General features: G+C 72.3%; 317 protein-coding genes, 3 pseudogenes and 2 riboswitches. Of the genes and pseudogenes, 143 read left to right on the top strand and 177 right to left on the bottom strand.

All coding sequences use genetic code 11. From position 1 onward, the window contains the following. Positions 1–236 precede the first annotated feature (236 nt). Positions 237–1,232: a zinc-dependent alcohol dehydrogenase family protein gene (locus tag R9X44_RS20275; protein ID WP_319815788.1), complete on the top strand. Its 996-nt coding sequence runs from the start codon at positions 237–239 to the stop codon at positions 1,230–1,232. Here the strand turns inward: R9X44_RS20275 and R9X44_RS20280 are convergent. Genes R9X44_RS20280 through R9X44_RS20290 form a run of 3 tightly spaced genes read right to left on the bottom strand, consistent with a single transcriptional unit; the run spans position 1,229 to position 3,911 of the window. Then, positions 1,229–1,600, bottom strand: a complete 372-nt coding sequence (locus R9X44_RS20280) for a hypothetical protein (protein WP_319815789.1) — start codon at positions 1,598–1,600, stop codon at positions 1,229–1,231. The genes R9X44_RS20275 and R9X44_RS20280 overlap by 4 nt on opposite strands. Beyond that, positions 1,573–2,643: a serine/threonine-protein kinase gene (locus R9X44_RS20285; protein ID WP_319815790.1), complete on the bottom strand. Its 1,071-nt coding sequence runs from the start codon at positions 2,641–2,643 to the stop codon at positions 1,573–1,575. The genes R9X44_RS20280 and R9X44_RS20285 overlap by 28 nt, the downstream gene beginning before the upstream one ends. Then, positions 2,640–3,911, bottom strand: a complete 1,272-nt coding sequence (locus tag R9X44_RS20290) for a serine/threonine-protein kinase (RefSeq protein ID WP_319815791.1) — start codon at positions 3,909–3,911, stop codon at positions 2,640–2,642. Before R9X44_RS20290 ends, R9X44_RS20285 begins: the two co-directional genes overlap by 4 nt. Positions 3,912–3,943: 32 nt before the next feature. Between R9X44_RS20290 and R9X44_RS20295 the strand changes: the two genes are divergently transcribed. Further along, on the top strand, positions 3,944–4,336 hold the full coding sequence (locus R9X44_RS20295; RefSeq protein WP_319815792.1) for a hypothetical protein: 393 nt from the start codon (positions 3,944–3,946) through the stop codon (positions 4,334–4,336). Positions 4,337–4,345: 9 nt separating this feature from the next. Here the strand turns inward: R9X44_RS20295 and R9X44_RS20300 are convergent, their stop codons facing one another. Together R9X44_RS20300 and R9X44_RS20305 are read right to left on the bottom strand one after the other, a co-directional pair. Next, positions 4,346–5,740 carry a glucose-6-phosphate dehydrogenase gene (locus tag R9X44_RS20300; protein WP_319815793.1) on the bottom strand — a complete coding sequence of 465 codons (1,395 nt, stop codon included), beginning with the start codon at positions 5,738–5,740 and terminating at the stop codon, positions 4,346–4,348. A gap of 136 nt (positions 5,741–5,876) precedes the next feature. Next, positions 5,877–6,980 carry an NAD(P)-dependent alcohol dehydrogenase gene (locus tag R9X44_RS20305; RefSeq protein ID WP_319815794.1) on the bottom strand — a complete coding sequence of 368 codons (1,104 nt, stop codon included), beginning with the start codon at positions 6,978–6,980 and terminating at the stop codon, positions 5,877–5,879. Here R9X44_RS20305 and R9X44_RS20310 point away from each other — a divergent pair. Together R9X44_RS20310 and R9X44_RS20315 are read left to right on the top strand one after the other, a co-directional pair. Beyond that, a pseudogene (locus R9X44_RS20310) lies at positions 6,968–7,285 on the top strand (RNA polymerase sigma factor); the annotation flags it as partial. The gene R9X44_RS20305 and the pseudogene R9X44_RS20310 sit on opposite strands and share 13 nt — an antisense overlap. A gap of 209 nt (positions 7,286–7,494) precedes the next feature. Beyond that, positions 7,495–8,085: a right-handed parallel beta-helix repeat-containing protein gene (locus R9X44_RS20315; protein ID WP_319816104.1), complete on the top strand. Its 591-nt coding sequence runs from the start codon at positions 7,495–7,497 to the stop codon at positions 8,083–8,085. A gap of 105 nt (positions 8,086–8,190) precedes the next feature. On the opposite strand, the gene R9X44_RS20320 is transcribed toward R9X44_RS20315, so the two are convergent. The 19 genes from R9X44_RS20320 to R9X44_RS20410 all read right to left on the bottom strand — a co-directional run bounded on the left by R9X44_RS20320 (position 8,191) and on the right by R9X44_RS20410 (position 29,532). After that, complete coding sequence (locus R9X44_RS20320) at positions 8,191–11,328, bottom strand: caspase, EACC1-associated type (protein ID WP_319815795.1); 3,138 nt, start codon at positions 11,326–11,328, stop codon at positions 8,191–8,193. A 6-nt stretch (positions 11,329–11,334) separates the two neighbouring features. Then, complete coding sequence (locus tag R9X44_RS20325) at positions 11,335–11,715, bottom strand: effector-associated constant component EACC1 (RefSeq protein ID WP_319815796.1); 381 nt, start codon at positions 11,713–11,715, stop codon at positions 11,335–11,337. 163 nt (positions 11,716–11,878) lie between these two features. After that, positions 11,879–12,388, bottom strand: coding sequence for a DoxX family protein (locus tag R9X44_RS20330; RefSeq protein ID WP_319815797.1), 510 nt, complete (start codon positions 12,386–12,388; stop codon positions 11,879–11,881). 4 nt (positions 12,389–12,392) lie between these two features. After that, entirely contained in the window at positions 12,393–13,595 is a 1,203-nt protein-coding gene (locus R9X44_RS20335; protein WP_319815798.1) for an NAD(P)/FAD-dependent oxidoreductase, read from the bottom strand. A gap of 4 nt (positions 13,596–13,599) precedes the next feature. Continuing rightward, entirely contained in the window at positions 13,600–13,902 is a 303-nt protein-coding gene (locus R9X44_RS20340; protein WP_319815799.1) for a hypothetical protein, read from the bottom strand. Between the two features lie 72 nt (positions 13,903–13,974). Next, positions 13,975–15,456, bottom strand: a complete 1,482-nt coding sequence (locus tag R9X44_RS20345; RefSeq protein WP_319815800.1) for an NAD-dependent succinate-semialdehyde dehydrogenase — start codon at positions 15,454–15,456, stop codon at positions 13,975–13,977. Between the two features lie 47 nt (positions 15,457–15,503). Continuing rightward, on the bottom strand, positions 15,504–17,174 hold the full coding sequence (locus R9X44_RS20350) for a thiolase C-terminal domain-containing protein (protein WP_319815801.1): 1,671 nt from the start codon (positions 17,172–17,174) through the stop codon (positions 15,504–15,506). Continuing rightward, entirely contained in the window at positions 17,171–17,494 is a 324-nt protein-coding gene (fdxA, locus tag R9X44_RS20355) for a ferredoxin (RefSeq protein ID WP_319815802.1), read from the bottom strand. Before fdxA ends, R9X44_RS20350 begins: the two co-directional genes overlap by 4 nt. Positions 17,495–17,538: 44 nt before the next feature. Further along, positions 17,539–18,906 carry a cytochrome P450 gene (locus tag R9X44_RS20360; protein ID WP_319815803.1) on the bottom strand — a complete coding sequence of 456 codons (1,368 nt, stop codon included), beginning with the start codon at positions 18,904–18,906 and terminating at the stop codon, positions 17,539–17,541. A gap of 31 nt (positions 18,907–18,937) precedes the next feature. After that, positions 18,938–19,129 carry a ferredoxin gene (locus R9X44_RS20365; RefSeq protein WP_319815804.1) on the bottom strand — a complete coding sequence of 64 codons (192 nt, stop codon included), beginning with the start codon at positions 19,127–19,129 and terminating at the stop codon, positions 18,938–18,940. A 37-nt stretch (positions 19,130–19,166) separates the two neighbouring features. Beyond that, a complete protein-coding gene (locus tag R9X44_RS20370; RefSeq protein WP_319815805.1) occupies positions 19,167–20,027 on the bottom strand; it encodes a mycofactocin-coupled SDR family oxidoreductase in 861 nt (286 codons plus the stop codon). A 50-nt stretch (positions 20,028–20,077) separates the two neighbouring features. Continuing rightward, the gene (locus R9X44_RS20375; protein ID WP_319815806.1) at positions 20,078–21,544 is read right to left on the bottom strand and encodes an aldehyde dehydrogenase family protein; all 1,467 of its coding nucleotides are present in this window, start codon (positions 21,542–21,544) and stop codon (positions 20,078–20,080) included. A gap of 40 nt (positions 21,545–21,584) precedes the next feature. Then, the gene (locus R9X44_RS20380; RefSeq protein ID WP_319815807.1) at positions 21,585–22,427 is read right to left on the bottom strand and encodes an NAD(P)-dependent oxidoreductase; all 843 of its coding nucleotides are present in this window, start codon (positions 22,425–22,427) and stop codon (positions 21,585–21,587) included. Beyond that, entirely contained in the window at positions 22,424–23,254 is an 831-nt protein-coding gene (locus R9X44_RS20385; protein WP_319815808.1) for an NAD(P)-dependent oxidoreductase, read from the bottom strand. Before R9X44_RS20385 ends, R9X44_RS20380 begins: the two co-directional genes overlap by 4 nt. Then, on the bottom strand, positions 23,251–24,480 hold the full coding sequence (locus R9X44_RS20390) for a CaiB/BaiF CoA-transferase family protein (RefSeq protein ID WP_319815809.1): 1,230 nt from the start codon (positions 24,478–24,480) through the stop codon (positions 23,251–23,253). Before R9X44_RS20390 ends, R9X44_RS20385 begins: the two co-directional genes overlap by 4 nt. Before the next feature lie 283 nt (positions 24,481–24,763). Then, positions 24,764–25,534 carry an SDR family NAD(P)-dependent oxidoreductase gene (locus tag R9X44_RS20395; RefSeq protein WP_319815810.1) on the bottom strand — a complete coding sequence of 257 codons (771 nt, stop codon included), beginning with the start codon at positions 25,532–25,534 and terminating at the stop codon, positions 24,764–24,766. Between the two features lie 72 nt (positions 25,535–25,606). Further along, complete coding sequence (locus R9X44_RS20400) at positions 25,607–27,106, bottom strand: class I adenylate-forming enzyme family protein (RefSeq protein ID WP_319815811.1); 1,500 nt, start codon at positions 27,104–27,106, stop codon at positions 25,607–25,609. 37 nt (positions 27,107–27,143) lie between these two features. Beyond that, positions 27,144–28,385, bottom strand: a complete 1,242-nt coding sequence (locus R9X44_RS20405) for an acyl-CoA dehydrogenase family protein (protein ID WP_319815812.1) — start codon at positions 28,383–28,385, stop codon at positions 27,144–27,146. 7 nt (positions 28,386–28,392) lie between these two features. Beyond that, positions 28,393–29,532, bottom strand: a complete 1,140-nt coding sequence (locus tag R9X44_RS20410; protein ID WP_319815813.1) for an acyl-CoA dehydrogenase family protein — start codon at positions 29,530–29,532, stop codon at positions 28,393–28,395. 373 nt (positions 29,533–29,905) lie between these two features. Between R9X44_RS20410 and R9X44_RS20415 the strand changes: the two genes are divergently transcribed. Both R9X44_RS20415 and R9X44_RS20420 read left to right on the top strand, forming a co-directional pair. After that, positions 29,906–30,304 carry a metalloregulator ArsR/SmtB family transcription factor gene (locus R9X44_RS20415; RefSeq protein WP_319815814.1) on the top strand — a complete coding sequence of 133 codons (399 nt, stop codon included), beginning with the start codon at positions 29,906–29,908 and terminating at the stop codon, positions 30,302–30,304. A 62-nt stretch (positions 30,305–30,366) separates the two neighbouring features. Next, a complete protein-coding gene (locus tag R9X44_RS20420) occupies positions 30,367–31,164 on the top strand; it encodes an enoyl-CoA hydratase/isomerase family protein (RefSeq protein ID WP_319815815.1) in 798 nt (265 codons plus the stop codon). Positions 31,165–31,174: 10 nt separating this feature from the next. Here the strand turns inward: R9X44_RS20420 and R9X44_RS20425 are convergent, their stop codons facing one another. Further along, positions 31,175–32,023, bottom strand: coding sequence for an FAD-binding protein (locus R9X44_RS20425; RefSeq protein ID WP_319815816.1), 849 nt, complete (start codon positions 32,021–32,023; stop codon positions 31,175–31,177). 163 nt (positions 32,024–32,186) lie between these two features. After that, on the bottom strand, positions 32,187–33,206 hold the full coding sequence (locus R9X44_RS20430) for a LacI family DNA-binding transcriptional regulator (RefSeq protein WP_319815817.1): 1,020 nt from the start codon (positions 33,204–33,206) through the stop codon (positions 32,187–32,189). 211 nt (positions 33,207–33,417) lie between these two features. On the opposite strand from R9X44_RS20430, the gene R9X44_RS20435 reads away from it, so the two are divergent. From R9X44_RS20435 to R9X44_RS20455, 5 genes are all read left to right on the top strand, one after another. Further along, positions 33,418–34,581 carry a thiolase family protein gene (locus R9X44_RS20435; protein WP_319815818.1) on the top strand — a complete coding sequence of 388 codons (1,164 nt, stop codon included), beginning with the start codon at positions 33,418–33,420 and terminating at the stop codon, positions 34,579–34,581. 86 nt (positions 34,582–34,667) lie between these two features. Further along, on the top strand, positions 34,668–35,522 hold the full coding sequence (locus R9X44_RS20440; protein WP_319815819.1) for a 3-hydroxyacyl-CoA dehydrogenase family protein: 855 nt from the start codon (positions 34,668–34,670) through the stop codon (positions 35,520–35,522). After that, the gene (locus tag R9X44_RS20445; protein ID WP_319815820.1) at positions 35,512–36,924 is read left to right on the top strand and encodes a carboxyl transferase domain-containing protein; all 1,413 of its coding nucleotides are present in this window, start codon (positions 35,512–35,514) and stop codon (positions 36,922–36,924) included. Before R9X44_RS20440 ends, R9X44_RS20445 begins: the two co-directional genes overlap by 11 nt. A 47-nt stretch (positions 36,925–36,971) precedes the next feature. Beyond that, positions 36,972–37,301 carry a hypothetical protein gene (locus R9X44_RS20450; RefSeq protein WP_319815821.1) on the top strand — a complete coding sequence of 110 codons (330 nt, stop codon included), beginning with the start codon at positions 36,972–36,974 and terminating at the stop codon, positions 37,299–37,301. Between the two features lie 10 nt (positions 37,302–37,311). Beyond that, positions 37,312–38,244 carry a VOC family protein gene (locus R9X44_RS20455; protein ID WP_319815822.1) on the top strand — a complete coding sequence of 311 codons (933 nt, stop codon included), beginning with the start codon at positions 37,312–37,314 and terminating at the stop codon, positions 38,242–38,244. Positions 38,245–38,389: 145 nt separating this feature from the next. Here R9X44_RS20455 and R9X44_RS20460 read toward each other — a convergent pair whose 3' ends face one another. Next, positions 38,390–38,827: a MaoC/PaaZ C-terminal domain-containing protein gene (locus R9X44_RS20460; RefSeq protein ID WP_319815823.1), complete on the bottom strand. Its 438-nt coding sequence runs from the start codon at positions 38,825–38,827 to the stop codon at positions 38,390–38,392. A gap of 16 nt (positions 38,828–38,843) precedes the next feature. Continuing rightward, entirely contained in the window at positions 38,844–39,371 is a 528-nt protein-coding gene (locus tag R9X44_RS20465; protein WP_319815824.1) for a MaoC family dehydratase N-terminal domain-containing protein, read from the bottom strand. A 139-nt stretch (positions 39,372–39,510) separates the two neighbouring features. Between R9X44_RS20465 and R9X44_RS20470 the strand changes: the two genes are divergently transcribed. Further along, entirely contained in the window at positions 39,511–40,287 is a 777-nt protein-coding gene (locus R9X44_RS20470) for an SDR family NAD(P)-dependent oxidoreductase (protein ID WP_319815825.1), read from the top strand. Positions 40,288–40,486: 199 nt separating this feature from the next. On the opposite strand, the gene R9X44_RS20475 is transcribed toward R9X44_RS20470, so the two are convergent. Together R9X44_RS20475 and R9X44_RS20480 are read right to left on the bottom strand one after the other, a co-directional pair. Further along, entirely contained in the window at positions 40,487–41,746 is a 1,260-nt protein-coding gene (locus R9X44_RS20475) for an amidohydrolase family protein (RefSeq protein WP_319815826.1), read from the bottom strand. 64 nt (positions 41,747–41,810) lie between these two features. Then, positions 41,811–42,680: an LLM class F420-dependent oxidoreductase gene (locus tag R9X44_RS20480; RefSeq protein WP_319815827.1), complete on the bottom strand. Its 870-nt coding sequence runs from the start codon at positions 42,678–42,680 to the stop codon at positions 41,811–41,813. Positions 42,681–42,972: 292 nt separating this feature from the next. Here R9X44_RS20480 and R9X44_RS20485 point away from each other — a divergent pair, with 292 nt between their 5' ends. Next, complete coding sequence (locus R9X44_RS20485) at positions 42,973–44,304, top strand: MFS transporter (protein WP_319815828.1); 1,332 nt, start codon at positions 42,973–42,975, stop codon at positions 44,302–44,304. Positions 44,305–44,393: 89 nt separating this feature from the next. Here R9X44_RS20485 and R9X44_RS20490 read toward each other — a convergent pair whose 3' ends face one another. Next, entirely contained in the window at positions 44,394–45,764 is a 1,371-nt protein-coding gene (locus tag R9X44_RS20490; RefSeq protein ID WP_319815829.1) for a TetR/AcrR family transcriptional regulator, read from the bottom strand. A 68-nt stretch (positions 45,765–45,832) separates the two neighbouring features. Between R9X44_RS20490 and R9X44_RS20495 the strand changes: the two genes are divergently transcribed. From R9X44_RS20495 to dctA, 3 genes are all read left to right on the top strand, one after another. Continuing rightward, complete coding sequence (locus tag R9X44_RS20495) at positions 45,833–46,669, top strand: SDR family oxidoreductase (protein WP_319815830.1); 837 nt, start codon at positions 45,833–45,835, stop codon at positions 46,667–46,669. 120 nt (positions 46,670–46,789) lie between these two features. Beyond that, positions 46,790–48,943, top strand: a complete 2,154-nt coding sequence (locus R9X44_RS20500) for an MMPL family transporter (RefSeq protein WP_319815831.1) — start codon at positions 46,790–46,792, stop codon at positions 48,941–48,943. Positions 48,944–49,073: 130 nt separating this feature from the next. Continuing rightward, on the top strand, positions 49,074–50,384 hold the full coding sequence (dctA, locus tag R9X44_RS20505; protein WP_319815832.1) for a C4-dicarboxylate transporter DctA: 1,311 nt from the start codon (positions 49,074–49,076) through the stop codon (positions 50,382–50,384). Between the two features lie 39 nt (positions 50,385–50,423). Here the strand turns inward: dctA and R9X44_RS20510 are convergent, their stop codons facing one another. Further along, entirely contained in the window at positions 50,424–51,407 is a 984-nt protein-coding gene (locus tag R9X44_RS20510) for an aldo/keto reductase (RefSeq protein ID WP_319815833.1), read from the bottom strand. A 113-nt stretch (positions 51,408–51,520) separates the two neighbouring features. On the opposite strand from R9X44_RS20510, the gene R9X44_RS20515 reads away from it, so the two are divergent. Then, positions 51,521–52,090, top strand: a complete 570-nt coding sequence (locus tag R9X44_RS20515; protein WP_319815834.1) for a TetR family transcriptional regulator — start codon at positions 51,521–51,523, stop codon at positions 52,088–52,090. A 1,360-nt stretch (positions 52,091–53,450) separates the two neighbouring features. Further along, positions 53,451–54,029: an XRE family transcriptional regulator gene (locus tag R9X44_RS20520; RefSeq protein WP_319815835.1), complete on the top strand. Its 579-nt coding sequence runs from the start codon at positions 53,451–53,453 to the stop codon at positions 54,027–54,029. A gap of 471 nt (positions 54,030–54,500) precedes the next feature. Here R9X44_RS20520 and R9X44_RS20525 read toward each other — a convergent pair whose 3' ends face one another. Then, positions 54,501–55,160, bottom strand: coding sequence for an EF-hand domain-containing protein (locus R9X44_RS20525; RefSeq protein ID WP_319815836.1), 660 nt, complete (start codon positions 55,158–55,160; stop codon positions 54,501–54,503). Positions 55,161–55,305: 145 nt separating this feature from the next. Then, entirely contained in the window at positions 55,306–56,103 is a 798-nt protein-coding gene (locus R9X44_RS20530) for an SDR family oxidoreductase (protein WP_319815837.1), read from the bottom strand. A gap of 386 nt (positions 56,104–56,489) precedes the next feature. Here R9X44_RS20530 and R9X44_RS20535 point away from each other — a divergent pair, with 386 nt between their 5' ends. From R9X44_RS20535 to R9X44_RS20545, 3 genes are all read left to right on the top strand, one after another. Further along, positions 56,490–57,581, top strand: a complete 1,092-nt coding sequence (locus tag R9X44_RS20535) for a tyrosine-protein phosphatase (protein WP_319815838.1) — start codon at positions 56,490–56,492, stop codon at positions 57,579–57,581. Positions 57,582–57,785: 204 nt separating this feature from the next. Further along, positions 57,786–58,457: a FadR/GntR family transcriptional regulator gene (locus tag R9X44_RS20540; protein ID WP_319815839.1), complete on the top strand. Its 672-nt coding sequence runs from the start codon at positions 57,786–57,788 to the stop codon at positions 58,455–58,457. After that, a complete protein-coding gene (locus tag R9X44_RS20545; RefSeq protein ID WP_413774966.1) occupies positions 58,454–59,338 on the top strand; it encodes an ABC transporter ATP-binding protein in 885 nt (294 codons plus the stop codon). Before R9X44_RS20540 ends, R9X44_RS20545 begins: the two co-directional genes overlap by 4 nt. Before the next feature lie 2,126 nt (positions 59,339–61,464). Here R9X44_RS20545 and R9X44_RS20550 read toward each other — a convergent pair. The 7 genes from R9X44_RS20550 to R9X44_RS20580 all read right to left on the bottom strand — a co-directional run bounded on the left by R9X44_RS20550 (position 61,465) and on the right by R9X44_RS20580 (position 70,154). Then, positions 61,465–62,853, bottom strand: coding sequence for an MFS transporter (locus R9X44_RS20550; protein ID WP_319815840.1), 1,389 nt, complete (start codon positions 62,851–62,853; stop codon positions 61,465–61,467). 454 nt (positions 62,854–63,307) lie between these two features. Next, a complete protein-coding gene (locus R9X44_RS20555) occupies positions 63,308–64,885 on the bottom strand; it encodes an ABC transporter ATP-binding protein (RefSeq protein ID WP_319815841.1) in 1,578 nt (525 codons plus the stop codon). 406 nt (positions 64,886–65,291) lie between these two features. Further along, positions 65,292–66,101, bottom strand: coding sequence for an ABC transporter permease (locus tag R9X44_RS20560; RefSeq protein ID WP_319815842.1), 810 nt, complete (start codon positions 66,099–66,101; stop codon positions 65,292–65,294). Further along, positions 66,098–67,087: an ABC transporter permease gene (locus tag R9X44_RS20565; RefSeq protein ID WP_319815843.1), complete on the bottom strand. Its 990-nt coding sequence runs from the start codon at positions 67,085–67,087 to the stop codon at positions 66,098–66,100. Before R9X44_RS20565 ends, R9X44_RS20560 begins: the two co-directional genes overlap by 4 nt. Next, on the bottom strand, positions 67,072–68,694 hold the full coding sequence (locus tag R9X44_RS20570; protein WP_319815844.1) for an ABC transporter substrate-binding protein: 1,623 nt from the start codon (positions 68,692–68,694) through the stop codon (positions 67,072–67,074). The genes R9X44_RS20565 and R9X44_RS20570 overlap by 16 nt, the downstream gene beginning before the upstream one ends. A 44-nt stretch (positions 68,695–68,738) precedes the next feature. After that, a complete protein-coding gene (locus R9X44_RS20575; protein WP_319815845.1) occupies positions 68,739–69,713 on the bottom strand; it encodes an MsnO8 family LLM class oxidoreductase in 975 nt (324 codons plus the stop codon). Positions 69,714–69,908: 195 nt separating this feature from the next. After that, a complete protein-coding gene (locus R9X44_RS20580; protein WP_319815846.1) occupies positions 69,909–70,154 on the bottom strand; it encodes a hypothetical protein in 246 nt (81 codons plus the stop codon). Between the two features lie 327 nt (positions 70,155–70,481). On the opposite strand from R9X44_RS20580, the gene R9X44_RS20585 reads away from it, so the two are divergent. Continuing rightward, complete coding sequence (locus R9X44_RS20585; RefSeq protein ID WP_319815847.1) at positions 70,482–71,297, top strand: GvpL/GvpF family gas vesicle protein; 816 nt, start codon at positions 70,482–70,484, stop codon at positions 71,295–71,297. A gap of 3 nt (positions 71,298–71,300) precedes the next feature. After that, the gene (locus tag R9X44_RS20590; protein ID WP_319815848.1) at positions 71,301–71,513 is read left to right on the top strand and encodes a gas vesicle protein GvpG; all 213 of its coding nucleotides are present in this window, start codon (positions 71,301–71,303) and stop codon (positions 71,511–71,513) included. A gap of 3 nt (positions 71,514–71,516) precedes the next feature. Here the strand turns inward: R9X44_RS20590 and R9X44_RS20595 are convergent, their stop codons facing one another. The 4 genes from R9X44_RS20595 to R9X44_RS20610 all read right to left on the bottom strand — a co-directional run bounded on the left by R9X44_RS20595 (position 71,517) and on the right by R9X44_RS20610 (position 76,474). Beyond that, positions 71,517–73,619, bottom strand: coding sequence for an MMPL family transporter (locus R9X44_RS20595; RefSeq protein ID WP_319815849.1), 2,103 nt, complete (start codon positions 73,617–73,619; stop codon positions 71,517–71,519). A 111-nt stretch (positions 73,620–73,730) separates the two neighbouring features. Further along, the gene (locus R9X44_RS20600) at positions 73,731–74,414 is read right to left on the bottom strand and encodes a response regulator transcription factor (RefSeq protein ID WP_319815850.1); all 684 of its coding nucleotides are present in this window, start codon (positions 74,412–74,414) and stop codon (positions 73,731–73,733) included. Continuing rightward, a complete protein-coding gene (locus R9X44_RS20605; protein WP_319815851.1) occupies positions 74,411–75,526 on the bottom strand; it encodes a sensor histidine kinase in 1,116 nt (371 codons plus the stop codon). The genes R9X44_RS20600 and R9X44_RS20605 overlap by 4 nt, the downstream gene beginning before the upstream one ends. Before the next feature lie 120 nt (positions 75,527–75,646). After that, positions 75,647–76,474 (bottom strand): thioesterase family protein, encoded by an 828-nt coding sequence (locus R9X44_RS20610; protein ID WP_319815852.1) that lies wholly within the window; start codon positions 76,472–76,474, stop codon positions 75,647–75,649. 198 nt (positions 76,475–76,672) lie between these two features. On the opposite strand from R9X44_RS20610, the gene R9X44_RS20615 reads away from it, so the two are divergent. Continuing rightward, entirely contained in the window at positions 76,673–77,383 is a 711-nt protein-coding gene (locus R9X44_RS20615) for a hypothetical protein (RefSeq protein ID WP_319815853.1), read from the top strand. Positions 77,384–77,427: 44 nt separating this feature from the next. Here the strand turns inward: R9X44_RS20615 and R9X44_RS20620 are convergent, their stop codons facing one another. Beyond that, the gene (locus R9X44_RS20620) at positions 77,428–78,171 is read right to left on the bottom strand and encodes an arylmalonate decarboxylase (RefSeq protein WP_319815854.1); all 744 of its coding nucleotides are present in this window, start codon (positions 78,169–78,171) and stop codon (positions 77,428–77,430) included. A 274-nt stretch (positions 78,172–78,445) separates the two neighbouring features. Here R9X44_RS20620 and R9X44_RS20625 point away from each other — a divergent pair, with 274 nt between their 5' ends. Both R9X44_RS20625 and R9X44_RS20630 read left to right on the top strand, forming a co-directional pair. Continuing rightward, a complete protein-coding gene (locus R9X44_RS20625) occupies positions 78,446–79,468 on the top strand; it encodes a PHB depolymerase family esterase (RefSeq protein ID WP_319815855.1) in 1,023 nt (340 codons plus the stop codon). An 83-nt stretch (positions 79,469–79,551) separates the two neighbouring features. Continuing rightward, positions 79,552–80,325 carry an SGNH/GDSL hydrolase family protein gene (locus R9X44_RS20630; protein WP_319815856.1) on the top strand — a complete coding sequence of 258 codons (774 nt, stop codon included), beginning with the start codon at positions 79,552–79,554 and terminating at the stop codon, positions 80,323–80,325. Positions 80,326–80,332: 7 nt separating this feature from the next. On the opposite strand, the gene R9X44_RS20635 is transcribed toward R9X44_RS20630, so the two are convergent. Further along, the gene (locus R9X44_RS20635) at positions 80,333–80,896 is read right to left on the bottom strand and encodes a PadR family transcriptional regulator (RefSeq protein ID WP_319815857.1); all 564 of its coding nucleotides are present in this window, start codon (positions 80,894–80,896) and stop codon (positions 80,333–80,335) included. Between the two features lie 123 nt (positions 80,897–81,019). Here R9X44_RS20635 and R9X44_RS20640 point away from each other — a divergent pair, with 123 nt between their 5' ends. Continuing rightward, positions 81,020–81,412 carry a nuclear transport factor 2 family protein gene (locus R9X44_RS20640; RefSeq protein ID WP_319815858.1) on the top strand — a complete coding sequence of 131 codons (393 nt, stop codon included), beginning with the start codon at positions 81,020–81,022 and terminating at the stop codon, positions 81,410–81,412. A gap of 4 nt (positions 81,413–81,416) precedes the next feature. Here the strand turns inward: R9X44_RS20640 and R9X44_RS20645 are convergent, their stop codons facing one another. From R9X44_RS20645 to R9X44_RS20660, 4 genes are all read right to left on the bottom strand, one after another. Beyond that, positions 81,417–83,018: an AMP-binding protein gene (locus R9X44_RS20645; RefSeq protein WP_319815859.1), complete on the bottom strand. Its 1,602-nt coding sequence runs from the start codon at positions 83,016–83,018 to the stop codon at positions 81,417–81,419. After that, a complete protein-coding gene (locus tag R9X44_RS20650; RefSeq protein WP_319815860.1) occupies positions 83,015–84,331 on the bottom strand; it encodes a cytochrome P450 in 1,317 nt (438 codons plus the stop codon). Before R9X44_RS20650 ends, R9X44_RS20645 begins: the two co-directional genes overlap by 4 nt. An 87-nt stretch (positions 84,332–84,418) precedes the next feature. Then, positions 84,419–86,662 (bottom strand): arylsulfatase, encoded by a 2,244-nt coding sequence (locus tag R9X44_RS20655; protein ID WP_319815861.1) that lies wholly within the window; start codon positions 86,660–86,662, stop codon positions 84,419–84,421. 19 nt (positions 86,663–86,681) lie between these two features. Continuing rightward, on the bottom strand, positions 86,682–87,548 hold the full coding sequence (locus tag R9X44_RS20660) for a bile acid:sodium symporter (protein ID WP_319815862.1): 867 nt from the start codon (positions 87,546–87,548) through the stop codon (positions 86,682–86,684). A gap of 122 nt (positions 87,549–87,670) precedes the next feature. Between R9X44_RS20660 and R9X44_RS20665 the strand changes: the two genes are divergently transcribed. Next, on the top strand, positions 87,671–88,282 hold the full coding sequence (locus R9X44_RS20665) for a TetR/AcrR family transcriptional regulator (protein ID WP_319815863.1): 612 nt from the start codon (positions 87,671–87,673) through the stop codon (positions 88,280–88,282). Between the two features lie 188 nt (positions 88,283–88,470). Then, entirely contained in the window at positions 88,471–89,223 is a 753-nt protein-coding gene (locus R9X44_RS20670; protein WP_319815864.1) for a peptidoglycan recognition family protein, read from the top strand. 110 nt (positions 89,224–89,333) lie between these two features. Here R9X44_RS20670 and R9X44_RS20675 read toward each other — a convergent pair whose 3' ends face one another. Further along, positions 89,334–91,358, bottom strand: a complete 2,025-nt coding sequence (locus R9X44_RS20675; RefSeq protein ID WP_319815865.1) for an ATP-binding protein — start codon at positions 91,356–91,358, stop codon at positions 89,334–89,336. Positions 91,359–91,596: 238 nt separating this feature from the next. Between R9X44_RS20675 and R9X44_RS20680 the strand changes: the two genes are divergently transcribed. The 8 genes from R9X44_RS20680 to R9X44_RS20715 all read left to right on the top strand — a co-directional run bounded on the left by R9X44_RS20680 (position 91,597) and on the right by R9X44_RS20715 (position 102,058). After that, positions 91,597–92,823, top strand: coding sequence for an MFS transporter (locus R9X44_RS20680; protein ID WP_319815866.1), 1,227 nt, complete (start codon positions 91,597–91,599; stop codon positions 92,821–92,823). Then, on the top strand, positions 92,813–96,499 hold the full coding sequence (locus R9X44_RS20685; protein WP_319815867.1) for a nitrate reductase subunit alpha: 3,687 nt from the start codon (positions 92,813–92,815) through the stop codon (positions 96,497–96,499). Before R9X44_RS20680 ends, R9X44_RS20685 begins: the two co-directional genes overlap by 11 nt. Beyond that, positions 96,499–98,157, top strand: a complete 1,659-nt coding sequence (narH, locus tag R9X44_RS20690; RefSeq protein WP_319815868.1) for a nitrate reductase subunit beta — start codon at positions 96,499–96,501, stop codon at positions 98,155–98,157. Before R9X44_RS20685 ends, narH begins: the two co-directional genes overlap by 1 nt. After that, positions 98,154–98,912 (top strand): nitrate reductase molybdenum cofactor assembly chaperone, encoded by a 759-nt coding sequence (narJ, locus tag R9X44_RS20695; protein ID WP_319815869.1) that lies wholly within the window; start codon positions 98,154–98,156, stop codon positions 98,910–98,912. The genes narH and narJ overlap by 4 nt, the downstream gene beginning before the upstream one ends. After that, a complete protein-coding gene (narI, locus tag R9X44_RS20700; RefSeq protein ID WP_319815870.1) occupies positions 98,909–99,643 on the top strand; it encodes a respiratory nitrate reductase subunit gamma in 735 nt (244 codons plus the stop codon). Before narJ ends, narI begins: the two co-directional genes overlap by 4 nt. 94 nt (positions 99,644–99,737) lie before the next feature. After that, complete coding sequence (locus R9X44_RS20705) at positions 99,738–100,613, top strand: alpha/beta hydrolase (RefSeq protein ID WP_319815871.1); 876 nt, start codon at positions 99,738–99,740, stop codon at positions 100,611–100,613. A 12-nt stretch (positions 100,614–100,625) separates the two neighbouring features. Continuing rightward, on the top strand, positions 100,626–100,772 hold the full coding sequence (locus R9X44_RS20710; RefSeq protein WP_319815872.1) for a hypothetical protein: 147 nt from the start codon (positions 100,626–100,628) through the stop codon (positions 100,770–100,772). 140 nt (positions 100,773–100,912) lie between these two features. Beyond that, entirely contained in the window at positions 100,913–102,058 is a 1,146-nt protein-coding gene (locus tag R9X44_RS20715) for an MFS transporter (protein WP_319815873.1), read from the top strand. On the opposite strand, the gene R9X44_RS20720 is transcribed toward R9X44_RS20715, so the two are convergent. From R9X44_RS20720 to R9X44_RS20730, 3 genes are read right to left on the bottom strand one after another with little or no spacing between them, the layout of a single operon-like run. After that, positions 102,013–104,682, bottom strand: a complete 2,670-nt coding sequence (locus tag R9X44_RS20720) for a fumarate reductase/succinate dehydrogenase flavoprotein subunit (protein WP_319815874.1) — start codon at positions 104,680–104,682, stop codon at positions 102,013–102,015. The two genes, R9X44_RS20715 and R9X44_RS20720, sit on opposite strands and share 46 nt — an antisense overlap. A gap of 12 nt (positions 104,683–104,694) precedes the next feature. After that, entirely contained in the window at positions 104,695–104,922 is a 228-nt protein-coding gene (locus tag R9X44_RS20725) for a ferredoxin family protein (RefSeq protein WP_319815875.1), read from the bottom strand. Then, the gene (locus R9X44_RS20730) at positions 104,922–105,665 is read right to left on the bottom strand and encodes a GntR family transcriptional regulator (RefSeq protein WP_319815876.1); all 744 of its coding nucleotides are present in this window, start codon (positions 105,663–105,665) and stop codon (positions 104,922–104,924) included. Before R9X44_RS20730 ends, R9X44_RS20725 begins: the two co-directional genes overlap by 1 nt. Positions 105,666–105,972: 307 nt before the next feature. Between R9X44_RS20730 and R9X44_RS20735 the strand changes: the two genes are divergently transcribed. Further along, positions 105,973–106,260, top strand: a complete 288-nt coding sequence (locus R9X44_RS20735; RefSeq protein ID WP_319815877.1) for a hypothetical protein — start codon at positions 105,973–105,975, stop codon at positions 106,258–106,260. Here the strand turns inward: R9X44_RS20735 and R9X44_RS20740 are convergent. The 3 genes from R9X44_RS20740 to R9X44_RS20750 all read right to left on the bottom strand — a co-directional run bounded on the left by R9X44_RS20740 (position 106,247) and on the right by R9X44_RS20750 (position 112,318). Beyond that, the gene (locus tag R9X44_RS20740) at positions 106,247–108,751 is read right to left on the bottom strand and encodes a DUF6493 family protein (RefSeq protein WP_319815878.1); all 2,505 of its coding nucleotides are present in this window, start codon (positions 108,749–108,751) and stop codon (positions 106,247–106,249) included. The genes R9X44_RS20735 and R9X44_RS20740 overlap by 14 nt on opposite strands. Positions 108,752–109,443: 692 nt before the next feature. Continuing rightward, entirely contained in the window at positions 109,444–112,020 is a 2,577-nt protein-coding gene (locus tag R9X44_RS20745; RefSeq protein WP_319815879.1) for a DUF6493 family protein, read from the bottom strand. A gap of 43 nt (positions 112,021–112,063) precedes the next feature. Further along, positions 112,064–112,318: a hypothetical protein gene (locus tag R9X44_RS20750; RefSeq protein ID WP_319815880.1), complete on the bottom strand. Its 255-nt coding sequence runs from the start codon at positions 112,316–112,318 to the stop codon at positions 112,064–112,066. A gap of 143 nt (positions 112,319–112,461) precedes the next feature. Here R9X44_RS20750 and R9X44_RS20755 point away from each other — a divergent pair, with 143 nt between their 5' ends. After that, the gene (locus R9X44_RS20755; protein WP_319815881.1) at positions 112,462–113,316 is read left to right on the top strand and encodes an alpha/beta fold hydrolase; all 855 of its coding nucleotides are present in this window, start codon (positions 112,462–112,464) and stop codon (positions 113,314–113,316) included. Positions 113,317–113,337: 21 nt separating this feature from the next. Here R9X44_RS20755 and R9X44_RS20760 read toward each other — a convergent pair whose 3' ends face one another. The 6 genes from R9X44_RS20760 to R9X44_RS20785 all read right to left on the bottom strand — a co-directional run bounded on the left by R9X44_RS20760 (position 113,338) and on the right by R9X44_RS20785 (position 120,281). Then, positions 113,338–113,829 (bottom strand): metallophosphoesterase family protein, encoded by a 492-nt coding sequence (locus tag R9X44_RS20760; protein ID WP_319815882.1) that lies wholly within the window; start codon positions 113,827–113,829, stop codon positions 113,338–113,340. A 66-nt stretch (positions 113,830–113,895) separates the two neighbouring features. Then, a complete protein-coding gene (locus tag R9X44_RS20765) occupies positions 113,896–114,684 on the bottom strand; it encodes a hypothetical protein (RefSeq protein WP_319815883.1) in 789 nt (262 codons plus the stop codon). 2 nt (positions 114,685–114,686) lie between these two features. Next, positions 114,687–115,949 (bottom strand): VWA domain-containing protein, encoded by a 1,263-nt coding sequence (locus R9X44_RS20770; RefSeq protein WP_319815884.1) that lies wholly within the window; start codon positions 115,947–115,949, stop codon positions 114,687–114,689. A 99-nt stretch (positions 115,950–116,048) separates the two neighbouring features. Then, on the bottom strand, positions 116,049–117,320 hold the full coding sequence (locus R9X44_RS20775; protein ID WP_319815885.1) for an MFS transporter: 1,272 nt from the start codon (positions 117,318–117,320) through the stop codon (positions 116,049–116,051). 470 nt (positions 117,321–117,790) lie between these two features. Next, positions 117,791–118,942 carry an acyl-CoA dehydrogenase family protein gene (locus R9X44_RS20780; RefSeq protein WP_319815886.1) on the bottom strand — a complete coding sequence of 384 codons (1,152 nt, stop codon included), beginning with the start codon at positions 118,940–118,942 and terminating at the stop codon, positions 117,791–117,793. Positions 118,943–119,087: 145 nt separating this feature from the next. Next, positions 119,088–120,281, bottom strand: a complete 1,194-nt coding sequence (locus R9X44_RS20785; RefSeq protein WP_319815887.1) for a cytochrome P450 — start codon at positions 120,279–120,281, stop codon at positions 119,088–119,090. Positions 120,282–120,488: 207 nt separating this feature from the next. On the opposite strand from R9X44_RS20785, the gene R9X44_RS20790 reads away from it, so the two are divergent. Further along, a complete protein-coding gene (locus R9X44_RS20790; RefSeq protein WP_319815888.1) occupies positions 120,489–121,091 on the top strand; it encodes a TetR family transcriptional regulator in 603 nt (200 codons plus the stop codon). Between the two features lie 108 nt (positions 121,092–121,199). Next, complete coding sequence (locus R9X44_RS20795) at positions 121,200–122,360, top strand: phosphotransferase family protein (RefSeq protein WP_319815889.1); 1,161 nt, start codon at positions 121,200–121,202, stop codon at positions 122,358–122,360. Positions 122,361–122,372: 12 nt separating this feature from the next. Here the strand turns inward: R9X44_RS20795 and R9X44_RS20800 are convergent, their stop codons facing one another. Further along, the gene (locus R9X44_RS20800) at positions 122,373–122,747 is read right to left on the bottom strand and encodes a helix-turn-helix domain-containing protein (protein WP_319815890.1); all 375 of its coding nucleotides are present in this window, start codon (positions 122,745–122,747) and stop codon (positions 122,373–122,375) included. 104 nt (positions 122,748–122,851) lie between these two features. Between R9X44_RS20800 and R9X44_RS20805 the strand changes: the two genes are divergently transcribed. Together R9X44_RS20805 and R9X44_RS20810 are read left to right on the top strand one after the other, a co-directional pair. Next, positions 122,852–123,478 carry an NAD(P)-dependent oxidoreductase gene (locus R9X44_RS20805; RefSeq protein ID WP_319815891.1) on the top strand — a complete coding sequence of 209 codons (627 nt, stop codon included), beginning with the start codon at positions 122,852–122,854 and terminating at the stop codon, positions 123,476–123,478. A 158-nt stretch (positions 123,479–123,636) separates the two neighbouring features. Then, the gene (locus tag R9X44_RS20810) at positions 123,637–124,506 is read left to right on the top strand and encodes a metal-dependent hydrolase (protein WP_319815892.1); all 870 of its coding nucleotides are present in this window, start codon (positions 123,637–123,639) and stop codon (positions 124,504–124,506) included. Between the two features lie 633 nt (positions 124,507–125,139). Here the strand turns inward: R9X44_RS20810 and R9X44_RS20815 are convergent. Next, positions 125,140–126,258: a DNA alkylation repair protein gene (locus R9X44_RS20815; protein ID WP_319815893.1), complete on the bottom strand. Its 1,119-nt coding sequence runs from the start codon at positions 126,256–126,258 to the stop codon at positions 125,140–125,142. Between the two features lie 68 nt (positions 126,259–126,326). Then, positions 126,327–127,229, bottom strand: a complete 903-nt coding sequence (locus tag R9X44_RS20820; RefSeq protein ID WP_319815894.1) for an SGNH/GDSL hydrolase family protein — start codon at positions 127,227–127,229, stop codon at positions 126,327–126,329. Between the two features lie 225 nt (positions 127,230–127,454). Beyond that, positions 127,455–127,667, top strand: a riboswitch (cobalamin riboswitch). Positions 127,668–127,783: 116 nt separating this feature from the next. Between R9X44_RS20820 and metE the strand changes: the two genes are divergently transcribed. The 8 genes from metE to R9X44_RS20860 all read left to right on the top strand — a co-directional run bounded on the left by metE (position 127,784) and on the right by R9X44_RS20860 (position 137,432). Continuing rightward, entirely contained in the window at positions 127,784–130,027 is a 2,244-nt protein-coding gene (metE, locus tag R9X44_RS20825) for a 5-methyltetrahydropteroyltriglutamate--homocysteine S-methyltransferase (protein WP_319815895.1), read from the top strand. 852 nt (positions 130,028–130,879) lie between these two features. Further along, a riboswitch (cobalamin riboswitch) is annotated at positions 130,880–131,009 on the top strand. A 177-nt stretch (positions 131,010–131,186) separates the two neighbouring features. After that, entirely contained in the window at positions 131,187–132,386 is a 1,200-nt protein-coding gene (locus tag R9X44_RS20830) for an ABC transporter substrate-binding protein (protein ID WP_319815896.1), read from the top strand. Next, positions 132,383–133,453 (top strand): iron ABC transporter permease, encoded by a 1,071-nt coding sequence (locus tag R9X44_RS20835; protein WP_319815897.1) that lies wholly within the window; start codon positions 132,383–132,385, stop codon positions 133,451–133,453. Before R9X44_RS20830 ends, R9X44_RS20835 begins: the two co-directional genes overlap by 4 nt. Then, the gene (locus R9X44_RS20840; protein WP_319815898.1) at positions 133,450–134,595 is read left to right on the top strand and encodes an ABC transporter ATP-binding protein; all 1,146 of its coding nucleotides are present in this window, start codon (positions 133,450–133,452) and stop codon (positions 134,593–134,595) included. The genes R9X44_RS20835 and R9X44_RS20840 overlap by 4 nt, the downstream gene beginning before the upstream one ends. 11 nt (positions 134,596–134,606) lie before the next feature. Further along, on the top strand, positions 134,607–135,377 hold the full coding sequence (locus R9X44_RS20845) for a (2Fe-2S)-binding protein (RefSeq protein ID WP_319815899.1): 771 nt from the start codon (positions 134,607–134,609) through the stop codon (positions 135,375–135,377). Further along, a complete protein-coding gene (locus R9X44_RS20850; RefSeq protein WP_319815900.1) occupies positions 135,374–135,940 on the top strand; it encodes a hypothetical protein in 567 nt (188 codons plus the stop codon). The genes R9X44_RS20845 and R9X44_RS20850 overlap by 4 nt, the downstream gene beginning before the upstream one ends. 98 nt (positions 135,941–136,038) lie before the next feature. After that, positions 136,039–136,455: a GntR family transcriptional regulator gene (locus R9X44_RS20855; protein WP_319815901.1), complete on the top strand. Its 417-nt coding sequence runs from the start codon at positions 136,039–136,041 to the stop codon at positions 136,453–136,455. Continuing rightward, positions 136,452–137,432, top strand: coding sequence for a hypothetical protein (locus R9X44_RS20860; protein WP_319815902.1), 981 nt, complete (start codon positions 136,452–136,454; stop codon positions 137,430–137,432). The genes R9X44_RS20855 and R9X44_RS20860 overlap by 4 nt, the downstream gene beginning before the upstream one ends. Before the next feature lie 51 nt (positions 137,433–137,483). On the opposite strand, the gene R9X44_RS20865 is transcribed toward R9X44_RS20860, so the two are convergent. Together R9X44_RS20865 and R9X44_RS20870 are read right to left on the bottom strand one after the other, a co-directional pair. Further along, complete coding sequence (locus R9X44_RS20865) at positions 137,484–138,461, bottom strand: aldo/keto reductase (RefSeq protein ID WP_319815903.1); 978 nt, start codon at positions 138,459–138,461, stop codon at positions 137,484–137,486. Positions 138,462–138,566: 105 nt separating this feature from the next. Next, positions 138,567–138,770, bottom strand: a complete 204-nt coding sequence (locus tag R9X44_RS20870) for a cold-shock protein (protein ID WP_319815904.1) — start codon at positions 138,768–138,770, stop codon at positions 138,567–138,569. 377 nt (positions 138,771–139,147) lie between these two features. On the opposite strand from R9X44_RS20870, the pseudogene R9X44_RS35790 reads away from it, so the two are divergent. Further along, a pseudogene (locus R9X44_RS35790) lies at positions 139,148–140,488 on the top strand (AAA family ATPase); the annotation flags it as partial. A 1,650-nt stretch (positions 140,489–142,138) separates the two neighbouring features. Here the strand turns inward: R9X44_RS35790 and R9X44_RS20875 are convergent. Genes R9X44_RS20875 through R9X44_RS20885 form a run of 3 tightly spaced genes read right to left on the bottom strand, consistent with a single transcriptional unit; the run spans position 142,139 to position 145,286 of the window. Further along, positions 142,139–143,161, bottom strand: a complete 1,023-nt coding sequence (locus R9X44_RS20875) for a FecCD family ABC transporter permease (RefSeq protein WP_319815905.1) — start codon at positions 143,159–143,161, stop codon at positions 142,139–142,141. Continuing rightward, on the bottom strand, positions 143,158–144,225 hold the full coding sequence (locus R9X44_RS20880) for a FecCD family ABC transporter permease (RefSeq protein ID WP_319815906.1): 1,068 nt from the start codon (positions 144,223–144,225) through the stop codon (positions 143,158–143,160). Before R9X44_RS20880 ends, R9X44_RS20875 begins: the two co-directional genes overlap by 4 nt. 17 nt (positions 144,226–144,242) lie before the next feature. Further along, on the bottom strand, positions 144,243–145,286 hold the full coding sequence (locus R9X44_RS20885; RefSeq protein WP_319815907.1) for an iron-siderophore ABC transporter substrate-binding protein: 1,044 nt from the start codon (positions 145,284–145,286) through the stop codon (positions 144,243–144,245). Between the two features lie 211 nt (positions 145,287–145,497). Here R9X44_RS20885 and R9X44_RS20890 point away from each other — a divergent pair, with 211 nt between their 5' ends. Both R9X44_RS20890 and R9X44_RS20895 read left to right on the top strand, forming a co-directional pair. After that, positions 145,498–146,928, top strand: a complete 1,431-nt coding sequence (locus tag R9X44_RS20890; RefSeq protein WP_319815908.1) for a sulfatase — start codon at positions 145,498–145,500, stop codon at positions 146,926–146,928. 82 nt (positions 146,929–147,010) lie between these two features. Next, on the top strand, positions 147,011–148,171 hold the full coding sequence (locus tag R9X44_RS20895; RefSeq protein ID WP_319815909.1) for a winged helix DNA-binding domain-containing protein: 1,161 nt from the start codon (positions 147,011–147,013) through the stop codon (positions 148,169–148,171). A 33-nt stretch (positions 148,172–148,204) separates the two neighbouring features. On the opposite strand, the gene R9X44_RS20900 is transcribed toward R9X44_RS20895, so the two are convergent. Further along, complete coding sequence (locus R9X44_RS20900; protein WP_319815910.1) at positions 148,205–150,619, bottom strand: hypothetical protein; 2,415 nt, start codon at positions 150,617–150,619, stop codon at positions 148,205–148,207. Between the two features lie 164 nt (positions 150,620–150,783). Here R9X44_RS20900 and R9X44_RS20905 point away from each other — a divergent pair, with 164 nt between their 5' ends. From R9X44_RS20905 to R9X44_RS20920, 4 genes are all read left to right on the top strand, one after another. After that, positions 150,784–152,424: a bifunctional aspartate transaminase/aspartate 4-decarboxylase gene (locus R9X44_RS20905; RefSeq protein ID WP_319815911.1), complete on the top strand. Its 1,641-nt coding sequence runs from the start codon at positions 150,784–150,786 to the stop codon at positions 152,422–152,424. Further along, positions 152,421–154,103, top strand: a complete 1,683-nt coding sequence (gene aspT / locus R9X44_RS20910) for an aspartate-alanine antiporter (protein WP_319815912.1) — start codon at positions 152,421–152,423, stop codon at positions 154,101–154,103. Before R9X44_RS20905 ends, aspT begins: the two co-directional genes overlap by 4 nt. A gap of 124 nt (positions 154,104–154,227) precedes the next feature. Further along, positions 154,228–154,752: a hypothetical protein gene (locus R9X44_RS20915; protein ID WP_319815913.1), complete on the top strand. Its 525-nt coding sequence runs from the start codon at positions 154,228–154,230 to the stop codon at positions 154,750–154,752. A 73-nt stretch (positions 154,753–154,825) separates the two neighbouring features. Beyond that, positions 154,826–155,818 (top strand): alpha/beta fold hydrolase, encoded by a 993-nt coding sequence (locus R9X44_RS20920; protein ID WP_319815914.1) that lies wholly within the window; start codon positions 154,826–154,828, stop codon positions 155,816–155,818. A gap of 5 nt (positions 155,819–155,823) precedes the next feature. Here R9X44_RS20920 and R9X44_RS20925 read toward each other — a convergent pair whose 3' ends face one another. Continuing rightward, the gene (locus tag R9X44_RS20925; protein ID WP_319815915.1) at positions 155,824–156,507 is read right to left on the bottom strand and encodes a YitT family protein; all 684 of its coding nucleotides are present in this window, start codon (positions 156,505–156,507) and stop codon (positions 155,824–155,826) included. Between the two features lie 99 nt (positions 156,508–156,606). Between R9X44_RS20925 and R9X44_RS20930 the strand changes: the two genes are divergently transcribed. Beyond that, the gene (locus R9X44_RS20930; RefSeq protein WP_319815916.1) at positions 156,607–157,068 is read left to right on the top strand and encodes an Lrp/AsnC family transcriptional regulator; all 462 of its coding nucleotides are present in this window, start codon (positions 156,607–156,609) and stop codon (positions 157,066–157,068) included. Here R9X44_RS20930 and R9X44_RS20935 read toward each other — a convergent pair. Beyond that, a complete protein-coding gene (locus R9X44_RS20935) occupies positions 157,065–157,691 on the bottom strand; it encodes a CoA pyrophosphatase (protein ID WP_319815917.1) in 627 nt (208 codons plus the stop codon). The genes R9X44_RS20930 and R9X44_RS20935 overlap by 4 nt on opposite strands. Before the next feature lie 95 nt (positions 157,692–157,786). After that, on the bottom strand, positions 157,787–158,944 hold the full coding sequence (locus R9X44_RS20940; RefSeq protein ID WP_319815918.1) for an epoxide hydrolase: 1,158 nt from the start codon (positions 158,942–158,944) through the stop codon (positions 157,787–157,789). A gap of 64 nt (positions 158,945–159,008) precedes the next feature. On the opposite strand from R9X44_RS20940, the gene R9X44_RS20945 reads away from it, so the two are divergent. Both R9X44_RS20945 and R9X44_RS20950 read left to right on the top strand, forming a co-directional pair. Continuing rightward, positions 159,009–160,025: a helix-turn-helix transcriptional regulator gene (locus R9X44_RS20945; protein WP_319815919.1), complete on the top strand. Its 1,017-nt coding sequence runs from the start codon at positions 159,009–159,011 to the stop codon at positions 160,023–160,025. A 53-nt stretch (positions 160,026–160,078) separates the two neighbouring features. Further along, on the top strand, positions 160,079–160,876 hold the full coding sequence (locus R9X44_RS20950) for a hypothetical protein (RefSeq protein WP_319815920.1): 798 nt from the start codon (positions 160,079–160,081) through the stop codon (positions 160,874–160,876). A 3-nt stretch (positions 160,877–160,879) separates the two neighbouring features. On the opposite strand, the gene R9X44_RS20955 is transcribed toward R9X44_RS20950, so the two are convergent. Genes R9X44_RS20955 through R9X44_RS20965 form a run of 3 tightly spaced genes read right to left on the bottom strand, consistent with a single transcriptional unit; the run spans position 160,880 to position 163,806 of the window. Beyond that, entirely contained in the window at positions 160,880–161,896 is a 1,017-nt protein-coding gene (locus R9X44_RS20955) for a TIGR03617 family F420-dependent LLM class oxidoreductase (RefSeq protein ID WP_319815921.1), read from the bottom strand. A 33-nt stretch (positions 161,897–161,929) separates the two neighbouring features. Further along, entirely contained in the window at positions 161,930–162,574 is a 645-nt protein-coding gene (locus R9X44_RS20960) for a response regulator transcription factor (RefSeq protein ID WP_319815922.1), read from the bottom strand. Next, entirely contained in the window at positions 162,562–163,806 is a 1,245-nt protein-coding gene (locus tag R9X44_RS20965; RefSeq protein WP_319815923.1) for a sensor histidine kinase, read from the bottom strand. The genes R9X44_RS20960 and R9X44_RS20965 overlap by 13 nt, the downstream gene beginning before the upstream one ends. A gap of 131 nt (positions 163,807–163,937) precedes the next feature. Here R9X44_RS20965 and R9X44_RS20970 point away from each other — a divergent pair, with 131 nt between their 5' ends. From R9X44_RS20970 to R9X44_RS20985, 4 genes are all read left to right on the top strand, one after another. Continuing rightward, positions 163,938–165,923 carry an MMPL family transporter gene (locus tag R9X44_RS20970; protein ID WP_319815924.1) on the top strand — a complete coding sequence of 662 codons (1,986 nt, stop codon included), beginning with the start codon at positions 163,938–163,940 and terminating at the stop codon, positions 165,921–165,923. 278 nt (positions 165,924–166,201) lie between these two features. Beyond that, positions 166,202–167,422, top strand: a complete 1,221-nt coding sequence (locus tag R9X44_RS20975; RefSeq protein ID WP_319815925.1) for an acetyl-CoA C-acetyltransferase — start codon at positions 166,202–166,204, stop codon at positions 167,420–167,422. After that, the gene (locus R9X44_RS20980) at positions 167,419–168,243 is read left to right on the top strand and encodes a MaoC/PaaZ C-terminal domain-containing protein (protein ID WP_319815926.1); all 825 of its coding nucleotides are present in this window, start codon (positions 167,419–167,421) and stop codon (positions 168,241–168,243) included. Before R9X44_RS20975 ends, R9X44_RS20980 begins: the two co-directional genes overlap by 4 nt. Before the next feature lie 30 nt (positions 168,244–168,273). Next, complete coding sequence (locus tag R9X44_RS20985; protein WP_319815927.1) at positions 168,274–169,230, top strand: YafY family protein; 957 nt, start codon at positions 168,274–168,276, stop codon at positions 169,228–169,230. Between the two features lie 15 nt (positions 169,231–169,245). Here R9X44_RS20985 and R9X44_RS20990 read toward each other — a convergent pair whose 3' ends face one another. The 6 genes from R9X44_RS20990 to R9X44_RS21015 all read right to left on the bottom strand — a co-directional run bounded on the left by R9X44_RS20990 (position 169,246) and on the right by R9X44_RS21015 (position 174,985). After that, positions 169,246–170,151, bottom strand: coding sequence for an SDR family oxidoreductase (locus tag R9X44_RS20990; protein WP_319815928.1), 906 nt, complete (start codon positions 170,149–170,151; stop codon positions 169,246–169,248). A 66-nt stretch (positions 170,152–170,217) separates the two neighbouring features. Next, positions 170,218–170,664: a helix-turn-helix transcriptional regulator gene (locus R9X44_RS20995; RefSeq protein ID WP_319815929.1), complete on the bottom strand. Its 447-nt coding sequence runs from the start codon at positions 170,662–170,664 to the stop codon at positions 170,218–170,220. Positions 170,665–170,744: 80 nt separating this feature from the next. Then, positions 170,745–171,218, bottom strand: a complete 474-nt coding sequence (locus R9X44_RS21000) for a carboxymuconolactone decarboxylase family protein (protein ID WP_319815930.1) — start codon at positions 171,216–171,218, stop codon at positions 170,745–170,747. A 138-nt stretch (positions 171,219–171,356) separates the two neighbouring features. Further along, entirely contained in the window at positions 171,357–173,735 is a 2,379-nt protein-coding gene (locus tag R9X44_RS21005; protein WP_319815931.1) for an excinuclease ABC subunit UvrA, read from the bottom strand. A gap of 166 nt (positions 173,736–173,901) precedes the next feature. After that, positions 173,902–174,312, bottom strand: coding sequence for a VOC family protein (locus tag R9X44_RS21010; RefSeq protein WP_319815932.1), 411 nt, complete (start codon positions 174,310–174,312; stop codon positions 173,902–173,904). Positions 174,313–174,376: 64 nt separating this feature from the next. Then, positions 174,377–174,985 (bottom strand): hypothetical protein, encoded by a 609-nt coding sequence (locus R9X44_RS21015; RefSeq protein ID WP_319815933.1) that lies wholly within the window; start codon positions 174,983–174,985, stop codon positions 174,377–174,379. Between the two features lie 692 nt (positions 174,986–175,677). Between R9X44_RS21015 and R9X44_RS21020 the strand changes: the two genes are divergently transcribed. From R9X44_RS21020 to R9X44_RS21035, 4 genes and pseudogenes are all read left to right on the top strand, one after another. After that, the gene (locus tag R9X44_RS21020; RefSeq protein WP_319815934.1) at positions 175,678–176,262 is read left to right on the top strand and encodes a hypothetical protein; all 585 of its coding nucleotides are present in this window, start codon (positions 175,678–175,680) and stop codon (positions 176,260–176,262) included. A 252-nt stretch (positions 176,263–176,514) separates the two neighbouring features. Then, complete coding sequence (locus R9X44_RS21025; RefSeq protein WP_319815935.1) at positions 176,515–177,033, top strand: hypothetical protein; 519 nt, start codon at positions 176,515–176,517, stop codon at positions 177,031–177,033. Between the two features lie 107 nt (positions 177,034–177,140). After that, positions 177,141–177,215, top strand: a pseudogene (locus R9X44_RS21030) (hypothetical protein); the annotation flags it as partial. A 571-nt stretch (positions 177,216–177,786) separates the two neighbouring features. Further along, positions 177,787–178,677 (top strand): amidohydrolase family protein, encoded by an 891-nt coding sequence (locus R9X44_RS21035; protein WP_319815936.1) that lies wholly within the window; start codon positions 177,787–177,789, stop codon positions 178,675–178,677. A gap of 197 nt (positions 178,678–178,874) precedes the next feature. Here the strand turns inward: R9X44_RS21035 and R9X44_RS21040 are convergent, their stop codons facing one another. Next, entirely contained in the window at positions 178,875–180,257 is a 1,383-nt protein-coding gene (locus R9X44_RS21040) for an FAD-dependent monooxygenase (protein WP_319815937.1), read from the bottom strand. Positions 180,258–180,341: 84 nt separating this feature from the next. Between R9X44_RS21040 and R9X44_RS21045 the strand changes: the two genes are divergently transcribed. From R9X44_RS21045 to R9X44_RS21065, 5 genes are all read left to right on the top strand, one after another. Next, complete coding sequence (locus R9X44_RS21045) at positions 180,342–180,917, top strand: TetR family transcriptional regulator (RefSeq protein ID WP_319815938.1); 576 nt, start codon at positions 180,342–180,344, stop codon at positions 180,915–180,917. 63 nt (positions 180,918–180,980) lie between these two features. Next, positions 180,981–181,466: a SigE family RNA polymerase sigma factor gene (locus R9X44_RS21050; protein WP_319815939.1), complete on the top strand. Its 486-nt coding sequence runs from the start codon at positions 180,981–180,983 to the stop codon at positions 181,464–181,466. Beyond that, on the top strand, positions 181,463–182,605 hold the full coding sequence (locus R9X44_RS21055; RefSeq protein ID WP_319815940.1) for a hypothetical protein: 1,143 nt from the start codon (positions 181,463–181,465) through the stop codon (positions 182,603–182,605). The genes R9X44_RS21050 and R9X44_RS21055 overlap by 4 nt, the downstream gene beginning before the upstream one ends. A 106-nt stretch (positions 182,606–182,711) precedes the next feature. Continuing rightward, the gene (locus tag R9X44_RS21060; protein ID WP_319815941.1) at positions 182,712–183,170 is read left to right on the top strand and encodes a nitroreductase family deazaflavin-dependent oxidoreductase; all 459 of its coding nucleotides are present in this window, start codon (positions 182,712–182,714) and stop codon (positions 183,168–183,170) included. Between the two features lie 194 nt (positions 183,171–183,364). Then, the gene (locus R9X44_RS21065; protein ID WP_319815942.1) at positions 183,365–184,132 is read left to right on the top strand and encodes a DUF1206 domain-containing protein; all 768 of its coding nucleotides are present in this window, start codon (positions 183,365–183,367) and stop codon (positions 184,130–184,132) included. A gap of 3 nt (positions 184,133–184,135) precedes the next feature. Here R9X44_RS21065 and R9X44_RS21070 read toward each other — a convergent pair whose 3' ends face one another. Genes R9X44_RS21070 through R9X44_RS21080 form a run of 3 tightly spaced genes read right to left on the bottom strand, consistent with a single transcriptional unit; the run spans position 184,136 to position 186,958 of the window. Continuing rightward, positions 184,136–185,245, bottom strand: coding sequence for an LLM class flavin-dependent oxidoreductase (locus R9X44_RS21070; RefSeq protein WP_319815943.1), 1,110 nt, complete (start codon positions 185,243–185,245; stop codon positions 184,136–184,138). Next, a complete protein-coding gene (gene thiM, locus R9X44_RS21075; protein WP_319815944.1) occupies positions 185,242–186,081 on the bottom strand; it encodes a hydroxyethylthiazole kinase in 840 nt (279 codons plus the stop codon). The genes R9X44_RS21070 and thiM overlap by 4 nt, the downstream gene beginning before the upstream one ends. A 34-nt stretch (positions 186,082–186,115) precedes the next feature. Further along, positions 186,116–186,958, bottom strand: coding sequence for a sulfurtransferase (locus R9X44_RS21080; RefSeq protein WP_319815945.1), 843 nt, complete (start codon positions 186,956–186,958; stop codon positions 186,116–186,118). A 106-nt stretch (positions 186,959–187,064) separates the two neighbouring features. On the opposite strand from R9X44_RS21080, the gene R9X44_RS21085 reads away from it, so the two are divergent. After that, positions 187,065–187,709: a GntR family transcriptional regulator gene (locus R9X44_RS21085; protein WP_319815946.1), complete on the top strand. Its 645-nt coding sequence runs from the start codon at positions 187,065–187,067 to the stop codon at positions 187,707–187,709. A 77-nt stretch (positions 187,710–187,786) separates the two neighbouring features. Here R9X44_RS21085 and R9X44_RS21090 read toward each other — a convergent pair whose 3' ends face one another. After that, positions 187,787–189,019: an NAD(P)/FAD-dependent oxidoreductase gene (locus R9X44_RS21090; RefSeq protein WP_319816102.1), complete on the bottom strand. Its 1,233-nt coding sequence runs from the start codon at positions 189,017–189,019 to the stop codon at positions 187,787–187,789. 10 nt (positions 189,020–189,029) lie between these two features. Continuing rightward, positions 189,030–189,578: an OsmC family protein gene (locus R9X44_RS21095; protein WP_319815947.1), complete on the bottom strand. Its 549-nt coding sequence runs from the start codon at positions 189,576–189,578 to the stop codon at positions 189,030–189,032. 100 nt (positions 189,579–189,678) lie between these two features. On the opposite strand from R9X44_RS21095, the gene metX reads away from it, so the two are divergent. The 3 genes from metX to R9X44_RS21110 are packed head-to-tail and all read left to right on the top strand — an operon-like array spanning position 189,679 to position 192,753. Further along, on the top strand, positions 189,679–190,896 hold the full coding sequence (gene metX, locus R9X44_RS21100; RefSeq protein WP_319815948.1) for a homoserine O-acetyltransferase MetX: 1,218 nt from the start codon (positions 189,679–189,681) through the stop codon (positions 190,894–190,896). Positions 190,897–190,909: 13 nt separating this feature from the next. Continuing rightward, positions 190,910–192,259 carry an O-acetylhomoserine aminocarboxypropyltransferase/cysteine synthase family protein gene (locus R9X44_RS21105; protein WP_319815949.1) on the top strand — a complete coding sequence of 450 codons (1,350 nt, stop codon included), beginning with the start codon at positions 190,910–190,912 and terminating at the stop codon, positions 192,257–192,259. After that, positions 192,256–192,753, top strand: coding sequence for a CoA-binding protein (locus tag R9X44_RS21110; protein WP_319815950.1), 498 nt, complete (start codon positions 192,256–192,258; stop codon positions 192,751–192,753). The genes R9X44_RS21105 and R9X44_RS21110 overlap by 4 nt, the downstream gene beginning before the upstream one ends. A 141-nt stretch (positions 192,754–192,894) precedes the next feature. Here the strand turns inward: R9X44_RS21110 and R9X44_RS21115 are convergent, their stop codons facing one another. The 4 genes from R9X44_RS21115 to R9X44_RS21130 all read right to left on the bottom strand — a co-directional run bounded on the left by R9X44_RS21115 (position 192,895) and on the right by R9X44_RS21130 (position 196,087). Next, positions 192,895–193,290 carry a MerR family transcriptional regulator gene (locus R9X44_RS21115; protein WP_319815951.1) on the bottom strand — a complete coding sequence of 132 codons (396 nt, stop codon included), beginning with the start codon at positions 193,288–193,290 and terminating at the stop codon, positions 192,895–192,897. A gap of 16 nt (positions 193,291–193,306) precedes the next feature. Further along, positions 193,307–194,362, bottom strand: a complete 1,056-nt coding sequence (locus R9X44_RS21120) for an NADP-dependent oxidoreductase (RefSeq protein ID WP_319815952.1) — start codon at positions 194,360–194,362, stop codon at positions 193,307–193,309. Between the two features lie 134 nt (positions 194,363–194,496). Continuing rightward, complete coding sequence (locus R9X44_RS21125) at positions 194,497–195,312, bottom strand: nitrilase-related carbon-nitrogen hydrolase (protein ID WP_319815953.1); 816 nt, start codon at positions 195,310–195,312, stop codon at positions 194,497–194,499. After that, the gene (locus tag R9X44_RS21130) at positions 195,305–196,087 is read right to left on the bottom strand and encodes an IclR family transcriptional regulator (protein WP_319815954.1); all 783 of its coding nucleotides are present in this window, start codon (positions 196,085–196,087) and stop codon (positions 195,305–195,307) included. Before R9X44_RS21130 ends, R9X44_RS21125 begins: the two co-directional genes overlap by 8 nt. Before the next feature lie 228 nt (positions 196,088–196,315). Here R9X44_RS21130 and R9X44_RS21135 point away from each other — a divergent pair, with 228 nt between their 5' ends. The 12 genes from R9X44_RS21135 to R9X44_RS21190 all read left to right on the top strand — a co-directional run bounded on the left by R9X44_RS21135 (position 196,316) and on the right by R9X44_RS21190 (position 209,628). Continuing rightward, complete coding sequence (locus tag R9X44_RS21135; protein WP_319815955.1) at positions 196,316–197,383, top strand: spermidine/putrescine ABC transporter substrate-binding protein; 1,068 nt, start codon at positions 196,316–196,318, stop codon at positions 197,381–197,383. Next, entirely contained in the window at positions 197,383–198,297 is a 915-nt protein-coding gene (locus R9X44_RS21140; RefSeq protein ID WP_319815956.1) for an ABC transporter permease, read from the top strand. The genes R9X44_RS21135 and R9X44_RS21140 overlap by 1 nt, the downstream gene beginning before the upstream one ends. Continuing rightward, entirely contained in the window at positions 198,294–199,115 is an 822-nt protein-coding gene (locus tag R9X44_RS21145) for an ABC transporter permease (protein ID WP_319815957.1), read from the top strand. Before R9X44_RS21140 ends, R9X44_RS21145 begins: the two co-directional genes overlap by 4 nt. Next, on the top strand, positions 199,112–200,239 hold the full coding sequence (locus R9X44_RS21150) for an ABC transporter ATP-binding protein (RefSeq protein ID WP_319815958.1): 1,128 nt from the start codon (positions 199,112–199,114) through the stop codon (positions 200,237–200,239). Before R9X44_RS21145 ends, R9X44_RS21150 begins: the two co-directional genes overlap by 4 nt. Further along, positions 200,236–200,925 (top strand): DUF1028 domain-containing protein, encoded by a 690-nt coding sequence (locus tag R9X44_RS21155; RefSeq protein ID WP_319815959.1) that lies wholly within the window; start codon positions 200,236–200,238, stop codon positions 200,923–200,925. The genes R9X44_RS21150 and R9X44_RS21155 overlap by 4 nt, the downstream gene beginning before the upstream one ends. After that, positions 200,918–202,945 (top strand): CocE/NonD family hydrolase, encoded by a 2,028-nt coding sequence (locus R9X44_RS21160; protein WP_319815960.1) that lies wholly within the window; start codon positions 200,918–200,920, stop codon positions 202,943–202,945. Before R9X44_RS21155 ends, R9X44_RS21160 begins: the two co-directional genes overlap by 8 nt. Beyond that, positions 202,938–204,104, top strand: coding sequence for a M20/M25/M40 family metallo-hydrolase (locus tag R9X44_RS21165; protein ID WP_319815961.1), 1,167 nt, complete (start codon positions 202,938–202,940; stop codon positions 204,102–204,104). Before R9X44_RS21160 ends, R9X44_RS21165 begins: the two co-directional genes overlap by 8 nt. A gap of 126 nt (positions 204,105–204,230) precedes the next feature. Continuing rightward, positions 204,231–205,415, top strand: coding sequence for an N-methyl-L-tryptophan oxidase (solA, locus tag R9X44_RS21170; RefSeq protein ID WP_319815962.1), 1,185 nt, complete (start codon positions 204,231–204,233; stop codon positions 205,413–205,415). Beyond that, a complete protein-coding gene (locus tag R9X44_RS21175) occupies positions 205,412–206,800 on the top strand; it encodes an MmgE/PrpD family protein (RefSeq protein WP_319815963.1) in 1,389 nt (462 codons plus the stop codon). The genes solA and R9X44_RS21175 overlap by 4 nt, the downstream gene beginning before the upstream one ends. Then, positions 206,787–207,959 (top strand): acyl-CoA dehydrogenase family protein, encoded by a 1,173-nt coding sequence (locus R9X44_RS21180; RefSeq protein WP_319815964.1) that lies wholly within the window; start codon positions 206,787–206,789, stop codon positions 207,957–207,959. Before R9X44_RS21175 ends, R9X44_RS21180 begins: the two co-directional genes overlap by 14 nt. A 35-nt stretch (positions 207,960–207,994) precedes the next feature. Next, entirely contained in the window at positions 207,995–208,489 is a 495-nt protein-coding gene (locus R9X44_RS21185; RefSeq protein WP_319815965.1) for a flavin reductase family protein, read from the top strand. Next, entirely contained in the window at positions 208,489–209,628 is a 1,140-nt protein-coding gene (locus tag R9X44_RS21190) for an FAD-dependent oxidoreductase (RefSeq protein ID WP_319815966.1), read from the top strand. The genes R9X44_RS21185 and R9X44_RS21190 overlap by 1 nt, the downstream gene beginning before the upstream one ends. 56 nt (positions 209,629–209,684) lie before the next feature. Here R9X44_RS21190 and R9X44_RS21195 read toward each other — a convergent pair whose 3' ends face one another. Genes R9X44_RS21195 through R9X44_RS21240 form a run of 10 tightly spaced genes read right to left on the bottom strand, consistent with a single transcriptional unit; the run spans position 209,685 to position 221,437 of the window. Next, complete coding sequence (locus tag R9X44_RS21195; RefSeq protein WP_319815967.1) at positions 209,685–210,902, bottom strand: acyl-CoA dehydrogenase family protein; 1,218 nt, start codon at positions 210,900–210,902, stop codon at positions 209,685–209,687. Further along, positions 210,899–212,104, bottom strand: coding sequence for an acyl-CoA dehydrogenase family protein (locus R9X44_RS21200; protein WP_319815968.1), 1,206 nt, complete (start codon positions 212,102–212,104; stop codon positions 210,899–210,901). The genes R9X44_RS21195 and R9X44_RS21200 overlap by 4 nt, the downstream gene beginning before the upstream one ends. Next, positions 212,101–213,459, bottom strand: a complete 1,359-nt coding sequence (locus R9X44_RS21205; protein ID WP_319815969.1) for an LLM class flavin-dependent oxidoreductase — start codon at positions 213,457–213,459, stop codon at positions 212,101–212,103. Before R9X44_RS21205 ends, R9X44_RS21200 begins: the two co-directional genes overlap by 4 nt. Positions 213,460–213,501: 42 nt before the next feature. After that, positions 213,502–215,130: an ABC transporter ATP-binding protein gene (locus R9X44_RS21210; RefSeq protein WP_319815970.1), complete on the bottom strand. Its 1,629-nt coding sequence runs from the start codon at positions 215,128–215,130 to the stop codon at positions 213,502–213,504. A 1-nt stretch (position 215,131) separates the two neighbouring features. Then, complete coding sequence (locus tag R9X44_RS21215) at positions 215,132–215,947, bottom strand: ABC transporter permease (protein WP_319815971.1); 816 nt, start codon at positions 215,945–215,947, stop codon at positions 215,132–215,134. Continuing rightward, on the bottom strand, positions 215,941–216,891 hold the full coding sequence (locus R9X44_RS21220; RefSeq protein ID WP_319815972.1) for an ABC transporter permease: 951 nt from the start codon (positions 216,889–216,891) through the stop codon (positions 215,941–215,943). The genes R9X44_RS21215 and R9X44_RS21220 overlap by 7 nt, the downstream gene beginning before the upstream one ends. After that, positions 216,891–218,525 carry an ABC transporter substrate-binding protein gene (locus tag R9X44_RS21225; protein WP_319815973.1) on the bottom strand — a complete coding sequence of 545 codons (1,635 nt, stop codon included), beginning with the start codon at positions 218,523–218,525 and terminating at the stop codon, positions 216,891–216,893. The genes R9X44_RS21220 and R9X44_RS21225 overlap by 1 nt, the downstream gene beginning before the upstream one ends. A gap of 21 nt (positions 218,526–218,546) precedes the next feature. Continuing rightward, on the bottom strand, positions 218,547–219,716 hold the full coding sequence (locus R9X44_RS21230; RefSeq protein ID WP_319815974.1) for an LLM class flavin-dependent oxidoreductase: 1,170 nt from the start codon (positions 219,714–219,716) through the stop codon (positions 218,547–218,549). A gap of 39 nt (positions 219,717–219,755) precedes the next feature. Then, positions 219,756–220,952, bottom strand: a complete 1,197-nt coding sequence (locus tag R9X44_RS21235) for an SfnB family sulfur acquisition oxidoreductase (RefSeq protein ID WP_319815975.1) — start codon at positions 220,950–220,952, stop codon at positions 219,756–219,758. Next, a complete protein-coding gene (locus tag R9X44_RS21240; protein ID WP_319815976.1) occupies positions 220,949–221,437 on the bottom strand; it encodes a flavin reductase family protein in 489 nt (162 codons plus the stop codon). The genes R9X44_RS21235 and R9X44_RS21240 overlap by 4 nt, the downstream gene beginning before the upstream one ends. Before the next feature lie 253 nt (positions 221,438–221,690). Here R9X44_RS21240 and R9X44_RS21245 point away from each other — a divergent pair, with 253 nt between their 5' ends. After that, positions 221,691–222,608 (top strand): LysR family transcriptional regulator, encoded by a 918-nt coding sequence (locus R9X44_RS21245; RefSeq protein ID WP_319815977.1) that lies wholly within the window; start codon positions 221,691–221,693, stop codon positions 222,606–222,608. Positions 222,609–222,677: 69 nt separating this feature from the next. On the opposite strand, the gene R9X44_RS21250 is transcribed toward R9X44_RS21245, so the two are convergent. After that, the gene (locus tag R9X44_RS21250) at positions 222,678–224,237 is read right to left on the bottom strand and encodes an FAD-dependent oxidoreductase (protein WP_319815978.1); all 1,560 of its coding nucleotides are present in this window, start codon (positions 224,235–224,237) and stop codon (positions 222,678–222,680) included. 163 nt (positions 224,238–224,400) lie between these two features. Between R9X44_RS21250 and R9X44_RS21255 the strand changes: the two genes are divergently transcribed. From R9X44_RS21255 to R9X44_RS21265, 3 genes are all read left to right on the top strand, one after another. Further along, positions 224,401–225,405, top strand: coding sequence for an adenosine deaminase (locus R9X44_RS21255; RefSeq protein ID WP_319815979.1), 1,005 nt, complete (start codon positions 224,401–224,403; stop codon positions 225,403–225,405). An 84-nt stretch (positions 225,406–225,489) separates the two neighbouring features. After that, positions 225,490–226,080, top strand: coding sequence for an RNA polymerase sigma factor (locus tag R9X44_RS21260; RefSeq protein ID WP_319815980.1), 591 nt, complete (start codon positions 225,490–225,492; stop codon positions 226,078–226,080). Beyond that, complete coding sequence (locus R9X44_RS21265; RefSeq protein WP_319815981.1) at positions 226,077–226,757, top strand: hypothetical protein; 681 nt, start codon at positions 226,077–226,079, stop codon at positions 226,755–226,757. Before R9X44_RS21260 ends, R9X44_RS21265 begins: the two co-directional genes overlap by 4 nt. A gap of 529 nt (positions 226,758–227,286) precedes the next feature. Here the strand turns inward: R9X44_RS21265 and R9X44_RS21270 are convergent. Then, positions 227,287–227,436 (bottom strand): hypothetical protein, encoded by a 150-nt coding sequence (locus tag R9X44_RS21270; RefSeq protein ID WP_319815982.1) that lies wholly within the window; start codon positions 227,434–227,436, stop codon positions 227,287–227,289. Positions 227,437–227,466: 30 nt separating this feature from the next. Next, a complete protein-coding gene (locus R9X44_RS21275) occupies positions 227,467–227,856 on the bottom strand; it encodes a hypothetical protein (protein ID WP_319815983.1) in 390 nt (129 codons plus the stop codon). A gap of 396 nt (positions 227,857–228,252) precedes the next feature. On the opposite strand from R9X44_RS21275, the gene R9X44_RS21280 reads away from it, so the two are divergent. Further along, positions 228,253–229,728, top strand: coding sequence for an alpha/beta hydrolase (locus R9X44_RS21280; protein WP_319815984.1), 1,476 nt, complete (start codon positions 228,253–228,255; stop codon positions 229,726–229,728). Between the two features lie 55 nt (positions 229,729–229,783). On the opposite strand, the gene R9X44_RS21285 is transcribed toward R9X44_RS21280, so the two are convergent. From R9X44_RS21285 to R9X44_RS21310, 6 genes are all read right to left on the bottom strand, one after another. Beyond that, a complete protein-coding gene (locus R9X44_RS21285) occupies positions 229,784–230,653 on the bottom strand; it encodes an SDR family NAD(P)-dependent oxidoreductase (protein ID WP_319815985.1) in 870 nt (289 codons plus the stop codon). 115 nt (positions 230,654–230,768) lie between these two features. Beyond that, positions 230,769–231,545 carry an ABC transporter ATP-binding protein gene (locus R9X44_RS21290; protein WP_319815986.1) on the bottom strand — a complete coding sequence of 259 codons (777 nt, stop codon included), beginning with the start codon at positions 231,543–231,545 and terminating at the stop codon, positions 230,769–230,771. After that, entirely contained in the window at positions 231,542–232,561 is a 1,020-nt protein-coding gene (locus tag R9X44_RS21295; protein ID WP_319815987.1) for a FecCD family ABC transporter permease, read from the bottom strand. Before R9X44_RS21295 ends, R9X44_RS21290 begins: the two co-directional genes overlap by 4 nt. Further along, positions 232,558–233,592, bottom strand: coding sequence for a FecCD family ABC transporter permease (locus tag R9X44_RS21300; protein ID WP_319815988.1), 1,035 nt, complete (start codon positions 233,590–233,592; stop codon positions 232,558–232,560). The genes R9X44_RS21295 and R9X44_RS21300 overlap by 4 nt, the downstream gene beginning before the upstream one ends. After that, entirely contained in the window at positions 233,582–234,388 is an 807-nt protein-coding gene (locus tag R9X44_RS21305; RefSeq protein ID WP_319815989.1) for a siderophore-interacting protein, read from the bottom strand. The genes R9X44_RS21300 and R9X44_RS21305 overlap by 11 nt, the downstream gene beginning before the upstream one ends. Positions 234,389–234,390: 2 nt before the next feature. Beyond that, positions 234,391–235,383, bottom strand: a complete 993-nt coding sequence (locus R9X44_RS21310; protein WP_319815990.1) for an ABC transporter substrate-binding protein — start codon at positions 235,381–235,383, stop codon at positions 234,391–234,393. Between the two features lie 93 nt (positions 235,384–235,476). Between R9X44_RS21310 and R9X44_RS21315 the strand changes: the two genes are divergently transcribed. The 4 genes from R9X44_RS21315 (at position 235,477) to R9X44_RS21330 (ending at position 237,519) form a co-directional block, all read left to right on the top strand. Next, entirely contained in the window at positions 235,477–236,277 is an 801-nt protein-coding gene (locus R9X44_RS21315; protein ID WP_319815991.1) for an AraC family transcriptional regulator, read from the top strand. 24 nt (positions 236,278–236,301) lie between these two features. Next, positions 236,302–236,553: a hypothetical protein gene (locus R9X44_RS21320; protein WP_319815992.1), complete on the top strand. Its 252-nt coding sequence runs from the start codon at positions 236,302–236,304 to the stop codon at positions 236,551–236,553. A gap of 104 nt (positions 236,554–236,657) precedes the next feature. Next, positions 236,658–237,311, top strand: coding sequence for a HemK2/MTQ2 family protein methyltransferase (locus tag R9X44_RS21325; RefSeq protein ID WP_319815993.1), 654 nt, complete (start codon positions 236,658–236,660; stop codon positions 237,309–237,311). Beyond that, the gene (locus R9X44_RS21330; RefSeq protein WP_413774967.1) at positions 237,295–237,519 is read left to right on the top strand and encodes a CDGSH iron-sulfur domain-containing protein; all 225 of its coding nucleotides are present in this window, start codon (positions 237,295–237,297) and stop codon (positions 237,517–237,519) included. Before R9X44_RS21325 ends, R9X44_RS21330 begins: the two co-directional genes overlap by 17 nt. On the opposite strand, the gene R9X44_RS21335 is transcribed toward R9X44_RS21330, so the two are convergent. Together R9X44_RS21335 and R9X44_RS21340 are read right to left on the bottom strand one after the other, a co-directional pair. Further along, complete coding sequence (locus tag R9X44_RS21335) at positions 237,505–238,533, bottom strand: iron-containing redox enzyme family protein (RefSeq protein ID WP_319815994.1); 1,029 nt, start codon at positions 238,531–238,533, stop codon at positions 237,505–237,507. The genes R9X44_RS21330 and R9X44_RS21335 overlap by 15 nt on opposite strands. A gap of 20 nt (positions 238,534–238,553) precedes the next feature. Continuing rightward, positions 238,554–239,708 (bottom strand): glutamate--cysteine ligase, encoded by a 1,155-nt coding sequence (locus tag R9X44_RS21340; protein WP_319815995.1) that lies wholly within the window; start codon positions 239,706–239,708, stop codon positions 238,554–238,556. Positions 239,709–239,884: 176 nt separating this feature from the next. On the opposite strand from R9X44_RS21340, the gene ctaD reads away from it, so the two are divergent. Further along, positions 239,885–241,537 carry a cytochrome c oxidase subunit I gene (gene ctaD, locus R9X44_RS21345; protein WP_319815996.1) on the top strand — a complete coding sequence of 551 codons (1,653 nt, stop codon included), beginning with the start codon at positions 239,885–239,887 and terminating at the stop codon, positions 241,535–241,537. 6 nt (positions 241,538–241,543) lie between these two features. Here the strand turns inward: ctaD and R9X44_RS21350 are convergent, their stop codons facing one another. Beyond that, positions 241,544–241,951 (bottom strand): four-helix bundle copper-binding protein, encoded by a 408-nt coding sequence (locus R9X44_RS21350; protein ID WP_319815997.1) that lies wholly within the window; start codon positions 241,949–241,951, stop codon positions 241,544–241,546. A 252-nt stretch (positions 241,952–242,203) separates the two neighbouring features. Between R9X44_RS21350 and R9X44_RS21355 the strand changes: the two genes are divergently transcribed. Both R9X44_RS21355 and R9X44_RS21360 read left to right on the top strand, forming a co-directional pair. Then, positions 242,204–242,644, top strand: a complete 441-nt coding sequence (locus tag R9X44_RS21355; protein WP_319815998.1) for a hypothetical protein — start codon at positions 242,204–242,206, stop codon at positions 242,642–242,644. 238 nt (positions 242,645–242,882) lie between these two features. Further along, entirely contained in the window at positions 242,883–243,947 is a 1,065-nt protein-coding gene (locus R9X44_RS21360; protein ID WP_319815999.1) for a lipoate--protein ligase family protein, read from the top strand. A gap of 12 nt (positions 243,948–243,959) precedes the next feature. Here the strand turns inward: R9X44_RS21360 and R9X44_RS21365 are convergent, their stop codons facing one another. After that, complete coding sequence (locus R9X44_RS21365) at positions 243,960–244,685, bottom strand: cupin (RefSeq protein ID WP_319816000.1); 726 nt, start codon at positions 244,683–244,685, stop codon at positions 243,960–243,962. A gap of 23 nt (positions 244,686–244,708) precedes the next feature. Continuing rightward, positions 244,709–245,851 carry a Gfo/Idh/MocA family oxidoreductase gene (locus tag R9X44_RS21370; protein WP_319816001.1) on the bottom strand — a complete coding sequence of 381 codons (1,143 nt, stop codon included), beginning with the start codon at positions 245,849–245,851 and terminating at the stop codon, positions 244,709–244,711. A 546-nt stretch (positions 245,852–246,397) separates the two neighbouring features. Between R9X44_RS21370 and R9X44_RS21375 the strand changes: the two genes are divergently transcribed. Beyond that, complete coding sequence (locus R9X44_RS21375; protein WP_319816002.1) at positions 246,398–246,820, top strand: cupin domain-containing protein; 423 nt, start codon at positions 246,398–246,400, stop codon at positions 246,818–246,820. Positions 246,821–246,877: 57 nt separating this feature from the next. Here the strand turns inward: R9X44_RS21375 and R9X44_RS21380 are convergent, their stop codons facing one another. Further along, the gene (locus R9X44_RS21380; RefSeq protein WP_319816003.1) at positions 246,878–248,695 is read right to left on the bottom strand and encodes a thioester domain-containing protein; all 1,818 of its coding nucleotides are present in this window, start codon (positions 248,693–248,695) and stop codon (positions 246,878–246,880) included. Positions 248,696–248,863: 168 nt separating this feature from the next. Here R9X44_RS21380 and R9X44_RS21385 point away from each other — a divergent pair, with 168 nt between their 5' ends. Continuing rightward, positions 248,864–249,352 (top strand): NUDIX domain-containing protein, encoded by a 489-nt coding sequence (locus R9X44_RS21385; protein ID WP_319816004.1) that lies wholly within the window; start codon positions 248,864–248,866, stop codon positions 249,350–249,352. 23 nt (positions 249,353–249,375) lie between these two features. After that, positions 249,376–250,305 (top strand): aldo/keto reductase, encoded by a 930-nt coding sequence (locus tag R9X44_RS21390; protein WP_319816005.1) that lies wholly within the window; start codon positions 249,376–249,378, stop codon positions 250,303–250,305. A 305-nt stretch (positions 250,306–250,610) separates the two neighbouring features. On the opposite strand, the gene R9X44_RS21395 is transcribed toward R9X44_RS21390, so the two are convergent. Further along, positions 250,611–252,293: an MFS transporter gene (locus R9X44_RS21395; protein ID WP_319816006.1), complete on the bottom strand. Its 1,683-nt coding sequence runs from the start codon at positions 252,291–252,293 to the stop codon at positions 250,611–250,613. A gap of 10 nt (positions 252,294–252,303) precedes the next feature. Continuing rightward, on the bottom strand, positions 252,304–253,170 hold the full coding sequence (gene blaOXA, locus R9X44_RS21400; RefSeq protein ID WP_319816007.1) for a class D beta-lactamase: 867 nt from the start codon (positions 253,168–253,170) through the stop codon (positions 252,304–252,306). A gap of 741 nt (positions 253,171–253,911) precedes the next feature. Here blaOXA and R9X44_RS21405 point away from each other — a divergent pair. From R9X44_RS21405 to R9X44_RS21465, 13 genes are read left to right on the top strand one after another with little or no spacing between them, the layout of a single operon-like run. Beyond that, positions 253,912–254,532, top strand: a complete 621-nt coding sequence (locus tag R9X44_RS21405) for an N-acyl amino acid synthase FeeM domain-containing protein (RefSeq protein ID WP_319816008.1) — start codon at positions 253,912–253,914, stop codon at positions 254,530–254,532. A gap of 12 nt (positions 254,533–254,544) precedes the next feature. Beyond that, positions 254,545–256,149 (top strand): tryptophan 7-halogenase, encoded by a 1,605-nt coding sequence (locus R9X44_RS21410; RefSeq protein ID WP_319816009.1) that lies wholly within the window; start codon positions 254,545–254,547, stop codon positions 256,147–256,149. Further along, positions 256,136–256,702: a peroxidase-related enzyme gene (locus tag R9X44_RS21415; protein WP_319816010.1), complete on the top strand. Its 567-nt coding sequence runs from the start codon at positions 256,136–256,138 to the stop codon at positions 256,700–256,702. The genes R9X44_RS21410 and R9X44_RS21415 overlap by 14 nt, the downstream gene beginning before the upstream one ends. Further along, positions 256,699–257,388, top strand: coding sequence for a hypothetical protein (locus tag R9X44_RS21420; protein WP_319816011.1), 690 nt, complete (start codon positions 256,699–256,701; stop codon positions 257,386–257,388). Before R9X44_RS21415 ends, R9X44_RS21420 begins: the two co-directional genes overlap by 4 nt. Before the next feature lie 2 nt (positions 257,389–257,390). After that, positions 257,391–258,059 carry an iron-containing redox enzyme family protein gene (locus R9X44_RS21425; protein ID WP_319816012.1) on the top strand — a complete coding sequence of 223 codons (669 nt, stop codon included), beginning with the start codon at positions 257,391–257,393 and terminating at the stop codon, positions 258,057–258,059. Beyond that, on the top strand, positions 258,056–259,612 hold the full coding sequence (locus tag R9X44_RS21430) for an AMP-binding protein (protein WP_319816013.1): 1,557 nt from the start codon (positions 258,056–258,058) through the stop codon (positions 259,610–259,612). The genes R9X44_RS21425 and R9X44_RS21430 overlap by 4 nt, the downstream gene beginning before the upstream one ends. Positions 259,613–259,628: 16 nt before the next feature. Further along, the gene (locus R9X44_RS21435) at positions 259,629–260,414 is read left to right on the top strand and encodes an alpha/beta fold hydrolase (RefSeq protein ID WP_319816014.1); all 786 of its coding nucleotides are present in this window, start codon (positions 259,629–259,631) and stop codon (positions 260,412–260,414) included. Continuing rightward, positions 260,411–261,271, top strand: a complete 861-nt coding sequence (locus R9X44_RS21440) for an alpha/beta fold hydrolase (protein WP_319816015.1) — start codon at positions 260,411–260,413, stop codon at positions 261,269–261,271. The genes R9X44_RS21435 and R9X44_RS21440 overlap by 4 nt, the downstream gene beginning before the upstream one ends. Continuing rightward, on the top strand, positions 261,268–262,005 hold the full coding sequence (locus R9X44_RS21445) for a TauD/TfdA family dioxygenase (protein WP_319816016.1): 738 nt from the start codon (positions 261,268–261,270) through the stop codon (positions 262,003–262,005). Before R9X44_RS21440 ends, R9X44_RS21445 begins: the two co-directional genes overlap by 4 nt. Then, a complete protein-coding gene (locus R9X44_RS21450) occupies positions 262,002–262,709 on the top strand; it encodes an aspartate/glutamate racemase family protein (RefSeq protein ID WP_319816017.1) in 708 nt (235 codons plus the stop codon). Before R9X44_RS21445 ends, R9X44_RS21450 begins: the two co-directional genes overlap by 4 nt. Then, positions 262,706–264,142, top strand: a complete 1,437-nt coding sequence (locus R9X44_RS21455) for a DUF6025 family protein (RefSeq protein ID WP_319816018.1) — start codon at positions 262,706–262,708, stop codon at positions 264,140–264,142. Before R9X44_RS21450 ends, R9X44_RS21455 begins: the two co-directional genes overlap by 4 nt. Next, positions 264,139–264,849: a class I SAM-dependent methyltransferase gene (locus tag R9X44_RS21460; protein WP_319816019.1), complete on the top strand. Its 711-nt coding sequence runs from the start codon at positions 264,139–264,141 to the stop codon at positions 264,847–264,849. Before R9X44_RS21455 ends, R9X44_RS21460 begins: the two co-directional genes overlap by 4 nt. Beyond that, entirely contained in the window at positions 264,846–266,159 is a 1,314-nt protein-coding gene (locus R9X44_RS21465; protein ID WP_319816020.1) for a cation:proton antiporter, read from the top strand. The genes R9X44_RS21460 and R9X44_RS21465 overlap by 4 nt, the downstream gene beginning before the upstream one ends. A gap of 8 nt (positions 266,160–266,167) precedes the next feature. On the opposite strand, the gene R9X44_RS21470 is transcribed toward R9X44_RS21465, so the two are convergent. Continuing rightward, on the bottom strand, positions 266,168–267,097 hold the full coding sequence (locus R9X44_RS21470) for a DMT family transporter (protein ID WP_319816021.1): 930 nt from the start codon (positions 267,095–267,097) through the stop codon (positions 266,168–266,170). Positions 267,098–267,195: 98 nt separating this feature from the next. Here R9X44_RS21470 and R9X44_RS21475 point away from each other — a divergent pair, with 98 nt between their 5' ends. Continuing rightward, the gene (locus tag R9X44_RS21475; RefSeq protein WP_319816022.1) at positions 267,196–268,113 is read left to right on the top strand and encodes a LysR family transcriptional regulator; all 918 of its coding nucleotides are present in this window, start codon (positions 267,196–267,198) and stop codon (positions 268,111–268,113) included. 45 nt (positions 268,114–268,158) lie between these two features. Here the strand turns inward: R9X44_RS21475 and R9X44_RS21480 are convergent, their stop codons facing one another. Then, positions 268,159–269,286, bottom strand: coding sequence for an NAD(P)/FAD-dependent oxidoreductase (locus R9X44_RS21480; RefSeq protein ID WP_319816023.1), 1,128 nt, complete (start codon positions 269,284–269,286; stop codon positions 268,159–268,161). Between the two features lie 37 nt (positions 269,287–269,323). After that, a complete protein-coding gene (locus tag R9X44_RS21485) occupies positions 269,324–270,808 on the bottom strand; it encodes an MDR family MFS transporter (protein WP_319816024.1) in 1,485 nt (494 codons plus the stop codon). Between the two features lie 168 nt (positions 270,809–270,976). Between R9X44_RS21485 and R9X44_RS21490 the strand changes: the two genes are divergently transcribed. Next, positions 270,977–271,609, top strand: coding sequence for a TetR/AcrR family transcriptional regulator (locus tag R9X44_RS21490; protein ID WP_319816025.1), 633 nt, complete (start codon positions 270,977–270,979; stop codon positions 271,607–271,609). A 534-nt stretch (positions 271,610–272,143) separates the two neighbouring features. On the opposite strand, the gene R9X44_RS21495 is transcribed toward R9X44_RS21490, so the two are convergent. Further along, positions 272,144–273,268, bottom strand: coding sequence for a hypothetical protein (locus tag R9X44_RS21495; RefSeq protein WP_319816026.1), 1,125 nt, complete (start codon positions 273,266–273,268; stop codon positions 272,144–272,146). A 102-nt stretch (positions 273,269–273,370) separates the two neighbouring features. On the opposite strand from R9X44_RS21495, the gene R9X44_RS21500 reads away from it, so the two are divergent. The 4 genes from R9X44_RS21500 to R9X44_RS21515 are packed head-to-tail and all read left to right on the top strand — an operon-like array spanning position 273,371 to position 278,984. Further along, positions 273,371–274,030, top strand: a complete 660-nt coding sequence (locus R9X44_RS21500; protein WP_319816027.1) for a response regulator transcription factor — start codon at positions 273,371–273,373, stop codon at positions 274,028–274,030. Further along, entirely contained in the window at positions 274,027–275,406 is a 1,380-nt protein-coding gene (locus tag R9X44_RS21505) for a HAMP domain-containing sensor histidine kinase (RefSeq protein ID WP_319816028.1), read from the top strand. The genes R9X44_RS21500 and R9X44_RS21505 overlap by 4 nt, the downstream gene beginning before the upstream one ends. Beyond that, positions 275,394–275,834: a hypothetical protein gene (locus R9X44_RS21510; protein WP_319816029.1), complete on the top strand. Its 441-nt coding sequence runs from the start codon at positions 275,394–275,396 to the stop codon at positions 275,832–275,834. Before R9X44_RS21505 ends, R9X44_RS21510 begins: the two co-directional genes overlap by 13 nt. Before the next feature lie 39 nt (positions 275,835–275,873). Beyond that, entirely contained in the window at positions 275,874–278,984 is a 3,111-nt protein-coding gene (locus tag R9X44_RS21515) for an ATP-binding protein (RefSeq protein WP_319816030.1), read from the top strand. Between the two features lies 1 nt (position 278,985). Here R9X44_RS21515 and R9X44_RS21520 read toward each other — a convergent pair whose 3' ends face one another. Beyond that, positions 278,986–279,828, bottom strand: a complete 843-nt coding sequence (locus tag R9X44_RS21520) for an ABC transporter permease (RefSeq protein ID WP_319816031.1) — start codon at positions 279,826–279,828, stop codon at positions 278,986–278,988. Beyond that, positions 279,825–280,820 (bottom strand): ATP-binding cassette domain-containing protein, encoded by a 996-nt coding sequence (locus R9X44_RS21525; protein ID WP_319816032.1) that lies wholly within the window; start codon positions 280,818–280,820, stop codon positions 279,825–279,827. The genes R9X44_RS21520 and R9X44_RS21525 overlap by 4 nt, the downstream gene beginning before the upstream one ends. Before the next feature lie 135 nt (positions 280,821–280,955). Between R9X44_RS21525 and R9X44_RS21530 the strand changes: the two genes are divergently transcribed. Continuing rightward, positions 280,956–281,510, top strand: a complete 555-nt coding sequence (locus R9X44_RS21530; RefSeq protein ID WP_319816033.1) for a hypothetical protein — start codon at positions 280,956–280,958, stop codon at positions 281,508–281,510. A 100-nt stretch (positions 281,511–281,610) separates the two neighbouring features. Continuing rightward, on the top strand, positions 281,611–282,972 hold the full coding sequence (locus tag R9X44_RS21535) for a PepSY domain-containing protein (protein WP_319816034.1): 1,362 nt from the start codon (positions 281,611–281,613) through the stop codon (positions 282,970–282,972). A 225-nt stretch (positions 282,973–283,197) separates the two neighbouring features. Here R9X44_RS21535 and R9X44_RS21540 read toward each other — a convergent pair whose 3' ends face one another. Then, positions 283,198–283,851: a hypothetical protein gene (locus R9X44_RS21540; protein WP_319816035.1), complete on the bottom strand. Its 654-nt coding sequence runs from the start codon at positions 283,849–283,851 to the stop codon at positions 283,198–283,200. A 64-nt stretch (positions 283,852–283,915) separates the two neighbouring features. After that, positions 283,916–284,320, bottom strand: coding sequence for an ATP-binding protein (locus R9X44_RS21545; RefSeq protein ID WP_319816036.1), 405 nt, complete (start codon positions 284,318–284,320; stop codon positions 283,916–283,918). A 511-nt stretch (positions 284,321–284,831) separates the two neighbouring features. Between R9X44_RS21545 and R9X44_RS21550 the strand changes: the two genes are divergently transcribed. The 3 genes from R9X44_RS21550 to R9X44_RS21560 all read left to right on the top strand — a co-directional run bounded on the left by R9X44_RS21550 (position 284,832) and on the right by R9X44_RS21560 (position 287,056). Beyond that, positions 284,832–285,704, top strand: a complete 873-nt coding sequence (locus R9X44_RS21550; RefSeq protein ID WP_319816037.1) for a helix-turn-helix transcriptional regulator — start codon at positions 284,832–284,834, stop codon at positions 285,702–285,704. Further along, positions 285,679–285,873, top strand: a complete 195-nt coding sequence (locus R9X44_RS21555; protein ID WP_319816038.1) for a DUF397 domain-containing protein — start codon at positions 285,679–285,681, stop codon at positions 285,871–285,873. The genes R9X44_RS21550 and R9X44_RS21555 overlap by 26 nt, the downstream gene beginning before the upstream one ends. 151 nt (positions 285,874–286,024) lie before the next feature. Continuing rightward, positions 286,025–287,056 carry a hypothetical protein gene (locus R9X44_RS21560; protein WP_319816039.1) on the top strand — a complete coding sequence of 344 codons (1,032 nt, stop codon included), beginning with the start codon at positions 286,025–286,027 and terminating at the stop codon, positions 287,054–287,056. Positions 287,057–287,161: 105 nt separating this feature from the next. Here R9X44_RS21560 and R9X44_RS21565 read toward each other — a convergent pair whose 3' ends face one another. Continuing rightward, positions 287,162–288,616 (bottom strand): multicopper oxidase family protein, encoded by a 1,455-nt coding sequence (locus R9X44_RS21565; RefSeq protein WP_319816040.1) that lies wholly within the window; start codon positions 288,614–288,616, stop codon positions 287,162–287,164. Positions 288,617–288,788: 172 nt separating this feature from the next. Here R9X44_RS21565 and R9X44_RS21570 point away from each other — a divergent pair, with 172 nt between their 5' ends. Beyond that, a complete protein-coding gene (locus R9X44_RS21570; protein ID WP_319816041.1) occupies positions 288,789–289,670 on the top strand; it encodes an NmrA family NAD(P)-binding protein in 882 nt (293 codons plus the stop codon). A gap of 34 nt (positions 289,671–289,704) precedes the next feature. On the opposite strand, the gene fahA is transcribed toward R9X44_RS21570, so the two are convergent. From fahA to R9X44_RS21665, 19 genes are all read right to left on the bottom strand, one after another. Beyond that, the gene (fahA, locus tag R9X44_RS21575; protein WP_319816042.1) at positions 289,705–290,880 is read right to left on the bottom strand and encodes a fumarylacetoacetase; all 1,176 of its coding nucleotides are present in this window, start codon (positions 290,878–290,880) and stop codon (positions 289,705–289,707) included. After that, positions 290,877–291,824, bottom strand: coding sequence for a hypothetical protein (locus R9X44_RS21580; protein WP_319816043.1), 948 nt, complete (start codon positions 291,822–291,824; stop codon positions 290,877–290,879). The genes fahA and R9X44_RS21580 overlap by 4 nt, the downstream gene beginning before the upstream one ends. Beyond that, positions 291,821–292,987 carry a homogentisate 1,2-dioxygenase gene (locus tag R9X44_RS21585; RefSeq protein ID WP_319816044.1) on the bottom strand — a complete coding sequence of 389 codons (1,167 nt, stop codon included), beginning with the start codon at positions 292,985–292,987 and terminating at the stop codon, positions 291,821–291,823. Before R9X44_RS21585 ends, R9X44_RS21580 begins: the two co-directional genes overlap by 4 nt. After that, the gene (locus R9X44_RS21590; RefSeq protein ID WP_319816045.1) at positions 292,987–294,570 is read right to left on the bottom strand and encodes an FAD-dependent monooxygenase; all 1,584 of its coding nucleotides are present in this window, start codon (positions 294,568–294,570) and stop codon (positions 292,987–292,989) included. Before R9X44_RS21590 ends, R9X44_RS21585 begins: the two co-directional genes overlap by 1 nt. After that, positions 294,567–295,523, bottom strand: a complete 957-nt coding sequence (locus R9X44_RS21595; RefSeq protein WP_319816046.1) for an MBL fold metallo-hydrolase — start codon at positions 295,521–295,523, stop codon at positions 294,567–294,569. Before R9X44_RS21595 ends, R9X44_RS21590 begins: the two co-directional genes overlap by 4 nt. Next, entirely contained in the window at positions 295,520–296,398 is an 879-nt protein-coding gene (locus R9X44_RS21600) for an alpha/beta hydrolase (RefSeq protein WP_319816047.1), read from the bottom strand. Before R9X44_RS21600 ends, R9X44_RS21595 begins: the two co-directional genes overlap by 4 nt. After that, positions 296,395–297,204 (bottom strand): alpha/beta hydrolase, encoded by an 810-nt coding sequence (locus R9X44_RS21605; protein WP_319816048.1) that lies wholly within the window; start codon positions 297,202–297,204, stop codon positions 296,395–296,397. The genes R9X44_RS21600 and R9X44_RS21605 overlap by 4 nt, the downstream gene beginning before the upstream one ends. Next, positions 297,201–298,061, bottom strand: coding sequence for an alpha/beta fold hydrolase (locus R9X44_RS21610; protein ID WP_319816049.1), 861 nt, complete (start codon positions 298,059–298,061; stop codon positions 297,201–297,203). Before R9X44_RS21610 ends, R9X44_RS21605 begins: the two co-directional genes overlap by 4 nt. After that, positions 298,058–299,008: a hypothetical protein gene (locus tag R9X44_RS21615; RefSeq protein ID WP_319816050.1), complete on the bottom strand. Its 951-nt coding sequence runs from the start codon at positions 299,006–299,008 to the stop codon at positions 298,058–298,060. The genes R9X44_RS21610 and R9X44_RS21615 overlap by 4 nt, the downstream gene beginning before the upstream one ends. Continuing rightward, entirely contained in the window at positions 298,998–300,359 is a 1,362-nt protein-coding gene (locus R9X44_RS21620; RefSeq protein WP_319816051.1) for a peptidase dimerization domain-containing protein, read from the bottom strand. Before R9X44_RS21620 ends, R9X44_RS21615 begins: the two co-directional genes overlap by 11 nt. Positions 300,360–300,450: 91 nt before the next feature. Further along, on the bottom strand, positions 300,451–301,650 hold the full coding sequence (locus tag R9X44_RS21625; RefSeq protein WP_319816052.1) for an aromatic ring-hydroxylating dioxygenase subunit alpha: 1,200 nt from the start codon (positions 301,648–301,650) through the stop codon (positions 300,451–300,453). Between the two features lie 108 nt (positions 301,651–301,758). Continuing rightward, a complete protein-coding gene (locus R9X44_RS21630) occupies positions 301,759–302,622 on the bottom strand; it encodes an IclR family transcriptional regulator (RefSeq protein ID WP_319816053.1) in 864 nt (287 codons plus the stop codon). 48 nt (positions 302,623–302,670) lie between these two features. Beyond that, positions 302,671–303,600, bottom strand: coding sequence for a quinone oxidoreductase family protein (locus R9X44_RS21635; protein WP_319816054.1), 930 nt, complete (start codon positions 303,598–303,600; stop codon positions 302,671–302,673). Positions 303,601–303,661: 61 nt separating this feature from the next. Continuing rightward, a complete protein-coding gene (locus R9X44_RS21640) occupies positions 303,662–304,594 on the bottom strand; it encodes an LLM class flavin-dependent oxidoreductase (RefSeq protein ID WP_319816055.1) in 933 nt (310 codons plus the stop codon). Positions 304,595–304,612: 18 nt separating this feature from the next. Beyond that, the gene (locus tag R9X44_RS21645; RefSeq protein ID WP_319816056.1) at positions 304,613–305,533 is read right to left on the bottom strand and encodes a 2-hydroxyacid dehydrogenase; all 921 of its coding nucleotides are present in this window, start codon (positions 305,531–305,533) and stop codon (positions 304,613–304,615) included. After that, positions 305,533–306,654 (bottom strand): LLM class flavin-dependent oxidoreductase, encoded by a 1,122-nt coding sequence (locus R9X44_RS21650; RefSeq protein WP_319816057.1) that lies wholly within the window; start codon positions 306,652–306,654, stop codon positions 305,533–305,535. The genes R9X44_RS21645 and R9X44_RS21650 overlap by 1 nt, the downstream gene beginning before the upstream one ends. Further along, positions 306,651–308,000, bottom strand: coding sequence for an LLM class flavin-dependent oxidoreductase (locus R9X44_RS21655; protein ID WP_319816058.1), 1,350 nt, complete (start codon positions 307,998–308,000; stop codon positions 306,651–306,653). The genes R9X44_RS21650 and R9X44_RS21655 overlap by 4 nt, the downstream gene beginning before the upstream one ends. Next, positions 307,993–308,814, bottom strand: coding sequence for an alpha/beta hydrolase (locus R9X44_RS21660; RefSeq protein ID WP_319816059.1), 822 nt, complete (start codon positions 308,812–308,814; stop codon positions 307,993–307,995). The genes R9X44_RS21655 and R9X44_RS21660 overlap by 8 nt, the downstream gene beginning before the upstream one ends. Further along, complete coding sequence (locus R9X44_RS21665; RefSeq protein ID WP_319816060.1) at positions 308,811–309,941, bottom strand: alpha/beta fold hydrolase; 1,131 nt, start codon at positions 309,939–309,941, stop codon at positions 308,811–308,813. The genes R9X44_RS21660 and R9X44_RS21665 overlap by 4 nt, the downstream gene beginning before the upstream one ends. Positions 309,942–310,060: 119 nt before the next feature. Between R9X44_RS21665 and R9X44_RS21670 the strand changes: the two genes are divergently transcribed. Next, the gene (locus R9X44_RS21670) at positions 310,061–310,645 is read left to right on the top strand and encodes a flavin reductase family protein (RefSeq protein ID WP_413774968.1); all 585 of its coding nucleotides are present in this window, start codon (positions 310,061–310,063) and stop codon (positions 310,643–310,645) included. A gap of 680 nt (positions 310,646–311,325) precedes the next feature. Here the strand turns inward: R9X44_RS21670 and R9X44_RS21675 are convergent. Genes R9X44_RS21675 through R9X44_RS21690 form a run of 4 tightly spaced genes read right to left on the bottom strand, consistent with a single transcriptional unit; the run spans position 311,326 to position 316,022 of the window. Further along, on the bottom strand, positions 311,326–312,480 hold the full coding sequence (locus R9X44_RS21675; RefSeq protein ID WP_319816062.1) for an acyl-CoA dehydrogenase family protein: 1,155 nt from the start codon (positions 312,478–312,480) through the stop codon (positions 311,326–311,328). Beyond that, positions 312,477–313,472, bottom strand: a complete 996-nt coding sequence (locus tag R9X44_RS21680; protein WP_319816063.1) for an ABC transporter permease — start codon at positions 313,470–313,472, stop codon at positions 312,477–312,479. Before R9X44_RS21680 ends, R9X44_RS21675 begins: the two co-directional genes overlap by 4 nt. Then, entirely contained in the window at positions 313,469–314,989 is a 1,521-nt protein-coding gene (locus R9X44_RS21685) for a sugar ABC transporter ATP-binding protein (protein WP_319816064.1), read from the bottom strand. Before R9X44_RS21685 ends, R9X44_RS21680 begins: the two co-directional genes overlap by 4 nt. Continuing rightward, positions 314,973–316,022 (bottom strand): sugar ABC transporter substrate-binding protein, encoded by a 1,050-nt coding sequence (locus R9X44_RS21690; protein WP_319816065.1) that lies wholly within the window; start codon positions 316,020–316,022, stop codon positions 314,973–314,975. Before R9X44_RS21690 ends, R9X44_RS21685 begins: the two co-directional genes overlap by 17 nt. Positions 316,023–316,162: 140 nt before the next feature. Here R9X44_RS21690 and R9X44_RS21695 point away from each other — a divergent pair, with 140 nt between their 5' ends. Together R9X44_RS21695 and R9X44_RS21700 are read left to right on the top strand one after the other, a co-directional pair. Further along, the gene (locus tag R9X44_RS21695) at positions 316,163–317,059 is read left to right on the top strand and encodes a PaaX family transcriptional regulator C-terminal domain-containing protein (protein ID WP_319816066.1); all 897 of its coding nucleotides are present in this window, start codon (positions 316,163–316,165) and stop codon (positions 317,057–317,059) included. A gap of 58 nt (positions 317,060–317,117) precedes the next feature. Further along, entirely contained in the window at positions 317,118–318,449 is a 1,332-nt protein-coding gene (locus tag R9X44_RS21700) for an FAD-binding oxidoreductase (RefSeq protein WP_319816067.1), read from the top strand. 46 nt (positions 318,450–318,495) lie between these two features. Here R9X44_RS21700 and R9X44_RS21705 read toward each other — a convergent pair whose 3' ends face one another. The 11 genes from R9X44_RS21705 to R9X44_RS21755 all read right to left on the bottom strand — a co-directional run bounded on the left by R9X44_RS21705 (position 318,496) and on the right by R9X44_RS21755 (position 330,792). Continuing rightward, positions 318,496–319,791 (bottom strand): hypothetical protein, encoded by a 1,296-nt coding sequence (locus R9X44_RS21705; protein ID WP_319816068.1) that lies wholly within the window; start codon positions 319,789–319,791, stop codon positions 318,496–318,498. Positions 319,792–319,857: 66 nt separating this feature from the next. Continuing rightward, complete coding sequence (locus R9X44_RS21710; protein WP_319816069.1) at positions 319,858–320,457, bottom strand: hypothetical protein; 600 nt, start codon at positions 320,455–320,457, stop codon at positions 319,858–319,860. After that, positions 320,454–322,025: an MDR family MFS transporter gene (locus R9X44_RS21715; protein WP_319816070.1), complete on the bottom strand. Its 1,572-nt coding sequence runs from the start codon at positions 322,023–322,025 to the stop codon at positions 320,454–320,456. The genes R9X44_RS21710 and R9X44_RS21715 overlap by 4 nt, the downstream gene beginning before the upstream one ends. 216 nt (positions 322,026–322,241) lie before the next feature. After that, positions 322,242–322,715, bottom strand: coding sequence for an allene oxide cyclase barrel-like domain-containing protein (locus tag R9X44_RS21720; protein WP_319816071.1), 474 nt, complete (start codon positions 322,713–322,715; stop codon positions 322,242–322,244). Positions 322,716–322,847: 132 nt separating this feature from the next. Beyond that, entirely contained in the window at positions 322,848–323,624 is a 777-nt protein-coding gene (locus tag R9X44_RS21725) for an ABC transporter ATP-binding protein (protein WP_319816072.1), read from the bottom strand. Beyond that, positions 323,621–324,679: an iron ABC transporter permease gene (locus R9X44_RS21730; RefSeq protein WP_319816073.1), complete on the bottom strand. Its 1,059-nt coding sequence runs from the start codon at positions 324,677–324,679 to the stop codon at positions 323,621–323,623. Before R9X44_RS21730 ends, R9X44_RS21725 begins: the two co-directional genes overlap by 4 nt. Then, complete coding sequence (locus tag R9X44_RS21735; protein WP_319816074.1) at positions 324,676–325,623, bottom strand: ABC transporter substrate-binding protein; 948 nt, start codon at positions 325,621–325,623, stop codon at positions 324,676–324,678. Before R9X44_RS21735 ends, R9X44_RS21730 begins: the two co-directional genes overlap by 4 nt. Positions 325,624–325,689: 66 nt before the next feature. Next, positions 325,690–327,144: a YcaO-like family protein gene (locus R9X44_RS21740; protein ID WP_319816075.1), complete on the bottom strand. Its 1,455-nt coding sequence runs from the start codon at positions 327,142–327,144 to the stop codon at positions 325,690–325,692. After that, positions 327,141–328,535 (bottom strand): YcaO-like family protein, encoded by a 1,395-nt coding sequence (locus R9X44_RS21745; RefSeq protein ID WP_319816076.1) that lies wholly within the window; start codon positions 328,533–328,535, stop codon positions 327,141–327,143. Before R9X44_RS21745 ends, R9X44_RS21740 begins: the two co-directional genes overlap by 4 nt. Positions 328,536–328,675: 140 nt before the next feature. Beyond that, positions 328,676–330,046 carry a CocE/NonD family hydrolase gene (locus R9X44_RS21750; protein WP_319816077.1) on the bottom strand — a complete coding sequence of 457 codons (1,371 nt, stop codon included), beginning with the start codon at positions 330,044–330,046 and terminating at the stop codon, positions 328,676–328,678. Further along, on the bottom strand, positions 330,043–330,792 hold the full coding sequence (locus tag R9X44_RS21755; RefSeq protein WP_319816078.1) for a hypothetical protein: 750 nt from the start codon (positions 330,790–330,792) through the stop codon (positions 330,043–330,045). Before R9X44_RS21755 ends, R9X44_RS21750 begins: the two co-directional genes overlap by 4 nt. A 320-nt stretch (positions 330,793–331,112) precedes the next feature. Here R9X44_RS21755 and R9X44_RS21760 point away from each other — a divergent pair, with 320 nt between their 5' ends. Next, complete coding sequence (locus R9X44_RS21760; protein ID WP_319816079.1) at positions 331,113–332,369, top strand: MFS transporter; 1,257 nt, start codon at positions 331,113–331,115, stop codon at positions 332,367–332,369. Here the strand turns inward: R9X44_RS21760 and R9X44_RS21765 are convergent. From R9X44_RS21765 to R9X44_RS21810, 10 genes are all read right to left on the bottom strand, one after another. After that, positions 332,347–334,554, bottom strand: coding sequence for a xanthine dehydrogenase family protein molybdopterin-binding subunit (locus tag R9X44_RS21765; RefSeq protein WP_319816080.1), 2,208 nt, complete (start codon positions 334,552–334,554; stop codon positions 332,347–332,349). The two genes, R9X44_RS21760 and R9X44_RS21765, sit on opposite strands and share 23 nt — an antisense overlap. Further along, complete coding sequence (locus R9X44_RS21770; protein ID WP_319816081.1) at positions 334,551–335,540, bottom strand: xanthine dehydrogenase family protein subunit M; 990 nt, start codon at positions 335,538–335,540, stop codon at positions 334,551–334,553. The genes R9X44_RS21765 and R9X44_RS21770 overlap by 4 nt, the downstream gene beginning before the upstream one ends. After that, positions 335,540–336,055, bottom strand: coding sequence for a (2Fe-2S)-binding protein (locus R9X44_RS21775; protein ID WP_319816082.1), 516 nt, complete (start codon positions 336,053–336,055; stop codon positions 335,540–335,542). Before R9X44_RS21775 ends, R9X44_RS21770 begins: the two co-directional genes overlap by 1 nt. A gap of 183 nt (positions 336,056–336,238) precedes the next feature. Beyond that, the gene (locus tag R9X44_RS21780) at positions 336,239–339,745 is read right to left on the bottom strand and encodes a ThuA domain-containing protein (RefSeq protein WP_319816083.1); all 3,507 of its coding nucleotides are present in this window, start codon (positions 339,743–339,745) and stop codon (positions 336,239–336,241) included. Between the two features lie 133 nt (positions 339,746–339,878). After that, the gene (locus R9X44_RS21785; protein ID WP_319816084.1) at positions 339,879–340,724 is read right to left on the bottom strand and encodes a sugar phosphate isomerase/epimerase family protein; all 846 of its coding nucleotides are present in this window, start codon (positions 340,722–340,724) and stop codon (positions 339,879–339,881) included. Then, positions 340,724–341,911 (bottom strand): substrate-binding domain-containing protein, encoded by a 1,188-nt coding sequence (locus R9X44_RS21790; protein WP_319816085.1) that lies wholly within the window; start codon positions 341,909–341,911, stop codon positions 340,724–340,726. The genes R9X44_RS21785 and R9X44_RS21790 overlap by 1 nt, the downstream gene beginning before the upstream one ends. 44 nt (positions 341,912–341,955) lie before the next feature. Continuing rightward, positions 341,956–342,972, bottom strand: coding sequence for an ABC transporter permease (locus R9X44_RS21795; protein ID WP_319816086.1), 1,017 nt, complete (start codon positions 342,970–342,972; stop codon positions 341,956–341,958). Beyond that, a complete protein-coding gene (locus R9X44_RS21800) occupies positions 342,969–343,961 on the bottom strand; it encodes an ABC transporter permease (protein ID WP_319816087.1) in 993 nt (330 codons plus the stop codon). The genes R9X44_RS21795 and R9X44_RS21800 overlap by 4 nt, the downstream gene beginning before the upstream one ends. Further along, positions 343,958–345,403 carry a sugar ABC transporter ATP-binding protein gene (locus tag R9X44_RS21805; RefSeq protein WP_319816088.1) on the bottom strand — a complete coding sequence of 482 codons (1,446 nt, stop codon included), beginning with the start codon at positions 345,401–345,403 and terminating at the stop codon, positions 343,958–343,960. Before R9X44_RS21805 ends, R9X44_RS21800 begins: the two co-directional genes overlap by 4 nt. Beyond that, on the bottom strand, positions 345,388–346,479 hold the full coding sequence (locus tag R9X44_RS21810) for a Gfo/Idh/MocA family oxidoreductase (RefSeq protein ID WP_319816089.1): 1,092 nt from the start codon (positions 346,477–346,479) through the stop codon (positions 345,388–345,390). Before R9X44_RS21810 ends, R9X44_RS21805 begins: the two co-directional genes overlap by 16 nt. 56 nt (positions 346,480–346,535) lie before the next feature. Between R9X44_RS21810 and R9X44_RS21815 the strand changes: the two genes are divergently transcribed. The 3 genes from R9X44_RS21815 to R9X44_RS21825 all read left to right on the top strand — a co-directional run bounded on the left by R9X44_RS21815 (position 346,536) and on the right by R9X44_RS21825 (position 349,445). Continuing rightward, positions 346,536–347,777: an ROK family protein gene (locus R9X44_RS21815; RefSeq protein WP_413774969.1), complete on the top strand. Its 1,242-nt coding sequence runs from the start codon at positions 346,536–346,538 to the stop codon at positions 347,775–347,777. Positions 347,778–348,081: 304 nt separating this feature from the next. Beyond that, positions 348,082–348,591, top strand: coding sequence for an Lrp/AsnC family transcriptional regulator (locus R9X44_RS21820; RefSeq protein WP_319816091.1), 510 nt, complete (start codon positions 348,082–348,084; stop codon positions 348,589–348,591). 104 nt (positions 348,592–348,695) lie between these two features. Next, complete coding sequence (locus R9X44_RS21825; RefSeq protein ID WP_319816092.1) at positions 348,696–349,445, top strand: hypothetical protein; 750 nt, start codon at positions 348,696–348,698, stop codon at positions 349,443–349,445. Positions 349,446–349,467: 22 nt separating this feature from the next. On the opposite strand, the gene R9X44_RS21830 is transcribed toward R9X44_RS21825, so the two are convergent. After that, positions 349,468–350,169, bottom strand: coding sequence for a GntR family transcriptional regulator (locus R9X44_RS21830; RefSeq protein WP_319816093.1), 702 nt, complete (start codon positions 350,167–350,169; stop codon positions 349,468–349,470). 110 nt (positions 350,170–350,279) lie between these two features. Here R9X44_RS21830 and R9X44_RS21835 point away from each other — a divergent pair, with 110 nt between their 5' ends. The 4 genes from R9X44_RS21835 (at position 350,280) to R9X44_RS21850 (ending at position 354,732) form a co-directional block, all read left to right on the top strand. Beyond that, positions 350,280–352,589 carry a transketolase-like TK C-terminal-containing protein gene (locus R9X44_RS21835; protein ID WP_319816094.1) on the top strand — a complete coding sequence of 770 codons (2,310 nt, stop codon included), beginning with the start codon at positions 350,280–350,282 and terminating at the stop codon, positions 352,587–352,589. A 16-nt stretch (positions 352,590–352,605) separates the two neighbouring features. Continuing rightward, the gene (locus tag R9X44_RS21840; RefSeq protein ID WP_319816095.1) at positions 352,606–353,040 is read left to right on the top strand and encodes a hypothetical protein; all 435 of its coding nucleotides are present in this window, start codon (positions 352,606–352,608) and stop codon (positions 353,038–353,040) included. Between the two features lie 143 nt (positions 353,041–353,183). Then, positions 353,184–353,750: a VOC family protein gene (locus tag R9X44_RS21845; protein ID WP_319816096.1), complete on the top strand. Its 567-nt coding sequence runs from the start codon at positions 353,184–353,186 to the stop codon at positions 353,748–353,750. A 136-nt stretch (positions 353,751–353,886) separates the two neighbouring features. Continuing rightward, positions 353,887–354,732: a fumarylacetoacetate hydrolase family protein gene (locus tag R9X44_RS21850; RefSeq protein WP_319816097.1), complete on the top strand. Its 846-nt coding sequence runs from the start codon at positions 353,887–353,889 to the stop codon at positions 354,730–354,732. An 826-nt stretch (positions 354,733–355,558) separates the two neighbouring features. Here R9X44_RS21850 and R9X44_RS21855 read toward each other — a convergent pair. Beyond that, entirely contained in the window at positions 355,559–356,431 is an 873-nt protein-coding gene (locus tag R9X44_RS21855) for an alpha/beta hydrolase family protein (RefSeq protein ID WP_319816098.1), read from the bottom strand. A gap of 147 nt (positions 356,432–356,578) precedes the next feature. Between R9X44_RS21855 and R9X44_RS21860 the strand changes: the two genes are divergently transcribed. Continuing rightward, the gene (locus tag R9X44_RS21860; RefSeq protein ID WP_319816099.1) at positions 356,579–358,183 is read left to right on the top strand and encodes an FAD-dependent monooxygenase; all 1,605 of its coding nucleotides are present in this window, start codon (positions 356,579–356,581) and stop codon (positions 358,181–358,183) included. Positions 358,184–358,522: 339 nt separating this feature from the next. After that, the gene (locus tag R9X44_RS21865; RefSeq protein WP_319816100.1) at positions 358,523–359,698 is read left to right on the top strand and encodes an amidohydrolase family protein; all 1,176 of its coding nucleotides are present in this window, start codon (positions 358,523–358,525) and stop codon (positions 359,696–359,698) included. Positions 359,699–359,811 lie beyond the last annotated feature (113 nt).

Below are 359,811 nucleotides of genomic sequence, written 5' to 3' on the forward strand. Positions count from 1 at the left end.
GCGCAGCGCGGCACGAGCGCAGCGCGGCACGAGCGCAGCGCGGCATGAGCGCAGCGCGGCATGAGCGCAGCGCGGCATGAGCGCAGCGCGGCATGAGGAACTCGCGCTAGAGCGCGAGTTCCTCATGCGCGCTTCAGGCGGCTGGCTCGCCGATCGGGGCGGGGCGTGGAGCCCACGGGGTGGGGTGGGGGTTTTGGGGGGTGGGGGGGCGGTAGGTAGGGGTGGGGGGTGGGGTTATGTGGGCTTGGAGTGTGGTGCGGCCTGGGCCTATTGGGGCGGGGCCCTTGGAGGTTGTGGAGCGGGAGGTGCCGGTGCCGGGGGCCGGGGAGGTGTTGCTCAGGGTGTTGGCTTGTGGGGTGTGCCGGACTGATCTGCATGTGGCCGAAGGGGATCTTCCGGTGCGGCGGGAGGGGGTGACGCCGGGGCATGAGATCGTCGGCGAGGTCGTCGCGGCGGGGGCGGGGGCGCTGCGGGCGATCGGAGAGCGGGTCGGGGCGGCTTGGCTGCGCTCCACGTGCGGGCGGTGCGCCTACTGTCGGCGTGGGGCGGAGAATTTGTGCCCGTTGTCGCGTTATACCGGCTGGGACGCCGACGGTGGCTACGCTGAGTATGCGCTCGCCGAGGACGCCTACGTCTACTCGCTCCCCGACGAAATCGATGACGTCACCGCCGCGCCCCTGCTCTGCGCGGGGATCATCGGCTACCGCGCGCTACGCCTGGCCGCGCTTCCCCCGGGAGGCAGGCTCGGCATCTGGGGTTTCGGCGGCTCGGCCCATCTGGCCGCACAGGTCGCGCTCGCGCAGGGCGCGCGCGTCCACGTCTTCACCCGCGCCGAGTCCGCGCGTCGGCTCGCTCTCGACCTCGGCGCGGACTCCGCCGGAGACTCGTTCGACCCGTCCCCCGAACCGCTCGACTCCGCGATCCTCTTCGCCCCGGTGGGCGAGCTCGTCCCCCCGGCGCTGGAACGCCTGGACAGGGGCGGCACCCTCGCGATCGCGGGCATCCACCTCACCGACATCCCCTCGCTCGACTACCAGAAGCACCTGTTCCAGGAACGCCGGATCACCTCCGTCACCTCCAACACACGGGCCGACGGCGAAGAGTTCCTCCGCCTGGCCGCCCGGCTCAAGATCCACGTCGAGACCACGCGGTACCCGCTCGCCGAGGCCGACCGCGCCCTCGCCGACCTGGCCGCCGACCGCGTCAACGGCGCGGCCGTCCTCACGCCCTAACGCGCACGCAGCGCGAACGCCGTCACCACGAGGAACCCGCACATCGCGATGACGGGCACCGTCGCGGCCCACGCGTATCCGGGCCCGGTCACGAGCGCCGCCTTGAGCAGCACCGCGAGCAGCAGCAGATGCGTCCCGGCCGCGAGCAGCCAGTGCCGCCGGGTCGCACGCCGGATCAGCCGCGTGAGAACTGCGGAGGTCGCCGCCGCGAACAGCAGGAACACCGCGAACTCGTGCGGACGCCCGTCCTGCGCGTACGGGGTCGTGAAGGCTTCGGCCAACGGGTACACGGCGGCCCCCGCGAGCAGCAGCGCGAGCATGACGTGCAGCCGCAGCGCGGTCAGCACAAGTCGGGCGACAGGTCGCACAGGTCAACCGGCGGCGGTGCGTAGGTCACGGTCGGCAGCAGCGATGAGAGGTCCTCGGGGTCGATGGTCGGGAACAGCTGCGGGATCTGCAGGCTCGGCTCAAGGCGCGGCGGCGGTGTGACGACGGCGGGCTGGGTGAACACCGGCGCGGGCGGCTCGGGGCCGTCGCGCGCCGCGAGGCCGAGCCCGACGACCACCCCGACCGCCACCGCGACGACCAGACCCGCTTCCAGCGCGCGCACGCCCCGGAACATCTTGGAACCCGGCCGCGTGATCTTCGGATCGGTCAGCCGGGAAGCCGCCGCCGCACGGCCGCGCGGGTCGGCCGCGAGCATCCCCATGATCGCCGCGACGAGCCTCGGCGGGCCGTCGGGCCGCTCCGGCCGGTCGGTGAGCGGCGCGGTGAGCGAGGCGAGCGGCGTGTCGCGGGCGAACGGGGCGCGTCCGGCGAGCGCGGTGTACAGGAGCGCGCCGAGCGAGAACAGGTCGGCCGAAGGCTCGGGCGGCCGGTCGGCGTGCCGCAGTCGCTCGGGCGCGACATAGCCGGGCGTGCCGATCGGGTAGCCGGTCGCGGTCAGCCGTTCCTCGCCGTCGAGGCTCGAGATGCCGAAGTCGGTGAGCACGATCCGTCCGTCGGCGCGGACGAACACGTTGCCCGGCTTCACGTCCCGGTGGACGACGCCCTGGTCGTGCGCGTGGGCGAGCGCCCGCAGGACCGCGCGGCCGAGTTCGGCGACCCGCTCGGGCGGCAGCGACCCCTTATCGGCGAGGACGGCGTCGAGCGTGGTCCCGTCGAGGAACTCCATGACGATCCACGGCCGGTCGCCCGACATGAGCACGTCGTGGACCCTGACGATCTCCGGATGCCGCAGCCGCGCCATCGCCTTGGCCTCGCGCAGCGCGCGTTCCGCGCTGACCCTCGCGAAGACCTCCTTGACGGCAACCTCGCGCCGCGTGACGTCGTCGTAGGCCCGCCACACCCGTCCCATGCCGCCTTCGCCGAGCACCTCGCCGAGCGTGTACCTGCCTTCGAGCCGCATCATGGCCGCGCCTTCCGCAATGCCTCCCACAGCGCGCGCGGGTGCGGGCCGTAGTCGCCCTTGTCGGTCGAGACGCGGACGACGAGCGCGCCGTCGCGGAAGCAGGCGGCGACGCCGTCGCCGGTGGCGAAGGCCGCGTCGCCGAGGCGCGGCAGCGTGGTGACCTTCCCGTAGACGGCCCGCTCACGCGCCCGCAGGTACTCGACGCGTCCGGCCCGCGGGTTCGGGGTGTCCCACCAGTAGACCGTGAGGGTCCTGCCGTCGGACAGTTCAAGAGAGCAGCCGGGCTCCGGATCACGGGAGACCACCGAAGGCATCGAGGCGGCTACCGCGCACACGTCGAGACCGCGATAGCGCGCGTCGTACGGCGCGAGATCAGCGAAAAGGAACGCGGAGGAGACCGCCGCGACGAGCACGAGCCAGCCGTACTCCCATCTGACGTCCGGCAGCCACGCCGCGCGCTCCCACCACGACACCCGCTCCCCCGCCGCGCGGCGCAGTGTCCGCTCGATCCGCGCGGGACGCGGGCGCGTCGCGGGGTCCTTGCGCAGCATCCGCGCGAGCAGGCCGCCGAGCGGGCCCGCGCCGCGCAGGCGCGGCGGCCGGTCGAGCACCGTCGCGGCGAGCGTCGCGGCCTCGGTGGCGCGCCGGAACGGGCCGTGGCCGTTGACCGCCGCGTAGAGGGTCGCGCCGAGCGAGAAGATGTCGCCCTCCGGCCCGTGGACGCCCCCGCTCAGCCGCTCGGGCGGCAGGAAGCCCGGCGCGCCCACCAGGACGCCGGTGCGGGTCAGCGCCTCGGCGCCGCTGACCGCCGCGATGCCGAAGTCGGTCAGGACGACGCGGCCGTCGTCGGCGAGCAGCACGTTGCCCGGGGTGACGTCGCGGTGGACGACGCCGGCCGCGTGCGCGGCGGTCAGCGCGGACAGCACCGCGAGCCCGATCCGCGCCGCCTCGCGCGGCGGCACCGGCAGCGCCTCCCGCAGCGACCTGCCCTCCACGAGCTCCATGACGACGCAGGGGACGCCGTCCTCTTCGAGCACGTCGTGCACCGCGACGATCGACGGATGCCGCACGGCCGCGGCGGCGCGGGCCTCCCGGACGGCGCGGCGGCACAGCACCATCCGCTCGTCGGCCGAGACCCCTTCGGGGAAGGTGACGCGCTTGACCGCGACGACCCTGTCGAGCACGAGGTCGTGCGCGCGCCAGACCCGTCCCATGCCGCCCTCGCCGATCATGCCGCGGAGCTCGTATCTGGCCGCCAGAACAGTCATCGCGCCCAGATCGTAATTCTTAGGATGCCCCCATGTACACGCGCGCCGGAGCCGCACTCGCGGTGGCGACCCTCGTCCTCGCGTACCTGCCGCTGCGCCTCGCGTGGGCCTTCGACGACCTCGAGCACTACGGCTACGACCCGACCCTGCTCGACCATGCCGTCGTCTGGCTGGCCGCCGCTACCGCAGCCCTGTACGTCGGGGTCACCGCGTCGGTGTGGCTGCGGCTCGAGACCGCCGCGACCGCCGCCCGGGTCGTCGCGGTTCCCTCGATGCTCTGCTCGGCCTACACCCTCTACGTCGCGGGGTCGCACACCGAGAAGGAGGGCTTCGGCGCGGCGTCCCTCGCGCTCCTCGGGACGCTCACGCTCGCCCTCGCCGTCATCGCGGCGCTGCGCCTGCCCCGGCTCGACCTGGCGGAGTGACCGACGGCGTCAGGGCGTCCGCGGGGTGTGCCAGTGGTCGTCCCGGGTGAGGCGGACGGACTCCGGCGGCCCCCACGTGCCCGGCTTGTACGTCAGCGGGGGGAAGGGCGCGGGCAGCAGGTCGGAGACGACCCGCCAGCACTCGGTGATGGCCTCCATCGTGGAGAACCGGGTGGGGTCGCCGGTGACGGCACCCTCAAGGACGTGCTCGTAGGGGCGCGACCGGTTCAGGTGCGGGAAGCCGAGCGTGGTGGTGAGCTCGTCCACGACGGTCTCGTCGGCCCCGCGCCGCGCCAGCAGGCCGAACGCGACGCCGGCGTGCGGCTCGAAGTGCAGCCGCATCAGGTTCGGCGCGGCCTTCTGCGCGCACACCGTGTGGTGGTAGCCGGCGACCGGCCTGTCGAACTCCACGGCTATCTCGGTGGCGCGCGCGGCGAGGCACTTGCCCGCGCGCAGCGTGAACGGCACGCCGGACCAGCGGTCGGTGTCCACGTACAGCCTCAGCGCCGCGTACGTCTCGGTGACGGAGTCCGGCGCGACGCCCTCCGTCTCCCGGTACCCCTCGTACTGCCCGTTGACGTAATCCTCCGGCAGGACAGTACGGACCGCTCTCAGCGCGCGGGTGCGCTCGGCAAGGACGTCCTCGGGCGAGCCGCTGCGCGGGGTGTCCATGACGAAGTAGGCGAGCATCTGCAGCAGGTGGTTCTGGACGACGTCGCGCAGACAGCCCGTCGCGTCGTAGAAGCCGCCCCGGTCGGCGACGTCGAGGTCCTCGGCGGCGGTGAGCTGGACCGACCTGACGTGGTGCCGGTGCAGGATTGTGTCGATCACGGTGTTGGCGGCCCGGAAGGTGAGCAGGTTCTCCACCGACTCCTTGCCCAGGTAATGGTCGACTCTGCGGATCGCCTCGTCGGGGAAGTACCTGGTGAGCCCGGCCTGGAGGTCGCGGGCCGAGGCGAGGTCGTGGCCGAACGGCTTCTCCACGACGAGCCGCGCGTTCTCGCTCAGTCCCGCCTCGGCGAGGCAGCGCGCGGCGGGCTCGTACAGGTTCGGGGGGAGGGCGAGATAGTGGGCGAGGACCGCGCACCCGTCGGCCTGCTCGGCGATGCTCCGGAAGGTGCTCGCGTCGGTGTAGTCGACCCGGGCGACGCGCAGCAGGGCGAGGAGCTTGTCGAGTGCCTTGTCCTCGACCTTCTCGTGCGCGGTGACGGCGTCGCGTACGTGGTCGCGGAGGCGCTCGACCGACCAGTCGCCGCGGGTCACCCCGATCACCCGGCACAGCTCGAACCCCTGGCTGACCAGCCCGTAGAGGGCGGGCAGGACCATCTTCTCGGCGAGGTCGCCGGTGATCCCGAACAGGACGAGCGCGTCGGCCCTCCCCCGTCCCGCCTGCGCGTCCCCCATGGGCCGTCCCCTCCGCGCCGCCCGCGGCCGACGCCCCCGCGCGCCGACCGTCCCAGTGGAACGTTCCCAGATCTGTTCGTGGGGAAAACCTAGGTTTTGTCGGGGTGCCCGTCCGGGGTGCGGACGGGCGGGGGCGTCAGGCTTCGGCGTCCATGAGGAGGACGGGCTTGATGACCGTCCCCTTGTGGGTGTCGGCTTCCGCCTGGTTGATGTCCGCCAGGGGGTAGGTGGTGATGAGCTCGTCGAAGGGGAAGAGGCCCTTCTTCCACAGGGTGATGAGACGCGGGATGAACAGCTGAGGGATCGCGTCGCCCTCGTACACATAGGTGACGGTCTTGCCGACAAGGCTCGCCGGGTGGACCGTCAGCAGGTCCATGCCCGCGCCGACGAGCACGCAGCGCCCCGGCCGGGTGAGGACCTCCACCGCGGCCGACATCGCCGCGGTGACTCCCGTCGTGTCGAAGGTGACGTCGACGCCGGGGCCGCCCGCGCGGATCTCGGTCGCGAGGTCAGGGTGCGCGCCGTCCACCGCGCGGGTCGCGCCGAGCCGGAGCGCCGCCTCGCGCCGCGCGGGGTTGAGGTCGACCGCGACGATGTCGCCCGCGCCCGACGCCTTCGCCGCCATGATCGCGGCGAGCCCGACCGCGCCGACCCCGAACACCGCGATCGACTCGCCGGGCGACAGCCGCGCGGTGTTCAGCACGGCCCCCGCGCCCGTCTGGATGCCGCAGCCGAGCGGGCCGAGCAGGGCGAGGGGGACGTCCTTGGCCACCTTCACCATGTTCCGCTCGGTCGCGAGGGTGTAGTGGGCGAACGACGACTGGGCGAACCAGCGGCTGGTGAGCGGCGCGCCCGAGGCGTCCTTGGCCGAGCCCGACCCGTCGGGGCGCAGGCCGGTGAGGTTGCTCAGCTCGAACAGCGCGCAGTTGGCGGGCGCGCCGGACAGGCAGGCCGGACACGTCCCGCAGTAGTCGAAGCTGAGCACGACGTGATCGCCCGGCTCCACCGAGCTGACCCCGGGCCCGACCGCCTCCACGACCCCCGAGCCCTCGTGCCCGAGGACGGCGGGCAGGAACGCCTCCCCGAACACCCCGGCACGGCCGAGCTGGTCGGTGTGGCACATACCCGCCCCGACCACCCGGACCAGCGCCTCCCCCGGCCGTGGCGCGTCAACGATGACGGTCTCGATGCTGAAGGGGCCTGCTGGGTCGCGCAGTACTGCGGCGCGTGACTCGGTCATACGGTGATCCGTTCTGGGGTGGCGGTTTCGGCAACTGTTATACCCGAACCGGATTCTGTCAACGAACACTTACTCCAGGGGCTCGGCGGCCGAGGCCGTGGCGTCCCCCAGGGCCGCCACGATCAGGAGACGGGCGGGGACGCGCGCCGATAACGCTTTCGGACGCGCTCGACGGGCACCCGGACGTCGACGACGTCGTCCAGGAGACCATGCTGCGCGCGATGACCGCGCTGCCCGGCCTGCGCGATCCCGAGCGGTTCAGGTCATGGCTCATCGCGATCGCGATCCGCCAGACGCAGGAGCGCGGCAGGAGCCGGGGCGCGGCCCTCGCCCGGCAACGGCCGCTCGACGACGGGGCCGACCTCGCCGATCCCGGCGCGGACCCGCTCGGCGAGACCGTCGTCAGGGTCGCGCTCACCGAGCAGCGCCGCGAGATCGCGGCGGCGACCCGCTGGCTCAACCCGGCCGACCAGCGGCTGCTCGCGCTGTGGTGGCAGTGCTCACCACCGCCGCGATGCTGCCGGTTCCCGCGCCGCTCGCCGCAAAGGTCGCGGCGCTGCGCGGCGGCGCCTACCGGCCGGCCGAGCCCGTCGCGATCAGCACGACCGGGACCGCCGACCGGCGCATCACGCTCAGCGGCTACCGGAACGAGCGGCCGGTGATCGACGCCTCGCTCATCCGCGGTAACCAGTGGTTCGTCACGCAGAGTGCCGCATATTGGATGGTCCAGAACCTGACGGTGCACAGCGCCGCGACCTTCCCGTGGGTCTGCTTCAGCTGCACCCACACCGTGTTCCAGCGGCTCGAGATATACGAGAACGGCGCGACCGGGCTCGTCCTGCGCGGTGAGGGCACGATCGGCAACAGCGTCCTCGACTCCGACTTCCACGACAACCACGACGACCCCAAGAACGGCGAGAACGCCGACGGCGTCGCGGTCAAGGACGGGTCGGGCGCGGGCAACGTCATCCGTGGCGTGCGCGCCTTCCGCGACTCCGACGACGGCGTCGACCTCAGCGGCTTCGCCTCGCCCGTGCAGATCCGGCGCTCGTGGGCGTACGGCAACGGGCACGGGCCCGCGCCGGGCCGACTGGTCGCTGCCTGACACGCCGTTCCTCGCGCCCAGGCCCGACATCGGCGCGCAGATGCGATCCGAACCCTCCCGAGTTCCGGACGTCCGAAACTCGGCGGATATTGCTCCGGGTGACGTTCAGTCCTTCCACGCCATCGGGAGGTCGTCGCGGTGGGCGCGCCAGGCCGCCGAGCGCACCAGCGCGGCGGCCGCGCGCGAGACAGCGTCGGTGACGGTCACCGACTCCTCCCGGCCGGTGTAGAAGTCGTCGGGGATCTCGTCCCCCGCTCGCTGGTCCGCGCGCAGCCTGGCGAGCTCCCTCGCGCGGCCCGGCAGCGCGTCCGGCGTTCCGCGCAGCTCCCTGAGCCGCAGGCTCAGGGTTCCGGTGACGTCCGCGGCGACGGTCGCCTCGGCGACGGGCGTCCCGGCCGGGACGCTCCGCAGGCCGGTGAGCCGGAGGACCGCCAGGGTGTCGCAGCCGTCCGCCGGATCGTCCATCAGGTGGGCGGTGAGCGCGGTCTGGCCGTCGTGGGACGGGGCGAGCAGGGTCCAGCGGAGGAACGGGAGTGGGGTGTCCTTGGCGACCACCTCGGTGTGCCCCGCCCCGGCCGTCTCGAGGCCGACGGGGAACGAGCGCACGTCGAGGAGCAGCAGGTCGCGTTGTCGGCCTTCGAGCACGCCCGCGTTCAGGGCCGCGCCGGTGACGACGCCCTCGGGGATCAGGCCCCGGTGGACGTCGTCGCGTCCGGTGAGCCGACGGACCAGGGCCGCGACGGCGGGCATCCGCGTCGCGCCGCCGGTGAGGATGACGTGGTCAAGGTCCGACGGGGACATGCCCGCGGCGCGGATCACCCGGGCGGCGATCTTGCGGCAGCGGTCGAGCAGGTCGCGGGTCATCGTCTCGAACTCCGCGCGGGTCACGGTCTCCGTCAGGTGCACGGGCGGGTCCTGGAAGTCGCCGGTGCCGGCGGTGATGTAGGGGAGGTTGACCTCGGTCGAGCGCGCGGCCGACAGCTGGATCTTGGCCTCCTCGGCGGCCGCGCGCACCCGGTGCAGCGCCTGGGAGTTCCCGCGCAGGCTTACCCCGTGGCGGCGCTGGAACGCCGCGACGAGGTGGTCGACGAGGCGGGCGTCCCAGTCGTCGCCGCCCAGATGGTTGTCGCCCGCGGTGGCGCACACCTCGATCAGGCCGTCGGCGACGTCCACGACGGACACGTCGAAGGTGCCGCCGCCGAGGTCGAAGACCAGGACCGTCGCCTCGTCCCTGCGGCTGAGCCCGTAGGCGATCGCCGCGGCCGTCGGCTCGTTCACCATCCTGACGACGTCGACGCCCGCGGTCCGCGCGGCGAGCGCGAGCTCCTCGCGCTGACGGTGGGTGAAGCTCGCCGGAACCGTCAGGACCGCCCCGCCGATCGGGCCGCCCAGATACGCCTCGGCGTCCGCGCGCAACCGCTCAAGCAGCAGCTCGACCGCCCGCTCCGCGGTGATCCGTACCTTCCCCCGGGTCACGCTCCACCCGGTCCCGAGCCGCAACTTGGCCGATCTGATGGTGTACGCGGAGTTCATCCCCGCCTGACGCCGCGCCTCGGCCCCGACGAGCACGCTCCCGTCATCGGCGATCGCGACAAGACTCGGCGTCGTCGCCGCCCCATCCCGCCCCGGAATCACCCTGACGCCGCCGCCCTCAACCACCCCCACCGCCGAATTCGTAGTACCAAAGTCGATCCCGACAAGACGCGCCCCGAACCCACCCGAAGAGGACCGCCCGGACGCGTCCGGGGAGACGCGCGCCTCCCCATCATGCCCCCCACCCGCCAAACCCTGCCCGCCCTGCCCGCCCTGCCCGGACATCTCATCCCGCCCCGCCCGCCCGGGGCTCCCCGCCCGCCCGGGCTGCCCGGGCTGCCCGGGCTGCCCGGGCCGCGCGGGCTGCGCGGGCTGCGCGGCCTGCCTGTCCTGCCCGAGCTGTTCGGCCTGCCCGGACTGTTCGGGCTGCGCGGCCTGCCCGCCCTGCCTGAGCTGTTCGGCCTGCCCGAGCTGCGCGGCCTGCCCGTACGGTTCGGGCTGCGCGGACGGCCCGGCCTGCGCGAACTGTTCAGCTTGCCCGGGCTGCGCGGGCTGCGCGAGCCGCGCGGGCTCTTCGGGCGGTGAGTCTTGGGCGAATTGCGCGTGTTGTGTGCCTTGGTCGGGTTTTGTGGGCTTCCTGCTGCGCGCGGGCTGGTCGGGCGGTGAGTCTTGGGTGAGGTGGTCGGGGAGGGTGGCTAGGGGGGTGTTGTGGAAGAGGGTTTGGGCGCGGCGGGCTACGTCGGGGTCGGGGTCGGCGATGAGGCGGAGGAGGGCCTGGTGGGCGGCGGCGCGGTACTGTTCGCGGACGTCGGCGAGGTGGCGTTCGATGAGGAGGAGGGCGCCGGCTCTGCGCCAGGCGCGTTTGTCGTTGAGGGCGGCGTGGAGTTCGGCGAGGGGGTCGCGAGAGATTGTTGTGGTGGTGGTCGGGGCGGGGCCTCGGGGGTTGCGGGCCAGGTGGATGGTGCCGCGGACGCTGTCCACGCTCAGGGTGGGGGTTTGGCCCTTGATGCGGCGGCTCACCTGGTCGTGGACGTGGCCGTAGAGGTCGTGGACCGAGACGTGGCCGTCGCCGTCGAGGTCGGCGGAGCCGTCGCGCAGGCCGTCGACGACGGCCGAGGTGAACACCGACGGGCGCGCGTCGTCGCGGCTTGTGCGCACCTCCTCCCCCTCGGCGGGGGCCTGGCCCTCGTGCGCGAACTGCAGCGCGGTGGACGCGGTGATGACGACCCTGCCCTTGCCCGCGAACGGCGTCGCCACGTCCACCCGGGGCGCGTCGGCCGCCCTCCGGACCGTGCCGAGCGCGAACGCTCCGCTGTAGCAGCAGTCGAGCATCAGCACGATGCTGCGCGACCTGCTGCGCCGCATCCACTCGTTGACCGCGTCGGCGGGGACCGCGGTGAACCCGACGTCCTCGCGTTCGGTGTCGCTCGCGACGAAGTGCAGCCGGTTGTTCTCGTCCTTCCAGCCGTGCAGCGAAAGGTGCAGCAGAAGTAGGTCGTCGGGTCCGGCCTCGGTGAACAGCGCCTTCAGCGCCCGCGCGGCCTCACGCCGTGTCGCGTTGAGCCGCGTCTCGACCGCGAAGTCGCCGACGGCGGGGTCGGCGAGCACCTCGCGCAGCGCCCGCGCGTCGGCCTCGGCGGCCGGCAGCGGCGGGAAGCGCGGATCGTCGTACAGGCTGTTGGCGAGGATCAGCGCCCTGCGGCCCGCCAACGCGGCTCAATTCCCGTGGCGGGCGAGGAACGCCTCAAGCGCGCGCTCCTTCATCGCGTCGGTGGCCCCGGTGATCTCCAGCCGGTCGCCGCCGTACTCCAGCACCACCGAGCCCGTCGCGCGGCGGGCGAGCCAGCCCCGGGTGAACTCCACGAGCAGGGTGAGCGCGCCTTCGCTGCCGAGCAGGCCGACGATCGCAGCGCCCCACTCGATGAGCTCGCCGCTGCGGGTGCCGTCCGGCGCGGGCCCGGCGGCGGGGCGTGCCACCGACGCCGTCACCTCGAGTTCGCGCAGTTCGTCGAGAAGGAACCCGAGTTCCTCCTCGGCCCTTTCCAGATCCCCGTCCCCGGTGTCGAGCACGAGCTTCAGCGTCAGTCCGTCCGACACGCGCGTTCCTTTCCACGGCCCCCGCACGATCGTCCCACCGAGCGCCGGGACACTTCGGGCAAACCCGGAGAGATCCGCCCGCGTCGCTGACCGGTGTCGGACACCGAGAAATTCCGCGCGGCGGCCCGAGGGGTGCTCGGCCTCGGGACCGCCGCGCGGAAGGCTAGGCGTCGGCTTTGGTGCGGTTCGGACGCCAGAAGACCGCGAGGAGCAGCAGCCCGCCCACCCCGCCGAGCGCCGCGACGCCGAGGCCGGGCAGCCCGTCGAGGGTGAAGCCCACAAGATGGTCGAGCGACCAGCGGCCGGGGCCGAGCGCGGCGAGCGCGCCCGCCGCGATGATGATCATCAGCACGTACTCATAGCCCTCACCCGGACGGAAGATGAAGAACCCGTTCCGGATGTGGTTGGCGATGAGCGCGACGATCATGGTGCCGACGACGGCGGCCGCGGCGAGCGCGTTGAGCAGTCCGACGAGCAGCAGGACGCCCGCGCCGAGCTCGGTGAGCGTCGCCAGAAGCGCATGAACCCGTCCCGGGCGGATGCCGATGGACTCGAACCAGCGCGCGGTGCCCGGCAGCTTGCCGCCGCCGAACGCGTGGTTCCAGCCGTGCGCGACCATGGTCACGCCGAGCGTGAGCCGCAGCAGCGCCGCGGCGATGTCGATCTCGGTCATCGGTTCAGCCCCTCGCCTTCGCCAGGACCTCGTCCCGGCCCGCGCCCGCCGCGACGAGCGCCCGGTACCTGACGAACAGCGCGGGCGCGCCGAACGACGCGACGCCGGTCAGCACGCCGCCGGTGAAGTAACCGATGACCGTGCCCTTGACCGCGCCTCCGTCGAGTCCGTCGCCGTGCAGCGCGACGACCTCGTCGGCCGCACCCGTGCGGCCGACCGTCTGCACCTTCATGCCGAACTGGTCCGACCACACGTAGGCCGGGCCCGCGACGGGCGCCTTGGCGCCCGCGATCGCGCACGCGACGGCGGCGGCCTGGTCGATCGTCGTGGTCCAGTGCTCGCTGCGCCGATGGGCCTCCGCGCTCGCGTCCCACCACGCGGCCGCGTCGCCGACCGCCCACACGTGCTCCGCGCCGACGGCTTTGCCCTGGGCGTCGCAGGCGAGGCCGTCGGCGGTGGCCAGGCCCGCGCCGTCGAGCCAGCCGAGGTCGGGGGCCGCGCCGACGCTCACCAGGACGAGGTCCGCGGTGAGCACTGTCCCGTCGGCGAGTTCGACGGTCCTGGCATCAACGAACCGGGACAGCGCAGCGCCGCACAGCAGCTTGACGCCGCCCTCGGTGAACAGCCGCGCGGCGAGCGCGCCGCCGTCCGGCCCGAGCGCGCGCTCACACGGCGCGCCGCCCGCCTCGATGACGGTCACCTCGACACCGCGTTCCGCCGCCGCGCACGCGACCTCAGCGCCGATGAACCCCGCGCCGACGATCAGCAGGGACCGCGCGGCGTCGAGCGCGTCGCGCAGCGCGAGCGCGTCGTCAAGCGTGCGGAGGGTGAACACGCCTGCGGGCTGGCCCGGCAGGGTGCGCGCGGTGACGCCGGTCGCGACGACCACCGCGTCACCGGTGACGGATTCGCCGTCGGCGAGCTCAACGGTCGTCCCGCGCAGCGCCACGGCCCGCGCGCCGAGCCGCACCGCGACGTCGAGTTCGGCGAGCGCCGAGTCGTCGCGCAGCACGACCCTTTCCGGCTCCCACTGCCGCTTGAGGATCTGCTTGGACAGCGGCGGCCTGTCATAAGGCGGGTGCGGCTCCGCGCCGACCAGGGTGATCGGCCCGGTGTGGCCCTCGGCCCGCAGCCGCTCGATCGTCCTGATCCCGCCGAGGCCCGCGCCGACGACGACCACGTGCCCGCTTGGCTGCTGCTTGGTCATCGGCTCAGTCCGACGCGGGCAGCGGCTTGGCGGACTTCTGGACGACCTCGGTCCCGCCAACGGACACCGCGTGGTCGCCGCCCGCGACGCACAGCAGCTCGACGTCGATCCCGTCGACGGTGTAACGCTTGCCGAGCAGCACGCCCGAGCCCGCGCCCGCGATGGCCGGGGACCGCTCGGCGACCTGCTCCTCGCCCATGTCCACGCCGCCGCAGGCGATGGCGAGGTCGTCGTCGGGGGCGCGGACCACGACGAGCGCGGTCGCGTCAACGGCGCTCCGGAGGGTCTGTCCCACGCGCAGCTTCATCAGGTGCTCCTTCATTCCTCGAACAGGGGTTCCGCGCGCCCGAAGTGCGGGCGGGGAGGTACAGCTGGCGGGTCAGCGCGCGACGGTTCCGACGAGTTTCACGTCGAGGTACTCGTCTATGCCCTGCGCGCCGCCCTCGCGGCCGAGCCCGCTCGCGCCGACGCCGCCGAACGGGGCTGCCGCGCCGGTCGGGTCGATGTCGTTGACGCCGACGATCCCGAACCGCAGCGCCTCCGCGACGCGCTGGGCCCGCCCGAGATCGTTGGTGTAGACGTAGGACGCGAGCCCGTACTCGGTGTCGTTGGCGCGCCGGATCGCCTCGTCCTCGTCATCGAAGGCGATGACGGCCGCGACGGGGCCGAAGGTCTCCTCGCGGTAGATCCGCATGGTCTCGTCAACGTCGGCCAGGACGGTCGGGGCGTAGAAGCGTCCGGCGTCGAGGCCGTCCTCGGTGAGGCGGCGGCCGCCGGCGAGCAGCCGCGCGCCCTTGGCGACGGCGTCCTCGACCTGGGCGGCGACCTTGGCGACCGACGCGTCGTCCACGAGCGGGCCGATCGAGACGCCCGGCCTGTCGCCGGGCCCAGCGACGAGCCTGCCGACACGCGCGACGAGCTCATCGGTGAACTCTTCGAGCACCGACCTGTGCACGAAGATCCGGTTCGGGCTGATGCACGCCTGGCCGGTGTTGAGGAACTTCACCAGCGCCGCGCCCTTGGCCGCGTGGACGGGGTCGGCGTCGGGGAACACGAGCATCGGCGCGTGTCCGCCGAGCTCCATCGACACCCGCTTCATCGTCGCCGCGGCCCGTGCGGCGAGCAGTTTGCCGACCTCGGTGGAGCCGGTGAAGGTCAGCTTGCGGACCTCGGGCGCGTCGAGCAGCCTGTCCCCGACGGCCTCGGGACGGCTCGTCGTCACCAGGTTGACGGCCCCGGCGGGCAACCCCGCCTCGGCGAGGATCTCGAAGACGGCGACCGCGCACAGCGGGGTCTGCTCGGCGGGCTTGAGCACCACCGTGCAGCCCGCGGCGAGCGCGGGCGCGACCTTGCGGGTGATCATCGAGATCGGGTAGTTCCACGGGGTGACCGCGGCGACGACCCCGACGGCCTGGCGCAGCACGGTCAGCCGCTGGTCGGCCCGCGGCGACGGGATCGAGGAGCCGTAGACGCGCTTGGCCTCCTCGGCGAACCAGGCGAGGAAGCTCAGCGCGTACCTGACCTCGTTGCGCGCGGCCTTGAGCGGCTTGCCCTGCTCCAGCGTCATCAGCGCGGCGAGTTCCTCGGCGCGCTCGGCCATCAGCATGTGCGCCTTCCACAGCGCCTCCGCGCGCCGGTAGGCGGTCTCCCTGCTCCACGACTCGAACGCCTCGGCGGCGGCGGCGATGGCGCGGTCGGTCTCGGCCACGCCCGCGTCGGCGGCCGCGCCCACGACCTTGCCGGTGGCCGGGTCGGTGACGTCGAAGGTGCGTCCGTCGTCGGCGCCCTGCCACTTGCCGTCGATGAACAGCGTCTCCCCGGTCCGCACACGCCCTCCGATCGACGTTTCTACATTCGTCATAGCATCAATGATCCCTGGGAGTTCGGTTCGCGCGGAACCCGGGCCGGTCATGCGTCGGCCCGCAGCAGCATCACACCGCTCGGCGTGAGGCCGCCGCTGCTCACCGCGGCCACCCGCGCCCCGGCCACCTGGCGTTCCCCCGCCTCGCCCCTGAGCTGGGTGATCGCCTCGTACACCAGGCCCATGCCGTGGGTGCGGCCGTGCGACAGCTGCCCGCCGTGCGTGTTCAGCGGCAGGACGCCGTCGCGGGCGATGTTCTTGCCGCCGTCGAGGAAGTCCTTGGCCTCGCCGATCCCGCAGAAGCCGAGCGCCTCGATCCAGGACAGGCAGTTGAACGTGAAACCGTCGTACAGTTCGGCGACGTCCACGTCGGAGGGGCGCAGGTCGGTGCGGGTCCACAGGTGCGCGGCCGGGCCGAGCACCTGCGGCTCGTGCGTCGAGGTGCTCTGGTCCCACTCAAGGCGCTCGATGATCTGGGTCCCGACCGCCTCCACCCTGACGGGCCTGACCCGCAGGTCCCCTGCGGTCTCGGCGGCCGAGACGACGACGGCGATCGACGCGTCGACCGGCACGTCGCAGTCGTACAGGCCGAACGGCGTGGTGATGGGCCGCGCGCCGAGGTAATCGTCCATCGTCATCGGCTCGCGGTAGACGGCCGTCGGTTCGAGCGCGGCGTTCGCGCGCTGGTTGAGCGCGATCCAGCCGAGCGTCTCGCGGGTCGTCCCGTACTTGTGGAAGTGCCGCTGGGCGGTCTGCGCGAGCGTGTGCGCGGCCGAGGTCGCGCCGAACGGCATGCCCCAGCCCATGTCGCCCGCCGACCTGCCGCCCGCGGGAGGCGGCATCGCGCCGGTGCGCATCAGCGTCTCGGACGTCGACTGCCACACCGTGCGGAAGCACAGGACGTGCTTGGCGAGGCCCGCCGACACCGCGAGCATCGCCGCGATGATCGAACCGCCCGGCCCGAACGTCTCGCCGCCGCCGTTGAACCAGGTGGGACGGACGCGCAGCGCAGCCTCAAGCGCGGTCACGCCGCCCTCGCCCATGCCGTGCTCAAGGCCGCCGCCCGGGTAGGTGGACAGGCCGTCGATGTCGTCCATGGTGAGCCCGGCGTCGGCGACCGCCGCGCGGCACGCGTCGACGGTGAGCGACAGCGGGTCGGTCATCAGCCGCCGCCCGGACGCCGACCTGCCGACGCCCGAGAGCACCACGTCGTCCTCGAACTTGCGTGCCGTGCGCGCGGGCCGCACGAACTCGCGCACCCGCTCGGCGGGCAGCTCGTCCCTGGGCAGCGGGACGGGCTCGGCGGGCTGCTCGGCCGACGGCCTGAAGTTCGGCAGCCACACGTCCTCGACCTGCTCGAACGCGACCTCCACAGCCATGCCGAGGTGGAGGTCGTCCTCCGCGCAGTCCACGAGACGCGTGGTGAGCTTGACCCGGGAGTCCTCCTCGAGCGCGACCTGGGCGACGATCACGGGCGAGGGGACCCCCGGGAGCTGGAACCTGTGGCTCACCGTGAAGCCGAAGAGCGAGCCGCGCCCGGAGACCTCGCGGATCTCAAGGTCGGCGCTCCGGCACGACGGGCACACCGGCTTCGGCGGGTGGATGAGGGCCGAACACGACGTGCACCCCTTGAGGCGCAGGACGCCGTCGGCCCCCGACCGCCAGTAGTACTCGTTCCACGGGGTGACGAAGGGAAGTGGCCTGCCTTGGGCGCTCATGCCCCCGCCTCACCGGTCGGCAGGGCGGACACGAGCTCGTGGTCGGTCAGGACGTCGGCGTCCGACGCCCCGCCCGGCGACCCGACGTCGGTGAAGACCTCCGCGTTGATCCGCGTGAAGCCGCTCCACTCCTCGGGAATGTCCTCCTCGTAGTAGATGGCCCCGACGGGGCACACCTGCTCGCAGGCTCCGCAGTCGACGCACTCGTCGGGCTGGATGTAGGCCATCCGCTCGCCCGGGTAGATGCAGTCGACGGGACAGGCGTCCACGCATGATCTGTCGAGAACGTCGACACAGGGCTGGGCCACCACGTAGGCCACGACGCACTCCCCTTCGTCTTTCTTACTGGATGGTGCCGCGCGGCCTAGAGCTTGGCCGTCGTGGCGCGGACGGTGACGGGTTCGGCGAGCCGCTGCTCGTCGCAGATCTCCTGCATCCGCGCGATCGTCTCGTTGAGGCCGTCGCCGATCCGCCTGCCCGGCGTGAACGTCGCGGGAAGGTTCTTCATCCCGTTGATCACGCCGGTGGTGTCGTAGTGCACGGCCTGGCCCGGCGTGCACACGTAGTCCGGCATCCGGTCGAGGACCGCGGTGAGCATGGTCTTGAAGACCGCGCGCGCCACGTTCGACCCGATGCACCGGTGGATGCCGAGGCCGAAGCTGGCGTGCCGGTTGCCCTTGCGGTCGAGGTGGACGTTGTGCGGGTCCTCGAAGACCTTCTCGTCACGGTTGGCCATGGCCCAGGACAGCCAGAGCCGGTCGCCCTCCTTGAACCGCGTGCCGTTGATCTCCACGTCCTGGGAGATCGTGCGGCCGTCGCCGACGGCCGGCGTGTAGAACCGCAGGAACTCCTCGGTCGCGCTGTCCAGCAGCGTCTCGCGCTCCCGGCTCAGTCGCGCCCGCTCCTCGGGGTTCTCCGACAGCCACTCGAGGGAGTGGGCGGTCAGCGCCGTCGTCGTGTCGAACCCGCCGCCGATCAGCAGCATGACGACGCCGGCGACCTCGAAGTCGTCGGGCCGGTAGCCGTTGATCTCGACGGTCAGCAGCTCGTTGATGAGCCCCGGACGCGGGTTCTCCTTGATCTCCTTGATGTAGCCGAGCAGGTGCATGAACATCTGGTTGCTCTTCGCGCGCACCGCGGGGTACTCGGGAGAGTCGGGCGAGGTGTACACCGAGGCGTGCACGGGCTCGCAGTAGATGTCCCACGCCTTCAGCGGAAGGCCGAGCATCGCCAGGGTGAAGACCGCCGGGACGATGTTGGCGAGGTCGTCGACGAAGTCGACGCGCCCCGACTCGATCACCTCGTCGATGCAGGCACGGGTCAGCTCCTCGATGACCGGCTTCCACCGGGCCACCGCGGCGGGCGACAGGTACGGGTTCAGCGCCTGCCGGTAGTACCGCTGCTCCGGCGGGTCCATCTCCAGGAAGCCGCCGCGCTGCCGGTTCTCGGTCGTCTGGTGCGGGATGCTGATCCCGACGTACCCGTTCTTGGTGCCGCTGACGTCGTTGTCGTTGGACAGGACGTCGGAGCGGCGGGCGATGTCGAACAGTTCCTTGTTGCCGCTGGCGAACCAGTAGCCGCCGTGGGTGTCGTTCCAGGCGACCGGACACTTGCCGTGGAACTCGGTCGCGAGCTCCTCGAACTCGACCCGGTACCTCGCCGAGTGCCTGTCCAGGCTGATGACGGGCTTCTTGCGGGCCGTGTCGGCGGCCTGCGTTTCCTCAGTGCTCAACTGTGTCTCCTCCCCCGAGATCTGTTGACGGTCAGTAAAGGACGACAGCCTGCTCGGGACAGGAGCGCGCGGCCTCCTTGGCCTCGCCCTCCAGCTCGGCCGGCACGTCCTCCTGGAGGGCGTAGGCGTGTCCGTCCTCGTCGCGCAGCGCGAAGAGAGCGGGTGCGTTCATGGCGCACAGGGTGTGGCCCTGGCACAGCTCAGGGTCGACGCGAACCTTCACGGTGAGCCTCCTTGCTCGTAGGTGACGCCAGGGGAGATCAGAGGTGGAAGTCGTGGAACTTGAGGTACGAGCCGCCGTCCACGCGCAGCTGGAGGCCGGTGACGTACCGGGACTCCTCCGAGGCGAGGAACACGACGGCGTTGGTGACGTCGCCGGGCTCGATGAACGGGATCGGCATCGCCTGCTGGGCCGGGAAGGCCAGGAGGGCGTCCTCGCGGGTCGGGTTCTCCAGGTCGGGGCGGAACGCCTTGTACATCGGCTCGCTGTTGAGCATGTCGGTGTTGCAGTTCGTCGGGTGGACGGCGTTGGCGCGGATCATGCGCGGCGCGAGGTTGCGGGCCATCTCGTGGATGAACTCCGACAGGGCGCGCTTGGCGTAGGAGTAGCCCGCGCCGCCGGGGTTCGCGCCGGGCTGGGCGACCTGCTGGCCGACCATGAACGCCGCGGCCGAGCCGGTGGCGACGATCGAGCCGCCCTCGGCGAGGTGGGGCAGGGAGGCGTGGACGGCGTTGATGACGCCCACGAGGTTGGTGTCGACCACGTCGGTCCAAGCCTGGAGGCCGGGCTCGCCGTTCAGCGGCATGATGCCGGCGTTGGCGACGACCACGTCGAGCTTGCCGAACGCCTCGACGCCCTCGGCCAGGACGGCGGCGAGCTGGGCGCGCTCGCGCACGTCGGCCTTCTTGGCGATGACGCGGCGGCCGGCCTTCTCCACGAGACGCGCGGTCTCCTGGAGGTCGGCCTCGGAGGCCAGCGGGTAGTTGTTGGTCACCAGGTCGTGGCAGATGTCCACGGCGATGATGTCGGCGCCCTCCTCGGCGAGCCGGACCGCGTGGCTGCGGCCCTGGCCGCGGGCGGCTCCGGTGACGAAGGCGACCTTGCCCTCAACTCGACCCATGGTGGTTACCTCTTTCTGTTCTGCGGGGTGGGGGGTGGCGCGGTCGGGGGTCAGCCCGCGACCGGGGGAAAGGAGATGGTCTTGACCTCGAGGAAGTCCTCAAGGCCCTCGGTGCCCCATTCGCGGCCGATGCCGCTCTGCTTGTAGCCGCCGAAGGGGGACTCGACGTCGAACCAGGGCGCGCCGTTGACGCTGACGGTGCCGCTGCGGAAGCGCCGCGCCATCGTCATCGCCCGGTCGGTGTCGGCGCTGTAGACCGCGGCCGACAGGCCGAAGATCGTGCCGTCGGCGATGCGGAGGGCGTCCTCGTCGTCGTCGTAGGGCAGCACGACGAGCGCGGGGCCGAAGATCTCCTCCTGCGCGACTGTCGCCTTGGGATCGATGTCGGTGATGAGGGTGGGCTCCACGAAGTAGCCCTTGGCGAACCGCTCGGTGGGCTTGCCGCCGACGACGACCCTGCCGTCGCGCGCTGCGGACTCGTAGTAGCGCAGGATGCTGTCGCGCTGTGCGGCGTTGATGACCGGGCCCATGACGCTGCTCGGGTCGGTCGGGTCGCCCCACGGGATGTTCGGCAGGACCGAGGCGGCGATGCCGACGGCCTCGTCAAGGCGGGAGCGCGGCACGAGCAGCCGGGTGAGCTGGGTGCAGCCCTGGCCCGCGTGGACGCACACGCCGCCGGCGAGGGCGGGGATGATCGTCTCAAGCGGCGCGTCGTCAAGCAGGACGGCGGCGGACTTGCCGCCCAGCTCGAGGGTGACCCGCTTGACGGTGTCGGCGGCGGCGGCCATGACGCGGCGGCCGGTGACGGTCGAGCCGGTCAGGGTGACGGCGTCGACGTCGGGGTGCGAGGTCAGCAGCGAGGCGACGCGGGTGTCGCTGGTGCTGATCACGTTGAGGACGCCGGCGGGGATGTCGGTGTGCTCGGCGGCGATCGCGCCGAGCGCGAGCGCGCTCCACGGCGAGTCGGGCGCGGGCTTCAGCACGACGGTGCAGCCCGCCGCGAGGGCCGCGCCGACCTTGCAGATGTTCAGGTAGAACGGGTAGTTCCACGGGGTGATCGCGGCGACGACGCCGACGGCCTCGCGCCGGATGATCCGGTCGACCGGCGTGCCGAAGATCTCCTTGGTCGGCACCGTGCGTTCGAACGCGTAGGTGTCGAGCAGGTTGATGTAGTGGTCGAAGTAGCCGATCGCGGCCTCGAGGGCGATCCCGCCGGTCAGCATGACCGGGACGCCGATCTCGGCGACGACCATGGACCGCAGTTCCTCGACGTTGGCGCGCAGCGCGTCGCGGAGCTGGACGAGGCAGCGGCGGCGCAGTTCGGTGTCGGTGGACCACGACGTGGTGTCGAACGCGCGGCGTGCTTCCTTGATCGCGCGTTCGACGTCGGCGGCGGACGCCTCGGGCGCGGTGCCGATGACCTCCTCCGTCGCCGGGTTGATGTTGTCGAACGTGCGGCCACCGGCGGCGGTGACGAGTTCGCCGCCGATCAGCATGCGCTCACCGAGTTTGGTCACAGCGGTTCTCCAGGTTCTTGGGGTGGGGGGACGTGCCGGGTCAGGCGTCTTCCGCGGGCCAGAGCAGGTGTTCGAGGACCGCGTGCGCGGCGTTGAGCGCGCCGAGGTCGGCGTCGAGGTCGGCGGCGGTCTCCCGCACGACGGTGAGGTCCTTGCCGAGGAACTCCGCGACGCTCGAGGCGAATCCGGAGACCGAGCCGCGGGTGCCGATCCCGGCGAGGGCGCGGCTCGCGCCGCTGCCGTGCTCGAGCGCCTTGAGCAGCGAGCCCTCGGACACGCCGAGCTGTTCGGCGACGGCGACGGCCTGGCCGACGACGCCGATGTTCGCGGCGAAGACCGCGTTGTTGAGCAGTTTGACCCGCTGGCCGTCGCCGAGCGCGCCGAGGTGCAGGATCGGGTCGCCGTAGGCGGCGAGGAACGGCGTCACCCGCGCGAAGGCGTCGGCGTCGCCGCCGACGAACAGGGTGAGGGTGCCCGCGGCGATGTCGTGCGGGCCGCCGCTGATGGCGGCGTCCACGACGGCTACGCCGCGCTGTGCCCCGTACCTGCCGAGCAGCTCGACCGTCCGGGGGCTGCACGTGGTGTGCACGACGAGGGCTGCGCCGGGCTTGCCGGGCGCTTCAGCGAGGGTGTCGATCAGGCCGCCGTCCAGGCAGACCTGCTGGACCTGGGCGTCGGTGTGCACGCAGACGCCGACGATCTGGGCGTCGGCGAGGTCCTTGACCTCGGCGGTGGTCCTGGCCCCGGCCTCGGCGAGTTCCGCGCGGGCCGCCTCGGACGCCTCAAGGACGGTCACCTCGTGGCCGGCGGCGAGCAGGCGGCGGACCATCTGGCCGCCCATCCGGCCCGCGCCGACGAAGCCGAGCTTCAGCGGGGCGCTCATCGGGCACATCCCATCGACGCGAGGGCGGCGTCGGCGGCGTCGAAGACCGGGCCGCCCTTGACGCCGCTCGCGGCGGCGAGATCGGCGACGATGCGGGCGTCCTTCTGGAGCAGCGGGCCGGCCTTGTCGCCCATCGGGGCGAGGACGAATCCGGTGCGCGGCAGCATGCCCGTCGCGAAGCTCGATCCCGAGCCGCGCGCGAGGACCACCGCGAGCTGCGCGGGGTCGACGCCGAGGTCGCGGGCCAGCGCGAACGCGCTCTCGGCGACGCCGAGGTTGGCCGCGAGCAGCAGGTTGTTGATGAGCTTGGCCCGCTGCCCGGCCCCGACGGGGCCGAGGTGCACGATCGGGTCGCCGTAGGTGGCGAAGACCGGCCTGCACCGCTCGACGGTCTCGGCGTCACCGGCCGCCATCACCAGCAGGCTGCCCTGCTGCGCGGCGGGGCCGCCGCCGCTGACCGGCGCGTCGACGAAGCCGACGCCGTGCTCGGCGGCGCGCTCGGCGAGCCTGGCGCAGGTCTCGGGGTGGACCGTGCTGTGCACCGCGATCACACCGCCGGGCCGCATGCCCTTCAGCAGGCCGTTCTCGCCGGAGACGATCTCCTCGACCCCCGCGTCGTCGAGGACGCACACGCAGGCGAGGTCGACGGCCGCGCCGAGCTCGGCGGGCGAGGCGGCGGTGGTGGCTCCGGTGCCCGCGAAGGGTTCGAGGGTCTCGGGGCGGCGCGCCCACAGCGTGGTGGGGATGCCCGCCTCGATGATCCGCTGGGCCATCGGCGCGCCCTGGCTGCCGAGGCCGATGAAGCCGACTGTCTTGATCTCGCTCACGTGACGGCCCCGGCGATCTTCAGCTGGATCAGCTGCTCGTCCGACAGGCCGAGCTCGCGCAGGATCTCGTCGGTGTGCTCGGCGAACAGCGGAGCGCGCCGGAGCTCGGCGGGCCTGCGGTCGAACTGGACGGGGTTGGCGACGAGCTTGCGGGTGACGCCCTGGGCGTCCACGACGTCGGCGATCTGGCCGATCGCGTTCAGCGCGGGGTCGTGGCCGACCTCGAAGTTGTTCTGCACGACCGCCCACTGGCCCTCGACGTGCTCGAGCGCCTTGACCCACTCGTCCTTCGTGCGCTGGGCGAAGATCTCGTTGAGGATCGCCACGGCCTCGGCGGAGTTGGCCATCAGCTTCTCGGCCGAGTCGAAGCGCGCGTCGGTCGCCAGCTCGGGGCGGTCGATCTTGTGGCAGAAGTCCGCCCAGTAGCGGCCGGGCTGGAGCATGATCAGGTTGATCCAGCGGCCGTCGGAGGTCAGGTAGGTGTTGGTCAGCGGGTTCGACACCGGGGTGGAGCGCGGGTCGTGCTTGGGCAGCGGCCCGCCCGCCAGCAGCGCCATGTTCACGTTCAGCTGGTTGGCCCACGCGCCGACGCCGAGCAGGGAGATGTCGACGGTGGGCGCGCCCTGGCCCTGGGCGCGGGCGAACAGCGCCGCGGCGATGCCGCCCGCGATCGTCATGCCGCCGATGTTGTCGCCGAACGCGCCGCCCGGCTGGTTGATCACCCTGTCGTAGCCGGGGGGCGTCGAGCTGTCGGCGTTGCCGGCCCGCGACCAGAAGGCCGTGCCGTCGTAGCCGCCGTTGTCGGACTCGGGGCCGCTGTGCGCGAAGCTCGTGCCTGACGCGTAGACGATGTCCGGGTTGATCGCGCGGATGTCCTCGATGTCGATGCCGAGCTTGCGGCGCGCGCCCGGCAGGAAGTTGGTGAGGAAGACGTCGGCGCCCTTGACCAGCTCGGCGAGGACTGCCTTGGACTCCGGCTTCTCCAGCGACAGGCCGAGGCTGCGCTTGCCGCGGTTCGGGCCGTCCATGATCGGCGCGAAGGTCGAGGCGTCGTCCACGACGCTCTGGCCGAAGACCTTGATCAGGCCGCGCTGGGCGTCGCCCTTCTCCGCGTGCTCGATCTTGATGACGTCGGCGCCCCAGTCCGCCAGGACCGCGCCCGCCGACGGCACGAAGGTGAACTGGGCGACCTCGATGACGCGGACGCCTTGCATCGGTTGGAACACAGGAAGAGACCTCTGCTTCCTCGCGCCCGGGGGGCCGGGCGGTGACTTGCGGGAACGGGGCGGCCGGTGTCGCGGCCTGTGCGGGCTTCCCCGGACCACCCCTTAGTTCGATAGAATCATATACATCGAACTATTTAGTGAGCAAGACCTCATTCCGATGGGTTTGCAGAATACTTCGAAGAACGTCGAACTGTAAACCTGAACGCCCGCTGAGGCATCCGCGCGGATGCCTCAGCGGGCGTCGTGAAACGTCAGACGGCCTTCCGAGGGCCTGAGGCCGTCCCTAGACGTTGAAGCGGACCGCGCCGTCGACGCGGATCACCTCGCCGTTCAGGTAGTCGTTGTCGACGATGTGCAGCGCCAGGCGGGCGTACTCGTCGACGTGGCCCATGCGCTTGGGGTTGGGCACGCCGGGGCCCCACTTGGCCTGCGCGTCCTCCTCGGCCATCCGGAACGCCGGGGTGAAGAACGTGCCCGGCGCGATGGTCATGACCCGCACGCCCGTCGGGGCGAGGTCGCGGGCCGCCGCCAGGGTCAGGCTGATGACGCCGCCCTTGGCCGCCGCGTAGTCGGTCTGGCCGACCTGCGCCTCGAAGCCCGCGATCGACGCCGTCATGATCACCACGCCGCGCTGGCCGGACTCCAGCGGCTCGTTCTTGGTCATCGCCGCCGCGCCCTGGCTGAGCACGTTGTAGGTGCCGCCGAGGAAGACATCGGTGGTCTGCTTGAACGTCTCCAGCGGGTAGAACTCGCCGTTCCGGTTCACCAGGCGGCGGCCCGCGGCCGGGCCGCCGTGCACGATCACCACGACCCGCAGCGTGCCGAGCTCCTGCGCGGCGGCGACCGCGGCGGCCACCGACTCGGTGCTCGTGACGTCGGTCGCCAGGTAGCGCACCTTGTCCCCGCCGAGATCGGCCTCCAGCGCCTTGCCCTTGTCCTCGGCAAGGTCGGCGACGACCACCGCGGCCCCGGCTTCGGCGAGCCGCCGCACCGTCGCCTCGCCGAAGCCGCCGGCGCCGCCCACGACAAGCGCGGACGCTCCTTCAAGATTCATCGCAACGAACTCCTCGTCCCGGGCACACGCCCGCTGGGGTGAAAGGCGTCCCGGACGGACGCCGGGGGACCGCTAGGCGGTGACCGCGTCGTCCTCGCGCACCAGCGCCACGAGGTCGCGGCGCAGCACCTTGCCCGTCGGGTTCGTCGGGAACTCCGCGACGAACTCCACGTACTTCGGCGTCTTGGAGCCGCGCAGCCGCTCACGCACCCACGCGCGCAGCTCGTCGGCGTCCACCGACCTGCCCTGCCTGACGATGACGAACGCGCCGATCTGCTGGCCCCACTCCACGTCGGGCACGCCCGCGACGACGGCCTCCTGGACGGCCGGGTGGCCGCTCAGGACGTCCTCGATCTCGGCCGGCGCGATGTTCTCGCCGCCCCGGATGATCGTGTCGTCGGCACGGCCGCGGACGAACAGGTAGCCGTCGGCGTCGAGGTAGCCGCGGTCCCTCGTGGGGAACCAGCCGTCCGCGCGGACCTTGCTGCCCGCCTCCAGGTACTCCCCCGCCACCTGCGGGCCGCGCACGACGATGTCGCCGAGCACGCCGGGCGCGCAGGGCGCGCCGTCCTCGTCCTGCACCTCGATCTCCACCGACGGCAGCGCCCGCCCGACCGAGCCGAGCCGCGCCCTGACCTCGGGATCGTCGGCGGCGACCGCGACGCGGTGGTCGTCGGGGCCGAGGACCGCGATGGACGACGCGGTCTCGGTGAGGCCGTAGGCGTTGACGAACCCCGTCTCCGGGAAGCGCGCCAGCGCCTCCTCGATGACCTCGGGCGCGACCTTCGCGCCGCCGTACGACAGCGACCGCAGGCACGCGGGCCCCCTGGCGTCTCTGGCGCGCAGTTCCGCGACGACCCTGGCGAGCATCGTCGGGACGACCATCGCGTGGGTGACGCGCTGGCCCTCGACGGTGTCGAGCCACCCGGCGGGGGTGAACTGGTCGAGGTAGACGATGCGCCGCCCGCTGTAGAGGTTCGACAGCGCGTTGGCGACCGCCGCGATGTGGTACGGCGGCACGCTCACCAGCGTGGCGTCGGTGTCGGGCACCGACGCGAACTCCACCGAGCCGAACAGGTAGGCGGTGAGGTTCTCGTGCCGCAGCACCGCGCTCTTGGGCGCGGCGGTGGTGCCGCTGGTCATCAGCAGCACCGCGACCGACGCCGGGTCGGTCGTCAGCGCCGCGTTCCCCGCCTCGTCGGCCTCGGGAAGCGCGAGGAAGTCCGCGATCCCCAGGGTCGACGCGCCCGGCACCCGCTCGGGGGTGTCGGTCACGACGAGCGGCGAGTCCTGCCGTCCCATGATGTCGGCGAGCTGCTCGTCGCCCAGCCGGTAGTTCACCGGCAGGAACGGCACGCCAGCGAGGGTCGCGGCGAACAGCGCGACGGGGAAGGCGGGGCCGTTCGGGCCCAGGTACACGAGCCTGCGGGCGCCGTCGGCGGTGATCCGCGCGGCTCCGGCCCGTGCCTTCGCGCGCAGGCCCGCGCCGGTGAGCCCGGTGTCGGGGTCGCCGACGAGGACGCGGTCGGCCATCCCGTCGGCGACCATGTCCAGGATCATCGCGAGGTTCATCTCGGCAGCTCCAGTCTTGGTGGTCGGCTCTGCGCGGTCAGCGGCCGCGCTTGACCTGGTTGAAGGGGACGTCGCGGTCGAGAGCGGCCTCGCGCGGCATGCCGAGGACGCGCTCGCTGATGACGTTGCGCGCCATCTCGGTGCTGCCGCCGCCGAGGCTGCCGCCCTGGCGCATGAGGTAGCCGATGGAGGCGCGGCCGGTCGCGCCCTGCCCGCCCTCGGAGCCGAAGCCGATCCGCGATCCGGCGATCCGCACGGACAGGTCGTCGTTCAGCTGGGCGTACTCGGCGTGCAGCAGCCGCAGGAGCGAGGCCGCGGTGGGCGGCAGCGCGCCCGAGGCGATGCCGCGGGTGACCCGCCGCGCGGTCTGCTGGGCGACCCTGCCCATGGCGATGCTGTGGCCGACCATCGCGCGCACGCGCGGGTCGGCGGCCCGGCCCGACGCCTCGGCGATGTCGGCGGGGGTCACGTGGGACATCCCGCCGCGCTGGCGCTGCCCGCTGACGAACGGGGAGCCGCCGCCCATGGAGTTGCGCTCGTGGAACAGCTGCCGTGACGCCACCGCCCAGCCGCCGTCGACCTCGCCGACCACCGCGGACGCGGGCAGGACGACGTTGTCGAAGAACTCGTCGCAGAACTCCAGGGAGCCGTTGACCATGCGGACCCGGTTCATGGTGACGCCGGGGGCCTTGGTCGGCATCAGGAACATGGTGAGGCCCCGGTGCTTCGGCACGTCCCAGTTGGTGCGGGCCAGACACAGCGCCCAGTCGGCGGCATAGGCCGACGTGCTCCACGTCTTGGAGCCGTTGATCACGAAGTTGTCGCCGTCACGGTCGGCGCGGGTGATCAGGCCCGCGAGGTCGGAGCCGCCGCTGGGCTCGGACAGGAACTGGCACAGGATCTCCTCGCCGCGCACGGCCGCGCCGATCCTGTCGCGCTTCTGCTCCTCGGTACCGCAGTCGAGGATCGTCGCGGCGCAGATCGCGAACGAGGGGAGGTTGAGCGCCAGGGGCATCTCGTACCCGGCGCTCTCCTCGTTGAAGGCGCGCTGGTGCGCGGGGGTCAGGCCGAGGCCGTCGTACTCCTTGGGGAAGCAGATGCCCGCGAACCCGCCGGCGTACAGCAGCTTCTGCAGCTCGCGCGCCCGCAGCCAGTCGCCGGTGTCGTCCTCGGCGACCTCGGCGTTCTCGGCCTCCTCGTCGAAGCGCGGCATGTTGTCGGCGAGCCAGGCCCGCGCCCGGAGGCGGAAGGACTCGACGCTCTCCATGGTCTCGGTCATGTGCGGATCAGCCCTTCGGGGTGGCGGCGGCGAGGTCGGCGAGGCGCAGGCGGTGGTCCTCAGGCGTCCCGTACAGGGCCTGGTCGATCGTCGCCCTGCGCAGGAAGAGGTGCAGGTCGTGTTCCCAGGTCACGCCGATGCCGCCGTGGATCTGGACGCAGTCCTGCACGATGAGCAGCGACTTGTCCCCCACGAACGACTTGGCGACGCTGGCCAGCTCGGCGGCCTCCGGCGACCTGTCCTGGATCGCCTCGGCGGCGGCCTGGGTGGTGGCGTGGCAGGCTTCGAGCCAGGTGCGCATGTCGGCGAAGCGGTGCTTGAGCTCCTGGTAGGAGGCGAGCGGGCGGCCGAAGGAGTAGCGGTCGAACGCCCACTCGACGGCCATCGCGAAGACCCGGTCGAGCACCGCGCAGACCTCGGCGCACTGGATCAGGACGGCGATCTGGAGCTGCCGCTCGATCACCTCGTCCGCGCCGGGCGCGCCCACGAGGGCGTCCGCGCCGACCCGCACGCCGGAGAAGGAGACCTCGCCGAAGGAGCGCGACAGGTCGACGTTCCACTGCGGCGTGACGGTCACCCCCTCGGTCGCGGTGGGGACGAGGAACTGCGCGACGCCGTCGGGGGTCTGGGCGGTCACCAGCAGCAGGTCGGCCTGCTCGGCCTCCTGGACGCGGTCCTTGACGCCGTCGAGCACATAGCCGTCGCCGTCGGGGGTCGCGGTGAGGGCCGGCGCGAGCGGCGACCACTCGCCGTCCGGCTCGTACACCGCCCAGCTCGCGACGCTCTCGCCCGCGACGAGCGCCTCGATCTCGGCGGTGTGGTCGGGCCCCGCGCCGTGCGTCTCGACAAGAGCGGTGAGGACGACGTTGACGGGCAGCAGCGGACCCGGCGCGACGCCTGAGCCGAGTTCCTCGGCCAGCACGCCGAGGTCGCGCACGCCCTCGCCGGAGACGCTGCCGCCGCCCAGCTCCTCGGGCACGATCGAGGCGGCCCAGCCGAGCTCCGCGCCCTGCTGCCACCAGTCACGGCTCCAGCGCGGCTCGCCGTCCTTCATCCCTCGGATGCGGTCGAGCGGGTACTCCTTTTCGAGGAGCCTTCTGGCCGAGGTCTGAAAGAGCTTCTGGTCCGACGAGAGCTCAAGCTCCATCGGGACTCCTCTCACTTGCGCTAAGGGCGTCCGGGAACGGGTGCGGACATGCGTCGGTCCGGAGACCCCAGGGGGAACGCCCTCACTGAACACCGATGTGCCAACACTTGTCAATGTATCGAAGTATCTGAGAGTCTATGGATCATGAACCCGCGCCGGGACCGAAACGCCCGCCCCACACGGGACCCCGCACCCCTCGGACCGGCGCGTGGCCGCGACTCTGTACGTAACCGACAACTTTCCAACCGGAAGATCACCTCTGTGGGAGGGGTCACTCCCCGAACCGAGGTCGTATGCTTTGCGTTGGGATAAGTTCATGGATGCCGATGAATGAAAACGTCGGCCGACGACCTGGTCGAGAGGAGGGGCAGTCATGCCGCGCGAAACCGTCGCCACGACCGAAGTGTTGAAGGCGCTCAGCGACCCGATCCGATGGAACATCGTCCAGCAGATCGCGCAGGAGGAGGAGTTCGCCTGCAGTGTCCTGGAGGACACGCTGCCCGTCTCCAAGACCACGATCTCCTACCACACCAAGATCCTCACCCAGGCGGGGCTGATCGAGGTGCACAAGCGGGGCCGCAACTACTTCTACACCCTGCGCGCCGACGTGCTGCGCGAGGTGATCGACGAGCTGTGGAAGCTCGCGCCGGGACCCCGTCTCGTGGACATCCCCGTGGACCGTCCCGCCGAGCAGCCCGCGCGCGCCGACCAGCCGCGCCTGGCCGCCGCCTCGGGCGACACCGACGCTTCCGCCGGCCTGCTCACCTGGTAGATCCGGCCGTGGCACGGCGGCTCCGGTAGCGTGTGCGGCCTGACGACAGAAGGGATCAGTTCATGGCGTCCGCCTCCAGTGACGCGGTGGTGCTCAGCGAGCCGGGCCCGGGAGTCCGCCTGCTGACCCTGAACCGGCCGGGCGTGCGCAACGCGATGACCGAGGAGATGACCCGGGCCTGGGACCTGGCGATCGACGAGGTCGCCGCCGACCGCGAGACCCGCGTGCTCGTGGTCACCGGTGAGGGCAGCTCCTTCTGCTCCGGGGCCGACCTGTCGTGGCTCGACCAGGGCTCGGCCGAGGACGTCACCATCGACCGGCTGCGCGAGCGCATGCTCCCGTTCTACCGGAGCTGGCTGCGGCCGCGCACGCTTCCCTTCCCCGTCATCGCCGCGGTCAACGGCCCGGCCGTCGGCGCGGGCGTCTGCCTGACGCTCGCCTGCGACCTGCGCTTCGCCGCGCGCACCGCGCGCTTCAGCACCCCGTTCATCTACCGGGGGACGCACGGCGGCATGGCCTCCACCTGGCTGCTGCCCGAGGCCATCGGGGTCACCCGGGCGCGGGAGATGCTCTACACCGGCCGCGAGGTCGAGCCCGACCAGGCGCTGGACTGGGGCCTGGTGTCCGGGGTCTCCGACGACGCGCTCAAGCAGTCCCTCGAGGTCGCCGCCCGCATGGCCGAGGCCGCGCCGATCGCGCTGCGCCTGACCAAGACGGGGCTCGAGCAGTCGGCGGCGGGCCTTGAGGCGTCCCTGCAGTGGGAGGCGCTCGCCCAGCCCGTCACGATGACCACGTCGGACCTGCACGAGGGCATCGCGGCGTTCCGGCAGGGCAGGGCGCCGCAGTTCCGCGGGCGCTGACCCGCGCCGGTCAGCCGACCGCACGAATCCTTGTCCCGTAGCGTCCGTCTCCGGCGTTCACCGCGCTGCTCCCGGCGCGCCTGCCCGCGGTCATCACCGCGTGCGCGCCCGGGTCGTCGGCCCCCGCGTGGCACGTGCGCACCGCCGCGTACAGGCCGGGCACCGGGACGCTTCCGCCCACCAGCACCGCGCCGGTCTCCTCGTCCACGCCGAGTTCGGTGTGCGCGACGGTGTGCGCGTCGGCCTCGGGCGCGGGCTCGCGCTCGGCGCACCACGCGCGCACCGCGAGTTCCGGGGTCGGGTCGCCCGACGGGAGCTCAGGCCAGCGCGAGCGCTTGGGCCGCGCCTCGACCGCCGCCAGGCCCGCCCGCGCCGCCGACCAGGTGGCGGGGCCGACGAAGTCCCAGTGGCCCGCGTCCATCGCGAGGACCACCGACGAGCAGTCCACCTCGCCGACCAGGAAGCCGTCGCGCCACAGCGTCTCCGCGGCGTTCTCCAGGCGCGGGCGCAGCCGCCGGGGCGCGAGGTTCGCGGCGGCGCGCAGCCACCTGTGCCGCGCGCCCACGGCGCGCGACACCGGCGTCGCGTAGCCGAGGCCGCAGACCTCTCCGCCCGCCACAAGGAGCTCGTGCGCCCTGGTGCGCGGGCGCACCTCCGCGCCCGCCTCGCGCGCCGCCGCGCGCAGTCCGGCCCGCAGCAGTTCGCGCGGCCGCCGCGATCCCGTCAGGCGGTACTCGCTCAGCGGGGTCTGGTCGAGGACCAGCACGCGCGAGCCGGCGTGCGCCGCCGCAAGGGCCGCGGCGGCTCCCGCCACCCCGAAACCCACGACCACAACGTCGACATGTCCGTCCAGCGCCATCGGCCAGCCTCCTCGCCAGCACGACTCCGCGGGTGGGTGACCCGCGGAAGTGCTCCTCCGTCGCCGGTGCTCACCCTACGAACGCTGGTGACACGTGTCAACGGTCACACCTGAGGCGGCGCGTCCTGGTTTCCCGCGCGGGTGGCCCGGGCTCGCGCCCAGGTCAGGTGCTCTCGCCCTGGACCACCCGGAACGCCTGGTCGGGGCTGGGCCTCGGCAGCGGGGTCCCGCCGAACTCCACGGCGAGGCTGTGCACGATGTGCGACAGCGACACCGACATGTTGGCGGCGACCGTGGTCAGGCTCGGCGAGATGATCTGGCCGACGGGGGCGTGCTCGACGCCGATGAACGCCACGTCGCCCGGCACGTCGAGCCCGAGCGCGGCGGCCGACTCCGCGAGCGCGATCGCCACGAGGTCGTTGTAGCAGGCGACGCCGAAGCGGCCGCCGGTGCGCGGGAGCAGCTCCTTGAGCACCTCGCGGGCGCCCTCGCGCTCCAGCGGCACCCGCACGTACGGCGGCTCGGGCAGGGACTCCCGCGCGCAGTACTCGGTGACGGCCCGGGCGCGCTGCTGGCCGTAGGGGTCGTCGCGGGCGTCGGACAGGAAGGCGTAGCAGATCCGCTCGTAGCCCCTGGAGTGCAGGTGCTCCGCCTGGAGCCGGCCGATCGCCGGGTTGTAGTCGGGCTGCTCGTCCTCGGCCAGGAGCGGACATCCGACCTCGGCGAGGAAGTCCACCTCCTGCGGGGACAGGCCGCCGAGGTCGGCCACCCCGGCGGGCCTGAGCGTCTCGATCAGGTGCTGGAAGCGCCGTGACTTGGCGCTCTCGGCGCGCGAGACGCTGAAGTGGATCACGGGGCTGAGCCCGACCTCCTCGATCTGCGCCGAGATGACCTCGATGACGTCCTGGAGGTTGGTGAACGTCGTGTACGGCACGACGAGGACGACGAAGTCGCTGCGGCCCATGACCAGGGCGCGGCCCGCCGCGGAGCGGACGTAGCCGAGCTCGGCGGCCGCGCTGCGCACGCGCTCGACGGTGTCGGCGCTGAAGCGCGCCACCTGGTCGTTGAGCACATGGCTGACCGTGGCCCTGGAGACTCCGGCGAGACGCGCCACGTCCGCGCTGGTCGCGGGCCGCAGCCGCGCTGAGGCGACGGGCTCGTCGCCCACCGGCTGCCTGGACACATCGTCTCCCGGGGTCGTCAACGGGCGCGAGCCCGCAACTCCCACCGTATGACAGAGCGATCGGTTCGCGCAGCACGACCCCGCCTCGGTTCAAGACGTGTCGATGGATACATTTACGACTTTAGAAATATCGGTTATGGTTCGAGTCGTCGCCGGGCGGCGCCGCGCCCGGCGACAACGTCGACCCAAGGAAGCACAGTGAGGTGGCCCCGTGCCCGAAGCCGTGATCGTCAGTGCGGTCCGCACCCCCATCGGAACCGCGAGGAAGGGCACGCTCGCCGCGACCCCCGCCGAAGACCTCGCCGTCCACGTCCTGCGTGAGGCGGTCCGCCGCTCCGGCCTCGCCGCCGAGCGGTTCGACGACGTCATCTTCGGCGAGACGCTCTACGGCGGCGGCGACCTCGCCCGTCACGCGGCGGTGGCCGCGGGCATGGTCCACGTTCCCGGCGTCGCCGTCAACCGGCACTGCGCGAGCAGCCTGACCGCCCTCGGCATGGCCGCCGCCGGCATCCGGGCGGGTGCCGAGCGCGCCGTCGTCGCGGGCGGCGCGAACTCCTCGTCCACCGGCCCCGCGCTCACCTGGCCCGCGCCGCACTCCCCCGAGCGCCGCACTCCCCCGACCTTCCCCTACACCGACGACGCCAACGACTTCACCGACCTGACCGTCGGCTGGAACGTCGCCCAGAAGTACGGAATCAGCCGCGAGCGGATGGACGCCTGGGCGCTGCGCTCGCACCAGCGCGCCGTCACCGCCACGGCCGTCGGCCTGTTCGCCGACGAGATCGCCCCCATCAAGGTCACCCTCCCCGACGGCTCGGTCGTGGAGTTCGCCGCCGACGAGCACCCGCGCGCGACGACCACCGCCGAGAAGATGGCCGCGCTGAAGCCGCTCCGCCCGGAGATCGAGGGCTACTCCATCACCGCGGGCAACGCCTGCGGCACCAACGACGCGGCCGCGGCCCTGGCCGTCGTCGCCGACGACCTCGCCGCCGCCGAGGGCCTGACGCCGCTCGCCACGGTCCGCGCCTGGACCTCGGTCGGCGTCGACCCCAAGTACACCGGCGTGGGCGCGATCGACGCCGCGACGAAGATCCTCGACAAGACCGGGCTCAGCGTCGCCGACATCGACCTGTGGGAGATCAACGAGGCGTTCGCGTCGGTGCCCGTCGCCGCCTGCCAGGAACTCGGCATCAGCGAGGACGTCGTCAACATCTACGGCAGCGGGTGCAGCCTCGGCCACCCGATCGCGGCGACCGGCGCGCGCATGGTCACCACCCTCGTGCACGAGCTGCGCCGCAGGGGCGGCGGCGTCGGCCTCGCGTCGATGTGCGCGGGCGGCGGCCAGGGCGGCGCGGTCGTCATCGAGGTGGCCTGACCCCCGTGGACCGGGCCGTGCCGGCGACGGTGCGGCCCTTCTCCCTGCCCGTCTTCTTCCAGGCACATCTTCTCTGAGGTGGACACATGAACATCAGCAGGATCGCCGTCGTCGGCGCCGGGACGATGGGCGGCGGGATCATCCAGCTCGCCGCCCAGAACGGCCTCGAGGTCGTCGGCGTGGAGGCGTCCGAGGCGGGCGTCGCCGCGGCGCGGGAACGGATCGAGGCGGGACTCGCCGCCACCGCCGCGCGCGGCAAGATCACCGCCGAGCAGGCCGAGCGCGCCAGATCCGCCTTCACCCTCACCACCGACCTCACCGAGATCACCAAGGCCGACCTCGTGGTCGAGGCGGTCTTCGAGGACGTCGAGCTGAAGAAGCAGCTGCTCGGCGAGATCGACAGGCTCGTCGGCCCCGACACGCTGATCGCCTCCAACACCTCGACCATTCCGCTGGTCATCCTTGCCGCGGCCACGTCGCGGCCCGAGCAGGTCGTCGGCCTGCACTTCTTCAACCCGGTGCCCGCGATGCGGCTGGTCGAGGTGATCAAGACGCCGGTCACCGAGCAGCGCTGCATCGACGCGCTCACCGCGCTGGCCACGAGCCTCGGCAAGTCCCCGGTCCTGGTGAACGACGTGCCGGGCTTCGTGGGCAACCTCCTGATCGTCCCCTATCTGCTCGACGCGATCCGCGCGTTCGAGCGCGGCGTTGCCGACATGGAGTCGATCGACGCGGTGATCACGCTCGGCTTCAACCATAAGATGGGACCGTTCCGATTGAGCGACCTCATCGGGCTGGACATCGTCCACGACATGGCCGCGTCCATGTACGAGGAGTACAAGGACCCGCGCTACTTCCCGCCGCCGATGCTCAAGCAGTACGTGCGGCTCGGGTGGCTCGGCCGCAAGACCGGGCGGGGTTTCTACACCTATGACGATTGATCCGCTCGCGCAGAACGCGGTCGAGATGGTCGAGAGCTGGGACGACGACCTGCGCTCGGCCGACGTGCTCGCCTTCCCCGGCTACACCGTGCCCTCGGCGGCCGAGGAGTCGGTGCGCACCGCGCTGATCGACCTGTACGGCTCGCCCGCGGTGTGGATCGACTGCGACTTCCACAGGTCGGGCGGGACCATGGGCGCGGTCGCCGGGGTGCGCGTCGTGCGCGCCTTCGACCGTGCCCTCGAGGCGGGTCTTCCCGTCGTCCAGACCGTCTCGACGGGCGGGGCGCGGCTGCAGGAGGGCATGATCTCGCTCCTGCAGATGCCGCGCACGGTCTCGGCGGCCTCCCGGCACTCCGCGGCCGGGCTCAGGTCCGCCGCCTACCTCCGCTCCCCCACGACGGGCGGCGTCTTCGCCTCGTTCGCCTCGCTCACCGACCTGCGCGCCGCCCAGCCGGACGCGACGATCGGCTTCGGCGGGCCACGGGTCGTCGCCGAGGTCACCGGGGCGTTCCCGCCCGCGACGTCGCACACCGCCGAGTCGGCGCTGCGCAACGGGCTCGTCGACGCGATCGTGCCGCCCGCGCGGGCGTGGGAGTGGCTCGCCACGGCCGTGGGCGCGCTCGAGGCCGGGCCGCTCGTGCCGCCCGCAGGACGGCCTTCCGGCCCGGACGGCACGGCTCTCCCCTCTGATCCGTACCAGCATCTGCTCCGCGCTCGGGGCGCGCGGCGTCCGTCCGGGCTCGAGTGGGCGGCGTGGCTCACCGACTCCTGGGTGGAGATCGGCGGGCCCGACCCCGCCGTCCGGGCCGGGCTCGCGTCCGTCGGGGGGCGGCCCGCCGTCGTCGTCGCGATGGACAGGTTCGCGGGACGGACCAGGGCGGGCGCGCCTGGCCCCGGCGCGTTCCGGCTCGCGCAGCGCGCCGTGCGGCTCGCCGACCGGCTCGCCCTGCCCGTCCTCACCCTCGTGGACACGCCGGGCGCCGACCCGTGCCCCGACTCCGAGGCGGGCGGGGTGGCCGCGGAGATCGCGCGCACGCTGCTCGCGCTGTCCGAGCTCGCCCCGCCGAGCGTGTGCCTTGTGGTCGGCGAGGGCGGCAGCGGAGGGGCGATCGCCCTGGCGCACACCGACCGGCTGCTCGTCCTGGAGGGCGCGGTCTTCTCCGTGATCGGGCCCGAGGCGGGCGCCGCGGTCCTGTACCGCGACTCGGGCCGCGCCCCCGAACTGACGCGGGCGCTCTGCATGACCCCGCAGGACCTCCTGCGCTTCGGCGTCGCCGACGCGGTGCTGCCCGAGGACGTCGCGGCGGTGCGCGCGGCGGTCACCGACGCGCTCGACCACGCGCGTCCCGGCAGCAGGCACGGCAGGCCCGACGCGGCGACCGCCGCCGCGGTCACGCACTAGACCCCAAACGCACCGATCCAAGAACAAGCAGAAGAAGGAGGCCCGACGTGGGCAAAGCAGCGCTTGTCGCTTTCAGCAGCCCGGTGGCGAACCGCACCGAACAACTGTCGGAGTGGTACGACACCGTGCACATCCCCGAGGTGCGCGCCGCGATCCCGGCGATCGAGCGGGTCGTCCGCTACCGGATCGTGGAGGAGCCGGGATCGGGGCAGCCGCCGCGCTTCCTCACCGTCTACGAGATCGCCGACGGCGACGTCGAGGCCGCCAACGCCCAGCTGTCGGCGGCGCTCGGCGGCATGGCGCGCAGCGCCGACATGGACCTGGAGAACCGCCCGCCCGTGATCCAGTGGGCCGTCGCCGAGCACGCCGAGGACTGAGGGAGCACAGGTGAAGCATCAGGCCAAGCAGACCGGTGACTTCGGCATCGGCCAGATGGTGCACGTCGTGCACATGGCCGAGGACGCCCAGGAACTGCGCGAGTGGTACGAGAAGGTCTTCGGCGGGTTCGTGTACATGGGCGTGGACGAGCCCAGTTACCTGCCCTGGGAGGACCGCTACGCGACACTCCTCATGATCGGCGACCTGTGCATCGAGACGATGTCGCCGGCCGTGCCCGTCAACCCGAAGCTGCCGGTCGGCAAGTTCTTCACGAAGTTCGGCCGGCACCTGCACTCGGTCGGCTACAAGGTGGACGACCTCGTCGGCCTCGCCGAGCGGATGCTGCGGTCGGGCATCTACATCGGCAAGCCGGGCGGCGGCAGGATCGAGGAGTTCGACCCCGAGACCGCCTATGTGTTCCCGAGCCCGCGCGACACCGCCGGCCTCATGGTCGAGCTGTGCCGCACTGACATGCCGAACGACCCGCGCGGACTTGAGACATGGTCGTCGCTGGAGAAGATGTGGCGCTTCCACCCGCTGACGATCGAGCGGTTCGAGTGCGTCACGCTTGGCGTCAAGGACCTCGAGTCGGCGGTGAAGATCTACGCCGACACCATGCAGGCCGAGCCGATCCGCTCCGACACCGACGCCGACCTCGAGGCCAAGTCGGAGATCCTGCGCCTCGGCGACTGCCTCCTGCAGCTCGTCGAGCCGCTGAACGAAGACTCCGACCTCGGCCGGCATGTCGCCAAGTGGGGCAACATGATCTACAGCCTGCGCTTCAAGGTCCGTGACGTCGACTCGGCCGAGGCGTGGCTGAACCAGAACGACGTGCGCACCACGCGCCTGCGCCCCGGGCTCCTGGTGACGAACGTGGAGGACTCCTACGGAGCCCCCCTGTACTTCAGCAGCGACGACCTGGAAGTCGACCCCCGGGGCTGAGCCCCGCGACCCCGTCGTCCAGGGGGCGGGCCATCCTCCGGCGCAGGTTGGTCCGCCCCGCAGGGGGGTCATGAACGTGAAAGGGCCGCTGTGACCGATTCGGTCGCAGCGGCCCTTTTCTTTCTCTGTGCGCGCTCTGTGCGCGTTAGGCGTTGAGGGTCACGCGGGCGGTTCCCGAGACGAGCCTGTCGCCGGTCGACCTGTCGGCCCAGACGTCGACGGTCAGGGTCGCGGTCCCGTCGGCGGCGGTCTCCCGCGCGGTGACGACGCCGCCGCAGACCACCTCGTCGCCCTTGAGCGCCGGGGCGCGGAAGCGGCACTCAAGGTGCGCGAGCCTGCCGTGCTCGCCGACCCACTCGTCGACCATGCAGTGCAGCCAGCCCCAGATGAGGTTGCCCATGCCGATGGCGCCGGGATAGCCGGCGGCCTTGCCCGCCTCGTCGTCCATGTGGATGCCCACGAACTCGTCGTTGACGGCCGCGTAGCGGTTCCACGCCTCGAGCCCCGCCGGCCGGGTGAACCCCGGGACGGGAGCGCCCTCCGCGTACTGCGCGACGTCTTGGCGCACTGCGGTGTCGGTCATCGGTTCCTCCCGGAGGTCAGTAGCGGATGAGGGTCATGCGTTGGGTCTTGACCTCCGCGCCGTCCTGGTTGGTCCAGGTGGTGGCGACGTCGGTCATCAGCATCGGCCCGAGGCGGCCGGTGCGCTGGGAGTACCCGGAGACCGCCGACGCGGAGGTGATGATGTCTCCCGGACGGATGGGCACGCCGGTGTAGTCCGCCGAGACGCCCCCGTTGAGCGCGCGCTTGAGCTCGGGCGGCGTGACGCCGAGGAAGTGCTCCATCGCGCCCGAGCTGCGGTATGACGCGTCGAGGTCGATCTCCACGCCGGTCCCGGCGACCTCCGCGGAGCCCCAGGCGAACGGGTTGAAGTCGAGCGGCGCGACGAGGTCGCGCTCGGCGCGCGGGTCGGTGTAGCGCTCGGGCGGCGCGGCCGGGAAGTAGACCGCCGCGGCCCAGCGGCGGATGTCGGACGCGCCGACGGGATAGGAGACCTGCCGGCGGTAGGGCCTGCCGACGATCTCCAGCATGTCGGGCCGGATGAGGCTCGGTTCGCTTTCGCTCATGTGCCCTTGTGTCCCTTTCCTTCTCCCCTGCGCTTCCCGCTCCCTTCTCGGGGTGGCCGGAGCGCAGGGCGAGACGTGCTGTACGAGCTGATCGTACTGTATAGATTGATAGATATAGAAATTTCGTAGGAGGTTTGCCATGACCGCAGAGCAGACGCACGCCGGACGACGCGTCCTGGTGACGGGCGCGGGCCAGCGCCTCGGGCGGGTGATCGCGCGCGAGCTCGCGCTCCGGGGCGCGGAGGTGCTGGTCAACGATCTCGACGCCGGGCGGGCCGACGCCGTCGTCGGCGAGATCCAGGCGGCCGGGGGGAAGGCGTCCGCGGCGGTCTTCGACGTGACCGACTTCGGTTCGGTCACGGCGGCCGCGGCGGCACTCGGACCCGTCGACGTCCTGGTCAACAACGCGGGCAACGCCGGCCGACCCGCCGGGCCCACCCGCGACGACTTCGCCTGGTTCACCGCCACCGACCCCGCCGACTGGGACGGCTTCCTCAAGGTCAACCTGTACGGGGTGATGCACACCGCCCGCGCGTTCGTGCCCGCGATGGTCGAGCGGTCATGGGGCAGGGTCGTCACGATCATCTCCGACGCGGGCAGGCTCGGCGAGCCGACGATGGCCGCGTACTCGGCGGCCAAGGCAGGAGCCGCCGGGTTCAGCCGCGCGCTCGCCAGGGAGGTCGGCAGGCACGGCGTGACCGTCAACTGCGTCTCCCTCGGGACCGTCGGGCCCGACCGGGCCGAGGGCGAGCCCGACGCGCCCGAGCTCGCCCAGTCCGTCGGCCGGTATGTGATCCGCCGCTCGGGACGGCCGGGCGAGGTCGCCGCGATGGTGGCGTTCCTGTCCGGCCCGGACGGCGGCTGGGTGACCGGGCAGACCTACCCGATGAACGGCGGCTACTCCTTCGCCCTGTGAGCCGTGACGGGGGCCGCGTCGTCATTCGGTCCCCGTCACGTGTGTAGGGGGGGGGGCCCCGGGGGGCGCGGGGCCCCCCCCCCCCCCCCCGGGGCGCGGGGGGGGGGGGGGGGGGGGGGGGCGGGGGGCGGCGGTGGGGCGGGGGGGGGGGGGCGCGCCGCCGCGCCGGCGCCCCCCCCCCCCCCCCACGTCCCCGCGTTCAGGCGGAGTGGTTGAGCTCGTACAGGCGACGCCACTCGTGCTTGGAGCGCACCTCGGTGTCGACGTCCGGCGACAGGGCCCGCAGGGCGCCGACCGTGGCGTCCTCCTTGGCGATGTGCTGGAACGGGTCGATGTCGAAGAACCGGCAGGTGTTCTGCCACGTGATCATGTTGATCTCGTGGTCGGGCACGCCCGAGCCCTCCATCTCGGCAAGGACGAACTCCGGCGCCTCGGGCCAGATCGAGTCCGAGTGCGGGTAGTCGCACTCCCACGCGATCATCTCGATGCCGATGTCGTGGCGGACCTTCAGCGCGGTCGGGTCGGTGACGTAGCAGGCCAGCGAGTGCTCGCGGAAGATGTCGCTCGGGAGCTTGCCGCCGAAGTCGTGGCCCAGCCAGCGCTGGTTGGTGTAGTGCCGGTCGCAGCGGTCGAGGTAGAACGGGATCCAGCCGATGCCCGCCTCCGACCAGGCGATCTTCAGGTCGGGGTACTTGGTCATCGCGCCGCCCCACAGCAGGTCCTGCGCGGCGAACGTGGAGACCTGGGTGGCCAGGATGATCATGTTGTCGATCGGCGCGCCGGGCGCGCCGTTGATCGCGCCGAAGCCCTGGCCGATGTGCAGGCACATCACGACGCCGGTCTCGGACACCGCGCGGAAGAACGGGTCCCAGTACTCGAGGTCGTGGTAGCTCGGCAGGCCCTGGATGTGCGGCAGCTCGGGCATGGTGACCGCCTTGACGCCCTTGGCGGCGACGCGGCGGACCTCCTTGGCCAGCTCCTCGGGGTGCCAGACCGGGCCGAGCGCGATCGGGATGAACCTGCCGGGGTAGCTGGCGGCCCACTCGTCGATGTGCCAGTCGTTGTACGCCTTCAGCATGATGAGGGCGAGGTCCTTGTCCTTCGCCTCCTGGAAGAAGCGCGCGCTGAACCCGGCGAACGACGGGAAGCACATCGACGCCAGGATGCCGTTGCGGTTCATGTCCCGCACCCGCTCATGGACGTCGTAGCTGCCGGGCCGCATCTCGGCGAACGTTGAGGGGTTCATGCCCCACTCCTCGTTCGGCCACCCCACGACGGCGTTGAGGCTGCTCGACACGCTGGGGATGCCCTGGAACCACCACTTCTCGTAGCCGTTCTCGTCCATGATCGACTTGGGCGCGTCGTCCTTGTACTTGGCCGGGACGTGCCTGTCGAACATGTCGCGCGGCTCGACCACGTGGTCGTCGATGCTGACGAGGATCAGGTCTTCGACGTTCAACTGTGTTTCCTCTCTCGGAGTCCGGTGGGGGGATGTACGCCGGTCCGCCCGGTGCGGGCGGCCGTCACCACCGGGTGATCTCGGGGATGACCTTCGCGCCGAGCGTCTCCAGCGGGGCAAGGGACGCCACGGCGGGGACCGCGCAGTAGACGGTGGTGAAACCGAGGTCGTGCAGCCTGCGCAGTTCCTCGAGCAGAAGGTCGGTCGCGCCGGGCTCGTCGACGGCGACGGGCAGCACCGCGGTCTTCTCGATCTCGGTGTGGTCCCTGCCGATCCGCTCGCAGTGCTCGCGCAGCCGGACGATCTTCTGCCCCGCGTCGGGGCCGCCGAACACGTTGAAGGCGTCGGCGTACTTGGCGGCGATCCGCAGGGTGGTGCGTTCGCCGCCGCCGCCGACCAGGACGCGCGGCCTCGGCGCGCTGACGGCCTGCGGGGAGTTCAGCGTGCTGGCCAGCTGGTAGTGCTCGCTGACGTAGGGCTCGCGACTTCCGCTCCACATCTGCAGGCAGATCTGGAGGGTCTGTTCAAGCCGGGCGAAGCGCTCGGTCTGCCCGGCGAACGGGAGGCCGAGCCCCTGGGCCTCCTCGTCGTTCCAGCCCGCGCCGACGCCGAGCCAGGCGCGTCCCTCGGAGAGCACGTCGAGCGTGGTGACGATCTTCGCGAGCAGGCCGGGGGCCCGGTAGGTCGCGGCGGTCACCAGCGTCTGGAGCTCGATCGTCCGGGTCTGTCCGGCGAGGAAGCCGAGCGCGGTGTACGCCTCGAGCATCGGCTCGTACTCTTCGCCGATCAGGCTGATCTGCCACACGTGGTCGGTCAGGCTGAGCCTGCTGAACCCGGCGTCCTCCGCGCTCCGCGCGACGCGGCTCAACGCTCCGGCCATCTGGCGGGGCTCGCCGAAGCTCGCGTAATCATTGATGTGCAGTGCAAGTCTCATGCGGCGCTCCGGACCGTCCCGCCCCTCGGCGGGATAATTCGATATTTAGGCATCTATCGCATCATTGCGCATGGACCCCGGGTAATGCAACGGCCAATCCACCCGCCGAGCGGCCGATCAAGGCGGCAACCGGAGCCGGGCCCTGGGCCTTGACAAACCGTCAGCATCGTTCTTTAGATTTATATCTCTCGATCTATCAGCCGAGCCACCGGAGCTGCCTCGGCGGGATCGTCCCGACAGACCCCCCACCCGGCTAGGCGATCACGCCTGCCATCTCTTCGGGAGACCCCCCATGCGACGTGACCCGTCCATCCCCCGTGAACCCCTGCCCCCGGCGGCCCGCAAGGCCGCGCTCGCCGGGTTCGTCGGCACCTTCATCGAGTACTACGACTTCGCCCTCTACGGCATCCTGACCGTCTACTTCTCGCCGCTGTTCTTCCCGGCCGACGACCCCTCGACGTCCCTGCTCACCGGCCTCGCCGTCTTCGGCGCGGGCTTCGTCGCCAGGCCCGTCGGCGGGATCATCTTCGGCAGGATCGGCGACCGGATCGGCCGCAGGCACGCCCTGGTCGCCAGCGTCGTGCTCATGGGCGTGTGCAGCACGCTCGTCGCGCTGCTCCCGACCTACGAGACGCTCGGGATCGCCGCGCCGATCCTGCTCGTGCTGCTGCGGCTCGGCCAGGGCATCTCGGCCGGTAGCGAGATGCTCGGCTCGATCACCTACGTGCTTGAGTCGGTGCCGCGCTCGCGGCGCGTGTTCATGGCGTCGCTGACGCCGATGGGCGCGCTCGCGGGCGGGACCGTCAGCTCGGTCGTCGCCGCGATCCTCGCCGGCACGCTCGGCGGCGAGGCGATGACGTCCTACGGCTGGCGGATCGCCTTCCTGGTCGCCGCGCCGCTCACGGTCTTCGCGCTGATCATCCGGTCGCGTCTTGACGACTCCCCCGAGTTCGCCGAGATCGCCGCGCAGCGTGAGGTCGTCAAGACGCCGCTGCGCGAGATCTTCCGGACGCACCGCCGCAACCTGCTCATCGCGGGCGGCATCGCGATGGCCGCCAACGGCGCGCCCAACACCGCGATCTGGTTCAACTCCTACCTCGTCGGCGAACGCGGCATCCCCGGCGAACAGGTCTTCGCGGCGTCGGCGTTGATGGGCCTTCCGATCGCGTTGCTGTCACCCGTGGCGGGACGGCTGTCCGACAGGTTCGGCCAGCGCCGCGTCCTCGTCGGGGTCCTGATCGGGTACCTCGTGGTGTCGCTCCCCGTCCTGCACTTCATCTCGAGCGCGAACGGGGTCCTTCAGCTCGTCCTCGTCATTGGCTCGTTCGGGATCCTCGGCGCGCTCGTCCAGGCCCCCGCGTTCAGCTACATCGCCGAACTCTTTCCCGCGCGGGTGCGCTACACCGGCGCGAACTTCGGCCAGAACATCGGAACGGTCTTCGGCAGCGGCATCGCACCGTTCGTCGCCGCGGTCCTCGTCGCGGCAACCGGCTCCACCCTCGCCCCCGCCCTCTGGATCGCCGCGGTCTGCCTCATCGCCTTCGCCGCCCTCACCCTCCGCGCCACCCACTACATCGCAGGAACCAACTCCCCCAACCCCACCCCCGACCCCGCGCAAGCCTGACGGTCCCGCGCCAACGCCACAGGCAGCACGGCGCGCGACCCCGCAGGAGCCTGACGGTCCGCCCCGGTTTCGCCGGGGCGGACCGACGGTCAGGGGGCGGCGAGGACCTGCAGGGCGGTGCGGATCAGGGTTTGGCGTGCCTCGGCGGGCGGGATGGGCAGCTCGGACGTCGCGGCGCAGCCGATCAGGACGGTGCCGAGCGCCATCCAGGCGCGCATCCGCGCCTGCGGGTCGGCCGAGCGGCCCGCGAGCGAGGCGATCAACAGGTCCCCGAGGTCGAGCGGATCGAGGTCCATCGAGCAACCCGTCGCCTCGGAGACGTCGGCGAGCAGCAGCCCGACCTCACTGCGGAAGCGCAGGGTGATGTCCACGAAGCCGGTGACTGCGGCCTCGGGCACCCTGTCGTCGGGGATGACGGCGAGCCGGGCGGCGAGGTCGCGGATCGCGTCGAGGGCGGGGGTGAGCAGTTCGCGCAGGATCGCCTGTTTGTCGGCGAAGTGGTAGAGCACCGACGCCTTGGAGCAGCCGACCTCGGTCGCGAGGTCCTGGAGCGAGGTGCCCCGGTACCCGCGCGACACGAACAGATGCTGTGCCGCCTCAAGCAGCCGGTCGTGCAGCTCGCCGCGCGAGGCGCGTCCCTTGCGCAGCCGTCGGTGCACCCCCCGCTCAGGCGGCGTCTGCACAGCCTGCGACCCCGCTCCCGACGGCAACACCACATCCTGAAGCTGCGGAATAAGCGACACAGGAACCTCCAGCCCTCGCCCCACACCCTCAACTTCTTCGGCTCCCTCCGCCTCCTGGGCCGTCGGGGCTTGCGGGGTTGCCGGGGGTGTCAGGGGGCCGAGGAGGCGGTCGGCGGCGGGGTCTCCGATGAGGAGGGCGCGCAGGACGGGGCCGAGGCGGGCGCTCATCTGGGCGGGGGATTCGGGGCAGCCGCGTCGGAGCCAGTCCGTGGCGGCGCTGAGGAGGGTTCCGGCGAGGAGGGCGGCGGCCGGGTCGTCGGGGATCTCGGCGGGGTCGTCGCCGTGGTCCGTCGCGGCGGGGTCGGTGAAGTTGACGTGGATCGCGATGGTGAGCCGCCGGTGCAGGTGGTCGATCACCCGGGCGCTGCCCGTGGGGCCGAGCAGGGCGCGGTAGAGGTCGGCGCGCTCGCCGATCCTGGCGAAGAGGTCGGCGAGGAGGTCGCCGCTGTGCCGCTGGAGTTCCCGGGGCGAGCCGGGGCCGAGGACGGGCGCGGCCGCGATGATCTCGTCGAACAGCGCCGTGCACGCCTGCGCGGCGAGGTCGTGGGTGTCGGTGAAGTGCTCGTAGAAGGTCGAGCGGTTGACGTTGGCGCGTTTGGTGACGTCGGACACCCCGATCTGGTCGAGGGCGCGTTCGCCGACGAGATCGAGCAGGGCCTCCTGAAGGCGGGCGCGGCTGCGCAGGGCGCGTGGGTTAACTGTGGGGTGTGCGGTCACCCTCCCAGGGTATTATTCCGACGCCTGTTGGAAAACCGACAGACGTCGGAATTAAGGAGTTGGGCTTCGTGGCCGATCAAGTCGTCCTCGTCATCGGCGCCGGAGGAATGGGCGAGGCGATCGCCCGCCGCGTCGGCTCCGGCGCGCACCTTCTGCTCGCCGACTTCGACCCCGGGGCCCTCGACGCGGCAGCCGCGCGGCTGTCCGGCGCGGGGCAGCGGGTGACATCCCAGATCGTGGACGTCACGTCCCGCGATTCGGTCAAGGCCCTGGCCGGGGCCGCCGCAGACCTGGGCGACGTGACCAAGGTCGTGCACACCGCGGGGCTGTCGCCGGTGCAGGCGCCGGTCGCGGCGATCCTCGCGGTCGACCTGCTCGGCGTCGCGCTCGTCCTTGACGAGTTCGGCGCGGTCGTCGCGCGGGGCGGCGCGGGGATCGTCATCTCCAGCATGGCGGGCAGGCACCAGCCGCCACTCGCCGCCGAGGACGTCGCGGCGCTCGCCACGGCCCCGGCCGACGAGCTGCTGACGCTGCCGCTCACCGATCCCGCGCGGTTCCGCGGCAACAGCGGATCCGCCTACGTGTTCGCCAAACACGCCAACTACCTGCGGGTCCAGGCAGCGAGTACGCTGTGGGCAAGCAGGGGCGCGCGGGTGAACTCGATCAGCCCCGGGGTGATCGCCACGCCCATGGGCGCGCAGGAGCTCGACGGCGAGCACGGCGCGGGAATGCGCGCCATGATCGCCGGCTCCAACGCCGGGCGGGTCGGGACGCCCGAGGACATCGCGGCGGCCGCCGCGTTCCTCCTCGGCCCCGACTCGGGGTTCATCTCGGGAACTGACCTGCTGGTAGACGGCGGGGTGACGGCTTCACTGACCGCTCCCCTGACCGCCTCTCCGGCCTGAGCGCGCCGCCCCAGGTGACACAGCTCACTCCGCAGTATTTGTCCGATCGGTCAGATCTGACCGATCGGACAAATACAGTGAGGTCCAAAGACCTCTTTTAAGGCGGAAGGTGTCATCGGGGTGGCGAATTTGCTCTACCGGCTCGGCCGGTTCTCTTTTCACCGACGAAAGCGCGTGGTCGCCCTCTGGCTGCTGCTGCTCGCCCTGGTCGGCGGCGCGGCCGCCGCGTTCTCCGGCTCCACGAGCGGCGAACTGTCGATCCCCGGCACGGAGTCCCAGCGGGCCATGGAGACCCTGCAACGTGAGTTCCCGTCCGCCATCGGGGCGACGGGCACGATCGTCGTGGCGTCGGAGGGTTCACAGAAGCTGACCCCGCGCCAGCTCAAGCCCATCGTCAGTGAGGCCGCGGCGATCCCCGGCGTCCTCGGCGCGGCCGACCCGTTCGCCTCGGGCTCGGTCGCCCCCGACGGCAGATACGCGCTCGTCCAGGTGCAGTTCGAGGGTGAGATCCACGAGATCACCGAGGCGCAGCGCGAGGCGTTCACCCACACCGGCGCGGACGCCCCCGGCCTGCGGGTCGAGCACGGCGGCGACGTCATGACCGAGTCGATGGAGGGCGGCCTCGCCGAGATCATCGGCGTCCTGGTCGCCGCGGTCGTGCTGATCATCACGTTCGGGTCGCTCGTCGCGGCGGGGATGACGCTGCTCAACGCGCTCGTCGGCGTCGGCGCGGGCATGGCCGGGCTGTTCGCGCTCACCAGTGTGATCGACCTCAACGAGACGGCGCCGGTCCTCGCGCTGATGCTCGGCCTCGCGGTCGGCATCGACTACTCACTGTTCATCACCTCCCGATACCGACAGCTGCTGGCCGAGGGCCACAGCGGCGTGGAGGCGGCGGGCCGTGCCGTCGGCACCGCGGGATCGGCCGTGGTGTTCGCCGGGGCGACCGTCGTCATCGCCCTCGCGGGCCTCGCCGTGGTGCAGATTCCGTTCCTCACCGCGATGGGCCTTTCCGCGGCGGGGACCGTCGCGGTCGCCGTCGTCGTCGCGCTCACGCTGCTCCCCGCGGTCCTCGGGTTCGCGGGCGACCGGGTGCTCCCCCGGTCCGCGCGGGCCGGCAAGGCCGTCGAGAAGGAGGCGTTCGGGTTCCGCTGGGGCCGTCTGGTCACCAAGGCGCGGATCCCGGTGATCCTCGTGGCGGTCGCCGGGCTCGGCGCGCTCGCGCTGCCCGTCCAGGACATGCGGCTCAACCTGCCCGACGCGGGCAGCCAGCCCAAGGACAGCGCGGTCCGCATGGCCTACGACCTCACCGCCGAGGGCTTCGGCCCCGGCTTCAACGGACGGCTCATGGCCGTCGTCTCCGGCCCCGACAAGCGCTCCACCGACGCCGCGGCCCGCCAGGCCGAGGCGATCATCCAGCGGACCGAGGGCGTCGTCGCGGTGACTCCCCCGCAGGTCAACGCCGCGGGCACCACGGCGATCATGGCCGTCATCCCGGCGACCGGGCCCGTGGACGAGGCCACCAAGGACCTCGTCGAGTCGATCCGCGCCGAAGTCACCGCGATCTCCCTCGCGGACGTGTCGCTCACCGGCATCACCGCCATCGGCATCGACGTCTCGGAGAAACTCGCCGACGCGCTGCCGATCTACCTCCTGCTCGTGATCGGCCTGTCGGTCCTGCTGCTGATGCTCGTGTTCCGCTCGATCCTCGTGCCGCTCAAGGCCGCCGCGGGCTTCCTGCTGACGGTCGGCGCGACGTTCGGCGTGACCGTCGCGGTCTTCCAGGAGGGCCATCTGGCCTCGCTCGTCGGCGTCGACGTGCCGGGACCGCTGGTGAGCTTCCTGCCCGTCCTGCTCATCGGGCTGCTGTTCGGCCTCGCGATGGACTACGAGGTGTTCCTCGTGTCCCGGATGCGCGAGGACTACGTCCACGGCGACACACCCCAGCAGGCCACGATCAACGGGCTCGGCCACAACGCCCGCGTCGTCACCGCCGCCGCCCTCATCATGATCTCGGTGTTCGCCGGATTCATGCTGATGCCCGACCCGATCATCAAGTCAGTCGGGTTCGCGCTGGCGTTCGGCGTCTTCGTCGACGCGTTCATCGTCCGGATGACGCTCGTGCCCGCCGTCATGTCGCTGCTCGGCAAGGCCGCCTGGTGGCTGCCGAAGCCGATCGACAAGATCCTGCCCGACCTCGACGTCGAGGGCGCGCGGCTGCGTCCCGCCGTCGAGTACGAGGACGAGCAGGAGCGGTTCGCCCCCGTCGCCTGACGCACCGCGCGGCGGCCTCCCCGGGGGCCGCCGCGCCTTCGCAAACCTTTGGCCGACGGGGAAGGTCGGTCTTTGACCCCGCGCGCGGGAGGGGTCAGCGTTGTCCGCACCGTCCGAGTGAGGAGGCGCGGTGCGGCAAGCGGTGCGGATGCCGCCGGGTGTCGAGCACGTCGGCGAGGTGACGCCCTGGTACCGGCAGCTCTACGCGCAGGTCCTCGTCGCCGTCGTCTTCGGGATCGTCGTCGGCTGGCGGTGGCCCGAGGTCGGCAGGGCCATGGAGCCGGTGGGGACGACGTTCCTCGCGGCGATGAAAATGCTGATCGGGCCGATCGTCTTCCTCACCGTCGTCGGCGGCATCGCGGGCGTCGCCGACCTGCGGACCGTCGGGAAGACCGGCGTCAGGGCGCTCGCGTACTTCCAGGCGGGGACCCTCGCCGCGCTGCTGACCGGGCTCGTCGCCGTCAACGTGTTCCGGGTGGGCGAGGGCGTGCACGCCGACCCGTCGGAGCTCGCCGCGAGCGAGACCGCGCAGCGTTACGTCGACGGGGGCGAGTCGCAGCGCTGGTGGGAGTTCCTGGCCGGGCTGGTGCCCGAGAGCTTCTTCGGCGCGTTCGTCGACGGGAACATCCTCCAGGTCATCTTCCTCGCCGTCCTGTTCGGGATCGCGCTGAAGGCCGTCGGACCCGTCGGGGAACCGCTGGTGGACGGGGTGCGGCGGCTGACCGAGGTCGTCTTCAAGGTCCTCGCCCTCGTCCTGCGGGCCGCGCCGCTCGGCGCGTTCGGCGCGATGGCCTACGCGATAGGCCAGTTCGGCCTCGGCACGCTCGCCAGCCTCGGGTCGCTGATCGCGCTGTTCTACGCGACGTCGGCGGTGTTCATCGTGGTGATCCTCGGCGGGGTGCTCGCGCTGTACGTCAGGCTGAACATCTTCCGGCTGCTGCGCTACCTCAGGGAAGAGCTGCTGCTCGTCCTCGGCACGTCGAGCTCGGAGCCCGCGCTGCCCGGCCTGATGCGCAAGCTCACCCTCCTGGGGGCCGACCGTGGCGTGATCGGGCTCGTGGTCCCCACCGGTTACAGCTTCAACCTCGACGGGGCCGCCATCTACCTGTCCCTCGCGACCGTCTACATCGCCCAGGCCACCGACACCCCGCTGTCCCTCACCGACCAGCTCGGCCTCCTGGCGGTGATGCTGCTGACGTCCAAGGGCGCGGCGGGCGTCGCGGGCGCGGGCTTCATCGCCCTCGCCGCCACCCTGTCCACCCTCGGCACGGTCCCCGCCGCGGGCATCATGCTGGTCTTCGGCATCGACAAGTTCATGTCCGAATGCCGTGCCCTGGTCAACTTCACCGGCAACGCCGTCGCCGCGCTCGTCATCGCCCGCGCGACAGCGCCACTCGACCTCGGCCGGGCCCGCGCCGTCCTGCACGAACGGGCTTCCTGAGCGTGCGGCCACGCCGTGGCGCGTGGCCGCACGCGCGGGTCAGATCCAGTCGGGTACCTGGGCATAGCGGGCGCCGAAGCCGCCGTGGGGCAGGATCGCGGCGATCGCGTCGAGGTCGGCGGGGGTGAGGACGAGGTCGGCCGCCGCGGCGTTCTCCTCCATCCTGCGGGGGCTGCGGGTGCCGGGAATGGGGACGATGTCGTCGCCCTGGGCCAGCAGCCAGGCGAGGGCGAGCTGGGCGGCCGTGGCGTCCTTGGCAGCGGCGAACTCGGTGAGCCGCTCGACCGCCTCGACGTTCTTCTCGTAGTTGCCGGGCTGCCAGCGCGGGTCCATCTGGTGGCGCATGTCGGTGGCGTCGTAGTCGGCGGCCGGCTTGACCGCGCCGGTGAGGAACCCTCGCCCGAGCGGTGAGTAGGCGACGAACCCGATATTCAGCTCGCGAAGGACCGGGAACAGCCGCTCGACGTCCCGCTCGAACAGGGAGTACTCCGTCTGGAGCACCGAGACGGGCTGGACGGCGTGCGCCCTGCGGATCGTCTGCGGGCCCGCCTCGGACAGGCCGAAGTACTTCACCTTTCCCGCGTCGATGAGCTCCTTGACGGTCCCCGCGACGTCCTCGATCGGCACGTCCGGGTCGACGCGGTGCTGGTAGAGCACGTCGATCTGGTCGACGCCCAGGTAGCGCAGGCTGTTGTCGGCGACCTTGCGGATGTTGTCGGGACGGCTGTTCAGGGCGCGGCTGCCCGGCTGCCCCTTGGTCAGGTCGAAGCCGAACTTGGTGGCGATGACGACGTCGTCGCGGACGTCCTTGAGCGCCTTGCCGATCAGGATCTCGTTCGAGCCCGTGCCGAGTCCGTAGAGCTCGGCGGTGTCGAAGAACGTGACGCCGAGGTCGTAGGCGCGGCGGACGGCGGCCAGGCCGGCCTCCTCGTCGCCGGGGCCGTAGGCCATGGTCAGGCCCATCGCCCCGTAGCCGATCGCGGAGACCGTAAGGCCCTGGCCGCCCAAAGTTCGCTGCTGCACGGCGGAATCCCCTTTCGCCGGGCGAACCAAACTGTTCGGTACGCCTCGGGGTCAGGCTATCGCGCGGGGCCATCCCGTCAAACCGAACAGTTCGGTCAGCTAACCTTGGCGGCATGGCCCCCGACACCCGCGACCGGATCGTCGCCGCCGCCCGCGCGGAGTTCGCCCGGCACGGGATCGCCGGCGCCCGCGTCGACCGGATCGCCAAGGCGGCGCGCACCAGCAAGGAACGGGTCTACGCCCACTTCCGCAGCAAGGAAGCCCTCTACGAGCACGTGGCGTCCCTGGAACTCGCCGCCGCGGCCGACGCGATCCACCTCGACCCGGCGAACCTGCCCGCCTACGGGGCACAGCTCTACGACTACTTCACCGCCCACCCCGACCAACACCGCTTCCTGGCCTGGGGCCGCCTGGAACTCACCCCCGCAACCTCAGGCCCGTACCACGAAGCCCTCCTCAACAAACTCGACATCCTCCGCCGCGCCCAACAAGACGGCATCCTCGACCCCACCTGGGATCCCATGGACATCATGGCCCTCGTCTCCCAGATCGCCCACACCTGGCTAGACCAAACCGAACTAGCCTCCCTCCCCCCCCACCCCACCCCCAAATCCCACCGCACCGCCATAATCCGCGCCCTAACCACCCTCTTCCCCCCACAATCCCCCCACCCCACCCCCTAACCCCCACCCCCTCCCCCCACCCCCCAACCCTCCAGACCCACCCCACCAAGCCCGCGCACCCACCCACACATCCACCCACCAGCCCGCCCAGTCATTTACCCATAGGCCCGCCCAGACCCTCGCCCGCCAGCACGGCCAGGCAAACACGCCCTCCCACCGCCCAAGCCTTCCCCACCGGCCCAGCCAGGCCCACACCCCCACACGGCGGCAGGCCGCACACAACATCAGCGCAACCGGATCCACACACCCACGCGACAGCAGGCCGACACAACATCGCCCAGCCAGGCCCACACCCCCACGCGGCGGCAGTGCACACACAACATCGGCCCAGCCGGCACCGCGCGCCCTCACTGCGGCAGGCCGACACAACATCGGCTTAGCCAGTCCCGCACACCCACACGGCGGCAGAGCGCACACAACATCGGCCCAGCCGGATCCGCACGCCCACACAGCGGCAGGCCGACACAACATCAACGCAGCCGGGCGCACACGACGTCGGCGCAGCCGGACGGACACGCCCCCAGGCAGCTGGAAGCATGCCATCGAGGCGGCTGGGCGACACGCGACCGGGACCGCAGACGGGCACGCCCGCGCGGCGGCAGAGCGCACACGACATCGGCCCAGCCAGATCCACACGCCCACGCGACGGCAGGCCGACACAACGTCGGCCCAGCCGGGCGGACACGCCCTCAGGCGGCTGGAAGCATGCCATCGAGACGGTTGGGCGGCACACGACCGGGACCGCAGGGCGCACACGACGTCGGCGCGGCAGAGCGGACACGACATCGGCGCAGCTGGGCGGGCACGATGCAGAGCGGACACGACATCGGCGCAGCTGGGCGGGCACGATGTCGGGGCGGCAGGGCGGACACGCCCCCAGGCAGCTGGAAGCATGCCATCGAGGCGGTTGGGCGGCACGCGACCGAGGCAGTTGGGCGACACGCGACCGAGACCGCAGGGCGCACACGACGTCGGCGCGGCAGAGCGCACACGACATCGGCGCAGCCCGGCGGGCACGACATCGGCGCAGCCGGGCGGGCACGCCCCCAGGCCGCTGGGAGCATGACATCGAGGCGGCTGGGCGACACGCGACCGAGACCGCGGGGCGGGCACGCCCGCGCGGCGGCAGGGCGGGTACCCGGCCGGGGTCGCTGGGTGGGCACACGCTCGTGGCGGCGGGGCGGGTACCCGGCCGGGGTCGCTGGGTGGGCACGCGGTCGTGGCGCGGGGCGGGCATGACGTCGGGGGCGTTTGGGTGGGCATGCGACCGGGGCGGGGCGTTTGGTTCGCGGGGGTTGGTGGGCGGGGTGATGTGCGGAGGTGGTGATCGGGGGCGGGGAGGGGGGCCTATCCTGGGCTGGTGTCGCTTGAGGAGATCATCGCGGTTCGGGTTCGCGAGTACCGGTTGAACAGGCGCGTCTCGCTCGCGATGCTGGCCGAGCAGACCGGGATGTCGAAGGCGATGCTCTCGAAGATCGAGAACGCGCAGACGTCGTGCAGCCTGTCGACCCTGGCGCGGCTGGCGGACGCGCTCGAAGTCCCGGTGACCGCCCTGTTCCGCGGCGTCGAGGCCGAACGCGAGGCCGTGTTCGTCCCCGCCGGGCACGGCGCGCGGATCGTCCGGCGCGGCAGCAACGTCGGCCACCTGTACGAGCAGCTCGGCTCCCTGCGCGGCGAGCACAAGCGGATCGAGCCGCTGCTGGTGACCCTCACCGAGGCCAGCGAGGTCTTCCCGCTCTTCCAGCACGCGGGCACCGAATTCCTCTACATGCTCGACGGCGTCATGACCTACGGCCACGGCACGTCCCGCTACGAGATGTCCCCGGGCGACTCCCTCCAGTTCGACGGCGAAGGCCCCCACGGCCCCATCGAACTCAAACAACTCCCCATCCGCTTCCTCTCCGTCACCGCCTACGGCGCCCTCCCCCACACCCCCTAACACCCGCTCCACCCCCGACATCACCCCAAGGCCCATCACCAACGCCCACCCAAGCCCATCCCCAACACCTTCACCCCCTTAAGTCAGTTGGGACCTCGGCCGATGGGTGGGGAGGGCCAAGGCGAAGACTCGATGCGTCGGGCACCCCGACCAACCACCCCCACTCAGAAGCCCCTCCGAGGCCGCGCCGACGCGCGCACAAGCACAAAGATCCCCATCGCGCTCCGCCAGCCCGCCGCGCCTCGCATGCAGATCGACCAACTCAGCCTCAACTCTTCTCTCTGCCGAACCTCAGCTCCTCTCTCCCCTGGATCGGCCGCCATGTCTCTCTAGCAGGTCGGCCAGCTCAGCCTCGGCTCCTCTCCCCTCCGAACCTCAACTCCTCTCTCCGTTGGGTCGGCCGCCGTCGTGTCTTTTCAGCAGGTAGGCCCTTGTCGTGTGTCTCCAACGGGTCGGTCCGGGCGTCCGGCGTCAGGGTGCCTTTTCAGACGGCGGTGCTCGGGGCAGGCCGCGCCTCCTGGTGGGTGGGCCGTCGCTGGACGGAGCGGCGGGCAGCAGCCCGTGCGGCGGCGCGGCCTCGCCCCCTGGGGGTAAGCGCGTGGCCTCGGTGGGGAAGAGGCCGAAGAGCCAGGCGCCCGGGGTTCCTGGGGTTTCGCCGGCCCAGAAGTCACGCCACAACAGCAGGAACTCCGCGCGGGACAGGTAGCCGTCCCCGTCGAGGTCGAGGCGGGGGAAGATGAGGTCGGTGTCGGTTGGTCGACCCGTCCACGCCTCGATGAGGGTGCGGTACTCCTGACGCGAGATGCGCCCGTCGCCGTTCGCGTCAACGGTCTCGAACATCGCCTCGGCCGTCGCGTTCACCGCCTCCGGCATGGTGGGCAGCACGTCGACCACCGCCAGGACCTCCTCGAGGGTGACCCGGCCATCTCCGTCGGCGTCGGCTGCGGCGCGCAGCGTCGACCACCACCCGGTCATGACGCGGGTCAGCCGCGCGTGGTCGCCGTCGGCTCGGACCGCCGTCCATCGGGCGGCGAGCTCCTGGAAGTCGGACTCGGTGAGCGCGCCGTCTCCGTCGGCGTCCATCGCCGTGAAGACGCCGCGGATCTTTTCGCGCTGGAACGTGTTCGCCATGCCACAGATCGTGGCCGCACCGGCCCCACTCTCACCAGTAGCCCCACAGCGCCAAGAACATCACCAATGAGCAATGGACTCATCACCAAAAGTGATGCAACGATCGGTGATCGATCGATCCTGTACCGCGAAGCCGCGCCGGACGTCAGAGATCGTAGCGCGCTAGGACGTCGCGCTTCTTGGGCGCGAGAAACTTGCGCGCCATCCGGCCGGTCGTCAGCCACGCGATGGCGTCGCCGTTCTTGCCGCTCGCCAACACCTTGTCCACGAGATACGGGGCGACTTCGTCAACGTGGTCGCACAGGATGTTCAGGACCTTGCGCTGGCTCGTCACCTGGTCGGGTGCGGCCGCGGCCTCCCTGAGCCAGCCTTCGGTGATGAGGATGCCGGGCCGGATCTGGCTGACCCGTACGTCCGTGCCCGACACCTCCTTGACCAGCGTGCGGGTGAAGGAGTCCAGGCCGCGCTTCGTCGCGGAGTACACGCCCATCCCCGGCCTGACGCGTCCGTCGCTGCCGCCGCCGAGCACGTTGAAGACCTGCCCGCCGCCTGACGCGAGCATCCCCCGCACCGCGACCTGCGCGCCGTACACGGTGCCGAGCATGTTGGTGAAGACCATCGCCCTGACCTCGTCCGGCTTTGTCTCCACGATAGGCCGTGTGGTGTGGGCGACCCCCGCGTTGTTGATCCACAGATCGACGCCGCCGAGCGCGGCGACCGCGGCCCGCCAAAGCCCCTCGACCGCTTCCGCGTCCGTGACGTCCACCGCGTGTCCGTGGACCTCGGCCTTGTCAGCGACATCCGGCCGCAGCCTTTCGACGGCGTCGGCGACCGCCTCCTCAGTACGGCCGGTCACCACAACGGAGTTCCCCCTCCGCAGCAGTTCCCGGGCGAGAGCGAAGCCGATGCCCTTGGTGCTTCCGGTGACGACTGCCCTGCGCATGACGACTCCTGGAACGAGACGGGGAAGCGATCCCGTCGCCAAGCCCCCACCCGAGACACTGAGCGGGCGACGACCGCGAGAACCACGACGACGCCGCGATCTTACGTCTCCCTCACCAACACGCGACACCCCCTGTTCCAATCATGGAAACAACATTTCCCTAACGGCAACCCCCACAACGCGCCGACCTGCGGAGCCACCTTTCAGGCACACACGGCTCGCCACGTTCAAACGCCAGACCCCGCCGAAGCACAGATCAGCGAGAACCCTCCGCCCGCCGGGATCCGCCCTGCCTCACCAGTTCCTCACCGCGTCCTGGAACGTTCCGTTTTCGTTGGTGCGCGCTTTCCCCTCGCGTTCACCGCGGCGGAGGAACGTCTGCCGTCATGAACAACCTGACATCGGTCAAAGCGGTCTCGACCCTGGCGGCGACCGCCGCGCTGCTCCTGGGATCCGCCGCGACCGGGGCCGCCGCCACCCCGCACCCCACGCACGACCACAAGACGAAGGGGCAGCACTCCGCGCGGATCCCCTTCACCAAGGCGACGGTCAAGGCGAACAACGACGGTTCCTTCACCATCACGTGGAAGGCGCCCGGTGTGAAGCGGGTCGCCGTCAAGGCCGCCGGACGGACCGTGGCCCGTGGCGACAACGCCGAGACCGTCCGGGTCAAGGGGCTGCCCAAGGCCGACCGGCAGTGGTTCGAACTCGTGCCCGACCGCGGCGGCTCCCTGCGCCTGGCCGACCGGCTCGTCAAGCTCAACGGGACAGTGAACTTCCGCGACGTGGGCGGATACCGCACCACGAACGGCAAGTGGGTGAGGATGGGCAAGGTCTACCGCACCGACGCCCTCGACAAGCTCACGTCCGCCGACCTCGCCAAGCTCAAGCGGCTCGGCATCAAGGTCGCCTACGACCTGCGCATGGACGCCGAGCGCGCCGCCGCCCCGGACAAGCTCCCCGCCGGCGTCCGCTACGTCGTCGCCGACGTGGCGGGAGGCGGCGCTTACACGGGCATGCCGACGACTCCGGAAGCCGCCGCCGACCTCATGATCGAGGGCGAGAAGGCGATGGTGACGTCCCCGTCCGCGAAGAAGGCGCTGAGCACGGTTTTCGACGGCCTCGCCGACAAGCGCGCGCGGGCGCTGCTCTTCCATTGCACGGCGGGCAAGGACCGCACGGGCTGGGCCGCCGCCTCGCTGCTCACCGCCCTCGGCGTCCCCCGCGCGACGGTCATGGCGGACTACCTGGCCAGCAACGACTACCGTGCCGCCGCCAACGCGGCGGCCCTCGCCGCGCTGCCCCCGGCGCAGGCCGCGATCTACAAGCCGCTTCTCGACGTCCGCGCCGAGTACCTGAACGCCGGATTCGCCCAGGTCAAGAAGTCATTCGGGACCTTCTCCGGCTACGAGAAGAAGGGCCTCGGGCTCAGCAAGGCCGAGCTGAAGGAGCTCAAGGACTCGCTGCTCGTCGGCTGAGAGCTTGGTCCATCTACTGAACAGGCGCGGCTCCCGGACTTTCCGGGGCCGCGCCTTGTTGTTGAACCTTAGCGCGCTAAGTCCTCAGACAAGCAGAGATGCTCGAGCTTGTGACCTGCTGATTCTGGTTTTGCATTCTCCTCATCGAGTGTTATGGTGATCACCGTCGGTCACACGCGGCACACTCGAAAGGCGGGGAAAGCGATGACAGCTCCGGTACAGCGGCATCCGCTCGCGGCTCAGGGCGCCGAGGCGCTGCTCGCCCGCATCCGCGCGGGCGAGTGGGGGCTCGGGCATCGGCTGCCGGGAGAGACGACCCTCGCCGCGCAGCTCGGCGTCGGCCGGTCCACGGTCCGGGAGGCAGTGCGCGAGCTCTCGGGAAAGGGCGTGCTCGACTCCCGGCAGGGCGTCGGCGTGTTCGTCACCGCGCTCGACGTCACCGAAGATTGGGACGCGGTGCTGCGGCGCACGTCGGTGACCTCGGTCCTCGAGGCCAGGATCGCGATCGAGGTCGAGGCCGCCGCGCTCGCCGCCGAACGGCGCACGCCGAACGACCTGCGGGCGGTGCGCCGTGCGCTCGCAGGACGCGCCGTCACCGGGCGCTCGGTGGAGGACCATGTGGACGCCGACATGGCGTTCCACCGCTGTGTGATCGTCGCCGCGCACAACGACCTGCTCATCGAGCTGTTCGACAGTTTTGTCCCACGGGTGCGGACCTCGATGGTCGACATGATGCGCACCCGTCCACCGGCCTCCCCAGAGGCCGACCACGCCGCGCACGAGGCGCTCACCGAGGCGATCGCGGGACGCGATCCACAGGGGGCCGCCGAACTCAGCCGCGCCCATCTGACCGGACTCAAGGAGGTGTACAAGTGATCCCCCAGCAGACCCGTGAGACCGTCCTCGAGCTTCGGGACGTGACCTACCGCAGGGTGGAAAAGGAGATCCTGCACGGGGTCGGCTTCCGCGTCGCCGAAGGCGAGCACTGGGCGCTCCTCGGCCCGAACGGCGCGGGCAAGAGCACGATCCTCGGTTTCTGCGGCGCGGTCACCCACCCGACCTCGGGCACCGTGGACGTGCTCGGCGGAAGGCTCGGCCGCGTGGAGCTCCAGGCGCTGCGCCGGATGATCGGGCATGTGAACCCCAGGCATCCGCTGCGCTCGCCGATGCGGGTGCGCGACGTGGTGCTGACCGGGCTGACCGGCACGATCGAGACGCCGCCACGCTGGCGGCCGGAACCAGCCGACCTGAAGAAGGCCGATGCCCTGATCGCCGACCTCGGCCTTTCCGGCAAGGCCGAGGAACGCTGGCCCACGCTGTCGCAGGGTGAGCGCGGCCGTACCCTCATCGCCCGCGCGCTCATCGGCGAACCACGGTTGCTGCTGCTCGACGAGCCCTCGACCGGGCTCGACGTCGCCGCCCGCGAACAACTCCTCGAGACGATCGACGTCCTCACCGGGACCCGCCCCAGCCTCGCCTCGGTCCTGGTCACCCACCACCTGGAGGAACTCCCGACCTCGACCACCCACGCCCTCCTGCTGTCCGAAGGCCGCGTCGTGGCCTCCGGCCCCGTCGCCTCAACCCTCACCACCCAGAACATCACCACGACCTTCGCCCACCCCATCCAGGTCCACCACAACGACGGCCGCTGGACCGCCCGAACCTCCCGCCCCCAAAACCCACCCCTCAGCACCCCACACCCACCCGCACCCACCCTCCTCAGCACAACCCTCACCGCCGGCGGCAAAAGTGCCTAGCCCGGCCCCCGAGCCCACCCCACCCACACCCCGAACCAACTGCCACGGCGAAAGGACAGGACAGCACTCCACCCCAAACCCACTGTCACGACGAAAGGAAAGCGCTCCACCCCGAACCGACTGGCATGGCGAAAGGACAGCGCTCCACGAAGACCAGCCCACACGAAGAATCGCAGAGCCCGAAGTCCTGCGGTCTGCGGTCTGCGGTCTGCGGTCTGCGGTCTGCGGAGGATCTCAGAGCGCGGAGGCTCTCGGCGCACGCAAACACACGGTCCCGTACACACCCGCAGGGCTCGCAGACTCGGAGTCCCGCAAGGCGCGCAGTCCCGAGACCCGGAGGTCGCGCAGGCCCGGAGTCCCGCAGGGCGCACAGGTCCGAGTCCCGCAGGCACGAGTCCCGCAGGGGCTCGCAGCTCGCGAAAGAGCGCAGCGCAGTGGCCTCCTACGTCAGAGGAGTTACACCGATGTTCTTACAGTTCCCCAGTGGGTGCGCGCGAGCCTAGGGGCAGGTGCCCGTGATCTGTGAAGGATCGCGGTGGGCGGAGGACCTTTGTGCGCGGAAGCTGTGGCTGTGCTGTGTGGGCGCTCGCAGTGTGTTGGGCTTGAGGTCCCCATAGGTCTAGGGTCCGCGCAGGCACATGGGGACGTAGGCGAGCGGTGTACGGAGACACGGTGTGCGTAGCGATCGCAGTGTGCGGGGTTGTAGTGCAAAAGGTTGCAGCGCAAAAGGCTGTTGTGCGGAGAGTGGTGGGCGCGGAGGCGGGGCTTCTGGGAGCTCGACGGTGAGGCTGTCTGAGGGGTTGAGGGCGGGATTCGTAGAAGCTTGAGGGTGGGGCCTCGGGCGGGGAGGTGAGGCTTGTGGGGGCTGGGAGCTGGGGCGAGGCTTATGGGGCTGGGGGCTGGGGGCTGGGGGCTGGGGGCTGGGGGCTGGGGCGAAGCTTATGGGGTGGGGGTGGGGCGAGGCTTATGGGGCTGGGGGTGGGGGTTTGCGGGTGGGGGTTTGCGGGTGGGGGTTTGCGGGTGGGGCCTTGTGAGGGTCTGGGGACGGGAGGCTTGGGGCTTGGAGGTGTGTGGTGGGCTGGCTGCTCGGCAGAAGGTGTGGGAGTGGGGGTGGGCTGATCTGTGGGTGGTGTTTGGGGGCGGGCTTGGGTGCCTGGTGGTGGGTCCTGTGTGCGTGGTGGTGGGTGTTGGGCTGGGTTTCTGGGCGGGAGGTGGGTGGTCGGGCTGACGCGCTCGGGCCGAGTGTGGGGCGTGCGGCGAACTGACGCGCTCGGGCTGAGCGTGGGGGTTGGTGGCGGGCTGACGCGTTCGGGACGAGCGTGGGTTGCGAACTGACGCGCTTGGGCTGAGCGAGGGTGAGGGGTGTGGCGGGCCGTCGCGCTCGGGACGAGCGTGGGGTGGGTGGCGGGCTGATGCGCTCGGGCTGAGCAGGGCGGGGGTGTCGAGGTGGGCGGGGCGGGCTGGGGCTGCTCGGCCCGATTGGGTGGTGGGGCTGGGTGGGCGGTGGCCGGTGGCCGGTTGGCCGGTTGGCCGGTTGGGCGGTGGGCCGGTGGGCCGGTTGGGCGGTGGGCCGGTGGGCCGGTTGGGCGGTGAGGCTGGGTGGGGGTGGGGCTGGGTGGGGGTGGGGCTCGGTGGGGGCAGTGGGTGGTGGGTGTGAGGGATGGAGAGAGGTCGGGTGGGGTGGGAGGTCGGGCTGGGCTTGGGGCGGGGGCTGGCTGCTGGTTTTGGGGGGTGGCTTGCCGCTGGTGTGTGTGGGGTGGGGGTGCGGTGGGGGCTTGGCTGCTGGCTTGGGGGGCGGGGGTGGGGGTGCGTGAGCTCGTCTTGTGGCGGCTCCTGCACGGGTCCGGCGCGCCGATCGGCGCGGTCCTGGGTGCTGAGTGGTGGGGGTGGGGTGGGGGTGATTTGGGGGCTTGGGTGCTGGGGCTTGGGGGTGCTGAGTGATGGGGCGGGGGTAGGTGGGGCTGGCTGCTGGTTTTGGGGGTGGCTTGCTGCTGGTGTGTGTGGGAGGTGGGTGGGGGTGCGGTGGGGGCTTGGCTGCTGCTTGGGGGGCGGGGGTGGGAGTGCGGTGGGGGCTTGGCTGTTGGCTTGGGGGTGATGGGGGTGGGGGGTGGGGGTGGGGGTGGGGGTTAGGGGGTTGGGGGTTTTGGGGGGGTTAGGAGGAGGGTGGTTAGGGCTAGGAGGAGGAGGGGGGCGGACCAGGTGAAGACTGCGGAGATGGCTTGGGCGGGGGTGGGGGCTGAGGTGAAGGGGAGGAGGAGTAGGGCGAGGCCGAAGGAGCCGCCGAGGGTGAGGGCGGTTTGGAGGAGGGCCGCGGTGACGCCGGTGTATTCGGTGGGGGCCGTGGTGAGGACGATGAGGTTGAAGGGGACTATGGCGACGCCCACGCCGAGGCCCATGAGGATGAGGGGGGCGAGGATGCCTGTGGTGTAGGAGGTGTCGGCGGACAGGGCGGTGAGCCAGAGGACGCCTGCGAGGACCGGGAGGAGGCCGGTGATGCCGCGTAGGCGGAGGTTCACGCCGGACAGGCGGGGGTTGATGAGCTGGGTGCTGACGAGGAGGGCCGCGCCGAAGGGGAGGATCGCCAGGCCGCTGCGGAGCGGGTCGAAGCCGAGGGACTGCTGGAGGTACTGGACGAGGTAGACGAGGAAGCCGGTGAGGACCGCGGCGAGCAGGAGCAGGGCGATGAGGGCTCCGGCGCGGTCTCGTGAGGCGAAGACCCGCAGGGGAAGGAGCGGTTCCGCAGCGCGGGAGTCGACGACGGCGAGGGCGGCGAGCAGAACGGGGACGGCGGCGAAGGCCGTCAGGGAGGCCGGGGCGGTCCAGCCGTGTTCGGCTGCGTTGACGAGTCCGTAGACGCCCGCTGTGACGGCGCCGGTGACGAGGACGGCGGACGGAAGGCCAAGCGGGCGGGGTCTGGTCTCGGGGTCACGCAGGCCGAGGGCCCGGACGGCGACGGCGAGGAGCGCGAGGCCGACCGGCACGTTGACCAGGAGGCTCCACCGCCAGTCCCCCGCCCAGGTGAGGAGGCCGCCGAGGACCATGCCCGCGGACGCGCCGAGGCCCGTCACCGTCGAGTAGAGGCCGAAGGCGCGGGCCCGCTGGTCTTCCGCGGAGACCGCGGTGAGCAGGGCGAGCCCGGTGGGTCCGGCGAGCGCCGCGCCGGCGCCCTGGAGGGCGCGGCCCGCGATGAGGGTCTCGACGTTCGGGGCGAGCCCCGCGACGAGCGACGCGAGCACGACGAGGCCGACGCCGGACAGGAACACGCGGCGGTGGCCGACGACGTCGCCGAGCCGTCCCGCGACGAGGAGGAGGCCGCCGAAGGCGAGCAGGAACGCGTTCGGCACCCATGACGCGGCGGCGGCCGAAAGGTCGAGGTCGGCGCGCAGCGCGGGCAGGGCGACGTTCACGACCGTGCCGTCGAGCTGGAGCATGAACTCGGCGCCGACGATGGCGGCGAGGGCGAGGCCCCAACTGCCTGCCGCGCTCCCCGCGCCCCGTGTCGTTTCCGCGGTCATCGATCCTCCGGATTGTTGTGGCGAATTATGTCGAGGAAGCCTCAGGTTAATGTCCACGAGTCTAACCTGAGGCACCCTCAGGTGGTCAAACCAAGCTCCGAACGCGACCTCGCACTAGGTCGCTGATGCGACCTAGTGCGAGGTCGCGAGCGTGGCCGCGCATGGGATCCCTGACGTGGCCTCGGATGAGGTTCCCAACGTGGCGCGCGTGGAGTCCCTAACGTGGCCTCGGATGAGGTTCCTAACGTGGCGCGCGCGGAGTCCCTAACGTGGCCGCGCGTGGAGTCCCTAACGTGGCCGCGCGTGGAGTCCTGAGCGTGGCCGCGCGTGGAGTCCTGAGCGTGGCCGCGCGTGGAGTCCCTGACGTGGCCTCGCACAAGGTCCCAGGCGTGCCGCGCGTGGAGTCCGCGACGTTGGCCTCGCGAGGTGGTTGATGTGGCTTTGTGCGAGGTGCTCAGCGGGGTTTTGCGTGGAGTCTCGGGACTGCGGAGAGGAGGGCTTGGGTGTAGGGGTGGGCGGGGTTGGTGAGGATGTGGGGGGTGGGGCCGGCTTCTACGATGTGGCCGTTTTTCATGACGGCTACGTCGTCGGCGAGTCTTCGGATGACGCCGAGGTCGTGGGAGATCAGGACGAAGGCGACGGATCGGCGGCGGCGGATTTCGGCGAAGACCTCGAGGATCCGTGCCTGTACTGAGGCGTCGAGTGCGGAGACCGGCTCGTCGCAGATGATCACGTCGGGGTCGCAGGCCAGGGCGCGGGCGATGGCGAGTCTTTGGGCCTGCCCTCCGGAGAGTTCACGGCCGCGTCGGGAGAGGACGTCGGGGGTGAGGCCGACGCCGTCGAGCAGGGCGGCGCATCGGTCCGCGCGCTCGTCAGCGGGGACGCCGCCCGCGCGCAGGGGTTCTTCGAGGAGGCGTCGCGCGTTGTGCCGGGGGTCGAACGAGCCGAGCGGGTACTGGTAGACCATCTGGACGCGCCGTCGTGCCGCGCGCTTGTCCCTGCCGCGCATCGTCTCCCAGGGTCTCCCGTCGAGGCTGACGGTCCCGGAGTCGGGACGGGTGAGCCCGGCGAGGATCCGCCCGACTGTCGTCTTGCCCGACCCCGACTCCCCGACGATCCCGAGGACACGCCCCTCCCTGACGTCCAGGGAGACTCCGGCGACCGCGGTCATGACCCGCCCTCCCGGGGCCGGGAACGCCTTGACGAGGTCGCGCCCCCGCAGCACGGTCCGCGACGGCCCCGGCACGGCCTCCGCGCGCGGCCCGGAAGCCGCCCCCACGAGGGTCCGCGTGTAGGCGTGCGCGGGCTCTTCGAGGACGCGCCGCGCCGGTCCCTCCTCGACGAAGCGGCCTTCGCGCATGACGTGGACGTGGTCGGCGATCTCGGCGACGACGCCGAGGTCGTGCGTGATGAGCAGGATCGCGGTGCCCGCGTCGGCGCGGGCGCGCAGCAGGGCGAGGACCTGGCTCTGCACCGTCGCGTCGAGCGCGGTGGTGGGCTCGTCGGCGATGAGGAGGTCGGGGCGGGCGGCGAGGGCTGAGGCGAGGAGCGCGCGCTGGCGCAGTCCTCCGGACAGCTCGTGCGGGTACTGCCGCGCGCGTATCTCGGGCGACGGCACCCCGGCTTCCGACAGGAGCCGTTCCACCTCCGCCGCGACCCGCGCGGGCGGGACCGTGCGGTGCTCGCGCAGCGGCTCGGCGATCTCCGCGCCGACCCTGCGCAGCGGGTCGAGCGAGCCGAGCGCGTCCTGGAGGACGAATCCGATGCGGCGGCCTCGGACGGACCGCCAGCCGCGCGCGTCGAGCGCGCGCAGGTCACGTCCGGCGAAGGCGAGCGACGCGGCGCGGACCTCCGCGCGCGCCCCGGCGAGCCCGACGAGGCTGCGCGCGGTGACGCTCTTGCCCGACCCCGACTCCCCCACCACCGCGACGATCCGGCCCCGCCCGACGGTGAACGACACCCCCCGAACTGCCTCGACGGGCCCCGGAAACCGCACGGTGAGGTCCTTGACGTCCAACAGAGGTGCGCTCACCCCCGCCTCCCCGCAACGCCCGAACCCGACAGACGCCCGCGGAGTGCTTCGCCGGGCGCGGTGCGCGCCACCCGCGACGGTCTGACCGCACGCGGCATGAGAGCGACCCGCTGACCGGCCTCGGCGGACGCCGGGAAGCGCAGCGCGAAGTCGCGGCGGCTCGTCCCGCGCGCGGCGCGGGGAGGGGTGCCGATGAGGTCGGTGGACGGTCCTCGCCGTCGACGCGGCCCCTGGCACATCCGAGGCGCGCCGTCTGGAGCCGGTCGAACTTGTGCGCGCGGCCCGCCCTGGGCACTCGGACTGTGCAGAACAGGTTCAGACATCTGCCGGAGACGAAGCGCGCGTGGCGGGGAAAGGTGGGCGGGAGTTCTTGGTGGAGGCGTTGGTCGGCGGGCCGGGGTGGGGGTCATCGGGATCTTCCTGCGATGCGGCGTTGGAGGTCCTGACCGAGGGTGGTGATGGCCAGGACGGCGAGGGTGAGGGCCAGGCCGGGGAAGGCGGCGGGCCACCAGGCGACGGAGAGGGTGCGGCGGCTCGTGGCGAGCATCGCGCCCCATTCGGCGGTGGGCGGGCGCGGGCCGAGCCCGACGAAGCCCAGTGACGACCCCGCGACGATCATCGCGCCGAGTGACACGGTCGCGAGGGCGAGGACGGGGCCGAGCGCGTTGGGGACGACGTGCCTGAGCACCACCCGCGCGCGGGTCCATCCGAAGCCGTGCGCCGCCTCCACGAAGGGCGCGGCGCGCAGCCGCAGCACCTCCGCCCGCACCACCCGCGCGAACCCGGGCAGACCGACCAGCGAGAGCCCGACCATCGCCGGGAACGCGCCGGGCCCCAGGACGGCGACGACAAGGAAGACAAGCAGCAGCCACGGCACCGAGAGCAGCACCTCGAGTGACCTGCCGAGCACCTGGTCGGTGACCCTGCCGAGCTGGGCCGAGGCGACCCCGATGACGGTCCCGGCGAGCAGCGCCAGCGCGACGGAGCCCGCGCCGATGAGCAGTGACGGCCGTGCCCCGTACACGATGCGGGCCCACAGGTCGCGGCCGTTCTCGTCGGTGCCGAGCCAGTGCCCGGGGCCGGGGGGCGTGAACGTCGCGGAGAGGTCGGCGGCGTCGGGGTCGGCGGTGGTGAAAAGGCCGGGGACGGCGGCCATCCCGGCGAGGATCACCAGGCCCGCGACGGCGAGCCACAGGCCGGGCTTGAGCTTCCTCACAGCGCCTCAGTTCTGGTGCGGGGGTCGGCGAGCCAGGTGAGCACGTCGACCAGCATGGTGAACAGCACGAACACCACTGCCGACAGCAGCACGACGGCGACGACCACGGGCAGGTCCTTGTTCTGCACGGCCGACAGGACGAGCCTGCCGACGCCCTGCCGGGAGAAGACGATCTCGATGATCACCGCGCCGCCCAGCAGCGTGCCGCCGACCCAGCCGAGCAGGCCGGCGGCGGGCAGCACCGCGTGCCGCAGCACGTGCCGCACCTGCACGGCCGTCTCGCTGATCCCCCGCGTGCGCGCGGTGAGGACGAAGGGCTCGTCCAGCGCGCGCAGCATGCTCTCCCTGAGCACCCCGGTGATGAGCGCGACGGGTCCGGCGGCGAGCGCGATCGTCGGCAGGACGAGCCCGCTCGGCGAGGACGACCCGACGGCGGGGAACAGCGGCAGCGTGAACGAGAACGCGCTGAGCAGGATGAGCCCGAGCCAGAACGGCGGCACCGCGACGAGCAGGGCCTCCACCGCAGCGAACGCGCCGCGTACCAGGCGGCCCGCCCGCGCGCTTATGACGGCGAGTACCAGTGACGCCCCCACGGTGACGGCAGTGGTGGTCCCGAGCAGCGCGAGCGTGTGCGGGACCTGGACCGCGAGGACCTCGGTGACGGGTCTGCGCAGCACGTGGGACTCGCCGAAGTCGCCCCGGACCAGCCGGGAGAGGTAGGCGGCGTACTGCGCGCCGAGCCCGTCGTCAAGGCGGTAGTCGGCGATGAGCCTTGCGCGGATCTCCGGGGAGACGGTGGAACGGGCGAGGAGCACGTCGGCGGTGCTGCCCGGCATGATCCGCAGCAGGACGAACGTGGCGGTGGCCGCGCCCCACAGGACGGCGACCGCGCCGCCCGCCCGCACCAGCACGGGACGGACGAGCGCGGCGGCCGCCCCGGCGGGGGCGCCGTTCCCCGCCGGGGCGGTCTTCAGTGCGCGAGCCATATCTCGCCGAGGTTCACTGTGCCGTCGATGCCGAAGGAGACGCCTTCGACGCCGGCGCGGACGGTCAGGGACGACTGCGGCGTGTAGATCGGCAGCACCGCGGCGTCGTCGGTGACGCGCCGCTGGATCTCCCGGTAGACCCTGTCCCTTTCGTCCGGATCTGTGGCGCGCAGGGCGCGGACGAAATCCGCCTCGACGTCCGGGTTGTCGTAACGCGCCATGTTGTTGCTGATGCCGCGCTCGGGCGTCGGGATGTTCTCCGCGCCGAACAGGACGCGCAGGACGTCGGGTCCTGGCGCGGAGAAGCTCGTGTCGATGAGCTCGTAATCGCCGGAGAGGAGGCGTTCCACGAACTGCCCGCCGTCAAGGTTCTCCTCGACTATCTCGACGCCGAGTTCCTTCGCCGCGGCCTGGACCTGCACCGCGAGCGTCTCGATCGACGGGTCCGACCACATGTGCCGGAGCTTGAGCCGTTCGCCGGACTTGGTGCGGTATCCGGCGGAGTCGCGTCCGGTCCAGCCCGCCTCATCGAGCAGCCGGGCGGCGGCCGAGGGGTCGTGGGCGTAGGCGGGCGTGAGTGACGGGTCGAACGCGGGGGTCGTCTTGGACAGCACCCCTTCGGCCCCGGAGTAGACGCCGAAGAACACGTTCTTGACGATCTTGTGCCAGTCGACGCCCGCGCGCAGCGCCTTGCGCACCCTGACGTCGCTGAGCGGGCCCTTGGCGGTGTTCGGCCAGTAGCTGTAGTTCGCGCCCGGGTAGAGCACGGAGTGCACCTGGAATGCCGCGTCGTCCTTGAGTTCGCGCACGCTGGTCGGCGGGAGCGCGGTGACGGCGTCGACCTGGCCGCTGGTGAGCGCGCCCGCGCGGGCCGGGTCGTCGGGGACGATCTTCACCTCGACGCCGTCGAGCCGGGCGGGGCCCGCGCCTTCCGGGGCCCAGGCGTAGTCGGGGTTGCGGGTGTAGGTGATGCCCTGTTGCGGGACGAATCCGGCGTCGCTGCGGAACGGTCCCGAGCCGACGATCTTCGCGCAGAGCGCGGACGGGTCGCCCTTCAGCGTCGCCGGCGCGTGGATGCCGAGGTTCGGCGACGCGAGCGCGGCGAGGAACCCCGAGTCCGGCTCGCGCAAGGTGACCTCGACGGTCCCGGCGTCCACCGCCACCGACTTGGCGTACGCGCTGACGAGGCTCGCGGCCAGCAGGGACTTGGTCTTCGGGTCGACCACGTGGTCGAGGTTGGCGACGACGGCGGCGGCGTCGAAGGCCGTGCCGTCGGTGAAGGTGACGCCGTCGCGGAGCTTGAAGGTGTACTTCAGGCCGTCGTCGCTGACGGTCCAGCCCGTCGCGAGCCAGGGGTGCAGGCCGCCCTTGGCGTCCTGGTGGACCAGGGAGTCGAGGATCGGACGGGCCAGCAGCCTGCCGGACTGGGTGGGCGTCTGGTGCGGGTCAAGGCACTCGGGCTCCTTCTCCAGCGCGAGCCTGAGCACGCCGCCGTCGCGCGGCGCGCCGCCGCCGCCCGTCGTGCTGGGGCCGTCAGAGCATCCGGCGGCGAGGGCGAGCGCCGCGGCGACGCCCGTCGCCGCGATCCGCCGTCTTGTGGTCGTCATGTCGGGGGGTTCCTTGTTCTCTGTCGTGTTCCGGGGAGGTCTCGTCACAGGGCGGTGAGGAGCTTGGCGAGCAGTTCGTAGGAGCGGACCCGGGCCGTGTGGTCGGGGACCTGGGTGAGCGCGAAGAACTCGTCGGGCGCGGTCCGGGCGACCAGGTCGCCGAGGCGGGGGGCGATCGCGGCGGGCGAACCGACGAACTGGGGGTCGATCCGCTGCGTCGCGAACGCCTCCTCGGCCGGGGTGAACCGGTGGGCGGCCGCCTCGTCCTCGGTCGGCAGGAGGGTGTCGGGGTCGGCGGTGCGCATGCGGATCTGCCCGAGGACGAACGCGCGGGCCAGGCGGTGGGCGCGGGCGTCGTCGTCGGCGGCCACGACGATCGCCGCGACGCCCGCGTAGGGCTCGGCGAGGTCGGGCGACGGCGTGAACGCCGCGCGGTAGGCGGCAAGAGCCTCCTCCGCGCCTCCGGGGACGATGGCGTGCGCGTACACGTAGGGAAGTCCGAGCCTTCCGGCCGCGACGGCGCTCGACGCGCTCGATCCGACGAGCCACAGGCGCGGCGGCGTCTCGGGTTCCGGCACCGCGCGGACGCCGCCGTCGCCTCCGGCGAAGTACGCGCGCAGCTCGGCGATCTGCGCGGCGAAGGCGCCGCGCCGGGGGTCGCCCAACCGGGCTGCCGCCTGCGCCGATCCCCCTGTGGCCCGGCCGAGGCCGAGGTCGACGCGGCCGGGGTGCAGCGACGCCAGCACGCCGAACTGTTCTGCGATCGCGTAGGGCGCGTGGTTGGGCAGCAGGACGGCCCCCGACCCGACGGTCAGGGTCGAGGTCGCCGCGAGGATCTGCGCGGCGAGCACGGCGGGGGCCGACGTGGCGAGCGCGGGCGTCGCGTGGTGTTCGGCGACCCAGTAGCGCCGGTACCCCAGGGCCTCGACGGCCTTGGCCAGCTCGACGCTGCGCCACAGCGCCGCCCCGTTGGTGTCGCCCTGCCACACCGGCACCGTGTCGTGGACCGATACACGCACCCGAACCCCTCCATCCTGAGGCAACCTCATCTTGTCCGGCATCCAAGTCGAGGTATCCTCACTTTGTCAACCGGTTCGCTGGGAAATGCCGGAAGGGCCCCTCTCCGAGAGAGGAGCCCTTCCTGTGTTGTCCTAGGGTCGGGTTGCGCCTGACGCGCCGGTCAACCTGTGCGACCCCGCGTCAGACGGCACGGCTCAGTGCTTCCAGCCACCGTCGTGGTACCAGCCGCCGTGTCCGGGGCCGTCTCCACGCCAGTCGCCGTGTCCGTTCCAGGGACCATCACCCTGGTACCAGCCGTAGTCGCCGTGGTATCCGTGATCACCGTGGTATCCGTCGCCAGGGCCGTCTCCGGCCGAAGCGCCCGACGCCGCCGCGAAAAGCGCGCCGGCGGCCACGGCTCCCGCCGCGAGCGCCCTGCGCGCGATCGTGGAAGCCATCATTTTCGGTCCCTCCTCATCGTCGAGATGAGCGATCCGGAACTTCCACACTCGCACACATCGGCCGGGCGTGCTCCGGGACCGTCGTGCGCGCGCCACGCCTCCGGCACATCCCGCCCAAAGGACCTTCTCCCCCGAAGACCGCGTTTCCGGCGGCGTGCGCGGGGTCGTCATGTGCCGGGTGATCCACGGCCTGACGTTCACCGGACCGGTAAAACGTCTTCTTCATCGGGTTTGAACTCCGTTTCCGCCGGTGGAGCGGGCATAGCCTGAGGGAAACGACGCGGTCGCCGTCGTGGGGTCGCGCCGCCGCGAGAGGAGGCGTGACCGATGACCGCTCCGACGGACCCCGGGTCGTCCAACGGGGTCGGGCCCACGGACGCGGCGCGGGAGCCGCCGGTGGAGGACACCGCGTGCTACGTGTTCGGCGTGGTGCCGTCGGGGACGCGGCTTCCGGAGGATCTCGCGGGGCTCGACGGCGGTCCCGTGCGGCTCGTGGAGCACCGGGGCGTCGCGGCGGTGGTGGGCGGGATCGTCTCCCGTGGCCCGCTCGGCGCGCGTGACGAGCTCCTCGCGCACGAGGAGGTCGTGGCGGCCGCGGCCGAGGCGTCGGTGGTCCTTCCGTTCCCGTTCGGCGCGGTCGTCACCGCCGCCGACGCCGTCGCCGACCAGCTGCTCGCGCCGAACCACGGGTGGTACGCCGACGTCCTCGCCGACCTGCGGGGGCGGCGTGAGTTCGTCGTCACCGGCGAGTACGACGCGGACGCCCTGCTGCGCGAGATCATGGCCGAGCGGCCGGAGATCACCGACCTGCGCGCCGCGATCGGGGACCGGCCCGTGGAGGCGTCCTACCCCGAGCGCATCCAGCTCGGAGACGCCGTCGTGAGGGCGCTCGACGACAAGCGCGCGGCCGACACCGACGAGCTCGTCGGCGTGCTCGAGCCGTACGCGGTCGCCGTCGCGCTGCGCGAGTCGGCGGGCGACGCGGCCGCCGCCGACGCCGCCTTCCTCGTCCCCGATGAGGAGCGGCCCGCGTTCGAGGACGCGGTGGACCGCCTCGCCGCCCGCTGGACGGGACGTGTCGCGCTGCGGCTGTCCGGCCCGCTCGCGCCCTACGACTTCGTGCCCTTCCCCGAGGAGGTCTGAGCGATGGTGACCGGGCTGCTCGCCTACGGCATGCTGTGGCAGGCCGCCGTCCCGCCGGAGGAGGCGGTGCGGCGGCTCTTCGACCCCGCCGAGATCCGCAAGGAGCTCGCCGACCTCACCCGGGCGCGCGCCGCGGGCGAGCTCACCGACGAGGAGGCCGACGCGCTCGAACAGGCCCTCCGCGACAGGCTCGCCGGCCACGGCCGCGCGCCGTAGCCGTCAGGGCTTCTCGAGGTGGAGCCGGGGAAGGCGGGCGGCCAGCGGGCGCGGCAGCCACCAGGCGCGCTCCCCGAGCAGCTGCAACGCGGCGGGGACGATCAGGCAGCGGATCACCACCGCGTCGAGCAGGATCGCGACGGCCAGGCCCAGCCCGAACTGCTGGAGCATCCGGTCGGGGCTCATGAGGAACGCGCCGAACACCACGATCATGATCGCGGCCGCCGCGGTGATGACCCGGCCCGTCGCGGCGAGGCCGGTCCGGACGGCGAGGGCGTGGTCGCGGGTCTGCTCCCACTCCTCGTGTACGCGCGAGACAAGGAACACCTCGTAGTCCATGGAGAGCCCGAACACGATCGCGAAGATCATGACGGGGATGAACGCCTCCACAGGGCCCTCCTGCGCGCCGAACCAGCCGTTCTGGAACACCAGGACGACGACCCCGAGCGCCGCCGAGACCGACAGCAGGTTCAGCGCGGCCGCCTTCAGCGGGATCAGCACCGAGCGGAACACCAGCATCAGGAGCAGCGCCGACAAGCCGACGACGACCACGACGAACAGCGGCATCCGCTCGGCGACCGCGTCCGCGAAGTCACGCGCGGCGGCGGTCGGACCGCCGACGAGATAGCGCGCTCCGGTCTCGGCGCTCAGCGCGGGCAGCACGTCGGCGCGCAGGGCGTCGACGAGTTCGGCGGTCGCCGCGTCCTGCGGCGCGGTCGTGGGGAAGGCCAGGACCGTCGCGACCGAGCCGTCGCCCGAGGGCAGCACCTGCGTGGTCGCGGCGATCCCGTCGGTTCCGGCGAGCACCGCGCGCAGCCGCTCGGCGGCCTCCGCGCTCCCCTCGCTGACGACGGCGAGCGGCCCGGCGAACCCGGGCCCGAAACCCTCGGCCATCAGGTCGTAGGACTGGCGCGCGGTGCTGGCCGGGGGCCTTGTGCCCGCGTCGGCGAACCCGAGCCTGAGGTCGAACGCGGGGACCGACAGCGCGCCGAGCGCGGCCACCGCGACCACGAGGACGGGCCCGGGACGCCGCTGCACCGCCCCCGCGAACGCGTACCAGCGCGCTCCTTCGTTCCGGCCCTTGGCGTGCCTGCGCATGACCTGCCTCTGAATCCGTCCGCCGAAGAAGGCCAGCAGCGCGGGCAGCAGCGTCAATGACGCGGCCATCGTGACCAGGACGGTCAGCGCGACGGCCAGCGCCACCCCCTGGAGCGAGCCGAGCCCCAGCACCACGAGGCCGAGCATCGCGATGATGACCGTGCAGCCCGCGAAGAACACGGTACGGCCCGCCGCGTCCAGCGCCGCCCGGACGGCCTGGGGAGCGTCGCGTCCCCCGATCAGCTCGTGCCGGAACCGGTAGAAGATCAACAGCGCGTAGTCGACGCCGACGCCGAGCCCGACGAGCATCATGATCGGCGGCGTGAAGTCCGCGACGGTGAACGCGTGCGAGGCGAGCGTGATCAGGCCGACCGCGCCGCCGACCGCGAAGATCGCGGTCACCAGCGGCACCGCCGCGGCCAGCAGCGAGCCGAACAGCAGCACGAGGATCACCAGCGCGGCGAGCATGCCCGCGCCCTCGGCCGCCCCGCCCTCGGCCTCCTCGGCCCCGGCGACGGCGTCGCCGCCGAGCTCGATCCGCAGGTCCCCCGACGCGGCGGCGTGCGCGGCGTCGATGATCCGCCGGACGTCCTCCTTCGGCACGTGGGTGGCCTGCGCGTCGAGCGTCACCGTCGCGTAGCCGGTCGCGCCGTCGCGCGAGACGGTCAGCGCGTCGACCGCGGCGACGCGCGGCAGCGCCCCGACCTCGGCGAGCAGCGGCGCGGCGGCCTGCTCGGTGACGCCGCCCGGGTCGTGGAAGACGAGCTGGACGGCTGCGCCCGCCTGGGCCGCGCCGTGGTCGCGCATCAGGTCAAGGGCCGCCTGGGAGTCGGTCCCCGGCAGGGAGAAGTCGTTCTGCCAGGCCCCGCCGACATTCTGCGCCCCGACGGTGACGGCGGCGACGGTCACGAGCCACAGCAGGAGGGCGAGCCGGCGGCGGCGCTGCGCCCAGCCGCCGAGCCTGGCGAAACGGCCCTCGGCGGGCCGGGAGAGGGGTTCGGTGTCCATGCCGGGAAGCCTCCGGCCACGGCACGGCCCACCGCATCGGCCGGGGGGCGGCTTCCCGCCTACTCCCCCGGTCGCGTCCGGCTGGCCGCGCGTACTCCCCGGGTCGCGCGGTCAGCCGCCCAGCCAGCCGGGCCGCACGAGACCCGACTCGTACGCCAGGACGACGAGCTGCGACCTGTCCCGCACCGCGAGCTTGGTCATGATCCGGCTGACGTGCGTCTTGGCGGTCGCGGGGCTGAGCACGAGCCGCGCGGCGATCTCGTCGTTCGACAGCCCGCCCGCGACGAGGGCCATCACCTCGCGCTCCCGCCCGGTCAGCGCGTTCAGCCGTGGCCCGGGGGCGGGCGGCGCGGCGCGTCCGGCGAACTCAGCGACGAGCCTGCGGGTGACGCCAGGGGTGATCAGTGCGTCGCCCCGGTGCGCGACCCGGACCGCGTGGATCAACTCGTCCGGATCGGTGTCCTTCAGCAGGAACCCGGTCGCACCCGCGCGCAACGCCCCGTAGACGTAGTCGTCGAGGTCGAAGGTGGTGAGGATGACGATCCGCACGTCGGCGAGGCGCGGGTCGGCGGTGATGCGGCGGGCCGCCTCGATGCCGTCGGTCCCCGGCATCCGCACGTCCATGAGGACGACGTCGGGACGCAGCTCGCGGCACAGCGCCACGGCGGCGTCGCCGTCCCCCGCCTCGCCGACGACCGCAAGATCGTCCTCGTCCTGGAGTATCGACCGGAAACCCGCCCTGACCAGGCGCTGGTCATCGGCGAGCAGCACCCTGATCGGCTGGGACCCTGTCATCGGGACGCTCCGTTCCGGTGGGGAAGTCTCGCCAGGACGGCGAAGCCGCCGCGTGGGCCGGGTCCGGCGCGCAGCTCGCCGCCGAGCGCGTGGGCGCGCTCGCGCATGCCCCGGATGCCGCTGCCCGACGGGTCCGCCGGGCCGCCGCGTCCGTCGTCGGCGACCTCGACGGTGAGCGCGTCGGCGGCGCGGCCGATCCGGATCTCCACCCGGCGTGCCGCGGCGTGCCGGGTGACGTTGGTCAGCGACTCCTGGACGATCCGGTAGGCGGCGAGGCCGATCTCCGTCGGCGGCTCGTCGCCCTCGTCGACGCGCGCGGTGACGTCGAGTCCGGCGCGCCGGGCCGCCTGGACGAGGTCGCCGATCCCGCCGAGGCCGGGCGCGGGGGCCGTCGGCGCGGCCTCGCCCTGCTCGCGGAGCATCCCGAGCATCGCGCGCAGCTCACGCAGCGCCTCCCCGCTCGCTTCCCGGACCGCGCCCAGCGCCTCCTCGGCGCGCGCGGCGTCCTCCGGATGCCGGGACATGCGGCGCAGCGCGGCGGTGGACTGCACGTTGATCAGCGACAGATGGTGGCCGACGACGTCGTGCAGCTCGCGCGCGATCCGCAACCGCTCCTCGGTCGCCGCCCGCAGCTCGCGTTCGCGGCCGTAGCCCTGGCGGCTGTGCTTGAGCCAGCCGATCGCGACGACGGCGACGAGCCAGCCCGTCATCATGAACAGCGCGACCCGGTTGACGTCGCCGTTGCCGCGCAGGGTCCCCGCGGCGGTGAGGAGGAGCGTGACCAAGGTGAGCGCGATCGCCCAGTCAAGACGTCCTTCGGCGGCGACCCAGAACAGCGCGACGACCAGGGCGATGAGGAGGGGCCCGTCGGCAGTGCTGGTCAGGTAGTAGGCGGCGGTCGCCGCGAGCACGAACGCGGCGACCGCGACGGGCCTGCGCCGCACGACGCCGAGCGCCGCGCAGGCCGCGCCGATCAGCGTCCAGTCGAGGACGGTGATCGGCCACGGGTCGCGGGCGTCCGTCAGCGAGCGCAGGCTGCCCGTCGCGACCACCACGAGCACGATCGCGGCGACGATCCAGTCCCTCCCGACGCGCGGGATCATCTCGGCCATCCCCCAAGCCTAGGAACCCGCGGCGTGCGGCTCCTCCCCCGGACGTCGTGGGCGGCCTACGCCTCTAGGGGTAGGCGGCGTGGCCGTCGGCACAACCCCGGGGGTACCGGCCCAGCGCCTTTACGCAGTAAGGTCACTGTCGGTCGGGCGCGGGGTGTAGAAGGCCGCCGCGGTGTTGGCCAGGGCGACGATCGTGCAGGTGCCGATGGGACCGTTCCCGTCGTAGACCGTGACGGTGCCCGTGGCGACGCCGTCGGCGCTCAGGTGCGAGACCGCCTGGAGGCCGATGTCCTCGCCCTCGGGCAGCCTGGTCAGGGCGAGCGTGTAGTCGGCGTTGATGTACTGCAGGCCCGCGCTCCCCCAGCCGGTGAGCGGGCTCGTGACGTCGCCCGCCAGCGCGGCGCGTACGAACGGCGTGAGCGGCGCGCCCTGCACGAGGGGAATCCGCTCCCTGATCCACGCGCTGTTGCGCGCGCCGCCCTCCCACACCGCCATCCGGTTGTCCGGGTCGACCTCGCCGTGCCCGTGCGGCCACAGGAACAGGGCGTGCCCGTTGTTCTCGGGCTCGGCGGGCGGGAGCGGCGCGCGCATGGGGTCGTCGGGCCGCCAGACGTGGCCGGGCGGCTGCGGGGCGCGGCGCAGGAACACGAGGCTCGCGCGGGCCCCGACCGTGCCGTCCTGGACGATCTCGGCGTCGGCGATCTTGATCCTGCGGCCCTCGCGCACGAGCGACGTGCGGACGGTGAACTGCTTCATCCCGAGCGGCCGCAGGAGGTCGACGGTCAGCCGGGCGGGCAGGAGGTCCGGGTCGCCGTGCCGGTCCTCGAGGCAGTGCGCGAGGACGCCGCCCACGATCCTGCCGTTCATCATGTCCGCGCCCCAGGGCCCGACGGCGTGCGGTCCCGGGAAGAAGACGTCGCCTTCGACGCCGAAGACGGCCTCGGTCACCCGGGTCTCCACGAGACCGTCCGCTGGAAGTTCTGTGTGCTGCGTCAAGGGGTCCGTCGCAATCTGTGTGGCTCGATCCGCACCGCCGCTCCGACGAGGGACCGGACGGCGTACGCTTCATCATGAAGCCCCGTCTTCCCCACGGAGAACGCGGCTCCCCCCTGAAGCGACGAACACCAGCTCGGAGCGAGATCCACGATGTCCCTGCACGAGATCGAGGACGCGGTCGAGGACTCGATCCGGCTGCTCGACGCGGCGCGTCCCACCGGCGACCCGGGTCCGCGCGCGTGGATCGCCGCGCTCTACCGCTACCAGGACGCCCACGACTGCTCGTTCACCCGCTTCCGGCTGATGGACGTGCTGCTGCGGCGCGGCTTCGCCTACCGCTTCCCGCTCGACCGCCACCCCGATTACACCGAGCGCCGCGCCTTCCTCGACGGCATCACCGGGTTCACCGCGCTGCGCGAGTTCGACGAGTCGGCCGAGGACTTCGCGGGCTACGACTCATGGCTCGAGGACGGCTACGTCGACCCGCCGCACCTGTACTGCGAGGCGGGCACCGCCCTGTGGCGGCGCGTCGTCGCGCGCGGCGGGCTGACCGGCGCCGACGCCGTCGCGCCCGCGCGGGTCCCCCTGATCGAGGCGGTCGCGGCCGTGGCGTCGGCGGCCGAGGCCAAGGGCGACGTGTCCCTGATCGCCTTCTGGTACTCCCTGGGCGCGGCCGAACTCCTCGACGGCTCGCCCTGGTGGGCCTGCCACCCCGAGGAGCTCGCCGAGGTCCCGGCGATCCGCGAGCTGCGCGGCGTCGTCACGCGCACCCGCGCGCTGGACGACGCCGACCGCCCGCTCGACCCGCTCGACCACGACGACCCGGACGACCCCGAGACGTGGTGGTTCTCGGGGCTGTGAGGCTCCGCCCGAGCGCACGCGGCGCGGCGCTCGGGCGGCACGCGCTAGTGGTCGCGCAGGAGGCGTCCGGCGTCCGGGAGGCGGTCGGCGATGCCGTGTGAGCGCAGCGCGTGCCAGAGCGTCGCGGTGTTGATGGGGATGACCGGCTTGCCCAGCTCCTCCTCCAACGTTCCGGCGAGGTCGACGAACGACAGGTTCGTCCCGACCTGCACGATCGCCTCGACGTCGGGCCCGTCGAGCTCCGCGACGACCTCGCGCAGCCGCGCGTCGGGGACGCGGGCGATGTCCATCGCGGTCGGGCAGCGCAGTCCGGTGATCGCCTCGACCCGGAAGCCCGCCTCGGTGAAGAACCTGCCGACCTCGACGTCGGCGACCGGCTGGTACGGCGAGAACACCGCGATCCTGCGGACGCCGAGTTCCTCGAGCGCCGCCTTGCAGGAGGAGGCCCCGGTCGTCACCGGGAGGCCGGTCCTGTCGCGGAGCCGCTTCTCAAACGCCGCGTTGCCCTCGACGCCGCCCCAGAACGTCTCGGCCGACATGCCCATCACCATCCGGTCGGGCTCGGCGGTGAGCGCGTCGCGGACCGCGACGTCGATCGACGCGCGGATCTGGCCGAGCAGCGCGTGGAACGCGGCGTCGTCGCCCATCACGGGGTCGGGGATGTACATCGAGCCCGCACGGAACGCCACGCCGGGGACGGCCGCCCTCCAGTAGTCGTGCTCCACGACGGTGTTCGTGCTCGGCACGATCACGCCGAAGACGGCACGGGGGCCCACGGAGTTCGTCATTCACACCCTGCCTCGCTCGGTTTCCGGCCGACACCGCAGCTTACTCACGTTTCGCTGCAAGGAACAGAGTTTCTTTGTCAGAAACGACATGCCGGGGTGACGGGCCGCGACGGCTTCGGTGGCGGTCGCACCGAGGTCATGTGCCGTCGCACCGCGTCGCCGCCGTCGCCTTGCCCGCCGCCGGGCCCGCCCGGGACAAAGGGAGGCCGGGAGGCGGCTCGACGCGAGGCGCGGACCGCCTCCCGCCCGCGTTCCCCCATCAAGAGGTGGTCCCATGTACGAGCGCATCTCCCCCCACCGCGCGCTGCGCGTCGCGGTCGCCGTGCTCGCCGTGCTCATCGCCGCGGTCGCCGGCGCGGGCGCGTACGCCGTCCGCGCGTCGGCCGCGACCGGGTTCCACGAGGTCACGAACTTCGGGGCGAACCCCGGCAACCTGCGCATGTTCGCCTATGTCCCGCCTTCCCTGCCCGCGGGCGCTCCCGTCGTCGTGCTGTTCCACGGCTGCGGCGGGCAGGCGCAGAACCTCGACGTCAACACAGGCTGGCGCAAGTACGCCGACGCGTTCGGGTTCGCCCTCGTCATGCCCGAGCAGAAGCCGGAGAACGTCGGCGCGGGCGGGCTCATCCCGCACAAGTGCTTCAGCGCCTGGAACCAGGCCGACCGCACCCGCGCGGGACAGGGCGAGGCGCTGTCCGTCGTCAGGATGGTCCAGCACCTGGCGGGCGCGCACAGCGCCGACCTGAACCGCGTGTTCGTCACCGGGTACTCCGGCGGCGGCGCGGCGACCAACGTCATGCTCGCCGCCTACCCCGACTTCTTCAGGGCGGGCGCGGTGTTCTTCGGCATGGCCTACGGCTGCGCCGACACCGAGACCGCGTACTTCACGACGCCGCCGCTCGGCCAGTGCTCGGGGCCGCTCAACTTCACCGGCGCGCGGACCTGGGGCGATCGCGTGCGCAGCGCCTACCCGGGATACACCGGGCCCCGGCCGAAGGTGCAGCTGTGGCACGGGTCCGACGATCCCGTCATCTCGCCGCGCTCCCTCGACTACCAGCGCGACCAGTGGACCGACGTGTTCGGCGTCAGCCGTGTCCCGGCCTCGACCACCACGCCCGTCTCCGGCGTCACCAAGCGGGTCTACGGCGACGGCCGTCTGGAGACCTACACGGTGAGCGGGATGGGCCACCAGGCCCCGGTCGACCCGGGTTCCGGCATCACGAACTGCGGCCAGCCGGGCACCGGCCATGCCGCCATCTGCGGCCCGTACTACGCCTCGGTGTTCTTCGGCCTGGCCTGATCCCCGGGCGGCGCGCGGCCTCCGCGCGCCGCCCACATAGACAACGGCGACATTAGTCGCATAGTTGACTACTATCGGGCGGCATGGGCTTTCTCAGATACGTCGCGGTCGGCGACAGCCAGACCGAGGGGATGAACGACGGGGACGAGGCGACCGGCTACCGGGGCTGGGCCGACCGGCTCGCGGAGCTGCTGGCCGCCGAGGAGCCGGGATTCCGGTACGCCAACCTCGCGGTGCGCGGCAGGCTCACCGCCGAGATCCGCGCCGAGCAGGTGGGCCCCGCCCTCGCCCTGGCCCCCGACCTGGTGACGGTCATGGCCGGCATGAACGACCTGGTCAGGCCGTCCTTCGACGCGGCGGCCGTCGCCGCCGACCTCGACGCGACCTACGCGGCCTTCGCGTCATCGGGCGCGACAGTCGTGACGTTCACCTTCCCCGACCTGGGCCGCATCGCGCCGCTCGCGCGCCGCTTCGTGCCCCGCGTCGTCGACCTCAACGCACGCATCCGCGCGTCGGCGGCCAGGCACGGCGTGCTCGTGGTCGACACGTTCGGGCATGACGTCACCGTCGACCCCCGGCTGTGGAGCGCCGACCGCATCCACGCCGCCCCGCTCGGGCACGCGCGCATCGCCTCCGTCGTCGCGCACACGCTCGGCCTGCCGGGCCCGCACGCGGCATGGACCGAGCCGCTGCCGCCGCTGCCCCGGCCATCGGCGCTGAGCGGCGTCTACCGCGAGGCGGCCTGGGCCGCCGCGACCCTCGCGCCGTGGGCGCTGCGCCGGCTGCGCGGCGTCTCCTCCGGCGACGGCCGCACCGCCAAACGCCCGGAACTCCTTCCGGTGCTCCCGCAGGGCTGAGGCCCGGTCAGGGCTCGCGGGCCGCCCTGCGCTCCAGGGCGGCGAGCGCGTGCTCGGCCCAGCTGATGTTCTCGCGCTCGAAGGCGATGCCGCGCAGCAGGCTCAGGTAGGGGCCGACGCGCTCCGCGGTGGCGAGGAAGTCGTCCTCGGTACGGCCGTCGAGCAGGCGCTGGCGCAGGCGTTCGTAGAGCGCGCTCTTGGCCTCGGCGCGGGCGCGGCGCTCGGCGATGGCCGCGCGGACGGCCGCCGCGTCGCCGACGTCGACGGCCTGGACCTGCACCAGGAGTTCCTCGCGCATCGCGCCGGGCTTGGGCGGGGCGGAGGTGAACGCGTACAGTGCGGCGCGGCCCTCGTCGGTGAGGGAGAACAGCCGTTTGTTGGGACGGCGCTCCTGCTGGACGACGCGGGCGCTGAGCAGCCCGTCGGCCTCCATCCGCTCGAGTTCGCGGTAGAGCTGCTGCGGCGTGGCCATCCAGAAGTTGCCGAGCGAGACGTCGAAGTTCTTGGCGAGGTCGTAGCCCGAGGCCGCGCCCTCCAGAAGCGCGGCCATGATCGCGTTGCGCAGTGCCATGCCCGGCATCCTACCCGCCGCGTTGACTACTCAATTTGTTTGATATTCATATCTGGACATACCTCGGCCTTCCGGCCTATCGTCCGGTGAGCCAGAAAGCGAACGATCGAGGAGCACCTGCCCATGCATCCCTTCCGCGCCGCCATCGAGGCAGGCGACACCGCCGCCGTCGAGGACCTGCTCGCCGACGACGTCGTCTTCACCAGCCCCGTCGCGTTCAAGCCCTACGAGGGCAAGCCGCTCACCGCGGCGATCCTGCGGGCCGTCATGCGGGTCTTCGAGGACTTCGAGTACCTGCGGGAGATCGGCGAGGCCGACGGCGACGACCACGCCCTCGTCTTCCAGACCAAGGTGAACGGCAAGACGGTCCAGGGCTGCGACTTCCTCCGGCTGAACGCCGAGGGCAAGATCGTCGACTTCATGGTCATGGTCAGGCCGCTGTCGGGGGCCAACGCGCTCGCCGAGGCGATGGCCGCCCAGTTCCCGCGCATCCAGGCCGAGGCCCTCGCGGGCTGAGGCGTCACGGCAGCTCGTGCCTGCGGACCTTGCCCGTCGCGGTCCTCGGCAGCGCGGCGACGAACACGACGTCGCGCGGGACCTTCGCGCGGGACAGGCGGGCCGCGACGTGCGCCCTGACGGCGTCGGCGTCGAGGCCGCCCGAGGTGACGACGTAGGCGCGCAGCCTGCTCCCGAAGTCCGCGTCCGGCACCCCGACGACCGCCGCCTCGATGACGTCGGGGTGCTGTTCCAGCAGCTCTTCGACCTCGGCCGGGTGGACGTTCTCGCCGCCGGACACCACCATGGCGTCGGCGCGTCCGGTGACGTGGAGGCGGCCGCCGTCGTCGAAGAAGCCGAGGTCGCCGAGGCCGAGCCCGGCGCGTGCGTCGTGGGCGGCCTGCTCGGAGCCGGTGTAGCCCTCGAACCGCGTCGGGCTCGCCACATGGATACGGCCGACCGTGCCGGGCGGGACGGGGCTTCCGTCGGGGCCGAGGACCGTCACGCGGGTGCCGGGCGGCGGGGTGCCCGCGCAGCCGGGCGCGGCGGCGAGGTCCGCGGGCGTGGCGATCGCGACGCAGGACGCCTCGGTCGAGCCGTAGAAGTTGTACAGAACGGGCCCGAGCGCCGCCATGACGCGGCCGCTCAGCTCCGCGCTCAGCGGCCCTCCCCCGGCCACCACGATCCGCAGCGCGCCGAGATCGGCCGACCCGAACCCGGGTGCGGCGAGCAGCCTGCTCACCATCGTCGGCACCGCGACGAACGCCGCGCAGCGCGCCTCGGCCAGCGCGGCGAGCACCCGCTCGGCGGCGAACCTCCGGTGCAGCACGAGCGTGCAGCCGAGCGACAGCGCGAGCGTCGCCGACGTGAGCCCCCACCCGTGGAACAGCGGCGGCGCGACGAACACCGCCTCCCCGCCCCGGAACGGAATCCGACTGAGAATCCCACCCGGGAGCGCCAGCGGCTCCCCCGGAGCCGGCGACCTGCGCGCCCCCTTGGGCCGCCCGGTCGTCCCACTGCTGAGAATCACCAACGTGCCGGGCACGGACGGCGGCGGCGGAACCTCGCCCGCCTCACGCGCGAGCACCGCAAGGTCGGACTCCACAGGTGGGGACCCCGATGCGTCCGTGGGCCAGGGGTCGGCGGTGAACGTGCCGCGCGCGAACTCGAGGCCGGACAGGCGTTCCGTGAACTCGGTGTCGTGTGCCAGGGCCGTGAGGGCCTGGGTCGTGGTGACGGCGGCCAGTTCCGGTGCGGCCGAATCGGTGTTCAGGAGGACGACGCGGGCGCCGAGGCGGGTCGCGGCCGTCAGGGCGATGAGGAAGCCGCGGTGGTTGCGGCAGAGGACGCCGACGCGGTCTTGCGGGCCGATGCCTCGGGCCGCCCAGGCTGAGCACACGCCCTCGACCGCCTGGTCAAGCGCGCGGTAGCTCAGGACGCCGAAGTCGTCGGCCAGCGCGGGGCGGTCGCCGAAGCGGGCCGCGCCGACGGCCGTCGCCGCGCCCAGTGCGCCGTAGGCGCGCATCGCGCGTGCGACCTTGCGTGCGGTGCGCGGTCCCATCGGGCCGAGGAGCCCGGCGCGGGCGCTCGCGCGGGCCCACGCGAGCCGGTCGCGGACGGACGTCACCGGCCTTCCCCGGGCGGGGTGAAGGTGAACGGCATCCGTTTGATCCCGTTGATGAAGTAGGAGGCGAGGAAGTCCGGCTCCCCGTCCATTCTGACGTCGGGCAGGCGGGTGAGGAGTTCGCGCAGCAGCACCGTCATCTCGCGGCGGGCCAGGTGGGTGCCCATGCAGTAGTGCGGCCCGGGCGCGCCGAACGCCACGTGCGGGTTGGGCGAGCGGGTGATGTCGAAGACGTCGGGGTCGGTGAAGACCGTCTCGTCACGGTTCGCCGACGGGTACACCATGACGACGATGTCGCCCTTCTTCAGCCTCACCCCATGTAGCTCGGTGTCGCGGGTGACGTTGCGCCGGAACTGGATGACCGGCGGCGAGTAGCGCAGCACCTCGTCTATCGTCCCCGCGATCCTGCCCTCGAAGTCCTCGAGGAGCAGCGCGCGCTGGTCGGGGAACTCGGTCAGCAGCCGCAGCGTGTGCGCGATCGCGTTGCGCGTGGTCTCGTTGCCCGCCGCGACCAGCAGCACGAAGAACGACCCGATCTCCTGCGACGTCAGCGCCTCGCCCTCGGCGTTGGGCGTGACGAGTCTGGTCACGAGGTCCTCCCCGCCCGACCCGCGCCGCTCCTTGCCAAGGCGGCGAACGAGCCGGAACAGGTCGTTCCCCGCCCGCACGATCCGGACGGCACCGCGCAGTGTGTCGGCGACGCCGGGCGGCTTGTCCAGGTCGTCCGACTTCATACCGTTGTACTCGGGGTCGGTGTACCCGAGGATCGTGTTGGTGTGCCGCAGGATCATGTCCTGGTGGGTGTCCGGGATGCCCATGATGTCGCAGATGATCTCGACGGGCAGCCGTGCCGCGACCTGGGCGACGAAGTCGCGCGGGCCCTCGGCGACGACGTCGTCGACGATTCGGGCGGCGCGGCGGCGCAGGTCGTCGTCAAGGCGTTCCAGCATGCGCGGGCTGAACGCACGGGACACGACCCGGCGGATGCGGGCGTGCTCCGGGTCGTCCATGTTGATCATCGACCCGTAGAAGCGCGCGGCCCACGGCGGCATCTCCATGAGCGTGTTCGAGGCGGGCTCGCTGCTGAACAGCTCGGCGTTGCGGCTCGCGGTGAGCACGTCGGCGTGCCGGGAGATGACGTAGAAGCCGGGGGCCGACCTGGTGAACGGGATCTTCACCAGCGGCACGAACGGCGCTGCGTCCAGCGCGCGCATCTTCGCGAACGCCCGCATGCGGAACGGCTCGGGCCTCGTCCAGAACGTCAGTCCCGTCAGCGCGAACTCACGCAGTTCGGGGGGCACGGCGGGAGCGGACACTGGGTCACCTCGTCAGGGATGAGACATTCGCCTGAATATGTCTCAGCCTAAGATCTCCGTCAAGGTGACCCAGCGCACATGCCAGGCTCAGTCGGCGTGCAGCGCCGCGCGCAGGTCTCCCAACGGGTCGCGCTGCGCCCCGCCCGGGGTCTGGAGCCGCACGGACTCCAGCGTGCCGTTCCACCGCGACGGCGTCGTGTAACGCTCGGAGACCGGCAGGCCGATGTCCCCGCCGAGCCTGAGGTGCGCGCCGCCGTGCTGGAGCGCGAACGGCAGCATGCCGGTGAAGTCGAGCGTCGCGACGATCTCGCCGTCCTGGACCAGATGGAACGCCGAGCCGTCCTCAGCGAACGTGTGCGCGACGCCCAGCGAGTGACGGCCTGGCGTGAGCGGCCGGTCCGAGGTCAGTTCGAGGATTCCGTCCGAGCGCGCGAACGCGAACGCGAGCCGCCCTTCGGTGACGAACAGGGCATACCCGCCGAACCAGTCGCCGAGCGCGAACAGGACGCCGTCGGGCTCGGCGGCCGCCTCGACCTCGGCGGTGAACCTGAACCCGCCGAACAGCATCGGCAGCGACTCGTCGCAGACCGGCGACGCGCCGGGCCGGAACGTCCGGTCCTCGCCCGACGGCCACGCGGGGCCGATCAGCGCGCCGAACCTGTCGGTGAGGCCGTCGTACATCGGCAGCACGTGGTTGGCCTCGGCCTCGCGGTCCCACAGCGCGCGCAGCTCCGCGACGACCTCGGGATGCTCGGCCGACACGTCAGCCGACTCCGAGAAGTCGGCGGAAAGATCGAACAGCGCCCAGTGGTCCTCCTCGAAGTCCCGGCTCCCGGTGAGAAGTTCCTCCTCGTCCAGGACCCCGGAGGACAGATGGTCAGTCGTCGTCTTCCAGCGGCCATGGATGAGCGAGCGCGAGCCGAGCATCTCGAAGTACTGGGTCTCGCGCGGGGCCGGGGCCTGCGGGTCGGCGAAGGACGCGCGGAAGCTCGCGCCGTCGATCCGCTGCTGCGCGACCCCGTCGACGGCCTCGGGAGCGGTGATGCCGAGCGCGTCGAGCAGCGTCGGGAACAGGTCGTTCACGTGCACGATCGGGTCGCGCACCGCGCCGCCCGCCGCGATCCCCGACGGCCAGTGCACCACGAGCGGCGTCCGGGTGCCGCCGAGCCAGGTGTAGCGCTTCCACAGCCGGAACGGGGTGTTCCCGGCCCACGCCCAGCCCCAGGAGTAGTGGTTGTAGGTGCGCGGCCCGCCCCAGTCGTCGTAGTGCGCGAGGTTGTCCTCCAGCGACTCGCGGACGTGCGCGGAGAACCTGTGCTCGTTGACGCTGCCCTCCACCCCGCCCTCCGCGCTCGCGCCGTTGTCGGAGAACAGCACCACGATGGTGTTGTCGAGCTCCCCCGCCTGCTCGAGGTGGTCGAGCAGGCGGCCGATCTGGGCGTCGGTGTGGGTGAGGAAGCCCGCGAAGACCTCCTGCTGACGGGCGTACATGCGGCGCTGGTCGTCGCTGAGGGAGTCCCACGCGGGCACCCACTCGGGACGCTCGGTGAGGACGGTCCCCTCCGGGACGACGCCCGAGGCGACCTGACGCTGGAACACCTGCTCCCGCCACGCCTCCCAGCCCTGGTCGAACCTCCCCCGGTACGGCTCCACCCACTCGGGCGCGACGTGGTGCGGCGAGTGCATCGCGCCGAGGCCGTAGTAGAGGAAGAACGGCTTGCCCGGGGCCGCGTGACGGTGGTCCTCAAGGTAGGTGATGGCGCGGTCGGTGAGGTCCTCCGTCAGGTGGTAGCCCTCCTCCGGCGACCTCGGCGGATCGACGTAGTGGTTGTCCTCCACGAGGCTAGGCGCGTAGTGGTTGGCGTCGCCGTTGAGGAAGCCGTAGTACCGCTCGAAGCCGACGCCCAGAGGCCAGTGCGTGAACGGGCCCGCGGCCGAACGCTCAAAACGCGGCGTGAGGTGCCACTTGCCTATGGCGAGGGTGGAGTACCCGTTGTCCCGCAGGATGCGCGGGAGCGTCGCCGCCGACCTCGGGATGCGCGCGGTGTACCCGTGGTGTTCGAGCGGGATGTCGGCGAGGAAGCCCATGCCGACGGCGTGGTGGTTGCGTCCGGTGAGGAACGCGGCGCGCGACGGCGAGCACAGCGCCGTCACGTGGAACCGGTTGTAGCGCAGGCCGCCTTGGGCGAGCCTGTCCATGTGCGGGGTGGCGATGTCGGATCCGAAGCAGCCGAGCTGGGCGAATCCCGTGTCGTCGAGGACGATCGCGACGACGTTGGGGGCCTTGTGCGGCGGCCGCTCGGCGCGGCGGAAGATCGGCTCGGAGGTCATCGTGGTGCTCCCGGGGAGGTCAGGCCGTGGCGGCGGGGGCGGGGTCGGCCGACAGACGGCGCAGGACAAAGCCGAACACTGCGGCGACGATCATGATCGTGAGGCCGTAGATGCTCGGGGGGATGGCGATGGAGAAGTCGTCGGCGATGCTCAGCGCGAGCGTCAGCGACACCGCGGCGTTGTGGAACCCGATCTCCATGCCCGCCGCGATCGACACCGCGCTCCCCGCGCGGGTGAGGCGGCCCGCCGCGTACCCGGTGGCCAGGCTCGCGGCCGCGAAGAGCAGGACGGCGGGGAAGACCGTGGTGAGGTTGGCGGTGAGCACCGAGAGGTTCGAGGTGAGCCCGCCGACGATGAGCAGGCCGAGGCCGAGCGCGGAGACGATCCGGAACACCCGCTCGGCGCGGTCGGCGAACCCGCGCGACGCCCTGGCGCGCACGAGCATCCCGAGCGCGATCGGCACGAGCACGACCGCGAAGACCCTGGCGATCTCGCCGCCGTGCAGGCCGACGCCGTCCTCGTCGGGCAGGAAGTGCGCGAGGGACAGGTTGGTGATGATCGTCAGGGTGAAGACCGAAAGGACCGAGTTGACGGCGGTGAGGGTCAGGTTGAAGGCGACGTCGCCGCCGAACAGGTGCGAGTACAGGCCGGCGAGCGGGCCGCCCGGCGCGGCGGAGACGAGCATCAGCCCGACGGCGGCGTACGGCGGCAGTCCGATCAGGCTGACGATCCCGAAGCAGACGAGCGGCAGGACGAGCAGCTGGCAGCCGAGGGCGACGGCGATCGTCAGCCTGTGGTGGCGGACGCGGCGGAAGTCCTCGACCGTCAGGCCGAGGCCGAGGCCCAGCATGAGGACGGCGATGATGAGCAGCATCGACCCGTTCACGCGGCACACCCCGGGGAAACCGTGGTCACGGTGGTCTCCTCACTACAGTGAAGCGGGATTAAGACAGGCTGTCTTAATTCGTGCCGGATACTATGGCTACTTGGTAGGAAAAGGCAATATTTATGACACGGGCGACGCACGCGCGCGAGAAGATCCTGAACGCCGCCGAGCGGCTGTTCGCCGAGCGCGGCTTTGAGGTGTCCCTGCGGGAGATCGCCGGCGCGGCGGGCCAGCGCAACAACTCGGCGGTGCAGTACCACTTCGGCGACAAGACCGGCCTCGTCGACGCGCTGTACGAGTTCCGGATGACCCCGCTCAACGTGCGCCGCCGCGAGATGATCGCCGAGCTGCGCGCGGCGGGCCGCGAGGGCGACCTTCCCGCGCTGGTCGAGGCGTTCCTCGGGCCGCTGTCCGAACATGTCCTCACCCACCGGGGCGAGAGCTGGTACCTGCGCTTCACCAGCCGGTACGTGCTGTCCGGCGGGTACCGCTCGTGGCCGTTCTCCAGCGACCACTACCCGGGCATGACCGAGCTCGTCCCGCTGCTGTTCGCGCGGCTCCCCGGGCTCACCGAGGAACGGCTGCGGGCGATGTTCCTGCACATGCTCGTCGTGCTCGCCGACCTGGAGCAGCGCTACGCCGACCCCGGTTTCGACGACGCGGCCGCGGCGGCGGCCGCCGCGGACCTGCGCACGACATGCCTCGCCGTGCTGACCGCGGGCGGCCCGGAGTGACTTGGGTCTCGTTTTCGTCGGCGGGCGGCGCGGACGGTTCCCGGAGCCGGGGAGGTCAGCGGCCGGACGCGTCCGCGAGCGCGATGGATACGGGTGGGTAACGGGTCACGGGCATTTGGACGAAGGGCCGGAGGGGCGCTCCGGCCGTGATTATCATCGGGGATGGCCGGAGATCCGAGGGGGCTTGGGTGGCCTATCCCTATATCGGTGCGTTGAAGCACGGCGGGAAGCAGGGGCGAATCCTGCGGATCGTCATCCATGCCACGGTTTCACCGTGTGTGCGGGGTGGTGCGCGCAATGTCGCCCGCTACTTCCAGAGCAGCAACGCCGGAGGCAGCGCCCACTACGTGGTCGACCCCGGCGAGATCGTCCAGTGCGTCCGCGACGACGTCGTGGCCTACCACGCGCCGCCGAACACCGGGACGCTCGGCATCGAGCTGTGCGACCCGCAGGCCGGCTCGCCCAAACGCTGGGACGACGACAACCACAAGGCGATGCTCGTGCTCGGCGCGAAGCTCGTCCGCGAACTCGCCGCCAAGCACGACGTGCCGCTGGTCCGCGTCAACGCCGCACAGCTGCGCGCGGGCAGGCGCGGCATCTGCTCGCACGTGGCAGTCAGCGACGCGTTCGGCCAGACCGACCACGGCGATCCCGAGGTCGCGGGCCCGTTCCCGTGGGCGAAGTTCATGCAGCTCATCACCGAAGGAGAGGACGACATGCCGTCGCCCAAGGAGATCTACGACGCCGTCTGGAAGCGCGACGTGATGCCGTCGCCCGCCGACGACCCGAAGAACCCGACATGGCAGGCCGAGAGCGTCCTCACCGACGTGAACAAGAAGGTCCGCGTGCTCCAGGACCAGGTGACCGGCCTGAAGAGCGAGCTCGCGTCGACCAACGCCAAGCTCGACCAGGTGCTGAAGCTGCTGCGCGCGGGGTCCTGACAGCGGGGTTCCGACAGCAGGGTTCCGACTGCGGGTCCTGACGCCGGGAGCCTGACACCCGAGGGGGCGGACTGCCGCGGGCCGGGTTCCGCGCACCCGGCCCGCGGCGCTCACCTGCCGTCGTAGGGCCAGGCCGAGTGGTATCCCGAGCGGTAGAAGGCGGTCCAGACGTCCGCGCCGAGCACGGCGTGCGCCTTCTCCTCTGCCTCCCTGCGCGCCTGAAGGATCTGCGGCGCGGTGAAGCGGTCGCGGCCGCCGTCGGCGCGCCACAGCCGGTCACTGATCCCGAGCAGCACCGACGCCCGCTCAGCCTCCCCGCCGACCGCCCCCGCGACGGCCAGGGCCTCGAGGGCGAGGGCCATGTTGGCGCTGTCGTCAAGGTGCCGCCAGCCGTCGAACGCCGAGCGCGCGTGGTCGGCGGCGCGGGCGTGGTCGCCCTCGGCGAGCCGGACGAGCGCGATCATGTAGTCGCCCCAGGAGCGGAACTTCTCCTCGCCGCGCCGCGCCCCGTCGGCGCGCAGCTCCCAGCCGAGGTCCTCGGCGGCCCGCAGGTCGCCGCCGACGTACCTGGCGAAGGCGAGCGCGGCGCGCGCCTGCATCCAGATCGCCTCCTGGACGGTGCCCGACCACGCCGCCGCCGCGAGGTCCACGAGCCGTTCCAGGGCGAGGTCGGGACGGCCGCTGGTAGCGAAGTCGGTGCCTTCGAGGTAGTCGCCCGCGCGCAGGGCGGTCGGGTCGGGGGCCGCGCCGCGGCACTCGCGCACGCACCAGCCGATGCCGCCGAGGTCGCCCTGGACCATCATGATGCCGCCGAGCGCCCACACCGCGCGCACCCGCAGCGGTCCCGGCTCCGGGTGGTCGGCGAGCGCGCGTTCCAGGTACTGCCTGCCCTCGCGGGCGTGCTCGCAGGTGAACCAGAAGAACCACAGCGCCCCGACGAGCTCCTGCGCCGCGGTGCCGGGCTCGGCGAGGCATGTCTCGACGGCGAGCCTGATCTCGGGGAAGTCCTCGCGGATGCGGGTGTACCAGACGACCTGTTCCGGCCCGGTCCACGACGGGAACGCGCGGCGGGCCCGGTCGAGGTAGCGGTCGCGGTGCCGCAGCCGCAGCGCGCGGGTCTCGCCGAGTTCGGCGAGCCAGGCGGCCCCGTAGTCGCGCAGGCTGTCCAGCAGGCGGTAGCGGCCCCCCTCGCGGCGCAGCACCGACCTGCGCACGAGCCCGTCGAGCGCGGTCTCGACGTCGTCGAGCGGGCCTCCCCCGCAGACCTCGACGGCGGCCGCCGAGGTGAACGGCCCGGCGAACACCGACGCCCGCGCCCACATGAGCCGCTCGCGCGGGGTGCACAGCTCGTGGCTCCAGCCGATCGCGGTCCACAGGGAGCCGCGCGGCCACGGCCCGCCGCCGACGGCGTCCGGGGCGGCGGCGGGCCGCGCGGCGAGCTCCGCGACGCCGACCGCGCCGACCTGGGCGGCGGCAAGCTCCAGCGCGAGCGGCAGCCCGTCGAGCCGACGGCACAGCGCGCCGATCGCGGCGGCGTTGTCGGCGGTGACGGCGAAGCCGGGTTCGACGTCGCGCACCCGCGCGACGAACAGGGAGACAGCGGCGGTGTCCGCGACGCCGTCCCAGTGCTCGCCGGGCACGGCCAGCGGATCGAGCGCGAGCACCGCCTCGCCCTCGACGTCGAGGGGTTCGCGCGACGTCGCAAGGACGGTCACCCCCGGGCACGCGTCGAGCAGCACCCGCGCGAGCAGCGCGCAGGAGGCGGTCAGGTGCTCGCACGAGTCCAGGACGAGCAGGCAGCGCCGGTCGGCGAGGTGTTCCACGAGGATCTCGACCATCGGCCGCGCGGTCTGGTCGCGGACCTTCATCTCGAACGCGACGACGTGCGGGAGCATCGCCGCGTCAAGCAGGTTCGACAGCGGCACGAACCAGACGCCGTCGGGGTGGTCGTCGGCCACGAGGCCGGCGACGTGCAGGGCGAGCCGCGTCTTGCCGATGCCCGCCGTCCCGGTGACGGTGACGAGCCTGGCCAGGCGCAGCAGCGCTGCGGTCTCGGAGGTCGCGCCCGCCCTGCCGACGGGCGGGGGCGACGCGGGGGGAAGGTTGCCCGGGCGGCCGCCGGTGAGTTCGTCCATGGTTCCCTCGCCTGCTTCGGGTGCACGGTTCGCCACGGATAGTACGCATTCTCACCGCGGGTCACCGGACAAATCCGAAGAGCTTTTGCCGGACGCCTCCGCGCGAGCGCATCGGACGCGCCGGGACGCGCCGCCGGCCGGTCAAGATCTGCACGCGGGCGGGCCAAGATTGCGCGGCGGCCCGTCCGCGCGGTCCCCGCCCGGGCATGACGGGCCTGGAGCGGAAGGGCCGAATCGGATGAGTGTGGCGAGAACGACCGGGGAGCATCGCTCGCCCGGGCTGATGCTTGCGTTGGCGACCATCGGGTTCGCCGTGAACTTCTGGGCGTGGTCGCTGCTGAGCCCGCTCGCGTCGCGGTTCAAGGAGTCGCTGGGGCTGAGCCCGTTCCAGCAGTCGCTGCTCGTGGCGGTCCCGGTGATCGTCGGCTCGCTGGGCCGCATCCCGGTCGGGCTGCTGACCGACAGGTACGGCGGCCGGGTGATGTTCACCGCGGTCTCCGCGATCACCATCGTGCCCGTGCTGTGCCTCGCCTGGTTCGGCGTCGACTCGTTCGCCGGGCTGCTGGTCTTCGGGTTCCTGCTGGGCGTCGGCGGCACCGCGTTCGCGGTCGGCGTGCCGTTCGTGAACGCGTGGTTCCCGCCCGAGCGGCGCGGCACCGCGATCGGGATCTTCGGCATGGGCATGGGCGGCACCGCGATCAGCGCGTTCACCACGGTCAGGCTCGCCGACGCCTGGGGGCTGCCGTCGCCGTTCCTGCTGACCGCCGTGGTCCTCGCGGTGTACGCGGTCGTCGCCTGGTTCGCGCTGCGCGACTCACCGGCCAGGCCCGTCCCGTCGGGGTCGGCGCTCGCGGGGTTGAAGGAGACGTGCAGGCTCGGCGTCACCTGGCAGGCGTCCGCGCTGTACGCGGTGGCGTTCGGCGGCTATGTGGCCTTCTCGGTGTATCTGCCGACGTATCTGGAGAACGCCTACAAGCTGACGCCGCCCGACGCGTCGAACCGGATGGCCGGGTTCGTCATCCTCGCCGTGCTCATGCGGCCGGTCGGCGGCTGGCTGTCGGACCGGATCGGCGCGGTCAAGGTGCTGACGGTCGCGATGGTCGCGGTGACGATCGGCGCGGCGATCCAGGCGTTCACGCCGCCGCTCATGCCGCTCGGCACGTTCGCGTTCCTGCTCATGGCCGCCGCGCTCGGCGCGGGCAGCGGCGCGGTGTTCGCGCTCGTCGCGCTGCTCGCCCCGGCCGGGAAGGTCGGCGGGGTGACGGGCGTCGTCGGCGCGGCGGGCGGCCTCGGCGGCTTCGTGCCGCCGCTGGTGATGGGCGCGGTCTACGGGGCGACCGGCGGCTACGGGATCGGCCTCGCGCTCCTGGCCGTCGTGGGCGCGGCGGCCGCCCTGTTCACCGGGACGTGGGTCCGCAAGGCGGTCGCCAGACGCACGACGAAGGGGGGCGGCGGTGGCCGCTGACGAGAACGCGGGCCTGGACGGGCCGGTAAGCGACGTCCTGGTACGCACCCGAAGGTTCTTCACCAAGGGCGAGGTCTCCAAGGACCTGCGTACGCTCAGCAAGAAGGGCGGCCGTGACGCCGACGTCTTCTACCGCGACCGCTGGTCCTACGACAAGATCGTCAGGTCCACGCACGGGGTGAACTGCACGGGGTCGTGCTCGTGGAAGGTGTACGTCAAGGACGGCATCATCACCTGGGAGACCCAGCAGACCGACTATCCGACGGTCGGCCCCGACCGGCCGGAGTACGAGCCGCGCGGCTGCCCGCGCGGGGCGGCGTTCTCCTGGTACACCTACTCGCCGACCCGCGTGCGCTACCCGTACGTGCGGGGCGTCCTGCTCGAGCTGTACCGCGCGGCCAAGGCCCGCACCGGCGACCCGGTGACGGCCTGGGCGGCGGTCGTGTCCGACCCGGAGTCGGCGCGGCGGTACAAGTCCGCACGCGGCAAGGGCGGCCTGGTCCGGGCGTCGTGGGACGAGGCCGTCGAGATCGTCGCGGCCGCCCACGTCCACTCGATCAAGGAGTTCGGGCCGGACAGGATCGCCGGGTTCTCGCCGATCCCGGCGATGTCGATCGTGTCGCACGCGTCGGGCGCGCGGTTCATGTCGCTGATCGGCGGCACGATGCTGTCATTCTACGACTGGTACGCCGACCTGCCGGTGGCCTCCCCGCAGGTGTTCGGCGACCAGACCGACGTGCCGGAGTCCGGCGACTGGTGGGACGCCTCCTACCTGGTCATGTGGGGGTCGAACCTCCCGGTGACGCGTACGCCGGACGCCCACTGGATGGCGGAAGCGCGCTACCGGGGCCAGAAGGTCGTGGCGGTCTCGCCCGACTACGCCGACAATGTGAAGTTCGCCGACGAGTGGCTCGCGGTCGCGCCAGGCACGGACGGCGCGCTCGGCATGGCGATGGGCCACGTCATGCTCAAGGAGTTCTTCGTCGAGCGGCAGGTCGAGTACTTCACCGAGTACGTCACGAAGTACACCGATCTGCCGTTCCTCGTACGGCTTGAGGAGGACGGGCGCGGCGGCTACCGTCCCGGCAAGTTCCTCACCGCCGCCGACCTGCCCGGCGACCTCGCGGCGAGCGAGAACGCCGCGTTCAAGACGGTCGTCCTGGACCAGGCGACGGGCTCGCCGCTGGTCCCCAACGGCTCGCTCGGCTTCCGGTTCGGCAAGGACGGCGAGGGCCGCTGGAACCTCGACCTCGGCGGCGCGCGCCCCGCCCTCACCCTGTACGGCGACGGGTCCGACGGCGTCGAGGTCGAGCTGACGAGGTTCGACAAGCCCGGCGAGCTGCGCCGGGGCGTCCCCGCGCGGACCGTCGCCGGACACCTCGTCACCACCGTGTTCGACCTCCTGCTCGCCCAGTACGGCGTCGGCCGGGAGGGCCTGCCTGGCGTCTGGCCGCTCGGCTACGACGACGCCTCCGTGCCCTACACGCCCGCCTGGCAGGAGCCGATCACCGGCGTCCCGGCGCGCGCGGCGGCGCGGATCGCGCGGGAGTTCGCGGCGAACGCCGAGGCGTCGCGCGGCAGGTCGATGATCGTGATGGGCGCGGGGACGAACCACTGGTTCCACTCCGACACCATCTACCGGACGTTCCTGACGCTCACCACGCTCACCGGCTGCCAGGGCGTCAACGGGGGCGGCTGGGCGCACTATGTCGGGCAGGAGAAGTGCAGGCCGATCACCGGGTGGGCGCAGCTGGCCAACGGGCTCGACTGGTCGCGGCCCGCCCGTCAGATGGTGCAGACGGCCTACTGGTACCTCAATGCCGACCAGTTCCGCTACGACCACTTCGGGGCCGACGCGCTCGCCCCCGCGCGGCCCGGCGGCAAACTCGCGGGGCGCACGACCGCCGACATCATCGCGCTTTCCGCACGGCTCGGCTGGATGCCGTCGTATCCGACGTTCAACCGCAATCCGCTCGATCTCGCCGACGACGCGCGCGCGTCGGGCCGTCCCGTCGGCGAGTACGTCGTGGACGAGCTGAAGGCGGGCGGGCTGCGGTTCGCCTGCGAGGACCCCGACGCGCCGGAGAACTTCCCGCGCGTCCTCTCGATCTGGCGCGCGAACCTGTTCGGCTCGTCCGGCAAGGGGACCGAGTACTTCCTAAGGCACCTGCTGGGCGCGGCCGACGCGCTGCGGGCCGAGGAGTCGCCGCCGGAGAACCGGCCCAAGGACGTCGTCTGGCGGGAGGACGCGCCCGTCGGCAAGCTCGACCTGCTGCTCACCCTCGACTTCCGGATGACGTCCACGACCCTGCTGTCCGACGTCGTCCTGCCCGCCGCGACCTGGTACGAGAAGCATGACCTGAACACCACGGACATGCACCCGTTCGTCCACTCCTTCAACCCGGCGATCGCCCCGCCCTGGCAGACCCGCACCGACTGGGACGCGTTCCAGACGATCGCCCGCGAGTTCAGCAGGCTCGCCGACGGCCACCTCGGCGTCCGTGAGGACCTCGTGGCCGCTCCCCTGCTGCACGACACCCCCGACGCGATGGCGACCCCGCACGGCCGCGTCAGGGACTGGGCGGCGGGTGAGTGCGAGCCAGTGCCCGGCAAGACGATGCCGAAGCTGATCGTCGTGGAGCGCGACTACGGCGCGGTGGCCGCGAAGATGGCAGCGCTCGGCCCGCTCGTGGAGGAGCAGGGCGCGGCCACCAAGGGCGTGGTGTTCCACCCCGACGAGGAGGTCGAGCTGCTGCGCGCCAAGAACGGCGTCGTGCGCGGCGGCCCCGCCGACGGACGCCCGTCGCTGCGCTCGGAGATCGACGCGTGCGAAGCGGTCCTCGCCCTTTCCGGGACGACGAACGGACGCCTGGCCGTCCAGGGCTTCAAGCAGCTGGAGACCCGGACCGGCGTGGCGCTCGCCGACCTCGCCGCCGAGCGCGAGGGCGACCGGATCACCTTCGCCGACACCCAGGCCAGGCCCGCCGCGGTGATCACCTCGCCGGAGTGGTCGGGCTCGGAGACGGGCGGGCGCAGGTACTCGCCGTTCACCGTGAACGTCGAGCGGCTGAAGCCGTGGCACACCCTCACCGGCCGCCAGCACCTGTACCTCGACCACGACTGGATGGCCGAGCTCGGCGAACAGCTTCCCGTGTTCCGGCCGCCGCTCGACGTCGCGGGCCTGCGCGGGGAACCGGCGATCGGCTCGGTCGGCGGGCTCGGCGTGACCGTCAGATACCTCACGCCGCACAACAAGTGGTCGATCCACTCCGAGTACCAGGACAACCTCCTGATGCTGTCGCTGTCGCGCGGCGGCCCGACGATCTGGATGAGCCCGCAGGACGCCGCCAAGGCAGGGATCGGCGACAACGACTGGATCGAGGCGGTCAACGCCAACGGGGTCGTGGTGGCCAGGGCCGTCGTCTCGCACCGGATGCCGGAGGGCACCGTCTACATGCACCACGCGCAGGACAGGCTGATCGACGTGCCGCTGTCGGAGACGTCCGGGAAGCGAGGCGGCGTGCACAACGCCCTCACCCGCATCCTCGTCAAGCCGAGCCATCTGATCGGCGGATACGGCCAGCTCGCGTTCGCGTTCAACTACCTCGGACCGACCGGCAACCAGCGGGACGAGATCACCACAATCCGCCGCCGTAGCCAGGAGGTCACCTACTGATGCGCATCATGGCCCAGATGGCGATGGTGATGAACCTCGACAAGTGCATCGGATGCCACACCTGCTCCGTCACCTGCAAACAGACATGGACGAACCGGACGGGCGTGGAGTACGTGTGGTTCAACAACGTCGAGACGCGGCCGGGACTCGGCTATCCGCGCACGTACGAGGACCAGGACCGCTGGCGCGGCGGCTGGCGGCTCACCAAGCGCGGACGGCTCACCCTGACGGCGGGCGGCAGGTTCAAGAAGCTGCTGTCGATCTTCGCCAACCCCGTGCTGCCGAGCATCCAGGACTACTACGAGCCCTGGACGTACGACTACGCGACGCTCACGAACGCGCCCCTGCAGGAGCACATGCCCGTCGCCCGGCCCAAGTCGCTGCTCACCGGCGAGAACACCAAGATCACCTGGTCCGCGAACTGGGACGACGACCTGGGCGGCTCGCTGGAGTACGTCAAGGGCGACGTCGTGCTCCAGAAGGTGTCGGAGCAGGTGAAGCTGGAGTTCGAGAAGACCTTCATGTTCTATCTGCCGCGCATCTGCGAGCACTGCCTGAACCCGAGCTGTGCCGCGTCGTGCCCGTCGGGGGCGATCTACAAGCGGACCGAGGACGGGATCGTCCTGGTCGACCAGGACAAGTGCCGCGGCTGGCGGATGTGCGTCACAGGCTGCCCGTACAAGAAGGTGTACTTCAACCACCGCACAGGCAAGGCCGAGAAGTGCACGTTCTGCTACCCGCGGGTGGAAGTCGGCCTACCGACGGTCTGCTCCGAGACGTGCGTGGGACGCCTGCGCTACATCGGCCTTGTCCTCTACGACGCCGACAAGGTCCTTGAGGCCGCCTGCACGCCGGAAGACACCGACCTGTACGAGGCGCAGCGGAGTGTGTTCCTCGATCCCGAAGACCCCGGGGTCCAGCGCGCGGCCGAGGAGGCGGGCATCCCGCGCGACTGGGTCGAGGCGGCCCGGCGCTCGCCCGTCCACGCGCTCATCAACACCTACAAGGTGGCGCTGCCGCTGCATCCTGAGTACCGGACGCTGCCGATGGTCTGGTACATCCCGCCGCTGTCGCCGGTGGTTGACGTGGTCCGCGACACCGGCCACGACGCCGAGGACGCCGGGAACCTCTTCGCCGCGCTCGACGCGCTGCGCATCCCGATCGGCTACCTCGCCGAGCTGTTCACCGCGGGCGATCCCGCGCCCGTCGAGGCGGTTTTGCGCAGGCTCGCGGCGATGCGCGCCTACATGCGCGACGTGAACCTCGGCCGCGAGCCGAACGAGGGGATACCGCGCGGCGTCGGCATGGAGCCCGAGGAGATGTACGAGATGTTCCGGCTGCTCGCGCTGGCCAAGTACGACGAGCGTTACGTCATCCCGCCCGCGCACGCCGAGCAGGCGCACCGGCTCGAGGAGCTCGCCACCGAATGCTCCCTCGACTACGAGGGAGGGCCCGGCATGGGCGGGTCGGGGCCGTTCGGCGAGGCGTCCGGGGAGCCCGTGCCGGTGGCCGTGGAGAACTTCCACGTGCTCAAGGAACGGCAGACCAGCGACGCCGCCACCGGCTCGCTCGACCGCTCGACCCGGGTCAACCTGCTCAACTGGGACGGCAAGGGCACGCCGGAAGGCATGTTCCCCGAGCGCGGGGACAAGCCGTGAGGCCCAAGGGGCCGGCGCCCGCCGAGGCCGCCGCGGCCTGGCAGACCGGGTCGGTGCTGCTGCGCTACCCCGAGCCCGAGCTTCCCGGACTCGTGCCCGAGCTGCGCGACGTCGTCGCCGGGCTGCCACGCGCCATCGCCGAGCCGTATGGACGGTTCCTCGACCATGTGGCCGCGACGCCGTCGCATGAGCTCGCGGTCGCCTACGTGGAGACGTTCGACCACCGTAAGCGGGGCTGCCTGTACCTGTCGTACTACGCCTACGGGGACACCCGTAAGCGGGGCATGGCACTGCTGCGGTTCCAGCGCGCTTACCGTGCGGCGGGGCTCGTCCTCACCGGGGAGGAGATCGCCGACCACCTTCCCGTCGTCCTGGAGTTCGCCGCCTACGACGCCGCTGGGCGGGCGCTCCTTCTTGAGCACAGGGCGGGGCTCGAGCTGCTGCGGCGCTCTCTCCGTGAGTCGGGCTCGCCCTGGGCGGACGTGCTCGACGGCGTCAACGCGACGCTTCCCGCGCTGACGGGACGCGCGGCCGACGCCGTCATGCGGCTCGCCGCCGAAGGCCCGCCGGACGAGGAGGTCGGCCTTCCGGGCTACGGCCCGGAGTCCGGGCGGCCGGGCGAAGCCTGGCCCTCAAAAGCCCGGACTCCGGGCCCAGGCGAGCGCGGCCCTGAGTCCGGGCGGCCTGCACCGGGCCCGGGCGAACACGGCCCCGTGGCCTTGCCTGAGCCCGTTGTGAGAGGAGTACGCCGGTGACGTCGATCCTGCTCTGGGCGGTCCTGCCCTATGTCGCGATCCTCGTGTTCGTGCTCGGGCACGTGTGGCGGTACCGGTACGACAAGTTCGGCTGGACCACGCGCTCGTCGGAGCTGTACGAGCGGCGGCTGCTGCGCTGGGGAAGCCCGATGTTCCACTACGGGATCATCCTCGTGTTCCTCGGGCACGTCGGCGGCCTGCTCATCCCCGAGGCGTGGACGAACGCGGCGGGCCTCAGCGAGACCGCCTACCACTGGATCGCGGTCGTCCTCGGCGCGGCCGCCGGGGTGCTCACCATCGGCGGCATGGCGATCCTCATCTACCGCCGCCGCACGGTCGGACCGGTGTTCATCGCCACGACCCGCAACGACAAGCTCATGTACCTCGTGCTCGCGGTGACGATCGTGCTCGGCCTCGCCGCGACGGGCCTCGCCAACGTCGCGGCGGGCGGCTACGACTACCGGCACACCGTCTCGCCCTGGTTCCGCTCGATCTTCCTGCTGCGTCCAGAGCCGAGCCTGATGACCGGGGTGCCCGTGCTGTACCAGGCGCACGCGTTGAGCGCGATCGCCCTGTTCGTCATCTGGCCGTTCACGCGGCTCGTGCACGTGCTCACCGCGCCGGTCGGCTACCTGACCCGTCCGTACATCGTGTACCGGTCGCGCACGCCGCGGCCCGCGCCGCGCGGATGGACCCCTTCCGGACGGCCGGAAGGCGGTCGGCGGGTATAGTCGGAGCAGATTTGAGTACAGCAGTCTCATAATGTGGTCCAGCTCACACCGCTGGCCCGGCACCCGTGTGCCCTTCCCCCCGGAGGTGACGGCCATGGCCATCGTCGAAACGGAACGTTCCCCGCGCACGAAGCACTTCTCCGGCGCGTCCGGCAACAGGATCGTCGGCGACCTGTGGGGGCCGGAGGACGGCCCCCTCGTCGTGCTGCTGCACGGCGGTGGGCAGACCCGTCACTCCTGGCGCAGGGCGGGCGCGGCGCTGGCCGCCGAGGGCGTGCGGGCGCTCGCGCTCGACGCGCGCGGCCACGGCGACAGCGCGTGGATCGCCGACGGCGACTACCGCGGCGCGTCCATGGTCGAGGACGTCGTCAGGGTGCTGCGTGAGGTGCCGGGACGGCCGGTGATCGTCGGCGCGTCGATGGGCGGGATGACCGGGCTGATGGTCGCCGACCGGATCGGCGCGGAGGGCGCGCGTGGGCTCGTCCTCGTCGACATCGTGCCGGGCTTCGCGAGCGCGGGCGGCGAGCGCGTCGTGGCGTTCATGAACAGCCGTCCCGACGGGTTCGCGAGCCTCGAGGAGGCCGCCGACGCCGTCTCGGCCTACCTGCCGCACCAGGAGCGGCCCAAGAGCGCCGACGGCCTTCGTCGCAACCTGCGCCAGCGCGAGAACGGCCGCTGGTACTGGCACTGGGACCCCGCGTTCCTCACCCCGCACGAGGGCGACATCCAGGCATACGAGGCGCACATGGCGGACATGGACCGCGCGGCCCGCGAACTGCCCGTCCCGCTCGCGGTGATCAGGGGCGCGTTGTCGGACGTGGTCAGCGCCGAGGCGCTCGACAGGTTCCGTGGCATCGCGCCGCAGGCCGAGGTGGTCGAACTCTCGGACGCCGGGCACACCGCCGCGGGCTCGGACAACTACAGCTTCACCCAGGCCGTCGTGGCGCTGGCCACCCGCATGCCCGAGTGACAGACTGGGGAAATGAGCGACGAAGCCCGTTTCTCCCGCCTCCCCGACCGTGTGCGCCCCGAGGACATGGTCGCCTCCCAGGCCGTCCAGGAGCACGCCGAGCTGACGCCCGACCAGGTCGAGCTCGACCGTCAGTGGGCGGGCCGCTGGTACGGCTGACCCGCCGACCGGACTCCCGAAAACCTCCACTAGGGACAAATAGTAACTAACTGGTACTATTTGCCGTCTTGGTCCAGGAGAAGCGGGGTCCGGTGGGCGTTCGGAACGGGGGGCTCACCAGAGACGGCGCCACCTGGCTGGTGTATCTGCAGGTCGGCGTCTACGCCACGATGATCTACGGGCTGAGCGCGGCGCTGCCGATGCTGCGGGCCGAACAGGGCGTGTCCCAGTCCGTCGCCGGGCTGCACGGCACCGCGCTCGCCGTTGGAACGATCCTCTGCGGGACGGTGCTCGGGCGGCTCACCCGGCGGTTCGGCCGCCGCCGGGTCGTCTGGGCGGGCCTCGCGGGCATGAACGCCGCGGTGCTGCTGATCGCCGCGCTGCCCCTGCTGCCCGTCACGCTGTTCGGGTACTGCCTCGCCAACGCGGCGGGTTCGCTCGTCCTGTACGCGGGCATGGCCGCGCTCACCGACCACCACGGGCCCGGCCGGGGCGCCGCCGCGATCAGCGAGGCCAACGCCGTCGCCGTCAGCATCGGGATCGCCTCGACCTTCGTGCTCAGCCTGCTCGCCCAGTCGGCGTTCGGCTGGCGGGCCGGGCTGCTCGTGCCGCCGCTCGCGTCGGTGCTCCTGGCGCTCACGCTCGGCCGGCGGTGGGTGCGGGAGCGTCCCGCCGCGCTGGACAAGGCGGCGTCGGGCGGCGGGCCGCTCGGGCTCAGGTTCCAGATCATGGGCGGGGTCCTGCTGTGCGTCGCCGCCGTCGAGTTCTGCTTCAACCTGTGGGGGGCCGAGCTGTTCGCGCGGCGCACCGGGCTCAGCCTCGAGGCCGCGGCGACCGGGCTCACCGCGTTCACCGCGGGCCTCGCCGTCGGCAGGTTCACCGGGGCGAGGCTCGCGCTGCGGCACTCCCCCGCGTTCCTGCTCGTCGCCGCGCTCGGGGTGACGGGCGCGGGCTGGCTCGTGTTCTGGCTGGCGACCGATCCCCTGTTCGGCTATCTCGGCCTCGCGCTGTCCGGCATCGGTGTTTCAGTCCACTTCCCGATGTGCGTGGCGATGCTGGTGGAGGCGTCAGGGGGGCGGACCGACCTCGCCAACGCCCGCGCTTCGGTGTTCGCGGGCGTCGGCGTGGGGGCCGGGCCGTTCGTGCTGGGGGCGCTCGCCGACGGGTTCGGCCCGCACCCCGCCTTCCTGATCGTGCCGGTGCTGCTCGCCGTCGCCGCCGCCGCCGTCGCGTACCAGCATCACCTTCCCGCGCCGGCCTCCGAGGCCAGTCCTCTGCGGGCGTAGGCGCGGACGTCGGCGTCCGGGTCTTCCAGGGCGTCGGTGAGGGCGGCGTCGCGGGACGCGGCGGGCGGGTGGGCGGCCAGGGCGATCACGGCTGCCTTGCGGACGTCCAAGTGCGGGTCGGCAAGGGCGCGGGCGAGGTCGGAGCCGTGGGCGGGCGCTGCGGCCAGCGCCGAGGCCGCCGCGGAACGGACCTCCCAGGACGGATCGGACAGGGCTGGGACGGACAGGGCGGGGGCTCCGTCGTAGGAGGCGAGGGCCTTGAGCGCGGCGGCGCGGACCAGGGGGTCGTGGTCGGCGGCCAGCGCGCTGAGCGGGGCCGTGCCTTCCGGGGCGGCCAGGTGGCCGAGTCCTGCGGCGGCCGTGATGCGCACCTCGCGTGCGGGGTCGCCGACGGCCTTGGCGACGGCGTCGGTCGCGTCGAGGGAGACGAGGCCGCGCACCGCCTGAAGGCGGACGCGCTGGTCGGGGTCGGCGAGGGCGCGGGTGAAGTGGGCGATGTCGCCGAGGCGGAGCGCGCGCAGCACGTCGAGGCACGCGGCGCGGGCGACGGGGTCGGCGTGCTCGGCGCGCAGGGCCGCGGCGAGGGCCGGAGTCGGCGGGATCACCTCGACCAACTCGCGGAGCGCGGTCGCGGCCGCGTGCCGGACCGAGGCGTGTCCGTCGTCGAGGGCTCCGGCGAGGACCGGCGCGAACCCCTCGGGGACCGTCTCGGTGAGGGTCGCGACGGCCGCGCGGCGCACCTTCGGGTCGGCGTCGGCGAGGTAGGGCGCGAACGCGTCGACGCCGGGCGAGGTCTCGGCGAGGGCGAGCAGTTCGAGGATGCGCGGCGATCGCGCGGCGGCGGGGGCGCGTCCGCCTGCGGGGACGTGGCCGGACGGGGTGAACTCCGTCGGCGCGAACCTGTCGATGACGGTACGTTCACCGCCGGGCGGGACAAAACCCTCGACCTCCACGAGATAGTCGCGGACCGGCACCCTGACGAACTCCATCCCGCCGTCGGCGGCCCGCCTGACGTTCAGGTGGGCGAACCACGCGGCGTCGTCGCGGCCCGGCAGGTCGGCGCGGTCGTGGTAGAGGCCCCAGCGGCTCTCGGTGCGCACGAGGGAGGACCGGGCGGCGAGCTCGGCGCAGTCGCGGATGAAGGAGACCTCGACGCAGCGCATCAGCTCGTGCGGGGTGCGTCCGCCCATCCCCGCGATCTCCGCCGACATGCGCGTGAACGCCTCGAGGGCGAGTTCCAGCCTTGTGCCGGTCTTCGGCGGGGCCACATAGTCGTTCACGAACCTGCGGAGCTTGTACTCGACCTGCTGCTGCGGCGGGCCGTCCGGGTGGCGCAGCGGCCGGTAGACGAGCTCGTGCGCGGCGGCGATCTGGGCCTCGTCGGGCTCCCCGTGCCGGAACGAGGCGGCGGCGTCGGCCCCGGCGAGCTCGCCGAAGACGAACGCGCCGATCATGTAGTTGTGCGGGACGCATGCCAGGTCGCCCGCCGCGTACAGGCCGGGGACGGTCGTGCGGGCGTGCTCGTCGACCCACACGCCCGACGCCGAGTGCCCGCCGCACAGGCCGATCTCGGAGATGTGCATCTCCACGTCGTGGGTGCGGTAGTCGTGGCCGCGTCCCGCGTGGAAGGTCCCCCGGGTGGGGCGCTCGGTGGTGTGCAGGATGCCTTCGAGCCGCGTCAGGGTCTCGTCGGGCAGGTGGGTGGTCTTGAGGTAGATCGGGCCGCGCGCCGAGTCGATCTCCCGCTTCACCTCGGCCATCATCTGGCCGGACCAGTAGTCGCAGTCCACGAACCTGTCGCCCGCGGCGTTCACCTGGTAGCCGCCGAACGGGTTCGCGACGTAGGCGCAGGCCGGGCCGTTGTAGTCCTTGATGAGCGGGTTGATCTGGAAGCACTCGAGGCCGCTGAGCTCAGCGCCCGCGTGGTAGGCCATCGCGTATCCGTCACCGGCGTTGGCTGGGTTCTCGTAGGTGCCGTACAGGTAGCCGGAGGCGGGCAGGCCAAGGCGTCCGCACGGGCCCGTCGCGAGGACGACGGCTCCTGCGCGCACCACAACGAACTCGCCGGTACGGGTGTTGAATCCTGCCGCTCCTACCGCCCTGCCTTCTGAGGTCAGTACGCGGACGGGCATCACCCGGTTCTCTATCCTGACGCGTTCGCGCATGTCCCTACGGCGCAGCACCCGGTACAGGACCTTCTTGACGTCCTTGCCCTCGGGCATCGGCAGCACGTACGCGCCCGAGCGGTGTACCCGCCTTACCGCGTACTGGCCGTGCTCGTCTTTCTCGAACTTGACGCCGTAGCCCTCAAGGCGTTTGACCATCGCGTAGCCACGAGTGGCCGTCTGGTGGACCGTCCGCTGGTTGACGATCCCGTCGTTGGCGCGGGTGATCTCCGCGACGTAGTCCTCGGGGTCCGCGACGCCGGGGATGACTGCGTTGTTGACGCCGTCCATGCCCATCGCCAGCGCCCCGGAATGCCGGACATGCGCTTTTTCCAGCAGCAGGACGCTCGCGCCGTTCTCGGCGGCGGCTATCGCGGCCATCGTGCCCGCGGTGCCGCCGCCGACGACGAGCACGTCACAGGTCAGCTCGGTACGGTCGGCGAGCTCGGGGATCTCCATGGGCGGGCCGCCTTAACGCAGAAGGTAGGGGATGTTCACGGTCACCGCGCCGGTCGGGCAGCGGTCGGCGCACGGGCCGCAGTACCAGCACTCGTCCACGTACATGTGGGCCTTGCCGGTCTCGGGGTCGAGCGCGAGGGAGTCGAGCGGGCAGACGTCGATGCAGAGGGTGCAGCCTTCGATGCAGAGGCTCGGGTCGACGGTGACGGGGACGTCCTGACGGTGTGGAACGAGGGGCATTACGGACTCCTGTGCAGTGCGCCTTGCAGGGTCAGCCTGTCGCCCCGGAAGCGGATGAACTCCAGGTCGACGGGCCGCCCGTCGGCGAGATGGGTGAGCCGCTCGGCCAGCAGGAGCGCCGCGCCGCGCGGCGTCTCCAGGACCGCGGCGGAGTGGGCGTCGGCGTTGACCGCCTCGATGCCGAGGTCGGCCCTGCCGAGCGGGCCCGCGAGCCGTTCGATGAGCACGAACACGTCCTCGTTGACGAGGTCCTGCTCGAGCACCTCACGGCCGAGTTCGGGTTCGAGGTAGGTCTGGTCGAGACTGAGCGGCACGCCGCCGAGCCTGCGCAGCCGTTCGATGTAGACGACGGGTGAGCCGTCGGGCAGGCCGAGCCGCGCGCCGATCGCGGCGGGCGGCGTGACGACCCCGCCCGCCCGCAGCTCGTTGACGACGGGGCCGTGCTCGCGCAGCGTCTCGTTCAGGCCGAGCAGCCGGTGCAGCCCGTGCGGCACCTTCACGGCGGTCACGAGCGTCCCGACGCCGGGCAGCCGCTCGATCAGGCCCTCGCCGCGCAGCAGGTCGAGCGCTTCGCGCACGGCGTTGCGGGTCGTCCCGAACTCCGCGACGATCCGCTCCTCCTTGGGCAGCACCCCGCTCTCGAACGCGCCACGCCGGATCTGCGCCCTCAGCACATCGGCCACCTGCCGGGCCCGATCGGCCCTCGGCCGCCGCCCGTCGTCACCCCCGATTCCGCTGCTCACACCGCATAACCTACCGACCCAGTAGGAAACTTCAATAACGGTGAGGTCACGCCACCCGCCCCCCACCCCACCCAGGCCAAACCCACCAAACCACCCCACTTCCGCCACCCCAAGACCCCACCTCACCCCCCACGCCCCCGCCCAACCCGCCATCACCCGCACACCCCTCGCGAGCGAGATCGCCCCGGCGCGCGCGGGATCGTCGACCAAGGCTCCCCACCCGCGCATCCCGGGCGGGAAGGTCAACCCGGCGCTCGGCGCGCGCGGATTCGTCGGCCAAGGTCCGCTGCCCAGGACCTATCGCCCGGTGCCCCTGACGGGCGAGATCGCCCCGGCGCGCACGGGATCGTCGGCCAAGGCTCCCCGCCCGCGCATCCCGGACGGGGAGGTCAACCCGGCGCTCGGCGCGCGCGGGATCGTCGGCCGGGGCCGTCGCCCGCCTGCGGGCGGCGGCGCGGGGGAGTCGGCGGCGGTCGTCCAGGCGGCGGTGAGGGTGGCGGTCGCGGCGGAGGGTCGTCGCGTGGTGGACGGGGCGACGATCGGGGCGGGGTCGGGCGATCGGTGGGGTGCCGGTGTCCGGGTCAGGGGGAGGTGAGGGTTTGGTGGAGGGTTGTGGCTTCCTTGGTGGTGCGGGAGGTGCGGGAAAGGGGGGTCCAGGCGGTGAGGGCGGGGATCGGGGTGCGGATGTGGTGGAGTTCGGCGGTGCGGGTGGCCAGGGCGAGGAGGTCGTTGAGGCCGCGCGGCGGCGCGGCGGCGGGGGTGGGAAGGAGGGCGGGGATCGCCTCGGCGAGGACGGGCCAGAGGTTCGCGCCCGCGAGGGTCGCGTCGGTGAGCGCCTTGACGACGCGCGGCAGGAGGATCGTGCCGGAGCCGGTGAACATGGCGAGCAGCGCGCCGAGGTCGCGGGCGGGCAGCGCGTCATGGGCGGCGAAGGACAGCAGGGCGTCGAGGGCCCCGGCCCGCTCGCGCTGGTGCTTCGACGCGAGCGCGAACAGCAGGACGGCCGCCGTGGCGTTGCCCGTCGGGCCCGTCGCGTCGGACAGGGACAGGACGATGCCGCCCTGCCCGTACCGCTCCTCGGGCCAGGCGCGGACCTGGCACATCATGTGCAGGGCCGTCAGCTCACGGTGGGACGGCATGACCGACGGCCACCACGGGACCGAACCGTGGTGGCCGAAGTGCCAGGGTTTCGCCTCGAGCAGCGGGGCCGCCTCGCCCAGCGGCAGCTCGGGCGGAAGGTCCGGATATGCGTGGATCGACCCGGCGAAGCGCGGGCCCACGCCGTCGGCGAGCGCGCGCAGCCGCCCGGAGACCGCCGTGGTGAGGGCGTCGTCGGGATCGGGCAGGCCGCCGGCCGCGATCCAGGCGCGCACCGTCTCCGCCGACGGCGAGACGAGCCCCGACGGCAGCGGGCCCGCGTCGCGCGGGAGCCTCAGCAGCGCCTGGGCGAGATCGACCGGGCCCGGCTCCACGCCCGCCTCCTCAAGCGTGCGCAGCCGGTGCGCGAACACCTCTGGGTCGAGGTGGCCGCTCGCGCTCGTGGGGGTGGCGAGCAGCACCGGGTCGCCCAGGTGCAGGGCCGCCTCAAGGTAGCGCTTGCGCAGGAACGTCGCGGGCGACGGGCGGGCGGACGCCCCGTCGGCCCTGGCGAGGCGGACGCGCAGCTCCTCGTCGAGCTCACCGGGACGCGTGGTCCGCACGAGCGCGTTGAAGACGAGCACGACCCCGTCCATCGCCCCGCCCTGGCGCATCGGCCAGGCGTACCGCTCGGCGTGGGCGCGCGCCTCGGCGAACACCGCGCCGCCGAACGTGACGAGCCCGGCGACCAGGCGTTCTACGTCGCTCCAGGGCGCGGCGTCCGGTGCGCGCAGGTGAGCCAGGACCTCGGCGAGCAGTTCAGCGGATGAGGCGATCGGCGGGTCGAGCTCCCGGGGCGCGACCGGGTACAGCGCCGTAACCTCCACGGGCGCGGGCTCGGCGACCTTCCCATACGCGGCGGCGATCTTCTCGCGCAGCGGCGCGGGCAGCTCGGTCGACGCCGCACGGACCGCCTCGGCCGTCAGCGGATCGGCGGCGTCGCTGTGCCGCACCGCGAGCCGCACGGCCCGCTCGCGGGTGTCGGCGTGGTCGATCGCGAACGCCGCGACGGCCGCGGCGACCGTCGCGCGCTCACGTCCCCCGGCGGTCCGGTCGAGCCAGCCGAGCGCGGCCCTGAGCAGTTTGCGTTCGGTGCGGAACAGCAGGGCCGCCGTGGTCTCGGCGAAGGTCTCCTCAGGCAGCGGCGCGAGCGCGTCGACCGCACGCACCTGCTCGAACGCGAGCTCGGCGACGGGCAGCGCGGCGTCCGGGAGCAGCCGCACGTAGTCGCGCAGCCTCGGCGCGGACTCCTCGGGCGTCGGCGCGAGCACGCGGTGCAGCGCGACGTACCAGGCGATCTGCCGGCCCTTGCCGCCGCGCAGGAACCGCCGGACGCACCCGTCGAGCAGGAAGCCACGGTCGACGTGCGCGATGATCTCCTCGGCGAGGGTCAGCGAGGCGTTGTGCTCGAGCACCTCCGGCGGCCCGACCGGCGCCTGGTCGAGCAGCGCCCCGCCAACGCCGTCCTCGGCGAACAGGACGGGCACGAGGACCGGGAAGAACGGGTCTTCGGCCACCGGCTCCGGACGCCGGAAGCGCAGCCACGCGGCGGCGAACGCGAGCGTGGCGGGCGGCGGCGCGCCCTCGGCGCGCAGCAGGCCAGCGGCGATCTCCCAGGGGACGGGGTCGCCGCCCCAGTCGAGCAGTTCCGCGAGGCGCAGCCGCGCCACGAGCCGCGCGGCGAGCTCGAGCCGCCATTCCCGTGGCCGTTCGGCGAGGACGGTAAGCGCGGCGCGCGCGGTGGACCCGTCGTCGTCCCACGTCTGCAGCTCACGTCTGCACACCCATGCCGCGACCGCGGCCGCCCCGCCGAGACTCCCCGCGCCCGCGACCCGCAACGCCCCGGCCCGCTTGTCCCCGCCCCACGAGTCAAACCCCAGCCCCCGCAGAAACCCCCCGATCTCCTTGCCCACCACCTTCCGCTCCGCGTCGTCAAGCCCCCCAAGCACACCCGCGACCCCTTGCGCATCCGCCCTCCCCACCGCATCCCGCACCCTCCCCCAACCGCCACCGGCATTCATCTCACTCACCCCCGCAAACTACCCACCCCCTCCGACAAAACCCACCCCAGCCCTCAAGCGCACGACACAAAGACCCGCGGAGACCCCGCACACCGCCCCGCAGCCACTGAGACAATCCGCCCCCGCCCCTCAGACGCGCCGATACAAAAAGGTGCGGCGCCCCTCGCACCGCCCGACACTGACAGAACCCGCCCCGACGCGCAGGCCGCAGGCGCGCAGGCGCAACGACATACGGAGGTCCCTCGCATCGCGGGACCGCTAACAGGACCCGGCCCCCGGCTCCCGGACACGCGGGTGCGCGGGTGCGCGGGTGCGCGGGTGCGCGGGTGCGCGGGTGCGCGGGTGCGCGGGTGCGCGGGTGCGCGGGTGCGAAGCGAGGCTCCCTCGCGCCGCGCGCGGGCGCTGATAGAACCCGACCCGCGCCGCTCCGGCGTACGGGTGCGAAGACGGGTGGGGGCGAAGCGAGGCCCCTCGCGCGGGGCGCGGGTGCTGGCAAGGCCCGGCCCTGACGCTCGGGTGTGCGGGGGCGAAGATGGGTGGGGGCGGTGGGAGGGGCTTTGTGCCGCGTGTGGGTGCTGACGGGACGCGGTGGCCGACGTTCAGGGGTGCGGGGGCGGGGGTTAGGGGGTTAGGAGGGTGGTTAGGTGGGTGGCTTCTTTTGCTGCGCGGGAGGTGTTGGATCTGGGGGTCCAGGTTTGTAGGGCGGGGATGGGGGTGCGGATGTGGTGGAGGGTCGCGTTGGTGGAGGCGGCTGCGAGTAGGTCGGCTAGCGCGGCGGGGGTGGGGTCGGATGGGGCGGGCAGGAGGGCCGGGATGGCGGTTTCGAACAGCGGCCAGAGGTTCGCGCCCGCGCGGACGGCGTCGGCGAGGCAACCCGTCACTCGGGACAGGGTGATGTCGCCCGATCCGGTGAGGATGGGGATGAGGGAGCCCATCGAGGCCGTCGGGACGGCGTCCTGGGCGGCGAAAGACAGCAGGGCGTCGAGGGCTCCGGCGCGGTCGGCGGTGTGCGGGGAGGACAGGCCGTAGACCAGGAGGGCGGCGGTCGCGGGGCCGGTCGGGCCCGTGGCGTCGGCGAGGTCGAGCAGGATTTCGCCCTGCTCGTACCGCTCCAGCGGCCACCACTCGGCCTGCCGCAGCAGGTGGACGGCGGTGAGCTCACGGTGTGCGGGCATGACCGAGGTCCACCAGCGGGCCACCCTGTGCGTCGCGGCGTCGTCGATCGTCGCGGTGTCCAGCCGGGTCAGGAAGGCCGCCGAGCCGGTGCCCTCCGCGCCGGTGGCGACCGCGTGCAGGCGCTTGCCGTGGGTGGTCTTCGGCTCCGCGTCCCAGAACCCGCGCCGTGACCTGCGGTACCCCACGACCTCGTAGGCGATCTCCGGGTCGGGCAGCCCGCCGCCCTCGATCCACGACCGCGCGGTCTTGGCGGCGGGCGAGACAAGGCCGTCGAGGACCGACGCGGCGGCCTCGCGGGGCAGCCGGAGCAGCGCCTGTTCCAGGTCGTACGCGCCGGGTTCCAGACCCGCCTCCTCCAGCATCCGCAGCCGCGCCGCGAACACCTCGGGGTCCACGTGGCCGGTCGAGGAGGTCGGGGTGGCGAGCAGGGTCGGGGCCCCGAAGCGCGCGGTGGCGTCGAGGAAGCGGCGGTGCAGGAACCGGGTGAGGTGCGGCCGTCCGGGAAGGGTCTCCGCCTTACCGAGTCTGTCGCGCAGGTAGTCGATCACGCCGCGCTGGGGGCGGCCCCTGGCCAGGCTGTTCAGCACGAAGTGGACCCCCATGAGGCCCGAGGCGTCGGCGTGCAGGAGCCAGGGGTGGCGCTCGTTGAGCGCGCGCAGGTCTCCGGCGATCGCGGGCCCGTGCGTGACGAGGCCCGCGAGCAGCCGCTCCCCGTCGGCCCAGCGCTGGGCGCGCGGCGACCGCAGCTCGGCGAGGACCGTCTCGAGCAGTTCGGCGGGCGACGCGATCGGCGGGTCGAGCTCGCGGGGCGCGACCGGGTACAGCACCGGCGGCTCGGCCGCTTCTTCCGGCTCGGCCGCGCCGCCGTAGGCCGCCGCGATCGCCTCGCGCAGCGGGCCGGGCAGCACCGCCGCCGCCTCCCTGACGGTCTCGGCGGCGAGCGGATCGACGGCCTTCGCGTGCCGGACGGCGAGGCGCACCGCCCTGTCGCGGGTGTCGGCGTGCTCGATCGCGAACGCGGCGGCGGCCTGCGCGACGACGACGCCCTCACGGCCCTTGGCGGTCTTGCCGAGCCAGATAAGCGCCGCCTTCAGCAGCTTGCGTTCCGGCCGGAACAGCAGCGCGGACGCCGCTTCTGCGTAGGTCTCCGGGGCGAGCGGCGTCAGCGCGTGCACCGCCTTGACCTGCTCGAACGCCAGCTCGGCGACGGGCAGCGCGGCGTTCGGCAGCAGCCGCACGTAGTCGCGCAGCCTCGCCGCGGACTCCTCAGGCGTCGGCGCGAGCCTGCGGTGCAGCGCGACATACCAGGCGATCCGGCTGCCATCGCCGCCGCGCAGGAACCGCCGGACGCATCCGTCGAGGAGGTCGACGCGGCGGGCGTTGGCGACGATCTGTTCGGCGAGCGGGACCCCGCCCTCGCGCGCCGGGGCGTCGAAGGGGGCCTGGACGGCGAGGATCGGGCCGAGGCCGTCGGCGTCGAACAGGGTCTCAAGGACCCCGGGGAACAGCGGGTCGTCGGCGACGGGCTCGTCGGGCCGCCAGACCAGCCAGCCGCCCGCGAACTCCGGCGTGCGCGGCGGCGGCTCGCCCGCCTCGCGCAGCAGCGCGGCCGGCACCTCCCACATGACGCGGTCGGCCCCCCAGGCGAGGAGTTCGGCGACGCGCAGGCGGCCCACCAGGCGGCGCGCGTAGTCGAGCCGCCATTCCCGCGGCCGGTCGGCGACGACCCGCACCAGCGCGTCGGTGAGCGTCGGTTGGTGCCGCCAGTCGCGCAGGTCGCGCCGCGCGGTCCACGCGGCAGCGGCGGCGGCACCGCTGAGACAGCCCGTCCCGGCGACGCGCAGGGCGGACAGACGCGGTCGGCCGGCGGCCGGGAGCAGGCGCAGGAGCTCCTTCGTCCGCCTGCCGACGGCCTTGCGCGCCTCGGCGTCGAGCCCGCGCACCACGTCGGCGACGACGACGGGCTTGGCCGTGCGCACAGCCGCGAGCACCCGCTCCCAGGCCGCTTCGTGATCACTCATGCCGCGACCATAAACGCCGCCGCCGACATTTCCGCGGCCCGGCTCAGCGGGACAGCAGCGCGAGGGCGAGCCCTACGCCGCCCACGAGGCACGGGAACCCGAGGAGCGGGCGGAGGTCGGCGGCCGTCAGCCACGCCCTGAGCAGGAGGAACAGGGCATATGCCACCCGGACCGAGCCGTGCTGCCGCAGCAGGCGGGCGCGGGCGTCGGCGCGCGTCGGCCGGGGGCGCAGCACCCCTGACCCGACGAGGGCGACGGCGCACACCACGAGGACGGCACGGTACTCGACGTCCGACATGCCGTGAACCTAGGAGCGCCGATGTCCCGGGGCACAGAGCCCGGTGTCCCAAGCGCGCGGGTCCCGGTGGATGGGAAGCGCGCTGACAGGAAGGTGTCCTGTGCGGTAGACAACGAGGGATCTTCTTGCCGCGAAGGGGGACGATGTACGCGCGAGTGCGGGACACGAACTTGTACTTCGACGTGGAGGGCGCGGGCCTCGTCCACTACAAGGGAACGTGGCGGGAGAAACCCGTCATAGTGGCGCTGCACGGCGGCCCGGGAGGCGAGCACAGCGCCTACAAGCCCGTGCTCTCCGGGCTCGCGGACAAGGCGCAGATCATCTACCTGGACCACAGGGGAAGCGGCAGGTCCGCGCGCGGCCCCCGGGAGTCCTACACGCTGGAGAACAACGTCGAGGACCTCGAGGCGCTGCGCCTTCACCTCGGCCTGGAGAAGATCGCCCTGCTCGGCGCGTCTTACGGCGGCATGGTCGCGCTCTCCTACGCGGTCCGGTACGGGGAGAACCTTTCGCATCTCGTCGCGGTCGCCACCACGCCGAGCCACCGGTTCCTGCCCAGGGCACAAGAGATCCTCGCCGAGAGGGGCACGCCGGAACAGCGCGCGGCGGCCGAGCCGCTGTGGACGGGAACCTTCGGGAGCGAGGACCAGCTCAGGGAGTACTTCGAGATCCTCGGCCCGCTGTACTCGCGCACCTACGACCTGGCCGAGGCGCGCAAGAAGCGCAGAATCCTCAGCCCTGACGCGCTCAACGAGGGCTTCGCGGGCTTCCTGCGCGCCTACGACGTCTCCGCCGACCTGCCCCGCATCACCGTCCCGACCCTCGTGCTCGGCGCGCGCCACGACTGGATCTGCGCGCCCGAGTTCTCGGTCGAGATAGCGCGCGGCATCCCCGGCGCTGACCTGCGGATCTTCGAGGAGAGCGGGCACAGCATCCTGTCGGACGAGCCCGAGGCGTTCCTCGACGCCGTGCGCGGCTTCCTCACCTACAACGACTAGCCTCCGACGCCGTCACACCGCTCACGTGACGGCGACGATCTCCGCCGCGACGAGCCGTCCCGCCTCGACCGTCAGGATCCCGACGGTCCCGTGCGGCTGACGGCGTCGGTCGGTGGGCGACCCGGGGTTGAACACGCGGAAGCCGCCCTCGCCCTCGTCCCAGGGGATGTGCGAGTGGCCGAACACGACGAGTCCCGCGTCGGGGAAGGCGCGGCGGAGCCTCGCCAGCCTGCCCTTGGCGGGGCCGCTGTCATGGACCATGCCGACGCGCAGGCCGTCGAGGTCGATCTCCAGCCGCTCCGGCGCGCCCCACGCGGCGACGTCGGGCCCGTCATTGTTGCCGAGGACCGCGTGGACGGGGGCGAAGCCGGCAAGCTCGTCGAGGACTTCGGCGGTGCACACGTCGCCGGCGTGCAGGATCACGTCGGCTCCGCGCAGGAGCTCGGCCACGGCGGGCGGGCATGAACGCCACCGCCGCGGCGCGTGCGTGTCGGAGATCGCCACGACTTTCACCCGGCCATCCTCCCGCACACCTGAGCGCGCGGCCCGGCACGGCGCGAAGCCGTGCCGGACCGGGCGTCAGGCGAACCAGCGGCGCGGGTGCCGGGTGAGGGTGTAGCCGAGGACGCCCATCAGGGCGGCGAGCACGCCGCCGACGATGGTCCAGGTCCAGCGGCCGGTCAGCCGCGCAAGCCAGCCCTCTCCCTTCGCCTCCGGCTTCGGCGCGGAGTCGACGGTCGTGGGCGCGGCCGTCGCGTCGGGCGCGAGGGTCGTTCCCGCATTCACCGGCGGCGAGAGCGGCGCTTCCATGCGCGCGCCCGCCGGGTGCGCCTCGCCCTCCCTGACGCTCAGGTCGAGCTCGGTGCTGACGGGCAGGCCCAGATCGCGGTCCGGCAGCCCGGTCGCCGACAGCCGCAGGTAGTACGTGCCCGGCAGCGGGTCATACGACCACGGGTCCGCCCACGTCCTGATCCTGCGCAGCGTGCAGCCGAGCTCGACCTGGGCCGCGTCGCGCGCGGCGGTCGCGGTCTGCGCCCCCGCCGTGCAGGACTGGCGGCGGCGCAGCCCGTCGAACACGTCGAGGGTCCAGGTCATCGGGCCGTGCCTGTCGGCCGACGGCGGCAGCGCGATCCGCACGTCGACCTTGTGCGACTCCCCCGCCGCCGCGGCGAACGACCAGTACAGGTAGTCGCCGGTCATCGCGGTGACCTTGACCCGGTGGCCGGGCTCGATGACCGTGGCGCTGAGGAACGACGGCCCCCCTGTCCTGACCTCGAGGTCGGGGACCGTCGCGTCCTCGTCGGCGAGCGCGGGCGCGGCGCAGGCGAGGACCGCCCCCGCGGCGAGGGTGAGCATGGTGCGGCGCATGGTCAATTCGCCCTCCGGAGGGAGATCCGCCAGCGGGCCAGCCAGCCCGTGACGAGCCCGGCAACGAGGCCCGCGAGGGCGAGCACGAGCAGCAGCGTCCAACCGCGGCCCAGGACGGGTTCACCCGGGTCGGGCGAGGCGGCGACGAGGTCGACGGTCAGCTCGAGCGGCATGCCAGGCGACGTGCTCACCTTGGGCGGCGCGGAGAAGGAGTTGCTGACCACGAGGCACACCGTCCTGACCTCGGCGTCGTCGTCGTCGGCCGAGCGGCCGTCGGACCAGCGCAGGCCGGCGGACTGCACGTCGGTCCTGCCGCTGCCCGCGTCCGAGCCGCGCACGAGTTCACGGCCGCCGCTCGCGGTCGCCCGCAGCAGCACCCCGTAGTCCCGGTTCAGCTTACGGTCCAGGGACAGGCTGACGGACGCGCGCAGTTCCTGCCCCGGCGCGAGCCGCACCCGGTACCAGCGGTGCTCGCCGATCTCCTCACGGTCGGTGTAAACGCCGGGCGCGAGCACCGGCGCGGTGGCGCAGGCCGCGGTCCCGCTGACGTGCAGGGGCGCTTCGGCGTAGGTGTCCACCGCGCGGTTGATCAGCAGCTGCAGCCGCTCGGTGAGCTGCGCCTGGTTCTGGATGGCGGTGTAGGTGCCGCCGGTGGCCTCGGCGATGCAGGTGAGCTGCCTGCGGACCTTCGCGTCGAGGGTGAGGCCGAGGGTGTCGATGACCAGGTGGGTGCCGCGCGCGGCGAGCTCGCGGGCGACGTCGCACGGGTCGGGCAGGCCGCAGGAGTCCTCACCGTCGGTGATGAGGACGATCCTGCGGGTCGTCTCGCCGGTGCCGAGGTCGTCGGCGGCGGCGCGCAGCGCGAGCCCGATGGGGGTCCAGCCGGTCGGCGCGAGCGTCGCGATCGCGGTCTTGGCCTCGACCTTGTCGACCACGCCCACGGGGAACAGCAGCTTGGTGTCCTTGCAGCCGACGGCCTTGGTGCTGCCGGGGAACCTGTGCTGTGAGCCGAGCAGGCGGATGCCGAGGTGCGCTTCGGCGGGCATCGCGTCCACGACGTCGTTGAACGCCTGTTTCGCGACGGCCATGCGGCTGCGTCCGTCGAGGTCGGCGATGCGCATCGACCCGCTGGAGTCGAGGACGAGTTCGACGCGCGGTGGTTCTTTGGCGGGGGTCTCTTCGGCGGCCGCCGGGAGCAGGCCCGGCCCCGCCACTGCGATGAGCGCGCCGAGCAGACCGGCCGCCCACCGTCGTGCGGTGATCATCCGGCGATGATAGTGATCTTCCGGTTCTGAGGTAGATCATCTGGACCTGCGGAGATAACGATTGGTTCGCCTTTTCCGTCCTGCTGTGTCCGGCGGGGCTCAGGGGGCGGCGCGGACGCGCAGCGCGACGAGCCCGCCCGCGAGGGTCGAGGCGGCGGCCACGAGGTAGAGCAGCGTGAAGTTCTTGTCCTGCCCGTGGACCGCGACGTTCAGCAGCAGGGGCGCGACGGCAGGGGCCGCCGAGTGCGGGACCGACGTCGCGAACTGGAGGACCGCGGTGTAACGGCCCGCCTCGGTGGCGCGCTCGGGCAGCACGTCGAGGGCGAGGGCCTGGTCGACCGCCGAGAACATGCCGAGGCCGACCGAGCAGACCAGCGATCCCGCGACGAGCGGGGCGAGCCCGTCGGAGAGTGCCATCGTGCAGGCCCCCGCCGCGTAGAGCACGCCGGACAGCAGGACGAAGACGCGACGGCGGCGCAGCCTGTCCGACAGAAAGCCGCCACCGAGCGATCCCGCCGCCGTCGCCGCCGCGCCCGCGCCCGCCAGCGCGGCGAGGGTCCCGGCCGCCTCCGCGACGGGCACGTCAAGCCGCGCGGCGAAGAAGAACGCGGTGAAGGTGGTGACGAGGGTGAGGCCGAAGTAGAACGCGAACCTGCCGAGCCAGACAAGGGAGAAGTCCCGGTGACGGCGTACGTCCCACACGTACGAGCGCAGAAGGGTGCGGACGGTAAGCGGCGGCGCGGGGGGAAGTCCTCGGCTGTCGGGCTCCCCGCAGGTCACCGCGAACAGCAGTACCGCCGCCGCGCCTATCGCGCCGGGTACGAGCAGCAGAAGGAGCGCGTCGCCCTTCAGCGCGCCCGCGAGCGAGACGCCGAGGAAGGGCGCGGCCATCGTCGCGAACCCGCCGAGTCCCGCGACGCGCCCGCGCCGCTCCGGCGGCAGCAGGTCGGCCTGGACCACCACGAGCTTGGTGAGCGCCTGCTGCCACCCGAGCGTCGCCAGCACCCACCCGGCCCCGAGCACCGCGACGGTCGGCGCGACCGCCATCACCGCGAGCCCCGCGACGCCGACCACCGCCCCGCCGACGACATAGGGACGCCGCCGCCCGTACCGGCAACGGGTCCTGTCGCTCAACGCCCCGAGCAGGGGCCCGCCCAGCACCGACACCAGCGCGCCGCCCCCGGTGACGTATCCCAGATACTCCACCTTGCCCGGCGCGAGCTGCGCGATCCTTATCGACAGCGAGATCGCCAACGGCGTCACGAACGCCAGGTACACGCCGAACTGCGCGAGCACCAGCGGCCCGACGAACCCGAACCCCGCCCTCCCCGCGGCGGACGGCGCGGCGACGGCGTCGGCATCGGACCGCACACTCAAGGGACCCCCACGGCTACACAGCGCACACCTTCCGCAGGAATCCTTACCCTGAGTAACCGCCCTCTACGATCCCACCCGGCCGGTGGACGCGGCCCACAACGCGGACGCCCGGCCCAGAAGGGGCAGCGGCCGGGCCGCAAGCGCGCTTCCGGGCCCGACGAACAACCGGCCTCCGAAACACGCGCCGGTGGACTGGCCCCGACGAACAGCCGGGTGTCCGTAACGCGGGCCAGTGGACGCGCCTGGCCCGACGAACAACCGGGTGTCCGCAACGAGGGCCGGTACACGCGGCCCGGCCCGCGTTCCGGCCCGACGAACAACCAGGTGTCCGTAACGCGGGCCGGTGCTTTCCTGCCCGACAAACAACCAGGTGCCCGTAACGCGGGCCGGTGGACGCGACCCGGCGCTGTCCCGCAGGGACAACGCGGTGCCGGGAGCTCAAGCGCGCTGCGGGGCGCGGTCGGTCAGGGGGTGTAGCCGAGGAGTTTGGCGGCGAGGTCGGTGAGGACCTCGGTCGCGCCGCCGCCGATCGGGAGGAGCCGGGCGTCGCGGTAGTGGCGTTCGACTTCGACGCCGTGCATGTAGCCCGTGCCGCCGTGCAGCTGGACGGCCTCGTCGCAGACGTGCGTGGCGCACTCCACGGCCGTCTGCTTGGCAAGGCACGCCTCGGCGATGACGTCGGCGCTGAGCCCGTCGGCGACGTAGCGTTCGGCGACCGCGCGGGTGTAGGTCCGCGCGACCTCGACCTGCCTGCGCATCTCCACGAGCTTGTGCCGGACGACCTGACGGGCCACGAGCGGCGCGCCGAACGTCGCGCGGTCGCGGCAGTACGCGACGGTGAGGGCGAGCGACCGGGACGCGATCCCGTACGCGTGGACCGCCAGACCCAGACGTTCCACCACGAACTGCTCGGCGATGTAGGCGAAGCCCGCGTTCTCCTCGCCGACGAGCCGGGAGACCGGGACGCGCACGTCAACGAAGGACAGCTCGGCGGTGTCGGAGCAGTGCCAGCCCATCTTCGCCAGCGCGCGGTCGACGGTCAGGCCGGGCGTGTCCTTGTCGATGACGAGCAGGCTGATCCCGCCCGACCCCGGCCCGCCCGTCCGGACGGCGGTCGTGATGAAGTCGGCCCGGACGCCGCTGGTGATGAACGTCTTCGCGCCGTTCACCACGTACGCGTCGCCGTCACGGACCGCCGTCGTGCGCAGCGCGCCGACGTCGCTGCCGCCGCCCGGCTCGGTGATGCCGAGCGCGCCGATCAGCTCGCCCGCGAGCGTCGGCCGGACATAACGGTCAATGAGATGGTCGCCGCCGCGCGCGACGATGTGCGGGAGGGCGATCCCGTGGGTGAACAGCGCGGCGGCGAGGCCGCTGGACATTCCGGCGTCGAACATCGCCTCCTGCGCGGCGATGCCGTCCAGCAGCGTGCCGCCCTCGCCGCCCTTGTCCTCGGGGATGCCGAGCCCCAGGAGCCCGTGCTCGGCCGCCGAGACGTGCAGCGCGCGGGGCACCTCCCCCGCCTCCTCCCAGGCGGCGAGGTGGGGGACGATCTCGCGTTCGGTGAACCGACGCGCGGTGTCGCGCAACAGCTCGTGCTCGGCGGTCCAGAACGGCACTGCGGCTCCTCGGGCAGGGGGCGGGGTCGTCGCGCAGGTCGGCGCGGTCGAGCGTCAGCGCCCGCCGGTCGAGAATCCGCGCGCGGCATCATGCCCATCCCGGGAACAAGCCGTCAAGCCCGACCTTTCCCGGCCGGGCCCTGGGCTACGGGATGACGAGGGGAAGCGACTCCCAGCCCCGGACCGTCGAGGTCGAGGCGAGGTTCGCCTTGTCCCAGTCGACGTCCCACTCGGGAAAGCGCTTCAGGATCTCCTCCATCGCCACCCTGCCCTCGAGCCGGGCCAGGGCTGCCCCGAGGCAGTAGTGGATGCCGTATCCGAACGTCATCTGGTGTCGGATCTTGCGGCGGACGTCGAAGCGGTCGGGGTCGGGATAGCGGCGTTCGTCCCGGTTCGCGGCGGCGACGAGGAACAGCAGCGCGTTGCCGGCCGGGATCGTCCGCCCGTGGAACTCCACGTCGGTCATGACGGCCCGGGCGACCGCGTGGCCCGCCGGCTCGTACCGCAGCACCTCCTCGACCGCGTTCGGGATGAGCGACGGGTCGGCGACGAGGTCGCGGCGCTGGTCGGGATGCTGGGCGAGCAGGGACCCGATCCAGCCGATGAGCCGTCCCGTCGTCTCGTTGCCCGCGCCCGCGACGACCGTCATGTAGGTGACGACCTCGTCGCGGCTGAGGGTGCGCCGGACGCCCTGCTCGTCCTCGAACTCGGCGGTGAGCAGTTCGGTCACCAGGTCGTCCGACGGGTGCGCGGCCCGCCAGTCGACGTAGTCGCCGAGCTGCTCGAGGTCCATGACCGCGCCACCGCTGAAGTCCATCTGGCCGCCGTCCTCGGTGGTGAGGAACCTGTCGGCGGAGTCGCGGATGGACTCCTGGTCCTCCTCGGGGATGCCGAGGAGCGCGCTGATGACGCGCATGGGCAGTTCCGCGCCGACGGCGGCGACGAGGTCGAACCCGTCGGAGCCGACGAGCGGGTCGAGGGTACGGCGGCAGTAGTCGCGGACCATCGGCTCGAGCGCGCCTATCCGGCGCGGGGTGAACATGCGGGTGAGCAGCCTGCGGTGGATGCCGTGCGCGTCGGGGTCCTCGAAGATCAGGGTGCCCGGCGGGATCTCGATGCCCGATTTGATCAGTTCGAGGATGTTGCCCCGCGCCGAGGAGAACGTCTGCCAGTCCGGCAGGCCCCGGTCGAGGTCGGCGTAGCGGCTGACCGCGTAGAAGTCGTGGGTCGCGTTGTAGTAGAGCGGAGCCTCGTCGCGCAGGCGCCGGTAGACCGGGTAGGGGTCCTTGCCGATGACCGGGTCGTAGGGGTCCCAGCTGATCGGGTCTGCAGTGCCCACCGTCATTCCCTCCATGGCTCGCCTCAGGAACCTCGGGGTCCGTGGCCCCCGAGCATGCTGGGCGATTGCTCAGCATGCTCGTCCAAGGTGTGTACCACCGGGTTTCCGAGCCGGTCAAGGGCCCCTCCGGGTATGATCGACATGTGTCATTGACAAACGTCATTGACGATCATCGGCCGATTGCGGGCTGGAGGGCGGTGGTTTGCGGTGCTCGGCGAGGGGACGTCGCGACGTGACGCGCAGCGGATCGAGACACGTCAGCGGGTGTTCGACGCGGCGGTCGCGGAGTTCCGCAAGGCGGGGGTCACGGCCGCCGACATCGGCGCGATCGCGGCCGCGGCGGGGGTGGCGCGCGGCACGTTCTACTTCCACTTCCCGACCAAGGAACACGTGGTCGCCGAGGTCGTCCGGCGTGAGGAGCGGCGGGTCGCCGACGGGCTCGTCCGCTTCCTCGCCGTCCCGCACGACCTTGGTGAGGTGTTCGGGGAGATCGTCCGGCTCGTCCTGGCGACCGAGCGCAGGGTCGGCAAGGCGCTGTTCCGTGAGGTGCTCGCCCTCTACTTCTCCCCCACGCGCCCCGACACCGACGACTGGGCCGAGCACCCGGTGATGGTGCTGGTCATCGGGGAGATCGCGCGGGCCAGGGAACGCGGCGAGGTGCGTCAGGAGGCCGACCCGGCGCACAGCGGCTACTTCTTCTTCCTCGGGCTGTATGCCCTGCTCACGACGTTCCGCGGGTCGAAGGCGATTCGTGCCGGGCTCGTCGCGGAGTTCGTCGCGGCGAGCCTGCGCGGGCTCGAAGCGCGCTGACGCCGCCCGGCTTCCCGGACATTCGGCCTACATCGGTCAGCGCCCGGGAAGTCCGGCTCTCTGGATCTTCGGCGTGGTTTGATCCGGGGGCTCTCGAAGGAGGCCCCCATGACCGCACAGTTCCTCGTCACCGCGTCCGGCCTCGGCCTCGCCGTCAAGGAGGCGATCCGCGCGGGACTCGACCGCGCGACGCCCGGCGGCGCGGTGCCGCTGCACGTCGGCGGGATCACCGAGCGGTGGCTGAGCGACGCGCTCGGCCTCGCGCCCGGCACGATCACCGCGGTGCGCGTCGTGGACGAGCACTCCGGGACCGCCGCGCGCGTCCGCCTGGCCGTCGAGTCCGAGGGCGAGGAGCTGCCGGACCACCTGTTCCTCAAGCTCCCGCCGCGCGACTACCTCCAGCACGTGCTCATGAACCTGTTCGACCTGGGCATCCGCGAGATCCACGCGTACCGCGCGCTGGGCGAGGCCCCGCCCGTCCGGGTGCCCCGGTGCCACGCGGCCAAGGCCGACAAGGCCGGGCGGCGCTCGGTGCTCGTCCTCGAGGACCTGACGGAGACCGCCACGTTCCGCACGGTCGTCGACTCGGTGAGCCGGGAGGAGGCCGAGGCCGTCATCGACGCGTTCGCCGGCCTGCACGCCGCGTACTGGGGCACCGACCGCTTCAAGACCGACCTCGCGCCGCTCGCCCAGCGCTCGCCCGGCGCGCTGCGGCTCGGCGACATGATCCGCCGCCGCTTCCTGGAGAACATCGACGGGCACGCCGCCGACCTCGTCCCGGAGACGATGAAGCTCCAGTGCCGCGTCTTCTACCGGCGCAGCGCCGACATCGACGCGTTCTGGGCGGCCCGGCCGCAGACCCTCCTGCACGGCGACCCGCATCTGGGGAACCTGTTCTTCGAAGGGCGCGCGCCGGGGTTCCTCGACTGGCAGGTCGCGATGGCGGGGCCGGGGATACGCGACGTCGCCTACTTCGCGACGTCGTCGGTCGAACCCGATCTGCTCCGCAAGATCGAACGTTCCCTTGTGGAGCGGTACGCGGCGCGTCTCAGCGCGCTTGGCGTCGCCGTCAACGCCGACGAGCAGTGGACGCTGTACCGCGCGGCGGTCACCGAGGCGTACCTCGCGGCGGTCTGCACCGCCGAGGCCGGGGAGCGCATGCAGCCGCGCGAGGTGTCGCGCACGGGCGTCGCCCGAGCCGTCGCGGCCGTGGCCGCCCACGACTCCTTCACCCTCCTCACCTCCCTCATCGACAGCGAGCACCCCTGACACGGGTGGTTGTCAGGGGTGGTGGGCGGTCTCGTAGGACTCGCGGGCGTCGAGGAGTTCGTCAAAGTGCTCCGCGGCCCAGCGGCAGGCGGCGGCGAGGGGCTCGAGGAGGGAGCGGCCCAGGGGCGTGAGGGCGTATTCGACGTGCGGGGACGGGCCGGGCAGGACCGTGCGGGTGACGAAGCCGTCGCGTTCCAGGGAGCGGAGCGAGTGGGTGAGCGCCTTCGGCGTCACCCGGCGCAGCGGGACGCGCAGTTCCGAGTAGCGGCGCGGGCCGTCCTCAAGACAGCGCAGGACGAGGGCCGCCCACTTGTCGCCGAACCTGATCGGGGTGAGGGAGGACGGGCAGAGCTCGTCGAACAGATCGGCCGGGAGTGGCTGGCGCATGCGCCCACGATAACCGGTATCCGGGGGGATACCGGGGCGCCGGTTAGCGTCCGGGGACCGGTCGGCGCGTGGGCGTCGACCCTCGCGGAAGGGCGGAATCGGACATGGACCTCGTGGTCTTCGGAGCGGGCGGCAGGGCGGGGCGGCGGGTCGTCGCGGAGGCGCTGCGGCGCGGTCACCGGGTGACGGCGGTCGTGCGGGACCCGGCCAAATACGCGGGTGAGCTCGACGGCGCGCGGGTCGTCGCCGGGGACGTCACCGACGCGGCGAGCGTGGCGGCCGCGGCGGCGGGTCAGGAGGCGGCGGTCAACGCGGCCGCCGAAGTCACCGCCGACCCGCACGCGTTCTTCACGTCCGCCTCCCGCGCCCTCGCCGACGGCCTCGCGGGCGCGGGCGTCGGACGGCTCGTCGCGGTCGGGCTCTCCTCGGTGCTGCCCGGGGCGTTGGGCGTGCCGCTGATGGACGAGCCCGGATACCCGAGCGAGTACCGGGCCTTCTTCCTCGGGCACGCGGCCGGCCTCGCCGAGCTCGAGAAGTCGGACCTCGACTGGGTCTACGCCGCGCCCGCCGGGGACTTCGACCACACCGGGGCGTCCACCGGCCGGTACCGCGTCGCCCCGCACTCGTCGGCGGAGAGCCTGATCACCTACGCCGACTTCGCCCTCGCGCTCCTTGACGAACTCGAATCGCCGAAGCACCACGGGACGTCCGTCTCCTTCACCGCCGCCTGACGCCGTCCCGTCCGCCCGCCCCTGCCGTGGACGGCGGGGGCGGGCGTTACGTCTTGACGCCGCTTGTTTCATCCGCCCATTATTAGACGGAATCTCCAACAAGGGAGTGCGTCAGGTCCTGCGCTCCCGGAGGACCACGGCTACGAGACGAGGCCCCCATGACCGTCCCGACCGCGCGACCCACCCCCAAGCGGACCATGCAGGTGCGCCGCGTCCGCTTCACCCACCCCGAGGGCTCGTTGCGCCGCCACTACGTCGTCGGCGAGGACGGTGAGGGCGACCTCGTCATGAGCCATGTGGTCGCGGTCCTGTCGGCGACGTTCCCGCCGGGCGAGGACTTCTTCATCCGGTCAGTCCAGCACTACTCGGACCGGATCACCGACCCGGAGCTGAAGCGTCAGGTGAAGGTGTTCATCGGGCAGGAGGTCGTGCACGGACGCGAGCACGACGCGCTCAACCAGGCGCTGCGCAAGATGGGCTACCCGACCCACTGGGTCGACGCGTTCGTCAAGCGCACGATGGCCCTCAGCACCCGGTTCCTGCCGCCGCGCGTCGCCCTCGGCCACACCGCGGCCCTCGAGCACTACACCGCGACGCTCGCCGAGTGCCTGCTCACCGACCCGCGCGCGCAGGCGCTGCTCGGCGAGTCCAAGGTCCGCGACATTCTGCTCTGGCACGCCCTCGAGGAGGCCGAGCACAAGGCCGTCGCCTTCGACGTCTACCGCGCCGTCGGCGGCTCGGAGCGCATGCGCCGCCGCACCATGATCGAAGCCTCCGTCGGCCTCTTCACCGTAACGATCCTCTTCACCCTCCTCTCCCTCCTCACCGACCCCGCCACCTACAACCCCCGCCGCCTCCTCCGCTCCCTGCGCGCCCTCCGCCACTCCCCCTTCCTCACCCCCGAAATCCGCACCCGCATCCGCGCCTACCACCACCCCACCTTCCACCCCGACAACCACAACACCACCCAAACCCTCACCACCTGGCGCACCCACCTCTTCCCCCCCACCACCCCCACCCACCCCTAACCCACCCACCCCCACCCATAACGCACAGAGTGCGCAACGCGCAGAGCGCGCGCACAGCACAGCGCGCAGAGTGCACAACGCAGGGCGCAGACCCCAACGCGCACAGCGCGCACAGCGCAGAGCGCGCGCAACGCGCAACGCGCAACGCGCAACGCGCAACGCGCAACGCGCACAGCTTAGAGAAACAGCGCAGAGTACAGCGCGCACAGTGCCCACAGCGCAGAGGGCGCACAGCCCGAGGCGCGAGGCGGGAGGCGCCGGGTAGGCGCAGGGGTCAGGTGTGGCGGGAGCCGGGGGGCGAAGGCCACGGGGCGCAGGCGCGGGGTCGCGGGGCCGGTCGGGTGCAAGACGCGGGGCACGTGGCCGAACCGGGGCGGGCGCGGAGCGCAGGGTGGGCGCGGGGCGCGGAGCGCAACGCACAGAGGGCGCGCACAGCGCGAGGCGCGAGGCACGAGGCGCGAGGGTCGGGAGTGACGCGAGGCGGGGGGCGGGGGGCACGAGGCCACAGGGCGCAGGCGCGGGCTGTAGGGGCGGGCCGGGAGCGAACGCGGCGCACGTGGACGAACGGGGGCGGGCGCGGAGCACAGGGTGGGCGCAGGGCGCGCGGGGTGCGGGGTGCGGGGTGATGGAAGGTTACTGGTGGGGGGGTGGGGTGAGGGTGAAGGGGGTGGGGTTGTGGGGGGTGCCGTTGATTTGGAGGGTGAGGGAGTGGGGGCCGGGGTGGAGGGGGCGGGTGGACAGGGGTTTGAGGGGGTGGCGGCGGGTGAAGGTCAGGCGTTCGCCGGGGGGCAGGGAGCAGGCGGTGAGCTTGAAGACCTTGGGGTTGGTGCGGCCCGTGGCCTTGCGGTAGTGGACGACGTAGTCGATGACCAGGCGGGCGGCGGACTGCCCCGTGTTGGCGACCTCGAAGGCGAAGTCGAGGTGGGAGCCGACCGGGACCTCAAGGGAGGTCAGGCGCGGGCCGGTGACCGTGACCTGGACGTCGGGCGTGAAGCCGAGAAGGGTCAGCGCGCCGGGATGTCCGCGCTTCACCGCGGTGCGCAGGGCGTGCCTGACCGTCCGCGCCGTGTGCTCCCCCGACGGCGACAGTGCATCCCACCCCGCCGCGATCTCGACGGCGAGCGCAGGGTCGGCGTGGCTGATGTCGTTGACGTGGTTGGCGACCGACCTGCGCACATACTCCGACGGGTCATGGTGGAGCGCGTCGAGAAGGGCCCGTGTCGCCAGCGGACGCGCCAGGATCTCCGGCACCCGGACGGCCCAGGGCAGCCGTGGCCTCGTCCCCTCCGACGCGAGCCGCCGCACGTGCTCGTCCGGATGGTCCGTCCACCCGGTGACGATCGCCAGGGCGCGGTCGAGGTCGGCGCGCAGCAGCCGCCGGATCGCGAACTCGCCGGTGAAGACAGGCGTGAGCTCCATGAGCAGCGTCAGCGCCTCGTCGAACGCCGCAGGGGTCTCCTCCTCAAGCGCGCGCGTAACAACAGCCTCGGTGACCGGCCAGACCATCCAGCCGGTGAACGCCGGATCCCGCAGCGCGGCGCGTGCGCTCTCGCGCATACCCGCGTGCCCTGCGGGCAGGGAGGCGAGCAGCGCGAGGGTGAGCGCGTCACTGCGTTCCCGCAGCGCCAGCGCGCCGATACCCGGCGCGACGCCGCGCACCGCCTCGGCTGCGGCGCGCCGCCCCGTCCTGTCGAGCACCGCGGCAAGCTCCGCGACCTCCCGGCTACCCAGCAGCTCATCCGCGAGAGGCATGGTCCCTCACTCTCCCCACACGGCCCCCGTGACCGCCCGTGCCCGGTCCGTCCCGGGCGCCCCACACGCTACGGGCCGCCTCTGACATTTTCCGGGGGCGGCCGCGGTAAGCGGGCCAGAGCCGCCTCGATCAGGGTGGCGACGGCGGCCATGCCCTTGGCGTTCGGGTGCATCGCCACCGCGCCGGACGGCTCGCGCAGCGGCTCCGTCCACCGAGTGGCCGCCGAGCGGCACGCGTCGTGGCCGGTGCTGGCGAGCCATGGGTCGACGCCGAGCGCCCCGGCGGCCGCCGCACGACGGGCCAGCATCGTGTTCAGGCTCCGCTGCTTCGCGGCGAGGTAGGGGATGTCCTCTGGCTTGACGGCGACGGCCCGGCCGCAGCGCGCGGTGTCGGGCAGCAGCCTCGGGTACCCGACGACGACGATCACCGCGCGTGGCGCTTTGGCGCGCACCCGCTGGATCACCTTGTCGATCTTCGGCCCGGTCGCGGCGATCTTCGCGTCGATCCTGTCGGCCCCGCCCGTGGTGAAGATCCGCTTGCACCCGCGCAGGAACGAGGCGAACGCGCAGGTGCGGACGATCCCCCCGAATCCGATGTCGTTGCCGCCGAACGTGAGCGTCACAAGGTCGGTGTCGGCGGTGACGGCGTCGATCTGCGCCGCGACCCCCGCTTTCTGCCGATGGGCCACGGCGTCGGTCGTCGCCCCCTTGCACGTCACATCCTTGAGTGCGACATTTCCGATCCGCCGCGCGAGAACGCGGGCGTAATTGCGACTCGACCGCTCGCACTTCGCGTCGAGCTCGCGGGAAATCCCCGGGCCCGCAGCGAAGGAATCGCCGAGCGCCACGTAACGCACCTGCCGAGCGGCCTGCGCTGGAACCGCGAACAGCCCGCAGAACACCATCGCCACAGCGACCACCGCACCCCAAGTCCACAACATTTGCGACCTTACCCATCCAGAACCATCCATGAATTACCCCCGAAACGGGCGAAAACCCTCACCACGCACCGAACAATCAGCCGAGCAATTCCAGAGACTACCAAAGACCATTCTCCACCAAATCCCACAAAGTCCCGTTCCGCCCGAAAAATTCACCGGAAAAATTTCACGCACCGGCTCGCCCGTGAACTACGGCCGGGGGTTTTGGGTGGGTTGGTGGAGGATGCGGAGTGAGGGATGAGCGCCGGGGCGGGATAAGGTTGCGGCGCGGATGGTTCACCCGGCGGCCGGTCGGGTGTCGTAAGAGGGAACCCGGTGTGATTCCGGGGCTGCCCCGCAGCGGTGAGTGGGAACGGAAGCCGTCACAGAGCACTGGGCCGCATGGCCTGGGAAGCGACGGCCGGTAGGTCGCGTCGGAAGACGCGGTGCCCACGAGTCCGAAGACCTGCCTCCGCCCGCGCGCCGACCGGCGCGCGGTGGTCCGCGGCCTCGTGGGAGGGCCAGGGGACGACGCCCGCGCACCTCCGACGGGCTCCGTTCGCCTTCCCCGAAAGCCGCGCTATGGCTCAGCGAGGGAAGCTGCCATGAGAACGACGATCCTCGGATACCCCAGAATCGGGGCGGGACGCGAGCTGAAGTTCGCGACCGAGGACCACTGGGCGGGCCGCATCGACGCCGCCGCCCTCCAGCACACCGCGCGCGGCCTGCGCGCAGGCGTGTGGGCGGAGCTGCGCGACGCGGGGCTCGACACGATCCCGTCGAACACCTTCTCCTTCTACGACCAGGTCCTTGACACGACGGTCATGGTCGACGCGGTGCCCGACAGGTACCGGGACCTCGACGGCCTCGAGCGGTACTTCGCGATGGCGCGCGGCGTCCAGGACGTCCCGGCGCTGGAGATGACGAAGTGGTTCGACACGAACTACCACTACATCGTGCCTGAGATCGGCCCCGGCACAAGGTTCCGGCTTGCCGAGGGCGCGGCCGCCAAGCCCGTCGCGGAGTACCTTGAGGCGAAGGCGCTCGGTATCGAGACCCGGCCTGCGCTCGTCGGACCCGTCACCTACCTGCTGCTCGCCAAGGCCGCGCCAGGCTCCCCCGACGGCTTCCGCCCGCTCGATCTGCTCGACGGCCTCGTCGAGGTGTACGCCGAGTTGCTTGAGCGGCTCGCGGGTGCGGGCGCGCAGTGGGTGCAGCTGGACGAGCCCGCCCTCGTCGGCGATCTGTCGGCCGAGGACATCGCGGCGGTAGAGCGCGCTTACAACCGGCTGTCTTCGCAGCCGAGCCGTCCGCGTGTCCTGCTCGCGACGTACTTCGGCACGATCGACGCGGCGGCGCTGAAGGCCCTTGCCGCCACCGGCGTCGAGGCGTTCGGGCTCGATCTCGTCGCGGGTCCCGGCAACGTCGACGTCGTCGCGTCGGTCGGCGGGCTGCTCGGCCGCACGATCGTCGCGGGCGTGGTGGACGGCCGCAACGTGTGGCGCGCCGACGCCCGCAAGGCCAAGGCCGCCTACGCGGTGCTGCTGGGCCTCGCGGGGCACGTGGAGCTGAGCACGTCGTGCTCGCTGCTGCACGTCCCGGTCGACCTCGACGCCGAGACCGGCCTCCCCGAGGCCGTCCGCGACCGCCTGGCGTTCGCCAGGCAGAAGGTCGCCGAGGTCGTCGCGCTGCGCACGATGCTCACCGCCGAGGACCCGCGCCCGGTCTCGCTCGAGGCGTACGCGGCCGGGACGAACCACGAGGTCCGCGCCCGTCTCGACGCGCTCGGCGACGCCCGTCGCGGCGACCGCGCCGCCCGGTTCGCCGCCCAGCGCGCCAGGCTCGGCCTGCCGGTGCTCGCGACGACGACGATCGGCTCGTTCCCGCAGACCGACGCGATCCGCAAGGCCCGCGCCGCGCACAAGGCGGGACGGATAGACGACGCCGCCTACCAGCAGGCGATGCGCGACGAGGTAGCGTCCGTCGTGGCCCTCCAGGAGGAGATCGGCCTCGACGTGCTCGTCCACGGCGAGCCCGAGCGCAACGACATGGTCCAGTACTTCGCCGAGCGGCTCGACGGGTACGCCGCGACCGACCACGGCTGGGTGCAGTCGTACGGGACGCGCTGTGTCCGCCCGCCGATCCTGCACGGCGACGTGTCGAGGCCCGAGCCCATGACCGTCGAGTGGGCCGAATACGCCCAGTCGCTGACGAACCGCCCGATAAAGGGCATGCTGACGGGTCCGGTGACGATGCTGGCGTGGTCGTTCGTCCGGGACGACCAGCCGCTCGCCGAGACCGCGCGGCAGGTCGCGCTCGCGCTGCGCGACGAGGTCGGCGACCTCGAGGCGGCCGGTATCGGCGTCGTCCAGGTGGACGAGCCCGCGCTGCGCGAGCTGCTGCCGCTGCGCGCCCGCGACCACGCCGCCTACCTCGAGTGGGCGGTCGGCGCGTTCCGGCTCGCGACGTCGGGCGCGGCCGACGCGACGCAGATCCACACGCACATGTGCTACGCGGAGTTCGGCGAGATCATCGGCGCGATCGCCGACCTCGACGCCGACGTCACCAGCGTGGAGGCGGCCCGCTCCCGGATGGAGCTGGTCGGCGACCTGCGCGCGGCGGGCTACCGGAACGGGATCGGGCCCGGCGTCTACGACATCCACTCGCCGCGCGTCCCGTCGGTCGAGGAGATCGAGCTGAACCTCCGGCGTGCGCTCCAGGCGGTCGACCCGGCCCGGCTGTGGGTCAACCCGGACTGCGGCCTGAAGACCCGCGCCTACCCCGAGACCGAGGCGGCGCTGCGCAACCTCGTCACCGCCGCCCGCCGCGTCCGCGCCACCCTCAACTGACACCCACCCCAACTACCCCAAACCCACCCCGCAGTCCCTTCGGGACTGCGGGGTGAAGGCACGCGCGCCCTCACGCCGACGGGCCCTGCGGGGTGAAGGACCCGGGGCCCTCTGACGCCGACGGTCCCGGCGGGTGAAGGACGCGCGGCCTCTGACACCGACGGCCCCTGCGGGCTGAAGGACCCGGGCCCTCAGACGCCGACGGTCCCTGCGGGACTGCGGGTGAAGAACGCGAAACGCTCGACGCCCTTAAACGTCGACGTCCCGTCGAGACTCCGGAGGGCACGGCATACGCAGTGCCCTCTGACGCCGACAGTCCCTTCGGGAACGCGGAGGGCGCGGCACACGCAGTGCCCTCTAACGTCGATGTCCCTGTGGGACTGTGGAGGGCGTGGGGCACGCGATGTCTTCGGACATCGACGGCCCCTGCAGGACTGCGGCGTAGGGGACGCGACACACAAGATCCCTTCACCCCGCAGTCCCTTCGGGACTGCGGGGAACGAAAAGACGCGCGGCCTCTGACGCCGACGATTCCTGCGGCGACCGCGGGAGGGACGCGTCACACGCGATGCGCTCTGACGCCGACGGTCTCTGCGGGGGCCGCAGGGAGGGGCGCGTCACACGCGATGTCCTCCAACGCCGACGGACCCTGTGAGGACTGCGGGGAGGGACGCTATACACGCGATGGCCTCTGATGCCGACAGGTCCTTCGGGGGCCGGAGGAGGGGCGGGCCTCTTGCGCTGATGGTTTCTTTGGGGGACGTGGGGAGGGGTGTCGGGTATGTGGTTCGTTCTGGGGCTTGGGGGTGGGGGGTGGGGGCGTGGCATTATGGGGGGGAAGGCGAGCGGGGGATGAGGAAGCCGGTGTTAGTCCGGCGCGGTCCCGCCACTGTGATCGGCGAGCCGGTCCCGAACTTCAAGCCACTGCCCTGCGGGGTGGGAAGGCCGGGATCCGGCGTTCGAGCCGTCAGCCAGGAGACTCACCCGTCTCGCCTCCTCGCAGAAATTGGGGCGGATCTCCCCGAGAGAGGACGGTGGCGGCGCATGCCGTACGCAGTGTGGAGCGCGCTGGAAGCGTGCCCTTCTCCCGGAAGGCCCCCCTTCATCCCGTGTCCGGCGTCGCGGAACGGCGGGCACGGCTTCCCCCGGGAGTACAACGATGGGTTTCCCCCGCAGGCTGCTCGGCCTGCCCCTGGCAGTCGCCCTCGCGCTCGGCGTCACCGCGTGCGGAGGTGACGACGACAAGGCCGCGCCGTCCGCCGACGCGCAAGGCTGCGTCGAGTCCTACGACGCGGCAACCGACTACTTCCCCGTGAAGCAGAAGCTCGAGCACGCGACCAACTTCACCCTCACCTACGCCAGGAACTACCAGGTCCTGACGGTCAAGCAGCCTTCGCCCGGCGCGAAGCCGCAGACGTACGTCCTGGTCCGCTGCGGCACCCCCGAGCCCGCGCTGACGGGCGAGCTGGAGGGCGCGGTGGCCGTCGAGACCCCGGTGCGGTCGCTGTTCTCGGCGTCCACGACCCATCTGCCCTTCCTCGCCGACCTCGGCGTCCTCGACGTGCTGAAGGGCGTCTCCTCGGCCGCCTACGTCACCTCCCCCGACGTGATCGAGCGGGTGCAGTCGGGCGCGGTCGCCGAGTACGCGTCGGGCCAGGAGATCGACGTGGAGAAGGTCGTCGGCGCGGCCCCCGACGTCCTGGTCACCGACGGCACCGAGAACCCCGGCTACCAGCCGCTGCGCGAGGCAGGGGTCGACGTCCTGGCGAACGCCGAGTGGCTCGAGTCGAGCCCGCTGGGCCGCGCCGAGTGGGTGAAGTTCTTCGCCGCGCTGACGGGTTCCGAAGCCAAGGCCGACCAGGTCTTCACGAAGGTCGCAGCCGACTACCGCACGCTCGCCGACAAGGTGAAGAACGCGGAGCCCACGACGGTCCTGCCCGGCACGATGTACTCGGGCCAGTGGTCGATCCCGAACGGCGGCAGCTACGTCGGCTCGCTGATCAAGGACGCGGGCGGCACCTACGCCTGGGCCGACACCGCAGGAACCGGCAGCACGACGCTCGACCTCGAGGCCGTGCTCGCCAAGGCCGAGGACGCCTCCACGTGGCTCGTCGTGGAGAACGGCTGGACGAAGCTCGCCGACGCCGAGAAGGCAGACGCGCGTTACGCGAAGTTCAAGGCGTTCCAGACGGGTGACGTGTGGTCGGCCAACAAGGTCCTCGGGCCGGGCGGCGGGAACGACTACTGGGAGCGCGGCGTGGCGCGGCCCGACCTGATCCTCGCCGACCTCGTCGCGATCCTGCACCCGGACCTCTCGCCGGGCCACGCGTTCACCTTCTACCGGAAGCTCGCGGCGTGACCGTCACGCGCTCCGCCCGTCCCGCGGCCGTGCGCCGCAGGACGGGCGTCCTGGCCGGTCTCGCCGCGCTGACGGCGGTCGCCTTCGTGCTCGCCGTCATGATCGGCTCGACGCCGCTGCCGCTCGGCTCGGTCCTCGCCGCGCTCGCCCGCGACGCCGACCAGGCCACCGAGACGATCGTGTGGACCGTGCGGCTGCCGCGCGCTGTCACCGCCGCGCTCGCGGGGGCCGCGCTCGCCGTCGCGGGCGTGCAGATGCAGACGCTGTTCCGCAACCCGTTGTCCGAGCCGTACATCCTCGGAGTGAGCTCGGGGGCGAGCCTCGGGGTCGCCCTCGTCGTCACCGGGTGGGGCGGCGGGAGCGCCGGCGCGTTCACCGCCGGGGTGGCGGGGCTCGGGAGGGTCGGCGTGGTGCTCGCCGCGTCGGCGGGGGCGGCCGCGGTGCTGCTGCTCGTGCTCGCGCTCGCGCGACGGGTGCGGTCGGTCGTGACGCTGCTCGTCATCGGCGTCATGGTCGGCTCGGCGGCGGTCTCGGTGATCACGCTGATGCTCGTCTACACCGAGCCGCGCCTCGCCCAGCAGTACATCGCGTGGGGGCTCGGCAGCTTCGCCGGGACGACCTGGGCCGACCTCGCGGTACTCGGTCCCGTCTGCGTCGGCGCGCTCGCCCTTGCGCTGGCCTGGATGAAGCCGCTCAACGCGCTGCTGCTCGGCGAGAACTACGCGCGGACGATGGGCGTGCACGTACGGCGGACAAGGACCGTGACGCTGCTCGTCGCGTCGGTGCTCGCGGGCGCGGTCACCGCGTTCTGCGGGCCCATCGCGTTCCTCGGGCTCGCGGTGCCGCACGTGACGCGGCTGCTGCTCGGCACCGCCGACCACCGCGTCCTGATGCCGGGGGTGCTGCTGCTCGGCGCGTGCGTCGCGCTGCTGTGCTGCGTCGCGACCCAGGCCCCCGGCAGCGGCGCGGTGCTGCCGCTCAACGCCATCACCACGCTGCTCGGCACGCCGGTGGTGATCGCCGTGCTGCTGCGCAGCAGGGCCGCGCGGATGGGACTGGCGGTATGAGCGGGTTCCGATTGCACGAAATGTCCGTCGGCTACCCCGCGCGACGGGCCAGGCCCGCCCACCGCGTCCTGGAAGACCTGACCGCGACGGCCGAGGCGGGCGAGCTGACCGTCCTGATCGGGCCGAACGGGGCAGGCAAATCGACGCTGCTGCGGACCCTCACCGGGCTGCAACCGCCGCTCGGCGGGGGCGCGACCCTCGACGGGACGGACATCGCGACGCTCTCGGCGGCGAAGCTGGCCCGTCGGCTCGCGGTGGTCCTCACCGAACGTGACATGCCGCCGCTGCTCACCGCGCGCGAGGTCGCCGGGCTGGGCCGCTACCAGCACACCGGCCTCACCGGGCGGCTGTCCGAGGCCGACGCGGACGCCGTCACCTGGGCGCTCGACGCGGTCGGCGCGCTGCACCTCGCCGACAGGCAGGCGGTGGAACTGTCGGACGGGGAGCGGCAAAGGGTCCTCATCGCCCGCGCGCTCGCGCAGGAGCCTTCGGCGATCGTGCTCGACGAGCCGACCGCGTTCCTCGACGTCACCTCGCGCGTCACCGTCATGGGTCTGCTGCGGCGGCTCGCTGTGGAGCGCGCCTTGGCCGTCATCGTCTCGACGCACGATCTGGAACTCGCCTTGCGGATCGCGGACCGGGTCTGGCTCGTCACCCCGGACCGGCGACTTCACTCGGGCACCCCCGAGGAACTCACCCTCGACGGCTCGATCAGCGCGGTGTTCGACGGCGTCGACCTCGCCTTCGACCCCGTCGCCGGGGTGTTCACGCCGCGTACGCGCACCGGAGGCACGGTCCGCGTAACGGCCGACGGCCTACGCCGCGCCCTTGTCGAACGCGCCCTCACCCGGCACGGCTGGCGTCCCGTCACCTCGGACGAGGCCGACCTCACGGTCACGGCCGACGAAGACGGGTACCTGACGGAGTACGGCGGCCGGGCGCTCCGCTTCACCGGTCTCGCCGCCCTCACCGCCTGGTCCCGCACCCACTCCCCCACCCCACCCGAACCCGCAGTACCTGCACCCGAGGAGCCCGCACCCGCGAAACTTGACCCCGCGGCACTTGAGGCCGCCGGGTCCGAGGCTGTGGGGGCCGAGGGCGTGGGGACTGAGGGCGTGGGGGCCGGGGGGCTGCTGTCGTGATCGGAGGATGGATGGACGGTAGGGAGATGGGCCGGGAGCGGCTTGATGGGCTGATCGCGGACGTGTCGGAGATCAGCGGGTATTTCCACCTGTACACCGCCGACGCGCCGGGCGGTCCCTGGCTGCCCCTCGACCGGCTGCTCGATGACGGGCCAGGCTTCGCCGGGCGGGTCGCGACCGTCGCTGAGCGGATCGGGACCGACGAATCACGGGTGGCGGCGTCGGTGTTGCACCTTGGGCTTGCGGCGCGGTTGTGGTCGCCGGTGCTCGGGGCGGCGGTGGCGCACCGGGTGATCCTCGATTGGGACGCCGACGTGCTGCGGTGGAAGGACGTGCTCGGCGGGCCGCTCCCGCTGAGCCTGCCCGCTCCCTCGGGGAGTCCCGTTGCCGAGCCCGTCGCGGCGGCGGCTGCGCTGTACGCGGCGGTCGAGCCGCTGCTTGAGCGGCTTTCCGGGCTCGTCCTCGGTGAGGTGAAGCTGGCGCCCCGCCTTCTGTGGGGTAACAACGCCTCGGCTCTGGGCGGCGCCGTGCGCGCGCTGGCGTCCGCCCGGCCTTCGCTCGCCGCCGACGCGCTCGCCCTCGGCGACGCGCTCATGGTGACCGGAAAGCTGCGCGGTACCGGCGACTTCGCTGAGCCCGCCCCCGGCCGCGTGTTCTTCACCCGTACAACCTGTTGCCTCTACTACCGCATCCCCGGCGGCGGCAAGTGCGGGGACTGCGCGCTGCTCGACCCCGCCACCCGACGGGCCCAGTGGGCCCGCGCGCTTAAGGAGACCCCTTGACGCAAGCACCCTCGGCCCCGGCCGTCGTCACCGAGGAGGGCACCGGAACCCTGCACGTGTGGGCGCTGCCCACCGACGCGGAGACCCTTCTCGCACTCGTCACCGACGTGTTCACCGACCACTGGCGGAGCATCCACTTCGGCGTCCTGGTCCAGGGCGCGGCCTGGGAGGTCGCCGCACCGAACGCGCCGCGCAAGATCGCCATGTTCGACGGGTATGTCACGGTCGACTTCGGCCGCTGGCACTTCCACCTGTGCATCGGCGAGCACACCGCGAGCGGCCCCGAACTGGGCCGGATCCGGCGTTGCTCGCGCGCCGAGCTGTACCGGGGCGTCGGCCCCGACGGCGTCCCGACCACGTGGGGCCTGCGGCTGTTCAACGGACGCGACGAGCAGCAGATGACGGTCATGCTGCCGAACCCGTTCCTCACCGACACGCAAGGCATCCTCGACCCGCCGGACTTCTCCCGCCTCGCCGCCTGGGACGCCCTGCGCGGCAAGTACCTGGGCCTCTCCCCCGACCCGCTCGACCGCACCGGCAGGGGCTTCGCCCACACCGCCTGACGCCCCCGCGCCCGTCGGCCCCGCGACGCGGGGCCGATCAGCCTGGTATAGTCCTAATTGAACTAGGACTATACGTTCAAAGCAGGCAAGGAGGCGGTGTGCTGATCACCATCGATCCGGCGGCGGAGACACCGTTGTTCGAGCAGATCGCGGCCTCGGTCAGGTCGGGGATCATGGACGGCTCGATCCGCGCCGGCGACCGGATGCCGACCGCGAAGGTGCTGTGCGCGTCGCTCGGGGTCAACCGGAACACCGTGCTGCACGCCTACCAGACGCTGCGCGACGAGGGCCTGCTCGAGCTCCGGCGCGGCCGTGGCGCGACGATCACCGCCCGCGCCGACACGCTTTCCCGCCTTTCCGAGGCGGTCCGCGAGCTCGTCGACCGGGCCCGCTCGGTCGGCGTCCCCGCCGACACCCTCGCCCGTCTGATCAGGGAGTCCTACCCGCGCGACGTTCCCGCCGCGGTGCCCGCGCCGGGCCCCGTGCCGCACCACGAAGAAGGAGAAGCCCGATGACCTCTGCCTCCCCCCAGTCCACCGCACGCTTCCTCGTCGTCGCCGCGGCGCTCCCCGTCCTGTTCACCGTGGTCGCGGTCATCGCGCAACTCATCCTGCTGCCCCGGCTGCCCGACCCGTCGGCGACGAAGTGGGCGTTCGACGGCACCGCCACCCAGTTCGGACCACCATGGGTCGCCCCGCTGATGACGGCGCTCGTCGGCATCGGCGTCCCGGCCCTGATCGTCGTCAGCGCGCTTCCCATGCTGCGGCAGGGCGCGGGCGGGCCGTCCCGCTTCGTCGGCGCGCTCTCCCCGGCGATCGCGCTGTTCATCGCGGTGCTGACGACGTGGAGCACGGTCATCCAGGTCGACGTCGCCGACGCGCATGACACGCGGATGTCCCCGGCCGTCGTGCTCGTCCCGCTCGTCGCGGCCCTCGCCGTCGGCGCCGCCGCGTGGTTCGCGCTGCCCCGCACCGACCCGTCGGCCTTCGGCTCCCCCGCCTCGGCCCGGCCGCTCACCTCGAGTGAGCGCGCCGTGTGGACGGGACGGGCGACGCTGTCGCCGCTCGGGTTCGGGCTCGTCGTACTCACCACCGTGGGCGCGTGCGCCGCGGCCTTCTTCGCCTCCGACGACGCGTCGTGGATCGCGGTGGTCGTCGGGGCGCTCGCGCTCGTCGCCCTCCTCACCACCACGACGTTCCGCGTCAGGGTTGACGGAACCGGCCTTTCGGTCGTCTCGGTGTTCGGCCTGCCGCGCTTCCACGTGCCGCTGTCCGACGTCGCGTCGGTCGAGGTGATCTCCGTCCGGCCGATGAGCCAGTTCGGCGGCTGGGGGCTGCGCCGCGTGCCCGGCGCGTTCGGGGTCGTGCTGCGCAGCGGTGACGCGATCCAGGTCACCAGGGCCTCGGGTCCGCGCTTCGTGGTGACGGTGACCGACGCGTCCACCGGCGCGTCGCTGCTCCAGGGCATGGCCGACCGCGCCACCCGCCGCTGACGCACCGGCCCCGGCCCTCCCCGCGATCGCGGGGAGGGCCGGGGTTCCGCGTTACCAGCGGTCGTGCACCAGGGGCCGGATCTTCCGGTCGTACAGGTCGGCGACGGCGGCGAGGGTCGCGTCCGGGAGCGGGGCGAGCGCGGCGGCCTCGGCGTTGGCGCGGGCCTGCTCAGGGTTGCGCGCGCCGGGGATCACCGTGCTCACGCCGGGCTGCTGGACGACCCAGCGCAGCGCCGCCTGGGCCGGGGTCACCCCGGACGGGACGAGCGCGGCGAACTCCTGGGCCGCGTCCACGCCCGTGTCGTAGTCGACGCCGGAGAAGGTCTCGCCGACGTCGAACGCCTCGCCGTGCCGGTTGTAGTTACGGTGGTCGTCCGCGCCGAAGACCGTGTCGTGCTTGTAGCGGCCCGACAGCAGGCCGGACGCCAGCGGCACCCGCGCGATGATCCCGACCCCGGCCGCCTCGGCGGCGGGCAGGACGCGTTCCAGCGGCTTGCGGCGGAACGCGTTGAGGATGATCTGGACCGTGGCGACGCCGGGCCGTGCGATGGCCGTCAGGGCCTCCTCGCAGGTCTCCACGCTGACGCCGTAGGCGGCGATCCGCTCCTCGGCGACGAGCGTGTCGAGGGCGTCGAAGACCGCGTCGGAGGAGTAGACGGGCGTGGGCGGGCAGTGCAGCTGGACCAGGTCGAGCCGCTCGACGCCGAGGTTCGCGCGTGACCTGTCGGTCCAGGCGCGGAAGTTGTCGAGAACGTAGTTCTCCGGGACCTGCGGCATCCGCCGGCCCATCTTGGTGGCGACGAACAGGCCGGGGTGGTCCTTCAGGAAGCCGCCGATGATCTGTTCGCTGCGGCCGTCGCCGTAGACGTCGGCGGTGTCCAGGAAGGTGACGCCGGACGCCACGGCGGCCTCCAGGACGGCGATCGCGTCCTTCTCCTCGACGTCGCCCCAGTCCGCGCCGAGCTGCCATGTGCCGAGTCCCACAACCGAGACCCGCCTGTCCAACCGTCCGATCAGCCGTTCTTCCATGAGCCGATTATCCCACCGCGGGTGATCGGCCAAGCCCGGCGATTGTCGCGGGAACGCGAAAAGCCGGGCCCCGCGCGCGCGGAGCCCGGCCTTTATGTCAGCGCGTCAGGCGTTGACGATGTTCTCGGCCTGCGGGCCCTTGGGGCCCTGCGTGATGTCGAAGGACACCTTCTGGCCCTCCTGGAGCTCACGGTAGCCCTGGGCGGCGATGTTGGAGTAGTGCGCGAACACGTCGGCGCCGCCGCCGTCCTGCTCGATGAAGCCGAAGCCCTTCTCAGCGTTGAACCATTTCACGGTTCCGGTGGCCATATTCGTCTCCTTCGGTGAGGCAGATCCGGGACCACACCTCGTGATCCCGCGTCGCCGCGATGAAGCCCATCCGGAGATGACCGGTAAAAAACAACACGCGCACCTGAGGAAGTCCTGTCAGGTGCGCACAAAGTTCATGGGTACCACAACTGCAACTGCCCACGACAGTATCACACCTTTCCCGTCCGTGACGACTCGGCCGCGATCCGCCACTCCCGATCATGCGACATCCAGCGGTTGAGCGATCGCTCAACCGGAGGGGAGACGGCGGGTGATCTACGTCGAGACGCTGGAGAGCGGGCAGAGCCCCGAGGCGTCATTGCGGGGGTCTGTGAGATTTCCGGCGGGGACGGGGTGGGATCGCGGATCATGGGCGGGTGGCGAAGCAGCTGAGTTACGCCGACGCCGTCAAGGTGCTCGGCGGGTCGGACAGTCGTGTCGTGCGGGCCCTGGACAACCTGATGGGCGGGGTGCTGCTCGTCGGGTCGGCGGGCGGCAGTGAGCTCGCGCTCGGGCTGTTCGACGGGAAGGCCGAGCTGACCAGGATGAACCGCGAACTCGTCGCGGGGCTCGGTGACCGGGTGCACGGGCTCGGGAGGTTCGACAGGACGCGGCGGCTGCACGCGGCGTGCACTGTGCTGTCGGTCGTGGCGTACTTCGAGGCGCTTGACGAGGTCGCGCTTCCCTTCGATCCGGCCTCGCTTGGCCTTGATCGCGCCGATCAGGTGCGGATCGCGTCGGGGGCCCGGCCGTCCGAGGGCGGGTTGCGGGGGGTTGTCGCGGCCCAGGGGGACGCGGAGTTCGCCGAGCTGACCGAGGCGGAGTACCGGACGCTCGGCGAGAACCTGACGGCCTTCGCCGAGGGACTCGCGGTGTGGGACGGGCTCAACGACACCGAGCGGGAACGGACGCGGCGGGTGCTCACCGAGCGGGTTCCGCAGATCGCGGTGCGGCGGCAGGCCGAGGAGCTGCGGCGGCTCGCCGGGGAGTTCCCGGAGGTGGCGTTCTGGCTTACCTTGCGCGAACACCGCCGTACGGGGGCGGAGATCAGCGCGCTGGGGACCGGCCTTGCTTCGCTGGAGACGACGCTCGGGCGGCTCAGTGCCGGGCGGGACCCGGACGAGCAGCGGGCCGCGCTGGCGCGACGGTACCGGGCGGTGCTCGCGCGTCCGGTGATCGAGGGCGGCGAGGACGACGGGGGGTTCGTGTTCCCGTCGCTGGCCGACGGGTATCTCGACCCGCGCTTCCGCGACGGCGGGGTCACCACGGAAGGACTCCTGCACGAGGAGACCTGGTGGGACGATCACGAAGTCCGCGACGGGTTCGCCGACCGGCTCGCCTCCTATCTGCTGTCGGTCCAGGCCGTCACCCGGCCGCTCCTGGTGCTGGGGCAGCCGGGCGCGGGCAAGTCGCTGCTCACCAAGGTGATCGCGGCACGTCTTCCGGCGAGTGACTTCCTGCCGGTGCGGGTGCCGCTGCGTGAGGTCTCGGCGGACGCCGACCTGCAGACCCAGATCGAGACGGCGATCCGGGCGGACACCGGCGAGGACGTCCGCTGGCCGGCGTTCGCCAGGTCGGCGGGCGGGGCGATGCCCGTCATCCTCCTTGACGGCTTTGACGAACTGCTTCAGGCGGCCGGGACGAGCCAGAACGACTATCTGGAGCGGGTCGTCCGGTTCCAGGAGCGGGAGGCGGATCAGGGCCGTCCTGTGGCCGTCGTCGTCACAAGCCGGACGTCGGTCGCCGACCGGGCCCGGATTCCGCGCGCGGGTGTGCGCGCGATGCGGCTCGAGCCGTTCGATGACGCACAGGTGGCAAGGTGGTTGGAGATCTGGAACGCCCACAACGGCCCGGAACTCGCCGCGCGTGGCCGCAGGCCGCTGTCCGCCGAACACGCCCTGCGCCAAAGGCACCTCGCCGAACTGCCACTTCTGCTGCTGATGCTCGCCCTCTATGACGCCGAGGACAACGCCCTTCAGCGGATCGCCGGCGAGATCGACGCGGTTGAACTGTACGAGGAGATCTTCCGCAGCTTCGCCCGGCGTGAACTACGCAAATCCGACCCTGGGCTGTTCGGCGAGGCTCTCGATGACGCGATCGAGGAGGAACTGTTCAGGCTCTCGATCGCCGCCGTCGCGATGTTCACGCGCGGCCGCCTGTGGGTGACCGACCAGGAACTGAACCGCGACCTGGACGCCCTCCTGCCCGCCAACGGCCCGGCCGCCGCGCCCGGCCGCTTCACCGAGCGGCTCACCCAGGCTCAGCTCGTCGTCGGCAGGTTCTTCTTCATTCACCAGTCCCGCGCGGTGGTCGCCGACACGCCGGTCGCGGCCTGTGAGTTCCTGCACGCGACCTTCGGCGAGTACCTGTACGCGAGGATCATCGACCGGGAACTCGACGAACTCCTCCGCATGTCCTCGGGCCGCTTCCGCCGCGCCCCGGACGACTCGACCCTGCGCGGATACCTGAGCTTCGAATGGTTCACCAAACGCCGTACCGTCCTTGAGTATCTGAGCGGCATGTTCGCCCGCCGCGCCGATCGCGCCGAGGCCCGTGCCCTCGTCCTCGGCCTGTTCCAACGTGCCGCCAATGCGACGGAACTCGACGTTCCCTCCCACGGCCCCACCGGCGTGCGGATGACGCGCAGGCACGCCGCCCACACCCTGAACCTTCTGCTTCTGCTCCTCCTCCTCAGCGATAGCGAGACGTCCTCCCGCGAACTGTTCACGGGACCCGAGTACCGGATCTCGCGCTGGGTCGAGATGGCAGGGCTATGGAGTGCGGACGCAACCCACACAGACTGGCTTGTGGTGCGCAGGCACCTCAACGTCCGCCGCCAGGGCTGGTCTTCGCTGGACAGAGAACTGCTCCTGTCCATCAACGTCGCGGGCAACTCCCGACCCGAAACACATGGCCTACGCTGGTGGGACCTCGACATACGGCACAGACCCATCGATCGCAGACCCGTCATTTACGTCGGCACAAAGCAGGAAGACCTGCGCCTTCACGCTTCGTTCATGCTCAGCGTCTACCTCGACTATCTGGTTGATCTCGCCGATCCCGTCCAAGATCTCCTTACGCCCGAGGACGCAGACAACCGCAACAGCAGTCCGCTGGCGCTCTACGCCATCTCGGAGGAGCACAGCCCGGTCACCCTTGCCGGTCTGGTCTACCGGCTGCTTCTGGCGTCCGTGAAGTGGAGCGGCCCGGAGCTCGCCGACGTCTACCGCCGCCTCGTCCCCCCGCTTGCCCGCTGGGCGGGAGTGACGTACGTCGACCTTGTCGCGCGCCAGCTGAAGGCTGACCGCGATCTTCTCTCGTACGACGACTATCGGGAGCTTCTGGACATGCTCCCCGTGAGTGTGCGGCTAGGGGTGGGGGAGGCCGGGTTTGAGGAGGAGCCAGAGGAGGTAGGGGGCGCCGATGACGCCGGTGACGACGCCGGCGGGGAGGAGGACGTCGGGGATGGTGAACTGGGCGGCGAGGTCGGAGGCGAGGAGGAGGGCTGCGCCGATGAGGGCTGAGGGGATGAGGGCTAGGGAGCCGGTGGGGGCGAGGCGGCGGGCGATGGGGGCGCTGATGAGGGCGATGAACGGCAGCGGGCCCACGACGGCGACGGCCGCGCCCGCGAGGGCGGAGGAGAGGGCGAGGAGCAGCGTGCGGGTCCTGGCGACCTTGACGCCCAGGGCGGCGGCCGGGTCGTCGCCGAGTTCCAGGACGGACAGGCCGCGCCGGAGCGTCAGCGCGGCGGGGATGAGGACCGCGCAGGACACCGCGAGGGTGAGTGAGGTGTCCCATCCGGCGCGGCCGAGGCTGCCGTTGATCCAGACGAGCGCGTCCTGGGCGTCGCGCACGTCGCCGCTGGTCAGCACGTAGGAGACGATCGCCACGCACACCGCGGACACCCCGATGCCGACGATGACGAGCTGGTGCGCGGCGCGTTTCCACGACAGCAGGTAGACCAGGGCGGTCGCGGCGAAGGTCCCGCACAGGACGACGCCGGTGAGCACGAGCCCGCTGAGCCCGAAGATGACGAGCCCGACGACGCCCGAGGCGGCGGCGCTGTTGGTGAACCCGATGATGTCGGGGCTGGCGAGCGGGTTGCGCAGCAGCGACTGGAGGATCGCCCCGGACAGCCCGAGGCAGGCTCCGGCGAGCAGCGCGGTGACCATGCGCGGCAGCCGCAGTTCCATGATCACGAACTCGGTCTTGGTGTCTGCCTTGCCGAAGAGCGCGGCGAACGCGTCGGCGGGTCCGACCGACGCCTTGCCGAGCGCGAGCCCGAGCACGGCGAGGACGGCGAGGACCACGAGGAGCACGGCGACGACGCCCGCCTCGCGCAGCGATCCGCGCCGGAACTGGCGGCCCACCGGGGTGGTCGGGGCGGTCATCGGCGTCCTTTCCCGCGCATGCGGACGAGCGCGACGAGCAGCGGCGCGCCGACGGCGGCGACGACGACGCCGACCTGGAGTTCGCCGGGCCTGACGACGACCCTGCCGAGCACGTCGCAGAACAGCAGGAGCGTCGGTCCGGCCAGGGCCGCGTACGGGATGCTCCAGCGGTGGTCGGGACCGGCCACGCGGGCGGCGAGGTGCGCGATGATGAGCCCGGCGAACGAGATGGGCCCGGCGGCGGCGGTTGCCGAGCCGCACAGCAGCACGATCGACAGGGCGGCGAGCGTCCTGACGAGCCCGACCCGCTGGCCGAGGCCGCGCGCGACCTCCTCGCCCATGGCGAGCCCGTTGAGCCCACGGCTTACCGCGAACGCGAGGATCAGCCCTACCGCGATGCCCGGAAGGGTCTGCCAGACGACGGTGAAGTCGCGTCCGGCGAGCGCGCCGACCTGCCAGAACCGCATCTGGTCGAACGCCGCCCGGTCGGTGAGCAGGATGGCGGTGACGACCGAGGTGAGCGCCGCGGTGACCGCCGCCCCGGCGAGGACCAGCGTGACGGGGGTCGCGCCGCCGCGTCCGGCGACGCTCGCGACCCCGTACACGAAGACCGTCACGATCGCCGCGCCCGCGAAGGCGAACCAGAGGCGGCCGCCGTCGGGGACGCCGAGGACGCTGATCGCGAGGACGACGAAGAGCGACGCGCCCGAGTTCACCCCGAGCAGGCCGGGGTCGGCGAGCGGGTTGCGGGTGAGGCCCTGCATGACGACGCCCGCGACGGCGAGGCCGATCCCGGCCGTGACGCCGATGAGGGTGCGCGGAAGCCGCTTCTCCACGACGACGAGGTGCTGCGGGTTCGCCGGGTCGTAGTGCGTGAGCGCCTGCCAGACCGTGTCGAACGGCAGCGCGTTCGCGCCGACGGCGAGGCTGAGCACGCTCGCCGCCGCGAGCGCGGCGGCGAGCACGAGCAGACCGGCGGCAAGGGGCCCGAGCCCGCGACGCGGGTTCAGGCTGCCCTTGGCCGCCGGTCCTCGCGTGCCCCGGGTGACGGGGAGGATGGGCACGTGGTCTCCGGACGCGCCTACTCGGCGACCTTCTCGGCGACCGCGGCGAGCTGCGGCACGTACTGGTCGAGCATCCACGGGATGGACAGTGCGGTCGGGGCGCTGCTGGCCATCACGAACGACTGGCCGACGATCGGCGCGAAGCGGCCCTCCTTGACGGCGGGCATCGCGGCGATGACGGGGTCGGCGACGAACTTGTCGGCCGCGGCCTGGTCGTCGAAGTACATGACGAGCAGGTCGGTCTTGATCTTCTCGACGTTCTCGTAGCTCGTGCCGTAGAAGTACGAGCCCGCGTTCGGGTCCTCGTCGAGTTCCGCGACGCTCGGGCTGACGGTCATGCCGAGGTCGCCGAGCAGGGCGACGCGCGGGTCGCTGGCGCGGAAGACGTTGAGGGTGTCGGCCTCGTTGGCCGCGCCGTACAGGAACGTCTTGTCCTTCAGGATGGGGTTCTTGTCGGCGAGGTCCTTCACGTGGGCCTCGGTCTTGGTCAGCAGCTCCTTGGCCTCGGCGGTCTTGCCGAGCGCCTTGCCGATGATCTCCAGCTGGTCCTGCCACGGCAGCGCCCACGGCTTCTCCGGGTAGGCGACGACCGGGGCGATCTTGCTGAGCTTGTCGTAGTCCGCCTGGACGATGCCGGAGTACGGGGCGAGGATGACGTCGGGGTCGGCCTCGACGATCTCCTCGAAGGGCACCTCGCCGGTGTCGGAGGACAGCAGGGTCGGCGTGGTCCCGCCGAGCTCCTTGATCTTCTCGGCGTCCCAGGGAAGGACGCCGTCGGCGTCGCCGCCGTAGGTGTTCTTCGGCATGGCGACCGGGACGACGCCGAGCGCGAGGACGGCGTCCTGGCTCGACCAGCCCCAGGTGACGACCCGCTCGGGGGCCGCGGGGATGACGGCGTCGCCGAGCGCGCTGGGGATCGTGACGGGGAAGGCGTCGGCGGAGGCCGGGGCGGCGCTTTCGGTGTCCGGCTCGGACGAGGAGCACCCGGCGAGCGCGAGTGCGGTCACCGTGGCCAGGGCGGCCAGCGCGGCCCGGGGGCGCGACCGAACGACGGTGAACATGGCGGTACTCCCAACAATGAACGGTTGTTAAGTGAGGCTTACCTTACATGCGTCCCTTTGACCTCTTTTAGCCCCACCCCTAACCCGTTATTGACATAATTCATACCTGAAAAGTATGATTTGCCCGATAGGCAATTCTTTACCTTTGCGGCACGCTGGGCGTAGGGCCTGTGCGTCGGGACACGCCGTGCGGCGGAGAGAGGTGACCCCCTTGGGTGCGGACGTTCGGCTGGGCAGGCGCGGCTTTCTCGCGGGGGCGGCGGTGGCCGGCGTCGCGGCGTGCACGCCCGACGGGACAAGGCCCGTCCAGCGGGTGCAGGAGATCGCCGAGGTGCACCAGGCCGCCGCCCCCGCCGAGCGGACCCGGCCGAACGTGCTGCTCATCGTCACCGACGACCAGCCCAAGCACCTGGCCTGGGCGCTGCGCAAGACCCGGCGCTGGCTTGTCGAGGACGGCGTGGAGTTCACCCGCGCGCACTCCACGACCCCGCTGTGCTGCCCGTCGCGGTCGTCAATCTTCTCCGGGAGGTACGCGCACAACCACGGGGTGCGCGACAACTACCGCAAGCTCAACCTCGACCAGGGCACCACGCTCCAGCGCCACCTCAAGGACGCCGGATACCGCAACGGCATGTTCGGCAAGTACCTCAACGAGTGGCGGATCGCCAGCCCGCCCGCGCACTTCGAGGACTTCGCGCTGCTCAGCCCGGTCGGGTACGTCGACGGGCGGTTCAACCGCAACGGGACGATCGCCAAGATCCCCGGCTACACCACACACCACATCCGCGACTTCGCGCTCGACTTCATCCGCGCCGGCGCGACGGACCCGAGGCCGTGGTTCGCCTACGTCGCGCCCTACGGCTCGCACGCGCCGTTCACCCCTGAGGACAAGTACGCCGACGTCCCCGTGCCCGCGTGGCCGGGGCGTCCGTCGGTCGGCGAGGCCGACAAGAGCGACAAACCGCCCTACCTGCGCGACGCGCACAAGTCGCTCGCGCGGGGCAGGGCGATCCGCCGCGACCAGCTGCGCACGCTGCTGTCGGTCGACGACGCCGTCGGGGCCTTCCATGACGCGCTCGTGGAGACCGGCCAGCTCGACAACACCCTCGTGATCTTCATCGGCGACAACGGCTTCCTGTGGGGCGACCACGGCTGGGCAAGGAAGTCGGTGCCTTACCGGCCCGCCTACGAGGTGCCGTTCTTCCTGTCGTGGCCCGCCGGAGGGCTCGCCTCGGGCAAGCAGGACGACAGGATCGTCGCCAACATCGACGTCGCCGCGACGGTCCTCGACGCGGCGGGCGTCGCGCCGACCACGCCGCAGGACGGGCACTCGCTGCTCGGCACCACCGAGCGCGACCACATCCTCCTGGAGTTCTGGCGGCAGGGCGGCGACCGGCGTCCGCCGCACTCGTGGGCGTCGTATGTGAGCAAGACCGAGCAGTACACCGAGTACTACGCGCTGCGCACCGACCCGAAGGGCGACCCGGTGGGCACCGGACGCGTCGTCTTCCGCGAGTACTACGACCTCGTGAAGGACCCGTACCAGCTCGTCAACCGGCTGCACGGGGCCTCGCGCGCGGGCGAGAAGGAGCTGGGCATCCCAGCGCTCGCGTCCCGGCTCGCGGCCGACCGGGTGTCGTGACATCGCGGACGTGAAGCGTCCGCGTCTTTCCCTACAGTCGGGGGAACGGGCGCGGACGCGTCCCGGTGATGCGGAGGTCACGGTGGCAGGGTCTGCGGTGTCGGGGTTGTCCTGGTCCGAGGTGCGCGCGCGGCGGCTCGAACGGCACGGGCTCGCCCGGCCGCTGCCGGGGGCGGGGCCCGCCGACGTGGTGGGGGCCGTCGCGAGCGTGCACGCGCAGGTGATGTCGGCGGCCGAGGTCGGCGTCATGACGCGGACGGAGACCGGCACCCGCCAGGACGTCCGCGACGCGCTGTGGAAGGACCGCACGCTCGTCAAGACGTACGGGCTGCGCGGGACCGTGCATCTTGTTCCAGCGCGCGACCTGGGACTGTGGGTGGGGGCGCTGTCGGCGATGCCGCCCGTCGGGCTCGTGCAGGACCCCGCGGTGCGGCTCGCGCCCGGCCAGATCGAGGACGTCCTGGGGGCCGCCGCCGAGGCGCTCACCGACGCCGAACTGACCGTCGAGGAGCTCACCGAGGAGATCGTGAGCCGGACGGGGGCGTGGGCGGGCGACCTCGTCATGGAGGCGTTCCAGGGCAAATGGCCGCGCTGGCGTCAGGTGATGCATCTCGCGGGGATGCGCGGCGCGCTGTGCTTCGCGCCGAACAAGGGCCGCAAGGTCGCCTTCACGCACCCGTCGCGCTGGCTGCCCGGCTTCGCGCCCGCCGCGCCCGAGGTCGCGGTGCCGTGGCTGCTCAGGAGCTATCTGCACGCCTACGGGCCGTCCACGCCGCAGCGGTTCGCGCACTGGCTCAACGCCCCGGTGACCTGGGCCAAGGACGCGTTCGCCGCGCACCGCGACGAGCTCCAGGCCGTCGAGGTCGAGGGCAGGACGGAGTGGGTCGCGGCGGGCGACGTCGCGGCTCCCGAGACCCCGCCCACCGGCGTCCGCCTCCTGCCCTACTTCGACGGCTACGCCTACCGCGTCGGCAACCAGCCGCCCGCGCTGCTGTACCCGGGCGTCGCCGCCGAGCGCGCGTTGCGCGGCAACTTCCAGGTGCTGCTCGTGGACGGCGAGGTCGGCGGGCTGTGGCACCAGCGCCGCTCAGGCCGGAAGGTCGCCGTCACCGTCGAGGCGTTCGGCCCGCTCACCCCCGGCCAGCACGACGATCTCGTCCGGCAGGTCGACCGACTCGGCGAGATCCTGGAGGCGGTCCCGACCCTCACGCTCGGGGAAGTGACGGTCGGCGGTCACGCCTGAGGCCCGCGCCGGGCGCGGGCCTCAGGGCCCGGGTCAGGCGCGGCGGCCGTGGCAGCGCTTGCGCACCTTTTCGCAGTGGTGCGCCCGGTGCTTCGGCCTGTCGTCCATCCGCTCGGGCCACGGCACCGGCCACGGTCCCGACGGCCACGGAATGCCGTGCTTACCGGGTTTGCCGTGCTTGCTGTGCTTACCGGGTTTACCTGGCTTGTGCGGCTTGTCGGGCCTTCCGGTGAGCGTGAGGCAGGTCGTCGCCGTGTCCTGGTCGAGCAGCGCCGTCACCGTGTTGCACACCCGGCGTCCGCCCGCGCCCGCGTCGACCGTCACCGAGTACCTGACGGTGACGCTCTCCCCCGCCGCCAGGACGCCGCGCCATGACACCACCGGCTCGGCGTAGGACGCGTTCCCGGACGAGGCGGTGACGTCCTGGTTGTAGGCGGCGGCGCGCAGGACTTCGGACAGGTCGTCGGTGAAGTAGGCGGGGTCGTCGGCGGTGAAGTCCCCGTCGCCGGTGTTGGTGGCGGTGACCGTGTAGGTGACGGTCTCGCCGCCTCCGGCGTCCATCCGGTCGGCCTCCTTGGCGACGCTGAGGCGCGGTTCGCCTTGCGTGCACGTCACGGTGTTGACGATCCGGTAGGCGTTGTCGCCCTCGGCCACGGTCGCCTGGTAGGGCAGCGGCGCGTCAGTGACGGGCCCGCCGGTGACCTCACGGGACACGACCGAGCAGCTCTCCGGCACCGTCACCTCCTCGTCGATCGTGAAGACCTCCCCGACGGAGTAGCCGTCGCGCGGGTCGGCGAAGTCCTGCTCGGACGCCGGAAGGTCGCCGGGCCCGGTCAGCGTCAGCCGCGCCGAGAACCCTTCGGGGACGTCGGCGTCGGGGTAGGACTCGCCGTTGATGTCCCATTCCTTGTCGACCACCACCGACTGTGTGCCCACCGGCCGGTTGTAGACGCGGCAGGTGACGCCGTCGCCCTGCGGGACGTCCACGGCGAAGCCGAGCGCGCCGGCGTTCTCGACGGCCACGGGGTCGCCGGTGTCGGTGTCGGTGCAGACCGCGTTCGCGCCGCCCTGGGTGACGAGGCCGAAGCCGTCCTGCTGCCGCTCGGTGATCTGGACGCGGCCCGGGCCGGTGGCGGACTCCACCCGGAAGGAGACCGCGCCCGTGCCGTTGTCCTCGGTGGTCGCCGACGCGGGATCGACCGTCGTGCCGGGCGCGGCGGCGACGGCGTCGAAGGTCCAGCCCGCGCCCGCGGGCTCGGCGCCGCGGACGTCCTCGCCGGTCGTCGTGTCGGGCGCGATCATCTTCACGACCGACACCGAACTCTGGCACCGCGCCCGCGCCAGTTCCCGCATGGCCTCGGCGACGCTCCCGACGTCGTCGGCGGAGAAGTAGTCGGCGTCGGCGATGTTCCCGCCGTCGAACGGGGTCGGGCCTGAGATGGTGCGGAGGTTCAGCTCAGCGCCGGCCCCGAGCCCGATGCCCATCGCCACGACGCGGCTGCCGCGCGCCTTGGCGGCGTTCGCGGCGAACACGCCGCCCTCGATCTCGCCGAACCGGGTTGACCCGCCGGTGCCCTGGAGGGCGTCCCAGTAGGTGGGGAAGCCGTCGGTGACGAACAGGACGAGGTCGTAGTCCTCGACGGCCTCGGCGGTCCGCCACAGGCCCTGGTCCCAGTTGGTGCCGCCCTCGGCCCGCCATGGCGCGTACTGGGCGGTGAACGCGTTCACGCCCTCCTGGGTGGACACCGGGATCAGGTCGGGGTAGTTCGCGCCGCTCTCGGCCGGCGACATGGAGGCGAAGCTGAACACCGCCATCCGCGACGGCGTGCCGACCAGCGACTGGGCGAACGAGGTCGTCGCCGCCTTGAGCCTCGCCAGGTCAAGCTCGATCGAGGCGGACAGGTCCATGACGACCGCCACGTCCATGCCGCACCGGTCGGGCAGCGGCGGGTTGACGCGCGACTGCTGGATGAAGCCCGTGGAGGTCGGCGGGGTCATGAAATTGACGCCTGACCGGTAGGTGGTGCCGCCCGGCGTGGTGAAGGAGAAGGTCTGCGTCGGCGGCCGGTAGGGGCCGATGCTGAGCACCGGGTTGGTGTAGTAGCCGGCCGGAACCGACACCTGGCCGATGTAGAGCGGCTGGAAGATCGGCAGGCCGGTGTTGGGGATGAGGAAGGTGCAGTCGCCGTCGGCGTCCGACACGCACTCGGCCCCGAACGGGTTGGTGCCCGCCGCGTCGCGGTAGAGGGCGAGCCGCACGCCCGCGAGCGGCGACACGTCGAGCTCGGTGACGCGCCGGTCGCCGACCTTGACCGCGATCGCGATCTGGTTCGGACCCGGCGTCGGAATCGCGGCGAAGGCGGGCTGCGCCGCCACCGCCAGCGCCGTCAGCGCGGCGACGAGCGCGGTCCCGCATCGCGTGCTTCGCCGTCTTGAGAAGATCCCCATCGCTCCCCCGGAATGATCTTGATACGCGCAAGATCACTACCCATGTTGATCTTCGTCAAGCGCGGGGCCGCGCTGGTGACCTTGCGGGACTTTGACCGGCATGCACGGGTGGCGTGCCCACGGGCGGGAGACGTCCCGGTAAGGACCTGACCCGGGAGGAAAGCGTGGGCGGCACCAAGGACAGCGTCGGACGCGCCACACAGCGCAGGCTCGAGGGGCTCAGCCCGTTCGAGCTCAAGGACACCCTCATCGGCATGGCCGAGGAGAACCAGCGCAAGAGCGCAGCGGCGATGCTCAACGCCGGGCGCGGAAACCCCAACTGGATAGCCACCACCCCTCGCGAAGCCTTCCTGCTGCTCGGCAGGTTCGCGATAGACGAGTCGCGCCGCACCTGGCACGAGTGGGACGACCTCGCCGGCATGCCCGGCCGCGACGGCATCGCCGACAGGTTCACCGCCTTCCTCGACAAGCACCCCGACGAACCCGGCGCGACCCTGCTCAGGAACTCGATCGCCTACGGCACCGGCACGCTCGGCTTCGACCCCGACGCGTTCGTCCACGAACTCGCCGACGGCTTCATCGGCGACAACTACCCGGTGCCCGTCCGGATGCTCGACCACTTCGAGCAGATAGCGCACGCCTACCTCGTCAAGGAGATGTGCGCGGGACAGGCCCCCGAGCAGCCGTTCGACCTGTTCGCCACCGAGGGCGGCACGGCGGCCATGTGCTACATCTTCGAGTCCGCGATCATCAACCGAATCCTGCACCCCGGCGACCGGATCGCCCTGATGGTCCCGATCTTCACGCCCTATCTGGAGATCCCGCGCCTCGCCGAGTTCGGGTTCGACGCCGTCGAGATCAAGGCGACGAAACGGACGGCCGACGGGCTGCACCTGTGGGAGTACGGCGACGACGAACTCGACAAGCTGCGCGACCCGTCGATCAAGGCGCTTTTCCTGGTGAACCCGTCGAACCCGCCGTCGGTGATGCTGCCGCAGGCCGCGCGCGAGCGGATCGCCGGGATCGTCCGCGAGCACAACCCGGGGCTGGCGATCATCACCGACGACGTGTACGGCACGTTCGTCAACGGCTTCGAGTCGCTGATGTCGACGCTGCCGCGCAACACCCTCGGCGTGTACTCGTTCTCCAAGTACTTCGGCGCGACCGGCTGGCGGCTCGGCGTCATCGCCGTCAACCGCGACAACGTCTTCGACGCCAAGCTCGCCGCGCTGCCCGACGCCGACAAGCAGGCCCTGGCCAAGCGGTACGCGCCGATCACGCTCGAGCCGGAGAAGCTGCGCTTCGTCGACAGGCTCGTCGCCGACTCGCGGATGGTCGCGCTCAACCACACCGCGGGGCTGTCGCTGCCACAGCAGACCCAGATGACGCTGTTCGCGCTCGCCGGGCTGCTCGACGCCGACGACGTCTACAAGAAGCGCTGCCAGGGGGTCATCTCCCGGCGGCTCGACGGGCTCACCGCGGGCCTCACCGTCCACCCGCCGAAGGACCCGTACGCCGCCCACTACTACGTCGAGCTCGACGTGCTCGTCTGGGCCGAGAAGCAGCACGGCAAGGAGTTCGCCGATTGGCTCGTGGACTCCTACGAGCCGGTGGACATCCTGTTCCGGCTCGCCGAGAACCACTCGGTGGTGCTGCTCCCGGGCGGCGGGTTCGACGGGCCGCAGTGGTCGCTGCGCGTCTCCCTGGCCAACCTCCCGCTCGACGCCTACCGCCACATCGGCGCGTGGCTCGCCGAAGCCGGCCTTGTGTACAAGGCCGAGTTCGACAAGCGGGAGCAGCGGTGAAGTGGTTCCAGTCGTTCCTCCAGGGGACGCCGGAGATCGCCCTCTTCCTGAGCCTCGCGCTCGGCTACGCCGTCGGCAGGATCAAGGTGTGGCGGCTGTCGCTCGGCGGCATCGCCGGCACCCTGATCGTCGCGATCATCATCGGCATGCTCGGCAAGGTGACGCTCAACGACCAGGTGAAGAACATCGCGTTCGCGCTGTTCATCTTCACCCTCGGGTTCATCAGCGGGCCGTCGTTCTTCGCCAGCCTGAACCGGCGCAGCCTGCGCTACGCGGTGTTCCCCGTCATCGAGGTCACCTGCCTGCTCGGCATCACCGCGATCGCCGTGGTGCTGCTGAAGCTCGACGCGGGCACCGCGGCGGGCCTGATGGGCGGCGGCGCGACGGAGTCGGCGGTGGTCGGCACCGCCACCGACGCGATCGGCAAGCTCAACCTGCCCGCCGACCAGATCCAGACCCTTCAGGGCAACGTCGGCACCGCGTACTCCATCTCCTACATCTGCGGGCTCATCACCATCGTGCTGCTGACGTCGCAGATCGCGCCCGCGCTGATGCGGATCGACCTGCGCGAGGAGGCGGTGAAGCTGTGGCGCAAGATCGGCGGCGGTGTCGAGGACCCGGGCCGGCCGACCGCGCTGCCCGAACTCGTCGGACGGACCCTGCTGGTCTCGGCGGCCGACGGCAGGACGGTCGCCGACGTCGAAAGCGCGCTGGGCGAGCACGCCTCGATCGAGCGCGCGAAGCGGGGCGGGAAACCCCTCGACGTGACGCCGTCGACACGGCTCGCGACCGGCGACGTCATCCTCGTCCTCGGCCGCCGCGAGAGCCTTCTCGACCCCGAACGGACGGTCGGGCCCGAGGTCGCCTCGCAGAGCATGGACTTCGACCTCGACGTCGCGCAGGTCCTCGTCACCGGGGCCAAGGGCGGCATCACGTTCGGCGCGCTCAGGGCGGCCGCGCCGCCCGAGTCGCACGGGGTGTTCCTCACCGGCGTGTCCCGGATGGACCACCAGCTTCCGCTCCAGGACGGCACCCAGATCAACTCGGGCGACGTCGTCAGGCTCACCGGGGCCTCCGACGACGTCGCGACGTACGCGAAGCGGATCGGGTTCCGGCTCGACACCGGCGTCAAGGCCGACTTCGTGTTCCTGTCGGTCGGCGTCGTGCTCGGCTTCCTCATCGGCAAGGTCGAACTCACCGTCGGCTCGATCCCGCTGTCGCTCGGCACCGGCGGCGGCTGTCTGCTGTCGGGGCTGCTGTTCGGGTGGCTGCGCGCCAAGCACCCGACGTTCGGGCAGTACGACCCGGCCGCCGCGTCGGTCATCAAGGACCTCGGGCTCGCCACGTTCATCTGCGCGGTCGGGCTGTCGTCGGGGCCGCAGGCGGTCGGGCTCATCCAGAAGTTCGGGCTGTCGCTGCCGCTCACCGGCATCCTCATGACGCTCGTGCCCGCCTGCATCTCGCTCTTCGTGTCGTGGAAGGTGATGAAGCTGCCCGCGCCGCTGGCGCTCGGCGCGGTCGCCGGACAGCAGTGCTCGACGCCGGCCATCACCGCCGTCCAGGGCGTCGCCGGCAACGCGACGCCGCTGATGTCGTACACGATCGTCTACGCGCTCTCCAACGTGGTCCTGCCGCTGCTCGGGCCGATCGTCGTCGGGATGGCCCGCGCGCTCGGCTGACCTCGGCGAACCCCGCATTCCGTGACCTAGAGCGAAATCGTCGTCACCTCTTGCGATCAGCGCACGGGAGGAGGACGGTGACGTCACTCCATTTCCGGAAGAACCGGGAGTTCCCGTGCGACCTATGCTGCGCCGGAGCGCCGTCCTGTTCACCGCGTCCGCCGCCGTCACCGCGCTGACCTGCGCGCCCGCGGCCGCCGACCTCGACCTGCTCACCTGCGGCGGCACCCACACCGTCACCTACGACCCGGGCCTGCGCCTGTTCGGGCAGACCGTCGACATCGCCTTCACCGACTCCTTCACCAGCTGCTCCGCGCTCAGCGACCCGACGCTGACCAGCGGCCTGCTGACGGGCTCGGTCACCCTGCCGAACTACTCGTGCCTGTCACCGGTCAACACCGACGACATCGACGAGACCGTCACCTGGAACAACGGGCAGTCGTCCACGTTCCACTACAGCCGCGTCTACGGCTCGGTGGACGGCAACTCCGTCATCACCAGCACCGGGACCGTCACCTCCGGCAAGTTCGCCGGCGCGACCGCCGTCAAGGTCGTCACCGGACTCAACCTCAACCTGCTCGCCTGCCTCTTCGCCCCCGGCGTCCCAGGCAACACCGGCACCATCACCCTCGCCCTCACCTCCCTCTGAGGACGCGTCAGGGCGGCGCTCCTCGAGTCGGCGACCTTCGCGCCTTACCTTGGAGCCCGATCGAGGGGGCGTCTTGGCGAAGGAAGAGGGCGACGGGGTCGCGCGCGGGAGGCGGCGGACCGTGGTCAGGGTCGCGGCGGGGGTCGCCGTCGCCGGAGCCGTCGGGCTTGTGTTCGCGTTGCGATCACCGTCGCCCGTGGGGCACTGGAACAGCGCGGAAGGGCGGGGCGCATTCGGCGCGGCGTACGCCAAGGCGATGCGGGAGATGCCACGGCCTGCCGGGACCGCCGACGTGCGCACGGACTTCGGGTTCGTGCGGATTCACCGGTTCGCGGGGGCGGCGGGGCGTGACGCGCCGCTCGTGCTGCTGCCGGGCCGGGCCGCGCCCGCGCCGATCTGGGCCGACCTGATGCCGCATCTGCTGCGGATCGGCGACGTCTACACGATCGACCTGTTGGGCGAGCCGGGGCACAGCGTGCAGGAGACGCCGATCTCCTCGGAGGCCGACCAGGCGGCTTGGCTCGACCAGACGCTTTCCCGGCTGCCCGAGCGGACGTTCCACGTGGTCGGGCTGTCGCTGGGCGGGTGGACCGCGGCGAACCTCGCGCTGCGCGCGCCGGGGCGGGTCGCGACGCTGACGCTGATCGAGCCGGTGTCCACGTTCGCGCCGATCCCGCTCGGCACCGCGCTCCGGGCGATCCCCGCGTCGGTGTCCTGGCTGCCGAGGTCGTGGCGCGACTCGTTCGCCTCCTACACGGCAGGGGGCGCACCGGTGCGGGACGTGCCGGTGGCGGAGATGATCGAGGCGGGGATGCGGCATTACACGTCGAGGCTGCCGCAGCCGTCGCAGATCGCCGAGGAGGCGCTGGGCGGGTTGGGGATGCCGGTGCTGGCGGTCTTCGCGGGGCGGTCGGTGATGCATGATGCGGAGGAGTCGCGGCGGATCGCCGAACGTGCCCTGCCGCGCGGGACCGTCAAGGTTTATCCGGAGGCCACGCACGCGGTGACGGGTGAGCGGCCCGAAGGCGTCGCGGCCGATCTCGCGGCGTTTCTTGACGCGGTCTGATGGTGTCAGAGGGCTGCGGGGTAGCGGCCGGGGCGGTGGTTCATCACCAGGACCAGGTTCAGGACGGCGGCGCCGGCGGCCGACGTCAGGACGGTGCTCAGTGGCGAGGTGAGGGCGGACAGGGCGACGACCGCGGTGTCGGCGATAAGGAGGACGTGCCCGACCCGCCAGCCGAACCTGTCCTGGCAGACGAGCGCGACGATGTTGAAGCCGCCGAGGCTCGCGTGGTGGCGGAAGACGATCAGCACGCCGATGCCCCCGGCGAGGCTGCCGCCGAGGACCGCGTAGAGCGGGTCGATCGACGCGGTGTCGATGAAGTGCGGATGGATCAGCGAGAACACCGAGAGCAGCACCACCGCCGCGAACGAGGTCGCCACGAAGCGCGGGCCCTTGCGGGTCAGGCCGAGCACCACGAAGGGCGCGTTCACCAGGGTGAAGATCACCGCGAAGGGCAGCGGGAGCACCTGGGTGAGCAGCAGGACGAGCCCCGCGGTCCCGCCGGTGACGGCTCCGGCCCCGCCGATCAGCGCGAGCCCGAACGAGGCGACGAGCGCGCCGATGACGATCCCCGCGACGTTCTCCAGGACGCTGTGCCGGACCACGCCGGAAGGCAGGGCGGCCGAAGGGGAGGGCGCGGAAGGCAGGGCGGCGGCGCGCGCAGGACGCGTCAGGGAACTGGACTGGTACACGTCAGGACATCGTAGGTATCTTCCGCATAAGCGCAACACCCGCGTTGATCACTGAACATCCTGGCACCTGTTCTCCGGATCAGGTGCCAGAATGTTCAGGTGGACAGCCTCGACGCCAAGATCCTGCTCGCCCTCGATGACGAGCCCGACGCGACAGTGCTCGCCTTGGCCGCGCGGCTCGGCATCGCGCGCAACACGCTCACCTCGCGGCTCCAGCGGATGCGGCAGACCGGGGCGTTGCGCGAGTTCACCCGCCGCGTCGATCCCGCGGCGCTCGGGCACGGGCTCGTCGCGTTCGTGTCGGTCGCGGTGAGCCAGAGCGAAGCGGAGCTGGCCGTCGAGGCGCTGCGCGCGATCCCCGAGGTGATCGAGATGCACTCCACCACCGGGGACGCCGACCTGCTGATGAAGGTCGTCGCGCGGGACACCGCGGACCTGCACCGGCTGAGCGGCGAGATCCTGCGCGCGCCGGGCGCGATGCGGACCAGCACGGTGATCTCGCTCAGCGAGGAGATGCCGCTCCGGCTGCGGGCGCTGATCGAGCGGGCCGCGCGGGACTAGTGCCGGGTCCAGTCGGGCTGGTGCAGGTCGGCGACGCGCACGTCACGGCCGAGCAGGACGACCTCGCGGAACTGCCAGAGCATCGCGCCGGTCGGGGCGTGGATCGTCATACCGGGGGCTAGGCGCATCTGGAGCAGCGAGCCGCCGTCCGGGCGGGTCACCCAGTGCACGACGCCGTCGGCGGCGAGCACGCGCAGCGGCACATGGTGGACCGAACCGACCTCGCCCGGCTCGGGCACCGGCTCGCCCGCGCCCTGCCCGACGGCGACCACCGGCGTGATCGCGAAGCCGGACGCGGCGGGGAAGTCGTCGAGCATGCCGAGCACTGCCGACCCGGCGACGTCGAGGTTCAGTTCCTCGCGCAGCTCGCGCAACGCGGTCTCCTGGGGCGTCTCGCCGGGCTCGGCGCGGCCGCCGGGCAGCGCCCACTGGCCGGGGTTGCGGCCCCGGCGCGCCCGCTTGATCACCAGGACGCCGAGTTCGCCGTCCCGTTCGGTGACGCACAGGACGACGGCGGCCCGCCGCACCCCCTCGGCGTCGGCGAGCGCGGTCCTGGCGAAACCGGAAAGGCGCGGCCCGGCGCTGCGCCGGAACCCCGCCCAGTCCGGGTGGTCCTCGTTCATCGCCGCACCCTCCGCTCGGCGGGGCGGCACGCCCCGGTTCGCTCGCACGGCGATGCTAGCGGGCCGGGGGACCGCATCCCCCGGCCCGCCCCGCGTCAGCCGCGCAGGCCCGCGAAGAAGGCGCGGATGTCGGCGGCGACGTCGTCGGGGGCCTCCATCGCGGCGAAGTGCCCGGCCTTGGGGAACTCGGTCCAGTGCACGATCGCCGAGTTGTCGCGCTCGGCGAGCGACCTGATCGTCTGGAAGTCGTCGGCGAAGACCGCGACGCCGGTCGGCGCGTGGTTCACCGCGGGCTCCGCGCCCGACCGCGCCTCCTCGTAGTAGTACCTGGAGGCGGTGGCTTGCGTGTTCGTCAAAAAATAGAGGCTGACCTGGGTGAGGAGCTGGTCGATGGCGACCAGGCTCGTCCCGTTGCCGAAGGAGTTGAGCAGTTCGCTGTAGGCGAGCTGGCCGACGGGCGAGTCGGCCAGCGCCGCGCCGATCGTCTGCGGGCGCGCCGCGTTCATCGCGTTGTAGCCGCCGACGGACTGGAACCACTGCATGTGCTCGAGCGCCGCGTATTCCTTGGGGCCGAAGCCCTCGAACTCGGCCGGGTCTCCGGACGGGAAGGAGAACAGCTGCAGGACGTGCATGCCCAGGTATCCGGGAGGGTTCAGCAGGCCGAGTTCGCGGCAGAGCATCGCGCCCATGTCGCTGCCGTGCGAGCCGTAGGAGTCGTAGCCGAGGCGGCGCATCAGGGCGTCGAAGGCGCGCGCGGCCTTGGCCTGGGTCCAGCCCGCGCCGTTGACCGGGGTGCTGAAGCCGAACCCGGGCAGCGACGGGACCACCACCGAGAACGCGTCCTCGGCCCTGCCGCCGTGCGCGACGGGGTCGGTGAGCGGGCCGATCACGTCGAGGAAGTCGGCGAACGAGCCGGGGTAGGTGTGCAGCAGCAGGAGCGGCGTCGCGTCCTTCTCCTTGGACGGCACGTGGACGAAGTGGATCGTCTGGCCGTCGAGCTCGGTCAGGTAGTGCGGGAAGGCGTTCATCCGTGCCTCCTGGGCGCGCCAGTCGAACGACGTCCGCCAGTACTCGACGGTCTCGCGCAGATACCCGTTCGGGGTGCCGAGGGTCCAGTCGTCGGTCGCGGCCGGGCGGGGCAGCCGGGTCCTGGCGAGCCGCGCGTTCAGGTCGTCGATCTCGGCCTGCGGGATCGCGACGGTGAAGGGGCGGATCTCGGCGGTCTTGGCTGCGGTGTTCTGCGTCTTCGTCATGTCCCTTAAGGTAGGAGCCATATAGGAAGAATTGATTCCTATATCGACGCGGGAGCGGAAAAAGATGCTGGAGACGTCCGCGCGGCTGCTCGCGCTGCTGTCGCTGCTGCAGTCGCGGCCCGACTGGCCGGGCCGTGAGCTGGCCGAACGGCTCGGGGTGAGCACCCGCACGATCCGCAACGACGTCGAGCGGCTGCGCGGGCTCGGCTATCCGGTGGACGCCACGCGCGGCGCGGCGGGCTTCTACCGGCTCGGCGCGGGCGCGAAGCTGCCGCCGCTGCTGCTTGACGACGAGGAGGCCGTCGCCGTCGCGATCGGGCTGCGCGCGGGCGCGGGGGTGGGCGGGATCGAGGAGAGCAGCGCCCGCGCCCTGGCCAAACTGGAACAGGTGCTGCCGCACCGGCTGCGCCGCAAGGTCGTCGCGCTGCACGAGGCGACGTCGCGCGCGCCGGAGAACCTCAACACCGACGCCGCCGACCCCGAGACCGACGCGGCGGTCCTCACCACTGTCGCCGCCGCGATCCGCGACAGGGTACGGCTGCGCTTCGACTACGCCGCGTCCGCCGAGCCCGTCCCGGGCGAGCCGCCGTCCGCGACGGCCGCGCCGCCCGGCCGCAGGGTCGTGGAGCCGTACCGGCTGGTGAGCTGGCGGCGGCGCTGGTACCTCGTCGCCCGCGACCCGGCCTCGGGGGCCTGGTCGGCCTACCGCGCGGACTGGATGACGCCGCTGTCCCCCGCCACGGATCGGCGCTTCGATCCCGTCCCGCTGCCGGGCGGCGACTACACCGCCTTCGTGCTGCGCGACGTCGCCGTGACGGGCTGGAAGGTCAACGCCCGCATCACCGTCCTCGCCCCCGCCGAGGCGGTCCTCGCCCGGATCAACGCGGCGGTCGGCGTCGTGGAGTCCGTGGACGCCGACACCTGCGTGCTGGTCACCGGGGCCGACTCCGTCGAGACCATCGCCGCCTACATCGGCATGCTCGGCCTCGACTTCCGGGTCACCTCCCCGCCCGAACTCAGCGCCGCCGTCGCCGCGCTCGGCCGCCGCTACCTCGCGGCCGTCGCCGCTCCCCCACCCTGAGCCTCCCCCCAGGGGGTGTTGACTGGCGGTTCGCGCGGTTTACGGTGATCGGTATGAGTGACGGGCTTGGCGCGCCCTCGGGGCGGCGGGTGGTGATCAGCCGGGAGGTCGCTGAGGTCCTCGGTGAGGCGAAGGTCGCGGAGCTGCTCGCCGGTCCCGAACCCGGCGAGTACGACTGTGTGATCTGCGACCTGCCCGGGGACGCCGAACGTGAGGACACGAGCGTCCTCGTGCGGCGGTTCCCGGTGGCGGAAGCGCCGTCGCGGCCGCTGGTGAACATCATCTGGGCGCACGCGGCGTGCTCGGCCTCGACCGTGGAGGACCGCGACACCCCGATCAGCCTCACCCCCTACTTCCGCAGCCAGCACCTGATCCCGCTGCTGCTCGGCGACGACACCGCGCCGCGCGCCGCGCTGATCATGGAACCGGTGATGCCGGCGCTGCACAACAGCACGACCGATTCCAACGCCTACGTGCAGGCGTGGCTGCGCGAGGGGCTGTGCCTGCTGTCGGTCGGCGACCTGCCGCACGCGGGGCCCGACGTGCCGACGTGGCGTGCCGTCCTCATGCCCGGCGACCCGCCCGACCAGTACCGGGTGACGCTCACCTGCCGCGCCGACGGCAGGGAGCCGTTGACCGTCGCCGACGGGCTCGGCATCCGGGTCGACCGGGGCTGGCTCGACACGGCGGTCACCGGTGGCGTCACGCTGTGGGCGGGCCTCACCGGGCTGCGCACGACCGCGAAGCGTGACCCGGAGACCGTCGTGCGCGCGCTTGCCGACGCGGCCTTCGCCGGGACGCTCGTCGGCGGCCGCATCACCGCGGTGACGCTCGGCCTGCACGACTCCTGACGGTCAGCGCCCGGCGTCGCGCAAAGCGGCGGCGAACTCGGCGATGAGGTCGTCGGGCGCGTTGTAGTGCGGGAAGTAGGCGCAGACGCGGTCGCAGTCGCCGTAGCGCGCGACGATCTCGGCCGCGCACTCGGCAGGGGTGCCGTGGACGGCGAGGGTGTTCATCGCGGCGTCGTCGATGAGGCCGGGCATCTCGGCCCAGCGGCCCTGCTTGGACAGCGCGTTCAGTTCGGGCTGCAGGTCGCCCATGCCCTCGACGTCGAGGACGGCCTTGTAGGAGGGGGTCGAGCCGTAGAAGGACAGCAGGTAGCGGATCGCCTTGGCGGCCTCAAGCTCGCGTTCGTCGCGGCCGACGCCGACGATCACCTCGGCGGTCACCTCGAAGTCGGCGCGGGTGCGGCCGGAGGCGGCGAGACCGTCGGCGATCGCGGGCCTGGTCCGCTCGCGCATGTGCCGCGCGCTGTTGAACGGCATCACCAGCACGCCGTCGGCGACCTCGGCGGCCATCCGGTTCATCCTGGGCCCGAGCGCGCCGACGAGGACCTTCGGCTTGCCGTGCGGGTTCGGGCCGGGGTTGAACGCGGGGGTCATCAGCGTGTGCCTTGTGTACTCGCCCTCGAACTTGAGGCGTGTCCCGTCCTGCCAGCTGTCGAGGATCGTCCTGGTCGCCAGCACCCACTCGCGCATCCGCTCGACCGGCCTGCCCCACCGCGACCCGTACCGGTTCTCGATGTGCGCCTTCACCTGCGAGCCGAGCCCGAGCCTGAACCGTCCCTCCGACAGCAGATGCAGGTCGTAGGCGGCGTGCGCGAGGTGCATGGGGCTGCGCGGGAACGCGATCGCGACGTTCGTCATCAGGTCGAGCGAGCAGGCGGGGGCTGCGGCGACCAGCGGGAAGAACGGGTCGTGGGAGTTCTCGAAGGTGAAGACGCCGTCGACTCCGCATCCCTCAAGCGCGCGGGCGCGTTCGGCGGCGGTGACGACGGAGTCCGACAGCATGACGTCGAGTTTCAGCGGCATCGGGGGGCTCCTCTGGACTGCGTGGGGGGTGGGTCAGCCGTTGAGGTAGGCGAGGACGGCGAGGACGCGGCGGTTGTCGTCGTCGGACGCCTGGAGGTCGAGCTTGTGGAAGATGCTCGTGGTGTGCTTGGCGACCGCGCCGTCGGAGACGACGAGGCGGGCGGCGATCGCGGCATTGGAGCGGCCCTCGGCCATCAGGGCGAGGACCTCGGACTCGCGGGGCGTCAGCCGGTCGAGCGGGCGGACGGCCCTGCCCCTGGTCAGCAGCCGCGCGATCACCTCGGGGTCCATCGCGGTGCCGCCGCCCGCGACCCTGCGGACCGCCTCGACGAACTCGGCGGTGTCGAAGACCCGGTCCTTCAGCAGGTAGCCGACGCCGCCCGCGCCGTCGGCGAGCAGTTCCCGCGCGTAAAGCTGCTCGACGTACTGCGACAGGACGAGCACCGGAAGCCCGGGGACGAGCCCGCGCGCCTCGATCGCGGCGCGGATTCCCTCGTCGGTGAACGACGGCGGCAGCCTGACGTCGGCCACCGCGACGTCGGGCTTGTGCGCGACAAGTTCCCGCAGCAGGGACGGGCCGTTGTCCACCGCCGCGACGATCTCAAAACCGTGCGCTTCGAGGAGGCGGACGAGCCCGTCCCTGAGCAGGACCTGGTCTTCGGCGATCACCGCGCGCAAGGAATCTCCAGGGTGACGATCGTGGGGCCGCCCGGCGGGCTGCTCAGCGCGAGGACGCCGTCGAAGGCGGCGAGGCGGCGTTCGATGCCGCGCAGTCCGCTGCCCGCCTCCACCGACGCACCGCCGACGCCGTCGTCGGTGACGCCGATCCGCAGCGTGCCGTCCTCGAGCCGCAGGTCGATCCAGACGCGGCGGGCACCGCTGTGCTTTGCGGCGTTGGCCAGCACCTCGGAGACGGCGAAGTAGGCGGCTGACTCCAGCGGCGGCTCGAGCCTGGGCAGCGTCCCGCTGACCTCGACGTCGAGGCCGCTGTCGAGGGACAGGGCGCGGACGGCGTCGGACAGGCCGCGGTCGGCGAGGACGGGCGGGTGGATGCCGCGCACGAGGTCGCGCAGCTCGTTCAGCGCCTTGACCGAGGTCGCGCGGGTCTCGGCCAGCAGCAGCCGGGCCTTGTCGGGGTCCTTCTCGATCAGCTGCTCGACCGCGCCGAGCGTCATGCCCATCGCGACGAGCCTCGCCTGTGCCCCGTCGTGCAGGTCGCGTTCGATCCTGCGCAGTTCCGCGGCTGAGGCGTCGATGGTCTCGGCTCGGGTGCGGGTGAGCTCGTTGACGCGGCGGGCCAGCGCCTCGGCGTCGGCGGGGCCGAGCAGGCTCCTGGTCCACAGGCCGTGCGCGCGCACGAAGCGCGGGGCCGCCCACAGGCCGAGGAGGAGCAGGAGCACACCGAGGGGGACGCACCACCACGCCGCCTCAGGTTGTCCGTCGTGGACGTGGATGATGGTGTACCAGTCCTCGAAGCCGACATCGCGGAAGGCGCCAAAGATCGCGGGCATGAGGATTCCCTCAAGCCCGTAGACCGGCAGCGCGAACGCCATCAGGCCGAAGAAGCCGCCGACGACGGGGTCGGCGAAGCCCCACAGCAGGTCGCGGTGGGTCGCCTTGTCGGCGAGCAGGAAGCGGCAGCGCTCGGCCTGGCCGAGCAGGCCGGGCCGGTAGACGGGTTCGGGGAGGTAGGGCCGCGACACCGTCACCCCACTCCAGTCGTGCGCGAGCAGCCGCGCCCGGTCGGCGAACGCGCGGTGCCGCCTGATCAGCGGCGGGGTGAGGTACAGGCCGACGCCGAGCGGGATGAGGCAGACCGCCACGAGGACGAGGGTCAGGCACAGCAGCTGGACCAGGCTCAGCAGGAACAGCGTGATGCCGTGGCCCACGGCCCGGATTGTCTTCTTCATGCCTTCACTCTGGCTGGGGGGTGATTCTTGCGCACTGTACCCTTCTCCCCTCTTGGGTGGGTCTAGGCCCACCCCCGGGCCGGTACCTGCCGGGATGGTCGCGGCAGGGCGCGGTTCCTAGCGTCGTGACCATGGAAATCGCGGAGAAACTCGGTGGCTGGAGCGCACGCCACCGCGTCCTTGCCGTCACGCTGTGGGTGCTGTTCGTCGTCGGCTCGTCGGTCCTCGGGTCACTGGCCGGCCAGCGGCCGATGACCGACGCGGAGGACGCGTTCGGCGGGTCGCGGCAGGCGATCGAGATGCTTGAGGAGGCCGGGATCGAGGACCCGGCAAGCGAGCTCGTGCTGGTGCACGGGACCGACGCCTCGGCGGTCGTCGCGGCGGTGGAGGGCACCGGGCAGGCCGTGGGCGTCAGGGAGGCGGCGCGTTCGGGTGACAAGGTCCTCGTCGCCTTCGACTGGAAGGGCGATCCGGATGAGGCGGCCGGGCGTTACCCCGCCGTCCGCGACGCGATCGCCGCGACGGGCGCGCACACCGAGGTCTTCGGGAGCGCGACCGTCGACCTGTGGTTCGAGCGGGCCTTCGACGAGGACTTCAAGCGCGCTGAGTGGACCGCAGTCCCCCTTGCCCTGGGCATCCTGCTGATCGCGTTCGGGGCGCTCGTCGCGGCGGTCCTGCCCGTCGCGCTCGCGCTCACCGCGTTCGTCGCGGCGCTCGGGCTGACGGCGCTGCTCAGCCACCAGTTCCACGCGGCCGACGCCACCAACTCGGTGATGCTGCTGATGGGCCTCGCGGTCGGGGTGGACTACTGCCTGTTCTACCTGCGGCGCGAGCGCGAGGAGCGGGCGCTCGGCATGACGTCGGCGGAGGCGCTGCGGATCGCGGCGCGGACGTCGGGCCACTCGGTGCTGGTGTCGGGCGCGACGGTCAGCGTGGCGATGGCCGGGCTGTTCCTGTCCGGGATGCCGATGTTCGTGAGCTTCGCGGTCGGCACGATCGTCGTCGTGCTCGTGGCGATGACGGGTTCGGTGACCGTCCTGCCCGCGCTGCTCTCGCTGCTCGGCGACAGGGTGGACGCCGGACGGATCGTGCGGCGGTGCGGCCCGCGGCGGGAGGCGCGGCTGATGCCCGCGATCGTGCGGGGCGTCCTGGCCAGGCCCGGGCTTGCCGCGGCGCTGTCCGCCGTGTTCCTGATCGTGCTGGCGCTTCCGGTGCTCGGGATGAAGACCGAGCTGCTGTCGCTGCGGCAGACGATCCCGGCAGGCGACCCGCTGCTCACCGCGTACACGCACATCGAGGAGGCGTTCCCTGGGCGGGCGGAGACCGGCGAGATCATCGTCAAGGGTCCGGCCGGGGATCTGGCGGCGCTCGGGGAGGCGCGGGAACAGAACGGGCTCACCCGGATCACGGTCCCGCTCGCCGATGAAGCCGACCTCCAGCGCGCCAGGGAGGCGATCGAGGGCCGTCCGGACGCGGCGCTGCGGGGAGACCTCGCGTTCAGCGCCGACTACACCGCGCAGCTGAACGACGCGCTGCTCCCGGTGTTCGCGTTCGTCGCGGCGGCCGCCTTCCTGATCATGCTCGCGGCGTTCCGGTCGGCGGCGATCGCGCTGACGTCGGTCATGCTGAACCTGCTGTCGGTCGCCGCCGCCTACGGGGTGATCACCGGGATCTTCCAGCACCGCTGGGGCGACGAGCTGTTCGGCACGACGGGCGCGGGCGCGGTCCAGGCATGGCTTCCGCTGTTCGTCTTCGTGATCCTGTTCGGGCTGTCGATGGACTACCACGTGTTCGTCGTCTCCCGCATCCAGGAGGCGTGGCGGCGCGGCATGCCGACCCGCGAGGCGATCGCGCACGGGATCGGGTCGAGCGCGGGCACCGTCACCAGCGCGGCGCTGATCATGGTCGCGGTCTTCGCGGTGTTCGCCACGCTGTCGATGCAGGACTTCAAGCAGCTCGGGGTGGGGCTCGCGGTCGCGGTGCTGCTCGACGCGACGGTCATCCGGGCGGTCCTGCTGCCGTCGATCCTCACCCTGCTCGGCGACCGCACCTGGTCGCTCCGCAAGCCCAAGCCGGTGCCCGCGCCGCAGGACGCACCGCTGACGCCCGTCCCCTGACGGCTCGCGCGAGTCCCGTCCGATCCGGGCGGGCCCGTTCGCGTGGGGCGCACACGGGTCCCGTCCGATTTGGGCTGGCCCGTTGGCGTGGGGCTCGCGCGGGTCCCGTCCGATTTGGCGGGCCCGTTGGCGTGGGGAAGGCGGGCGGGGTGTGTTCTCGGCACCTCCTCGGGGCCTTGGGGGCCTAAGGGAGGGTCCGGGGTGTGGGCGGGCTTCGGTGACCTAACTAGCGCTTGGTAGATTGGGTGGGCAGTTCCCCGATGCTTGGAGGTGCCCCGATGCCCGAGGCCGTCATCGTCGCGATGGCCCGCTCGCCCATCGGCCGTGCGTACAAGGGGTCCCTGAAGGACCTGCGCGCGGACGACCTGCTGACCCAGATGGTGACCGCCGCGCTCGCCCAGGTCCCGGCGCTCGACCCGGCCACGCTCGACGACCTCATGGTCGGCTGCGCGCAGCCCGCGGGCGAGCAGGGCTACAACATCGCCCGGCAGACCGCGATCGCGCTGGGTCTCGACGGCGTGCCCGGCACCGTCGTCCAGCGGTACTGCGCGTCGAGCGTGCAGACGACCCGGATGGCGCTGCACGCGATCCGCTCCGGCGAGGGCGACGCGTTCGTCTCGGCGGGCGTCGAGTGCGTCTCGCGCTATGCGCGCGGCAAGTCCGACGGGGCCGAGGGCACCCACCACCCGCGTTACGCCGCCGCCGAAGCGCGCAGCGCCGAGCGCACCGGCGCGGGCGTCCCGGTGTGGCGCGATCCGCGCGAGTCGGGCGAACTGCCCGACCCGTACCTCGCGATGGGACAGACCGCCGAGAACGTCGCGCAGCTGCGCGGGGTGTCGCGGGCGCGGCAGGACGCGTTCGGCGTGCGCAGCCAGAACCTCGCCGAGAAGGCGGTCGCCGACGGGTTCTTCGACCTCGACATCACCCCCGTCACCCTCCCCGACGGGTCGGTCGTCTCCCGCGACGACTGCCCTCGGCCGGGCGTCACCGCCGAGTCCGTCGCGGGGCTCAAGCCGGTGTTCCGGCCCGACGGAACCGTCACCGCCGGGAACTGCTGCCCGCTCAACGACGGGGCCGCCGCGCTCGTCGTCGTCTCCGACCGCAAGGCCGCCGACCTGGGCCTGACGCCGCTCGCCCGCATCGTCTCGACCGGCGTCTCGGCGATCTCCCCGGAGATCATGGGCCTCGGCCCCACCGACGCGATGCGCCAGGCGCTGCACCGGGCCGGGATCACCGCCGCCGACCTCAACCTCGTGGAGATCAACGAGGCGTTCGCCGCGCAGGTCCTGCCCGTCTGCGACGACCTCGGCCTCGATGAGGAGAAGGTCAACGTGCACGGCGGCGCGATCGCGCTCGGCCACCCGTTCGGCATGACCGGGGCGCGGCTCACCACGACCCTCGTCAACGGGCTCACGCGCCGCGACGGGCGCTACGGGGCCGTCACCATGTGCGCGGCCGGAGGCCAGGGCATGGCGCTCATCGTGGAGCGGCTGTCATGAGCGCGCTGCCCGGGCCGGACGCGCCCGCAGGCGAGTGGGCGGGACGCGCGCTCGGCGAACGCACGGTCTCCTGGACCGAAAGCCAGGCGATCCTCTACGCCCTCGCCGTGGGCGCGCGTGCCGACGAACTCGACCTCGTCTATGAACGCCGCCTGCGCGTCCTGCCGACCTTCGGCCTCACCCTCGCCCAGTGGGCCCCCGACGTGCTCGGCGGCCACGGCGCGTTCGACCAGTCCACCGCGCTGCACGGCGCGCAGGGGCTCAAGGTCGCCGCTCCCCTGCCGACGAGCGGCGAGCTGACGCTGGCGGCGCGGGTCGCGGCGGTGTGGGACAAGGGCGCGGCGGCGGTCTTCGACGTCGAGGTCGAGTCGCGGTTCTTCACCGCGACCTGGTCGATCTTCGCGCCCGGCCGTGGCGGGTTCGGCGGCGAGCGCGGGCCGTCGGCGCGGCGCGCCGAGCCCGACGACGCGCCCGCGCTGGCCTTCGACATCCCCACGTTCGCCGAACAGGCCGCGCTGTACCGGCTGTGCGGCGACCTGCACGCCCTGCACATCGACCCGGAGGCCGCCAAGACCGCGGGGCTCGACCGGCCGATCCTGCACGGGCTCGCCACGATGGCCGCGAGCGCCGTCGGGCTCGGCCGTGCGCTCGGCGCGCACCCGGCCGACCTCGCCGAGGCCCACGTGCGCTTCACCGCGCCGGTCGTGCCCGGCGACGTCCTCGCCGTGCGGGCCAGGCCCACGGGCCGGGCCGCCGACTTCGACGTCACGGTCGACGGCAGGACCGTGCTCGGCGGCTGCTCCGTCGGCTTCGGCGGCTGACCTGGGCGCGCGCCCCGGTACGGTACCGGGGTGCGCGCCGCCCGGTTGATCTCCCTTGTGCTGCTGCTCCAGTCGCGCGGGCCGCTGACCGCCGCCGAGATGGCCGCCGAACTCGAGGTGTCGGAACGGACGCTGTACCGCGACATGCAGGCGCTCGCCGACGCCGGGGTCCCGGTGTACGCCGAGCAGGGCAGGCACGGCGGATACCGGCTCGTCGGCGGGTTCCGCACCCGGCTGACCGGGCTCACCCGCGAGGAGGCCGAGGCGCTGTTCCTCACCGGGCTCGACGGGCCCGCCGGCCAGCTCGGGCTCGCCGACGCCGCCGCGTCGGCGCGGCTCAAGCTGCTGGCCGCGCTGCCCGAACCGTTCCGGGAGGCCCCGGACCGGACCGGCCGCCGCTTCCACCTCGACATCCCAGGCTGGTGGACCGACGCGTCGCCGCCGCCGCTGCTGGCCGAACTCGCCGAGGCCGTCTGGACCGACCGGGAGATCGCGCTCGGCTACCGCGCGACCACCCGGACCGTCCTGCCGTACGGGCTCGTCCTCAAGGGCGGCGTCTGGTACCTCGTCGCCGCGGTCGGGGAACAGTTCCGGACATATCGGGTGGATCGCATCTTCTCGGTGGCCGAGACGGGTGCGGTGTTCGCGCGGGACCCCGGGTTCGACCTGGCCGCGCACTGGGCCGAGCGGTCCGCCGAGTTCGTCGCGTCGATGTGCCACGAGGAGATCACCGTGCGGCTCAGCCGGCGCGCGGTGCGGGGGCTGCGGCGGGTCGCCGAGCCGCCCGCCGTCGAGCGCGCCCTTGCGTCGTTGGGCGCGCCCGACGGGCGGGGCTGGGCCGTCGCGGTGCTGCCGGTCGAGAACCTCGACGTGGCCTTCGACCAGGTGCTCCGGCTCGGGGCCGAGGTCGAGGTGCTTGCGCCGCCTGAGCTGCGCGCGCGGGTCGGCGAGGCGGCCGCGCGCTTGGCCGAGCTGTACCGGACATGACCCGTGTGAGGCAGGTCAGCGGTAGCCGGTGACGTCGGCGGGGCGGCCCGCGTCCTGGACCTCGACGATGTAGCGCCACGCGTCGGGGCGGCTGCCGTCGGCGTCGGTGAAGCCGTAGACCTGGGCGAGGCCGCCGCTGGACAGTGACGCGCCGTTCCAGCGGGCCCGGTCGGGGTCGGTCGCCAGGGCGGCGACGGCGCGGCCCACGTACAGCGGGGACTCGGAGATCGCGAAGTGCGGCTCCCTGACGAGGGCGTCACGCCAGTTGGCCTCGGTGACGCCGTAGTGCTCGAGCATCAGCTCCGAGCGGAGCCAGCCGGGCGTCAGCGACACCGCGGTCCCGCCGAGCGGCGCGAGTTCCTTGGCCTGGGCGAAGCCGAGCCGGTTCACCGACACCTTCGCCAGGTCGTAGAACAGGGAGACCCGGTAGTTCTCGGCGTTGTACTCCGAGGTCCCGTCGGTCATCTCCACGACGAGCCCGCCTGGCCGTCTGATCAGCAGCGGGAGCGCGTAGTGGCTGGTGATGACGTGGGTGTCGACCGCAAGGCGCAGCAGGCGCAGGCCCGCGTCGAGCGAGTGCTCCCAGACCCGTGCGTTCCAGTCGAACAGCAGTTCGCCGCCCCAGATGTCGTTCACCAGGACGTCGAGCCTGCCCTGTTCGGCGTCGATCCGCTCGACAAGCGCCTCCACCTGCTCGGGCACAAGATGGTCGACGACGACCGGAATGCTCTCTCCGCCCGCTTCCGTCACCAGTGCGGCGGTCTCCTCGATGGTCTCGGGGCGGTCCATCTCCGACCGTTTGCCGCCCCCGCTCCTTCCCGTCACGTAGACCGTCGCACCGACGGCCCCCAACGCGACGGCCACACCCCGTCCCGCGCCCCGGGTGGCTCCCGCCACCAGCGCGATCATCCGTTCGCTCATGCGCTCAGCCTCCCGGGTAACCCTGCCAACGAGTGTCAGTCTTTCCGGGGGGAGTTCGCGGGGGCGTCAGGCGGACTTGGGCTCGGCCGGGTTGTCGCGGTTGCGGACCGGCCGGGTGACCTGCTTGGCCACACACGACGGGATGCCCTCGGTAGCCGCGGCGGCGTCGCGCCGGTAGGTGCTCGGCGGGACCCCGACAAGCTCGGTGAACCGGGTGCTGAACGTGCCGAGCGAGGAGCAGCCGACCTCGAAGCAGACCTCGGTGACCGACATGTCGCCGCGCCGCAGCAGCGCCATCGCCCGCTCGATCCTGCGGGTCATCAGATAGGAATAGGGCGATTCGCCGTAGGCGCGCCGGAACTCCCGGCTGAGATGGCCCGCCGACATGTGCGCGCCGCGCGCCAGCGCCTCGACGTCGAGCGGCTTGGCGTACTCGCGGTCGATCCTGTCCTTGACCTTGCGCAGCCGCGCGAGATCGCTCAGCCGCTGCTCAGGGGTGGATCTGCTGGTCATATCTCTGATCCTGCCACAGCGGCGGCGCGCGCGTCCGTCCCGGCCGTGTCCGCGGACGGACGCGGCCGGGGCCGTCGCCGTCAGCCGAACTGGCCGGGCTGGTAGCCGCCCGCGGGCTGCTGGAGGATCACGTTCACCCGGTTGAACGCGTTGATGATCGCGATCACCGACACGAGGGCGACGAGCTCGTTCTCGTCGTAGTGCTTGGCGGCGTTCGCCCACACCTCGTCCGGGACGCCGCCCGCGCCGTCGGCGAGACGGGTGCCCTGCTCGGCGAGCTCGAGCGCGGCGCGCTCGGCCTCGGTGAAGACCGTCGCCTCACGCCAGGCCGCGACGAGGTTGACGCGGAGCGGGGTCTCCCCCGCGGCGAGCGCGTCCTTGGTGTGCATGTCGAGGCAGAAGCCGCAGCCGTTGATCTGGCTCGCGCGGATCTTCACCAGCTCCGCGGTCGCCTCGGGCAGCGACGATGACGCGATCGCCTGGTTCGCCCCGATGAGGTGCTTCAGCACCTTCTGTGCGACCGGGTTTCCGAAGGCGTTCAGTCGGGCTTCCATGATGGCTCCTTCGCCGTCTTGGGTTCGCTTCACCCACTCGACGGGATGGGGCCGCGCTTTGTGACGCCGTCGGGGGGTGACCCGCGTCACGTTCCCGGGGAGCGACCCCGGAATCGTCTTCCGGGGCCGCTTTATGGGTCAGCGGCCGACGTAGTCGGCCAGGTGCTCGCCGGTGAGGGTCGAGCGGGCGGCGACGAGCTCGGCGGGGGTGCCCTCGAAGACGACGCTGCCGCCGTCGTGGCCCGCGCCGGGGCCGATGTCGATGATCCAGTCGGCGTGCGCCATGACGGCCTGGTGGTGCTCCACGACGATCACCGACTTGCCCGACTCGACAAGGCGGTCGAGCAGGCCGAGCAGCTGCTCGACGTCGGCGAGGTGCAGGCCGGTGGTGGGCTCGTCAAGGACGTAGACGCCGCCCTTCTCGGCCATGTGCACCGCCAGCTTGAGGCGCTGGCGCTCGCCGCCCGACAGGGTCGTCAGCGGCTGGCCCAGGCTCACATAGCCGAGGCCGACGTCGGCGAGCCGCTTCAGGATCGCGTGCGCGGCGGGGATGCGCGCCTCGCCCGCGCCGAAGAACTCCTCGGCCTCGGCGACCGACATCGCCAGGACCTCGCTGATGTCGCGGCCGCCGAAGCGGTACTCAAGGACCGAGGAGTCGAAGCGCTTGCCCTCGCACTCCTCACACGGCGTCGCGACCCCGGCCATCATCGCCAGGTCCATGAAGATCACGCCGGCGCCGTTGCAGGCCGGGCACGCGCCCGCGGAGTTCGCGCTGAACAGGGCCGGCTTGACGCCGTTGGCCTTGGCGAACGCCTTGCGGATCGGCTCGAGCAGGCCCGTGTAGGTCGCCGGGTTGCTGCGGCGGGAACCCCGGATCGGGCTCTGGTCGACCGAGACGACGCCCGCGCCCTTGGGGATCGAGCCGTGCACGAGCGAGCTCTTGCCGGAACCCGCGACGCCCGTCACCACGACGAGGACGCCGAGCGGGACGTCGACGTCGACGTCCTTGAGGTTGTTGGCGTTCTCGCCGCGGATCTCCAGGGCCCCGGACGGCTTGCGCACCGACTCCTTGAGCGCGGCGCGGTCGTCGAGGTGGCGGCCGGTGACGGTGTCGCTGGCGCGCAGGCCCTCGACCGAGCCCTCGAAGCAGACCGTGCCGCCGCCCGTGCCCGCGCCGGGACCGAGGTCAACGATGTGGTCGGCGATCTGGATCATCTCGGGCTTGTGCTCGACCACCAGGACCGTGTTGCCCTTGTCGCGCAGGCGCAGCAGCAGCTGGTTGGCGCGCTGGATGTCGTGCGGGTGCAGGCCGGAGGTGGGCTCGTCAAAGACGTAGGTGGTGTCGGTGAGGGCCGAGCCGAGATGCCTGATCATCTTCGTGCGCTGCGCCTCGCCGCCCGACAGCGTGCCCGCGGGACGCTCCAGGGACAGGTAGCCGAGGCCGATCTCCACGAAGGAGTCGAGGGTGTGGCCGAGCTTCACCAGCAGCGGGGCCACCGTGGGCTCGTCAAGCTCGCGGACCCAGGCGGCGAGATCGGTGATCTGCATCCGGCACGCGTCGGCGATGCTGATGCCGTTGATCTTGACGGATCGGGCCGCCTCGCTCAGCCGGGTGCCCTCGCACTCGGGGCAGTCGGTGAACGTCGTCGCCCGCTCCACGAACGCGCGGATGTGCGGCTGCATCGCCTCGACGTCCTTGGCGAGGAACGACTTCTGGATCTTCGGGATCAGACCCTCGTAGGTCACGTTGATCCCGTCGACCTTGATCTTGGTCGGCTCCTTGTAGAGGAGGTCGTCGAGCTCCTGCTTGGTGAACTGGCCGACCGGCTTGTCGGCGTCGAAGAAGCCGCAGCCGGTGAAGATCCGCCCGTACCAGCCGTCCATGCTGTAGCCCGGGATGGTGATCGCGCCCTCGCTGATCGACTTTGACGCGTCGTAGATCGCGGTGAGGTCGAAGTCGGAGACCTTGCCGCGGCCCTCACAGTTCGGGCACATGCCGCCGGTCCTGGTGAAGGTCACCTTCTCGGCCTTGGCGTCCGCGCCCTTCTCCACCTTGATCGCGCCGGACGCCTTGACCGTCGGGGTGTTGAAGGAGAACGCGCTCGGCGGGCCGATGTAGGGCTTGCCGAGGCGGCTGAACAGGATGCGCAGCATCGCGTTTGCGTCGGTGGCGGTGCCGACGGTCGAGCGGGGGTCGGAACCCATCCGCTGCTGGTCCACGATGATCGCGGTGGTCAGGCCCTCGAGGACGTCGACCTCCGGGCGGGCCAGGGTCGGCATGAAGCCCTGCACGAAGGTGCTGTAGGTCTCGTTGATCAGCCGCTGCGACTCCGCGGCGATCGTGCTGAACACCAGGGAGCTCTTGCCGGAACCCGACACCCCCGTGAACACCGTCAGCCTGCGCTTGGGCAGCTCGACGCTCACGTCCTTCAGGTTGTTCTCCCGCGCGCCCTGCACCCGGATCAGATCATGGCTGTCGGCGGCGTGGGCCGGCTCGTTCCCCGTGGCCTTGGTCATCGTCTCTCCATCTGTCGGGTGGGGCCGCCCGCGCGGCCTCCTCCGGCGCCTGGCCCGATCCGGGCCGGTTCGAGCATATGTGTGACGCGCCGCACCTGGGCGCGGAACGACGGCGGCGCCGCGCGCGGGCGCGGCACCGTCGTCGGACTGCTGTGCTGCCTGGCGTTCAGCCGGCTTCCTGGATGCGGACCATGTTCCCCGCGGGATCGCGGAACGCGCAGTCGCGGACCCCGTAGGGCTGCTCGGTCGGCTCCTGGACGACCTCGGCGTCACCGGCCTGGAGCCGCTCGAACGTCCCGTCGAGATCCGGCGTCGACAGGATCACGCTGGCGTAGGTGCCCTTCGCCATCATCTCGGTGATCACCCGCCGCTCCTCGTCGGTGACGCCAGGGTCGGCCGCCGGCGGATGCAGCACGATCGACGTCTCGGGCTGCCCCTTGGGCCCGACCGTGATCCACCGCAACCCCCCGTATCCGACGTCCTTGCGGACCTCGAACCCGAGCTGGTCCCGGTAGAACCCCAGCGCGGCCTCCGGATCGTCCTGCGGCAAAAACGTTGAGTGAATGCTGATGTCCATGCCCTCAACGCTAGGCCCACCCCCACCACCCCCGCTTCTCGATTCCTGACCACTCCCCACCCCCCTACTGCCACCACATCCACACCGCCCCTTCCTTGAAGTAGCCCGGCTCCCGCAACGTGACCCGCAACGCCTCAAGCGGCCCCGCCCCCACGGGCCGGACGACCTCCAGATACTCGACCCCGCCCCCCGTCCCGACGCCCAGGGCCCCCTCGGACACGGCCCTGGTCAGCAGCTCGGGCGTGTTCCCCGAGATCCACCGCTCAAGCCCGTCGAGTTCCGGAAGCGTCAACTCCCGCTGGGCCTCGGGAATCGCACGCAGCCGCTCCCTGGCCACCGCGAAGTCCTCACCGCGCCGCCACAGCACCCGCATGGGCACGTCCGGACGACGATCGAGGTTGACCTTGATCCGCCGCCGCGCCCCCCTCAGCGCCTTCCTGAACGGCGCATACGCGTCCCTGGCCTGGAAGAACCGCTCCATCGTCTCTTCCAGCCACCTCTCGGAGTGCTCGAACTCCACGTGCACGTCCACGTTGTCCATCTCGCGCGCACCCGCCGCGAACGGCCCGTAAACGTGGATCTCCTGCACGAGCGAAACCGGATACTCGCCCCCGTCCCGTTCAAGCCGGTCCAACAACTCCACGACCAGCGCCGCCGCCTCTTCCCGCCGCACCGCGCCTCCTCTACTACCTCTGGGTAGCCATGACGGTACGCCGGGGGTCTGACAGTTCTCGTGAGTGTGGGAAACGCGGGTGTGCGGGTCTCTGCGGATGCAACGCGGGGTGGGGATGGCTGCGTCTTGGAGATATGCGGAGAATCTGGGTGGTGGCGGGCTTGGTGGTGCTTCTGGGTGGATGTTCGGGTGGAGGGAGCGGGTCGGGCCGGGAGGCGGGGGCTTCTGACCCCGTGCGTGAACCAGGGAGTGTGCGGGTGGTGGAGGGGGTGGGTGGGTTGTCGTGGAGTGGGGCTGTTTAGGCGGGGCGGGAGGTTGTGGTTTGGGGTGGGGCGCGGAGGGTGGGGGAAGTGGGCGGGGCGGGGGAGGTTGGGGTGGAGTGGCCGTCGGAGGGGGGTGCTTACGATCCGGTGGCGGGGCGGTGGCGGGTGCTGGCTCAGGGGCCGTTGGCGGGGCGGAGTCATCCGGTGCTGGTGTGGACTGGGCGGAATGTGCTCGTCGTCGGGGGGTATCAGGGGGGCGGGCGGCTTAAGGATGGGGCTGCGTACGATCTCGGGTCTGATTCGTGGGTGGGGTTGCCGGATGCGCCTGCGGTGCCGTCGGAGCACGCGGTGTGGACGGGGAGTGAGGCGGTGTTCGTGTCGCCGGGTGGGGGGATCGCGTATGACCCGGCGAAGGGAGGTTGGCGGACGTTGGCCAAGGGGCCTCGGCTGCGGTGGATTGAGGACGTCGTGTGGACGGGGTCCGAGGTGATCGCGTTCGGGTCGGACGGGGGGCATGAGCTTGTGGGGGTCGCTTACAGTCCGGCCGATGATCGGTGGCGGAGGCTTTCCGCATCCGGCGTCTCCGCTGATCTCGGGCACGTTGTGGTGTGGGACTCCGGGCTTGTGTTCCTTGTGTCGCCGTATCCGGATCGGGTGGACGGGGGCGAGGTGAACCCGTTCCCGGAGGCGCTCGATCCCGGTGGGGTGTACGACCCGGCGAACGATCGGTGGTCGGCGTTGCCGGTCGCGGAGGGCGTAGCGGTGTCGTCGGCGACGGGGGCGGTCACCGGGAAGGGCGTCGTCTTCTGGGACGGGGTCGGGGACGCCGCGGTCTTCGACCTTGAGGGACGGCGTTGGAGCGCGCTCAAGACGCCGCGTCAGGAGGAGCGTGACGGGGGTGTGCCCGTCTGGACCGGGTCCGAGTTGATCATCTGGGGTGGGGACGGGTGCGGGCCGCTCGCCAAGTGCGCCGGGCCGATCCCGCCGCCCGACCCGGTCGCGCTCACACCCTGACGGGCTCGCCTGCTCGCGACGCGGAGCGGCTTGCGTGCGCGGTCACGGAGGCTTCGGGCGTATTGTCGCGAAATGACCGCGCCGACCGTGTGTGCCCGTGCTTCCGTCCGACGTTCCCGATTTGCTGCGGAGGACCTTGGGGCCGTCGGTGCGCCGAAGGCTCCCTGGGCCGGGCGGCGGGTCGGGCGGGTGGCGCGGGTCGTCGCGGTGGTCGCGCTCGGGCTGGGGGTCGTGGGCTGTGGTTCCGCGGTCATGGATTCGGCCACGGTGAACCGGCTCAAGGCGCAGGGGGTGGATCCCGCGCTCATCTACAAGGTCGACGTGCCGGGGTTCACGGCAGCCGAGCAGTCCATGGGGGTCGTCGGGGAGGACGGGTACGGCGTGTCGTACACGTCGGCGGACTTTCCGGGGCAGACCGTCCATCTGCGGGTCGACCACGGGACGTTCGGGGAGCGCGACTGTGCCTTGCCGATCTTTGAGGGCGGCCCGACCGCGTCCATCGTGTGCACCGGCGACGGGGAGGGCTGGTACCGCAAGGGCGGCGGACGCCACGAGTACGTCCTACCGGTCGCGGACCACCTGCTCCGCCTGAACGCCCCGGACACCGCGCTCGACCACAGCGCGCTACGCGCCTCCCTAACGAACGCGCAGCCGCTCATCGAGGCCCCCGCGACGCCCACGCCGACAGAGCCCGTCCCCTCGGTCACCCGCGGCGACCTGCCCAGCATCGGCGACGGCGCCCCCCTCGACCCTCCCCCCGCCGGCGGCTAAGCCCAGCCTCCCGGTGAGGGCGGTGCGGGCGGTGGTGGGGTTAGGGTCGGGGGTTGAGCGGGCGCTCAAAGTGGGGGGTGTGGGTGACGGGGACCAAGGTCAGGTTGATGCGGGGGGCGCTCGACACGCTGCGGGACAGGGGGATCGCCGGGGCGTCGGCGCGGAATGTCGCGGCGGCGGCGGGCGTCAACCAGGCGCTGGTGTTCCACCACTTCGGGAGCGTCAGCGGGCTGCTCACGGCGGCGTGCGCGTACGGGTCGCGGGAGCTCGTCGCGGCTTACCGGGAGCGCTTCGAGGCAGTCAGCGACCTCGGGGGGCTGCTCGCGCTCGGCCGGACCATCCGGGCGGACGAACGCGCCGACCTCGCCGTCCTGGCCCAGCTCCTCGCGGGCGGGCAGTCCTCCCCCGACCTCGCCAAGGCGAGCGCCGACGGGCTCGCGCTGTGGACCGACGAGGTCGAAGGCGTCCTGGTCCGGGTCCTCGCTGCCTCGCCGGTGCGCGACTTCCTCGACCTGCGCGGCGCGGCCCGCGCCGTCACTGCGGCCTTCATCGGGCTCGACCTGTACCAGGGCGTTGACGAGGCGGGAGCGGCCTCGGCGATAAGCGCGCTGGAACAGGTCGCCGAACTCCTCGCGGTCCTCGACGATCTCGGACCCGTCGCGACCCTCGCGCCTGCGCCGCACCCGCTTAACCCGACGCGTCCGGCGTTCAGTAACGTCCGTCGGGAGCGACGGCGTCAGAAGGGCGGAGCGGGTGGACGAGGCTGCCGAGGTCACGGCGTTCTGGGAAGAGCTCGACCTTCCCGGCATCATCGACGTACACACCCATTTCCTGCCCAAACGGGTGATGGACAAGGTGTGGGCGTACTTCGACGGGGTCGGGCCGCTCACCGGAGTCCAGTGGCCGATCAGGTACCGGGCCGACGAGGACGAGCGGCTGAGGACGCTGCGGTCGTTCGGGGTCCGCGCGTTCACCGCGATGGTCTATCCGCACAAGCCGGACATGGCGGCGTGGCTGAACTCGTGGGCCGCTGACTTCGCCGCCCGCACCCCCGACTGCCTGCACACCGCGACATTCTTCCCCGAACCGGACGCCGCCGCCTATGTCCGCCGCGCGATCGAAGACGGCGCACGCGTCTTCAAGGCCCACCTTCAAGTCGGCGCCTACGACCCGCGCGACCCGCTCCTAGACGACGTGTGGGGCCTGCTGGCCGAAGCGGGCGTCCCCGTCGTCGCCCATTGCGCGTCGGGGCCCGTGCCCGGCCCGTTCACCGGCCCGGGACCCATCGGCGAGGTGCTGCGCCGCCACCCGCGTCTGCCGCTGATCGTCGCGCACTTCGGCATGCCCGAGCACAACGACTTCCTCGACCTCGCCGAGCGCCACCCCGAAGTCCGCCTCGACACGACGATGGCGTTCACCGACTTCCCCGACTTCACCAAGCCCTTCCCCACCGCCTCTCTCCCCCGCCTCCTCGACCTCCAGCCCCGCATCCTGCACGGCAGCGACTACCCCAACATCCCTTACCCCTACCTCCACTCCCTCGAGTCCCTCTCCCGCCTCAACCTCGGCGACCCCTGGCTCCGCGACGTCCTATACAACAATGCCGCTGTACTTTTCGGCCCTCCCTCCGGGCGTGCTAGCTGACCCGCGCCCGGCCCTTGGACCTACGGGCGGCTGGAGATCAGGTGTTTTAAGACGGCGGCGCTCCCTTGAACCCCCGGTCCGCTTGGGCCGCGCCTGGCGGCGCTCTCTTAAACCCCCTGGTCGCGGCACCGCGCCTTGGCGGCGCTCCCTGGAACGCGTTGCGAGGGTGTGGCGGGCGCGCTTTGGGGTGGGGTGGGCTATTGGGGGGTGGTCAGGGTTGTGGGGGTTTGGGCTGCCCAGGCTATGTAGGCGTCGGGGCGGATGAGGGTGAAGGGGGCGGGGGGTGTTGTGGTGGGGGTGGCGGTGGGGATGTGGGCGGGCAGGGTGGGGTGGTCGGTGGAGGTCAGGAGGAGGAAGTGGCCGCCGCGTAGGGCTTCGTAGAGGCGGTTGCCGGTGGTGAGGGGGAGGTCGGGGGCGCGGGTGCCGACGAGGGGGTGGGTGCCGGGTGGGCGGGGGTAGGCGACGCCGATGCCGGATATTTCGCCCAGGAGTCTTGTGCGGATGCGGGGGATGGCTAGGGCTGAGCGGGCCATGAAGGTGCGCAGGGCGCGGGCAGGGCGGGAGCGGAGCATCGCGGCTCGGATCAGGGTGCCGCTGCTGCGGAGGACCGCGCGGCCGACGGGGTGGCGTTCGGTGTGGTAACCGTCCAGGAGGCCGTCGGGAGCGCCGCGCAGGCCGGAGACGAGTCGCCAGCTGAGGTTCGCGGCGTCCTGGAGGCCGGTGTTCATGCCCTGGCCGCCCGCGGGCGAGTGGACGTGGGCGGCGTCCCCCGCGAGGAAGACCCTTCCGACGCGGTAGGCGGGGACTTGTCTTTCGTCGCTGTGGAAGCGGGAGAGCCAGCGCGGGTCGTGCATGCCGAAGTCGCTGCCCAGCGCGCGCCGGGTGACGTCGCGCACCTCGGCCAAGGCGAGCGGGACGTCTTCGCCGACGGGTCTGCGGTCCCAGGCGAAGATCCGGTGGTAGCCGTCGCCGAACGGGGCGATGAAGGCGAACGCGTCGCCGACCCCGTTGACGGTCAGGGTCTCCGCCGGGGCCTCGGCGAGCCTGACGTCCGCGAGCATGATCGACTTCAGCACCGACCTGCCGGGGAACGGCTGGCCGAGCAGCCGCCGCACGGCGCTGTGGAACCCGTCGGTGCCGATTGCGTAAGCCGCCCGGTAAGACGCGTCGCGCGTGGTGACGGTGACGCCGTCGCCGTCCTGGTCGAGCCCGACGGCCTCGGCCTCGTGGACGATGCGCGCGCCCGCCTCCACCGCCCGCTCAAGAAGCAGGTTCTCCACGTTGTACTGCGGCGTGACCAGCAGATAAGGGAACCGGCTCGGCAGCGCGCCGAGGTCGACCTCGACGCCGCCGAACAGCCGGATCCGCCGCACGGGCGTCCCGGTGGCGACGAGCCGGTCGGCGAGGCCGCGCGCGTCGAGCTGCTCAAGGGTGCGGGCGTGGACGCCGAAGGCGCGCGAGAGGTTGGAGACCCGTCCGTCCCTGCGTTCCAGGACGGTGACGGCTACACCGGCCTCGGCGAGGTCACCGGCGAGCAGCAGCCCGGTGGGGCCCGCGCCCACCACGATCACGTCGGTCATCACGACCTCCAGTCAACGCTTGTTGGCACCAGTCGAACACCCGGGGGGTTGGATGTCAACGGTTGTTTGCCTACAGTTGTTGGCATGCAGACCGAAGGCAGGCCGAGACGCTCGGACGCGACCAAGGAGGCGATCCGGAACGCGGCGCGCGAGCGGTTCGCCAAGGACGGCTACGAGCGCGCGACGATCCGGGCCATCGCCGCGGACGCGGGCATCGACCCGTCGATGGTGATGCGCTACTTCGGCAGCAAGGACCGGCTGTTCGCGGCGGCCGCCGACTTCGACCTGCGGCTGCCCGATCCGCTCGGCGTCCCGCGCGAGGAGGTCGGCAGGGTGTTCGCCGCGCACTTCGTCGCGCGCTGGGACGGCGACGAGACGCTGATGGCCCTGCTGCGCTCGGCCGTCACGCACCCGGCGGCCGCCGAGCGGATGCGCGAGGTGTTCGCGGGCCAACTCGCCCCCGCCGTCCTGGCGGTCGCGCCCGACCGGCCGGAGCAGCGCGCAGGCCTCGTCGCGACCCAGGTCCTCGGCGTGGCGCTGACCCGGTACGTGCTGCGGCTGCCGCCCGTCACCGCGCTGGAGCGCGACGAGATCGTCGCGTGGCTCGGCCCCGTCCTCCAGCACTACCTCACCGGCTCGGAGAATTCCGCGACGCCGTGACAACCTGACGTGACGCCGGACGCGTCATGAGCGGCATGAGACGGATTGAGGACGAGGTGATCCGTGTCCGCTGACGAGGAGTACACGGCATATGTCACCTCCCGAACCCTGTGGCTGCGGCGCGTGGCCTACCTGCTCTGCCAGGACTGGAACCGCGCCGACGACCTCGTGCAGACCGCTGTCACCCGCCTGTACCTCCAGTGGCGGCGCGCGTCCCAGGCCGACAGCCTCGACGCCTACACCCGCACGGTCCTGGTCAGGGTCTTCCTGAGCGAGCAGCGGACCGGGTGGTGGAAGCGCGCGGTCGTCACGGACGCGCCCCCGGACGCCGCGCGCACCGGCCCCGACCTCGCGCTCGACCTGCGGGCCGCGCTGGCCGCACTCGCGCCCCGCCAGCGCGCGGCGGTCGTGCTGCGATTCTACTGCGACATGTCGATCGAGGACACCGCGAACGCGCTCGGCTGCACCGAGGGCACCGTCAAAAGCCACACGTCACGCGCGCTGACGGCCCTGCGCCGCTCGCTGGCCATGGAAGGGAACCCGCTGTGACCGAACCCGACCTGAGGTCCCGGCTGCGCGACCTCGCCGAACGCGACGCGCCGCCCCCGCGGATCGACGTCGACCTGGCCCTCCGCAGGGGGCGGCGGAGCCGTCGGCTGCGCAGGGCGTGCGCGGTCGTCGCGCCGGCCCTGGCGGTCGCGGTGGCGGCGGTCACGCTGCTGCCCGGCGCCGACCCCGGCCCGCCGCCGCCGTCCGTCGCACCCGCGCCCGTGCCGCTGCCCAACCCGATCACCGAGCAACTGGAGTACGGCTGGCTCCCCGACGGCTACACGCCGCACTCACGGTCACTGCAGGAGGGCCGCGTCTACTTCCGGGTGACCAAAGCGGACTCCGCGGCGCAGGTCGTCGTAACGCTCTTCCCCAAGGGCCCGGAACCAGAACTCGGGTACATGCGCCGCGCGGTGCCCGCCGTGGCGATCCCCGTGCCTGACGTGGGCGGGCGGGCCGCCCATTGGCTCCAGCCTCCGCCGCCCGGCGCGGGCACCGCCGACGGGGAGGCGCGGCTCCGCGTGGAGTTCGCCCCAGGCCGCTGGGGTGAGGTCGAGGTCAACGAGACTGGCCTGTCGGCGCGGGAGCTGACCAGGATCGTCCGGAAGGTGGCGGCGGGGGTCCGGATCGTGGCGGAGCCCGCGCGGTTCCCCTTCCAGATCAGCGGATTTCCCGCCCGCCTCACCCTGGACTCCGCGGACTCCTCCCCCGAGACGGCGAACGTCCACTTCACCGAGGGGCTGGGGATCGCCCTCTACCCCTCCGACGTGCGGGACCACCCATGGCGGAACGAACCGAACACGACGGTCGACGGCCACCCCGCGCACCACCTCGTCGGCACCTCGACGACCGTGCCCGCCGACGACCTCACCCCCGAGGAACGGCGGCTGCCGGAGAACATCGCCATCGGCTCCGAGCGACTGTGCGTCTACGACGTCAACGGCATGGACGTCTGCCTGACGACAAGCGGGCACCCCAGCCCCGGCGTGACGCCTCCCCCAGGGAAGGTCAGCCTCCCCACGCCGGACTGGGCCTCGGAGATCCTGCGCCCGTCCGGCGGCCTGCTCGGCCTCTACCGCAGGATGACGGTCCTCGGCCCCCACGAGGACGCCTGGACCGCCGCCCCCTTCCTGTCCTGAGCGCGTCCGACGCGGTCGGTCAGGAATCGAGAAGCGTCGGCCACCGGCCCGCCCGTAGGTTCGAGGTGTCGGGAAAACCCCACCAAAACTACTCAAGGGAGATGAGATGGCCCAGCAGCAGACGAAGCGGGCGGCCGGGACGCCGGGGGCGTTCTCGCGGTGGATGCAGCAGAAGACGAACGCGCGGATGAGCCGGAAGATCCGGGGCGGCAAAGGCGGGTTCATGGGCATGGACGTGCTGATCCTGAACACCGTCGGGCGGCGCAGCGGGCAGTCGCGCGAGACGCCGCTCGCCTGGTTCGCCGACGAGGGCGAGGCGCGGCTCGTCGTGGCGTCCGGCGGCGGCTCGCAGCACCCGGACTGGCACGCCAACCTCATGGCGCACCCCGAGCGCGCGACGGTCGAGCTGCCGGGCCTGCCGCCCGTCCCGGTGACGCCGGAGGTCCTCGAAGGCGACGAGCGGGAGCGGGCGTGGGCGCGGATCGTCGCGGCCCAGCCGCGTTACGGCAAGTACCAGGCCAAGTCCGAGCGCCGCTACCCGGTCGTGCGCCTCACCCCCCGATGACGGGCCGCGCGGGCCGTCACCGCGCCACGACGGTGACGGCCGCCACCTCCACGCACGGCGAGGCGACCAAGGGTGACATATAGCCCACAAGATGACTTATCGGTTTCTTGACCGAACCATGGGGAAGGTTTTTACCCATGGTAACCAGCGCGGAACGAAACGTAAGGGAGGCGTCGCGCAGTAAGGCGACGGGGATGGCGGCGCGGCTCGGGCTCGCCGGGCGGGGGGTGCTGTACTTCCTGATGGGGGTGCTGGCGTTGCGCGTCGCGTTCGGGTCGGGCGGGCAGGAGGCCGACAACTCGGGCGCGGTGCAGACGCTCGGCGCGCAGCCTGGCGGGCAGTTCCTGCTGTGGGCGCTCGTCGTCGGGCTGTTCGGCCTCGCGGTGTGGCGGCTCGCCGAGGCGGCGTTCGGCGCGGCGGGACCCGACGGGCACAAGGCGTCCGAGCGCGTCATGTCACTGGGACGCGGCGTCTTCTACGCGGTGATGGCCACCACGACGCTGCTGTTCACGCTCGGCTCGCGCGGCCAGAAGTCAAGCGACGAGCAGTCGAAGGACCTCACCGGCCGTGCCATGCACGACATTCCGGGCGGCAACTGGCTCGTCATGCTGGTCGGCGTCGCGCTGGTGGCCGGGGCGCTGTGGATGGCCTACAAGTCGGTGATCGAGCGCGACTTCATGGACAAGCTCCACGTTTCCGGGCGGGCCCGGCGCGTCGTGGAACTCCTCGGACGGATCGGCTACGCCGCGCGCTCCACGGTCTTCACCGGCGTCGGCGTGTTCCTCGTGTACGCGGGCGCGACCTTCGACCCCGGCAAGGCCGAGGGCGTCGACGGCACCCTCCGCGAGTTCGCCGACACCCCCGCGGGCCCCTGGCTCCTTGCCGTCCTCGCCTTCGGCCTCGCCCTGTTCGGCGTCTACTCGGCCTGTGAAGCGCGCTGGAGGAACGTCACTCCCGGCTGACGGTCAGGGCAGCTCGTTGAACCTCGGGATGAGGTGTTCGGCGACCTGCCCGGCCTCCTCGGTGAGCGGCCACCCGGCGAGGATCAGCGCGGTGAGCCCGGTGCGGGCGCGCAGGTCCGCGACGGCGCCGGTGAGCCCGTCGGGAGTGCCGACGAGGTAGACCGCCGACGAGCCGGTGCTGAAGATGTCGAGCGGCGACCACGCGGTGATCCCCGCGTAGAGGTGGTCGCCGATCTTGAGGTCGCGCGGGTGCGGGAGCTGCCCGGCGAGCAGCGTGTCCACCCACTTCTGGCGCAGCGGGTCGCGCGCGGTGAACGTCCGCAGATCTTGTGCCCCGTGGGTGCGACGGCGCACGGCCTGGTCGAGCACCTCGGTGATCCGCTCGATCCCTGCCTTCTCGAAGAGTGCGGCGAGGCGGTCGAGCGCCTCGGCCTCGGTCGGGCGGACGATCACCCCGGCGAGCGCGCCGTAGTCGGTGAGCCGACGGCCGGCCGCCTCGGCGGACGCGCGCGCCGTCCCGAACTTCTCGGCGAGGAAGTCGGGGTGCCGCATCATCGTGAGGTAGGCGTCGAGGACCTGGCCCGAGTTCGCCAGGCCCGCCTCGGAGTCGCCGGCGCCCCACACCGGGACGCCGTCGGGGGCGGTCGGCTCCACCCGCAGCGGCGTGTTGGGGAAGTTGGAGTCCGCGCCCTCCTTGTACAGGCGGCGGAAGTCCTCCCAGTAGGCGCGGCCGAGCTCGTACCGCTCGTCGTGCTCGGTCTCCATGCCGTACTTGGTGAGGATGTTGTCGCGCCCGTTGACGGAGTTGATGAGCAGGCGGCCGCCGCTGAACGCGTCGAAGGCCAGGGCCTTCTCCGAAAGCAGACGGGCCGGGATCATCCTGGCGTAAACGGCGACGAGGAACTTCATCGACGTGGTGTGCGCGGCGGCGACCGACGCCGACACGAACGGGTCGTTCGGCCAGGTCGCCACAAGGGCCCCTTCGAACCCGCCCTCGTCGATCGTCTTCGCGAGGTTCACGTACCGGGCGGGGTCGAAGGGGTAGAGCCCGCCGGGGCTCCACGGGTAGTCGCCGTCGGCGGGGCTCAGGTACCAGAAGGTCTTGACGGTCATGCGGCCGCCTTCGCGACGCGGGCGTGGGCGCGGAGGTCGTCGGGGGTCACCGAGGCGAGCGCGTCGAGGAACGCGGCGGCGAAGGTGCCGGGCCCGGACGAGGCAGCCTCGGCCCGCTCGGACGCCACCGCGAAGTGCGCGTGCGCGGCGACCAGACCGGTGAACGGGTCCGCGACGGCCAGGTAGGCGGCCGACAGCGCGCCGAGGGAGCAGCCGGTGGCCGTGACGCGCGGCAGAAGCGCGCTACCGCCGTGCACCGTGACGGTCTCGGCGACCCCGTCGACCCGGCCGACCACGTAGTCGACGGGGCCGGAGGCCGAGACGGCGTCGGCGACGTCGAGGAGGGCGAGCGCGGCGGGCACCGCGTCGGCGGCGTCGGCTGAGCTGTCCACGCCGCGCGTGTCGCCGCCGAGCCCGGCGACGGCGGCGATCTCCGAGGCGTTGCCGCGGATCGCGGTGGGCCGGTGCGCGAGCAGCTCGGCGGCGAGCTTGGTGCGCCAGGGCAGGCCGCCGACGCCGACGGGGTCGAGGACCCACGGGGTGCCCTTGGCGTGCGCGGCGCGGGCGGCCTCCTCGAACGCCTCGGCCTGGAAGTCGGTCGGGGTGCCGAGGTTGATCAGGACGCCCCCGGCGATCCCGGCGAAGAACGCGGCCTCGTGCGGGTTGTCGATGACCGCGTTGGTCGCGCCCGCGGAAAGCAGGACGTTCGTGAGGAAGTTCGCGGAGACGATGTTGGTGAGGGACTGCACCAGCGGGACGCTCTCGCGCAGCCGCTCGAGCGCCACGGCGGCGGTCTCGGCGGACGGCGTCACGGAAGCGGAGGCGGTGGAGGTCATGGAAGGTTCCCTTCGGTAGGGCGGTGCGGGGGGATCAGGAAAAGACAAGCGGCAGAGACGGGTCGGCGCTCCACTCCTCAAGGGAGCCGTCGTAGACGCGCACGTTCCGGCGTCCGCCAAGGACGAGGCCGAGCGCGGTGAGACAGGCCGACACCCCGCCGCCGCAGTAGACGACGATGGGCGTGTCCGGGTCCTCGGGGACGGGTGCGAGCGCGGAAGCGAGGTCCGAGCCTGTGCGGACGAGGCCGTCGGGCGTAAGGAGGGTGCGTGCGGGGAGGCTGAGGCCGCCGGGGATGTGGCCGCGACGGCTGTAGCGGGTGGGGACGGTTCCGGCGAGGTAGTCGGGGCTGAGCGCGCACACCAGGACGCCGGGGGCGCGGCCGTGGGTGATGTCCTCGACGTCGGCGCGGTCCGCCCACAGGCCGCGGCTCTCCCCCGGCTCGGGCAGGAAGCCCGGGGAACGCGCGGGCTCCTCGCCGGAGGCTACCGGGCCGTCCCATGCGGGGAGGCCGCCGTCCAGTATGCGCGCGTCGAAGCCCGCGTCGCGCAGCGTCCACCAGGCGCGCGCGGCCCACTGGAGCGAGCCCGAGTCGTACAGGACGACGGGGACGCCCTCGCGCGCGCCGAGCGCGGCGAGCTGGGCCGCGACCAGGCCCGGCGACGGGCTGCCGAAGTGGTAGGGCTTGCCCGGGTCGGCGAAGACCTTCCGCAGGTCGACGTGGGCGGAGCCCGGGATGTGCCGCTCCAGCCAGTGCTCGCGGCCCGACCCCGACCGGTAGTCGCCGTCGAACTCCGGCGCGGCGAGGTCGACGGTCACGTCGAGGACGAGGGCGTCGCCTGTGGCGGCGAGCTCCGCCGCGGTGATCAGCGCCTGCACTCCCAATGCTCCCCCCTGTGTACGCTCGTGGCGACGTGTGTCGACACGCGTCGGCATAAGACTACACAGTTGGTAGGATTAGTCGAAACCTCCCGGAAGGGCCCCCTTGTCCGAGACCTCCCCCGCCACCGACCGCCTCGCCCACTACTGGCGGCTCCGCCAGGACATCCTCGACGGGGCGTTCCCCCGCGACGTCCCCCTCCTGGAGACCGCGCTCAGCGCCCGCTACGGCACGTCACGCGCGCCCGTCCGCGAGGCGCTGACCCTGCTGGAGCACGACGGGCTGATCGAGCGCGCGCTACGCGGCTACCGGATCAGGGCCGGACGGCCCGAGGACATCGTGGAGATCTACCAGGCGCGGATCGCGCTCGAGGCCGAGGCGGCGGGCGTCGCGGCGCTCCGGCACACCGACCTCGACCTCGCGCGGCTGTCCCGGCAGCACGACCTGTGCTGCGCGGCCCCCGACGACGCCGCCGCGCGCGCCGGGAACTTCCGCTTCCACGAGGCCCTGTGGAACGCCGCGCACAACACGACGATCACCGCGCTGCTGGAACGCCTCACCACACGGCTGCGCATCTACGACAGCGGACCGCCCGCGTCCTACGGCGACCCGGCGCTGCTCAACGCCGAACACGAACGGATCATGGCGGCGCTGCGCGCCCGCGACCCGGAGACCGCCCGCGCCGAGATGCGCGCCCACCTCCAACGCAGCCTCGACCAGCGCATCACCACCTTCGCCGAGAACCCCTGACCCCACCCGGACGGCCCTCCCGACGCGCTCGTCGGACGAGCGCCTGGGGCCCGCCCGCCACGGGGGACGGGCGGGCTTCAGGGCCTTACGGCCAGGTCCGCGACGAGATGGGCGACGACCTCGCGGGCGTCGGGTTCGATGCCGTGGATGAAGGTCGACTTGCGGCGGCGGAGGACCGGGAGGGCCAGGGCGTAGAGGCCGGGGGCCTCCAGGATGCCGCCTTCGTGGCGGAGTCTGCCCTTTTCGTCGATGACGGGGACGTCAAGCCACGAGTAGTCGGGGCGGAAGCCCGTCGCCCAGACGATCGAGCGGATCTCGCCGGACCGCAGGTCGAGCTTGAGCCGCGACGGCGAGGGGACGGCCGTCGGGGCGAAGCGTTCCGGCGGGGCCGCCTCATGCCCGGTCTGGGCGGCCCACGCGTCGAACCCGTCGAGCAGACGGTCGAGCTTCAGGTCGGCGAGTGAGCAGACGTTGCGCAGGCCGCCGGAGAACAGCGCGTGCCCGTCGCGGATCGCGGCGAGCCTGCCCACCAGCTCGACTCCCAGCGCGCTAAGGGCGTTGAGGTCGAGCGTCGTGCGCTCCGGCGTCCCGACGAGCTGGGGCGAGGGCAGGCGGCGGGCCCGGACGAGGTCGTCGACCTCGTCGTGCCGCTGGTCCCACACCCCCGAGGCGTCCATCCACCACAGCACGTCCTTGCCCCGGTAGACGCGCGGCAGCCGCACGTGCTCGCCGGTCGACAGCGTCACCGGACGGCCCGACCGCGCGATCTCGGCGGCGAGCTGCACGCCCGTCGCCGAACCCCCGACGACGAGCACACCGCCCTCGGGCAGCGCGTCCGGGTCGCGGTAGTCGAACGGCGTGCGCTGCGCGACGCCCTCCGGCACCCCGCCCGCGAGCCCCGGCACGACCGGCAGGTTGCACGCGCCGCTGGCGATGACGACGGCACGCGCCCGCATCGGGCCCTGGTTCGTCTCCAGCGTGTAGCCGTCGTCCGCGCGCCGCACCGACGTGACCTCCACGCCGGTGCGGACCGGGGCCCCGGAGACCTTGGCGAACCGCGCGATGAAGTCGGCGGTCTCCCCCGCCGTCAGATAGCCGTCCGGGTCGTCGCCGTCGTAGGCGAGGCCGGGAAGGCCGGTCTGCCAGTTGGGGGTGAGCAGCCGCAGCGACTCCCAGCGCTCACGCCGCCAGGAGTTGGCCACCTCGCCGCGCTCGAGGACCAGATGGTCGACCGAGGCGGCGGTGAGGAAGTGGCTCGCCGCGAGGCCCGCGTGGCCCGCGCCGATGACGACGGCGGTGACGTGCTCGATGACGTGCTCCTCAGGCGACCGCGACGGTGACGTCGGTCGGGTTGGTGAGCGCGTCGAAGACCGCGGAGCGCTTCTGCGACTGGGCGACCAGCGCCTCGATCTCCTGCTTGGTGGCGTCGGCGTCGATGTGGAAGGTGACCTTGATGTCGTTGAAGCCGTTGCGCACGTCGCTGTCCGCGCCGAGGATGCCCCGGATGTCGTGCTTGCCCTCGACGGTCGACTCGACGGAGCGGAGCTGGATGCCGCGGTTCTGCGCGACGGACGCGACGCCGGCGGTGAGGCAGCTGGCCAGGCCGACGAGCAGGTACTCGATGGGGGTGATGCCGTTGTCCTCGGCGGCGAAGACCTCGGGGTGGTCGGCGGCGAAGACCGACTCCTCCTTGTGCGACTGCTCCTGGCCGAGGCCGTGGAAGCCCTGGATGCTGACCGTGCTGTGCACCCCGTTCTGCCACTTGGAGGTGGCCTTCCAGGTGAACTCGGCGGCCTCGGGCGCGCCCTTCAGGGCCTCGCGCGCGTCGAGCAGCGCCTGGACGTTGACTCCGTTGGAGATGGTGGTCATAGCGTGCGTTGTCCCTTTTGTCCGAACTTGCCGGTGCTTTCCGGTATTACATACTGGGTTACTTGACAATACACGGGGTGAGGCGGGCAACATAGCCCCTATGGCGGAGCCAGCACCGACGCTCACGGCCGGATCGGTAGGCACTGTCACCACCCGGTATCTCGACCTGCCCGCACCCCTGCGGCTCGACTGCGGACGGGAACTCCACCCCGTCCGGGTGGCCTACGAGACGTACGGGGAGCTGTCCCCGGAACGCGACAACGTCGTCCTCGTGTGCCACGCGCTGAGCGGCGACGCGCACGCCGCGGGCGTCGCGGCGAAGCCGCCCGCCGAGAGCACCCGCGACGGGTTCGCCGCCCAGGAGCGCGACGGGTCGGCGAACAAGGGCCTCGGCTGGTGGGACGGCATGATCGGGCCGGGCAAGGCGTTCGACACGAACGAGTACTTCGTCGTCGCGACCAACCTGCTCGGCGGGTGCGGCGGCACGACCGGCCCGTCCTCGATCGACCCGGCGACGGGCGAGCCGTACGGGCCCGACTTCCCCGTCGTGACCGTCGGGGACATGGTCCGGGCCGAGCGGGCGTTCCTTGCCGCGCTCGGGATCGAGCGGGTCGCCGCCGTCGCGGGCGGGTCGCTCGGGGGGATGCGCGCGCTGGAGTGGGCGGTCTCCTACCCCGACCAGGTCGACGCGATCGTCGTCATCGCCAGCACGCACGCGCTCCACCCGCAGGGGGTCGCCTGGAACGCGATCGCGCGCGAGGCCATCACCCGCGACCCGGACTGGCAGGGCGGCCGCTACCTGGGCACCGGACGCCGTCCCGACGCGGGCATGGGCGTCGCGCGGATGGTCGGGCACATCACGTACCTTTCCGCGCCCGCCCTTGACGATAAGTTCGGGCGACGCCTCCAGTTCGCCGACGACATCCGGCACACCCTGACCGAGCCGGAGTTCGAGGTGGAGAGCTACCTTCACCACCAGGCCGCGTCGTTCGTCCGGCGGTTCGACCCGAACACCTACCTTTACGTGTCGCGGGCGCTCACGTACTTCGACCTGGCTCGGCAGCACGGCAAGGGGTCGCTGTTGCGCGCGCTTGACGACGTCGAGGCGCGGACGCTGCTGATCTCGTTCAGCTCCGACTGGCTGTACCCGCCGAAGGCGTCGGAGGAGATCGCCGGGGCGCTGCGGGAACTGGGCAAGCCCGTCGAGTCCCATGTCATCGACGCGCCTTACGGACACGACTGCTTCCTTCTGGAGGAAGCACGACAGACTCCGATCATCCGCCGCTTCCTTCACCGGAGCGGACAAGAACGACCTTGAGGAAGAGACCCGCATGACGGACACACCCCGCGCCGAGGAGGCCCGCGCGTTCGGGTTCGAGACGCGGCAGCTGCACGCAGGGCAGCGGCCCGACCCGAACACCGGCGCGCGTGCGGTGCCGATCTTCCAGACGACGAGCTACGTCTTCGAGGACCCCGAGTCGGCCGCCGCGTACTTCAACCTCCAGGAGTACGGCAACACCTACTCGCGCATCATGAACCCGACGGTCGCGGTGTTCGAGGAGCGGATCGCCAACCTCGAGGGCGGGGTGGGGGCCGTCGCGTTCGCGAGCGGGATCGCCGCGCAGGCCGCCGCGCTGTTCACGCTGCTCGAGCCGGGCGACCATGTGGTGTCGTCGTCGGCGCTGTACGGCGGGACGGTGAACCAGCTCAAGCACCTGCTGCGCAAGATGAGCGTCGAGCTGACGTGGGTCGATCCGGACGATCCGGACGCGTGGCGCGACGCGGTGCGGCCGAACACGAAGGCGTTCTTCGGGGAGACGATCGGGAACCCGTCGGGGAATGTGCTGGACATCTCGGCTATTGCGGACGTCGCGCATGAGCACGGGATTCCGCTGGTCGTGGACAACACGTTCGCCACGCCTTACCTGTGCCGTCCGATCGAGTGGGGGGCTGACATCGTCGTCCATTCCGCCACGAAGTTCCTGGGCGGGCACGGGACGAGCATCGGCGGGGTCGTCGTGGAGTCCGGGGAGTTCGACTGGTCGAACGGGCGGTTCCCGGTGATCGCGGAGCCGTCGCCCGCCTACCACGGGCTGAAGTTCCACGAGACGTTCGGGACCTACGGGTACCTGATGAAGCTGCGGGCCGAGACGCTGCGCGACCTCGGGGCGGCGCTGTCGCCCTTCAACGCGTTCCTGTTCCTGCAGGGGCTTGAGACGCTGTCGCTGCGGATGGACCGGCATGTGGAGAACGCGCAGGCCGTCGCGTCCTTCCTCGCCGAGCACGAGCTTGCCTCGAACGTCACGTATCCGGGGCTTGCTACGAGCGTTTATCGGCCTCTCGTAGACAAGTACCTGCCTCGGGGAGCGGGGGCGGTGTTCTCCTTCGACGTCGTGGGCGGCCGGGAGGGAGGGCAGGACCTCATCCGGGGCGTCTCGCTCTGGTCGCACCTGGCCAACGTCGGGGACGCCAAGAGCCTCATCATCCATCCGGCGAGCACGACGCACCGGCAGCTCAGTGACGCGGAGCTGCGGGCGGCGGGCGTCGGGCCGGGGACGGTACGGCTGTCGGTCGGGACCGAGACCGTCGCCGACCTGATCTGGGACCTGGAACAGGGGCTCGCCCACGCCGCCGCCTCGGCTTCGCCCGCTGACGCGTCGGAGAAGGTGACCGCACGATGACCGAGAACGGCGCATTCGACCCCGCGCGCTACCAGGAGCCCAAGACGATCCAGCGGGTCCTGCACACGGCACGGACGATCGCGGTCGTCGGCCTTTCCGGCAACGAGCTGCGGGCCAGTCACTTCGTGGGGTACTACCTCAAACGCCACGGATACCGGGTGATCCCGGTGAATCCTCGCGAACCGGAGATCCTCGGCGAGAAGTCATACGCGAGCCTCGGTGAGATCCCTGTGCCGGTGGACGTCGTCAACGTCTTCCGCGCGCCCGACGCACTGCCCGGGATCGCGCGCGACGCCGTCGCCATCGGGGCGACCTCGCTGTGGTGCCAGTTCGGCGTGGTGAACGCCGAGGGCGCGCGGATCGCCGAGGACGCCGGCCTCACCGTCGTCATGGACCTCTGCCTCAAGATCGAACACGCCCGCTACCTGGGCCGCATGCACTGGCTCGGCTTCAACACCCACCGCATCACCTCAGTCCGCACCGGCCTCCAGTAACCCCGCGTGGTGCGCAAGCCCCCGCCTTCCGCACCACGCCACCGGGGCCGCCTCGCGCGGCCAGAGCGCGTCGCACGGTCAGGGCGCGTCGCGGGCCAGGCGGGGGTCAGAGCGCGGCGCGCGGTCGAGCGCATTGCGCGGTCAGACCGCGTTGTGGGGCGGGGGTGGTGGGGGGTCCTCTGGCGTTAGGGCTTTGGCTAGGCGGGTGCGGAGGGTGGTCAGGCGGGTTATTTCGGCGTCGAGGGCGGCGAGGCGGGCGGTGGCGACGCCGCCGGAGCCGTCGCAGCCCTCGGTGCCGAAGGCGGGGAAGTCGTCGGAGTCGAAGACGGCGAGGCGGGGGGCGGCGGCGCGGACGTCCTCGACGGTGAGGCCGAAGGACAGCAGGAGGCGGATCGCGCGAACCCTGCGGATCTCGCGCGGCCCGTAGTCCCGCTGGCCGGACGCGGTGCGCGGCGGCTTGAGCAGGCCGCGTTCCTCGTAGAAGCGCAGCGCGCGTGCCGTCGTCCCGGCCGCCGCGGCCGCGTCGCCTATCCGCACAGGGCACCCTCCCGCGTTACAGCTCCACGATGACGGCGCCGAGGTGGTCGCCCGACAGCAGTTCGGTCAACGCGCGCGGGGCCGCCGGCAATCCCGCGACGCGCGTGTGCGGGAAGAGGATCTCGCCCGCCGCGAGCCACGTGCCGAGCCGCGTGTGCGCCGCGCGCCGCTCGGCGGGGGTGAGGCCGCCGAAGCCGCGCAGCGTGACCGCCCTGACGACCAGCTGGAACGTGTCGAGCTCGACGGGTGCGTCGGTGCCCTTGCGCGCCGGGTCGAGCTGGCCGCCGAGCGTGCCGACGAGCACGATCCGCGCGTGCGGCCGGGCCGCTGCCGCCGCCGCGCGCAGCTGCGCGCCGCCCACCGTGTCGATGACGACGTCGAGCCCTTCGGGCGCGGCCTTGGCGAGCTGTCCTTCGAAGTCGCCGAGGTCACGGCGGACCACCGCGTCGTAGCCGAGTTCCTCGGTCATCCGCCGCGCCTTGGCGGCCGACCCCGTACTCCCCACGACGCGGCCCGCGCCGAGCCGCCGCGCGATCTGCCCCGCCATCGTGCCGACCGCGCCCGCCCCACCCGTCACCAGCACGGTCTCGCCCTCCCGCAGCCCCGCGTCCCTGGTCAACGCCGTATACGCAAGCGCTCCTTGCGACAGCTGCGCCGCCGGATCGGGCAGCTCCGCGTCCACCGGCACCACCTGGTCCACGGGCACCACCGCCCACTCCCGCCACCCGAGAAAGTGCGTCACAAGCCCACCGGGCCGCAGCCCCGAGCCCTCGGGCGCCGCCACCACCTCGCCGACAGCGGGCCCGAACAGCGCATCCCCCGCCGCCAACGCGGGGAACGGCGCACCCGGCACACCCCCGCCAAGCAGCGTCCGCACCGACGGAAACACCGCAAACCACCGATTCCTCACCAACACCTCCCCCTCCCCCACCCGCGGAATCTCCCCCTCCACAACCTCAAAGTCCCCTTCCAACGGCAACCCCCGCGACAGCGCCCTCACCCGAATCCCACGCCCCATACCTGCGCCACCCACAGTCATCCTCCTCCCCGGACCGTCCCTCGGCCCCGGCATCCGGCACCGTAACCCCTCACCCACACGTCAAGGTCAAGCCCCCAGAGCGACACGACCCGACCCGCAACCGCATGCCGGGTCGAGGCCCGGCCGGGGCGTGGGGTCGCGGACCAACCCGCAACCGCACGACGGGGTTAGAGGGTGTAGAGGGTGGGGCGGCGGTCGGTGAAGAGGTCGTTGAGGGGGGTGAGGGTGCGGGTGCGGGCGGTGGGGAGGGTGACGTCGGCCAGGGCGATGTGGTCGGAGGTGGGGGTGGCGAGGGGCCAGCCTTCGGGGTCGATGATGACGCTGCCGCCGGTGAACTCCTGGCCGCGCTCGACGCCGCGGCGGTCGCAGGCGGCGACGTAGACGTGGCTGGCGCGGGCGGCGGCGCGGGCCATGAGGATCTGCGGGGGTTCGGAGCCCGTGCGGATCTCGGCGCGTGACCAGTTGGTGGGGGCGGCGACGAGGTCGGCCCCGGCGAGCGCGAGCGTGCGCGGCATCTCGGGGAACTCGAGGTCGTAGCAGATGAGGACGCCGATCCTGCCGTGCGGCGTCTCCACGACGGCCGGGGGCAGGTCCCCTGGCGTGAAGAACCGCTTCTCCCGGTGCCACAGATGCGTTTTGCGGTAGACCGTACGGATTCCCGTGCGGTCGAGCACCACCGCGCTGTTGTACAGGCGGCCGTCCGCGCCCGCCTCGGCGAACCCCGCGACGAGCACGCCGTCACCGCTCCCGAGCGCCGCCCGCCAGACCCGGAAGACCTCGTGGTCGAGCCCGACGGCCGCCGCCCGCGCCTCCTCGACGGTCTCGAACATGTACCCGCACGTCGCGAGCTCGGGCAGCACGATGACGTCCGCGCCCCGCCCCACGCAGTCGCGCACCACGGCCGCGGTCGCCGCGACGTTGGCCGCGAGATCGAGCAGCACGGGTTCGGTCTGGCAGACCGCGATCCTCGCCCGGTCACTCATCGGCCTCGGCCCCCGCGTGCGGCGTCACGAACCGCTCCTCGATGCGCGCCGCGGCCGCGAGCACCTCGGCGACGGCCTCCTCGGCTTTGGCGGCGAACCGGAACGAGGGCCCGGAGACGCCGAGCGCGGCGATGACGTCGCCGCGATGGTCGCGCACGGGCGCGCCGACGGCGGTCAGGCCGTCCTCGAACTCGTCGGAGACGACCGCGTGCCCGTCGCGCCGGACGTCGGCGATCCTGGCGAGCAGGTCTTCGACGCCGTCGATGCCGTGCGGTCCTCGCGTTTGCACGGGGACGCCCTCGTACATGCGGCGTATCTCGGCGTCCTGCCTTCCCGCGAGCAGGACCCGGCCGACGGAGGTGGAGAACACCGGCCAGATGCCGCTCGTGGCCTGGACCGCGTGCCTGGGGACGCGTTCCAGCACGGTCAGCGCCTCGTAGTTGGACATGACGGACAGGTACACCGACTCGCCGGTCCGCGCGAGGAGTTCGTCGAGCACGGGTTCCGCCGACGACAGCAGCCTGTGGTCGCCGCTGCGCCGCGCCATGGAGTAGATGCGCCAGCCGAGCCGGTAGGCGAGGGTCTTCGGGTCGCGGTCGATCAGCCCGTACTCGGCGAGCACCTTGAGGCTGCGCGAGATCTGACTCTTGTCCTTGCCGAGGATGTTCGCGATGCGGGTGACGCCAAGGCCGCCCCTGGTCAGCGCCTCGGGCGACTCGAGGACGGCGAGGACGTCGAGTCCCCTTCTGATGCTTGTGTCGCGCTCGGGCGCCATCGCCACCTCACTCGTGGGCTGGGGGCGCGACGGGTCAGCCGCGCGGGTGATGTCATTATGACAACTCAGATTGCCCCTGGTGCAACGAAACCAACTCTTAACAAAGCCGACCTTCACACGGACTAATGCGAAACATACTCTCCATGCCACAACACCAACATCAGTTGCAGCTATGGCAACGCATCAGATGAGCGCGTTGATCGGCAGCTGATCGGACCTGGAGGTTCCATGCGTCGACCGTCCTTGCGGAAGCTGGGTTCCGTCGCGGGGGTGCTCGCGATGACCGCCGTCGTCGCGGCGTGCGGCGGCGGAGACGGGGACGGGAAGGCGGGCTCCGCCGACTCGGCGACAGTCTCCTTCCTGAACTATCCCGGCTGGATCGGCGAGACCGAGATCGCCGACTTCCAGAAGGCCAACTCGGGGATCACGGTGAAGGAGACCGCGATCGCCGAGGGCGGCTCGGCCGCGCTGGCCAGCCAGCTCGCCCAGAACAAGGGAACCTACGACCTCGTGCTCGCGGGCAACGTCACCGCCAAGCGCCTCGACCAGGGCAAGCTGCTCGCGAAGTTCGACCCGGCCTCGGTGCCGAACCTCGCCAAGATCCCGCAGGAGTACCGCGACGCCTACCCGTGGGGCGTCCCGACCAACACCGGCAAGGTCGGCATCGCCTACAACAAGGAGCTCGTCACCGACCCGCCGAAGTCGTGGAAGGAGCTGTTCGACCGCGCCGACGAGTTCAAGGGCAAGATCGTCTTCCCCGACTACGACCGCGACGTCATCTCCATCGCCCTGCTCGCCCTCGGCTACGACCTCAACTCCACCGACGCCGGCCAGCTCGCCGAGGCCGAGAAGCTGATCCTCGCCATCAAGCCCAAGCTGCTGGCGTTCGCCTCCTCCGACCAGGACAAGCCGCTGCTGTCCGGCTCGGCCGCGATCGCCGTCCTGTACGACTACACCTACGCCGGAGCCGGCAGCGACAAGATCGCCTGGGTCTCCCCCACCGAGGGCACCCCCGGGTACATCGAGGGCGTCGTGCCCGTCGCGGGCGGCAAGCACGGCGACGCCGCCGCGAAGTTCCTCGACTTCCACCTCGACCCCGTCAACTACGCCGGGTTCATCAACACCACGGGCGCGTCCTTCCTGATGAAGGAGGCCGAGAGCGGGATCGACGAGAAGATCCTCGACAACGTCGCGCTGAAGCCGAGCGACACCTCGCCGTTCCTGGCCGAGCAGTTCCTCGACCCCAAGACCGAAGAGGCGCGCAACGCGATGTGGCAGCGCATCAAGGCGTCCTGATGACCGTGCTCAAGACCGGCCGCCGCCCCGCACCGTCAGCGCCGACGGAGCGGAGGGGCGGCCCCCGCGCCGAGCGGTGGCGGGCCAGGCTGCTCGTCGCGCCGATGTCGCTGTACGTCGTGCTGTTCTTCGTCGCGCCGCTGATCCTGCTGCTGGTGTACAGCCTCGGGCGGATCGACGTGCTCACGTTCGAGGTGTCCTTCGGCTGGACGCTCGACAACTACCGCGCGCTCGTCGACGGCGTGTACGTCGGCGCGATCGTCCGCTCCCTCGTCCTGACGGTCACCGCGACCGCCGCGTGCGTCGTCATCGGGTTCCCGGTCGCGCTGGCGATCAGCCGACTGCGCGGCCCGCTGCGCACGCTGTGCCTCGTCGGCGTCGTCGTGCCGTACTGGATCAGCTTCGTCGTCCGCACCTACGCCTGGCTCGACCTCCTCGCGCCCAACGGCCTGGCGAACAAGTTCCTCACCGCGCTGCACCTCATCCCCGACGGGACCGAGCTGCGCTACTCGACGTTCGCGATCGGCGTCGGCATGGTCTACGGGTACCTGCCGCTGATGATCCTGCCGATCTACGTCGCGCTGGAACGGATCGACCCGGCGATGATCGAGGCGGGCCACGACCTCGGGCTCGGCCGGACGAAGGTGTTCTGGAAGATCATCGTGCCGCTCGCCATGCCCGGCACGATCGCGGGCGCGCTGCTCGTCGGCATCCCGGCGACCGGCGAGTACACCATCCCGGCGATCCTCGGCGGCCAGAAGACGCTGATGGCCGGGAACGTCGCCGCCGACCAGTTCCTCGGCACCGGGAACTTCCCGTTCGGCGCGGCCATCGGCTCGGCGCTGATGGGGATCATGCTCGCGGTGATGTTCGCGTCGCGCCGCCGTCTCGACCGACTGGAGGACATCGCGTGAAACGCCGCCGCCCGCGGCTCAGCCTGCCGCACGTGCTGCTCGTCGCCGTCCTCGTCTTCTTCTACGTGCCCATCGGCAAGGTGGTCGTCAACGCCTTCAACGCCGACGCGTCACTGAACACCTGGGGCGGGGCCACCCTGCACTGGTTCCGTGCGGCGCTCGGCAGCGAACGCGTCAGGGACGACTTCCTGACCAGCGCCGCCATCGCTGGCCTCTCCACGGTCATCGCGGTGGTCCTCTCGATCACCGCGGTCATGGGCGCGGCGCGGCTGTCGCAGGGCTCGCGCCGCAGGCTCCAGACCCTCACCTACGCGCGGATGATGCTGCCGGAGGTCGTCATCGCGGTCGGCCTGCTGCTGCTCATCCGCAAGCTCGGGCTGAACCTCGGCATGTGGTCGGTCGTGGCGGGACACGTCATCTTCTGCTCGGCTTACGCCACGCTCGTCATCCAGGCGCGGTTCGCGACCCTCAAGGGCACCTACGACGAGGCGGCCGCCGACCTCGGCGCGACCCCGTGGCGCGCGTTCACCCGGGTGCTGCTGCCGATGCTGCTCCCGGCCGTCGCCATCAGCTCCCTGCTGTCATTCACCTTCTCCTTCGACGACGTCGTCTCCACGGTCTTCCTCGCCGGATCCGAGACCGAGACGCTGCCGATCCTCATCCTCGGCATGTCCCGGCAGGGCGTGTCCCCCGACGTCAACGCCATCGCCGTCTCGTTCATGGCGGTCACCATGCTCGCGCTCGCCCTGTTCGCGCTCGCGACCTGGTGGCGGACCCGCTCGGCGGCGCAGGGCACCGCAAGAAAGGACCCGCGATGATCGGGACATCCACCACCGCACGACGCCGTCAGGCCGCCGGGGCCGCGAGCGGCAGCGCCGCGCTCGAACTCGACGCGCTGTGCTGCTCGTTCGGCCAGGACAACCCCGTGGTGAAGAGCGTCGACCTGAAGATCAGGGGCGGCGAGTTCTTCTCGCTGCTCGGCCCGTCGGGCTGCGGCAAGACCACGACGCTGCGCATGATCGCCGGGCTTGAGCGGGCGACCAGCGGACGCGTCCTCCTCGACGGCGTCGAGATCCAGGACGCGCCCGCGCACAAGCGGCCCGTGCACACGGTCTTCCAGAGCTACGCCCTGTTCCCGCACCTCAGCGTGTACGACAATGTCGCGTTCGGGCTGAAGGAGCGGCGCGCGGGGGCCGCCGAGATCAAGGCGAAGGTCTCCTCGATGCTCGAACTCGTGGAGCTCGGCGGGCGTGAGGCGCTGCGGCCGCGGCAGCTGAGCGGCGGCATGCAGCAGCGGGTGGCGCTGGCCCGCTCGCTTGTGCTGAGCCCGCGCGTGCTGCTGCTCGACGAGCCGCTCGGCGCGCTCGACCTGCGGATGCGCCGTCAGATGCAGGTACTGCTGAAGTCGGTGCAGCACGAGCTCGGCATCACCTTCGTCTACGTGACGCACGACCAGGAGGAGGCGTTCGCGATGTCCGACAGGGTCGGCATCATGCAGCACGGCGAGCTCATCCAGGTGGGCGGCCCGCAGGAGGTCTACCACGAGCCCGCGACGCTGTTCGCGGCGAACTTCGTGGGCGCGTCGAACACGCTCGCGGCACGCGTCACCGGTTCCGAAGGCGGGCGCTATGACGTCGAGCTCCCCGGGCTCGGCGGCGCGCGGATCGCCGGGCGCGGCGAGGTCACCGACGGGACGGCGACGGTGATCCTCCGGCCGGAGACCGTGCTGATCGAGCCGTCCGAGCCGACGGACTTCGCGTGCGAGGGGACGGTCGAGGACGTCTCGTTCCTCGGCGCGCAGACCTCGGTGCGGGTCGGGCTGCCGGACGGCACGTCGGTCAAGGCCGAGACGCCGAGCCGGAACCTCCCGGCGAGCCTCAGGCCCGGCGAGACCGCGCGGCTCGGCTGGCAGGCCCGCGACCTGTGGCTGGTGACCGGATGACGTACTCGATCATCGCCCGCTGCGGCCGCACCGGCCTGCTCGGCGTCGCCACCGCCACGTCCGACATGGCGGTGGGCGCGCGGGTGCCCTGGGTGCGCAGCGGGACGGGCGCCGTGGTGACCCAGCACCGCACCGACCCCAGGCTCGGCCCCCGCATGCTCGACATCCTCGACGCGGGCGCGACCGCCGAGGACGCCGTCCGCGCGACGGTCGGCTCGACCCCCGACGCGGACTGGCGGCAGCTCGCCGCGATCGGCGCACGCGGCCCCGCCGCCGCCTACACCGGCGCGCGGATCGACGCCTCGGCCGCCACGACAGTCCTCGCCGACGACCACGCGGTGGTCGGCAACATCCTCGCCGCCCCCGGCGTCGGGCCCGCCGTGAGCGCGGCGTTCCGCGCCGACCCGTCGGCGGAGCTCGCCGAACGGCTCGTCAGCGCGCTGGAAGCGGGACTTGAGGCGGGCGGCGAGACCGATCCTCTGCGGTCGGCGGCCCTGCTCGTGCACGGCGCGCAGCGGTTCCCGCTGGTCGACCTGCGCGTCGACGACCACGCCGAGCCGCTCACGGAACTGCGGAGGCTGTGGGAGCTGTACGCGCCGTCGGCCGGCGAGTACGTTCGGCGCGCCCTGCACCCCGACGACGCGACGGGCCGCGCGCCCGTCCCGGAAGGAGAAGCGCGTGTCTGACGGACCCGAGATCGTCACCGACCTGCCGCACGAGGTCGAGATCCGCGAACACGTCCTGGTGAAGATGCGCGACGGCGTCGCGGTGTCGCTCAAGCTCTGGCTCCCGGCGGACGCCGAGGCCGCGCCCGTGCCCGCCGTGCTCGAGGCGATGCCGTACCGCAAGGACGACGTCGCGCTCGCCGACGACCACGTCCGCATGGCGTACGTCGCGGGCCACGGGTACACGTGCGCCCGGATGGACCTGCGCGGAAGCGGCAACTCGGAAGGCGTCCTCACCGGCGAGTACCACCCGCAGGAGCAGGAGGACATCGCCGAGGTGATCGCCTGGCTCGCCGACCAGCCGTGGTGCTCGGGCGAGGTCGGGCTCACCGGCATGTCGTGGAGCGGCTGCAACACCCTGCACGTCGCGGCGCGCCGCCCGCCCGCGCTGCGCGCCGCCGTCAGCGTCTACTCCTCCGACGACCACTACGGCAACGACATCCACTACATGGGCGGCGCGGTCCTCGCGTTCTACCTGGCGGTGTGGGGGCACGTGATGCTCTCGTTCAACGCCCGCACGCCCGACCCTGCCGTAGTCGGCGACGCGTGGCGGGCGCTGTGGCTTGAGCGGCTCGCCGCGAACGCCCCGTTCTCCGCCGAGCGGATCGGGCACCAGCGGCGCGACGCCTACTGGACGCGGTTCTCCGTCCGCGACGACCCCGCCGCGATCGAGGTGCCCACCCTCGTGGTCGGCGGCTGGGCCGACGCCTACACCGAGTCGGCGCTGCGCCTGCTCCGCGACCTTCCCGGGACGCGGCGCGGCATCGTCGGCCCGTGGGGGCACACCTGGCCGGAGCGCGCGGTGCCCGGGCCGTCGATCGGGTTCCTGCAGGAGACGGTCCGGTGGTGGGACCGGTGGCTGAAGGGCGTCCGCAACGGCGTCGAGAACGAACCGCTGCTGCGCTGGTTCGCGCAGGACACCGCCGAGCCGCGCGCCGACCTCACCGAGCGGACCGGCCGCTGGCACGCCGCCGCCGCGGTGCCCGCGCCGGGCTCGGGCGACGCCTGGCACCTGACGGCGTCCGGGCTCGACCCGGACGGCCCTGGCGACGGCGGCACCGTCGCGCACTCAAGCCCGCTGACGCTGGGATCGACCGCGGGGTCATGGCTGCCCTACGGCACCCTGACGGATCTGCCGACCGACCAGCGCGCGGACGACGCCCTGTCTTTGACCTTCGACTCCCGTCCCCTCGCCGAGGACACCGTCATCTTCGGCGAGCCCGCACTGGATCTCGTGGTGAGCTCCGACAAGCCTGTCGCGACGGTGATCGCGCGGCTGTGCGCGGTCGCGCCGGACGGGACGTCGAGCCTGGTCAGCCGGGGTGTGCTCAACCTGACGCACCGCGACGGGCACGCCGAGCCCGCGCCCCTCGAGCCGGGGCGCGAGTACCGGGTGCGGGTGCCGCTCGGCGGGGTCGGCGAGCGCGTCCCGGCCGGGCACCGGCTGCGGGTCGCGGTGTCCACCCAGTACTGGCCGTGGATCTGGCCCGCGCCCGAGCTCCCCACGGTGACCGTACGGCTCGCCGAAGGCAGCCGCCTGCTCCTGCCGACGACCACGCCCGACCCCTCGGACGACGTGGCGTTCGGGCCGCCGCAGACCGCAGCGCCGCCGCCGGTGACGTCGCTGCGCGAGCACCGGCCCGAGATGACGCCGGGGTACGACCCGGAGACCGGACGGCACACGTTCCGGCTCGTCCGCGACCTCAATGGCGACCGGGTCTTCCCGTCGGGCCTGCGCTACGCCGACGACGAGCTGTGCGACTTCGCCATCCGCGAGGGCGACCCGCTGTCGGCGTCGGTGGAGATGGACCGGACGATCCGGATCGAACGCGGCGACTGGCGGACCAGGGTTCGCATCCGCACCCGGATGACGGGCACGGCGACGGAGTTCCACCTGAGATCGCGGGTCACGGCATGGGAGGGCGACGCCGAGGTGTTCGACCGGGAGTACACGCGGACCGCGGAGCGCGACAATGTCTGAGCCCTCGGTGCTCGCCGAACGGATCGCGCGCCTTGCGCCTGAGCTTCCGCTGATCCTTGAGCGCACCCGTCGTCTCGTCGAGATCGACAGCGGGTCGCACGATCCCGAGGGCGTGGACGCCGTCAGCGGGCTCGTCGGCGAATATCTGGCCCCGCTCGGGTTCACCGTCGCGACCCGCTCGATCGGCCGGGACCGGGGCCGCTGCTTCGAGGCGACGCTGCGGCTCGGCGAGGGCGTCTCGGTGCTGGTGCTCGGGCACGCCGACACCGTCTGGCCCGGGGGCACGGCGGCCGCCTGGCCGTTCACCCGCGACGGCGACGTGCTCACCGGGCCCGGCGTCGGCGACATGAAGTGCGCGCTGGCGATGGCGGTCTCCGCGATCGGCGCGGCTCTCGACACGGGCCTGCCCGGCGTCGGGTCGATCACCTACGCGCTGGTGCCCGACGAGGAGCTCGGCAGCGTCGGCAGCCGGGCGTGGATCGAGGAGCTCGGCCGCCGCGCCGACGTCTGCCTCACCCTTGAGGCGGGGCTCGACGGCGGCGGCCTCATCACCTCGCGCGGGTCGGTCGGCGCGATGGTGCTCACCGCGCACGGCAGGACCGCCCACGCGACCGAGACGACCGGCGCGAGCGCGCTTGCGGCGGTCGCGCCCCTGGTCGGGAGCCTTGAGGCGCTGACTGACCGCGCGGCGCGCACGCTGTGCACGGTCGGCGTCCTGCGGTCGGGCACCGCGCGCCAGGTGGTGCCCGACCATGCCGAGCTGCACGTCGACCTGCGGGCTCCGGCGACCGAGGACGGGCACGCGCTCGCCGCCCGGGTGCGGGAGCTCGCCGCGGCGCGGGCGACCCCCGACGTCCGGGTGGAGGTGGCGGGCGGGGTGACGCGGCCGGCGATGCCCGCGTCGGTCTCCGACCGGCTCTACCGGATCGCCGAGGAGCTCGCCGCGCCGCTCGGCATGCCGCTGCGGCGGGTCGCGGAGATGGGCGGCTCTGACGCGAGCTTCGTCGCCGCGCACGCGGCGGCGGCCATCGACGGCATGGGGCCGCTCGCGTTCGACCAGTGCAGCAGACGCGAGACCGTGCGCGTGTCCAGCGTCGTGCCGAAGACCGCGCTGCTTTCCGCGCTGCTCAGCCGGGCCGCCGACGCCGTCGTGCCCTGATCTCGGCACAGGACTGCGACAAAGCCGACAAAAACCCCTTCTTGTGGATCGGGCTTCGGCACGTCAGGATTGAGTTGTCACTATGAAGAATCGAGTTGCAGATATGACAACATTCTGGGAGGTGTGGTGAACCGCAGCTTCCGCACCGCGGTGGTCGGCCTCGGCGGGATCGGGTCGGCCGCGCTGTACTGGTCGGCCGCGTCCGAGCCCGGCGTCGTCGGCTTCGAGCGGTTCGACCTCGGCCACGGGCGCGGCGCGTCACAGGACCACTCGCGCATCATCCGGCTCGCCCAGCACGAGGAGCCTTACGCGTCGCTCGCACCGGCCGCCTACGAAGCGTGGGCGCACGTTGAAGCCGCGTCGGGGCAGCGGCTGCTGACGCGGACCGGCGGGCTCGTCATCGAGGACGTCGCGGCCCGCGCGGGCCTCGACACCGGAAGCCGCAACATCGGCGGCTACACGGCGATGTTCGACAGGCACGGCGTCGAGTACGAGCTGTGGAGCGCCGAGCGGGCCGCCGAGCGGTTCCCGCAGTTCAGGTTCGGCGGCGGCGAGCAGGTGCTGTGGCAGGCCGAGTCCGGGATCGTGGACGCCGCCCGCGCCAACGCCGTCCACCTCGCGCTGGCCAGGGCGCACGGGGCCGAGGTGCGCGCGCGCACGCCGGTGCGCAAGCTCGTGCCGACGGCGGCCGGTGTGGAGGTCGTCACCGACACCGAGACCTGTCTTGTCGAGCGCGTCATCCTGACCGCCGACGCGTGGACCAACGAGCTGCTTCCGGACGGGGAGCCGCCCTTCCCGCTGCTCGTCACCCAGGAGCAGGTCACCTACTACGCCACCCCGCACCTCAAGGAGTTCAGCCCGGCGAACTTCCCGGTGTTCATGTGGCACGGCGAGCACAACTTCTACGGCTTCCCCGTCTACGGCGAGGTCGCGACCAAGCTCGGGCAGCACCTGGGCGGCCACCCCGTCACCGCCGACGGACGTACCTTCGAGGCCGACCCCGTCAGGCGCGAGCGGCAGCGTGAGTTCCTCGCCGAGCACGTCCCCGGCTTCCTCGGGCCCGAGCTGTACACCAAGACCTGCCTGTACACGATCCCGCCGGACCAGAACTTCATCCTCGGGTCGCTGCGGACCGACCCGCGCGTCACGGTGTTCGTCGGGGCCGGGCACGCCTACAAGTTCGCGAGCCTCATGGGCAGGGTCCTGGCCGAACTGAGCGCGACCGGGACGACCGCCCACCCCGTCGGGGCGTTCGGGCTCGACCGCGCCGCGCTCAACGACCCGGGCTTCGCCGCGAGGTACCACCGGTGAGCGCCGCGCGGACCCTCGCCTTCATCGGCGGGCTCACCTGGGACGACGTGCCGGTGGCGGTGCGCGAACGCGTCGCGTGGCTGTTCCTCGACGCCTCGGTCGCGGCCGAGCGGGCGCGCGCGCTCGACGCGGCACGGATCGCCGCCGACCACGCCGCCGCCGTCTACGGCGGCTCGGCCGCGACCTGTCTGTACGACGGGCGCAGGGTCTCGGCCCCCGGCGCGGCGTGGGCCAACGGGACGCTCATGAACGCGCTCGATCTCGACGACGGGCACCCGCTGGCGAAGGGGCATCCCGGAGCCGTCGTGATCCCGGCCGCCCTCGCCGTCGCCGAGCAGGTCGGGGCCGACCTCACCCGGCTCGTGACGGCGGTGGTCGTCGGGTACGAGATCGGGGTGCGCGCGGCGGTGCAGCAGCACGCGCGGTGGCCGCTGTTCCACTCCACGGGCACCTGGGGGACCGTCGCCGCTGCCGCGTCGGCGGCGCATCTGCTCGGGCTCGACGCGCGGCGCACCGACCACGCGCTCGGCCTCGCCGAGTACCACTCCCCCACCGACCTCATCATGCGCGCCGTGGCGGAGCCGTCGATGGCCAAGGACGCGATGGGCTGGGGCGCGCAGACCGGCGTCGCCGCCGCGCTGCTGGCCGCCGACGGGTTCACCGCGCACCGCTCGGAGTTCCTCGAGGGCCGGTCAGACGACGGGCTCGGCGAGCGCTGGGAGGTCCTCGACGTCTACGTGAAGCCGTTCCCGTGCTGCCGCTGGGCGCACCCGGCGCTCGCCGCCGCGCGCACGCTGCTCGACCGGCTCGGCGTGCCGGGCCTGCGCGCCGACGACGTCGCAAGGATCGAGATCCGGACCTTCGAGGCCGCCGCGGGACTCTCGCGCGGCGTGCCGCGGACGTCGGAGGAAGCGCAGTTCAACCTGCCGTGGCCCGTCGCGTGCCTGCTCGCCACCGGCGCGTTCGACCTCGGGTGCGTCACGACGGGGCTCGGCGATCGGGCGGTCGCCGAGCTGATGGCCCGGGTCGAGGTCGTCGTCGACCCCGCGCTGACCGCCGGGTTCCCGCAGGTGCGGCGCAGCGAGGTCACCGTCACGCTCGCCGACGGGCGGACCGTCGCCTCCGGCGAGGCGGCCGCCGCGGGCGACGCCGACGACCCGGGCTGGACCGGCGTCGTCCGGGCCAAGCTGAACCCCGCCGACCGCGCCCGCCTCGACGCGACGGGCCTCAACCCGGAACCCGGCGACGGCACGCTCGCCGGGCGCGGCCTCGCCGACCTCATGGCGGCCCTCACCTACCCCCTCACCCCCGCTGACACAGACCGCCCTGACACAGACCCCTCTGACACAGACCAACAGAAGGAGACCTCACATGCGCACGCCTGAGCAGACCAAGCGGATCGAGGCGCTCGACGGACTCGCCGGGGCCTTCCGCGCCCGCGCGCCCCGGCTCGACAGGGACGCCGCCTTCCCCGAGGAGAACTTCCGCGACCTGCACGAAGCCGGACTGCTGTCGCTCACCCTGCCCGTCAAGTGGGGCGGCCAGGGGCTGTGGGGCGAGGCGGGCTTCGTGGAGTACTACGAGATCCTCGAGCACCTCGCCAGCATCGACCCGCCCACCGCGCAGCTCCTCCAGGTCCACCTGCACGCGATCGGCATGCTCGCGCACGCGGCGACCGAGGAGCAGGCGCGCAAGTACCTCATTCCGATCGTGGAGGCGGGGCGGCGCGTCGCCTCCGTCGGGAGCGAGTCGGTGCCCGGCAAGAAGGGCGCGGGGGCGTCGGCGTCGGAGCTGAGCCGGGACGCCGACGGCGGCTGGACGCTCACCTGCGAGAAGCACTTCGCGTCCCTCGGGCCGGGTGCCGACCACTTCATCATCTGGCTCGCCGTGCCGGGCACCGAGGACTACGACCACCGCAGCGTCGCCGTCCTCGTGGACCGGCACGCGCCCGAGGTCGAGATGATCGACAACTGGGACACCCTCGGCATGCGCGCGACGGTCAGCCAGGGCGTCCGCATCACCGGCATGGCCATCCCCGACGACGCGATCTTCGGCGAGCCCGGCTGGTGGGAGACGCACGACCCGCGCACCTTCACCCTCGGATTCTCCGCCAACCACCTCGGCTCCGCGCGCGGCGCGCTGCGCTTCGCCGTCGAGTGGGTGCGCGAGCGGCCCAACCTCGCGGGCAGCGAGCTCATCCAGTTCCAGCTCGGCGAGATGTCGGCGGACCTGCACGCGGCGCGCGAGGCGCTGTTCGCGGCGGCGCGGCTGTGGGAGGGCGACGACCCGGCCGCCGCCGAGTACGCCTCGGTGCAGGCCCTGACCGTCGCCAAGCGGGTCTCGCTGGAGATCACCCAGCGGGCGCTCGACGTGTGCGGGGCCAGGTCGATGTTCAAGTCCTACGAACTGGAGAGGATCTACCGGGACACCCGGACCTTCACCCTCCACTACCGCGTCGACAACTACACACGTGAGCTCGGGGCCGCGATGATCGCCGACGGTTACGCCGTCAAGGGCAACGGCGGCATCACCGCCGCGAGCTGACGCCTCCCGCACCCGCCCTCCTCGAAGGAGTCGTGTTGATCCCCATCGTCCCGGGCGCGGACGCGCCCCTGCTGCGCACCGCGTTCAGCTGCTTCCCCAGCGGGGTGACCGCGCTGTGCGCGCTGGTGGACGGCGTGCCCGCCGGCATGGCGGCGAGCTCGTTCACCTCGGTCTCGCTCGACCCGCCGCTGGTGTCGGTGTGCGTCGCCAACGCGTCGCGGACGTGGCGGCGGCTCGCCGCCGCGCCGCGCCTCGGCGTCAGCGTGCTCGGCGCGGACCAGGGCCCGGCGTGCCGGGCCCTGGCGGGGCGGGAGGCCGACAGGTTCACCGGTCTGCCCCTGCACACCGCGGAGAGCGGCGCGGTGCTGCTGCGCGGCGCGCCCGCGTGGCTCGAGTGCGCGGTCGAGGACGTCGTCCCGGCCGGAGACCACAGGATCGTGCTGCTGCGGGTGTGCGCGGTGGACGCCGAGCCCGACCGCTCGCCCCTCGTCTTCCACGCCAGCGGGTTCCGGCGACTGGCGGCCGCGTGATGGCGGCGCGGCACGTCCTCGTCGTCGGCGCGGGGCTCAACGGGACAGCGACGGCCTGGCAGCTCGCCCGGCGCGGCGTTCAGGTGACCCTGCTGGAACGCGACATACCCGCGGGAACGCAGGGCAGTTCGCACGGTTCGTCGCGGATCTTCCGGTACGCCTATACCGACCCCCTGTACGCCGATCTGGTCCGGCGGGCGCGGGCCGACTGGACCGACCTTGAGGAGGTGTCCGGCGTCCCCCTCCTCACCGCGCACGGCGCGGTCGACCACGGGTCGGGACGGGACGCCGCCCAGCTCTCGGCACTGCTCGGCTCCCTGGGCGTCCGCAACGAGGTGCTGTCGGCGGAAGCCGCGCGGGAGCGCTGGCCGCACATGGTGTTCCAGACGCCCGTCCTGTTCCACCCGGACGCGGGCGCGCTCAACGCGCGGCTCGCCGCCGAGACGATGGCGTCGCTCGCGGCGGCGTCGGGCGCGGACGTGCGGACCGGCGCTGAGGCCGTCGCCGTCCGGCGGACCGAGCGGGGATTCGCGGTGGACGTCGTCACGGGGTCGTCCAGCGCGCTGGAGGAGACGCTGTACCCGACGGACGTCGTGGTGGCGGCCGGGGGTTTCCTCCCCCGGCTGCTGCCGACGCTGCCGCTGCCCGCCGAGTTCGTCAGGCGGCTGCCGCCCTTCCGGGTGCGCAAGGAGCAGATCTTCCACTTCCGCTGGCGCGACCCGGACGCCGCATGGCCCACCTTCATCCACAAGGAGCCCGGCATGCAGACCTACGGGCTCCCCGGCGGCGCGGACGCCGACTTCGCCGGGATCAAGGTCGCCGAGTTCGACGGCGGCCCCCTCATCTCCTCGGCCGCCGACCCCGACCGCTCGATCGACCCGGACAACCGCGCCCGCGTGACGGCGTATGTCCGCGAGTTCCTCCCCGGCCTCGACCCCACGCCTTACGCCGAGGCGGCGTGTCTGTTCACGCCGACCCCCACCGAGGACTTCGTCATCGACACCGCCGACCACCTCACCCTCCAGGCCGCCTGCTCGGGCCACGCCGCCAAGTTCGCCCCTCTCCTGGGCCGCCTGACCGCCGCGCAGGTCCTGGGCGACGAGCCCGTCCCCGCCCGTTTCCGCCCCTGCTCGGCCTGACCCCCGGAACCCCCTCCGGGCCGGTGCGGTGCTCCGCCCGGCCCGGAGGGCCCACGTCAGCGGTATCCGGACGCGACGGGGAACTCGGCGTTGAGGAAGTACGCGCCGAGTTCGTGCTGTTTGTAGGCGACGGGGTCGTGGAGGGTGAGGGTGCGCAGGTCGCGCCAGAAGCGGCCGAGCGCGTGGGTCGTGGCGGTGGAGCGGGCTCCGGTGAGGTCGAAGAGCGCGGAGGACGCCGCGAGGGCGGCTTCGGTTGAGGTGATCTTGAGGCTCGCGACGGTCTCTGCCACGGAGGCACGGTCGGCCGGGGTCGCCGCCGCGCCCCTGGCGTAGAGCCAGGCGAGCGCGTGCTCGGCCCGGTCCGCCAGCGCGGACAGCGCCTGGAGGCGTGCCACGTGGACGCCGTATCCCTGCAGGATGAACGGCTCGTCGGTGGCCTTCTCGACCAGCGAGTGGTACCAGGGCCGGGTGTGGGCGCGCGTGTAGGCGGCGGCCTCCAGCAGGGCCCCTTCGGCGGCGGCGAGGTGCAGGACGCCGAAGATGAGCTGGAAGTTGAGCACGCCGAGCGCCTGGTGCGGCTCGGGCGGGGCCTGCAGGGGGCCGAGGTCGGCGAGGATCGCCTCGTCGGAGATCTCGACGTCGGTGAGGGTGATCTCGCGGCTCGCGGTGAGCCGCTGCCCGAGGACGTCCCAGTCGCCGGTGTAGGCGATCCCGTCGGCGGCGGCGTCGAGGACGACGGCGAGGGCATGGCCGGTCTCGGCGTGCACGACCCTCGTGAAGATCCTGTCGCAGACCGGCGCGCCGGTCGCGAAGCCGCTGTCCCCGGTGACGACATGGCCGCCCTCCACCGGGATCAGCTTGGGGAACCCCGCGCGGTTGTGCCCGGGGGACGCCCACAGCAGCCCGAGCGCGGCGGTCTCGCGGAGCTGCCGGTCGGCCTCGGGCGTCCCGAGGTGTTCGAGCACCCGCAGCCACGCGTAGTGGTAGGCGAGGATGTGCGCGATCGAGGTGTCGGCGCGGCCGATGACCCGCGACACCTGGAGGCCGACGCGCCAGGCAGCGCCCGTCCCGCCGAACTCCTCGGGGACGGTCAGCGCGAGCAGGCCGTGCGCGCGCAGCAGCGCCACCTCGGCGTGCGGCGCGAGGTTCGCCGCGTCGCGTTCGACGACGTCGGCGCGCAGCTTCGCGGCCACCTCGGCGGCGACGCCGGTCCAGTGCAGCAGTTCCGGGTCCCGCTCGACGCTCGGGTCGGGGACGAGGTCAAGGCCGCTCACTTCTTCACTCCCACGATCCACGAGTAGGCGGGGGCCGCCTGGTTCACCAGGTGGTCGCCTACGACACGTTCCTTGTAGATGACCGGGTTGTGCACCGCGAGGGTGCGGGCGTTGCGCCAGTGCCGGTCCAGCGCCCTGCCGCGCTGCACGGTCGAGGCACCGCCGGTCTCGAACAGCAGGTTCGCCGCCCGCAGGACGGTGTCGGCGACGGTGATGTGCGCCTGGGACGCGGCGATCTCGGCGGCGTCGTACGCCTCCTGCGGCACCTCGCCGACGGCCCTGCGCGCGTTGATCGACTCAAGGCCCGCGACCGCGGCGAGCGTGGTCGCCTCGGCGGAGAACGCCAGCGCCGACAGCCGGCCGACGACCTGCTGGACGAGCGGGTCGGCGGCCGGGGACGTGCCGCTGCCGTGGCTGAACACGCGCTCGCGGCCGCGCACGTAGGCGACGGCGTCGCGGACGACGGCGCGGCCGATGCCGCTGAGCGCCGCCAGGTGGAAGAGCTGGTAGAAGGCGATCATGTAGCTGGGGCCGCGGTCGGCGAACCAGAACACGTCGTCGGGGTCGACCTCGACGCCGTCCAGGACCGTGGTGCCCGAGGCGGTGAGGCGCTGGCCGAACCCGTCCCAGTCGTCGATCCGCGTGACGCCCTGGGCGTCGGCGGGCACGAGCGCGAAGCCCTGCTCCTCCTCACCCCGCCTGGCCAGGACCGCGATCCAGTCGGCGTACAGGCTTCCGGTGCTGTAGTGCTTGGTGCCGCGCAGCGTCAGGGTCGGGCCGTCGCCGGTGAGCTCGGTCGCGACCGCGCCGAGCGCGCCGCCGCCGACCTCGGTCGTGGCGTTGCCGATGACCGCGCCCGCGCCGATCCGCTTCAGCCAGCGTTCGCGGGCCGCGGTGTCGGGGTCGTGCAGCCGCTCTTCGAGCAGGCCGAAGTGGGCGCGCAGGATCTGCGGCAGGTTGGAGTCGGCCTCGCCGAGCTCGATCAGCAGCCGGAACAGCTGCGACACCGACGCGCCGGACCCGCCGAACTCGACGGGCACCCTGACCGCGCCGAACCCCGCCTCCTTCAGCCACGCGACGGGCTCGTGGGCGAGGTCGCGGTGGAGCTCCCGGTCCACCGCGCCTTCGGCGATCCGCGCGAACACCGGACGGAACCGCGCCGCGAGCGCCTCGTACGCCTCCTCGTCGGAAAGTGTGCTCATCGTGCCTCCTTGAAAGCGCCGCGGTGCCGCGCGGCGGGGTGCCTGTCGTTGACGAGGTCGGCGCCGAACAGCTTGCGGCGCAGCGACCCTTCCGCGTACTCCTCCTTGGCCAGTCCGCGCTTGCGCAGCACGGGCATCACGTGGTCGATGAACTCCTGGTAGGACGACGGAAGCCGCCAGTTGACGACGTTGATGCCGTCCACGCCGGCGTCCTTCCAGACCTGGAGGCCGTCGGCGATCTGCTCGGGGGTCCCGACGATCCGCGCCCGCTTCGCGAGGATCGCCGCGAGGTCGGCGACGACCGGCTCACGGTCGGTGATGCTGCGGCGCAGCCACTCGAGGATGCCCTTGCTCGCCTCGGTCTCGACGGCGGCGAGCGGCGTCTCCGGCGGGTAGACGGTCCCGTCGGGGCGGGTGCCGAAGTTCATGTGCGCGAGCAGGCCCTCGGCGCTGATGTACTCCTCGAGGTCGGCCTCCTTGCGGCGCGCCTCCTCCTCGGTGCTGCCGACGACGAAGGAGATGCCCTGGAAGAACTTGATGTCGGACGCGAGCCGTCCCGCCTCGACCGCGAGCCGCCGGGTGTCGGCGATGCCCTCGGCGGCGACCTCGGGGCTCGGCGCGGCGATGAAGACCGCCTCGGCGTGCCGGGCGGCGAAGGCGCGGCCCGCGTCGGACGCCCCCGCCTGGAACAGCAGCGGCGTGCGCTGCGCCGACGGCGACGGCAGGTGCGGCCCCTCGACCGAGTAGTACTCGCCCTTGTGCCGGATCTTGTGGATCTTGGACGCGTCCGCGTAGATCCCGCGCTCGCGGTCCTTCAGGAGCGCGCCGTCGTCCCACGAGCCCTCCCAGAGCTGGTAGGCGACGTCGACGTACTCCTCGGCCCTGCGGTACCGCTCGTCATGCGGGATGAGGCCGGGCAGCCCGAGGTTGCGCGCCCCGTTCTCCTGGGTGCCGGTGACGATGTTCCAGGCGATCCTGCCCTTGGAGATGTGGTCGAGCGTGGAGATCTGCCTGGCGAAGGTGAACGGCGGCATCTGGAGGATGCCGCTGGTGTAGGCGAGCCCGAGGTGCTCGGTGTTGACGGCGAGGGCCGACAGCAGCACGGCCGGGTCGTTGCTCGGGATCTGCAGCCCGTGCCTGGCGTAGACCTCGTAGTCGCCGTCTCCCGGCCCGTACAGGCCGGACACGTCGGCGAAGAAGATCGCGTCGAAGCGGCCGGCTTCGAGGCGCTTGGCGAGGTCGATCCAGAAGCCGACGTCCTCGAAGTCGACCTGGCCGGAGTCGGGGTGCCGCCACTGGCCGTGCTGGATGTGCGACGCGGTGTTCATGACGAACGCGTTGAAGTGAAGGGTCATCCTCTGTCCTTCGTAGGGGAGGGCGTCACGGGGGGTAGGGCGTCACGCGCCCGTGAGGCGTGGCGCGGCGGCGAGCAGCCCCCGCGTGTAGGGGTGTTCCGGCGCGGTGAAGACGCGCTCGGCGGGGCCCGACTCGACTATCGCGCCGTCGGCCATCACCGCGACGTCGTCGCTGACGTGCTGGACGACGCCGAGGTCGTGCGAGATGAACAGGCAGGCGAGGCCGAGGGTGCGCTGGATCTCGTCGAGCAGGTCGAGCACCTGCGCCTGGACCAGCACGTCGAGCGCGGACACCGGCTCGTCGCAGACGAGCAGCTCGGGTTCCGGCGCGAGCGCGCGGGCGATCGCGACGCGCTGGCGCTGCCCGCCGGACAGCCGCAGCGGCCTGCGGTCGAGCACCGACGACGGCAGGCCGACCGCGTCGAGCAGTTCGCCGATGCGCGCCCTGTGCTTCGCCGGGTTGGTGGTCCTGCCGCCGCTGACGGCGTCGGCGAGGATGCGCCCGACGGTGTGGCGCGGGTCGAACGAGCCGAGCGGGTCCTGGTAGATCGCGCCGATCCGGTGTCTGCCCGGGCGGCGTTCGGGCTCGGTGAGCGCGCTCCACGGGCGGCCGGCGAGCCTGATCTCGCCCGCGTCGGGCCGGACGAGGCCGAGCACCATGCGCGCGGTCGTGGTCTTGCCCGAGCCTGACTCGCCGACGAGCCCGAGGGTCCTGCCGCGCCGCAGCGCGAAGGACACGTCGCGCACGACGGGCCTCGGCACGCCGTTCGGGCCCGGGTAGGACTTGGCGAGCCCCGTGGCGCTGATGATCTCCTCGTCGGGGACCGCGACGGGCGGGGTCCGCTCGGCGGTCTCCAGGCGCGGCCCGGACAGCGGGACGCCGCGCGGCCTGTCGCCGGGGATCGCCGCGATGAGCCGCCGGGTGTAGTCGGCGCGCGGGTCGGCGAGCACCCGGGCGGCCGGGCCGTGCTCGACCACGCGGCCGTGGTGCATGACGGCGATGTCGTCGGCGATCCTGCCGACCACGGCGAGGTCGTGGCTGATGAGCAGGACCGCGGTGCCCGCCTCCTTCAGGCCGAGCAGCAGTTCGAGTATCTGTTCCTGGACCGTCGCGTCGAGGGCCGTGGTGGGCTCGTCGGCGATGAGCAGGGGCGGGTCGAGCGCGATGGCCGAGGCGATGAGCGCGCGCTGGCGCAGCCCGCCGGACAGCTCGCCGGAGCGTTGCGCGGCGCGCTCCTCGGGGCGCGGCACCCCCGCGGCGGTGAGCAGCTCGACCACCTTCGCGCGGCGCTGCGCGCGCGTCAGCTTCGTGTGCCTGGCCAGGGCGTCGCCGATCTCCCTGCCGACCGGCCTGAGCGGGTCGAGGGAGACGAGCGCGTCCTGGAGCACGAGGCCGACGGCGGGACCGCGCAGGTCGCGCAGCCCGCGCGCCGACAGGCCGAGGACGTCCTTGCCGAGCACGCGCAGGGTGTCGGCGCGGACCTCGGCGCGCGGCCCGGCGAGGCCGAGCACCGAGCGGGCGGTGACGCTCTTGCCGGAGCCCGACTCGCCGACCAGGGCGAGGCAGCGGCCGCGCGTGAGCGTGAGCGACACGTCGGAGACGGCTTCGGCCTTGCCGAACGTGACGTTCAGGCCCGCGATCTCCAGGACCGGATCGGATGGCTTGGTCATGTCAGGTCTCCCGTGCGCGGTTCTGGAAGGAGCGGCCGAGCAGCGTCAGCGTCGCGGCGGTGACCACGATGAACACGCCGGGGAAGACCGTCAGCCACCAGGCGTTCGCGATGTAGCCGCGGCCCGCCGCGAGCATCGCGCCCCACTCGGTGTTCGGCGGGGTGACGCCGAGCCCGAGGAAGCTGAGCGAGCACGCCCACACCACGGCCTGCCCGACGCCGAGGGTGGCGAGGACGAACAGCCGTGACGCCATGTTCGGCAGGATGTGGCGGCGCAGCGACGTCCACCGGCTGCGGCCGAGCACCGTCGCGGCCTCGGCGTATCCGGAGGTGCGCGCGCTGATGACCTGGGTGCGGATGAGCCGCGCGTATCCGGGCGCGGTCGCCAGCCCGACGGCGATGCCCGACGGGACCACGCCGCCGCCGAGCACCGCGACGAACAGCAGCGCGAGCAGCAGCCCGGGCACCGCGAACAGCACCTCGAGCACCCGGCCCACCGCGAAGTCGAGGGCGCGGTTGCCGAGCCCGGCGAGGGTGCCGAGCAAGACCGCGAGGCCGAGCCCGACGGCCATCGCCAGCAGCCCGATCAGCAGCGACGACCTGGTGCCGTGGATGACCCTGCTGAACGCGTCGCGGCCTGACTCGTCGGTGCCGAACCAGTGGGTCCACGACGGGCCCTGGAACGCGTCCGACGGCGTGATCTCGTACGGGTCGTAGGGGGCGAGGACGCCGGGCGCGACCATCGCCACGAGCAGCAGCACCACGAGCACCGCGCCGATCGCCTCGGCCGGGCCGATCGCCCTGAGTCGCGTCACCATGCCGCCGCCTCCGAGGGACGCGAGGCGGCCTTCAGCCTGGGGTCGGCGATCCGGTCGGCGGCCTCGGTCGCGAACGTCACGAGGATGTAGACGACCGCGATGACCAGGACCACCCCGACGATGACGGGGATGTCGCCGTCCAGGACCCCGCTGAGCAGGGTCCTGCCGAGCCCGGGCCGGGAGAACAGCGTCTCCACGACCACCGCGCCGCTGACGAGCGAGCCGAACGCCCAGCCCGACAGGCTGATCGCGGGCAGCGCCGCGTGCCGCAGCGCGTGCACCAGCCGGACCCGGGTCTCGGTCTCGCCGCGCGCCCGCGCCGAGAGGGTGAACGGCGCGTCGAGCGCGGCGAGGAACGACTCGCGCATCACCTGGCCGAGGAACCCGGCGAGCGGCAGCGCGAGGCTGAGCACCGGCAGGACGAGCCCCGCCGCGCCGGGCGCGCTGATCGGCGGCAGCCAGCCGAGCCCCACGCTGAACACGAGGATGAGGACGCTGCCGAGCCAGAAGTGCGGGACGGCGACGGCGGTCACCTCGAGCAGCGAGCCGAGCGCGGTGCCGAGCCTGCTGTCGCGGGTCGAGCCGAGCGCGACGAGCACCGCGACCGCCCATGCGACCGCGAGCGACAGCGCGGCGAGCACGAGCGTGCCGGCGAGGGTCTGCCCGATGATCTCCGTCACCGGCGTCTTCAGCGCGTAGGACGCGCCGAGGTCGCCGTGCAGGAGGCCGCCGAGCATGTCGGCGTACTGGGTGAGCAGCGGCCTGTCGAACCCGTACTCGGCCCTGATCTGGGCGAGCTGTTCCGCGGTGGCCTTCGAGCCCGACCCGCCGAGGACCGCCTCGGCGGGCTCGCCCGGAATGGCGTACGCGCCGAACCAGGTGAGCGTCACCACGGCCCAGAGCACGAACACCACGCCGAGCACGCGGGCTAGGACGCGTCCCATCAGTCGTCGATCCAGGTGTCGTAGAAGTACGGCATGCTCAGCGACGGCAGCAGGCGCAGGCCGCGGACCTTGGACTGGTAGCCGAGCCGGGTCTGCTGGTCGTAGATCGGCAGCACGTAGTGGCCGTCGGACAGGAACTGCTGCGCCTGGCGGTAGAGGTCGGCGCGTTCGGCGTCGTCGGAGCTCTCGCCGGCCTTCTCCAGGATCGCGTCGAGTTCCGCGCTCTTCAGCCGCACGTTGTTGGCGTGGTAACCGCCCGGCGTGTCCTCGGCGTTGGCCGCGGCGGTCGAGGTGATGCGCAGGACGTCGGCGGAGTTCTTGGTGTAGTAGATCGGGATCGCGTCGTAGTCCCAGTTGTAGTTCTTCACCCACCACTTCGCGGTCTCCAACGGCTCGAGCTTGACGTCGAAGCCGACCTTCTTCGCGGTCGCCTGCACCTGCTCGTAGAAGCCAGGCTCCAGCGGGATCGCGTTGGCGTAGGGCAGCGTGACGGTCAGGGTCTTGCCGTCCTTGGTGCGGAACCCGTTGGCGTCCTTGGCGGTCCAGCCCGCCTCGTCCAGCAGTTTGGCGGCGGCGTCGGGGTCGTAGGCGTGCTTGACGGTGTCGGCCCGGTAGCGGGTCGCGGAGCTGAGCGGGGACTTGGCCTGCTCCACGGTCCCGAGGTAGACGCTGGACAGCGCGCCCGCGACGTCGATGGAGGAGAAGAACGCCTCGCGCACCTTGGCGTCGTCGAACGGGGCGCGGCCGATGTTCAGCTTGATCTCGACGGGCTCGCCGGGCCGCGCCTGGATCAGCGTCTTCAGCGTCGGGACGTTCGCGGCGGCGACCGCGTTCTGCGGCTCCAGGACGTCGACCACGTTCACCTGGCCGCTCTGCAGGGCGGCGAACCGCGAGGTACCGTCCTGCACGAACCGCCAGACGATCTTGTCGAGGTAGGCCGGGCCGCTGTGCGAGGCGCCGGGCGGCGGCGTCGAGTACGACTCGTTGCGGACGAGCGTGACGTTGTCCTGCTTCGTCCACGACTCGATCTTGAACGGGCCGGTGCCGACCGGGGCCGCGCAGTTCTCCTCGAGGCTCCGCTTCAGCGCGGTCGGCGACTCCATCGGCAGCCAGACCTGCGACAGGGACTCAAGGAGCGCGCCGTCGGGCTGCCTGAGATCGATCCGGACGGTGAACTCGCCCGTCGCCTCGACCTTGGCGACCTTCGACAGCGCGAGCCGGCCCGTGGTCGACTGGGTGGCCGGGTCAAGGACGCGTTCGATGTTCACCTTGACGGCGGCGGCGTCGAACGGGGTGCCGTCGGAGAAGCGCACGTCCTCGCGGAGGTCGACGGTCCAGCTCAGGCCGTCGTCGGCGACCTTCCATGCGGTGGCGAGCCACGGCAGGATCTCGCCCTTCTCGTCCTGGTAGAAGAGGCTCTCCAGGTACTGGCTGCCGAGCAGGGCCTGGGGGACGTTGCCGCGGCTCTGCGGGTCAAGGCAGGTCGGCTCGTCGTCGCCGGTGGCGTAAACCAGGGTGCCGCCCTGCTTGGGCGTCTGGCTCGCGGCGTCCTCGCCGCCGCCGCCTCCACCGCACGCGGCGAGCAGCACCGTGCTGAGGAGGGCGACGGACAGCGAGGGAAGGGTTCTGCGCATTTTCTGGGTCTTTCCGGGATTTCAGCGGGAGGGGAGGAACGGGACGTTGGTGGCGGACGGGGACGTCGCGGCATTGCCGGTGATGAGGCCGCGGGTGTTGAGGATGGGGAGGACGCCTTCGCCGAACCAGTAGAGCTCTTCGAGGTGGGGGTAGCCGGACAGGACGAACTCGTCGATGCCGAGGGCGGCGTATTCGGCGATGCGGTCGGCGACCTCGGTGTGCGAGCCGACGAGCGCGGTGCCCGCGCCGCCCCGGACGAGGCCGACGCCCGCCCAGAGGTTGGGGGAGATCTCCAGGGCGCGCGCGTCGCGCCAGTCGCCGGTCCTGCGGTGCTCCTCGTGCAGGGCGCGCATGCGGGCCTGGCCGGTGGACTCGCTGCGGGCGAGGCTGGCCTGGGCGGCCTCCACGACGTCCTCGCCGAGCGCGCCGAGCAGCGCGCCCGCGCGGGCCCACGCCTCCTCAGCGGTGTCGCGGGTGATGACGTGCAGGCGGATGCCGAAGCGGATCTCGCGACCGCGCTCGTCGGCGAGCTTGCGGATCCAGGCGATCTTCTCGGCGACGGCGGCGGGCGGCTCGCCCCACGTCAGGTAGACGTCGGCGTGGTCGGCGGCGACCGGGCCCGCCGCGGCGGAGGAGCCGCCGAAGTACAGCGGCGGGACGGGGTCGGGCAGCGTCGGCAGCGCGGCCTTGTCGATCTTCAGGTGGACGCCGTCGTGGCTGACGGTCTCGCCCGTCCAGAGCCGTCGGACGACCGACAGGAACTCGTCGGCGCGGGCGTAGCGGTCCTCCTTGCCGAGGTGGTCGCCGTAGGCGCGCTGCTCGTGCGCCTCACCGCCGACGACGACGTTCAGCAGGATGCGGCCGGGGGCGTGCGCGGAGAACGTCGCGGCCATCTGGGCGGCGAGCGTCGGGCTGACGAGTCCTGGCCGGAACGCCACGAGGAACCCGAGCTTGTCCGACTCGCGGGCGAGCATCGCCGTCGTCAGCCACGCGTCCTCGCACCACGCGCCGGTCGGGGTGAGCGCGCCGACGAACCCGAACTCCTCGGCGGCGCGGACGATCGAGGACAGGTAGCCGATGGTGGCGCGGCGGTCGCCCGCCGCCTGCCCGGCGAACGAGCCGTGCCCGCCGCCGACGATCAGCCGGGAGTCGCCGTAGGTGGGCAGGAACCAGTGGAACGCGAGACTCATGTCTTTCCTTCGGGTCGGGGGGCGGGGTGCGGACGGGGGTCAGAGCAGGCCGTGGCGCGGCGGGGCGGTGCCGTCGAGGAGGTGGCGGCCGATGTGCTGGACCTTCCAGCGGGCCGGGTCGTGCAGCGTGTGGGTGCGGGCGTCGCGCCAGAAGCGGGACAGGTTGAGCCCGGCGAGCGCGCCGCGCGTCCCGGCGAGCTCGAACAGCGCGGATGACGCGTCAACGGCGGCCCTGGCCGTGGCGACCTTGGCGACGGCGGTGGCGATCGACGCGTGGGCGGTGTTCGCCTCGTCCGGGGCCGAGCGTGCGGCGTCGACGGCGACGGCCGCCTCGCGCAGCAGCGCCTCGGCCGCGCGCACGGTGATCTCCAGCTCGCCCGCCTGCTGGACGAGCAGCGGATCGTCGGCGGCCCGGTCCGCGCCGCTCTCGAACCAGGGCCGGGCGCGGGCCACGTGCTTGACCGCCTCGTTGAGGGCCGCGCGGGCGATCCCGGCGTCGAGCGCGGCGTGCAGGACCTGGGCGAAGGAGCCGTAGGCGGTCGGCACGGCGAAGATCTCGGTGTAGGGGACGACGGCCTGCGCGTCGACCTCGACGCCGGTGAGCCGGACCGTGCCGCTGCCGGTGGTGCGCTGGCCGAGCGCGTCCCAGTCGTCCTCGATCGTGACGCCGTGGGCGTCGGCGGGGATGTAGGCGACCGCCTTGCGCGGCGGCTCGCCGGGAGCGTGCGGGAGGACGGCGCGGACGACGAGCCAGTGGGCGAACAGGGAGCCGGTGGCGTAGAACTTCTCGCCGTCGAGGACGTAGCCGCCGCGGCCGTCGGGGGTGAGCGTGGTGGCGTCGTCGGTGATGGTGCGGCCCGCGCGCTCGGACTGGGCGTTGGCGAACCGGCGTCCGGCGAGGGCCTCGGCGAAGAACCTCGCCTGCTGTGCCTCGGTGCCGCGCAGGCGCAGCGCCTCGAGGAAGACGAAGTGGCTGTGCGGGATCTGGGCGATGCTCGGGTCGGCCTCGGCGAGGAGCCGGAAGACCTCGGTGAGCACGGGGACGGTGACGTCAGGGCCGCCGAGGTGGGACGGGACGGTCAGGCCGAAGATTCCGGCGTCGGAGATGGCGTCGAGTTCGCGGTGCGGGAGGCGGCGGTCGAGGTCGCGGGCGGAGGCTTCTTCGGCGAGGCGGGCGGCGAGGTCACGGGCGACGTCCACGGCCTGCGCGCCGGTGCGGATCAGCGCGGCGCTCACGCGGCGAGCCTTCGGAACGTTCCACCGTGGAACACCAGGGGCTCGACGGCGGCGTCGCCCGCGTAGTCGTGGATCTCCAGGACGACGATCTCGTGGTCGCCCGCCGGGACGCGGCGCTCGATCGAGCAGTCGAACCAGGCGGCGGCGTCGTCGAGGAGGACCGCGCCCTGGCCGGTCTCGCGCCAGGACAGCCCGGCGAAGCGGTCGCCCTCCTTGGCCGAAAGCCTGCGGCAGGCGTCGCCGTGGTCCGCGCCGAGCACGCTGACGCCAAGGCGCGGGGCCCGGGACAGCACCGGCCAGGTCCGCGAGTCGGCGCCGACGCACACCGACACCAGCGGCGGGTCGAGCGAGACCGAGGTGAACGAACTCGCGGCGATGCCCACCGGATTCCCGTCGATCCGTGCGGCGAGCGCCGTGACGCCGCTGGGGAACGCGCCGAGGACGTCGCGCAGATGCCGCGCCGAGGCGGCGGTGGATGCGCTCATGGGTGGCCTTTCTTTGCGGGTGGGAAGCAGGGCTTGGCATGCGGTGACGGCTCGGGACCCGCCGCACGCCACGGCCCGTGGTCACCGAGGGTGACGATCTCCCGATCCGTTTCGGTCGACCGGCCCACGACCTGCGCCGACCTATTTCATACTTCTCAGGTGGACATGGTTAATATTGTCCCGGCTCTCACGCAGGGTCAAATAGGCGTTGCCAAGTGGGCGGTAGGGAATCCCTTGTACCGACAGGAGCGGCATGCGGATCGAACAGCTCGAATACCTCGCGGCGGTCACCCGCCTCGGCTCGCTGCGCCGGGCCGCACAGGAACTGCACGTGTCCCAGCCCGCGCTCAGCGAGACGATCCGCAACCTCGAACGCGAGCTGTCGGTGACGCTCCTGGACCGCAAGAGGTCCGGCGCGCGGATCAGCGGCGACGGCCGTGAACTCCTCCCCTACATCACCGGCGTCCTCGAGGCGGTGGACCGGCTCAACCGGGCGGCCCGCCAGCAGCACCTGAGCAACCGGATGGTCCGGCTCGGGACGGTCAACGCCGCGACCGTCTCGCTGCTCGCCCCCGCCGTCAGCGAGTTCCGGCGGACCCACCCCGAGACCAAGGTCGAGGTGCTGCCCGCCCAGCAGGTCGACATCCACCGCTCACTCCTGGAAGGCGGCCTCGACCTCGGGCTCGTCAACGTCCTCGCGGGGGACGACCCGCCGCACGACCTCGACAGCACCCTGCTGCTGCGCGGCCAGGTCGTCGCCTGCGTCCGCGCCGACAGCCCCCTTGCCGCGCTCGACGCCCTCACCACCGACGACCTGCTCACCGAGCCCCTGATCGTCATGCGGGCGGGCTACCTCATGCACCGCTACGTCCACCGGCTCTTCGACGGCCGCGTCCCGTTCTCCTACTCCACCGACGGCGCGGAGATGGGCAAGCTCATGGTCGCCGAAGGCATGGGCGTCACGCTCCTGCCCGACTACAGCGTCCGCGGCGACCCCCTGGAACGCTACGGCGCGATCACCACCCGTCCCCTCGCCCTCCCCCAGACCGAGGTCCAGCTCCTCCTCCAGGGCCGCCCCTCCCCCCGCATGCCGGGCGCGGTCCGCGACCTGCACCGGCAGCTCGTCCACCACGCCCACAAACTCCCCGCGGGCACCGCCGACCTCCGGTAAGCGCTGCCGGTCCTCCTGCTTTCCGCGGCGCTTGTGGCGGGGTGCTCGGCGTCCGGCTGCGTGAGGGCGTCAGGGCTCCCGCACGGCCTCCCCGACGGCGTCCTCCTTGACGGGGTCGCCGTCCAGGTCGACCGGGGTGAGGGGGTGGGTCGCCGGGCCGTGCAGGACCGAGCCGTCGAGGGCGAAGCGTGAGCCGTGGCAGGGGCAGTCCCAGGTGCGTTCCGCGTCGTTGAAGGCGACGAGGCAGCCGAGATGGGTGCAGACCGCCGAGACGGTGTGGGGGTGGCCGTCGAGGTCGCGGGAGACGGCGACGGGATGGCGGCCGAAGTGGGTGACGCGGCCCTCCCCCGGGCTGAGGGCGTCGGGGTGGCCGTCGGGGCGGAACGCCGACGGGTAGTCGACGGCGTAGTGCTTCGCGGTGTGCAGTCCGAGGCCGACGAGGTGCGCGGCCGACTGCCGGATCGTCGCACGGCTGGGGTCGAAAAGCCCGGAATACTCGCTTTCGACGCCGGTGATGAGGTCGGTGAGCAGATGTCCGGCGAATGTGCCGTTCGTCATGCCCCAGAAGCCGAAGCCCGCCGCGACCCACAGCCGGTCGGCGAACGGGTGGTAGCGGCCGATGTAGGGCAGCCGGTCGAGCGAGGTGTTGTCCTGGGACGCCCACTGGTAGGGGAAGCCGGAGACGCCGAAGGTCATGTTCCCCCACTTGGCGAGCCTGGCGAACCTGTCCTGGACGGGTCCTTCCTCACCGGGCGGGTAGCCCTCGCCGCCGACGATCAGCATCGACCCGTCGCCGTGCGGGGTCGCCCGGACCGTGTGCCCGCTGTCGGCCGAAATGTACATGCCGGGCGGCTCGGCGGACGCCGCGACCGGCGTCGCCATGAGGAGCGTGCGGCGCGGTTCGAGCCGCGCGAAGTAGACGCCCCGGTCGAACACCGGATAGTGGGTGGTGACGACGACGTCGCGCGCCTCGACGTCGCCCGCGGTGGTGTGCACGGTCCCGCCGGACAGGCCGGTGGCGCGGACGCCCTCGTGGATCGTGCCGCCCGCCGCGACCAGCCTGTCGGACAGCGCGTGCAGCCAGCGGCGCGGATGGAACTGGCCCTGCCCGGCGAACCTGACCGCGCCGGTGACGGCGAACGGCAACCCCGTCTCGGTGACGTACTCGGCGGGCAGTCCCAGCGACGCGGCCGCCTCGGCCTCCGCGCGCAGCTTCTCGGCGGTGTCGCCGGTCTCGGCGTAGACGTAGGAGTCACGCCGTCTGAAGTCGCAGTCCACGTCCCATTCGGCGACCCGTCCCGCGATCCATTCCACCGCGCCCTGCTGCGCGCGCGCGTAAAGCTCGGCCTTGTCCTTGCCGAAACGCCGGATGAGGTCGGCGTAGATGACGTTGTGCTGCGCGGTCACCTTGGCGGTGGTGTGGCCACTGACCCCTTCGGCCACCCGCGCGGCCTCAAGGACGGCGACCGTACGCCCGGCCCTGGCGAGCAGGTAGGCGGTGGTCAGCCCCGCGATGCCCGCCCCGAGGACGACGACGTCGGCCTCCTTCGGCGGCGGCGTCGCGCCGCCCGTCCACGGCTTCTCGCTCGCCACCCAGTACGAAAGCTTCGCGTCCCCCGCCCCGCCCATGTCACCCCGTCCTTTCACGCCAGGCCCCCGGTCGGCTTCCCCTACCCCTTCCCTGCCGCCCGCCGACCGACCCGCGTGTTTTCGGAGGGTTCACTCCGCCGCACCCGTCCCCGTTGATCACCGGAATGCGCTTTCATACCTTTCCCTCACTACTATTAGTGAGATGACCGATTTGTTCGGGCTGCCCAAAGCCGAGCTCCACCTGCACATCGAGGGCACCCTCGAACCCGAGCTGGCCTTCGCCCTGGCCCGCAGGAACAAGATCGCCATGCCGTTCGGGTCGGTCGAGGAGCTGCGGGCCGCCTACCGGTTCCAGAACCTCAGCTCGTTCCTCGACGTCTACTACGCGGCGATGGCGTGCCTGCGCACCGAGGACGACTTCGCCGACCTCGCCCGCGCCTACCTTGACCGCGCCGCGGCCCAGGGCGTCCGGCACGCGGAGATCTTCTTCGACCCGCAGGCGCACCTCGGGCGCGGCGTCCCCCTCGAAGCCGTCATCGACGGGCTCACCGCGGCCCTCGCCGAGGCCGAGCGCGACCACGGGATCAGCGGCGGCCTCATCCTGTGCTTCCTGCGCGACATGCCCGCCGCGGAGGCCGACGCCGTCCTGACCGCCGCGCTGCCGCGCCGCGCCGACCTGCTCGGCGTCGGCCTGGACTCCGCCGAGGTCGGCAACCCGCCCGAGCGGTTCGCCGAGGTGTTCCGGCGGGCCAGGGAGGCCGGGCTGCGGGCCGTCGCGCACGCGGGCGAGGAGGCCCCGCCGGAGTACGTCTGGCAGGCGCTCGACCTGCTCGGGGTCGAGCGGATCGACCACGGCATCCGCGCGGTGGAGGACGCTGCGCTCGTGGACCGACTCGCCGCCGAGGCCGTCCCGCTGACGGTGTGCCCGCTGTCGAACGTCAGGCTCAAGGCCGTCGCCGACCTCGCCGCCCATCCGCTCCCCGAGCTGATCGAGCGCGGTGTCGCGGTCACCATCAACTCGGACGATCCCGCATATTTCGGCGGGTACATCGGCGACAACTTCAAGGCGGTCGCCGACCAGTTCGGCCTCTCCCCCGACGCCGCCGCGACGCTCGCCCGGACGTCCTTCACCGCGTCCTTCCTCGAACCGGCCCGCGAACGCGTCCTCCTCGCCGAGGTCGACGCCTGGGAAGCCGCCCAGGCGTGACGCCGCACCCGCGCCGCCGCCCGATGTAACGTCACGCCCGTCTCCCGCCAAGAAGTACAAACGGCACACAGTGGGAGGCGTTGGATGGGTGATGAGCGGCCCGAGCCGGACGGCGTCGCCGCGATCGGGCGGGACCCCGACGCGCTCGAGGCGTTCTACCGGCGTCACGTCGCCGAGGTGACGGGGTTCGTGGCGCGGCGCGTCGCCGACCCGCACACGGTCGACGACCTGACCACCGAGGTCTTCCTCGCCGCGATCGAGGCGGCCGACCGCTACCGTCCCGGCCGTGGCGCGCCGCGCGCCTGGCTGCTGGGCATCGCGCGGAACCTCGTCGCCGCCGAGTGGCGGCGCAGGGCGGGCGACCTCGACAAGACGCGCCGGGAGGGCAGCCGCCGCACGCTGGACGACGACGACATCTCCCGCCTTGAGGAGCAGATCGACGCGGAACGGGCGTCGCGGGCGCTGCACGCGGTGCTCGCGACGCTGCCGCCGAAGCTGCGCGGGGTTGTCGAGCTCGTTGACCTCGACGGGTTGTCGCTCGCGGAGGCGGCCGCGGCGCTCGGCGTCCGGGACGGGACGGCGCGGGTCAGGCTGCATCGGGCCAGGAAGGTGTTGAAGGCGGCGTCGGCGCCGTCGCGTGACGGGGTGGTCGTGGTGAAGGGAGCCGGGTCATGAGCGACGTCGGAAAGGCCCCGCTGGCGGGCTACCAGGAGCGGCGGCTCGCCGAGCTGCGGGCGGTGGTCGAGGCGCGGGCGGCGGAGGGTTCCGCCCGCCGCCGGTTCACGCGGCGTCGGCCGGTGTGGGCGGTGGCCGTCGCGGCTTGTGCGCTCGGCGCGGCGGTCGTGGTGCTGCCGGAGGGCGCGCCGCCCGCGTACGCGGTGACGCGCGAGCCGTCCGGGCTGGTGACGGTGAAGGTCACCGAACGCGTCCTCGACACGCGCGACGCCGCGGCGCTCTCCGACGAGCTCGCGCGGCTCGGCGTGCCAGGCTTCGTGTTCTCGCTCCCCGAGCGGACCGTGTGCGCGCAACCGCACGCCGAGCTGGTCGACCTTCCGGCGAACGTCTACGAGATGCCCGACGGGCTGTACACCGTGCCGCGCAACCTGCCGGGCGAGGACGGCGGATGGCAGATAACGATCAACCCCGCGCACTTCAGGCCGGGCCAGGTGCTCGTCTGGACGCTGACGACGTCGGGGATCTTCAACCCGCGCGGCCAGCGGGTCGGATCGGCGACGTCGACCGGGACTTACCTGACGACGGGGCGCGTCATCCCCTGCGCGCCGCGTCCGGTGCCGTCCGACCACCCGGCCGGGTCCACCGGCGGCTACATCGAGTTCGGCCCCTCCTCCTGAACCGTGCGCGATGGATCTTGGACGGCGAGATGTCCAATCTGGATCTTGGGCTTTACCTCGATCGCGGTAGGAACCGCTCAAAGGGGTCACAGCGGGTGGCCGTGCGGATTCCGTCTGAGAGCGTCGGAGTGGGGAGAAACGGATGGTGCTTGGCAAGGGAAGCCGGACCTGGCGGGCGGTCGGAGCCGTCGCGGTCTCGGCAGGGGTCGTCCTCGCGGGCGTAGGCGGACACGCGGCCATCGCGGACCCCTCACCCTCCCGAAAAGGCGAACACGACAAAACCCACAAACCCCAAAGCGACAAGTCCCCCACCCACCACAACCGCGACAAGGAAGGCGACCGCCCGCGCACACACACCCACAACAAGAACCACGACCGCCCCCGCAACAGCGCCCACGACGACGACCGCAGCGGACCACGCGCACCCGGTCGCGACAAAGACCGCGACCGGCCGCGCGGGAGCGGCCGCGACGACGACCGGGACGGGCCGCGCTCGCACGGCCGCGACGACGATCGCGACCGGCCACGCTCACACGGCCGCGACGAAGAGCGCGGCGGACCGCGCGCCCACGGCCGGGACAAGGACCACGATCGACCGCGCGCACACGGGCACGACAAGGACGAGCACGGGCCGCGCGCGCACAGCCGGAACAAGGATCGCGACCGACCGCGCGGGCACGGCCGGGACAAGGAAGGCGACCGGCCGCGCTCACACGGCCGCGACCAAGACCGCGGTGGACCTCGCGCACACGGGCGGGACAAGGACCAGGACGGGCCACGCGGGCACGGGCGGGACAAGGACCAGGACGGGCCACGCGGGCACGGGCGGGACAAGGATCGGGACCGGCCCCGTGGGGGCGGGCGCGACGAGGGGCGAGATCGGCCGCGCGGGGGCGGGCGGGATGAGGGGCGGGACCGGCCGCGCGGGGGCGGTTGGGACGGGGACCGGCCGCTTGTGGGCGGGCGGGATGAGGGGCGGGACGGGCCGCGCGGTCATGGGCGCGACGAGGGGCGTGATGGGCCTCGCGGGAAGGGACGGGACAAGGGCCGCGACAAGGATCGGGGTCACGGACGCGACAAGGGCAAGGGGCGGGATCACGGGCGGGATGAGTCGCGGGATCAGCCGGATGAGTATGTCGTTCTTCCTGGGGGTTTGTCCCCGTATGGGCCGCGCGACGAGGACGGGCCGCGTCCCGTCTCGTACGACGACGCGCGCGACAACGCCGACCGGCCGCGCGGCGACGACGGCCGAGGGAACGCGTCAGGCGACTGGACGCGTCACCACGCACCCGCCGCGCACGACGGCGCGGACACCTTGTCGTCCGCCGCACACGAAAGCGCGGACACCTTGTCGTCCGGCAGCGCTGCCGACCGGCCGCGCGAAAACCGGCCGGGTGGCGACAAGGCGGGTACCGACCGACCTGGTAGCGACAAGGCGGGTGGTGACCGGCCGCGCGGTGACCAGGCGGGTGGTGACCGGCCGGGTGGCGACGGGTTGAGCGCCGGTAACTCGCCGAGCGGGTGGGCGGGTGAAAATCCCGAGGGCACGCACCTCGGGCCGTACGACGACGTTCCCGGAGACCCGGGGAACTGGGAGGACGGCACGTCGGCCAACTCGGGGACCTGGGAGGACGACGCATCGGCCAACACGCTTGGCGGCACGGGAAGCTGGGCGGGCGACGCATCGCCCAACGTGCAGGGCGGCACGGGAAGCTGGGCGGACAGCGCGTCGGCCAACACGCAGGGCGGTTCGGGGAGCTGGGCGGATGATGCGTCGGCTGGCTCGCCGGGTGAAGGGGCGTGGGAGGACTCGCGGAGCGCGTCCGTCGGGGACGTGCGGGGTGGGGGGCAGACGGAGGCGGTGCGGGAGGCGGTGCGGCGGCAGGTCGAGAACGCGCTGCCGCGTGACGCGTTCTACGACGCCAAGGGGACCAAGGGGACGCCGGGGCGGGTTGTGCGCGTCGAGCGGTTCGCCGGGTGGTCGCTGCCGAAGGACGTGCAGGCGTACCGGATGGTGTACACGTCGCGGTCGGCCAAGGGCGCGGCGGTCGTGACGTCGGCGGCGGTCGTCACCCCTGCCGGGAAGGCGCCCAAGGGCGGGTGGCCGCTCATCGCGTGGGCGCACGGCACGAGCGGCGTCTCGCCGAGGTGCGCGCCGACGCTGATGAAGGACCTGTACTACGGCGAGGCCATCGCCGGGTTCCTGGCGCGCGGGTACGCGGTAGTCGCGACCGACTACTCGGGCCTCGGCGCGGGCGACCGCCATGAGTACGCGACGACCGCGGCGAACGCCAACGACGTCCGCTACTCCGTCGCGGCCGCGCGGGAGGCGGTGCCGCAGATCGGGAAGCGCTGGGTCGCGGTCGGCCACTCGCAGGGCGGGCAGGCCGTGTGGGGCGCGGCGCGCCAGCAGGTGAAGGAGCCGATCGGCGAGCTGCTCGGCGCGGTCCCGCTGGCCCCGGCGACGCCCTTCGACCGGGCGGTGACGGCGATCGCCAACACACCAGGCTCGGCCGCGTACGTCCCTTATGTCGCCTACTCGGTGGCGCTCCAGTACGGCGTCAAGCCGTCCGAGCTGCTCACCGACACCGCGACGCGCGACTACACGAACTACGTCGAGGGCGGCTGCCTGTCTTACGGGACCGCCCTCGCCGGAGACGCGAAGCCGGGCGACTTCCTGCGCAAGACCGCGCTGGACAGTCCGGCCGTCAAGCGCTTCATCGCGAACAACCGCTACACCAACGGCGAGCTGTCCGCACCGCTGTTCGTCGTCTCCGGCACCGCCGACGCCGCGGTGAAGTCCGAAACCGTCGCCGCCGTCGTCCGCGAGCAGTGCGCGCACGGCCCGGAGATCGCCTACCGCGCCTATGACGGCGACCACGACCAGATCCTCGACAAGTCGGCCACCGACGTCCACGCCTGGATCGCCGACCGCTTCAAGGGCAAGAAGCCGCAATCCACCTGCTCATAGCGCGAACACACACAGAGGCCGACCGCATCCCGCGGTCGGCCTCTTCCTTTCCGGCTCAGGGGGCCAGCGGACCCAGGGGGTCGCGGTCGGCTTCGGTGGCCTCGGGGTGGTCGGTGGAGATGCTCAGGGCGTGGTGGGACTCGTCGGAGGCGAGCTGGGCGCGGGCGGCGGCGGTGGCGTAGGTGTAGGCGTCGCTGCCCAGGAGGAGGCGGAGGGGCGGGTCGGGCTGCGCGGCGACATCGAGGACGACGGCGGCCACCCGGGCGGGGTCGCCGGTCAGGGTCGAGCGGCCCATGATCGCGGCGCGCGCGCCGACCGTGTCGGCGTAGGGCTGGCTGATCGGCGGGATCTTCATGGACGAGCCCGCCCAGTCCGTACGCATTCCGCCGGGTTCCAGCACGGTGACCTTGATGCCGAGCCCGGCGGTCTCCGCCGCGAGGACGCCGGAGAAGCTTCCCACCGCCGCCTTGGCCGCCTGGTACGCGCCGAGCCCCGGGCTCGCCAGCCGCCCGCCCACCGACGAGATCTGAATGATCCGCCCGCCGCCCTGCTCCCGCAGGACGGGCAGCGCGGCCTTCGTCACGATGACGACGCCGAAGAAGTTGGTCTCGACCTGCGCGCGGAAGTCCTCGAGGGTCACGTCCTCGACCGCCGCGAGGTCCGCGTACCCCGCGTTGTTGACGACAACGTCGAGCCGGCCGAACTCGCGCACCGCGGTCGCGACGGCGGCGTCGGCCTCGGCCGGGTCGGTGACGTCGAGCCGCACCGGGCGGAGCGCGTCCCCGTACTCGGCGACGAGATCGCCCAGCCGCTCCGGGTTCCGCGCCCCCGCGACGACGCGGTGCCCCGCCGCCAGCGCGGCCTTGACGATCTCGCGGCCGAGCCCCCGCGAGCCGCCCGTCACAAGAAACACGAGCCGAGCCATGCCGTCCCCCGTCCGCTCACCGCCAAAGGCGGACAAACTCCCCCATCTCCCCGACCTCCCCACAAGCACCACAGCCCACACCCCGAGCCACAGGACACGGCCTTTACATAGTAAGTCAGAGTGTGGGGATGATCAGCGGGGTGTGGGTGTGCGGGTCGGGGATGATGCGGCAGGGCAGGTCGAAAACCGCGTCGATCAGCGCGGGCGTGAGGATCTCGGAAGGCGGGCCCTCCGCGGCTATCGCCCCGTCGCGAAGGGCGATGAGGTGGTCGGCGTAACGGGCCGCCTGGTTGATGTCGTGCAGGACGGTGATGACGGTCCGCCCCTCGTCGCGAAGCCGGGAAAGCAGCGACAAGAGCTGGTACTGATGGGTGATATCGAGGTAAGTGGTGGGTTCGTCCAGCAGGAGATACGGCGTCTCCTGCGCAAGGACCATCGCCACCCAGACGCGTTGCCGCTGCCCGCCCGAGAGGCTCTCGACGGGCCGGTGCGCGAGGTCGGCGACCCCCGCCGCCGCCATCGCCGCCGACGTCGCCGCCTCGTCCGCGTCGGACCAGGTGGACAGGAACGTCTGGTGCGGATACCGACCGCGCGCGACGAGGTGCTGCACCGCGATGGCCTCGGGCGCGGTCGCGGTCTGCGGGAGGAACCCGAGCCGCCGCGCGAGCGATTTCGGCCGGTACGCGGTGACGTCCTGCCCGTCGAAATGGACGACCCCCGACACCGGCTGAAGCAGCCTGACAAACGACCGCAGAAGCGTCGATTTCCCACAGGCGTTGGGTCCGACGATCGCGGTGAACGCCCCGTCGGGGACGTCGACGGTGAGCTTGGTGGAGACGACGCGGTCGCCATAGGCGAGGGTGAGGTCTCGTGCGGTCAGGCGGGCCGTCACGGTTTTTTCGCTTCCTTGATGAGCAGCCAGATGAGATACGCCCCGCCGATCGCGGTGGTCACGACGCCGACGGGCAGCGCGACCGGCGCGAGCAGGGTCTGCGCGGCGAGGTCGGCCGCCAGCAGCAGCACCGCCCCGGTGAGCGCCGCGGGCACGAACGGCACCCCCGCCGACCCGGCGAGGCGGCGGCCGATCTGCGGCGCGGCGAGCGCCACGAACACGATCGGCCCGGCCGCCGAGGTGACGACGGCGGTGCAGCCGACGCCGACGAGCACCAGCAGCAGCCGCAGCCTGCGCAGGTCGACGCCGGAGGTGACGGCGAGCTCGTCGCCGAGCGCGGCCTGGTGGACGGCGTGGGACAGCACGCCGAGCAGCGCGAGCAGCACCCCGATGAGCGCGAACGGCAGCGCCACCTCGTCCCAGTCGAGCCCGTTGAGCGACCCCGCGCTCCACCCGGTGGCGGCGATCGCCACCTCGAGTTCGGCGCGCAGCACGATCCACCCGTTGAGCGCGGTGAGCATCGCGTTGACGGCGATGCCGACGACGATCAGCCGCATCCCACTGAGCCCCGACTTCACCGACAACGCGTACACGACGCCCGCCGCGGCCAGCCCGCCCGCGACGGAACCGAGCGCGAGCTGGAGCGACGTCCCCCCGACCAGCGTGATGACGGCCAGGGCCCCGGTGTAGGACCCGGCGTCGAGGCCGATGATGTCCGGGCTGCCGAGCGCGTTGCGGGTCAGGTTCTGGAACACCGCGCCCGCGACCCCCAGGGCCGCGCCGAACACCAGCGCGGCGCACACGCGCGGCATCCGCCACTCGGTGATGACGAGCGTGCCGCCGCCGCGCCCGGTGAGCGCCGCGAGCACCTCGCCCGGCGTGTACCAGGTCGCGCCCTGGCAGAGCCCGAGCAGCGCGAGCCCGCACGCGACGACGGTCAGCGCCGCCGCGGTGACGACCGCGCGCCGCTCCATCCGCACCGCGACGCGTCCGGCCCGCACGACGAGCGCGCTCACGGCTCCACCGTCCCGTACCTGCGGACCGCCCAGATGAGGGCGGGCCCGCCGAGGAACGCGGTGACGATGGCGACGGGCACCTCGCCGGTCGGCAGCAGCACCCGGGAGCCGATGTCGGACACCAGCACGAGGACTGGCCCGAGCAGCATCGTGTAAGCCATCAGCCAGGGGATCGAGCCGCCCGCGAGCCGCCGCGCGAGGTGCGGGACCATCAGCCCGACGAACGCGATCGGCCCTGCGGCGGCGGTCGCGGCCCCGGCCAATACGGTGATGAGGACGAGCACGGCCGCCTTCGTCGCCGTCACCCGCGCCCCGACGGTCCGCGCGACATGCTCCCCCAGCGCGAGCGCGCCGAGCGGCCTGGTGACGGCGAGCGCGCCGACGAGCGCGAGCACGATGACGGTCATCAGCAGCCAGGTCGACAGCCGCTCACGTCCGGCGAGCGACCCGATCTGCCAGTACCGGTACCTGTCGAACACCTCGGGCGACACGAGCCGCAGCCCGAGCGAGATCCCGGCGAGCACGGCGCTGAGCGCGGTCCCGGCGAGCACGAGCCGCAGCGGCGAGGTCCGTCCGACGGTCTGCACGGCGACGGCGGCAAGCACCGCGCCGACGAGCGCGAGCCCGAACTGGACGACCTGGGACCCGGCGATCCCGAACACCGCGCCCAACGTGATCGCGAAGCCCGACCCGGCGGTGACGCCGAGGATGCCGGGTTCGGCGAGCGGGTTGCGGGTCAGCGTCTGCACGAGCGCGCCCGCGACGCCGAGCGCGGCCCCGACCAGCACCGCGAGGACAGTGCGCGGCAGCCGGATGTCGCGGACGATGAGATGCGCGTCGCTCCCGGTGTAGCCGGTGAACGCGCGCACCACCTCGCCCGGCGGCACGTGCTGCGCCCCGACGGCGAGGCTCGCCGCGCAGGCGGCGAGCAGAAGAACCGCGGCTGCGCCGAGGAGCGGGACCTGTGGGGTGAGGGTCGTCCGCCGCGGCGCAGCCTCGGCCACGGCGGACGGTGGTGCGTCAGTCTTCAAGCCCGGCCACTCCGCGCTTCCAGTAGCCGGTGATGAGGGCGTCGAGCCGGTTCCTGCTCCAGGCGCGCAGCGGTTTGAGGTCGTCGGCCTCGCCCGCGGCGAACAGGAAGGCCCTGCCCTCGGGCGCGGGCAGCGCCGCGACGGTCGCCGCCAGCCGCGACTCGCCGTCCCGCACAAGCCACGTGACGTCCACACCCGCACGCGACGCGAGCGGGTAGGCGTGGTCGCTCTCGTCGCCGGTCTCCACGACGACGTGGGCGGACACGTCCTCGGGAGCCTCGTCCAGCCAGCGCGCCACCGACGGCAGCCCCGTGGCGTCGACGGCGAAGACGTAGTGGTCGTAGGTGTGCGGGAACGCCTTCGCGCCGGGCGGGCCCGCGACCGTCACCTCCTCGCCGAGCGCGGCCCCTTCCGCCCACGTGGCCGCGACGCCGCCCTCGTGCAGCACGAAGTCGAGGTCGAGTTCCAGCGCCTCGGGGTCGTACCGGCGGATCGTGTACTTGCGGGCGGGCGTGAAGGGCCGCGGCCAGTCGAGCTCGGCGTGGTCGTTCGGGACGGGGTCGCGGCGGGTCCCGTCGGCGTCCGGGAAGACGATCTTGACGTGGTCGTCGGCCTGGTAGGTGTGCAAGCCCGCGAGGCCGGGACCGGCGAGGGTCAGCCGGAGAATCCGTGGCGTGATCCGGGCGCGCCGGACCACCGGGACGCGGCGGACGCCGATCGGGTAGCCGATGCGGGCCACGCCGTCGCCCGCGCGGTGGTGGGCGGCGACGCGTTCACGGGGGTCGCTGCGGTCCACGGTCACTTCTCCAGCAGCGGCGCGAACGCCTTGTCGATCGCGTCGAGCGTCCGCGTCGCCGAGGCATAGGTGGCGGCCTCGGTGTAGCGGAGGGGGAAGACCTTCCCTGCCTTCACCGCGGGCAGGTTCTTCCACAGCTTGGAGTCCAGGACGTACTGGACCGCCTCGCTGACCGTGCCGTCCGCGTCGACGGTGTAGGTGATGGCGTCGGCCTCGCCGAGGTTCGCGGAGATCTCCTCGATGGACGGGTACTCCGAGACGTCGGCCGCGCCGCCGCCCTTCTCCTTCACCTCGCCGTAGTACGTGACGCCGACGTCACCCGCGATGTTGGTGCCCCACGAGCCGCCGAACTCGCGGTGGAACGTTCCGGCGGAGACGTCGCCGTAGGCTCCGACATGTCCGAACTTCAGTCCGGCGAGCGCGTCCTTGTACTTGTCCTTCAGCCCGCCGGCCTTGGTCTCGTAGGCGGTCTTGGCGGCGTTGAACTCGTCGAGGCGGCCGACGGCGTCGGACTGGGTCTGCGACAGGGTGCGCCAGGAGTCGGGCTTGGTCGGGCCGAGGACGACGACGGGCGCGATGCTCTCCAGCCGCTTCATGTCGATGTCGACCATCGCGGGCGCGGGGACGCCGATGACGATGAGGTCGGGCGCGACGCCCGCGATCGCCTCGTAGTTGGTCTCGGCGGCGGACTCCCCCGCGACCTTCTTCAGCTTCTCGTAGGTGGCGCGGTCCTCGTCGGACATCATGGGGATGCCGCGCTGCCACGAGGAGACGCCGACGAGTGACGCGTCGGCCTCGATGAGGACCGGGACGGCGTATCCGGTGGCGACGACGCGCGCGGGGTCGACGGGGATCGTGATGTCTCCGTTGTCGGCCTTGAAGACGCGTGTCTGTGCGGCTGCCTTACTGTCGCCGGAGTCGTCGGCGCCACAGCCCGTGACGAGGGTCAGGGCGAGGGCGACGGCGCCGGCGAGGCGCCAGGTCTTGCTTGACATGGGATTTCCTATCGGGAACTGCGGCGCTGAAGTCCCGTTAGGTTAGCCTTACCAAACTCGCCCCGCGTAACGATGAGAGGTCAGCTTGTGTCGATGACGAGTCACCTTGGCGCCGATCCCGACGTGCTCGAGGACTACGGATACGGGCTCGGCCGTCCCGACGGCATCCGGATCGTGAAGTACTACGCCTCGGGCCGGCTCGAACTCACCGAGGGCCGCGAGGACTTCCTGCACCAGCTGTACTGGTCGCCCGACGGCATGCTCGCGACGCTCAGCGGGCTGAACGCCCAGTTCGTCGGGACCAAGGAGGCGTTCTGGGCGAGCCGCGGCGTCAGCCACGAACTGCGCGCCTCGGGGCCGCAGACCGTCTACCGGATCTGCCTGCGCCAGGTGCCGCGGCGGCTCGCGGCGCTGCGCGCGGGCGCGGTGTCGGTGGACGAGGAGGCGGCGCGGCTCATCGAGGCGATCAGCCGTCCGGCGTGCCCGCTCGCGGTGGCGCTCGAGGCGCGCGTCCGGATCATGGACGGGCTCGGCCTGTCCGCGCGCGAGTTCGTCGGCCACCACACCAGCGGCCCCGGCTACGCGATGACCGTCGCGCGCGCGATGTCGCACGACCCGGGCGACCAGACACGGCTGGATGAGTGGGCGGCGCGGCTGCGGATCAGCGTGAAGACGCTGCAACGCGACTTCCTGCGCGAGTTCGGCATGCCGTACACGACGTGGCGGACCAAGCTGCGCCTGCGGGCCGCCAGGGTGCTGCTCGACCAGTCCCAGCCGGTGACGAAGGTCGCGCACCTCGTCGGGTACGCGAGCGCGTCCGCGTTCGTCCTGGCCTTCGCCAGGGAGTACGGCCACACGCCGGGCCGCCGCCTGCCGCATCCGCCCCGGGGCTGAACCGGGTCAGCGCACGGTCATCCGATGACGCGCCCGCGTCGGCTTTCCCGCCCGCGTCCGCCAAGGGGTGGTCATCTCGGCGGCGGCGACGCGCCGCGCGCGGGCATCCTCGCGGGCATGACGGCAACGCGCATGACGACGCAGGAACGCACCGAGGCCGACGACAGGCTGCTGCTCGCGGTCCTCGACGTGCTCGACGCGATGGACCCCGGCGCGCCCGCGTGGGAGTGGGCAGGCACGCTGTTCGACGCCGACCCCGACGCCCCGGGGCGCTAGAGACGGCCCGGCCGGACGGCCAGCGCAGGAGCGTCCGGCCGGGTCCCCGCAGGTTCGGGCCGTCGGCGAGTTTTGTTGATCTTTACCCGTGGTAGCCCTCTGTGATGAGGATGTTGCGGATTCCAGGGGTGTACCGGCCGCGGCGCGACACCAGCGTGTTGTGCCGGGTGCTGGCCGAGACGGGGGTACCCGCTGACGCGCGCGCCCTCGACGTGTGCACGGGCACCGGGCAGGTGGCCATCGCCGCCGCGCGCAGCGGCGCGGCGCAGGTGACCGCGGTGGACATCTCACGGCGCGCGGTGTTCACCGCGTCGGTGAACGGATATGTGCGCAGGCTCGGCCTGCGGGTGCGGCGCGGCGATCTGTTCGCGCCGGTCGCGGGCGAGCTGTTCGACCTGATCACGGCGAACCCGCCGTACGTGCCGCGCGCGCAGGGCGACCCGCGCAGGCACGGGCGCGGAAGGGCGTGGGACGCCGGTCCGGACGGCCGCGCGACGCTCGACCGCATCTGCGTCGAGGCCCCGTCCCTCCTCGCTCCCGGCGGGGTGCTGCTGATGGTCCACTCCGGCCTGTGCGGGGTCGCGCGGACGCTTGAGGCGCTCCGCTCGGCGGGCCTGCGCGCGGCGGTGGTGTTCCGCACCCGCGAGCCGTTCGGGCCGATCATGCGCGGCAGGGCCGCCGACCTGCGCGACCTCGGCCTGATCGCGCCGGGCCAGCGCCATGAGGAACTCGTGGTGATCCGTGCCGAACGCCCGTGACCGCCGTCCCCGGCGCGTGAGCTGCGACGATCCGCGCGGGCCCATGCTCGTCGAGGGTCCCGTCGAGGTCGTCCTCCCCGACGGGACCACCGCCGTCTACGACAGGTTCATGGTCGCGCTGTGCCTGTGCCGCCGCAGCCGCACCTACCCGCTGTGCGACACGAGCCACCGCAGGACGCGGCGGCCCGGCCCGTCAGACGAGCGGTAGGGGTTCGCGGAGCGAGGAGCGGCCCGCGTCCCAGCTGCCCAGCAGCAGCCGTTCGAGTCCGTTCTCGAGCCATCCGGTGGCCTGGATGCCGAAGACGACGTCGGCGGCGGCCTCCGGCTCGCGGGCGAGCAGATCGCCGATGACGTCGTGCCTGAGCACCTGCTCGTGGACGGCGTCGGCCTCGATGTGCTCGGTGTAGAACAGCAGCGCCCGCTCCCCCGCGCCGAGCTTCTCCAGCGCGGCCTCCATCCGCCGCGCGCTGGGCGCGGTGGTGATCTCGGCGGCCGCGAAGTGCCCGACCATCGCCGCGCGCAGCGTACGGCGCAGGCCGAACAGCGACATCATGTTGACGATCGCCAGCGCGGGGGCCGGAACCGCGTTCAGATAGCGCAGGTAGGAGCCGTCGAGCCCGGCGTCCTCCATGAGGTCGGCGTACAGCCGCGAGTGGGCGGCGCTGGCCCTGCCCGCGCCGAACTCGTCGTACTCGACGGCCACGAGCGACGCCTTGGCCTGGCCCTGGAGCCGCGGGATCACCCACGCGTGCGGGTCAGCCTCCTTCAGGTGGTAGACCGACCGGTGGACGAGGTGTTCGCGCAGGTGGTCCCAGGAGCCCTCGTCGCGCAGGAAGGCGGACACGCCGCGCGCCGAGGGGTCCTCGGTGAGCAGCGGGGCGAGCGCGGCCTCGACGTCGTCGCCGCCCTCGACGGCGTCGCGCAGCGCGGTGAGGAAAGCGTCCTCGAGGGTTCTGCGCAGCCGCAGCAGTTCGAGGTCCCACTCCCAGTCCGGGTCGACGCCCGCGAAGCCCCGGTAGTGCAGCTCGTAGCAGGTGTAGAGCGCGAGCTGTTCGTCGTCGCCGAGCGGGTCGGCGACCTCGAGGTCGGGCAGGATGACGGTTCCGGGCGGGCGGGCGAGCGCGTCGCCGACGGCTCGGGAGAAGGGTCCGCGCGGCAGCGGCGGCCGTGCCTGTCCCGTGGTGGGCTGTCCCGTGGGCTGCCTCGTCGGCGTGGTCGTCATGGTGGTCCCTTCGGCTCGGTTCAGCTCGGCGTCGTCGTGGCGTGCGCGTCGGCGGGGACTGTTCGCGCGGCGAGGTCGGCGACGACGGCGAGGGGGCCGTCCGCCCCGGCCGCGCGCTGGCGGTCCGCGCCCGACCCGTGCTCCTTGACGCGCTGCAAGAGCGCGCGCACGAGCGCGAGGTCTCCCGACTCATCGAGGGCCGGGGTGATGGTCGTGAGGAGGTCGGCGATCCTCGCGTGCGCGGGCACGCGGCGGGCGCGCACCGGGTCGACGGCGTCGCCGGATATGCCGTGGCGGGCGGCGGTCCACTGGGCTGCGGCGCAGATCTGCGGGTCGAGCGGCTGCGCCTCGCGTCCCGCCGCGAGCTCGGTGAGCGCGGTCGTGACGAGGCCCCGGGTGAGCGCGGCCTGGAGCACTGCGTCGTCGACGGTCGCGGCGGCGTCGGCGGCCCTGACCTCGACCGTCGGGTAGCGGGGTGAAGGGCGTGCCGTCCAGAACGTCATGGTGGCGTCGGCGAGGACGCCGCACGCGACGAGCCGTGCCACCTCGGCGTCGTGGTCGGCGGCCGAGGTGAAGTGCGGCGGTGGGCCGCCGCCGGGGAAGTGCGCCTGCTCCAGCATGCGCCAGCTCGCGTAGCCGGTGTCGCGTCCGTCGCGGTAGGGCGAGTTGGCCGACAGCGCGAGCAGCGCCGGCAGCCAGGGCCGCAGATGGTTGACGACCGCGACGGCGGTGTCCCGGTCGGGCACCCCGACGTGCACGTGGCAGCCGCACACCTCGTACCTGCGGATCACCTCGCCGTACATCCCCGCGATCCGGTCGAACCGCTCCCCCGGCGTCGGCGGCGGATCGCCCGACGGCACCACTGCGGTGCCCGAGGAGACCAGGAGGAGTCCGTGGTCGGCGGCGGCCTCGGCCAGCGCGAGCCTGCCGAAGACGAGATCGCTGCGCAGCCCGGCGAGATCACGGTGCACGCCGGTCACCGATTCCACCTGGGTGGCGAGCAGCTCGCCGTGGAACGCCGCGTCGGCGGGCCGGCGCGCCGCGCTCGTCAGGTCCGACGCCCGCGCCAGCACGTCCGGCGCGCGCGCCGCGGTCCTGCCGGTGGCCGGGTCGGCGAGCAGGAACTCCTCCTCGACGCCCACGGTCCGCGCGGCCCCTTCCCCGAAAACGGGCATATGGGAGCCCTGCCCCCTCCCTGCCGGGGGAAACGCCGGGCGTCCACCGGAACCGCCGAAGATCTCCCGCGTCTGGCGCGCCCGGCGGCGAGGGACACACCGACACCCCTAGTGATTCCTTGAACGCTTTGTGTGACAGGCTCGGGCGGAGATCGTCGGGCGGAGGGGGAGAGCGGTTGACCACCGAGGCGACGGATCCGCGCCGGGCGACCACGCCGAGGCGCGGGGGCCTCAGGATCGGCGCGGTCCTCGCGACGACCGACCACAAGGTCGTCGGCTACCTCTACCTCGCGACGTCCTTCACGCTGTTCTGCCTCGCGGGGCTGATGGCGATGGCGATGCGCGCCGAACTCATCGAGCCCGGCATGCAGCTCCTCACCCACCAGGGCTACAACGAGCTCGTCACCGTCCACGGCACGATCATGCTGCTGCTGTTCGCGACGCCGCTGTTCTCCGGCTTCGCCAACGTGCTCGTCCCGCTCCAGATCGGCGCGCCCGACGTCGCGTTCCCCCGGCTCAACACCCTCGGCTACTACTTCTTCCTGTTCGGCGCGCTGCTCGTCCTCGCCGGGTTCCTCACCGAGGGCGGGGCCGCGGCGTTCGGGTGGACCGGGTACACGCCGCTGTCCGACTCCTCACGCTCCCCCGGCGCGGGGGCCGACCTGTGGATCATGGGCCTTGTGCTGTCGGGGCTCGGCACGATCCTCAGCTCCGCGAACCTCGTCACGACGATCACCGTCATGCGGGCTCCGGGAATGCTGATGTTCCGGATGCCGATCTTCACATGGAACGTGCTGTTCACCGCGCTCATGGTGCTGATCGCGTTCCCGGTGCTGACCGCCGCGCTGCTCGTCCTGTTCGCCGACCGGAACTACGGCGCGCACGTGTTCGACGCGGCCAACGGCGGCGCGATCCTCTGGCAGCACCTGTTCTGGTTCTTCGGCCACCCCGAGGTCTACATCGTCGCGCTGCCGTTCTTCGGGGTGGTCACCGAGATCATCCCGGTGTTCAGCCGCAAGCCCCTTTTCGGGTATTTCGGCATGGTCGGCGCGACAGTCGCGATCACCGGCCTGTCGATGACGGTGTGGGCGCACCACATGTTCGCCACGGGCCAGGTGCTGCTGCCGTTCTTCTCGCTGATGTCGTTCCTCATCGCGGTGCCGACCGGGATCAAGTTCTTCAACTGGATCGGCACGATGTGGCACGGCCACCTGACGTTCGAGACGCCGATGCTGTTCGCCGTCGGCTTCCTCGTCACGTTCCTGTTCGGCGGCCTGACCGGGGTGATCCTCGCGTCGCCGCCGCTGGACTTCGCGGCGACCGACAGCTACTTCGTCGTCGGGCACCTGCACTACGTGCTGTTCGGGACCGTGGTGTTCGCGATGTTCGGCGGGTTCTACTTCTGGTGGCCGAAGATGACCGGCAAACTGCTGGACGAGCGGTGGGGACGGCTGCACTTCTGGTCGCTGTTCGTCGGCTTCCAGGTGACCTTCCTCGTCCACCACCTGCTCGGCGCGCAGGGCATGCCGCGCCGTTATGCCGACTACGCGTCGGAGTTCACGACGCTGAACCTCGTGTCGTCGCTCGGCTCGTTCCTGCTGGGGGCGTCGACGCTCGCGTTCCTCGCGAACGTCTGGCTGACGCACCGCAGGGGCTTCCCGGTCGGCGTTGACGACCCGTGGGGGGCCGCGTGCTCGCTGGAGTGGGCGACGTCGTGTCCTCCGCCACGGCACAACTTCCACGCGATCCCGCCGATCCGCAGCAACCGCCCGGCCTTCGACCTGCACCACCCGGAGGCGGACGGGACGAGGCGGGCGGTCGGCGGGTGACCCGCGTCAGGACGTGATCATCGCGTCCATGATGTTCTCGCAGGTCGCCGCGCACGTGCGGCACGCCTCGGCGCACACCCGGCAGTGCGCGTGCCGGTCGGCGTGCACCGCGCACTCGTCGGCGCAGGTCTTGCAGGCCACGGCGCACGACCTCAGCTGCGCGACGCTCATGTTGGCGTCGTAGCCGGTGTGCCGGGACAGCACCTTGGCCGTCGTCGCGCAGATGTCGGCGCAGTCCAGGTTGGTGCGGATGCACTTGCCGAGCAGGGCCACGTCGGGCTCGCTGAGACACGCGTCGGCGCACGCGGTGCACGCCTGCGCGCAGTCGATCAGCACGCTGACGGCGTCGGCCATGAGGTCGCGGTCGAGGGTGATGTCGGCCGGATACGTCCTGATCATTTCCAGAACCGGCATGACGATCTCCTTTCTGACCAGAATTTTCCTCTCTCTCCCTCGCGTGCCCCTTTCCGCCCGTCCGAAACCTCGGGACTCGGGCGGGGGCGCGGGCGTCGGCTTCGCCGGGAGCGCTTCGGTGGGTCACGTTCCGTGGCCGCCGGGGGTGCCGCCCCGGCTGACGGGACGGCGCGGCCGCGACACGCCGGGAAAACGCGGCTGCCAGGCATTTCCTGCCGCCAAGGGGGCGTCCGCTGCCCTACGGTGCCCTCCATGGGGAAGACGCAGGCGCGGCTCCGCGCGAAATGGGCGGAACGCGAGAGTGAGTATCAGCGGCTCCTCGGCCGGGTGCCGCAGGAGGACACGGACGAGACGGCGGCGGACGCCGAAACCGGACAGCCGGAGGCCGGTCGGAGCGAGACCGGTCAGGCTGCGACGGGCCAGGAGGCGGGGGTCGGGCAGGTGCCTGCGGCGCGGCGGCCGAAGGAGCCCAGGGCCGTCGCGCCGCCGCCCGACGCCAAGCCGTACCAGGTCGTCTGCCCACGCTGCGCGGCCCCGGCGGCCAACCCCTGCCAGACCGCCGCGGGCAGGCCGGTGCGCCCGCACGCCGATCGGGTCCGCGCCGCCGCGACGGCCGGGCACAGGGCGTCCCGGATGGCCGCGGCGCTGCCGGAGAACATGCGGGACGCCGCCGAGGAGGCCCCGACGCCCTGACCCACCCCGCCGACCCGGCCGCCGCACGCCCGCGCGCGCGGCGGCCGCCGTCCCCGGGCGAGCTCGCCCGTGCGGGGAGAGGGCGCGTGATCTCGGCGTCGCCGCGCTCAGCCTGGCCCGTGTGGGGAGGAGACGAGCAGATCGCGCGTGATCTCGGCGTCGTCGCGCTCGGCCCGCCTGTGCGGGGAGGAAGGGAAGGGGACGGGCGGGTGTTGTGGGTGGGGACGGAGGAGGGGTCATGCACGGGGAGTACAAGGTTCCCGGGGGGAAGCTGGTCGTTGTCGATCTTGAGGTGGTGGACGGGGAGCTGAGCGAGGTCAGGGTCGCGGGGGACTTCTTCCTCGAGCCCGACGAGGCGCTCGCGGCGATCGACGCGGCGCTGGTGGGGGCTCCGGCCGCGACCGGCGCGGAGGGGCTCGCGGCCAGGATCGACGCGGCGCTGCCCGAGGGGACCGTCATGTACGGGGTGACGTCGGAGGGGATCGGGGTCGCGGTGCGGCGGGCGCTGGCCAGGGCCACCGACTGGAGCGACTACGAGTGGCAGCTGATCAGGGAGGCGCCGCAGTCGCCCGCGCTGCACATGGCGTTGGACGAGGTGATCACCGCCGAGGTCGCGGCCGGGCGCAGGCCGCCGACGCTGCGGGTGTGGGAGTGGGCCGAGCCCGCGGTGATCATCGGCAGCTTCCAGTCGCTGCGCAACGAGGTCGACCCCGAGGGGGCGGCGAAGCACGGGATCACCGTGGTCCGCAGGATCTCCGGCGGCGGCGCGATGTTCGTGGAGCCCGGCAACACCATCACCTACTCGCTGTCGGTCCCGGCCCCGCTCGTGTCGGGCCTGTCGTTCGCCGACTCCTACGCCTACCTCGACGACTGGGTGCTGAACGCGTTCGCCGACATGGGCATCAAAGCCTGGTACCAGCCGCTCAACGACATCGCCACCGAGGCCGGCAAGATCGGCGGCGCAGCGCAGAAGCGCATGGTCGCGACCGACGGCGGCCCCGGCGCGGTCCTGCACCACGTGACGATGAGCTACGACATCGACGCCGACAAGATGCTCGAGGTCCTGCGCATCGGCCGCGAGAAGATGTCCGACAAAGGCACCAAAAGCGCCAAGAAACGCGTCGACCCCCTCCGCCGCCAAACGGGCCTCCCCCGCGAAGCCGTCATCGACCGCATGCTCGCCTCCTTCGCCGCCCACCACGGTCTGACCCCCGGCCACATCACCCCCGCCGAAATGTCCCGCGCCGAACACCTGGCCACCACAAAGTTCACCACCCCCACCTGGACCACCCGAATCCCCTGACCCCCACGGCGGTCACGGGACCGGGGTGTAGCGGGACACATGTCCGCACATGCCGGGATAGGGCGCGGCGGGCGCGAGCGGCGTCACTGTCGCGGCGCGCAGGTGCGCCGGGTCGGCGGCCTGGACCGCCGCGGCGCGTTCGGCGAGACGGGCCGCCGCGGCCCCCGGACCCGCCGCGATCAGGGCGGGCCAGGCCGCGGCGCGGGGCCTGACGAGCGCGGTCGCCAGCGCGTAGAAAGCGTGCAGTTCATGGAGGCCGAGCTCGGGGTCGGCGCGCCACAGCGACGTCAGCCTGGTGAACCCGGTGACCGCCCTGTCGCGGCGCTCCCGGACCGCCGCCTCGTCGGCGGCGACGGCGAGTTCCGCATAACGCGCCGGGTCCGCGAGGTCCTCCGGCGGGAAGACGAAGACCGCGTCGCCCGCCTCGTTGAGGTGCCCGTTCTCCATGAGGACGATCAGGGCGAGCGGGTCGTCGGGGTCGGAGACCAGCCGGTGCAGGGTGCCCGGTGTGAAGCGCACGGCGGCCCCCGCGCTGAGCGCCACCTCCTGGGGCCCGGCCGGGGTGAGGAACCGCGCGCTCCCCCGCCCGCCGACGGCGACGTACATCTCGGCGCAGGCGAAGTGGACGTGGGGCGCGCCGCCGCAAACCCCGTCGGGGCCGTCGGTGCGGTACACCGCGACGTGGGAGACGCCGACGCCCGCGGGGAGCCCCGTGTCGCCGGTCAGGACGTCATGCATGGCAGGAACCTCCGGAAGGTCGGTCAGGGGCGGGCGGCGATGGCGTGCCGCGCCCAGTGGTGCACGCGTTCCAGATGCGCGATGGCCCGCTCGGGCGGGCACGGGTTCGGGCCGTGCCCGGCGAAGTGCGCGAGCGCCGCGCCGAGGTGCCGGTGCGCGGTGTCGTCGACGACAAGCCGGTCCACGACAGTACTGCCGCCCGCGCGCACGACGAGCGAGGCGCGGGCGCGGGCGTGGCCGGGCAGCGGTTCGAAGAACCCGGTGACGGTGTGCGCGACCCCGTCGCGGTCACGCCCCTCGACGGCGACGACGCGGTAGCGGGTCTCGGCGTCTTCGATGCGCTGGCCTGGGCGGGCGAAAGGCGGGTAGGGGTGGCCGATGCCGCCGTCCATCGCGGTGTGCAGGCGGACGCGGCAGCCGTCGGCGGTGCGGTACTCGGCGAACGCGGTGCCCTGGTGCCGCCACGCTGCCGCGTCGCCGCGCTGCGACGGCACGGTGACCGCGCGGGTCCCGGCCCGCAGCAGCTCGCCGGTGAGGAACCGCGCGCCGAGCAGTTCGGCGACCGCGACGAGGTGGGTGCCCTCGTACCCGAACGCGCCGAGACGCGCGTCGGTGAACCTGCCCGCCGCGTAGTGCGCGATCCGGTTCTTCGACATCTCCACGGTGACGACCGACGGGGTGACCCCGGCGAGCCGGACATGTCCGGCGACCTGTCCGGTGAGGACCGAGGAGCAGTAGTTCTCGTTGACCACGACCCGGCCCCGGTGACGGCGCAGCAGCGCGCGCATGGCGGGGATGTCGACGTGGTCGCACAGCGGCTTCTCGATGATGACGTCGGCGTACGGGTCGAGCGCGCTGATCCTGGCGAACGCGCCGACGTGCGCGTGCGTCGGCGTGCAGACGTCCCAGACGACGGGCCCGAGCGCGGCCGCCTCGGCGTAGTCGGCGCAGTTGCGGACGCCTTCGGCGGCCATCAGCGTCCGCGCGTTCCGCGTCACGTCGATCGCGCCCGCGACGCGGACGCCGAGCCTGCGCAACGCCTGCCGGTGCACCCGCGCCGCCGTCCCGAACCCCACCTGCACACAGGCGGCGTACCGGGGCCCGTCCGCGGCGCGTTCCGCGCCCTGTGCCGTGCCGTGTCTTCCGGCTTCCGGTCCACCGTCCATGCGCCCTCCCCGTCTCACCCTGTCCGTGCGGCGCACGGCCGTCCGGGGAGAGCGCGGGGGCGCGACGACGGCGGGACCACGCCCCACAAGATCACTTGCCGGTGATCCTACGTTCGTAGAACCTTCCAACTCGGCACGCCCCACCCCCGCGCGTCGCACCCAACCACCCCACAACCCCACGAACACGACGACACACCCCACACACCCGAGCGCCCCAAAGGTCTCCGTGACCAGTGGGGCACCCGCTCTCCCCGCAAGAGGCACCCGCTCTCCTCACAAGGGGCCACCCCGCTCTCCCCGCAAGGGGGACCCCCACTTTCCCAGCAAGGGGCACCCGCTCTCCCCTGCAAGGTGGACCGCCGCTTTCGCCGCAAGGGGGACCCAGCTCCCCCCGCAAGGGGGACCCGCAAGGGGGACCCGCAAGGGGGACCCGCAAGGGGGACCCCGCTTTCCCCGCAGTCCCGAAGGGACTGCGGGGAGGGGTTTGGGGTGGTGGGGGCGTTACGCTGCGGGGATGGGACTTGATCGTCAGTCGGGGGTGGTGTGGTGAGGGGGCGGCCGCGGCTTGCGGAGCTGCTTGATCTTGCGCCGCATCCCGAAGGGGGCTGGTATCGGCGGACCTGGACCAGTTCGGTGCCGGCCGGTGGGGATCGGGAGAGGCAGACGGCTTCGGCCGTGTACTACCTGTTGCATCCTGGGGAGGAGTCGGCGTGGCATCGTGTCGCGTCCGACGAGCTGTGGCTGTGGCACCACGGGCATCCGCTCGAGCTGCGGCTCGGGGGCGAGGGCGAGCGGCCCGGTGAACCCGTCGGGCAGCTGCTCGGCACCGACATCGAGGCGGGGCAGCTGCCGCAGCTGCTCGTCCCGGCCGGGACCTGGCAGACGGCGCGGCCGACGACCGGGCCGGTGCTCGTCACCTGCGTGGTGTCGCCCGAGTTCCACTTCGCCGACTTCACGCTGCTCGACTGAACCGCGCGGCCGTCGGCCGGAAAGCTGCGGCTTTCCGGCCGAACGGCCGCGTGGGCGTCAGCGCGAGTGGCCCTGCGCGTGCGTGTAGCCGGTCCAGAAACCCCCGTGCTTCCCGTGTTCGCCGCCCTTGTGGTGCTTGACGTACTGCGTGGACGAGAACGCGTGCTTGTGCTTGTGCTTGTCACGGCACTTGACGTAGCGGTCCTTGACGACGATCGTGCCGGTGACGCCGTCGACGACGACCACGTTCCTCGGGTGCACCCTGACCCCGTCGAGACGGACCCGCCGGTTCTCACCGGAGTCCACCTCGGCAGCGCGGCAGCGGCTCAGGGTCGGGATGCCGGTCACCTCGGGCAGCGTGTACGTCCCCGGGCCGCTCCGAGCCGGGATCGTGAACGTCCGGTCGAAGGCGTCGTCGGTGCAGTCGAGCCGGATGACGATCTCGTCCTGACGGCCCGCGCCCGGCCCGCCGATCCGCTTGACGATGCGGACGCCGCCCGTCGCGCGCGTGTAGGCGTCGGTGATGGTCGCCTCCGCCGTCTCATTCACGACGATCGTGACGGTCGGCGGCTCGATCACCGGATCGGCCTCCAGGTTCACCAGCGCGTTGTCGCCCGTGGCGGTCTCGGTGATCGTGCACAGGCTCCCCGCAGGGACGCCGCCGAGCGTGCGCGTGTGGTCGCCCGCGCCCGTGCCCGCCGGGAACCGGACGGTGTAGCTGCGGTCGAGGTCCGTCTCCGGGTTCTGGTCGACGCACTCGACCTGGACGACGACCTCGCCCTGGAATCCCGCGCCCGTCCCGGTGATCCGCTTGGTGATCCGCAGCGCGCCGGCCGCGAACCGGTTGAACGTCGCGCCCGCCCGGACGCCGAGCTCGGTCTCCTGGGCGAGGACGAGCTTCTGCGCGTCCGCGAGGTCGGGGTTGGTGCCGTCGTAGATCAGGACGGTCCCCGTGAGGATCGTGGAGACCCGTTCCAGGACGAACCCCTGGGGATCGGCTGCCGAGACGCTGCGCGCCCACAGGTTCGTCCCCGGGGCGACCTCAGCGCCGTCCAGGAGCTGGTTCTGGCCCTGCGCGTCGGTGAAGACCTCAGCGCCGATGGTCCGCAGGATGCCCGAGACGTTGCCGGTGACCGCGAACGGGCCGACGATCTCGCCGGTCGCGGGCACGTCGGCGGTGTCCGGGGTGACGGTGAGCTCGGGCAACTCCGGCTCGGGGCTCGGGCCGTTGGCGAGCGCGTCGGCGACGATGTCCGCGACGAGCGCGCGGATCGCGGCGCTGCCCGGGTCGATGACATAGCGGTCGCTGAAGAACCAGATCGCCGACTGCACCGCCGCCGCCCGGATGTTGTCGTTCGCGGCGGCGGCCGGCTGGCCTGACGTCGGGAAGTAGTTCAGCAAGATGTACTCGACGTAGCCGAGGTTGGGGACGTTCGCCTCATTCCAGTCGCCGAGCGCGTAGTTCACGCCGAGCTGGGTGTCGGTCCGCAGGTCGATGCAGTAGGTGACGCCGGTCCGCGTGGGGTCGACGGGGTCGGCGATCCGGATCAGCCCGGCGAAGCTCGAGTCGTCGCGGGTGGAGTCGGCGGGGACGCCCGACGGGTATCCGGCGAGCGGGTCGAAGCCCGCGGGCGCGATCCAGCCGGGCACCGACGTGCCCGCGCCGGTGCCGACGATCGTCGCCTCGGTGAACAGGCCCTGGCCCTCGTTCGCCGACCCGACGGGGTTGAGCCCGGCGAAGGCGCTCGACGGGACGGCGAGGGCGAGCGCGAGCCCCGCCACGACCGCGAGTCGCGCGCGCCGCCGCCGTGACGCGCCCCTGCCGCCGACGCCCACCGCGGCGCGCACGCGGCGCACGCATGTCACAAGTCCCATGGGTCCCTCCGATTCGTTGACCGATGGTCCGCGTCCATGCCGTGGAAGGACTTGGTCAAAGGGGCGCGGCGTGGTCGTTCCGTCGTCCCTTGTGCTTTCTCGACCCGCTGCCGGACAAGCCCGCCGAACCGTAAACGATCTTCCTCGTCGCGCCGCTAGGGTCGGGCCGTGACGACAAGGAACTCGCACTGCTCCTTCTGCGGAGCGCCTTTCGCGGCGGACGCGCGCTGGCCGCGCGCATGCGCGGCGTGCGGCAACACCAGCTATCTGAACCCGCTTCCGGTCGCGGTGCTGCTGCTGCCCGTCGACGGCGGACTCCTCACGGTACGGCGCGGCGTCGCGCCGCACGTCGGCGCGCTCGCGCTGCCCGGCGGGTTCATCGACCACGGCGAGTCGTGGCAGGAGGCCGCCGTCCGCGAACTGCGCGAGGAGACCGGCGTGGCCGTCGCCGCCGACGCCGTCGCGCTCTTCGACGTGCACAGCGCGCCCGACGGCACTGTCCTCATCTTCGCCGAGGGGCCGCCGCTGACCGCGTCGGCGCTGCCGCCGTTCGTCCCCACGGGCGAGACCAGCGAGCGCGTCGTCGTGCCTGGCCCGCGCGAGCTCGCGTTCCCGCTGCACACCCGCGCGGCCGAGCGGTTCTTCGCCAGGGCGTGACGGCGTCGGGCGATGATGTGGGGGTGAAGACACAGGAAATGGCCGCGCTCGGGCGGCCCGTCCCCAATGTCGTCCTCGGCATGATGCGCATCCGGAACCTTGACGACACGGCGGTCCGCGCGCTCGTGCGGACCGCGCTCGACGAGGGCGTCGACTACTTCGACCACGCCGACATCTACGGCGGGGAGACCCACGGGTGCGAGCGGCGCTTCGCCGAGGCCGTCGCGCTGACGCCGTCGGAGCGGGAGCGGATCGTCCTGCAGACCAAGTGCGGAATCGTCCGGGACGGGCCGTACTACGACTTCTCTTACGAGCACATCATGTCGTCGGTGGAGGGGTCGTTGCGCGCGCTGCGCACCGACTACGTCGACGTCCTGCTGCTGCACCGCCCGGACGCGCTGGTCGAGCCCGACGAGGTCGCGCGGGCGTTCGCCGACCTCGAGTCGGGCGGGAAGGTGCGCGCGTTCGGCGTCTCCAACCACACGCCACGGCAGATCGAGCTGCTGCGCGCGTCGGTGGCGCAGCCGATCGCGGTCAACCAGCTGCGGCTGTCACTCGCGCACGCCTCGATCGTCGCGCAGGGGCTGGCGAGCAACATGCCTGGCCTCGACCAGTCGGTCTCGGTCGACGGGGGCGGGGTGCTCGACTACTGCCGCCGCAACGGGATCACCGTGCAGGCGTGGTCGCCGTTCCAGTCGCCGACCGGGGTGTTCCTCGGCTCTCCGTCCTACCCCGAGCTGAACGCGGCGATCGAGCGGATCGCGGCGGCGCACGGGGTGCCGCCCGTCGCGGTCGCGACGGCGTGGATCACCCGTCATCCGGCGCGGATGCAGGTCGTGGTGGGGACGACCACGCCCGCCCGCGTCAGCGCCGCCGCACAGGGCTCCGCCCTCCCCCTCACCCGCCCCGAGTGGTACGACCTCTTCCGCGCCGCAGGCCACCACATCCCCTGACCGCACAACGCCCTCGGGAAGTTCAGCGGCACCCCGACCCGACTTCGCCGCGGCCTTCAAGACGGCCGTCGCCGCCCACCGCCACCCCAACCGCCCCAAGGGTTTGGCGGTCGCCCAGCCCACTCTGACGGGCCGGCACCCGTCGCGGGCTCGCCGGGTGCCGGACGCCCCCTGGCCGCCCGTGTTCCGGACGGGCTCTCTGGGCCCGGAGCGGGGGCTGGGAGCGCCCGTCGCGGGTGCTCCTTGGGCCAGGCTCATAAGAGCCGCTCATGTCCCTGGTGTGCTTCCTGATTCCGGGACGGGGCTCAGGAGGGCCGGGCTTTGGCCGGTCGCGTGTGTTCCGGGCCGTTGTTCGGTGGGCGGTGTGTGGGCGGGTGGGCTCTGGTGACGGCGGTGGCGGTGAGGGTGGCGAGGAGGGCGAGGGTGAGCAGGGCGGCGGAGGGGCCGTGTGGGGGCCTTTCGAGGAGGGGGCCCACGACGAGGCCGCCCGCCAGGGAGAAGACACCCGCGAGGAAGCTCAGGAGGCCGAAGTAGACGCCGAAACGGTGTTGCGGGGCGGCCCCGGTGACCGTCCGGAAGAGGGCGGACTGGGTCAGGCCGGTGGCCGCGCCGTGCAGGGCCCCGGCGAGGACGAGCGCGGCCGGGCCGTCGGCGGGGAGCAGGACAAGGTAGCCCGCGGCCGCGCACAGCAGGCCGATCCGCAGCAGCGCGGGCCGCTCGCGGCCGCCGCACCACGGCTGGACCGCCGCCGCCGACAGCGCGACGACACAGAAGAACAGGGTCGTCAGCCCCGCGTCCGGCTCCCGCAGCGGAACCACCGTGCTGACCTGGGTGGTCAGCAGGGTCGTCGGCGCGGCCGCGACAGCGAATCGCACAAACACGCGATCCCGCAACACCGCACCAATTCCGTACGAAAGACGACGAGCGCCCGGCCCACGACGACGCCGGAACGTGCCCGCGCCCCGCCGCACCGCACCAATTCCGCACGAAAGACCACGAGCGCCCGGCCGACGACGACGACGCCGGAACGTGCCCGCCTCCCGTCGCACCGCGCCGATTTCCGAGGAAATGCGGCGAACGTCCGGCCGAGTCCGACGCCGGAACCGACCTGCGCCGCGGCGCACCGCGCCGGTTTCTGGGGAATTGTCGCGAACGTCCGGCTGAGGACCGCGCCGGAACTGGCCCATGCCGCGGCGCGCCGCGCGGACTCCCGGGGAAACGTGGCGAACGTCCGGCCGATGGTGACGTCGGGACAGGGCCGCGCCGGGTCGCGCTGCGCCGATTTCTTGGGAAATGTGGCGAACGTTCGGCCGGGGACGACGCCGGGGCCGGCCAGCGCCGCGTCGCACAGGGGCGGTTTCTGGGGGAATGCGGGGGGTGTTCGGGGTGGGTTTGCGGTGGAGGAGTAGGAACAGGGCGGCTCCGGCCGTCCAGGCGGTGGTTGCCGCGGCGGACAGGGTGCCGAAGCCGGCGGTGAGCAGGGCGAGGCCGATGGGCGGGCCGGCCACCGCGCCGAACTGGCCCGCGATCACGTAGGCCGCGAAGCCTCGGGCCCGGTGGGGCGGGGAGACGCCGGCGAGCACCGACTGGGCGGCCGGGTGGAACAGGGCGCCGCCGACGGCCATCAGGATGACCGCGGTGAGGAGCCCGGCGAGCCCGTCGGCGACGCCGAGCAGGGCGAACGAGGCGGCGCGCAGCGTGCAGGCGAGCGCGCCCGCGCGGGCCGGGCCGATCGCGTCGGTGAGCGCGCCCGTCGGCAGGAACAGCATGTTCTGCGCGGCGACCCGGACCGCGAGCAGCAGCGTCACCGTGCCCGCGAGCAGACCGAGGTCGTCGCGCAGATGGGCGACGACGTGCGCCATGACGGCGAAGTAGCCGAGCGAGATCGCCAGCTGGATCGCCACGACGACCGTGATGGTCCTGAGGTCGGCGCGGCCGAGTGCCCCCGTCGGGGGGCACTCGGGCGGCGCGGCGGCGTCGGAGCGCATGGGGCCGGGCTCAGGCCGCCGGGAGGACGCCGAGCGCGGCGAGCAGCTCGCGGGCGACCGGGACGCGCTTTGCGGTGTCGCCGTCGGCGACGACGTCGATGTTCAGCGCGAACGTGAACAGCTCGCCGCCGCGCTCGACCCAGCCGACCCACCAGCCGATGTTCGGCTCGGTCGACATGCCCCAGCCCGTCTTGGCGAACAGGGCATAGCCCTCCTTCTCCTCGGATTTCAGGATGTCCCGGACGGTCAGCTGGTGGCGGCGCGCCACCGGCAGCTCCTGACGGGCCAGCCGCGCGAGGAACCGCGTCTGCTCGACGGCGGAGATCTCCAGCGGGCCGTCGAGCCAGAACCTGTCGACGACCGGGCCGATCTCACGGTCGCCGTACTGGAGCCGGTCCGCCCAGACGCGCTCCCGGTGGAGGCCGATGCGGCGCGCGAGCGTCTGGAACACCGGCACGTTCGACGCCCGCACCGCGTCGCGCAGGTTCATGTCCTGCTCCCACTCGGGGAACTGCTGCGGCTGACCGCCGTACGGGATCACCTCGAACTCGTCGCGGATCACGCCGGTCTCCAGCGCGATCAGGCTGTGCGGGATCTTGAACGTCGACGCCGGGATCAGCCGTGTGTTGGCCCGCGACTTGTCCACGACGGTCGTACGGCCGCGCCGTACGTCAAGGAGGGCGAACGTGCCGCGCACCCCCGCCTTGCGGAACACCTCCTTGAGGTCGTCGCGCACGACGGTCCCGTGCTGAACATGCTGCGCGCTCCCGAGCGCCGGGCCCGGGCCGCTCCCGTAGGCCGCACCGCCGAGCAACGCCGAGACGGCGAGCACCCCCGCGCCGACCCCCGACCGCATCCGTCCCCTGAACCCCCGCATGGCGTTCTCCTCGCTCTCGTTTCTCTCGCCGCAGAGCAGACCAGACCCCCACGATCATGTCCAATATCCCTATAGACGACGAACTCATATGCAAGGCCATATCACCGCAGATCCCGTGGCCCGTGGGAGTCCTCTCGGAGAGCGAAAGATCCCCAAGAACCTCATCGCTGCGGCCGCCGCTCCAGCGAAGTCACGCCCTGCGACTGAGCGGTGCCGTCGAGGCGTTCGACGGGTTCGCGTCCGGGGCGCGGGCCGTGCCTCCGAAACCGCCTCCGGGAGGCGGTGGGGGTGCGGGCTTTCGGCGGCCGGGGGCGGAGCGCGGTTGATAATTTGTCAACGGCGCCATCCGCCGGAAATTGACAGACCATCCGACTCCCGTAACGAATGTTCTGTACATGAACCCCGAGGCCGCCTGCATGAGCGCCGTTCATTATTCCCGGGGAGCTTGAAGAAGTCTCATGATAAATGTGTGCGACGCGTTTCCCGAAGGTTAATTCTTCTGAATGACATGCCGCGCCGCCTGCCCAGATCACGCACAGCCACCGAACGGTCACCCGAGCGCCGTTGACATGGCTTTGCCGAATTTGTTTGTGTTGCACTCGTGATCGAACCGCCGGATGATCGTTATTTCGCACGGAGGGCACATTCGTGAATACCGCGCTCCCCAAAGAATCTCCGGCCGCCCGGCCCGTCGGCTGGACATTCTTCGAAACACCGAAAGATCCCAATTCGGCGCAGCGCGTGTACCTCGCGGAGAACGACGCGGACCTGGCGGCGGTGGACATGCTGTGGAACGCGGTCTACGGGACCGAGTTCGGATGGCTGCCCCCGAAGGGCGGGCCGCGCCACAAGGACCGCTACGACGACCACTCGACCTACCTCATGGTCCGGGTCGGACACCAGGTCGTCGGCACGATGCGGCTCGTCGTGGACTCCGCGGAGGGCCTGCCGGTCGAGCAGTTCGTCGGCGTCGATGAGTACCGGCTCCCGGGCCGCCGGCTCATCGAGTGCCAGCGGCTGATGATCCTGCGGGACCACCGGAACCAGCGCTTCCCCGGACTGCCGTACGGCGTTCTCGGCGGACTCGTCAAAGCCTGCGTCCACTGGTGTGTCCGCAACGGTATGACGCATATTCTCGCCGATCTTTTCACGGAAACTCCGACCACCCCCATCGCCCCGCTCAAAGCCCTCGGATTCATCGAGACCGGTAAGGAGTTCATCGACACCGAACTCGAACAGGCGGGCACCAGCATCGCCCTCCTCCTCGACGTCGGCGAACTCTTCTCACGGCCTTTCCGGACTTCCCATCCCTTCTACCGGTACCTGATGGAGTACGACGAGATCGTCGATGTCTACCACTGAACGGAGTTCGTCTTGAGTTCTGTCGAGGAATTCGATGTCGTGGTCATCGGGGGCGGCCCCGGCGGTGCCATGGCCGGCACCCTGCTTTCCGACGCGGGAAAACGCGTCGTGCTTTTCGAGTCGGCCAAGTTCCCGCGCTACCACATCGGCGAGTCGCTGCTGTCCGGCACCGCCGACCTGATGAAGAGGATCGGCGTCCTTGAGACGCTGGAGAACGACGGCTACATCAAGAAGTACGGCGTCGAGTGGGTGTGGGGCGAGCAGCGCGAGCCCTGGCGGGTCTACTTCAAGGACGCGCTCGCCATGCCGTACGACTACGGCTACCAGGTGGAGCGTTCCTCCTTTGACGAACTCCTGCTGAACAACGCGCGCGAACACGGCGTGGACGCCCGCGAGGAGCACAGGGTCGTCGACTTCGCGATCGCCGACGACGGCAGCGTCACCGTCGACTACGAGGACACCACCACCGGACGGCGCGGCCGCGTCGCCGCCCGCTGGATCGTCGACGCCTCGGGCCAGGGCGGTCTGGTCACCAAGCGGCTGCACGAGCAGCAGTGGGACACCTCGCTGCAGAACATGGCGATCTGGAGCTACTGGAAGGGCGCGGACCGGGGCGAGGGCATCGACCGGGGCAACACCTTCCTGCCGACGTTCTCCGACGGCTGGTGGTGGTTCATCCCGCTCCGCGACGACATCACGAGCATCGGCGCGGTCGTGGACCGGCAGGCTTACCGGGAGCACAAGGGCGCGGGCCTCGAGGCTTACTACCAGGAGTGCCTGGAGAAGACCCCGGAGATCGCGGCCAGGCTGAAGGGCGCCGAGCAGGTCGACAAGGTACGCGTGCAGCGCGACTGGTCCTACATCTACGACCAGTTCGCCGGCGACGGCTACATCGCGGTCGGCGACGCGGCGTGCTTCATCGACCCGCTGTTCTCCACCGGCGTCCACCTGGCGATGCTGAGCGGCTTCCTCGCCGCCGTCACCGTCAACACCGTGCTCGACAAGCCCGAACTCGACCGCGCGCGGGTCCTTGAGTTCTACGAGAACGCCTACCGCAAGGAGTTCGCGCGGCTGCGCGCCCAGGTGTACTTCCTGTACAGCGGGCACGGCGGCACCAAGGACTCCTACTTCTGGCACGCCCGCAGCCAGTTCGACGTCCCCGGCCTCGAGCCGGAGAAGGCGTTCATCTCCCTCATCGCCGGGGCGTTCACGCACCGGTCCTGGTACCGGCGCTACCTTGAGCGCCTCGACGTCCCCTCCGAGCTGCGCGGCACGATCGAGGGAATCTTCGAGGGCAAGTCGGCGGGCGTCGGGGTCGACGTGGAGACGCCGCTCGTCGCGGGCTCGTCGGCGGTCGTGGAGGACCTCGCGATCGACGGGAACCACCTGCGCGAGGCGCGGTCGCTGACCGGCCCCGAGGGCGCGGTGCTGCCGTTCACCCCGATCCTCGAGGCGCTGCTCGCGTCGGCCGACGGCACCCGCACCGCGACCCAGCTCGTGGACCTGCTCATCGAGAGCGGCGCGGGCAGCCCCGACAAGGCGCAGGCGCTGGTGCACGAGGCGGTCAGCTACGGCTTCCTGGTGGCCGCGCGGGAGGCTCCCGATGGCGTTCGTTGAGCTGACGGACGGCTCGGACGCCTCCCCCGAGGTCCGCGCCGCGTTCAAGGCGGTCGAGGAGCAGTACGGCTTCGTCCCGAACATCCTGCGCGCCCTCGCGCACTGCCCCGACCTGCTCCAGACGTTCGTCCCGTTCTGGGGGCAGGTGTACGCCTCGCCGACGATCGGGCCGCGGCTGCGCGCGCTCGCCGCGCTCGGCACCGCCCAGACCCAGGAGTGCGCCTACTGCGTGGCGCACATGACGGCCTCCGCGCGCCGCGCGGGGGTGGCCGAGAACGAGTTGCGCGCGATCGGCGACTCGGTGATCCGGGCGACGGTCTTCGAGGAGCGCGAGGCGCTGATCCTCGAACTCGCCGAGACGCTGACGCGCGACCCCGACGGCACCACAGACGAGCAGCGCGCGCGGCTGCGCGCCCTGTTCAGCGACGCCGAGATCGTCAACGTCGTCGTCGCGATCGGCCTGTACAACCTCACCAGCCGGTTCCTCAAGGCCCTCGACATCGAGGTCGAGGACCTCTTCGAGGCCGAAGCGCGCGACGGGAGCGCCCCATGAGCAAGACCCCGATGGAAGAGATCATCGAGACCTACGGCGAGGACGTGTGGAACCTCATCCTCACGGTCTACGTCAACTTCCACTCCTCGGAGCTGGAGATCATCGACCTGTGCGCGCGCTGGATCCCGCGCCGCACCGACCTGCGCGAGAAGACCTACCTCGTGCACCACGCGTCGGACGAGGTGACGCACGCGCGGCTGTTCCGTGAGGGCGTCGAGCGGCTCGGCATGCCGTGGGACGGGTTCGACCACGACAAGTACCGCATCCAGGACATCGACGACAGGTTCCAGAAGCTCTTCGACAGCGACGACGAGCTCGAGGTGCTGATCGGCCTGAACCTGTACGCCGAGGGCGTCCTGGCGATGGAGGAGCTGTACCAGCTCGGCCGCAACAAGCCGCAGTACTTCTACCAGTTCGACAGGATCGAGCGGGAGGAGCGCAGGCACGTCGGCTTCGGCGTCACCGTCGCCAAGCGGCTGCTGGCCGAGAGCGAGGACAACCGCCGCCGCGCGGCCGAGCACTGCCGCTGGTACCAGGAGCACCTCGACAACTACCTGAAGGGCGAGCTCGCCGAGAAGATCGGCTGGGCGATCGACGCCGGGTTCGTCAGCGACGACTACATCCCGCGCACCCGCGCCCGCTTCAACGACACGATGTCCCAGCTCGGCATCCTGGAGGTGGCCTGACGATGGCCGGAGCCTACGACAGCGCCCTCGCCGAGGTCGCGCCCACTTTGAAGAACCTCGTGGTCGAGCACCCGTTCATCGACACGATCCTGAACGGCGAGCTGACCAAGCCGGTGTACGCCGCGTACCTGCGCGAGACGTACTTCCTCGTCGGCCAGACGCCGCACTTCCTGTCGATCGCCGCCGCGCACGCCGAGGAGGAGTGGCTTCAGGACTGGTTCCTTGACCTCGCGATCGACGAGCGGCACCACGACCGGCTGTGCGTCCGCGACCTGCGGTACCTCGACTACGACCCCGACGCCTACCTGACCGGCCACCCGGGCCTCGGCGCGTGGACGATGATCGGCCAGAACCACTACCTGGCGACGATGGTCGACCCGTGCGCGATCGTCGGGTTCGCCGCCGCGACGGAAGGGCTCGGCGCGTCGCTCGGCCCGCAGGCCGCCGCCGCGATGGGCCAGTACGAGTTCGCGCAGAAGGCCAACTCGTTCCTGCGGGTGCACGCCGCCGAGGACCAGGAGCACATCGAGACCGTCAAGAAGGCGTTCGAGCAGTGCGCCGAGGACCCCGTGCGGTACCGGCTCATGACGACGACCTGGGAGTACACCCTGCGCGCGTACGCCCAGCTGTTCACCGACGCGCTCGAAGGCGCGGGACGAGGGGCGCCGTGACCGAGGCCCCCTGTCGGCTGCGGGAGATCGTGGGGGCGATGCCGGATAAACCCGGCAGCGCCCTCCACTTCCGCAGGGACGGCGCGCTGACCAGCGTGGACTATCCGCGCTGCCATCAGGACGCGCTCGCCGTCGCCGCCCTGTTGCGCGCCCGTGGGGTGCGCGGCGGGGACCGCGTCGCGATCCACGGCGACACCTCCTACGCGTGGGTGCTCGCCGACCTGGGCTGTCTGCTCGCCGGGGCGGTGTCGGTCGCGCTGTACCCGAGCGCGCCGCCCGCCCGGGCGACGGCCACCGCCGCCGAGAGCCGGTGCCGGATCGTCTTCACCGACCGGGCGGCCTATGTCGCGGAGTTCACCCGCGCGGGGTTCGAGGTGATCTTCCTGGGCGAGGGCGGCCCCGACGGCGTCCCTGCCGTGGACGGCGACCTGAAGCCGCACGTCGAGGTCGTCTTCCAGGACGGTCCCGCGCCGGACGGCCCGTTCACCGTCGTGTCGACCAGCGGGACGCTGTCGGAGCCGAAGCTGTTCGCGGTCCACTCCGCGCCCCTGCTGTTCACCATGGACAGGTTCGCCGAGCTGTACGGCTTCGGCGGCGGGGACCGGCTGCTGCTGTACCTGCCGCTGTCGCACCTGCCGCAGCGGATGATGCTCTACTGGGGCCTCGGCGCGGGCATGGACTTCATCCTGTCCGACCCCGCGCACTTCGCCGCCGACACCGTCGCGCTGTCGCCCACCCTGCACGTCGGGGTGCCGCGTTCGCTCCAGCACCTGCACTGGCGGGCGCACGAGACCGCCAAGCGGAACGGCGGCGACGTCGCCGCGCACCTGCGGGCGGTGTTCGGCCCGCAGATCCGCGCGGTGTTCGTCGGCAGCGCGGCCACCGACCCCGCGGTCCTCGAGGAGCTGCTGGCGGCCGGGGTGCCGGTGTTCGAGGTGTACGGGACGACCGAGCTCGGCATGGTCGGCCTGAACACCCCGGGCGGCACGAAGGTCGGCACGGTCGGGCGGCCGATCCCGTGGGGGGCGGTGCGGCTCGCGCCGGAGACCGACGAGATCCTTGTGCGCACCCCGACGCCGTTCCTGCACGGCAGGCTCGTGGACGGCGAGATCGTCCCGCCCGAGACCCGGGAGGAGTGGGCCGAGACCGGCGACGTCGGGAGCCTCGACGCCGATGGGTTCCTCACCGTCCGGGGACGGCTGCGCGACTTCCTGGCGCTCAGCACCGGCGAGAAGGTCTTCGTCAGGCCCATCGAGGAGGCAGCCGCCCGCGCGACGGGGGCCGCCGAGTGCGTCCTGACCAAGCTCGACGACGCCCCGCTCGGCGCGCTGCTGTTCTTCGACCCCGCGACGCCGGGCGACGCGCAGGCGTGCCTTGCCCGTCTGGCGGAGCTGAACGCCGGACTGCACCCGTGGGAGCGGGTCCGCCGCTTCGCCGTGGTCGACCGGCTGCCGTCGGTCGAGGACGGCACCCTCACCGAGACCCTCAAGATCCGCCGCCACAAGATCGACGAGCGGTACGGGCGCGCCGCGCGCTGGGCGCCCGTCCGCTGAAGAACGGAGACGAGCCGTGATCACAGACACCGTCGAGCTGAAAGAGGGCGCGATCCGCTACCGGACGCGCGGGGAGGGCCCGCCGCTTGTCCTGCTGTCCACGCTGGGCGGCACGTGGATGCGGCAGACGCCCGTGCTCAGCAAGCACTTCACCGTCATCACCTACGACATGCGCGGGTTCGGCGACTCGCCGTCGAGCGTGGGGTTCCCGTCGAACGCCGACCACGCCGACGACCTCGCCGAGCTGCTGACCGCCCTCGGGTACGACAAGGCGGCCGTCGCGGGCCTATCGCACGGCGGGATCGTCGCGCAGCACTTCGCGGGACGCCATCCCGAGCGGCTGTCGGCGCTCGCGCTGGTCGCGACGTTCGCCAAGGCGCGTGAGTCCACTGAGCTGTTCCTACGGATGCTCTACGGCTTCCTTGAGCGCGACGACATGGCGAACTTCTGGGAGGTGCTGCGCAGCTTCCTGTTCTCCGCGGCGAACGCCGAGGTGCTGGACCGGCGTGAGTCGCTGCTGAAGCAGGCGATGTTCGACCAGTACACGACCGCCGCCCTGCGCAGCGTGTACGGGCAGGCGAGGACGCACGACAGCACCGGGTTCCTCGGCCCGCTGCCGTGCCCGACGCTCGTGGTCGGCGGCCTCCAGGACATGCTCTTCCCGGTCACCGCGACCGAGGAGCTAGCCGCGCTGATCCCTGGCGCGCGCACGGTCCTGCTCCCCGCCGCGCACATCCCGCCGGTGGAGTCGCCGCGCGCGTTCAACGACGTGCTGCTCGACTTCCTCGGGGAGGCTCGGTGAGCACGGCCGCCGCCGCGCACGGCAGGCTGATCCGGCTGACCGACGCCGACGTCCACGTCCGCGAGGAGGGCCCCGCCGACGGGCCCGCGCTCGTGCTGCTGCACGGGTTCCTCACCTCCGCGCACACCTGGCGGCACATGGTCCCGGCGCTCGCCCGCGACCACCGGGTGATCCTGGTTGACCTGCCGGGAAGCGGCGACTCCCCCGCGCCGCGCGCCCGCGCCTGGTCGGCCGACCGGTGCGCCGACCTGCTCGGCGAGCTCTTCGACGCGCTCGACCTGCCCGAGGCCGTGCTCGTCGGCAGCCAGATGGGCGGCTCGATCGCCGCGTGGTTCGCCGCGCGCAAGCCGGAGCGGGTGTCCCGGCTCGTCGTCATGGCGGCCGGGGTGCTGGGCGAGACGGCGGCGAACCTCACGCTGTACCGGCTGCTCGCCGCGCCGGTCGTCGGACGGGTGCTCGCGCGCGCGTTCCCGCGCGGGCCGTTCGAGGAGCGCTGGCGTGCCGCGCACGGCCCCGACCACGCGCACGACCCCGAAGCCCTCGCGTACTACCACGACCATCTGCGGCGGCGCGGGCACACGATGGCGGTGTTCGGGCTCGGCGTGCGGATGAGCTACGGCGAGGACTTCAGCGCGCTGGCCGAGCCGCTGCGCGGCGTCACCGTCCCGACCCTGCTCATCTTCGGGGAGGCCGACCCGCTCGTCCCGGTGACGACGGGACGCCGCTTCGCGACGCTGCTGCCGAACTCGCGGCTGCTCGTGCTGCCCCGGTGCGGCGACTTCCCGCAGGAGGAGCGGCCCGCCGAGGTGGCCGAGGCGGTCCTCAGGTTCCTCGCGGCCGAGGGGGGCGGGGCGTGAGCCGACCCGTCCAGGCCGCCGACCGTGACGCCGAGGCCGTCGCGCTGCTGCCCGTCGTCTGGCACTCGCTCAGTACGCGGGGATACGCGCATCTGGACGGGCTGCCGGAGGGGTTCGACCATCTCGGGCTGCTGCGGCGGCTCGGGGCGGTGCTTCCGCAGTACGACGGGCTTCCGGTGTGGGACCTCGTCGCGGAACCCGACATGGACGACGTCTACCACTCGCGCAACACACGGGCGCTCGTCCCGCACACCGAGGGGTACGAGCTCGCCGGGACGCCGCCCCGGTACGTCGCGCTGTGGTGTGTGCGTCCGGCCGAGGGGCCCGGCGGGGAGACGACGCTCGCCGACGGGCGCGCCCTCCTCGACGGGTTCGCCGCGGCCGACCTCGCGCTGATGCGGCGGGCCGGGTACGTCTGGCGGTCGAGCGAGGGGCTGGCCCGGCGCGGGGTGGCGCTCCAGGCGCGGCACCCGATCCTCAGCGACCACAACGGTTCTGTGGTCCTGCGGTACTCGGGGAACAACGTGTTCCCGGCCGCGACGCACGGGCCGGTTGAGCGTGATCTCCTCTCCCGGTACCGGCGTGCGGGTGATGAGCTGTTCGCCCGCGCGCACACCGCCGTCGCGCTCGCGCGGGGTGATCTTCTGGTCTGGGACAACTGGCGGATGCTGCACTCGCGGAACGCGTTCCGGGACAGACGCCGCCACCTGAAGCGGGTGCTGCTCGGCACATGACGGCCTACGCGTTCCCCATCGGCGTCATCGGCGGGCTCGGCCCCCTGGCGGGCGCGGCCTTCTACCGTCATCTCGTGGAGGCGGCGGGCCCGGTGGACGACTCGGGGCACCCCGAGACCGTCCTGCTGTCGGACCCGGCGATCCCGAGCAGGCTCGACCACCTGCTCGGCCACGGGCCCTCACCGCTGCCCCGCCTTGTATCGGTGGCCCGTCGTCTGGCGGACATGGGCTGCGGGGTGCTCGCGCTCACCTCGATCACCACCCACGCCTACTACGACGCGCTGTCCGCGCGGGTGGGGGTGCCGATCGTTGACGCGCGGGCGGCCGTCGCACGGGCGGTGGCGGAGTCGGGGGCGCGGCGGCCCGCGCTCGCGGGCACCGGACCGGCCCGGCGTCTCGGCCTGCTCGACGCGCCGCTGCGCGCGGCGGGCCTCGACCCGGTCCACCCCGACGACGCGGCCCAGCGGGAGCTCGACGCCCTCGTCCGCGAGGTGAAGGCGCGAGGGGTCACGCCGGACGCGGTACGGCGGCTCACCCGCATCCTGTCCGGCGGCTGGCGGGCGGACGCCGACGCGCTCGTCATCGCCTGCACCGACCTGTCGCCGCTCGCCGAGGCGGTCCCGGGAGCCCACGACGTCTCCCGCGTCCTCGCCCGCGCGGTCCTCGACCGGGCCCGCGCCACCGCCCCCGCGGCACGCCCGTGACCGCCCCGAGCCGGAACGCGGAGGCAGGCGGGCTCGGGCTGCTGGCGCGGCTTGGGTTCGGGGACGCGGGGAGCCGGGAGGAGTGGGAGGAGCTGGCGGGGAGGGGGCGGGGGCTCGCGTGGCGGCATCTCGGGCGGTCCGCGGCGGCGGTGGGGGACGCGGTGGCGGCGCTGCGCGCGACGCCGGGGAGTCCGCCGCGCACCGGGCACGCGGGCGACTGGGGTGATGTGTGGGGCGGGCGGAGCAGGGTGCTCGACTACAACGCCGTGGTCTGCCGGGATCTGGGGGCGGGGCGGCCGCTGCTGTACGACTTCACGCAGACCGAGACCGCCGCGCTCGACGGGGGCGACACGCTGTTCCTGCCCGGCTCGCTGCTGCGCGGCGGCGTCCGGGAGACGCTGCCGCTGCTGCGCCTCGTCGGCGGGCGGTTCGTGCCGCACGATCGAACCGAGCCGCTGTTCCTCCCGTTCGTCAAGACGCGCCGGGAGGGCGGGGAAGTGCCGCTGCTGCGGCTGCATCGCGAGCGCGCCAGGCCGCCCGTGCCCGTCGAGTACCACTCGGAGCTGTGGGCGCGGCACCGGGCGCGCATCACCGAGATCCTTACCGTGCTCGTGGAGTCCGCGCCGGACGGCCGCGCGCTCGAGCAGGTCTTCGGGCGGGCCGTCCGGCGTGACGGCGGCGTCGAGCGGGCCCCGCTCGTCCGGGACGGGCGGGGCTTCCGGATGGGCGACACCTGGTACGGCTCGGCCCGCGACGTCGCCGACGCCGCCCTGCTCGCGGTGGCCGCCGCGACGGCCGGGGACGCCTACGACGCCGTCATGCGCGCGCTTCCCGAGTCGGTTCCCCTCGCGGGCGTCGATGTCGTCGCCCTCACCTACGCCGTGCTCGGCGCGCACCGCCCTGACCGCGCCCCCGCCGCCGACGGACGGCCCGAGGTACACGTCCAGTGGGGCGCGCTGGCGATGGCAGGCCACCCACCGGGATCAAAGGGCTATTTCTTCCGTCGTGCGCAGAAAGCCGCGTGGATGTACGACGTGCTGGTACGCGCCCTACCGTGGGTTTCGCCGATCATGTTCGTCATCGCCCCGATCGCGCCCTTCCTGCTGTGGGCGCCAGAACGCGACACCACCGACCTCGACGCCCTGGAAGCCCTCCTTAACCGCGTGGGCGCGCTCGCCGCCGCGCACCCGTCGCCCGGCAGGCTCGCGCCCGAGGTGCGCAAGGCGGTCGCGGCCTGGACCGCCGACCATCCGCCGTCGCCCGACCTGCGCGACCGTCTCGCCTGGCGCAGCCGCGTCGCCCGCGCGCCGCTGCCCGAGAGCGGCCTGTGCGAACCGAGGGGCCTCGCCGCCCTGAGCTTCGCCCAGTCCTGTCTCACCGTCGACTCCCTGATCACGGCCGCGGCGGGCGCGGCCGGGAAGGAGGACAGATGAACAAGTCAGCGGACGCCGCCCCCGCCGCGCTCGACCGCGTCCTGGTCACCTCGCGCGACTACGACGAGTACCTCGCCATGTTCGCCCTCGACGACGCCACCGCCGCCACCGCACGCATCCTCGACTGTCCCGGCGGGGCGAGCGACTTCGGGTTCCGGGTCAGGGAACTCGGCGGCCGCGCCGTCTCCGTCGACCCGATCTACCGGCTCGACCCCTCGGCGCTGACCCTCTTCGTCCAGGAGGAGCTGGACCGTGGGGTGCGGCGGGCCAGGGCGGTCCCCGGCCTCTACGACTTCTCTTGGACGGGCGGGCTCACCGAGTACGTCCGGCGCAGGGAACGCGCAGCGCAGCGGTTCCTTGTGGACTACGCGCTCGACCGGGCCCACTACGTCGCGGCCGAGCTGCCCGACCTGCCCTTCCCGGACGGCGCGTTCGACCTCGCGCTCGTCCCGAACCTGCTGTTCGTCTACGCCGACCTCTTCGGACCCGACTGGCACCTGCGCGCGCTCGGCGAACTCGTCCGGGTGGCCGGGGAGGTCCGCGTCCACCCCGTCACCGACGTCGACGGGCGGCCCTACCCGGGCCTTGCCGCACTGCGCGCCGCGCTCGCCGCCGACGGGATCGGCACCGACCTCGTCGAGGTCGCCTACCGGCTGCATCCGGGCACCCAGCGGACGCTGGTGTGCGGGGGAAGGGGAAGTCGATGACCGCCACGGTTCCGCCGCTGGCCGGCCATGTGCTGCTGCTGTTCCTGCTCCAGGTCGGGCTGCTGCTCGCGGCCGCCGTCATGCTCGGCAGGCTCGCCGTGCGGTTCGGCTGGCCCGCCGTCGCCGGCGAGCTGTGCGCGGGCGTGCTGCTCGGCCCGTCGATCCTCGGGCAGTTCGCGCCCGGGGCGATGGAGTGGCTGTTCCCGCGCGACGCCGGGCAGTTCCATCTGCTCGACGCCGTCGGCCAGCTCGGCGTCCTGCTGCTCGTCGGGATCACCGGGGCCCAGATGGACCTCGGGCTGGTGCGCCGCAGAGGCAGGACCGCCGCCTACGTGAGCGCCGCGAGCCTCGTCATCCCGCTCGGGCTCGGCATCGGGGTCGGGCTGCTGCTCCCCGCGTCCTTCCACGGGCCCGAGGGCGACCGTACGGTGTTCGCGTTGTTCCTCGGCGTCGCCCTGTGCGTCAGCGCGATCCCGGTGATCGCCAAGACGCTCAGCGACATGAACCTGCTGCACCGCAACACCGGCCAGCTCACCCTCGCCGCCGCCACCGTCGACGACATCGCGGGCTGGCTGCTGCTGTCGGTCGTCTCGGCGATGGCCGCGTCCGGCGCGGGCGCGGGCCGGACGGCGGTGTCGGCGGCGTGCGTCGTGGTGGTCGCGCTGACCGCGTGGCTCGTGGTCCGTCCCGTGGCCCGGGTGACGCTGGCGCGGGCGGACCGGGCGAACGAGCCTCCGCTGGCGACGGCGGTCATCGTCATGCTGATGGTGCTCGCCGCCGCCGGGACGCACGCGGTCGGCCTCGAGGCCGTGTTCGGCGTGTTCGTGTGCGGGATGGCGATCCGCGCGAGCGGCGCGGCACGGCCGGAACTGCTCGCGCCGCTGCGGACCGTGGTGCTCGGCGTCCTCGCGCCGGTGTTCTTCGCGGCGGCGGGGCTGCGCATCGACCTGTCGGCGCTTGCGTCGCCCGCCGCCGCGGGCTGGGCGGCGCTCGTGCTGCTGCTGGCGATCGTCGGCAAGTTCGCCGGGGCCTACCTCGGGGCGCGGCTGGCCAGGCTGAACCGGTGGGAGGCGATCGCGCTGGGGGCCGGGCTCAACGCGCGGGGCGTCATCGAGATCGTCATCGCCACCGTTGGCCTGCGGATCGGGGTGCTGTCGTCGCGGATGTACACGATCATCGTGCTGGTGGCGGTGGTGACGTCGCTGATGGCCCCGCCCGTCCTGCGGTGGACGATGCGCAGGGTCGAGCACACCGCCGAGGAGGAGATGCGCGCCCGCGAGTTCGGGCTGAGCCGGGAGCCGACGCCGTGAGCCGACGGTCAGCCGCGGTCCCCGTCCGGGACCGCGGCCGCGGGGGCCTCGGCGGGCGCGGCGACGGGCTCGGGCGCGGGCTTGGGACGGTCGGTGACCAGGAAGACCGCCGCGAGGACCATCGCCATGCCGAACGGCATGCTCCAGCTGAGCGGCTCACTCAGGAAGACCGTCCCCCACAGCAGCCCGAACAGCGGCACGAGGAACGTGACCGACAGCGCGCCCGTCGGGCCCATCCTGGTCACCAGCAGGAAGAACAGGAAGAACCCGAGCGCGGTGCAGGCGAGGGCGAGCGCCACGACGGACAGGATGATGCCGGTGTCGGGGGTCTGCCGCGGCGGCAGCGCGAGCGTCGGCGCGAGGAGTATCGCCGCGGCGGCGAGGTTCTGCCCGGTTGCGGTGGCCAGCGGATGGGTATCAGGAAACCTGATCTTGGTGTAGACGCCGCCGAGCGCGTAGAACAGGGCGGCGAGCAGGCTCGCCCCGACCGCGAGGAGCATCATGCCGTCCACGTGCAGCGGGCCGAGGCCCACGAGGACGGCGACCCCCGCGACGCCGAGCAGCACGCCAGCGATCTGCGGTCCAGAAGGCCGCCTGCGCTGGCGCACCGCGGTCACCGCGAGCGCGAACAGCGGCGTCGTGGCGTTGAGTATTGCCGCGAGCGACGCGGTGATCTCCAGTTCCGCGACCGCGATAAGGGTGAACGGAAAGGCCGCCATCAAAGCGCCGAGGATGAGAAAGCCACGCCAATCCCGGCGGAAATCCGGCACTTTCCGCAGCAGTGCCCCGACCGCCAGCAGCGCCACCCCCGCCAGCAGCACCCGCGCCTCGGTCATGCTCACCGGGCCGAGCACCGGCGCGGCCTCCCGCATGAACAGGAAGGAGGCGCCCCACAGCGCGCCCACCCCGAGAAGACAGATGAAATCAATGACGGCCATGGAACTCCCCGGGAAGTGACGGCGAACGACTCATTGATATGCCACTACGATTGTTCACGGCAAACAAAAGCAATTCATCCGGAGGATGCGGAAGGCTCATGAATCTCGCGCAACTTCGCGCCCTGCGCGCCGTGCACGAGGCCGGCAGCGTGACCGGCGCGGCCGACCTGCTTGGCGTCACGCAGTCCGCGGTGAGCCACGCGCTCACGTCACTGGAGAACGAGCTCGGGATGCGGCTCGTCATCCGGGAGCGGTCCGGATGCTGTCTCACCGAGGTGGGCAGACGCCTCATGCCCCATGTGGTGGGGGCGCTGCACCACGTCGAGCGGTTCGCCGAGGAGGCCGCGGCGGCGTCCGGGCTGCTCGACGGACGGGTGCGGATCGGGGCGTTCCCGAGCGCGTGCCGCGTCCTGCCGAGGTTCGTGCGCGCGTTCCGCAAACTGCACCCGGCCGTCGACGTCGTGCTGCTCGAAGGCACCGACGCCGAGGTCGAGGAGTGGATCGGCACCGGCGTCATCGACCTCGGGGTCGTCTCCGGGCCGCGTCCCGACCTGCGGACCGTCCCGCTCGCCGCCGACGAGTTCCTCGCGGTGCTGCCGTCGGCGCACCCGCTCGCCGCCGAGCGGGCCGTCGGGCTCGCCGACCTGTCCGACGACCCGTTCCTGCTGTCGGCGGCGGGGTGTGAGCCGCTCATCCGGGCGCACTACCGCGCCGTCGGCCTCGACCTGTCCCCCGCCCACCGGGTGCAGCGCATGGACACGCTGCTCGCCATGGTCCGTGAGGACCTCGGCGTCAGCGTCGTGCCCTCGCTCGCCCTTCCCGAACTCCTCGACGGGATCAGGGCGATCCCGTTGCGTCCGCCGGCTCCCCGCTCGCTCCTGCTCGCCGCACCCGCCGACACCGAGCCGACCCCCGCCGCCCGCGCGTTCCTCGACGCGGTCACCGTCCAGCCGCCCGCTCCGCCGCCGTCCAGGCCGCCGGTACCGGCGCGCGCCACGCCGGTTCCCGTGCCGTGACCGGCGCGGCCCCCGTCCTGCGTCGGACGGGGGCCGCGCCGGGGGTCATGCGGCGAACTGGGCGGTCAGGCGGTCGAGGGCGTGCTCGCCGAACATCAGGTCGAGCTGGCCCGCGGAGTCGGCGGCGGACGCCTCGCTCCGGGGGAAGAGCGCGGTCTCGTAGGCGGTGAGGGCGGCTTCGACGTCGCCGGGGTGGGCGGCGATCGCGTGGGCGAGCTCCGCGCCGTCGAGCATGGCGAGGTTCGCGCCCTCGCCCGCGAACGGGGACATGAGGTGGGCGGCGTCACCGAGCAGGGTGACGCCGGGGACGCGGTCCCAGCGGTGGCCGACGGGCAGCGCGTTGATGCGGCGCGGGATCAGGGGGCCGTCCGCGTCGGCGATCAGCGCGCGGTAGGGGGCGTCCCATGCCGCGAAGGTGTCGAGGAGGGTGTGCTTGGCGGCTGCGGCGTCGGTGAAGTCGACGCCGTCGAGCCAGTCCTCGGGGGCGCGCAGCGCGGTGTAGACGTGCAGGCTTCCGTCGGTCTCGCGGTGCGCGAGGAAGCCCTGGCCGTCGTGCAGGGCGATGAAGAAGCCGCCGCCGATGAACGCGGCGCTGCCGGGGTGGCGGTCCTCGGCGTCGAGCAGGTCGCACTCGACGAACGAGATCCCCGTGTAGGCGGGCTTCGCGGGCGACACCAGCGGACGAATCCGCGACCACGCGCCGTCCGCGCCGACGAGGAGGTCGGTGGTGACGGTGCGGCCGTCGGCGAAGACGACCTCGTGGCGGCCGTCGCCGAGCGGGCGGGCCGCGGTCACCTTGGCGGCCCAGCGGACGGCGTCGGCGGGCAGGGAGTCGAGCAGGAGGTCGCGGAGCTGGCCCCGGTCGACCTCGGGGCGGTCGCCCTGGCCGTCGTCGGCCTCGTCCACGCGGAACGCGCCGGTGGCGTCGGCGAGGCGCATGGCCTCGCCGCCCGGGTGGACGAGGGCGCGGAACGGCTCGTGCAGGCCCGCGGCGCGCAGCGCGACCTGTCCGGAATCTGCGTGGATGTCGAGCATGCCGCCCTGGGTGCGGGTGTGCCTGTCGGGTTCGAGGTCGAACACCGCGGCGGTGACGCCGTGGACGTGCAGGACGCGGGCGAGCGTCAGGCCGCCGAGGCCCGCGCCGACGATGACGATCGGGTGGTGTGCGGTCATGGTGATTCCCCCTGAGATGTGGTGGTTGGGTAAAGGGTCAGGCGGCCGGGGCCGGGCGCGCGGGGCGCGGCGCGGTCCTTGTGCGCAACGGCACCTCGCGGACGGCGAGGGCGGCAGGGACGGCGACGGCGCACAGCGCGCACGCCGCCCAGAAGACCGACTGGGTGCCCTCGGCGACGGCGTGCGCGTAGGCGGGCCCGTCCGTCGCGGCTCCGGCGGCGGTCAGCGAGCGGGACAGCAGCGCGCCGAAGACCGCGACGGCGAGGGAGCCGCCGAGCGTCCGGAACAGGTTGATCGCGGCGGTGGCCGAGCCCAGGTCGCGCATCTCCACGCTGTTCTGCGCGATGGTCGTGGTCATCTGCATGGTCAGGCCGAGGCCCGCGCCGACGACGGCCATGAACACGCCGGTCGTGACGCGGCCGGTGGCGGCGTCCATCGTCGCGAGGAGGGCCGAGCCGATGGTCAGCAGCGCCGCGCCGAGGACGGGGAAGATCTTGTACCTGCCGGTGCGGGTCATGACCCGGCCGGGGATCTGCGACACGACAACGATCGCGGCCATCATCGGCAGCAGGAGCAGCCCGGAGTCGGCGGCCGACGCGTGCTGCACGCTCTGCTGGTAGAGCGGGAGGTACAGGGACGCGCCGAACATCATCCCGCCGACCACGACGGTGACGACCGAGACGAGGCCCATGTTGCGGTGCTTGAAGATGCGCAAGGGCAGCAGCGGTTCGGCGACCCGGCGCTGGACCGCCACGAACGCGGCGAGGGTGACGAGGGCGAGCGCGGCGAGGCCGAGGATCTGGGGTGACGCCCAGGCGTAGCGGACTCCGGCCCAGGAGGCCGCGAGGACCGTGGCGGAGATCGTCACGGCGAGCAGGGCCACGCCCGCCCAGTCGATCCTCGCCGGTCGCCGGACTGCCGGGAGCTTCAGCATGGTCCGCGACCAGACGAACGCGACGAGGCCGAGCGGCAGGTTGACGAAGAACGCCCACCGCCAGCCGAGGTGCCCGGTGACGAACCCGCCGACCAGCGGCCCGCCGATCGTGCCGAGCGCCGTCACGATCGCCGTCATGCCCTGGTAGCGGCCGCGTTCGCGCGGCGGGACGAGATCGCCGATCAGCGCGAAAGCGCCGACCGACAGGCCGCCCGCGCCGAGGCCCTGGAGCACGCGGAAGCCGATGAGCTGGCCCATCGACTGGGCGAGCCCCGAGGCGACCGACCCGATCAGGAACACCACGATCGAGGCGAGGAACACGTTCTTGCGGCCGCGCAGGTCGCCGAGCTTGCCCCACACCGGCGTCGAGATCGCGGTGGCGAGCACGTAGGCGGTCACCACCCACGACAGGTGGTCGAGCCCGCCGAGCTCCCTGGTGATCGTCGGCATCGCGGTGCCGACGATGGTGTTGTCGAGCATCGCGAGCAGCATCGCGAGCATGACGCCGAGCAGCGTCCATCGGACGCGGCTGTCGCTCATCGCCGGGAACCCCGGCGTTTCAACTTCTTCTGCGGATTTCTCGGTCATGGCCGACTTCCTTCTGTTCGCGACCCGGACGCGGGCCCTGACGCGCCGGATCACGGATTCGGGCATTCCGCCCTTGCCGTCCGGCGGGGCCACAGTACGTGGAACAGAGCAAAAGTTGCAACCGTTCAAATTTTGGTTCTGTTGCATGATCTCCGGTAGGGTGGGCGCATGACCGACGCGGAGACCACGGGCGGACGCAGGGAACGCAAGAAGGCGGCGACCCGCAGGGCGCTCGCCGACGCCGCGCTCCGGCTCTTCCTGGAACGCGGCTACGACCAGGTCGGCGTGCGGGAGATCGCCGAGGCGGCCGACGTCTCCGTGACGACGCTGTTCAACCACTTCCCGGGCGGCAAGGAGGCCCTGGTCTTCGACGAGGACGCCGACCACGAGGCGGCGCTGGTCGCCGCGGTCACCGAACGTCCTGAGGGGCAGTCGATCCCCGAGGCCCTGCGCGCCTACCTGATCAGCCGCGTCGCGGACCCGTCCGGCGAGGACCCCCGGATGCGCGACTTCCACCGCCTCGTGGACGAGACCCCCGCGCTACGCGGCGCGTCCCGCGCGATGTGGATGCGCCACGAACAGGCCCTTGCCGCCGCGCTCGCCACCGCGACGGGCCGCCCCGCCGACGACCTCCTCTGCGCCGCCTACGCCCACTTCACCCTCAGCATCCTGTTCTTCGCCCACTCCCACCCCGACCCGACCACCGTCGTCACCGACCTCTCCACCCTCCTGGAATCCGGCTGGACCACCACCATCACCACCCATCCCCCCCACACCCCCACCCACAACGCCACACCCTGACACCCACCCCAACCCCACCCCACCCCCACCCCACCGGCCCCGGCACCCCAGCTTCGGTGACAACGGTTTCGACCTCACACGGCACGGCTTCACCCCGCCGCCACTGGACCAGCTCCGTCCAGTACACGCGGGTGGCAAGATACGACCTCACCTGCCACGACACCCCACTCTCAACCGCGACCCCGCCGCGCGGCACCTCGAACGAGGCCCCCCGACCTCCAGAGGGCGCCCCGATCACCGCCAGCGCAACAACATTGACAAGCAAAAGCCCCCACCCCAGCGTAAACCTGAGCACCCCAAGCAGAACCACCGCAACACACGTCGCCGCCACAAGACCAAGTCCGTGCCCGTCCCCGGTGAGAAACACGACCTCAGGAAAGTCGAACGCGATCCACCGAGCCGTCCGCAACCGCTCCCCCGCATACGCCGCCACCCACCCCGCCAGCGCGACCGTCAGCGCAACGACGAGGGCGACGCGAGGCCGCCGCCGCAGCGCGACAAGCCCCACGACCGCGTAAATCAGCGCCACGCAGCTCAGGTACCGGCCATAGGCGAAATTCCCGACCCGGTCCTCATCCGGCAACGCCGCCGACGACGCGTACGCGAGCCGACGGTCACCGCGAGCAGCGCGACCGCCCCGGCCCGGAACCGTGGCTCGCGGACCGCCGCCACCACCGCAACAAGCCCAACCCCGCCCAGCCCCCACGTCGCCACGACCAGGTACCAGAGCTGCCCCGCCGCTCCCGACCACGCCCACAGCTGCCCGTCCACGCTGAACATCCGGTCCGCAAGCAGCCCACCAAGATCACGAGCCCCACCCGGATACAGCGAGGCGGCCACATACCCGTTGAGCGCCCGTCCCGCCGCCCACCCGACGGCAAGCACCCCGAGCCCCACCCCCAGCACCGGAGGCCGCCGCCACGCGAAGACCAACAGCACCGCGACATGCACCACCGCGACGACCGCACCCCGCGCGTGTACCGCCGCCGCTCCCGCCGCCAGGGCTCCGGCCCACGCGGCCGCCCATACCGGCGCCGTAAGCAGGGCTCCGGCTCCTGGGACGGCCTGTACCGGCCGTGCGGTCACGGCTCCGGGCCGCGTGACCGCCCGCGCTGACCTCGCCGGCAGCTCTACGGGCCGTGTGGAGGGCCGCAGCTGCCTTGTGGGTGCTCGGTGGGTGGGGGTTGCGGGGTGGGGTTGGGTTGCGTGGTCTAGGGCGAGTAGCCAGGTGAGGAGGAGGGTGGGCAGGATGGCGTCGGCCAGGGCGTAGCGCGTGAAGAGGACGGTGGCGGGGAGGAGGGCGGCTGTCCAGGCGGTGAGCAGGGCGCTGCCGCCGACCTGGCCGAGGCGGCGTAGGAGGAGGTAGACGAGGGGGAAGGTCAGTGCGCCGAGCAGCGCGTTGACGGCGAGTGTCAGGCGGTACACGGTCTCGGGGTCGTCGGTCAGGTGGTAGAGCGGGGCGAGCAGGAGCGGGTAGCCGGCCTGGTAGAAGGTGTGGCCGGTGAAGTCGGTGCCCGGGCCGCCGGCGAGCAGGCGGGCGGCGACGAGGTAGCCGGTCTCGTCCGGGTCCGCGACGGGCCCGTCGGAGTGTCTTGCGGGGAGGAAACGGACGGCGGCCTGGGTGAGGTAGCCGAGGAGCAGCATGCGGCGAACTGACATGTCGGCCACGGTCGTGGCGGACTGTCATGGGGGTGTCTGCGGGATGTTCGGGTCTTGTGACATGAGGGGCAGGGGGAGGGGTGGGTTCTGATAATTGGGGTTGTGGCTCGGATATTGCTTGTTGAGGATGATTTTTCGGCGCGTGCTGCGCTTGGCCTTGCGCTCAGTCGGCTTGGGCACAGGGTGGGCGGCGTGGCCGATGGGGAGAGTGCGCTTGCGGAGATTTCCGTGCGGCGGCCGGAACTTGCGCTGCTTGATGTGATGCTTCCCGGTCTTGATGGGATCGAGGTGTGTCGCAGGATTCGGAACAGTGATTCGTTGCCGGTCATTCTGCTTACCGCGCTGGGTGACGATCTTGATGTCGTCACCGGGCTTGAGGCGGGGGCTGACGACTATGTGGTCAAGCCCGTTGAGCCGCGGGTGCTTGACGCGAGGATTCGTTCGGTGCTGCGTCGGGTCACCTCGGCGCGGCCGGACGTCACGGCCTATGGGGATCTTGTGGTGGACCGGGCCGCGCTGCGGGTGCTGCGCGACGGGGTCGACCTGCGGCTCACGCCGACCGAATTGCGGCTTCTGCTGGAGTTGACGCGGATGCCGGGGAAGGCGTTGACGCGGCGGCAGTTGCTCGCGGAGGTGTGGGAGATCACGCACGCGGGGGACTCGCGGCTCGTTGACGCGTGCGTGCAGCGGGTGCGGGCGAAGATCTCGGCCGAGTACATCGAGACGGTCCGGGGGTTCGGCTACCGGTTCGTCGCGCCGTGAGCGGGCTGTTCGCGCGGATGTCGGCCGCGCTGCTCGGGGTGTGCGTGGTCGCCGCGGCGTTGGCGTCCGGGATCTCCTATGTGCTGTTCCGCGCGAACGTGCTCGAGCGGGCGGAGAGCAGGGTCGTGTCGGCCTTTCGGGCCGCGGTGTCGGGGGCGGTGCCCGCGCGGGAGGTCGCGTTCGGCGGTGACGTCGTCGCCTGGCAGGTGCGCGACGCCCTCGCACCGCTCGGCCGCGCCTTCGCCACCCAGATCCCCACGCCGGGCTACGGCGCCTGGTCAGGCGGGGTCGCTGAGGTGGGCGTCCCGCTCCCGCTGACGTTCGTGCTCGCGGCGGACGAGGGGCTTGTGCATCGGAGGCTTGTGCATGAAGGCCGGCCTTATCTGCTCGTCGGCTCGCGGGTGTGGCGGGAGGACTCGGCGGGGACGCGCACACCCACCGATGTGATCGCGTTCCTTGCCGTCGACCTTCGGGCGGAACAGGAGGATCTGCGCGGGTTTCTGGTGTCCGTGCTGGTCGCCGACGGGGTCGCCGTGCTCGTCGCGGTGCTGCTCGCCTGGCTGCTGGCGCGCAGGGTGCTGCGCCCGGTGCGCGAGCTGGGCGCGGCGGCGCGGGCGCTCGGCGAGGGCGACCTCGCCACGCGCGTCAAAATCCACGGCCGCGACGAGCTCGCCGACCTCGCCCGGACCTTCAACCGGACAGCCGAGACGCTTGAGCGGCAGGTCGCGGTCTCGCGGAGGTTCGCCGCCGACGTGTCCCACGAGCTGCGCACCCCGCTCACCTCGATGGTCGCCGTCGTCGAGGTCCTCGCCGAGGAGGACCTTCCCGACGAGACCGCGGCGGCCGTCGGGCTCGTCGCCGAGCAGACGCGGCGGCTGCGCCGTCTCGTCGGCGACCTGCTGGAGATCAGCCTCCTCGACGCCGACGCCGCGACCCTCGTCCCCGACGAGATCGAGGTCCGCGCCTTCCTCACCGAGGCGGTCACCTCACGCGGCTGGGAGGCCCAGATCGTCGGCGACCCGGACGCGGTGTTCCGGCTCGACCCGCGCCGCTTCGACGTGATCGTCGCCAACCTCGTCGGCAACGCGGTCAGCTACGGCGCACCGCCCGTCGTCGTCTCCTTCCACCTGGACGACGACGGCATGACCGTCACCGTCTCCGACGACGGCCCGGGAATCCCCGCCGAGCTGCTGCCCGTCGTCTTCGACAGGTTCGTCCGGGGCGACGCCTCACGCGGCAGGACCGAGGGCGGCGGCCTCGGCCTGGCGATCGCCCGCGCCAACGCCGAGCTGCACGGCGGCAGCCTCGACGCGGCCAACCACAGCGGGGCCGTGTTCACCCTGCGGCTGCCCCGGGAGGCCCCGTGCGCGTCATGATCGTGTCGCTGCTGCTGCTCACCGGCTGCGGCGTCACCGCGACCGGCGTCCGGCACGACCCAGCGCCGCCGCCCGTCGCCCGGGGCGCGACGACCACCGTCAGGATCTACCTGGTCAAGGACGGCGGCCTCGCACCCGTCACCCGCGAGTGGCCGGGCACGGGGGACTTCGCCCTTGAGGCGCTGACCGAGGGCCCGACCAGCCGGGAGAGCCGCCTCGGATACCGAAGCGAGGTCCCCTTCGTCAGGCTCGCGGTCGGTTTCGAGCCGGGCCACATCATGGTCCACGCCCTCGAAGACGGCGTCTGGACCGAACCGGCAAGGCGGCAACTCGCGTGCACGCTGAAGCACGCCTTCCCGAACACCCCGATGATCTCCCTCAGCGGGCCGGACCCCGAGACGCGAACGGCCCTGACCTGCACGCTGTAGCGGCCGGAGCCGGGGGTGCGGGGAGCCTAGGATGGGGGGATGGGGATTGAACTGCGCCTGCTCGGACAGGTGCGGTGGCGGGGGCGGGCGGTGGTCGGGGACCGGGCCCAGGCGCTGCTCGCGGCGCTGGCGGGGGCGGGACGCGGGGTGAGCGCGGGGACGCTCGTGGCGGAGGTCTGGGGCGAGGAGGAGCCGGTCAATCCGGGCAAGGCGCTGCAGGTGCTGGTGTCGCGGACGCGGGCCGTGGTCGGGGCGGAGACCGTGCTGACCGAGGGCGGCGGATACCGGCTCGGGGTCGCCGCCGACGAGGTCGACGCCGGACGCCTGCGCGGCCTTGCCGAGCGGGCGCGGGAACTCCTCGATGACGACCCGGCCGGGGCCGTCGCGGCCGCCGAGGAGGCCCTTGCGCTGGGCGCGGGCGCGCTGCCCGCCGAGGGCGACGGACCGCTCGCCGAGGTCAGACGGGCGGCGGAGCGGGACCTGAGCGACGTGCGCGTGGTCCTCGCGCGGGCGCGCGCCCGCACCGGCGAGCACGCGACGGCCCTCGACGCGCTCGCCGAGGCCGCCCACGTCCACCCCGACGACGAGGGCCTGCTCGCCGACCTGCTGCGCAGCGAGGCAGCCGTGCGCGGCGCGGGCGCGGCGCTCGACAGGTTCGCGCGCTACCGGGCCGGGCTGCGCGAACGCGTCGGAGCCGAGCCCGGGCCCGAGCTGCGCAGGGTGCACCGCGAGCTGCTCGCGCTCGACAGCCCCGTCCGGTCCGGCGTGCGGTTCGACGCGACCCCGCTGCTCGGCCGCGACGACGACCTCAAGAACATCCGCGCGCTGCTCACGACGTCGCCCGTGGTGTCGATCCTCGGGCCGGGCGGGCTCGGCAAGACAAGGCTCGCCCACGCCGTCGCCAGGGACGCGCCGCAGCCCGTCGTGCACTTCGTGGAACTCGTCGGCGTCACCTCCCCCGACGGCCTGGTCGGCGAGGTCGGGTCGGCGCTCGGCGTCCGCGACTCCGTCACCGGACGGCACGCGCTCACCCCCGCGCAGCGCGCCGACGTCCGCGCGCGGATCGCCCAGCAGCTCGACCTCGCGCCGACCCTGCTCGTCCTCGACAACTGCGAGCACCTTGTCGAGGCGGTCGCCGACCTCGTCGCGTACCTGACCGCGACGACGCGCGAGGCGCGCGTGCTCACCACGACCCGCGCGCCGCTGGAGATCGCCGCCGAGCGCGTCTACCCGCTGCCGCAGCTCGGCACCGGCGACGCCGTCGCCCTCTTCCGCGACCGTGCGACGGCCGCGCGGCCCGGCGTCCGCCTCGCCCCCGACGACGTCAGGGCCGTCGTGGACCGCCTCGACGGCCTCCCCCTGGCGATCGAGCTCGCCGCCGCCAAGGTCAGGGTGATGTCCCCCGCCGAGATCGCCCGCAGGCTCGACGACAGGTTCGCGCTGCTGCGCGGCGGCGACCGCAGCGCCCCGTCGCGGCACAGGACGCTCGGCGCGGTGATCGACTGGTCGTGGAGCCTGCTCGGCGAGCCGGAGCGCCGCGCCCTGCGCCGTCTGTCCTCCTTCCCCGACGGCTTCACCCTCGAGGCCGCCGAGGAGGTGATCGGCGAAGGGGCGCTCGATGACGTGTCCGAGCTCGTCGCGCAGTCCCTGCTGACCGTCGTGGAGACCGCCGAGGGCGTCCGCTACCGGATGCTGGAGACCGTCCGCGAGTACGGACGCAAGCGGCTCGAGTCCGCCGGGGAGACCGCCGAGGCGCGGGCCGCCGTGCGGGCGTGGGCCGTCGGTTACGCCACGCGGCACGGTGCGCTCCTGTACTCGCCCCAGCAGGTCGAGGCGATGGACCTGATGCGGGTGGAGGAGACCAACCTCGCCGACATCCTGCGCGACGCCCTCGCCGACCCCGACCCGGAAGCCGTGGTCATCCTGTTCGCCGCGCTCGGCGGCTACTGGTCGATCTGCGGCGACCACCAGCGCGGGTTCGTCCTCGCCCCTGCGCTCGCGGCGGCGCTCGACGGCTGGACGCCGCCGCCGCGCCTGCTCGACCGGGCGCGGATCGCGGTCGGAATCGCGCTGCTCAACACGATGATCACGCCGTCGGGGGACACGGCGACCCTGAGCGGGATGCTCGCCGCGCTCGGCACCGACTCGGCCAACCCCGAGGTGCGCGGCATGGCGACGGCGCTGCTCGCCTCCGCCCGCGACCCCGAGCGCGGCCTTGAGGAGCTCGCCGACGACCCCGATCCCGTCACCCGGGGGATCGCGCTGCACTGGCTGAGCCACGACCGGGAGAACGCGGGCGACCCCGAGGGCGCGATCGACGCGGCCCGCGCGGCGCTCGACCTCATCGGCGACGAGGGCGGCCCGTGGCGGCGCGCGGTGCTGCACACCCAGCTCGTCGGCCTCTACCAGCATGTGGAGAACAGCGACGCGGCGGCCGCGCACGCCGCCGAGGCGCTGCCGGTGCTGGAGCGGCTCGGCGCGGTGGACGAGGTCGTCCAGGTGCGCGCGTTCCTCATCACCTTCGCGATCGTGGAGGGCCGGATCGCCGAGGCCACGCGGATGGTCGAGGAGTTGGAGGCGTACGCGGCCCAGGGCGTGTTCACCGAGGCGATGGCCATCGCGGCGAGCCGGGCCCAGCTCGCCCTCGCCTCGGGTGACGTCGCCGAGGGCCTGCTGCTGCACCGGGAGGCCGCCGAGGCGCTGCGGAACATGCGGCTGCCCGGCACGTCGACGACCTTCGAGCCGTGGATGGTCATGGGCGAGGCGATGGCGCTCGCGGCCTTCGCCCAGTACTGCGCGGGCGACGACGGGGCCGACTTCTTCGCGTCGCTGCGCGCGCGGGCCCCTGAGCTGCTCGAGCCCGACCGGCCGTCCCGCGACATCCCGATGGTGGGCACGATGCTCGCCGGGCTCGGCCTGTGGGTGCTGCTGAAGGGCGCGCCGCCGCACGACGACGCCGTCCGGCTGCTCGTGCTCGCCGGGCGGTTCGCCTACAACCGGTTCATGCCGACGATGCGCTGGGAGCTCCTGGCCGGGCACGCCGAACGCGTCGCGCCGGGGGTGCTGGCCAGGATCGAGGCCGAATACGCCGAGCGGCGCGGCCCCGACCTTGTGGACGAGGCGCGCGCCGTTCTGGAGCGGGTGCTCTGAGCTACATCTTGCGCGAGTAGGACCGGACGGCCAGGGGCGCGAAGATCGCCACGACCGCGACGCACCCGACGACCGCCCAGCCGACCTCGGCGGTGACCGCGCCGTCGTTGAACAGGTCGCGGACGGCGGAGACGACGTGCGAGACCGGGTTGATCTTGACGAACCCCTGGAGCCAGCCGGGCAGGGTCTCGGCCGGGACGAACGCGTTGGACAGGAACGTCAGCGGGAACATGATCATCATCGAGATGCCCTGGACGCTCTGCGCCGACCGCGCCATCGTGCCGAGCCAGGTGAAGATCCACGCCAGCGACCAGCCCGCGACGACCGTCAGCGCGATGCCGCCGACGCAGCCGAGCACGCCGCCTTCCGGCCGGTACCCGATGACGAGGCCGGTGACGAGCGTCAGCACCGAGGCGATCAGGTAGCGGACGAGGTCGGCGACCATCGGCCCGGCCAGCGGCGCGATCCGCGCGATCGGCAGGGACTTGAAGCGGTCGAAGACGCCCTTGTCCATGTCCTCGCGCAGCTGCACGCCGGTCGCCATGCAGACGGTGAGGGCGGTCTGGGCGAGAATGCCGGGGATGAGCAGCGGCAGGTAGTCGCTCACCGAGCCGGAGATCGCGCCGCCGAAGATGAACGCGAACATCGCGGTGAACAGCAGCGGCTGGATGAGCACGTCGAAGAACTGCTCGGGCTTACGGCGCATCTTCTTCAGCGCCCGCCACGCCATCGCCAGGATCTGCGTTCCGGTCTCCTGGAGCGAGGTGCGCGGCTTCGTGCGGGCGATGGCGGCGGAGGGGTCGACCCGCCGGGGGTCGCGGGAGGTGGGGGCGAGAACGGTCATCGGACCGCCTCCTTCCGGGGCTCGTCGGCCTTGTCGCCGGACTTGGGCTCGTCCGCGCCGTGGCCGGTCAGGGTGAGGAAGACCTCGTCGAGGGTCGGCTTGGCGACGCTCACCGAGGCGATGGACAGACCCGCCTCGCGCAGGCCGATGAGGACGTCGGCGGCCCGGTTCGGGTCGGGCAGGGCGACGTTCATCAGGCCGGACTCGGGGGTGAGGACGGGCTCCTCCCCCAGCAGCCGCCGGACGACGTGGGCGGCCAGGCCGGTGTCCGCGCCGTCGGCGAGGCGCAGTTGCAGGGTCGAGTCGCCGACCTGGGTCTTCAGCGCGTCGGGGGTGTCCTCGGCGACCTTGCGGCCGCGGTCGATGACGGCGACGCGGTCGGCGAGCTGGTCTGCCTCGTCCAGGTACTGGGTGGTGAGCAGGATCGTCGAGCCGTCGGTGACGAGTTCGCGGATCGTGTCCCACATCTGGCCGCGCGTCCTCGGGTCGAGGCCGGTCGTGGGCTCGTCGAGGAAGATCAGGGGCGGGCGGGTGATCAGGCTCGAGGCGAGGTCGAGCCGGCGGCGCATGCCGCCGCTGAACTGCGCGAGGGGCCGTTCGGCCGCCTCCTGGAGGCCGAAGCGGTCGAGCAGGTCTCCCGCGATCGCCTTGGCCCGCGCGCTGGGCAGGCCCTGGAGGCGGGCGAACAGCCACAGGTTCTCGCGCGCGGTCAGGTCCTCGTCCACCGAGGCGTACTGCCCGGTGACGCCGACGAGCTGACGGATGCGGTGCGGCTCCTTCCTGACGTCCACGCCGAAGATCTCCGCGCGGCCGCCGTCGATCGGCAGCAGGGTCGCGAGCATCCTGAGGGTGGTGGTCTTGCCCGCCCCGTTGGGGCCGAGCACCCCGAAGATCTCGCCCTGCCGCACGTGCAGGTCGATGCCGTCCACGCCACGGAAGTCACCGAAGTCCTTGATCAGGCCCTCGGCCCGGACGGCGCTGAGGTCCGCCATGAGCGCGTCTCCTCTCTCCGCCGGGTCCCTCCCGGCGTCCGAGGTAAAGACTGCGGCCCGCCGGATTCGCGACGGCTTCACCCCGGTTTCACCCCGCACCGGACGGCTTCACCAAACGCCCGCCATAATGGCTGGGTGAAACCGGATTGGAGCCTGCGGCTGCTGCGTGCCAGCGGGTTCGGTTCGGTGTGCGCGGTGGTCTCGGCCGGGGCGCACTACTACGGCGGCGGCGCGCTGATCGGGCCCGGCGTGTTCGGGCTCGCCGCGCTGGCGTTGACGGTCGGGGCCTTCCTGCTCGGCGGGCGCGAACGCGGGATGGGCGTGATCCTTCCCGCGACGTTCGCGGCGCAGTACGGGCTGCACTCGCTGTTCGGCGAGCTGTCCCCCGTCGCAGGCGTCGAGGCGCTCGACGGCTCGGGCATGGTCTCCATGGACCACACGCACGGCTCGATGCTGCTCACCCACGTGATCGTCGCGCTGCTGTCGGCGGCGTGGCTGCGCAGGGGCGAGGAGCTGTTCTGCGCCCTCGTGCGGCGGCTCGCCGCGCGAATCCTGCGGCTTACCCGGCCCGCGCTGCCCGCGATCCTCTTCGTCAAGGCGCCCGTCCCCGCGCCGGTGATGGCGTGCGTTCCGGTGGCGGTGACCACCGAGGTCTCGCGGCGCGGACCGCCCACGACGTTCTCTCTCTGACCTTTCCCCCTTTTTCGTCAGACCTTCGGCGTGCGCGCCGGAGGTCCATGGCCGCGTGGCCGTGCGCCCGCGCCATGAGAGACCGTCGTGGAGTCCGACGTTGTCCCTGCGGTCCCCCATGCCCGTCCGGCCGGAAGCCGGACGGGCCCCCAGCCCTGCCGCCCTGAGCGGCCTTCGGGCGCTCGCCTTGCGCCTGCACTTCTACGCCGGCGTACTCGTCGCGCCCTTCCTGCTCGTCGCCGCCGTCACCGGCCTGCTCTACGCGGGTTCGTGGCAGGCCGAGAAGATCATCTACTCCGACGTGCTCACCGTGCCCGCCTCGGGTGAGCGCCTGCCCGTCCAGCGCCAGGTAGACCTCGCCAAGGCCGCGCGGCCCGACGCGACGGTCCTCGCCGTCCGGCCGTCGGTCGAGGACGGGGCCACCACCCGCGTCCTCATGGACGCCGACGGCCTCGGCGAGTCAGAACGGCTCGCGGTGTACGTCGACCCGTATCGGGGGGAGGTGAAGGGCGAGCTCGTCGTCTACGGGTCGTCCGAGGCGCTGCCGCTGCGCGCGTGGATCTCCCAGACCCACCGGCACCTGCACCTCGGCGAGCCCGGCCGCCTGTACAGCGAACTCGCCGCGTCCTGGCTGTGGGTCGTGGTCTTGGCGGGGCTCGTGCTGTGGATCGGCCGCAGGCGGGCCCGCCGCCGCGACCTCGCGCTGCCCGAGCGGGGGGTCAAGGGCCGCAGGCGCGTCATGTCCCTGCACGGGACGGTCGGCCTGTGGGCGGCCGCCGGGTTCCTGTTCCTGTCGGCGACCGGCCTCACCTGGTCGACCCACGCGGGTAAGCGGGTCGACGTCCTCCAGACGAAGCTCAACGGGGTCACCCCGTCCCTCGCCGGGACCGCGGCGGGCCACCACGGGCCGTCGTCCGGCGACGGGCACGCCGGGCACACCGCGGCCGCCGACGTCGACCTGATCTTGCGCTCCGCCGCGCTCGACGGGCCCGTCGAGGCCGTCTACCCGGCCGAGGCCGACCAGGCGTTCGTGGTCAAGCAGACCGACAGGTCATGGCCGCTGCGCCAGGATGCCAAGGCGCTCGACCCGACCACCGGCGAGGTGCTCGACACCCTGCGTTTCGCCGACTACCCGCCCCTGGCCAAGCTGACCTCGATCGGCATCTCCGCGCACATGGGTTCGCTGTTCGGCCTCGCCAACCAGCTGCTCCTCGCGTTCCTCGCCCTCGCGCTGATCGCCCTCATCGTCCTCGGCTACGTCATGTGGTGGAAGCGCGGCCGACACGGCTTCGGCAGGCCCATCCCGCGCGGCGCATGGCGCACCGCACCGCCCTGGCTCCTCGCGTCCCTCACCCTCGCCGCCCTCGCCGCCTCCTGGCTCGCCCCCCTCTTCGCCTACACCCTCCTCGCTTTCCTCCTCCTCGACCTCACCATCGGCATGGTCCAGCGGCGGAGAGCCTGACCCACGGGCGGCCCCCTGCCCCGGGGGCCGCCCCCACCCATCTCCGAGCGCACGCCCGCACCCGCACCCGTCTTCGGGCGGGCTCTCGCGGTCGCGCACGCAACTCCCCCACGGCCCCGGCCAGGCCGTCGCCGAGCGAGCCGACCACGAGCGCCCGTTCGCCGACCTTCCGTCCTTCAAGACCGACCCGTCATCGACGCCAGTTCACCCCGGTCCGACCACGCCTCACCGAAGCCGACCTGCTGAACCTGTGGGCCTTGTGATGAGCATGTTGCCGAGTCCGATGACGTCGTATTTCTCCAACGTCACGTGAACCTGGGCCGCCCGCAGCCAGCGAACGCGCGGGTCATCGTGGGCGACGCTGGTAGCGCTGGCCACCAGACCGGCGGGGGTCGGCCGGTAAAGCATCCCCGAGAACGCCGCCGGTGCGACGCGGCGGGGCCGCAGCACGACATGACCGTCACGCAGATGCGGACACAACCGCGCCGACCGCTCCACACATCCGGGACATACGGGCGGATGCGCCGTCATGACGGGCGCGGGCCACGGCCCTTCAGCGCTCTCATACTCCTTCCGCGAGAGCATCCACAGCGCGCTTTTCCCGCAGGGCGTTCCGCACACCTGGCACAGCAGGCCCCGCATCGCGCGCCGCTGCCGCAGGACATGCACGTTCGCGAACTGCGGAACCCCCACCCCCGGACTGAACCCCATCCGCGTCCACAAGACCCCGTCCCGATCACGATCTTCGGCCCGCTCATCGACGTAGCCGATCCCCTTGCCACGGACCACCACCGCGACCGGCAAGGTCTCCTCCGACGACCACGCCGTGATGTACGGCACTGTCCCCCACCGCGCCAGATTCACCACAGAGGCTGACATATACCCACACCTTCCTCAGGCCGAGAGTGCGACGGGGTAAGGGCCGCGCCCAGATCCAGCCCGATCACGACACCGCCCGCACGCACCCGCACGGCCCGTGACGCCACACCGTCGCCAGCACCCCCGACGTCGTGGTCTGGGTGACGGCGGCGGTGTAGCCCCGGACGACCATCAGGCCGCGCCCGCCCTCCGCGAGATCATCCACCGCCACGGGTGACCCGGCGTCCAAGGCCGCCCGCTCCGCGAGCACCCCCACCGGCGTAGCCGGACGCCCCGCGCCCTCGCCGATGGGATGCCGGACCTCACCGCGCAGCGACCCGCCCTCATGCCAGAGCGTCAGCACCACCGACACCGGGACCGTGCCGTGCCGAACCGCGTTCCCCAGCAGCTCTGACACGACAACGAGCAGGTCGCCCAGCACCTCACAGCCCACGAGGAGCCGACGGCACCGCGCACGCGTCGCCCCCACCGACCGGGCATCCGCGCCCCCCCGAACCTCCACATGCGCCCCCAGCACGACCGCCAACCGGTCAACCGCCCCCGCCACATCCTCAGCGGGCAACCGCTCCCCCCGCGCGAGCACAAACTGACGGCTCCCCTCCGGACCCGGCTCCAACGTCACCCGCTCCACCACACCCCCCGAGCCGGCCCGCGCCACCCGCAGACACGGCACCCCCACCCGCGAACTCCCCGGCGACACCACCAGGTCACCCCGCCGCCGAAGCCACGCCCCCAACTCCTCCATCCCAGCCGGACAGGCCAGAGCGGGCAGTCCTCTACGATTGCTATCCACGGTCGGACTCGCTTCCGATCAAGACCCTGCGCCGGTGCCTGCCAAGTCCCCGGCCAGGGTCGTTTTGTTTTGGTGCGGCTACTTTTCGTGTTTTCTCCGCGCGGCGGAGTCGCTACCTGCGATCCTGAGTCATACGAGCACCGTAGCCCATACATTGCAACGTCTCAACATAGTAGGTGCGAAAGTTATGAGTACGTCGATCGTTCTACGGCGTCGCCTCGCGTCAAGGCTGGTGGACTACCGGAAGACGGCAGGGTTGACCCAGAGAGATGCGGCGGCCCACTTGGGGGCGGGCGTCAGCAAGATCATTCGCATTGAGACCGCAGAATCCACGGTGAGCGTCGGCGACCTTCGCTCGCTACTGACGCTGTACAAGATCACAGATCCAGAAGAGTGCGACGAGCTTGTAGAACTTGCTCGCCAGGCTCGGAAGCGCGGCGGCTGGTGGTCGGCGTATCGAGACCTGCTGTCAGGTCCGTTCCTGGCGCTTGAGGCGGAGGCAGCGCGGATCTCGGACTATGAGCCGAGTCTTATCCCCGGGCTGCTCCAGACCGAAGGCTACGCCTATCGCCTGATCGCCACCTTGACCAACGTCCACGAGGAGGAGGTCCAACGGTTGGTCCAAGTACGGATGCGCCGTCAGAGGCGGCTCTACGACGATGACGCACCTCTCGTGCTCGACGCGATCATCGACGAGGCTGCTCTCATCCGTACGCTCCACTGTGGTGACATCGCCCGCGAACAGCTAGAACGGCTACTGAAGGACGGGGAGCGGCCCAACATCAGCATTCGTGTGGTTCCCAAGGAGGCCGGGATATACCCAGCCATCGGCTACCCGTTTGTGATCATCGGATTCCCTGGGCCAGACCCCGACATCGTTCTGACCGAGACACGGGTCGGCGAACAGTACCTACATGACGCGCAAGAGGTAGGCGCGTTCGTCTCCGACCTCCGTGAACTGATCGCGTGTGCCTTGGATGAGGAGGACTCAGCTAGGCTGATACGCAGTCTGATCAGGAAGTTGGTGCCGATTCGTGAAGACCCGGACAGTCTGGCGTAAGTCGAGCTATTCGAACACAGCAGCCAATCAGTGTGTAGAGGTTGCGGTCTTCCGGCCGGTGATCGCGGTCCGAGACAGCAAGAACCCTCACGCTTCGCACCTCAACCTCTCCCACCGTGCCTTCGCTCGGGTGGTCACCGGGTTGAAGGCACAAGACCCGCAAGTGTGATCTCTTTCCCCTAGCGATCGAGCGGGACCGCCGCCGCGCGGCGGCCCCGAACAGCACAGCGGGCGCGCCGCCTCGCGGCGCGCCCGCTGTGCTGTTCGGCTCGGGTGGGGAGGGTTCGACAGGTACTACTGGTGACTCGGCGGGTAGCGTGGTGGTCACGTTCGAGGTATCAGGAATCGAGGACGATGTGGACCGTCGTCAAGCGCTCCAGACCGCCGGCGCGGTCACGGCCGCCGCCGCTGCCACTCCCGCTCTCGCCGCTCTCACCAGCGCATGGCAGGCGAGCCGACCGCTCATCCCCGGTGCGACGGTTTCGCGCGCGATGCTGGACGACTGGGCGGCCGGGTTCGGGATTCACGCGCGCAGCTTCGCCATCGACCCGCCCGAGACGGCATTGAGCGGGATTGCCCGAGACTGGGCTGAAATGGCGCCGCACCTGGCGGCCACCCAGCCTGAGGGAGTCGGGCGGGACCTCGCGCAGATCGCGGGGCAGTATTCTCGGCTGATCGCCATGGGATTTCAGCAGGTCAGCGATCGCCGTATGGCCTCGCGGTGGTGGCAGACCGCGCACTTCCATGCGGATCGATCAGGCGATGCCCTGCTTTCCTCCGAAACTCGTAGTTGGGAGACCACCTATCGGGTCGTCGAGGCAGGGGAGAACCTTCCGGATCTGCACCGGCTCGCCCGCAGCGCCCGGGAACACGCCGGGCGGCAACCGAGCAGCGCGCTCATGCGGGCCATCGGCGTCGAGGCCGAAGTCCTCGTTCGGATGGGCAGAGCGTCCGACGCGATCACGACGATGCGCGAGGCCGAAGACGTCTTCGAGCGGTTGCCCGCAGGCGCGGAGCAGGGCGAAAGGCATCTTCGATTCATGCAGAGTTTCGTCTACTCGGCAGTCGGAGCCGCAGGCCAGGCCGCCGAGGCACAAGAGGCGGCGCGAGCCTTCTACCCGCGCACCTCATATCCGCACGCGTCGGCACAACTCACTCTTCACGGTGTCATTCTTCACGCGCGCATCGATCCGGGTGAGGCCAGCAAGCAGGCATTGGCCGTCCTGGACCGGATCCCCGCGGAGCGGCGCGTCAAGCGCGTCGTCCTCGCCGCGCGCCGCATCGCCGATGCAGTCCCAGAGGACGCCCGCCCACTTGCCCCCGTCCAAGAACTGAAGGCCCTCACAGCCTGAGGGCGCGCTCTCGCTCATGTGCGAGTCCTTGCCTCCAGGATCGACCGCGCCCACAGCTGACGCGCGGGGAAGGCCCCCGCGCGGCTCGGCGCGCGGGCGGGGGCGTTAGTGGCCCTGGTGGGCGGGGGTGCCGCCCGTGAGGGTGGGGGTTGGGCCGTAGCCGAGGGTGGCCATCATGCCTAGTTCGGAGTGGTAGAGGTTGTGGCAGTGGAGCATCCATTCGCCGACGTTGTCGGCGTCGATGTCGGCGGTGATTGTCTCGTTGGGTTTGATGATGAATGTGTCTTTGCGGGGGCCCTGGCCTGCGCCGCGTATTTGGAAGGTGTGGCCGTGTAGGTGGACGGGGTGCCAGATGGGGGTGGCGTTGGTGAACTGGAGGCGGATGCGCTGGTGTTGTTCGACTCGGACGCGTAGGGCGTTCTGGGGGGTGCCGCCGGGTGAGGTGCTGATGGACCAGGTCATGCCCAGGGGGCCCATGCCGAGGAACATGCGGACCGTGAGGTCGATTGGGCGGGAGGGTAGGTCGACCGATGGGGCCGCCGACAGTTGCGCGAGGCTGAGCAGGGTTCCTGAGAGTTGGGGGACGGAGACCGTTGGGGCGGGGGCGGTGCCCGCGCCGGTGCGGACCAGGGCGAAGGCTCGGGCGTTCTTGCCCTCGGCGGATGCGACGAGAGGGAAGACGCCGCCGCCCAGGGTCACCAGGACGTCGTAGCGCTCTCCCATGCCGATGAGGAGGGTGTCGACGGTGACGTGGTCGCAGGGGAAGCCGTCGGTGTGCGTGACGGTGAGCCGGTGGCCGCCGAGCGCGACCCGGTAGGCGGTGTCGGAACCGGCGTTGATCAGCCTGATCCGCGCGCGCTGCCCCGGGGAGGCGTTGAACGTCACCGGATGCGACGGGGTCCGCCCGTTGATCAGGTGGTACGGGTAGGAGACGTGTCCGGCCTGGCCGCCCAGTGTGCTCGCGTACATGGACGGTGAGTTCAGGGTCCCGTTGTGCATCGCCGTCATGACCGCGTCGGGCGTGGTGCCCGTGCCGTCGATCCAGTCGTCGATCACCACGACGAACTCGACGTCATACGACAGCGGCTCGTTGGGGTCGTCCACGATGAGCGGCCCGTAGACGCCGCGGTCGAGCTGTGTGCCGTAGTGCGAGTGGTAGAAGTACGTGCCTGGGTCGGGGGCGGTGAACCGGTAGTCGAACGACTGGTTCTGGCCGGTCAGCGGCTGGGTGTTCGGCGCGCCGTCCATGGCGTTCTCGATGCGGATGCCGTGCCAGTGCACCGTCGTCGGCTGCGGCATCCGGTTGACGAGCCTTGCGTGGACGAGCCCGCCCGCATCGACCCGGATCAGCGGGCCCGGCACGGCCGAGCCGTACGCCCAGGTGTTCACGGTCGCCGCGCCGAGGCCGACGCTCGTGGGGCCGGGTTCCAGCAGCTGGAAGGCGTCGAAGGCGTGCGCGGGGCTCGCGAGGCTCCGCGCGGTGAGCCCGGCGGCTCCCGCGGCGCTGAGCGCGGCCCCGCCCTTGAGCAGACGGCGGCGGGTGAGTGAACTGTCGGCCATGGCGGGCTCCGTCGGGGGGTGGGGGGAGCTGTCTCGGTCGAGTGTGCGGCGGCCCGGGCGTGGCGGCCCGCCGATCGGTCCGGCAGGCGGGACGTGCAGCTCGTGCGGGGGTCGCACGCACCCGATCATGAAGCTGTAGTCTCCGACGCGCGTCACATGTGGGGAGCTGATCATGTTCGTCGTCACCGGGCCGTCGGGGAACGTCGGGGCCGAGGTCGCCAGGCTGACCGCCGGGCGCACCGACCTGCCCTACCGGATCGCCGCCCACCACCCTGACGGAATCAGGGCGCGGCTCGGGCCCGAGACGCGTGTCGTGCCGTTCGACTACGACGACCGCGCCACCTGGCCCGCCGTCCTCGACGGCGTCACCACACTCTTCCTGCTGTTCCCGCTGCCGCATCCGCGCACGGTCGGGACCCGGATGAAGCCGTTCATCGACGCCGCCGTCGCGGCGGGGGTCGGGCACATCGTCTACGTGTCGGTGCCGGGGGCGGACCGGCAGAAGGTCGTGCCGCACCACCAGGTCGAGGCGCACATCAAGGCGTCGGGCGTGCCCTACACGATCCTGCGGTGCTCGTTCTTCATGCAGAACCTGTGCCGGCGGCTGTCCACGCACGGCGTCGACGTCGTCGAGCGCGACGAGCTGTTCATCCCGGCCGGCCGGGGCCGCACCACCTTCATCGACGCGCGCGACGTCGCCGACGTGGTGCTCAAGATCGCCGCCGACCCCGCCGCCTACCGGAACCGCGAGTACGTCCTGACCGGAGCCGAGCGGCTCGACTTCTTCGAGGTCGCGGAGATCTTCTCCGCCGTGATGGGACGGCCGATCCGGTACACCAAGCCGTCGCTGCCGCGCTTCTGGTGGCGGCTGTGGCGGCGTGGCGTCGCCTGGGACGCCGTGCTTTTCATGACGATCGTGTACACGCTCACCCGAACCGGGAAGAACGAGCCGATGACCGACGAACTGGCGGCGCTGCTCGGCCGTCCGCCGCGCACTATGCGGGAGTTCGTCCGGGATTATCTGCCGCGCTGGGAGAAGCGCGACTGGACGTGATGCGGCGGGGCCCCGCGCCGGGCCCCGCCGCGCGTCACCGGGCGACGACCGTGCCCGCCGCCTCGGCGAGGGTGAGGGCGCCGCCGTCCGTGGCGGTCGCCGACGCCGTCAGCACGACGGTGTCGCCGTCCTCAAGGAACGTGCGGGTCGTCCCGTCGGCGAGGACGACGGGTTCCGCGCCGTTCCACGACAGCTCGATCAGCGACCCGCGCTGGCCGTGCGCCGGGCCCGAGACGGTGCCCGAGGCGAACAGGTCGCCGGTGCGCAGCCGCGCGCCGTTGGCGGTGAGGTGCGCGAGCATCTGGTCGGGCGTCCAGTACATCCCGGCGTAGGGCGGCTCGGAGACCCGCGTCCCGTTGACGTGCACCTCAAGGGTGAGGTCGAGTCCCCAGGGCTCCTTGGGCCGCAGGTAGTCGAGCGGCTCGGGGTCCTGCCGCGGGCCGGGGACCCGTGCCGCCTCAAGCGCCTCGAGCGGCGTCACCCAGGCCCCGACGGTCGTCGCGAACGACTTGCCGAGGAAGGGACCGAGCGGCACGTACTCGAACGCCTGCACGTCCCGCGCCGACCAGTCGTTCACCAGCACGACCCCGAACACATGGTCGGCGAACCGCTCGGGCGGCACGGTCTCCCCCGCCTCGGTCGGCACCCCGACGACGAACCCGACCTCGGCCTCGAAGTCGAGCTTCCGCGACCCGCCGTATTCCGGAGCCGCAACGCCGGGCGTCACGCGCTGTCCGTGCGGGCGGGTGATCTCCGTCCCGGAGGCGAAGACAGTTCCGGCCCTGCCGTGGTAGCCGACGGGCAGGTGCCGCCAGTTCGGCTTCAGCGGCTCCTCGTCAGGACGGAACATGCGGCCGAGGTTCGTCGCGTGTTCCAGTGAGCAGTAGAAGTCGACGTAGTCGGCGACCTCGAACGGCAGCCGCAACCGCACGTCGGCGAGCGGGTGCAGATGCGCGGCCGCCGCGTCGTCGGCGAGCAGGCCGGTGATCCGGCTCCGGGTCTCGCTCCAGAAGGCGCGGCCCCTGGCCATGAACGGGTTGAGGGAGGCCGCCGCGAACTCGGGATCGCCGAGCGCCGCCGACAGGTCGAGGACGTGCCCGGCGATCCGGACGCCCACGCGCGGCGGGCCGTCCGCCGGGGCGAACACCCCGTAGGGCAGGTGGGCGGGGCCGAACCCCGGGTCGTCCGACGGGTTCAGGGGGTGGGTCATCGGGCGGGGTCTCCTTCCGCGAGCCCCAGCGCGACGGCGTCGGCCAGGGGCTCCTCGGTGCTGCACGAACCGTAGGCGACGAAGGCTTCGCGGACGCGCGCCGCGTCCGCCGCGCTGAGGCCGCGCGCCTCGGCGACGAGGGGTGCCGGGTCGGTCTCGGTCAGGGTCGCGGCGATCTGGTCCCGCGACGCGCCCGCGATCGCGCGCGCGGTGGCCGTCAGCAGGTTCAGATAGCCGTGGTGCCGGAATCCCGTCTCCGGGTCGCGGTACGGGAGCGCGTGGTGCAGGCCCGCGGTCGCCTTGAACGGCACACCGTGGCGTACACAGACCTCGACGAACGCCGCGACCTCGTCGGCGGAGGGGAACAGCGCGGCGGCGAGGCCCCCGCATCTGATCTTCGCCCCGACGCCGGGCCTGCCCGCGAGGGCCGCGACCGCGTCGAGCCAGCCGGGCCCCCGGCGCGGCTCGACATACAGCCGCACCGCGACGGCCTGCCCGGCAACGGCCGGACGATCCGGGACTGAGTGAAGGGGACGTGCCCCGGGAGCCGTCGGACCAGCGGAGTGCGCGGGACGCGGCCCGGGAGCGGTCGGACCAGCGGAGTGCGGGGGGCGCGGCTCGGCGTGCGGCCGCGGCGGGGCGTCCGGGGGCGGCTCGCCCGGCGTCACCGCGGCCTCGGCGGAGTCGACGGTGAGCCGCGGGTCGAGGACGTCGGGGAGGGCGGCGTCGAGCAGGACGCCCACGCGCACTTCGTCGCCCTCGGCGAGCGCGGCGGTGAGTTCGCCGAGTCTGCTGGCCGGGCACAGGAACCGGTGCGCGAGCATCGGGTGGCCCGCCGCGCGGTCGGCCCGGTGCCTGGCGAGCGCGGCGGCCATCGGCAGCCGGGCCGGGGGGAACAGGCCGGCGTCGTCCACGAGGCCGTGCAGCAGGGGGACGGCGTTCACCGCGCCCACGACCAGGCGTAACCGGGGTCCTCGCACTCCCGCGCGCCCTCCCCCAGCAGCAGCGGACGGAACGTGTCGACCATCACCGCGACCTCGTCGGTGGTGGTGCGGCCCTCGGCGAGGCCGCGCACCGACGCCTCGGCCGCGCCCGGCTGCGGCCCGTGGGTGAACCCGGCAGGGTGCAGCGACACCGAGCCTGGCCCGATGCCCGAGCCCTTGCGCGCGGTGTAGTCGCCGCCCGCGTAGAACATGAACTCGTCGGAGTCCACGTTGTGGTGGTTGTAGGGCACCGGGACGGCGTCGGCGTCGAAGTCCAGCGGACGCGGGCAGAACGAGCAGATGACGAAGTTCGGCCCCTCGAACGTCTGGTGCACCGGCGGCGGCGCGTGGGTGCGCTTCACGACGGGCTCGAAGTCCGCGATGTTGAACGCGTACGGGTAAAGGCACCCGTCCCACCCGACGACGTCGAAGGGATGGTTCCGGTAGACGAGCCGGGTAAGGCCGCCCCGCGTACGGACGGTCACGGGAACCTCCTCACCCTCCTCAAGGAAGGGCTCGGTGGGGCCGCGCAGATCGCGTTCGCTGTAGGGCGCGTGCTCAAGGAACTGCCCGTACTCCGACAGATACCTGCGCGGCGGCCTGATGTGCCCGGACGCCTCGATCACCAGCGCGCGCACGGCCCCCGACACCCGCCACCGGTGCGTCGTCCCGGTCGGGACCACGACGTAGTCGCCGGGCCCGGCCTCAAGGGCCCCGTAGACGGACTCCAGCGTGGCGTGGCCGTCCTGCAGGTAGACCACCTCCGCGCCCGTGGAGTTGCGGTACAGGCCGCTCGTGGTGTCGGCGGCGACGTAGGAGATCCTGACGTCGTCGTTGCCGACGAGGGTCCGCCGCGCCGAGCACAGGTCGCCGCCCTCGGGAAGGTCCCCGGTCCGGTAGGCGCGCGGGCGCAGCGGAAGGTTGGGCTCGAGGGCGGGCGCCGCCCATGCCGTCTCCTCCGCGCTGAGGATCGCCGTCGGCGCGTCGCGGTGGTAGAGCAGCGAGGAGTCGGACGAGAAGCCCTCCTCCCCCATCAATTCCTCGGCGTACAGCTGCCCGTCCGGGCGGCGGAACTGGATGTGGCGTTTGCGCGGGATGTCCCCGACCGCACGGTAGTACGGCATCACTTGCTCCTCAGGGGTCGGTCCACCGGCCTGCCCTCGGCGCGGTGGAGTGCGCTCAGCAGCTTCTGCGCGTCGAAGGCGTCGAGCACAGCGGCGAGGTGGCCGTCCGGCCTGACCAGGTGGACGGTGTCCGCGCCCGCGCGCAGGGCGGGCCGCAGGACGCCGTCGACGTCGAGGTCGGGCAGCGCGTACACGGCGACGTCGGACGGCAGCGCGGCGCGCGCGTCGGCGACCCGGTCGGGGTCGGCGAGCAGGGCCACGAAGCCCGCCCCGAACAGGCTGCGCAGCCTGACGCGTTCGCCGTCCAGCAGGCACGGGCCGTCCGGGCAGATCACCCCGCCGACGGGCGGACGGACCACGCCCGGCGCGGTCGGGAAGTCCCCCGCCGGGCCGGGGGTCGTCAGCGGCGATTCGAGGTACCAGTACGGCTCGGCGAGCTTGCCCGAGTCGATCTCCCGCGCGGCCTCCGGGTCGGCCGCCGCGCGCTCCAGCGCCGCGGCCCTGCGCCGCCGCTGCTCCTCGGTGCGCGGGACGAGGAACTCCATGGTCGCCTCGGTGACGCGCTTGTTCTCCCGCGCCGCGGCCCGCCGCTCGATCGCGTAACTCTCCAGGAGGGTGCCGTCGGTCTCGCCGCGCCTTGCCCAGGCGAGCTTCCACGCGAGGTTCTCCGCGTCCTGGATGCCGGAGTTCAGGCCGCGCGCCCCGAAAGGCGCGTAGAGATGCGCGGCGTCCCCCGCAAGGAACGCCCTGCCGACGGAGAACGCGTCGGCGACCTTCTCACTGAACCGGTACACCGACAACCACACTACCTCGTGGTCCACCGCCCCGATGATCTTGCGGATGCGCGCGTCGAGCCGCCCCGACGCGCGCTCGGCCTCGAGGTCGAAGTCCGGCGGGACCTGCCAGTCGATCCGCCACGTCCGGTCCGGGCACGCGTGGATGAGCACCTGACGACCCGGGTTCCATTCTGGGTCGAAGAAGAAGCGGCGCTCGTCCGGGAACGGCAGGTCGGCGCGGATGTCGCAGATGAGGAAGCGGTCGTCGAACACGCCGCCGGGGAAGCCGACCCCGAGGAGCTGGCGTACCGTGCTGCGCGAGCCGTCCGCGCCGATCAGGTGGCTGCCCCGGAACGTCAGGCGCGCGGTGGACGTCGCCACGTCGGCCTCGATCCCGTCGGCGTCCTGCTGGATGCCGATGACGGGATGGCCGTACCTGAGGTCGATCAGCGGTTCTGCCTTGGCGAGCCGGAGCAGGTGGGCTTCCACGACGGCCTGGGAGATGTTGATCCACGGCGGCAGCTCGCTGCGCCCGGCGTCGGGGAAGGTGACGGTGAACAGCTCGCGGTCGCGGTGGTAGGTGCGTCCCGTCGTCCAGGTGACGCCCTCGGCGACGAGTTCCGCGCCGCACCCGATCCGGTGGAAGACGTCGAGGACGTCGCGCTGGAAGCAGATCGCCTTGGAGCCCGACGGGTCGCGCATCCCGCCCGCCTCGAGCACGACGGTCGGGACCCGCCACCGCGCGAGGAGCAGCGCGGCGGCGAGCCCGACCGGGCCCGCCCCGACGACGATGACGGGCTCGCTCACGCCTGCACCTCGGCCCACACCTCGCGGTCGCGCTCGGCGGTCCACACGCGCGGCCGCTCGACGCCCGCGAGCTCGTCCCAGAGGCGTGAGACGTCGAACGGAAGGCAGTGCTCGAAGATCGGCCAGGCCCCGTAACGCGGTTCGAGCTTGGTGTGGACGGCGTCGAACGCCTGCTTGAGCGTGCCGCCCGTCTGCTGGACGCGGCCGACCTCGTCGATCATGACGGCGAGGAAGTGCCTGGTCTGCGCGATCGCCGCCGACACCGCGTCCGCGCCCCTGGCGACCGCGCCGCGCCCGCCGACCAGCGTCTCCGCGCCGAGCGCGGCGACGGCGTCGAGGGTGCCGGTGGCCCACTCGCGGTGGAAGGCGTCGCCGGTGTAGAGGGCGGCCTGCGACTCCACGAGGTCGCCCGCGAAGAGGATCTTCTGCTTGGGCAGCCACGCGACGACGTCGCCTTCGGTGTGGCCGCGTCCGAGATGCCGGATCTCCAGGGTGCCGCGGTCGCCGCCCAGCTCGATGCTGACCGCGTCGGAGAAGGTGAGGGTCGGGCGGGTGAGCCCGGGGATCGAGTCAGGCTCCTTGAACAGGCGCGGCATCCGCCCGTACTCCGACTCCCAGTCCTCAAGGCCCCGCTCCTCGATGAGGTCGCGGGTGCGGTCGTGGGCGAGGATGACGTCGGCGTCGAACGCGCTCGCGCCGAGCGTCCGGACCGCGTGGTAGTGCGACAGCAGCAGGTAGCGCACCGGCTTGTCGGTGTGCTCGCGCAGCTTGTCGAGCCATTCGCGCGCGGCGACGGGCGTGGCCAGCGCCTCGAAGCAGACGAGGAAGTCCTCGCCCTCGATCGCGCCGACGTTCGGGTCGCCCTCGGCGGTGAGCGCGTAGACGCCGTCGGCGAGGATCTCCAGGGTCTGCTCCTTGGCCGCGAGGTCGGCGGAGGAGGCGAAGGGCTTCATGGGGTGGGCTCCTGTGCGGTCGGGGTTGACTGCCTGAGGAAGCCGTCGACCACCGCGTGGTAGTCGGCGGGCCGCTCCTCCTGCAGGTGGTGGCCGGCGCGGTCCATCACGTACAGGTGGCCGTGCGGCGTCATCCTGGCGAGCATCAGCGGGTAGTCGGGGGTGAGGAACGCGTCGTGCATGCCCCAGCAGAACAGGACGGGGGCGCTGATCTCGGCGAGTTCCGCGGTGAGGTCCTGCCACTCGCCGCGCGGGCTGTCCGAGCGGGCGGCGAGCGCGATCTCCTCGGGGTCGAGGCTCTGCTCGTAGCGCATGGTGACTGTCTCGTCGGGCAGGGCCTCGGGGTCGTACCACTCAAGGCGTGAGATGAGTTCGCGCATCTTGTCCTTGGTGGGGCCGTCGCCGCCGTAGTAGACGTCGCGGGCGTTCCTGCCGCGCCGCCCGTTCTCCGGCAGCGGGGCGAGCGGCCCGTAGAAGACGGGCATCGACCCGGTGACGACGAGGGAGCGCACCCGTTCCGGGTACTTCGCCGCGAGGTTCAGCGCGATCGTGCCGCCCCAGGAGTTGCAGACGAAGTCGGCCCGCTCGATCCCGAGCGCGTCGAGCAGCGCGACGGTCTTGGCCGCGTGGAAGTCCCACATCGGGCCGGTGATCGTGCACTTCTCCGACCTGCCGTACTGGAGCAGGTCCACCAGGACGCAGCGGCGGTCGCGCGCGAACAGCGGCGCGACGGGCCCGAAGTCGCTCCACGCGGTGCATCCTGGGCCGCCGCCGTGCAGGAACAGCGTCGGCGGGCCCTCACCCAGCTCGGCGACGTAGAACTTGACGCCGTCGGCCTCGACCATCCTGCCCTCGGGCGCGTGCTGCGGCGTCATGCGGTCTCCTGTCCTTGGTCGGCTCCTTGGTCGGCGAGGAAGGCGAGGACGAGTTCGGCGAACGCGTCGGCCTTGTACTCGAGGGGCACCATGCCGCCGTCGATGACCGCGACCTCCGCGCCGGGGAGGCGGGCCGCGAGCGGCTTCAGGTCGGGGAACGCGTGCGGGTCGGCCGAGGAGCCGACGCAGAGCACCGGGGCGGAGATCCGGGGAAGGCGGTCCTCCATCACGTAGGCGCTCACGGCGGCATGTCCGTGCTCGACGCCCGGCCAGACGGCCAGGGCGTCGCGGACGAACCTGTGCAGCAGGTCGGGCCTGCCCTGCGGGTAGAACCCGGCCCTGCGGCCCCACAGTTCGGCGAGGTGGCCGCCGTCGGCGCGCTCGGCGACGGCGTCGACGGGCGGCCGCGCCGCGCGACGCTCCCGCGCGGCGGCGTCGATCAGCGGGGTCGAGGACAGCACGAGCCGCCCGATCCGCTCGGGGGCGGCCGCCGCGACCTCGACGGCGACCACGCCGCCCGTGTGGTGGCCGACGAGGTGGACCTTCGGCAGGCCGAGCGCGTCGAGGAGTTCAAGGAGCGCGGCGGCGTAGGTCTCGATCCTGTGGTCGTCGGTGCGGGCCGACGCGCCGAAGCCGAGCGTGTCGGGGGCGATCGCGCGGAAGCGGGCGCCGAGCAGGGGGAGGATCTCGCGGTACTCGTCCCACGAGCGCGGGCTCTGGTGCAGCAGGACGACCGGGGGTCCCGCGCCGCACTCGGCGTAGTGGATCGGGCCGTAGGACGTCGCCGCGTAGCCGAACGACGTCATCGGGCCGCCTCAAGGAACTCGAGGGACAGCGGGTTGTACAGCTCGGCCCGCTCGTGCTGCGGCCAGTGCCCGCACGCGTCGAACAGTTCGAGGCGCGACCCGGCGATCGCTTCGTGCATCGCCTGCGCCTCGGGCACCTCGCCGAACGGGTTCTGACGGCCCCAGACGACGAGGGTCGGCGCGGTGATCTTCGCCATCCTGTCGGGCCGCAGCAGGTTGCGCTGCCGGATCTCCATGTCCTGCAGGCACAGCAGGTTGTCGATGTTCGCGACGAAATCCGGCTCGTGGTAGATCCGGTGCCTGATGTCCACGAGCTCCTCGCTGACGTCCTTGGCCGGGTCGTGCATGAGCAGGTGCAGCCTGCTGCGGGTGAGGTCACGGTCGTCGGTCCGCACTGCCTTGCGGGTGGACTCGCGGATGCGTTCCATGATCTTGGGGTCGGCCTTGGTGCCGCCCGCCGCGAGCAGTTGCAGCGACGCCACCCGCGCGGGGTTCTCCGAGGCGTACCAGGCGGCGACCCAGCCGCCCAGGGACTCGCCGATCAGGTGCGCGCGGTCCGCGCCGATCGCGTCGAGGTAGTCGCCGAGGTGTGCCGCGTAGTCGGGGATCTCGCTGGGTTTGCCCGGCTTGTCGGTGTAGCCGTGGCCGAGCATGTCGATCGCGTGGCAGCGGTATCCGGCGGCCGCGTGCGGGCCGAGGTTGCGGACGAACGCCTCAAGATGCCCGCTCGTGCCGTGCAGGAACACCAGCGGCGGCCCGTCGGCCGGGCCCGCCTGGAGCGAGCGGGTCAGGACGCCGCCCGCGTCCACGTGGACGAGGCTGTGGTCGAGGCCGGTGAGGTCGGTCCAGATGGTCATCGCGCGGTCTCCTCCGCAGGGTCGATGACGGCCACGGCCATGCCGGTGAGCCAGTCGGGTACGGGTGCGTAGGCGAGGGTGCGGGCTGGCGCGTGGCCGAGCGCGGCGGCCATGATGAGCCAGGCGCGGATCTCCTGCGCGCCGTTGCCCGCGATCCGCTCGAGGTCCTCGGTCGTGTGCGCGGTGGCCTCGGCGGCCCTGCCCTCGGCGAGCAGGGCGAGGAAGTCGTGGTCGAACTCGGGGGTGATGACGCTGGGCGCGGCCCTGACGATCGAGCGGCGGCGCTCGTCGTAGCTCGCCCAGTCGCCCCTGCCGTTCAGCCACGCCCTGACCATGAACTCCTCGTCGTCGCCGTCCGGCTCACGCCAGTCCGGCCAGGGCAGCCGGTGCGACAGCCCGCCCGACGCGACCACCGCGACGCGCCGGCTCTCGGGGAAGGAGAGGATCGCCGCGCGCAGCGCCGCGCCGAGGTCGAGGCAGCGGGCGAGGGTCGGCAGCGGCGGCGCGAACACGTTGACGACGAGGGGGACGATCTCGGCGTCGACCCCGTCGAGCAGGTACTGGATCGCGTGGGTCTGGCCGTGGTCGATCTGGAGCCGCGCGGAGAACGCCGGGTCGAAGCCCGCGTCGACCAGGCTCCCGGTGAGGTGCCTGGCGAGCGGTATGTCCACGGGCTGCGGCCCGGACGGGGTGCCGGACTCGCCGCTCGCGACGCACTCCCCCACCCCGAGCGTGAACGCCGGGATCAGGTCGAGCCAGAAGCCGCGGAAGTGGTTGGAGCCGACGAGCAGGACGGTGTCGGGCCGGGCGGCGGCGATCAGGTCGCGGGCCGCGGCGAGCCCGTCGCGGAACCTGACGGCCTCCGCCCGGTGCGTCGTCTGCTCCCAGTGCGTGTTCATCAGGGTGCTGTGGGACGCGCCCACGCCGAGCACGATCTCAGCGGGCATCGGCCACCCCCGTCACGTCGAGCGCGATCCGGATCAGCGCGTGGGTGAGCCTGACCATCTGGCGGACGTCGACGGTGTTCATGCCCATGGCGAAGTCGGTGGAGGGGTCAACGGGAAGGTCCTTCGTGTCGGGTTTGGGCATGCCGATCCGCACGGTCGGGATGCCCCTGCCGCGCAGGATGTTGGCGTCGGTCGCGCCGGACATGCCGGTCATGGGCTGGTGTGGACGGCCCTCAAGTTCCTCCCACGCCGCGACCGCCGCGCGCACGACGGGGTCGGCGGGGTCGGTGCGGGTGCCGGGGATCGCCAGGACGAGTTCGCAGCGCGCGTCGGAGCCGCCGAGCACGGCTTCCAGCTCGCGTTTCACCGCGAGCGGTGAGGTCCCGGGCGTCAGGCGGACGTCGCAGCGGATCACGCACTCGGCGGGCGTGACCGCCGCCATCCGGGGATTCCCGGCGGTGATCGAGGCGACGATCCCCTGTGGCGCGCACGTGCCCTCGGTGTGGGCCGCCGCGTACTCGGCGAACCACTCCTCGAGCCGGGCGACGACGTCGGCGGCCGCCGCGATCGCGTTGCGGTAGGGCATCCGGTGCCTGCTGCCGACGTAGGTGTGCGTGCCGGGGACGCGCACGTCGAACCAGGCGAGCCCGACCTCCTCGTGCGCGGCCGCCCAGCCGGGCTTGGCGATCACCGCGTGGTCGGCCCACCAGCCCTGCTCCAGCAGGAACGAGCAGCCGACGCCCTGCCCGGTGTGCCGCCGCGGGTCCCCGCCGAGACGCAGCGCGTTGGTCGGCATCCCGCCCGCGCCGAGCCCGACCAGCAGATCACCCGCGAGCGGCACCCCCGCCGCGGCGATCGCCTCCGCGGCGGCCAGCACACACGCGGCGTGCCCCTTGGGATTGCCCGCCCCCAGCCCCACGACGTGATCGCCGAACACCCGCGGCTCGGGAAGCAGATCAGGCCGCAGCCCGGGGCCGGGGTCGGGGAGGCGTTCCTCCTGGGCGGGGGCGCCGGCTTGCGGCGGCCAGGGCTCGGCTTGGCGTGTGCGTTCGGGGCCGGTCCAGGGGGCGTCGGCCTCGGGGAGGCCGGTGGTCAGGGTGTCGATCGGGGCGTACAGGAGCAGGGCGGAGCCTTGGCCGGTGCCGGGCAGTCTGGCGCGGGCGTTGGCCTGCCGGGCGTCGAGGGGCTGGACGTCGGCGGCGAGTCCGGCGTCGGCGAGCACGTCCGCCGCGTAGGACGCGACGGCCAGCTCGTCGCCGGTCGGCGAGGGGCGTTCGACGAGGCCGCACACGAGTTCGGCGAGGCGTTCGGGGCGCACCCGCGCGCGGGCGAGCGCCGTCCAGTCCGTCACGGCGTGATCCGGTGGACCTGGGTGCGGCTGCGCCGCGCGAGCCTGACGAGCACGACGACGGCCACGACGATGACCGCGAGGATCAGGTACTTCACTTCGTGTCCTCCTCGGCGAGGCCGAGCGCGGCGAGCTTGTCGCGGTAGTCGCCCTCGGCGAGCGAGCGCCACGACGTGAGCGACACGTCGGGCCGGTACAGGCGCTCGGGCGGGCAGTGGGTCGCCTCGACCATCCAGGCGTCCTGGCCGGAGAACTGGCCGTGGAACAGCCAGCGAATCCACGCGAGGTACTTCACGGAGAACACCAGCGGCCCCAGGCCCTTGCGGAAGTTCACCATGACCCCGACGTACTGATGGTTGTCGGCGTCAACCGGGACATAGAACTCGTAGTGGATGAAGTTCGGGTAGGCGATCCGCAGCACCCCGGGCATCGAGACCGACGCGAAGCCGGGGAACTCCTGCTCGGCGATCACCGGGTCGACCCCGCCGGACGCGCCGGTGTTGCCGATGTTCGACGCGCCGCGCGCGGGCGGCCTGAGCTTCCACCAGCGCTTGTTCGTCCAGACGCCGAGGCCGGGGAAGTCGGCCTCCCAGTACTGCTCCTCCTGGACCCGGAAGATCCAGCGGCCCTTGCGCTCGATGCGCGTGGTGTTCCACGTCGGCATCGCCTTGAACAGCCGCCACAGGGCGGTGCGGTGCAGGTACTTGGCGTGGCCCTCGTCGTAGCCGTTCTCGCACGCGAGCCGCCAGTTCCCGACGCGCGGCTCCATCCGCGCGCCGAGCATGAAGGCGTTGCCGACGAGTTCCTCGGGGAGCTGCTCGTCGATCGGGTGCGGCTCCTCGTCGGCGATCGGCACGTACACCCAGACCATGCCGAGCCGTTCGGCGACCGGGTAGGTGCGGACGGAGACCTTGCCGCAGATCGGCGAGTCGGGGCCGTCGGTGATGACCGCCGAGAGCACGCCGTCGGCGAGGCCGAACGTCCAGCCGTGGTACGGGCAGCTGAGCGTGCCGGGGAACTCCTGTTTGCCGTAGGAGAGCGGCACGCCGCGGTGCGGGCATCTGTCGTGCAGGGCGTAGGCGGTTCCCGCGTCCCTGATGAGGACGACGCGCTCGCCGCACAAGGTGAACGCGGAGGGCTTGCCCGTCACCCGGTTCGACCAGACGACGGGGTACCAGTAGCCCTTGAAACCGCTCGCCGCCGCGTCATAGTGCGGCCAGGTCGACCAGTCCTGCCGGCCTGCCGCGCGCTGACGGGGGGCCGTCGGCCGTCGGGGAGTCTTGGATGGTGTCACGGCGCCGATCCTCCGGTCTGACCTGGGGAAAGCCAACAAAATGGGTCCGTCCACCGAGACGGGCCCGGGATTCTCGCGGCGGTCGCTCGCCCGCGACCGCCGCCGCGCTCACCGCTGTTCGCGGTCGAGCTCGTAGGCGTTGAGCCGCTGGGAGATCCACTCCGCGGTCAACTGGACTGACGGGATCAGGCGGTCGAGCCGCGTGCGGGAGATGGGCGCGGTCACCGAGATCGCGCCCGCCACCCTGTGGTGCGCGCCGCGCACCGGTGCGGCCACCGACAGGTAGCCGACCCTCGTCTCCTCGCTCTCCAGCGCGAAGCCCTGGGCGCGGACGCGCCCGAGTTCGGCGCGCAGCAGGCGCGGCGCGGTGAGGGTGTGGCCGGTGAGCTTGTGCAGCGGGCCGGTCAGCAGGTCCTCGGCGAACCTGCTCGGCGCGTGCGCGAGCAGCACCCTGCCGGTGGCGGTGCAGTGCAGCGGCATCCGCCCGCCCGTGCGGGACGGCTGGGCGACCGACCTGTGGCCGCCGAGCTTCTCGATGTACAGGACCTCAGCGCCGTCCCTGACCGCGCAGTGCACCGTCTCGTGGGTGGTGTGCGCCAGTTCCTCCAGGAACGGCAACGCCACCTCGTGCAGGACGCGTTGGCGGGGGGCGATCTGGCCGAGCTCGAACAGCCGCAGGCCGAGCCGGTAGCCAGAGCCCGCGCGTTCCAGCATTCCCCAGGCGACGAGCTCCTGGCTGAGCCGGTGGACCGTGGCCTTCGACAGGCCGGTCCTGCGGACGAGCGCGGCGAGCGCGACGCCCTCCTCGTCGGGGTGGAACGCCTCGAGGATCAGCCTGACCTTGGCGAGCACTGAGTCGGGGGCGGGGTCGGGGGCGGGGTCTGCGGGTACGGGGGCCGGGGGCAGGGTCGGAGTCGGTGGCGGGGTCGGTGAGGGTACGCGGACGTGGCCGGTGATCTCGGTGGTGATCATCTGACTTCCTTCTCGCCTCCGGCGGATCGGTGGGGGTGAGCCCGTCGGTCATCGGGGAAGCTCCAGGACGACGCGGCCGCGCGCGCGGCCTGCGGCGAGGTCGGCCCAGGCCGCCGCGGCGTCGGCGAGCGGACGGCGGTCCACGCGCAGGCTCAGCCCGCCGCCGGACAGGTCGGCGAGCAGGCCGTCGGCGAGCGCGAACGCCTGCGGCGCCCTGCGGATCATGTTGAGGAACCTGAGGTCGACGTCGTGGACGCAGCGCGACGGCAGGTCGAGTTCCAGCTTCGTGCCCGCGGTGTACCCGACGACGACGGCGACGCCGCCGGGCGCGACGGCGTCGAGCCGGGTCGCGAGGCCGGGACCGCCGACCGTCTCGATGAGCACGTCGTAGGGACCGTCGTCGGCGTCACCGTGCAGGACCCTCGTCCCCTCGGGGACCAGCGCCGCGCGCTCGGGCCGGGACACGAGGCCGGTGACCTCGGCTCCCGCGCGCCGGGCGAGCTGGACGGCGAGGGAGCCGACCGCGCCCGCCGCGCCGGTGACCAGCACCCGGCTTCCCGCGCCGACCCCCGCGAGCTCGTGGACGGCGAGGTGCGCCGAGGTCGCCGGGGAGAAGAAGCACGCGGCGAGCGCCGGATCCGTGCCGTCGGGCGCGGGGTGCAGCGCCTCGTCCGGGACGGCGACGAGTTCGGCGGCGAGCCCGTCGCGGTCGACGCCGAGGCCCGCGCCCCTGATCCACACGAGGGTTCCCTCAGGGAACGCGTCGGATTCCACGATGTGGCCCGCGCCGTCGCCGCAGGGCACGTAGGGCGGCTCGGGGTGGCGGGGGAAGGTGCCTGAGGCGACCGACCGGTCCAGATGGCCGAGGGTGACCGCGGCCATCCGGACCAGCGAGGAACCGGGCGCGCGCTCCGGCTCCGTGAGCCCTTCCGACGGCTCGGGCGGCGCCCCGAACCTGCGGACGAGGAGACCTCGCATCGGGCTCACCCGCCAAGCCGCGCTGACGCGGCGGCTCGGCGGACGGTTGTGGTGTTACGGCTCATCCGTGTCTTCCCTCGACGCTCGGGCCGCCGGCGAACAGGGAGAAGTCGGGCGACGGCTCGCCGCGCTCGATCTCGGGGAGGTCGGCGACGACTCCGGCGAGCCAGTCGAGCTCGGCGGGGTCGTCGAGCAGCGGGAAGAAGACGACCTCGTCGGCGCCCTGCGCGCGGTAGGCGCGCACGGCCGCCTCGATGCCTTCTTTGCCCCGGGAGATCCCGGAAAGGACGGGTTCGGGCGGGCCGCCGTTCTTCAGGTAGGAGGCGAGGCGTGCGGCGGCGAGGTCGTCGGTCTTCTCGCTCGACGCGTACCAGGTGCTGGCGACGAGCCGGGGACGGCCCGGCTTGCCCGCGCCCTCCCACGCCTTGACCGCGCCGAACGCCTCGAAGGCGAACACCTCGGGCTTGAGGCCGCCGCTCACCAGGCCGTGGCCGTAGGTGACCATCCGGCGCAGCGCGGGGTCGGACGCGCCGCCGACCAGGATCTCGAGGTCGCCGAGCTCAGGGCCGACGCAGTTGTCCTCGCCCTTGAGGTCGCGCATGGCCTCGAGGGCGGCGAACTGCTCGTCCATGATCCTGCCGCGCCGCTCCCACGGCACGCCGGAGACCTCGTAGTCGTTGCGCCGGTTGCCGATGGCGAGTCCCATCGTGACGCGACCGGGCGCGAGCACGGTCAGCGTCGCGACCTGCTTGGCGAACAGCGGCACCGGGCGCAGCGGGCCGAGGAACGCCGCGGTCAGCAGCCTGACCCGCGACGTGAGCGCGGCGGCCGCCGCCATCGTCATCATGATCTCGTGGTTGACGTAGACGTAGCGGTCGGCGACCCCGAGGGAGCTGAAGGGGCCGTCCTCGATCCCCCGGATCCAGGCGCGCAGCGTGTCGCCGTCGCATCCGGGCACGCCGTTGGGGAGCAGGACCCCGATCTTGTTGGGCATGGGCGTGTGAGCTCCTGATCAGTAGCCGTGGCGGCGGAGGTTGACGAGGGGTTCTCCGGCGGCGTGCCGCCGGATCTGGTCTCCGGCGAGCCGGTAGGCGCGCTCGCGCCAGCGCGCGGACGACCCGGCGACATGCGGGGTGATGATGACGCCGGGCGCGGACCACAGGGGATGGCCGGGCGGCAGCGGTTCTGGATCGGTGCAGTCGAGCGCGGCGCGGACCCGGCCCGCGTGCAGCGCCGCCACGAGCGCGTCGGTGTCGACGAGCGCGCCGCGCGCGGCGTTGACGAGCAGCGCGCCGGGCCGCATCCGTTCGAGGAACGCGGCGTCGACCAGGCCCCGGGTGGCGGCGGTCGCGGGCGCGAGCAGGACGACGACGTCGGCGTCGGGCAGCAGGCCGGGCAGGTCGTCCGGCCCGTGGACGCCCTCGCGGGCATGGCCCGCGACCCCGGTCACCGAGGTCCCGAACGCCTTCAGCCGCTGTTCCAGCGCGCGGCCGATCGAGCCGTGCCCGACGACGAGCACCCGCTGGTCGGCGAGGTCGGCCGAACCCGGGCCTTCGCCGTGCGCGGTGTTGCCCGCGGTGTCCCACTCGCCGCGCGCCTGGGCCGCGATGTGGCGCGGGAGGTCGCGGTTGGCGGCAAGGACCACGCCGACGATCCACTCGGCGACCGGCACGTCATGCGCGCCGCTCGCGTTGCACAGCGCGACGCCTTCGGGCAGCGGCGGCAGCCAGTCCACGCCCGCGTTGAGCGTCTGGACGACCCGCAGGGCGCGCAGGTCGGGCAGGCGCTCGGCGAACTCGGCGCGCTGGCGGGCGTCGAGGACGCAGAACTCCGCGTCCCGCGCCTCGGGCGCGTCGAGCGCGACTGTCTCGACTGACGCGGGCAGCGGGCCGAGCGCGTCGGCGGGCGCGTCGGACGGCAGGATGACGAGCATCAGCGCTCCCTCAGTCCACGGGCGATGAGCCTCGGCCGCAGGTCGCGGGCGTACCGCGCGATCCCCTCGCGGTAGTCGAGCCACGACAGGGCGAGCCCGTCGAGTCCGGCTTCGGCGAGGTCGGCCATCTGTTCCGCGATGGTCTCCGGCGTGCCGACCAGCGGGAGCGCGAAGAACCCCGCGACCGCCGAGGCGGCGAGCGCCTCGGCCTCCGGTCCCGCGAACGGCGGGTTCGGCAGCAGCAGCCGCAGCGCGCGTTCCGCGGCCTGGCGGTCGGCGCTCTCCCCGACCATCCTGGCGTAGGCGCGGCGCGCCTCGTCCTCGGTGTCGGCGCACACCACGTGCGCGGCGGCGAAGACCTTCAGGTCGCGGCCGTGCAGCCGCGCCGCGTCCGCCTTCAGCTCGGGGACGATCTTCGCGGCGGCCTCGGCGTCGGGCGGCAGCGCGAACGTGAGGTCGGCGTGGCAGGCGGCGAACGCCCGGCCGGCCGGGCCGTACCCGGCGTTCATCACCACCGGGCGGCCCCGCTGGACCGGCTTCGGCTCCGACAGCACCCCGCGCGCCTTGAAGTACGTGCCGTCGAAGTCGAACTCCTCCTCGGCCGCCCAGATCCGCTTCAGGAACGCCATCCACTCGTCGGCGACGGCGTATCTGTCGTCGTGCCCCGCCCCGTCGAGGCCGAACATCCGCAGCTCGTCGCCGTTCCATCCGGCGACGACGTTGACGGCGAACCTGCCGCCCGCGATGTGGTCGACCGTCGCGATCTGCTTGGCGGCGCTGACGGGGTGCGTCACCGGGACGTGGAACGTCGCGAACACCTGGATCCTGCTGGTGACCGCGGCGATCCCGGCCGCCCACGTCAGCGACTCGAAGGAGCGGTGCGCCGCACGCCGTCCCGGGTCGGCCATGCCGCGCCAGCGTCCGACGGGGATGATCGCCTCGAAGCCCGCGCGTTCGGCCGCCCTGGCGATCTCGACGCTCTCGGTCCAGGTCGCCTTGGGGGCCTCCGGCGCGCGGGTGAGGTTCGCGCCGCCCGCCATGTTCGGCGCGAACACCGCGAGTCTGAGGCGGTTCGCGCTGCCGAGGAGCGGACCGGCGTACCGGTCCGCGGTGGCGGTCACACCCGGGCCGCGGGCGGCCGGGTGTCGGCCCCCTCGGCGATCTCGGGGATGTGGCCGAGCGCCGTCGGCAGGTCGGTGCCGTCGGCGAGCCTGACGACCGGCGCGAGCTTGGGCCTGCCGTACTGGGCGGCCATCTCGGCGTGCGTCTCGGGCGCGGGCCTGGGCAGCCGCAGGTGGTCGGCGCGGCCGTCGGGCTCGCGGAAGTGCGGGATGACCTCCTCGGCCATGATCTGGAGGTTCTTCATCACCATCCAGTGCGGCATCGAGCCGAGCGGGCCGCCCGCGCTGATCGCCATGCCGAGCCCGTAGTCCTCGATCATCCGCTCATACGCCTCGATGACGGTCTGCGGCGAGCCGACGACGATGTAGCCCTGGTCGATCAGCTCCTCGTAGGACATCTCCCAGAAGTTCTTCACGCCTGCGGCCTGGCGGCCCTTGATCGTCCTCAGCATCGACTCGGCCGAGTTGTAGCCGGGCGGCATCAGGTGGTGCATGGGGATCTTCAGGCCGGTGCGGAAGAACCACATGACGTGCGGCATGAACTCGCGCCTGGCCTGCTCGTCGGTCTCCGCGACATAGGTCGGGACGACGCGGCCGAGCTGGGCGGGCGAGGGTTCATACCCGTACTTTTCCCGGCAGATCTCACGGAACAGGGCGAACGACCGCTTCGTCACCCAGTTCGACGTGGTCGTCTGCATGTAGGAGAACCTGCGCTTGGCGACCTCGTCGATCGTGTCGGTCGAGCCGGTGCCCGGCATCCAGATCGGCGGGTGCGGCTGCTGGAGCGGGCGCGGCCACGGGTTGACGTGCTCGATGTCGTAGTGCTCGCCCTGCCAGGTGAACGGTCCCGGCTCCGTCCAAGCCTTCATGATGAGGTCGTGCGCCTCCCAGAAGCGGTCCTTGGACGTCGTCGGGTTCATGCCCGAGGAGTGGTACTCCGCGCCCATGCCGCGCACGTGCCCGGAGATGATCCGGCCGCCGGAGACGATGTCGAGCATCGCGATCTCCTCGGCGACCCGCAGCGGGTTCTGGTGCAGCGGCAGCGCGTTGCCGATGACGCCGATCTTGACCTTGCTTGTCTTCGCGGCCAGGTAGGCGGCCCACACGTTGGGGGCGTTGATCGTGCCGAACGCGTTCTGGTGGTGCTCGTTGACGATGATGCCGTCGAAGCCGAACCGCTCGCAGGCGACGAGCTGCTCGAGGTTGTCGGTGTACAGGCGGTGCGCCACGTGCGGTTCGAAGTGGGTGTTCGGGATGGTCACCCAGGTCGACTCCAGGTCCTCGCCCGGGGGGATGTGCGGGTAGGGCATGAGGTGGAAGACATGGAACTGGAGCCGGTTAGGCATCGTGCGCCTCCGTGAGGAAGTCGGTGATCAGGTCGGCGGTCCGCTCGGGGTGCTGGACCGGGAAGGCGTGGCCGCCGGGCAGGGCGTGCGAGCGCGCGCCGAGCAGCTCGGCCCAGCGCGCGCCGTGCGCGGGCGGCACGACCCTGTCGTCGTCGGCGGTGACGACGAGGGCGGGCAGGCCGAGCGGGGGAAGCCGCCGCTCGAGCTTGAGGTCGTAGCGGAAGTCCCACATGAGCCGGGCCGCGCCGCCCATGTCGCCGTAGCGCGCGGCGAACTCCTCGGGGCCGCCAAGCTCGGGCGTCCCGGGGCCGGGGACCACGCCTTCGACGGGTTCGCCGCTGAAGTACAGGTCGTCGTAGGTGGCGGGGTCGGCGATGAAGACGTCGGCGATCGGCTCGCCCGGCACCCGCAGGCCGAAGGGGGCAAGGACCGTCAGGCTCTTGACGCGGCCGGGGTTGAGGATCGCGAAGTCGGCGGCGAGCCACGCGCCGAGGCCGTGCCCGGCGAGGTGGACCCGGTCGAGGCCGAGCGCGTCGAGCAGCGCGCGGTACAGCAGCACGACGTCGGTGCGGTCGGTGACCCACGGCGGGCACGGGCTGTCGCCGAACCCGGGGGCCTCGGGCGCGATCACGTCGGCGCGCTCGGCGAGCCGCGCGTGGAACGGGCTCCAGCAGCGGGTGAGCCAGTGGCCGTGCAGGTACAGCAGCGGCTCGCCCGCGCCGTCGCGGCGCAGCGCGAGCTCGGCCCCGCCCACCTCGACACGGTCGGGCTCGGTGTGCCAGCGAGGGCCGGAACGTGTACGCACGTCGCTCACGAATTCTCCTTCTCGGGGGAGGTCTTGGCCTGGGCGCTCTGCGCCGGGGCGGTCTCGATCTGGGCGCCCTCCGCCCGGGCGGTCTCCGCCGGGGCGGCCTGGGCGGTCTCGGCCGGGGCGGTCCTGGCTTGGGCGGTCTCGGCCGGGGCGGCCTGGGCCGGGGCGGGCTGGGCGGTCTCGGCCGGGGCGGTCCTGGCTTGGGCGGTCTCGGCCGGGGAGGGCTGGGCCGGGGAGGGCTGGGCCGGGGCGGTCCTGGCTTGGGCGGTCTCGGCCGGGGAGGGCTGGGCCGGGGAGGGCTGGGTGGGGGAGGGTTGGGCGAGGAAGGTGAGGACCGCGTCGTTCCAGGCGTCGGCGGCCTCGAGCTGGGGGCAGTGGCCGCAGCCGGGGAACGTGCGGAGCTGTGCGCCGGGGATGGCGGCGGCGACGTCGGCGGCGAAGCCGGGGGGCTTCAGGCGGTCGAGGTCGCCCGCGGTGACGAGGGTCGGCACGGTGACGCGGGAGTAGTCGAACGGGTCGCCGAGCGGGGGCGGCCGGTGGCCCGGCGGGCGCAGGGCGAGCGACGCGAACGCCTCGTACGCGCCGGGGGCCAGCGCGGCCTCGAGCCTGGGCATGACGACCGAGTCGTCGGCGGCCCATGACGGGTCGGCGAACGCGAGCGCGATCTGGGCGCGCATCGCGTCGACGGTCCCGGTGAAGTCCATGAGCGCGGCGAGCGCGTCGCCGGACACGGGCGGGCCGCCCGCGCTGACCAGGACCATCCGGCGGACCGCGAGCCGCGGGCTCGGCGAGGTCTGGTCGCGCAGCAGGTGGGACCCGCCCATGGACAGCCCGACGACGTCGGCCTCCTCGACGCCCAGCGCGGCGAGGAGGCCCTCGAGGTTGTCGAGCATCCGGCCCGCGCGGTCGGCGAAGTCGACGATCTTGTCGGTGCCGCCGAAGCCGAGCCAGTCGGGCGCGATCACCCGGTGGGCGCGGCTGAGCGCGGGGATCGCGGTCGGCCACGCGGTGGCCGCGCACTCGCCCCAGGCCCCGCCGTGCAGCAGGACGACCGGAGGTCCGTCTCCCGCCTCCAGGAAGTGGGTGCGCACGCCGTCCACGGTGACGGTGCGCGAGGCGGTCTCTGCCACGAACACTCCTTCAAGTTGATGACGGTCGTCATGAAAATAACCAAATCTCCTGCTCCGGGAAAGACCCTGTTTCGCTGAGCAGAACCGGGAACTACGCCGAGGCCGGACGATGCATTTACATGACGGTCGTGAACGAACCATTCGACAGTGCCGCATTCCGCGCGGCCATGGGCAGGTACGGGACCGGGGTCGTCGTGATCGCCGCGACGGTGGACGGCGCGCCGCACGGCATGGCGGTGAACTCCTTCACCTCGGTGTCCCTTGATCCGCCGCTCGTCGCCTTCTGCGCGGCGCACACGTCGAGCACCTGGCCGGCGCTGCGCCGCGCGACGGGCTGGGCCGTCAGCGTCCTGGCCGCCGACCAGGAAGACGTCTGCCGCACCTTCTCCCGCAAGGGCGCCGACAGATTCGCCGCCGTGCCCTGGACCACCTCACCCGGCGGCCACCCCGTCATGGCCGACGCCCTCGCCTGGCTCGACCTCACCCCCCACGCCATCCACCCGGCCGGCGACCACGAGCTCGTCCTGGGCCGCGTCACGGCCCTCGGCGTCGAGCGCGAGGCCGCCGACCCCCTGATGTTCTTCCGGGGCTCCTTCCGCGCCCTGTCCCCCACCGAAACCGGGCCCCCCACCCCCCTCACCCGCACCCTCGACGTCGACTCCCCCTTCTTCGCCGTCCTCAACGCCCACCTCGACCCCCACTGACCCCACCCCCACCCCGACCTCCGCCCCCCGGGAGCACCCCAAGCCCAGGCAGCACCCCCGGACCGAACCGCACTACCCCATATCCGACCGGCCCCGCACCGCAGACGCCTTCTCGGGCCTGGACACAGGCACGCCGGAGGCGTCAACGCGGACGCCCCCTCCGGGGCCGGGCAGCGCTCTCGGACCTGACCGCGACGACCCAAGTCCCGCCGCTCCCGCGCCGCGGACGCCCCCTCCGCCCCCGGTGCGACACCGGGAGCATCCCAAGCCCGGGCAGCGCCCCCGGAGCGGACCGCACTGCCCCATATCCGACCGGCCCCGCACCGCAGACGCCTTCTCGGACCTGGACACAGGCACGCCGGAGGCGTCAACGCGGACGCCCCCTCCGGAGCCGGGCAGCGCTCTCGGACCTGACCGCGACGACCCAAGTCCCGCCGCTCCCGCACCGCAGGGGCCCTCTCTGGGCCGGGGGGCACTGGCGCGGCGGGCGCCGTCAGCGCGGACGCCCGCTCCGGGGGCGGGCAGCGCTCTCGGGTCTGACCGCGATGACCCGGGTCCCGCCGGGCCCGGGCCGCGGGTGCCTTCGATGGGCCGGGGGGCACTGGCGCGGCGGGTGCCGTCAATGCGGACGCCCGCTCCGGGGCCGGGGGGCGCGGAGCGGGCGGGTTCGGGTGGGGGGGTCAGAGGGTTGTGGCGATGCCCAGGTGGAGCATTTCGCGCGTGAAGTCGCAGGCGTAGCCGGTCCAGGCGTCGCGGAGGAGGCGTTCGGGGGCGGAGCCTGCGGTGACGCCGGTCGCGCCGTGCAGGCGGACGGCGTGCTGGGCGCAGGAGATCGCGGCGTCGACCGCGCGGGTCTTGGCCGCCGGGACGACAAGGGCGAGTTCCGAGGGGTCGGCCTTGGCGTCGAGCGCGGCGGCGGCGTCGTGGACGAGGAGGCGTGCGGTGCGCAGCTCGACGGCCATCTCCGCGAGGGCCAGGGCGACGGCCTGGTGCTCGCGCAGCGGGCGGCCCCAGCTCGTCCGGGTCCCGGTGTGGGCCAGCGCCGCCTCGTACGCGGCCCGCGCGACGCCGACGAACACCGCGGCGAGGCCCACCGCCATGCCCGGCGTCGTCGTCATCAGCAGCCGCAGGCCCTCGCCCTCCGGGCCGATCCGCGCCGACGCGGGCACCCGCACCTCATCGAGGAACAGTTCGGCGTGGAAGCCGCCGCGCAGCCCCAGGAGGTGCGAGCGCGGCCCGACGGTGAGGCCGGGCGCGTCGGCCGGTACCCAGAAGACCGTGGGGCCCGCCTCGGCCCTGGCGAAGACGAGGTAGGCGTCCGCGATGCCCGCGTTCGTCACCCACTGCGCCTTCGATCCGCTGATCACATAGGACGTCCCGGTACGCTCCGCCCGGGTGCGCATCCGCGAGCCGGGCTCGGCGGCGGGGTCGAACAGCTCGGAGCCCGACACCGAGGGCTCGTTGAGCGCCCCGGCGAGGATCGTCGTGCCCTCGGCCACGCCGGGCAGCCAGTCGCGGCGCTGCCGGTCGGTGCCCGCCGCGAGGACGAGGTCGGGGACCGAGGCCGTCAGGCTGAGCCCCGCCGCGAACCCCGCGTCCACCGCGCCGAGCTCCTCGGTCGCCACGGCGTGGTCGAGGTAGCCGCCGCCCGAGCCGCCGAAGGACTCGGGGATGAGCAGCCCGGGCAACCCGAGTCCGGCGGCCTCGCGCACCAGACGACGGGCAGCGTCGGCGGTGAGCTGCTCCCCCGACGTCTCCGGCGCGATCCGCCGCTCGGCGAAGTCCCGCGCCGCCTCGGTGAGCAGCCGCCGTTCCAGGCCGGGCCCGCGCGTCATGTCATCGCCTTTCCGGTCCTGATCCTGTCGAGCCCGATCGCGACGACGAGCACGACGCCGCTCACCACGTTGCTCCAGAACGGGCTCACCCCCGCCAGCGTCACTCCGTTCTGTAGCACCCCTAGGAACATGACCCCCAGCAGCGTTCCTAGCAGTGATCCGCGGCCGCCCATGAACGAGGTGCCGCCGAGCAGGACCGCGGCCCCGGCCGTCAGCTCGAGGCCGATGCCGGTGTCCGGCGACGCCGAGGTGGTCCGGGAGGCCGCGACGACCCCCGCCAGCCCGGCGAGCGCCGCGCACAGCGTGTACACCGCGACCCTGATCCCCGCGACGTTGATCCCGGCGAGCCGCGCCGCCTCGGGGTTGCCGCCGACCGCGTAGACCATCCTGCCGAACCCGGTGTACCGCAGGACGAGCAGCGCGGCGACGAACACCCCCGCCGCGATCAGCACCGTGTACGGGATTCCGGCGATCCGCCCCGAGCCGAGCGTGACGAGGAAGCCGTGCTCGTAGACGCTCTGGGACTGCCCAGAGGACCAGATCTGGGCGAGCCCGTGCAGCAGCGACGAGGTGCCGATCGTCACCACGAGGAACGACAGCCCGGACACACCGATGAGCAATCCGTTGGTCAGCGCTCCCACTACTAGCGCCGCTAGCACCGCGAGCAGCAGCGCGGCGGGCGCAGGCAGCGGCCCGAGCAGCTTCCAGCAGATGATCGCCGAGAAGCCCATCATCGCGCCGACCGACAGGTCGATGCCGCCGGTGAGCAGCACGAAGGTGAGGCCGACCGACACCAGCAGCAGGACCGAGTTGGTCTCGGCGATGTTCGCGAAGTTCGCGGGCGACAGGAACTGCTCCTGGGTGACCGCGAGAACGACGACCAGCAGCCCTAGCACCGCTAGCACGCCGGTGTACTGGGCGACGGACTCCGGCACCGGCCGTCTCGGCCCCCGCGCCGCCTCACGCGGCGGCGCCTTTTCGGAAACCGTCATGATTCTTCCCCTCCGCCCAGCGCCAGCAGCGCTATGGCCTCCTCCGAAGCCTGCGCGCGGCTGAGTTCGCCGCGCGCGTCCCCGTCGGCGAGCACGATGATCCGGTCGGCGAGGCCGAGCAGTTCCACAAGGTCGGACGAGGCCATCAGCACCGCGCATCCTGCGGCGGCGAGATCGGCGATCGCCCGGTAGATGTCGGCGCGCGCGCCGATGTCGACGCCGCGCGTGGGCTCGTCGAGCAGCAGGACGCGCGGGTCGTCGCCGAGCGCCCTGGCGATCACGACCTTCTGCGCGTTCCCCCCGGAAAGGGCGGCGACGGGCGTGCCGACGCCGTCGCAGCGCACCCGGTAGGCGGCGACCGCCTTCTCGGCACGCGTATGGTCGGCGGCCCGGTCGGTGCGGCCGAACGTCCGCAGCCAGGGGGCCGCGAGGTTGTCGCGGATCGAGTGGGCGGGCGCGAGCCCCTGCGCGAACCTGTCTTCCGGCACAAGGACGACGCCCGCTCGCCTGGCCGCGCGCGGCGACGGGCCCGTCAACGGCGTCCCGTCCACCTCGACGCCCCCGCGCACCGGCCGCCGCAGCCCGGCGAGGGTCTCCAGCAGTTCGCTGCGCCCCGACCCGACGAGCCCGGCGAGCCCGACGATCTCCCCGGCCCGCACCGAAAGGGACAGCGCGTGCGGCGACCTGACGGTGACGAGCCCGCGCACATCGAGCCTGACCCCGCCGAACCCGGGGGCGCGCGCGGGGAAGTAGTCGCCGAGGTCGCGGCCGACCATCGCCCGCGACACCTCGTCGTCGGACAGTTCGTGCCCGCCGAGTTCGGCGACGGTGACGCCGTCGCGCAGCACGCTCGCCCGGTGCGCGAGCCTGCGCATCTCCGGCAGCCGGTGCGTGATCAGCACGACGCCCACCCCCGAGGCGGCGAGCGGCTCGACCACCGCGTAGAGCCTTTCTGGGTCGGGCAGCCGGGCGGTGACCTCGTCAAGGATGAGCAGCCGGGGGTCGGCCGCGAGCGCCTGGGCCAGCGCGACGAGCTCGCGGTCGCCCGGCGGCAGCGACTCGGCGGGCCTGCGCGGGTCGAGCCGCAGCCCCACCCGCGCGAGCAGCGGTTCGGCCGCCGCGACGAGCCGCGCGCGACGCACCCGGCTCATCGGCCCGCCGAGCCGCGCCAGCATGACGTTCTCGGCGACCGAGAGCGCGGGCACCAGCGTCGGCTCCTGGGAGACCAGGCAGACACCCGCCTCCAGCGCCTGACGCGGACCGGCGAACCTGACGGGCACGCCGTCGAGCTCGACGGTCCCGGAGTCGGGCGCGAGCGCCCCCGCGATGATCTTCGACAGCGTCGACTTGCCCGAGCCGTTCTCCCCGGCGAGGCAGACCACCTCGCCGCGCGCGACGGTCAGCGAGGCGTCGCGCAGCGCGGCGACCGGGCCGAAGCTCTTGGCCACCCGCTCGACCCGCAGGACCGGCGGCACGCCGGTCCCGCGGTCGGTGACACGGTCAGTCGAGCTTGACATGGGTTCTGCCGTCGCGCTCTTCCAGCTCGATCTTGAACGGGTTGTCGACCCGGGCGGAGATCGGCTGCCAGGAGTCGACGTTGTCCTTGTCGAGCTTCACCGTCGGCACCACGATCTCCTTGGCGATCTCGGCCCCGCACAGCGCGCGCAGCGCCGCGTAGGCGAGCGCCTGGCCCGTCTTGTCGTACGGCACGCCGAACGTCGTGGTGATCTTGCCGGCCTTGACCAGCGGGATCGCGTCGGGCTGGCCGTTGATCGAGACGATCGCGGGGGCGAAGTCGCCGGACAGCGACGACGCCGCGCCGATCGCGGAGACGTCGTTGAACGTCCACACGCCCTTGAGGTCGGCGCCGTACTTCTGCTTCCACGCGTCGGTGATCGCCTTGGCCCCGTCGGGGGTGATCTTCTGGTTGACCTGCTGGTCGACCACGTTCAGGCCGATCTTCTCGGCCTCGGCGAGGAACGCCTCCTTCTCCCAGGTGAGCAGTTCGGCGAAGGACGGGCCGAGGATCGCGCCGACCTTGCCGTCGCCGACCTTCTCCTTGAGGATTCGCGCGCCCTCGGTGGCGGCGGTCTCGACGTCGTCGTGGACCATCGTGAAGTAGGGTCCGCCGACCTTGGTGTCGAGCACGATGACGGGGACGTTCTTCGCCCTGGCCTGCGCGAAGACGCCCTGGGTGGCGTTGGGGTCGACCGGGTTGGCGATGAGCGCCGACACGCCCTGCTGGAGCAGCGCGGTGATGTCGGAGATCTGCTTGCCGGGGTCGAGGTTGGCGTTGACGGGCTTCAGTTCCGCGCCGTACTCCTTGAGCGCCTTGGCGACGATCGTCTCGATCGCCTGGAAGTTCGGGTCGGGCAGCGGCTCGCTGAAGCCGACGGTCTTGCCTTCGGCCGCGGCGCAGCCGACGCCGTCGTCGGCTCTGGGCGGGGCGGAGGCGGTGCCGTCGTCCGAGGAGTCTCCGCAGGCGGCGAGGCAGACGAGCAGGCCGGTCGTGGCGAGACCGGCGAGTGTCCGCTGGATAGAGGGGATCATGCGCTACCTCCGGCAGACATGTCGCGGGGGACAGAGGGGGGAGGCACCGGTTCTACCCTGGCCGCGCCGCGCCGGACAGAAGACCGTCTCGCTGAACGAACCGTTCGAAGGGGGCGTGGGCGGCGGGCAGACTAGAACACATGGCCGTGGACGACACCTCAATCGACGGGACGTGGACGGGCGCGACACCCTCCATGGCCGACACCCCGCGGGCCGGCACCGCCGACACCGGGCCGCCCAGGATGCTGATCATGGACGTGTGCGGCGCGTACATGCGGCCGCTCGGCGGCTGGTTCGCCATCGCCAAGATCGTCCAGCTGATGCAGGAGCTCGGCGTCGACGAGGCGGCCACCCGCTCGGCGCTCCAGCGAATGCGGCGCAAGGACCTGCTCGTCCCCGAGCGCCGCAACGGGGTGCGCGGGCTGCGCCTCACCGACCACGCCCTGATGTCACTCGACGCCTCCGACCAGCGGATCTTCGGGCCGCGCTCGCCCGCGCGGCTGCACGACGGCTGGGTCCTCGTGTCGTTCTCCATCCCGGAGGAGGAGCGGTCACGGCGGCATGTGCTGCGCTCCCGGCTGTCGTGGCTCGGCTTCGGCAACCTCAGCAACGGGCTGTGGATGGCCCCGCGCCGGATGATGGGCGAGCTGGAGAAGGCCGTCAGGGAGCTCGGATACCAGCGGTACGTGCTGCTGTTCGAGGCGCACTACGCGGGCTTCGAGGAGCTGTCCTCGCTCGTCGGCCAAGCCTGGGACCTGCGGGAACTCGGCACCCTGTACGCCGACTTCGTCGCGTGGTGCGAGCCCGTCGCCGCACGCTGGCGCGCCGCCCGCCCGACGGGCGCGCAAGCCTTCGCCGACTACACGCTGTGCCTGTACCACTGGCGCAAGTTCCCCTACCTCGACCCCGGCCTGCCGCCCGAGCTGCTGCCGCGCGACTGGGCGGGCCGCCGCGCCGCCGACCTGTTCTTCGACCTGCGGACCAGCCTCGAGGACGCCGCGCTCGACCATGTGCGCAGGACGTGCGCGCTCGGCTGAGTCCGTCCAGCGGACCGTACGGGCCGACAAGGACGGCCCGGCCGCCTAGCGTGCCCGCGTGATCCAAGGATTCGAGGGCCTGCTGGTCAGGCCGCAAGACGCCGAGTACGAGAGCGGGCGGGTCCTGTGGAACCGCGTCCACGAGGGACGGCCGCGCCTCATCGCCCGCTGCGCCTCCGAGCTGGACGTTGCACGGGCCATCCGTTACGCCCGGGAGGAGGGGCTTGCCCTTTCCGTCAGGTCGGGCGGGCACAACTTCGCGGGGTTCTCCCTCACCGACGGCGGGCTGCTGATCGACGCGCGCGGCCTGCGCGGGGTGCGGATCGAGCCCGGCCGCGTCGGGCTCGGCGCGGGACTGCGCTGGGGCGACGTGGACGCCGCGCTCGCGCCGGAGGGCCTGATCACGCCGGGCGGGTCGGTGTCCAAGGTCGGCGTCGCGGGGTTCTCGCTGGGCACCGGGCTCGGCTGGCTCGGCCGCCGGCACGGGCTCACCGGCGACAACCTGGTCGGCGCGACCGTCGTGACCGCGGCCGGGGAGACCCTGCGCGTCAGCGCCGAGGAGCACCCCGAGCTGTTCTGGGCGCTGCGCGGCGGGGGCGGCGGGTTCTGCGTCGTCACCGAGTTCCGGGCGCTGACGCATCCGCTGCCGACGCCCGTCGCTGGCACGCTCATCAGGCCGCTCGACGGCTCGGCCCGGGTGCTGACCCGGCTGCTCGAGGTCACCGCCGCCGCGCCCGCCACGTTCACCTGGGCGGCCGTGCTGACCTGCGCGCCGCCCGACCCCGCGCTGCCGCCGTCGCTGCGCGGCCGTCCGGTGATGCTGGTGCCGGTGCTTTCGACGGGTCCGGACGCCGCGCTGGTCGAGGAGGTCAGGCGGGTGGTCGGGGCGGAGATCGACACCGTCGGGCCGTCGCCGTTCGCCGCGTTCCAGACCGCCAGCGACGGGGCCGCGCCCGAGGGGCTGCGCTGGGACGTCCGCTCCGAATGGCTCACCGGCCTTGACGCGGCCGCGATCGAGCACGCCGTCGGCATGGCCGGGCGGCTGCCGTCGCCGCTGAGCAATGTGCTGTTCCGGCCGCTGGGCGGCGCGATCGCCGCGCCTGACGCGCCGGACACCCCGTTCTCGTTCCGCGCCGCGGGCTTCCTCGTGGAGGTCATCGCCAACTGGGCCGAGGGCGAGGGCAAGGCCGAGCGGGCCTGGATGACCGAGGCTTGGGAGGGGCTGCGGCGGCTGTCGGCGGGCGGCCCCGACGTCAACCACCTCGGGGTGGGCGAGGACGTCACCCGCGCGCGCACGGCCTACTCGCCGGATGCGCTCGCAAGGCTGGACGCGGTACGCGCGGCCTACGACCCCGAGGGGGTCTTCCCGTCCCCGCTGCTCACGCCCTGAGCGAGCGCGGTGAGCGAAGGCGGCCGGTCCCCCGACCGGCCGCCCGCTAGTCCTCCACGACGAGCCGGCCGGTCATGCCGACCGCGCGGTGGATCGTGTCGGAGCAGTAGAACTCGAACGTCCCGGTACGGTCCGGGATGAACCCGCCCACCGCCGCTTCTTCCACGCCGGTCTGGACGAACCCGGCGAACTCGTCGATGGTGAAGTTGTGCGGGTTGTCCTCGCAGGTCAGCTCGATCGCCAGGGGCTCGCCGACGCGCGCCCTGATCTCGGCGGGCTCGAACGCGAACGACCTGCACGACACCCGGACGTGCCGCGCCGCCGGGTCCACCGGGCTGTTGCCGCGCGCCATCTTCTGCAGGTTCATCGTCCCGACGGTGAGCCGCGCCATCTCCCCCAGCGGGACCACGCCGGTCGGCTCGATCTCCACGGCCATCTGGGTGACGTCGGGGAACCGCGTCGTCATGATCCCGCCGAACTCCAGCGGTTCGAGCCGCAAAAGCCCGGTCTCCACGCCGTACTCGATGACGAGGTGGTGGTTGAGCCGCACCCACGCGTCGCCGATCCTGATCTGGTGGGCGAGCGGGTCGGCCGGGATGCTGTCGGGCGGGCACGGGTCGACCCTGACGTTGCCGTCGTCGCCCTTCGGGCCGCGCAGCACGAAGAACCCGAAGCTGTTGTGCGGCATGTCCCCCGGATGGATGTCCGTGGTGTTCTGGTGGGAGATGAGGGTCTTGACCCCGTCGGCCGTCGGTACCTGCCGGACCGGCGAGCTGAGCGCCTGGTGCTCGACGGTGCCCGTGATGTAGGTGCGCAGCGACGGCAGCTCCGGCGACGGCTCCGACGGGCCGGTCCCGCCGTAGTACTCGGGCAGGACGATGTGGTGGACCAGCGGCATCCCCAGGTACCACCCGTAGATGGCCCGCTCCCCCGGCGCGGGACCGTCGCCCGCGTCCGGGGCGGGACCGACCCGCGACGCCGTCCGGAAGCGCGCCGACGTGCGCACCCGCGCGGCGTCGCCGCCCGCCGGGTCGAGCGCGAGCAGCCCGGCCCGCACGCCGTACTCCACGACCGCGTGGTTGTACAGCGGGACCATGATCTTGCCCATCCGGATCGCGGTGGCCAGGCCGTCGTCCTCGACCGACACGAGGTCGTCGGCGGCCGCCGCGCGGACCCGGAACCGGCGCAGGTCGGCGGTCTCGCCCTCGCCGGGCAGCCCCGCGAGCAGCAGCCGGTCCCCTGTCTCGTACAGGCCGACCGTCTCGTGCGGGCCCGCGGCGTCGCCGTCGGCGGGCTCAAGCGTCACCGGCAGGCCGAGGTGCCATGCGGTGGTGGTCTCCATGCCACTCCTTCGTCTACGGTCCCGGCCGGGACGCCGCGCGCCCCGGCCGGATCACTGCGGTGCGGGTCAGTGGTGCTTGTGCTCGATCCAGCCGACGCCGCCCCACCCGATGTCGAACGTGGCGAGCTGGCCGCCGGCCAGGCCGAGCTCGATGACCTGGGAGCTGGTGAGGTCGAACCAGGTGAAGCCGAGCTTGATCGAGTACGCCAGGGGCGCGCCCGCGAGGCTGCCCTCGGGCATCGGCCGGGTCTTGACGTTGGCGGCCGTGGCGTTCGGGCCGGGGATCACCATCTGGCCGTAGCCGTCGACTATTCCGGTCGGCCAGGTCGACCACACGTGGTCGTGGTCGGGCATGTAGCCGACGCCGGGGATCGGCAGGCCGGGCGCGAACGGCGTGGCGGTCACGTTGCCGACCAGGTAGATGGTCTGGTCGGGGCGCTCGGGCTCGGGACCGGACGGGCCCGAGCCCATCGGCGCGGGGATCTGGGCGAAGTGGTCGACGACGTAGCCGCCGAACCAGGCGTCGCGGTGCTCGTCGTACACGCACGACGGCGCGCCGGGCGGGCAGGCGAACGCGGGCGTCGCGGACACGGCGACCAGGGACGCCAGGGCGGTCAGCAGCGCGGCGAAGATGCCGAGCAGCCGGTACCGGGGACTGCGTTTCATTCGACGGTCTCCTTCTTCTCTGGGTGGTCTTCCGAAGGATCAGTGGTGTCAGTGGGGTCGGCGGGGTCGGTGATCGGCGTCTCCCGCAACAGGAACGCCGCGACGAGGCACGCCAAACCGATGGCCACCGCGACGAAGAACGTCGTGGTGATGGCGTGCGCGTAGGTCTTCGCGATGCCCTCCTGCACCTGCGGCGGCAGCGCCTTGAGCGCCTCAGGGCTGCGCTGGAGGAACCCGATGTCCACCCCGGGCGGCAGCGCGCCCGCCGGGACGTACTCGGTGAGCGAGCTCTGCAGCCTGCTGGTGAAGACCGCGCCGAACACCGCGACGCCCGCCGCGCCGCCGAGCGCCCGGAACAGCCCTGCCGAGGCGGTGGCGCTGCCGAGGTCGGCCCTGGGGACGCTGTTCTGCACGATGACCGTCAGCGACGCCATGCAGCCGACGCCGAGGCCGACCACGCCCATGTACACCGCGGCGAGCGCGGGGCTCGTGTCGGCGTCCATCCGGGACAGCAGGAACAGCCCGAGGGTGATCCCGACCGCGCCGCCGATCGGCCACCAGCGGTAGCGGCCGGTCCGCGAGATGACGTGCCCGGACACGATCGACGTCACGATCAGCCCGCCCATCAGCGGGAACAGCAGCACGCCCGAGTTCGTCGCGCTGACGCCGAGGCCGATCTGGAGGAACGTCGGCAGGTACGACACGGCGGTGAAGTTGACGACGCCGACCAGCAGGATCAGCACCAGCGCCACCCGGGTGACCCCGCCGGTGAACAGCACGAGCGGCACGATCGGCTCGGGCGCGCGCCGCTCCACCGCGACGAACGCCGCGAGCAGGACGACGCCCGCGAAGCCGAGCCCGAGCACGGTCCCGGACGTCCACGGGTACTGCTGGCCGCCCCACGACGCCATGAGCAGCAGGCAGGTGAGCCCGCTGAGCAGCAGCGCGATGCCCGGCCAGTCGATCACGCGGCGCACCCGCTGCGGCGGCAGCTTCAGCACGAGCGCGACGACGGCGAGCGCGAGCAGGCCGAGCGGCAGGTTGATGAGGAACACCCAGCGCCAGCTGAGCGTGTCCGTCAGGAACCCGCCGACGAACGGGCCGACGATCGTCGCGACCGCGTACTCCGCGCCCAGGTAGCCCTGGTAGCGGGCGCGCGAGCGCGGCGGCACCATGTCGCCCACGATGGTGATCGCCATCGCGGTGATGCCGCCGCCGCCGACGCCCTGGACGGCCCGGCCCACGATCAGCGTCTCCATGCTCTGCGCGAGCCCGCACACCAGCGACCCCGCGACGAAGAACACGACGGCGACGACGAGCAGAGGCCGTCGGCCGTACATGTCGCTCAGCTTGCCGAACAGCGGCACGCCGACCGTCGCGCCGAGCAGGTTCGCCACGATCACCCACGACAGCAGGCTGAGGCCCTGCAGCTCGCCGATCATCGCCGGCAGCGCGTTGGCCACGGTGACGGAGTCGAGGGCGACGAGCAGGAGGCCGAGGAGCAGACCTGCGAACGCGAGGAGGATGTCGCGACGGCTCAACGCCTGTCCTGATTCGACTGCGGCCATCCCGATCTCACCTTCCCTTCCGATAGTCGAAACCCCCGAGTCACGGGCATCCTGTGGGAGCCCGGAGCCGCTGTCACCGCGAACATTCCGGCCACCGATACGGGCACGGCGTGCCTTGTCGGGCGGGCTCTCCGGGCGGCGCGCGACCGGGGAAACGGGACCGCCCCCGTCCCGGGGTGGCCGGGACGGGGGCGGTCGTCGGGGACGCCGTGGCGTCTAGTTGACGGTGAGCTTGAAGACGTTCGGGTAGACGATCTGCTGGACCTCGAGGCTGCCTCCGGGAGGACCGGCGATGAACAGCGTCTGCGGCTCGTACCGCTCGAGGCCGGTCTCGTTGATCAGGCCGATGGCGGTGAAGTTGCCTTCGGGCGTCACCAGGTCGTCCTGGCAGAAGCCCCAGTAGTCGTCGCCGACCTTGTGGGTGGTGGTGCACTCGGTCCTGACGGTGCCGACGGCGGCCCCGCCCTGGGTGTAGGACAGGTCGCCCCAGGAGATGAACACGCTTCCCGCACCGCGCGGGTCGCAGCCGGGGTTCTGCGGGCCGGGGATACAGGCCGGGATGAACTCGACGTCGCCCTCGCCGACCGTCTCGTAGTAGACGCGGCTGCCCGCGCTGGCCGATGTGGCGCTGAAGCCCAACGCCGCGGTGACGGCCGCGGCCGCCACCAGAACACTGCCGATCTTCTGCATGTCCCTGCTTTTCGTCTCGGGGGGTGGGTGGAACCGTGGAACTTGTGCCGCGCAGCGACCTCAGGATGCGCATTCGTCTTCCCAGCCACAATCCGGACGTTCCGCTGGACGGGATCACCAGGCCGCAAAGCCTTACGGCATAGGGCGTCTGGGGATCGGAAGGTCGATCGAGAGGGCTCCGGAGGGGGTCGTGGCGACGTCGGCGGTGACGCGGTAGACGTCGGCGAGCAGGGCCGGGGTGAGGACGGTTCCCGGGGGTCCCTCGGCGGCCAGGACGCCGTCGCGCAGGACCGCGACGCGGTCGCAGGCCGCGGCGGCCAGGCGGAGGTCGTGCAGGGCGATCAGGACAGTGGTGTCCAGGACGGCGAGGAGGCCGAAGAGGGCGACCTGGTGGTGGAGGTCGAGGTGGTTGGTGGGCTCGTCGAGGACGAGCAGGCGTGGCCGTTGGGCGAGCGCGCGGGCAAGGTTGACGCGCTGGCGTTCGCCGCCCGAGAGCGTCGCCATGCGGCGGCGGGCGAGCGCGCCGACGTCGCAGCGTTCCATCGCGTCGTGGACGACGCGGCGGTCGTCGCGGGACATGCGGCCGAGCGCGCCGAGGTAGGGCAGGCGGCCCAGGGCGACGGTCTGCTCGGCCGTCGTGTCGGGGTCGGCGGGCGCGTCCTGGGTGACCGCGGCGACGTGCCGGGCGGCCTCCCGCGCCGGGACGCGCCAGACGTCGGTCCCGTCGAGCAGGACCGCGCCCGAGTCGGGCCTGACCCGTCGGTAGACGCAGCGCAGCAGGCTCGACTTGCCGCTGCCGTTCGGGCCGAGCAGCCCGACCACCTCGCCGGGCGCGACGTCGAAGCTCACGTCGCGGAGCCCGGCCGGAGCCCAGCAGACCGCGTCAAGCCTGATTCCTGCGGGCTTCACGGCAGGTCCCCCCGGTCGGCGCGGCGCAGCAGCGCGAGGAAGAACGGCACCCCGACCAGCGCGGTGAGCACGCCGACGGGAATTTCGTCGGGCTTCTGGAGGGTGCGTGCGCCGACGTCGACCCAGACCAGGAGGACCGCGCCGGTGAGCGCGCTGAGCGGGACGACGTGACGGTTGTCGCCGCCGACCGCGAGGCGCACCGCGTGCGGGACCATCAGCGCGACGAACCCGATGCCGCCGCTCACCGCGACGACAGCGCCGACGACGAGCGCGCATCCGACGACCATGCGCCGCCGCAGCACGTCGACCTCGACGCCGAGGCTCGTCGCGCCCTCGTCGCCGAGGACGAGCCCGTTCAGCCGTGCGGCGTTCGCCCAGAACCAGCAGGTTCCGGCGAGGACGACGAGGACGGGGACGCCGACGTCACGCCACTGGGCGCCGCCGAGGCCGCCGAGCGTCCAGAACAGCGCCGAGCGCACCTCCTTGTCGGGCGAGGTGAGCACGAGGTAGTGGGTGACCGCCTCCATGAGCGCCGACACCGCGACCCCGGCGAGGATCAGCCGGGTCGGCGCGAGCCGTCCGCTCCCCCCGGCGAGCAGCATGACGAGCGTGAACGCGCCGATCGCCCCGGCGAAGGCGGCGACCGGCAGCGAGAGCACACCGAGCGGGGCGAACCCGACGATGAGCACGCATACCGCGCCGAACGACGCGCCCGAGCTCGCGCCGAGCAGGTACGGGTCGGCGAGCGGGTTGCGCAGGACGGCCTGGAGCACCGCGCCCACGGCGGCGAGTCCCGCGCCGACGGCCGCGCCGAGGATCACGCGCGGCAGCCGCAGGTCGAGGACGATCACCGCGGCGGGTCCCGTCGGGCCCTCCGCCACGAGGAAGGGCGCGTAGTGGTGGCCGATGACGCGGGCGACGTCGCCGAACGGGATGGCCACGGGCCCGAGCCCGACCGCCGCGACGAGCGAGACCGGGAGCACGAGCACGAGGCCGGCGAGGGTGAGGAACCCCGTGGGGCTGCCGCGCCCCACGGGGATGGTCCGGACCGTCACGCGCCGAAGCCCTCCGCGAGCGTCGTTAGCGCGCGTGCGCTGCGGACGCCGGGCTGGGTGTCGTTGACGGGGATCACCACAAAACGGTCTTCCTTCACGGCGGTGATGTTCTTGAGCGGGCCGAACGCCTTCATGAACGCGATGGCGGCGTCGGCGGGCTCGAACGCCTGGTCCTCGACCACGATCACGTCGGGGTTCCGCTTGACGACCTCCTCCCAGCTCACCTGCTTGTAGGAGGTGACCTCGGGGAAGATGTTGGTGCCGCCCGCGCGCTTGATGAGGTCGTCTATCAGGGCGGATGAGCCTGCCGTGGCGGGCTTGTCCTTGCCGCCCGCGTAGTCGAAGACCTTGGGCGCGTTCTGGGCGGGGGTCACCGCCGCGTTGTCGCGCTTCAGCTTCGCGACGAGTTCGGCTGCCCGGTCCTGGACGCCGAAGATCTCGCCGAGGGCGGCGATGTCGGCGTGGACGTCATCGACGTTCGCCTTGTGTCCGGGACAGTTCGCCGACAGCAGGAACGTGTTGACGCCCTCCCGCTGGAGTACCGCGCGGTCACCCATCGCCTTGTCGCCGTAGTCGTCGGGGTAGCCGCTGACGACGAGGTCGGGGTTGACCGAGTACACGACCTCCTTGGACGGCGGCGGGAACGCCTGCTCGGCGATCACCTTCACGCCGGTGAGGCCGTCGGCGTACTCGGGCACGATGTCCTTGGCGGCGACCGTGCCCGCCAGCCTGTCCTTGAGGCCGAGCGCGAGGATCACCTCGGTCGCGACGGTGCTCGACGTGACGACCCGCTCGGGCGGCGCGGCGAACGTGTAGGCTGCGCCGCAGTTGTCGACCTCGACGGCCTTCGCCGCGTCGACCGCCTCCTTCACCTCCCCGCCTTCCGCGCACGCGGTGAGCGACAGACCGAGCGCCAGCACGACTGACGCGACTCTTCTCAACACAGATGTTCCTTTCCTGGACGCGGCGCGTCATTTCACGCCGCGACGGGGGGTGCGGACCCGGACGGGTCAAACGTGGGGAAGGGGAAGGCTCGGCGGGCCGGGCGGCAGCGGCTCGACCCCGTCGCCGAGAAAGGGGAACGCGGCGGGGCCGACCGACCGCAGACCCGGCACGAGCACCCGCGCACAGCACCAGCCGGGCAGATCGGCCGGACTGAGGTCCACGGTCAACGGCGTCAGCCCCACCGCCCGCGACGCCGAGTCGAGATCGACCGGGTCGGGACGCCACCCGCCTCGATCGCCGGGCGGCGGCCAGTGCGGGGCCGGGTCGGGATGCCGGGTGTTCCGGTCGTCGCCCTTGGCGAGACGGGTGGCGATGGCGTCGGTCATGCGGGGGTCGGCGAGGAGTTGGAGGGTGCAGACGAGGTCGGTCGCGTCGGAGAGGTCGGGGCGGTAGGAGTCGGCGTAGCGGCGGTCGGCCCGGACGGGGTGGAGTACCGCCGACCACTCGGGGACGCCGTCGGCGACCGCGGCGATCGCGTCGAGGGAGAGGAGCGCCTCGGCGGCGGCCTTGCGGGCCGACGTCGCGACGGGGTCGGCCGCGCCGGGGGTGAGCGCGCAGCCCAGCGCGATCCCGGCCGCGGACCGCGCCGCGCACGCGACGACGGGCGCGCCGAGCAGGTTCGGGACCGCGTACCAGGTCAGCTCGGCCCCGACGGGCTCGGGCACCGCCTGCCGCGGCAGCTCAGGAAACCTGTCCCCCCGATACCAGGCCGTGGCCAGCGCGTGCCGCTCCACCACCTCGGCCAGCGCGCTCTCCCGCGCCTGGGCGAACGTCGGCCCCGCCGCGATCCCCGCCCCGACCGGCAGATGCACGACCCCACCCGACGCGTCCGCCGACCCCCGCGCGCGCGAGCCGGGACCTCCGGGCCTTGAAGAACCCGCGCGCGAGGACGAGAACTCCCCCGCGTGGGGGCCGGGACCTTCCGGCGTTCGAGAACCCGCGCGTGAGGAAGGGAACTCCTGGGTGTGGGGGCTGGGACCTTCCGGCGTTCGAGAGCCCGCGCGCGAGGACGGGAACTCCTGGGTGTGGGGGCCTGGGGGGAGCCAGGTCAGGGAGGCGGGGAGCCAGAGCGGGGTGGGGTGGGTGGATTGGATCCAGAGGCGTTCGGCGATGGGGTCGAAGCCGGTGAAGGGGAAGCCGGGGCGGGTGAGCTGGTCGGGGCGGTAGAGGGCGAAGGCGTCGAGGGGGACTGCGGACGGGCCGAGGGCGGCGGCGGTCGCGCGGCGGAGGCGGCGCGGGTCGATGAGGTGGCCCGCGTAGCGTTCGACCGCCTCGCCCAGCGCGCGCTGCGCGGCGCGTTCCGGGGACGTCCAGGAGGTGCCGCCGACGACCTGGTTGCCGAGCGGCAGGGCGTGGCCGTCGGTCGCGGCGAGGTCGGCCGTCGCGGTGTGCAGCACGGCGTGCGACGTCCCGTGGTCGAGTCGGGTGACGATGCCCGTCCGTGGGTCGAGGGCGCTCACGTGTGCGGGAGCGGGACGAGGTTGAGGTCGGCGTCCCGGGTCGGGGCCTCGCGCAGGCCGAGGGTGACCGGATCGGTCCGCAGCCGGGAGCCGCCGAGGAACGGGAACGCGGCGGGTGCGTTCGAGTAGGCCCCGGGCACGACGACGCGCGCGACGCGGACACCGGCCGTGGCCACGTCGGACGTGGTGACGTCGACGGCGTAGGCGGTCAGTCCTGCCTTGTCGAGCCGGGCCAGATACGCCTCGTACACGGCGCCGTCGATGCGCGGGAGGGCGTCGAGGGAGATGACCTGATCGGACCGGGTGATCGGGGCGAGCTCGGCGCGCAGCCTCGGGTCGAGCCAGATCTGGCTGTGGCACGACAGGTCGGCGACGTCACGGAAGTCGGGCCGGTAGGAGTCGAGGTAGCGGCGGTCGGCGCGGTGCGGGTGGAAGAACTCGATCGGGATGGTGCCCTCGCGCGCCGACGTCCAGATGTCGCCGTCGGCGTCGAGGAGGCCGAGGGCGTAGCGGCGCAGGGTGACCGCCTCGGCGAGCGCCTTCAGCACCGCGTCGGCCGGGTCGGGCCGTGCCGCGACGCCGAACACCGTCAGCTTGAGGTCGGGGTCGTCGAGGAGGACGCCGAGCACGGCGACGTCGAAGACCGTCGGCAGGGCGACGACCCGGTACCGGCAGCCGCTTGACGTCCCCGTCGCGGCGGCCCATCCGGGCCCGCGTTCGGGGTCCGGGGTGAGGTGGGGCGCGAGCCTCGGGTGGGCGACGTCCACGGGCCGCGCGGGCAGCCGGTTGGCCCACCAGACGACCGTCGCGTCCCGCTCGATGACCTCCTCGAGCGCCGCGGTCCTTGCGGCCCTGTCGTCCGCCCCCGCCGCGATCCCCGCGAGGTTGACGAAGTTCGTCACGGGCTCCCCGGCACGCGGCGGCAGGTAATAGTTCACATAGACCAGCGAGGCGGGCACCAGCGCGGGCTCCCCGGACGGCAGCCGCACCCCCCGCGCCCAGAGCACCGCAAGATCCCCGGCAAAGGGGACAAAAGGGCAGCCGGGTTCCGCGTACTGAGCCTCGGAGTAGAGCGCGAGATCCGCCGGGTCAAGCGCACTCTGTCCCGCTCTGTCGAGTTCCCGATACGAGGCGCGCACAAGATCGTCGGGCACGAAGTTGCCGCAGTAACGCTCGACCGCCTCCCCGACCGCCGCACGACGCGCCCGCCCCGGGTCCGCGAAGGCAGTCCCGGTGGAAACCCGGTCGGCGGGCCACGGAAGCAGCGCCGCGAGATCACCGACATGCGTCGCGCTCACGCTCAAACCGGGCGGCCACCATGGTTCAGGCTCGGCCGCGAAGAGCCGCGCGATCACGCCGGTGCGCTCGTCCACAAGAAGTTCGGTGTTCACAGGGGGTCCTTCAGCTCAGGCGGCAGCAACGGTCCCGGCACGCCGCACGCGGTGATCGGCGCGGCGGTCGGCCCGATCACGAGGGTCCTCCGGCGGTCCGGGCGCGACGCGCGCGGTGATCGGGGCGGGGCCGGGTGCGATCAGGAGGGGGTCTTCGGCTCGGGTAGGAGCAGGGGGCCGGGGGTGAGGCGCAGGGTGGTCGGTGTGGTGGGGGTGGGGTGGCGTGGGGGTCGGCCGAGGGTCAGTTCGATGTGGAGGGTGTCGGCCGGGGGCAGGTGGACGGCGGTGGGGGCGGTGCGGAGGGTGATGCGGCCGCCGTTCGGTGGGATCGGGGTGACGGCGTCGGTGAGGCGGGTGCGGACGCCGTCGGGGCGCGCGTGGCTGAGGGTGAGGACCAGTTCCGCGTTGTGCGCGGGGGTGACGTCGGCGGTGAGGGTGGCGCGGCCGTGCCAGGTGAGCGGGCCGGGATGGGCGAAGGCGAGCATGTCGGGGCGGGTCTCCGGAGGGCCGAGGTCCGCCGAGTGCGGGAGCGCGGGTACGGGGTGCGCGGGGTCGTGGTGCAGCGTTGTCCGGCCCGGGGTTTCCAGCGCGCGGTAGGTGGGGTGCGAAGCCGGGACGGGATCGCCATCGCGCCATCCGTCGCCGAGGAAGAGGCAGCGGGTCTCGGTCGACCATGGCTTTGCGTGCGCGATCGCGAGGAGCCAGTCGGCCATCAGGTCGGCGGGGTCGGGGCCGTCGGGCAGCTTGATCGCGCACTCGTCCTGGAGGCGGTGGGTGAGGGCGGAGACCCAGCCGCCCATCACCGCGGTCCCGCCCGTCGCCCGTGCGTGCCGCAGCGACGCGGCGGCCGACCCGCAGTACCAGCTGCCCACGTGCAGCGTCGGACACCGCACGGCCTTCACCGCCGCCAGCACCGCACGTCCCTGCTCCGCCCAGGCGGCCCTCTCTCCCTCGGCCTCCCCTTCGGTCACGTCCGCGCCGACAAGCTGAGCGGTGCGCGGAGCGGGGAGGGGGGTGAGGGAGTGGAGGAGGGCGTGGAGGCCGGGGCGGAGGGTGCGGCCGGTGGCCATGTCGGTGCGCCACCAGAGGGCGTCGTCGAGGGCGTGGGGGTCGGGGGGCCAGGGCTGGCGGGAGGCCACCGCGATGACGGACGGGTGGGCTGAGGCGTGCCATGCCGTGTAGGACTCGTAGGCGAGGCCGGACAGCAGGACGCGGCCGTCGGACCAGGGGTTCGTGACGATCCAGTCGAGGGTGGCGAGGCCGTCGGTGGTCTCGTCCGCGCCCGCGACGAACACGCCGTCGGAACGGTGTCTGCCGCGCACGTCCTGGACGAAGGCGGCGACCCCGGCCTCGGCGAACGCCAGCGCCTCGGGCCACAGGCCGGGCGTCCCGTACGGCGTGCGCACGACGACGCAGGGGGCGGGGCCGCCGCCCGGGAGGAAGAGGTCGCCGACGAGTGCGACGCCGTCGGCCATCGGAACCGCCACATCGGGCACGAGCCGCACGCTCACGCCGGCGTCTCCCGCATCAGCCCGCGCGGGACCGGCAGCACCGGGTGCCGCCGGACGACCCCATCCGCGAGGTCGACGCCCACCTGGAAGTCGGTCCCGGTCGGCGTGCACCCATCGGCGAGCGCGCGCAGGTCGGCGACGACGAACGCCGCGACGACCGCCGCCCCCAGCGCGGCCGCCGCATCCGGTTCCGGCGTCCCGCCCTCGTCAAGCCAGGTCCAGTACTGCGCCAGCCGCTCCGGCCACGGGCTCGCCGCGAGCCGTCGGATGCGCGTGTCGCCATGCCCGCTGGTCCCGGGCCCCGTCCAGAACGGTCCCGCGTACCAGCGGCGTCCCTCGGCGTGAATGCGATGCCACGGCGTCCCCGCCGCCTGGATCAGGGGTTCCACCTCGCTCCAGCGCCGGTCAGGCAGCCGGTCGGCGGCGGAAACGACGGCCACCGGGCCATGTCCCAGCAACTCCTCTTCTGTCCCGCGCAGCACCGCAAAGCCCGACTCGGCGAGCAGCCTCGCCACCGCCGCAGCGGCGGTCCCGTCGCCCGCAAGCCCGACGGCACCGGGCTTCACGGGCTCCGCGAGCACGACGCCCTCGGCGGCGAACGCGTCGCGCAGCTCGGGCGAGGTCAGGTCGACGGACGTGCCGGGCTCGGCCTCGACGGTCAGGAACTCCTCGGCCGGGGTGTGCACAAGCCACCCCGCGCCGTCGGGGACGAGCGACACACCGCCCGCCCATCTGCTCTCACGCATACCGTCCTCAGTCCTTACGCTGGTCGGACCGGGTGCGGGCGCGCTACCGACACGCCCGCACCCGGCCTTCGCTCACTCACTCACGGCTATCGCCACGCGATGGCCGAGGACCGCGCCGTGGCGTGGTTCGAGGAGTGGAGCTGGCTGCGGCTCTTGGAGACCTTCAGCTTGGAGACCTTCATCCCGGTCACCTCCTTTCCCGAGTACCTGCGGACAGGACAAAGCACCGCATCCCCCCGAATGTCCGTCATCTCCGGAGTGGGACCCCCGTATTGAAAACGATAATGAAAACGATTGTCAATCCCGCTACAGTGCTCGGCATGGAGTCGGACCTCAAAACGCCCTCCCCCGGGCTCCTCGCACTGCTGTCGGCCAACCGCGCGTTCCGCCTGCTCTGGCTCGGCAACCTCGTCAGCGTGTGCGGCGGCTGGTTCAGCGCCGTCGCGGTCTTCGCGATGGTCTACGCGCACGGCGGCGGCCCCCTCGCCGCCGGCGCGACGCTCGCGCTGCGCTACCTGCCCGGCCTGCTCGTCGGCCCGTGGGGCGGCGTCCTGGCCGACCGCGCCGACAGACGCGCGGTCATGCTCGGCTGTGACGCGGTCCTCGCCGTCCTCGCGCTGGCGTTCCTGCTCGCCGACGGCCCCGCGACGCTCTGGCTCGTCTACCCGCTGACGCTGCTGTCGGCGTCCGTCGGCTATGTCTTCCAGGCGGCCCGCGCGGCGTGGATGCCGTCGCTGGTCCGCGCGGACGAGTACGTGCTGTACTCGGCGGCCGTGCAGGTCAACGGCATGGTGTTCCAGGCCGTCGGCGGGCTGGCCGGGGCCGCCGTCATCGGGATCGCCGGGTGGCGCTGGGCGTTCGCGGTCAACGCCGCCTCGTTCGTGCTGTCGTTCGCCCTCACCGCGCGGGTCACCTCGGGCAGCCGCCGGGGCGGCGGCGCGCGCGGCACATGGCTCGCCGCGCTGCGCGAGGGGCTCGCCGCCGCGCGGCACAGCCGCGTGGTGTCCGCGCTGCTGTGGCTCGAGGCGGCGTTCTGCCTCGGCCTCGGCGGCACGGTCACCGCGATGACGTACCTCGCGCTGCACGTCCACGATCTCGGCGACGGCGGAACCGGCTGGTTCTACGCGGTCCAGGGCACGGTCGGCGCGGTCGTCCTCGTGGCCTGCTCCGGCCGCCTGCAACGCGCCGCGCCCGCCACCCGGCTGCGGATCGTCGGCCTGTCCTGCCTGGCCGAGGGGGTCTGCACCGCGCTCCTCGGCCTGCCGTCGCTGCCCGTCCTCGCCCTGCTGCTGTGGGGCGCGGCCGCCGCGTCGGACGTCGTCTACGGGCCCACGGCCGTCGCCGCGCTGCTCGCCGAGGCCCCCGACGCGGTGCGCGGGCGCGTCATGGCGCTGTGGAGCGCCGTCGCCACCGCGAGCCTCACCGTCTCCTCGGCCGTCAGCGGCGTCCTGCTCACCGCGCTCGGCCACCGGCTGCTGCCCGTGCTCCTCGGCGCGGTCATGGCGGCGTCCGGCATCGCCTGGCTGCTGTCCGTCGGCCGCGTCGCGCGGCCCGTCACAGGAGGTCGTCGATGGTGATGGGCAGGTCGCGCACGCGGCGGCCCGTCGCGTGGTGAACCGCGTTGGCGACGGCCGCCGCGATCCCGACGAGACCGACCTCGCCGACGCCCTTCGTGCCGGTCGCGGTCGCCCTGTCCTGGCCGCCGACGAAGACCACCTCGATGTCGGGGACGTCGGCGTTGACCGCGACGAGGTAGTCGCCGAACGTCGCGTTCGCGATCCGGCCGGTGCCGGGGTCGGTGACGGTGTCCTCGAACATCGCCTGGCCGATGCCGCCGACCGTGCCGCCGACGATCTGGCTCTCGGCGGTCCGCGCGTTGAGGACGCGGCCGCCGTCGATCGCCGACACCACGCGCGCGACCCGCAGCACGCCGAGCCCGGGATCGACCCGCACCTCGACGAACTTCGCGCCGAACGCCCCGGCCGTCGCCATCCCCAGCTCCCCGGGGTCGGGCGGGACGCTCCTGCCGTCGGCGGCCAGCTCCGCAAGATCGTGCCGCTCAAGGATCTCCCCGAACGTCTCACCGCGCGACGGGTCGCCGACGAGGTGAATCCGTCCGGCGGCCAGCGCGACGTCGCCCGGCCCTGCCCCGCGCAGCGGCGAGGACACGTCGTGCCGAACCAGGTCGCAGAACTCCTGCACCAGCCGCAGGCACGCCGAGTGGACGGCGTTGCCGAGCGCGCCGGTCAGGCCCGAGCCGCCGGCCTGCGGCGCGTACGGCATGTCGGAGTCGCCGAGGTCGAAGCGCACCTTGGCGACGTCGAGGCCGAGCAGGTCGGCGGCCAGCTGCGTCATCACCGTGTAGGTGCCGGTGCCTATGTCGGTCGCGGCGCTGCGCACGAACGCCGACCCGTCGCGGCTCACCGAGGCGCGTGCCTGGCACGGCACCTGGTAGTTCGGGTACGACACCCCGGCGAGGCCGTAGCCGACGAGCCAGCGGCCGTCGCGCATCGCGCCGGGACGCGGGTCGCGGTCCGCCCAGCCGAACCTGCGCGCGCCCTCGGTGTAGCACTCGCGCAGCGCGTTGCTCGACCACGGCATGCCGGACACCGGGTCGGTCTCCGCGAGGTTCTTCAGCCGCAGGTCGAGCGGGTCGATGCCGAGCGCGTAGGCGAGCTCGTCCATCGCGGATTCGAGCGCGAAGTTGCCCTGTGCCTCGGCGGGCGCGCGCATCGAGCCCGGGCACGGGATGTTGAGCCGCACCTGGCGGTCGCGCGTCACCACGTTCGGACACGCGTAGGAGACCGCCGAACACCGGGTGGACGGCTCGAAGTCGTCGTCCTCCATCGCGACGGACCCGACGCTCTCGTGGTCGATCGCGACGAGCGTGCCGTCACGCGTCGCGCCGAGCGTGATCTTCTGCACGGTGTTCGGGCGGTGGCCGACCGAGGTGAACATCTCGGGGCGGCTCAGTTCGAGCTTCACCGGCAGCCCGACCCTGCGCGCGGCGGCCACCGCGAGCACCACGTGCGGCCACACCCGCAGTCCCGCGCCGAACCCGCCGCCGACATAGGGCGCGAGGACCCTGATGCCGGTCTCCGGCACCCCGAACACCGTCGCGAGGGTCCTGCGCACCCCGTGCGGCCACTGCGTCGCGTCGTGGACGGTGAGCGCGTCGCCGTTCCAGTACGCGACTGTCGTCATCAGCCCGAGCGGGTTGTTGGTGTTGTCCGGGGTGGTGAACGCGCCCTCCACCACCGTGTCGGCCTGAGCGAGCCCGGCGGCGACGTCGCCGCGCGTCACGTCCATGCCCCACGGGTCGGTCAGCACGGTCGCCCGCGGATCGGCCATGTCGAGGACGGGTTCGGCTGCCGCGTACTCGACCTCCACAAGGGACGCGGCGTACCGCGCCTCCTCCGGGCTCGCCGCGACCACCACCGCGACGGGCTGGCCGTGGTGCAGGACCCTGTCGTCGCGCAGCGGCCAGGGCGGCGAGCCGCCCAGCGCCGTCGTCGGGCCGTCGGCGAGGCGTGGCGCGTTCCGGTGCGTGAGCACGGTCAGCACGCCGGAGGCGCGCTCGGCCGCGGCTGCGTCGATCCCTGCGACGCGGCCCGCCGCGACCGTCGCGTGGACAAGGGCGGCGTGGACCATGCCGGGGAGGTCGAAGTCGTTCGGGTACCGCGCGCGGCCGGTGACCTTCTGCGGCGCGTCCACCCGCTCCAGGGGCGGGCCGACGTTCGGCCTCGTGGGCGTCGTGGTCATGACGCGTCCTCCGTCACCGTCTCCAGGGCCCGCACGAGGGTCCGCTCGGCCAGCTCCACCTTGAACGCAGTCCCGGGAAGCGGCCGCGCCCCCGCGAGCGCCGCCTCGGCGGCACGTTCGAACACCGCGCGGCCGGGACGCGCCCCGGCCAGGACGTCCTCGGCGTCCCAGGCCCGCCACGGGATCGTGCCGACCCCGCCGAGCGCGACCCTTGCCCGGACGATGACGCCGCCGTCGGTCTCCACCGCGACGGCCGCCGACGTCAGCGCGAACTCATACGACGCCCGGTCGCGCACCTTCAGGTAGTGCGACCTGGTCCCCGGCGGCGGCAACGGCATCTCCACGGCGGTGATCAGCTCGCCCTGCCGCAGCACGTTCTCCAGATGCGGGGTGTCGCCCGGCGGAAGGTAGAACTCGGTCAGCCGCACGAGGCGCGGCCCCGCCACGCCCTGGACGTGGACCGTCGCGTCGAGCGCGGTGAGCGGCACCGCGACGTCCGAGGCGTGCAACGCGATGCACCGCCCGCTCGTCCCGAGGATCGCGTGCATCCGCTGGACGCCCTCGATCGCCGCGCACCCCGATCCCGGGTCGCGCTTGTCGCAGGCTGCCACGCCGGGGTCGCGGAAGTAGCGGCAGCGGGTCCGCTGGAGCAGGTTCCCGCCGATCGTCGCCATGTTCCGCAGCTGCGGCGACGCGCCCGCGAGCAGCGCCTCGCGCACGAACGCGAACCGCTCGGCCACGACGGGGTCGGCGGCGAGCTCCTCCATCGTCGTCAGCGCGCCGACCCGCACCGCGTCGCGCTCGTGCGAGACGCCGCCGAGCGGCAGCCGGGTGATGTCGACGAGCCGGGTGGGCGCGGCGACGCCGTCCTTCATCAGGTCGACCTGGGTGGTGCCGCCCGCGAGGAACGCCGCGCGCGGGTCGATCGTGACGACGGTGACGGCCTGGGTGGCGTCGTCGGCGCGCAGGTACTCGAACGGACGCATCACCCGCCTCCCGCCACGTCGGCGACGGCCGATCTGATGTTCTGGTAGGCCCCGCAGCGGCACAGGTTCCCGCTCATGTACTCGGCGATCTCCGCGCGCGACCCCGCCCTGCCCTCGGCGAGCAGCGCGACCGCCGACATGATCTGGCCCGGTGTGCAGTACCCGCACTGGAACGCGTCGTGCCTGGCGAACGCGTCCTGCACCGGGTGCGCCTCCCCGCCCTCCCCCAGCCCCTCGACCGTGGTGACCTCGCGTCCGTCGCACTGGGCGGCGAGCATCAGGCACGACACGACGCGTTTCCCGTCCACGAGCACCGTGCAGGCCCCGCAGGCCCCCTGGTCGCAGCCCTTCTTGGCCCCCGTCAACCCCAGGTGGTCGCGCAGCGCGTCGAGCAGCGTGACGCGCGTGTCGAGCCGTACCGAACGCGTGACCCCGTTGACCGTGAGCGCCGTCTCCACCTCCCGGGGAGCCGTCCCCGGGGTCGCCGTCCAGGCGCCGGTCTCAGTTCTGTCCATGGTCCGGAGGCTCCTCCCGCCCGCCCGTAACTCTGGACATTCCTTGCCGGAACACCGCAAACCCCACCCCGCAGGCAGCCCATGGAAGCCCAAGGCCGCCCGGGCATGGGTGCGGGGCCGGACGCCGTGCGCGCGTCCGGCCCCTGTCCTTTCCGTCGGCCGACCCTCGTCAGCCGACCCCGGTCAGCTCACCTTCGTGAGCCGCCACTGCTGGTTGGTCCCGCTGTTGCAGGTCCACTGGACGAGCTGGACGCTGTCGGCGGTCGAGGCGTTCGGGACGTCGAGGCACTTGCCGCTGTTCACCGAGACGACCCGGTAGACGTCGGGCGTGCCCGTCGACTCGAACCGCCACCTCTGGTGCGCGCCCGTGCCGCACGCCCACTGGTTGAGCAGGGCCCCGTCGGCGGTGGACGCCGCCGTCACGTCGAGGCACTTGCCGCTGTGCACGGCGGCGAGCCGGAACGTGCCGCCGCCCGCGTCGGTGAACCGCCACTGCTGGTTCGTCCCGGCGTTCACCGGCCACTGCAGGACTGACGCGCCGTCGGCGGACGAGAAGCCGTTGACGTCGGCCGCCTTCCCGCTGTGCACCGCCGTCAGCCGGTAGGCCGACCCGTTCTCCGGTCCGCCGCCGCCGGGTCCGCTGACCCCCGGGCCGTTGTAGAAGATCGCGTCGAGGTCGAACGGCGCGCCGCCGCCCGAGGTCTTGAACACGAAGTACAGCGTCTGGGAGCCGCCCGGGTCGGTCACCGGAACCGAGGGCAGGGTCACGTAGTTGTCCCAGCCTCCGGTGGACGGGATCGTCTGGCTGGCGACCAGCGTTCCCGTAGGCGAACCCGCGCGGACCTCGATCGATCCGGCGTTGTTGTTGGGCGTCGACACCCGGAAGGCCAGCGACGTGATGTTCCGCAGGCTGACGGGGTTGAACGCGATCCAGTCGTTGTTGGAGATGTCGCCGACGCGCATCCCGTTCTCCGCGCCGCCCTGGCTGATCACCCGGATGCCTGCGGAGGAGGTGAAGTGCTCGGCCTGCTTGTGCGGCGGGCTGTACATGGCGCTCGAGGAACCCTCGAGGCCGCCCGCGTCGGTGTACTTGGCGGTGAGGACGTGGAAGAAGTTGGACGTCGGGTCGTGGCCGCCGCTGTTGGTGGCGAACGATCCGGTGCATCCGCTCTTGGTGTCCACGTCGTGGCTGTGCTCGTCGTGGCCGATCGCGTACAGGACCGAGACGCGCGAGCAGTCGATCGCCGTGCCGTCCTCGGGGTCGGTCACCCTGATCCGGTAGCTGAGGGTCCCGTTGTCGGGCAGGATTCCCCCGTTCGGCGGGTCGTCGAAGATCACCGTCGGACGGGTGTTGCCGACGGTGACCGCGAACGTCGCCGAGCCCGTCTTGCCGCCGGGGTCGCGGACGGTGAGCCGTGCGGTGAACTGGCCGTTCGCGGTGTAGGTGTGGGTGGGGTTGGCGGCGGTGGAGTCGGTGGTGCCGTTGCCGTCGAAGTCCCACGCGTAGGTGAGCGCGTCGCCGTCGGGGTCGGACGAGCCCGCCGAGGAGAACGCCACCTGGAGCGGGGCCCTGCCGGAGTCGGGCACGCCGCTGATCTTGGCGATCGGCGAGCGGTTGCCGTTCACGTAGTCGACGCGGTAGACGCCGTCGTCGGAGTGGTCCTCGAACCAGCCGATGCCCCAGTCGAGGTAGTACATCGCGCCGTCGGGCCCGAAGTCCATGTCCATCGGGGAGCGGAGGTCGAGGTTGGGGGCGAAGTTGTTGATCTTGAGCAGGTTGCCCTGGGCGTCAAGCCGCATCTCGCGGATGTAGTTGCGGCTCCACTCGAAGAAGAACGGCGTCTTGTCGTAGTACTCGGGGAACTTGCGCTCGGACGTGCTCGCGGCGTTGTAGTTGTAGAACGGGCCGCCCATCGGGGCGAGGCCGCCGCCGGTGCCCATCTCGGGGTACGGCGATCCGGCGTGGTAGTCGTACCAGACCGTCGCGGCCCTGGCCGGGGGCAGGTTCGTCAGCCCTGTGTTGTTCGGCGAGTTGTTCACCGGGGCCGCGCAGTTGAACTTCGGCCCTGACGTGTTGGTCGCGAAGTTGAAGTCGTTGAACGGGGTGTTCGGGCCGATGCAGTACGGCCACCCGTAGTTCCCCGGCTCCTTGATCAGGTTCCACTCGACCGTGCCCTCCGGGCCGCGGTTCGGGTTCGCCGCGCCGGCGTCCGGACCGTAGTCGGCGATGGAGATCCAGCCGGTCAGCGGGTCGACGTTGAAGCGGAACGGGTTGCGCCAGCCCATCACGTAGATCTCGGGCTTGGTCAGCGCGGTCCCGGGCGCGAAGAGGTTCCCGGACGGGATCGTGTAGCCGCCGGCCTCCTCCGGGTGGATGCGCAGCACCTTGCCGCGCAGGTCGTTGGTGTTGGCGGAGGTGCCCTGGGCGTCGAATCTCTCCCGGCCCGGCCGCTCGTCGATCGGGGTGTACCCGCTCGACTCCGACGGCTTCACGTCGTCGCCGACGCCGATGTAGAGGTTCCCACCGGGTCCGAACTCGATGTTCCCGCCGCTGTGGCCCGGCTCGGGCGAACGCCATGCGGGGATGTCGATGATCTTGCGTTCGCTCGCCATGTCGAGCGCGGTCCCCGCGGCGTTGAGCGTGAACCGCGAGACCCTGACGATCTCCGCGCTGCCCGCCGGGGAGTAGTTGACGAAGATGCGCCTGTTGGAGGAGAAGTTCGGGTCGGCCGCGACGCCGATGACCCCGTCCTCACCGCCGGTGTAGACGTTCAGGGTGGCGAGCGTGGTCGTGGTGTTGGTGCCGCCCTGGCTCCTGATCATCTTGACCTTGCCGAGCCGCTCGACGTAGAAGACCGTGCCGTCGTTGGCGACGTCGATCCCCATCGGCTGCGCGGGCTGGCTGTCGAGGGTGACCTTCTGGTAGCGGTTCGCGACGGTCGGACCGCAGTCGCCGGGCTTCGCGCCCGCCGCCCACTCGACGCCGCCGAGCACATGGGTGCGGAACGACGCCTCGGAGTAGGCGGACGCCTGGTGGCCCATGGCGGTCGCCCAGATCCTGCCGCCCTCGGCGTTGCGGCACCACGAGATCGGGTGGTCGTGGCCCATCCTGGACCCGCCCGCGTCGTAGGTGGTCTCGTCGGCGGTCACCAGGATGTGGGCGTCGCCGCGGAAGTTGCGGTCGAAGTTGTACCACTCCTCGGTGCGGGTCCACCGCTCAGGCAGGCCCTTGGTCGACGGGTGGACGCGGTCGGCGACCTTCGCGGTGCCCTGCACGGTCGCGGAGTGGGCCGGCATGTGCGCGCCGCCCATGAGGACCTGGTCCCACCAGGGGAACTGGGCCTCGATGTTCATGTCGGTGGTGTTGTGGACGGCGACGACGCCCTTGCCGGAGCGCACGTAGTTCTGGAACGCGGTGCGCTGGGCCTCGGTGTCCCAGACCATGCCCGAGTTCTGCAGCATGATGATGACGTCGTAGGGGGCCAGGCCCGTCGCGCTGAACACCGAGGAGTCCTCGGTCCTGGTGACCTCGAAGTTGTTGGCGGCGGCGAGCTGCTCGACCATGGTGACGCCGGCGGGGATGGAATCGTGGCGGTACGCGCCCGCCGCGGTCTTGGTGAACAGCAGCGCCCTGAACGCGGGCGCGGCGCTCGCGGGGACGGCTTGGACGAGCACGAGGGTCAGCAGCATCGCTACTGAGGCTGCTACAGCACGGATCACTGACGATCTGCGCATTTTGTGGGTACCTTTCGGGGGGTGGGTACCCTCCCGGCCCGGGGCCAGCCGGACCGGGAGGCCACGACTCGGGGATCCCGAGCCGGGTCTATTGGGGGCGCGTGAGCGCCCGGAGGAACGCGAGCCCTTCGACGGCCAGCGCGTCCTGGGTGGGGGCCAGCGGACGCCAGATCGAGGCTGCCGTGGCGATGGATGCGTTGTCGGCGGTGAAGGACTCGATCACGAACGGCCCGTCGTATCCGGTCGTCGCGACGGCGTCGGAGAAGCCGGGCCAGTCGAAGTGGTCGGCTCCCGGCGCGCCCCGGTCGGTCCCGCAGACCTGGACGAGCGCGATCCGCCCCGCCGCCGCGCGGATCGCGGCGGCCGGGTCCTTCTCCTCGATGTTCAGGTGGTAGGTGTCGAGCGCGATCCCGCAGTCCGCGGGCAGCGCCTCAAGGGCCTGCTCCACTGTGTTGATCACGCTCGTCTCGTAGCGGTTGAGCGGTTCCACGCCGATCCGGACCCCGCGCTCGGCCGCGTACTCCACGACCGGGCCGAGGTTCTCGCGCAGTTCGGCGTAGACGGCGTCACGTTCCTTGCCGTCCATCCGCCAGCAGCGGCCGACGGAGGCGTAGGCGGGTCCGCTGACGGCCGTGGCCCCGACCGTCACCGCGACGTCGACGCAGTGCCGCAGGTAGTCCTGCGTCTCCCTGACGACGTCGGCGGAGGTGGCGACGAGCTCACGGCCGGGCGGCATCACCAGGACCACCGAGGCGGCGAGGCCGAACGCGGCGAGCAGGTCCGAGGCGCGGGACGGGTCCCAGTCCCCCGGCTGCTCCACCGGCAGCTCGATCACGTCGAACCCCTGCCCGGCGACCTTCGGCGCGAGGACGGCGAGTTCGTCGTCGGTCAGCGGCGAGGTCCACACCCAGGTGTTGACGCCGATCGCGCGCACTACTTGCCGCCCCACTTGGCGGGGTAGCCCGGCAGGTCGGCGCAGCCGCACAGCGCGTAGTGCAGCGGCGGCATGCCCGGCTGGAGGTAGCCGTCGAGGGTCTCCTGGGTGATCTTCGGCTGCGGCAGGCTCCAGGTCTTCGGGACCTCCTCGCCCTTCAGGATCTTCAGCGCGGCGATGATCGGGGTCCGCCACTGGTAGGTCGGGTAGGTCGGGGCGATCGCGGTGAGGTTCGAGCTCTTCCACTTCTGCAGGAAGTCCTGCTGGTCCTCGCCGTTGATCGGCGGGACGGGCAGGCCGGCGTCCTCGAACGCCTCGACCGCGGCGACGGCGGTCGCGCCGGCGTCCATCCAGATGCCGTCGATCTGGCCGTGGCGCTGGATGTAGTCGCTGACGACGCTCTTGGTCTTGGCCGCGTCGCCGTCGGTGAACTCGACGCCGACGACGTCGAGCTCGCTCTTGTCGAACGCGATCTTCGCGGCCGACCAGCGGGTCTCCAGGACGTCGACACCGGGCAGGATGCGCAGCGCGAGGACCTTGCCGCCCGGCTTGACCTTCTCCACGAGGAACTCGGCGGCGTCCGCGCCGAAGGCGTAGCCGCCGATCGGGCTGATGAAGGTGACGGGGCAGTCGGTGTCGACGCCGCGGTCGAACACGATGACGGGCACGTCGGCGCAGGCGCCCTTCACGGCGGGCGTGAGCGTCGCGGTGGTGTTGGGCGAGACGATGAGGGCGTCACAGCCCTTCTTCTGGAGTTCGGCGATGTCGGAGATCTGCTTGTCGTCCTTGCCCTCGGCGTCGAGGGAGGTGAACTTCTCGATCTCGGGGTGCAGGCCGACCTCGGCCTGCATCGAGGTCCAGCCGACCTGCCGCCACGGGTTGTTGACCGCCGCGTTGGAGAAGCACAGGTTGTAGGGCCCGTCCTTCTTGTACTTGGACGTGTCCACCAGCTCGGGTTCGATCATCTGCTCCCACGGCTTGTCGGCCGGGCCCGTCGCGGTCTTGGAGCGGGCCGCGAGCTGCGCCTCGTAAGCCGACTGGTCGAAGAACTTGGAGTGGTCGCCGGTGGTGGCCGTCTTGTCGGCCTCGGCGGGGGTGGTGGAGGGCTTGTCGCTGGCACACGCCGTCGCTGCGGTCAGTGCGAGGACCGCTGCTCCGGCGAGGAGTTTGCGGGGGGTGTTCCGCATTTTGGGGGGTTCCTTCCATAGGTGGGGATGGGTCGGGATGGGGATCAGGTGCGCCGCAGCAGCGCGGGCAGCTTCAGCGACCCGAGCGCGACGGCGGAGATGAGGATGACGCCCTGCACGGTGTACTCAAGGGCCCCTGAGACGCCGTGGAGGTTGAGGAGGGTGAACAGGGCCTCGAGGGTGAAGGCCCCGGCGAGTGCGGCGACGAGCGCGCCGCGCCCGCCGCCCAGGACGACGCCGCCGAGCACGACGGCGGTGATGGCCTGGAACTCGAGGCCCTGGCCGACCTGGGCGGAGACCCCGGCGAAGCCGCCGAGCAGGATCGCGCACACCGCCGCCGACGCCCCCGAGACGACGAACGCGATGATCCTCACCCGGTGGATGCGCACGCCGGACAGCGCGGCCGTCCTGTCGTTGTCGCCCGTCGCGATGAGGGTCTTGCCGTAGTCGGCCCGCATCAGCGCGACCATCGCGATCGCGACGACGAGCAGGATCAGCACCGACCACGGGACGGGTCCGAGGCTGCCCCTGCCGAACATGCGGAACTCCTCGGTGAGCGCGCCGCGCGGCGCGCCGCCCGTCCACAGGAAGACCGCGCCGGACAGGACGAGCATCATGCCGAGCGTCGCGATGAACGAGGGCACCCGCAGCAGCGTGCTGACGAGCCCGTTGACGAGCCCGACCAGCGCGCCGAAGACGAGCAGCGCGATCAGGACGGGCCAGGTGGCGGCCGGGTCGCCGTCGATGAGCCGGGCGGCGATCACCACCTCGGCGGTGACCAGCGCGCCGACCGACAGGTCGAACTCGCCGGAGACGATGACGAAGTACTGGCCGGCGGCGAGGATCGCCAGCGGCGCGGCGCGCTTCACGAACGCCAGGAAGCCGGGCGGTTCGAGAAAGTACGGGTTGGCCTGGGCGATCAGCACGAGCAGCACGCCGAGCACGAGGAAGATCGGGAGGGTCCTGCTGCGCAGCACCGCGGCGAGCGGGCCGATGCGCTCGGCGAGGGACAGGGCCGGGAGGTCGGCCGCCGTGCCGCGCTTGTCCTGGGTGGGTCTCATCGGGACCGCCTTCCACGGGCGTAGACGGCGAGGGCCGCGACGATGACGACGCCGCGCACCACGTCCTTGGCGAAGGAGTTGACCTCCATCTGGTTGAAGACGCTGTCGAGCACCGCGAGCACGAGCACACCGCCGACGGTGCCCGCCACTCCCCCGCGTCCTCCGGCGAGCGCCGTGCCGCCGAGCACGACCGCGGCGATCGACTCGAGGTCGTAGCCGCCGTCGGAGCCGACGGTCGGTGACCCCGCGCCGAGCCGTGAGGCCAGCAGCAGCCCGGCGATCCCGGCGCACAGCGAGCACAGCACGTGGGTGGCGACGACGACGCGTCCGGTGCGCACGCCCGACAGCCGCGCGACCTCGGGTCCGCCGCCGACGGCGAAGATCCGGTAGCCGAGCGGGGTGCGGCGCAGCAGGAACCACGCGGCGAGCGCGATCGCGGCCCACAGCAGCGCGGAGACCGGGATCGGGCCGATCCTGTCGTAGCCGAGCCGCTGGAACGACTCGGGGACGCCGCCCGCGGGGCCGTCGTAGCGGTTCTCCAGGATGCCGCGGATCACCAGGGCCATGCCGAGCGTCGCGATGAACGCGTGCACCCGCAGGACGGTGATGATGAGCCCGTTCGCGAGTCCGATGAGCGCGCTCATCGCCAGGACCGCGCCGATCCCGGCGACGACCCCGTACTGGACCATCGTCTCCGCCGCGACCAGTGACGACAGGCTGATCAGGAACGCGACGGACAGGTCGAGCGACCCGGCGAGGATCGCGAGGGTCTGCCCGATCGCCACGATCCCGAGCGCCGCCGAGCGCTGCTGGATGCCGACGATGCTCTCCTGGCTGAACAGCTGTCCGCCGTCGACGGCGACGACCGCCCAGCCGACCACCACGAGGGCGAGCAGGGCGAGGAAGACGGGGGTCGCGGGGTTGTCCGCGCCGATGCCGCGCAGCGCGGCTACCGGCGACCGCCTTGGCGTGACTTGGGTCTGGGTCATGACGCGGCCGCCAGACGCATGACCGCCTCCTCCGACGGACCCCCCGGCAGCTCGCCCGCGATCGCGCCGTCCCGCAGCACGATGACGCGGTCGCTCATGCCGATGAGCTCCGGCAGTTCCGACGAGATGAGCAGCACCGCGAGGCCCCCTTCGGCGAGTTCCCTGACGAGTTCGTGGATCGCGGCCTTCGCGCCGACGTCGACGCCGCGCGTGGGCTCGTCGAACAGCAGCACCTTCGGGCCGACGGTCAGCCACTTGGCGAGCACGACCTTCTGCTGGTTGCCGCCCGACAGGTAGCCGGCCTCCTTGCCGGGGTCGGGCGGGGACAGCCGCACCCTGCGCAGCGTCCAGTTCACGTCGGTCATCCGGCGCGCGGGTCCGGCGCGGGCGACGAGCAGGGCGTTGTCCCTGACCGACTGCCGCAGCACGAGCCCCTCGGCCTTACGGTCCTCGGTGACCAGGCCGATCCCGGCGGCGATGCCCTCGCGGACGCCGCGCGGCCTGACCGGCGTCATCGTGCCCCGGGTGAAGGGCTCGGCGCCGTAGAGCGCCTTGACGAGCTCGGTGCGGCCCGAGCCCTGGAGCCCGGCGAGCCCGACGATCTCCCCTGCGCGCAGTTCGAGGGTGATGTCGCGCAGCACGTCGTTGCCGCAGTCCTCGACCGACAGCAGCACCTCGCCGGGCGGCGCGGACGCGCGCGGCGGGTAGTAGTCGGTGAGCTCGCGGCCGACCATGAGGTGGACGAGCCGTCCGGTGGTGAGGTCGGCGGCGTCCTCGGTCGCCACGAGCGCGCCGTCCTTGAGCACGGTGACGCGGTCGGCGAGCTCGAAGATCTCGCGCAGCCTGTGCGAGATGTAGACGACGGCGATGCCGCGTTCCTTGAGCCGTCGGACGAGCCCGTAAAGCAGTTCGACTTCGTGTTCGGCCAGGGCGGCGGTCGGCTCGTCCATCACGACGATCCGCGCGTCGACCGCGAGCGCCTTCACGATCTCCACGACCTGCTGCTGGGCGACCGACAGCCTGCGCACGAGCGCGCGCGGGCCGAAGGAGTCCTCGCCGAGCGAGCGCAGGAGCTCGGCCGTCGCGTTGTCCATCGCCTTGCGGTCGACAAGGCCGCGCCGGGTGGGCTCGCGGCCGAGGAAGACGTTCTCGGCGACGGTCCGCTCGGGCAGCAGCGTGAACTCCTGGTAGATGATCGCGACGCCCGCGCGCTGCGCGTCGAGCGGATGCTTGAACGAGACGGGCACGCCGTCGAGCTCGATCCGTCCCTCGTCGGGCTGGTGGACCCCGGCGAGGATCTTCATCAGGGTCGACTTGCCCGCGCCGTTCTCCCCGATGACGGCGTGGACCTGCCCGGCGGCCACGTCGAAGTCGACGCCGTGCAGGACGCGGACGCCGAGGAAGCTCTTGCCGATGCCGGACATCTTCAGCACAGCACCCACCCGCCCGTCTCGGCCGACTCCAGGACTGCGGCGGTGATGACGGCGGCGCGGGCACCGTCGGCGAAGGTCGGCAGGCCGTCAGGGACCTGCCCGCCGAGCGCGGTGTAGGCGTCGGCGACGAAGGCGTCGAAGCAGTCGTGGTAGCCGAGCGGGTGGCCGGCGGGCAGCGGCGAGTAGGGCCGCGCCGCGTCCGACAGGGACGCCGGGTCGCGCTGGACGAGCTGGGAGCCCTCGCGGCCGCCGACCCAGAGCCAGTCGGGGCGTTCCTGGTCGAAGGCGACGCTGCCCTCCGCGCCGGAGATCTCCAGGAACAGCCGGTTCTTGCGGCCCGGCGCGACCTGGCTCACCGCGGCGGTGCCGAGCGCGCCGTTCGCGGTGGTGAACTGGACTGTCGAGACGTCCTCGGTGCGCACGGGCGCGTGGGTGGCCCGCTCGGGCACCACGACCGCGGTCTGCGCGCTCACCTTCGCGATCCGGTCTCCGGTGACGAACTCCACGAGGTCGCACCAGTGCGAGCCGATGTCGCCGACGACCCTGCCGGGACCGCCGAGGTCGGGGTCGACCCGCCAGTCGTCGTCCTCGGGGCTGAGCAGCCAGTCCTGGAGGTAGCCGCCCTGGACGAGGCTGAGCCGTCCGAGGTCGCGGACGCGGGCGCGCGCCTCGCGGACCATCGGGTGGAAGCGGTACACGAAGGGGACGAAGCCCAGCAGTCCCTCGTCGGACGCGCGGGCCGCCATGAGCGCCGCGGTCTCGGCGTCGGTCGCGAGCGGCTTCTCGCAGACGACGGCGAGGCCCGCGTCGAGCGCCTTGAGCGTCAGGGGTGCGTGCAGGTGGTTGGGCACGCACACGTGGATCACGTCGATCGCGCCCGAGTCGATGAGGGCTTCGGCCGAGGCGAAGGCGCGTTCCGCGCCCCAGGCCGCGGCGGCCTCCGCGGCGCGTTCCCCGGTCGATCCCGCGACGCCGACGAGGCGCGCCCCGGACTGCCTGATCGACCTCGCGTGGACCCGTCCCATGAACCCGGTTCCCACGACGCCTACCCGGATTTGTGGTGACTGTCGCCGTTTGGTCTCCATATCTGCGGAGGCTAGATGGGACTTATGATTCTCGTCAAGCAAAAGTCTGACGTGACATGTCGGAACAAAACCTGGGATCATCAGAAGCAGGAACAAGGGGTGGTGACTTGACGACCGAGACAGCAGGAGCCGGCACACTGCTGACGATCCTTCGAGACGGCCAGGCGCGCACGCGCACCGAGTTGATGCGGCTCACCGGCCTCGCCAGGTCGACCGTGACCATCCGGCTCGACGGCCTGCTCGACCAGCGGTGGATCACCCCGGCCGGGCCGTCGGTCTCCTCCGGCGGACGTCCTGCCGTCGCGTTCGCGTTCAACCCGCGCGCCCGCGTCGTCCTCGCCGCCGACCTCGGCGCGATGCACGCCCGCGCGGCCGTCACCGACCTGTCCGCGCAGGTCATCGCCGAACACCGCGCCGAGATGGCCATCGCAGAAGGCCCCGAGAAGGTCCTCGGCTGGCTCGTCGACACCTTCACCGAACTGCTGGCCGACAGCGGTCACACCCTCGCCGACGTGTGCGGCGCGGGCGTCGGCCTCCCCGGGCCCGTCTCACACGACACGGGACGGCCCGTCAACCCGCCGATCATGCCCGGCTGGGACGGCTTCGACGTCCCCGGCTGGCTCGGCGCGCGGCTGCGCACCGCCGACCGCGAGGTGCCCGTCCTCGTCGACAACGACGTCAACATCATGGCGCTCGGCGAACACTGGGTGAGCGGCCACGCCGTCGAGCACATGCTCTTCGTCAAACTCGGCACCGGCATCGGCTCCGGCGTCATCACCGAACACCGGCTGCACCGCGGCGCGCAGGGCGCGGCGGGGGACATCGGCCACATCCGGACCGTCCGGCCGGGGGCCGTCGGGGCGGAAACCGTCTGCCGGTGCGGGAACACCGGCTGCCTCGAGGCAGTCGCGGGCGGCGCGGCGCTCACCGCGCGGCTGAACGAGGCCGGCCTTCCCGCGCGCACCGCCGAGGACGTCGTCCGGCACGTGCGGGCCGGCGAGCACACCGCGCTCGCCCTGGTCAGACAGGCCGGCCGCGACCTCGGCGAGGTGCTGTCGTCACTGGTGAACTTCTTCAACCCCGACCTCATCGTGGTCGGCGGGGAACTCGCCGACGCCGGGGAACACCTGATCGCGGGGGTTCGCGAACGCGTCTACAGCAGGTCGCTTCCACTGGCGACGGCCCACCTGCAGATCCGGGTGTCGGGCGCCGGGGAGCGCGCCGGGGTCGTCGGCGCCGCCGTGCTCGTCATCGAGGACGCCCTCGCCCCCGACGCGGTGGACCGTTCCCTGACCTGAACGGAACGTTCCCAAACCGCCGAATCGGGCGTGTTCGGACGGTGAGAACGGCGGTTCAGGGACCCCGCACCCCTTCAGCTCGGCGATCGGGACGCGCACGCGGCCGATCCCGCGCGGTGTCGTCGTGGTAGCTGTCGGGGGCGGCAGGAACTCGACGCCGTCGTCGGCGAGGGCGTCGACCGCCCCGGCCTCCCCGAAATATGCGGGAGCGCACTGCACAACCCGCCGCGCTCGTCCCGGTTCACCTGTGCGGATTGTCGAGTTCGACAGGATGGACGCTGGTCAGATCGCCTAGCTTGGACCCATGGCCGCCGAACACCGTCCCGACGCCCTGGACCTGGCGCTCCTGAACGCGCTCGCCGAACACCCGCGCGCCGGAGACCTCGAACTGTCCCGCCTCGTCAACGTCGCCCGCGCGACGGTCCAGAGCAGACTGCGCCGCCTCGAGGACACCGGCGTCATCCGCGACTGGTCCCCCACCCTCGACGTCGCCGCCGCGGGCTTCCCCGTCCACGCCTTCGTCAGCCTGGAAATCGCCCAGGGCGCGCTCACCGAAGTAGCCGACGAACTCGCCACCATCCCCGAGATCATCGAAGCCCACGCCACCACCGGCTCCCACGACGTCGTCTGCCGCGTAGCCGCCGCCTCCCACACCCAACTCCAAGACGTCCTCGTCCGCCTCAACCAATCCCCCTCCATCGTCCGCTCCACCAGCGTCATAGCCCTCTCCCCCCTCATCCACCCCCGCACCACCCCCCTCCTCACCACCACCGCCACCCCCACCCCCCGAGCCCCCGCCTACCGCACCCCCTAACCAACCGAAAGATCGCGAAGTCTGCGCCATTTGCCGCAAGTGAGAATCACACATGCCTGTAGATCTCGGTAGGAAAGTGTCGATCTACAGCAAGGCGGACCCTCATGCGATTCTTCGCGGCCACCGTCGTCGCCCTCCTCGCGGCGGTGCTCCCGGCCCCCGTCCCGGCCTCGGCTAACGTCACCGACCTCCGCGTCTCCCTCACCGCGGTCCCCGCCGGATGCGCCACCCCACCGACCCTCACCGGGCTCGTGGAGCTCGAGCGGGACGGCGTCTGGGGGCCGATCGGCTCGATGCCGCAGGTGATGGTCAACATCCAGGGCCGCCCCGTCGACCTTCCCGGCGCGCCCTGGATCGCCTACGCCGCGCTCCCCGCCACCCCCGGCGTCGGCGACTTCTCCTGGCCCGCCCAGATCCAGCGGCCCACCGAGTTCAGGATCACCGCCTACTACGGCGGCCCGTTCCCGCAGGCGTCCGCGGGACCCGTCGTGCTCGAGCCGGGGGCTCACCAGCCGCCCGCGGGCGAGGCGAGCGACCTGCGCGTGTCGGTCGCCGCGAACGCCGCGACGGCGTCGACGCCGCCGACCCTGACCGGGCTTGTCGAGGTGCGGAAGAACGGCGCGTGGGAGCCTGTCCCGTCACCGTCCCTCATGGTCTACGGCCGTCCGGCGGGCGACGCCGAGGCCGCGTGGTCGGTCTATGGGAATGTCGAGTCCGGTCCCGACGGTACCTACGTGTGGAACGGCGCGGGCTGGGGCCCGCAGATGACACTGGAGTTCCACATCGTCGCCCGTTACCCGGAGGGCTTCGCCGCCTTCTCCGAGCTCGTCACCCTTGAGTTGACCGCGAGCTGATGCGCCGGCTGCGGGGGCCTCGTCAGGGTTGGGGGATGGGGGCTTCGGTGGAGGCCAGGGCGCTGAGGGCGAGGCGTTCGTTGCGGGCCAGGTGGTGTTCGATGGCGGCGGCCGCGGTGTCGGGGTCGCGGGTGCGGAAGGCGGCGACGAGTTCGAGGTGGGCCTCGCCGCGGCGGTGGTGCTCGGCCGGGTCGGGGTCAAGCTTGCCGAAGCCGATGCGGATGTAGCGTTCGGCGGCGCGCCAGAGCGTCAGCAGGACGCGGATGTCCCAGGCGCTCGCGGCGGGGGCGAGCAGCGCGAGGTGGAACGTGTGGTGGTCCTCGTAGATGTCGCCCATCGCCTGGGTCTCGTGGCCGAAACCCGCCGCCTCGGCCTGGAGCGCCTCGAGTTCGGCGTCGGTGAGGGCGAGGCAGGAGCGCCGGGCGATCGACGGCTCAAGGACGCGGCGCATCTGGTAGATGCCCTGCAGGTCCTCGAGGTCGAGCGGCGCGACCATGGCGCTGCGGCCGGGACGGTTGTGCACGAGGCCCTCGCCCTCGAGGCTGCGCAGCGCCTCGCGGACCGGGATGAAGCTGACGTCGAGCATTCCCGCGAGCTCGCGCAGCGAGTACTCTCCGCCGGGGGCCAGCCCGCCGGACAGGATCGAGCGCCGCAGTTCCTCGGTGACCTGCTCGACGACCGACCGCGAGGCGATGGGACGCACCGTCGCTCGAGATGAACCCACGTGGATGCGCCGTCCTTCCGATGACCGCTGGAGATATCAACTATAGCGTCTGTCCCTTCAGAGAAGTCTCTGCTATATGTGATAACACTATGCGGAAAGGAGGCGGTTTCATGACGACAGCGACGATCACCCTGACGGAGGGCGACGCGGATCGGCTCGAGGTGCTGCGCGCGGTGCAGGAGAGGGTCCTATGGCTCTCCACCGCGATCGTCGACCACGCCAACCGGGTGCGCCCCAACCCCAGCGGGCTCAAGGTGGGCGGCCACCAGGCGTCCTCGGCCTCGATGGTCTCGATCATGACCGTGCTGTGGTTCGAGCAGCTCACCGCCGCCGACCGGGTCTCGGTCAAGCCGCACGCCTCGCCGGTCCTGCACGCGATCAACTACCTGATCGGCGAGCTCGAGGAGAAGTACCTCACCACCCTGCGCGAGTTCGGCGGCCTGCAGAGCTACCCGAGCCGCGCCAAGGACCCCGACCCGGTGGACTACTCCACGGGCTCGGTCGGCATCGGCGCGACCGCCCCGATCTGGGGCGCGCTGTCGCGCCGCTACCTCGACGCGCGGATCGGCGGCGTCGGCACCGGCCGCCAGTACTCGCTGGTCGGCGACGCCGAGCTCGACGAGGGCGCGGTCTGGGAGGCGATCCTCGACCCGATGGTGGGCGAGCTCGGCGAGGTCTGCTGGATCGTCGACGTCAACCGCCAGTCGCTCGACCGCGTGGTGCCCGAGATCGGGGCGAACCGGCTGCGCGGGATGTTCGAGTCCGCGGGCTGGCAGGTCCTCACCGCCAAGTACGGCGGCCTGCTCGGCGCCCTGTTCGAGCGGCCCGGCGGGCAGGCGCTGCGCCGGCGTCTTGACGAGATGTCGAACCCGGAGTTCCAGCGGCTCATCCGCTGCACGCCCGCGCAGCTGCGCGACCGCCTTCCCGGCGTCGGGCCCGACGCGGCGGAGGTGCGCGCCCTGCTCGACACCCTTGACGACGCGACGGTCCACGCCGCGATCCGCGACCTCGGCGGCCACGACCTCGACGTGCTCAGCCAGACGTTCGAGGCCATCGACGACACCCGCCCGACCGTCATCTTCGCCTACACGGTGAAGGGCTACGGCCTGGCCAGCGAGGGCCACCCGCAGAACCACTCGTCGCTGCTGACCGGCGAGCAGATCGCCGAGCTCGCCGCGCGCGTCGGCGTCTCCCCCGAGCAGCCGTGGGCGAAGTTCGCGGAGGGCTCCCCCGAGTCCCTGCTGTGCGCGCGTACCGCCGCCCGGCTGCGCCGTGCCGCGCCCGAGGTGAAGGCGGTCCCGGCGATCCCGTCGGACATCGGCCGCACGCCGGTCGGCAGGTCGAGCAGCCAGGCCGCGCTCGGCCGCACCCTGCTCGACCTCAGCAGGGCCGCGCCGGACGCGGCGCGCCGGATCGTCACGCTCGCGCCCGACGTCAGCTCGTCCACGAACCTTGGCGGCTGGGTCAACAAGGTCGGCGTCTGGTCGGCCACCGACCGGCACGACTGGTTCGGCGACGACCCGGAAACGATCCTGCACTGGCGGGAGAAGCCGACCGGCCAGCACGTCGAGCTCGGGATCGCCGAGGTGAACCTCGTCGGCCTGCTCGGCGAGCTCGGCGCGACCTGGAGCCGGTGGGGCGAGCCGCTGCTGCCGATCGGCGTCGTCTACGACCCGTTCGTCCAGCGCGCGCTTGAGCCGTGGTCCTTCGGGATCTACGCGGGCGGCCAGTCGATCCTCGTCGGCACCCCGTCCGGCGTCACGCTCGCGCCCGAGGGCGGCGCGCACCAGTCGATCACCACGCCGTCGGTGGGGCTTGAGCAGCCCGGGTGCATCACGTATGAGCCCGCGTTCGCGATCGACGTCGAATGGACGCTGCTCGCCTCGCTCGCCAAGCTCGGCCGTCCCGACGGCACCTCGGCGTACCTGCGGCTGTCCACCCGCCCGGTCGACCAGTCGCTGGCCGACGTGCCCGCCGACCCCGCCGCGCGCGAGCTGCGGCGCAAGCAGGTCGTCGCGGGCGGCTACCTGCTGCGCCGCTGCGAGGGCGCGCCCGCGGTGACGATCGCCGCGATGGGCGCGGTGATGACCGAGGCCCTCGCCGCCGCCGACCGGCTGACCGCCCTTGGCATGCCCGCCGACGTCGTCTGCGTGACGAGCCCCGGACTGCTGTTCGAGGCGCTCAACGAACGCGACTCCGCGGTCCTTGAGGGGGCGTTCCCCGCCCACCGCAAGGCCCCTCTCGTCACCGTCCTCGACGGCCACCCGCACACCCTCGCCTTCCTCGCCGGAATCCACCGGGAGCGGGCGCGTCACCTTGGCGTCACGCGGTTCGGGCAGTCCGGAGACCTTGACGACGTGTACCGCCACCACGGCCTCGACGCCGACAGCGTCGTGGCCGCGGCACTCGACCTGCGCTGAACCGAAAGAGAGACCCATGACCACCGCCCCCTGCCTCATGTGCGCGCTCGAAGACGCGCATGAGGACTCCGTCGTCTTCCGCGATCCCCTGTGGGCCGCGGAGATCGCGCCCGGCTACGACGTCCCCGGATGGTTCGTGCTGCGCGCCCGCAGGCACGCCGAACTGCTGACCGGGCTCGACGACGCCGAGCTCGCCGCGTTCGGGGTGCGCGCCAGGAACCTGACGGCGGCCGTCACCGCGGCCACCGGCGCGCCCGCCACGTACCTGATGGCGTTCGGCGAGAACCACCGGCACTTCCACGTGCTGATCAGCGCGCGCGGCGAGGACGTCCCGCCCGAGCTGCGGGGCGGCAACATCCTCAAGCTCCGCGAGTCGCGGCTCGACCCCGCCGCGTCGCTCGCGCTGCTCCCCGCGGTCCGCGACGCCTACCGGCAGCTCATCCCCGCCTGAACCCGATCTTCTCGACAATTCGTTCGAAGTACCCGCTCGAACGAATCCCCGGCTTGCTGTTATCAAATATAGCTACTACCTTGTGCAGTGGGTCACACCGTGGTCCCGCCGCCGACATCGCAGTCCCCACCAGGAGGTTCCCGATGGCCACCCCGAAATTCGCTCACGTCGTCCTCCAGACCGGTCAGCCCACCGAGATGCGCGACTGGTACTGCACGGTTCTCGACGGGCACACCGTCTACCAGGACCAGGCGCTGTGCTTCATCACCTTCGATGAGGAGCACCACCGGATCGCGCTGCTCACCCCGCCGATGCCGCTGGAGCGCAAGAGCCCGACCACCGCGGCGATGCACCACGTCGCCTACACCTTCGCCGACATCGACGAGCTGCTCGACCGGTACGTACTGCTCCGCGACAAGGGCATCACGCCCGCGGTATGCATCGCCCACGGCGTCACCACGTCGATGTACTACCGCGACCCCGACGGCAACTTCGTGGAGATGCAGATCGACAACTTCGCCGAGCCCGACGACGCGACCGGCTACATGAACGGCCCCGAGTACGCCGGCGACTCCGTCGGCCCGGCGTTCGACCCCGAGCGCCTGCTCGCCGCCCGCGCCGCCGGCGCGTCGGTCGAGGAGCTCACCGGCCGCGCCTGGTCCATCGAGCAGAACCTCCCGGCTCCCATGGGCGTCCTCCTCGGCGCCTGACCCTGCCCCTGGCTCGCGGAGCCCCGGGGCACGGCAGGTGACGGGGCCGGGTGCGGCGCGGTGCCGCCCCCGGCCCGTCTGGCTTGCGGTTTGTCGTGACTCATGTGATTTGTCGTCGTTTATAAGGAGAATTGTCATGCGTATCGCCAATGTGGGGGGACGGCTCTCCCTTATCGACGCCGACGGCCGGGCTGTCGATGTGGAGCGTGCCAGCGGTGGTGCGTTCGGCTCGGACCCGCAGGCCGTGTACGGCGACTGGGCGCGGTTCCGCGAGTGGGCCGCCACCGCGACCCTGCCCGAGGGCGAGGCGTTCGAGGTCGACGCGCTCGGCGCGCCCGCCCCCGCGCCGCGTCAGGTCATCGCGGTGGGCCTCAACTACAGCGACCACGCCAAGGAGGCGGGTCTCGGGGTGCCCGAGGGCCTGCCGCCGCTGTTCACCAAGTTCGCCAGCAGCATCACCGGCCCGGTCACCCAGGTGCGGCTGCCCGAGGGCGGGAACACCGACTGGGAGGTCGAGCTCGTCGTCGTCATCGGCAAGGAGGCGCGCGACGTCAGCGAGGACCGGGCCTGGGAGTACGTCGCCGGGCTCACCGCCGGGCAGGACATCTCCGAGCGCATCACCCAGCTCGCCGGGCAGGCGCCCCAGTTCAGCCTCGGCAAGTCCTTCCCCGGCTTCACGCCGACCGGCCCGTGGCTGGTGACGCCCGACGAGTTCGCCGACCCCGACGACGTCGAGCTGTCCTGCGCGGTCAACGGCGAAGAGATGCAGAAGAGCCGCACCTCGAACCTGATCTTCCCGGTCCCCACGCTCATCGCGAAGCTCTCGGCGATCATCCCGCTGCTGCCCGGCGACATCCTGTTCACCGGCACCCCGGCCGGCGTCGGCCTGGGCCGCGACCCCCAGCTCTTCCTCGCCGACGGCGACGTGCTCGTCAGCCGCATCGAGGGCATCGGCGAACTCCGCCAGACCTTCACCGCCTGACCCCCACAGCACCCGACCAAGGCCCATCCCGCCGCGGTCTCCCCGAAAGGCCCCGACGGCACACCCTCGCCGCCGGGGCCTTCGCCCCCACCCCCAACCCCCACCCAACCCCCACCCGACTCCACCCGACTCCACCCGACCCCCACACCTCACCCCACAGCCCACATAGCAAGCGCCCACGTAGGACCCACACAGTGAGCCGCACGCGAGCGCGCACGGCGAGTTCGCGCAGCGAGCCCGCACGGCTATCTCGTACGGCGAGCCCGCACGGCTATCTCGTACGGCGAGCCCGCGCAGCTAGTTCGCCCAGCGAGCCCCCGAATGGCGAGCCCGTGCGGCGAGTTCGCGCCGCGAGCCCGTATGGCGAGACCGCACGGCTAGTTCGCGGCGAGCCCGCACGGCGAACGCACGCGGTGAGCCCGTGCGGCGAGTTCGCACGGCGAGCCCACACGCCGGGTTCGCACGGCGAACGCACCAGCGAGCCCACGCGGTGAGCCCATATGGCGAGGCCGTGCGGCTAGTTCGGGGCGAGCCCGCGCGGAGAACGCACACAGCGAGCCCGTGCGGGGAGCGCACGCGGCGAGTTCGTACGGCGAGCCCGCGCGCTGGGTTCGTGCGGGGAGCGCACGCAGTTAGCCCGCACGGTGGGTTCGCGCAGCGAGCCGCGCGCGGTGAGCGCGTGCGGGGAGTTTGCGCGGTGGGTGCATGCGGCGGGCCCGCTCGGCGGGTTCGCACGGCGGGTGTGGGGGGTGGGTGGGGTGGGGAGGTGGGGTGACCGGCCGGGGGAGTGGGGTGGGCCCGGCCGGTCTGGGGGTTGGTTCGTGGGTCAGGCGGAGGTGGGGGTGGTGCAGGTGTAGGCGAAGGCGAGCTGCTTGAGGTGGATGGAGGCGCCGAGAAGGTGGTGGTCCAGGGAGTGGCCTACTCGGGGGGCGATCTCGGAGGTGGCGCCGGCGCCGTCGGCGAAGTACTCGATGAAGTCGGCGAGGGCGGCGGGCGAGGTGTCCCAGAGGGCGTCGAACTCCGCGAGGAAGTTCTGGACGGGGGCCTCGACCTGGGCGGCGACCTTGGCGAGCCGCTCGCGGGCCCAGACGGGCGCGCGCTTCAACTCGATCATCGGGGTGAGCGCGTAGGTCGTGTGCGCCGCCTTGCGCGCCTCCTCGCTGAAGGTCCCCTCGGGGCCGAACATGACGGCGTCGCGCTCGGGCACCGGAAGGTCGATCATCCCGGTGACGGGGATCGCGCCGAGCTGCTCGGACGCGCCGCCCGCCGGGATCCGCGCGCCCATGCCGGAGACCGTGACGCCGAGCAGGTTCCACACGGGGCGGCGCGCGGCCACCTCGAGCGCGATCATGCCGCCGATGGAGTGCCCGACGAGGACGACGCCGCTCGCGCCGAGCTCGGCGACCTTCTGCCTGATGACGGCGTCGAGGATCTCGGCCTGCCGCGCGAAGTCGTTCTCCTCGTCCTCGAGGGTGCCGCTGCCGCCGTATCCGGGACGGTCGATCGTGAGGACGGGGAAGCCGCTGCGCAGGGCGATGTCGATGAAGGAGCCGAGCGGTCCGCCCGCGACTCCGAAATAGGCGCTGGTGTAAGTGCCGCCGTGAAGGCAGACGAGCAAGGGCATGGCCGCCTCGAAGCCGGGCCGATGGAAACTCGTCGCCACCGGAATGTCGTCGACGACGATGACTCGCTCTTCCATGGAGATCTCCTGACTGTGCGGATCGGGGGTGGGGGTACTGGTGACCCGCTGACACCTGCTGTAAGTTAACAGATATATGTGATAACAGCTAGAGAGGAGCTCGAGAGATCGTACTCTCGAGAGCTGTGACCGGAGAATGAGGAACCAATGACAGTAGCCGACGCGCTGCCCCACCACGTCCCCGTATTGATCGCGGGCGCCGGTCCCGTCGGCCTCGCCGTCGCCATGGAACTCGAGTTCCACGGCGTCGAGTGCCTTGTGGTCGAGCCGAGGGGCGCGGTCTCGTGGCTGCGGCCGCGCGCGAAGACCACCTCCACCCGCACGATGGAGCATTTCCGCCGCTGGGGGCTCGCCGAGGCGCTGCGCAAGGGCGCGCCGCTGCCGGTCAGCTGGTCGGACGAGGCGGTGTTCTGCACGAGCCTCACCGGCCGGGAGATCACCCGTTTCACCGGCTGCCTCGGCCTCGACCTGACCGGCTCCGACCTCGCCGCCGAGCCCGGCCAGCAGGTGCCGCAGCCGGTGGTCGAGGACCTCATGCGCCAGACGGTCGGGCCACGTCTGGCCACCGGCTACCGGGTGAACACCGTCGCGCAGGACGCCGACGGCGCCACCGTCGAGGTCATCGACGAGCAGGGCGTGAGCCACACGGTCCGGGCGGACTACGTGGTGGGGTGCGAGGGCGGCCGCAGCGTGGTGCGCGCGGCGCTCGGCGCGAAGTACGAGGGCGTGGACACCAGCCGGCCGAACCTGAGCATCGTGTTCCGCGCGCCCGAGCTGGCCGAGCACGTCGCGTTCGGGCCGGCCGTCCACTACTGGGTGCTCAACCCCGACCAGCCGGGACTCATCGGACGGTTGGACCTCGACGACACATGGTGGTGCATCGCCCAGGGCGTGGAGCCGGAGACCTGCCCGCTCACCCCCGCCGAGCTCGTCCACGCCGTCACCGGCGCGGACGTCGAGGTGGAGATCCTCGCGACCGACGCCTGGCGCGCCAGGATGCTGCTGGCCAGCGAGTACGGCCACGGCCGCCTGTTCATCGCGGGCGACGCCGCGCACCAGAACCCGCCGTGGGGCGGCCACGGGTTCAACACCGGCATCGGCGACGCCGTCAACCTCGGCTGGAAACTCGCCGCGGTCGTCAACGGGTGGGCCCCCGCGGAGCTGCTCGAGAGCTACGGGGCCGAGCGCAGGCCGATCGCGGCGCAGACGATCGACGAGGCCGCGCAGAACATGAGCACCCTCGCGCCCGAACTGTCCGACCCGAGGCTTTTCGGGTCCGACGCGGAGTTCCAGGAGGCGGTGCCCGCGGTCGCGGCGGCGGTGCAGACCTCCAAGGCGCAGGAGTTCCACAGCCTTCCGCTGACGCTCGGCTACCACTACGCGGGCTCCCCGATCGTGGCCGACGAGCCGGGCGCGGCGACGCCGTCGGAGGACAGGGTGTACCGGCCGACGGCCGCGCCGGGGCACCGGTTGCCGCACCGCTGGCTCGCCGAGGGCGACTCGCTGTACGACCGCCTCGGTCCCGAGTTCACCCTCGTGGGCGACCTGTCGTCGCCGGAGGCGGCGAGCCTGCTCGACGCGGCGCGCGCGGCCTCGGTCCCGGTGGCCGAGCTCGATCTGCGCGGCCCCGAGTGGGTCGAGCTGTTCGGCGCTCCGCTCGTCCTGGTCAGGCCGGACCAGCACGTCGCCTGGCGCGGTTCGGACGTGCCGGACGCCGCCGCGATCGTCCGCAGGGCGGTCGGGGCGGCCTAGGCCGCCGTGGGGTTCCGCCCGGGGATTCTCCGGGCGGCACACCCTTGCTGTTATCAAATATAGCTGCTACTTTTCCGGTGTCGCCCCGGGGTCTCCCCGGGGAACACCGCATGATTGGTTTCCGCACGGCAGCCCAATCCCCCGCTGTCGCGCGAACGTCTCACCCACCCCCGCGGTATCGAAATTCCCAGGAGCGTCGCGACGCGCACCGGAATTGCCGCGCGCGCTCGGCGGGACTCCTTTCCATGCATTAAGGAGATTCGCCGTTCCTTTCCGGGACTCTACTCGGAAAGGGCGAGGACGTCGGCAAAACCGTCCGCCCCCACGAAAGGCATCGCGATGTGCGTCAACGAATGGATCCGACGCGACTTCGCCATGCCCGCCGCCGTCGCCGGCACCGCCGTCGCGACCGCCTCCGCGCCCGTCGCGGCGGTGGCGCGCGCCCGCGCGCGGCGGATTCCCGCGCCGAGGGTCGCGCTCACCAACGTCAGGGTCTTCGACGGCAACGGGCTGACCGGTCCCCGCACCGTCGTCATCGACCACGGGGTGATCGGGCTCAGCGCCGTCGGCGCGCGGAAGGTCGACTGCGGCGGCGCGGTCCTGCTGCCCGGCCTGATCGACTCCCACGTCCACGTACGCGACATGACGGCCCTCGATGCGCTCGCCGCGCACGGCGTCACGACCGCGTTGGACATGGCGAGCTTCCCGGCGGGCGCGCTCACCCCGCTGCGCGGCATTCCCGGGCTGACCGACCTTCGCAGCGCGGGCACCCCCGCCGTCGCGCCGGGCAGCCCGCAGAGCGGCCTGCCGACGTTCCCGCAGTCCGGCGTCGTCATCGGCCCCGAGCAGGCCGACGCGTTCGTCGCCGCGCGGCTCGCCGAGCACGCGGATCACATCAAGATCATCGTTGACGACTCCGGCCTCGACCAGGCGACCGTCACCGCGCTCACCGAGGCCGCGCAACGCCTCGGCAGGCTCGTCATGGCGCACGCGACGACCGCCACGGCCGTCGACCGCGCCCTCACCGCGGGCGTCGACATGATCCACCACGTGCCGCTCGACGCGCCCGTCACCGCCGCGACCGCCGCGCGTTACGTGCGCGGCGCGACCGCCGCCGTGCCCACGCTGACGATGATGGAGGGCTTCGCCGGGCTCGGCGTCCCCGGCCACGCCTACGCGTCCGCGCGGGCGGGCGTCGCGGCGCTGCACAAGGCCGGCGCGCTGATCCTCGCGGGCACCGACGCCAACGCGACGCCCGGCATCCCGGTGCACCCGCCCTTCGGCGCGAGCCTGCACCGGGAACTCGAACTGCTCGTGGACGCCGGGCTCAGCACCGTCGAGGCGCTGCGCGCGGCGACGGCCTCGCCCGCGCGGGCGTTCCGCCTGTACGACCGCGGCGCGATCCGCCCCGGCAACCGTGCCGACCTCGTGCTCGTCGACGGCGATCCCGTCGCCGACATCCGCGCGACCCGTGCCGTCCAGCGCGTCTGGATCGGCGGGGTGGCGCACTCCTGAGGCCGCTGCCGCCGCCCGGCCATCTCCCGGGCGGCGGCGGCCGACGGTTCCGCGCCCGTCCCGGCGGGCGCGGGGCCGGGGGGCCCCGGCCGCCCCCGGGCGGCCCCCCCCCG

Origin of the sequence: Actinocorallia sp. A-T 12471 (genome assembly GCF_033875155.1) — a bacterium.
In the GTDB taxonomy this organism is placed as follows: domain Bacteria; phylum Actinomycetota; class Actinomycetes; order Streptosporangiales; family Streptosporangiaceae; genus Actinocorallia.

Bases quoted from the DNA above. Each gene is read 5' to 3' on its own strand.
- R9X44_RS20275 (WP_319815788.1), top strand. From the start codon at position 237: ATGTGGGCTTGGAGTGTGGTGCGGCCTGGGCCTATTGGGGCGGGGCCC.
- R9X44_RS21005 (WP_319815931.1), bottom strand. From the start codon at position 173,735: ATGACCAAGGCCACGGGGAACGAGCCGGCCCACGCCGCCGACAGCCAT.
- R9X44_RS21710 (WP_319816069.1), bottom strand. From the start codon at position 320,457: ATGAAACGCAGTCCCCGGTACCGGCTGCTCGGCATCTTCGCCGCGCTG.
- R9X44_RS20295 (WP_319815792.1), top strand. From the start codon at position 3,944: ATGTACACGCGCGCCGGAGCCGCACTCGCGGTGGCGACCCTCGTCCTC.
- R9X44_RS20640 (WP_319815858.1), top strand. From the start codon at position 81,020: ATGCATCCCTTCCGCGCCGCCATCGAGGCAGGCGACACCGCCGCCGTC.
- R9X44_RS20580 (WP_319815846.1), bottom strand. From the start codon at position 70,154: ATGATGGCTTCCACGATCGCGCGCAGGGCGCTCGCGGCGGGAGCCGTG.
- R9X44_RS21565 (WP_319816040.1), bottom strand. From the start codon at position 288,616: ATGGCCGACAGTTCACTCACCCGCCGCCGTCTGCTCAAGGGCGGGGCC.
- R9X44_RS20395 (WP_319815810.1), bottom strand. From the start codon at position 25,534: ATGAATCTTGAAGGAGCGTCCGCGCTTGTCGTGGGCGGCGCCGGCGGC.
- R9X44_RS21605 (WP_319816048.1), bottom strand. From the start codon at position 297,204: ATGACGTCGTTCGGCTACGCGGCGACGTCCTACGGCCCGATCCACTAC.
- R9X44_RS21585 (WP_319816044.1), bottom strand. From the start codon at position 292,987: ATGCCGTACTACCGTGCGGTCGGGGACATCCCGCGCAAACGCCACATC.
- R9X44_RS20840 (WP_319815898.1), top strand. From the start codon at position 133,450: ATGAGCGGGTTCCGATTGCACGAAATGTCCGTCGGCTACCCCGCGCGA.
- R9X44_RS21190 (WP_319815966.1), top strand. From the start codon at position 208,489: ATGGCGGCGCGGCACGTCCTCGTCGTCGGCGCGGGGCTCAACGGGACA.
- R9X44_RS21125 (WP_319815953.1), bottom strand. From the start codon at position 195,312: ATGAGTGACCGGGCGAGGATCGCGGTCTGCCAGACCGAACCCGTGCTG.
- R9X44_RS20725 (WP_319815875.1), bottom strand. From the start codon at position 104,922: ATGCCCCTCGTTCCACACCGTCAGGACGTCCCCGTCACCGTCGACCCG.
- R9X44_RS21370 (WP_319816001.1), bottom strand. From the start codon at position 245,851: ATGGACGGTGGACCGGAAGCCGGAAGACACGGCACGGCACAGGGCGCG.
- R9X44_RS21210 (WP_319815970.1), bottom strand. From the start codon at position 215,130: ATGACCAAGCCATCCGATCCGGTCCTGGAGATCGCGGGCCTGAACGTC.
- R9X44_RS20535 (WP_319815838.1), top strand. From the start codon at position 56,490: ATGAACAACCTGACATCGGTCAAAGCGGTCTCGACCCTGGCGGCGACC.
- R9X44_RS21485 (WP_319816024.1), bottom strand. From the start codon at position 270,808: ATGACCGAGAAATCCGCAGAAGAAGTTGAAACGCCGGGGTTCCCGGCG.
- R9X44_RS21255 (WP_319815979.1), top strand. From the start codon at position 224,401: ATGACCGATTTGTTCGGGCTGCCCAAAGCCGAGCTCCACCTGCACATC.
- R9X44_RS20420 (WP_319815815.1), top strand. From the start codon at position 30,367: ATGGCGTCCGCCTCCAGTGACGCGGTGGTGCTCAGCGAGCCGGGCCCG.
- R9X44_RS20885 (WP_319815907.1), bottom strand. From the start codon at position 145,286: ATGTTCACCGTCGTTCGGTCGCGCCCCCGGGCCGCGCTGGCCGCCCTG.
- R9X44_RS20315 (WP_319816104.1), top strand. From the start codon at position 7,495: ATGCTGCCGGTTCCCGCGCCGCTCGCCGCAAAGGTCGCGGCGCTGCGC.
- R9X44_RS20655 (WP_319815861.1), bottom strand. From the start codon at position 86,662: ATGACCTCCGAGCCGATCTTCCGCCGCGCCGAGCGGCCGCCGCACAAG.
- R9X44_RS20530 (WP_319815837.1), bottom strand. From the start codon at position 56,103: ATGCGCAGGGCAGTCGTCACCGGAAGCACCAAGGGCATCGGCTTCGCT.
- R9X44_RS21395 (WP_319816006.1), bottom strand. From the start codon at position 252,293: ATGCGCTCCGACGCCGCCGCGCCGCCCGAGTGCCCCCCGACGGGGGCA.
- R9X44_RS20285 (WP_319815790.1), bottom strand. From the start codon at position 2,643: ATGATGCGGCTCGAAGGCAGGTACACGCTCGGCGAGGTGCTCGGCGAA.
- R9X44_RS20865 (WP_319815903.1), bottom strand. From the start codon at position 138,461: ATGGAAGAACGGCTGATCGGACGGTTGGACAGGCGGGTCTCGGTTGTG.
- R9X44_RS21690 (WP_319816065.1), bottom strand. From the start codon at position 316,022: ATGATCCCCTCTATCCAGCGGACACTCGCCGGTCTCGCCACGACCGGC.
- R9X44_RS21610 (WP_319816049.1), bottom strand. From the start codon at position 298,061: ATGACCATCTGGACCGACCTCACCGGCCTCGACCACAGCCTCGTCCAC.
- R9X44_RS21795 (WP_319816086.1), bottom strand. From the start codon at position 342,972: ATGAGACCCACCCAGGACAAGCGCGGCACGGCGGCCGACCTCCCGGCC.
- R9X44_RS20800 (WP_319815890.1), bottom strand. From the start codon at position 122,747: ATGCGCCAGCCACTCCCGGCCGATCTGTTCGACGAGCTCTGCCCGTCC.
- R9X44_RS21570 (WP_319816041.1), top strand. From the start codon at position 288,789: ATGTTCGTCGTCACCGGGCCGTCGGGGAACGTCGGGGCCGAGGTCGCC.
- R9X44_RS20680 (WP_319815866.1), top strand. From the start codon at position 91,597: ATGAGTGTGGCGAGAACGACCGGGGAGCATCGCTCGCCCGGGCTGATG.
- R9X44_RS20515 (WP_319815834.1), top strand. From the start codon at position 51,521: ATGGCCCCCGACACCCGCGACCGGATCGTCGCCGCCGCCCGCGCGGAG.
- R9X44_RS20340 (WP_319815799.1), bottom strand. From the start codon at position 13,902: ATGAAGCTGCGCGTGGGACAGACCCTCCGGAGCGCCGTTGACGCGACC.
- R9X44_RS20465 (WP_319815824.1), bottom strand. From the start codon at position 39,371: ATGAGCGAAAGCGAACCGAGCCTCATCCGGCCCGACATGCTGGAGATC.
- R9X44_RS21780 (WP_319816083.1), bottom strand. From the start codon at position 339,745: ATGCTGCTGACCCTCGTGCTCGTCCAAGCCGTCCCCGCGAGCGCCGCG.
- R9X44_RS20665 (WP_319815863.1), top strand. From the start codon at position 87,671: ATGACACGGGCGACGCACGCGCGCGAGAAGATCCTGAACGCCGCCGAG.
- R9X44_RS21615 (WP_319816050.1), bottom strand. From the start codon at position 299,008: ATGCCCGCTGAGATCGTGCTCGGCGTGGGCGCGTCCCACAGCACCCTG.
- R9X44_RS21155 (WP_319815959.1), top strand. From the start codon at position 200,236: ATGACGTACTCGATCATCGCCCGCTGCGGCCGCACCGGCCTGCTCGGC.
- R9X44_RS21800 (WP_319816087.1), bottom strand. From the start codon at position 343,961: ATGACCCAGACCCAAGTCACGCCAAGGCGGTCGCCGGTAGCCGCGCTG.
- R9X44_RS21415 (WP_319816010.1), top strand. From the start codon at position 256,136: ATGGCGTTCGTTGAGCTGACGGACGGCTCGGACGCCTCCCCCGAGGTC.
- R9X44_RS21070 (WP_319815943.1), bottom strand. From the start codon at position 185,245: ATGACCGTCAAGACCTTCTGGTACCTGAGCCCCGCCGACGGCGACTAC.
- R9X44_RS21515 (WP_319816030.1), top strand. From the start codon at position 275,874: ATGGGGATTGAACTGCGCCTGCTCGGACAGGTGCGGTGGCGGGGGCGG.
- R9X44_RS21215 (WP_319815971.1), bottom strand. From the start codon at position 215,947: ATGGTGACGCGACTCAGGGCGATCGGCCCGGCCGAGGCGATCGGCGCG.
- R9X44_RS21550 (WP_319816037.1), top strand. From the start codon at position 284,832: ATGAGTACGTCGATCGTTCTACGGCGTCGCCTCGCGTCAAGGCTGGTG.
- R9X44_RS21310 (WP_319815990.1), bottom strand. From the start codon at position 235,383: ATGTCAAGCAAGACCTGGCGCCTCGCCGGCGCCGTCGCCCTCGCCCTG.
- R9X44_RS20585 (WP_319815847.1), top strand. From the start codon at position 70,482: ATGACCGCTCCGACGGACCCCGGGTCGTCCAACGGGGTCGGGCCCACG.
- R9X44_RS20525 (WP_319815836.1), bottom strand. From the start codon at position 55,160: ATGGCGAACACGTTCCAGCGCGAAAAGATCCGCGGCGTCTTCACGGCG.
- R9X44_RS20590 (WP_319815848.1), top strand. From the start codon at position 71,301: ATGGTGACCGGGCTGCTCGCCTACGGCATGCTGTGGCAGGCCGCCGTC.
- R9X44_RS21105 (WP_319815949.1), top strand. From the start codon at position 190,910: ATGACGGACACACCCCGCGCCGAGGAGGCCCGCGCGTTCGGGTTCGAG.
- R9X44_RS21470 (WP_319816021.1), bottom strand. From the start codon at position 267,097: ATGGCCGTCATTGATTTCATCTGTCTTCTCGGGGTGGGCGCGCTGTGG.
- R9X44_RS21225 (WP_319815973.1), bottom strand. From the start codon at position 218,525: ATGCGCAGAACCCTTCCCTCGCTGTCCGTCGCCCTCCTCAGCACGGTG.
- R9X44_RS20950 (WP_319815920.1), top strand. From the start codon at position 160,079: ATGAGTGACGGGCTTGGCGCGCCCTCGGGGCGGCGGGTGGTGATCAGC.
- R9X44_RS21350 (WP_319815997.1), bottom strand. From the start codon at position 241,951: ATGCCGGTTCTGGAAATGATCAGGACGTATCCGGCCGACATCACCCTC.
- R9X44_RS20975 (WP_319815925.1), top strand. From the start codon at position 166,202: ATGCCCGAGGCCGTCATCGTCGCGATGGCCCGCTCGCCCATCGGCCGT.
- R9X44_RS21250 (WP_319815978.1), bottom strand. From the start codon at position 224,237: ATGGGCGGGGCGGGGGACGCGAAGCTTTCGTACTGGGTGGCGAGCGAG.
- R9X44_RS21640 (WP_319816055.1), bottom strand. From the start codon at position 304,594: ATGCCCAACAAGATCGGGGTCCTGCTCCCCAACGGCGTGCCCGGATGC.
- R9X44_RS20870 (WP_319815904.1), bottom strand. From the start codon at position 138,770: ATGGCCACCGGAACCGTGAAATGGTTCAACGCTGAGAAGGGCTTCGGC.
- R9X44_RS21720 (WP_319816071.1), bottom strand. From the start codon at position 322,715: ATGCAGAAGATCGGCAGTGTTCTGGTGGCGGCCGCGGCCGTCACCGCG.
- R9X44_RS21850 (WP_319816097.1), top strand. From the start codon at position 353,887: ATGCGTATCGCCAATGTGGGGGGACGGCTCTCCCTTATCGACGCCGAC.
- R9X44_RS21520 (WP_319816031.1), bottom strand. From the start codon at position 279,828: ATGACCGTTCTCGCCCCCACCTCCCGCGACCCCCGGCGGGTCGACCCC.
- R9X44_RS20720 (WP_319815874.1), bottom strand. From the start codon at position 104,682: ATGGAGATCCCCGAGCTCGCCGACCGTACCGAGCTGACCTGTGACGTG.
- R9X44_RS20675 (WP_319815865.1), bottom strand. From the start codon at position 91,358: ATGGACGAACTCACCGGCGGCCGCCCGGGCAACCTTCCCCCCGCGTCG.
- R9X44_RS21815 (WP_413774969.1), top strand. From the start codon at position 346,536: ATGTCGGAACAAAACCTGGGATCATCAGAAGCAGGAACAAGGGGTGGT.
- R9X44_RS21365 (WP_319816000.1), bottom strand. From the start codon at position 244,685: ATGCATGACGTCCTGACCGGCGACACGGGGCTCCCCGCGGGCGTCGGC.
- R9X44_RS20370 (WP_319815805.1), bottom strand. From the start codon at position 20,027: ATGGGTCGAGTTGAGGGCAAGGTCGCCTTCGTCACCGGAGCCGCCCGC.
- R9X44_RS20935 (WP_319815917.1), bottom strand. From the start codon at position 157,691: ATGAACGAGGACCACCCGGACTGGGCGGGGTTCCGGCGCAGCGCCGGG.
- R9X44_RS21265 (WP_319815981.1), top strand. From the start codon at position 226,077: ATGAGCGACGTCGGAAAGGCCCCGCTGGCGGGCTACCAGGAGCGGCGG.
- R9X44_RS21820 (WP_319816091.1), top strand. From the start codon at position 348,082: ATGGCCGCCGAACACCGTCCCGACGCCCTGGACCTGGCGCTCCTGAAC.
- R9X44_RS21465 (WP_319816020.1), top strand. From the start codon at position 264,846: ATGACCGCCACGGTTCCGCCGCTGGCCGGCCATGTGCTGCTGCTGTTC.
- R9X44_RS20350 (WP_319815801.1), bottom strand. From the start codon at position 17,174: ATGAGCGCCCAAGGCAGGCCACTTCCCTTCGTCACCCCGTGGAACGAG.
- R9X44_RS20980 (WP_319815926.1), top strand. From the start codon at position 167,419: ATGAGCGCGCTGCCCGGGCCGGACGCGCCCGCAGGCGAGTGGGCGGGA.
- R9X44_RS20290 (WP_319815791.1), bottom strand. From the start codon at position 3,911: ATGACTGTTCTGGCGGCCAGATACGAGCTCCGCGGCATGATCGGCGAG.
- R9X44_RS21760 (WP_319816079.1), top strand. From the start codon at position 331,113: ATGGAGTCGGACCTCAAAACGCCCTCCCCCGGGCTCCTCGCACTGCTG.
- R9X44_RS21045 (WP_319815938.1), top strand. From the start codon at position 180,342: ATGCAGACCGAAGGCAGGCCGAGACGCTCGGACGCGACCAAGGAGGCG.
- R9X44_RS20445 (WP_319815820.1), top strand. From the start codon at position 35,512: ATGACGATTGATCCGCTCGCGCAGAACGCGGTCGAGATGGTCGAGAGC.
- R9X44_RS21685 (WP_319816064.1), bottom strand. From the start codon at position 314,989: ATGTCAAGCTCGACTGACCGTGTCACCGACCGCGGGACCGGCGTGCCG.
- R9X44_RS21680 (WP_319816063.1), bottom strand. From the start codon at position 313,472: ATGACGGTTTCCGAAAAGGCGCCGCCGCGTGAGGCGGCGCGGGGGCCG.
- R9X44_RS21480 (WP_319816023.1), bottom strand. From the start codon at position 269,286: ATGACCGCACACCACCCGATCGTCATCGTCGGCGCGGGCCTCGGCGGC.
- R9X44_RS20620 (WP_319815854.1), bottom strand. From the start codon at position 78,171: ATGACGAACTCCGTGGGCCCCCGTGCCGTCTTCGGCGTGATCGTGCCG.
- R9X44_RS20955 (WP_319815921.1), bottom strand. From the start codon at position 161,896: ATGCCGCTGAAACTCGACGTCATGCTGTCGGACTCCGTCGTCACCGCC.
- R9X44_RS21320 (WP_319815992.1), top strand. From the start codon at position 236,302: ATGACGCGCCCGCGTCGGCTTTCCCGCCCGCGTCCGCCAAGGGGTGGT.
- R9X44_RS20485 (WP_319815828.1), top strand. From the start codon at position 42,973: ATGCGACGTGACCCGTCCATCCCCCGTGAACCCCTGCCCCCGGCGGCC.
- R9X44_RS20470 (WP_319815825.1), top strand. From the start codon at position 39,511: ATGACCGCAGAGCAGACGCACGCCGGACGACGCGTCCTGGTGACGGGC.
- R9X44_RS21770 (WP_319816081.1), bottom strand. From the start codon at position 335,540: ATGCGTCCGTTCGAGTACCTGCGCGCCGACGACGCCACCCAGGCCGTC.
- R9X44_RS21000 (WP_319815930.1), bottom strand. From the start codon at position 171,218: ATGGAAGCCCGACTGAACGCCTTCGGAAACCCGGTCGCACAGAAGGTG.
- R9X44_RS20405 (WP_319815812.1), bottom strand. From the start codon at position 28,385: ATGACCGAGACCATGGAGAGCGTCGAGTCCTTCCGCCTCCGGGCGCGG.
- R9X44_RS21490 (WP_319816025.1), top strand. From the start codon at position 270,977: ATGACCGACGCGGAGACCACGGGCGGACGCAGGGAACGCAAGAAGGCG.
- R9X44_RS21135 (WP_319815955.1), top strand. From the start codon at position 196,316: ATGCGTCGACCGTCCTTGCGGAAGCTGGGTTCCGTCGCGGGGGTGCTC.
- R9X44_RS20750 (WP_319815880.1), bottom strand. From the start codon at position 112,318: ATGTCGGACGTCGAGTACCGTGCCGTCCTCGTGGTGTGCGCCGTCGCC.
- R9X44_RS21755 (WP_319816078.1), bottom strand. From the start codon at position 330,792: ATGCGTGAGAGCAGATGGGCGGGCGGTGTGTCGCTCGTCCCCGACGGC.
- R9X44_RS20625 (WP_319815855.1), top strand. From the start codon at position 78,446: ATGTACGAGCGCATCTCCCCCCACCGCGCGCTGCGCGTCGCGGTCGCC.
- R9X44_RS21230 (WP_319815974.1), bottom strand. From the start codon at position 219,716: ATGAGTCTCGCGTTCCACTGGTTCCTGCCCACCTACGGCGACTCCCGG.
- R9X44_RS20860 (WP_319815902.1), top strand. From the start codon at position 136,452: ATGACCTCTGCCTCCCCCCAGTCCACCGCACGCTTCCTCGTCGTCGCC.
- R9X44_RS21420 (WP_319816011.1), top strand. From the start codon at position 256,699: ATGAGCAAGACCCCGATGGAAGAGATCATCGAGACCTACGGCGAGGAC.
- R9X44_RS21715 (WP_319816070.1), bottom strand. From the start codon at position 322,025: ATGGCCGCAGTCGAATCAGGACAGGCGTTGAGCCGTCGCGACATCCTC.
- R9X44_RS20440 (WP_319815819.1), top strand. From the start codon at position 34,668: ATGAACATCAGCAGGATCGCCGTCGTCGGCGCCGGGACGATGGGCGGC.
- R9X44_RS21525 (WP_319816032.1), bottom strand. From the start codon at position 280,820: ATGGCGGACCTCAGCGCCGTCCGGGCCGAGGGCCTGATCAAGGACTTC.
- R9X44_RS21790 (WP_319816085.1), bottom strand. From the start codon at position 341,911: ATGCGGAACACCCCCCGCAAACTCCTCGCCGGAGCAGCGGTCCTCGCA.
- R9X44_RS21130 (WP_319815954.1), bottom strand. From the start codon at position 196,087: ATGGCGCCCGAGCGCGACACAAGCATCAGAAGGGGACTCGACGTCCTC.
- R9X44_RS20900 (WP_319815910.1), bottom strand. From the start codon at position 150,619: ATGGGGATCTTCTCAAGACGGCGAAGCACGCGATGCGGGACCGCGCTC.
- R9X44_RS21010 (WP_319815932.1), bottom strand. From the start codon at position 174,312: ATGGACATCAGCATTCACTCAACGTTTTTGCCGCAGGACGATCCGGAG.
- R9X44_RS21765 (WP_319816080.1), bottom strand. From the start codon at position 334,554: ATGACCACGACGCCCACGAGGCCGAACGTCGGCCCGCCCCTGGAGCGG.
- R9X44_RS20425 (WP_319815816.1), bottom strand. From the start codon at position 32,023: ATGGCGCTGGACGGACATGTCGACGTTGTGGTCGTGGGTTTCGGGGTG.
- R9X44_RS21180 (WP_319815964.1), top strand. From the start codon at position 206,787: ATGCGCACGCCTGAGCAGACCAAGCGGATCGAGGCGCTCGACGGACTC.
- R9X44_RS21450 (WP_319816017.1), top strand. From the start codon at position 262,002: ATGACGGCCTACGCGTTCCCCATCGGCGTCATCGGCGGGCTCGGCCCC.
- R9X44_RS20990 (WP_319815928.1), bottom strand. From the start codon at position 170,151: ATGAGCGAACGGATGATCGCGCTGGTGGCGGGAGCCACCCGGGGCGCG.
- R9X44_RS21110 (WP_319815950.1), top strand. From the start codon at position 192,256: ATGACCGAGAACGGCGCATTCGACCCCGCGCGCTACCAGGAGCCCAAG.
- R9X44_RS20480 (WP_319815827.1), bottom strand. From the start codon at position 42,680: ATGAGACTTGCACTGCACATCAATGATTACGCGAGCTTCGGCGAGCCC.
- R9X44_RS21670 (WP_413774968.1), top strand. From the start codon at position 310,061: ATGACGGTCGTGAACGAACCATTCGACAGTGCCGCATTCCGCGCGGCC.
- R9X44_RS20705 (WP_319815871.1), top strand. From the start codon at position 99,738: ATGGCCATCGTCGAAACGGAACGTTCCCCGCGCACGAAGCACTTCTCC.
- thiM (WP_319815944.1), bottom strand. From the start codon at position 186,081: ATGACCTCCACCGCCTCCGCTTCCGTGACGCCGTCCGCCGAGACCGCC.
- R9X44_RS21475 (WP_319816022.1), top strand. From the start codon at position 267,196: ATGAATCTCGCGCAACTTCGCGCCCTGCGCGCCGTGCACGAGGCCGGC.
- R9X44_RS20795 (WP_319815889.1), top strand. From the start codon at position 121,200: ATGACCGCACAGTTCCTCGTCACCGCGTCCGGCCTCGGCCTCGCCGTC.
- R9X44_RS21260 (WP_319815980.1), top strand. From the start codon at position 225,490: ATGGGTGATGAGCGGCCCGAGCCGGACGGCGTCGCCGCGATCGGGCGG.
- R9X44_RS20540 (WP_319815839.1), top strand. From the start codon at position 57,786: ATGACAGCTCCGGTACAGCGGCATCCGCTCGCGGCTCAGGGCGCCGAG.
- R9X44_RS21675 (WP_319816062.1), bottom strand. From the start codon at position 312,480: ATGACGCGCGGGCCCGGCCTGGAACGGCGGCTGCTCACCGAGGCGGCG.
- R9X44_RS21630 (WP_319816053.1), bottom strand. From the start codon at position 302,622: ATGATCACCACCGAGATCACCGGCCACGTCCGCGTACCCTCACCGACC.
- R9X44_RS21150 (WP_319815958.1), top strand. From the start codon at position 199,112: ATGATCGGGACATCCACCACCGCACGACGCCGTCAGGCCGCCGGGGCC.
- R9X44_RS21355 (WP_319815998.1), top strand. From the start codon at position 242,204: ATGGGGAAGACGCAGGCGCGGCTCCGCGCGAAATGGGCGGAACGCGAG.
- R9X44_RS20415 (WP_319815814.1), top strand. From the start codon at position 29,906: ATGCCGCGCGAAACCGTCGCCACGACCGAAGTGTTGAAGGCGCTCAGC.
- R9X44_RS21655 (WP_319816058.1), bottom strand. From the start codon at position 308,000: ATGCCTAACCGGCTCCAGTTCCATGTCTTCCACCTCATGCCCTACCCG.
- R9X44_RS21460 (WP_319816019.1), top strand. From the start codon at position 264,139: ATGAACAAGTCAGCGGACGCCGCCCCCGCCGCGCTCGACCGCGTCCTG.
- R9X44_RS21810 (WP_319816089.1), bottom strand. From the start codon at position 346,479: ATGGAGACCAAACGGCGACAGTCACCACAAATCCGGGTAGGCGTCGTG.
- R9X44_RS20335 (WP_319815798.1), bottom strand. From the start codon at position 13,595: ATGACCAAGCAGCAGCCAAGCGGGCACGTGGTCGTCGTCGGCGCGGGC.
- R9X44_RS21540 (WP_319816035.1), bottom strand. From the start codon at position 283,851: ATGTCAGCCTCTGTGGTGAATCTGGCGCGGTGGGGGACAGTGCCGTAC.
- R9X44_RS20995 (WP_319815929.1), bottom strand. From the start codon at position 170,664: ATGACCAGCAGATCCACCCCTGAGCAGCGGCTGAGCGATCTCGCGCGG.
- R9X44_RS21285 (WP_319815985.1), bottom strand. From the start codon at position 230,653: ATGGCTCGGCTCGTGTTTCTTGTGACGGGCGGCTCGCGGGGGCTCGGC.
- R9X44_RS20820 (WP_319815894.1), bottom strand. From the start codon at position 127,229: ATGGATGGTTCTGGATGGGTAAGGTCGCAAATGTTGTGGACTTGGGGT.
- R9X44_RS20815 (WP_319815893.1), bottom strand. From the start codon at position 126,258: ATGCCTCTCGCGGATGAGCTGCTGGGTAGCCGGGAGGTCGCGGAGCTT.
- metE (WP_319815895.1), top strand. From the start codon at position 127,784: ATGAGAACGACGATCCTCGGATACCCCAGAATCGGGGCGGGACGCGAG.
- R9X44_RS20770 (WP_319815884.1), bottom strand. From the start codon at position 115,949: ATGATCACCGCACGACGGTGGGCGGCCGGTCTGCTCGGCGCGCTCATC.
- blaOXA (WP_319816007.1), bottom strand. From the start codon at position 253,170: ATGCGGGGGTTCAGGGGACGGATGCGGTCGGGGGTCGGCGCGGGGGTG.
- R9X44_RS20710 (WP_319815872.1), top strand. From the start codon at position 100,626: ATGAGCGACGAAGCCCGTTTCTCCCGCCTCCCCGACCGTGTGCGCCCC.
- R9X44_RS21325 (WP_319815993.1), top strand. From the start codon at position 236,658: ATGAGGATGTTGCGGATTCCAGGGGTGTACCGGCCGCGGCGCGACACC.
- R9X44_RS21060 (WP_319815941.1), top strand. From the start codon at position 182,712: ATGGCCCAGCAGCAGACGAAGCGGGCGGCCGGGACGCCGGGGGCGTTC.
- R9X44_RS21165 (WP_319815961.1), top strand. From the start codon at position 202,938: ATGTCTGAGCCCTCGGTGCTCGCCGAACGGATCGCGCGCCTTGCGCCT.
- R9X44_RS20635 (WP_319815857.1), bottom strand. From the start codon at position 80,896: ATGGCACTGCGCAACGCGATCATGGCCGCGCTTCTGGAGGGCGCGGCC.
- R9X44_RS21335 (WP_319815994.1), bottom strand. From the start codon at position 238,533: ATGACGACCACGCCGACGAGGCAGCCCACGGGACAGCCCACCACGGGA.
- R9X44_RS20550 (WP_319815840.1), bottom strand. From the start codon at position 62,853: ATGACCGCGGAAACGACACGGGGCGCGGGGAGCGCGGCAGGCAGTTGG.
- R9X44_RS20830 (WP_319815896.1), top strand. From the start codon at position 131,187: ATGGGTTTCCCCCGCAGGCTGCTCGGCCTGCCCCTGGCAGTCGCCCTC.
- R9X44_RS20845 (WP_319815899.1), top strand. From the start codon at position 134,607: ATGGACGGTAGGGAGATGGGCCGGGAGCGGCTTGATGGGCTGATCGCG.
- R9X44_RS20380 (WP_319815807.1), bottom strand. From the start codon at position 22,427: ATGAGCGCCCCGCTGAAGCTCGGCTTCGTCGGCGCGGGCCGGATGGGC.
- R9X44_RS21120 (WP_319815952.1), bottom strand. From the start codon at position 194,362: ATGCCGGGGCCGAGGGACGGTCCGGGGAGGAGGATGACTGTGGGTGGC.
- R9X44_RS21695 (WP_319816066.1), top strand. From the start codon at position 316,163: ATGGCCGTGGACGACACCTCAATCGACGGGACGTGGACGGGCGCGACA.
- fahA (WP_319816042.1), bottom strand. From the start codon at position 290,880: ATGACCCACCCCCTGAACCCGTCGGACGACCCGGGGTTCGGCCCCGCC.
- R9X44_RS21840 (WP_319816095.1), top strand. From the start codon at position 352,606: ATGACCACCGCCCCCTGCCTCATGTGCGCGCTCGAAGACGCGCATGAG.
- R9X44_RS20330 (WP_319815797.1), bottom strand. From the start codon at position 12,388: ATGACCGAGATCGACATCGCCGCGGCGCTGCTGCGGCTCACGCTCGGC.
- R9X44_RS21040 (WP_319815937.1), bottom strand. From the start codon at position 180,257: ATGACCGACGTGATCGTGGTGGGCGCGGGCCCCACCGGGCTGCTGCTC.
- R9X44_RS20875 (WP_319815905.1), bottom strand. From the start codon at position 143,161: ATGACCGCCCCGACCACCCCGGTGGGCCGCCAGTTCCGGCGCGGATCG.
- R9X44_RS20305 (WP_319815794.1), bottom strand. From the start codon at position 6,980: ATGACCGAGTCACGCGCCGCAGTACTGCGCGACCCAGCAGGCCCCTTC.
- R9X44_RS21025 (WP_319815935.1), top strand. From the start codon at position 176,515: ATGGATTCGGCCACGGTGAACCGGCTCAAGGCGCAGGGGGTGGATCCC.
- R9X44_RS20460 (WP_319815823.1), bottom strand. From the start codon at position 38,827: ATGACCGACACCGCAGTGCGCCAAGACGTCGCGCAGTACGCGGAGGGC.
- R9X44_RS21860 (WP_319816099.1), top strand. From the start codon at position 356,579: ATGACAGTAGCCGACGCGCTGCCCCACCACGTCCCCGTATTGATCGCG.
- R9X44_RS21865 (WP_319816100.1), top strand. From the start codon at position 358,523: ATGTGCGTCAACGAATGGATCCGACGCGACTTCGCCATGCCCGCCGCC.
- R9X44_RS20805 (WP_319815891.1), top strand. From the start codon at position 122,852: ATGGACCTCGTGGTCTTCGGAGCGGGCGGCAGGGCGGGGCGGCGGGTC.
- R9X44_RS21645 (WP_319816056.1), bottom strand. From the start codon at position 305,533: ATGCTCGTCATCCTGCCGTCCGACGCGCCCGCCGACGCGCTCGGCCCG.
- R9X44_RS20410 (WP_319815813.1), bottom strand. From the start codon at position 29,532: ATGGAGCTTGAGCTCTCGTCGGACCAGAAGCTCTTTCAGACCTCGGCC.
- R9X44_RS20745 (WP_319815879.1), bottom strand. From the start codon at position 112,020: ATGAGTGATCACGAAGCGGCCTGGGAGCGGGTGCTCGCGGCTGTGCGC.
- R9X44_RS21380 (WP_319816003.1), bottom strand. From the start codon at position 248,695: ATGGGACTTGTGACATGCGTGCGCCGCGTGCGCGCCGCGGTGGGCGTC.
- R9X44_RS21845 (WP_319816096.1), top strand. From the start codon at position 353,184: ATGGCCACCCCGAAATTCGCTCACGTCGTCCTCCAGACCGGTCAGCCC.
- R9X44_RS21205 (WP_319815969.1), bottom strand. From the start codon at position 213,459: ATGACCCTTCACTTCAACGCGTTCGTCATGAACACCGCGTCGCACATC.
- R9X44_RS21140 (WP_319815956.1), top strand. From the start codon at position 197,383: ATGACCGTGCTCAAGACCGGCCGCCGCCCCGCACCGTCAGCGCCGACG.
- R9X44_RS20755 (WP_319815881.1), top strand. From the start codon at position 112,462: ATGTACGCGCGAGTGCGGGACACGAACTTGTACTTCGACGTGGAGGGC.
- R9X44_RS20765 (WP_319815883.1), bottom strand. From the start codon at position 114,684: ATGCGCCGCACCATGCTCACCCTCGCCGCGGGGGCGGTCCTCGCCTGC.
- R9X44_RS20570 (WP_319815844.1), bottom strand. From the start codon at position 68,694: ATGACGACCACAAGACGGCGGATCGCGGCGACGGGCGTCGCCGCGGCG.
- R9X44_RS21855 (WP_319816098.1), bottom strand. From the start codon at position 356,431: ATGGAAGAGCGAGTCATCGTCGTCGACGACATTCCGGTGGCGACGAGT.
- R9X44_RS20300 (WP_319815793.1), bottom strand. From the start codon at position 5,740: ATGGGGGACGCGCAGGCGGGACGGGGGAGGGCCGACGCGCTCGTCCTG.
- R9X44_RS21065 (WP_319815942.1), top strand. From the start codon at position 183,365: ATGGCGGCGCGGCTCGGGCTCGCCGGGCGGGGGGTGCTGTACTTCCTG.
- R9X44_RS21315 (WP_319815991.1), top strand. From the start codon at position 235,477: ATGACGAGTCACCTTGGCGCCGATCCCGACGTGCTCGAGGACTACGGA.
- R9X44_RS21095 (WP_319815947.1), bottom strand. From the start codon at position 189,578: ATGACCACCATCTCCAACGGAGTCAACGTCCAGGCGCTGCTCGACGCG.
- R9X44_RS21775 (WP_319816082.1), bottom strand. From the start codon at position 336,055: ATGGACAGAACTGAGACCGGCGCCTGGACGGCGACCCCGGGGACGGCT.
- R9X44_RS21495 (WP_319816026.1), bottom strand. From the start codon at position 273,268: ATGTCAGTTCGCCGCATGCTGCTCCTCGGCTACCTCACCCAGGCCGCC.
- R9X44_RS20965 (WP_319815923.1), bottom strand. From the start codon at position 163,806: ATGAAGAAGACAATCCGGGCCGTGGGCCACGGCATCACGCTGTTCCTG.
- R9X44_RS21360 (WP_319815999.1), top strand. From the start codon at position 242,883: ATGCACGGGGAGTACAAGGTTCCCGGGGGGAAGCTGGTCGTTGTCGAT.
- R9X44_RS21595 (WP_319816046.1), bottom strand. From the start codon at position 295,523: ATGAAGCCCTTCGCCTCCTCCGCCGACCTCGCGGCCAAGGAGCAGACC.
- R9X44_RS21635 (WP_319816054.1), bottom strand. From the start codon at position 303,600: ATGCGAGGTCTCCTCGTCCGCAGGTTCGGGGCGCCGCCCGAGCCGTCG.
- R9X44_RS21425 (WP_319816012.1), top strand. From the start codon at position 257,391: ATGGCCGGAGCCTACGACAGCGCCCTCGCCGAGGTCGCGCCCACTTTG.
- narH (WP_319815868.1), top strand. From the start codon at position 96,499: ATGCGCATCATGGCCCAGATGGCGATGGTGATGAACCTCGACAAGTGC.
- R9X44_RS20400 (WP_319815811.1), bottom strand. From the start codon at position 27,106: ATGAACCTCGCGATGATCCTGGACATGGTCGCCGACGGGATGGCCGAC.
- R9X44_RS20630 (WP_319815856.1), top strand. From the start codon at position 79,552: ATGGGCTTTCTCAGATACGTCGCGGTCGGCGACAGCCAGACCGAGGGG.
- R9X44_RS20810 (WP_319815892.1), top strand. From the start codon at position 123,637: ATGACCGTCCCGACCGCGCGACCCACCCCCAAGCGGACCATGCAGGTG.
- R9X44_RS21835 (WP_319816094.1), top strand. From the start codon at position 350,280: ATGACGACAGCGACGATCACCCTGACGGAGGGCGACGCGGATCGGCTC.
- R9X44_RS21245 (WP_319815977.1), top strand. From the start codon at position 221,691: ATGCGGATCGAACAGCTCGAATACCTCGCGGCGGTCACCCGCCTCGGC.
- metX (WP_319815948.1), top strand. From the start codon at position 189,679: ATGGCGGAGCCAGCACCGACGCTCACGGCCGGATCGGTAGGCACTGTC.
- R9X44_RS21220 (WP_319815972.1), bottom strand. From the start codon at position 216,891: ATGGGACGCGTCCTAGCCCGCGTGCTCGGCGTGGTGTTCGTGCTCTGG.
- R9X44_RS20600 (WP_319815850.1), bottom strand. From the start codon at position 74,414: ATGACAGGGTCCCAGCCGATCAGGGTGCTGCTCGCCGATGACCAGCGC.
- R9X44_RS20565 (WP_319815843.1), bottom strand. From the start codon at position 67,087: ATGGCTCGCGCACTGAAGACCGCCCCGGCGGGGAACGGCGCCCCCGCC.
- R9X44_RS20940 (WP_319815918.1), bottom strand. From the start codon at position 158,944: ATGACGAAGACGCAGAACACCGCAGCCAAGACCGCCGAGATCCGCCCC.
- R9X44_RS21340 (WP_319815995.1), bottom strand. From the start codon at position 239,708: ATGCCCGTTTTCGGGGAAGGGGCCGCGCGGACCGTGGGCGTCGAGGAG.
- R9X44_RS20345 (WP_319815800.1), bottom strand. From the start codon at position 15,456: ATGACGAATGTAGAAACGTCGATCGGAGGGCGTGTGCGGACCGGGGAG.
- R9X44_RS20945 (WP_319815919.1), top strand. From the start codon at position 159,009: ATGCTGGAGACGTCCGCGCGGCTGCTCGCGCTGCTGTCGCTGCTGCAG.
- R9X44_RS20615 (WP_319815853.1), top strand. From the start codon at position 76,673: ATGTCCCTGCACGAGATCGAGGACGCGGTCGAGGACTCGATCCGGCTG.
- R9X44_RS21825 (WP_319816092.1), top strand. From the start codon at position 348,696: ATGCGATTCTTCGCGGCCACCGTCGTCGCCCTCCTCGCGGCGGTGCTC.
- R9X44_RS20970 (WP_319815924.1), top strand. From the start codon at position 163,938: ATGGAAATCGCGGAGAAACTCGGTGGCTGGAGCGCACGCCACCGCGTC.
- R9X44_RS21600 (WP_319816047.1), bottom strand. From the start codon at position 296,398: ATGACGCCGCAGCACGCGCCCGAGGGCAGGATGGTCGAGGCCGACGGC.
- R9X44_RS20595 (WP_319815849.1), bottom strand. From the start codon at position 73,619: ATGGACACCGAACCCCTCTCCCGGCCCGCCGAGGGCCGTTTCGCCAGG.
- R9X44_RS21240 (WP_319815976.1), bottom strand. From the start codon at position 221,437: ATGAGCGCATCCACCGCCGCCTCGGCGCGGCATCTGCGCGACGTCCTC.
- R9X44_RS20915 (WP_319815913.1), top strand. From the start codon at position 154,228: ATGCTGCGCCGGAGCGCCGTCCTGTTCACCGCGTCCGCCGCCGTCACC.
- R9X44_RS21705 (WP_319816068.1), bottom strand. From the start codon at position 319,791: ATGGAGACCACCACCGCATGGCACCTCGGCCTGCCGGTGACGCTTGAG.
- R9X44_RS20605 (WP_319815851.1), bottom strand. From the start codon at position 75,526: ATGGCCGAGATGATCCCGCGCGTCGGGAGGGACTGGATCGTCGCCGCG.
- R9X44_RS21200 (WP_319815968.1), bottom strand. From the start codon at position 212,104: ATGAGCACACTTTCCGACGAGGAGGCGTACGAGGCGCTCGCGGCGCGG.